The sequence below is a fragment of the Afipia broomeae ATCC 49717 genome, assembly GCF_000314675.2.
Taxonomy (GTDB): Bacteria; Pseudomonadota; Alphaproteobacteria; order Rhizobiales; family Xanthobacteraceae; genus Afipia; species Afipia broomeae.
On record NZ_KB375282.1, the window covers coordinates 2,174,986 to 2,629,379 of the forward strand.

The 454,394-nt window shown below is 61.0% G+C and carries 435 protein-coding genes, 8 tRNA genes and 1 pseudogene (2 of these 444 only partly in view); 133 read left to right on the forward strand and 311 right to left on the reverse strand.

The genetic code is table 11. From position 1 onward, the window contains the following. Together HMPREF9695_RS10045 and dnaE are read right to left on the reverse strand one after the other, a co-directional pair. On the reverse strand, positions 1–2,139 hold the 5' portion of the coding sequence (locus HMPREF9695_RS10045) for a caspase family protein (protein WP_006020741.1). Its footprint begins 138 nt before the window's first position; only the first 2,139 of its 2,277 coding nucleotides appear in the window; its start codon is at positions 2,137–2,139; its stop codon lies off the left edge, out of view. A gap of 105 nt (positions 2,140–2,244) precedes the next feature. Further along, positions 2,245–5,769: a DNA polymerase III subunit alpha gene (gene dnaE / locus HMPREF9695_RS10050; protein ID WP_006020742.1), complete on the reverse strand. Its 3,525-nt coding sequence runs from the start codon at positions 5,767–5,769 to the stop codon at positions 2,245–2,247. A 562-nt stretch (positions 5,770–6,331) separates the two neighbouring features. Between dnaE and HMPREF9695_RS10055 the strand changes: the two genes are divergently transcribed. Beyond that, positions 6,332–6,595: a DUF3551 domain-containing protein gene (locus tag HMPREF9695_RS10055; protein WP_006020744.1), complete on the forward strand. Its 264-nt coding sequence runs from the start codon at positions 6,332–6,334 to the stop codon at positions 6,593–6,595. A gap of 18 nt (positions 6,596–6,613) precedes the next feature. Here the strand turns inward: HMPREF9695_RS10055 and HMPREF9695_RS10060 are convergent, their stop codons facing one another. From HMPREF9695_RS10060 to proS, 3 genes are all read right to left on the reverse strand, one after another. Beyond that, positions 6,614–7,312, reverse strand: a complete 699-nt coding sequence (locus tag HMPREF9695_RS10060; RefSeq protein WP_024921826.1) for an ABC transporter ATP-binding protein — start codon at positions 7,310–7,312, stop codon at positions 6,614–6,616. A gap of 8 nt (positions 7,313–7,320) precedes the next feature. Next, positions 7,321–8,589 (reverse strand): lipoprotein-releasing ABC transporter permease subunit, encoded by a 1,269-nt coding sequence (locus HMPREF9695_RS10065; protein WP_006020746.1) that lies wholly within the window; start codon positions 8,587–8,589, stop codon positions 7,321–7,323. A gap of 96 nt (positions 8,590–8,685) precedes the next feature. Further along, positions 8,686–10,008 carry a proline--tRNA ligase gene (proS, locus tag HMPREF9695_RS10070; protein ID WP_006020747.1) on the reverse strand — a complete coding sequence of 441 codons (1,323 nt, stop codon included), beginning with the start codon at positions 10,006–10,008 and terminating at the stop codon, positions 8,686–8,688. Between the two features lie 165 nt (positions 10,009–10,173). Here proS and HMPREF9695_RS10075 point away from each other — a divergent pair, with 165 nt between their 5' ends. Continuing rightward, a complete protein-coding gene (locus HMPREF9695_RS10075; RefSeq protein WP_041711634.1) occupies positions 10,174–10,554 on the forward strand; it encodes a hypothetical protein in 381 nt (126 codons plus the stop codon). Positions 10,555–10,613: 59 nt separating this feature from the next. Beyond that, on the forward strand, positions 10,614–12,782 hold the full coding sequence (locus tag HMPREF9695_RS10080) for a TonB-dependent receptor family protein (protein ID WP_006020749.1): 2,169 nt from the start codon (positions 10,614–10,616) through the stop codon (positions 12,780–12,782). A gap of 451 nt (positions 12,783–13,233) precedes the next feature. Here HMPREF9695_RS10080 and HMPREF9695_RS10085 read toward each other — a convergent pair whose 3' ends face one another. From HMPREF9695_RS10085 to HMPREF9695_RS10190, 22 genes are all read right to left on the reverse strand, one after another. Next, the gene (locus HMPREF9695_RS10085; protein WP_006020750.1) at positions 13,234–13,509 is read right to left on the reverse strand and encodes a DUF1467 family protein; all 276 of its coding nucleotides are present in this window, start codon (positions 13,507–13,509) and stop codon (positions 13,234–13,236) included. Positions 13,510–13,517: 8 nt separating this feature from the next. Then, entirely contained in the window at positions 13,518–13,922 is a 405-nt protein-coding gene (gene mce, locus HMPREF9695_RS10090) for a methylmalonyl-CoA epimerase (RefSeq protein WP_006020751.1), read from the reverse strand. A gap of 29 nt (positions 13,923–13,951) precedes the next feature. Further along, on the reverse strand, positions 13,952–15,622 hold the full coding sequence (locus tag HMPREF9695_RS10095) for a ribonuclease J (protein WP_006020752.1): 1,671 nt from the start codon (positions 15,620–15,622) through the stop codon (positions 13,952–13,954). Next, positions 15,623–16,432 (reverse strand): biotin--[acetyl-CoA-carboxylase] ligase, encoded by an 810-nt coding sequence (locus HMPREF9695_RS10100; protein WP_006020753.1) that lies wholly within the window; start codon positions 16,430–16,432, stop codon positions 15,623–15,625. Beyond that, a complete protein-coding gene (nuoN, locus tag HMPREF9695_RS10105; RefSeq protein ID WP_006020754.1) occupies positions 16,432–17,859 on the reverse strand; it encodes an NADH-quinone oxidoreductase subunit NuoN in 1,428 nt (475 codons plus the stop codon). Before nuoN ends, HMPREF9695_RS10100 begins: the two co-directional genes overlap by 1 nt. Positions 17,860–17,880: 21 nt before the next feature. Beyond that, positions 17,881–19,389 (reverse strand): NADH-quinone oxidoreductase subunit M, encoded by a 1,509-nt coding sequence (locus HMPREF9695_RS10110; RefSeq protein ID WP_024921822.1) that lies wholly within the window; start codon positions 19,387–19,389, stop codon positions 17,881–17,883. Next, positions 19,389–21,470: an NADH-quinone oxidoreductase subunit L gene (gene nuoL / locus HMPREF9695_RS10115; RefSeq protein WP_006020756.1), complete on the reverse strand. Its 2,082-nt coding sequence runs from the start codon at positions 21,468–21,470 to the stop codon at positions 19,389–19,391. Before nuoL ends, HMPREF9695_RS10110 begins: the two co-directional genes overlap by 1 nt. A gap of 92 nt (positions 21,471–21,562) precedes the next feature. Next, on the reverse strand, positions 21,563–21,871 hold the full coding sequence (gene nuoK / locus HMPREF9695_RS10120) for an NADH-quinone oxidoreductase subunit NuoK (RefSeq protein ID WP_006020757.1): 309 nt from the start codon (positions 21,869–21,871) through the stop codon (positions 21,563–21,565). Next, a complete protein-coding gene (locus HMPREF9695_RS10125; protein ID WP_006020758.1) occupies positions 21,868–22,506 on the reverse strand; it encodes an NADH-quinone oxidoreductase subunit J in 639 nt (212 codons plus the stop codon). Before HMPREF9695_RS10125 ends, nuoK begins: the two co-directional genes overlap by 4 nt. Before the next feature lie 9 nt (positions 22,507–22,515). Further along, on the reverse strand, positions 22,516–23,004 hold the full coding sequence (gene nuoI / locus HMPREF9695_RS10130) for an NADH-quinone oxidoreductase subunit NuoI (protein ID WP_006020759.1): 489 nt from the start codon (positions 23,002–23,004) through the stop codon (positions 22,516–22,518). Positions 23,005–23,014: 10 nt separating this feature from the next. Then, complete coding sequence (nuoH, locus tag HMPREF9695_RS10135; RefSeq protein WP_006020760.1) at positions 23,015–24,055, reverse strand: NADH-quinone oxidoreductase subunit NuoH; 1,041 nt, start codon at positions 24,053–24,055, stop codon at positions 23,015–23,017. 10 nt (positions 24,056–24,065) lie between these two features. Then, a complete protein-coding gene (nuoG, locus tag HMPREF9695_RS10140; protein ID WP_006020761.1) occupies positions 24,066–26,141 on the reverse strand; it encodes an NADH-quinone oxidoreductase subunit NuoG in 2,076 nt (691 codons plus the stop codon). Between the two features lie 4 nt (positions 26,142–26,145). After that, positions 26,146–27,471 (reverse strand): NADH-quinone oxidoreductase subunit NuoF, encoded by a 1,326-nt coding sequence (gene nuoF, locus HMPREF9695_RS10145; protein WP_006020762.1) that lies wholly within the window; start codon positions 27,469–27,471, stop codon positions 26,146–26,148. 10 nt (positions 27,472–27,481) lie between these two features. Beyond that, positions 27,482–27,661, reverse strand: coding sequence for a hypothetical protein (locus HMPREF9695_RS10150; RefSeq protein ID WP_006020763.1), 180 nt, complete (start codon positions 27,659–27,661; stop codon positions 27,482–27,484). Further along, positions 27,658–28,296, reverse strand: coding sequence for an NADH-quinone oxidoreductase subunit NuoE (gene nuoE / locus HMPREF9695_RS10155; protein ID WP_006020764.1), 639 nt, complete (start codon positions 28,294–28,296; stop codon positions 27,658–27,660). Before nuoE ends, HMPREF9695_RS10150 begins: the two co-directional genes overlap by 4 nt. Before the next feature lie 64 nt (positions 28,297–28,360). Continuing rightward, positions 28,361–29,332, reverse strand: coding sequence for an FkbM family methyltransferase (locus HMPREF9695_RS10160; protein ID WP_006020765.1), 972 nt, complete (start codon positions 29,330–29,332; stop codon positions 28,361–28,363). Next, positions 29,332–30,540, reverse strand: coding sequence for an NADH-quinone oxidoreductase subunit D (locus HMPREF9695_RS10165; RefSeq protein WP_006020766.1), 1,209 nt, complete (start codon positions 30,538–30,540; stop codon positions 29,332–29,334). Before HMPREF9695_RS10165 ends, HMPREF9695_RS10160 begins: the two co-directional genes overlap by 1 nt. Next, complete coding sequence (locus HMPREF9695_RS10170; RefSeq protein WP_006020767.1) at positions 30,540–31,178, reverse strand: NADH-quinone oxidoreductase subunit C; 639 nt, start codon at positions 31,176–31,178, stop codon at positions 30,540–30,542. Before HMPREF9695_RS10170 ends, HMPREF9695_RS10165 begins: the two co-directional genes overlap by 1 nt. 6 nt (positions 31,179–31,184) lie before the next feature. Continuing rightward, on the reverse strand, positions 31,185–31,781 hold the full coding sequence (locus HMPREF9695_RS10175) for a NuoB/complex I 20 kDa subunit family protein (RefSeq protein WP_006020768.1): 597 nt from the start codon (positions 31,779–31,781) through the stop codon (positions 31,185–31,187). After that, positions 31,772–32,137 (reverse strand): NADH-quinone oxidoreductase subunit A, encoded by a 366-nt coding sequence (locus HMPREF9695_RS10180; RefSeq protein WP_006020769.1) that lies wholly within the window; start codon positions 32,135–32,137, stop codon positions 31,772–31,774. The genes HMPREF9695_RS10175 and HMPREF9695_RS10180 overlap by 10 nt, the downstream gene beginning before the upstream one ends. A gap of 286 nt (positions 32,138–32,423) precedes the next feature. Next, complete coding sequence (locus HMPREF9695_RS10185; RefSeq protein WP_006020770.1) at positions 32,424–33,515, reverse strand: tartrate dehydrogenase; 1,092 nt, start codon at positions 33,513–33,515, stop codon at positions 32,424–32,426. 175 nt (positions 33,516–33,690) lie between these two features. Further along, a complete protein-coding gene (locus HMPREF9695_RS10190) occupies positions 33,691–34,569 on the reverse strand; it encodes an NmrA family NAD(P)-binding protein (protein ID WP_006020771.1) in 879 nt (292 codons plus the stop codon). 149 nt (positions 34,570–34,718) lie between these two features. Here HMPREF9695_RS10190 and HMPREF9695_RS10195 point away from each other — a divergent pair, with 149 nt between their 5' ends. From HMPREF9695_RS10195 to HMPREF9695_RS10215, 5 genes are all read left to right on the forward strand, one after another. After that, positions 34,719–35,138 (forward strand): MarR family winged helix-turn-helix transcriptional regulator, encoded by a 420-nt coding sequence (locus HMPREF9695_RS10195; protein WP_006020772.1) that lies wholly within the window; start codon positions 34,719–34,721, stop codon positions 35,136–35,138. 81 nt (positions 35,139–35,219) lie between these two features. Next, positions 35,220–35,296, forward strand: a tRNA-Asp gene (locus HMPREF9695_RS10200). Positions 35,297–35,569: 273 nt separating this feature from the next. Beyond that, positions 35,570–35,869: an HU family DNA-binding protein gene (locus tag HMPREF9695_RS10205; RefSeq protein WP_006020773.1), complete on the forward strand. Its 300-nt coding sequence runs from the start codon at positions 35,570–35,572 to the stop codon at positions 35,867–35,869. A gap of 230 nt (positions 35,870–36,099) precedes the next feature. Further along, positions 36,100–37,359 (forward strand): peptidase T, encoded by a 1,260-nt coding sequence (gene pepT, locus HMPREF9695_RS10210; protein WP_208856384.1) that lies wholly within the window; start codon positions 36,100–36,102, stop codon positions 37,357–37,359. Further along, positions 37,356–37,937, forward strand: coding sequence for a hypothetical protein (locus HMPREF9695_RS10215; protein WP_006020775.1), 582 nt, complete (start codon positions 37,356–37,358; stop codon positions 37,935–37,937). The genes pepT and HMPREF9695_RS10215 overlap by 4 nt, the downstream gene beginning before the upstream one ends. Positions 37,938–38,099: 162 nt before the next feature. Here HMPREF9695_RS10215 and HMPREF9695_RS10220 read toward each other — a convergent pair whose 3' ends face one another. The 9 genes from HMPREF9695_RS10220 to HMPREF9695_RS10260 all read right to left on the reverse strand — a co-directional run bounded on the left by HMPREF9695_RS10220 (position 38,100) and on the right by HMPREF9695_RS10260 (position 48,981). Beyond that, the gene (locus HMPREF9695_RS10220) at positions 38,100–38,408 is read right to left on the reverse strand and encodes a YciI family protein (RefSeq protein WP_006020776.1); all 309 of its coding nucleotides are present in this window, start codon (positions 38,406–38,408) and stop codon (positions 38,100–38,102) included. A 102-nt stretch (positions 38,409–38,510) separates the two neighbouring features. After that, positions 38,511–39,578 (reverse strand): acyltransferase family protein, encoded by a 1,068-nt coding sequence (locus HMPREF9695_RS10225; RefSeq protein ID WP_157223922.1) that lies wholly within the window; start codon positions 39,576–39,578, stop codon positions 38,511–38,513. A gap of 101 nt (positions 39,579–39,679) precedes the next feature. After that, positions 39,680–39,756, reverse strand: a tRNA-Val gene (locus HMPREF9695_RS10230). 147 nt (positions 39,757–39,903) lie between these two features. Further along, on the reverse strand, positions 39,904–42,333 hold the full coding sequence (gene lon, locus HMPREF9695_RS10235) for an endopeptidase La (RefSeq protein ID WP_006020778.1): 2,430 nt from the start codon (positions 42,331–42,333) through the stop codon (positions 39,904–39,906). A 335-nt stretch (positions 42,334–42,668) separates the two neighbouring features. Next, the gene (clpX, locus tag HMPREF9695_RS10240) at positions 42,669–43,943 is read right to left on the reverse strand and encodes an ATP-dependent Clp protease ATP-binding subunit ClpX (RefSeq protein ID WP_006020779.1); all 1,275 of its coding nucleotides are present in this window, start codon (positions 43,941–43,943) and stop codon (positions 42,669–42,671) included. 342 nt (positions 43,944–44,285) lie between these two features. Continuing rightward, positions 44,286–45,053: a hypothetical protein gene (locus HMPREF9695_RS10245; protein WP_006020780.1), complete on the reverse strand. Its 768-nt coding sequence runs from the start codon at positions 45,051–45,053 to the stop codon at positions 44,286–44,288. Positions 45,054–45,089: 36 nt separating this feature from the next. Further along, the gene (locus tag HMPREF9695_RS10250) at positions 45,090–45,254 is read right to left on the reverse strand and encodes a hypothetical protein (RefSeq protein WP_245258739.1); all 165 of its coding nucleotides are present in this window, start codon (positions 45,252–45,254) and stop codon (positions 45,090–45,092) included. Between the two features lie 56 nt (positions 45,255–45,310). Beyond that, complete coding sequence (locus HMPREF9695_RS10255) at positions 45,311–45,763, reverse strand: hypothetical protein (RefSeq protein WP_006020782.1); 453 nt, start codon at positions 45,761–45,763, stop codon at positions 45,311–45,313. Positions 45,764–45,840: 77 nt separating this feature from the next. Continuing rightward, positions 45,841–48,981 carry a CHAT domain-containing tetratricopeptide repeat protein gene (locus tag HMPREF9695_RS10260; RefSeq protein WP_006020783.1) on the reverse strand — a complete coding sequence of 1,047 codons (3,141 nt, stop codon included), beginning with the start codon at positions 48,979–48,981 and terminating at the stop codon, positions 45,841–45,843. A 268-nt stretch (positions 48,982–49,249) separates the two neighbouring features. Here HMPREF9695_RS10260 and HMPREF9695_RS10265 point away from each other — a divergent pair, with 268 nt between their 5' ends. Then, complete coding sequence (locus HMPREF9695_RS10265) at positions 49,250–49,738, forward strand: GDSL-type esterase/lipase family protein (RefSeq protein ID WP_157223923.1); 489 nt, start codon at positions 49,250–49,252, stop codon at positions 49,736–49,738. Between the two features lie 25 nt (positions 49,739–49,763). Here the strand turns inward: HMPREF9695_RS10265 and HMPREF9695_RS10270 are convergent, their stop codons facing one another. After that, positions 49,764–53,129: a CHAT domain-containing tetratricopeptide repeat protein gene (locus HMPREF9695_RS10270; protein ID WP_006020785.1), complete on the reverse strand. Its 3,366-nt coding sequence runs from the start codon at positions 53,127–53,129 to the stop codon at positions 49,764–49,766. Between the two features lie 268 nt (positions 53,130–53,397). After that, positions 53,398–54,030 carry an ATP-dependent Clp protease proteolytic subunit gene (locus HMPREF9695_RS10275; protein ID WP_006020786.1) on the reverse strand — a complete coding sequence of 211 codons (633 nt, stop codon included), beginning with the start codon at positions 54,028–54,030 and terminating at the stop codon, positions 53,398–53,400. Positions 54,031–54,340: 310 nt separating this feature from the next. On the opposite strand from HMPREF9695_RS10275, the gene HMPREF9695_RS10280 reads away from it, so the two are divergent. Further along, positions 54,341–54,787: a MaoC/PaaZ C-terminal domain-containing protein gene (locus HMPREF9695_RS10280; protein WP_006020787.1), complete on the forward strand. Its 447-nt coding sequence runs from the start codon at positions 54,341–54,343 to the stop codon at positions 54,785–54,787. A gap of 35 nt (positions 54,788–54,822) precedes the next feature. On the opposite strand, the gene tig is transcribed toward HMPREF9695_RS10280, so the two are convergent. Together tig and HMPREF9695_RS10290 are read right to left on the reverse strand one after the other, a co-directional pair. Continuing rightward, on the reverse strand, positions 54,823–56,181 hold the full coding sequence (tig, locus tag HMPREF9695_RS10285; RefSeq protein ID WP_006020788.1) for a trigger factor: 1,359 nt from the start codon (positions 56,179–56,181) through the stop codon (positions 54,823–54,825). A gap of 165 nt (positions 56,182–56,346) precedes the next feature. Further along, positions 56,347–56,431 (reverse strand) — tRNA-Leu (locus tag HMPREF9695_RS10290). A 186-nt stretch (positions 56,432–56,617) separates the two neighbouring features. Here HMPREF9695_RS10290 and HMPREF9695_RS10295 point away from each other — a divergent pair. Beyond that, positions 56,618–57,946 (forward strand): multicopper oxidase family protein, encoded by a 1,329-nt coding sequence (locus HMPREF9695_RS10295; protein WP_041712070.1) that lies wholly within the window; start codon positions 56,618–56,620, stop codon positions 57,944–57,946. A gap of 103 nt (positions 57,947–58,049) precedes the next feature. Here HMPREF9695_RS10295 and HMPREF9695_RS10300 read toward each other — a convergent pair whose 3' ends face one another. Further along, on the reverse strand, positions 58,050–59,549 hold the full coding sequence (locus HMPREF9695_RS10300) for a bifunctional ADP-dependent NAD(P)H-hydrate dehydratase/NAD(P)H-hydrate epimerase (RefSeq protein WP_006020790.1): 1,500 nt from the start codon (positions 59,547–59,549) through the stop codon (positions 58,050–58,052). A 384-nt stretch (positions 59,550–59,933) separates the two neighbouring features. Between HMPREF9695_RS10300 and HMPREF9695_RS10305 the strand changes: the two genes are divergently transcribed. From HMPREF9695_RS10305 to HMPREF9695_RS10315, 3 genes are all read left to right on the forward strand, one after another. Continuing rightward, on the forward strand, positions 59,934–60,272 hold the full coding sequence (locus HMPREF9695_RS10305; protein WP_006020791.1) for a P-II family nitrogen regulator: 339 nt from the start codon (positions 59,934–59,936) through the stop codon (positions 60,270–60,272). Positions 60,273–60,390: 118 nt separating this feature from the next. Further along, positions 60,391–61,800 carry a type I glutamate--ammonia ligase gene (gene glnA / locus HMPREF9695_RS10310; protein ID WP_006020792.1) on the forward strand — a complete coding sequence of 470 codons (1,410 nt, stop codon included), beginning with the start codon at positions 60,391–60,393 and terminating at the stop codon, positions 61,798–61,800. Positions 61,801–62,832: 1,032 nt separating this feature from the next. Beyond that, entirely contained in the window at positions 62,833–63,984 is a 1,152-nt protein-coding gene (locus HMPREF9695_RS10315; protein WP_006020793.1) for an AI-2E family transporter, read from the forward strand. Between the two features lie 106 nt (positions 63,985–64,090). Here HMPREF9695_RS10315 and HMPREF9695_RS10320 read toward each other — a convergent pair whose 3' ends face one another. From HMPREF9695_RS10320 to HMPREF9695_RS10345, 6 genes are all read right to left on the reverse strand, one after another. Next, a complete protein-coding gene (locus tag HMPREF9695_RS10320; RefSeq protein WP_006020794.1) occupies positions 64,091–64,387 on the reverse strand; it encodes an antibiotic biosynthesis monooxygenase family protein in 297 nt (98 codons plus the stop codon). A gap of 111 nt (positions 64,388–64,498) precedes the next feature. Further along, positions 64,499–64,732 carry a hypothetical protein gene (locus HMPREF9695_RS10325; RefSeq protein ID WP_041711643.1) on the reverse strand — a complete coding sequence of 78 codons (234 nt, stop codon included), beginning with the start codon at positions 64,730–64,732 and terminating at the stop codon, positions 64,499–64,501. A gap of 50 nt (positions 64,733–64,782) precedes the next feature. Next, on the reverse strand, positions 64,783–66,042 hold the full coding sequence (locus HMPREF9695_RS10330; protein ID WP_006020796.1) for a GGDEF domain-containing protein: 1,260 nt from the start codon (positions 66,040–66,042) through the stop codon (positions 64,783–64,785). 217 nt (positions 66,043–66,259) lie between these two features. Continuing rightward, positions 66,260–66,736, reverse strand: coding sequence for a 30S ribosomal protein S9 (gene rpsI, locus HMPREF9695_RS10335; RefSeq protein WP_006020797.1), 477 nt, complete (start codon positions 66,734–66,736; stop codon positions 66,260–66,262). Beyond that, positions 66,736–67,200: a 50S ribosomal protein L13 gene (gene rplM, locus HMPREF9695_RS10340; protein WP_006020798.1), complete on the reverse strand. Its 465-nt coding sequence runs from the start codon at positions 67,198–67,200 to the stop codon at positions 66,736–66,738. Before rplM ends, rpsI begins: the two co-directional genes overlap by 1 nt. A gap of 152 nt (positions 67,201–67,352) precedes the next feature. Continuing rightward, the gene (locus tag HMPREF9695_RS10345) at positions 67,353–67,781 is read right to left on the reverse strand and encodes a PaaI family thioesterase (protein WP_006020799.1); all 429 of its coding nucleotides are present in this window, start codon (positions 67,779–67,781) and stop codon (positions 67,353–67,355) included. A 112-nt stretch (positions 67,782–67,893) separates the two neighbouring features. On the opposite strand from HMPREF9695_RS10345, the gene HMPREF9695_RS10350 reads away from it, so the two are divergent. From HMPREF9695_RS10350 to HMPREF9695_RS10360, 3 genes are all read left to right on the forward strand, one after another. Continuing rightward, the gene (locus HMPREF9695_RS10350; RefSeq protein ID WP_006020800.1) at positions 67,894–68,718 is read left to right on the forward strand and encodes an enoyl-CoA hydratase; all 825 of its coding nucleotides are present in this window, start codon (positions 67,894–67,896) and stop codon (positions 68,716–68,718) included. 110 nt (positions 68,719–68,828) lie between these two features. Beyond that, complete coding sequence (locus HMPREF9695_RS10355) at positions 68,829–69,413, forward strand: CoA-binding protein (RefSeq protein WP_041712072.1); 585 nt, start codon at positions 68,829–68,831, stop codon at positions 69,411–69,413. Positions 69,414–69,571: 158 nt separating this feature from the next. Continuing rightward, on the forward strand, positions 69,572–70,852 hold the full coding sequence (locus HMPREF9695_RS10360) for an O-acetylhomoserine aminocarboxypropyltransferase (RefSeq protein WP_006020802.1): 1,281 nt from the start codon (positions 69,572–69,574) through the stop codon (positions 70,850–70,852). A gap of 91 nt (positions 70,853–70,943) precedes the next feature. Here the strand turns inward: HMPREF9695_RS10360 and HMPREF9695_RS10365 are convergent, their stop codons facing one another. Together HMPREF9695_RS10365 and HMPREF9695_RS10370 are read right to left on the reverse strand one after the other, a co-directional pair. Then, complete coding sequence (locus HMPREF9695_RS10365) at positions 70,944–71,762, reverse strand: FTR1 family iron permease (protein ID WP_006020803.1); 819 nt, start codon at positions 71,760–71,762, stop codon at positions 70,944–70,946. Positions 71,763–71,932: 170 nt separating this feature from the next. Beyond that, a complete protein-coding gene (locus tag HMPREF9695_RS10370; RefSeq protein ID WP_006020804.1) occupies positions 71,933–72,994 on the reverse strand; it encodes a COX15/CtaA family protein in 1,062 nt (353 codons plus the stop codon). A 143-nt stretch (positions 72,995–73,137) separates the two neighbouring features. Between HMPREF9695_RS10370 and HMPREF9695_RS10375 the strand changes: the two genes are divergently transcribed. Next, positions 73,138–73,350 (forward strand): DUF2842 domain-containing protein, encoded by a 213-nt coding sequence (locus tag HMPREF9695_RS10375; protein WP_006020805.1) that lies wholly within the window; start codon positions 73,138–73,140, stop codon positions 73,348–73,350. Here the strand turns inward: HMPREF9695_RS10375 and HMPREF9695_RS10380 are convergent. Continuing rightward, positions 73,341–74,387, reverse strand: a complete 1,047-nt coding sequence (locus HMPREF9695_RS10380; RefSeq protein ID WP_051054976.1) for a polysaccharide deacetylase family protein — start codon at positions 74,385–74,387, stop codon at positions 73,341–73,343. The two genes, HMPREF9695_RS10375 and HMPREF9695_RS10380, sit on opposite strands and share 10 nt — an antisense overlap. Positions 74,388–74,688: 301 nt before the next feature. Between HMPREF9695_RS10380 and HMPREF9695_RS10385 the strand changes: the two genes are divergently transcribed. Next, positions 74,689–75,885, forward strand: a complete 1,197-nt coding sequence (locus HMPREF9695_RS10385; protein ID WP_006020808.1) for a GNAT family N-acetyltransferase — start codon at positions 74,689–74,691, stop codon at positions 75,883–75,885. 21 nt (positions 75,886–75,906) lie between these two features. Here the strand turns inward: HMPREF9695_RS10385 and HMPREF9695_RS10390 are convergent, their stop codons facing one another. Beyond that, positions 75,907–78,051 (reverse strand): GumC family protein, encoded by a 2,145-nt coding sequence (locus HMPREF9695_RS10390; RefSeq protein WP_006020809.1) that lies wholly within the window; start codon positions 78,049–78,051, stop codon positions 75,907–75,909. Positions 78,052–78,246: 195 nt separating this feature from the next. On the opposite strand from HMPREF9695_RS10390, the gene HMPREF9695_RS10395 reads away from it, so the two are divergent. The 5 genes from HMPREF9695_RS10395 (at position 78,247) to HMPREF9695_RS10415 (ending at position 83,832) form a co-directional block, all read left to right on the forward strand. Beyond that, a complete protein-coding gene (locus HMPREF9695_RS10395; protein ID WP_006020810.1) occupies positions 78,247–78,897 on the forward strand; it encodes a polysaccharide biosynthesis/export family protein in 651 nt (216 codons plus the stop codon). Between the two features lie 2 nt (positions 78,898–78,899). Beyond that, the gene (locus tag HMPREF9695_RS10400; protein ID WP_006020811.1) at positions 78,900–80,033 is read left to right on the forward strand and encodes a glycosyltransferase family 4 protein; all 1,134 of its coding nucleotides are present in this window, start codon (positions 78,900–78,902) and stop codon (positions 80,031–80,033) included. A gap of 117 nt (positions 80,034–80,150) precedes the next feature. Further along, the gene (locus tag HMPREF9695_RS10405; protein WP_041712073.1) at positions 80,151–81,707 is read left to right on the forward strand and encodes an undecaprenyl-phosphate glucose phosphotransferase; all 1,557 of its coding nucleotides are present in this window, start codon (positions 80,151–80,153) and stop codon (positions 81,705–81,707) included. Positions 81,708–81,745: 38 nt separating this feature from the next. After that, on the forward strand, positions 81,746–82,993 hold the full coding sequence (locus tag HMPREF9695_RS10410; protein ID WP_006020813.1) for an O-antigen ligase family protein: 1,248 nt from the start codon (positions 81,746–81,748) through the stop codon (positions 82,991–82,993). Between the two features lie 131 nt (positions 82,994–83,124). After that, on the forward strand, positions 83,125–83,832 hold the full coding sequence (locus HMPREF9695_RS10415; RefSeq protein WP_006020814.1) for a DUF1236 domain-containing protein: 708 nt from the start codon (positions 83,125–83,127) through the stop codon (positions 83,830–83,832). 73 nt (positions 83,833–83,905) lie between these two features. Here the strand turns inward: HMPREF9695_RS10415 and HMPREF9695_RS10420 are convergent, their stop codons facing one another. The 6 genes from HMPREF9695_RS10420 to HMPREF9695_RS10445 all read right to left on the reverse strand — a co-directional run bounded on the left by HMPREF9695_RS10420 (position 83,906) and on the right by HMPREF9695_RS10445 (position 90,882). After that, positions 83,906–84,661: a superantigen-like protein SSL4 gene (locus HMPREF9695_RS10420; RefSeq protein ID WP_041712075.1), complete on the reverse strand. Its 756-nt coding sequence runs from the start codon at positions 84,659–84,661 to the stop codon at positions 83,906–83,908. Between the two features lie 190 nt (positions 84,662–84,851). Beyond that, positions 84,852–86,036, reverse strand: a complete 1,185-nt coding sequence (locus HMPREF9695_RS10425; RefSeq protein WP_006020817.1) for an acetyl-CoA C-acyltransferase — start codon at positions 86,034–86,036, stop codon at positions 84,852–84,854. Positions 86,037–86,175: 139 nt separating this feature from the next. Continuing rightward, positions 86,176–87,306: an acyl-CoA dehydrogenase family protein gene (locus tag HMPREF9695_RS10430; protein WP_006020818.1), complete on the reverse strand. Its 1,131-nt coding sequence runs from the start codon at positions 87,304–87,306 to the stop codon at positions 86,176–86,178. 21 nt (positions 87,307–87,327) lie between these two features. Further along, positions 87,328–88,509 carry an acyl-CoA dehydrogenase family protein gene (locus HMPREF9695_RS10435; protein ID WP_006020819.1) on the reverse strand — a complete coding sequence of 394 codons (1,182 nt, stop codon included), beginning with the start codon at positions 88,507–88,509 and terminating at the stop codon, positions 87,328–87,330. 12 nt (positions 88,510–88,521) lie between these two features. Beyond that, the gene (locus tag HMPREF9695_RS10440) at positions 88,522–89,265 is read right to left on the reverse strand and encodes an SDR family NAD(P)-dependent oxidoreductase (RefSeq protein ID WP_006020820.1); all 744 of its coding nucleotides are present in this window, start codon (positions 89,263–89,265) and stop codon (positions 88,522–88,524) included. A gap of 60 nt (positions 89,266–89,325) precedes the next feature. Continuing rightward, complete coding sequence (locus tag HMPREF9695_RS10445) at positions 89,326–90,882, reverse strand: class I adenylate-forming enzyme family protein (RefSeq protein ID WP_006020821.1); 1,557 nt, start codon at positions 90,880–90,882, stop codon at positions 89,326–89,328. Between the two features lie 237 nt (positions 90,883–91,119). Between HMPREF9695_RS10445 and HMPREF9695_RS10450 the strand changes: the two genes are divergently transcribed. Both HMPREF9695_RS10450 and HMPREF9695_RS10455 read left to right on the forward strand, forming a co-directional pair. Beyond that, positions 91,120–91,863 (forward strand): SDR family NAD(P)-dependent oxidoreductase, encoded by a 744-nt coding sequence (locus tag HMPREF9695_RS10450; RefSeq protein ID WP_006020822.1) that lies wholly within the window; start codon positions 91,120–91,122, stop codon positions 91,861–91,863. Between the two features lies 1 nt (position 91,864). Next, the gene (locus HMPREF9695_RS10455) at positions 91,865–92,542 is read left to right on the forward strand and encodes a glutathione S-transferase family protein (protein WP_006020823.1); all 678 of its coding nucleotides are present in this window, start codon (positions 91,865–91,867) and stop codon (positions 92,540–92,542) included. A 44-nt stretch (positions 92,543–92,586) separates the two neighbouring features. Here the strand turns inward: HMPREF9695_RS10455 and HMPREF9695_RS10460 are convergent, their stop codons facing one another. Both HMPREF9695_RS10460 and HMPREF9695_RS10465 read right to left on the reverse strand, forming a co-directional pair. After that, positions 92,587–93,786 carry a CaiB/BaiF CoA transferase family protein gene (locus tag HMPREF9695_RS10460; protein WP_006020824.1) on the reverse strand — a complete coding sequence of 400 codons (1,200 nt, stop codon included), beginning with the start codon at positions 93,784–93,786 and terminating at the stop codon, positions 92,587–92,589. Positions 93,787–93,871: 85 nt separating this feature from the next. Continuing rightward, positions 93,872–94,510, reverse strand: a complete 639-nt coding sequence (locus HMPREF9695_RS10465) for a 2-hydroxychromene-2-carboxylate isomerase (protein ID WP_006020825.1) — start codon at positions 94,508–94,510, stop codon at positions 93,872–93,874. 243 nt (positions 94,511–94,753) lie between these two features. On the opposite strand from HMPREF9695_RS10465, the gene HMPREF9695_RS10470 reads away from it, so the two are divergent. Next, positions 94,754–95,278 carry a winged helix-turn-helix transcriptional regulator gene (locus HMPREF9695_RS10470; protein ID WP_006020826.1) on the forward strand — a complete coding sequence of 175 codons (525 nt, stop codon included), beginning with the start codon at positions 94,754–94,756 and terminating at the stop codon, positions 95,276–95,278. A gap of 74 nt (positions 95,279–95,352) precedes the next feature. Here HMPREF9695_RS10470 and HMPREF9695_RS10475 read toward each other — a convergent pair whose 3' ends face one another. The 4 genes from HMPREF9695_RS10475 to HMPREF9695_RS10490 form a co-directional block, all read right to left on the reverse strand. Continuing rightward, the gene (locus tag HMPREF9695_RS10475; RefSeq protein WP_006020827.1) at positions 95,353–96,972 is read right to left on the reverse strand and encodes a long-chain-fatty-acid--CoA ligase; all 1,620 of its coding nucleotides are present in this window, start codon (positions 96,970–96,972) and stop codon (positions 95,353–95,355) included. Positions 96,973–97,072: 100 nt separating this feature from the next. Continuing rightward, positions 97,073–98,272 (reverse strand): ABC transporter substrate-binding protein, encoded by a 1,200-nt coding sequence (locus HMPREF9695_RS10480; protein WP_006020828.1) that lies wholly within the window; start codon positions 98,270–98,272, stop codon positions 97,073–97,075. A gap of 305 nt (positions 98,273–98,577) precedes the next feature. Next, a complete protein-coding gene (locus HMPREF9695_RS10485; protein ID WP_157223926.1) occupies positions 98,578–99,894 on the reverse strand; it encodes an ArnT family glycosyltransferase in 1,317 nt (438 codons plus the stop codon). A 106-nt stretch (positions 99,895–100,000) separates the two neighbouring features. Then, positions 100,001–101,509 (reverse strand): glycosyltransferase family 39 protein, encoded by a 1,509-nt coding sequence (locus HMPREF9695_RS10490; protein WP_006020830.1) that lies wholly within the window; start codon positions 101,507–101,509, stop codon positions 100,001–100,003. A 196-nt stretch (positions 101,510–101,705) separates the two neighbouring features. Between HMPREF9695_RS10490 and HMPREF9695_RS10495 the strand changes: the two genes are divergently transcribed. Continuing rightward, complete coding sequence (locus HMPREF9695_RS10495) at positions 101,706–103,196, forward strand: glycosyltransferase family 39 protein (RefSeq protein WP_006020831.1); 1,491 nt, start codon at positions 101,706–101,708, stop codon at positions 103,194–103,196. 10 nt (positions 103,197–103,206) lie between these two features. Here the strand turns inward: HMPREF9695_RS10495 and HMPREF9695_RS10500 are convergent, their stop codons facing one another. Both HMPREF9695_RS10500 and HMPREF9695_RS26945 read right to left on the reverse strand, forming a co-directional pair. Next, on the reverse strand, positions 103,207–104,448 hold the full coding sequence (locus HMPREF9695_RS10500; RefSeq protein ID WP_245258741.1) for a glycosyltransferase family 4 protein: 1,242 nt from the start codon (positions 104,446–104,448) through the stop codon (positions 103,207–103,209). Positions 104,449–104,510: 62 nt separating this feature from the next. After that, positions 104,511–105,350 carry a glycosyltransferase family 4 protein gene (locus HMPREF9695_RS26945; RefSeq protein WP_245258742.1) on the reverse strand — a complete coding sequence of 280 codons (840 nt, stop codon included), beginning with the start codon at positions 105,348–105,350 and terminating at the stop codon, positions 104,511–104,513. Between the two features lie 807 nt (positions 105,351–106,157). Between HMPREF9695_RS26945 and HMPREF9695_RS10510 the strand changes: the two genes are divergently transcribed. After that, positions 106,158–106,910, forward strand: a complete 753-nt coding sequence (locus HMPREF9695_RS10510) for an FkbM family methyltransferase (protein ID WP_006020834.1) — start codon at positions 106,158–106,160, stop codon at positions 106,908–106,910. A gap of 13 nt (positions 106,911–106,923) precedes the next feature. On the opposite strand, the gene HMPREF9695_RS10515 is transcribed toward HMPREF9695_RS10510, so the two are convergent. From HMPREF9695_RS10515 to lptF, 6 genes are all read right to left on the reverse strand, one after another. Then, the gene (locus HMPREF9695_RS10515; RefSeq protein ID WP_006020835.1) at positions 106,924–107,703 is read right to left on the reverse strand and encodes an ABC transporter ATP-binding protein; all 780 of its coding nucleotides are present in this window, start codon (positions 107,701–107,703) and stop codon (positions 106,924–106,926) included. Between the two features lie 4 nt (positions 107,704–107,707). After that, a complete protein-coding gene (locus HMPREF9695_RS10520; protein WP_006020836.1) occupies positions 107,708–108,481 on the reverse strand; it encodes an ABC transporter permease in 774 nt (257 codons plus the stop codon). 74 nt (positions 108,482–108,555) lie between these two features. After that, on the reverse strand, positions 108,556–109,686 hold the full coding sequence (locus HMPREF9695_RS10525; protein ID WP_006020837.1) for a glycosyltransferase: 1,131 nt from the start codon (positions 109,684–109,686) through the stop codon (positions 108,556–108,558). Further along, positions 109,686–110,729, reverse strand: coding sequence for a GDP-mannose 4,6-dehydratase (locus tag HMPREF9695_RS10530; protein WP_006020838.1), 1,044 nt, complete (start codon positions 110,727–110,729; stop codon positions 109,686–109,688). Before HMPREF9695_RS10530 ends, HMPREF9695_RS10525 begins: the two co-directional genes overlap by 1 nt. Before the next feature lie 107 nt (positions 110,730–110,836). Next, entirely contained in the window at positions 110,837–111,925 is a 1,089-nt protein-coding gene (gene gmd, locus HMPREF9695_RS10535) for a GDP-mannose 4,6-dehydratase (RefSeq protein ID WP_006020839.1), read from the reverse strand. Between the two features lie 84 nt (positions 111,926–112,009). After that, the gene (gene lptF / locus HMPREF9695_RS10540; protein WP_006020840.1) at positions 112,010–113,164 is read right to left on the reverse strand and encodes an LPS export ABC transporter permease LptF; all 1,155 of its coding nucleotides are present in this window, start codon (positions 113,162–113,164) and stop codon (positions 112,010–112,012) included. A gap of 143 nt (positions 113,165–113,307) precedes the next feature. Between lptF and HMPREF9695_RS10545 the strand changes: the two genes are divergently transcribed. Further along, positions 113,308–114,600 carry an O-antigen ligase family protein gene (locus HMPREF9695_RS10545; protein ID WP_245258743.1) on the forward strand — a complete coding sequence of 431 codons (1,293 nt, stop codon included), beginning with the start codon at positions 113,308–113,310 and terminating at the stop codon, positions 114,598–114,600. A gap of 5 nt (positions 114,601–114,605) precedes the next feature. Here the strand turns inward: HMPREF9695_RS10545 and HMPREF9695_RS10550 are convergent, their stop codons facing one another. Next, positions 114,606–115,103: a hypothetical protein gene (locus tag HMPREF9695_RS10550; protein ID WP_006020842.1), complete on the reverse strand. Its 498-nt coding sequence runs from the start codon at positions 115,101–115,103 to the stop codon at positions 114,606–114,608. Positions 115,104–115,305: 202 nt separating this feature from the next. Here HMPREF9695_RS10550 and HMPREF9695_RS25260 point away from each other — a divergent pair, with 202 nt between their 5' ends. Next, entirely contained in the window at positions 115,306–115,938 is a 633-nt protein-coding gene (locus HMPREF9695_RS25260) for a class I SAM-dependent methyltransferase (protein ID WP_006020843.1), read from the forward strand. Here HMPREF9695_RS25260 and HMPREF9695_RS25735 read toward each other — a convergent pair. Next, positions 115,905–118,508: a glycosyltransferase family 2 protein gene (locus HMPREF9695_RS25735; protein ID WP_006020844.1), complete on the reverse strand. Its 2,604-nt coding sequence runs from the start codon at positions 118,506–118,508 to the stop codon at positions 115,905–115,907. The two genes, HMPREF9695_RS25260 and HMPREF9695_RS25735, sit on opposite strands and share 34 nt — an antisense overlap. Before the next feature lie 448 nt (positions 118,509–118,956). After that, positions 118,957–120,098, reverse strand: a protein-coding gene (locus HMPREF9695_RS25740; protein WP_085947356.1) for an IS3 family transposase whose coding sequence is annotated in 2 segments (ribosomal slippage) — positions 118,957–119,834 and positions 119,834–120,098 — 1,143 coding nt in all. Because the reading frame shifts where the segments join, the coding sequence is not laid out codon by codon here. Here HMPREF9695_RS25740 and HMPREF9695_RS25265 point away from each other — a divergent pair. Beyond that, entirely contained in the window at positions 120,029–122,032 is a 2,004-nt protein-coding gene (locus HMPREF9695_RS25265) for a glycoside hydrolase family 99-like domain-containing protein (RefSeq protein WP_085947372.1), read from the forward strand. The two genes, HMPREF9695_RS25740 and HMPREF9695_RS25265, sit on opposite strands and share 70 nt — an antisense overlap. Next, positions 122,029–123,204, forward strand: coding sequence for a glycosyltransferase family 61 protein (locus tag HMPREF9695_RS10585; protein ID WP_006020846.1), 1,176 nt, complete (start codon positions 122,029–122,031; stop codon positions 123,202–123,204). The genes HMPREF9695_RS25265 and HMPREF9695_RS10585 overlap by 4 nt, the downstream gene beginning before the upstream one ends. Positions 123,205–123,211: 7 nt before the next feature. On the opposite strand, the gene HMPREF9695_RS10590 is transcribed toward HMPREF9695_RS10585, so the two are convergent. The 8 genes from HMPREF9695_RS10590 to HMPREF9695_RS10625 all read right to left on the reverse strand — a co-directional run bounded on the left by HMPREF9695_RS10590 (position 123,212) and on the right by HMPREF9695_RS10625 (position 128,331). Continuing rightward, positions 123,212–123,496 carry a hypothetical protein gene (locus HMPREF9695_RS10590; protein WP_006020847.1) on the reverse strand — a complete coding sequence of 95 codons (285 nt, stop codon included), beginning with the start codon at positions 123,494–123,496 and terminating at the stop codon, positions 123,212–123,214. Positions 123,497–123,552: 56 nt separating this feature from the next. After that, positions 123,553–123,630 (reverse strand) — tRNA-Pro (locus HMPREF9695_RS10595). A gap of 144 nt (positions 123,631–123,774) precedes the next feature. After that, complete coding sequence (locus tag HMPREF9695_RS10600) at positions 123,775–124,437, reverse strand: MerR family transcriptional regulator (protein WP_006020848.1); 663 nt, start codon at positions 124,435–124,437, stop codon at positions 123,775–123,777. Between the two features lie 56 nt (positions 124,438–124,493). Further along, positions 124,494–124,829, reverse strand: a complete 336-nt coding sequence (locus tag HMPREF9695_RS10605; RefSeq protein WP_006020849.1) for an integration host factor subunit alpha — start codon at positions 124,827–124,829, stop codon at positions 124,494–124,496. Between the two features lie 129 nt (positions 124,830–124,958). After that, a complete protein-coding gene (locus HMPREF9695_RS10610; protein ID WP_006020850.1) occupies positions 124,959–125,936 on the reverse strand; it encodes a beta-ketoacyl-ACP synthase III in 978 nt (325 codons plus the stop codon). Further along, positions 125,933–126,994 (reverse strand): phosphate acyltransferase PlsX, encoded by a 1,062-nt coding sequence (gene plsX / locus HMPREF9695_RS10615; RefSeq protein WP_006020851.1) that lies wholly within the window; start codon positions 126,992–126,994, stop codon positions 125,933–125,935. The genes HMPREF9695_RS10610 and plsX overlap by 4 nt, the downstream gene beginning before the upstream one ends. Before the next feature lie 198 nt (positions 126,995–127,192). Next, positions 127,193–127,780: a YceD family protein gene (locus HMPREF9695_RS10620; protein WP_006020852.1), complete on the reverse strand. Its 588-nt coding sequence runs from the start codon at positions 127,778–127,780 to the stop codon at positions 127,193–127,195. Further along, positions 127,777–128,331 carry a ubiquinol-cytochrome C chaperone family protein gene (locus tag HMPREF9695_RS10625; RefSeq protein WP_006020853.1) on the reverse strand — a complete coding sequence of 185 codons (555 nt, stop codon included), beginning with the start codon at positions 128,329–128,331 and terminating at the stop codon, positions 127,777–127,779. Before HMPREF9695_RS10625 ends, HMPREF9695_RS10620 begins: the two co-directional genes overlap by 4 nt. Positions 128,332–128,453: 122 nt before the next feature. On the opposite strand from HMPREF9695_RS10625, the gene HMPREF9695_RS10630 reads away from it, so the two are divergent. Together HMPREF9695_RS10630 and HMPREF9695_RS10635 are read left to right on the forward strand one after the other, a co-directional pair. Then, entirely contained in the window at positions 128,454–128,918 is a 465-nt protein-coding gene (locus tag HMPREF9695_RS10630; RefSeq protein ID WP_006020854.1) for an outer membrane protein assembly factor BamE, read from the forward strand. Between the two features lie 155 nt (positions 128,919–129,073). Continuing rightward, the gene (locus tag HMPREF9695_RS10635; RefSeq protein WP_006020855.1) at positions 129,074–130,075 is read left to right on the forward strand and encodes a Bug family tripartite tricarboxylate transporter substrate binding protein; all 1,002 of its coding nucleotides are present in this window, start codon (positions 129,074–129,076) and stop codon (positions 130,073–130,075) included. 68 nt (positions 130,076–130,143) lie between these two features. Here HMPREF9695_RS10635 and HMPREF9695_RS26655 read toward each other — a convergent pair whose 3' ends face one another. The 11 genes from HMPREF9695_RS26655 to glyA form a co-directional block, all read right to left on the reverse strand. Further along, entirely contained in the window at positions 130,144–130,296 is a 153-nt protein-coding gene (locus HMPREF9695_RS26655) for a hypothetical protein (protein ID WP_006020856.1), read from the reverse strand. A gap of 188 nt (positions 130,297–130,484) precedes the next feature. Beyond that, positions 130,485–132,605, reverse strand: coding sequence for a sodium-translocating pyrophosphatase (locus HMPREF9695_RS10640; protein WP_006020857.1), 2,121 nt, complete (start codon positions 132,603–132,605; stop codon positions 130,485–130,487). 233 nt (positions 132,606–132,838) lie between these two features. Beyond that, positions 132,839–133,834 carry a thiamine-phosphate kinase gene (gene thiL / locus HMPREF9695_RS10645; RefSeq protein WP_006020858.1) on the reverse strand — a complete coding sequence of 332 codons (996 nt, stop codon included), beginning with the start codon at positions 133,832–133,834 and terminating at the stop codon, positions 132,839–132,841. Between the two features lie 2 nt (positions 133,835–133,836). Next, complete coding sequence (gene nusB / locus HMPREF9695_RS10650; protein ID WP_006020859.1) at positions 133,837–134,343, reverse strand: transcription antitermination factor NusB; 507 nt, start codon at positions 134,341–134,343, stop codon at positions 133,837–133,839. Continuing rightward, on the reverse strand, positions 134,340–134,834 hold the full coding sequence (gene ribH, locus HMPREF9695_RS10655; RefSeq protein ID WP_006020860.1) for a 6,7-dimethyl-8-ribityllumazine synthase: 495 nt from the start codon (positions 134,832–134,834) through the stop codon (positions 134,340–134,342). The genes nusB and ribH overlap by 4 nt, the downstream gene beginning before the upstream one ends. A gap of 110 nt (positions 134,835–134,944) precedes the next feature. After that, positions 134,945–136,807: an acyl-CoA synthetase gene (locus tag HMPREF9695_RS10660; protein ID WP_006020861.1), complete on the reverse strand. Its 1,863-nt coding sequence runs from the start codon at positions 136,805–136,807 to the stop codon at positions 134,945–134,947. Between the two features lie 88 nt (positions 136,808–136,895). Further along, positions 136,896–137,564 carry a TetR/AcrR family transcriptional regulator gene (locus HMPREF9695_RS10665; RefSeq protein ID WP_006020862.1) on the reverse strand — a complete coding sequence of 223 codons (669 nt, stop codon included), beginning with the start codon at positions 137,562–137,564 and terminating at the stop codon, positions 136,896–136,898. A 55-nt stretch (positions 137,565–137,619) separates the two neighbouring features. Continuing rightward, positions 137,620–138,228: a riboflavin synthase gene (locus tag HMPREF9695_RS10670; protein WP_006020863.1), complete on the reverse strand. Its 609-nt coding sequence runs from the start codon at positions 138,226–138,228 to the stop codon at positions 137,620–137,622. 59 nt (positions 138,229–138,287) lie between these two features. Further along, positions 138,288–139,406 (reverse strand): bifunctional diaminohydroxyphosphoribosylaminopyrimidine deaminase/5-amino-6-(5-phosphoribosylamino)uracil reductase RibD, encoded by a 1,119-nt coding sequence (gene ribD, locus HMPREF9695_RS10675; protein WP_051054977.1) that lies wholly within the window; start codon positions 139,404–139,406, stop codon positions 138,288–138,290. Positions 139,407–139,600: 194 nt separating this feature from the next. After that, positions 139,601–140,086 (reverse strand): transcriptional regulator NrdR, encoded by a 486-nt coding sequence (nrdR, locus tag HMPREF9695_RS10680; RefSeq protein ID WP_006020865.1) that lies wholly within the window; start codon positions 140,084–140,086, stop codon positions 139,601–139,603. A 12-nt stretch (positions 140,087–140,098) separates the two neighbouring features. Beyond that, the gene (glyA, locus tag HMPREF9695_RS10685; RefSeq protein ID WP_006020866.1) at positions 140,099–141,400 is read right to left on the reverse strand and encodes a serine hydroxymethyltransferase; all 1,302 of its coding nucleotides are present in this window, start codon (positions 141,398–141,400) and stop codon (positions 140,099–140,101) included. A gap of 771 nt (positions 141,401–142,171) precedes the next feature. Between glyA and HMPREF9695_RS10690 the strand changes: the two genes are divergently transcribed. Then, a complete protein-coding gene (locus tag HMPREF9695_RS10690) occupies positions 142,172–142,597 on the forward strand; it encodes a hypothetical protein (protein ID WP_006020867.1) in 426 nt (141 codons plus the stop codon). Further along, positions 142,567–142,776, forward strand: a complete 210-nt coding sequence (locus HMPREF9695_RS26345; protein ID WP_157223927.1) for a hypothetical protein — start codon at positions 142,567–142,569, stop codon at positions 142,774–142,776. Before HMPREF9695_RS10690 ends, HMPREF9695_RS26345 begins: the two co-directional genes overlap by 31 nt. A gap of 219 nt (positions 142,777–142,995) precedes the next feature. Here the strand turns inward: HMPREF9695_RS26345 and ldtR are convergent, their stop codons facing one another. Together ldtR and HMPREF9695_RS10700 are read right to left on the reverse strand one after the other, a co-directional pair. Then, positions 142,996–143,508, reverse strand: a complete 513-nt coding sequence (gene ldtR, locus HMPREF9695_RS10695; RefSeq protein WP_006020868.1) for a transcriptional regulator LdtR — start codon at positions 143,506–143,508, stop codon at positions 142,996–142,998. A 299-nt stretch (positions 143,509–143,807) separates the two neighbouring features. Then, positions 143,808–144,305: a DUF6163 family protein gene (locus HMPREF9695_RS10700; RefSeq protein WP_006020869.1), complete on the reverse strand. Its 498-nt coding sequence runs from the start codon at positions 144,303–144,305 to the stop codon at positions 143,808–143,810. 121 nt (positions 144,306–144,426) lie between these two features. On the opposite strand from HMPREF9695_RS10700, the gene hemB reads away from it, so the two are divergent. The 3 genes from hemB to HMPREF9695_RS10715 all read left to right on the forward strand — a co-directional run bounded on the left by hemB (position 144,427) and on the right by HMPREF9695_RS10715 (position 147,111). Continuing rightward, a complete protein-coding gene (gene hemB / locus HMPREF9695_RS10705) occupies positions 144,427–145,485 on the forward strand; it encodes a porphobilinogen synthase (RefSeq protein WP_006020870.1) in 1,059 nt (352 codons plus the stop codon). 125 nt (positions 145,486–145,610) lie between these two features. After that, a complete protein-coding gene (locus tag HMPREF9695_RS10710; protein WP_006020871.1) occupies positions 145,611–146,162 on the forward strand; it encodes an RDD family protein in 552 nt (183 codons plus the stop codon). 172 nt (positions 146,163–146,334) lie between these two features. Further along, positions 146,335–147,111, forward strand: a complete 777-nt coding sequence (locus HMPREF9695_RS10715; RefSeq protein ID WP_024918845.1) for an arginyltransferase — start codon at positions 146,335–146,337, stop codon at positions 147,109–147,111. A gap of 992 nt (positions 147,112–148,103) precedes the next feature. On the opposite strand, the gene HMPREF9695_RS10720 is transcribed toward HMPREF9695_RS10715, so the two are convergent. Further along, positions 148,104–149,474 carry an Nramp family divalent metal transporter gene (locus tag HMPREF9695_RS10720; protein WP_041711676.1) on the reverse strand — a complete coding sequence of 457 codons (1,371 nt, stop codon included), beginning with the start codon at positions 149,472–149,474 and terminating at the stop codon, positions 148,104–148,106. 133 nt (positions 149,475–149,607) lie between these two features. On the opposite strand from HMPREF9695_RS10720, the gene HMPREF9695_RS10725 reads away from it, so the two are divergent. Then, on the forward strand, positions 149,608–150,009 hold the full coding sequence (locus tag HMPREF9695_RS10725; RefSeq protein ID WP_006020874.1) for a RidA family protein: 402 nt from the start codon (positions 149,608–149,610) through the stop codon (positions 150,007–150,009). 18 nt (positions 150,010–150,027) lie between these two features. On the opposite strand, the gene tsaA is transcribed toward HMPREF9695_RS10725, so the two are convergent. Then, complete coding sequence (tsaA, locus tag HMPREF9695_RS10730; RefSeq protein ID WP_006020875.1) at positions 150,028–150,519, reverse strand: tRNA (N6-threonylcarbamoyladenosine(37)-N6)-methyltransferase TrmO; 492 nt, start codon at positions 150,517–150,519, stop codon at positions 150,028–150,030. 104 nt (positions 150,520–150,623) lie between these two features. Further along, on the reverse strand, positions 150,624–152,876 hold the full coding sequence (gene parC, locus HMPREF9695_RS10735) for a DNA topoisomerase IV subunit A (protein ID WP_006020876.1): 2,253 nt from the start codon (positions 152,874–152,876) through the stop codon (positions 150,624–150,626). A 193-nt stretch (positions 152,877–153,069) separates the two neighbouring features. Here parC and HMPREF9695_RS10740 point away from each other — a divergent pair, with 193 nt between their 5' ends. Then, positions 153,070–153,354, forward strand: a complete 285-nt coding sequence (locus tag HMPREF9695_RS10740; RefSeq protein WP_006020877.1) for a hypothetical protein — start codon at positions 153,070–153,072, stop codon at positions 153,352–153,354. 53 nt (positions 153,355–153,407) lie between these two features. On the opposite strand, the gene recO is transcribed toward HMPREF9695_RS10740, so the two are convergent. The 9 genes from recO to rpoZ all read right to left on the reverse strand — a co-directional run bounded on the left by recO (position 153,408) and on the right by rpoZ (position 161,365). Continuing rightward, positions 153,408–154,157, reverse strand: coding sequence for a DNA repair protein RecO (gene recO, locus HMPREF9695_RS10745; RefSeq protein WP_006020878.1), 750 nt, complete (start codon positions 154,155–154,157; stop codon positions 153,408–153,410). A gap of 59 nt (positions 154,158–154,216) precedes the next feature. After that, entirely contained in the window at positions 154,217–154,618 is a 402-nt protein-coding gene (locus HMPREF9695_RS10750) for a hypothetical protein (protein WP_006020879.1), read from the reverse strand. Next, positions 154,615–155,541 (reverse strand): GTPase Era, encoded by a 927-nt coding sequence (era, locus tag HMPREF9695_RS10755; RefSeq protein WP_006020880.1) that lies wholly within the window; start codon positions 155,539–155,541, stop codon positions 154,615–154,617. Before era ends, HMPREF9695_RS10750 begins: the two co-directional genes overlap by 4 nt. Further along, entirely contained in the window at positions 155,534–156,340 is an 807-nt protein-coding gene (gene rnc, locus HMPREF9695_RS10760) for a ribonuclease III (protein ID WP_006020881.1), read from the reverse strand. Before rnc ends, era begins: the two co-directional genes overlap by 8 nt. Beyond that, on the reverse strand, positions 156,337–157,095 hold the full coding sequence (gene lepB / locus HMPREF9695_RS10765) for a signal peptidase I (protein ID WP_024918852.1): 759 nt from the start codon (positions 157,093–157,095) through the stop codon (positions 156,337–156,339). Before lepB ends, rnc begins: the two co-directional genes overlap by 4 nt. 206 nt (positions 157,096–157,301) lie before the next feature. Beyond that, a complete protein-coding gene (gene acpS, locus HMPREF9695_RS10770) occupies positions 157,302–157,721 on the reverse strand; it encodes a holo-ACP synthase (RefSeq protein WP_006020883.1) in 420 nt (139 codons plus the stop codon). Beyond that, a complete protein-coding gene (locus HMPREF9695_RS10775; RefSeq protein WP_006020884.1) occupies positions 157,718–158,491 on the reverse strand; it encodes a pyridoxine 5'-phosphate synthase in 774 nt (257 codons plus the stop codon). The genes acpS and HMPREF9695_RS10775 overlap by 4 nt, the downstream gene beginning before the upstream one ends. Positions 158,492–158,512: 21 nt before the next feature. Next, complete coding sequence (locus HMPREF9695_RS10780; RefSeq protein WP_041711683.1) at positions 158,513–160,762, reverse strand: RelA/SpoT family protein; 2,250 nt, start codon at positions 160,760–160,762, stop codon at positions 158,513–158,515. Positions 160,763–160,972: 210 nt separating this feature from the next. Continuing rightward, positions 160,973–161,365: a DNA-directed RNA polymerase subunit omega gene (gene rpoZ / locus HMPREF9695_RS10785; protein WP_006020886.1), complete on the reverse strand. Its 393-nt coding sequence runs from the start codon at positions 161,363–161,365 to the stop codon at positions 160,973–160,975. Between the two features lie 347 nt (positions 161,366–161,712). On the opposite strand from rpoZ, the gene HMPREF9695_RS10790 reads away from it, so the two are divergent. Together HMPREF9695_RS10790 and HMPREF9695_RS10795 are read left to right on the forward strand one after the other, a co-directional pair. Then, the gene (locus HMPREF9695_RS10790; RefSeq protein ID WP_006020887.1) at positions 161,713–162,354 is read left to right on the forward strand and encodes a LabA-like NYN domain-containing protein; all 642 of its coding nucleotides are present in this window, start codon (positions 161,713–161,715) and stop codon (positions 162,352–162,354) included. Further along, on the forward strand, positions 162,335–163,042 hold the full coding sequence (locus tag HMPREF9695_RS10795) for a uracil-DNA glycosylase (RefSeq protein ID WP_006020888.1): 708 nt from the start codon (positions 162,335–162,337) through the stop codon (positions 163,040–163,042). Before HMPREF9695_RS10790 ends, HMPREF9695_RS10795 begins: the two co-directional genes overlap by 20 nt. Here the strand turns inward: HMPREF9695_RS10795 and HMPREF9695_RS10800 are convergent. The 4 genes from HMPREF9695_RS10800 to dapA form a co-directional block, all read right to left on the reverse strand. Then, positions 163,039–163,614, reverse strand: coding sequence for a peroxiredoxin (locus tag HMPREF9695_RS10800; RefSeq protein ID WP_006020889.1), 576 nt, complete (start codon positions 163,612–163,614; stop codon positions 163,039–163,041). The two genes, HMPREF9695_RS10795 and HMPREF9695_RS10800, sit on opposite strands and share 4 nt — an antisense overlap. Positions 163,615–163,672: 58 nt before the next feature. Next, positions 163,673–164,146, reverse strand: a complete 474-nt coding sequence (smpB, locus tag HMPREF9695_RS10805; RefSeq protein WP_006020890.1) for an SsrA-binding protein SmpB — start codon at positions 164,144–164,146, stop codon at positions 163,673–163,675. A gap of 121 nt (positions 164,147–164,267) precedes the next feature. Further along, positions 164,268–164,681, reverse strand: coding sequence for a large conductance mechanosensitive channel protein MscL (gene mscL, locus HMPREF9695_RS10810; RefSeq protein ID WP_006020891.1), 414 nt, complete (start codon positions 164,679–164,681; stop codon positions 164,268–164,270). Between the two features lie 24 nt (positions 164,682–164,705). Beyond that, the gene (dapA, locus tag HMPREF9695_RS10815) at positions 164,706–165,596 is read right to left on the reverse strand and encodes a 4-hydroxy-tetrahydrodipicolinate synthase (RefSeq protein ID WP_006020892.1); all 891 of its coding nucleotides are present in this window, start codon (positions 165,594–165,596) and stop codon (positions 164,706–164,708) included. 242 nt (positions 165,597–165,838) lie between these two features. Between dapA and HMPREF9695_RS10820 the strand changes: the two genes are divergently transcribed. Beyond that, entirely contained in the window at positions 165,839–168,037 is a 2,199-nt protein-coding gene (locus tag HMPREF9695_RS10820) for a lytic transglycosylase domain-containing protein (protein WP_006020893.1), read from the forward strand. 140 nt (positions 168,038–168,177) lie between these two features. Continuing rightward, entirely contained in the window at positions 168,178–169,062 is an 885-nt protein-coding gene (locus tag HMPREF9695_RS10825) for an alpha/beta fold hydrolase (RefSeq protein WP_006020894.1), read from the forward strand. Positions 169,063–169,355: 293 nt separating this feature from the next. Here HMPREF9695_RS10825 and HMPREF9695_RS10830 read toward each other — a convergent pair whose 3' ends face one another. Continuing rightward, a complete protein-coding gene (locus tag HMPREF9695_RS10830; RefSeq protein ID WP_006020895.1) occupies positions 169,356–170,906 on the reverse strand; it encodes a porin in 1,551 nt (516 codons plus the stop codon). Positions 170,907–171,597: 691 nt separating this feature from the next. Between HMPREF9695_RS10830 and HMPREF9695_RS10835 the strand changes: the two genes are divergently transcribed. After that, positions 171,598–171,689: transfer RNA gene (locus tag HMPREF9695_RS10835), tRNA-Ser, on the forward strand. A 227-nt stretch (positions 171,690–171,916) separates the two neighbouring features. Here HMPREF9695_RS10835 and HMPREF9695_RS10840 read toward each other — a convergent pair. From HMPREF9695_RS10840 to HMPREF9695_RS10875, 8 genes are all read right to left on the reverse strand, one after another. Then, positions 171,917–172,183, reverse strand: a complete 267-nt coding sequence (locus HMPREF9695_RS10840) for an SEL1-like repeat protein (RefSeq protein WP_006020897.1) — start codon at positions 172,181–172,183, stop codon at positions 171,917–171,919. Between the two features lie 1,473 nt (positions 172,184–173,656). After that, the gene (gene gatB, locus HMPREF9695_RS10845; protein WP_006020899.1) at positions 173,657–175,141 is read right to left on the reverse strand and encodes an Asp-tRNA(Asn)/Glu-tRNA(Gln) amidotransferase subunit GatB; all 1,485 of its coding nucleotides are present in this window, start codon (positions 175,139–175,141) and stop codon (positions 173,657–173,659) included. A gap of 48 nt (positions 175,142–175,189) precedes the next feature. After that, positions 175,190–176,575 (reverse strand): patatin-like phospholipase family protein, encoded by a 1,386-nt coding sequence (locus HMPREF9695_RS10850; RefSeq protein ID WP_006020900.1) that lies wholly within the window; start codon positions 176,573–176,575, stop codon positions 175,190–175,192. Positions 176,576–176,704: 129 nt separating this feature from the next. Further along, positions 176,705–178,183 (reverse strand): Asp-tRNA(Asn)/Glu-tRNA(Gln) amidotransferase subunit GatA, encoded by a 1,479-nt coding sequence (gene gatA, locus HMPREF9695_RS10855; protein WP_006020901.1) that lies wholly within the window; start codon positions 178,181–178,183, stop codon positions 176,705–176,707. Then, on the reverse strand, positions 178,184–178,372 hold the full coding sequence (locus HMPREF9695_RS10860) for a hypothetical protein (protein WP_006020902.1): 189 nt from the start codon (positions 178,370–178,372) through the stop codon (positions 178,184–178,186). A 17-nt stretch (positions 178,373–178,389) separates the two neighbouring features. Then, on the reverse strand, positions 178,390–178,677 hold the full coding sequence (gatC, locus tag HMPREF9695_RS10865; RefSeq protein ID WP_006020903.1) for an Asp-tRNA(Asn)/Glu-tRNA(Gln) amidotransferase subunit GatC: 288 nt from the start codon (positions 178,675–178,677) through the stop codon (positions 178,390–178,392). A gap of 127 nt (positions 178,678–178,804) precedes the next feature. Next, the gene (locus tag HMPREF9695_RS10870) at positions 178,805–179,335 is read right to left on the reverse strand and encodes a carboxymuconolactone decarboxylase family protein (RefSeq protein WP_244434518.1); all 531 of its coding nucleotides are present in this window, start codon (positions 179,333–179,335) and stop codon (positions 178,805–178,807) included. Positions 179,336–179,398: 63 nt separating this feature from the next. Continuing rightward, positions 179,399–180,577, reverse strand: a complete 1,179-nt coding sequence (locus tag HMPREF9695_RS10875; protein WP_006020905.1) for a YbfB/YjiJ family MFS transporter — start codon at positions 180,575–180,577, stop codon at positions 179,399–179,401. A gap of 164 nt (positions 180,578–180,741) precedes the next feature. Between HMPREF9695_RS10875 and HMPREF9695_RS10880 the strand changes: the two genes are divergently transcribed. The 3 genes from HMPREF9695_RS10880 to HMPREF9695_RS10890 all read left to right on the forward strand — a co-directional run bounded on the left by HMPREF9695_RS10880 (position 180,742) and on the right by HMPREF9695_RS10890 (position 183,120). After that, entirely contained in the window at positions 180,742–181,632 is an 891-nt protein-coding gene (locus HMPREF9695_RS10880) for a LysR family transcriptional regulator (protein ID WP_006020906.1), read from the forward strand. A 66-nt stretch (positions 181,633–181,698) separates the two neighbouring features. Then, a complete protein-coding gene (gene ruvX, locus HMPREF9695_RS10885; protein WP_006020907.1) occupies positions 181,699–182,190 on the forward strand; it encodes a Holliday junction resolvase RuvX in 492 nt (163 codons plus the stop codon). A 3-nt stretch (positions 182,191–182,193) separates the two neighbouring features. Then, positions 182,194–183,120, forward strand: coding sequence for an AEC family transporter (locus HMPREF9695_RS10890; RefSeq protein WP_006020908.1), 927 nt, complete (start codon positions 182,194–182,196; stop codon positions 183,118–183,120). A 3-nt stretch (positions 183,121–183,123) separates the two neighbouring features. Here HMPREF9695_RS10890 and HMPREF9695_RS10895 read toward each other — a convergent pair whose 3' ends face one another. The 3 genes from HMPREF9695_RS10895 to HMPREF9695_RS10905 form a co-directional block, all read right to left on the reverse strand. Further along, complete coding sequence (locus HMPREF9695_RS10895; protein WP_006020909.1) at positions 183,124–183,906, reverse strand: CPBP family intramembrane glutamic endopeptidase; 783 nt, start codon at positions 183,904–183,906, stop codon at positions 183,124–183,126. An 83-nt stretch (positions 183,907–183,989) separates the two neighbouring features. Beyond that, positions 183,990–185,639, reverse strand: a complete 1,650-nt coding sequence (locus HMPREF9695_RS10900) for an acyl-CoA dehydrogenase family protein (protein WP_006020910.1) — start codon at positions 185,637–185,639, stop codon at positions 183,990–183,992. A gap of 64 nt (positions 185,640–185,703) precedes the next feature. Next, the gene (locus tag HMPREF9695_RS10905) at positions 185,704–185,973 is read right to left on the reverse strand and encodes a hypothetical protein (protein ID WP_006020911.1); all 270 of its coding nucleotides are present in this window, start codon (positions 185,971–185,973) and stop codon (positions 185,704–185,706) included. Positions 185,974–186,249: 276 nt separating this feature from the next. Here HMPREF9695_RS10905 and HMPREF9695_RS10910 point away from each other — a divergent pair, with 276 nt between their 5' ends. After that, the gene (locus HMPREF9695_RS10910) at positions 186,250–186,411 is read left to right on the forward strand and encodes a Flp family type IVb pilin (protein ID WP_006020912.1); all 162 of its coding nucleotides are present in this window, start codon (positions 186,250–186,252) and stop codon (positions 186,409–186,411) included. Between the two features lie 22 nt (positions 186,412–186,433). Here HMPREF9695_RS10910 and HMPREF9695_RS10915 read toward each other — a convergent pair whose 3' ends face one another. Next, a complete protein-coding gene (locus tag HMPREF9695_RS10915; RefSeq protein ID WP_006020913.1) occupies positions 186,434–187,180 on the reverse strand; it encodes a M15 family metallopeptidase in 747 nt (248 codons plus the stop codon). Positions 187,181–187,363: 183 nt separating this feature from the next. On the opposite strand from HMPREF9695_RS10915, the gene HMPREF9695_RS10920 reads away from it, so the two are divergent. From HMPREF9695_RS10920 to plsY, 3 genes are read left to right on the forward strand one after another with little or no spacing between them, the layout of a single operon-like run. Next, positions 187,364–188,317, forward strand: a complete 954-nt coding sequence (locus HMPREF9695_RS10920) for an aspartate carbamoyltransferase catalytic subunit (protein WP_006020914.1) — start codon at positions 187,364–187,366, stop codon at positions 188,315–188,317. 5 nt (positions 188,318–188,322) lie between these two features. After that, positions 188,323–189,624: a dihydroorotase gene (locus HMPREF9695_RS10925; protein WP_006020915.1), complete on the forward strand. Its 1,302-nt coding sequence runs from the start codon at positions 188,323–188,325 to the stop codon at positions 189,622–189,624. Between the two features lie 42 nt (positions 189,625–189,666). Continuing rightward, positions 189,667–190,275: a glycerol-3-phosphate 1-O-acyltransferase PlsY gene (plsY, locus tag HMPREF9695_RS10930; protein WP_006020916.1), complete on the forward strand. Its 609-nt coding sequence runs from the start codon at positions 189,667–189,669 to the stop codon at positions 190,273–190,275. 23 nt (positions 190,276–190,298) lie between these two features. Here the strand turns inward: plsY and HMPREF9695_RS10935 are convergent, their stop codons facing one another. Further along, positions 190,299–191,870 carry a DUF6798 domain-containing protein gene (locus HMPREF9695_RS10935; RefSeq protein ID WP_006020917.1) on the reverse strand — a complete coding sequence of 524 codons (1,572 nt, stop codon included), beginning with the start codon at positions 191,868–191,870 and terminating at the stop codon, positions 190,299–190,301. A gap of 211 nt (positions 191,871–192,081) precedes the next feature. On the opposite strand from HMPREF9695_RS10935, the gene dprA reads away from it, so the two are divergent. After that, positions 192,082–193,206: a DNA-processing protein DprA gene (gene dprA, locus HMPREF9695_RS10940; protein WP_006020918.1), complete on the forward strand. Its 1,125-nt coding sequence runs from the start codon at positions 192,082–192,084 to the stop codon at positions 193,204–193,206. On the opposite strand, the gene HMPREF9695_RS10945 is transcribed toward dprA, so the two are convergent. Next, positions 193,207–193,980, reverse strand: coding sequence for an SDR family NAD(P)-dependent oxidoreductase (locus HMPREF9695_RS10945; protein ID WP_006020919.1), 774 nt, complete (start codon positions 193,978–193,980; stop codon positions 193,207–193,209). It abuts the gene before it with no gap. 114 nt (positions 193,981–194,094) lie between these two features. Between HMPREF9695_RS10945 and HMPREF9695_RS10950 the strand changes: the two genes are divergently transcribed. Beyond that, positions 194,095–194,544, forward strand: coding sequence for a winged helix-turn-helix transcriptional regulator (locus tag HMPREF9695_RS10950; protein WP_006020920.1), 450 nt, complete (start codon positions 194,095–194,097; stop codon positions 194,542–194,544). Here the strand turns inward: HMPREF9695_RS10950 and HMPREF9695_RS10955 are convergent. Beyond that, positions 194,541–194,759 carry a hypothetical protein gene (locus tag HMPREF9695_RS10955; protein WP_024921476.1) on the reverse strand — a complete coding sequence of 73 codons (219 nt, stop codon included), beginning with the start codon at positions 194,757–194,759 and terminating at the stop codon, positions 194,541–194,543. The genes HMPREF9695_RS10950 and HMPREF9695_RS10955 overlap by 4 nt on opposite strands. Positions 194,760–195,006: 247 nt before the next feature. Between HMPREF9695_RS10955 and topA the strand changes: the two genes are divergently transcribed. The 7 genes from topA to rpmG all read left to right on the forward strand — a co-directional run bounded on the left by topA (position 195,007) and on the right by rpmG (position 204,293). Continuing rightward, positions 195,007–197,778 carry a type I DNA topoisomerase gene (gene topA / locus HMPREF9695_RS10960; protein ID WP_006020922.1) on the forward strand — a complete coding sequence of 924 codons (2,772 nt, stop codon included), beginning with the start codon at positions 195,007–195,009 and terminating at the stop codon, positions 197,776–197,778. Then, the gene (gene rnr / locus HMPREF9695_RS10965) at positions 197,778–200,105 is read left to right on the forward strand and encodes a ribonuclease R (RefSeq protein ID WP_006020923.1); all 2,328 of its coding nucleotides are present in this window, start codon (positions 197,778–197,780) and stop codon (positions 200,103–200,105) included. Before topA ends, rnr begins: the two co-directional genes overlap by 1 nt. Before the next feature lie 51 nt (positions 200,106–200,156). After that, positions 200,157–200,624, forward strand: a complete 468-nt coding sequence (locus HMPREF9695_RS10970; RefSeq protein WP_006020924.1) for a DUF983 domain-containing protein — start codon at positions 200,157–200,159, stop codon at positions 200,622–200,624. Then, complete coding sequence (locus HMPREF9695_RS10975; RefSeq protein WP_006020925.1) at positions 200,621–201,355, forward strand: NUDIX hydrolase; 735 nt, start codon at positions 200,621–200,623, stop codon at positions 201,353–201,355. The genes HMPREF9695_RS10970 and HMPREF9695_RS10975 overlap by 4 nt, the downstream gene beginning before the upstream one ends. A 255-nt stretch (positions 201,356–201,610) precedes the next feature. Next, positions 201,611–202,441 carry a hypothetical protein gene (locus tag HMPREF9695_RS10980; protein WP_006020927.1) on the forward strand — a complete coding sequence of 277 codons (831 nt, stop codon included), beginning with the start codon at positions 201,611–201,613 and terminating at the stop codon, positions 202,439–202,441. 160 nt (positions 202,442–202,601) lie between these two features. After that, positions 202,602–203,951 (forward strand): LLM class flavin-dependent oxidoreductase, encoded by a 1,350-nt coding sequence (locus HMPREF9695_RS10985; RefSeq protein ID WP_006020928.1) that lies wholly within the window; start codon positions 202,602–202,604, stop codon positions 203,949–203,951. A gap of 174 nt (positions 203,952–204,125) precedes the next feature. Beyond that, positions 204,126–204,293 (forward strand): 50S ribosomal protein L33, encoded by a 168-nt coding sequence (rpmG, locus tag HMPREF9695_RS10990; protein WP_002712167.1) that lies wholly within the window; start codon positions 204,126–204,128, stop codon positions 204,291–204,293. Positions 204,294–204,373: 80 nt separating this feature from the next. On the opposite strand, the gene HMPREF9695_RS10995 is transcribed toward rpmG, so the two are convergent. Next, positions 204,374–205,252, reverse strand: coding sequence for a universal stress protein (locus HMPREF9695_RS10995; protein ID WP_006020929.1), 879 nt, complete (start codon positions 205,250–205,252; stop codon positions 204,374–204,376). A gap of 165 nt (positions 205,253–205,417) precedes the next feature. Here HMPREF9695_RS10995 and HMPREF9695_RS11000 point away from each other — a divergent pair, with 165 nt between their 5' ends. Beyond that, positions 205,418–206,143 carry a CBS domain-containing protein gene (locus HMPREF9695_RS11000; protein ID WP_006020930.1) on the forward strand — a complete coding sequence of 242 codons (726 nt, stop codon included), beginning with the start codon at positions 205,418–205,420 and terminating at the stop codon, positions 206,141–206,143. Here the strand turns inward: HMPREF9695_RS11000 and HMPREF9695_RS11005 are convergent. After that, positions 206,140–207,513 carry a PleD family two-component system response regulator gene (locus HMPREF9695_RS11005; RefSeq protein WP_006020931.1) on the reverse strand — a complete coding sequence of 458 codons (1,374 nt, stop codon included), beginning with the start codon at positions 207,511–207,513 and terminating at the stop codon, positions 206,140–206,142. The two genes, HMPREF9695_RS11000 and HMPREF9695_RS11005, sit on opposite strands and share 4 nt — an antisense overlap. A gap of 18 nt (positions 207,514–207,531) precedes the next feature. Next, positions 207,532–207,897, reverse strand: a complete 366-nt coding sequence (locus tag HMPREF9695_RS11010) for a response regulator (protein ID WP_006020932.1) — start codon at positions 207,895–207,897, stop codon at positions 207,532–207,534. A 126-nt stretch (positions 207,898–208,023) separates the two neighbouring features. Between HMPREF9695_RS11010 and HMPREF9695_RS11015 the strand changes: the two genes are divergently transcribed. Together HMPREF9695_RS11015 and HMPREF9695_RS11020 are read left to right on the forward strand one after the other, a co-directional pair. Next, complete coding sequence (locus HMPREF9695_RS11015; RefSeq protein ID WP_006020933.1) at positions 208,024–208,308, forward strand: DUF3572 domain-containing protein; 285 nt, start codon at positions 208,024–208,026, stop codon at positions 208,306–208,308. A gap of 4 nt (positions 208,309–208,312) precedes the next feature. Then, positions 208,313–209,599 (forward strand): DNA polymerase IV, encoded by a 1,287-nt coding sequence (locus tag HMPREF9695_RS11020; protein ID WP_041711691.1) that lies wholly within the window; start codon positions 208,313–208,315, stop codon positions 209,597–209,599. 9 nt (positions 209,600–209,608) lie between these two features. On the opposite strand, the gene HMPREF9695_RS11025 is transcribed toward HMPREF9695_RS11020, so the two are convergent. Next, positions 209,609–210,466, reverse strand: coding sequence for a cell envelope integrity EipB family protein (locus tag HMPREF9695_RS11025; RefSeq protein ID WP_006020935.1), 858 nt, complete (start codon positions 210,464–210,466; stop codon positions 209,609–209,611). Between the two features lie 221 nt (positions 210,467–210,687). Between HMPREF9695_RS11025 and HMPREF9695_RS11030 the strand changes: the two genes are divergently transcribed. The 5 genes from HMPREF9695_RS11030 to HMPREF9695_RS11050 all read left to right on the forward strand — a co-directional run bounded on the left by HMPREF9695_RS11030 (position 210,688) and on the right by HMPREF9695_RS11050 (position 214,945). Next, a complete protein-coding gene (locus HMPREF9695_RS11030; RefSeq protein WP_006020936.1) occupies positions 210,688–211,155 on the forward strand; it encodes a RidA family protein in 468 nt (155 codons plus the stop codon). Positions 211,156–211,216: 61 nt separating this feature from the next. Continuing rightward, positions 211,217–211,972 (forward strand): glycerophosphodiester phosphodiesterase, encoded by a 756-nt coding sequence (locus HMPREF9695_RS11035; RefSeq protein WP_006020937.1) that lies wholly within the window; start codon positions 211,217–211,219, stop codon positions 211,970–211,972. Positions 211,973–212,086: 114 nt separating this feature from the next. Beyond that, entirely contained in the window at positions 212,087–213,259 is a 1,173-nt protein-coding gene (locus HMPREF9695_RS11040; protein ID WP_006020938.1) for a GNAT family N-acetyltransferase, read from the forward strand. Positions 213,260–213,338: 79 nt separating this feature from the next. Continuing rightward, the gene (locus HMPREF9695_RS11045) at positions 213,339–214,439 is read left to right on the forward strand and encodes an FUSC family protein (RefSeq protein WP_006020939.1); all 1,101 of its coding nucleotides are present in this window, start codon (positions 213,339–213,341) and stop codon (positions 214,437–214,439) included. Between the two features lie 80 nt (positions 214,440–214,519). Then, a complete protein-coding gene (locus HMPREF9695_RS11050; protein WP_006020940.1) occupies positions 214,520–214,945 on the forward strand; it encodes an HIT family protein in 426 nt (141 codons plus the stop codon). A 13-nt stretch (positions 214,946–214,958) separates the two neighbouring features. Here the strand turns inward: HMPREF9695_RS11050 and HMPREF9695_RS11055 are convergent, their stop codons facing one another. The 5 genes from HMPREF9695_RS11055 to clpS form a co-directional block, all read right to left on the reverse strand. Further along, positions 214,959–215,303 (reverse strand): AzlD domain-containing protein, encoded by a 345-nt coding sequence (locus tag HMPREF9695_RS11055; protein WP_006020941.1) that lies wholly within the window; start codon positions 215,301–215,303, stop codon positions 214,959–214,961. Beyond that, positions 215,300–216,037, reverse strand: coding sequence for an AzlC family ABC transporter permease (locus tag HMPREF9695_RS11060; protein ID WP_041712090.1), 738 nt, complete (start codon positions 216,035–216,037; stop codon positions 215,300–215,302). Before HMPREF9695_RS11060 ends, HMPREF9695_RS11055 begins: the two co-directional genes overlap by 4 nt. 523 nt (positions 216,038–216,560) lie before the next feature. Further along, positions 216,561–217,502, reverse strand: coding sequence for a lytic transglycosylase domain-containing protein (locus tag HMPREF9695_RS11065; protein ID WP_006020943.1), 942 nt, complete (start codon positions 217,500–217,502; stop codon positions 216,561–216,563). 98 nt (positions 217,503–217,600) lie between these two features. Beyond that, positions 217,601–219,994, reverse strand: a complete 2,394-nt coding sequence (gene clpA, locus HMPREF9695_RS11070; protein WP_006020944.1) for an ATP-dependent Clp protease ATP-binding subunit ClpA — start codon at positions 219,992–219,994, stop codon at positions 217,601–217,603. 135 nt (positions 219,995–220,129) lie between these two features. Further along, positions 220,130–220,465, reverse strand: coding sequence for an ATP-dependent Clp protease adapter ClpS (clpS, locus tag HMPREF9695_RS11075; protein WP_024575101.1), 336 nt, complete (start codon positions 220,463–220,465; stop codon positions 220,130–220,132). 669 nt (positions 220,466–221,134) lie between these two features. On the opposite strand from clpS, the gene HMPREF9695_RS11080 reads away from it, so the two are divergent. Beyond that, positions 221,135–222,484 carry a pilus assembly protein gene (locus tag HMPREF9695_RS11080; RefSeq protein ID WP_006020946.1) on the forward strand — a complete coding sequence of 450 codons (1,350 nt, stop codon included), beginning with the start codon at positions 221,135–221,137 and terminating at the stop codon, positions 222,482–222,484. Between the two features lie 73 nt (positions 222,485–222,557). Here HMPREF9695_RS11080 and HMPREF9695_RS11085 read toward each other — a convergent pair whose 3' ends face one another. Further along, positions 222,558–222,896: a phasin family protein gene (locus tag HMPREF9695_RS11085; RefSeq protein ID WP_006020947.1), complete on the reverse strand. Its 339-nt coding sequence runs from the start codon at positions 222,894–222,896 to the stop codon at positions 222,558–222,560. Between the two features lie 400 nt (positions 222,897–223,296). On the opposite strand from HMPREF9695_RS11085, the gene HMPREF9695_RS11090 reads away from it, so the two are divergent. Continuing rightward, positions 223,297–225,288: a D-alanyl-D-alanine carboxypeptidase gene (locus tag HMPREF9695_RS11090; RefSeq protein ID WP_006020948.1), complete on the forward strand. Its 1,992-nt coding sequence runs from the start codon at positions 223,297–223,299 to the stop codon at positions 225,286–225,288. A gap of 223 nt (positions 225,289–225,511) precedes the next feature. Here HMPREF9695_RS11090 and HMPREF9695_RS11095 read toward each other — a convergent pair whose 3' ends face one another. From HMPREF9695_RS11095 to HMPREF9695_RS11115, 5 genes are all read right to left on the reverse strand, one after another. Beyond that, a complete protein-coding gene (locus tag HMPREF9695_RS11095; RefSeq protein ID WP_006020949.1) occupies positions 225,512–226,246 on the reverse strand; it encodes a DnaJ domain-containing protein in 735 nt (244 codons plus the stop codon). A 130-nt stretch (positions 226,247–226,376) separates the two neighbouring features. Continuing rightward, a complete protein-coding gene (locus HMPREF9695_RS11100) occupies positions 226,377–227,123 on the reverse strand; it encodes a vWA domain-containing protein (protein ID WP_006020950.1) in 747 nt (248 codons plus the stop codon). Between the two features lie 86 nt (positions 227,124–227,209). Continuing rightward, positions 227,210–227,389, reverse strand: a complete 180-nt coding sequence (locus tag HMPREF9695_RS11105) for a hypothetical protein (RefSeq protein ID WP_006020951.1) — start codon at positions 227,387–227,389, stop codon at positions 227,210–227,212. A gap of 165 nt (positions 227,390–227,554) precedes the next feature. After that, positions 227,555–228,409 carry an alpha/beta fold hydrolase gene (locus HMPREF9695_RS11110; protein ID WP_006020952.1) on the reverse strand — a complete coding sequence of 285 codons (855 nt, stop codon included), beginning with the start codon at positions 228,407–228,409 and terminating at the stop codon, positions 227,555–227,557. 329 nt (positions 228,410–228,738) lie between these two features. After that, on the reverse strand, positions 228,739–229,659 hold the full coding sequence (locus tag HMPREF9695_RS11115) for a division plane positioning ATPase MipZ (protein WP_006020953.1): 921 nt from the start codon (positions 229,657–229,659) through the stop codon (positions 228,739–228,741). Between the two features lie 186 nt (positions 229,660–229,845). Here HMPREF9695_RS11115 and panC point away from each other — a divergent pair, with 186 nt between their 5' ends. Continuing rightward, positions 229,846–230,697 (forward strand): pantoate--beta-alanine ligase, encoded by an 852-nt coding sequence (gene panC / locus HMPREF9695_RS11120; RefSeq protein ID WP_006020954.1) that lies wholly within the window; start codon positions 229,846–229,848, stop codon positions 230,695–230,697. Position 230,698: 1 nt separating this feature from the next. On the opposite strand, the gene HMPREF9695_RS11125 is transcribed toward panC, so the two are convergent. The 5 genes from HMPREF9695_RS11125 to HMPREF9695_RS11145 all read right to left on the reverse strand — a co-directional run bounded on the left by HMPREF9695_RS11125 (position 230,699) and on the right by HMPREF9695_RS11145 (position 233,753). Next, positions 230,699–231,136 carry a DUF1489 family protein gene (locus HMPREF9695_RS11125; RefSeq protein WP_006020955.1) on the reverse strand — a complete coding sequence of 146 codons (438 nt, stop codon included), beginning with the start codon at positions 231,134–231,136 and terminating at the stop codon, positions 230,699–230,701. A gap of 56 nt (positions 231,137–231,192) precedes the next feature. After that, positions 231,193–232,170 (reverse strand): hypothetical protein, encoded by a 978-nt coding sequence (locus HMPREF9695_RS11130; RefSeq protein ID WP_006020956.1) that lies wholly within the window; start codon positions 232,168–232,170, stop codon positions 231,193–231,195. A gap of 70 nt (positions 232,171–232,240) precedes the next feature. Further along, positions 232,241–232,432, reverse strand: coding sequence for a hypothetical protein (locus HMPREF9695_RS11135; RefSeq protein WP_006020957.1), 192 nt, complete (start codon positions 232,430–232,432; stop codon positions 232,241–232,243). Positions 232,433–232,715: 283 nt separating this feature from the next. Then, complete coding sequence (locus HMPREF9695_RS11140; protein ID WP_006020958.1) at positions 232,716–233,081, reverse strand: YidB family protein; 366 nt, start codon at positions 233,079–233,081, stop codon at positions 232,716–232,718. Positions 233,082–233,096: 15 nt separating this feature from the next. Then, positions 233,097–233,753 carry a glutathione S-transferase family protein gene (locus HMPREF9695_RS11145; protein ID WP_006020959.1) on the reverse strand — a complete coding sequence of 219 codons (657 nt, stop codon included), beginning with the start codon at positions 233,751–233,753 and terminating at the stop codon, positions 233,097–233,099. Positions 233,754–233,893: 140 nt separating this feature from the next. Between HMPREF9695_RS11145 and HMPREF9695_RS11150 the strand changes: the two genes are divergently transcribed. Together HMPREF9695_RS11150 and HMPREF9695_RS11155 are read left to right on the forward strand one after the other, a co-directional pair. Next, complete coding sequence (locus tag HMPREF9695_RS11150) at positions 233,894–234,574, forward strand: DUF599 domain-containing protein (protein ID WP_006020960.1); 681 nt, start codon at positions 233,894–233,896, stop codon at positions 234,572–234,574. Positions 234,575–234,621: 47 nt separating this feature from the next. Then, positions 234,622–234,897: a DUF3253 domain-containing protein gene (locus HMPREF9695_RS11155; RefSeq protein WP_024921500.1), complete on the forward strand. Its 276-nt coding sequence runs from the start codon at positions 234,622–234,624 to the stop codon at positions 234,895–234,897. A gap of 72 nt (positions 234,898–234,969) precedes the next feature. Here the strand turns inward: HMPREF9695_RS11155 and HMPREF9695_RS11160 are convergent, their stop codons facing one another. The 5 genes from HMPREF9695_RS11160 to mgtE all read right to left on the reverse strand — a co-directional run bounded on the left by HMPREF9695_RS11160 (position 234,970) and on the right by mgtE (position 239,437). Next, positions 234,970–235,776, reverse strand: a complete 807-nt coding sequence (locus HMPREF9695_RS11160; RefSeq protein ID WP_006020963.1) for a YdcF family protein — start codon at positions 235,774–235,776, stop codon at positions 234,970–234,972. A gap of 44 nt (positions 235,777–235,820) precedes the next feature. Then, a complete protein-coding gene (locus HMPREF9695_RS11165; RefSeq protein ID WP_006020964.1) occupies positions 235,821–236,639 on the reverse strand; it encodes an aldo/keto reductase in 819 nt (272 codons plus the stop codon). A 103-nt stretch (positions 236,640–236,742) separates the two neighbouring features. After that, entirely contained in the window at positions 236,743–237,057 is a 315-nt protein-coding gene (locus HMPREF9695_RS11170; RefSeq protein ID WP_006020965.1) for a helix-turn-helix domain-containing protein, read from the reverse strand. Between the two features lie 103 nt (positions 237,058–237,160). Further along, positions 237,161–237,625 (reverse strand): hypothetical protein, encoded by a 465-nt coding sequence (locus HMPREF9695_RS11175; RefSeq protein ID WP_006020966.1) that lies wholly within the window; start codon positions 237,623–237,625, stop codon positions 237,161–237,163. Positions 237,626–238,006: 381 nt separating this feature from the next. Continuing rightward, positions 238,007–239,437: a magnesium transporter gene (gene mgtE / locus HMPREF9695_RS11180; protein ID WP_006020967.1), complete on the reverse strand. Its 1,431-nt coding sequence runs from the start codon at positions 239,435–239,437 to the stop codon at positions 238,007–238,009. A 128-nt stretch (positions 239,438–239,565) separates the two neighbouring features. Between mgtE and HMPREF9695_RS11185 the strand changes: the two genes are divergently transcribed. The 5 genes from HMPREF9695_RS11185 (at position 239,566) to HMPREF9695_RS26355 (ending at position 242,972) form a co-directional block, all read left to right on the forward strand. Then, on the forward strand, positions 239,566–240,345 hold the full coding sequence (locus tag HMPREF9695_RS11185) for a polysaccharide deacetylase family protein (RefSeq protein WP_041711697.1): 780 nt from the start codon (positions 239,566–239,568) through the stop codon (positions 240,343–240,345). A gap of 76 nt (positions 240,346–240,421) precedes the next feature. Next, on the forward strand, positions 240,422–241,588 hold the full coding sequence (locus tag HMPREF9695_RS11190; protein ID WP_006020970.1) for a polysaccharide deacetylase family protein: 1,167 nt from the start codon (positions 240,422–240,424) through the stop codon (positions 241,586–241,588). A 113-nt stretch (positions 241,589–241,701) separates the two neighbouring features. Then, on the forward strand, positions 241,702–242,472 hold the full coding sequence (locus tag HMPREF9695_RS11195) for an exodeoxyribonuclease III (RefSeq protein ID WP_006020971.1): 771 nt from the start codon (positions 241,702–241,704) through the stop codon (positions 242,470–242,472). Between the two features lie 134 nt (positions 242,473–242,606). Then, complete coding sequence (locus HMPREF9695_RS11200) at positions 242,607–242,819, forward strand: hypothetical protein (protein WP_244434521.1); 213 nt, start codon at positions 242,607–242,609, stop codon at positions 242,817–242,819. A 15-nt stretch (positions 242,820–242,834) separates the two neighbouring features. After that, a complete protein-coding gene (locus HMPREF9695_RS26355) occupies positions 242,835–242,972 on the forward strand; it encodes a hypothetical protein (protein WP_157223929.1) in 138 nt (45 codons plus the stop codon). 157 nt (positions 242,973–243,129) lie between these two features. Here the strand turns inward: HMPREF9695_RS26355 and HMPREF9695_RS11205 are convergent. After that, positions 243,130–243,214: transfer RNA gene (locus tag HMPREF9695_RS11205), tRNA-Leu, on the reverse strand. 109 nt (positions 243,215–243,323) lie between these two features. Further along, on the reverse strand, positions 243,324–243,587 hold the full coding sequence (locus HMPREF9695_RS11210; protein ID WP_006020974.1) for a FliM/FliN family flagellar motor switch protein: 264 nt from the start codon (positions 243,585–243,587) through the stop codon (positions 243,324–243,326). Between the two features lie 38 nt (positions 243,588–243,625). Between HMPREF9695_RS11210 and lipB the strand changes: the two genes are divergently transcribed. Continuing rightward, positions 243,626–244,333, forward strand: a complete 708-nt coding sequence (lipB, locus tag HMPREF9695_RS11215; RefSeq protein WP_041711699.1) for a lipoyl(octanoyl) transferase LipB — start codon at positions 243,626–243,628, stop codon at positions 244,331–244,333. A 181-nt stretch (positions 244,334–244,514) separates the two neighbouring features. Then, a complete protein-coding gene (locus HMPREF9695_RS11220; protein WP_245258744.1) occupies positions 244,515–246,110 on the forward strand; it encodes a GNAT family N-acetyltransferase in 1,596 nt (531 codons plus the stop codon). Positions 246,111–246,230: 120 nt separating this feature from the next. On the opposite strand, the gene HMPREF9695_RS11225 is transcribed toward HMPREF9695_RS11220, so the two are convergent. Genes HMPREF9695_RS11225 through HMPREF9695_RS11235 form a run of 3 tightly spaced genes read right to left on the reverse strand, consistent with a single transcriptional unit; the run spans position 246,231 to position 249,437 of the window. After that, positions 246,231–246,530, reverse strand: coding sequence for an acylphosphatase (locus HMPREF9695_RS11225; protein WP_006020977.1), 300 nt, complete (start codon positions 246,528–246,530; stop codon positions 246,231–246,233). A gap of 17 nt (positions 246,531–246,547) precedes the next feature. Then, positions 246,548–247,414 (reverse strand): isocitrate lyase/PEP mutase family protein, encoded by an 867-nt coding sequence (locus HMPREF9695_RS11230; protein ID WP_006020978.1) that lies wholly within the window; start codon positions 247,412–247,414, stop codon positions 246,548–246,550. 7 nt (positions 247,415–247,421) lie between these two features. Continuing rightward, entirely contained in the window at positions 247,422–249,437 is a 2,016-nt protein-coding gene (locus HMPREF9695_RS11235) for an acetyl-CoA carboxylase biotin carboxylase subunit (RefSeq protein ID WP_006020979.1), read from the reverse strand. Positions 249,438–249,600: 163 nt separating this feature from the next. Between HMPREF9695_RS11235 and HMPREF9695_RS11240 the strand changes: the two genes are divergently transcribed. Further along, positions 249,601–251,463 (forward strand): alkaline phosphatase family protein, encoded by a 1,863-nt coding sequence (locus HMPREF9695_RS11240; protein ID WP_006020980.1) that lies wholly within the window; start codon positions 249,601–249,603, stop codon positions 251,461–251,463. A 30-nt stretch (positions 251,464–251,493) separates the two neighbouring features. Here the strand turns inward: HMPREF9695_RS11240 and HMPREF9695_RS11245 are convergent, their stop codons facing one another. Continuing rightward, a complete protein-coding gene (locus tag HMPREF9695_RS11245) occupies positions 251,494–252,090 on the reverse strand; it encodes a hypothetical protein (protein WP_006020981.1) in 597 nt (198 codons plus the stop codon). A gap of 382 nt (positions 252,091–252,472) precedes the next feature. Between HMPREF9695_RS11245 and HMPREF9695_RS11250 the strand changes: the two genes are divergently transcribed. After that, positions 252,473–253,132: a peroxiredoxin gene (locus tag HMPREF9695_RS11250; protein ID WP_006020982.1), complete on the forward strand. Its 660-nt coding sequence runs from the start codon at positions 252,473–252,475 to the stop codon at positions 253,130–253,132. Positions 253,133–253,205: 73 nt separating this feature from the next. On the opposite strand, the gene HMPREF9695_RS11255 is transcribed toward HMPREF9695_RS11250, so the two are convergent. After that, positions 253,206–254,942 (reverse strand): methyl-accepting chemotaxis protein, encoded by a 1,737-nt coding sequence (locus HMPREF9695_RS11255; RefSeq protein ID WP_006020983.1) that lies wholly within the window; start codon positions 254,940–254,942, stop codon positions 253,206–253,208. A gap of 124 nt (positions 254,943–255,066) precedes the next feature. On the opposite strand from HMPREF9695_RS11255, the gene HMPREF9695_RS11260 reads away from it, so the two are divergent. Next, on the forward strand, positions 255,067–256,521 hold the full coding sequence (locus tag HMPREF9695_RS11260) for a cryptochrome/photolyase family protein (RefSeq protein ID WP_006020984.1): 1,455 nt from the start codon (positions 255,067–255,069) through the stop codon (positions 256,519–256,521). Here the strand turns inward: HMPREF9695_RS11260 and HMPREF9695_RS11265 are convergent. After that, positions 256,518–257,429, reverse strand: coding sequence for a DMT family transporter (locus HMPREF9695_RS11265; RefSeq protein ID WP_006020985.1), 912 nt, complete (start codon positions 257,427–257,429; stop codon positions 256,518–256,520). The genes HMPREF9695_RS11260 and HMPREF9695_RS11265 overlap by 4 nt on opposite strands. Before the next feature lie 106 nt (positions 257,430–257,535). Between HMPREF9695_RS11265 and HMPREF9695_RS11270 the strand changes: the two genes are divergently transcribed. Further along, a complete protein-coding gene (locus tag HMPREF9695_RS11270; protein WP_006020986.1) occupies positions 257,536–258,663 on the forward strand; it encodes an S-(hydroxymethyl)glutathione dehydrogenase/class III alcohol dehydrogenase in 1,128 nt (375 codons plus the stop codon). Positions 258,664–258,700: 37 nt separating this feature from the next. Here HMPREF9695_RS11270 and HMPREF9695_RS11275 read toward each other — a convergent pair whose 3' ends face one another. Continuing rightward, a complete protein-coding gene (locus HMPREF9695_RS11275) occupies positions 258,701–259,150 on the reverse strand; it encodes a hypothetical protein (RefSeq protein WP_006020987.1) in 450 nt (149 codons plus the stop codon). 259 nt (positions 259,151–259,409) lie between these two features. Further along, entirely contained in the window at positions 259,410–261,509 is a 2,100-nt protein-coding gene (locus HMPREF9695_RS11280; protein WP_245258745.1) for a PQQ-dependent dehydrogenase, methanol/ethanol family, read from the reverse strand. A gap of 425 nt (positions 261,510–261,934) precedes the next feature. Here HMPREF9695_RS11280 and HMPREF9695_RS11285 point away from each other — a divergent pair, with 425 nt between their 5' ends. The 4 genes from HMPREF9695_RS11285 (at position 261,935) to HMPREF9695_RS11300 (ending at position 266,502) form a co-directional block, all read left to right on the forward strand. After that, a complete protein-coding gene (locus HMPREF9695_RS11285; protein ID WP_006020989.1) occupies positions 261,935–262,939 on the forward strand; it encodes an ABC transporter substrate-binding protein in 1,005 nt (334 codons plus the stop codon). Positions 262,940–262,972: 33 nt separating this feature from the next. After that, a complete protein-coding gene (locus HMPREF9695_RS11290; protein WP_006020990.1) occupies positions 262,973–264,697 on the forward strand; it encodes a cache domain-containing protein in 1,725 nt (574 codons plus the stop codon). Positions 264,698–264,793: 96 nt separating this feature from the next. Continuing rightward, positions 264,794–264,870, forward strand: a tRNA-Arg gene (locus HMPREF9695_RS11295). A 231-nt stretch (positions 264,871–265,101) separates the two neighbouring features. Next, positions 265,102–266,502, forward strand: coding sequence for a hypothetical protein (locus HMPREF9695_RS11300; RefSeq protein WP_006020991.1), 1,401 nt, complete (start codon positions 265,102–265,104; stop codon positions 266,500–266,502). A gap of 35 nt (positions 266,503–266,537) precedes the next feature. Here HMPREF9695_RS11300 and HMPREF9695_RS11305 read toward each other — a convergent pair whose 3' ends face one another. The 11 genes from HMPREF9695_RS11305 to HMPREF9695_RS11355 form a co-directional block, all read right to left on the reverse strand. Next, complete coding sequence (locus HMPREF9695_RS11305) at positions 266,538–267,428, reverse strand: LysR substrate-binding domain-containing protein (RefSeq protein WP_006020992.1); 891 nt, start codon at positions 267,426–267,428, stop codon at positions 266,538–266,540. Between the two features lie 74 nt (positions 267,429–267,502). After that, complete coding sequence (locus tag HMPREF9695_RS11310; protein WP_006020993.1) at positions 267,503–268,288, reverse strand: cobalamin-binding protein; 786 nt, start codon at positions 268,286–268,288, stop codon at positions 267,503–267,505. A 32-nt stretch (positions 268,289–268,320) separates the two neighbouring features. Beyond that, complete coding sequence (locus tag HMPREF9695_RS11315; protein ID WP_006020994.1) at positions 268,321–269,061, reverse strand: DUF3750 domain-containing protein; 741 nt, start codon at positions 269,059–269,061, stop codon at positions 268,321–268,323. Positions 269,062–269,157: 96 nt separating this feature from the next. Next, a complete protein-coding gene (locus HMPREF9695_RS11320) occupies positions 269,158–269,973 on the reverse strand; it encodes an NUDIX hydrolase (RefSeq protein ID WP_006020995.1) in 816 nt (271 codons plus the stop codon). Further along, positions 269,970–270,902 (reverse strand): dihydrodipicolinate synthase family protein, encoded by a 933-nt coding sequence (locus HMPREF9695_RS11325; protein ID WP_006020996.1) that lies wholly within the window; start codon positions 270,900–270,902, stop codon positions 269,970–269,972. Before HMPREF9695_RS11325 ends, HMPREF9695_RS11320 begins: the two co-directional genes overlap by 4 nt. A gap of 29 nt (positions 270,903–270,931) precedes the next feature. Then, on the reverse strand, positions 270,932–271,804 hold the full coding sequence (locus tag HMPREF9695_RS11330) for an SDR family oxidoreductase (protein ID WP_006020997.1): 873 nt from the start codon (positions 271,802–271,804) through the stop codon (positions 270,932–270,934). A gap of 24 nt (positions 271,805–271,828) precedes the next feature. Next, positions 271,829–272,689 (reverse strand): MaoC family dehydratase, encoded by an 861-nt coding sequence (locus HMPREF9695_RS11335; protein WP_006020999.1) that lies wholly within the window; start codon positions 272,687–272,689, stop codon positions 271,829–271,831. A gap of 24 nt (positions 272,690–272,713) precedes the next feature. Beyond that, positions 272,714–273,103, reverse strand: coding sequence for a Zn-ribbon domain-containing OB-fold protein (locus HMPREF9695_RS11340; RefSeq protein ID WP_006021000.1), 390 nt, complete (start codon positions 273,101–273,103; stop codon positions 272,714–272,716). Further along, complete coding sequence (locus tag HMPREF9695_RS11345; protein WP_006021001.1) at positions 273,103–274,251, reverse strand: thiolase domain-containing protein; 1,149 nt, start codon at positions 274,249–274,251, stop codon at positions 273,103–273,105. The genes HMPREF9695_RS11340 and HMPREF9695_RS11345 overlap by 1 nt, the downstream gene beginning before the upstream one ends. A 159-nt stretch (positions 274,252–274,410) precedes the next feature. Further along, complete coding sequence (locus HMPREF9695_RS11350; RefSeq protein ID WP_006021002.1) at positions 274,411–274,767, reverse strand: antibiotic biosynthesis monooxygenase family protein; 357 nt, start codon at positions 274,765–274,767, stop codon at positions 274,411–274,413. A 34-nt stretch (positions 274,768–274,801) separates the two neighbouring features. After that, a complete protein-coding gene (locus tag HMPREF9695_RS11355; RefSeq protein ID WP_006021003.1) occupies positions 274,802–278,293 on the reverse strand; it encodes an indolepyruvate ferredoxin oxidoreductase family protein in 3,492 nt (1,163 codons plus the stop codon). Positions 278,294–278,667: 374 nt separating this feature from the next. Here HMPREF9695_RS11355 and HMPREF9695_RS11360 point away from each other — a divergent pair, with 374 nt between their 5' ends. After that, positions 278,668–278,907 carry a hypothetical protein gene (locus tag HMPREF9695_RS11360; RefSeq protein ID WP_006021005.1) on the forward strand — a complete coding sequence of 80 codons (240 nt, stop codon included), beginning with the start codon at positions 278,668–278,670 and terminating at the stop codon, positions 278,905–278,907. Between the two features lie 108 nt (positions 278,908–279,015). Beyond that, a complete protein-coding gene (locus HMPREF9695_RS11365; RefSeq protein WP_006021006.1) occupies positions 279,016–279,435 on the forward strand; it encodes a hypothetical protein in 420 nt (139 codons plus the stop codon). A 59-nt stretch (positions 279,436–279,494) separates the two neighbouring features. Here the strand turns inward: HMPREF9695_RS11365 and HMPREF9695_RS11370 are convergent, their stop codons facing one another. Together HMPREF9695_RS11370 and HMPREF9695_RS11375 are read right to left on the reverse strand one after the other, a co-directional pair. After that, complete coding sequence (locus HMPREF9695_RS11370; RefSeq protein ID WP_006021007.1) at positions 279,495–280,331, reverse strand: isocitrate lyase/PEP mutase family protein; 837 nt, start codon at positions 280,329–280,331, stop codon at positions 279,495–279,497. A gap of 93 nt (positions 280,332–280,424) precedes the next feature. Continuing rightward, a complete protein-coding gene (locus HMPREF9695_RS11375) occupies positions 280,425–280,733 on the reverse strand; it encodes an NIPSNAP family protein (RefSeq protein WP_006021008.1) in 309 nt (102 codons plus the stop codon). Between the two features lie 68 nt (positions 280,734–280,801). On the opposite strand from HMPREF9695_RS11375, the gene HMPREF9695_RS11380 reads away from it, so the two are divergent. From HMPREF9695_RS11380 to HMPREF9695_RS11390, 3 genes are all read left to right on the forward strand, one after another. Further along, a complete protein-coding gene (locus HMPREF9695_RS11380; protein ID WP_167540051.1) occupies positions 280,802–281,491 on the forward strand; it encodes an ArsR/SmtB family transcription factor in 690 nt (229 codons plus the stop codon). Between the two features lie 93 nt (positions 281,492–281,584). Beyond that, complete coding sequence (locus HMPREF9695_RS11385) at positions 281,585–282,451, forward strand: hypothetical protein (protein WP_006021010.1); 867 nt, start codon at positions 281,585–281,587, stop codon at positions 282,449–282,451. A 104-nt stretch (positions 282,452–282,555) separates the two neighbouring features. Further along, the gene (locus tag HMPREF9695_RS11390; RefSeq protein WP_006021011.1) at positions 282,556–283,554 is read left to right on the forward strand and encodes an alpha/beta fold hydrolase; all 999 of its coding nucleotides are present in this window, start codon (positions 282,556–282,558) and stop codon (positions 283,552–283,554) included. A gap of 59 nt (positions 283,555–283,613) precedes the next feature. Here the strand turns inward: HMPREF9695_RS11390 and HMPREF9695_RS11395 are convergent, their stop codons facing one another. The 3 genes from HMPREF9695_RS11395 to HMPREF9695_RS11405 all read right to left on the reverse strand — a co-directional run bounded on the left by HMPREF9695_RS11395 (position 283,614) and on the right by HMPREF9695_RS11405 (position 284,859). After that, positions 283,614–283,880, reverse strand: a complete 267-nt coding sequence (locus tag HMPREF9695_RS11395) for a hypothetical protein (protein WP_006021012.1) — start codon at positions 283,878–283,880, stop codon at positions 283,614–283,616. Positions 283,881–284,015: 135 nt separating this feature from the next. Then, entirely contained in the window at positions 284,016–284,348 is a 333-nt protein-coding gene (locus HMPREF9695_RS11400; protein ID WP_006021013.1) for a hypothetical protein, read from the reverse strand. 88 nt (positions 284,349–284,436) lie between these two features. After that, the gene (locus HMPREF9695_RS11405; protein ID WP_006021014.1) at positions 284,437–284,859 is read right to left on the reverse strand and encodes a hypothetical protein; all 423 of its coding nucleotides are present in this window, start codon (positions 284,857–284,859) and stop codon (positions 284,437–284,439) included. Positions 284,860–285,056: 197 nt separating this feature from the next. Between HMPREF9695_RS11405 and HMPREF9695_RS11410 the strand changes: the two genes are divergently transcribed. Then, entirely contained in the window at positions 285,057–285,314 is a 258-nt protein-coding gene (locus HMPREF9695_RS11410) for a GCG_CRPN prefix-to-repeats domain-containing protein (RefSeq protein WP_006021015.1), read from the forward strand. A gap of 928 nt (positions 285,315–286,242) precedes the next feature. Continuing rightward, on the forward strand, positions 286,243–286,716 hold the full coding sequence (locus HMPREF9695_RS11415) for a hypothetical protein (RefSeq protein WP_024920169.1): 474 nt from the start codon (positions 286,243–286,245) through the stop codon (positions 286,714–286,716). Positions 286,717–286,763: 47 nt separating this feature from the next. Here the strand turns inward: HMPREF9695_RS11415 and HMPREF9695_RS11420 are convergent, their stop codons facing one another. After that, the gene (locus HMPREF9695_RS11420) at positions 286,764–286,976 is read right to left on the reverse strand and encodes a hypothetical protein (protein WP_006021017.1); all 213 of its coding nucleotides are present in this window, start codon (positions 286,974–286,976) and stop codon (positions 286,764–286,766) included. Positions 286,977–287,244: 268 nt separating this feature from the next. On the opposite strand from HMPREF9695_RS11420, the gene HMPREF9695_RS11425 reads away from it, so the two are divergent. Continuing rightward, the gene (locus HMPREF9695_RS11425) at positions 287,245–287,706 is read left to right on the forward strand and encodes a VOC family protein (RefSeq protein WP_006021018.1); all 462 of its coding nucleotides are present in this window, start codon (positions 287,245–287,247) and stop codon (positions 287,704–287,706) included. Positions 287,707–287,734: 28 nt separating this feature from the next. Here the strand turns inward: HMPREF9695_RS11425 and HMPREF9695_RS11430 are convergent, their stop codons facing one another. The 5 genes from HMPREF9695_RS11430 to HMPREF9695_RS11450 all read right to left on the reverse strand — a co-directional run bounded on the left by HMPREF9695_RS11430 (position 287,735) and on the right by HMPREF9695_RS11450 (position 292,092). Continuing rightward, positions 287,735–288,370 carry a trimeric intracellular cation channel family protein gene (locus tag HMPREF9695_RS11430; RefSeq protein WP_041711709.1) on the reverse strand — a complete coding sequence of 212 codons (636 nt, stop codon included), beginning with the start codon at positions 288,368–288,370 and terminating at the stop codon, positions 287,735–287,737. 164 nt (positions 288,371–288,534) lie between these two features. Continuing rightward, entirely contained in the window at positions 288,535–288,846 is a 312-nt protein-coding gene (locus HMPREF9695_RS11435) for a hypothetical protein (RefSeq protein WP_006021020.1), read from the reverse strand. Between the two features lie 13 nt (positions 288,847–288,859). Beyond that, positions 288,860–289,339 (reverse strand): hypothetical protein, encoded by a 480-nt coding sequence (locus HMPREF9695_RS11440; protein WP_208856385.1) that lies wholly within the window; start codon positions 289,337–289,339, stop codon positions 288,860–288,862. Next, entirely contained in the window at positions 289,303–290,463 is a 1,161-nt protein-coding gene (locus tag HMPREF9695_RS11445; protein WP_006021022.1) for an ATP-binding protein, read from the reverse strand. Before HMPREF9695_RS11445 ends, HMPREF9695_RS11440 begins: the two co-directional genes overlap by 37 nt. 96 nt (positions 290,464–290,559) lie before the next feature. Further along, positions 290,560–292,092 (reverse strand): acyl-CoA carboxylase subunit beta, encoded by a 1,533-nt coding sequence (locus tag HMPREF9695_RS11450; RefSeq protein ID WP_006021023.1) that lies wholly within the window; start codon positions 292,090–292,092, stop codon positions 290,560–290,562. A gap of 173 nt (positions 292,093–292,265) precedes the next feature. Here HMPREF9695_RS11450 and HMPREF9695_RS11455 point away from each other — a divergent pair, with 173 nt between their 5' ends. After that, positions 292,266–292,676: a DUF4260 domain-containing protein gene (locus HMPREF9695_RS11455; protein ID WP_041712097.1), complete on the forward strand. Its 411-nt coding sequence runs from the start codon at positions 292,266–292,268 to the stop codon at positions 292,674–292,676. Between the two features lie 34 nt (positions 292,677–292,710). Here the strand turns inward: HMPREF9695_RS11455 and HMPREF9695_RS11460 are convergent, their stop codons facing one another. After that, entirely contained in the window at positions 292,711–294,048 is a 1,338-nt protein-coding gene (locus HMPREF9695_RS11460) for an alpha/beta hydrolase family protein (protein WP_006021025.1), read from the reverse strand. An 85-nt stretch (positions 294,049–294,133) separates the two neighbouring features. Between HMPREF9695_RS11460 and HMPREF9695_RS11465 the strand changes: the two genes are divergently transcribed. Continuing rightward, positions 294,134–294,694, forward strand: a complete 561-nt coding sequence (locus HMPREF9695_RS11465; RefSeq protein WP_006021026.1) for a TetR/AcrR family transcriptional regulator — start codon at positions 294,134–294,136, stop codon at positions 294,692–294,694. A 44-nt stretch (positions 294,695–294,738) separates the two neighbouring features. Beyond that, positions 294,739–295,044, forward strand: coding sequence for a DUF3303 family protein (locus HMPREF9695_RS11470; RefSeq protein WP_006021027.1), 306 nt, complete (start codon positions 294,739–294,741; stop codon positions 295,042–295,044). A gap of 3 nt (positions 295,045–295,047) precedes the next feature. On the opposite strand, the gene HMPREF9695_RS11475 is transcribed toward HMPREF9695_RS11470, so the two are convergent. The 5 genes from HMPREF9695_RS11475 to HMPREF9695_RS11495 all read right to left on the reverse strand — a co-directional run bounded on the left by HMPREF9695_RS11475 (position 295,048) and on the right by HMPREF9695_RS11495 (position 299,099). Next, the gene (locus tag HMPREF9695_RS11475; RefSeq protein WP_006021028.1) at positions 295,048–295,449 is read right to left on the reverse strand and encodes a nuclear transport factor 2 family protein; all 402 of its coding nucleotides are present in this window, start codon (positions 295,447–295,449) and stop codon (positions 295,048–295,050) included. An 82-nt stretch (positions 295,450–295,531) separates the two neighbouring features. Further along, positions 295,532–296,365 carry a penicillin-binding transpeptidase domain-containing protein gene (locus tag HMPREF9695_RS11480; RefSeq protein ID WP_006021029.1) on the reverse strand — a complete coding sequence of 278 codons (834 nt, stop codon included), beginning with the start codon at positions 296,363–296,365 and terminating at the stop codon, positions 295,532–295,534. Positions 296,366–296,520: 155 nt separating this feature from the next. Then, positions 296,521–296,787, reverse strand: coding sequence for an EscU/YscU/HrcU family type III secretion system export apparatus switch protein (locus HMPREF9695_RS11485; RefSeq protein ID WP_006021030.1), 267 nt, complete (start codon positions 296,785–296,787; stop codon positions 296,521–296,523). Beyond that, positions 296,784–298,397, reverse strand: a complete 1,614-nt coding sequence (gene fliK, locus HMPREF9695_RS11490) for a flagellar hook-length control protein FliK (RefSeq protein ID WP_006021031.1) — start codon at positions 298,395–298,397, stop codon at positions 296,784–296,786. Before fliK ends, HMPREF9695_RS11485 begins: the two co-directional genes overlap by 4 nt. A 51-nt stretch (positions 298,398–298,448) precedes the next feature. Then, the gene (locus HMPREF9695_RS11495; RefSeq protein ID WP_006021032.1) at positions 298,449–299,099 is read right to left on the reverse strand and encodes a TetR/AcrR family transcriptional regulator; all 651 of its coding nucleotides are present in this window, start codon (positions 299,097–299,099) and stop codon (positions 298,449–298,451) included. Positions 299,100–299,201: 102 nt separating this feature from the next. Between HMPREF9695_RS11495 and HMPREF9695_RS11500 the strand changes: the two genes are divergently transcribed. Continuing rightward, positions 299,202–299,822 (forward strand): cysteine hydrolase family protein, encoded by a 621-nt coding sequence (locus HMPREF9695_RS11500; RefSeq protein ID WP_006021033.1) that lies wholly within the window; start codon positions 299,202–299,204, stop codon positions 299,820–299,822. Between the two features lie 5 nt (positions 299,823–299,827). Here the strand turns inward: HMPREF9695_RS11500 and HMPREF9695_RS11505 are convergent, their stop codons facing one another. The 7 genes from HMPREF9695_RS11505 to HMPREF9695_RS11535 form a co-directional block, all read right to left on the reverse strand. Continuing rightward, positions 299,828–300,598 (reverse strand): ATP12 family chaperone protein, encoded by a 771-nt coding sequence (locus tag HMPREF9695_RS11505; protein ID WP_006021034.1) that lies wholly within the window; start codon positions 300,596–300,598, stop codon positions 299,828–299,830. A gap of 69 nt (positions 300,599–300,667) precedes the next feature. Then, positions 300,668–301,045, reverse strand: a complete 378-nt coding sequence (locus tag HMPREF9695_RS11510) for a hypothetical protein (protein WP_006021035.1) — start codon at positions 301,043–301,045, stop codon at positions 300,668–300,670. A gap of 45 nt (positions 301,046–301,090) precedes the next feature. Continuing rightward, entirely contained in the window at positions 301,091–302,317 is a 1,227-nt protein-coding gene (locus HMPREF9695_RS11515) for an RluA family pseudouridine synthase (protein WP_006021036.1), read from the reverse strand. Positions 302,318–302,405: 88 nt separating this feature from the next. Continuing rightward, positions 302,406–303,110, reverse strand: coding sequence for a tetratricopeptide repeat protein (locus HMPREF9695_RS11520; RefSeq protein WP_006021037.1), 705 nt, complete (start codon positions 303,108–303,110; stop codon positions 302,406–302,408). Continuing rightward, positions 303,107–304,447, reverse strand: coding sequence for a replication-associated recombination protein A (locus HMPREF9695_RS11525; RefSeq protein WP_006021038.1), 1,341 nt, complete (start codon positions 304,445–304,447; stop codon positions 303,107–303,109). The genes HMPREF9695_RS11520 and HMPREF9695_RS11525 overlap by 4 nt, the downstream gene beginning before the upstream one ends. Positions 304,448–304,634: 187 nt before the next feature. Further along, a complete protein-coding gene (locus HMPREF9695_RS11530) occupies positions 304,635–306,029 on the reverse strand; it encodes a Do family serine endopeptidase (protein ID WP_006021039.1) in 1,395 nt (464 codons plus the stop codon). A gap of 59 nt (positions 306,030–306,088) precedes the next feature. Next, the gene (locus HMPREF9695_RS11535) at positions 306,089–306,514 is read right to left on the reverse strand and encodes a winged helix-turn-helix transcriptional regulator (protein WP_006021040.1); all 426 of its coding nucleotides are present in this window, start codon (positions 306,512–306,514) and stop codon (positions 306,089–306,091) included. 124 nt (positions 306,515–306,638) lie between these two features. Here HMPREF9695_RS11535 and HMPREF9695_RS11540 point away from each other — a divergent pair, with 124 nt between their 5' ends. Further along, complete coding sequence (locus HMPREF9695_RS11540; RefSeq protein WP_006021041.1) at positions 306,639–307,652, forward strand: zinc-binding alcohol dehydrogenase family protein; 1,014 nt, start codon at positions 306,639–306,641, stop codon at positions 307,650–307,652. Positions 307,653–307,988: 336 nt separating this feature from the next. Here HMPREF9695_RS11540 and HMPREF9695_RS11545 read toward each other — a convergent pair whose 3' ends face one another. Next, positions 307,989–309,530 carry a porin gene (locus HMPREF9695_RS11545; protein ID WP_006021042.1) on the reverse strand — a complete coding sequence of 514 codons (1,542 nt, stop codon included), beginning with the start codon at positions 309,528–309,530 and terminating at the stop codon, positions 307,989–307,991. 323 nt (positions 309,531–309,853) lie between these two features. Between HMPREF9695_RS11545 and HMPREF9695_RS11550 the strand changes: the two genes are divergently transcribed. After that, positions 309,854–310,408: a MarR family transcriptional regulator gene (locus tag HMPREF9695_RS11550; protein ID WP_006021043.1), complete on the forward strand. Its 555-nt coding sequence runs from the start codon at positions 309,854–309,856 to the stop codon at positions 310,406–310,408. Between the two features lie 3 nt (positions 310,409–310,411). Here the strand turns inward: HMPREF9695_RS11550 and HMPREF9695_RS11555 are convergent, their stop codons facing one another. The 34 genes from HMPREF9695_RS11555 to HMPREF9695_RS11720 form a co-directional block, all read right to left on the reverse strand. Then, positions 310,412–311,566, reverse strand: coding sequence for an alpha/beta hydrolase family protein (locus tag HMPREF9695_RS11555; RefSeq protein WP_006021044.1), 1,155 nt, complete (start codon positions 311,564–311,566; stop codon positions 310,412–310,414). Positions 311,567–311,826: 260 nt separating this feature from the next. Then, positions 311,827–312,621, reverse strand: a complete 795-nt coding sequence (locus tag HMPREF9695_RS11560) for an SDR family NAD(P)-dependent oxidoreductase (RefSeq protein ID WP_006021045.1) — start codon at positions 312,619–312,621, stop codon at positions 311,827–311,829. Between the two features lie 163 nt (positions 312,622–312,784). After that, a complete protein-coding gene (gene rplQ / locus HMPREF9695_RS11565; RefSeq protein WP_006021046.1) occupies positions 312,785–313,201 on the reverse strand; it encodes a 50S ribosomal protein L17 in 417 nt (138 codons plus the stop codon). 197 nt (positions 313,202–313,398) lie between these two features. After that, positions 313,399–314,430, reverse strand: coding sequence for a DNA-directed RNA polymerase subunit alpha (locus HMPREF9695_RS11570; RefSeq protein WP_006021047.1), 1,032 nt, complete (start codon positions 314,428–314,430; stop codon positions 313,399–313,401). A 118-nt stretch (positions 314,431–314,548) separates the two neighbouring features. Then, positions 314,549–314,938 (reverse strand): 30S ribosomal protein S11, encoded by a 390-nt coding sequence (gene rpsK / locus HMPREF9695_RS11575; protein WP_006021048.1) that lies wholly within the window; start codon positions 314,936–314,938, stop codon positions 314,549–314,551. Positions 314,939–315,044: 106 nt separating this feature from the next. Further along, entirely contained in the window at positions 315,045–315,413 is a 369-nt protein-coding gene (gene rpsM, locus HMPREF9695_RS11580; protein ID WP_006021049.1) for a 30S ribosomal protein S13, read from the reverse strand. 161 nt (positions 315,414–315,574) lie between these two features. Next, the gene (locus HMPREF9695_RS11585; RefSeq protein WP_006021050.1) at positions 315,575–316,447 is read right to left on the reverse strand and encodes an adenylate kinase; all 873 of its coding nucleotides are present in this window, start codon (positions 316,445–316,447) and stop codon (positions 315,575–315,577) included. Further along, entirely contained in the window at positions 316,444–317,775 is a 1,332-nt protein-coding gene (secY, locus tag HMPREF9695_RS11590) for a preprotein translocase subunit SecY (RefSeq protein ID WP_006021051.1), read from the reverse strand. Before secY ends, HMPREF9695_RS11585 begins: the two co-directional genes overlap by 4 nt. Positions 317,776–317,909: 134 nt before the next feature. After that, complete coding sequence (gene rplO, locus HMPREF9695_RS11595; RefSeq protein WP_006021052.1) at positions 317,910–318,428, reverse strand: 50S ribosomal protein L15; 519 nt, start codon at positions 318,426–318,428, stop codon at positions 317,910–317,912. A gap of 11 nt (positions 318,429–318,439) precedes the next feature. Then, positions 318,440–318,637: a 50S ribosomal protein L30 gene (gene rpmD, locus HMPREF9695_RS11600; protein ID WP_006021053.1), complete on the reverse strand. Its 198-nt coding sequence runs from the start codon at positions 318,635–318,637 to the stop codon at positions 318,440–318,442. An 82-nt stretch (positions 318,638–318,719) separates the two neighbouring features. Continuing rightward, positions 318,720–319,298 (reverse strand): 30S ribosomal protein S5, encoded by a 579-nt coding sequence (gene rpsE / locus HMPREF9695_RS11605; RefSeq protein WP_006021054.1) that lies wholly within the window; start codon positions 319,296–319,298, stop codon positions 318,720–318,722. A 72-nt stretch (positions 319,299–319,370) separates the two neighbouring features. After that, the gene (rplR, locus tag HMPREF9695_RS11610) at positions 319,371–319,733 is read right to left on the reverse strand and encodes a 50S ribosomal protein L18 (protein ID WP_006021055.1); all 363 of its coding nucleotides are present in this window, start codon (positions 319,731–319,733) and stop codon (positions 319,371–319,373) included. 11 nt (positions 319,734–319,744) lie between these two features. Continuing rightward, the gene (gene rplF / locus HMPREF9695_RS11615; RefSeq protein WP_006021056.1) at positions 319,745–320,278 is read right to left on the reverse strand and encodes a 50S ribosomal protein L6; all 534 of its coding nucleotides are present in this window, start codon (positions 320,276–320,278) and stop codon (positions 319,745–319,747) included. Between the two features lie 13 nt (positions 320,279–320,291). Further along, entirely contained in the window at positions 320,292–320,690 is a 399-nt protein-coding gene (gene rpsH, locus HMPREF9695_RS11620) for a 30S ribosomal protein S8 (RefSeq protein ID WP_006021057.1), read from the reverse strand. Positions 320,691–320,704: 14 nt separating this feature from the next. Next, positions 320,705–321,010, reverse strand: coding sequence for a 30S ribosomal protein S14 (gene rpsN, locus HMPREF9695_RS11625; RefSeq protein ID WP_006021058.1), 306 nt, complete (start codon positions 321,008–321,010; stop codon positions 320,705–320,707). A 52-nt stretch (positions 321,011–321,062) separates the two neighbouring features. Further along, positions 321,063–321,620: a 50S ribosomal protein L5 gene (gene rplE / locus HMPREF9695_RS11630; RefSeq protein WP_006021059.1), complete on the reverse strand. Its 558-nt coding sequence runs from the start codon at positions 321,618–321,620 to the stop codon at positions 321,063–321,065. Then, positions 321,613–321,927 carry a 50S ribosomal protein L24 gene (gene rplX, locus HMPREF9695_RS11635; RefSeq protein ID WP_006021060.1) on the reverse strand — a complete coding sequence of 105 codons (315 nt, stop codon included), beginning with the start codon at positions 321,925–321,927 and terminating at the stop codon, positions 321,613–321,615. The genes rplE and rplX overlap by 8 nt, the downstream gene beginning before the upstream one ends. Then, entirely contained in the window at positions 321,927–322,295 is a 369-nt protein-coding gene (rplN, locus tag HMPREF9695_RS11640; RefSeq protein WP_002712291.1) for a 50S ribosomal protein L14, read from the reverse strand. The genes rplX and rplN overlap by 1 nt, the downstream gene beginning before the upstream one ends. Before the next feature lie 39 nt (positions 322,296–322,334). Beyond that, complete coding sequence (gene rpsQ, locus HMPREF9695_RS11645; RefSeq protein ID WP_006021061.1) at positions 322,335–322,580, reverse strand: 30S ribosomal protein S17; 246 nt, start codon at positions 322,578–322,580, stop codon at positions 322,335–322,337. A gap of 10 nt (positions 322,581–322,590) precedes the next feature. After that, positions 322,591–322,800 (reverse strand): 50S ribosomal protein L29, encoded by a 210-nt coding sequence (gene rpmC, locus HMPREF9695_RS11650; RefSeq protein ID WP_006021062.1) that lies wholly within the window; start codon positions 322,798–322,800, stop codon positions 322,591–322,593. A gap of 5 nt (positions 322,801–322,805) precedes the next feature. Further along, positions 322,806–323,219, reverse strand: coding sequence for a 50S ribosomal protein L16 (gene rplP, locus HMPREF9695_RS11655; RefSeq protein WP_006021063.1), 414 nt, complete (start codon positions 323,217–323,219; stop codon positions 322,806–322,808). A 33-nt stretch (positions 323,220–323,252) separates the two neighbouring features. Next, positions 323,253–323,954, reverse strand: a complete 702-nt coding sequence (gene rpsC / locus HMPREF9695_RS11660; protein ID WP_006021064.1) for a 30S ribosomal protein S3 — start codon at positions 323,952–323,954, stop codon at positions 323,253–323,255. Between the two features lie 15 nt (positions 323,955–323,969). Next, the gene (rplV, locus tag HMPREF9695_RS11665) at positions 323,970–324,356 is read right to left on the reverse strand and encodes a 50S ribosomal protein L22 (protein WP_006021065.1); all 387 of its coding nucleotides are present in this window, start codon (positions 324,354–324,356) and stop codon (positions 323,970–323,972) included. Positions 324,357–324,374: 18 nt separating this feature from the next. Beyond that, positions 324,375–324,650 (reverse strand): 30S ribosomal protein S19, encoded by a 276-nt coding sequence (rpsS, locus tag HMPREF9695_RS11670; RefSeq protein WP_002712297.1) that lies wholly within the window; start codon positions 324,648–324,650, stop codon positions 324,375–324,377. Positions 324,651–324,662: 12 nt separating this feature from the next. After that, on the reverse strand, positions 324,663–325,499 hold the full coding sequence (gene rplB, locus HMPREF9695_RS11675; RefSeq protein WP_006021066.1) for a 50S ribosomal protein L2: 837 nt from the start codon (positions 325,497–325,499) through the stop codon (positions 324,663–324,665). A gap of 11 nt (positions 325,500–325,510) precedes the next feature. Beyond that, positions 325,511–325,810: a 50S ribosomal protein L23 gene (locus HMPREF9695_RS11680; RefSeq protein WP_006021067.1), complete on the reverse strand. Its 300-nt coding sequence runs from the start codon at positions 325,808–325,810 to the stop codon at positions 325,511–325,513. Then, entirely contained in the window at positions 325,807–326,427 is a 621-nt protein-coding gene (rplD, locus tag HMPREF9695_RS11685; RefSeq protein ID WP_006021068.1) for a 50S ribosomal protein L4, read from the reverse strand. Before rplD ends, HMPREF9695_RS11680 begins: the two co-directional genes overlap by 4 nt. After that, entirely contained in the window at positions 326,427–327,152 is a 726-nt protein-coding gene (gene rplC / locus HMPREF9695_RS11690; RefSeq protein WP_006021069.1) for a 50S ribosomal protein L3, read from the reverse strand. Before rplC ends, rplD begins: the two co-directional genes overlap by 1 nt. 98 nt (positions 327,153–327,250) lie before the next feature. Beyond that, the gene (rpsJ, locus tag HMPREF9695_RS11695) at positions 327,251–327,559 is read right to left on the reverse strand and encodes a 30S ribosomal protein S10 (RefSeq protein ID WP_002712302.1); all 309 of its coding nucleotides are present in this window, start codon (positions 327,557–327,559) and stop codon (positions 327,251–327,253) included. An 81-nt stretch (positions 327,560–327,640) separates the two neighbouring features. Further along, positions 327,641–328,831: an elongation factor Tu gene (tuf, locus tag HMPREF9695_RS11700; protein WP_006021070.1), complete on the reverse strand. Its 1,191-nt coding sequence runs from the start codon at positions 328,829–328,831 to the stop codon at positions 327,641–327,643. 37 nt (positions 328,832–328,868) lie between these two features. Beyond that, a complete protein-coding gene (gene fusA / locus HMPREF9695_RS11705; RefSeq protein ID WP_006021071.1) occupies positions 328,869–330,941 on the reverse strand; it encodes an elongation factor G in 2,073 nt (690 codons plus the stop codon). Positions 330,942–330,974: 33 nt separating this feature from the next. Continuing rightward, positions 330,975–331,445, reverse strand: coding sequence for a 30S ribosomal protein S7 (gene rpsG, locus HMPREF9695_RS11710; RefSeq protein WP_006021072.1), 471 nt, complete (start codon positions 331,443–331,445; stop codon positions 330,975–330,977). A gap of 15 nt (positions 331,446–331,460) precedes the next feature. Next, on the reverse strand, positions 331,461–331,832 hold the full coding sequence (gene rpsL / locus HMPREF9695_RS11715) for a 30S ribosomal protein S12 (protein ID WP_002712306.1): 372 nt from the start codon (positions 331,830–331,832) through the stop codon (positions 331,461–331,463). A 719-nt stretch (positions 331,833–332,551) separates the two neighbouring features. Continuing rightward, the gene (locus HMPREF9695_RS11720) at positions 332,552–333,682 is read right to left on the reverse strand and encodes a GNAT family N-acetyltransferase (RefSeq protein WP_006021073.1); all 1,131 of its coding nucleotides are present in this window, start codon (positions 333,680–333,682) and stop codon (positions 332,552–332,554) included. Positions 333,683–333,942: 260 nt separating this feature from the next. Here HMPREF9695_RS11720 and HMPREF9695_RS11725 point away from each other — a divergent pair, with 260 nt between their 5' ends. Then, positions 333,943–335,109 carry an FAD-dependent oxidoreductase gene (locus tag HMPREF9695_RS11725; RefSeq protein WP_006021074.1) on the forward strand — a complete coding sequence of 389 codons (1,167 nt, stop codon included), beginning with the start codon at positions 333,943–333,945 and terminating at the stop codon, positions 335,107–335,109. 15 nt (positions 335,110–335,124) lie between these two features. On the opposite strand, the gene HMPREF9695_RS11730 is transcribed toward HMPREF9695_RS11725, so the two are convergent. Beyond that, positions 335,125–337,086 (reverse strand): ABC transporter ATP-binding protein, encoded by a 1,962-nt coding sequence (locus HMPREF9695_RS11730; RefSeq protein WP_006021075.1) that lies wholly within the window; start codon positions 337,084–337,086, stop codon positions 335,125–335,127. A 77-nt stretch (positions 337,087–337,163) separates the two neighbouring features. After that, positions 337,164–339,218, reverse strand: a complete 2,055-nt coding sequence (locus tag HMPREF9695_RS11735) for an FAD-dependent oxidoreductase (protein WP_006021076.1) — start codon at positions 339,216–339,218, stop codon at positions 337,164–337,166. Between the two features lie 679 nt (positions 339,219–339,897). On the opposite strand from HMPREF9695_RS11735, the gene HMPREF9695_RS25750 reads away from it, so the two are divergent. Then, a protein-coding gene (locus HMPREF9695_RS25750; protein ID WP_085947356.1) for an IS3 family transposase occupies positions 339,898–341,039 on the forward strand; the annotation gives its coding sequence in 2 pieces (ribosomal slippage) (positions 339,898–340,162 and positions 340,162–341,039; 1,143 coding nt in all). A gap of 17 nt (positions 341,040–341,056) precedes the next feature. Here the strand turns inward: HMPREF9695_RS25750 and HMPREF9695_RS11750 are convergent. From HMPREF9695_RS11750 to HMPREF9695_RS11815, 14 genes are all read right to left on the reverse strand, one after another. After that, positions 341,057–341,893: a hypothetical protein gene (locus tag HMPREF9695_RS11750; protein WP_006021077.1), complete on the reverse strand. Its 837-nt coding sequence runs from the start codon at positions 341,891–341,893 to the stop codon at positions 341,057–341,059. Positions 341,894–342,091: 198 nt separating this feature from the next. After that, positions 342,092–346,291, reverse strand: a complete 4,200-nt coding sequence (rpoC, locus tag HMPREF9695_RS11755) for a DNA-directed RNA polymerase subunit beta' (RefSeq protein ID WP_006021078.1) — start codon at positions 346,289–346,291, stop codon at positions 342,092–342,094. 126 nt (positions 346,292–346,417) lie between these two features. Continuing rightward, on the reverse strand, positions 346,418–350,536 hold the full coding sequence (rpoB, locus tag HMPREF9695_RS11760) for a DNA-directed RNA polymerase subunit beta (protein WP_006021079.1): 4,119 nt from the start codon (positions 350,534–350,536) through the stop codon (positions 346,418–346,420). Between the two features lie 405 nt (positions 350,537–350,941). After that, entirely contained in the window at positions 350,942–351,319 is a 378-nt protein-coding gene (rplL, locus tag HMPREF9695_RS11765) for a 50S ribosomal protein L7/L12 (RefSeq protein ID WP_006021080.1), read from the reverse strand. Positions 351,320–351,371: 52 nt separating this feature from the next. Further along, a complete protein-coding gene (rplJ, locus tag HMPREF9695_RS11770) occupies positions 351,372–351,890 on the reverse strand; it encodes a 50S ribosomal protein L10 (RefSeq protein WP_006021081.1) in 519 nt (172 codons plus the stop codon). Positions 351,891–352,510: 620 nt separating this feature from the next. Beyond that, a complete protein-coding gene (locus HMPREF9695_RS11775) occupies positions 352,511–353,197 on the reverse strand; it encodes a hypothetical protein (RefSeq protein ID WP_006021082.1) in 687 nt (228 codons plus the stop codon). Further along, positions 353,194–355,383, reverse strand: coding sequence for a xanthine dehydrogenase family protein molybdopterin-binding subunit (locus tag HMPREF9695_RS11780; protein WP_006021083.1), 2,190 nt, complete (start codon positions 355,381–355,383; stop codon positions 353,194–353,196). The genes HMPREF9695_RS11775 and HMPREF9695_RS11780 overlap by 4 nt, the downstream gene beginning before the upstream one ends. Positions 355,384–355,386: 3 nt before the next feature. Next, positions 355,387–355,851: a (2Fe-2S)-binding protein gene (locus tag HMPREF9695_RS11785; RefSeq protein WP_006021084.1), complete on the reverse strand. Its 465-nt coding sequence runs from the start codon at positions 355,849–355,851 to the stop codon at positions 355,387–355,389. 191 nt (positions 355,852–356,042) lie between these two features. Next, positions 356,043–356,990, reverse strand: coding sequence for a 2-hydroxyacid dehydrogenase (locus HMPREF9695_RS11790; RefSeq protein WP_006021085.1), 948 nt, complete (start codon positions 356,988–356,990; stop codon positions 356,043–356,045). Positions 356,991–357,077: 87 nt separating this feature from the next. Beyond that, a complete protein-coding gene (gene rplA / locus HMPREF9695_RS11795) occupies positions 357,078–357,767 on the reverse strand; it encodes a 50S ribosomal protein L1 (protein ID WP_006021086.1) in 690 nt (229 codons plus the stop codon). A 5-nt stretch (positions 357,768–357,772) separates the two neighbouring features. Then, entirely contained in the window at positions 357,773–358,201 is a 429-nt protein-coding gene (rplK, locus tag HMPREF9695_RS11800) for a 50S ribosomal protein L11 (protein ID WP_002712322.1), read from the reverse strand. A 130-nt stretch (positions 358,202–358,331) separates the two neighbouring features. Then, on the reverse strand, positions 358,332–358,862 hold the full coding sequence (gene nusG, locus HMPREF9695_RS11805) for a transcription termination/antitermination protein NusG (RefSeq protein ID WP_006021087.1): 531 nt from the start codon (positions 358,860–358,862) through the stop codon (positions 358,332–358,334). 16 nt (positions 358,863–358,878) lie between these two features. Continuing rightward, positions 358,879–359,073, reverse strand: coding sequence for a preprotein translocase subunit SecE (gene secE / locus HMPREF9695_RS11810; protein ID WP_006021088.1), 195 nt, complete (start codon positions 359,071–359,073; stop codon positions 358,879–358,881). Positions 359,074–359,359: 286 nt separating this feature from the next. Next, a tRNA-Trp gene (locus HMPREF9695_RS11815) sits at positions 359,360–359,435 on the reverse strand. A 221-nt stretch (positions 359,436–359,656) separates the two neighbouring features. Here HMPREF9695_RS11815 and HMPREF9695_RS11820 point away from each other — a divergent pair. Together HMPREF9695_RS11820 and HMPREF9695_RS11825 are read left to right on the forward strand one after the other, a co-directional pair. Continuing rightward, positions 359,657–361,354, forward strand: coding sequence for a sensor histidine kinase (locus HMPREF9695_RS11820; RefSeq protein ID WP_006021089.1), 1,698 nt, complete (start codon positions 359,657–359,659; stop codon positions 361,352–361,354). Positions 361,355–361,450: 96 nt separating this feature from the next. Next, entirely contained in the window at positions 361,451–363,412 is a 1,962-nt protein-coding gene (locus tag HMPREF9695_RS11825; RefSeq protein WP_006021090.1) for a methyl-accepting chemotaxis protein, read from the forward strand. Positions 363,413–363,491: 79 nt separating this feature from the next. Here the strand turns inward: HMPREF9695_RS11825 and HMPREF9695_RS11830 are convergent, their stop codons facing one another. Beyond that, a complete protein-coding gene (locus tag HMPREF9695_RS11830) occupies positions 363,492–364,004 on the reverse strand; it encodes a DUF6778 family protein (protein ID WP_245258746.1) in 513 nt (170 codons plus the stop codon). 271 nt (positions 364,005–364,275) lie between these two features. Between HMPREF9695_RS11830 and HMPREF9695_RS11835 the strand changes: the two genes are divergently transcribed. Then, on the forward strand, positions 364,276–365,493 hold the full coding sequence (locus HMPREF9695_RS11835; protein ID WP_006021092.1) for a serine hydrolase domain-containing protein: 1,218 nt from the start codon (positions 364,276–364,278) through the stop codon (positions 365,491–365,493). Between the two features lie 107 nt (positions 365,494–365,600). On the opposite strand, the gene HMPREF9695_RS11840 is transcribed toward HMPREF9695_RS11835, so the two are convergent. From HMPREF9695_RS11840 to HMPREF9695_RS11860, 5 genes are all read right to left on the reverse strand, one after another. After that, entirely contained in the window at positions 365,601–366,368 is a 768-nt protein-coding gene (locus HMPREF9695_RS11840) for an SDR family NAD(P)-dependent oxidoreductase (protein ID WP_006021093.1), read from the reverse strand. Between the two features lie 39 nt (positions 366,369–366,407). Next, on the reverse strand, positions 366,408–367,145 hold the full coding sequence (locus HMPREF9695_RS11845) for a histidine phosphatase family protein (RefSeq protein WP_006021094.1): 738 nt from the start codon (positions 367,143–367,145) through the stop codon (positions 366,408–366,410). 9 nt (positions 367,146–367,154) lie between these two features. Next, entirely contained in the window at positions 367,155–367,940 is a 786-nt protein-coding gene (locus HMPREF9695_RS11850; protein WP_006021095.1) for an SDR family NAD(P)-dependent oxidoreductase, read from the reverse strand. Positions 367,941–368,013: 73 nt separating this feature from the next. Then, positions 368,014–369,075: a phosphotransferase family protein gene (locus HMPREF9695_RS11855; RefSeq protein ID WP_006021096.1), complete on the reverse strand. Its 1,062-nt coding sequence runs from the start codon at positions 369,073–369,075 to the stop codon at positions 368,014–368,016. A gap of 27 nt (positions 369,076–369,102) precedes the next feature. Further along, on the reverse strand, positions 369,103–370,329 hold the full coding sequence (locus tag HMPREF9695_RS11860; protein ID WP_006021097.1) for an acyl-CoA dehydrogenase family protein: 1,227 nt from the start codon (positions 370,327–370,329) through the stop codon (positions 369,103–369,105). 260 nt (positions 370,330–370,589) lie between these two features. On the opposite strand from HMPREF9695_RS11860, the gene HMPREF9695_RS11865 reads away from it, so the two are divergent. Beyond that, a complete protein-coding gene (locus tag HMPREF9695_RS11865; RefSeq protein ID WP_006021098.1) occupies positions 370,590–371,261 on the forward strand; it encodes a TetR/AcrR family transcriptional regulator in 672 nt (223 codons plus the stop codon). A 124-nt stretch (positions 371,262–371,385) separates the two neighbouring features. Here HMPREF9695_RS11865 and HMPREF9695_RS11870 read toward each other — a convergent pair whose 3' ends face one another. Beyond that, positions 371,386–371,718: a hypothetical protein gene (locus HMPREF9695_RS11870; protein WP_208856386.1), complete on the reverse strand. Its 333-nt coding sequence runs from the start codon at positions 371,716–371,718 to the stop codon at positions 371,386–371,388. A 307-nt stretch (positions 371,719–372,025) separates the two neighbouring features. Between HMPREF9695_RS11870 and HMPREF9695_RS11875 the strand changes: the two genes are divergently transcribed. The 5 genes from HMPREF9695_RS11875 (at position 372,026) to HMPREF9695_RS11895 (ending at position 377,246) form a co-directional block, all read left to right on the forward strand. After that, positions 372,026–373,837 (forward strand): carbamoyltransferase family protein, encoded by a 1,812-nt coding sequence (locus tag HMPREF9695_RS11875; RefSeq protein ID WP_006021100.1) that lies wholly within the window; start codon positions 372,026–372,028, stop codon positions 373,835–373,837. 130 nt (positions 373,838–373,967) lie between these two features. Next, positions 373,968–374,339, forward strand: a complete 372-nt coding sequence (locus tag HMPREF9695_RS11880) for a Crp/Fnr family transcriptional regulator (protein WP_006021101.1) — start codon at positions 373,968–373,970, stop codon at positions 374,337–374,339. Then, complete coding sequence (locus HMPREF9695_RS11885) at positions 374,336–375,148, forward strand: MBL fold metallo-hydrolase (protein ID WP_006021102.1); 813 nt, start codon at positions 374,336–374,338, stop codon at positions 375,146–375,148. The genes HMPREF9695_RS11880 and HMPREF9695_RS11885 overlap by 4 nt, the downstream gene beginning before the upstream one ends. Positions 375,149–375,970: 822 nt before the next feature. Then, complete coding sequence (locus HMPREF9695_RS26950) at positions 375,971–376,315, forward strand: TauD/TfdA family dioxygenase (RefSeq protein ID WP_245258747.1); 345 nt, start codon at positions 375,971–375,973, stop codon at positions 376,313–376,315. Next, positions 376,308–377,246: a hypothetical protein gene (locus HMPREF9695_RS11895; RefSeq protein ID WP_006021104.1), complete on the forward strand. Its 939-nt coding sequence runs from the start codon at positions 376,308–376,310 to the stop codon at positions 377,244–377,246. Before HMPREF9695_RS26950 ends, HMPREF9695_RS11895 begins: the two co-directional genes overlap by 8 nt. A gap of 100 nt (positions 377,247–377,346) precedes the next feature. Here HMPREF9695_RS11895 and HMPREF9695_RS11900 read toward each other — a convergent pair whose 3' ends face one another. Further along, positions 377,347–377,946, reverse strand: a complete 600-nt coding sequence (locus HMPREF9695_RS11900; RefSeq protein WP_006021105.1) for a mobile mystery protein B — start codon at positions 377,944–377,946, stop codon at positions 377,347–377,349. Continuing rightward, positions 377,946–378,416, reverse strand: coding sequence for a mobile mystery protein A (locus tag HMPREF9695_RS11905; RefSeq protein WP_041711724.1), 471 nt, complete (start codon positions 378,414–378,416; stop codon positions 377,946–377,948). Before HMPREF9695_RS11905 ends, HMPREF9695_RS11900 begins: the two co-directional genes overlap by 1 nt. Positions 378,417–378,679: 263 nt before the next feature. Here HMPREF9695_RS11905 and HMPREF9695_RS11910 point away from each other — a divergent pair, with 263 nt between their 5' ends. The 14 genes from HMPREF9695_RS11910 (at position 378,680) to HMPREF9695_RS11975 (ending at position 392,152) form a co-directional block, all read left to right on the forward strand. After that, positions 378,680–379,846, forward strand: a complete 1,167-nt coding sequence (locus HMPREF9695_RS11910; RefSeq protein ID WP_006021107.1) for an ABC-three component system protein — start codon at positions 378,680–378,682, stop codon at positions 379,844–379,846. Positions 379,847–379,853: 7 nt separating this feature from the next. Beyond that, positions 379,854–380,342, forward strand: a complete 489-nt coding sequence (locus HMPREF9695_RS11915; protein ID WP_157223931.1) for a three component ABC system middle component — start codon at positions 379,854–379,856, stop codon at positions 380,340–380,342. Next, positions 380,342–382,321 (forward strand): DUF3732 domain-containing protein, encoded by a 1,980-nt coding sequence (locus tag HMPREF9695_RS11920; RefSeq protein ID WP_006021109.1) that lies wholly within the window; start codon positions 380,342–380,344, stop codon positions 382,319–382,321. Before HMPREF9695_RS11915 ends, HMPREF9695_RS11920 begins: the two co-directional genes overlap by 1 nt. Before the next feature lie 663 nt (positions 382,322–382,984). Then, the gene (trbB, locus tag HMPREF9695_RS11925; RefSeq protein WP_006021110.1) at positions 382,985–383,926 is read left to right on the forward strand and encodes a P-type conjugative transfer ATPase TrbB; all 942 of its coding nucleotides are present in this window, start codon (positions 382,985–382,987) and stop codon (positions 383,924–383,926) included. Then, positions 383,923–384,246 (forward strand): TrbC/VirB2 family type IV secretion system protein, encoded by a 324-nt coding sequence (locus HMPREF9695_RS11930; RefSeq protein WP_006021111.1) that lies wholly within the window; start codon positions 383,923–383,925, stop codon positions 384,244–384,246. Before trbB ends, HMPREF9695_RS11930 begins: the two co-directional genes overlap by 4 nt. Continuing rightward, positions 384,246–384,518 (forward strand): VirB3 family type IV secretion system protein, encoded by a 273-nt coding sequence (locus HMPREF9695_RS11935; RefSeq protein ID WP_006021112.1) that lies wholly within the window; start codon positions 384,246–384,248, stop codon positions 384,516–384,518. The genes HMPREF9695_RS11930 and HMPREF9695_RS11935 overlap by 1 nt, the downstream gene beginning before the upstream one ends. Positions 384,519–384,523: 5 nt before the next feature. Then, complete coding sequence (gene trbE / locus HMPREF9695_RS11940) at positions 384,524–386,959, forward strand: conjugal transfer protein TrbE (protein ID WP_006021113.1); 2,436 nt, start codon at positions 384,524–384,526, stop codon at positions 386,957–386,959. Then, the gene (gene trbJ / locus HMPREF9695_RS11945) at positions 386,956–387,684 is read left to right on the forward strand and encodes a P-type conjugative transfer protein TrbJ (protein WP_006021114.1); all 729 of its coding nucleotides are present in this window, start codon (positions 386,956–386,958) and stop codon (positions 387,682–387,684) included. The genes trbE and trbJ overlap by 4 nt, the downstream gene beginning before the upstream one ends. Before the next feature lie 8 nt (positions 387,685–387,692). Beyond that, the gene (gene trbK-alt, locus HMPREF9695_RS11950) at positions 387,693–387,929 is read left to right on the forward strand and encodes a putative entry exclusion protein TrbK-alt (protein ID WP_006021115.1); all 237 of its coding nucleotides are present in this window, start codon (positions 387,693–387,695) and stop codon (positions 387,927–387,929) included. A 3-nt stretch (positions 387,930–387,932) separates the two neighbouring features. Then, a complete protein-coding gene (gene trbL / locus HMPREF9695_RS11955) occupies positions 387,933–389,063 on the forward strand; it encodes a P-type conjugative transfer protein TrbL (RefSeq protein ID WP_006021116.1) in 1,131 nt (376 codons plus the stop codon). Continuing rightward, entirely contained in the window at positions 389,060–389,746 is a 687-nt protein-coding gene (gene trbF / locus HMPREF9695_RS11960; protein ID WP_006021117.1) for a conjugal transfer protein TrbF, read from the forward strand. Before trbL ends, trbF begins: the two co-directional genes overlap by 4 nt. Beyond that, positions 389,746–390,726, forward strand: a complete 981-nt coding sequence (gene trbG, locus HMPREF9695_RS11965) for a P-type conjugative transfer protein TrbG (RefSeq protein WP_006021118.1) — start codon at positions 389,746–389,748, stop codon at positions 390,724–390,726. Before trbF ends, trbG begins: the two co-directional genes overlap by 1 nt. Then, on the forward strand, positions 390,720–391,910 hold the full coding sequence (locus tag HMPREF9695_RS11970; protein ID WP_006021119.1) for a TraB/TrbI/VirB10 family type IV secretion system protein: 1,191 nt from the start codon (positions 390,720–390,722) through the stop codon (positions 391,908–391,910). Before trbG ends, HMPREF9695_RS11970 begins: the two co-directional genes overlap by 7 nt. Positions 391,911–391,921: 11 nt before the next feature. Beyond that, entirely contained in the window at positions 391,922–392,152 is a 231-nt protein-coding gene (locus HMPREF9695_RS11975; protein WP_006021120.1) for a DUF2274 domain-containing protein, read from the forward strand. On the opposite strand, the gene HMPREF9695_RS11980 is transcribed toward HMPREF9695_RS11975, so the two are convergent. From HMPREF9695_RS11980 to HMPREF9695_RS12085, 22 genes are all read right to left on the reverse strand, one after another. Then, positions 392,149–393,078 (reverse strand): LysR family transcriptional regulator, encoded by a 930-nt coding sequence (locus HMPREF9695_RS11980; protein ID WP_006021121.1) that lies wholly within the window; start codon positions 393,076–393,078, stop codon positions 392,149–392,151. The genes HMPREF9695_RS11975 and HMPREF9695_RS11980 overlap by 4 nt on opposite strands. Positions 393,079–393,202: 124 nt before the next feature. Beyond that, positions 393,203–394,102, reverse strand: a complete 900-nt coding sequence (locus tag HMPREF9695_RS11985) for a cation diffusion facilitator family transporter (RefSeq protein WP_006021123.1) — start codon at positions 394,100–394,102, stop codon at positions 393,203–393,205. Between the two features lie 2 nt (positions 394,103–394,104). Beyond that, positions 394,105–394,962: a hypothetical protein gene (locus HMPREF9695_RS11990; RefSeq protein WP_006021124.1), complete on the reverse strand. Its 858-nt coding sequence runs from the start codon at positions 394,960–394,962 to the stop codon at positions 394,105–394,107. Beyond that, positions 394,963–395,454, reverse strand: coding sequence for a hypothetical protein (locus HMPREF9695_RS11995; RefSeq protein ID WP_006021125.1), 492 nt, complete (start codon positions 395,452–395,454; stop codon positions 394,963–394,965). Then, on the reverse strand, positions 395,451–395,735 hold the full coding sequence (locus HMPREF9695_RS12000) for a PilZ domain-containing protein (RefSeq protein WP_006021126.1): 285 nt from the start codon (positions 395,733–395,735) through the stop codon (positions 395,451–395,453). Before HMPREF9695_RS12000 ends, HMPREF9695_RS11995 begins: the two co-directional genes overlap by 4 nt. A gap of 19 nt (positions 395,736–395,754) precedes the next feature. After that, complete coding sequence (locus HMPREF9695_RS12005) at positions 395,755–396,069, reverse strand: ferritin family protein (protein WP_006021127.1); 315 nt, start codon at positions 396,067–396,069, stop codon at positions 395,755–395,757. A 50-nt stretch (positions 396,070–396,119) separates the two neighbouring features. Then, a complete protein-coding gene (locus HMPREF9695_RS12010; protein WP_006021128.1) occupies positions 396,120–398,291 on the reverse strand; it encodes a heavy metal translocating P-type ATPase in 2,172 nt (723 codons plus the stop codon). A gap of 120 nt (positions 398,292–398,411) precedes the next feature. Next, a complete protein-coding gene (locus tag HMPREF9695_RS12015; protein ID WP_006021129.1) occupies positions 398,412–398,870 on the reverse strand; it encodes a hypothetical protein in 459 nt (152 codons plus the stop codon). A 28-nt stretch (positions 398,871–398,898) separates the two neighbouring features. Then, a complete protein-coding gene (locus HMPREF9695_RS12020; RefSeq protein ID WP_006021130.1) occupies positions 398,899–399,273 on the reverse strand; it encodes a hypothetical protein in 375 nt (124 codons plus the stop codon). A gap of 14 nt (positions 399,274–399,287) precedes the next feature. Beyond that, positions 399,288–402,479: an efflux RND transporter permease subunit gene (locus HMPREF9695_RS12025; RefSeq protein WP_006021131.1), complete on the reverse strand. Its 3,192-nt coding sequence runs from the start codon at positions 402,477–402,479 to the stop codon at positions 399,288–399,290. 105 nt (positions 402,480–402,584) lie between these two features. Beyond that, a complete protein-coding gene (gene ihpB / locus HMPREF9695_RS12030; protein ID WP_006021132.1) occupies positions 402,585–403,538 on the reverse strand; it encodes a divalent metal ion exporter adaptor subunit IhpB in 954 nt (317 codons plus the stop codon). Then, complete coding sequence (gene ihpA, locus HMPREF9695_RS12035) at positions 403,535–404,809, reverse strand: divalent metal ion exporter subunit IhpA (RefSeq protein WP_006021133.1); 1,275 nt, start codon at positions 404,807–404,809, stop codon at positions 403,535–403,537. Before ihpA (HMPREF9695_RS12035) ends, ihpB (HMPREF9695_RS12030) begins: the two co-directional genes overlap by 4 nt. Positions 404,810–405,447: 638 nt before the next feature. After that, entirely contained in the window at positions 405,448–405,972 is a 525-nt protein-coding gene (locus HMPREF9695_RS12040; protein WP_157223932.1) for a MarR family winged helix-turn-helix transcriptional regulator, read from the reverse strand. A 76-nt stretch (positions 405,973–406,048) separates the two neighbouring features. Further along, entirely contained in the window at positions 406,049–406,777 is a 729-nt protein-coding gene (gene flgF / locus HMPREF9695_RS12045) for a flagellar basal-body rod protein FlgF (protein ID WP_006021135.1), read from the reverse strand. 1,951 nt (positions 406,778–408,728) lie between these two features. Further along, on the reverse strand, positions 408,729–409,064 hold the full coding sequence (locus tag HMPREF9695_RS12050; RefSeq protein ID WP_245258750.1) for a hypothetical protein: 336 nt from the start codon (positions 409,062–409,064) through the stop codon (positions 408,729–408,731). A gap of 32 nt (positions 409,065–409,096) precedes the next feature. Then, positions 409,097–412,303, reverse strand: a complete 3,207-nt coding sequence (locus HMPREF9695_RS12055; protein WP_006021138.1) for an efflux RND transporter permease subunit — start codon at positions 412,301–412,303, stop codon at positions 409,097–409,099. Between the two features lie 53 nt (positions 412,304–412,356). Then, positions 412,357–413,301: a divalent metal ion exporter adaptor subunit IhpB gene (gene ihpB, locus HMPREF9695_RS12060; protein WP_006021139.1), complete on the reverse strand. Its 945-nt coding sequence runs from the start codon at positions 413,299–413,301 to the stop codon at positions 412,357–412,359. Continuing rightward, complete coding sequence (ihpA, locus tag HMPREF9695_RS12065) at positions 413,298–414,572, reverse strand: divalent metal ion exporter subunit IhpA (RefSeq protein ID WP_041711730.1); 1,275 nt, start codon at positions 414,570–414,572, stop codon at positions 413,298–413,300. The genes ihpB (HMPREF9695_RS12060) and ihpA (HMPREF9695_RS12065) overlap by 4 nt, the downstream gene beginning before the upstream one ends. A 59-nt stretch (positions 414,573–414,631) precedes the next feature. Continuing rightward, positions 414,632–415,006: a hypothetical protein gene (locus tag HMPREF9695_RS12070; RefSeq protein WP_006021141.1), complete on the reverse strand. Its 375-nt coding sequence runs from the start codon at positions 415,004–415,006 to the stop codon at positions 414,632–414,634. Positions 415,007–415,189: 183 nt separating this feature from the next. After that, positions 415,190–415,702 carry a signal peptidase II gene (gene lspA, locus HMPREF9695_RS12075; RefSeq protein WP_245258751.1) on the reverse strand — a complete coding sequence of 171 codons (513 nt, stop codon included), beginning with the start codon at positions 415,700–415,702 and terminating at the stop codon, positions 415,190–415,192. Further along, positions 415,699–416,427: a cytochrome c biogenesis CcdA family protein gene (locus tag HMPREF9695_RS12080; RefSeq protein ID WP_006021143.1), complete on the reverse strand. Its 729-nt coding sequence runs from the start codon at positions 416,425–416,427 to the stop codon at positions 415,699–415,701. The genes lspA and HMPREF9695_RS12080 overlap by 4 nt, the downstream gene beginning before the upstream one ends. Positions 416,428–416,489: 62 nt before the next feature. Beyond that, complete coding sequence (locus HMPREF9695_RS12085; protein ID WP_006021144.1) at positions 416,490–419,036, reverse strand: heavy metal translocating P-type ATPase; 2,547 nt, start codon at positions 419,034–419,036, stop codon at positions 416,490–416,492. Between the two features lie 65 nt (positions 419,037–419,101). On the opposite strand from HMPREF9695_RS12085, the gene HMPREF9695_RS12090 reads away from it, so the two are divergent. Continuing rightward, positions 419,102–419,566, forward strand: a complete 465-nt coding sequence (locus HMPREF9695_RS12090; RefSeq protein WP_006021145.1) for a MerR family transcriptional regulator — start codon at positions 419,102–419,104, stop codon at positions 419,564–419,566. Positions 419,567–420,095: 529 nt separating this feature from the next. Here the strand turns inward: HMPREF9695_RS12090 and HMPREF9695_RS12095 are convergent. The 6 genes from HMPREF9695_RS12095 to HMPREF9695_RS12120 form a co-directional block, all read right to left on the reverse strand. Further along, positions 420,096–420,737, reverse strand: a complete 642-nt coding sequence (locus HMPREF9695_RS12095; RefSeq protein ID WP_006021147.1) for an NrsF family protein — start codon at positions 420,735–420,737, stop codon at positions 420,096–420,098. Continuing rightward, entirely contained in the window at positions 420,734–421,291 is a 558-nt protein-coding gene (locus HMPREF9695_RS12100; RefSeq protein WP_006021148.1) for a sigma-70 family RNA polymerase sigma factor, read from the reverse strand. Before HMPREF9695_RS12100 ends, HMPREF9695_RS12095 begins: the two co-directional genes overlap by 4 nt. Before the next feature lie 120 nt (positions 421,292–421,411). Beyond that, positions 421,412–422,122, reverse strand: a complete 711-nt coding sequence (locus tag HMPREF9695_RS12105; RefSeq protein ID WP_006021149.1) for a c-type cytochrome — start codon at positions 422,120–422,122, stop codon at positions 421,412–421,414. Positions 422,123–422,195: 73 nt separating this feature from the next. Next, positions 422,196–425,393, reverse strand: coding sequence for an efflux RND transporter permease subunit (locus HMPREF9695_RS12110; RefSeq protein ID WP_006021150.1), 3,198 nt, complete (start codon positions 425,391–425,393; stop codon positions 422,196–422,198). Further along, positions 425,390–426,805 carry an efflux RND transporter periplasmic adaptor subunit gene (locus tag HMPREF9695_RS12115; protein WP_006021151.1) on the reverse strand — a complete coding sequence of 472 codons (1,416 nt, stop codon included), beginning with the start codon at positions 426,803–426,805 and terminating at the stop codon, positions 425,390–425,392. Before HMPREF9695_RS12115 ends, HMPREF9695_RS12110 begins: the two co-directional genes overlap by 4 nt. Then, entirely contained in the window at positions 426,805–427,209 is a 405-nt protein-coding gene (locus HMPREF9695_RS12120) for a FixH family protein (RefSeq protein ID WP_006021152.1), read from the reverse strand. Before HMPREF9695_RS12120 ends, HMPREF9695_RS12115 begins: the two co-directional genes overlap by 1 nt. 305 nt (positions 427,210–427,514) lie before the next feature. On the opposite strand from HMPREF9695_RS12120, the gene HMPREF9695_RS26660 reads away from it, so the two are divergent. Beyond that, positions 427,515–427,880 carry a hypothetical protein gene (locus tag HMPREF9695_RS26660; protein ID WP_041711735.1) on the forward strand — a complete coding sequence of 122 codons (366 nt, stop codon included), beginning with the start codon at positions 427,515–427,517 and terminating at the stop codon, positions 427,878–427,880. Here HMPREF9695_RS26660 and HMPREF9695_RS25765 read toward each other — a convergent pair. From HMPREF9695_RS25765 to HMPREF9695_RS25775, 18 genes and pseudogenes are all read right to left on the reverse strand, one after another. Further along, positions 427,773–428,261: a DUF411 domain-containing protein gene (locus tag HMPREF9695_RS25765; RefSeq protein ID WP_083875188.1), complete on the reverse strand. Its 489-nt coding sequence runs from the start codon at positions 428,259–428,261 to the stop codon at positions 427,773–427,775. The two genes, HMPREF9695_RS26660 and HMPREF9695_RS25765, sit on opposite strands and share 108 nt — an antisense overlap. 62 nt (positions 428,262–428,323) lie before the next feature. Continuing rightward, entirely contained in the window at positions 428,324–429,475 is a 1,152-nt protein-coding gene (locus tag HMPREF9695_RS12135) for an OpgC domain-containing protein (RefSeq protein ID WP_006021154.1), read from the reverse strand. 270 nt (positions 429,476–429,745) lie between these two features. After that, the gene (locus tag HMPREF9695_RS12140) at positions 429,746–430,045 is read right to left on the reverse strand and encodes a copper-binding protein (protein WP_006021155.1); all 300 of its coding nucleotides are present in this window, start codon (positions 430,043–430,045) and stop codon (positions 429,746–429,748) included. A 61-nt stretch (positions 430,046–430,106) separates the two neighbouring features. Then, entirely contained in the window at positions 430,107–430,598 is a 492-nt protein-coding gene (locus HMPREF9695_RS12145) for a cupredoxin domain-containing protein (protein ID WP_006021156.1), read from the reverse strand. 12 nt (positions 430,599–430,610) lie between these two features. Further along, entirely contained in the window at positions 430,611–431,996 is a 1,386-nt protein-coding gene (locus HMPREF9695_RS12150) for a multicopper oxidase family protein (RefSeq protein ID WP_006021157.1), read from the reverse strand. Between the two features lie 12 nt (positions 431,997–432,008). Further along, positions 432,009–433,484: a TolC family protein gene (locus HMPREF9695_RS12155; protein WP_006021158.1), complete on the reverse strand. Its 1,476-nt coding sequence runs from the start codon at positions 433,482–433,484 to the stop codon at positions 432,009–432,011. Positions 433,485–433,494: 10 nt separating this feature from the next. Continuing rightward, positions 433,495–433,782 (reverse strand): hypothetical protein, encoded by a 288-nt coding sequence (locus HMPREF9695_RS12160; RefSeq protein ID WP_006021159.1) that lies wholly within the window; start codon positions 433,780–433,782, stop codon positions 433,495–433,497. 870 nt (positions 433,783–434,652) lie between these two features. Continuing rightward, the gene (locus tag HMPREF9695_RS12170) at positions 434,653–435,066 is read right to left on the reverse strand and encodes a hypothetical protein (protein ID WP_006021161.1); all 414 of its coding nucleotides are present in this window, start codon (positions 435,064–435,066) and stop codon (positions 434,653–434,655) included. Between the two features lie 10 nt (positions 435,067–435,076). After that, positions 435,077–437,053, reverse strand: coding sequence for a conjugal transfer protein TraG (locus tag HMPREF9695_RS12175; RefSeq protein WP_006021162.1), 1,977 nt, complete (start codon positions 437,051–437,053; stop codon positions 435,077–435,079). A 470-nt stretch (positions 437,054–437,523) separates the two neighbouring features. Continuing rightward, positions 437,524–439,593 (reverse strand): relaxase/mobilization nuclease and DUF3363 domain-containing protein, encoded by a 2,070-nt coding sequence (locus HMPREF9695_RS12180; RefSeq protein WP_006021163.1) that lies wholly within the window; start codon positions 439,591–439,593, stop codon positions 437,524–437,526. 396 nt (positions 439,594–439,989) lie between these two features. Continuing rightward, the gene (locus HMPREF9695_RS12185) at positions 439,990–440,718 is read right to left on the reverse strand and encodes a lytic transglycosylase domain-containing protein (RefSeq protein ID WP_006021164.1); all 729 of its coding nucleotides are present in this window, start codon (positions 440,716–440,718) and stop codon (positions 439,990–439,992) included. Between the two features lie 4 nt (positions 440,719–440,722). After that, positions 440,723–441,052 (reverse strand): DUF736 domain-containing protein, encoded by a 330-nt coding sequence (locus HMPREF9695_RS12190; RefSeq protein WP_006021165.1) that lies wholly within the window; start codon positions 441,050–441,052, stop codon positions 440,723–440,725. A gap of 35 nt (positions 441,053–441,087) precedes the next feature. Beyond that, positions 441,088–441,651, reverse strand: a complete 564-nt coding sequence (locus tag HMPREF9695_RS12195) for a S26 family signal peptidase (protein ID WP_006021166.1) — start codon at positions 441,649–441,651, stop codon at positions 441,088–441,090. After that, positions 441,648–442,112 (reverse strand): DUF2840 domain-containing protein, encoded by a 465-nt coding sequence (locus tag HMPREF9695_RS12200; RefSeq protein ID WP_041712127.1) that lies wholly within the window; start codon positions 442,110–442,112, stop codon positions 441,648–441,650. Before HMPREF9695_RS12200 ends, HMPREF9695_RS12195 begins: the two co-directional genes overlap by 4 nt. A 107-nt stretch (positions 442,113–442,219) precedes the next feature. After that, positions 442,220–442,513: a helix-turn-helix transcriptional regulator gene (locus HMPREF9695_RS12205; protein ID WP_041712128.1), complete on the reverse strand. Its 294-nt coding sequence runs from the start codon at positions 442,511–442,513 to the stop codon at positions 442,220–442,222. A gap of 206 nt (positions 442,514–442,719) precedes the next feature. Beyond that, on the reverse strand, positions 442,720–443,151 hold the full coding sequence (locus HMPREF9695_RS25270) for a DUF2285 domain-containing protein (RefSeq protein ID WP_006021169.1): 432 nt from the start codon (positions 443,149–443,151) through the stop codon (positions 442,720–442,722). A gap of 151 nt (positions 443,152–443,302) precedes the next feature. Then, positions 443,303–443,497, reverse strand: a pseudogene (locus HMPREF9695_RS26960) (transcriptional regulator domain-containing protein); the annotation flags it as partial. Between the two features lie 173 nt (positions 443,498–443,670). Continuing rightward, complete coding sequence (locus HMPREF9695_RS25775; RefSeq protein ID WP_006021170.1) at positions 443,671–443,934, reverse strand: DNA -binding domain-containing protein; 264 nt, start codon at positions 443,932–443,934, stop codon at positions 443,671–443,673. A 233-nt stretch (positions 443,935–444,167) separates the two neighbouring features. On the opposite strand from HMPREF9695_RS25775, the gene HMPREF9695_RS12220 reads away from it, so the two are divergent. Beyond that, the gene (locus HMPREF9695_RS12220; protein ID WP_006021171.1) at positions 444,168–444,401 is read left to right on the forward strand and encodes a helix-turn-helix domain-containing protein; all 234 of its coding nucleotides are present in this window, start codon (positions 444,168–444,170) and stop codon (positions 444,399–444,401) included. Between the two features lie 519 nt (positions 444,402–444,920). Here the strand turns inward: HMPREF9695_RS12220 and HMPREF9695_RS12225 are convergent. From HMPREF9695_RS12225 to HMPREF9695_RS12265, 8 genes are all read right to left on the reverse strand, one after another. Next, on the reverse strand, positions 444,921–445,256 hold the full coding sequence (locus HMPREF9695_RS12225; RefSeq protein WP_006021172.1) for a DUF736 domain-containing protein: 336 nt from the start codon (positions 445,254–445,256) through the stop codon (positions 444,921–444,923). A gap of 541 nt (positions 445,257–445,797) precedes the next feature. Then, positions 445,798–446,265, reverse strand: a complete 468-nt coding sequence (locus tag HMPREF9695_RS12235) for a hypothetical protein (RefSeq protein WP_006021173.1) — start codon at positions 446,263–446,265, stop codon at positions 445,798–445,800. Positions 446,266–446,426: 161 nt separating this feature from the next. Further along, complete coding sequence (locus HMPREF9695_RS12240) at positions 446,427–447,377, reverse strand: DUF2493 domain-containing protein (RefSeq protein ID WP_006021174.1); 951 nt, start codon at positions 447,375–447,377, stop codon at positions 446,427–446,429. Between the two features lie 318 nt (positions 447,378–447,695). After that, a complete protein-coding gene (locus HMPREF9695_RS12245) occupies positions 447,696–448,751 on the reverse strand; it encodes a DUF7146 domain-containing protein (RefSeq protein WP_006021175.1) in 1,056 nt (351 codons plus the stop codon). A gap of 1 nt (position 448,752) precedes the next feature. Beyond that, a complete protein-coding gene (locus HMPREF9695_RS12250) occupies positions 448,753–453,096 on the reverse strand; it encodes a strawberry notch-like NTP hydrolase domain-containing protein (protein ID WP_006021176.1) in 4,344 nt (1,447 codons plus the stop codon). A 148-nt stretch (positions 453,097–453,244) separates the two neighbouring features. Then, positions 453,245–453,568, reverse strand: a complete 324-nt coding sequence (locus tag HMPREF9695_RS12255) for a DUF4326 domain-containing protein (RefSeq protein WP_006021178.1) — start codon at positions 453,566–453,568, stop codon at positions 453,245–453,247. Between the two features lie 274 nt (positions 453,569–453,842). After that, positions 453,843–454,208 carry a DUF6915 family protein gene (locus tag HMPREF9695_RS12260; RefSeq protein WP_006021179.1) on the reverse strand — a complete coding sequence of 122 codons (366 nt, stop codon included), beginning with the start codon at positions 454,206–454,208 and terminating at the stop codon, positions 453,843–453,845. Positions 454,209–454,218: 10 nt separating this feature from the next. Then, positions 454,219–454,394, reverse strand: partial view of a DUF6878 family protein gene (locus tag HMPREF9695_RS12265; protein WP_006021180.1) — the end only. It continues 301 nt past the right edge of the window; the window shows 176 of its 477 coding nt (coding positions 302–477); its start codon lies off the right edge, out of view; it ends in the stop codon at positions 454,219–454,221.

Below are 454,394 nucleotides of genomic sequence, written 5' to 3' on the forward strand. Positions count from 1 at the left end.
AGCCGCCGGCCGCTGGAACTGCGGCTGTGGACGCGGCGCCATCTGCGGCTGCGGTCGTGGAGCCGCCTGCGGGGGCCGCTGGAACTGGGGCTGCGGCCGTTGAATCTGCGGTCGCGGAGCCACCTGAGGCCGCGGCTCTGGGCGCTGGAATTGCGGACGGGGCCGCTCGGGACGAACCTGCGGGGTTCCCGCCGGTCCTGACGGAGCGGCAGTTCCCGGCTGAACCGAAGGCCGCGCAAGGCCGGGGCGACCACCGGGCCCCCGGTCGGGGCGGCCCGGACGGCTATCCGGTCCAGGCTGCGGACCTGTCGCGCCCGGCGCCGGCAAGGTGCTGGGCAAAGGCCGTACTCCCGGCCGGCCACCAACCGGCCCTGCTCCCGGACCCTGTCCCGGCAGCACGTTGCCCGGCTGAAGACCCGGCCTGACAACACCCGGTTGGACTTGGCCCGGCTGGACCTGTCCCGGACCACCCGGACGGCCGGCGCCCGGCAGAACGCCCGGAGGTGCCGCGACCTTGCCCTGACGAATCAGGTTTGCACGCCGCGTCGCCGACGGCGGCAGCGCCGGTGCAAATGCGGGACGGGTTGTCGCCGCGCCGCCGGGTCCACCGGGCCGTCCCGGCCTGAACTGACCGCCTGGCCCGAACTGGCCGCCGGGTCTTCCCGTTCCGATCACTCCAGGCGACGGACGCCGGTTGATGATAGTGTTGATCACGTTCGTGTTGTGAATATTCGTGAACAGGAAACGGTTGATCGGCGGACGCACATAAATCGGCGGCCGGATGAAGATCGGAATAGGCACGAACACCGGCTGCGGCAGGTAGTAGGCATCGTCGTAATAGTACGGCGGATCGAGCACGACGAAATCTTCCGGCGGCGGCGGCAGGAAGAAGATCGGCGGCGGCGGTGGCGGCGCGAATCCGAATACCGGATCGTCGAACATCAGATATGGCCGGTCGACATACTCGTATTCGTATTCCGGCGGCGGCGGCACATCATAAGCGTACGCATCAAAGGTTTCAGGTGGCTCCAGCGCAGCGGCAATATTGGCAAGCCTGCGGCGCGCGTCGGCCGCATGCGGTCCCCTCGGATAACGCTTCAGATAGGACCAGTACGCCTGCTGCGTGTTCGCGCGATAGGTCTGCCTCCAGGTGATGGCCTCGCGGCGTGCGGCGATGATCGCCCTCACCCGCTTGGCCATCGGATCGTCGGGATAGGCCGCGAGAAACGCCTCGTAGTCGGCAATCGTGTCGCGCTCGAGCGCCGCCGTGTAGGCCTCCTGTGCGCTGAAATCACGAATCGGTTTCGAGCGCGCGGCAGCGTCCTGATTGGCCTGGAGCGGCGGAGCGTCCGGCGCGCGCTCGAAGAACACGAAGTCGCCTTCAAACTTCTGCGCGTCCCACGGCACCTGCGCGCCCTTGGTGACGTCATTCACGCGCAGCCGCACGCGGTTGAAAACCTCGGGAAGCGAAATGCCGCCGGTGCGCATCATCTCAGCGAGCGCCTGCGCATAAGGGCCGTAGTTGCCCGTGGGGTTCGGCGCTACCGTGCCCGGCGCGGCGTTGAACGCGATGAGACTTTTGGGATCGGGTTCAATGAGCGCAAGGCCGCCCGCGAGCGGCTGGCCTTCCTTCGCAAACGGATGGTTGTACGCCGCATCGAGCACGACAACGGTGCCCTTCAGCGGCAGTGACGACAACTGGCGGATGTAATCGCCGACGCGCAGGCCTTCGACCGGAACGTCGGTATCGCGCACCATGTTGGCATCGACGGGCGCAAAGTAATTTTCGCCCGCGAGCTGAAGACCGTAACCTGCAAGATAGACAAAAGCGACCGTATCCGGTCCAGCTGCCTGCGCCTTCCTGATGAAGTCGCCGAAGGTCTGGCGCAACGTCTCGCCGTCGAGATCCCGCGCGCCGACCACATCGAAGCCCGCCGCCTGCAATGTCTGGGCGATCAGGCCGGCGTCATTGGCGGCGGTCGCCAGCGGCGCCTTCTGGTAGTTGCCGTTGCCGATCACGAGCGCGATGCGGCTTTGCTGGCCCTGCGTGGGCGGCGGGGTTTGCGCGTGAAGGGGTAACGCCATGGTCGCGAAGGCCAGTACCGCCGCGACGCCGAAGAACCTGCTGATTCCGCGCATGACACCCTTCCCGTTCAGTCCAACGGTGCAGTCAACCCCGCGCCGCATGAACAGTGGTTGAACGAAAGATAGTCGGAATAAGGCGGCAGCCCAAAAGGGCAACCGTCAGATTGTCTGCACATCCACCACGCCGGAGACCGCCTTGAGCGCGCCGGCGATCTGCGGCGACACCTTGAAACGGCCCGGAAGCTTCATTTCGACCTCGGTCTGAAGATCGAGCATCATGATCAGCGTGACCTCGCCGTCACCTGCGGGCGGGCCCGAAGACGGCCTTGGCGGCTGAAGCTTGTTGCCACCGGTCGCGGCCTGATGACCTTCGAGCCGCTTGGCGATCGACTCCAGCGGCTTGTCGTCGCGCACGAAGATGCGCAGGCCCTTCTGGGTTTTGGCGGCGGCATCGTCGAGCGGCTCGGCATGCAGAATGCGCGCGCGCACGTCCTCGCCCTGTAGCTCCGCGCCGATCTGCATCAGGACTGCCGAACCCGGCTCAAGCACGTCGCGGTATTGCGCGAGGCCTTCGGAGAACAGCACGGCCTCGAAATGTCCGGTCGGATCGGACAACCCGATGATGCCCATCTTGTTGCCGGTCTTGGTGCGCCGCTCCATCCGCGACACCACCGTCGCGGCCACGCGTCCCGCGGTCGCCCCGGTCTTCACCGCACGAGAGAACTCGGTCCACGACTGCACGCGCAAACGCTTCAGCGCGGTCGAATAATCGTCCAGCGGATGGCCCGACAGGAAGAAGCCGATGGCGTCATATTCGCGCCGCAGACGATCCGCCGGGAGCCACGGTTCGAGATTCGGAAGAACGATGCTCGGCGCATCGGCCATGCCGCCGAACATGTCGTTCTGTCCGCTGGTGGCGGCTTCGTGACTGCGCTGGCAGGCGGCGACGATGGCGTCGGCACCGGCGAAGACACGCGCGCGGTTGGCATCGATGGTGTCGAATGCGCCGGCAGCCGCGAGGCTTTCGACCACGCGCTTGTTGATCGCACGCGGACTGACGCGGGCGGCGAAATCGGCAAGCGAGGTAAACGGCCGGTCGCCCCGCGCTTCCACGATCATCTCGACCGCCTGCTGGCCGACGCCCTTGAGCGCGGCCAGCGCGTAATAGATCGTGTTGTCGCTGACCTCGAATGTCGTGCCGGAACGGTTGATCGACGGCGGCTCGACCTTGATGCCAAGCCGCTGCGCCTCGGCGCGGAATTCGGACAGCTTGTCGGTGTTGTTCATGTCGAGCGTCATCGACGCCGCGATGAACTCCACCGGATAATGCGCCTTCATGTAGGCGGTCTGGAACGACACGAGCGCGTAAGCGGCGGCGTGGCTCTTGTTGAAGCCGTAGTCCGCGAACTTGGCGAGCAGTTCGAAGATCGTCTGCGCCTGCCCTTTCGGCACGTTGTTCTTGGTCGCGCCGGCGACGAAGATTTCGCGCTGCTTGTCCATTTCCGCGCGGATCTTCTTGCCCATCGCGCGGCGCAGCAGGTCGGCGTCGCCGAGCGAATAGCCGGCCATGACCTGCGCGATCTGCATCACCTGTTCCTGATAGATGATGACGCCGAAGGTTTCCTTCAGGATCGGCTCGAGCATCGGATGCATGTAATCCGACTCTTCATCGCCGTGCTTGCGCGCGCAGTAGGTCGGGATGTTCGCCATCGGACCCGGGCGATACAGCGCAACCAGCGCGATCAGGTCTTCCAGCCGGTCCGGCCGCATGTCGACCAGCGCGCGCCGCATGCCCTGACTTTCAACCTGGAACACGCCGACCACTTCGCCGCGTGCCAGCATCTCGTAGCTGGGCTTGTCGTCGAACGGCAAATGCGCAAGGTCGACGTCAACGCCGCGCTGCTTCAGCAGCTTCACCGCGACGTCGAGCACCGTCAGCGTCTTGAGGCCGAGGAAGTCGAACTTCACCAGTCCTGCGGGCTCCACCCATTTCATGTTGAACTGGGTGACCGGCATGTCCGATTTCGGATCGCGGTACATCGGCACCAGTTCGGAGAGAGGCCGGTCGCCGATCACGATGCCCGCGGCGTGGGTCGAGGCATGACGCGTGAGACCTTCAAGGCGCTGCGCGATGTCGAACGCCCGCGCGACCACCGGGTCTTCGTCGCGGAACGCCTGCAACTTGGGTTCGCTGGCGATGGCCGCCGCCAGCGTTACGGGCGCGGCCGGATTCTGCGGCACCAGTTTGGTCAGTCGGTCCACCTGCCCGTAAGGCATCTGCAACACACGGCCGACGTCACGAAGCACACCGCGCGCCTGCAAGGTGCCGAAGGTGATGATCTGGCCCACCTGCTCGCGGCCGTAGCGCTCTTGCACATAACGGATCACCTCGCCGCGGCGGTCCTGACAGAAGTCGATGTCGAAGTCCGGCATCGAGACGCGTTCGGGGTTGAGGAAGCGCTCGAACAGCAAACCGAAGCGGATCGGATCGAGATCGGTGATGGTCAGCGCGTAGGCAACCAGCGAGCCAGCGCCCGAACCGCGGCCCGGTCCCACCGGAATGCCATGCGACTTCGCCCACTTGATGAAGTCCGACACGATCAGGAAGTAGCCGGGATATTTCATGCGCGTGATGACGTCGATCTCGAACGCCAGACGCTTTGCGTAGTCTTCTTCCGTTGTGCCCGGAGCAAGACCGTACTTTTGCAGACGCCAGGCGAGGCCTTCCTCGGCCTGACGGCGCAGTTCCTCCGCCTCGGCATTTTCGCCGTCGGCGGCATTGTCGCCGCCCACTGTAAAGCGCGGCAGGATCGGCTTGCGTGTCTTGGGCCGGTAGGAGCACCGCTTCGCAATCTCGACGGTGGACGCCAGCGCTTCGGGCAGATCGGCGAACAGCACCGCCATTTCGGCGCGTGTCTTGAAGCGATGGTCCGGCGTCAACTGATCGCGATCGGTCTCCGACACCAGCCGCCCGCCCGCGATGCAGAGCAATGCGTCGTGCGCCTCGTAGTCGTCGGCGGTGGCGAAATACGGCTGGTTGGTCGCGACCAGCGGCAGACCCATGGCATAGGCCATGTCGATCAGCGCGGGCTCGACGCGGCGCTCGTTCTCGAGTCCGTGGCGCTGCAATTCGATATAAAGCCGGTCGCCGAACAGTTTTGCGAGAATGTCGCAGCGCGCCTGCGCCAATGCGGGCTGATCCGCGTTGATGGCCTGCCCGATCGGCCCTTCCGGCCCGCCGGTCAGCGCGATCAGCCCGGCGGTCTCGCCTTCCAGCCACTCGATCTTGATGTGAGGCGGCTGATTGACCGGCGTTTCCAGGAACGCACGGGAGTTGAGCTTCATCAGGCTGCGGTAGCCGTCCTCGCTGGTGGCAAGCAGGACAAGCCGCGCCGGCTGGAGCGCATTGCGTGCGCTGGCATCCTGATCGCCGAAATCGGTCGTCATCGCGCAGCCGGTAATCGGCTGGATGCCGTAACCGGCAAGTTTGTCGGAAAATTCCAGCGCGCCGAACATGTTGTCATTGTCGGTCAGCGCGAGCGCCGGCTGATGGTCAGCCTTGGCGAGTTCCAGCAGCTTGCTGATGGTCATCGACCCTTGCAGCAGCGAATAGGCCGAATGCACGTGCAGATGAACGAATCCGGGATCCGACGCGGCCGACTTCGGCGAAACAGTTTTGGACATGCTGACCCTGGCAACCTTCGCAAGCGCCGTTCATCGAACCGATGAACCAACTGCGATAAAAGAACGACTCATAAGCGTCGATGGTGGTGCCTTGTACTATGGGTGTCCACGCAGAAGACGGGGACCCGTCTGTTGAGGCCGGGTCCATCATCGTTTTCCCCAGCCTCGGGCGGTTCCGAGGCCGGGCAGGTCACTACATCTGCGGAATGACCTGCGCCCAGATCGCGATCATTCCGACGAAAAGCACAACCGACGTCAGCGCAGCAGCTTCTTCAACGAATGTCTTCAACATGACCGAACTCCCTATCGACGCTCTATCGACTATCCGATACGATTCTATGAGAACGTAATAGGAACATTGTTCCTTTTTTGTTCTCAGAGTCAAGCGCCGGAAATCCGGCCAGGGCCGATGTTCTGGCCAATGCTAATGAAACGTAAACGGCCCGTGACTTTCGCAAATCCATCAACAGCTACGCGGGAACGTGAGTTGACGAAAACTGTTGGAAACGGTCTGGCTTCACCACATCAGGAATCCCGGGTATCGACCCGGCAGGAGAACATCATGCGCAGCACCCTTTTGGCCCTCGCCGTACTCGGCGCCGGCGTCGCTATCCAGTCCGCTCCGGCGCAAGCCCGGGATTATCCGTTCTGCCTCCAGGGACGGGATACGGCCGGTGGTCTCGGTGACTGCCGATACTCGACCTATCAGCAGTGTCAGGCGACGGCTTCAGGCACGTACAACAGCTGCTACGCCAATCCGTATTTCGCCTACAGCGAAGACCCCTACGATCAGCCGCGCCGCCGCACCCGGCGCTCGGCCTACTGATCCTGCCAAAGCGCCGCGTCAGTCCAGTTCGATGACGTGACCGTCCTGGAGCGAGACGCGGCGGTCCATCCGCGCAGCCAGGTCCATGTTGTGCGTCGCGATCAGCATCGCGACGCGCGTCGCCCGCACCAGCTGAGTCAAAGCTTTGAAAACGTGATCCGCGGTATGCGGATCGAGATTGCCGGTCGGCTCGTCCGCGAGCAGGACCCGGGGCGCGTTGGCCACCGCGCGCGCAATTGCCACGCGCTGCTGCTCACCGCCCGATAGTTCCGCGGGCCGGTGGGTCACGCGTTCCGCCAATCCGAGATAGGCCAGGATTTCCTTCGACCGCTTGACGGTTTCCTTTTTCGGCAGGCCGCGGATCATCTGCGGCAACATCACGTTCTCAAGCGCCGAGAATTCCGGCAGCAGGCGATGGGACTGGTAGACGAAGCCGATATCGGTGCGGCGGATCTGAGTGCGCTCGACGTCGGACAGCCCCGAGGTCGCAGTGCCCCCGACATAGACTTCGCCCTCGTCGGCCTGCTCCAGCAGACCGGCGATATGCAGCAGCGTCGATTTTCCGGTGCCCGACGGCGCGACCAGCGCAACCGACTGCCCTTCCCACAGCGCCAGACTGGCGCCGTCGAGAATGGTCAGCGTGGCTTCGCCCTGTTTGTAGCGCCTGCGGACGTCGTGCAGATAAACGACCGGTACGCCATTTTCCCCCTGCTCCATCTGTGCGCTCATTCGTACCTGAGCGCTTCGATAGGATCGAGACGCGCCGCCCGCCATGACGGGTACAGCGTCGCCAGGAACGACAGCGTCAATGCCATGATCACCACCGCGGCGGTCTCTCCGACATCGACTTCAGCCGGAAGCTTGGAGAGGAAGTAAAGCTCGGGCGAGAACAGTTCGGTGTTGGTCATCCAGGAGATGAACTGCCGGATAGTCTCGATGTTGAGACAGATCACGAGGCCCAGCAGGAAGCCCACAAGCGTGCCCACCACGCCGATGGCAGCGCCGGTAATCAGAAACACCCGCATCACCGACCCTTGCGACGCGCCCATGGTGCGCAGGATCGCAATGTCCTGGCCTTTGTCCTTCACCAGCATGATGAGGCCTGAGACGATATTCAGCGCCGCCACCAGCACGATCAGCGTCAGGATCAGGAACATCACGTTGCGTTCGACCTGTAGCGCATTGAAGAACGTGGAATTTCGCTGCCGCCAGTCGACCAGGAAGATCGGCCGCTGCGCCGCCTCCGTCACCGCCTTGCGAAAGACGTCGATCCTGTCGGGGTTGGTTGTGAAGACCTCGATGGCGGTGACGTCGTTGGCGCGGTTGAAATAGGCCTGCGCCTCGGTCAGCGGCATGAACACGAACGAGGCGTCGTATTCCGACATGCCGATCTCGAACACCGCCGCCACCTTGTAAGGTTTGATGCGCGGCGTCGTCCCCATCGGCGTGACTGCGCCGCGCGGCGATACGAGCGTGATGCTGTCCCCGGCGCGCAGCGACAACTGGTCGGCCAGCCGGCGGCCGATGGCGACGCCCTGACCTTCGTCGAACCCTTCGAGCGTGCCCTGCTTGATGTTCTTGGCGATCGACGTGACGGCGTTGAGATCCTGCGCACGGATGCCCCGGATGAAGACGCCCGCGGCATTGAACGGCGACGAGCCGAGGCCCTGTCCGTCGACCACCGGCGCCGCGAGGCGGATGCCGTCGGCCTTGCTGATGCGCTCGGCCACGTCCTTCCAGTCGGTCAGCGGCGATTCAAGCGGCTGGACAACGATATGGCCGTTCAAACCGAGAATCTTGTCGAGCAGTTCCTTGCGGAAGCCGTTCATCACCGCCATCACGATGATGAGCGTCGCCACCCCGAGCATGATGCCGAGAAACGAAAAACCGGCGATGACTGAAATAAAGCCCTCTTTGCGGCGCGCCCGCAGATAGCGGGTCGACAGCATCCATTCGAATGGCGCGAAAGGTGGGGTCCGAACTGGCTCGCTCATGTTGGTTCCATAGTCCGGATTTTCACACGAATCGGGCTAATTCTAGTCGCGGCCCGCAGCGATCGCGACCTTACCGAAGATTATTCAGTGGACGGATCAGGACTGGGTGAAGCGGTTGATAGCCTCATCCAGGCTCATGAACTCGCGCGATCCGTCGCTGCGGCGCTTGATTTCCACCTTGCCCTCGGCGAGCCCCTTCGGGCCGATCAATACCTGCCAGGGGATACCGATCAGGTCCGCGGTTGCGAATTTGCCGCCCGGCCGCTGGTCGGTGTCGTCGTAAAGTACGTCGACGCCCTTGGCATTGAGCGCCGCATAAAACTTCTCGCAGGCCGCCCCGGTCTCCGGGCTGTCCTGCTTGAGATTGAGGACCGCGACGCGGAACGGCGCGACTTCCTCCGGCCACTTGATGCCGTTCTCGTCATGGCAGGCCTCGATGATCGCGCCGACAAGACGCGAGACCCCGACGCCGTAGGAGCCGCCATGGATCGGCTTCTCCGCGCCGTCCGGGCCGGACACCAGAGCCTTCATCGTGTCGGAATACTTGGTGCCGAAGTAGAAAATCTGCCCGACCTCGATGCCGCGGGTCTGCACCCGCTTGTCGGCGGGCACTTCACTCTCATAGCGCGCCGCGTCGTGAACATCCTCGGTGGCGGCGTAGAGATCGGTCCACTGTTTGATGATCGGGGTCAGGTCGCCGTTGTAGTCCACATCGGCTCCGGGCACCGGCAGATCGAGAACGTCCTTGTTGCAGAACACACCGGACTCGCCGGTTTCTGCCAGAACGATGAACTCGTGGGACAGATCGCCGCCGATCGGTCCGGTCTCCGCCCGCATCGGAATCGCCTTCAGGCCCATGCGCGCGAAGGTGCGCAGGTAAGCCACGAACATGCGGTTGTAGGACAGCCGCGCCGCCGCTTCGTCGATGTCGAACGAGTATGCATCCTTCATCAGGAATTCGCGGCCGCGCATCACGCCGAAACGCGGACGCTGCTCGTCGCGGAATTTCCATTGGATGTGATACAGATTGAGCGGAAGGCTCCGGTAGGACTTCACGTAGGACCGGAAGATTTCGGTGATCATTTCCTCGTTGGTCGGACCATAGAGCAACTCGCGCTTGTGGCGGTCCTGGATGCGCAGCATCTCCGGCCCGTAGGCGTCATAACGGCCGCTCTCGCGCCACAGATCCGCAAGCTGCAAGGTCGGCATCAGCAGTTCGATGGCGCCGGCGCGGTTCTGCTCCTCGCGCACGATCTGCTCGATCTTCTTCAACACCCGGAAGCCGAGCGGCAGCCACGCATAAATGCCCGCCGCCTCCTGCCGCATCATCCCCGCGCGCAGCATCAGGCGATGCGACACGATCTCCGCCTCCTTGGGCGTTTCTTTGAGAATTGGCAGAAAAAAACGCGACAATCGCATGGGAACACTCGGAGTTTCGGGATTGATCCGGGAATCGGAGGGAAAGCTTGGGAACCTTTTCAGTGAAAGCGGATCAAATGGCAAAACACAAGAGGAAGCATGGGTGTGGCTTTTGGGGGATTTGCGGTTCCCTCCCCCCATGGTAACAGCCTGATGGGGTTTCAAATGGCTGCAACACGGATCAGATCGATAGGACGATGGGCTGCGTTTGTCGCGCTCTACGCGCTTGTCTTCAACGTGATGCTGACCAGCGCCCTGCTGGCCTCGATCTCGCCGCTCAAGTTCAACGCCCTCCACGAACTCTGCCTCAACGGCAGTTCAGCTATTCCCGACGCCGACGGCAACAGCGATTCCGCCAAGCCGATCGTCCGCTGCCCGCTGTGCCTGTCGAGCGCCGTGGCGACGGCTGACCAGCCGCCGCAGACCCCGGCGCTGGCCATCCGCATTGCGCTGCGCGTCCTGTTCGAACCCGCGCCCAACGACCATGTCACTGTCCGCTTTGCGGAGAGCGATCACCAGCCCCGCGGCCCTCCCCACCTGAGCTGACGACCTCGCGCTTTCGCGCATCCGTTCAATCGTCAACATCATTGGTGGGACCTCAACCCATGTTTTCCGTTTCCATACGGGCGCGCAGCATCCTGCTGGCGTCCGCCGCGACCGTCTCCACGATCCCGCTTGCGCACGCTCAAACCGCGCCTCAGGAACTTCCGCCTGTTGTGGTACAAACCGAACGACAGCCGCGTCCGGTTAGGAACCGCGTCGCAACGCCGGCCCCCGTTCAGTCCGGCTCAACCTCAACCGCGCCCACCGCGACACCCGCACCGCTCGGCGTGAAGACTGCGGATCAGGCGCGTCAGGAAATTCAGCAGACACCCGGCGGCGTCGCCGTCGTTGCGGCGGAAGAGTACAAGAACAACTCTGTCGCCAGCACCATCAAGGACATCCTCGGTTACGTGCCCGGCGTGTTCGCACAGCCGAAATGGGGCGACGACACCCGCCTCTCCATTCGCGGCTCGGGCCTGTCGCGCAATTTCCATCTGCGCAGCGTCCAGCTCTACATGGACGGCATTCCGATCAACACGTCCGACGGCTATGGCGACTTCCAGGAGATCGACCCGACCGCCTACAAGTATGTCGAAGTCTACAAGGGCGCGAACGCCTTGCAGTTCGGCGCGAATTCGCTCGGCGGCGCGATCAACTTCGTGACGCCGACCGGTCGCGATTTTGGCGTCAACAGCGCCGGCATCGACATGGGTTCATTCGGCTATCGCCGCTTCCAGGGCAGTGTCGGCGGCGCCAACGGTCCGTGGGACGCCTTTTTCACGGCATCGAACCAGAGCGCCGAAGGGTTCCGCGATCACAGCTACGGCCACAGTACGCGCGCGAGCGGCAATATCGGCTATCAGTTCTCGCCGGATTTCGAGACCCGCTTCTACATTGATGCCAACGATGTGCGGCAGCGCATCCCGGGCTCGGTGACGAGAGCCTCCGCACTCACCTCACCGGAAACCGCAGCGGCTGTGAACGTGGCCAACGATTGGCAACGCAATATCGATACCGTGCGTCTGGCTAACAAGACGACGGTCCGGTTCGGTGCCACCACGGTTGAGTTCGGAGCCTTCGCGGTGGATCGCCACTTGATGCATCCGATCTTCCAGTGGCTCGATTACAGCTACAAGGACTACGGCGGCTTCGTGAAGGCAACCGACGACCGGATCATCGGCGGCTTCCGCAACCGTTTTGTCGCTGGCGTCAATATCTTGAACGGCACCATCGATGCCCAGCAATACGTCAACACTGGCGGATACAAAGGCGCGCTCCAGTCGTCCCTGACGCAGAAGCCGGAGAACTATTCCGGCTTTGCGGAGAACTCGTTCTATTTCCTGCCGAATGTCGCGGCGATTGCGGGAGCTCAATATCTGTTTGCAGTGAGAGACCAGCAGGTGAACTTTTCGCTCAATGGCGACAAGAACGGCCGCAGTTCGTTCAGCCTCTTTAGCCCGAAGGGCGGACTACTCTGGGATATCGACCCGACCTGGCAGGCCTTCGCCAATGTTTCGCGCAGCGCCGAGGTGCCGAGCTTCGGCGAAAGTGTCGCCCCGAGCTTCCAGAACCCCGGTTATCCGACGATTCCCTTCTATGACATCAAGCCGCAGACCGCCACGACCTACGAGATCGGAACACGCGGGAGGCGGCCTGATCTGACGTGGGAATTGACCGGCTATCGCGCCAACATCAAGAACGAACTGCTGTGCTTCTACAGCAACTTTGGAAACTGCAACGTCACCAACGCCGATCGCACGGTGCATCAAGGTATCGAGGCCGGACTTGGCATTGCCATGTTCAGAAACATCTTCACGCCTGACGCAGACAAGATCTGGCTGAATATGGCGTACACCTTCAACGATTTCCGCTTCGACAACGATCCGGTATTCCGCAACAACCAGCTCCCTGGCGCGCCACGTCACTTCCTGCGTGCGGAGGTGCTCTACAAGCACGCCAACGGGTTCTACATCGGTCCGAATATCGAATGGGTGCCGCAGGCCTACTACGTCGATAGCGCGAACACGCTAACCACACAGGCTTACGCAATCTGGGGCCTCAAGGCTGGCGTCGATGACGGCAAGTATTCGATGTATCTCGAAGCGCGGAACATCGCCAACACCGCATACATCGCGAGCGCGAGCATCATCAATCAGGCAAACGCAACCATGCCGCTGTTCGAGCCCGGCACCGGACGCGCGATCTATGCAGGAATGAAAGTGAGATGGTAGTTCCGCACCATTTTTGGAGCGCGCAAATCTGTGCGCTTCAAAATACGTTAAAAACAGCCATTTATCCGGTTGTTTTTGATAAATTGTGCACCGCCGCAAAAGTAGACATTTAGTGCTGAAAAACGTGACAACTCAGAATCCTTCCGCTACAAAAACGCGTCAGCGCGATACGGCTATTCGTCGCATCGTCTGGTGGTCCAAGTCTCGGGAGGAGCCCCTGACGCGCACAAGCAGCGTCGCCCCGTCTAATCAAGGATAAATCCAACGTTTTCGGGGAAAACAGGGTCGACACAATTTTTAGAGCAGGGCTTTGGCCCTGCTCTTTTTTCTTTCGGCATGTTTGAATTTGCCCGCGCGATCATATCGAACGCAAACGCCGCGCAGTCAGGATGAAATATATCGCCGGTGCGCGTGACCGATGTTGCGGCGTTCGCTTCGCGAACCGCCAATACTAGAGCGGAATGCCCATGAGCTGCGTCAGGCGCTCGATATTCAGGTAACCGGCCCTGAAGGCCCACATCCCGATCGCGAAAATCACTGCCGAGATCGCCGTGGTCCACAGCAGCTTGCGTCCCATCCGCGCCACGCTGGGTGCGCCGGGATCGGTGCCGGCGATCTCTTCACCGTTCTCCATCTGGCTGCGCACGCCGAACGGCAGCACTGCGAACAGCACCACCCACCAGAGCACGAAGTAGATCGCGAACGCGGTTGAGATCGAATAGACCATCTAAATTCTCAAGACTGTTCGATTTCGACGAGCGCGCCGGAGAAGTCCTTCGGGTGCAGGAACAGCACCGGCTTGCCGTGCGCGCCGATCTTCGGATTGCCGTCGCCCAGCACGCGGGCGCCCTCCGCGATCAGCGTATCGCGCGCGGCGATGATCTCAGGCACCTCATAACAGATGTGGTGAATACCGCCATCCGGATTACGCTCAACGAACTTCGCGATCGGCGAATCCTCGCCGAGCGGCTGGATGAATTCGATCTTGGTGTTCGGCAGCGTCGCGAACACGGTGATGACGCCATGCTCGGGCAGCGGCACCGCGCCGGAAATTTCCGCGCCGAAGGCCTTGCCATAGATCTGAGCGGCCTTCTCGGCGTCCTTCACCGCGATCGCCACATGATTGAGCCGGCCCAGCATATTTCGCTCCTTCAGACTATCGACGGGAATCAAACCATCAGCACATGAACGACGCAAAGCGGCTTCTTGCCCCACTGGTCGTTGATCTCGGCGCGCACCGCGCGCCGCACGGATTCGGCGATCGCATCGGGATCGCGCTTGCGCGCCCGCGGCAGGTTTTCCACCGTGGAGACAACGAGATCGAACACCTCGTCCGCGATGACCTCGCCTGCCTTATTCTTTTCCGGAATGCCGACGAGATCAACCTCGGGATCGTCGGCCAGATCGCCCTTATCGGTAACCGCGATGGCGACGAACGCGCAGCCCGCAAACGCCAGCCGCCGCCGCTCGACCACAGCGCGGGCCTTGTCGGGCTCGAGGATATTGCCGTCCTTGTAGATTCGCCCGTGTGGCAGTTCCTCGATGATCGCGGGATCGCCGGGGCCGAGCCGCACCAGATCGCCGTTCTTGCAGATCAGCACCTTCGGTACGCCGCACTCGCGCGCGAGCTTGGCATGCTCGGACAGATGCAGCGCCTCGCCATGCGCGGGGATCAGCAGTTGCGGCCGAACCCACGAGATCATATCGCGCAACTCGTCGCGGCGCGGATGACCGGAGACGTGCACCATGTGAGTCCGGTCGGTGATGACCTCGACGCCCTGCATGATCAGACCATTGATGATCGCACCGACGGCCTTCTCGTTGCCGGGAATGGTCCGCGACGAAAAGATCACGGTATCGCCCTTGTTCAGCGTCACCTGCGGATGATCGTCGTTGGCGATGCGGGCCAGCGCGGCGCGCGGCTCGCCCTGGCTGCCGGTGCACAGCGCAAGCACCTTGTCCGGCGGAAAGTTTCCATAGTAGTCGGCGCTGCGAAACGCCTGCACGCCGTCGAGATAGCCGGTCTCGCGTGCGACCTGCACCACCCGCTCCATCGCGCGCCCGACCACGACGACCTCGCGGTCGGCCGCCTTTGCCGCGTCCGCGACGGCCCGCAGCCGCGCCACGTTGGACGCGAACGTCGTCACCGCGACGCGCCCCTTCGCTGCCTTCACCAGTTCGGTGATGTTCTTCGCGACTTCCCGCTCCGACGGCGAGCGGCCTTCGCGCACCGCGTTGGTCGAGTCGCCGACCAGCGCCATGACGCCCTCATCACCAAGCTCGCGCAGCCGCTTCTCGTCGGTCGGTTTGCCAATGATCGGCGTCGGATCGATCTTCCAGTCGCCGGTGTGCAGCACGGTTCCGGCGGACGTGCGGATCGCCAGCGCGTGTGACTCCGGAATCGAATGCGCCACCGGAATGAACTCGACGCTGAATGGGCCGATCTGGACAGTGCCACCCGACGGAATCACGGTGACAGGAATCTTCGGCGGATTGCGCTCGCTGGCGCATTTGGCCTCGAAAAGCGCCGCGCTAAACTGGGTCGCATAGATCGGGCATTTCAGTTGCGGCCACAGATCGATGATCGCGCCGAAATGATCCTCGTGGGCGTGGGTTAGAACCAGCCCGACCAGGTTCTTCCGCTCCTTCACCAGGAAGCGAATGTCCGGCATCACCACGTCGATGCCCGGCAGATGCTCCTCATTGCCGAACGACACGCCTAGGTCGATCGCAAGCCAGCTTCGCTGCTGTCCCTTGCCGAGGCCGTAGATCGACAGGTTCATGCCGATCTCGCCGATGCCTCCGAGCGGAGCGAATGTGAGTTCGTCAGGTCGCGACATCTAAATTGCTCCGGACGATTTGGCTGAACCGAAATGGACATCGCCGGCGGCGATGGGCGTGCGCTTGCCGTCATGGCCGGCAATGATCAGGCAGCCTGTATCGTCGATGGTTTCGAAGATACCTTCAACAGGCGCTCCGTTCGAGTGGATCGAAACGGTTTCGCCGAGCCCGGCGGCGCGCTCCAGCCAACGGCTGCGGATTTCGCCGAAGCCTCTGCCGTTGTCCCAGATGCCGCGGAATTCCGCCCACGCATCCGACAGCGCCATGAACAGGTCACCGGCACCGGCCGTGATGCCGAGCGCGGCCAGCGAGGTCGCCGGATACGGCGTCCCTTCCGGCGCGGAGATCACATTGGTTCCCATACCAACGGCGACGGCGAGATCACCGCCGATGGTTTCGGCCTCGAGCAGGATGCCCGACAGCTTCTTGCCGTCGGCCAGCACATCGTTCGGCCATTTCAGGAGGAAACTGGTGCTGGCCGATCCGCCGGATCGCATCCGCTGCTCCACGCTCACCGCCTGCAAGGCGGCTTCGAGCGACAGACCTGCGGCAAACCCGAGCGTCGCCGCGACGGGAGGCGCAACGTCCAGCGTCTCGACAATGGTGGCGGCGAGATTGCCGCGCGGGGAAATCCATTCGCGCTGGCGGCGGCCGCGTCCCGCTGTTTGCAGATCCGTCACCAGCCAGAGCGGACCGCGTTCACCGGCCCGCGCCCGCACCAGGGCCTCGGCATTGGTCGAACCGATGCTGTCGAACGCCTCAACGCGATAGTTCTGGGCTCTGGCCAGTGGACCGAGCGCGAACGCCATTAAAACAGCGACTTCGCGGCCACCGTGGCAGCATTCACCAGCGGCGCGGGATAGACGAAGAACAGCAGATTGAAGATGCCGGCGACAGCCAGCACCACCCGAAGCTCGACACGCATCGGCTCCATCGCTTCCTTCGGCTCGTCGAAGTACATGACCTTGACGATGGTGAGGTAGTAGAAGGCGCCCACCACGCTGGTTACCACGCCGATCACCGCGAGGGTAAACAGCCCCGCCTTGATCGCGGCAAGGAACACATAGAACTTCGCGAAGAATCCGGCGAGCGGCGGAATGCCCGCCAGCGAGAACAGGAACATCGCGAAGAAGAACGCCAGCAGCGGATTGGTGCGCGACAGTCCGGCAAAGTCGCTGATGGTCTCGACAGCCCGGCCGTTGCGCTTCATGGCCAGGATGATGGCGAAGGTGCCGAGCGTCATAGCGACGTAGATCGCGATATAGACCAGCACGCCCTGCGCGCCCTGCTGCGTTCCGGCAGCGAGACCGACCAGCGCAAAGCCCATGTGGCCGATGGACGAATACGCCATCAGGCGCTTGATGTTCTTCTGGCCGATGGCCGCGAACGATCCCAGAGCCATCGAGGCGATGGAGACGAACACCACGATCTGCTGCCACTGGGGCACGATGCCCGGGAATGCGGTCAGCGCCACGCGCGTGAACACGGCGAGTGCGGCGACCTTCGGCGCGGACGCGAAGAACGCGGTGACCGGTGTCGGTGCGCCTTGGTAGACGTCGGGCGTCCACATGTGGAACGGCACCGCGGAGACCTTGAAGCAGAGACCGGCCAGCAGGAACACCAGCCCGAACAGCAGGCCGACGTTGGCGCTCTTCGCCTCAGCGGCGATGCCGGCGAAGCTCACGGTGCCGGTGAAGCCGTAAATCAGCGACGCGCCGTAAAGCAGCATGCCGGACGACAGCGCGCCGAGCACGAAGTACTTCAGCCCGGCTTCGGTCGACCTGGTGTCGTCACGATGGCTCGCCGCCACGACGTAGAGCGCAAGGCTCATCAGTTCGAGGCCGAGATAGAGCATGATGAGGTCGCCGGCCGAGATCAGCACCATCATGCCGGTGGTGGAGAGCATCACCAGGATCGCATACTCGAAAATCTTCGCCTGCTCGGCGAGGTACGCGCGCGACAGGATCAGCGTGACGCCGGAGCCGATCAACGCCAGGATTTTCAGAAACCGCGCATAGTCATCGACGATGAAGCTGCCGCCGAAGGTGGTCAGCTTGCCAGCCGGCAGCCACAGTTCGAGACCGCCCGTCACAACGAGCAAAACCACAGCGATGCCGGTCACCAGCGACGTCGTCTGCTGTCCGCGAAACGCGCCGAGCATCAGGAGCGCCATGGCGCCAGCAGCCAGCACCAGTTCCGGCAGCACGGGAAGCAGCGAATATCCTGCGAAAGTCATAAACCCGGTCCTGCCCCGTTGTTACTGAACCAGCGCCGCCGCTTTCACGGCGGTGATGGCGGTGTTGTAGTTCGTGACGAGTTGCTGCACCGACGCCGCCGACATGTCGAGGATCGGCTTCGGATACACGCCGAAGAGAATGGTGAGAATGACCAGCGGCGCGAGAATGATCCCTTCCCGCAGCGTCAGATCCTTGATGCTCGCCAGCGACGGCTTGTCGAGCACGCCGAACACCACCTTGCGGTAGAGCCACAGCGCATAGGCCGCCGACAGGATCACGCCAAGTGTGGCAATCGTCGCGGTCGGAATGCTGACCTTGAAGGTGCCGATCAGGGTCATGAACTCGCCGACGAATCCCGAGGTGCCCGGCAAGCCGACGTTGGCCATGGTGAACACCATGAACATGAAGGCATAAAGCGGCATGCGGTTCACGAGGCCGCCATAGGCGGCGATCTCGCGGGTATGCAGCCGGTCGTAGACCACGCCGACGCAAAGGAACAGCGCTCCGGACACGATGCCGTGCGACACCATCTGGAACACGCCGCCGGCGACGCCCTGCATGGTGCCAGCGAAAATGCCCATGGTCACGAAGCCCATGTGGGCGACGGACGAGTAAGCGATCAGCTTCTTGATGTCTTCCTGCATCAAGGCGACCAGCGACGTGTAGACGATCGCAATCGTTGAGAGCGTGAAGACCAGCGGCGCGAAATCATGCGACGCCAGCGGGAACATCGGCAGCGAGAAGCGCAGGAAGCCGTAGCCGCCCATCTTCAGCAGGATCGCAGCCAGCACGACAGAGCCTGCGGTCGGCGCCTCGACGTGCGCGTCCGGCAGCCAGGTATGAACCGGCCACATCGGCATTTTCACCGCAAACGAAGCGAAGAACGCCAGCCACGCCCATGTCTGGAGATTGCGCGGCACAGCCGTGTTCATGAGCGTCGGGATATCGGTTGTCCCGGCGTTCAGATACAGCGCCATGATAGCGAGCAGCATCAAGACCGAGCCGAGCAGCGTGTAGAGGAAGAACTTGAAGCTGGCATAGACGCGGCGCGGGCCGCCCCAGACGCCGATGATCAGGAACATCGGAATCAGGCCGCCTTCGAAGAACAGGTAGAACAGCACGAGATCGAGCGCCGAGAATGTGCCGATCATCAGCGTTTCAAGGAAAAGAAACGCCATCATGTACTCGCGCACGCGCAGCGTGACCGACTTCCAGCTTGCGAGAATGCAGAACGGCATCAGTGCCGTGGTCAGGATTACGAACGGCAGCGAAATTCCGTCCACACCCATGTGGTAGCCGATGCCGTTGGCGAGCCAGGCCGTCTTCTCGACGAACTGGAAGCCCGGCTGGGCCGGATCGAACCGCAGCACCAGAATGACCGACACCGCGAAGGTGATGATCGTGGTCCACAGCGCGATCCAGCGCGCATTGCCGCGCGCGGCCTCGTCATCACCGCGGCTGAGATAAATCAGGATCGCGCCGACGACCGGCAGGAACGTGACGACGGAAAGGATGGGCCAGGTTGTCATCATTGGCCCCCGAGACCGAAGATAAACCACGTGATGAGACCGGCCACGCCGATCAGCATCGCGAATGCGTAGTGATAGAGATAGCCGGTCTGGAGCCGCACGACGTTGCGCGTGACATCGAGCACGCGCGCCGAGACGCCGTCAGGACCGAACCCGTCGATGATGAAGCCGTCGCCCTTCTTCCACAGGAAGCGCCCGAGCCACTTGGCCGGCCGCACGAACAGGAAGTCATAGAGCTCGTCGAAATACCACTTGTTGAGCAGGAAGCGGTACAGGCCCGGATGCTGGTTCGCGAGTTCGACCGGCAGATACGGCTTGCGGATGTAGAACAGCCACGAAAAGAAGAAGCCGACCACCATCATCACCGTCGGCAGGTAGGCAATCGCCGCCGGAATATGATGCATCTCGTCGATGATCTTCGGGTTCATCTTCAGCGACTCGCGGAAGAACTCGTGAATGCCGTGGCCCGCGAACAGCTCCTTGAACGGGAAGCCTGCGAGGATCGAGCCCACCGACAGCACCGCGAGCGGAATCAGCATGGTGTACGGGCTCTCGTGCGCGGCCTCGTAGTGCTTCTGGTCGTGCGGCTCGCCATGGAACGTCTTGAAGATCAGGCGCCATGAATAGAACGAGGTCAGGCCCGCGGCGAGCACGGTGCAGAGGAAGCCGTAGAGCGCGAACGGATTGTTTGCCACGAACGCGGACTCGATGATCGCGTCTTTCGAGAAATAGCCGGCCGTCAGCGGGAAGCCGGTCAGCGCGAGCGTACCGATCACCATGGTGATGTAGGTAAACGGGATCTTGTCCTTCAGGCCACCCATGTTGCGGATGTCCTGCTCGTGATGCATCGCGACGATCACCGAGCCGGAGCCCAGGAACAGCAGCGCCTTGAAGAAGGCGTGGGTGAACAGGTGAAACATGCCGACCGAATAGGCCCCTGCTCCCATCGCCACGAACATGTAGCCGAGCTGCGAACAGGTCGAATAGGCGACGATGCGCTTGATGTCGTTCTGCACCAGACCGATGGTTGCGGCGAACAGCGCGGTGGTCGCGCCGATCAGCATCACGGCGGCCTGCGCGTTCGGAGCCAGTTCGAACAGCGGCGACAGGCGCGCCACCATGAACACGCCGGCGGTGACCATGGTCGCAGCGTGGATCAGCGCCGACACGGGCGTCGGGCCTTCCATGGCGTCCGGCAACCAGGTGTGCAGCAGGAACTGCGCGGACTTGCCCATCGCGCCCATGAACAGGAACAGGCAGATCAGGGTCAGCGCATCGATATTCCAGGCGAAGAAGTGGATGGTCTTGCCGGTCAGGCCGGGAGCCGCGGCGAAGATCGTGTCGAAATCGACCGAGCCGACCATCATGAAGATCGCGAAGATGCCGAGCAGGAATCCGAAGTCGCCGACGCGGTTGACGACGAACGCCTTGATGGCGGCGGCATTGGCCGACGGCTTCTGGAACCAGAAACCGATCAGCAGGTAGCTCGCGAGGCCCACGCCTTCCCAGCCGAAGAACATCTGCACGAGGTTGTCGGCGGTCACCAGCATGAGCATCATGAAGGTGAACAGCGACAGATAGGCCATGAACCGCGGACGGTTCGGGTCCTCGTTCATGTAGCCGATCGAATACAGGTGCACGAGCGACGACACCGAGGTGACCACCACCAGCATCACTGCGGTCAGCGTATCGACGCGCAGCGCCCAGTTGACGACGAGATCACCCGAGCCGATCCAGGTGAAAAGCTGAGCGCGCGTGTCGTGATGCAGGAAGCCGACATCGACCAGCGTCATCCATGACAGCGCGGCGGAAATCAGCAGCAGCGCGGTGGTGACGATTTCGGCGGTGCGTGAGCCCGCAGCAGCCGGCTCGACCGGACCGTGTTCGTCATGCCCGTGATCGCCGTGGGCATGATCGTCATGCGCCGCATGAGCGTGAGTTACCCCGTGCCCATGGTCGTCATGACCGTGGGTGTGATCCATCTCGTCGCCGCTCGGATTGCGCGCATGCGCGCCAAACAGCGCCACCGCGCCCGCAATGAGCGCGCCGATCAGCGGCAGGAAAACGATGGCCTGAATCATGGCGTGATTCTCTCAAGACGCACGATCTGGTCCGAAAACCGGTGTCCACCCGCCGGGTCGTTGCCCGAGGGCATGCTTTTCGGGATCATGCGTTAACCCTTCATCAGATTGATGTCCTCGACCGCGATCGAACCGCGGTTTCGGAAGAACACCACCAGCACGGCAAGTCCGATCGCCGCTTCAGCCGCGGCGACCGTCAGAACCAATAGCGCGAACACCTGCCCCACGATGTCACCGAGGAACGCCGAGAACGCCACGAGGTTGATGTTCACTGCGAGCAGAATGAGTTCGATCGACATCAGGATGACGATGACGTTCTTCCGGTTGAGGAAGATGCCGAGAATCCCGATCGTGAACAGGATGGCGGCGACGGCGAGATAGTGACCGAGACCGATCGTCATCGCACCCACTCCCCGGAATCCGCATCCTGAAGGCCCTGCCCCGACGCGACCTTGCGCACATCCATCGCCGCTGCCTTGGTTCGCGCGTTCTGCACATTGATGTCCTGCCGCTTGACGCTCGGCTTGTGCCGCAGCGTCAGCACGATAGCGCCGATCATGGCGACCAGCAGCACCAGACCCGCCAACTGGAAGTACGGCAGATACTTCGTATACAGCACGAGGCCGAGCGCTTCGGTGTTGCTGACCCCGCCCGGGATCGGCGACGTGATCGCCTTCGAGATCGCAGGATTCATGATCCAGCCGCCAGCCACCAGCAGCAGCTCGGCAAGGAACACCGCTCCGATCAGCAAACCGACCGGCAGATATTCGATGAACCCCTGGCGCAACTCGGCGAAGTCGACGTCCAGCATCATGATGACGAACAGGAACAGCACCGCGACCGCGCCGACGTAAACCACGACGAGGATCATCGCGAGGAATTCCGCGCCGAGCAGCATGAACAGTCCCGCCGCGTTCACGAACGCAAGGATCAGGAACAGCACGGAGTGCACAGGGTTGCGGGACGTCACGACCATGATCGCGGACGCCACGCAGACGCCGGCGAAGAGATAAAAGAAGAGCGCGGGACCGATCATACTTTCACCTCACCGGTACGGCGCGTCGAGTTCGATGCTTTTCGCAATCTCGCGCTCCCAGCGGTCACCGTTGGCGAGCAGCCTCGCCTTGTCATAATAAAGCTCCTCGCGCGTTTCCGTCGCGAATTCGAAATTCGGGCCCTCGACGATGGCGTCGACCGGACAGGCTTCCTGGCACAGCCCGCAATAGATGCACTTCACCATGTCGATGTCGTAGCGCACGGTACGGCGCGTGCCGTCGTTGCGGCGCGGGCCGGCTTCGATGGTGATGGCCTGCGCCGGACAGATCGCCTCGCACAGCTTGCAGGCGATGCAGCGTTCCTCGCCGTTCGGATAACGGCGCAGCGCATGCTCACCGCGGAAACGCGGCGAGATCGGTCCCTTCTCAAAGGGATAGTTCAGCGTGGGCTTCGGTTTGAAGAAGTATCGCATGGCGAGAATGAACGCCGAGACGAACTCTTTCAGCAGAAGCTGATTGGCTGTGCTTGCTATGCCCATGACGAAAACCTCATTTCGGTGCAAGCCCCGCGAATTGCAGAACACCGGCGACGATGACGACCATCGCCAGCGACAACGGCAGAAACACCTTCCAGCCCAGCCGCATGAGCTGGTCGTAGCGGTAGCGCGGCACGATCGCCTTTGCCATCGCGATCAGGAAGAACATGAAGAACAGTTTCAGCACGAACCAGATCACACCGGGCACCCAGGTGAACGGCGCGAACGGGATCGGCGACAGCCAGCCGCCAAGGAACAGGATCGTCGCCAGCGCGCACATGGTGGTAATGGCGACATACTCGCCGAGCATGAACAGCAGATACGGCGTCGAGCCGTATTCGGTCATGAAGCCGGCGACCAGTTCGGATTCCGCTTCCACCAGATCGAACGGCGGGCGATTGGTTTCCGCCAGCGTCGAGACGTAGAAGATCACGAACATCGGGAACAGCGGCAGCCAGTACCAGCCGAGAATGCCGAGTTTGGTGTCCTGCGCCGCGACCACAGCGGTCAGGTTGAGCGAACCGACGCACAGCAGCACGGTGATGATGACGAAGCCGATCGAGACTTCGTAGGACACCATCTGCGCGGCGGAGCGAAGCGCCGCGAGGAACGGATACTTCGAGTTCGACGACCACCCAGCCATGATGATGCCGTAGACCGACAGCGACGAGATCGCGAAGATGTAGAGAACGCCGACATTGATGTCCGCGATCACCCAGTTGAGGTTGACCGGGATCACCGCCCACGCTGCCAGCGCCAGCACGCACGAGACCAGCGGCGCCAGCAGGAACACGCCCTTGTTCGCGCCGTCCGGAATGGTCGGCTCTTTCAGCACGAACTTCAGCAAGTCCGCGAAGGATTGCAGCAGGCCCCATGGCCCAACCACGTTGGGACCGCGCCGGATCTGCACCGCCGCCCAGATCTTGCGGTCGGCCAGCAGGATGTAGGCGATGGCGATCAGCAGCACCACGAGCAGCAGCACGCTCTGCGCGACCATGATGATGATCGGCCAGAGATAGCCCGTCCATAACTCGCTTGCGAAGAATTCGGTCATCGGATCACGCTTACTCCGCCGCCGTCAGAAGTTGCCCGGAGGCGAGCTTGGAACATTCGGCCATCACCGCGGATGCCCGCGCGATGGGATTGGTCAGGTAGAAGTCCTCGACCGGGCTCTTGAAGGCGCCCTTCTCGACCGAGCCGCCGCGCGCCGCAAGCGCTTTCACGCCCGCCGCATCGTTGCCTTCGATCTGGTCGATCCGCATCAGATGCGGCGCGGCCTTGAAGATCGCCTGGCGCAGTTGCCCGAGCGAGTCGAACGGCAGCTTCTTGCCGAGAACGTCCGACAGCGCGCGGATGATCGCCCAGTCCTCGCGCGCATCGCCGGGCGGGAACGCGGCGCGGTTGGCCATCTGCACACGTCCTTCGGTGTTGACGTAGAGACCGGCCTTCTCGGTATAGGCTGCGCCCGGCAGGATCACGTCGGCGCGGTGCGCGCCCTTGTCGCCGTGGGTGCCGATGTAAACCACGAACGTGCCGTCGGCCGGGCTGACATCATCCGCGCCCAGCGAGAACAGCACATCGAGCGTGCCGAACGTCGTCATCTGCGCGACGTTCAGGCCGCCCGCCCCCGGCGTGAAGCCGATATCGAGCGCACCGACGCGCGAGGCGGCGTTGTGAAGCACCGCAAATCCGTTCCAGCCGTCTTTGAGCACGCCGAGATCGACGGCGAGCTTGGCAGCCTGCGACAGCACCGCCGCGCCGTCGTGACGGGCGGCAACGCCCGCGCCCACCAGCACGATCGGGTGCTTTGCGCCCTTCAGCACGTCGGCGAACGAGTGCTTGCCGGCGGCGAGATCGCCCAGCGTATCGGTACCTGCGCCGAGATGCTCATAATCGTAGGTCAGATCGGCCTTGTCGCCGATCACACCGATCTTGAGCGCACCCGTGCGCCAGCGCTTGCGGATGCGCGCGTTGAGAACGGCAGCTTCCTTGCGCGGATTGGAGCCGACAATCAGCAGCGCGTCGGCCTGTTCGATGCCCGCGATGGTCGGATTGAAGATGTACGACGCGCGGCCCGCCTTCGGATCGAACCCGGCGCCGTCCTGAGTGGCGAAATTGGCCGACCCAAACGAGGTGAGCAATTCCTTGAGCGCGAACATTTCCTCCACCGCGGCGAGATCGCCGGCGATGGCGCCGGTGCGCCGGCCGTCCGAGCGGGCAACCGCCGCGGCGATTGCCGCGAAAGCTTCGGTCCATGTGGCCGCGCGCAGCTTGCCGTTTTCGCGGATGTACGGCCGATCCAGACGCTGCGTGCGCAGACCGTCGACGATGTGGCGCGTCTTGTCCGAAATCCACTCTTCGTTCACGTTCTCATTGACGCGCGGCAGAATGCGCATCACTTCGCGGCCGCGCGTATCCACGCGGATCGCGGAGCCGACCGCATCCATCACATCGATGGACTGGGTTTTGCCCAGTTCCCATGGACGCGCGGCAAATGCGTATGGCTTCGAGGTCAGCGCGCCGACCGGGCAGATGTCGACGAGATTGCCCTGCAACTCGGACGTCAGCGCACTTTGCAGATAGGTCGTGATCTCGACGTCCTCGCCGCGGCCGGTCAGGCCCAGTTCTGGCACGCCGCAAACCTCGGTGGTGAAGCGGACGCAGCGCGTGCACTGGATGCAGCGGTTCATCGAGGTCTTCACCAGCGCGCCGATGTACTTGTCCTCGACCGCGCGCTTGTTCTCCATGAAACGGCTGGTGTCGACGCCGTAACCCATCGCCTGATCCTGAAGATCGCACTCGCCGCCCTGATCGCAGATCGGGCAGTCGAGCGGATGGTTGATCAGCAGGAATTCCATCACGCCTTCGCGTGCCTTCTTTACCATCGGCGATTTGGTCTTGACCGCCGGCAGTTCGCCGTTCGGACCCGGGCGGCAATCGCGCACGGCCCAGGCGCAGCTCGCGACAGGCTTCGGCGAGCCCGCGACCTCAACGAGACACATGCGGCAGTTGCCGGCGATCGACAGCCGCTCATGGTAGCAGAAGCGCGGAATTTCGGCGCCCGCCGCCTCGCACGCCTGAAGCAGCGTGTACTCGGCAGGAACGTCAATCTCTTTTCCGTCGACGAGAATCTTGGTCATGCCATTACTCCGCCGCGACCATGTTGACGGGATCGAGAACACCGACATCATCGATGGTCGACTTGCGTGTGAAATCGTCGATGCGCCGTTCGATCTCCGGACGGAAGGCGCGGATCAGACCCTGGATCGGCCAGGCCGCCGCGTCGCCGAGCGCGCAGATGGTGTGACCTTCGACCTGCTTGGTGACTTCCAGCAGCATGTCGATCTCGCGCTTGTGGGCGCGGCCTTCAACCATGCGCGACAGCACGCGCCACATCCAGCCGGTGCCTTCGCGGCACGGCGTGCACTGACCGCAACTCTCGTGCTTGAAGAAATAGGAGATGCGCGCGATGGCCGCGACCACATCGGTGGACTTGTCCATCACGATGACGCCGGCGGTGCCGAAGCTCGACTTCACCGCGCGGGTGCCGTCGAAATCCATGATCAGATCCTGGCAATCCGCCGCCGGGATCAGCGGGCACGATGCGCCGCCGGGAATGATCGCCAGAAGGTTGTCCCAGCCGCCGCGAATGCCGCCGCCATGCTTCTCGATCAGTTCCCTGAACGGAATGCTCATCGCGTCTTCGACGACGCACGGCGTGTTGACGTGACCGGAGATGCCGTAAAGCTTGGTGCCGACATTGTTCGGACGGCCGATGGCGGCGAACCATGCCGCGCCCCGGCGGAGGATGTCCGGCGCGACCGCGATCGACTCGACATTGTTCACCGTGGTCGGGCAACCATAAAGACCGACGTTGGCCGGGAACGGCGGCTTCAGGCGCGGCTGGCCCTTCTTGCCTTCGAGGCTTTCGAGCAACGCGGTCTCTTCGCCGCAGATATATGCGCCGGCGCCGTGGTGAACGTAGAGATCGAACGGATAACCGTGAACGTTGTCCTTGCCGATCAGCTTCGCCTCATAGGCCTGATCGACCGCGGCCTGAAGATGCTCACGCTCGCGGATGAACTCGCCGCGCACATAGATGTAGGCGACATGCGCGCCCATGGCGGCGCTGGCAATCAGGCAGCCTTCCACCAGCAGATGCGGATCGTGCCGCATGATCTCGCGATCCTTGCAGGTGCCCGGCTCGGACTCGTCGGCATTGACCACGAGATAGCTCGGACGCCCGTCGGCGTTGTCCTTCGGCATGAACGACCATTTCATGCCGGTCGGGAAGCCCGCCCCGCCGCGCCCGCGCAGGCCGGACGCCTTCATTTCAGCGACGATCCAGTCGCGGCCCCGGTCGATGATCGCCTTGGTGCCATCCCACGCGCCACGGCGGCGCGCGCCCTCCAGGCCCCAGTCGCCCTGGCCGTAGAGATTGCGGAAGATGCGGTCCTTGTCGTCGAGCATAGTCGCTACCTTAAGACCCTGAACGCTTGGATTGCTGATAGGCGAGCCCCGCCGCCATCGCGCCGAAGCCAATGGCCCAGAACACGGCTGACTGAAGTTCAGTCTTCAGAATGTAGAAGTTCAAAAAGAAGATGAAGACAGCGGCGACAACCGCGTGAAGCGCGATGTAGCGAAGCGTCGTTCCCGTCATGACTTGTCTCCCTTCGGAGAACTCGCCGCTTCGCCCTTCAGCGAGGTCAGACCGGCGACCGGTGCCGCGAACTGGCGATCGATCTGCGGGCCGGGCTTGGGCGGATTGCCGGTCTCGAAGCCGTCGAGCACCCTGTTCAGGCTCTCGGGCGTCAGATCCTCATAGGTGTCCTTCCAGATCATCACCATCGGCGCATTCACGCAGGCGCCGAGGCACTCGACCTCTTCCCACGAGAAGTTGCCGTCGGCCGATACGTGGAACGGATCGTGATGGATGCGATGCTTGCAGACCTCGATCAGGTCTTTCGCGCCGCGCAGCATGCACGGCGTCGTGCCGCAAACCTGCACATGCGCCTTCTTGCCGACCGGCTCGAGCTGGAACATCGTGTAGAACGTCGCGATTTCCAGCACGCGGATGTAGGGCATCTCGAGCAGGTCCGCGACGGCACGGATCGCAACCTCCGACACCCAGCCGTCGTGCTGTTCCTGCACGCGCCACAGGATCGGGATCACCGCGGACTGCTGACGGCCCGGCGGGTATTTCTCGATCTGGGCTTTCGCCCACGCCAGATTCTCCGCGCTGAACGCGAAGCTTGCGGGCTGTACCTCTTTCGGAGCCAAACGGCGGACGGCCATCGTTTAAGTCTTTCGATCTTTCATTGCGCCAATTCTATTGCGTCAAGTCTTACTGCGTTAAGTTTCACTGCGTCATGGCGCGGCGCGCGTTGCCTGAATTCATGCTGTAGATACGCTGTTCCCAGAACACGCTCGAGGTCGCGAACACGTTGTAGCCGACGTGCGAGGCGACCTTGATGCGGTCGAGTGTGGAGAGCTTGGTCAGTTCCTCGAACCGATCCGTCGCCGGATCGTGGATGATCGCCTTCATCGGCGTCTGTTCGAGAATGTAGCGCGACACGCTGTGGGTCGGATCGTTGCCGTGCTCCTCGCAGACCACGACCGAATCCGTCTCCAGAAGCCGTTTGCCGCCCTTCATGGCGTCGATCTCGACGCCTTCGACGTCCAGCTTGATGATGTACTTGCCCTGCGCCGGGATCTTGCCGTCCTCGATCAGGTTATCGAGTGCAAGCACCTGCACCTCTTCGCCGCCCGCATCCGCACCGCCTGCGATGCTGAACGCCTCGTGGCGGTTGCCCGACAGGCGCGCCGTGCCGCGTGCGGAGCCGATGGCGGCATTAATCGCTTCGAACCGGCCGCCGTTGATCTTCGCATTGTGAGCGAGACGCGGGAAATTCCGCGATGACGGCTCCATCGCAATCGACGGACGCGAGCCGAAACGCTGGCTGGACACCATCACAGACCAGTAGCCGTAGTTCGCGCCGCAATCGATCAGCGTGTAATTCACATCCTTGGAGTCGAGCAGAAACAGCTCAAGTTCGTCTTCGTACTTGAACGTGCGGTTGAGCAGCTTGCTCCAGTAACCGTCGCCGTAAGGGAATGAGAATGCAGCGTCCGGGTTGAGCATGACGTTGATGTCGCGCTCGGACAGAAACAGCGTCTTCAGGAGATTGGCTGCGCTGTTGTAACCGCGATGCGAGATGTACGCCCCGACCTTGGATCCAGCGAGCAGCGCAAAGCCGATGGTGCGCTCCCAGGGCGTTGCCCCGCGCATGTCACCGGTCGTGCGGTCGAACTGGATCGGCGGCTGGGTCATCAGCGATCCACCTCACCGAACACGATATCGAGCGAACCGAGGATGGCCGACACGTCGGCGAGCAAATGCCCCTTGCAGATGAAGTCCATCGCCTGAAGGTGCGCGAAGCCCGGCGCGCGGATCTTGCACTTGTACGGCTTGTTGGTGCCGTCGGCGACCAGGAACACGCCGAACTCGCCTTTCGGCGCTTCGACCGCAGCATAGACTTCGCCGGCGGGCACGTGAACGCCTTCGGTGTAGAGCTTGAAGTGATGGATCAGCGCCTCCATCGAGCGCTTCATCTCGCCACGGCGCGGCGGCGCGATCTTGTTGTCCTCGACGACGACCGGCCCCTGCCCTTCAGGCGCGCGCAGCTTCTCGATGCACTGCTTCATGATGCGCACCGACTGACGCATCTCTTCCATGCGGATGCAGTAGCGGTCGTAGCAGTCGCCGTTCTTGCCGATCGGAATATCGAAATCCATCTCGGCGTAGCATTCGTAAGGCTGCGACTTGCGCAGATCCCACGCCGCGCCCGAGCCGCGCACCATCACGCCGGAGAAACCCCACTCCCACGCCTGATCGAGAGTCACCACGCCAATATCGACGTTGCGCTGCTTGAAGATGCGGTTGTCGGTGAGAAGCGTTTCGAGATCGTCCACGACCTTGAGGAATGGATCGCACCAGGCCTCGATGTCGTCGATCAGCTTCGGCGGCAGGTCCTGATGCACACCGCCGACGCGGAAGAACGCCGCGTGCATGCGCGAGCCGGAGGCGCGCTCATAGAACACCATCAGCTTTTCGCGCTCTTCGAAGCCCCAGAGCGGCGGCGTCAGCGCGCCGACGTCCATCGCCTGCGTGGTCACGTTCAGCAGATGCGACAGGATGCGGCCGATCTCGCAATAAAGCACGCGGATCAACTGGCCGCGGCGCGGCACGGTGATGCCGAGCAGCTTTTCCGCCGCGAGGCAGAACGCATGCTCTTGATTCATCGGCGCGACGTAATCGAGCCGGTCGAAATAAGGGATCGCCTGCAGATAGGTTTTCTGTTCGATCAGCTTTTCGGTGCCGCGATGAAGCAGGCCGATATGCGGATCGACGCGCTCGACCACTTCGCCGTCAAGCTCGAGCACAAGGCGCAGCACGCCGTGCGCCGCTGGATGCTGCGGTCCGAAGTTGATCGTGAAGTTGCGCATGCCGGTCTGTTCGGCGTTGAGAACCTCGCTCATCAGCCACCTGCCTTTGGTGCCGGCGCCGGTGCGGGCGCAGCAGCCTTCTCATCACCCGGCAGCGTGTAGTCTGCGCCTTCCCACGGCGAGAGGAAATCGAACTTGCGGAATTCCTGATTGAGCCGCACCGGCTCGTACACCACGCGCTTTTCCGCGTCGTCGTACCGGACCTCGACAAAGCCGGTCAGCGGGAAATCCTTGCGCAGCGGATGGCCGTCGAAGCCGTAGTCGGTCAGCAGGCGGCGCATGTCCGGATGGCCGACGAAGATCACACCATACAGATCGTAAGTCTCGCGCTCGAACCAGTCAGCGCCCGGAAACACCGAGATGATCGACGGCACCTGCGTCGTCTCGTTGGCTTCGCCGTGCAGGCGGACGCGCGCGTTCAGGACCGGCGACATGAGGTGATAGATCACGTCGAAACGGTTCTCGCGGCCCGGATAGTCCACGGCTGTCGCGTCGGTGAAGTTGACGAAGCGGAAGCGCGGATCGGTCTTCAGCACACGAACGATGTCCACGATCTTCGCAAGATCGACCGAGATCGAGAGCTGGTTGAACGCAACCGAATGCCCGAGCGCCGCGCCTGGAAGCGCGGCCACGATCGTCTGGCCAAGAGCGTCTAGTTTCGCATCATCCATGTGCGATTACCGTTCAATCGTTCCGGTGCGCCGGATCTTCTTCTGCAACAGCAGCACGCCGTAAAGCAGCGCCTCCGCCGTCGGCGGACAGCCCGGAACATAAATGTCGACGGGCACGATGCGATCGCAGCCGCGCACCACCGAATAGGAATAGTGATAATAGCCGCCGCCGTTGGCGCACGAGCCCATCGAGATGACGTAACGCGGCTCCGGCATCTGGTCGTAGACCTTGCGGAGCGCAGGCGCCATCTTGTTGGTCAGCGTGCCGGCAACGATCATCACGTCGGACTGGCGCGGCGACGCGCGCGGCGCGAAGCCGAAGCGCTCGACGTCGTAGCGCGGCATCGACACCTGCATCATCTCGACCGCGCAGCATGCGAGGCCGAAGGTCATCCACATCAGCGAGCCGGTGCGCGCCCAGGTGATCAGGTCGTCGGTCGCGGCAACGAAGAAGCCCTTGTCGGACAGTTCGCTGTTGATCTCGAGGAAATACTTGTCATCCGCGCCGACCGGCTGGCCGGTGCGCGGATCGATAATCCCGGTCGCGGCCTGAGAGACAGCGGGCTGCACGATCGAAGGCGCCGGGTTCGGGCTCAATCCCATTCCAGGGCTCCCTTCTTCCACTCATACGCAAAGCCGACAGTCAGCACGGCGAGGAACACCATCATCGACCAGAACCCGGCGAGGCCGAGTTTTCCGAACGCCACTGCCCATGGAAACAGGAAGGCGACTTCCAGATCGAAGATGATGAAAAGGATGGCAACCAGATAGAACCGCACATCGAATTTCATGCGCGCATCGTCGAATGCATTGAAGCCGCATTCATAGGCAGAAAGCTTTTCCGGATCCGGCTGCTGATAGGCGACGATGAACGGAGCGATCAGAAGCGCAAGACCGATCACGGTCGCGACCCCGATAAACACCAGAAGTGGCAGGTAATTCTGCAGAATTCCGCCCATCGGCGACCTCATGCTGCCCGATTTTGTCCCGCAGATTCGCGAAACATTGGAATGGTTCGAAAGGGATAGCGCAGCGCAACAGGGAGGGCAAGACAAGCTGTTTTGAGGCCTGATCCGCTGTTATTGCCGATCGGAAACCCCGCCTGCGCCGGCACCTCCCGCCACCAATAAGCTCCACCGATTGACCCATGCGCGGGGCTTATTGGCAGCAAAGCGAGACGGGGAAACGACGCAGGGAACAACCGAATATGCGACCTTCGGCGTAGTCCCTGATCCCGGGCGCCATTTATGACAGGATGCGCGCGATTTCCTTGCCGCATGCAACCGTGTCGGCCTGTCCGCCGAGGTCCCGCGTCCGCAGCTTCTCGTCTGCCAGAACGGTCTCGATCGCCGTCACAATCGCCTTGCCCGCTTCCGGCTCGCCAAGATGATCCAGCATCATTGCCGCCGACCATATCTGCCCGACCGGATTGGCAATCCCCTTCCCGGCAATGTCCGGCGCTGACCCGTGAACCGGCTCGAACAGCGAGGGAAACTTGCGTTCCGGATTGAGACTGCCGGACGGGGCGATCCCGATGGTGCCGGTACAGGCCGGACCGAGGTCCGACAGGATGTCTCCGAACAGGTTCGAACCCACCACGACATCGAACCAGTCGGGATGCAGGACGAAGTTCGCGGCCAGAATATCAATATGATACTTGTCCCACTTCACGCCCGGATAGGCCTTGGCCATCTCCTCCACCCGCTCGTCCCAGTACGGCATGGTGATCGAGATGCCGTTTGATTTCGTCGCGGACGTCAGGTGCTTTTTCGGGCGGCTTTGCGCAAGCTCAAAGGCGAACTTCAGAATCCGGTCGACGCCTGTGCGTGACATGACGCTTTCCTGGATCACCACCTCGCGGTCGGTCCCCGGAAACATGCGGCCGCCGATGGACGAATACTCGCCCTCGGTGTTCTCGCGTACGACGAAAAAGTCGATATCGCCGGGCTTTCTGCCGGCCAGCGGCGACTTCACGCCGGGCATCAGGCGAACAGGCCGAAGGTTCACATACTGGTCGAACTCCCGGCGAAACTGGATCAGCGATCCCCACAGTGAAATGTGGTCCGGCAGGATCGACGGCATGCCCACCGCGCCGAAGAAGATCGCATCGTGGCTGCCGATCTGGGCCTTCCAGTCGTCCGGCATCATCTTGCCGTGCTTCTGGTAGTAGTCGCAGGAGGCAAAGTCGAAGCTGTCGAGGGTCAGTTCAAAGTTGAACTTCTTGGCTGCCGCTTCCAGCACCCGCAGCCCCTCGGGGACGACTTCCTTGCCGATGCCGTCGCCGGGAATTACGGCCAGTCTGTACTTCCTGTTGGTCCCGGTGCTGGTGGTCGGCATTAAATGTTTCCCCACATGGTTTTGAGCGCGGTCGATCCTGCGTCGCCGGGCAGCAATACAGGAGATAACGTCCCGGCTGAAATGACAATCGTGCTGGGTGGGGATGCCCGTGGCGCGGCCGTATGAGCGGTCGGTCCGGCCCCGTGCGGCACGCGCCGTCCGGGACCGGCGGACGTCAGGCGGAAAATTCCGCCCGGTGGAGTTCGACGAACTCAGGAACCGTCAGAGGCGGACGGCCTGTGACACGCTCGATAATATCGTTGGTGCCGGCGAAGATGCCGTCCTGATAGTCCTGCGCCACCTCGCACAGGTGTTGAACCAGGTGCTGCGGCGCATTCAGGCTTTCAAGCTGCGCCTTGAAGTCCGGAATAGACTGCGCGGTGTAGCTGATCTTCTTGCCGAGCACCGTGCTGACCTGTGCAGCGATCTCATGGTGGTTCATTTCGGTGGAACCGTAGAGAGGATAGGTCTTTCCGGCGTGAGGTGCCGGGTCCCTCAAAATCGCAGCGATCAACCGCCCCTGATCTTCTCCCGCGATCGGCGCGTGACGCCCCTCCCCGAACGGCAGCACGATCTGGCCCGTCGAAGCTATCCTGCTGCCGCGGCCGAAATACAGAAGCCACTGGGCGAAGAAGGTCGGGCGCAGATGCACGACCGGAATGCCGGACCGATCCAGCATCCGTTCACAGACCCAGTGCTGGCGAGCCGCGTTGCTCTTGGCATCCGAACGCGCCGAAATCTGCGACATGTTCACGATGAACGTCACACCCGCTTCTGAAGCCGCCTGCGCGAAATACGCTGTCGCATCGACCAGTCCACTCCGGATCGGATAGACAAAATAAGCTGCCGTCACGCCCGTGGTGGCGGCCCGCACGGCAGCGAGGTCCAGCAGATCGCCGACCATCACCTCCGCACCGAGGTCCCGCAACGCATCGGCCCGCGCGTCATCCCTGTGAACGAACGCCCGTACCCTGGCGCCCGCTTGTCTCAATTCGCGAACGGCGGCCTTCCCTGTCGACCCCGTCGCGCCCGTCACCAGCATCAAATCGCTCATTTTCATCTCCTCCAGATATTAGGAGCATATGCTCTTATTATCCAAGCCGGTCTTTGGCAATGGCTTGACAAAAACAGGAGAATGTTCACCTATTTTTTTAATCCCCGGCCGCGACGGCCGGAACTCTTGAAACAGGAATCGGACAGGTCATGGCGCAACCGGGACTGGACACGTGCAACTGCTTCGCCGTGCGCAAGGCGGCGCGCCGCATGACACAGATCTACGACGCCGCGCTTGCGCCCTCAGGCGTGCGGGTGACGCAGTTCATGCTCCTGATGGCGCTGAACAAGGAAGGCGGCCTGTCGGTCAACCGGCTGGCCGAACTGATGGTGATGAATCGCACCACGATGGGGAAGAATCTCCGCCCCCTCGAACGCGATGGCCTCGTCGACGTCAGGGTTTCAAAGGAAGACCGTCGCAGCCGCGACATCCTGCTCACGCGAAAAGGCCGCTCTCTCCTCGACAAGGCTTATCCGCTCTGGCGGAACGCCCACGACAGCTTCGAACAGAAGCACGGCGCAAGGTTTGCGGCGCAATTTCGCTCCGTACTCAGCGCGGTCACAGACTGATCGTGTAAAAAGTCTGCAGTGCTTGACTTGGCAGGGCGGCACCTTTAAGTCCGGGACCCTGCGGTCCGCTGATGCGGCCTTGCGGGAGTAGCTCAGTTGGTTAGAGCGCCGGCCTGTCACGCCGGAGGTCGCGGGTTCGAGCCCCGTCTCTCGCGCCAAATTATCTCATAAAAACAATCAGTTCCTACTTCGCACGGTCGCGCCGGACTACGCCGTCCGTCCGGGATCGGGCCGACAAGCCACGCCCGTTCCGAGGCCACATTTGCGAGGGTGTTGTTGCATTTCCCCTTGTGTGTCAGGCTCTTTTCCACCGCCGATTTAAATAAGGCGCTATTTACGGGCAAAACTCGTAGTCAGGACGCTCCCGAATCAAATAAGCCCTGATGTACCGTTAGTTTTGTGAAGCCTAGTATCCACGAGGAGGGCCAAATATGGCAAAGAAAGCAGCTACCCCAGCGACCGTCACTTTGAAGCACCTTGCCGCCGCTCTCGCCGAAGAGCACGAGTTGTCGAAGAAGACCGCTGAAACCATCCTCGGCGACCTCGTCACCAAGATCACCAAGCACCTCAAGAAGGGCGAGCGTATCCGCATCGTCGGCCTCGGCATCCTCCAGGTCCGCAAGCGCGCCGCCCGCATGGGCCGCAACCCGGCAACCGGCGAAGCGATCCACATCAAGGCGAGCAAGAAGGTTGCCTTCCGCGCTGCCAAGGAATTGAAGGAAGCCGTCTAAGACCGGCATCCAGACTTTAAAGGCCCTGACGCCATTCCGGCTCCGCCGGGATGGCGTTTTCTTTTGGGTGGCGCTTTTACATCTGTGGGTTAAGTAAACACAACAGCATTGCGTATCGCTCGCCGTCACCCTGAGGTGCCGTAGCGGAGCGAAGGCCTCGAAGGGCGACGGCGCGGCGCCCATGCCGCGCATCCTTCGAGGCTCGCCGCAAACGCGGCTCGCACCTCAGGATGACGGAGCAAATTTTGGCGATCAACTTCTCCCACACCGTTCTCGACCGCTTCCTGCGCTACGTGCGCATCGACACCCAATCGGACGCGTCATCACCCACCTGCCCGTCCACCGAGAAGCAGAAAGACCTCGGCCACCTGCTCGCGCAGGAGTTGCGCGATCTCGGCCTCACCGACGCGCACATGGACGAGCATGGCTACGTCTATGCGACGCTGCCCGCCAACAGCGTCAAGACCGTCCCAGTGATCTGCTTCTGCTCGCACATGGATACCTCGCCGGACTGCACCGGCAAGGATGTGAAGCCGCAGATCGTGCGCAACTACCAGGGCGGCGACATCGTGCTGCCCGCCGATCCCACGCAGGTGATCCGTGCGGCGGACAACCCCGCGCTCAAAGACCAGATCGGCAGCGACATTGTCACCACCGACGGCACCACGCTTCTCGGCGCGGACAACAAGGCCGGCGTCGCCGAAATCATGGATGCGGTTCAGGTCCTGATCGCCAATCCACAGATAAAACACGGCGCGATCAAAATTCTTTTCACGCCGGACGAGGAAATAGGCCGCGGAGCGGACAAGGTCGATCTGAAGAAGCTCGGCGCCGCCTTCGGTTATACCATTGACGGCGAAAGCGCGGGCCACCTCGAGGACGAGACGTTCTCGGCGGATGGTGTCACCATCGCCATCCAGGGCGTCAGCATCCATCCGGGCTTCGCCAAGGGGAAGATGGAGCACGCGCTCAAGATCGCCTCCCGCATCGTCGACCGGCTGCCGAAGGACCTTGCCCCGGAAACCACCGAGGGCCGTGAAGGCTTCCTGCATCCGGTCGGGCTTCAGGGCGGCCTCGACAGCGCCGTGCTGTCGCTGATCGTGCGTGACTTCACCGTGCAGGGCCTGAAGGAAAAGGAGGCGCTGCTGGAGGACATCGTGCGCGGCGTCATGAAGGACTTCCCGCACTCGTCCTATACCTTTGAGGTCAAGGAACAGTACCGCAACATGAAGGAAGTTCTCGACCGCCATCCGCAAGTGGTCGAGTACGCACTGGAAGCGATTGATCGCGCGGGGCTTCAGCCGGTCCTCAGCAGCATTCGCGGCGGCACCGATGGCTCGCGGCTGTCCTTCATGGGACTGCCCTGTCCCAACGTCTTCGCCGGCGAACATGCCTTCCACTCGCGCCTCGAATGGGTCAGCGTTCAGGACATGGAAGCGGCGGTGCGGACCATCGTGCATCTCGCCGCGATTTGGGAGGAAAAGGCATGATCCGGATTGTGAACCGCCTCGCCGCGCTGCTCGCGTTCGCTCTCCTTGTGCCGCTCAGCGCACAGGCGCAGGAGCCGCGCTTCGACATGACGGTGACCGCCGACGCCACCAAGGCCAACGGCAGCCCATGGGACGGCGTGCCGCGGCTTGGCAATTCAAAGCTCAATCTCAACGCCGCACCTGACATCGCGGTCTGCCTCGTGCGCGCGAATGCCAAACCGGAATGCCTGTGGAAGCCGCAGGGGCGCCGCCTGCTGTCGCAATGTCAGAACGCATGGACCTGCAGGTTCGACAATGTGGCGCTCGCACCGCTGCCGATCGGCCTGGTCTTTGTCGACATCGATGCACGCAACCACGACATCATCGATGTCGCTGTCCTCACCGACAGAACCGACGCCAAGGCGAACGACGAGATCGCGGATTCTCTGCGCACCGCGATGAGCGTGCTGACGCCGCACCGCTCCGAGGACACAAAGGAGCGTCTCGTCCGCAGCGCGAAGCTGATCGCGCTTGCCGATTGCGCGGACGGCAAGCCGTGCCGGCTGACGCAATCGCAGTTCGTGCTGACGAGGCGCTAGCGCAAGCATAGTTCGACATCAGATGTGCTCCCTCTCCCCAGTGGGGAGAGGGGCTCTAGGTCTATCGAGAGATTCTACGCCCTCACCCGCCGCGCTTCGCGCGTCGACCTCTCCCCACGGGAGAGGTGGGACAGAACCATACATCCGTTGATTCGAAGTGCCCTAGCCCCGCATCCGCAACTGAAGCATCGGCAACACCTCATAGCGTGCGCCGATGTTGGCCTTGACCATCGGATCCTCCGCAACGATGGCGCGGACATCGTCGGCACTCTCGTCGTCGGCCATTTCGAACAACGACATGCCCCAGCCGCCCGCCGGATCGGCCACCGGCCCGTGCGCGAGAACGCCGCCCTGCTCCAGCAAGGCCTGCAAGAACTCGCCGTGCGATTTCATCAGCACCTTCTGCTCGGGGGTCATGGTCTTGAGGAAGTCCGGCCCCGGAGGAACGAAGCGGCAAAGGAAGTACTTCATCTGAAACTCCGCAGTGGAAAAGAAACGAGGAACAGTCCGCTTGAAAGAATGTCTAGGCCGTCAAGATGGCGGCGCCATGACTCCGCTTCGTGACGCGATCCATCATGGCACTGCCGGCTGAGCGGCGGACGTGATGCGCGACCGGCCAGTCAAACGGTGTCCAAGGCGATTAAAGGGCATTTCGATACAGGTCCAAGAGATCCAGGCCACGGGAATGGTGCACGCGATGACGACGGCAGCGACACCGATACCCGCCTCCAGAGGATGCGCCGCCGCCCATGGATATTGACGCACCCGGTCGCAAATCAACTCCAGGAACAGCACGTTGAAAAGGTAGAAGCTGAAGCTGATCCTGCCGAGGAATTGCGAGATGCGGCCGGACAGAAACGCCTCGATCGCAGGTGTGCGGCGATAGTAAACCATCGCGACAAGCACGGCGATCGAAGCCTCCCGCAGCGGCCAGCGAAGAACAATCGCGCAGGCGATTGCGCCGATCCATGACCATGTCGGGAGCGCTGACGCGACCGCCCTGCCAGCTCTTGTCGGAATGAGAGCCCCCAGCGCGAAACAATACCAGGAGCCCCTGAAATACGTGAGATAACCGTCAAGCTGAGGTAATTCGAGCAGATACATCAGGCCGAAAGCGACAAACGCCAGTCCCCATTCTTTGCCCGCCCGATATCCCAGATAGGACAGGAGCAGAAACAACGGCGCAATCATCTCGGCGTTCAGCGTCCAGGTCGCGCCATTCACCTTGAAATCATAAAGCAGCGCGTTGCTGATAAAATCGTCGAGCGTGATCCCGCGCCCGCCGGACGCGAAAGCCAGTGAGCAGGCGACAAGGCAGACAAACAGCGCCGGATAAATCCGGAACACGCGGCGAACGTAAAACTTCACGGCGACACCGCCGATCCCGTCCTCCTCGCGCATCAGGCTCCGAAACAGAACCGCACCGCTCAAGACGAAGAACAGCATGACGGCTGCCTCGCCGTCGAAAATCTTCAGAAAGATTTTTGTTAATCCTTCGTAGGGATCAAAATTCGACCAGTGGCCGCGCAGGATTCTCTCGATCTGTGTCGCGTCCAGCCCAAGAACCGAGTGAAAGACGACGACAACGATCGCAGCATAACCGCGAAGGCCGTCCAGCCCGGCATTTCGTTCCTCCGCCATGCTTGCCGCCATAGCTGGGCCTGCCGCTATGAAAAGTGGCTGCTTCATTCGGGAAAGCCGCGAATAACTTGCGTGGGAACGGGTGTTGGAAAAACAAAATATGGTAGGCGGCGACGGATTCGAACCGCCGACCCTCTCGGTGTAAACGAGATGCTCTAACCAGCTGAGCTAGCCGCCCTCAATGTTCGCCGAACGAGCGACGATGCCCGCGTGTTTTAGCCGGGCGGACGCCTTCGGCGCAACCCGGCATCGCCGTCATTTGAGGACATCGGACATAAAAAACGGCGCCCGAAGGCGCCGTTTTATCATCAATTCCGCGTATCGCTCAGTGCGCAGTGGTCAGGCCGCCTGTGGTCTCATCGGCCTCAGGCGTTGCCAGCGCCTTGACATCCTCTTCCCAGACGATCGGGGTCGGAACCCGCACCAGCGCCTTGGCCAGCACTTCGTCCATCCGCGCGACCGGGATGATTTCCATGCCGCCCTTGATGGCGTCGGAAATCTCCGTGAGGTCCTTGGCGTTGTCCTCAGGAATGAAGACCGTCTTGATGCCGCCACGCGCGGCCGCAAGCAGCTTCTCCTTCAGACCGCCGATCGGCAGCACCCGGCCCCGCAGCGTGATCTCGCCGGTCATGGCGACATCGTGCCGGATCGGAATGCCGGTCAGCACCGAGACGATGGACGTCGTCATCGCGACACCGGCAGACGGACCATCCTTCGGCGTAGCGCCTTCCGGCACGTGCACGTGGATGTCGCGGCGGTCGAACAGCGGCGGCTCGATGCCGTAGTTGATCGCTCGCGAGCGGACGTAGGACGCAGCAGCCGAAATCGACTCCTTCATCACGTCGCGCAGGTTGCCCGTCACCGTCATGCGGCCCTTGCCGGGCATCATGACGCTTTCGATGGTCAGCAGCTCGCCGCCCACCTCGGTCCACGCCAGACCGGTCACAACACCGACCTGGTCCTCGCTGTCGATCTCGCCATAGCGATACTTCGGCACACCGAGGAACTCCTCGACAACGGCCGCGGTCACCTTCACCGACTTCTTCTTCGAGATCATGAGTTCCTTCACACCCTTGCGGGCCAGTGTCGAAATCTCACGCTCGAGGTTACGCACGCCCGCCTCGCGGGTGTAGCGGCGGATCAGGAACAACAGCGCTTCGTCGTCGATCGACCATTCCTTCGAGTTCAGACCGTGCTTGGCGATCGCGTTCGGGATGAGATGCTTGCGGGCGATCTCGACCTTCTCGTTCTCGGTGTAGCCGGCGATGCGGATGATCTCCATGCGGTCCATCAGAGGTCCGGGAATATTGAGCGTATTCGCGGTCGTGATGAACATCACGTTGGAGAGGTCGTAATCCACCTCGAGGTAGTGATCGTTGAACGTGCCGTTCTGCTCGGGGTCGAGGACCTCAAGCAAAGCCGACGACGGATCGCCGCGGAAGTCGGCGCCCATCTTGTCGATCTCGTCCAGCAGAAACAGCGGGTTCGAGGTCTTCGCCTTGCGCATCGACTGGATGATCTTGCCGGGCATCGAGCCGATGTAGGTGCGGCGGTGTCCGCGGATTTCCGCTTCATCCCGCACGCCGCCCAACGACACGCGCACGAACTCACGTCCGGTCGCCTTCGCGATCGACTTGCCAAGCGAGGTCTTGCCGACGCCCGGAGGGCCGACGAGGCACAGGATCGGTCCGGTCAGCTTGTTGGCGCGGGACTGCACGGCGAGATACTCGACGATGCGGTCCTTGACCTTCTCAAGCCCGTAGTGATCCGAGTCGAGCACTTCCTGCGCGGCAACGAGGTCCTTCTTCACCTTGGACTTCTTGCCCCATGGAATCGACAGCAGCCAGTCGAGATAGTTGCGCACGACCGTCGCCTCGGCGGACATCGGAGACATCTGCCGCAGCTTCTTCAGTTCATGCGCCGCCTTCTCGCGGGCTTCCTTCGAGAGCTTGGTCTTGTTGATCTTCTCTTCGAGATCAGCAAGTTCGTCGCGGCCTTCGTCGTCGCCGAGCTCCTTCTGGATCGCCTTCATCTGCTCGTTGAGATAGTACTCGCGCTGGGTCTTCTCCATCTGGCGCTTGACGCGCGAGCGGATCTTCTTCTCGACCTGCAGCACCGAGATCTCGCTCTCCATCAGGCCCATCACCTTCTCAAGGCGCTGGGAGACGGACAACGTTTCCAGGATGGTCTGGCGGTCGGAGATCTTGACGGCGAGGTGCGACGCCACGGTGTCCGCAAGCTTCGCGAAATCCGTGATCTGCTGAACGACGCCCACCACTTCGGCGGAAATCTTCTTGTTCAGCTTCACATAGCTCTCGAAGTCGGAGACGACCGAACGCGACAAGGCCTCCGCCTCGACGCTCTTGGCATCGAGATCGGCAAGCGCGGTGACGCTGGCTTCATAGAAATCGGTACGGTCGGCGTACTTGCCGGCCTTGCCGCGCTCCAAGCCCTCGACCAGCACCTTCACGGTACCGTCGGGAAGCTTCAGGAGCTGCAGCACGCTGGCGAGCGTGCCGATCTCGTAAATGGAGTCCGGAGCCGGATCATCATCAGACGCGTTCTTCTGCGTCGCGAGGAAGATCAGCGCATCGTTCTTCATCACCTCTTCGAGCGCCTTGATCGACTTCTCGCGGCCGACGAACAGCGGCACGATCATGTGCGGGAAGACGACGATGTCGCGAAGCGGCAGCACCGGATAGGAGTGGCTTTCGCCGTGAACGATGACTGGACGAGGCTTTGAGGCAGTTGTCATGCCCATATTCCTTTTGTTGCGCCCCCTTGCACGCAGTCCGCTGAACGCGACCGCCACAAGGTGCCTTGTGTGCCGGATAAAGAAAGAGCTCTTTTGAGCCAGTGGCCGTGGTGCGGCCTCTCCCTGCCCGGGTAGCTTTTGCTGCGACTCGGTCGACTGACGTTGCGGCAGCACATCATTAGGTGGCTATCGCATATGGGGGTGTCAAGAGAGCGGAAACCCCCGCCAGTCTTGGGTTTTCTTGGATTATTCTAATGTCGCAGAAGACAAGAAACCGGCTGCCGAGGGGGTCGGCAGCCGGCTCTGTTGAAAACCTGAATGGTTCCGTCGGCCCGTTAGGCGCTTGCGCTGCTTTCCGCCTTGAGATCGGAACGATCTGCGTAGATGTACAGCGGACGCGCCGTCGCCTCGACCACTTCACGCGAGATAACGACTTCTTCCACACCTTCGAGGCCCGGAAGATCGAACATGGTCTCGAGCAGAATGCTTTCGAGGATCGACCGCAACCCGCGCGCGCCGGTCTTGCGCTCGATGGCCTTGCGGGCCACCGCGCCAAGCGCCTCGTCGGCGAAGGTCAGTTCGATGTTCTCCATCTCGAACAGCCGCTGGTACTGTTTCACCAGCGCATTCTTCGGATCGGTCAGGATCTTCTTCAGCGAAGCCTCATCCAGATCCTCGAGCGTCGCCACCACCGGCAGACGTCCGACGAACTCCGGGATCAGGCCGTACTTGAGCAGATCCTCTGGCTCGACCTCGCGGAAGATTTCACCGGTGCGGCGATCTTCCGGCGCCAGAACCTGAGCGGCGAAGCCGATCGAGGTGGTCCGGCCGCGCGAGGAGATAATCTTCTCCAGGCCCGAGAAAGCGCCTCCGCAGATGAACAGGATGTTGGTCGTGTCCACCTGCAGGAACTCCTGCTGCGGATGCTTGCGGCCACCCTGCGGCGGCACGGAAGCCACGGTGCCTTCCATGATCTTCAGCAGAGCCTGCTGCACGCCCTCACCCGACACGTCGCGGGTGATCGACGGGTTGTCGGACTTGCGCGAAATCTTGTCGATTTCGTCGATGTAGACGATGCCGCGCTGCGCCCGCTCGACATTGTAATCGGCAGCCTGGAGCAGCTTCAGGATGATGTTCTCGACGTCCTCACCGACGTAACCGGCCTCAGTGAGGGTCGTGGCGTCGGCCATGGTGAACGGCACATCGAGGATGCGGGCGAGCGTCTGCGCGAGCAGCGTCTTGCCCGAGCCGGTGGGGCCGATCAGGAGGATGTTCGACTTCGCCAGCTCAACATCGTTGTGCTTGGTCTGATGGTTCAGACGCTTGTAGTGGTTGTGAACCGCGACCGAGAGCACCTTCTTGGCGTGCTGCTGACCGATCACGTAGTCGTCCAGAACCTTGCAGATTTCCTTTGGCGTCGGAATGCCGTCGCGCGACTTCACCAGCGACGACTTGTTCTCCTCGCGGATGATGTCCATGCACAGTTCGACGCATTCATCGCAGATGAATACCGTCGGGCCCGCAATGAGTTTGCGGACTTCATGCTGGCTCTTCCCGCAGAACGAGCAATAGAGAGTGTTCTTTGAATCGCTCGTACCGACCTTGCTCATTCCTATCTCCGTCCGCCGCTCGATCTTGTTTTAGGGGCTCGCCCCATCCCGGCACACACCGAGATGATGTGTAGATAGGAGCAAAAACCGTACCAAAAAAGACCCGTCACCTCAGTTACCGCACGAATCACGGCTCAATCGAATCCTGATCCTACGGTGCCTAGCCAACCATGGTGACACCCGACTATCAAGAATTCGCTAACCGCCCAACTACTCAACTCCGTGATCTTGGCGCAATTTTGCGCGTTTTCAGGAGCTTGGCCTGTCGAATTCATTGCAGCGTTGCGGGAATGACACGGGCTTTTGCCCGATGGAACTCCGCCGGCGGCCGCCAATGGGCAGTTATGTACCCAGGATACCTTTGAGGCCCGCATATATCGACCCGGCCGCTGTGGACAAGATGCCAAGCAGCGGACCTGCCGTGCGCATGAATTCCTGAATAATCCGCGCCCGGCGCCGGAGCTGATCCTCCCCGACATACGGCCCCAGGAGACGCGCGATACGGTAGGCCGCGATATTCGGCCGGTCGACCTGGGAGAGCGAGCTGGCCAGAAGTTGAAGTATCAGAATTCCCAGGATGTTTCCGGTGAGGAACGCCAGCGCGATGCTCGCCGAGTATTCGAGCACCTCGCGCCATTCCACCCACCCCCTCGGCAGAATGGGAACATGATCGTTCAGGCCCGTCACGGTCAGCATGCAGAACACGCTGAGCAGCGCCGTGAGGATGCCGACGAGCGCGGCGCCGCGATATCCGATCTTCTGGATCGCGTAGATGGCAAAACCGAACGGCAACGGAATGATCACCGAGGCGATGCGCAGATAGAGCGGCGATACATTCAGCAAGATGGTCACGATGACATGCGCCGCGACCAGCAGGATCGCCGGGACCAGAATGTAGCCGATGCTATGAACCGCGAACGATCTGACAGGATGACGCCGCCGGTAGAGCCGCGCGCTGACGTTATCGAATTCGCGCCTGATCGTCTCGATATCCGCCACGATGCCTTCGATCTCGCGAAGCACCGGACGGACCACCCGCAGATCGCGCGAGCAGTGCTTGCAGACCAGCGCTTCGTCTTTCACCTTCTCGGCGCAGAAAGGGCATTCCATCAGAATGCCGTTGCGTGAGGTTTGGGCCCGGACATGTCAGTTCCGCCGCAGTGTGAGGCGCTGGCGGAGCCGGAGCGCCTCGAGCTCCGCCTTCGCCTGCACAAGCTCTTCGCTGGCCAGCGCGCGCTTGCGCAGCAGGTCGTCGCGCTCAGCGATCAGCGATTCCGGAATCGTGATGTCACGCGAACACGAGCTGCACACCAGCGCCTCGGCTGCGGTGGGCTGTGCGCAAAAAGGGCAATGCGCCGGCATGCGGCTCAGGGAGCGACTTTGAGGGTGAAGCTGGTGCTCGCGGTGCGGCCTTCCGAATCCTTCACATCCACGCGAATGACGTGATCGCCGGCCGGCAATTCAGCATCGGGCATGTCGATCCCGTCCGGCTTCACGAATGGCTTCAGCCGCGGCGTCAGATCAATCGCCGGATTCTTGATATAAGTCACCTTGAGTGAATCGGTATCGATCTTGGAGCCACCGAAGGACTCGAACTTCAGCTGCAGGCGCATCGGCGATTTCGCCGGATCGGCAGTCGCGACATAGGCAATCTTGGGTCCACGTGTGATGCCGCGGGTGGCAACAGCGACCGCGCCTGCGGGCGGAGGAAGCTTGGCCTCATCGGCGGAAATAAGGACCGTGCCGGCGCTCGCCGGCATCGCAGCCGCCCAGGCAAAACCGCTAGCGAGGACCGCAACCTGCAACAACGAGCGTCGCATCTTAAATCTCCTCAACCGCAATGCCGCAAGTCTACAGCACGGCGCCTTCCTTCGAAAGACACTTTGCCTGTCCTTCCTTAACGTCCGCCGCCGTCTCCGATGATCGAGTACGGCGCCCAGAACAGCGGATGAGCATAGGCAAACTCCGTCTTGCCGTCCGCGCCAACATAACCCGGGCCATCAGCAAGCGCCATCATCGCCTGCCGCAACGCCTCGCCGCGCGTCAGCTTCGGATCGGCCGCCTGCCGCCTGAACAGATCGGTGACGAGTTCGCGCGCGGACTGAGAATGCACCGACCAGTTGGTCACCAGGAGCGCGCGGGTTCCCGCATAGAAGAATGCCCGGCCAAGACCGGACGCCGCTTCTGCGCCCGCCCCTGCTCCGGCCGCCGTGTTGCAGGCGGACAGCACGACCCAATCGGCATCCAGTTTCAATGAAAGAATTTCCTCCATCGTCAGCAGCCCGTCACCGTCAGAATCTGACACAGCGGGCGCAGACAGCGCCAGCGCCGGCTGCGTCAGGCCGTCCAGTTCGCCGGGCACCAGCCCGTGGGTGGCGAAGGCGACAATCTTGAACCCGGAGAGGTCCATCGACTTCACCTTCTTCTCGTTCGCGTCCTTGCCGAGGTTGAGGACCTTGGCGGGATCGGCTTGCAGCGCCAGCGCGATGGAGGTCAGCTCATCGGATGTGTCGGGCAGACGCGGCAACTGGCCGAGTTGCGCGCTGTCGACACCTTCGAGCTGCGGACTGTTGCGCCGCTTGAGCGGGACGCCGCGCGTCGCTGTCGATGCATCGGCGACCTGCACGGGTTTATCGGTTTTGGCCGCCTCGTCAGCCTGCTCCTGGCTGAAGTAAGGATCGCCGAACGCCACCAGATCCTGCCGCGAACCCTTGCCCGGCGGCAGCTTGCGCAAGGTCTGCAGCGCGGCTGCCGACGGAACAAGCGTGACCGCATGGGTCCGCGCCAGCCAAGGTACATTGCGATAGCTGGCGAACAGCGGATCGTCGTCCGTCTTCACTTCGGCAGCGGCTGTCGGCAGCAATGACAGCGGCAGCAGACCGAGCGCGCCGTTGGTCACCACCACGAGATTCTTCGCGGGCTTCCAGCCGGCCTCGACCGGCTTCAGGAGTATGGAATAAAGTTCGTATCCGAGCGCGAGATCGAACGTCGGAATATCGGAGATCATCGCCGCCTTGGGCTCTAGCGCCTCGCGCAGCTTGCGGACCTTACCCTCCAACGCACTGGACGTCGCCTTGACTTCGGCAAAGGAAACCGGCCCCTCCTTCGGCACGGCCCAGACGAAGCTGCTGTCCTGACCGAAATAGAACGACAGCATCGCCTCACCAGGACGCAACACCGCCTTGATCTGATAGACCGACGGCGACGGTGGATCGATGAGATCGGCATAAGAAGGGAATCGCTTGTTGATATCGGCGCGTGCTTTCTCGCGCTCGCTACGAAGTTTCACGATGGAGGCATTGATCGCCGCGACACTCTTTTCATCGCGCTCGCGCGATGGCAGCGACAGCAAGCTATTCAGCACACCGAGCTGGGCGCTGATTTGCTTGGCAAGATCCTGTTCACCTCTGACCAGTTCGCCCAGCGATGCATCCTGCGCGACCATGCGAGTGCTGGACGCCACCAGCGCAGCCTGCACCGCGTGGCTGCGAATGGAATCCGCCAGTACGAACGTCTCGATCGCGGCGTCCTGACTGCCGCGCTGAACTCGCGACAACAGACCTATATAGGCCTCGATGATCGTCTGAAGCCGGATGTTGCGCGCGGCTGCAATTGTCGGATCTTCATCATCCGCAGACTCGCGCGATCCGGAAATCAGAATTGGCACGGCCGCGCGGAATTCACGAAGAGCGCCCGCCTCTCGTCCGGACTGCACCAATCCCAGCGCGAGCGTCCCGCGCGCCACGGCGGTGTCGAAATGCTTTTCGCCGACACGGCGAATTTCCTGCTTTAGCAGCGCGTTCGCCGCCGCGAGTCCTGCTTCTGTCTGTCCGGATGCAAACAGGGACGCGATGCGGGAGCTGTTCAGCTCGATCTGCGAGCGCTGCTCCGGCTCCCAGGCCGCGATTGCCTTATCAAGACGGGCGTAGATCTCGGCAGCATCTTTCGGCTGGCGCTCCAGACTCAATATGGAGCCGAGCTGGGAAAGGAGCTGGGCAGTTGCCGGAGCATTTTCGGGAAGCCCCAATACGCGGTTGATCTCAATGGCCGTGCGCGTAAGCTTTTCGGAATCGGCAAAACGCCCTTCCTCGATCAGGATGTTGGACAGCGTCGTGAGGTAGAGCGATGTGTCAGGATTGTACTTGCCGCCGTACTGGAGGCGCGACAAAAGCGCTCTCCGCGCGTCTGATTCAGCTTCAGCAAGCCGGCCGAGCCGTACCTTCATGCGGGCTTGCGATGTCAAATAGACATCCGCGCTTTGTACGATCTGGTCTGCAGGAGGTGGATTCGCGCCGGCAAGAACATCCTTGAGCGAAGCACGTTTGCGCTCTTCTGCGCGCTCATAGGACTGCCGGGCTTCGTCGAATTGACCGCGCGCCTCGAAAATCATGGCACGCAAACCTTCGATATCCGAGTCCCAGGTTGCTTCCCTCGCCGCCAAAGCGCGGCGCACCTCCGGCTTCGTACTGCTACGCGCCTCGTCCAGCAAAAGCTGACTGCGGCGCAGATACTCATCCGCTTTTGCAATGCCGCCCATCGGTAGCAATATGCTGCCGATTTGCCGATAGATATTGAATAGAAACCCCCAAGATCCCGGCCGATCGACGTCGCGGATCATTTGCTCAAACGTCACAAGCGCCTGCGTGGGTTCACCGACCCGTTTATATTGAATGGCGAGAAACTGCATCATGCGGCCAAGCTGATTGCTGTCAGCAACGCCCCGCGCCGCTTCGACGGCCTTTTGTCCGTCATCAAGCGCCTCTCGCATGCGACCGAGTTGCTTTCGCGCGTTGCCGCGCTCGTAGTAGAATTTCGCAAGCGTCAGGCGATCGGTGTCCTTCGGCGGCATTGCATCTGCCGCGCCCGTTAATTTTGCGATGAGTTGAGGATCGGGTTTTTCAGCATCCAGAATAGCGGTGATGTCGGTGATCGAGCGCGGAGGCGCCACGAACGGAGCCCGCTCCGCTCTCCCCGAGAAAGTCCCTAGCGCCACCGCGAGTGTAATAAATGCCGCGAATATGAATGCTCGTCTTGCCATGCAGATGATTAATCCGGGGCCGCTTGAAAGAACCTGCTGTCGTACAAGAACGTATCGTCATTAAAGACTGACCACGCCGGTTGCACCAAGCCATTATGATCTGTTCACAAAATCGTTATTGTCTCGCGTGAGCAAGAGTAAAGACTATCGCTGCCGGACGGCGATGAATTATCAGTAACGCATTGCGATTGCGCGATATTGAATTGTCCGGTGTATCAAAGTTCATCAAGCGCCAGGGGAAAGCAAAATGAGGTTCAGGGAAACGTGGATGTTCGCCTTGGTGTTCGCCAGTTCAGCCTTTTTGACGATGAGCTTTGCCCAAGCGCAAGTGGTCGTGATCGGAGCAAGCAACAGTCAAGGTAAAGGCGTTAGCGCGTCGGAAGCATGGCCCGCTCAGTTACAGAGCATGCTGGCAGCAAAAGGCTCAAGCACCCAAATCACAAACGCTGCACTTAACGGTCAGACCACTGGCCAGGCACTCTCCGGACTGAGCGCGTTGCCACCCGGGACGAAGATCGTACTGATGGCGCAAGGCACGCAGAACGACACGAAACGTGGCGTCAGCCAGGAAGCCGCGCTGGCGAATAAAAGAGAAATGAAGAAGCTACTGACCGAACGCGGAATTCGCGTCATTAACGTGCTTCCAATCATCCATGGCATTACGCGCCAGCCCAGCATGCTTCAGCCCGATCATATTCACATGACGGCCGAGGGGCATCGCAAGGTCGCGGCACAACTGGCGTCGTCTATCAGATAGACGCGAAAGTCCGCTATCGCATCTCTCAGCGTCCGCCGCCGTCTCCGATGATCGAGTACGGCGCCCAGAACAGCGGATGAGCATAGGCGAATTCGGTCTTGCCGTCGGCGCCGACATAACCGGGGCCATCCGCAAGCGCCATCATCGCCTGCCGCAACGCCTCGCCGCGCGTCAGCTTCGGATCGGCGGCCTGCCGCCTGAACAGATCCGTGACGAGTTCGCGCGCGGATTGAGAATGCACCGACCAGTTGGTCACCAGCAGCGCGCGGGTTCCCGCATAGAAGAAGGCACGGCCAAGACCCGAAGCCGCTTCCGCCCCCGCCCCTGCTCCCGCCGCAGTATTACAGGCCGACAGCACCACCCAGTCTGCATCGAGCTTCAGCGACAGGATTTCTTCCATGGTCAGCAGCCCGTCACCGTCAGAATCTGACACAGCGGGCGCAGACAGCGCCAGCGCCGGTTGTGTCAAGCCGTCCAGTTCGCCGGGCACCAGTCCGTGAGTTGCGAAGGCGACAATCTTGAACCCGGAGAGGTCCATCGATTTCACTTTCTTCTCGTTTGCATCCTTGCCGAGGTTGAGGACCTTGGCGGGATCGGCCTGCAGCGCCAGCGCGATGGAGGTCAGTTCATCGGAGGTGTCAGGCAGACGCGGCAACTGGCCGAGTTGCGCGCTGTCGACACCTTCAAGCTGCGGACTGTTGCGCCGCTTCAGCGGGACGCCGCGCGTCGCTGTCGATGCATCGGCGACCTGCACGGGTTTATCGGTTTTGGCCGCCTCGTCAGCCTGCTCCTGGCTGAAGTAAGGATCGCCGAACGCCACCAGATCCTGCCGCGAACTCTTGCCGGGCGGCAGCTTGCGCAAGGTCTGCAGCGCGGCTGCCGACGGAACAAGCGTGACCGCATGGGTCCGCGCCAGCCAAGGCACATTGCGATAGCTGGCGAACAGCGGATCGTCGTCCGTCTTCACTTCGGCAGCGGCTGTCGGCAGCAATGAAAGAGGCAGCAGGCCAAGCGCGCCGTTCGTTACCACGATCAGACTCTTCGCCGGCTTCCAGCTGCTCTCAAGCGGCCTGAGCAGCTCGTCGTAAAGCTGCGCCGCCAGCTTCACATCGAATGCGGGAATGTCCGAGATCATCGCGGCCTTCGGCTCCAGCGCCTCGCGCAGCTTGGTGACAGTCGCATTCAGATCGCCAAGCGTCATCTTGATGCGGGTAAACTGAGCCGGCGTCCCCTTCCGCACCACCCAGGCGAAGCTGTCAAAGCGACCGAAGTAAAATGACAGCAGGGCTTCGTCGTCAGTGAGTTGCTTTTGCAGGTCGCCGGCATTCGGCGGTGGCGGGTTCACCAGATTGCCGTAGTCCGGAAACTTCTTTGCGATCTCGCTCATGGTCTGGGTGCGCGATGCCTGCAGCGCCGCGATTTCAGCCTGCGTGGTCTTGACCGCTTTCTCCTCGCGTTCGGCAGACGGCAGCGTCAGCAGATTGTTGAGTGTCGCAATCGCGGCCCCGATCCGCTTTTCGGTGTCCTGCGAGGTACGCATCAATTTGGCAAGTTCGGGATTGCTCGTGGACGCACGGGCAGATGACGCCTGCAGCGCACGCTGCACCGCCTGTCCGCGCATCAGGTCTCCGAAGGCAAAGGTTTCCTCGGCGACGTTCGGCGGGGCCGACGCCGGATTTAGCGCCAGCGTGCGCAGATAAGCCTCGACCACAAAACGGATTCGCGCCTCGCGCGCAGCGGCGGTCGATCCTGAATCGTCGTCGCTGCCGCCGGATGGCGTCTGCAAGATCGGAATCGACTCCTTGAACGCCTGCAGCGCCTCGTTGGTCCTGCCCTTGCGCGCCAGCGCCATCGCATAGTAACCGCGCGCGACTGCCGTATTGAAGCTCTTGTCGCCGGAGCGCCCTTTCTCGCGCTCATACGAGCGCTGCGCGATTTCGAGCGCGTTGTCGTAATTGCCCTGCGCCAGCATGATGGAGACGCGGGCGAGGCCGCCGTCCACGCGTTCGCGCTGTGACGGCTCCCATTTCGCCGTCCATGCATCGACCTGATCGTAGAGCTTCGCTGCCTCGTCGTATTTGCGCCCGAGGTTCAATATCTGCGCGAGGAAAACATTGGCATTGACCACCTGGTTGGTGTCGTCGCCGTAGCCGAGGCCCTTGTAGATGTTGACCACTTCGCGCTGAAGCTTTTCGGCTTCTTCGTAACGGCCCTGCTCCTGAATCACATAAACGAACACCGCCAGGATGCCTGCGGTATCGGCATGGTATTTCCCGGACTTGCTGAGGCGGCTCAGCAGTGCGCGGCGGACATCGGCTTCGCCTTCGCCGACACGCCCTTGCTTGACCTTCGTGCGCCCCTCGAACGCCGTCGCCCAATCGACATACCGCTCCATCTCGCCTTCCGGCGGCTTGCTTTCCCATTGCGACATGGTCGGGATCGCGTTGGCATAGAACACGGCCGACTTGTGATAGGCGGCCTCGGCATCGGCGTAGCGCCCGCGTGCCTCGGCGACGCGCCCGATGCCATCTTCCAGCGTGGCTTGCCACACCATCCCGTAGGTCGGGAACACCGGCCACTTGCGCGCCTCGTTCAACAGGTTGCGGTTTCGCGCGACATAGGACTCCGCGAGGTTCACATCCCCCGCCTGCAACGCCAGAATCGCCAGCGCATTGTGAAGCCCGAACAGACGTCCCTTGCCTCCCGGCGCCGAGAACGTAGCGACCTGTTTGTTGTACATCGCCATGGCGCGCTTGTGCTCGCCCTTCTCGCGCAGGCGGCGGATCAGAAAATCCTCATGACGGCTGGCCACGAGCTTGTAGTCGTCGTTCTTGCTGTTGTTGACCGCGATCTCGGCATCCGCCAGCGCATCGTTGCTGCGCCCGATCAGCACCCGCGCCTGTCCGCGCTTGTAGTGAAACGCGGCGAGTTCGCTCCCTTTCAGACCAGACGGCACCGGAGCATCGGCGGTCGCGGTCAGTTCCGCGATCTTGGCGGGATCAGGTTTCTGCTGGTCGAGAATGGCCGTGATGTCGGAAACCGTGCGCGGCGGCGCGACGAGCGGTGCATTGCCTTTCGCGAGCGCGGCGGCACCCGCGGCAAGGTCCTCTTTCTGCGGTGCCGACACCTTGGCGGCGTCGAACAGCGCTGCGGTCGGCAGCTTTGCCTTGAAGCAAGGCTGCACGACGGCACGCGCCTTGGCAAAGCAGGTCTCGTGATCGCCGCCGCTCCTTTTACACGCCTGATAGGTCGGCCTGCCGACCGAGGCGCGGCATTGCTCGAGGGCGGCTTCCTTGTTGAAAGCGACCGCTCCCGAGCTGACAACGAACGGCAGAAGAAAAGCGAACACCGCAGCGCTGCGCGCTAGGCTGCCCTTGGCGACAATCGTCATGGCCTGCTCCCGGACATTGTCATAGCCACCGAAAATGCGGTGTGTCCGGAGTGCAATTGGAGACCGTCCAAAAAATACAGATCGAAATAAGACGGGCCAAAAGTCCCGGATCAATTGGGATAATTAGCGGCCAATAACAGATTGCGGTCAAGTACGGCCCGCGGACGAAACCGCAAAAACCACCTATCCAATTGGCTAGTGCCATCCAAACGAAAACGGACGCCCGAAGGCGTCCGCATTGACTGTCACGATAGGCCGGGAACCTGAGTTACGGCGCCTTCGGCGTCGTTTCCTCGGCGCGCTTGTCGATCACCTTGTCGACCAGGCCGAAGTCCTTCGCCATTTCGGCGGTCAGGAACTTGTCGCGTTCCAGCGCGTCCTCGATCGCCTTGTAGGGCTGGCCGGTGTGCTTGACGTAGATTTCGTTCAGCCGCTTCTTCAGGTTCAGGATTTCCTGAGCGTGCAGCATGATGTCGGTGGCCTGGCCCTGGAAGCCGCCCGAGGGCTGGTGGACCATGATCCGCGAGTTCGGCAGCGAAAAGCGCATGTCCTTGTGGCCTGCTGCGAGCAACAGCGAACCCATCGACGCGGCCTGCCCCGTGCAGAGCGTGGAGACCGGCGGGCGAATGAACTGCATGGTGTCGTAGATCGCCAGACCCGATGTCACCACGCCGCCCGGCGAGTTGATGTACATCGAGATTTCCTTCTTGGGATTCTCGGCTTCGAGGAACAGGAGCTGCGCGACGACCAGCACCGACATGCCGTCCTCAACCGGACCGGTCACGAAAATGATGCGCTCTTTCAGGAGGCGCGAGAAAATGTCGTACGCCCTCTCGCCACGGTTGGTCTGCTCGACCACCATCGGCACGAGGTTCATGTAGGTTTCAACGGGATCGCGCATTTATCACCTGAAGGTTAGTTGAGGCACAGCCGGACGACCGAGGGCTTGATGGGTTCCGGCAGACGAATCGCCTCGTGATGCAGAAGGGTCGGACCCTACAGATATAGCAGGAGAGCCCTGCCACAAGAGCGGGAAAAGGTCAGTTGAAGCCGATTCGGCCGGAGGCGAAAAGCGACGCGCTCCAACCGGACACGCTATTCTGGCGTGTATCGTTAATGGTTTTCGCCGTTTCCCGCCTATCCGGGAGGTAATGGCCAAGCGAAACCGGCCTGCTATCGTCGGCCGCTCCGCAGCCAGGAACCGGACCCGCATGCTTTACGCCGAAGATCTCACGGTCGGACAACGTTTTCCGTTTCGCACCTACCCGATCGAACAAGCCGAAATCATCGAATTTGCGGAGCGTTTCGATCCCCTCTTCATCCACATCGATCCGGTCGCCGCGGCAAACGGCCCATTCGGCGGCCTCATCGCCAGCGGATTGCACACCACGGCGATCTATCAGCGGCTGATTGTCGAGGCGATGTGGAGGCAGGTCGCCGGCGTCGCGGGCACCCGCATCGAATCCAGGTTTCAGAGACCTGTGCGCCCCGGCATGACGCTCACGGGGCAAGCCGAAATCGCGGCGATCGCGCTCCGGCCTGAAAAGAGAAATGCCGTGGTCACGGTCCGGAGCCAGATCACCGACGGAACCGATACGGTTCTGTCGGTCGTTCTGGATGCCGTGATCCATTCACGGCCCGATCACCCCCGGCCATAACCGGCGATGATCGGTCCTGTTGCTGGAGCCGGCGCTCAGGCCGCGGTCTTGTCTTCTTCTTCCTTGAGCAGATCGTCGCGCGAGACCTTTTTCTCGGTCACGTTGGCAAGCTCAAGAATGAAATCGACGACCTTGTCCTCGTAGATCGGCGCGCGGAGCTGGGCCAGCGCGTTCGGATTGTTGCGATAGAAATCCCACACTTCCTTCTCGCGGCCCGGCGACTGGCGCGCGCGGTCGATCAGCGCACGGCTGACTTCATCGTCGGTCACGGTGATCTTGTTCTTCTCGCCGATCTCGGAGAGGACGAGGCCGAGGCGGACGCGGCGGTCCGCGATCTTCCGGTACTCTTCTTTCGCCTTCTCTTCGGTGGTGTCTTCGTCGGCAAAGGTCTTGCCGGTCGATTCCATCTCGGCCTTGATCGAGTTCCACATCAGGTTGAACTCTTCCTCCACCAGCGATGGCGGCGGACCGAACTTGTGGGTCTCGTCGAGCTTGTCGAGCAGCGTGCGCTTCACGCGCTGGCGCGAGGCGCCGGAGAATTCCTGCACGAGGCGCTCGCGCATGGCTTCCTTCAGCTTGTCGAGCGATTCCATGCCGAGGTTCTTGGCGAACTCGTCATCGACCTTCGACTCCTGCGGAGCTTCGATCAGGCTCGCGGTGGTCTCGAATTCCGCGTCCTTGCCGGCGAGATTCGGCGCGGCATAGTTCTTCGGGAACGAGGCCTTCACGTTGCGGGTTTCGCCCGACGCGATGCCGATGAGTTGGTCTTCGAAACCCGGAATGAAGGTGTTCGAGCCGATCACGACCTGGATGTTCTCGCCGGTGCCGCCGTCGAACGCCACGCCGTCGATGGTGCCCTTGAAGGCAACGGTGACGCGATCGCCCTTCTCGGCCTTCGCGCCTTCCGCCTTTGCCTCATAGGGGCGGCTCTGGTCAGCGATGCGCTTCAGCGCTTCGTCGATGTCGGCGTCGGTCACTTCCGCCACCGGCTTCTCGACGTTGAAGGTCTTGAAGTCAGCCAGTTCGATCGCCGGCACCACTTCGATCGCGACCGAATAGTTCAGGTCGGACTTGCCCGCGAGAATGTCTTCGATTTCCTTTTCCTCGGTCGGCATCGTGACCTTGGGTTCGGTCGCGAGACGGAAACCGCGCTCGGTGAAGATCCCTGCGTTGGTGTCACGGATCAACTGCTCGACGGTCTCGGCGGCGACGGAGCGGCCGTAGACCTTCTTGAGGTGAGCGACAGGCACCTTGCCGGGACGGAAACCGTTCAGCCGGACCTTGTCCTTCATGTCGACAAGACGGGCATCAACCTTGGCATCGATATCCGACGCGGGAACGCTGACCTTGAACTCGTGCTTCAATCCCTCGGCGAGGGTCTCGGTAACCTGCATGGCGTCAATCTTCTTCCGGCTTGACCCGGCGTCGCCGGGTCGTTGTAAATCTGTTGGATACAAACCATTCGGCCGCTGGGCCGTTCGGATGCATCGGTGGTGCGGCGGACACGTTCCCGCGAGGAACATCTCCTCCAGAATTTCGCGCAAACGAAAAATCGCGCCTGGTGCGCTCGGAGGGACTCGAACCCCCACATCTTTCGACACTGGAACCTAAACCCAGCGCGTCTACCAATTCCGCCACGAGCGCGCAGTGGTTGTCTGTCCCGGCACAGCCGCGAGCGGCGGGCTTATAACATGGTGTACCCGCTGCGCGAGCCAAAAAAATGGCTTTCGCAACGCGGCCTTAGGGCGCGCAGGCAGGTCCGCCGCCGCGGCCAAGCGCGCGCTGGACACGGGGTGCGGAAAATGGTCCGCATGGGCCATGAAAACGACCATGACAAATCAGGTTTTTTCGCCTTCCAGACGGGTTTTGCTGGCCGGACTGGGCGGAGCCGCCGTTGCCTCCGCGCTGCGGCTGCCGGCTTTTGCTCAGGGAAAGGCATCGGCGCAGACCGGGGCCGCCGTGGCCCTGCGGGCCCGGCCTGCGGCGGCGATGCTGGGCGCAGGCCTGCCCAAAAGCCAGATCTGGGCGCTGGAGACCGGCGCGTCAGGCCCCCTGCGATTCCCGAAGGGCGACCTCGCCGTTACGCTTTCAAATGAACTCTCCGCTCCTGTCGTGCTGAACTGGCTCGGAATCGACGGCGCGCAGGCGGCATCCCCGCTGACCGGACAAGCCCCCGTCCTGCCGGGCGGGCGGGCCACGTTCACCGTGTCCCTGCGTCAGTCGGGAACGTGTCTGGTCAACGCGCAGCTTGGCGAAACCTCAGGGCTGCCCACGGCCGCCCGCGCTCTGATCGTTGAGGACAATCCGCCGGTCCCAGTGGACCGCGACGACGTCCTGCTGATCGAGGAATGGCGCGTGAAGCCGGACGGCAGCGCTATTCTTCCGGGAACCAGCCCGGACGGCACCACCCCCGCATACACCGTCAACGGACAGCCGAGCCTCGATATCACCGCCAGGGTCAACGAGCGGCTGCGGCTGCGTTTCATCAACGGCGGCGCGCGCTCGCCTATCGGTCTGCGAATCGAAAATCACGATGTGCGCGTGATGGCGGTCGACGGCGCACCCGCCGAACCGTTCGCAGCCCGTGACGGACAACTCGTGCTCGCGCCCGGTTCCCGGATCGATGCGTTCATCGATGCGACCCGCGCACCGGGAACAATCTCAAAGATCATCCTGCATGACGGCACCGGCCCGCGCACGATCGCGCAGATCACGATGTCGAACGACGCGCCGGTCCGCGCCGCGCCGTTGCCGCCAGCAGACGCCTTGCCGTCAGGCAATCTGCCCGCGCGGCTGAATCTTCAAGGCGCGCTGCGCAGCGATCTCTCGCTCGACCCGAAAGCGCAGTGGGTCACACCCGCCGGTTTCTCGGCGGCGACGCCAGCGGCCTATGCCGTCAAGCGCGGACGGACCGTCGTGATGGCCATCAGCAATCCCACCGCGACTCCCATCGCCTTCCGCCTGCACGGTCATCACTTCCGCCTGCTCGACCGTCTCGACGACGGCTGGAAACCGTTCTGGCTCGACACACTGATGCTCGACAAGGGCCAGACCCAGCGCATCGCATTCCTTGCCGAGTATCCGGGCCGCTGGCTGATGGAAGCGACCGCAATCAACTGGGCCGCACCGAAACTCGTCCGCAGTTATGCGGTGGAGTGACCCATCTGATCCAGGCGACTTGAAAACGCTTGCCCCAGACGCGAGCGAGATAGAACCCCCTCTCCCGTGGGGAGAGGTGAAAAGAACTCGCATCACGCTCTGATCAGTAAGCGATGCCGATTTCGTCGTAGAGATTGCGCAGCACCGCCGGCAGCATCTCCGGAAGATCCTCGGCGATCAGGCCCGGACCAAACTCCTGCCCCGCCTCGCCATGCATCCATGCGCCGATACAGGCGGCCTCAAAGGCCGGTACGCCCTGCGCCAGCAAGCCGCCGATGATCCCGGCCAGCACATCGCCCGATCCCGCCGTCGCAAGCCACGGCGGCGCATTCGCGGTGATGGCCGCGCGCCCATCCGGCGCCGCGACAACCGTGTCAGCGCCTTTCAGCAGCACCACAGCGCCCGATCGAACTGCGGCTAGCCGCGCATGTTCAAGCTTCGACCCATGTGGATTATCAGATCGCAAGGCACTGAACAGGCGTCCGAATTCGCCATCATGCGGGGTGAGGATAACCTGTGGATCGTTTTGTTTTTTGATCGCGGCAAACAGCGTTTCGGGGGCACCGGCGAAACTCGTCAGCGCATCGGCATCAAGCACCACGCCGCGATGCGCGGACAGCGCCGCATGCACGATCTCGCGCGTGCGCTCACCGACACCCGCCCCCGGCCCGATCACACAGGCCTTGAGCCGTTTATCGGCAAGCAGCTCACCGAACTGCTTCGGCGTCTCGGTCTCGCGCACCATCACCGACGTCAGCGCGGCGGCATTGACCGCGAGCGCATCGCGCGGCGACGCCACCGTGACCAGCCCTGCACCGGCGCGCAGCGCGGCCCGCGCCGCAAGACGCGCCGCGCCTGTCGAGACAACATCGCCGGAGACGACCACCGCGTGGCCGCGCGCATACTTGTGGCCGTCGGCCTGCGGAAACGGAAACCCATCGGCCCACAGGTCCGGAACGTTCTCGAATGTCTTTGGTGCGATCCTGTCGAGCACGTCGGCGTCGATGCCGATGTCGGCCACATCGACTTCGCCGCAGTGAACGCGCCCCGGCAGCAGCAGATGACCCGGCTTGCGGCGGAAAAACGTGACGGTGGCGGACGCCTCCACCGCGATGCCCATCACTTCGCCGGTGTCGCCATTGATGCCGCTCGGCAGATCGACGCTCAGGATCGGAACGCCGCTGGCGTTCATCGCCGCGATCATCGCATGGGGGTCGCCCTTCACCGGACGATTGAGACCCGCGCCGAACAGCGCATCGATAATGAGGTTGGGTTTGCCGATCGCCTGCGGATCGCACGGCAGGACAGCGCCGTTCCACTCTTCGGCGGCGAACGCAGCGTCGCCCCTCAGGGAGGCGCGGTCGCACAGCAGAATGACCGAGACGTCCCGCCCGCGCGCCGCCAGTTCGGCTGCCGCAATGAAACCGTCGCCGCCGTTGTTGCCACGGCCCGCGACGACGAGAATCCGCCCCCGCTCCGCCATCGCCTCGGCCGCCAGCGCGACCGCCTGTCCGGCGCTTCGCATCAGGGCAAATCCGCTGGTGCCGCCCGCCATCGCGGCCTGGTCCGCGCTTGCCATCTCGGCGACTGTCAGGAGCTCCATTTGCTGTTCGCCTGTTCGGTTCGCCTCATCCAGAGGCACTCTGATAGGAGAGAGGTGGAAAGTGTCAGTCTAATTTTTATGCAATTGCCTAATTCATAGCCTTCCACTCTTGCGGCATTAGCCGCACAAACAGGCACAGCACCCACTAACTGAATGATCTTGTTGCCCAATTCCACGTCTTAATAAATTGGCACAGACCCTGCTTTTAAGGGGAGGCTTTCGGATTGTCTCGCTCACCGGCAGAAGCCAGGCGGGCCAGCTATCGTTTTCCGGGTTGTTCACCTTCCCGCGGCCACGATGTGACGACGAACCGACGTGACGAGCGCGTCCATCGCGCGATATGGAAGTACAGACAGGCCAGTAGAAGTGCCGGGGAGACGTTCAGTGAAAAAGATCGAGGCCATCATCAAGCCCTTCAAACTCGACGAGGTGAAAGAGGCCCTTCAGGAAGTTGGAATTCAGGGCATTACCGTCACCGAAGCCAAGGGCTTCGGCCGCCAGAAGGGTCATGCCGAACTTTACCGCGGCGCCGAATATATCGTGGACTTCCTGCCCAAGGTGAAGATTGAGATTGTGATCGGCGACGATCTTGTCGAGAAAGCCATAGACGCCATCAGGCGCGCCGCGCAGACTGGCCGTATCGGCGACGGTAAGATATTCGTATCCAACGTTGAGGAAGCCATCCGCATCAGAACGGGAGAGTCCGGCCTCGACGCCATTTGAAGCTGACCAGCCTCATCCGCCCTCACCTCGCCGGCAGCCTCCTGCTGGCCGAGGTTCCCGCCGTATCCAGACCATTCCACGACGAACGCCAAAGCCAAAGCAGACATAAGGGGTATTCATGAAGACCGCCAAAGACGTCCTCAAGTCGATCAAGGACAACGACGTAAAATACGTCGACCTGCGTTTCACCGATCCGCGCGGCAAGTGGCAGCACGTAACCTTCGACGTCTCGATGATCGACGAGGACATCTTCGCCGAAGGCACGATGTTCGACGGCTCCTCGATCGCCGGCTGGAAGGCCATCAACGAGTCCGACATGACCCTGATGCCCGATCCGGCGACCGCGACGATCGATCCGTTCTTCGCGGAGACCACCATGGTCATCGTCTGCGACATTCTCGAGCCGTCGACCGGCGAGCCCTACAACCGCGACCCGCGCGGCATCGCCAAGAAGGCGGAAGCCCAGGTCAAGGCGCTCGGCGTCGGCGACACCGTGTTCGTCGGCCCGGAAGCCGAGTTCTTCGTGTTCGACGACGTGCGCTTCCAGACCACGCCCTACAACACCGGCTTCAAGCTGGACTCCTCCGAGCTGCCGATCAACTCGGACACCGAGTACGAGGGCGGCAACCTCGGCCACCGCATCCGCACCAAGGCCGGCTACTTCCCCGTCCCGCCGCAGGACTCGGTGCAGGACATGCGCTCGGAAATGCTCGGCTCGATGGCCAAGATGGGCGTCAAGGTCGAGAAGCATCATCACGAAGTCGCTTCCGCCCAGCACGAACTCGGCATGAAGTTCGACACGCTGACCCACATGGCCGACCAGATGCAGATCTACAAGTACTGCATCCATCAGGTCGCGCACATCTACGGCAAGACCGCCACCTTCATGCCGAAGCCGGTTTACGGCGACAACGGCTCGGGCATGCACGTGCACCAGTCGATCTGGAAGGACGGCAAGCCCACCTTCGCCGGCAACAAGTACGCCGACCTCTCCGAGACCTGCCTCCACTACATCGGCGGCATCATCAAGCACGCCAAGGCCATCAACGCCTTCACCAATCCGTCGACCAACTCCTACAAGCGTCTGGTCCCGGGCTATGAAGCGCCGGTGCTGCTCGCCTACTCGGCGCGCAACCGTTCGGCCTCCTGCCGCATCCCCTACACGACCTCGCCGAAGGCGAAGCGCGTCGAGGTGCGTTTCCCCGATCCGATGGCGAACCCCTACCTCGCCTTCGCGGCGATGCTGATGGCCGGCCTCGACGGCATCAAGAACAAGATCGATCCGGGCCCGGCGATGGACAAGGATCTGTACGATCTGCCGAAGGAAGAACTGAAGACCATTCCGACGGTGTGCGGTTCGCTCCGCGAGGCGCTCGAGAACCTCGACAAGGACCGTGCGTTCCTCAAGGCCGGCGGTGTGTTCGACGACGACTTCATCGACAGCTTCATCGAACTGAAGATGACCGAAGTCGCGCGGTTTGAGATGACCCCGCATCCGGTCGAATTCGAAATGTACTACTCGCAGTAAGCTGAACTCAGCTTATGCAAACGGAAAGGCGCTCCTAACGGGGCGCCTTTTTTGTTTGAGACCAGATACGGTTCGATGCAATCACATCCGATGTCGTCCCCGCGCAGGCGGGGACCCATAACCACCGAAAGTTATGGTGGCGACGAGAAGATCGCTCCGGCATTTCCCTCAAATCGATAATTCAGGGAGTATGGGTCCCCGCCTGCGCGGGGACGACGCGGAGAAAATTGCGCGGGAGACCTAAACGCTCACGCTCGTCATTGCGAGCGCAGCGAAGCAATCCATCTTCACGTGTCGCCGCGAAAGACTGGATTGCTTCGTCGCGTCGCTCCTCGCAATGACGGCACATTCTGAATCGTCATCCAGAGGTGAGAGCATTTGCGAGCCTCGAAGGATGACTGCGCGATCCGCAGTTTGCCACGCATCCTTCGAGGCTCGCCGCAAACGCGGCTCGCACCTCAGGATGACGCGACGCTTGACATGCCCCGATCTAGGAATATAGTCCGTATCGTCCTGGTCGTGAGGGGCGCTTCTCGAGGGCGCTTTTGAAGCGGAGCAGGATGCGGCGTCTGCGCGCACGGTTCGCACCCGTTGCGTCCGGAAGGCCGGGGTTGACCGTCCGGGCCAACTACGTGGCTCTGCCGTTCGCCGGCTGGACGCGGTGCTGGATGAAGGCAGGCGAAAGCCTGCCGGATCAGGGGTTGAGTTTCTCCCCCGTCCTCACCCGGAAGTACGGTCCCCGGCTCACAAATCGCCGCGAATGGAGCGCCGTGAGGCGATGCGCTTTCGGAAGATCATCGCCTCGCACGCGATGCCGGAAGCGAAACAAAGACAAGGTGCGCCTCGCGGCGCTCCATGCCCCTCGTATTGAGGGCGCGAACGAGGCAGGCCTCGTGCGCTTTGAGGGGGAACGAAAAGCTCATCTCGCGCGATGCGCGGGAACGATGGCGCTTGGCTGTCACGCCATCTTCTCTTGATCCGGCCCGGCCTTTCAGGAAAGACTGAACCCGCAATAACGGAAGAGGAAAGCACGTGTCAGCCCCAATCGAGCCCCGAGTGCAGACCCGCAGTGACCTTGCGTGGTCGATCGCAGTGGGGGGTATCGGCGTCGTCGCCTTCACGGCCTTCCTGCTGTTCGCCTGGTATTATGCGGCCACGCTGTTTCTGGTGTTCGCGGGCATCCTGCTCGGCGTCGCCCTGACCGCCATGACGCATCTCCTGCAGAAGGTCATGGGTGGACCCCATGCGCTGCGCCTCGCGCTGGTCTGTGTCGTGCTGGCGGGCTTCCTGTCCGGTGTCGTCTTTCTCGGCGGCGCGACCATCGCACGGCAGGCTACCGTCCTGAGCAACACCCTCAAGTCGCAGCTCGTGACCGTGAAGACGTTCCTTGAACAGCACGGCGTCGACACCAGCTATCTCGAACTCGGCAGCGTGACAGCAACGCCGGCGAGCACCACCGACACGCCTGCGGCAACAGCTCCGGCCCCCTCGCCCGGCCTGCCGAAAGGCCTGCCCAGCGCCGGCGCCCTCGCCTCCGGCGGCGGCGCCATCGTCAGCCAGACCCTCAAGCTGCTGCTCGGCACCGTCAGCGCCGTGGGCAACTTCTTCATTGTGCTTTTTTTGGGATTGTCATTCGCGGCACAGCCGGGCGTGTACCGCAAAGGCCTGCTGGCGCTGGCGCCAAAGAAGCATCGCCAGAGCGTCACCACCGTGGTCGATCGCATCAGCGACACGCTGGAGCGCTGGCTGATTGCGCAGATGATCACCATGGCCGCCGTGTTCCTGGTGACATGGATTGGCCTGACGATCATCGGGATCGACAGTTCCTTCATCCTCGGCATTCAGGCCGGACTGCTGGCGTTCATCCCGACGGTCGGCGCACTGATCGGCGGGCTGATCATCGTGCTGGCGAGTCTTGCCTCGGGATGGGTCGCCGCCGCCAGCGCCTTCGTGCTGTTCCTCGGTGTGCATGCGCTGGAAAGCTACATTCTGACACCGATCATCCAGCGTCAGGCGCTCGACATCCCGCCGGCAACGCTGTTCGCGTTCCAGATCCTGCTCGGCGTGGTGTTCGGGCTGTGGGGACTGGCGCTGGCGCTGCCGCTGATGGCGATCGTGAAGGTGATCATCACCTATTTGCGCGAAGACGACGAGGTGCGCGAACCGGAATTCAAGATGGCCTAATAATGCTATCTTCGTCATTGCGAGGAGCGTAAGCGACGAAGCAATCCAGTTCTTGTCGCTCAAGTATGGATTGCTTCGCTTCGCTCGCAATGACGATCCGAAATTATCAGAAGCTCGCCACCGTGTTGGTGTGCTCGACCTCCGGCGGCGACGCGAAATGCGGGCCGACCAGCGCGCGCCACTCCTGAAAGTTTGAAGACTCGCGGAAGTCGACCGTGTGGTTTTCGAGGGTTTCCCACTTGATATGCAGCCGGTAGCGCGACGGCTTTTCGATCGAGCGGTGCAGTTCAAAACTCTTCCAGCCCTTGCAGCGTTTGAAAATCGATTCCGCCTTGGCGACCGCCGCCTCGAAGTCCTTCTCGCTGCCCGGCTTGACTTCGATCTGTGCGATTTCGGTAATCATGGTTGTCCGCCCTTTCTGGTTATAAGGGGGCAATAGCGCAAAAAGGCCAACCGGAAAAGACAAAGGGCGCCGTGAGCGCCCTGTTGAAACCATACTGCTGCGCTAACAGCCTCACATGAAGGTCACGAGCGCTCCCAGCAGCGCCAGCGCGCAGCCTCCCAGAATCACCGGCTGCCAGTCGAACACCGATCGATAGCGCCCCTCGGCCCGGCGCGCGGTGATCAGGGCATTCTCATATTCATCGGATGTCGAAAACATGCAGGCAAAGCCGGCCCGCGCGGAGGCAACGGTCGCTTCGAGTGCGTTGATGTCGGCTTGTGAATCGTGGCTGCGTACAATGGTCATGCCGCATGGTACGGCGCGCATGGTAAACAGACGGTTAGCGCCGCAGTTCGTCAGGCGTGAGCTTCCGCCGGCGCGCTGATCATCTCCGGTTTGTCCGGCTGCGGTGCGCCGCTGCGGATCTGATTGCGGCGAGCGTTCTCGAGCGACAGCGGTTGCTCGACCGCGGCCTCGACGCGATTACGCCCGGTGCGCTTGGCCTGATAGAGCGCGGTGTCAGCGGAGGCCATCAACACTTCTAGCTCGGTATTGGCCGGGCCACCTGCGACACCGATGCTGACCGTGGTTTCCAGCGGCGCGTCATCGATGGCCACACCGGACGCCTCAAACGCTTCGCGCACGCGCTCCGCGGCGAGCAGCGCTTCATCGATCGAACACGGCAACAGCGCGGCGAACTCCTCGCCACCTACACGGCCGACGAGATCGCTCATGCGGAGCGAAGCAACGACGATATTGGAAAAGACCTTGAGGACTTCGTCGCCCGCGGCATGGCCGAAGCGATCGTTGACCGACTTGAAATGGTCGATGTCGAAAATCATCACGGTCACAGGGCGGCCTGCCTTGGCTTCCCGCTCGATCATGCGCGATGTTGCCTCACCAAAGCCGCGCCGGTTCAGGAGACCTGTCAGCGGATCGATGGAGGCTGCGGTCTTGTGTGCGCTGACCGTCCGCTCCGACACCAGCATGACGATGATGAACACCGTACCGACCGCATAGATCACGAGCTCGGCAGCAAAGGCCGCGACCCAGACCTGCGCCATGATCTTTGTGTCGGCGGACCGGTACAGGTCGCCAAGAAGAACCGGCAGCATCAGGACAACGCCGTGCAGCAGCGGCACGAAGATCGCGGGCCAGCGCGCGCGCAGGCTCTTGCGCCGCTCGCGCCACAACTCGCCGGCGGTCAGCGCGGCATAGATTGCAACAACGCCGGCGCCGAGCAGCATCCGGGTTTCGGGATCGATGGGATCGAGCACCACGACTGCCGCGACCCAGAGCGCAGGCCCCGCGATCACGCCGATCCAGTTAGCCGGGCGGCCATGAAAGGCTCGGGCCGCATCCCATACGAGGCCACAGGCGACAAAGCCAACTGCGTTTACAGCGAGCGACAGTTCCCAGCCCAGATCATTCCCGCCGACCGTCCACAGCGCAACCGATGCCGCACCGAGGATATAGGCCGCGCCCCACCAGCCAAGGGCCGCGATCTTTTCCTGACGCCAGAAGAACAGCAGCATCGCGCCGAGCAATGCAGCCGCCAGCGTCGCGACGAGATACAGCGTCGAAATGTCCAAAGACAAATGTGTGCCAGCCGGCATGTTCTATGCAGCGCTTTTTAACAACAGATGGAGCTGGAATAGCCCCTCAGCCATCGTTGAGGCTAGCAACCGTGTCTTGGCACTCCGTTTGCGGCGGTCACAAAATTTTCGGGAAAAATCGCTGCAATTCGGCGGCATCTGGAACAGAAAAAGGCGCCCGAAGGCGCCTTTTGAATCTTGTAGATTCCGCGGATTGCGGAAAATTTGAACGAAACGATTAGCGCTTCGAGAACTGGAAGGACCGGCGGGCTTTCGCCTTGCCGTACTTCTTACGTTCAACGACACGCGAGTCGCGGGTCAGGAAGCCGCCCTTCTTGAGGACGGTGCGCAGATCCGGCTCGAAGTGAGTGAGAGCCTTCGAAATGCCGTGACGCACAGCGCCAGCCTGGCCCGACAGACCACCACCGGCGACGGTGCAGACTACATCGTACTGGCCCTGACGGGCAGCGGCGACGATCGGCTGCTGGATCATCATGCGCAGCACCGGACGAGCAAAGTAAACCTCGACCTCACGGGTGTTGACGACGATCTTGCCGTTGCCTGGCTTGATCCAGACGCGCGCAACGGCGTCCTTGCGCTTGCCGGTCGCATAAGCGCGGCCCTGCTTGTCGACCTTCTTCTCGTACTTCGGAGCTTCTGGCGCTGCGGTCTTCAGCGCCGAGAGCTGATCGAGGGACTGCATGGTATCGGACATTATGCGGCCCTCATGTTCTTGCGATTCATCGATGCGATATCCACGACCTCAGGCTGCTGTGCTTCGTGGGGATGTTCTGCGCCGGCATAAACGCGGAGGTTGCCGAGTTGCACACGGCCGAGCGGACCGCGCGGGATCATGCGCTCAATGGCCTTCTCGACGACGCGCTCAGGGAAGCGACCTTCGAGGATCGACTTCGCGGTACGCTCTTTGATGCCGCCGATGAAACCGGTGTGGTTGTAGTAAACCTTGTTGTCACGCTTGCGCCCGGTGAGGACGACGTGAGCCGCGTTGATGATGATGACGTTGTCACCGCAATCGACGTGGGGGGTGTAAGTCGGGAGGTGTTTGCCGCGCAGGCGCATGGCAACCAAAGTCGCGAGGCGACCGACGACCAGACCCTTGGCGTCGATCAGCACCCACTTCTTGTTGACCTCGGCTGGCTTTGCCGAAAACGTCTTCATGTGAGTTGTCCGTGAAATGGAACGTCCGGCGCAATCGCCGGACTGGACGCGGTTCTAGATAACCCGCCCTCAACCGTCAATGCCATTTGAGCAGAAATAACTCAGTAAAAACAGTGAATTATAAATATGGTGCTATATTACCCCTGAAATCACTAAATATTCGGAATGGAGTAGGTCGAGGTGACATGAGCGATCGGATCGGGCGAAGTCCCTGATAACAGGCTCACTTCTCCGACGGCGAGGCGCTTTCCGAGCTTCATCAGCTTCGCGGCAGCCAGCACATCCTGGCCGGGCTGACCTTTCCGCAAGAAATTGATGTTGAGGCTGGTCGTAACGGCGAGGCCAACGGGACCGATGGCGGACAGCAGCACCACGTACATTGCAAAGTCAGCCAGCGCCATCAGCGTCGGACCGGAGACCGTGCCGCCGGGGCGCAGCATCCGCTCGCTGTAGGGCTGCCGCAGCAGGCTCGTTGCACCATCGGCGCTCTCGATCAGGATTTCGCCGCTGGCGAAGGCCTGCGGAAACTCCCTGTGGAGAAACGCCTCGAGTTCTGCCACCGTCATTTTCGCCTTGCTCATGGAACGTATGTCCTGCCCTGCTCTCGTATGTGACGGTTTTGTATCTTAGGGTGAGCACGATAGCGAGCCTGACGGAACCCAAAAGCGAACCTCGGATCTGAGCCTAAAGACTATGACCGCGCAAACATCACGTGCTCCATTGCAGGCCCCCTCGCCCCTTCTGCGCGAACAGATCGGCGGCATCGCCGTGCTCACGCTCGATTCACCCAAAACACGCAACGCGTTGTCGGAAGGGATGATCGCCGCTCTCCACGAAGCGATCGATTCCATCCGCGACGACAAAAGCGTCCGCGCGGTCGTCATTGCCGCGCAGGGTCCTGCGTATTCGTCCGGTCACGATCTCAAGGAACTCACCGCCCGCCGCAGCGACGCGGACAAGGGCAAGGCCTACTTTTCGCATATGATGAAATCATGCAGCGACATGATGCAGGCCATCGTTCGTCTGCCCAAGCCTGTCGTCGCCGCTGTACAGGGCGTTGCGACAGCGGCGGGTTGCCAACTGGTGGCCACCTGCGATCTGGCGGTCGCGTCCGAGCAGGCCACGTTTGGCACGCCCGGAATCGATATCGGCCTGTTCTGTTCGACCCCGATGGTCGCCCTGTCCCGCAATGTGCCGCGCAAACACGCCATGCACATGCTGCTCACCGGCGAGCACGTCTCCGCACAGCGTGCGTATGAGCTTGGGCTGGTGAACAGCGTGGTCCCGGCTGGAACGGAACGCGATGCCGCAATCGATCTCGCGAACAGGATCGCTGTGAAATCCGCCTATACACTGAAAGTGGGCAAGGAAGCGTTTTACCGGCAAGCCGAGATGAACCTCGCGGACGCGTATACATATGCAGCGCAGGTAATGGCCGAAAATATGATGGCGCGCGACGCGCAGGAAGGCATCGGCGCATTCATCGAAAAGCGCGCCCCCAAGTGGGAAGACCGCTGATCCATATTGCTCATCATTGCGAGCGAAGCGCGCAATCTACCTTTGCGATCGAGAGATGGATTGCTTCGTCGCTCCGCTCCTCGCAATGACGAAAACAGATGGAAGTTAAAGTGAACCACGACGCTTACGACGATAATTATATCCGCGCCATTCTCACGGGCGTGAAATCGATTGCCATGGTCGGCGCCTCACCGGTCAATGTGCGGCCGAGCTATTTCGCCTTCAAATATCTCGTCGAGCGCGGCTATGACATGATCCCGATCAATCCGGGTCAGGTCGGCAAGACGCTCGTCGGCAAGCCCTTCGTCGCGTCGCTGAAGGATATCGATCGTCCCGTCGATATGGTCGATATCTTCCGCAATTCGGATGCCGCCGCGGCGGTGGTCGATGATGCGCTGGCGCTGCCGGTCTTGCCGAAAGTGATCTGGATGCAACTCGGCGTTCGCAACGACGCAGCCGCCAGGAGAGCTGAAGCCGCGGGCGTCAAGGTGGTGATGAATCGCTGTCCGAAGATCGAATACGCCCGGCTAACGTCGGAAATCCAGTGGGTGGGCGTCAACTCGCGCACCATCAGCTCGAAGCGCGCCCCGATTCCAACCAGCAACATGCGGCTGTCATTGAATCGCAGCAGTGTGAGCGGCGGCGCAACCGCGGCCGCCGACCGCGCCGCAAAGGACAAGAACGACCTGCCCTAAATACGGCGCGCAGCAGAACGATCGTTTCAGCGCGGCGGGAGAAATCGTCGGGTTCATTACCAGTTAAGGCCAGTCGTCGCGACCGGCTTGACGCCGAGCGCATCCACCCGCAGCATAATCTTCTCCATGCCCGTTCGCGGCGCTTAGAAGGACACCCTATGACAGAAAGATTGCCGGGCTTCTCCACGCTCTCCATTCACGCAGGCGCGCAGCCGGACCCCACCACGGGCGCACGCGCGACGCCGATCTATCAGACCACATCGTTCGTATTTAACGACGCCGACCACGCCGCCTCGCTGTTCGGCTTGCAGGCGTTCGGCAACATCTACACCCGCATCGGCAATCCGACGAATGCCGTGCTCGAAGAGCGCGTTGCCGCGCTGGAAGGCGGCACGGCTGCGCTGGCTGTTGCATCGGGACATGCGGCACAACTGGTGACGTTTCACGCGCTGTTGCAGCCGGGCGATGAATTCATCGCAGCGCGGCGCCTCTACGGCGGCTCGATCAATCAGTTCAATCATTCATTCAAGGCCTTCGGCTGGAACGTCGTCTGGGCGGACACCGACGATGTCTCGACCTTCGAGAAGGCGCTGACGCCGAAGACCAAGGCGATCTTCATCGAGTCGATTGCCAACCCCGGCGGCACGGTGACTGACATCGAAGCCATCGCCGCCATCGCACGCAAGGCCGGCGTGCCGCTGATCGTCGACAATACACTGGCGTCGCCCTACCTCATCAAGCCGATCGATCACGGCGCGGACATCGTCCTGCATTCGGCGACGAAATTCCTCGGCGGCCATGGCAATTCCATTGGCGGCATCATCGTGGACGCGGGCACGTTCGACTGGTCGCGCGATGGCCGCTACCCTGTATTGAGCGAGCCGCGCCCGGAATATCACGGCATCAAGCTGCAAGAGACTTTCGGTAACTTCGCGTTCGCAATCGCCGCGCGCGTGATCGGCTTGCGCGATCTCGGCCCTGCATTGTCTCCGTTCAATGCGTTCCTGCTTCTGACCGGCATCGAAACGCTGAGCCTGCGCGTCCAGCGGCATTGCGATAACGCCAAGGCTGTCGCGGAATGGCTGTCTGCGCATCCCGCGGTGGCGTGGGTGAACTATGCGGGCCTTCCCGGCGACCGCTATCATAACCTCGCCCGGAAATATTCGCCGAAAGGGGCAGGCGCGGTGTTCACCTTCGGTCTCAAGGGCGGCTATGACGCAGGCATCAATCTGGTGTCGAACGTCAAACTGTTCTCTCACCTGGCCAATGTCGGCGATACGCGGTCGCTGATCATCCACCCGGCTTCGACCACCCACAGCCAGCTCAGCGATGCACAAAAGGCGCAGGCCGGCGCAGGCGTCGATGTGGTGCGGCTTTCGGTCGGCCTCGAGGACAAGGAAGACCTGATTGCCGATCTCGATCAGGCGCTGAAGGCCTAAATCTTAAGGCGGCTTCTGAAATGCAAGAACGCGGCGCCGGGCATGGCGCCGCGTTCTTCAATATGCAGAGAGCAAAAGTGCTTTCAGAAATTCAGGTCTTCACGGCTCCAGACGCTTTGGCCTTGTCCTCGCGGCTCAGGCGTGCGTTGCGCTGGACGATTGAAAATGTCGCAAGAGCGAACAGAATGACGAGAAGCTGAGCCGATAAAGCTTCAAGCGTTGCATTCAGCCCGAGTGACTGGAGCCAGCCAAAGCTCTTCAATTCGGTGACAGGCAACAGGCTCTGCTCCTGAAATTCCTGAATCGCTTCGCCGATAAACTTGATGCCCATCGCGAACAGGAATGCCGACGTAATGATGAACAGCGGGCGCAGCGGGATTTTCCGCGCAATCAGATTGATGAAGTAGAACAACACGATGAGACCGGCCGTCGCGGCGGCGAGACCGGCGAACAGTCCGAGGCTCCAGCCGCCTTCAGTGACCGCGAGCGCATTGATGAAAAGCACGGTTTCGGCACCTTCACGGAACACCGCGAAAAACGCAAGCGCGCCAACTGCCCAAGCCGTCTCCTGCGCAAGCGCACTATCCGCTTTGTGGGCAAGATAATCCTGCCAGCCGCGCGGGTCCTGCTTCACCATCAGCCAGCCGCTGACGTAGAGCATCAGCGCGGCGGCAAAGAGGATCACGATTGCTTCGAAAACATCGTTATGCTGACCGGAATTAAGGACCGCGAACAACCACGCCGTAACGATGCTGCAACCGACTGCGGCGAGCGCGCCGCCATAGAGCGCCGTGACGCGGTGGCCGCCACCGACCTTGCGGAGATAACCCGCAAGTGCTGCGATCACGAGCATGGCCTCGAGGCCCTCACGCAACAGAATGACGGCTGCCTGGACGAATGCGTTGGACATGGAGGGCCTTGTAACAAAAATCCGCGTTTTGAGGATTTCGTTCTATCGCGGTGCAAATCGAAGTTAAAGCGGGTATGGGCCGCACCAAATCGTAACCCAGGTCCGAAATTGAAGAAATCCCTGAGACTCAGCGACTTCCGGAATTTCCGCCACTTTAGAATAGTTCGATTTCAACCACCCTCGCCGACCACGAGACGAAGTTTGGCGGGCGTTCGATCGGGCAGCGCTCGGCCCAGCCGCTCGACGTGAAACAGCGTCGTCGTGAGAATGACGATCGCGACAGCCTGATGAGCCAAACCGAGATCGATCGGCACCTGGTTAAGCAGCGTCAGGATGCCGATGACCACCTGAACAAGCATCGCCGCCACGATCCAGAGTGCGCCGGACACGATAGCGGGACTTGTCCGGGAGCGCGCCGCGTCGATCGCATGAGCGACGGCAACGACCAGAAGCGTATAAGCGATCATGCGATGGCTGAACTGAACGGTCAGCGTATTGTCGAAGAAATTTCGCCACCAGGGCTGTTCGAAAAACAGCCGCGCGGATGACGGGATGAATGCGCCATCGATCAGCGGCCAGGTGTTGAACACCCGGCCGGCCCGAAGGCCCGCGACCAGCGCACCGAAATAGAGTTGGAGAAACACCAGCACCAGCAGAATTCTGCCCACGACCTTCACGCGCAGCGGGGCAACCGATGGAACGCCACCTTGAATATGCCGCCGCAGTAGCCAGACGACTGCCGAGAAAATGAAAAGCGCCAGCATGAAGTGAATGGCGAGCCTGTACTGCGAAACGGAGACCCGTTCAGTGAGGCCCGAACTCACCATCCACCATCCGACCGCGCCCTGCAGGCCGCCAAGCACGAAGATGATCCACAGTCTGCGCTGAAGCCCGGGCGACAGAAAACCGCGCCACAAGAACCAGAGGAACGGCAGCAGAAATACCGCACCGATCAGCCGTCCCAGCAGACGATGTCCCCATTCCCACCAGAAGATGGTCTTGAATTCGGACAGGCTCATACCGCGATTCATTTCGCGATACTGCGGAATGGTCTTGTAGGCTTCGAACTGCCGGCTCCATTCGGCGTCCGTCAGCGGCGGAATGGTGCCGGTGACCGGCTTCCACTCGACAATGGAGAGGCCGGATTCTGTCAACCGCGTCGCGCCGCCGACCATCAGCGTGCAGACAACAAGGGCGGCCACAACAATGAGCCACGCGCGGACGCCGCGCATACCAGCGGTCCCTGCCTGTCGAACGATTGGGATGGGAGCGGTCATGATCCGAAATGCAGCCTTGAATGAATTCGCGCGGTCCTTATAGTCGCCGCACTTTTCCACGCAAGACGCGTGTTTGCAGCCACCAGCACAATTATGTCATGACGATTCGCACGCGAAAACTGATCGGAACCTTCGGCCTTTTGGGGCTCGTGGTTGTGTGGTCGCTGGCCGGCATGGCGATTGCCCAAACCCCTTGGCTTGCGGCATCGAAGCTTGCTCAGGCGATCTTCTACGTGGTGGCCGGCCTCGGCTGGGTCCTGCCCGCAATGCCGCTGATCGCATGGATGTCGCGGCCGGATCCTCAGCCGTAGTTGGTGGCCGGTTCCGGCGAATGTGCCTTCGCCTTTCGTACGGTGATACCCGACAAGATCACGCGTAGCGCGCGGAGCGAATTCCGCCGCCCGTCCCACGCGATCCGTGGCAACGCCATCAGGTCCGACCGACCGTCGGATCTGATAACCCCGGGCCCGGCGGACACCGCAGTGGTAAACCCCGCCTCCCGCGCCAGCATTATCTCCCGGGGGCCAAAACAATCCTGCCCACCAAACGGGTAGGCAAAATGCAGGCATGGGCCGCCTAGCGCGGTTTCCAACACCCTTCGTCCCATCGACATTTCCCGCGAAGCGCTCGTGCCCTTTGTGCGCGCCAGGTTGGGATAATTGACAGTAGCGCTTCCAATCGTCGCCTGCGGATCGCGCGCCAGTTTGGCGAGGTCTTGCCAGTTCATTGCGATGTCACGCGAGACCTCGTTGATATCGACGCCGTAACGGCCGCACAGGTCGCCGATCGCGATCGCAAGGTCGTCTGGCGATAAGGTCATCATCCACGCGTGCAAGACGTCGTAAAGCAGATACTTGTCCGCAAAACTGGCTGCAAAGAAATGCCTTTCAGTGCGGTTCATCACGAGGCCAATGCGAGCATGGCGCGCGATAACCTGTTCAAGCGCAAGCCACCACGCCTTGCCGATGCCGTCGACAAAGCCCGTCGGAATGTACAGGGCGAACGGTACACGATGGCGCGACAACACCGGGTACGCATACGTCATGAAATCGCGATGGCCGCCGTCGAACGTCAGGCAGACAAACCGGCGTGCGAGGGCCGCCTGTTGCGCGCGTTCTGCAACCTCGCCGATGGAGAGAAAATCAAAGTCCCACTGCTTCAGGGCGGAAATCGCCTTGTCGAGGAATTCGGGGGTGATGTCATGCGATCGCAGCGGCTGGAACGGATCGTCACGCCCCGGCCGGACGTGCTCGAACTTGAGAATGGCTCCCGAGCCGCCGGTTCGCCGTTCGAGAGCGCGCGCCATGCCGCTGAAATAGCCGAGCTCCAGCCCCACATCCGCCAGCATGCTCTTCCGAAACCGCACTTAGCCACCCTCCGCGCGCTAATATCCTGAATCCGAAGTTCGCTTTATCTTACAGCACCTTCCGGCGCCAACTTCGGATTCAAAAGGACACTAGCAATTTATAGATTCTCGTGTGGCTTTGGTTTGCAAATCCGCAAAGGAACGCGCGGCGAAGGGAGCGCGGACTTGCGAACCACCACACGACGCCTGCCCCGCGCCCATTCTCATTACTCTTTGTTGACATTTCTTTGAATAAGGTCGCTCAAGCCGAAATCTCAAAATGCCCAGGAATTCAGGTCGTCCGATGACCATGGCTGCAGCACTTCACGGCTCCGACACAAACACGCCAGCGCACCCGGCTTCAAACCGCATCGCGCGCGTCGATGTCGTTCGCACCATGTCAGAGTCAGAGCCTCGCTGGCGGGCCTTCGAGGGGCCCGATTACCTCTCAACGCCTTATCAGCGCTTTGAACTGCTGGACGCGTGGCAACAGACCCTCGGCAAACATGAAGGCGCATCACCGTTTATCGTGATTGCCAGCAACGCGCATAATCAGCCGCTGCTGTTGCTGCCACTGGTGATCTGCCGCGAGAATGGCGCGAAGGTCGCGCGCTTCATGGGCGGCAAGCACCCGACATTCAACATGGCGCTATGGCGTCGTGATTTCGCGGAGACTGTGACACGGGCGGAACTCGATGCTCTGGTCTCTGCGATCCGCGGCCAACCCGATGGCGTCGATGTCCTCGCCTTCGCGCAACAGCCGCAACGCTGGCAAAACATCCTCAATCCGCTGGCGCTGCTCGCTGGACAGCCCTCAACCAATGCCTGCCCCATGATGACGATGACTCCCGGTTGCAAGCCGGAAGACCGCATCAGCACATCGACGCGGCGGCGACTGCGCAACAAGGAGCGCAAGCTACAGTCTCTCCCCGGCTATCGCTATTCAGTGGCGGCGACCGACGCCGATATCAACCGCGTCCTGGATGCGTTTTTCATCATCAAGCCGCAGCGCATGGCGCTTTCGAAATTGCCGGATATCTTTTCCGACGAAGCGACCAAGGCCTTTGTCCGCGATGCCTGCCTGGCAAAGCTGCCAAACGGCGACCGCGCCATCGAGCTTCACACGCTCGAGTGCGACAGCGAACTGATCTCGGTCTTTTCCTGCGTCGCTGATGGCGACCGTTTCTCCACCATGTTCAACACCTATACGATTTCAGATAACGCGCGTTACAGCCCGGGCCTGATCCTGCTGCGCTACATGATCGATCACTTCGGCGATCGCGGCTATCGCTCGGTCGATTTCGGCGTGGGATCGGACGAATACAAGCTGACATTTTGCAAGGAAGACGAGCCTCTGCTCGATGCCTTTATTCCCTTGACCGCGCGGGGAAAATTCGCAGCGCTGGGCATGTCGTCGCTGACTCATGCCAAGCGGCTGGTCAAACATAACCCGGCGCTGATGCACATGGCGCAACTGCTGCGCAACGCCATCTCTCGCTAAGCAAGATATATTGCGAACGGTTCAGGCCGCCGCGACCCGCTCACCGGGTGCGCCGATATCCATTGCGTTCAGTGATGTGGTCAGAATGGTCACGCCGGCGAAGCCCGATTCAAGAAGCTGGGTCTTCATCATCTCGCGTGCAGCCGCGGTGATCGCGGGATCGGGAATGATAACCGCATGCGCCTGCGCGGCGATGACGGTTGCCGGCAGATCCGACGCGGTTCCCGCATCGAGCACGACGTAGTCATAGGCCCGCGACAGAGCATCGATCGCCAGATTGATCCGCGGCAGTTGCAGCAACTGCCGCTGCGCAGCGTCTCGCCCCGCCCCGACGATATGAACCGCCGACAAGCGATCCTTGGTGATGATGTCGCTGAATGACGCCGAGCCCTGCATCAGTTCCGTCAGCCCCGGCGATGCCGGGTCCGTCGAGACCGCCGCCAATGTCGGAGACGCCATCGCGAGATCGACAAGGACAACCTTGGAGTTTCGCGACAGAAGCCGGGCAAGCGTCAGCGCGACCAGCGTGACACTTTCATCCTGATGGGCGCCAATAACGGTGATCTTGCGAGCCGCGCCCCCGCGCAGCATTGCTGCGAGCCGTTCGATTTCCACGATACCGGTAGGCACTTGCGGAGGCGTGTCGCGTGGAGCGGCAATCGGAGCGCGCGCAGTCACGCTAGGACGCGGCGCGGTCATGCGCAGCAATTCACTCGTCGTAATGTAGCCAGCGCTTAGCATTAGCATTGCCATGGTGGCGATCAACACCGTCGGGAGTTTCTTCGGGAACGCCGGCGTGTTCGACACGATCGCGCGGGAAATGATCCTGCCGTCCGCTGGAGCCGTATCGATATTCTCGCGGGTGGTCGCCTCGCGATACTTGGCGAGATAGGATTCCAGCAGGTCGCGCTGCGCCTTCGCCTCGCGCTCCAATGCACGCAACTGAACGTCCTGGCCATTGGTGGAGGACGCCTGACGCTTCAATTGATCGAGACTGCCGTTGAGCCCGTCAGCTCGGGCGCTCGCGATACGGGCGTCGTTTTCAAGCGAGCGGGATATCTTGCTCGCCTCCTCGCGGATCTGGCGATCGATATCCAGTATCTGCGCCTTCAGCTCCTTGATGCGCGGATGCCCGCCGAGCAGCGTTGACGATTGCTCGGCAAGCTGCGCACGAAGCGTGACGCGTTGCTCGGACAGGCGGCGAACAAGCTCGGAATTCAGCACTTCCGATGCTTCGATCGGCTTGCCGCTCTGAAGCATTTCGCGGATGAGCCGCGACTTCGATTCCGCATCGGACTTCAATGCCCGCGCGTTGTTGAGTTGCGTGTTCAACTCGCCAAGCTGCTGATTGGACAGCGTGGTGTTGTTGGTGCCGACGAAGAGATTTGACTTCGAGCGAAACTCCTCGACCTTCGCCTCGGCATCCGCAACCTTCTTGCGCAGGCTCTCGATCTCCACGAGCAGCCATTGCGAGGCCGATTTCGCCTGATTTTGCCGCGCAGCCTGTTGAAGCACCAGATAGCCATCGGCGATCGAATTGGTGACACGCGCCGCCAGTTCCGGATTCTGCGACTGGAATTCGATCACCATGACGCGCGACTTGTCGACCGCGTAGGCCGTCAGCCGCTCATAATAAGCCTCGAGGACGCGCTCCTCCGGGGTCATCTTGAAGGGATCCCGGACAATCCCGAACAGGGCCAGCAGCGTTCGCAGCGGCGATACGCCACGCAGAACCGGGTCAAATTCTGGCAACTCGGAGAGTTTGTTCGCCTTGATGACGTCGCGAGCAAGCTCGCGTGACAGCAGCAGTTGGACCTGACTTGTCACCGCTTCCGCATCGAGACTGCCCCGCTCCTCGGCGCGATCCCCATTCGGACGCAAGAAGATGTTCTCCCGGCCGTCGATCAGGATGCGGGCTTCGGATTTATACCGCGGCGTAATGATATTGACGACGAGGAGTGAGAGCACGAACGCCAGCACCGTCGGCCCAATGACCCACATCCGCTTGCGAACCAGCGTGTCCCAGATCGCACGAAGATCGACGTCGCCAAGCTCGGGGGATGCAACAGGCACCGCCGGCGCATGGGCCGCGGCTATCGGAACCGCATCAACTTTGGCCCGGAACGGCACCTTGTCCATCCAGTCACGCCAGAACGAAAAACGCATCGAATACTCTCCACCCGGACGCTACTGCACTGGCGCGAATCCAGATCTCCTACGCGCCGATTACAGTCCATTAAGGTTGCTGCGGGGTTAATTGGAGGGTGCGCGCGCCGTTCGGCGGCAAGCCAGTCACCTGAGGTCATATTTTATTAACCATGAAAGTTCTTAATCAGAATCGATACTTATTTGGATTCTCCCATGCAGCGCAGCCGCGCGAGTTTCACCTGCCTCATCCTCGCGCTCGCGGTGTCGGGCTGCATGCGGACGGCTGCACCGGTGGCGGTCATAGACAACGGCAGCCTCGATGCGATTGCCTACGGTCCGGTTCAGCCCGTGCGCGCCGTCAGCGTCGCGACAACCCCTGTCCCTCCCGGCGATAGCGCGCACGATGAGCCCTATCGCCTGAATGCCGGCGACCGGCTACGCATTGTCGTCTACGGCCAGGAAGGCCTCACCAACACTTACATGGTGGATGCGAGCGGCTCGATCACCATGCCGCTGATCGGCGCGGTGCGCGCGCGAGGTTTGACGCCAGCAGGATTGGCTGCGGCTGTCACGGCCCGGCTCAAGAACGGCTATCTTCGCGAGCCCTATGTTGCGGCGGAGGTCGAAACCTACCGGCCCTTCTTCATCCTCGGCGAAGTGACCGCTCCCGGCCAATATCCCTATGTGCCGAACATGACGGCGGAGAGCGCCGTTGCCATTGCCGGCGGCTTCACCCCTCGCGCGCAGCGAAGCAGCATCAAATTAACCCGAATGGGCGAAGCTGGCACCGTTCAGGCTGTCGTGCCGCCTGGTACGCTTCTGAAACCCGGGGACACCGTCGTAGTCGCCGAGCGCTGGTTCTGACGATGCCCGAGACTTCGACTTCTCCGCTGCGAATTCTCCACGCTGTTCGTGCGCCGGTCGGCGGGATTTTCCGTCATATTCTCGATCTTGCTGTGGGACAGGCCGAACGCGGGCATGCGGTCGGCATTCTTGCGGACAGCCTGACCGGCGGCGAGCGGGCGGAAACAGCGCTCAAGGAGATCGCCCCGAAGCTCAAGCTCGGGGTTTATCGCCTCGCCATTCGCCGGGAGCCCCATCCCGTCGATAGCTTGACGGCCCTGCATTTCTTGCGTCTGGCGCGATCGCTGAAGCCTGACGTTCTGCACGGACACGGCGCGAAGGCCGGCGCCTTCGTTCGCCTGAAAGGCAAATCGAAGAAATCGATCCGGGTCTACACCCCGCATGGCGGTTCCCTGCACTATCCACCGGGCACGCTGAAAGGCGGCGCTTATGCGCGGATGGAACGCACCCTGATGAATCGCACCGACCTGTTTCTGTTCGAGAGCGCGTTCGCACGCGATACCTATTTGCGCGTGGTCGGCAAGCCTGCCGGTCTGGTTCGCTGCGTTTTCAACGGCGTTACCGCATCCGAGTTCGATCCCGTACCCGCGGCCGAAGACGCGACCGACGTCGTTTATGTCGGCGAGTTTCGTGAGATCAAAGGCGCGGATCTGCTGATCCAGGCGGTGGCGCGGCTGCGGGCCGACGGCAAACCGGTCACGCTGACCCTCGCCGGCGACGGTGAAGAGACCGAGGCCCTGAAGGCCCTCGTCAGCCGCCTGAACCTCGGCGACGCCGTGCGGTTCATCGGTCATGTGAGGGCCCGGTTTGGCTTTTCGAAAGGCAGGCTGCTCGTCGTCCCTTCACGCGGCGACTCGATGCCCTACGTTGTTATTGAGGCCGCCGCTGCCGGTATCCCGATGGTCGCGGCCAGCGTCGGTGGCATTCCCGAAATCCTCGGCCCGCACACCAGCGGACTTTTTGTCGCAAACAGCGTCGGCGCCATGGCGGATGCGATCGAAATGGCGCTTGCCGATATGGATGCAACCCGCGAGCGTGCCCGGAATCTCCGCGAGCGCATCTTCGTTCACTTCTCGCAGAAGGCGATGGTCGACGGCGTCATAAGCGGGTATCGCGACGCATTTAACGAACGTTAACCTACCTTTATCGACGATAACTAATTCTTCCGATTTGTTGTCTAGGCATGAGGCTGGGGGACTTTGGTTCCCCCTGGCCTATCGCCACATGACGGTACAACAACGGAAATTTTGGCCGTGGAACCGATCGACGTCAGAACGATGATGAATGCCGCTGCGGCGGGATCAGCCACCATGGGCGCCGTTGACGGCGCTCCGAGGGTGGAACGCCGCAAGCGTCTGACTCCTGCCGCGCTTGCAGTCGCAAATGAGAAAGTCCGAAAGGCTTACTCGACAGTCGTTATCAGCGGCGTTGTCCGCATCGTGGATTTCCTGCTTCTGACCGCAGTCGGGCTTGCGCTCTATCTTGCGTATGTGCTGCCGGGCACGAGCGGTTTCTCCTGGCAGTACGCCGCGGCGATTATCGGTGTGGCCGCTTGCGCGGTCGTCAGTTTTCAGGCCGCTGAAATCTATGATGTGCAGATTTTCCGTGGTCAGCTTCGCCAGATGACGCGCATGGCGTCGTCGTGGGCTTTCGTTTTTCTGCTGTTTATCGGCGCATCCTTCTTCGCCAAGCTCGGCGATACGATCTCCCGCGTCTGGCTTTCGGCATTTTTCTTCGTCGGACTGGCCTCGTTGTTTGCCGAGCGAGTGGTTCTGCGCGCGCTGGTCCGCCGCTGGGCGCGCGAAGGCCGTCTTGACCGCCGCACGATCATCGTTGGCTCCGACCAGAACGGCGAAAACCTGATCCGGGCACTCAAAGCGCAGGATGACTCCGATATTCAGATTCTCGGCGTGTTCGACGACCGCAACGACTCCCGCGCGCTGGACACCTGTGCCGGCCAGCCGAAGCTCGGAAAGATCGACGACATCGTTGAATTTGCCCGCCGCACCCGGATCGATCTGGTGCTGTTTGCGCTGCCGATCTCCGCGGAGACGCGCATTCTCGATATGCTGAAAAAACTGTGGGTGCTGCCGGTCGACATCCGGTTATCGGCACACACCAACAAGCTTCGTTTCCGCCCGCGCTCCTACTCGTATCTCGGCAAGGTCCCGACCCTCGACGTGTTCGAGCAGCCGATCACCGACTGGGACATGGTGCTGAAGTCGGCGTTCGACCGCATCGTCGGCGCGATCATCCTCATCCTGCTTGCGCCCGTGATGGCGATCGTCGCCCTCGCCATCAAGCTCGACAGCCCCGGCCCGGTGCTGTTCCTGCAAAAGCGCTATGGCTTCAACAACGAGCGGATCGACGTCTTCAAGTTCCGCTCGCTGTTTCACGATCAGGCCGACCCGCTGGCCTCCAAAGTTGTAACCAAGGGTGACAAGCGCGTCACCCGCGTCGGCCGTTTCATTCGCAAGAGCAGCCTCGACGAACTGCCGCAGCTCTTCAATGTCGTTTTCAAGGGCAATCTCTCGCTGGTCGGCCCTCGTCCCCATGCGGTGCAAGGCAAGCTGCAAAGCCGCCTGTTTGATGAAGCCGTCGACGGATACTTTGCGCGCCATCGCGTCAAACCCGGCATCACGGGATGGGCGCAAATCAACGGCTGGCGCGGTGAAGTCGATACCGACGAGAAAATTCAGAAGCGCGTCGAATTCGACCTGTACTACATCGAGAACTGGTCGGTCCTGTTCGATCTCTACATCCTCTTCAAAACACCGTTCGCGCTGATCAAGGGTGAGAACGCCTACTGAGCTGACGCGCAGAACGCGCGGAGAGGATTTCGGTTCGCATGGCTTCACTCACAGCCGCAGACTACGCCCTTCCCGCGACTGCGACGCCGCCCGGCATCGCGGCGATCCAGCGGGCGTTGATGTGGGCCGTCGGCGCAGGCGGCGCGATCGTCTTTATCGAGCCGAGCCCCTATGAGCTGATGACGCTGGCGTCGGTGGTCTTCTTCTTCGCGACCGGCCTGCGCATGCGTCCGGTGTTTATCCCGCTGCTGATCCTGCTCTTCCTGCTGAATATCGGCTACACCATCTGCTCGATCTACCTGATCGACAAATCCGAGATCCTGAACTGGATCCTGACCTCATGGTACATGGCCATCACGTGCATGTTCTTCGCGATGGTACTGGCTGAAGATACGGCCACGCGGCTTGAATTTCTCCGGCGCGGCTTGATCTTCGGGGCGCTGATTGCGTCCATTGCCGGCATCGCCGGCTACTTCAATTTCGTTGGCTACGACACTTTCACGCTGTACAGCCGCGCACGCGGGACGTTCAAGGACCCGAACGTGCTGGGCGCCTATCTGATCCTGCCCGCGTTGTTCCTGCTACAGACTGTCGTGACCCAATCGTTCGGGAAGTCCTTCCGCAGCATAATTGCACTGGGGATCGTCAGCCTTGCTGTGTTGCTTGCGTTCTCCCGCGCGTCCTGGGGGCAATTGATAGGCTGCTCGGCCCTCATGCTGATGCTGATGTACGTGACGACGCCGTCACAGGCGCAGCGCACGCGCATCGTAACCGTGGCGATCTCGGCGGCGATCTGTTCGGCATTGCTCCTGATCGCGCTGCTCTCGATTGATTCCATCGGCGATCTCTTCAAGGAGCGGGCAAGCCTGAACCAAACCTACGACAGCGGACGCTTCGGACGCTTCGGACGGCACGCGCTCGGCTTCCAGATGGCCCTTGAACTCCCGTTCGGTATAGGCCCGCTTCAGTTCACAAAGTTCTTTCCTGAAGACACCCACAACTCCTTCCTGAATGCCTTCATGTCGGGCGGCTGGATCGCCGGGGTCTGCTTCCCGGCGCTTGTGTTCATCACTGTCATCATGGGATTCAAGCTGATTTTCGTGCGCGTGCCGTGGCAGCGGATGTATCTTGCGGTTTTTTCCGCCTTCTTCGGAACGGTCTGCGAAGCCTTCATCATCGACGTCGATCACTGGCGTCATTTCTGGATGATGCTGGGCGCGATGTGGGCGATGTTTGCAGCGGCGCATGCCTATGGCTACCGCGCCCAGTCCGACACCGTTTCGTAAACTGAAAATATTCCGCAGCCGTTACGGACCAATGTTCCGGATGAACGACTATTCACGCAACATAACATTTTTACACGGAACCGAGCCGAGGGCTTCTCGTTGAGGATTGGGCAGACAACGAGGAGGATAATATGAAGACCAAGCTTTTGATGACGGTCGCGACGGCCGCCCTGATCGGCAGTGCGGGACTGGTTTCGGCGCAGGCTCCGGGCAATGCTCCAAACGCACCTGCCGCGTCGCAGACAGCGCCATCTGCGGGCGCGCCTGCTGACAAGGCCGCGCCATCCGGTGAGATGAAGGGCGGCCAGGCCCAGATGCCTCGCGAGGGCGGGAATGCCCAGCGTGCTCAGGACAGCACCAAGGATGGAATGAAGTCGAAGGGCGCTGAAACCGCCCCGGATACGAAGAGCGGCAAGGCTGCGTCCGAAACGAATATGGACAGGTCGAAAGACGGCATGAAGGCCGATCGGAAGAACGCCGCCGAGAAGGACGGAATGAAGGGCGATCAGAAGAATGCCGCCGAAAGGGATGGCATGAAGGGCGATCAGAAGACCGGAGCAACAACCGGTCAGGCTGGCGCCAGCGCAAAGCTTACAACCGAGCAGCGCACGACGATCCGCACCTCGATCACCAAGCAGAACATCAAGCCTGTGACGAACGTGAACTTCTCGATCTCCGTCGGCACGCGTGTTCCGCGAACGGTGAGCTTCCACCCGCTTCCGGCGGAAGTCGTCACGATTTACCCCGATTGGCGTGGATATGAGTTCTTCCTCGTTAATGGCGAGATCGTGGTCGTGAACCCGCGCACGCTCGAAATCGTCGCCGTGCTCGAAGCGTAAGCTGAGCACCACCAAAACGATCAGAGGCCGGTCCGATCGACCGGCCTCTTTCTGCTTGCAGATTGAGAACGATTTAGCGAAGCCGCCCTCGTGCCACGTCATATGTCCAGGAGCGGCGGCCACTGCTGAAGACCACCCGCCTGAACTGCAAGGCTCTCGCCTGCTCTGGAATTTTCGCCGTCTCGACCAGTTGCATCGCCATCTGCCGTGTCATCTGCGGCGACACAAACCGGACCGTGCTGTTCCCGCGCCCTGACGCCTCGACCTTCATTCCGTCGTCCCGCATCCGCTGTCCCATCTCATGGGCATAAAGTTCACGGTTGGCGACGGCCGCGATCTGAACTGACGGCTGAAGAATTCCGTATTGGATCATGCGCATGGCATTGGCCATGTCCAGCGCCGAGGCATTTGCCGGGTCTGCCGCGGCGGCCATCTGAAGACGCAACTCCATGCTGCGGAATGCGGACAGCGATACCGGCGCCCTGGTCCTGCCGCGCCTGGAGTTTTCATAGCTTGTCTTCAGCGCAGTCGCCTCGGCAAGCAGCGCATCGAGAGCGGCCTTGTTGTCGGCGGCTTTCTGTTCTGCCGGCGACAACGGAGCCGGTACCGGAGCGGGGGTTGCCTCCGCCGGCTGCGCCGGCGCAACGGTAACGGGCTCCGATTGCGGAGGAATCGCGCCTGTTGCCGGGGTGGCTGCGTCCTGCGGCTTGTCGGTCTGGGTTGTTTGTGGGCTGGGCGTCGTCGCTTGCGTCGTTTGACCCAAAACGAGTCCGCCGGAAACCATGGTGAGCGAGATCAGCGATAAAGCAATGCTCTTGCGTCGCAACACGACCGCACCCAATCGTTCAGGATCGATGCCAAATATTGATCGACACCTTGCAACGCATCAAGCGGAGTTTTGTTCGGGTTGAACGTAAAATATTTGGTTGTTGGACTGCTCTCGAAAAAGAGGCCCGGCGACCTTTCGGAAGCCGGGCCAGTTTAAGACGCAAGTCAGGGAGACCAACGCCGTAGTGTGTTCAGTGCAGGATTTCGAAAAGTCCCGCCGCGCCCATGCCGCCACCGATGCACATGGTCACAACGCCGTACTTGGCCTTGCGGCGGCGGCCTTCAATCAGGATGTGGCCGGTCAGACGCGCACCGGTCATGCCATACGGATGGCCCACGGCGATCGAGCCACCGTTGACATTGAGTTTGTTCGGGTCGATCCCCAGCTTGTCGCGGCAATAGATGACCTGGACGGCATAGGCTTCATTCAGCTCCCAGAGGTCGATGTCATCGATCTTGAGGCCATGACGCTTCAACAGACGTGGGATAGCGACCACGGGGCCTACACCCATTTCATCCGGCTCGACGCCCGCGGCGACGAAGCCACGGAAAATGCCGAGCGGCTTCAAGCCCTTCTTGGCTGCGAGCTTGTCGCTCATGATCACCGAGGCCGACGCGCCATCCGAGAGCTGGCTGGCATTGCCGGCGCTGATGGTCTTGCCTTCAAAGACCGGCTTGATGCTGGCAATACCTTCGAGGGTCGAGTCCGGACGAGGGCCCTCGTCCTTCGTCAGCGTTACTTCTTTATAAGAAACTTGCTTGGTTTCCTTGTCCACAACCGCCATCTTGGTGGTGATCGGAACGATCTCATCGTTGAAGCGCCCACCCTGAATGGCGGCGCCGGTGCGACGCTGAGATTCCAGACCGTACTCATCCTGCTTGTCGCGCGGAATGTTGTAACGCGCTGCGACCACTTCGGCGGTCTCCAGCATCGACATGTACATTTCGGACTTCATTGCCATCAGTTCAGGATCGACGGCATGAAACTTGTTCATGTGGTCGTTCTGCACGAGGCTGATCGATTCAATACCGCCGCCGATCGCGACCTCCACGCCATCGAGCATCACCGAACGAGCGGCGACAGCAATTGCCTGCAAACCGGATGCACACTGGCGATCGATAGTCGTGCCGGCAACCGTGATCGGGAGTCCGGCTCGGATCGCACCCTTGCGCGCGACGTTCATCACCATGGTGCCCTGCTGCATCGCGCAGCCCATCACCACATCCTCGACCTCTCCCGGCTCGATCCCGGCGCGCTTCACCGCCTCTGCCATGACATGACCCGCCATCGTCGGGCCTTCGGTGTTGTTGAGCGCACCGCGATAGGCCTTGCCGATGCCGGTACGGGCTGTGGAAACGATAACTGCATCTACCATCCGATGACCTCCGGAACGTGAGTCCGATCAATCAGACGGACTCGGGTTTGAATACGGCGTTATATGACAATCATCATTCAATAAGAAGCGTCGCGACCGCTCAGCAGGGCTGCCATGCTGGGCCGTCGGGATGCCGTGGTCAGGCTGCGCGGGCGTAGCGCAGCAGGTGGTACGTCGGGTCGCCGAACTGAATGTTGATCGACAGGATGCGTTTGAAGTAGTGACCGATGTTGAGTTCGTCGCTCATTCCCATGCCGCCATGAAGCTGAATCGCCTGCTCGCCGACAAAGCGCGCAGCTTCACCAATCTTGGACTTCGCACCCGAGGCAAGTTTCGACACATGCTGATCGCCCTCAGCCACGGTCAGGTTCAAATGCTGCGAGAGCGATGTCGCCTCCTGGAGCGCAATGAACATGTCCACCATCCGGTGCTGCAGCACCTGGAACGTGCCCAGCGCCACGCCAAACTGCTTGCGCGTTTTGGTGTATTCCAGCGTCGCACTATTCAGGACATCCATCGCCCCGGTTGCTTCAGCACAGAGGGCCGCGATGGCCCGATCCCGGCACGCCTCGAGAGCAGCAACACCCTTGCCTTCGGCGCCGAGCAAGCTGCCGGCGGGAACGGTGACATCCTTGAGCGTGATTTCAGCGGCGCGCCGGCCGTCGATCGTCTTAAAGCTTTGCAGATGAAGCCCGGCCGACTTACGGTCCACAATGAACAGGCTGACACCGGCATTATCACGCGGACCGCCCAAGGTTCGCGCCGATACAATCAACTTGTCGGCCCATGGCGCTCCGATCACTGCGGCCTTTGCGCCGTTCAGAACATAAGTATCACCAGTCCGCTTCGCGGTCGTCGCGACATTGTTGAGATCGTATCGCGACTTGCTTTCCGTCCAGGCCAGCGCCCAGATCGCTTCGCCTCCCATTATGGCGGGCAGCAATTCTTCACGCTGCGCGTCGGTGCCGACGCTTTCAATCAGACCACCGGCAAGAACAACCGTCTCGAAGAACGGCTCGACCACGAGATGACGGCCGAATTCATGCATAACGATCATAGTGGAAAGCGGACCACCGCCGAGTCCGCCGGACGCTTCCGATAACGGGGCCGCGAGCAGTCCCATCTCCGCGAAAGCATTCCAGTGCTTTCTGCTCCAGCCCTCTTCCGTCGCAACGATCTTGCGGCGCGTCTCGAAATCGTACTGATCGCGTAACAGACGCTGAACGCTGCTGCGCAGGAGTTCCTGTTCTTCCGTAAACTGAATATCCACCGGATGCCTCGTGGGACGCGATTAAAGACCGAGCACCGCTTTCGCGATGATGTTGCGCTGAATTTCGTTTGATCCACCGAAAATGCTGAGCTTGCGCATATTCAGATATTTCTCGGAGACCGTGTGCATGTAGTCCGGTCCGGGTACGAAGATGTTTTCACTCGCTGGAATTTCCCGAAGCGCAAGACCATAATTACCGATGGCGCGATGCGTCAGGTCGGTAATTCGCTGCAATATTTCAGTTCCCCGGATCTTGAACAGCGAAGCTGCCGGTCCCGGATCAATACCGCGCGACATCTGCGCCACGACACGCAATTCGGTGGCTTCGAGGGCAAGCAGATCCAGTTCCACCCGCGCGATATCCTTGGCAAACTCGCCAGATACCGGATCGTCTTCGGCGATCTCTGCCTTCACGATCTTCTTGAGTCGCTCGATGTAACGCGTGGAACGGCCGATGCCGGCCATGCTCGTACGCTCGTTGCCGAGCAGAAACTTGGCGTAGGTCCAGCCTTTGTTTTCCTCGCCGACGAGGTTCTCGACCGGAACGCGAACGTTCTCGAGGAACACATCGTTGATTTCATGCGAGCCGTCGATGGTGATGATCGGCCGCACCGTCACCCCCGGCGATTTCATGTCGATCAGCAGAAATGAAATGCCAGATTGCGGCTTGGCTGCGGGGTCGGTCCGCACCAGACAGAAGATCCAGTCCGCATGCTGGGCAAGCGTGGTCCAGGTCTTGTGACCGTTGACGATATAATGGTCACCGTCACGCACGGCCCTGGTGCGGACAGTCGCCAGATCCGATCCTGAACCCGGCTCCGAGTAGCCCTGGCACCACCAGTCCTCGCCCGACAGAATCCGCGGCAAAAACTTCTTCTTTTGCGCGTCGTTGCCGTACGTATAGATAACCGGCCCCACCATCGTCACGCTGAACGCCAGCGGCGGCAGCGTCCCGGCGCGCGAGGTTTCCTGCTCCCAGATGAAGCGCTGCGTGATCGACCAGCCGGGTCCGCCGTATTCCTTCGGCCACAGCGGGGCGATCCATCCCTTCTTATGCAGGATCTTGTGCCAGAGCATCGACTGCTCCTTGGTCAGATCCGTTTCCGGATTAGGCACACGCATTTCCTGCGGATAGTTCTCCGCGATGAAAGCTCTTACTTCATCCCGGAACGCCGCGTCTTCACTTGAAAGCTTCAGCTCCATCGGAAAGCTCCGTTACCACTTCTCGCCGAACGGGCGGATTTCGGTCTCGAACGTCCAGGCATCGCGCGGCTGCTGATAAAGCTGCCAATAGGTCTCCGCGACCGCAGCCGGACGCATCAGGCGGTTCGGATCGAGATTCTCGATCGCTTCCTTGCCTTCGCGATTGGCGATCAGCTGCCGTACCCATTCGGTGTCGACACTCGAATCGATGATGAGGTGGGCGACATGGATGTTCTTTGGCCCCAATTCGCGCGCGATCGCTTGGGCGACGGCTCGAAGGCCGAACTTGGCGCTGGCGAAGGCCGCAAAACCCGACCCACCGCGCAAGCTTGCGGTTGCGCCGGTGAAGAAGATGGCGCCCTTGCCACGCGGCAACATCACACGTGCCGCTTCGCGTCCCGCGAGGAAACCTGAGTAGCAGGCCATTTCCCAAACCTTGCGGAAGACCCGTTCGGTGGTCTCGACGATTGGAAAATTGACGTTGGCACCGATGTTGAAGATGCAAACTTCCAGCGGCGCATGCTTGTCGGCGTCGGAAATGAACGAAACCATTTCCTCCTCCTTGCGCGCATCGAGCGAGCGGCCAAACACCGTGCCGCCGGCGTCCCGGATTTCCTTCATCAGCGGCTCAAGCTTCTCGCCCTGACGCCGTCCGACAAAGACCGTGAAACCTTCGGCGGCGAATTTCTTGGCGATCTCGCCGCCGATGAAATCACCGGCGCCAACGACGGCCACGGTCGCGTTTCGCTTCTGCAAGATCATTCTCCTAAAAGTCCGAGTGAGATTTAAGTTTCGAGCTGCGCCGAATGTCGAACGTCACGTTCCCCGCAAGGACTCGGCTAGCTTGTGTTTCAATATCTTTCCAGTCGATGTCGCCGGCAGCGCATCAAGCACAATGATCTGCGACGGACGCTTGTAGGATGTCAGTTGCTTGCTTGCGAAGGCCATCAGTTCGGAAGGCGTCACGTTCGACCCCTTCAGCAGTTGAACGAACGCAACAACTTCTTCGTTGCCATCGGCAGCGCGGCCCACCACTGCGGACTGCACAACAGCATCGTGCGAACTAAGCACCGCTTCCACCTCGGCTGGATAAACATTGAATCCCGAACGAATGATCATTTCCTTGGTGCGCCCGACGATGAACATGCAGTCGCCGTCGAGGTACGCCAGATCGCCGGTATTGAACCATCCATCGCGATCGATGACCTTCTCTGTCAAATCAGGCGCGCGGTAGTATCCGAGCATCACGTTCTTGCCGCGAACATGAAGTTCGCCCACCGCTCCGTTCGTGGCCAGCTTGCCGTCGCGATCGATGATGCGCCCTTCCACGCCCGGCACAATCTGGCCGACCGCACTGTCAGGGCGCGGTGCTTCGATCCGAACGCCGGAAATCCCGGGCGCGCATTCGGTGATGCCGTATCCGTTCAGCAGAGGCAGACCAAGCTCTGCCTCGACACGGGACTTCAAATCTGGATCGAGCGGCGCGCCAGCAACGCCAATATATCGCAGCGAACCCTTGTTCAGCTTCGGGACACCGGAAAGCCTTTTGTACTCAAGTAGGCGCTGATAGGTCGCCGGCACACCATTGAGGATGGTGATCCCTTCTTCCGCAATGGCCTTTGCAAGCGCTGCGGGATCGTACTTGCTGACCAGCCGGACGGTGCCGCCTGTCATCAGCGTCATCAGCGTCAGCGAAACACCGACGATATGAGAGATGGGAAGAACGACGTAGAGCTTGTCCCGATTGTCCATCTGCCTGAGCAGCGCTGTGGTCCTGGCGCTAAACAGCAGATTCTCGTGAGTCAGCATGACGCCTTTTGGCGTCCCCGTGGTCCCGGACGTATAGATCAGGACAGCCACCTGCTTGGCCGGACTGGTTTCCACAGGCTCCGGCGTCGTCGCCTCGTTCAACGCACTAACGCCGATATTGTCGAGCGGACCGACCTTCGCGATCTCCGCGCCCACGCGCTGCGCATGGCTCGCAGCCTCGCCGGAGATATCAGCCGTGAAGAACATGCGGCGCGAGCCGCTATGATCGCGAATCTGATCCAACTCGCGTGGCGATAGCCGCGGATTCACAACAATGGCCCAAGCGTTGATCTTGCTGGCAGCCAGCAGAAGCGCCACCAGCGCGATGCTATTCTCGCTGACGATCATCATCCGGTCGCCCGGACGAATGCCCAATGCGGTCAGCGATGCAGCGGTTTGGTCAACATTGCCGGCCAGTTGCCGATAGGACCAGGCTCGGCCATCCTCGATCAGCGCTGGATGATCCGGGGTTTCCGCGACGGCGCGTGCCATCGTGTCGTGTAGCCGCTCTGGCAATCCATCCAGAATGTCGGAAACATCGAATTCGGGTTGAGCGCTAGCCAATTTATCCTCCGGCAATATTCTTCGACCGCTTCGGCGGCGGTCTTGACGTGGATGCACGTTAGCGTTCTTTTTTAGAACTAGTCAATCTGAATTGATGCAGCGCCAGAAGGCCACGGTTTGGCGAGCGACTGCCCATAGGCCATAGGTTGCGACGGATTGCGATGATAATCATTTACAACAGCCGGCATGGCCGCTATGAAAGAAAGTACCAAATAAGAACTATATGGGAGAGACGACTTGGCTCAGGGCAACGGCGTGGTTTTGCTGGTCGGCGCGGGTGACGCCATCGGCGCGGCGGTCGCACGGCGATTCGCCAAGGGCGGATACAAGGTCTGCGTGGCGCGCCGCGAAGCCTCGAAATCTCAAGCACTTGTCGACGAGTTGAAGGCTGAAGGATGCGAAGTCCACGCCATCAGCGTGGACGCCCGTCAGGAAGCCGAGGTGCAGGCCATGTTTGCGCGCATCGAAAAGGAAATCGGGCCGATTGAGGTTTGCCTCTACAACGCCGGCTCCAACGTCAACAAGCCGCTTCTGGAAACAACCGAAAAGCTGTTCTTCAAGGCATGGGAACTGGCGTGTTACGGCGGCTTTCTTGTCGGCCGCGAAGCCGCCAAATACATGCTGCCCCGCGGCCGCGGCACCATTCTGTTCACCGGCGCGACGGCGAGCGTGCGCGGCGGAAAAGGTTTCGCTGCCTTCTCGTCAGCCAAATTTGGCCTCCGTGCCGTGGCCCAGGCAATGGCGCGCGAACTTGGGCCCAAGAACATCCATGTCGTTCATCTGCTGATCGACGCCGCTGTGGACAGCGAGGCGATCCATCTGCGCATGAAGGCGGCAAAGGGCATCGAAGCGAGCGATATTCCCGCTGACAGCCTGACCAAAACGGATTCCATTGCCGACGCGTACTGGTTCACGCATCATCAGACGCGCGACGGCTGGACCCACGAACTCGATCTGCGCCCCTCTGTGGAGACATGGTGACATGGTGATCGCTCCGAACCTCACCCTGTGGGGCGTCGGAACCAGCCGAACCGTTCGGCCGCACTGGGCGCTGGCAGAACTGGGGCTGAAGTACGAGACCTACGCCATCGGTCCCCGCACCGGCGAAACCAAGACGGCGGAATACACAAAACTCAACCCGCGCCAGAAAATCCCCCTGCTCCAGGACGGCGATTTCTCAATCGGCGAAAGCGCTGCCATCGTCGCTTATCTTTCAAGAACCTATGGCAGTCCGGACAAGGCGTTAATTCCCGACGACAAGCAGGCCTATGCCAAATGGCTGGAATGGTGCTTCTTCATCGTCACCGAGCTGGATTCCACCAGCCTGTATGTGATGCGACGTCACAGCGCGAATGCACTGGGGCCGATTTACGGGGTCGCCCCCGACGTCGTCGCCAAGGCCGGAGAGTACTTTCGCGAACAGTTGCGTCATGTCGAAGTCGCGCTCGACGACGGACGGACGTTCTTGATGGGTGAGCAGTTCACCAGCGCAGACATTCTGCTGACGACCTGCCTCGAATGGGCGATCGCTTACGGCGTCGGCATCTGCGACAATGCCCATCCCTATCTCGCGCGCATCCAGCAACGGCCGGGCTACAAGCGCGGCAACGCCGCGAATGTTCCGCCCGCTCCCGGCGAACCGGTCAAACGACCAGCTTGATCTCACATGAATCATAAGGCCGACATCCCGTCGGCCTTATTTGTTCAGCCCACGGCCCTGACGGCCTTGCCGGCGATCATTGTGTCGATGGCGCTGTCGCTGTAGCCGAGTTCACGCAGCACGGCGCGGGAGTGCTCGCCGACACGCGGCGCCGGACCGCCGATCTCAGCCTTGTTGACCTCGAAGATCGCCGCGGGCTTCGGCTGCCGCACCCGGCCCACCGTCGGCTGGTCGAACTCCTCGATCAGACCGCGCGCCACCACCTGATCGTTGCCGATGATCTCATTGCGCCGCAGGATCGGCGCACACGGCACATCGGCGGCATCCAGACGCTCCAGCCATTCGGCGGTGGTGCGCTGGCTGATGTACTCCTGCATCTTGTTGATGCGCGCGGTGGCATTGATGAAGCGTGCGCTCGGCGTCGCGAACCGCTCGTCCTTCGCAAGCTCCGGATCGCCCGAGGCCTTGCAGAAGCCCTGCCATTCGGAATCGGAGATGGTGCCGGCGGTGATGTAACCGTCGAGCGTCTGGAACACGAGGTCCGGCCGGTCGTTCGGGTCAGCCGCGGCCGCCTCGGAGCCGACCACGGTGTACTGCATCATGCCTTCCGGCCACAGATACGAGATCATGGTGTCGAGCATCGCGACCTGGATGTGATCGCCCTTGCCGGTCTTCTCGCGCGCATACAGCGCCGACGACACCGCCTGCGCGGTGAACACCGACGTGGTCTTGTCGCAGACGATGGTGCGGATCATCTGCGGCCGGTTGGTCACCGGCTGCGACTGGATGTCGGCAAAGCCGGACAAGGCCTGGACAATCGGATCGTAGACCCGCTTCTTGACATAAGGCCCGCTGTCGCCGACCCCGCTGATGGAAACGTAGATCAGGCGCGGGTACTTCTCGCGCAGTTCCTTCTGCCCGAGGCCGAGGCGTTCCATCGTGCCGGGGCGGAAGTTCTGCACCAGCACGTCCGCCTGCGATGCCAGCTTGGCCAGCACCTCGCGTCCCGCGTCGCTCTTCATATCGATCGACAGCGAACGCTTGCCGCGGTTGCACGACACGAACAGCGCGGAGAACTCTCCGGCCGCATCGATCAGGGTGCGGCTACGCCGCGTACCGTCACCGCCGATCGGCTCGATCTTCAGCACGTCCGCGCCCTGATCCGCCAGGAACATCGTCGCGTAAGGACCCGACACCACCGCCGTCAAATCCAGAACGCGAACTCCACTCAAAGGACCAGGCATCTGCTTCTTCCCTGATTTCGTTGGCGCGACAGCCTGCCGGCCTTACCGCTGGATCTGAACCGTTATTTGAGACCTTCAGCCGCGGTCAGGCGGATTTGGCCTTCGCCCCGCCGAGTTGCTCGACTATGGACTCTTCGACATCCCGAAGCTGGTCCTTGCCGAAGAACATTTCCTTGCCGACGAAGAAGGTCGGTGAGCCGAACGCGCCGCGGTTCACTGCATCGGTCGTGACCTCGATCAGCCTCTTCTTCACGTCGTCCTGCTGCGCGCGTGCATAGAGCCGGTCGATATCGATACCGGAAGACAGAAATGCGTTCCGGAACACTTCCGGATCGTCCATTTTCTTCGGCTCTTCCCACATGTGATGATAGGCAGCGCGGAAATAGGGTTCGAACATGTTTTCGAACTGCGCCGCAGTGCCGACCCGCATCAGCGTCAATGTATTGACCGGAAAAAACGGATTCTGCTTGAACTTCGTGATGCCGTACTTTTTGAGGAAACGCTGCGTTTCCAGCGCCTGGTATTCCGGCTTGTTCCTGATGCCGCGAAGCGAGTCTGACGGCGACATGTTGTTGGTCGCCTTGTAGATCCCCCCCAGAAGCACCGGGACGTATTCAAATTTGACGCCGGTGCGCTTCTCGATGCCCGGAATCGCGTATTCTGCCAGATAGGCATTGGGGCTACCGAAATCGAACTGAAACTCGACCTTCAAGGGACTGGCCACCGCGCTTCTCCTCCTCTGTCACACGTCGTCCGACGTGGCTTTTTCTCTGCATTCGCCCTTGCCCGGAGCGTCGACCCATTCATAGAGTTCTAAAATTGAACTGTCAATTTCGATCAGGCCCCCCGTGCATATTTTACACCTGGACCAGTCCAAAATAGGACTTTTGTCCAACTCAGTGCCTATTTAGAATGGTGCGCATGCAGGGTATAAACGATCAGCCCTGCGCACGAACCGGAGACGACTATGAGATGGGATGAACTTGAAGAAGAGCCGTGTTCCATGGCCCGCACCATCGGCGTGATCGGTGACCGCTGGAGCCTCCTGATTCTGCGGGAATGCTTCCTGCGAACCCGCCGGTTCGAGGCTTTCCAGTCCGCCCTCGGGATTACCCGGCATCTCCTCGCCGAGCGCCTCAAGAAGCTGGTCCGTCTCGGCGTCCTGCGGCGCGTCGCCTATCAGGAATCGCCCAAGCGGCACGAATACATTCTGACCCAGAAGGGTCTCGACCTCTACCCGATCATGATGGCGATCGTTCATTGGGGCGACATCCACATGGTCGACGAGCGCGGCCGCCCGCTGCTTCACGAACATCAGAAGTGCGGCCACCAGTTCAACCCCGTCATGATCTGCTCGGAATGCCACGAGCCGTTGCTGGCGAAGGAAGTTCACGTCCACCCCGGACCGGGCGCACGACCGAAGACCATTCCGCCGAAGCCGGCGAAAGTGGCCAAGGCAAAAGCATCGCGCGCAAAGGCTCGTGCGGCTTGAACCTCGCAATCTGACAGACAGTCACGTCCACCCATAGAAACAAAGGCGCCAGATATTTTCTGGCGCCTTTGCCGTTAAGCACTCTTTTTTGAGGTGTAGTGGCCAGCGAAGCGCTGGCGCAGTTCCATCTTCTGCACCTTGCCGGTCGCGCCGTAGGTCAGCGCATCGACGAAAATGACATCGTCCGGCATCCACCACTTGGCGATCTTCCCTTCCAGAAATGCGATGATCGACTTTGCGGTCGCCGGTTCGGAGGCAGCCGGCACCACGATGAGCAGCGGACGCTCCTCCCATTGCGGATGAGGAATACCGATGACAGCCGCTTCGGCCACGCCGGGACAGCCGATCGCCAGATTTTCGACATCGATCGAGCTGATCCACTCGCCGCCGGATTTGATGACGTCCTTGGCACGATCGGTGAGCTGAATGTAATTGTCATCGTCCATTACGGCGAGGTCGCCGGTATTGAACCATCCGTCTTCCAACAACGGCTTTTCTTCGCGGTAGTAACCGCTGAGAACCCAGGGACCGCGAACCATCAGGCGGCCGCTCGATTTGCCGTCGCGCGGCATCTCGTTTCCGCTTTCGTCGGCGATTTTCACATCGACACCGAAAAGCGGCCGGCCCTGCATGGTTTTGCGGCGAAGCTGCTCCTGCGCGGACAATTTTGCGACCTTCCGCGACGGCTGCGGCGTGGTGCCGGTTGGGCTTGTTTCCGTCATTCCCCAGATGTGATTGACCGAGACGCCGAGACGCTCAAAGCCCTCCATCATGCTGGGTGCCGGAGCGGACCCCGCAACCGCGATCCGCTTCAATGTTCCGGCGCCACGTCCTTGCTCCGTAAAATGCTGGAGAAGTTTGGTGTAAAGCGTCGGGACTCCGGCGGTCAGCGTAACGCCTTCGGTCTCGATCAATTCGGCGACGCTTGCGGCATCGAGCTTCGGTCCCGGCAGTACCAGCTTGGCGCCCACCATCGGTGGTGCATAGGTGAAGCCCCACGCACCGTTGGCGTGAAACATCGGCGTCATCGGCAAAATGGTGTCTTGCGTTGTGAAGCCGAAGCTGTGTGCTCCGCATTCCGTGATAACATGCAACAGATCAGACCGATGGGAATAAAGCACGCCCTTGGGATTACCCGTGGTTCCTGAAGTATAGAACAGCGAAGATGCCGATAGCTCGTCGAACTCCGGCCAGACAAAATTCTCGTCGCCGGTTTTGATGAAATCCTCGTAGCATTGCAGGTTTGGAATTGTCGTCGCTTCGGGCATCGACACCCGATCCACCATCAGGACAAACAGCCTGACGGTCTTCAGCTCAGGTGCGAGCTTTTCCACCAGCGGCAGGAACGAACTCTCGAAGAACAGCACTTTATCTTCGGCGTGATTGGCAATGTAGATGATCTGCGCCGGGATCAGTCTTGGATTGATCGCATGCCACACCGCGCCCATGCCGGTCACGCCGTGCTCGAGCTCGAAATGGCGATAATTATTCCAGGCCATGGTGGCGACCCGGTCGCTGTATTGAACGCCCCAGCGCTGCAACGCGCTGGCAAGCTGGCGCGTTCGCCGCGCAGCATCGCGATAGGTGTAGCGGTGAATGGGCCCCTCGACCGTCCGCGACACGATTTCCGTGTTGGCATGAAACCGGTCCGCATGCCGCAACAGCGACGATAACAGCAACGGCTGATTTTGCATTAAGCCCTTCACGGCCACTCTCCTTGAATTTCACGCAGCATGTCAGCGAAGAGGCCGGCACCTCCCCCGAAGAGTGCCGGCCTCCGCCTTCTCTCTCAGGTTATTCTGACTTCGCGTCGAGCACGTCGCTGAACTGGTCCCAGTTCTCGCCCGTCCAGCGCTGCAAACGCATCTGGGTGAAGTCCTGATTGACTGTGGCGCTGGTGTTGACCAGAACACCCGGCAATGCCGTTGGAAGAGCAACATCCTTCAGGCTTTTCGCTTGTTTAAGGATGTTCTCGCGAGACAGATCGTTTCCGCACTGCTTGATGATCTGTTCGAGGATCATTCCCTGGGTGTAGCCGAAAATGTAGTTCGTATCGGAGATGTCGACACCGGGCATGTACTTATCGACAAACGCACGATAGTCCTTCATGCCCTTGTCGTTGTCCCACTTCGAATCTGTCGGATCCTTGGTCATCGTTCCGGCGATCACGCCGATCGACTTGTCGAGACCCGCGGGCTTGAGCGTGGCGCCGACCGAACTCGACGGATAATTCAGCAGCAAGGTCGGCTTCCATCCTATTTCCGAAGCCTTGCGGATGGCTTGCGCGGCAAACTTGGGCGTCCCCGCAACAAGCAGGGCTTCCGCCCCTGAACTCTTCAGATTGACGATCTGGGAATCCACCGTCGGATCGGCGATCTCATAGGCAGCGGTGACAACGCGCTTGTCGAACTCGTCCTTCATCAACGCCTTGAAGGCATTGACGTAGTCCTTTCCAAGATCATCGTTCTGATAGAGGATCGCGTATTTCTTTCCCGGCAGGGTTTTGTTCAAATACTTCGCGTAGATTTTTCCTTCGGTATCGAAGCTGACAAGACTCGTCGTGGTGATCGGAAAATCCGTCACGTTCGTGAACTTGTTCGAGCCGCTCACGATGCCGAGCGCCGGAACTTTCTTGCCAGTTAGATATTTTGCCGTTGCCGTGTTGCCGGGCGTGCCAAGCTGGCCAAACATGAAGGCGACTTCATCGCTCTCAACCAGCTTGCGGACATGTTCGACCGCCTTCGGAGGGCTATAGGCGTCATCATAAGCGATGTAATTGATTTTCCGGCCGTTGATGCCGCCGCGATCGTTGATCGACTGCACGTAGGCAAGCACGCCCCTGCCGACAAGACCGATCGACGATGCCGGCCCGCTAAATGGGAACACACCACCGACCTTGATTTCGGTCGCCGTAACACCGGGCATTTCGCTGGCGGAAGCAGACGCGGACAATGCCAGTAACAAGGCTGACGCGAGTTTCAATCCCTTGATCATCGTTTCTCCTCCCGTGTGAAAAACGCCTGCGCCTCGCCGCTCGAGCGGGCGGGCGGGCTCGTTTCAAGTGCTGCCGTTTTCGGTCGCTGTTATTGAGCAAGAGGTTACAGTTCTTTTTTAGAACTAGTCAAGCACCGTCGCGTGCGGTGCGAAAAAAGGAAGCGCGCGAAAATTACTCTGAATATCGGCAATTTGAATTGCTGGATCAGGTTAGGAGGCGTCCGGGCACGGGCTGGCAAGCCGATCCGCCCATACATTCAATTTTTGAACTTTAGATCAAAGCGACTCGGCGGGCGCTTGCCGCCTCACCGTCTGTCGAGCCTTACGGCTGACAACCGGGAGCCGGAGTCGGTTTCCACAGCGACGCGCGTGCTGCGGTCAGGATTCAATTGCACCAACAGCGGCAATTGTTCGCGAGGCACGATCAGCCACGCAGGTGCAACAATCGAACCCAAGTTCGCTGGGTCGACGCAGCGGATCGGCCCTGCCCTCATGTAGAAGAGCTGGTTCGTCGCGAGGTCCGTGCAAAACGCGGGAGCTGGATTGGCGCGGATCGCGCGTTCGATACTCTGACCAGCGATCCTCGAACCACCAAACCTGTCGGCGAACAGGGGCATGACCAGATTCGCGAGGACAATCTGAATAGCGGTCAAACCGCATGCGATCGCCACAGTGGTACGCCGCAGACACGCATACTTTGTTCGTGCAATTGCATCCCACGCAAAGCCGGCAAGCACCGCAATTGCGGGCACGTATGGCATGGCGTAGCGGCTGTTCGAGCCCGGCCAGAACACCACCGCGATGGTGCAAAGGCCGGCATAGAGCGCGAGTGGAAGCGCCACGGGCGGGATACTCCACTCAGTGACCCTTGCACGCCAGAGCAAGGGCGCTAACAGGATCGCCGGCATCGATTCCACAACGAGTCTCAGGAAGACGTCCGTATTTCGAAAGATGTAGTCGGAGAAACTTGGGGCTGAACGCAGCCGCGCGTAGCCGATCCATGTCGCTTCGTCGCCGGGCCGGTACACCGCTGCGGCCCACGCAATCGTTGCGGCGGCCGGGATCAGCAAACAAACCAACAGCCCGGGAACATCTCGCCATCGACGCGTTAGGACGAGATAGGCCAAAACACCGAGCGCAAAATAACCCACCGGCTGCGGTCCTTTTGCCATGGCAAGGACTGCAAGCAGCAATCCGCATCCGATCCAGCGCCCCCAGCCGACGCGACCGGCCTCAACGCCATTCCACCAGACGATGAATGCGGCGAACGAAAACAGCGTCACCAGCGTATCCGGCTCGGCGATCGCGAGCTTCTGCAACAGCATCGGAGAAAACATGAACAGCGTCGCCGCAAGCAGCGATGCGTTCAGGCTCGCGTAGCGATGCGTCAGTGACTGAACCAGCAGCGCCGTCAGCACCACCGCGATCATCGCAGGCAACCGCGCGGAAAATTCGTTGACTTCGCCTGTGATTTTCGCAACTCCGGCGATTAGCCACGGCAGCAGCGACGGCTTCTCGTTCCAACGGACTCCATAGACCTCGGGCTGAAGCAGGTTGCCGTTCGACAGGATGTCCCGCGCGATCTCGGCATTCGTCCCTTCCTCCCAAATGAACGATCGCACCGACAGGTTCGGAAATGCCGCAATCGCCCATAGGCAGATAATCAAAAACGGGACGGCTCCTCGCCTTGTCATCAGCGAGCGGAGTTGGGCGGCGACGGTTTGCATCTCAGCGGACCGTGCGGGGCGGAACAATGAGACCGGTAATCCGCGTCGGGACGCCTGCGGAGCCCCACCACTGCGGCTGAACCACGAAATCGAAGCTGATGGCCCCTGGCGCGGCCGGCGCGACCTGATGCTTCAACCAGACCTGACAGGTTTCCTCGTCAGGAAGGCATATCGTCGCCCAGCCCTCCCGCAGCGCCGCCTCGGACGGCGTTTGCCAGACATACTGCTGGTTGAAAGGAATTGTGAAGGCTGGATGGTCCGGAGAGTAAAAGGCCAGCGCCATCGCCAGTTTGTCGCCGCTGACGGTCTTCAGCGGACTTGACGAGATCTCGCGCCAGCGCTTCATCACCTCGGCCGCCGCGAGGCTGTAGTAGTTTCGCCCCTCCCTGAACGGGTGCAGGTTGCGGTAATAGGCATGCGCAGGCGCCAGCAGGACCGCAACCACGGTCAGCGCAAGGACGCCCACGGCCAGCCGCCGCGTCTCGGTCCGATTGATGGGAAATCGCGCAGCACAGACCGCGACGAGAACGAATACAAACAGCCCCGGCGAGGCCCAGACCGGGCTGAGCGAGCTTCCAAGGACCAGGCTTACCGCAGGCGGGGAAATGATCGCGCCGATTGCCACCAAAACCATTAACAGCAGGCCTGAATCCAACGGCTTGAACTCCCGGAGATACTCCCCCGCGCGTGTGCGGATCATGGCGGCCCAGACCAGCCCCGGCAGGACCAGGGTGGCAGCGAGCCCCAACAGAAAGCTCAGGCCGGACAGGAAGGCGCGGCCTGCCGGGAGGCCGCCATGGGTCGCCAGCGCGTAGCCAAAGGGACTGATCCCGGAAGTGAACATCCAGTGGATGTGAGGCGCAAGCAGCAGCAGGCCAGCGCCCGCGGAGGTCCACGGGGCCAGCGACGTAAAATAGGCCCTGCGTGCCGGATGACAGATGGCGGCGAAGACGAACCCGAAGACCAGGAACGCGGAATAGTACTTTCCGAGGATCGCGAGAGCACCGGCCAGCCCGGCGGCGAGGGCCCACCCCACCTGCCGGGTCTCGAACGACCGCAGGAAGCAATAGATCGCAAGCGGCCAGACCGCGAACAACACCGAGTTCGCATTGAAGCGCTGGGCCTGAAATTGATAGATCGGCAGCAGCATGAGCAGCAGCAGAACAACCGCGCGCTTGTCGCCTTTCGCGAAGCGGCGGGTCGTAAGGTCGATGATCCAGAGCGCCACGGCCGAATTGGTCATCGCCAGAAGGTGAAACGACCAGTCGCGGACCGGAAAAACCACCGTCCATGCGTGGGTCACCCAGCCCATCAAGGGCGGATGCTTGGCGCCGCCCCAATCCAGCGTCCGCCCGATGACCCAGGCTTCGATCACGTCCGGATGCAGATCGGCGTTCAGGTAGGCAATGCCCAGAAACGCCGTCCATAAAAGTACAAACAGCGCGAGGAGAGCCGGAATCCCCCAGCCTTCCTCCACACCCTCGAGCCACGTATCGAGAAACGAGGCCATCGCGGCGTCATCTCACCTGCTGCGGCGGCGTTCAGCCGCGATCCCTAGGCGTATCGGACGATCCCCGTGAGGGTCAATACGCGCAGCACTCCCGCGCCCGCCCCCGCGCTCGCGGGGCCCGACACGCGACCTCGATTGCTATATTTATCTCTGCGAAGACACGCGAATCTACAAGGCATCGAGGCACATCAACGTCATGCCCAGTGAGCATCGTTCAGGCCTGAGGCGCGGTCCTGCGCTTGCCGTTCTTGGGCTTGCGCTTCTGTTGCCGGTGCTGCTCGCCGTCGTCGTCTTTCCGACCGCGATGTACGATACCCGTGAGTTGATCGCCTGGGGCCGGGAGTTTCCAATCGTCACCCCATTCCATCCCCCGATGATGGTCTGGATCGGCGGGGTCGTCGACAGGCTGTTCGGAACGTCCGCCGCGGTCACTATCCTGACCGGACAACTGCTGATCGCGATCGGATTGGTTTACTTCTATCGCACGCTTCGGCTGACCACGACTCGAGACAACGCCCTGCTCTTTACCTTTCTGTACGGTACATCGTCGTACACGATCTTCGCGCCTCTCTCCTTTGCGCTCAACGCTGATATCCTCCAGCTCACATCCTGGCCTGCGGTCATCTTTCATTTTCTTCGCGCGGTCCAATCCGATCGCATGCGTGACTGGGTCGCGTTCGGCTTCTGGTCGGCCGTGGCCTTGCTGACAAAGTACAATGCGGTGGTGCTGTTCTTCGGAATGGCAAGCGCGATTCTTATTTTGCCATCCTGCCGTCAGGTGCTGAAACGTCCCGGTTTCTACGTCGCGATCGCCACAGGTATGGCGCTGATCCTTCCTCACGTCGTAGCCGTCCTGAGACATAGAGCGGCTTTCGAATATGGCCTCGACCATTTCGACTTTCAGAATCCGCTCTCGCAACGGCTGGCCGGCGTCGCCGAGCTTCTGACGGGTTATCTGACCTTCGCACTTCCGGGTTATGTAATCGTCGCTATCAGCCTCTGGAAGGGTTTCCTGAAAATCCGCGTTCCGGCGTCTGACCCGCTACCGGTGTCCCGCTTTCTGCTCCTTACGGCTGCGTCTGCACACATCGCCCTCATGGTCCTGGTGATGATCGCAGGACTCAACTTTCTGGCGCGGTTTGCTGCGACCTACATCATGCTGGCCTTCCTCGCCGTCGCACCTTTGATGAACTGGAGCGAGTGTTGCAAAAGCTGGGTGGAGCACACAGTGGTGCCTTCCATCGCCGGACTTTACCTCGTCGCCGGCATAGGCGTTGCCGTGGTCTTTACGGCATTCGCAAGCCATAGCGCGATGCAGGAGCCCACCGCAGAAGCAGCGCGGCTGATCCTCAAGGATTGGGATAGCAAATATAGCTGCGGACCCGCCTACTTCATTGGCGGCCGGCAAGCCACTTACGGCGTCGGGATCGAGGCCGGGCGCGACGTGACCGCCCTCGCCTATCGGGAAATCGCCGGAGCGACCTGGTACAATGACGACAAGCTCCGCAAGGGCGGCGCCGTCGTGATGGATACCGATCCCGAGTTCAAGGAGCGAATGGCAAGATTCCTGCCTGGAAAGGCCTACTCGGCCGAGAGCAAAGTCTCCATTCCGCTCAAACGAACATGGACTGGAAAGCAGTTCGTGTTTCCATACCGCTTCATTCCACCCCAGGGCTGTTCGCGCTGATCGAGTAGCATCAGTTCACAATACGCCGATAGGCATCGATGACCAAGCTGGCGCTCCGCCGCCAGTCAAACTCGTGTGCGCGAGCGATCCGTGCGGCCCGGCCCCTGGGATCTGTATGATCGGTGGTGTTGATCGAAGCCTTGAGCAAGTCAGTCCAGCCGTCCACATCGAGGGCTCCAACTCGCTTACCTATGCTTCCGGAAATTTCATCCATAGCCGTATCTGCGCTATGCGCCACGGGCGTCCCACATGCGAGTCCCTCGACAACCGGCATTCCGAACCCCTCATAGAGCGACGGCGCCAACAGCAACCGCGCTCCTTCGTAGAGATTTCGCAGTTGCGGATCGGTCATGTCATGAACAAATCGAACCGATCCATTCCTGACCATTGCCTCTGTCGGCTCGGGCAGATCGAGTTTGCCCCAGCCTCTTCCACCCGCCAGTACGAGCGGGCATCGCGCCCGCTCGCGCGACGTCAATTGCGAATAGGCCTGGATCACAGTTCGAATGTTTTTACGCGGCTCATGAGTCCCCACGACGAGGAAGAACTCCCCGTATGTCAGACCGAGCAAGTCGAGCCCCGGCTGCGTTCTCTCTTCACCGAGCGGTGCAAATAGCGGCGCCGCGGCCGGCGGCGCAACAAGTATCTGCGCGAGGGGATAGGCGAACAGTTCAGCAATTTCCCGCCTGCTGAAGTTCGAGATGGTTTGCACCAGGGGCGCGCGTTCGATCGTCTGCCGCAGCGGTTCAAGCCATTTGACACGATCGGCCGGATGAAATTCCGGATGCCGAAACGTCGAGAGGTCATAGATCACGGGAAGTATCGGCACCCCCGGATCGGTCAGCGGGCGAAAGTTGAACGCATGAAACAAGTCAAGGGATTGCTTTTGCACCGACCAGGCAAATCTGCCCTTGCGTATTTCGCGATAAACTGCGGCAGCTTTGCGTGAACCTGGCAATCCCGCGACGTCGTCAAGCAGACGCCTCCTCACACGGGTCAGTGAACTTGCCCTTGATGTCTCGGCATCATCGCGCTTGCGTTCGGAGAACGCTATTTTTTCCGCTTCAGCAAGGTCAAATCTGCGCCAGTCGAAATCTCGAAATCCCGCAAAACGCAGGTTTGGCTCGAGCTCAAGTACGCTACGAACGATGTTGAATGTGTAGTTCGCCACGCCCGTCATCGAGCGATTCAAAATACTGGATTCGAATCCTACAAGCATCTGCGCGACAGAACTTTCTTGATGACTGAGCATCTACTCAGACGACGAATGTGTAGTGGCAACAAACCCGTCGAACTCGGACACATGGCGAGACACTATCCGACGGCCGCCTGCCGATCCAAGCCACCGATCCGATCCACAATCTCAGAAATATGCGCCGCCGTCATGGCCCATGTATGAGGCACGTAGTTCGTCCGTATCCGTTCCTCGCACTGCCTGACGTAATCCGGATCTGTCACGGCCCTGTAAACGAGCTTGTAACAGCCGGCAAAATCAAGGGGATCAAAGTAGTCGACAAGATCTCCACCCGCCTCCGGCAGCGACGTTCTGTTGCCGGCAATGCAATATCGTCCGAGAGACAAGCTTTCCGAAATAGGAAGCCCCCAGCCCTCATAGATCGAAGGGTAGATAGTGAAAGCGCAGTGCCGATAGTACCACGCAAGTTCTTCATCGGCGACGTCGTGTAGATGGACGATGAGTCTGTTGACTAGCCGATCGTTACGGATCTGATGCAAGAAGTCGGACACATGCAGATGGATTGTGCCGACCAGCACAAGTTGAGGACAATCCGGTCCAAGCTCTTCAGTCAGACGACGCCAGACTTGATACAGCAAACTATGGTTTTTTCTTACATCTATCGTCGCGACGCAAACCACGAACTTCCGCTCTGGAACGTAGCGCGGCAGGGGCAAGGAGGCACTCGCCGTAGCTGGTGTTACGAACTTCGGATTATCTCCAAGATGAATGACTTCAACAGGCCGAACGGGAAGTTTATCGGCCGCGATGAATTTGGAAATTTCCTCCTTTTGAAACTTCGATATGGTGAGGACCACGTCCGCATTCTGAATCTGCTGACGAACCCAAAGCGTTATCATTTGAGAATGGCCCGGCAACACCCACTGCGGGAAAAGTGTCGGGATCAGATCGTAAAGCATGTTGATACACTTTGCCCCGCTCGCACGACTATTCGCCGCTATGACGTCGCCATAGTGCGGGAATCCCCATGTAGCTGACAGCGAGAGGCAAACATCGCCCGGCTGAAACAGGATCGTTTTCGGGGGAACCTCTCCTAGCGCAGCCGGCACCATCGATGCCGTTGATCGCTCCCTGCCGAGAACATTTCTCCAAATCAGATCTAAAAGTCTTCGGGTGCTCCGCCGGAAGTCTTTGACAATCTCAACTGCTTCGGGACCGGCCCATCGGCCTTTCTGACGCTGGATGCCTGACCTCAGGCGTCGCACAGCCGGCCTCAGAAACCAAAGCCTGGGTCTCAGATACTGCTTCACCCGAGCAAGACCTCCGCGCATGCTAAGCGAGGGTATGGCTGCAGATGCCGCAGGCTCCGCCAGATTGCCAGATACCCTGCCAGCCTCGGTTCGGGCGCCAATATAGCGACGAACAACGGCTGGAAGCGCGTGAGCGTCTATTTTACGAAGGACTTTCGCGGCCGGATCGTACGCGAAGAGCTGAACATCTCCCCGCACCGCCATCAATTCCGATAATACGCTGGCAGATGTGCGCTGAATTCCAGTCAAATGACCCAGACCCCAATGATAGAGATCCGTCACGTCAATCCAAAGGGTCATCGAACGAACTCAAACATTTCTGGAAAATTCAATGCCAAATGATAGCATAGGGCCATTCATAACGTCCAACGAGGCCTAGCGACCAGTCCCGCCTTAGTCACGCCGGGCTGCGTCATCAGGCCACCTCTCCAACCACGCCGGCAGCGAGAATGCGCGATGCCCGAACCGATGATCTCTTACGCCCAGAATGCCGAGGATGTGATCCTCAACCGGGCGTTTTCCAGGCAGCGGACTGGATTCTACATCGATGTGGGCGCATGGGATCCGGACTTCGATTCCGTAACCAAGCATTTCTATCTGAACGGCTGGCGCGGGATAAATATCGAACCAACGGATCTATATCATGCACGCTTGATGGAAAGGCGCCCTGCGGACATCAACCTGAAGGTTGCAGTTGGGCCTACAGGTGGAAGAGCTCAATTCCTGCAGCATGGGGACTCGGGACTTTCCGGTCTCGTCGATACCACTGAAAGACTGGCTTCATTCAATGCCATTTCAGATTTCGATACTAAGCAGATCGAAGTCGAAGTCATGCCGCTCTCGGAAATTACAAGCCGATACGCCGCGCCAACCGTTGATTTTCTCAAAATCGATGTTGAGGGGGGCGAGCGTGGCGTTATTGAGAGCGCCGAATGGCGTGCTTTCCGTCCACGCGTGGTAATCGTCGAATCTATAAAGCCTCTTACAAATGAACCATCATGGTTCGATTGGGAGGGATTGCTGTTCGACGCCGGCTACTGCTTCGCGCTGTTTGACGGTCTAAACCGGTACTACTATCGCGCAGAAGAACCGGCCCTGAGACTCGATTTGTCGACGCCTGCCAATGTCCTTGATGCCTACGTAACTGCATCTTTCAAAAGCCTTCAGGATCGGATCCACGAGTTGGAATCGAGACTGGTCAGGAGCTAGCGAGCTTGATCTCTTATTGCCTGGCGGCCAAATACGCGGCGATGACATCTTCTACCGGCCCGAAAGCCTTAAGGCTTCCGCGATCCATCCAAAGCCCCTTGTTGCACCAGCGGCGGCACACTTCCAGATTGTGGGACGCCAGCACCAAAACGCTCGCCTTTTGAATGAAAGAATCAATGCGCGCCCGCGCCTTCGTCATGAAATGAGCATCTCCAGCGAGAATCCACTCATCCATCAGCAGGACTTCCGGCTCAAAACAGGTCGCGACCGCGAACGTCAACCGCAGAGTCATTCCGGAAGAATAAGTCCGCACCGGCATGTCGAGGTAATCGCCAAGCTCGGTAAAATCCAGAATCAAGGGTAACAGACGCTCGATTTCCCTTGACGAAAGGCCGAGCAACAAACCGCGCATCCGAATGTTGTCGTAGCCGCTCAAATCGCTGTCGATGCCAAGGCCGATATCAAACATCGGTGAAATTCGGCCACGGATCTGCACGGCCCCTGCAACAGGCTCGTAGATTCCGGCCATCACCCTCAAGAGGGTTGTTTTTCCTGCGCCGTTCGCTCCGATCAGAGCGAGCCGGTCCCCCCGATCGAGCGAAAATGAAATATCGCGCAATGCGTCGATCGTGATGCGATCGTTGGCATCGCGGGCAATACGGCCGGCAGAGCTCCGCGAAAGGATCGCCTTCTTCAGGGAGCGGGAGCCGCCATGATAAACTGGAAACGACACGCTCACATTATCAAGCCGAAGAACCGCTTGCTCTGCGTCGACGCTATGTGACTGCACCATCCGTCTATACCCAATATGAAATGCGAGCGCGAAACCGGACAAAGAACAAAATCGCAAAAATGGCATTCAGCGTTGTAATCAAGGCAACCGCCAAATAATTTCCCGCGGATGGTAATTGCCCCAGCAGTGGCGCACGCACGATTTCAACAAGATGAAAAAATGGATTGAACTTGATCAGGTCTTCATGTCCGCCAAGCAACTCAGGCTTCCACATGATCGGCGTAATGAAAAATACAATTTGAATGAAGCTCGCGACGATCTGCGGGATATCGCGGAAACGTGCGGACATCATGCCGAGATACATGCTCGTCAGTGCGCCGTTCACCGTCACCAGCAGAAAGCCGGGAATGGCATAAAGCGCGGCAATGCCCGGCCATATCTGGAAGTAAACAAGGATGCCGAAGTAGATTACAAAATTGTGCGCGAAGACAATGACCTTACTCCACATGAAGCGCAGCACGTAGACAGAGTATGGCAGGCGAATTTGCTTGATGTAGGATTCAGCACCTGTGAAAAGCGCGCCGGATTCCGACAAAATCGCGCTGATGTATCCCCAGACCAGCAGCCCAACACAGAGAAAGGGCATAAAGTCGCGCAGCTCAGCCTTGAAAATCTTTGAATAAACCAGACCGAGTGAGACCACCATGACGGCCATACTTGCCGTCAGCCAAAGCGGACCAAGCAACGAACGCCGGTAACGCTGCAGAATATCGTTCCAGCCGAGCTTTCCCCAAAGCGCCCACAAAGAGAGGCCATCGACGGCATCCTGCAATGCCATCTCCGCCGGACCCCGCCTCTGCCCTGGCCGTGCCGTCAACACTCACCCACCCGCTCGGTATAGTCCGCCATTCCTCACCGGGCTGAACGGCGGCGTTGATAGACGTCCTTATAGACCTCCTGCATGCGCGAGAGGAACAGGGTCCGGCTGAATTCACTTCGAACGCGTTCTTTCGCCGCCTGCCCCAATTTGGCAGCAAAGTCAGGTTGGTCCAGCAAGCGACATAGGGCCTCAGCCAACGCAACCGGCTCACTTGGTGGAACGGTAAGCCCCTCCTTGCCGTCGCGCGCGACATACGGGACCGCCGTTGCAAGAGCCGTATTGACGATCGGCTTGCCTGCGGACATCGCCTCCAGTTGCACGAGCCCAAAAGCTTCGGCTTCCGTGACAGAAGGAAATGCAAGCACCTTGGCTGCGTGGATGTACTGTTTGACCTCATGCGGCTGCAGCGCCCCCAGAAACTTCACACGAACGGCAACACCAAGCTCTTCAGCCAATCTGATAAGATCGGCCTTGAGCGCTCCCTCGCCGATAATGACGGCGTCAGCATCAACGTTCTGCATGGCGCGAAGAAAAATCTCGTGGCCTTTGTAACTCACAAGCCGGCCGACAGCGAGCACAAGTCTCGGATGTTCTTTTTGAATGCCGTCAGCAGCCAGTTGTTCTGCCTGATCCAGCTCGCCCCAATAAGCGTCGTCACACCCATAAGGTACGACAGCGCATTTCGCCTCAAATTCTTTGAGAAACGGAGAATTTTCGATGATGACGCGGTTGGACACAATAATCTTGTCAGCTCGCTTAAGCGAATTCCGGATGAATGGCGCTAAAACCCTCATCAGCCATGGCCGGCCGACGACCTCAGCATGCCAATGCACAATCAGGATTGAATCCTTCGGCATCAGAAGAACCGCCAGATCCGTCAGCGGAAAGGGCGCGTGATGAACGACGATGTCCGAGGATTTTACCCGTTCGAGGAACTTGAACGGATAAGTCGGCGCCAGCGGCGTCGACATAATCATTCCGACCGACGAAACCGCCTCGACGTTCACGCCCTGGAATTCGTAGTTGCATCCCATGCCGCGCTCACAGGCGACAAGGATCCTGGTCTCGAAGCCCTTCGGAAGCGCCGCCAGCATTGCTATGACCGACGGAATGCCGCCGTAGACACTGGGCAAATAAACTTTGTAAGCGTGAAGAATTCGCATCAGCATTCAGCGCTGTAGTAGTCACCGCCCGGATTCCGATTCAACGACATGCTATTCTTGATGAAAGCAATTTGCGCGTTCACCATCATCGAAACGAGTGATTGAAAATCGACCTTTGGCCGCCAGTTCAATACGGTCTGGATCTTCGTCGCGTCGGCGCGCGTATAGCGGCTATCGATCTTTCGCATCAACCCGGCATCGAAAACGACGTGGTCGGTCCATTTCCGGCCGACCAGCCTGAATGCCTGATTGCAAAAATCTTCTATCGAATGATCTTCGCCCGTGCCGATGACATAGTCATCCGCGACGGAATGCCGAACGATCAACCTCATGGCTTCCACATAGTCACCAGCAAAACCGAAGTCTCTCCGCACGCTTAAATCGCCGAGGGCTATCTTTCCATGCTGCAGGATCGGCAGACCCCGCTCATCGGCTTCGGACGTTTCGTTCAATCCGAGAGATACAGCGGCCGCAGCAAAAGCGATTTTTTGTGACACAAAGGAAAGCGGACGCCTTGGGCTTTCATGATTGAAAAGAATGCCGCACGAAACATGCAGGCCGTATTTCGCCCGATACGCACCTATGATGCGATGGGCATAGAGCTTCGCGGCGCCGTAAGGCGATTTTGGAACGCACAATGTTTGCTCGTTCTGAGCATGACCGGGGGCGTCGCCAAAAATTTCCGACGACGACGCCTGGAACAGGCGGCAGTCCGGCTTGTGCTTGAGCAGGAGCTCGCAAATATCCTGCGGGACCAGAGCATTGAGATCGGCTGTCTCCCCGGGCGCATCCCAGCTCTGTATAGGGCGTGAAATAGCGGCGAGATTATAAATTTCGTCCGGCAGTATGTTGGAGATCAAGCCGCCGAGAAATTCGCGGTCCGTGGGGTCGCCAGCATGCCATTGCGCGCCATCCAGGTGGGCATTTGAATGCACCTCGCGGCGTGACTGAGCGTGCACAACACACCCATGCTGGCGTAGCAGGTTGATAAGGTAATAGCCGTCCTGCCCAGACGCCCCAGTAATTAAAACCTTAAGCTTCAATACCAGCCTCGATTCCAATCAATTATAGCCGCGCCGCCGCAATCAGCTAATAAAACTATCAACGAACCGCGGTCCACCGCAGTTCAGCGGCGCTCAAATTCTTGAAATTATTCGTTATAATTGAAATGCTTAAAACCATGCTGCTTCACGAGCTCGTCTCGTTGTGCAGTCTGCATATCCTCTCTCATCATCTCCGTGACCAGTTCAACGAACGATGTCGTCGGTGACCAGCCTAGCTTCTCGTATGCCTTTGTCGGGTCGCCCAAAAGCGTCTCCACTTCTGTGGGACGGAAATAGCGCGGATCGACTTCGACGATACATCGTCCCGTGGAAACATCGTACCCTTTTTCATCAACACCCTCACCTTCCCAGCGAATGGCGATGTCGACTTCCCTTGCGGCGACTTCCAGAAATTCGCGAACCGAATGCTGCTCCCCGGTCGCAATGACATAATCTTCAGCGACATCCTGCTGCAGCATCCGCCATTGCATCTCAACATAATCACGCGCGTGCCCCCAATCGCGCCGGGCATTCAGGTTGCCGAGATAAACCTTCTCCTGAAGACCGAGCTTGATGCGGGCCAATGCACGCGTGATTTTTCGCGTGACGAAGGTTTCTCCGCGAATTGGCGATTCATGATTGAAGAGAATCCCGTTGCAAGCAAACAGGCCATATGCCTCCCGATAGTTCACGGTAATCCAGTACGCGTACAACTTCGCAACCGCGTAAGGCGACCGGGGATAAAAGGGCGTCGTTTCCTTTTGAGGTACTTCCTGAACGAGTCCGTACAGTTCGGAAGTTGAGGCCTGATAAAATCGCGTCTTCTTCTCGAGTCCGAGAATGCGGATCGCTTCGAGAATTCGCAGCGGACCGAGCGCATCCGAGTTAGCCGTGTATTCAGGCTCCTCGAACGAGACCGCGACATGGCTCTGTGCGGCGAGATTGTAGATCTCATCCGGCTGGACTTCCTGCACGATCCGGATGAGGCTCGACGAATCCGTCAGATCGCCGTGATGAAGCGTGAGGTCATAACCCTTGTCATGCGGATCGTGATAAAGATGGTCAATGCGATCGGTGTTGAAAAGCGATGTACGCCGTTTGATCCCGTGGACAGAATATCCTTTGGATAACAGTAGCTCCGCCAGGTATGCGCCGTCCTGGCCGGTGATCCCTGTAATAAGCGCAGTTTTTTTCATCTAGTTTGCAGACCTTCATTTTCGCCGAAGCGTCACTTGTAACATCATCCGCGGTTAAATCATCCGGATTTGGCTTCCGTAATGTTACTGCGGCTTGAGTGACACTCCACGGCTGAACAAATTATCAATACGTCGCAACAGGTTCGCTGGCGCATCGATAATCACACCCCGCATGATCATCCATAAACTTCCTGCGCTTACGATCGCCAGCAGCAGGTATTGAGCGGGAATCGCGAACGGTTTGGACGTAGATGCCGTCGAAAGACCGAACCCAGCGATACGCACGACGAGTATGCCAACAATAAGAACCGCGATAGCGAAGTTACGATTTTGACGCGTGGTACGTGGTGCACCAAGGATGGCGAATGCCATCAAAATGAAGACAAAGGGATAGATCGGCGCAAAAATACGGTCGTGCAATTCAGCCCGGAATTCACCGGGGACGCGCTTAAAGATCGGATCGTCAGGCGGCGGCGACATCAGATCTCCGATCGACCTCTCGCGCGGACCGTAGGTGACGCTCTGAACGACATTCGAGAACTGCGACAGATCAAAAGCATAGCTATTGAATGCAACCAGCGCCGGATCCTTCTTGCCGGTTTCGAAGCGTTGGAGATTTCCGTCCTGAAGGATCAGGAACGAGCCACGCTCGTTCTTCTGAACCGTGCCACGATCCGCAAGAATATCGATGCGCTCTGCAGGATTGCGCTGATCGTCGATAAATATCCCGACGAGGAGTCCTCCCGGTTGCCGGCCCTGAATTCGGATTGTCAGCGGGCCTAGTTTCTGAAATTCACCGGGACGCAGGATGTTGGTGAGAACGTCAGCGCCGATTTCGGTCTGCCATCGCCGCAGAGCGCGCAAGCACTCCGGCGCAAAATAAATCGAGAGAAAGGCGACGAGCAGACTGACCACACAGGTCGCATACATAAACGGGCGGAGAAACCTGCCTGGCGAGAGCCCGGCCGCGTTCATCACGATGATTTCGGAATCAGTCGCGAGCCTGTTGAGTGTGTGCATCACCGCGATCAGCAAAGCGATCGGCGCGATGATCATCGCCAGCAGCGGAATGGCCAACCCCGTGACACCGAGAAAGACCAATATCGACTGGCCCTGCCCTGTCATCAAATCGATGCCGCGCAACGCCTGCGTGATCCAGATGACCCCCGTCAACGAGACGAGAATCAACAGGAACGCCACCAACGTCGTTCGCACGATATAGCCGTCGATTGCGCTCATCCAGCTTCCGGGTACAGTCCGATTCGAAAGCGGCCGCAGCCGCTCGATGGGGTTATCATCTTGACCTATATCGCATATTTTCCGCTGTCCGCACCTAAAAACAGCGCCGTCGAGGGCTAATGTACGCCGCAATAAAGCGAGAATTGGCCGATGTCTGGCTCGGCTTCTTCGTTTGGACCGGCCCCAATCGTTCAGCCGCACAGGCCGCACGGCAAAAAGGCACGGAAAACTTCGTAATTATTGCAGCCGCCGGATTGCCCTGGTCGACATCCCTTGCATCGTCCTGCGGGCTGGCCTTTCTGCTGGGCTTTCTCAGCACCGTAAGACCTGGTGCATTCGTTCAGTCATTGAAACACCCCGCGAGCTCGGCGGCATTGGCCCTGTGCCTTATTGCCGTGCTTGGCGTTTTTTGGGCGGACGGCATTTCCTGGGCCGAGAGGTTTCGCGGGCTGACGCCCATGGCGAAACTCTTGGGAATTCCGATCCTGATCTATTACTTCAGCCAATCCGATCGTGGCCGCTACGTCCTCTATGCGTTTGTCGCTTCCTGCGTCATTTTAATGATGTACTCCTGGGTTGTTCTGTACTGGCCGGGTCTGTCCATCCACTACAAGTCCGACCAGCCCGGCATCCCCGTGAAAAACTATATCGACCAGAGCCAGGGCTTTGCGTTTTGCGCGTTTGCGCTCGCTGCTGTGGCCGTTCATGGCTTGCGGCGACATCGGCGGGCACTCGCAATTTCGGCTGCGACAATCGCAGCCGCGTTGCTGGCCAATCTTGCCTTCGTCAACGTCTCGCGGACCGCGCTGGTGTATTGTCCCGTCCTCGCGGTATTTTTTGCCTACCGCTATCTTGGTCGCAGACATTTCTGGATCGCATGCATGGCCCTCGTTGTTACGATTGCCGGCCTCTGGAAAATTTCTTCGAACCTGCAGCACAAAGTTTCCGCAGCATTCAGCGAATATCGCGCGGCTCAAAAGGAGGCAGGAACAACGTCTGTGGGACAGCGGCTGGAGCTATGGAATAAGTCGATCGAACTCTTCAAGACGGCCCCCGTGATCGGCCACGGGACCGGGTCAGCCAAACCCCTGTTGACCCGCGACATTCCAAAGCAGGCCGACTCACCAGCGAATACGAGCGGCAACCCTCACAATCAAACGCTGCTGTTTGCGCTTCAGTGGGGACTGCTTGGCGTATTGGCGCTTTATGCAATGTGGGGAGTTCATCTGCTGACGTTTCGCGGCGAAGGCGTCGTCGCATGGATCGGCTTGGTGGCCGTTGTGCAGAACATCCTGAGCTCGCTCTTCAATTCGCATCTGAGCGATTTTTATCAGGGCTGGCTCTATGTCCTTGCCGTCGGGATTGCTGCAGGAACAATAACGAGAACAGCAGACCTTCAACGAGGATCTGCTGCTCTCGGCCTGAATCGTTCGTGATCGATTTAAGTGCGCGTCAGCGTGATGTTGGCGCCCTTGAATTCCCCTCCGGTCGAGCGAATGACGACGGACTGAGAATTGCCGCGCGTGGTCAACAACAGGTCTGCAGAAAACGTACCGGCACTCACCACGACCTGAAAGCGTCCCCCGGATGTCGTCCCCTGCACATCGCCACTGACGTTGCGGGTCGCCTCACTCCACGTCCCGGTCAGCTTGCCGCCATCGGCGACGACATTGCTGGTGAGTTCGATCTTGTAGCTGTCGCTTGCACAACGCAATGTCTGCTGGAGGGCATTGCCGTCGTTTCTGACCGCGTAGGTCGCCCGGCACCGGATGTTCTCCTTTGCCCCGCCTTCGAGGGAGATAGAGCCCTTCCCCGACCACACACCGGACATGCCGGCGAACGGCTGCGCGGACTGGGCCATCGACGCCGAAGAGAAAAACGGCAATCCCAAGACCGCAACCACGGCCAGCCGACGGCTGATTGATTCAAACAAAAACATTGTACCTCACACAGTGACAAATCCGCGCAATGCGGCGCAGAAATCCGGATCGCTAACCTCGTAGAAGCGAGAGGGTTCCAATAGTCCGCCACAAATAAGGATCAATTTTGATCAGTACGGAGCTGGGGTAAAAATCAACCGCTTGTGAAGCCGGATGCAACCGGCATATGCAAGCTTGTAGAACTGTATCGTGAGATCAGCGATGAGCCGGGATTGGCAGAACTGGGATGCTCCGAAGGTCGCCGAACGAGTCCAGACAATCTGGAACGAAGAGCCCGGTGAGATTCAACATCGTGAGCAACTGACGGAGCTGATATCTCGCCAAGTCCCCGGACTAAAGGGTACGTTTCTGGACGTCGGCTGCGGGACCGGATTGGTTTACGAGCGGCTTCGGGCTGCATCAAACGGTGCCATTGACTACACGGGGGTCGATGTTTCCTTGCAGATGCTCCGGACCGCGCGTCAGAATTTTCCTGAAGCGCTATTTCTTTACGGCGACGGTTTCAACCTTGTCTTCCGGGATGCCGAGATCGACTGCGTGCTATGCTTTGAGGTGGCAGGTCATGTCCCCCACGTCCAGCGCCTGCTGCATGAATTGCTTCGCGCAACGGGGAAGATCTGCATTTTCACGGTTTGGCCGAGTGAAACCGATGAAATCAAAGAGGACTACGAGGAGATCGAGGGGGCGAAATTCCTGCACAGGAAATATCCCGACTCCTACATACGGCATTGCATTCTGTCCGCCGCGCCATCGGGCATCAAACAGATCGAGACTGAAAGCCTCCGATCCGGCGGGCGCGCCTACATCGTGGAACGCGCCCCTGTTTCAGCCTGACCGGCATACTCTATCTTCACGAATGGAGCGATCACGCGCCGGCTCCAGCCGAAGCGGGAATACTCCGCGAACTCAAGAATATAAAGCGGCCATTCCGACCGGGCGAAGAAGCGAAACTTCCATATCCCCTCCTGAACGACGGTATTCTTCAGGTCGAACGTAACAGGAAGATGCAGATTCAGCGGCGCGAGATCTCTCGATGATTGAACCGCAATCGTGTCATTCGGCGCAACCAATTCAACACCTACGAGCCCACTATGAATTCCCTCTGATGATAAGGCGCATGTCATGCTTTTGAGCTGCCCTTTCTCGATATGGATAGGATACTCCGCATACGCGACATCGTGAAGCGAGTCGGATAGTTCCAGATAGCTGGAGCTCGAGCGTATTTTATTCTTGAGAACATGCTGCCGGATATCTTCAAATGCGGGCGAAATCCGCGGCCAGATATCCTCGCGCGGCCGGTGCGGCCGATAACGCTGATTGCGCCGCGTTTGGGCGCGGAACTGCGAAAGCTGCAGCAAGCTTGCCCGGAGCGGCTCTGAATCAAAGAGGTTGTTCCCCGCGGAAACAGACTTGGAGAGATACAATTCCTTGAGTCTCGTTTCCACCAACGCCGGGCTAATCGCGGGTGACGATTGAAGAATCTCGTTCAGAACAACCAGATTCTGCTCCCCCGAAAACTGGGTCCGGCAGAACGTTGCATTTGCTTTCTTATAGCCGTCCCATGTTTCGCGCTTGGAGAGAAGGTTTCGCACGGCCTGCAACCAGGCACCCGGTTCATTTGCAGGTTCGACGCGAACGGCCGCGCCATCGAATTCCACGAGATCATAGGGCGGATCGTTCGGGACAATAAGCACGCAATCAAGAATGTAAGCCGATAGCGCAACATTCAAAGTTTTATACTTATTGTTGATGGTTTTGCTGGGTGCGTGGATGAGGACGTCGGGGCGATGCTCGGCCAATTGCAATATCGCGCGGTTCCATTCGACGTTGAACGGTATGAGCGTCAACTTCAGATTCTCGCTAGCTGCGATTTTGCTCAGCAATTCAGAATCTTCTGGATCGCAACCGCCGATAACGAAATGAATTCTGCATGCGTCGCTCGCCAATCGCTGCAACGCCGGCAGAACGCACTCCTGTAGACCTCGTTGTCGATGTTTGCCGCCAATTGACGCAACTGTTAGATCAAACGAATTAGATATCGTAAAGCGAGCACTCTTCGGAGACCGCGCGTAACTCACGGGAAAAAACGACAGATTAGGGTGAATAAGGTTCGCCTCAAAATACTCAAGCAGTTCTTTGCTGCTTAGAAGCACCCCCGCGAACCGCTCCAGCTTTGTCCGCAACCCATTCAGAGAAAAATCCTCCGAACTTTGATAAGATTCCACCGACGCCAACTCAACAAAATTGTCATCAAGGAAATAGTATAAAGGAACCCTCATTCGCTTTGCTGCATCTATCCACTCCTCGTGAATATCAAAATGCCGCACAACTATTACGCAGGAGGCAGATGCCAGCTCTGTAAGTTCGAGATGCCTCTCTGACAGCACGATTCTAATTCGTCCGCGAACCGACGATGGAAGATTGTCAAAGTATAGCGATGTGGACGCGTCGTAAGATGACGTAAGAACAACAATAGTTTTCGAGTCATTGCTTTCTTCAAAATGCTTTCTGAGCCATGGCCGGTTGGCCACGTGAGCCATAACGAGATCGTCAATTACGCCTGCCGTACGCGTGGATATCTCCGGTCGAGATGAAAACACGTCAACATCGAAGTAATCTTGAGACGTAAGCCTCCTGGCGCCGGCACGCATCCACTCCTCCGTCGCGCTCATCACTAAGGGATACGTTTTTCCAAGCGAATCCTCCGTTGCGGGTCCCGTCACTTCCCCAACACTAACATCGACGTATTGCAATAAGTATCGCTCGGATACTCTGCGCCACAGATCCCAATCGCAAAGTCGAGCCATAATGATGTGTGGATCATAAAACCCAACAGCATCAATTACAGAACGGGGGAGCAGGACTGCGGAATTTGAGATCAGATTCCGGCCTTGTAAATTGTGATCAGCTAACGGACACCCGAGCCGTATAGATTCTACATTCGACGAATAATCGTGTCTTGCAAACATGGTCACGCAACCAAAATATACCCGGTCCGGATTCTGCAAACTATGCTGAAGCAACTGCGCGAAGGCATCAGGGTAGAATGTATCATCATCGAATGCGAACGCGATGTAATCGGCGCGCGCTTTCATAAAAGCTTCAAATTCGGAAACAGCAGGCAGGCCGATATTGTTGGGATGACGCAGGCAGCTCACACGGCCGTCCTCGCGCATGAATTCCGCAATTTGATCGGCGGTGCCGTCAGTGCTCGCGTCGTCGACGATAATCAGCTCGAGATCGTGCAGTGTCTGGCCAAGAACGGACTTTACGGCTTTCCGAAACAGACCGCTGGCGCCGCGCCGGAATGTCGGCAACAGGACCGAAATTGCAGGCTTATGCCCATCAACATAGTCCGAGCCGGGAATCCACTCGGTATCCCTGACCAGATCTCTGACTTTCATGCGACCCGGTACCTTGCGGTGCGATTGCTGCCTATCGCTTCTCAAACTACCACGCAGCGCACGCTGCTGAGAACATCCGGTATATTGATTTTTGGGCCTAGACCTGAAAAATCAAGTTGTCTAGCACTGGTTGACGGGTTCGCATTTCCTGCGGAGGCAACGATTCGAATGGATAATTGCGACGAGCTTGCGGCCCTCAAAGACCGCAACGCAGAGCTGGAGGCAAGAATGAATCTGGTCACCGCGCTCCTGCACGATTCGATCTCATCGCCAACTTGGCGAATTGTGTATCGATATCGGCAGCTTGCCGATAAATGGAGGTGGCGCCGGTCCCGCGGCGAAGATCACATATAGATTTGTGATGGAGAAGATTCCCGATCTTTCGATCATTGTATTGAACTGGAATATGGGGCGTGACCGGCCCCCACTGAGTGGTCCGATCGGAATGTTAGTTTAGGGATTGCATTTTGACTACCTCCTTTGGTGCTGGCCAGACGATGGCTTCGGGTGCCGGTGGTCGATATCCAAGCGATGAGTGTGGACGCACCGTGTTGTAGTGACGTCGCCAGTTTTCGATCACGATCTGGGCCTCCTTCAATGTGTAGAAGATTTCGCCGTTGAGCAGTTCATCGCGCAGCTTGCCGTTGAAGCTCTCGCAATAGCCATTCTCCCACGGACTGCCCGGCTCGATGTAAGCAGTCCTGGCTCCGACGGTGGCGATCCAATCCCGCAGCGCCTCGGCGACGAACTCAGGGCCATTGTCCGAACGTATGTGCGCAGGGATGCCCCGCGAGACGAACAGCTCGCAGAGCGCTTCGATGACGTCAGTTGCTTTGAGCTTCCGCGCGACACGGATGGCCAGGCTCTCACGGCTGAACTCGTCGATGATGCACAACATCCGGAACGCCTTGCCGTCGTGGGTGCGGTCGGCGACGAAGTCATAGGACCAGACATGGTTGGGTCGCTCCGGCCGCAGACGGATGCATGAGCCGTCGTTGAACCAGAGACGCCCGCGTTTAGGTTGTTTTAGGGGGACCTTCAGCCCCTCGCATCGCCAGATCCGCTCAACACGCTTCTTGTTCACCATCCAGCCGGCTCTGCGAAGCAACGCCGTAATTCGGCGATATCCGTAGCGGCCATATTGGCGGGCAAGCTCGATGATGTCGGCAGTCAAAGCCGCCTCGTCATCGGGTGTCGTTGGAGTCTTGCGCTGCGTCGATCGGTGTTGACCCAAAGCCCGGCACGCCCGTCTCTCGGAGATGCCAAGCTCGGCTGTTACATGATCGACGCAAGCACGGCGTCGGGAGGGGCTTAGAAGTTTCCCTTTGCGGCCTCCGCCAGGATCAGCTTGTCCAGCGTCAGATCCGACACCGCTCGCCGGAGACGATTGTTCTCAGTCTCCAGCTCTTTGAGTCGCTTCACCTGATCGCCCTTCAGGCCACCGTACTCGTTTCGCCATCGATAGTACGTTACTTCCGTCACGCCTATCGCTCGGACTGCGTCTGCTACCTGCCGGCCCTGTGCCATCAGCACATCAACCTGCCGCAGCTTCGCAACGATCTCTTCAGCCGTATGCCTCTTCCTTGCCATTGATCTTATCCTCCATCCGAAAATCATACTTCAGGGAGGACCACTTCAAAGGGGGCAGATCAGGCAACAACAAGACGGTACTGGAAATCGGCGCAGGCCCGGGCTCAATCTCGCGTGTGATGGCTGGCAGCAACGGATGTGAGGTTACCGCCATCGAGCGCGACCCGAAATGCGTCGAACTCCTTCGCACGTTCTGCAAAGAAGTGTTTCATGCGGATCTGAATGAGCCTGACTGGCCAAGCGCCCTCAACGGAAAGAAATTTGACGCTGTCGTCATCGCTGATGTTCTCGAGCATCTTTACGATCCATGGACAACGCTCAGGCTGGCCGGCGATCTTCTCAACGCGAGTGGCAGCCTCGTCGTTTCCATACCTCACGTGGGCCACGCGGCGGTTATGGCATGCCTCGCCGATAACGACTTTGAGTATCGTGACTGGGGTCTTCTCGACCGCACCCATATCCGGTTTTTCGGCATCAAGAACATACAGGACTTGTTTGCGCGGGCACGGCTCAAGATTACCGAAGCCGCTTTTGTGGTTGTCCCGCCCGAAGAATCGGAATTTTCAGAGCGATGGGAACAGACATCGCAATCGAAACGTGACGCATTCGAGTCGACCCAATACGCACATGTGTATCAAGTCGTCGTGCGCGCCGAACCGATTGATCGAAACCCGGGTCAGAAAGGCATCGACTTGACCGAGCAAACGGTCGGGCAGGCGAACAAGCTGAAATACATTGCTTTCTATCTTCCGCAATTTCATCCCATTCCTGAGAACGACGCGTGGTGGGGCAAGGGGTTTACCGAGTGGACAAATGCCACCAAGGCCCGGCCTCTATTTGACGGACACTATCAACCTCACCTGCCCAGCAACGGATTTTACGATCTACGAGACCGGCACGTTCAGCATCAGCAAATTCAGGAGGCCAAGGCCCACGGCATAGATGCGTTCTGTTTCCACTACTACTGGTTCGGTGGCCGCCGTCTGCTCGAACGCCCTGTCGATGAATTTCTCTCCGACAAGAAAGCAGACATCGAGTTCTGCCTTTGCTGGGCGAATGAAAACTGGACGCGGGCATGGGACGCATCCGAGCGCGAGATACTGATCGAACAGACATATTCTCCCAAAAACGACATCGACTTCATCGAAAGCCTGCTGCCCTTCTTCCGCGATCGGCGCTATCTGCGGGTCGATGGAAAACCGCTGCTGGTGGTTTACCGGCCGCAGCAGATTCCCGAGCCCGCCGCGACGGTCCGGCGCTGGCGCGAATTCTGCCGGGGAAACGGAATCGGCGAGATCCATCTGGTTGCGGCTCTGACCCACGGCAACACCAGCTTTGAACATTTCGGCTTCGACGCCGGCGTTGAGTTTCCACCGCACAACTGTCTGGTCAAGAACTACGCCAGCGATCTCCCCGGTATCGGAAGCACGACGGAGGCCGTCGCGCTGAAGTTCAATGACGTTGCGACCCAGTATCTCAGCCACGACTATCGCAAGCGGCGTGTTTATCGCGGCCTCTTCCCATCGTGGGACAACACCGCACGAAGGAAGACCAATCCGCTGATCGTTCTGGACGGGAACCCCGACAACTACGAACGCTGGCTGAACGAGGCCAGCGAAAAGACGATCGCTGAACGAGACCCGAACGATCGTCTCATTTTTATCAATGCATGGAACGAATGGGCCGAGGGTTGCCACCTCGAGGCAGACATCAAGTACGGCAACGGCTTCCTGGACGCCACTTACCGATCAAAGCGCGGGCGCTCGAGACTGAGCGACGGCTTCACAAGCAACACCCGCCTCAAGAACCGAAAAAAGCGTACTGACCGCATTGAAAACCTCAGGTTGTGGGCGCACCGCAGTTTGCGCGGATATCCAACAACATTTGCCGTGGCGCGGTCGGTCTATCGCGCCCTCATGAAACCGTTTCGATGAACTATTCAACTATTGCGGCCGATGAGTGGGCCGGTCAGCCGCTGACCCGGGATGAGGTCTTCTGGACATCGAAACTTGGGCACTGCTCGTTTCCGTCTCGTCTGATTCAGCGCTCGACTCCTTTCGAGATTTTCCAGCGTACCAGCGCCCCCTCCCCATCCGAGATATCGACGATATTCGGCGACAGGGACTTCACGTCTGCGGACGTGAAGTTCGCTCGAATAAGCGACATAACAATCGACGATCAACTAGGGGTCTGCATCGACAGGGCCGGCCGCGTCTTGCACGAAACCGCGTCGATAGCCGAAGCTATCGATCCTGGCCTCACGAATACACGGGCGCTCTCACCACAGGCGTCGAGGCAAATGGTCGATGAGCCGGTCATCCACTGCTTTCACCGCGCCAGCCCGGCATATGGTCATTTCATTTTCGACTGTCTCGCGCCCATCCTGTTGTTGCGGGACGTGATCCTGTCAGGGCGCGCAAAAATTCTGATTCCGTCATTCTTCCCGGCATGGGGTCCACGCATTCTCAGCGCGGCGGGATTCGACATCGCATCGCATGTAAAATTTATTACAAAGGATGTTGCGGTCTGCCGTGAGGTAATCTTATCGACAGCCATCGACTCGCGGAACTGTTTCCGCCCGGTTCGAGAAATTTGCCAATCGCTGACCAGGCTTCCAGAAACCGTCCGCCCGTCGTCGAGGAAGATGATTTATCTGACGCGACGGAATCAGGTCACCTACTCGGATCGGACAATTTCCAACGAAGACGAGGTTGTTCGCGCACTCATGAAAATGGGCTTTGCGATTATCGAGCCCGGGAATCTCGCATTTGAGGAGCAAGTAAGCTTGTTTCACGGTGCGGATATTGTTGTCGCTGCGCACGGCTCCGCGTTCGGAAACCTTCCGTTCTCCAGACCCAGGTCAACATTGATCGACCTGATGCCCACGACGTACATCAATTACTGGTCGCGGCGGAACTTTGCACCGGAGCGCTGGGCGCTCAATCTGACGACGTTTTTTCAGCTCAACTACTTTCTGGTCTTCTGCCAATCTCATACCGTGGAGGCAGCCACCAAAGGCGCCAGCAGTCCGATCGTCTCGACAGTCGACATCGATCTGCTGGAACGCGCTGTGAACGCGGCGAAAGCTTTTCCGCGTCCCGCCTGAAGCCAGATCAGCGTCCGCTGTAACCGCGCGAGAACATGTTCTTGAGCTGAACCAGGAACGTGAACACCCAGGCGAGCGTATAGAGACCGGCCAGCCCCAGGGCCGTCCTTCGGTCCATCAGCGACAAGCCGGCCCAGTACCAGACGCGGTAAATCCAGAGCCCCGCAGTCGCGACGCCGAGCAAGCAGACAAGCAGCTTCAGGCCAGGGCTGTTGGCCACGCCGACAGCCGCAAACAGAATTGTCGCCGGGATGAGGAACATCTGGCAGGCGGAAATCAAGGTCTCGTTCATGGAAGCTCCCGGCGAATCGAGCAGAGAATAGCTCATTCGCTCGTCAGGAGCCTGAATGGTCGGAGCGAGAGGATTCGAACCTCCGACCCCTAGTCCCCCAGACTAGTGCGCTAACCGGGCTGCGCTACGCTCCGAACCGTGCCGTGAGGCCCCGATCCTGTAGCCCCGTTCGCGCCATGGTGCAAGAAGGGGCTTCCCCCCGGGGGGAATGCCCTGATTTCCAAGCTTTAGGTCGACTGGCAAACCCCGCAGGACCAGCGCCCTGCGGCCAAAACGGCTTAGCCTTCCTTCAGGACCTGATCGATCAGCGCTCTCGCGCCGATCAGATCGTCCAGCGCCGCCTGAAGCTTGCCGCGATCCATCGGCCTCGCGCTTTTCCGGATATTCGGCGGGGCATAGGCCTCGGCGCCGGACAGGCCGTTCAGCGGAGCCGGCTGCACCGGCTTCTGCACCACAGCTTTCGGCGCTGAGATCTCCGTCAGCGGCGGCCCGAGATCGCGCAGCGACAGCGTCGAGGGATACTCATCTTGGTGGGCATCAGGTTCGTCGGCGGCGGCGAGTTCGTCCTCGGTGTCGATCTCCACTTCGTCGGCTGCCAGGTGTGGGGCGTGTTCGCCCTTTTCCGGCCCGAACGAGGGTCCATCGAACAGCGCGGTAGCATGATCGGCTGACCCGTCGGTGAGGCTCTGGACCGATTTCACGCCATGCTCGCGCAGAATGCGCTGCACACCGCGTATGGTGTAGCCCTCGCCGTAAAGCAGCCGGCGGATGCCACGCAACAGGCTGACATCATCGGGGCGATAGTAGCGGCGTCCCCCGCTCCGCTTCATCGGCTTGATCTGATTGAAGCGCGTTTCCCAGAACCTCAGGACGTGCTGCGGCACATCAAGGTCCTCAGCGACCTCGCTGATTGTCCGAAACGCATCCGGCGCTTTGTCCAAAATGCTGGCTCCCCGTTGAAAGCCGCCGTCCTAGGTCCGTCTTTGTCCTAAGTCAGTCAGTCGTCGGCGCTATCGGCGGTACCGCCGCCACTGCCGTTGCCGTTGATACGCTGCTTGAGAATCGCTGACGGCTTGAACACCATAACCCGCCGCGGAGAAATCGGCACTTCTGTTCCGGTCTTTGGATTACGGCCGATACGCTGGCCCTTTTTGCGCACCATGAAGGAACCGAATGACGACAGTTTCACCGTCTCGCCCTTCTCGAGGCAGTCGGTGATCTCTTTCAACACCAGTTCAACGAACGCAGACGACTCCGTGCGCGACAGCCCTACCTTTTGGTAGACGGCTTCGCACAGATCAACGCGTGTGACTGTCTTCCCGGTTCCGGTCATCGCCTGCCCCGCTCACGGCGAACAAATTTATGTTCTGAAATTATGAGCTTAGCGACCGAGGGTCAACCTTGCTCATCGATGCAACAGCATGAAATTGTTTTCAATTATCGACAGACTTTAGCAAAAGACTCACCAGCGCAATAGCGCCGATCCCCAGGTGAAGCCGCCTCCCATCGCTTCCAGCATCAAAAGATCGTTCTTCTTGATACGTCCGTCGTCGGCCGCAGCCGCGAGCGCGAGGGGGATCGACGCTGCCGAGGTGTTTCCGTGACGGTCGACAGTGAGCACCACTTTCTGCGGCGCAATATGCAGCTTCTTCGCAGATGCATCGATGATCCGCTTGTTGGCCTGATGCGGAACCAGCCAGTCGATGTCGTCAGCCGTCGTCCCCGTCGCATCAAATGCGTCGACGATGACGTCGGTGATCATGCCGACGGCGTGCTTGAACACTTCACGGCCTTCCATCCTCAGGTGGCCGACGGTCTGGGTGCTCGAGGGGCCGCCATCGACAAACAGCTTGTCCTTGTGACGGCCGTCAGAACGCAGATGTGTGGTCAGGATGCCGCGGTCCGCAGAAGTTCCGGCCTGCGATTGAGCCTCAAGAACCACCGCGCCGGCGCCGTCACCGAAAAGCACGCAGGTTCCACGGTCGTTCCAGTCCAGGATGCGCGAGAAGGTTTCCGCCCCGATCACCAGCGCCCGCTTGAACGCACCGGTCTTCAGAAAATTGTCGGCGGTCGCCAGCGCGAAAATGAAGCCGGAGCAGACCGCCTGCAGATCGAACGCGGCGCCGTGGTTGATTCCCAGACCGTTCTGGATCGCAACCGCAGTCGCCGGGAATGTGTTGTCGGGTGTCGAGGTCGCCAGCACGATCAGATCGATCGACTGCGTGTCGATCCCGGCGTTGGCGATCGCCGCCTGTGCGGCCTTGAGACCGAGATGCGAGGTGAACTCACCCTCCGCCGCGATATGGCGCTGCTTGATGCCTGTGCGCTGGATGATCCACTCATCCGAGGTGTCGACCATCTTCGCCAGTTCGGCGTTGGTCAAAATGCGCTCCGGCAAATAAGAGCCGTAGCCGAGCACAACCGAACGCATCACAGTCACGAGACAGCCTCCTGCGCGTTCGGCACGATCGAAAGAGCGTGGCCGTCGCGGTTGAGTGTTTGATTGATCTTGGGCAGGAGATCGTAGCGAACCATGTCATAGCCAACGTCAACTGCCGACGCAAAGCCTTCGGCATCGGTGCCGCCATGACTCTTGATGACCACGCCATTCAGTCCAAGGAAGACCCCGCCATTGACCTTGCGAGGGTCCATCTTGTCGCGCAGCGCATTGAAGGCGCCGCGCGCGAAAATGTAGCCGAGCTTGGAACGCCAGGTCCGGCTCATGGCGGTGCGGAGATATTCCGCAATCTGCCTGGCCGTTCCCTCGGCGGTCTTGAGGGCGATGTTGCCGCTGAAGCCTTCGGTCACAATGACGTCTGCAGCACCCTTGCCGATACCGTCGCCTTCGACGAAGCCGATGAAATCGAGCTGCGGCAGGTTCATCGCCCGGAGCAGTTCAGCAGCTCCCCGGACGGCCTCGACGCCCTTCACTTCCTCGACGCCGATGTTGAGCAGACCCACGGTCGGCCGTTCGAGATCGAACAGAACGCGTGCCATGGCGCTTCCCATGATCGCCAGCGACGCGAGATGGCGGGCATCCCCGCCGATCGAGGCGCCGACATCGAGCACGACCGACTCGCCGCGCACGGTCGGCCACACGGCCGCGATGGCCGGACGGTCGATGCCAGGCATCATGTGCAGGTTCAGCCGCGACATCGCCATTAGTGCGCCGGTGTTGCCGGCTGAGACCGCGACGTCGGCCTCGCCCTTTTTGACGGCGTCGATCGCCAGCCACATCGAGGATGACTTGCGGCCGCGGCGCAGGGCCTGACTGGGCTTCTCATCCATGCTGATGGCGATCTCGGCATGAAAGACCTTTGAGACGGCTTTCAGTGCTGGATGAGACTCAAGCTGCTCGTCAATCAACGCGCTGTTGCCGAACAGCAGAAATTCGACGTCGGTGTGCCGCATCAAGGCGAGTGCCGCCCCCGGGACCACCACCGATGCACCGAAATCGCCGCCCATGGCGTCAAGCGCGATTCGAACCTTTTGCGGCATAAGCGTCCCGGAAACCTGATCGTTGCGGCCTCGAAGCAACTGGCCGCGAGCTGGATGCCATCGTTGTGACAGCGGTAGGCGGAAGTCTTCGCCAAAAACAGCGCAGCCCCAGCCGGGCAGCGACAATAGCGTTTTTGTGGTGCGATACAACGGCTTGACCCCGGCCGCAGGTTCGGTCAAGCGCTCCCCGCAGCCGCGTCATTTTCCCTTGGGTTTTTTGCCCTGAGAGCCGCCCGGCGTGGCCTTGAGCGCCTTGAGGGCTGCAAAGGGGTGCTCATCAGGGTCTTCAGGGGTTTCGGGCGGAACGAACGAGACCCCCGGCTTGCGCGGATAGGGATCTATTCCCAGAACGAGAAATTCTGTGGCCAATTGGCCAAGGTCGATCGCGCCATGGACGATGGGTTCAGGCAGATCGGGAATCTCCGCGTCATCCCCTTCGTCCTTCTGAACTGATTTGGCGCCCGCCGGGATCTGCGCGGGTTGTGCGAAAACAACCGCAATATCTTCGTCGATATCATTCTCGACGGGATCGAGCGAAACCACGCACGTCTGTTCGACCCGGGCCGTGACCTTTCCGGTGACGCTCACCCGGCCTTCGGTTTCAGCCACGACATCGAATGACGCAGTGGCGCGCAGCACCGCATTCACGCCGGCGGCCTTGGCGATCAGATCGCGCTGAGCCGCGCTGGCTTCCAGAGCCTGGTGCAATCCCGCTTCAGGTAACTGGGAAACCATCACCGGAAAGCTCCAGGGAAGGTCGCTGCCAGTCATATGACCCTTGCTCATGGCGTTACTCGCAGTTGATCAGTTGCAACCTTTGGAAAGGTCCACGCCCCTCTGCGAACGGCCGCGTCGTCCAGAGCCGCCAGACGGGCGCTGACATCGCGGACATAGCCCGCGAGCGCCTTCGCTCTCTCCAGGGCCTCTCCGTTGAAGACATTCTTGGACAACGCCTGCGCCAATTCCGCCTCGCCCGCTTCTAAGGCCAAATCATAAGCCGTCGAGCGTCCGTAGAACGCCTCGCCGAACGCCTGCATGCGCTTCGGGACGGTCAGGTCTCCCACCCCCATTTCGCGCAGGTTGTCGTCCATGTCCGCGCAGAAATGGTCGAAAAGCGCCTGTGACAGGACGCTTCCACCCTCGATCGGCTGTAACCGGCGCAGCACCAGCCAGAGGTGCAGGACCAGCATGTCGAATCGGCCATTAACCGTGTCCCGGACACCTAGGTCCGTGTAAAACACCGGTTCTCGCGCTTGCGCCACGATCATGCCATAGATGGCTTCAATGGTGCCGCGCGGGACGGTGGGGTTCCTGAAGCGATTGAATGGCCAAAGCATTTTTGGGTTCCACGTCGGAGCCAGCGGCGATTCCTGATCGCGCTGATGGCTCCCGGTGTGTTGAAATCCGAGGCTCTGCCCGGTACGTCAACGCTCAAGCTGATGCAAGAGGCAAGACGAAGATGACTGCTTTCAGACAGTCCGCTGGGATGCGGGGATTCGCTGCCGGTCTCCGGGTGGCGGCTGCTGCCCTGCTTGTCGGCACCATGCTGGCGGCCTGCACCGGTGAGCAGTTCCAAAAGGGCTACATCCTGCCCCCGGGCGCACTCGAGCAAATTCCGATCGGCGCCAGTCAGGATCAGGTCCTCATCGTGATGGGCACGCCGTCCACCGTCGCGACCCTGAGCGGCGAAGTGTTCTACTACATCTCCCAGCGCTCGGAGCGCAAAGTCGCCTTTATGCAGCAGCAGGTCGTCGACCAGCGCGTAATCGCGATCTATTTCGACAAGAACCGGACGGTCCAGCGCATCGCGAATTACGGACTTCAGGACGGCAAGATCTTCGATTTCATCAGCCGCACGACGCCGACCAGCGGTCAGGAAATGAGCTACCTCACGCCGATCTTCAAGCTCCTCAGCCCGCGCTGATCCCTGAACCATACCGGCGGGCAAACCGCCGGTATTTTGCTGCGCGAAACTCTCGTCCGTCGTGCGTAGCCGCGGCGCTTGCCGCCCCCAAACCCGACCGATACGCTTTCCTCCAACAATATCTCGAAAACGAGATGCAGTTGGGAGGACTACCGATGACACGTTCACTCTCTCGCCGCGCCGTCCTGTCGGGCGCCGCGGCTCTTTCGACAAGTCCGCTCTGGCCACGCCCGGCGAAGTCTGCCGACTGGCGTCCGAATGAAACGGTCCGCATCATCGTGCCCGCCGCCCCCGGCGGCAGCACCGACGTGATCGGCCGCTACCTCGCGCAACATTTGCAGCAGGCGTGGGGCATATCGGCGGTCGTCGAGAACAAATCCGGCGGCGGCGGCACCATCGGCACCGCCTACTACGTCCAGCAAAAGCCGGACGGCAACAGCATTCTGGTGGGCAACCCCGGGCCCAATGCCGTGGCCTACAGCATCTTTCGCTCCCTGCCCTACAAGGCGGATCAGTTGCAGCCGGTCAGCAATGCCATCCGCATTCCCAACATCGTCTCCGCGCATCCTTCCAGCGGCATCAAGTCGATCAAGGAACTGATCACCTACCTCAAGGCCAATCCGGACAAGCTGAACTACGGCACGTCAGGCGTCGGACAAAGCCCGCACCTCACCGCCGTTTGGTTCATGCAGTTGACCGGTGTGAAGATGACGCACATCCCGTTCCGCGGCGCGGGCCCCGCCTTGACCGGCGCGCTCGGCGGCGACGTGGCGATCCTGTTCGACAATCTTTATCCGTCACTGCCGCAGACCGAAGATGGCAAGCTCGTCGCACTGGCCGTGACGACGCCGGAGCGCAGTTTCAAGGCGCCCGACGTCCCGACAATGCGCGAGAGTGCGCCGGAACTTGCCAACTTCGACGTCTCGTCCTGGTTCGGAATGTTTATGCAAGCCGGAACGCCGCGCCCGATCGTCGACGCCTACAATGCCGAGATCAAAAAGATGCTGGAACGCGACGATATCAAGAGAAACATCGCGGCGATGGGTGCCGTGCCCGATTACGGAACGCCGGAACAATACACCGCCTTCGTCGAAGCCGAAATCAAGAAGTTCGCGGGCATCATCAACAAGGAAGGCCTCAAGATGGACGTCAACTGACGTCGGAAAACGCCTCAAGCAAAACGGCCGCCCTCAAAGGCGGCCGTTTTTCGTTTCGACGCAAAGGGTCAGACTGACATCAAACCCTGCTCTACAAACCTGTAGCCCGCCTCCCAGCGCTCGTGCTGCTCGGTGTTTTCCGGATAGGGATTGTCGTGCGGCTCATTGTTGAATCGTGCGAGCTTCCCCTGCTCGAACGGATCTCCATCGTCGGCTGCCATTCGTTCGCCTCCCGTGGTGGAATGAGTAACAACGCACAAGGATGTGTTGGTTTCCCGACCGACCGAAAATTTTCAGCGGGGACAAAGATTCAACCTGTCATCAAATCGCAACAATCATCTGCGGCAACGGCGCAAAGAAAAACCCCGCAGCGCAAGCCGCGGGGCTTTCCAGTTCTAGATTGCGACGATCAATGCGCCAGGATCGCGAGCAACAACAATGCCACGATGTTGGTGATCTTGATCATCGGGTTCACGGCAGGACCCGCCGTATCCTTATAGGGATCGCCGACGGTGTCGCCGGTCACGGCTGCCTTGTGAGCATCCGAACCCTTGCCGCCGAAGTGGCCGTCCTCGATGTACTTCTTGGCGTTGTCCCATGCGCCGCCACCCGAGGTCATCGAGATCGCGACGAACAGACCGGTCACGATCACGCCGAGCAGCATCGCGCCGACGGCCGAGAACGCAGCCGACTTGCCGGCTGCGCCACCACCCGCGATCACATAGATCACGAAGTAGACGAAGATCGGCGACAGCACCGGCAGCAGCGACGGAATGATCATTTCCTTGATCGCGGCCTTGGTCAGAAGGTCAACGGCCTTGCCGTAATCCGGCTTGTCGGTGCCCTTCATGATGCCGGGCTTCTCGCGGAACTGGCGACGAACCTCTTCGACGATCGCGCCGGCAGCGCGGCCCACGGCCGTCATGCCCATTGCGCCGAACAGGTACGGCAGCAGGCCGCCGAACAGCAGACCGACCACGACGTACGGGTTGTTCAGCGAGAAGTCAGGAATGACCCCCTGGAAGTACGGATACTTCGCAGCGTTGGCGATGAAGAACTTTAGATCTTCATTGTACGCAGCGAACAGCACCAGTGCACCCAGACCGGCCGAACCGATGGCATAGCCCTTGGTGACGGCCTTGGTGGTGTTGCCGACTGCGTCGAGCGCGTCGGTGGCCTTGCGCACTTCTTTCGGAAGGCCAGCCATTTCGGCAATGCCACCGGCATTGTCGGTGACAGGTCCGAAAGCGTCGAGCGCGACGATCATGCCGGCCAGCGCCAGCATTGTCGTGGTTGCGATCGCGATGCCGAACAGACCAGCGAGGCTGTAGGTGATCAGGATGCCTGCGATGATGACGATGGCCGGAGCCGCCGTCGATTCCATCGAGATCGCGAGACCCTGGATCACGTTGGTGCCGTGACCGGTCACCGACGACTGCGCGATCGACTTCACCGGGCGGAAATCGGTGCCGGTGTAGTATTCGGTGATCCAGATGATGAGACCGGTCACCACCAGACCAACGACGCCGCACTCAAACAGTGCAAGGCCGGTGTACTTCACGCCAGCAAGCGGACCGAAGCCGATCAACTGGTGAATGACAATGGCCACACCGATCAACGACAGAACGCCGGTGGCGATCAGCCCCTTGTACAGCGCTCCCATGATCGACTGGCTGGCGCCGAGCTTCACGAAGAAGGTGCCAGCGATCGAGGTCAGAATGCAGATACCGCCAATGGCGAGCGGCAGCGTCATCATGTTCACGAGCAGCGGCGACGTGGCGAAGAAGATCGCAGCGAGCACCATGGTCGCGACCGCGGTCACGGCATAGGTCTCGAACAGGTCGGCCGCCATGCCGGCGCAGTCCCCGACGTTGTCACCGACGTTGTCGGCGATGGTGGCCGGGTTGCGCGGATCATCTTCCGGAATGCCGGCTTCGACCTTGCCGACGAGATCGCCGCCGACGTCCGCACCCTTGGTGAAGATGCCGCCGCCGAGACGCGCAAAGATCGAGATCAGCGAAGCGCCAAAGCCGAGCGCCACCAGTGCGTCGACAACAGTGCGGCTGTTGGGGGCAAAACCTGCGCCCTTGGTGAGGTACATGAAGTACAGCGTCACGCCGAGCAGCGCGAGACCTGCGACCAGAAGGCCCGTGATCGCGCCCGCCTTGAAGGCGAGTTCAAGGCCGCCGGCCAGCGACTTGGTCGCCGCCTGCGCGGTGCGGACGTTGGCGCGCACCGAGACGTTCATGCCGATGAAGCCGGCAGCGCCCGAGAGCACCGCGCCGATCAGGAAGCCGACCGCCACGAGAATGCCGAGGAAGTAGGCCAGCAGCGCGAAGATCACGATGCCGACGATACCGATCGTCATGTACTGGCGCTTGAGATAGGCCTGCGCGCCTTCGCGCACCGCTGCTGCGATTTCCTGCATACGGGCATTGCCCGCATCAGCCCCAAGCACCGACGAAGTTGCCCACGCGGCGTAGACGATAGAAAGCGCTCCCGCGAGCACGATCAACCATAATGCTGTCATTGATGTTGCCTCAGTCCCCTGCTGTTTCCCCAGAAACGCTCCACGGGTCGTAACAGGGCGACCGGGCGCGCAAAAAAGAAGTCATGCGTTTTCGAAGGCGAAAAGCTGCCTCAATTCGGCGCGGACAATGCCAAAATCGTACCCTTGACGCAACGCCACCGGTGTTCGGGGGGCTGGTTTTTGGATGATTCAACGAACGCTGCACAAGGAGTTTTGGTGCAGCGCGAAAACAATCAGAAATGGCTGTAGGACAGGCATTTCAGCACGATCGGCTGGCCTGCCGCATCGAGGAACCGGGCCACTGCCGCGCCCGCCTCGATCCTGCCTATGGCCGATACCGGCACATCGGCCTTGCGTGCAGCGGCGACGAACGAATCCCACCGATTCTCCGGAACGGTACACAGCACCTCGTAATCATCGCCGCCGGACACCGCGGCTTCGATGTCCGCACTCCCGTTAGCGAGCAAGGCGCGCGTGGGAGCAGAGAGCGGAACAGCCGCGAGGCCGATCGCGGCTGACACGCCAGATGCGACACAGAGCTTTGTGAGATCGCCGGCCAATCCGTCCGATACATCCATCGCAGCATTGGCATGTTCGCGGATCGCAAGACCAAGCGCATTGCGCGGCTGAGGCACGCGATAACGCTGAATGAGGAAGTCGCGCGTGGACGTATCGAGCCCCTCGCCCGCGATCTTGCCCTTGAGAACGCGCAAGCCCAGCGCCGCATCGCCGATGGTGCCGGTGACCGCGATCCGGTCGCCCGGCTTCGCACCGGTCCGTCGAACCATCTTGCCCGGCGGCACACGGCCGAACGCCGTGATCGAAATCATCAGCGGTCCCGGCGTCGAGACCGTATCGCCACCGAGCACCGGACATCCGAAGTCCGCCGCGTCCTCGCCGAGCGCGCAGGCGAACGGTGCCAGCCATTTGTCCGCCGCGTCCCGTAGCGCAAGCGTCAGCACAAACCCCGCAGGCGAAGCGCCCTTGGCTGCCAAGTCCGACAGATTCACCCGCAGCGCCTTGCGCGCGATGGTGTCGGGAGGATCATCGGGAAGGAAATGAACGCCTTCGACGATAGCGTCCGTGGTTACGACAAGATCATCGCCGGAGTGATTCAGCAGAGCCGCATCATCAACGAGACTGAAAGCACCCGGATCGGTCGCGAGCGGGCGGAAATAGCGCGCGATCAAATCGTCCTCGCCCGATGCTCCGGCACCCGGCGCCGTCATAACTAGTGACCCGCCCGCGTAAATTCGCTTGCGCGGAACTGCCGTGCGATCTGGTCGAGCACAGCATTCACCATGCCGGTTTCATCCTTGTCGACGAAGGCATGCGCGACATCGACATATTCCGACACCACGACGCGCGCCGGAATATCTTTGCGATGTTCGAGCTCATACGCGCCTGCCCGCAATGTCGCGCGCAGGATCGCGTCGATACGCTTGAGCGGCCAGCCGCTTTCGAGCGCCTTGTCGATAAGCGGATCAAGCTTGCCCTGGTCGCGCACCACGCCAGACACGACATCCTTGAAGAAAGCCGCTTCAGCGGGAAGGTAGGTGTCACCCTCCACTTCGTTCCCGAGCCAATGGCTCTCGAACTCGGCAAAGATGTCGCCGATACCCGCGCCTGCGATGTCCATCTGATACAGCGCCTGCACGGCGGCGAGCCGTGCCGCCCCGCGGCGATTGGCCTTGCGGTCGCCCGGTCCTTTGTCGCTGGCTTTCTTGGTGTCGCTCATAGTGGTTTCGCCAGGCGCTTCTTGATCCGCATCATGGTGAGCGCCGCGCGGGCCGCGTCGCCACCCTTGTTCAGCTTGTCACTGCGGGCGCGTTCCCACGCCTGCTCCGTGGTGTTGACGGTAATGATGCCGTTGCCGAGCGGCAGGCTGCGCGCCACAGCAAGGTCCATGAGCGCGCGCGAGGATTCCATCGAAACAATCTCGAAATGAATGGTGTCGCCGCGCACAACACAGCCGAGTGCAATCGCGCCGTCATACTGCCGGCCATTCTTCTTCGATGCATCCATGGCAATGGCGATCGCTGCCGGAATTTCGAGAGCACCCGGCACGCTGATGACGTCATAGCCGACGCCCGCGGCCTCCAGTTCCTTGATCGCACCCTGAAGCAGCGCTTCCTGAATATCGTCGTAAAAGCGGGCTTCGATGATGACGACGGTCGCGCCGCTGATATCGGTTTGGTCCTTGAGCTCTGCGCGCCGCGGTTCAGCCATCATTCCATCCAGTCAAAGGGTTCCGTGTTTGCGCGTTTGTAGTCGCTGAGCGCTACAAAGCCAAGCACAACGGGCCCCTTTCAAGGCAGGGATGCAGCTTTGAACCCGGCTCAAACGGCCTGTGCGACCTTGTAATCGAACAAATAGCCCTCCAGCGCCTTCTCGACCACGCCCTGCTGACCAGATTGCGCCGCAGCCAGCGTTACGGTGACATCAATGCCGCGCTTGCCGCCGGCCGCGACATCAATCCTCGCGCTGTCGGACCCAACGGCATCCGCCACCACCTGCTCCACCAGCCGCTGCACGGCGTCGGTGCGCAACTGCGGCTTGAAGATTTTGCCCACGCTGGTCATCGGAATGGCGTCGATGACGATCACCTGCTTCGGCCAGGCCGGGCGTTCCGCGATCAGCGGCTCGGCAAATGCTTTCAACTCATCGGGCGTTGCCTGCGCGCCGGGCTTGAGCGCGACATAACAGACCGGCAGTTCACCGGCATACTTGTCCGGCTGGCCGACGGCTGCCGCCAATGCAACTGCGGGGTGTGATTGCAGGGCGTCCTCGATCAGAACCGGATCGATGTTGTGGCCGCTGCGGATAATCAGGTCCTTCGAGCGGCCCGCAATGAACAGGCGTCCCTCCTCGTCGGTGTAGGCCAGATCGCCGCTGTCGAGATAGCCGTCACGCAGCGCGCTGCCGTTCTGGCTCTGATCCTTATAGCCCGGTGTGACATTGGGGCCGGATACGGTCATCACGCCGACCTCGTGCGGCGCGCAGGCCTCGCCCAGCGAACCGTCCGCCGACAGCCTGCGCACCACGACCTGCGTATACGGCAGCCGGACGCCGACAGAGCCCAGCACCGGCTCCGCCGGCGCGGGATCGATCGAGACAAGTCCGCCGGTCTCGGTCATGCCGAGAATTTCGTGAATCTTCGTTCCGGTCATCTTTTGGTACTGCACGGCCACTGCGCGCGGCAGCAGCGACGCACCAGAGATGCTGTAGCGCGCCGACGAAATGTCGGCATCGACCGGCACATTGAGCAACGCGGCCAACGCCGTCGGCACGCCGCCGATCACGGTCGCGCGATAGCGCTCAATAATCTTCCAGAAATTCTTGATGATGACCGGATTGCGCATTCCCGCCGGCGAAAGAACGATGACGTTCGCGCCTGCGATGAAGAACGACAGTCCGCACGAAATCGTCGCGGCCACATGAAACAACGGCAGGCCGTTGGTGATGACATCGGTCTCGCTCAAGTCCTGCAACACCGTTCCGCCGAACCCCGCGGCGATCTGCATGCGATGGGTATGGGTGACGAGCTTCGGCGAACCTGTGGTGCCGCCGGTGTGAAAATAGGCCGCAACGTCATCGCCGACCCGCGCCTTGCCGAAGGTGAGCGCGCTCCCATCCTGTGCCTTGAGACCAGGCGCAAAACCGAACACGCCGTCCGGCAGCGGTGCATCGGACAGGGAGACCTGCACCAGCTTGATGTCGGGCAGCAGCTTCTTGACCTCGACAGCCTTCTGCCAGATGTCGAGTTGCGGATGCGGGCCGAGCGCGACGAGAATCTTTGCATCGGCCGCGCGGACCAGATCGGCGATGTTCTGCGCCTGGAGCAGGAAGTTGATCGGCACGGCATAGCCCTGCGCTTCCGCGCCCCAGAGCGTGAAATGCGTCTCGACAAGGCTCGGCAGGATGTAGGCAACTCCCGCCCCCGGACCGCCAAGGCTTGCGAAGAAATTCGCCGCGCGGGTTACGCCATCGAGCATCTGCTTGTACGTGACAACACGCGCCGTCTCGTCATCAGCGCCGGTCATCAGCATAGTCAGCGCAGTGCGATCAGGGTGACGTGACGCGCTCTTCGTAAAAATATCGTAGACGCTGCGCGCGTCATAACGCTGCTCCAGCGTTTTCTCGGTTTCGAACCGGACGACATCCTGGAGCGTTGCAACCGGATATTCGCTGAAAAGCGGCATGTGTTTCCCCTTTTGAACTGTTCTCATCCGACCGCGGCGAAACGCGGTCCGTTTTTGGGCGGCACGCTATTTAATTAATTTAACACCGTCAAGTTTTGCGGGTTGCGCGCCCGGTTGCGGCGATCCGGATCGGCTTTTTCGCAGCCGCTTGCGGGACATCGGACATGCCCGCCCCCCTTGCGATGAGGCGCATGGATGCGCGGTGCAGGTCATCCCGCGCCCGGACCGTTTTCAGAAGACCGCTCATGTGCATCATGACAATGCCATGCGCGGCGGAGAAGAACGCTTCGGCCAGCGTCTCGACATCGCCTTCGATATATCCGGCGTCGAGAAGCGCCTGCACATAGGTGGTCATGGTGGCGCGAAAGCGCGTCATGATCGCGGAATACTGCGGAGCAATCGCCTGTTCGAGATTTTCGGTGAAGAAAATCAGCCGATAAGTGTCGGGATGTTTCAGCGCGAAGTTGAGAAAGGCCTGCCCCACCGCGCGGGCATTCCTGCGCGCATCGCGCTCCGGATCGAATGCCGCTTCCAGATGTCCGCAGAAGCGATCAAGTGCAGCCGCACGCATCGCAAGCAGGATTTCGTCCTTGTTGGCAAAGTAACGATACGCGGCCGTCTGGCTGTAACCCAGTGCCTGGGCGATCTGACGCATCGAGACGCCGGCGACGCCATGCTTGGTAAACAGCTTTTCGGCGGCGCGCAGCAATCGCTCCCGGAAGACCTCGACCTGCTGATCGGTGAGTTGCTTGCGCATGCCAATCCCGTCGCTGTGCGTCGCCTGCCTGCGCCATCTGGCGCTCAGGCAGATTCTATTTCATCTCGATCAATCGCGCGGCATAGCGCGCCATCAGATCGATTTCGAGATTGACTTCCGACCCCGCGCGCCAGTCGCTCAGCGTCGTTACCTGCAGCGTGTGCGGGATGATGAGAACGGAAAACGTATCGTCAACAGCAGTATTGACCGTCAGCGACGCGCCGTCGAGCACCACCGACCCCTTCGCCGCAATGAACTTTGCAAGATCGCGCGGCGCACGCAACTCGAACCGGGCCATGTCGGGCAGGTCTTCGCGCGAGATGATCGTGGCTATCCCGTCGACATGCCCGGCAACGATGTGCCCGCCGAGTTCGTCGCCGATCTTGAGCGCACGCTCGAGGTTGAGGCGCGTTCCCTTGCCCCAGCCCTTCGCGGTTGTCAGCCGCAGCGTCTCGGCAGCGGCATCGACATCGAACCACGTCTTGCCCTGATCGACGCCCGACTGCACCACCGTGAGGCACACGCCGTTGCAGGCGATCGACGCACCGTCTGCGATGGTCGTCTGGTCGTAGCGGCACGCGATGCGCAGCCGGTGCAATTGCCCTTGCGCCGTCGGCGTGATGCTGGTGATTTCGCCAAGGTCCGTGATGATGCCGGTGAACATATAGATCTCTTTTCAATTGATCATGATCTGATCGGAAAACCGGTTTCCACTTTTCCGGATCATGATCGTTCGTAAACCGTAAGCGTGTCTTTATCCAAAGTCTCGGTAGCACGCGCGCGCCAGCGAGGCGACTGGGTGACCACCGACAACGGCTGCGTATCGAGCGCCGGAATACCATCCATGCCGATAGCGCCCTGCCCGCGCAGCAGCCAAACCTCGTCGACAAGACCCGCGCTCAGGAACGATGAAGCCACCCGCGCACCGCCTTCCACCATCAGCCGGGTGATGCCGCGCTCAGCCAGCGTGTTTAGAACCGATTTCAGATGTAGGCCGGGCGGCGATCCATCGCTCACCGGCACGCGCATCACCTGCGCGCCCGCAGCGCCGAGCTTCATCGCGGCTGGTGCGTCCGACAGACCGGACGTCATGACCCACAGCGATGTCTGGCGTGCGGAGTGCACCAGCTTGCTGTCGCCCGGCAGGCGCAGCGCGCGATCCAGCACCACGCGGACCGGCGATTGTGCTTCCAGCCCCGGCAACCGCACGGTGAGCAGCGGATCGTCAGCAAGCACCGTGCCGATGCCAACGAGGATCGCGTCGCTTTGCGCACGCAGCAGATGCACGCGGGCTTTCGCCGCTTCGCCGGTGATCGCGACAGGCCGATGGCCCGCGGCCGCGATCTTGTCGTCGGCGGAGACAGCAAGCTTCAAAATGACGAACGGGCGTCTCGCGCGAACGCGCAGGAAGTGCCCGGCATGATCACGCGCCGCTTCCTCCCGGCACAGGCCGATTTCGACCTCGATCCCCGCGGCCCGCAGCCGCGCATGACCCTGCCCGCCGACTTCAGGATTTGGATCCTCGATGGCGGAAACGACCCGCGCAATACCCGCGGCAATGATCGCGTCCGCGCACGGCGGCGATTTCCCGAAATGCGAACACGGTTCCAGCGTGACGTAGAGCGTCGCGCCGCGCGCCGCATCGCCCGCGCGCTTCAGCGCCTCCGGTTCGGCATGTGGACGCCCGCCGGGCTGGGTCCAGCCGCGCCCCACAATGACGCCGTCCTTGACGATGACCGCGCCAACAGCGGGATTCGGCCAGGTACGGCCCTGCCCGCGCCGGCCGAGCGCCAGCGCGAGCTGCATGTAACGAAGGTCGTCAGGGTCTGGCCGGAATTGCATCCACTGCTTTCAGGTATGCCCGCCACGGAATGAAGGCACCTTGTCCCGGACGCGATGCAGCGTGCAACGGTGCATCGCAGAGCCGGGACCGCGACAGGGTCTTACACGTTCTCCAGCGGTCCCGGTTCAGCAACGCACCGCTTCGCGCTGCATTGCGCCCGGGACACCAGAGAACAACGCGCGCTGCGGGAAAATCACTTGCGCACGGCCACCGGACGCGGCGGCTCATCCTCACCGGACAGTTCGCCGAGCACAGCCTCGAAGTCCTTGGCCTCACGGAAGTTACGGTAGACCGAGGCGAAGCGGACATAGGCCACGTCGTCGAGCTGGCGCAGATGCTCCATCACGGTCTCGCCGATGACCTCCGAGGAAATCTCCGCCTCGCCGCCGCTTTCAAGCTCGCGCACGATGGCCGAGACCATCTTCTCAACGCGCTCGGGATCGACCGGACGCTTGCGCAGGCTGATCTGGAGCGAGCGCACCAGCTTGTCGCGGTCAAACGGAACCCGGCGGCTGTTGCGCTTGATGACGGTGAGTTCGCGAAGCTGCACTCGCTCGAAGGTGGTGAAGCGGAAGTTGCACGCCATGCAGACGCGCCGCCGCCGGATCACGGCCGAATCTTCCGTCGGCCGCGAATCCTTTACCTGCGTATCGAGACTGTTGCAGCTCGGGCAGCGCATTCCGCGTACCCCTTACTGATAGATCGGGAAGCGGCTGGTGAGTTCCTTCACCTTCTCCTTGACCGCCGCCTCGACCAGAGGCGCCGAACCTTCGCCCGACTGGGCAACGGCGTTGAGCACTTCCGAAATCAGCGCACCCACCTGCTTGAATTCGGCAACACCGAACCCGCGCGTGGTCGCCGCCGGGGTGCCGAGACGCAGGCCGGAGGTGACGAACGGCTTTTCGGGATCGAACGGAATGCCGTTCTTGTTGCAGGTCAGACCGGCGCGAACCAGCGCCTTCTCGGAGACGTTGCCTTTGAGGCCCTTCGGCCGCAGATCGACCAGCATCAGATGGTTGTCGGTGCCGCCGGAGACGATCTCGAACCCGTTGGAGCGCAGCGTTTCCGCGAGCGCCTTGGCGTTCTCGACCACGTTCTTGGCGTAGATCTTGAAGTCCGGCTGCAATGCTTCCTTGAACGCGACGGCCTTCGCCGCGATCACATGCATCAGAGGGCCACCCTGCAAGCCGGGGAAGATTGCCGAGTTCAGCTTCTTGGCGATAACCTCGTCGTTGCTCAGGATCAGACCACCGCGCGGACCACGCAGCGACTTATGGGTCGTGGTCGTGGTGACGTGTGCATACGGCACCGGATTGGCATGAACGCCGCCCGCGACGAGACCAGCGAAGTGCGCCATGTCGACCAGCAGATACGCGCCGACGCTGTCGGCAATCTCGCGGAAGCGCTTGAAATCCCAGGCACGCGAGTAAGCCGAGCCACCGGCAATGATCAGCTTCGGCTTGATCTCTTCCGCCTGCTTCGCAACCGCGTCCATGTCGATGATCTGGTCTTCGCGGCGCACGGTGTAGTGCATCGGCTTGAACCACTTGCCGGACATGTTGACCGGCGCGCCGTGGGTGAGATGTCCGCCCGCAGCGAGGTCGAGGCCCATGAAGGTATCGCCCGGCTGCAACAGCGCCAGGAACACGGCCTGATTCATCTGGCTGCCGGAGTTGGGCTGCACGTTGGCGAAGTTCGCGCCGAACAGTTTCTTCGCGCGCTCGATGGCCAGCGTTTCAGCAACGTCGACGAACTCGCAACCGCCATAATATCGCGCGCCCGGATAGCCTTCCGCATACTTGTTGGTCATCACCGAGCCCTGCGCTTCGAGAACGGCGCGGCTGACGATGTTCTCGGACGCGATCAGCTCGATCTCATGCTGCTGACGACCGAGTTCACCCTTGATCGCATTCGCGATCTCGGGATCGGCCTGCGCGAGCGAGGCCGTGAAAAACGAATCGGGAGCGGAAGCAGTCTTGGCAGATGAGCTCATTGCGGAATGTCTCCACCGCCGCAGCTTTCAAGATCGGCTACGGGCGGCCTGATTGGGAGCATTTTCGGATGAAAACCCGGTTTCGGGCTTCCCTGAAACTGCTCCGGTGTCATCTAAGGGCGGCAGGCGCGAGATACCATATCTGGCGGGGGCGGCCAAGTTCCAAGCCCGTGGGCCGCAATTTATGCCGGGCAGCCCTGTTCTGCGCTGGCGCTGTGGGCTGCATGCCACCGGCCCGTCCCGAAGGCTTCGAAACGGCGGTTTTGGCGGGTTCAGCCCGGTCGGGCCCTCCGCAACCGCCCTTTTTGCCCACATTCCGGGTTCCCGATCGCCAGGGTTGGGCAAGATTACCTGCCCAGGGAGCGCCAACGGCTCAAACCGGCTTTTTGAAAGCGCACCGGCCTACAGGCGCGCGCAGAGGAACATCACGTTCAGCGAGCACGCGGCCAGCAGCACGAGCATCAGCGCGACCTGCAGGCGGTCGCCGGCGAATTTGAGAATCGGCCTCATGATGTGAGGATGATGGAAAGAGTCCGCGCAAGAGTCTCGGACGATATTTTTGCCTTCCGCGGGAGAGGATTCAGGACTCGTTTACGAGTCGATTCTCGGAAGACGACCACGCGAGGCGTAGCAAAATCCTTGAGCCTGAAATCGCGAGCCGAGCTTTCTCTACCGTGAAAGCAGCCGCGGAAGCTGCAATTTATGGCTGCTCCCGCATGTACAACCTAAGCCTGTATGCTAGTTTTGAATTTTTGGGGTTGGGAGGCACCATTGTTCGCAAAGGTTATTGTGACGTCTGCGCTTTGTTTTTTTGGCTTTGTTCAATCCGCGAAAGCACTCGATCCATCAGATCCGCCAAGCGACGCGGTCATAAATAATACCCTGCAATGTGAAGCGGGACGTGTGGGCGCTGCACTTAAGAAGAGAAGCCTGCCGCAAGATTTGCAAGTGGCCATCTCGTGGACGATCTCCAAAACGCATGACAGCGGTTGGGGGTTCGGCCTGAAGATACCCTTCTTTGAGATAGGATTTGACGCCGGAACGACGCAACAAAATTTGGACGAAGCAATTTCGACCGGCGTTCCATTCAATATGCATCCCGATAACATGTCGGTTTGTCGAGGATATAACATTGAGATCATCAAGACTGGGATTGGTCTTCAGGATTGCCTGTTGAACAAGAAATTTCCAGCCTGAAAAACGTGATTTTAGGAAAATCCGGCACCACCGGCTGCCATTCCAAGGTGACGCTGACAAAGAAGCTTAGCGGAAGCGCAAAAATACCCGTATGGGTCGTGGCTGTGGGGCCGAGCGGTAACTACGGCGACACCTTCGTCATGGACTTCACTGTGGTCGCCCCGCTGCGAGCGAAGTAATCGACAGCCTCTACTCAGCCTGACCGCGAGAACGCGAAAAGGCGCCCGAAGGCGCCTAGTCGCATATCCCACACCAGGGGAAACTCGTGCGGAATTCTTCCGCGTGCGTCTTGTGCGCACTTCGGTAACAGCCGGAGGGCACCGGCGTAAAACTGCAAGGAAGAACGATAGGCCGCCGGTCTTTTTAAATCTGCCGGCTGACCCGAATTTTTGAAGGGCTCAGAGCCGATACAGGATCTGGTCGGTCCAGAAGCGCTCGAGGCGATGCAGCGATTTGTTCAGCGTCGCGAACTCGGCGTTCGAGATGCCGCCCACCTGCTCCACCGTCTTGACGTGCTTCTGATACAGCGCGTCGACGATGTGGCGGATTTCCTGGCCCTGCGCCGTCAGGCGGATGCGGACCGAGCGGCGATCGACGCGCGAACGCTGATGATCGAGGAAGCCCATCTCGACAAGCTTCTTGAGATTGTACGAGACGTTGGAGCCGAGGTAATAGCCGCGCGTGCGCAACTCGCCGGCGGTCAATTCCTTGTCGCCGATATTATAGAGCAGCAGAGCCTGCACCGAATTGATGTCGGCGCGGCCGCGGCGATCGAATTCGTCCTTGATCACGTCGAGCAGACGGCGATGCAGACGCTCGACAAGCGTAAGAGCTTCGAGATAGAGCGGCTGCACCGGTGCAGCGGAGTTGTCGCGTGCGGGCTCAATGGCCGTAGCGGCTGTTTTGATCATGACACTTCCCCTGTTGTCGTTTTTACGACTTATTCGACGAAACTTTTGTCTCGCCTGATAGGTTCAAACTAAGGGAGGCGTTTGAAGATCAGCTTAAATAACAGCATAAAGAGATGGTTTATTTGAAACGGTGAATCGTATGTTACATCGATAAAATAAGGGCTTTTTGTTAGTTTTGATTCACCCAAACAGCCCGATGTTCACGCTTCGTCACAGGGCCTGTCGCATTCCAGAACATGTTCGTTCGAATTTGAAAGATTCCGTCAAGCATCAAGGCGAAGTCACCCTGCCGCGTTGCACTATGGCGGCCGTTCCCGGGCCGAAAACCACGCCAGGACGAGGTAGGCCGCGAGCAAAATCAGGGAAACGAGAACCGCGAACAGGTTGCCACCATAGATCGTGGGAAACATCAGTTCGATCACGGCAGTCGAAACAATGGTCGTGAGCCACACCACGGCGCCCCACGGCGTCGCGAGCCACAGTCCCACCGCCGCGACCAGTTCGATCACCGCGAAATAAACCGTGGCGGTCTGCCATTGCGTGGTCTGCGCCTCGAACGCGCTCTCCTCGCCGCCGATGAAGCCGGTGATCTGCGCCCAGTGATAAAGGCCCTTGATCATCGACAGCACGGCCATCACGCGCAGGAATAACACGAGCCGTGTGGTCCATGTGCTCTCGCCTGTCTCGGCGTCCGGCGACGTCATCGCAGTGACCAGGTTGACCTGATCGCGCGGCACGTCGTCATTCGCGCCTCGGCCCATGCGCGCGGCCATCGATTGCCGGGTGTCTTTGTTCATGCCGTGTGTTTGGCGCTTTATGCCGGTAAAATCAATCCGCCGATGACGTCCCCGTGCGGTGACGGACGGCCCGGCAGATGCTACATGTAGGACATCTTTTCTGCGCGGGAGTGGCATCAAGATGGCGATCAAATTCGGGCGTCCGATCGAATTGCGGGATACACCGCACCGGGACACGGCCGCCGCCCCTTCCCTCGATCTGACCACGCGCATGCGCCGCAACCGCAAGTCCGAATGGGCGCGGCGGCTGGTGCGCGAGAATGTGCTCACCACCGACGACCTGATCTGGCCGCTGTTCGTGGTGGACGGCAGCAACCTGCGCGCGCCGATCGCGTCGATGCCGGGCGTCGATCGCCTCAGCGTCGATCAGTGCGTTCGGGACGCCGAGCGTGCCATGAAACTCGACATTCCCTGCATCGCGCTGTTTCCCTACACCGAGCCGTCGCTGCGCGACGAGACGGGCTCCGAAGCGCTGAACGCCAACAATCTGGTCTGTCAGTCGGTGCGCGCGATCAAGCGGGAGTTCCCTGATCTCGGCATTCTCTGCGACGTGGCGCTCGATCCGTTCACCAGTCATGGTCACGACGGCTTGTTACAGGACGGCCGGATCCTGAACGACGAGACCGTGGCCATTCTGGTGCAGCAGGCGCTGGTACAGGCCGAAGCGGGCTGCGACATCATCGCCCCAAGCGACATGATGGATGGCCGCGTGGCTGCAATTCGCGCCGGCCTCGACCGCGGCGGGTTCGGCGACGTGCAGATCATGGCCTATGCGGCGAAATACGCTTCCGCATTCTACGGTCCGTTCCGCGACGCCATCGGCTCGGCGAAAACACTCACCGGCGACAAGCGCACCTATCAGATGGACTCGGCGAATTCGGATGAAGCGCTGCGCGAAGTCGAACTCGACATTGCCGAAGGCGCCGACATGGTAATGGTCAAGCCCGGCCTGCCCTATCTCGACATCGTGCGGCGCGTGAAGGACACCTTCGCGATGCCGACCTTCGCCTATCAGGTCTCCGGCGAGTACGCGATGATTGCCGGCGCCATTAACAACGGCTGGCTCGATCGCGACCGGACGATCATGGAAAGCCTGGTTGCGTTCAAGCGCGCCGGTGCCGACGGCGTCCTGACCTACTTCGCGCCGCAGGCGGCGGAAAAGCTGAAGGCCGGGCGCTGATACCGTTCCGCAACCCGCCGGATAACTTTTTCTCCATGTGAGCCTAAGCCGCCTTGCGCCCGCCATATGGCGGGGCCATGTGCGCAGCGAGCGGCCCGGGCAAATGGCCGCTGAGGAGGGTTTCCATGTCTGACACGAGAAACACCGGCGGCACGACATCAGGTGCGACCTGGCGCAACAATCCATCGGCCAGCGCCGCCTATGACCCCTGGCTGCAGCCCGAACTGTTTCGCGGCGTGCTGACCAAGCGGTCCTTCGCGTTTCTGATCGACCTCGTGATCCTGTCGATTCCGATCATCCTCGCGGTCCTCTTCGTCACCCTGTTTGGTATCGTCACGCTGGGGCTGGGCTGGTTCCTGTTCTGGCTGATTTCGCCGTTCTCGGTGATCTGGGCGCTGCTCTATTACGGCATGACGCTCGGCGGACCGAACGGCGCCACCGTGGGCATGCGGATGATGGACATCGAGATGCGGACCTGGAGCGGCGAGCGGCCTTACTTCATCCTCGGTGCGGTTCACGCGGTTCTGTACTGGGTGTCGGTCTCGTTCCTCAGTCCCCTGGTGCTGCTGGTGGGTCTGTTCAACGGCCGTCGCCGGCTGCTGCACGACGTCGTGCTCGGCACGGTCTTCATCAACAGCAATGTCCAGCCTTCAACGGTTCAGACCACCCGCGTCTAGACGGCTTCCAATGCGGGCAGATCACATCCGTGTGGTCTGCCCGTGTTGTGCATAATGCGGTCTGAAAGCCGCGTCATACCTGCCGTGGCGCGTTCAAATCTGTTGACCCCCGGGCCTCCCCGGCGCGATGCTGTGGAGGGGAATCGCGCAGACCGGAGACATACGGCCACACGTGACACAACACTCGCGCAATACGCCGCAATTTTACCTGACGGCGCCCTCGCCCTGCCCCTACCTGGAGGGGAAGCAGGAACGCAAAGTGTTTACGCATCTTGTCGGCGACAAAGCCGGCGAGCTGAACGATCTCCTCACCCATGGCGGGTTCCGCCGCAGCCAGTCCATCGCCTATCGCCCCGCCTGCGACCAGTGCCGCGCCTGCGTTTCGGTGCGCGTCATCGCCAACGAATTCCGTCCGTCGCGCAATTTCCGCAAAATTCAGGCACGCAACGCCGACATCGTCAGTGAGCTGCGCACGGCGGTGCCGACATCGGAACAGTACTCGGTGTTCCGCGCCTATCTTGACGCGCGCCACCGCGACGGCGGCATGGCGGACATGACCGTGCTCGATTACGCGATGATGGTCGAGGACAGCCACGTCTCGACCCGCATTATCGAATACCGCCGGCGAACCGCCGACAGCGGCATCACCGGCAAGGGCGGCGACCTGATTGCCGTGGCGCTGACCGATATCCTCAGCGACGGATTGTCGATGGTCTATTCGTTCTTCGAGCCCGGCGAGGAAAGCCGCTCGATGGGCACGTTCATGATCCTCGATCACATCGCCCGCGCGCGGCGGCTCGGTCTTCCTTACGTCTATCTCGGCTACTGGATCGAAGGCTCGCGGAAGATGGACTACAAGGCCCGCTTCCTGCCGCAGCAACGGTTGGCGCCCAGCGGCTGGCTTCGCGTCGAAGCCACCGGGTCTATGGCGCCTGAGCCGCAGGACTAGCCTCCCGGCGACAGCGGAAACTCAGAACCATCACGTTTGCGGATCGCATCATCCCCGCGAAAGCGGGGATGAGCGGAGAGATTGCGCGCAGCGAAATGCAGGACGAACATCGCCCGGTCCCGGGTTTCGCTGTGCTACATCCGAACTACGATCCAACGCAAAACCGCGATCTTTCCTTGCGTCATTCCGGGATGCGCTGAAGGCGCAGGCCCGGAATCCATAAATGCGGAAAATCTGGTGTAACAATGGATTCCGGGTTCGCTCGCAAGTGTGCGAGCGCCCCGGAATGACGGTTGTTGTATCCCCGCCTCTCAATATTTCGGCCCGTTATCCCGAGATGCGTGCATCATCATGCATAAAGCCGTGCCCCGGACGCGGCGCAGCGTGAAACGGTGCGCCGCTGAGCCGGGGCCGTTGCGAAGACGGGTTCTTGTTGCGGTCCCGGTTCTGCGAAGCAACGCTCTCGCGCTGCATCGCGCCCGGGACAACGTCTCTTGACAACTTCCCAATATAGGAATATAGTCCGCTTTGTCCTGTTCACGAGGGGCGCTTTCTAGAGGCGTCTTGAGAGCGGAGCAGGTTGCGGCGCCTGCGCGCGTGTCTCGCACACACGTCGCCCGGGAGGCTGGGGTCAGCGTCCGGGCCAACTACGTGGCTCTGCCTTCAATGGCTGGACGCGGACAGGCACGAACGCGGCGAAAGCCGCCGGATCGGGGCGTGAAAGCGTCCGTCCTGTCCCGGAAGAACGCTCCCCTCGCCCAAAATCGCCGCCAATGGAGCGCCGTGAGGCGACGCGCTTTCGGACAACATCATCGCTTCGCACGCGATGCCGGAAGCGAAACTCTATCCCATGCGCCTTACGGCGCTCCATGCCCCTCAGTATGACGGGGCAAAACGACAGCTCACCTCGCGCGAGGCGCGAGAACGATGATGCGTGCGTGAATGAAGGTGGCTGTTTGAAAATTGAATCGGGAATGAAGCGGGGGTGATCGTCAGCCCGTCACGAAATCGATCAGCAGCTTCACGTTGAGCGCGATCACCACTGCCGCGATGATCGCTGCGATGAACGAAAGCCAGCGCGGCGCGACGAACGTCCCCATCTTGGCCTTGCTCGCCGTGAACAGCACCAGCGGCACGATGGCGAACGGCAATTGCAGGCTCAGCACCACCTGACTGAGAATGAGCAACTGTGCGGTGCCCTTCTCGCCGTACCAGATGGTCACGATCGCCGCCGGCACGATGGCGATCATGCGCGTCACCAGCCTCCGGAGCCACGGCGCAATCTTGATGTTGATGAACCCTTCCATCACGATCTGGCCGGACAGCGTGGCCGTAACGGTCGAGTTCAACCCGCAGCACAACAGCGCGATGCCGAACAGCGTCGGTGCGATCGACGATCCGAGCATCGGCGACAGCAGCGTATGGGCCTGATCGAGTTCGGCGACGTCGGTCTTGCCCGCCTTGTGGAAGGTCGCGGCAGCCAGAATGAGGATCGACGCATTGATCAGCAGCGCAAGACACAGCGCGATGGTGGAGTCGATGGTGGCAAGAGTGATCGCTTCCTTCTTTTCCGGAACAGAGTCGCCATAGCCGCGCGTCTGCACCAGACCGGAATGCAGATAAAGATTATGCGGCATCACCGTCGCGCCGAGAATGCCGAGCGCGAGATAAAGCATGTCGCGGTTGGCCACGATATTTACCGTGGGCGCGAAGCCGCGGATCACCTGGCCCCAGTCAGGATCGGCCATCGCGATCTGCACGGCGAAGCACGCCGCGATCACGCCGAGCAACGCGACCACGAAGGCTTCGATCCAGCGAAAGCCAATCGCCTGCAACGCAAGAATAAGGAACACGTCGGCCGCCGTGATCAGCACACCGATTTCGAGCGGAATCCCGAACAGCAGATTGAGACCAATCGCAGTGCCGATGATCTCCGCAAGGTCGGTCGCACTGATGGCGATTTCGGCCAGCAGCCACAGCGGCCAGGATACCCACTTCGGGTAAGCGTCGCGGCAGGCCTGCGCGAGATCGCGGCCCGAGCCGACGCCAAGCCGCGCGCACAGCGCCTGAAGCACGATGGCCATCATGTTGGAGATCAGCGCGACGGCGAGCAGCGCATAACCGAATTTGGAACCACCCGCGAGCGAGGTCGCCCAGTTGCCGGGATCCATGTAGCCGACGGCGACGAGATAACCCGGCCCGAGGAACGCCACCAGCTTGCGCCAGAACGAGCCGCCCTTGGCCACCCGGACAGAGCCGAACATATCCGCCAGGGAAGGCTCGCCACGGGCCGCACGCCATCCCCCCGGCGCAGGCGGGGTGGCAGCCTGGTCAGGCGGCATTGACGGAGATCGTGCATCCATACCGCCAATATGCACAGCGGCATCCCCAGTTGCAAGTGATTTGCAACAGCAAATCTTGACCCAGCGCGAAATGACATCCGGGGATCAATCCCCTCCTGTAAGAAGGTGTTCAAGAAAATGGAGGCAGCGACCGATGGCAAAACTCGAACACCCACACCCGACAGGACTTTTCCAGAATCCGGCCTATTCTCATGTCGTCGCGGCGTCGGGAACGCGCACGATTTACATCTCCGGGCAAGTCGCGCTGGACGAGAAGGGTGCGATTGTCGGCGCCGGCGATCTTTCGGCGCAGACAACGCAGGTGATGAAGAACATCGGCCTGGCCTTGGCCGCGGCCAATGCGACGTTCTCGGATGTGGCGAAAATCACGACCTATGTCGTCAACTACCGGCCCGAACACCGCGCAATCATCGCAAAGGCGCGAACGCCGTTTTTCGCGAACATGCCGCCGCCAGCCAGCACACTCGTCGGCGTGCCGGCTCTCGCCGCGCCGGAATGGTTGATCGAGATCGAGGCCATCGCCGTCACCGGCTGAGACCTTAGGTTGCCCGGTTCAGGTTGTCTCGAAATCACCCGGCTGCGGCGGAGCGATCGGCGTGAACTGGCAGCGGTCCGGCTTGAGGTCGACAAGCGGCGTGCCGTCGAGACAATCGAGCCCGCGCACCAGAACGGTGTTGCCTTCGATGCCGACAAGTTTCGTCACTGACGTCCCAAGCGGATTGGGACGCACCGGCGATCGCAAGGAAAATGTGCCGTGCGTATTGGTGTCACTCGCCGGACTTTGCAGAACGAGGTCGCGGCGCGACTCGTGCAGCCAGTAGATCACTTCGACCTGTGTAAACCTGTCGAGACCCTTCAGCGCCGGCACCCATGGATCGAAAATCTCGATCTTGCAGATCGGACCGTCGTGCTTGCCCTGACGCGGCGTCATCAGCCGGTCGGTCCATGGCGTCCGGATTCGGCCGATGAACACAAGCCCCGCGTCAGTCGGCGGCGGCGGATTCACAGCGACCTCGCCGTCGCGGATTTCGTTATAGCGGACCATTTTGCTCACCGGCTTCTTGGACGTGGCCGGTAATGTAGCTCTGCTACGGAGGGGAGCAAGCGAGGTTAGCGAGAGCGCCGGCCTGTTGATCCGGCGCTCTCATCTTATTCGATCACCTTGCCGAACTTGTTCGACTTCGGGAACCCGTGCGCCAGACGGCCCGCATCGGCGCGATTACCCCGCCAATCGGCGAGTTCTTTCCACGTCGAACTCTGGTCGCGCCCCGCCGAGTCCTTCCAGGTCATGCCGTCCTTGGCGATGAAGGTCATGACATCGGACAGCTTGCCGCCGCTGTACTTCTGCAACCGCACGCCGCGCCCGCGCGCCATTTCGGGCACCTGCTCGAGCGGGAAAATCACCATCTTATGGTTGGTGCCGATCACCGCAACGGTATCGCCGCTCACTGTCGCAAGCGCCACCGCCTCGTTCGGCGCCGTCACATTGAGAACCTGCTTGCCCTTGCGGGTATTGGCCACGCAATCGTCTTCGTTGACGACAAAGCCCTGCCCGTCGCCGCTGGCCACGAGGAATTTCCGGCCGCCCTTCTGCACAAACATGGAAACGATATTGGCATCGCCCTCCATATCGATGGTCATGCGGATCGGATCGCCGTGACCCCGCCCGCCCGGCAACTTCTGCGCATCGAGCGTGTAGAAACGTCCGTTGCTGGCGAACAGCGTCAGCTTCGAGGTGCTCTCGGCAAAGAATGCAAAGCCGAGACGGTCGTCGGTCTTGAAGGCGAGATTTGAAAGATCCTCGACGTGACCTTTCAGCGTGCGCACCCAGCCCTTCTCGGAAACAACCACGGTGATCGGCTCGCGCTCGATCAACGCTTCCTCGATGGCGGCGAGATCATGCTCCGGCGCGTCGGCGAATTGCGTGCGCCGCTTGCCGAGCGGGGTTTTGGGGCCGAAGGTGTCGCGCACCTTCTTGACGCCTTCGGCGACCTTCTTCCACTGCTCCTCTTCGGACGCCAGAACGCCCTTGATGCCCTTCAACTCGTTGCGAAGATCCTTGTCCTCGCCGCGAATTTCCATTTCCTCCAGCTTGCGCAAGTTGCGCAGGCGCATGTTGAGAATGGAGTCGGCCTGAAGATCGGTGAGCTTGAAGGTCTTGATCAGCACCGGCTTTGGCTCATCCTCGGTGCGGATGATCTTGATCACCTTGTCGAGGTTCAGGTAGGCGATCAGGTAGCCGCCCAGCACCTCGAGGCGATGTTCGATCTGGTTCTTGCGATAATTGGAGCGCCGGATCAGCACATCGCGCAGATGGTCGAGCCATTCGCGCAGGCATTCGCCGAGGCCGAGCACCTTGGGAACGCGGCCCTTCACCAGCACGTTGAGGTTCAGCGGAATCTTGCTTTCAAGCTCGGTCTGCTTGAACAGCGTTTCCATCAGCACTTCAGGATCGACGTTACGCGACTTCGGCTCGATGACGATGCGCACGTCTTCCGCCGACTCGTCGCGAATGTCGCCGACCAGCAGCAGTTTCTTTTCGTTCAGCAGTTCGGCGATACGTTCGATCAGCCGCGACTTCTGCACCAGCCACGGAATTTCGGTAACGACGATGTTCCAGGTGCCGCGCGCGCCCTCTTCCTGGGCCCACTTCGCGCGCACGCGGAACGAACCGCGCCCGGTCGTATAGGCTTCGGCGATGCTTTCGTGGGAATCGACCACGATGCCGCCGGTCGGGAAATCCGGGCCCTTCACATATTTCAGAAGGCCGCGCGATTTGGTGTTCGGCTTGTCAATCAGATGCAGCGCAGCGTCACAGAGTTCCGCTGCGTTGTGCGGCGGGATCGAGGTCGCCATGCCGACCGCGATGCCCTGAGCGCCGTTGGCGAGCAGGTTCGGGAATGCACCCGGCAGCACGAACGGCTCTTTCGACTGGCCGTCGTAGTTGGGACGAAATTCGACCGCGTCCTCGTCGATGCCTTCGAGCAGTAGCCGCGCGACTTCCGTCATGCGCGCTTCGGTGTAGCGATAGGCGGCCGGATTATCGCCGTCGATGTTGCCGAAGTTGCCCTGCCCGTCGACCAGCGGATAACGCGACGAGAAATCCTGCGCGAGGCGCACCAGCGCGTCGTAGATCGACTGGTCGCCGTGCGGATGGAACGAGCCCATCACGTCGCCCACGATCTTGGCGGACTTCTTGAACGGCGTGCCGGGGTCGAGCCGCAGCAGCCGCATGCCGTACAGGATGCGGCGATGGACCGGCTTCAGGCCGTCGCGTGCGTCCGGCAGCGCACGATGCATGATGGTCGAGAGCGCATAGGCGAGATAGCGCTCTTCGAGCGCCTCGCGGAGTGCGACCTCCTGAACATCCATTGGCTCCGGTGGAATCAGTCTTTTGCCCATGGCAAGGGGTTAACGTCCCCGGGCAAATTGAACAACAAATGAATTAGGCGGACATCACCTGTTCGTAATTGTTCCGCCATAATTTGCCCTGCTACATCATGCGGATAGGTCTGGGTATGGGTCGGCCCGGGCCATCCTGATCAGCCGGTCAGCCGAACAGGCGAGCCGGTAACAGACCCCGGAGGGAACTGGAATGCGTCGTTTTGTTTTGGCGGCTGTGGCCGCGTTGGCGCTCATCGGCGCCGGTTTGTTTGCCGGAAGCCGGGCCGAGGCCATGCCGCTTGCCGGCGGTCTGGCCGGGGTTGCGACCGGGCAGGCTGAAACCGTCGCGGTGGTCTGCAACCCGGTGTGGAACGGCTATGCCTGGGTGCGCACCTGCTATCGGACCGCCCCGCGCTATTACGCGCCGCGCCCCTATTACGGTTATGGCTACGGCGGATATTATCGCCCGCGTGCGCGTTACTATCGCTATTATTGATTTTCGGTTTGTCGATAAGCGCAAACGGGCCGGAGCAATCCGGCCCGTTTTGTTTATTCGGCAACAGCCCTCACGCGCGGCCGGATCACCGCCGCAATGAAGCCGTCCCGCGCGTCCGAATGGCCCTGCCCCCGCGGCTCCAGCACATTGCGCAGCAGGAACAACCCGGTCAGCCGGAAGCCGTCCTCGATGTCCTGACCGGACCAGCCGTTGGCCCCGTCATCGCTCTCGCGCAGGAACGGCGGCAACCGCAACAGCCTGTCGCGCCACGGCTCGCCCGCCTGCCGGGAGACCGCCGCGCCCGACTTCGGCGAGACATAAATCAGATCGTTCACCGCGCCGCTCGCGGCGCAGGACGACAGGTCAAGGCCGAAGCCAAGCTCTGTCAGCATCGCCAGCTCGAACTTCACCAGTTGCACGCCCGCCATGCCCGCATCGTCGAAATCGTTGAGGATGGCTTCCAGCATCTCGTAGATATCTTCGTGCGGGTCCCGCTCGGGCAGCAGCCGCACCAGCGACGCCATATGCGTCACCCCGTAGACCGCATGCGGCGATCCGAACATCGTGGCCGCGCGCAACCGCGTGCCCTCGACGGCGTAGTATCCGAGATGCTCGTCGAGCCGCGCACGCCAGACCGCACTCACCGTATTTCCCGGCTGAAGCAGTGGGCGCATCCGTGAACCTGCGCCGCCGCGTACAAGTCCCAGATGACGGCCATGGCTGCGCGTCAGCAGTTCGACGATCGCGCTGGATTCGCCATGCCGCCGCACGCCCAGAACGATGCCTTCGTCAGTCCATTCCATGACCGAAGCTTACAGGATTCTGGGCTCATCCGCAGCAGCATGGCTGCGGAAAGCGCCGCCTATTCCGGCTGCCGGAACCAATCCTTGGCATCGCCGGTGAATGAGAACGACAGACCGAGCGCCGTCAGCGCTGTCGAAACGATGTCAACGAACGTGCTGAATTGCAGTCCGGTTTCGCCCATCGTCGTGACGATCGACGCCACAGACAGCATCAGCGCCACGACCAGGATCATCCGCGCCCAGCTTTTGCGCCGGTGCGCTGTGAGCCAGACGAGCTGGACAAATCCGAGCGTCATCATGACTGCGATGAAATTGACCGCCAGCTTCGTAGACTCGGTGACGTCATCCGGCATGCGATCCAGAAAGGCAGCCGAGAGCACGTCGATCAGCAGCGACAGATACAGCAGCACCTCGAAATAGAAGATGTTGGTCGGCACCTTGACGTCGGGTCCGGTCATCATTCCTTGGGAAACTCCAGCCCCATCTCTCGATAGCGCTCCGGGTCATCGCCCCAGCCGTCGCGCACCTTCACAAACAGAAACAGATGTACCGGCTGGCCGACGATCTCCGCGATCTCCTTGCGGGAATCTGCGCCGATTGCCTTGATCGTCGCGCCGCCCTTGCCGAGCACGATCTTGCGCTGGCTATCGCGCTCAACAAAAATCGTCTGCTCGATCCGCACCGATCCGTCCTTACGATCCTGCCAGGAATCCGTCTCCACAGTCGATTGATACGGCAGTTCCTGATGCAGATGACGGTAGATCTTTTCGCGCGTGATTTCCGCCGCGAGATGCCGCATCGGCGCGTCCGACATCTGGTCTTCGGGATAGTGGAACGGGCCAGGGGGCACGTCTCTGGCCAGAGCGCGGCGCAGATCGTCAACGCCGTCGCCTGATAGCGCCGAAACCATGAAGGTCTGCGTGAATTTCAATCGTTCGTTGGCCTTCTGGGCCAGCGCCAGCAGCTTTTCGCGCGGCACCAGATCGATCTTGTTCAGCACCAGAACTTTCGGATGATTGACGGATTCGAGCTTGCTCAGGATCGCGTCAGCTTCGTCATCAATGCCGGCACGCGCATCGATCAGCGCGCAAACCAGGTCGGCGTCATGCGCGCCGCTCCATGCGGTGGACACCATCGCGCGATCGAGGCGGCGCTTGGGCGCGAAGATGCCCGGCGTATCGACAAGAATGATCTGCGCATTGTCTTCGATCACAATACCGCGGATCAGCGCGCGCGTGGTCTGCACCTTCTTCGAGACAATCGTGACCTTCGATCCGACCAGCGCATTGACCAGCGTCGACTTGCCGACATTCGGCGCGCCGATCAGCGCGACGAAGCCGCAGCGCGTCTCGCGGGGTGAATTCTCTTGCAGTTCGTCAGGCATCATTGCCGCCCGTCACGCCTTCCCGTTTCAGCAGCGCTGTCGCCGCAAGCTTCTCCGCGGCACGCTTGCTGCCGCCAACACCTTCCGCCGGGGTCAGTCCCGGCAATTCCACAGCGACGCGAAACTGCGGATCGTGGTGCGGGCCGGTCCGTTCGACCTCACGATAGACCGGCGTCGGCAATCCCTTGCCCTGCGCCCATTCCTGCAAAATCGTTTTCGGATCACGCAGTGGGCGAACGGGCTTGCGCATCCGCTCGGTCCAGTTGCGCTCGACGAATTGCGCCGCCGCCGCATAGCCGCCGTCGAGGAACACGGCGCCGATCACAGCTTCGCAGATATCCCCCAGCACCGAATTCCGCAACCGTGCCCCGGCGCCAGCGCCCACCGATCCGAGCTTGATGGCTTCATCCAGCCCAAGCGACTTGGCGACATCGGCGCAGGCTTCGCGGCGCACCAGATCGGCGAGACGCTTCGACAATTCGCCTTCGTCCGCCTTCGGGAACGCCCGATAGAGCATGTCCGAAACGATCAGGCCCAAAACGTGATCGCCGAGAAACTCCAGCCGCTGATAGCTGTCGCCGCGGCGAGCGGACTTCAGTGCCGAGACATGGGTGAAAGCAGTCGCCAGCAGCGCGGGATCGGCGAACGTGTGCCCGATCCGCTCTTCGATAATCTTGGCGGCGGCCTTTGCGCTCGGCCTGCGCGCTTTTTTCTTCGCAGACTTGATCTCCACGGCGCCAGCGCTCGCGGCGTCGTCTGTGTTCGGGGGAGTTTTGGCGACTGCGGGGTCGCCGCTCATCGCACAATAGAGAAAATGCGATTCCAGCGCACCGAAACCGGCCAGCGCCAGAACTGCCAGGCCTGTTCGCCCTCGGCAATGGAGAAGAAGATCATCTGCGCCCGGCCGATCAGGTTTTCCGCCGGCACATAACCCACCGCTGACAGGACACGGCTGTCGGTGGAGTTGTCACGGTTGTCACCCATCATGAAGAAGTGGCCGGGCGGCACCGTGTAGACGTTGGTGTTGTCGTAGAAACCGTTATCAACACAATCAAGCGACTTGTAGCTCACGCCGTTCGGCAGCGTTTCCTTCCACTGCTTGACGCGCGCCGTGGCATCCGAGCCGCACGGATCTTCGCCAACGAAGTCCGGAAGCCGTTCACGCTCCACCGGCTTGTCGTTGATGTACAGAAGCCCTTCCTTCATCTGGATGCGGTCGCCCGGCAATCCGATGACGCGCTTGATGTAGTCGGTGGTGTCGTCCTTCGGCAGACGGAACACGACGATGTCGCCGCGGGCGGGATCGGAGCCGAAAATGCGGCCGGAGAAGAGCCGTGGCGACAGCGGGATCGAATAGTGGCTGTAGCCGTATGAGTACTTCGAGACGAACAGGTAGTCGCCGACCAGCAGCGTCGCCTTCATCGATCCCGATGGAATGTTGAAAGGCTGAAACAGGAAGGTCCGGATCACCAGCGCAATAATGAGCGCGTGAATGACGACGCGGACGGTCTCGCCGACGCCGCCTTCGGATTTGGCCGGTGTTGTCACGCTCATCTGCTCTTTCGAATCCTGGTTTTTCATGCCTCGGAACTGGACCTTTGTGCCCATCAGAGGCGAAGACGCCGCCCAAATCACCCGCGCGGGTTTTAGACCGTTGTCGCAAGGGGTGCAATCAACGGGCTCATGAAAACTTGCTAATCATCTGACAGTTCAATGAATTTTAGATTTTTGAGCAATTCGGAACCGTGCCCCCAGGAGGCTCAGACCTTGGCGGCCGGGACGGCCGAAATGATGACAAACGCCTGCGCGAGCGGCCAGTCATCGGTAATTGTGAGGTCAATCCGGGCCTCATGCCCCGGGGGAAGCAGGGATTCGAGCCGCGCCAGGGCTCCGCCGGTCAGTTTCATGGTCGGACGGCCGCCCGGCAGGTTGACCACCCCCATGTCCCGCCACCACACCCCGCGCCGGATGCCGGTGCCCAGCGCTTTCGAGCAGGCCTCCTTGGCAGCGAACCGCTTGGCGTAGGTCGCCCAGATCAGTTTGGGCATCTTGGAGCGCCGCTCCGCCTTGGCCCGCTCAGCCTCTGTGAAAATCCGGTCGATAAACCGGTCGCCGTGACGTCCGATCACCTTCTCGATGCGCGTGATGTCGATGACGTCCGACCCGATGCCGATGATCATGATCTCACATGACCCCGGAGCGACTTTCTCCCGCGGTCCATCGCCGCGCGCATATCGCGAACGGTTTGCGGCAGGCCGACGAACATCGCCTCCCCCATCATGAAATGCCCGATGTTGAGTTCGACGATCTCCGGCAGCGCGGAAATGGTTTCCGCCGTGACGTAATCGAGGCCATGCCCGGCATGGACTTCAAGCCCCGCAGACTGAGCGAGCCTGGCGCCGGTGACGATGCGCTGCCATTCGGCTTCGGCTTTTTGTTTCTGCCCCTCGACCACGGCGTCGCACCAAGCGCCGACGTGGATCTCGATCACAGGCGACTTCAATTTGGCGGCCATTTCGATCTGGGCCGGATCGGCAGCAATGAACAAGGACACGCGAATACCGGCGTCGGTCAGCCGCGCGATGAAAGGACCAAGCGCATCGCGCTGCCCCACCACATCCAGTCCGCCCTCAGTCGTCACTTCCGTGCGCCGTTCCGGCACGAGGCATGCCGCATGCGGCTTTGTCGCGAGCGCGATTTGCAGCATCTCGGCCGTTGCGGCCATTTCAAAGTTCAGCGGCTTGGAGATTTCGGCCTTCAGCCGCGCCATGTCGTCATCGCGGATATGGCGGCGATCCTCGCGCAGATGCGCGGTGATGCCGTCTGCGCCCGCTTCGATCGCGAGTAGCGCAGCGCGTACCGGATCCGGCGTGCGTCCGCCGCGCGCGTTGCGCAGGGTCGCGACGTGATCGACATTGACCCCGAGACGAAGCGGCGGAATTGCGGGCATGGAAAACCTGAAGTGATGCGGTTAGCCGTTGATGCGGTCGACGCTGGCGACGACCGCCTTGGCGCGAAGCTGAGCGATAATACCGTTCAAATGTTTCAGGTCATAGACCTCAAGATCGATGGTGAGCTCTGTGAAATCAGGAGAGCGGCGGCTCATGCTGATGTTGTCGATGTTGCCGTCATGTTCCGCGATCACCGACGCGACTTGCGCAAGACTGCCCGGCTCGTTGACGTTCTGCACGTGCAGCCGCGCCGGAAAGCGCCGCGGCGTTGCTTCGTCGGTGTCCCACCGGACGTCGAGCCATCGTTCCGGCTCCTCCTCGAAATCCTTCAGTGCGGGCGACTGGATCGGATAGATCGTAATGCCCTCACCCGGCGTCACGATGCCGACGATCCGGTCGCCCGGCACGGCGCCGCCGTTCGGCGCGAACTTCACCGGCAGATCGCTATTGATGCCGCGGATCGGAATTGCATTCGACGCCTTTGCGTCGCCTGACGGTTTGGGCTTGGCGCCCGCGGTTTTCTTGCCGCTGAGGCGCGCCTCTTCCTTGTAGTCAGGATACATCGCGCGCGCGACGTCCGACGCCTTCATCTCACCGCGTCCCACCGCCGCCATCACGTCGTCGATGGATGACCGCGCAAGGCGCGGAAGCGCGCCCTTCAGCTTGTCGTCGGCGTAGACGATCTTGGCTCGCATAAACAGGCGCTCGACAATACGCCGGCCGAGACCCGCATACTGATCGCGCACGGCGGTGCGGGTGGCGCGGCGGATCGCGGCCTTGGCTTTGCCGGTGACCGCGAGAGATTCCCATGCCGTCGGCGGCGCCGACTGCGCCTGCGACGTGAGGACTTCCACTTCGTCGCCGTTCTGCAATTCCGACGACAGCGGCGCGAACTTGCCGTTGATCTTGCAGCCGACGGCGCTGTTGCCGACATCGGTGTGCACTGCGTAGGCGAAGTCGATCACATTGGCATGACGCGGCAGCGCGATCAGCTTTCCCTTCGGCGTGAAGCAGAACACCTGATCGTGGAATAGCTCCATCTTGGTGTGTTCAAGGAATTCTTCCGGGTTGGCGCTTTCCGACAGAACCTCGACGGTGTGGCGCAGCCACGCGAACGCGTTCGACTCCAGCTTGAGCCGCTCGGTGGGAGAGCCGACGCCATCCTTGTAGATGGCGTGAGCCGCGATACCGTACTCGTTGACCCGGTTCATCTCCTCGGTGCGGATTTGCAGTTCGACGCGCTGTTTGCCGGGACCGATCACCGTGGTGTGGATCGAACGATAATCATTCTGCTTGGGCGTCGAGATGTAATCCTTGAACCGTCCGGGCACCACCGGCCACGTCGTATGCACGATGCCGACGGTGCGATAGACTTCCGCGATGCTGTTGACGATGATGCGGAATCCGAAGATGTCGGACAACTGTTCGAAGCCGACGGATTTGCGCTCCATCTTCATCCAGATCGAGAACGGCTGCTTGCGCCGCCCCTTCACTTGCGCATTCACGCCGTTCTTGGCGAGCTTGGCGGAAAGCTGGGCTTCAATTTCGCCGATCAGATTGCGGTCGCGCTCCTCAAGCGCATCCAGGCGCTGCACCACGACGGCGTGCGCCTCGGGATCGATCACCTTGAACGCGAGGTCTTCCAGCTCCTCGCGCATTTCCTGCATACCCATGCGGCCGGCGAGCGGCGCATAGATATCGAGGGTCTCTTCCGCAATCCTGTGCCGCGACGCCGGGGGCACGAATTCCAGCGTGCGCATGTTGTGCAAGCGGTCAGCGAGCTTGATGAGCAACACGCGCACATCGTCGGCGATCGCCAGCAGCAGCTTGCGCAGGTTCTCGGCCTGCTTCGCTTCGCGCGACACCAGTTCGAGCCGCTTCAGCTTGGTCAGCCCATCCACCAGCGCACCGATTTCGGAGCCGAACATCTGGTCGATCTCGGCGCGGGTCGATTCGGTATCTTCGATGGTGTCGTGAAGCAGCGCCGCGACAATTGTGGCGTCGTCCAGCTTCAGGTTGGTGAGGATCGCGGCGACCTCAAGAGGATGCGAAAAGTAAGGGTCGCCAGAGGCGCGCTTCTGCTCGCCATGAGCCATCATGGCGTAGACATAGGCCCGGTTGAGCAGGTCTTCGTCGGTGTTCGGATTATAGGCGCGGACCCGGTCCACCAGGTCGTACTGGCGCATCATTTTGGTCCGGACGGGCTTTTTGGCCGGCAGCGGCGGGGGCTCAGCCGGGGCCGTCGCCGCCGCTTCGGTCGCCGCTTGCATTTGGGGCTGATTTCGCCGCCAGATCGCCATTCTGCTTGCCTGCCTTATTGGCGGCCCTCGAAAAGGAACCGCCATTCACAATATCGCCCGCTCGCCGATAATCGCAAGGAAGACACTAAAAATATCAATAAATGCAAAGGCCCGGACAATCTGCCCGGGCCTTTGGGAAAAACAGTGAAGAACGCTGGAAAGCCGGTCCGATGGACGACCTTATTCGTCTTCCTCGGGCTGCTCCTCAGGCGGAGCAAGGCCTTCCAGACCCTTCAAAAGCTCTTCTTCCGTCATGCGCTCGACGGCCACTTCGGTGTCGTCGGCGTCAACGGAGGCGCCGGCGGAGCCGATCAGCGGCACTGTATCGGGTTCCGGCTCGTCCACTTCGACGAATTTCTGCAGGGAATGGACCAGTTCTTCCCGCAAATCCTCGGGAGAAATGGTCGTATCAGCGATTTCACGTAGCGAAACCACTGGATTCTTGTCATTATCCCGGTCGATGGTCAGGGGCGACCCTGAGGAAATCATCCGCGCACGGTGTGCGGCCAGCAATACGAGGTCGAACCGGTTGTCGACCTTATCGATACAATCTTCAACAGTGACGCGCGCCATCGGCTGCCGCTCCGGGTCTGGATCTGAGAATATGTCGCTATGCGCGCTAGGTATAGCGACCAGCGCCTTTTCGCAAGCATGTTTTTCGGATTGGTCCGTAAATCGCCGTTGCCGGAAGGGCCCCGCCAGAGCATAGCTGAGGGTCAAATAGTCCCATGGACAAGAAATCGCTTCATTGCTTCATCACGGTGTACGGCGATCTGCGCCGCTGCTTCAGCCGCGCGGAATATTTGCGTCCTTTATCCTCTCTAAACCTTCTAGCGAATAACAACTGAATTGAATGGGAATGCGCGGTGATGGATACGCGCCAAGAATACATGCGATAACAACGATGCGAGTAAAAACTGATGCCTTCTGCCACGAACAAGATCGCGCTGTTTATTGACGGTGCAAACCTTTACGCAACAGCGAAGACCCTTGGTTTCGACATAGATTATAAGCGGCTGCTCCTTGAATTTCAGAGTCGTGGCACTCTCGTTCGGGCATTCTACTACACGGCCATCATCGAGGATCAGGAATACTCGTCGATCCGTCCGCTGATCGATTGGCTCGATTACAATGGCTATACGGTCGTGACCAAGGCAACGAAGGAATTCATCGACGCCTCCGGACGCCGCAAGGTCAAGGGCAACATGGACATCGAACTTGCCGTCGATGCCATGGAGCTGGCTGAAAACATCGACCAGATGGTGCTGTTCTCGGGCGACGGCGATTTCCGCTCGCTGGTCGAGGCCGTGCAGCGCCGCGGCGTTCGCGTGACGGTCGTTTCCACAATCGCCAGCCAGCCCCCGATGATCGCAGACGAATTGCGCCGCCAGGCGGATGTCTTTACTGATCTGGTCCAGCTACAAGCAAAGCTTGGCCGCGACCCGAGCGAGCGCCCTGCTCCTCGCGAACCGCGCGAACCTCGTCAGCACACGCCGCAATTCCTGCAGCGGGCGACGACCAGCTCAATGGCGCCAAGGGGCGATGACGAATTCGACGATTGAGCAGAAAACCAAGGAGAGCCGGCGCAGTAGCGCCGGCCCTTCCTCTTCTGTTTCAGGGCAGTCGAACGAACCCGGCCCGGATTGCCCGCTCTGCCCCCGCCTGAAAGACTATCGTGAAGCCAACCGCGCGCAGCACCCGCATTGGTTTAACGCACCCGTTTACTCTTTTGGACCGATCGACGCACAGCTTCTGATCGTAGGGCTCGCGCCCGGTCTTCAGGGTGCCAACCGCACGGGAAGGCCCTTTACAGGGGATTTTGCCGGCGACCTTCTTTACGCGACGCTGCTCGATACCGGTTTTGCGCAGGGTTCATACGAGGCGCGCCCCGACGACGGGCTGACGCTGATGGATTGCCGCATCACCAATGCGGTGCGCTGCGTGCCGCCGCAGAACAAACCCCTGCCTGCTGAAATCAAGACGTGCCGCCCATTCTTCAATGCAACGCTGGACGAGATGCCGCGCCTGCGTGCAGTCGTCATGCTCGGCCGTGTGGCACATGATACGACGTTGAAGACGCTCGGCGTTCGCGCAGCGGATGCGCCCTTCGCCCACGGCGCGCAGCATCAGACTGGCTCTCTTCGGCTGTTCGACAGCTATCACTGCTCCCGCTACAACACGAACACAGGCGTTCTCACGCCCCAGATGTTCAGGGCGGTGTTTGCCAGCGTGCAGAACTATCTGGGCTAGCGCGGATTGGCCTGCAGCCAGGCCAGCACATCACCCGCATTCCGGTCCGGCGGAAACACCGGATAGAACACGTGAGTGATCGTCGCGTCGTCGACGATCATCGCAAGCCGCTTGATCAGCGTCAGTCCGGCGACGTCCATCGACGGCAGCTTCAGCGCGCGGGTCAACTCAAGATCGCTATCCGACAGAACCTGAAACGGCACATGCAGCCGCTCGACCATGTCGCGCTGATAGGCACTGTCCTGCGTGGAAACCCCGAACACGTGCTGGGCGCCCGCATCTTTCAGATCCTTGAACAGATCGCGGAAGGCACACGTCTGCGGCGTGCAGCCGCGCGCGCCGGGGATCATGTCCCAGTCATCGACGAGGCTGATCTTGCCGGGCTCTCCCGTGCGCGGATAGGCGAACAGCACCACCCGCCTCGGCAGCGATGCCAGCTTGACCGATGATCCATCGGTGGCCGGCAGCACAACTGGCGGCATTTTCATGCCGATCAGATGCTGCGCCGCGCCGTCGTCGACAGGCGCCGGGATCTTGCTCCAGTCCACATCCATCAAGTTCGGCTGATTCATCGCAGTATCCTTTGCATCCTCGAAGCTGAGCTATCCGAGAACATTAGCCCTTTCGGCGTTAACCTCGTGCTCTCAGCAAGCGGCCCTTCTCGCGCGCCCAGTCACGCTTCTTCTCGGTGTCGCGTTTATCGTGCAGCTTCTTGCCCTTCGCGAGAGCCAGTTGAAGCTTCACCTTGCCGCGCTCGTTGAAATACATCTTGAGCGGAATGAGCGTCATTCCCTCGCGCTCGATCGCACCGATCAGCTTGTTGATCTGCTTCTTGTGCAGCAGCAGTTTGCGGTCCCGCTTCGGTTCATGGTTGAAGCGGTTGGCTTGCAGATATTCCGGGATGTTGGCGTTGACGAGCCAGATTTCGCCGTCCTTGGAATCCGCATAGGACTCCGCAATCGTGGTCTTGCCGTTACGCGTCGACTTGACCTCGGTGCCGGTCAGCACGATGCCCGCCTCGACGGTGTCCTCGATGGCGTAATTGAACCGCGCCTTGCGGTTCTCGGCGATGACCTTGATCGTGGGTTCTTTTTTCTCGGCCATCAGGTGCCTCGGTGCGCATACACGCGAAAAATACGGCTCGCGTGAACACGCAATCCTTCAGTACGGCTGACGGCGCTGAGAGCTTGCCCCGTCAGAATGTCTGCTGGTGACAGATAGTGATTTATTTCGCTTTCAGAAGATCGCGGATTTCGGTCAGCAGCTGCTGGTCCTTGCTCATGGCCGCAGGTTCGGGCGCCGCTTCCTGCTTCGCCTTCAACTGGTTCATCAGACGGATGACCAGAAACAGGACGAATGCGACGATAATGAAGTTCAGCGTCAACGTGAGGAAACTGCCCCATGCCAGCACCGCGCCCTGTTTCTTGGCGTCAGCCAGGTTGGTTGCCGTGACCGACTTGGACAGGCCAGTGAAGTAATTCGAGAAATCGAGCCCGCCTGTCACCGCGCCGATGATCGGCATGATGATGTCCGCCACCAGAGAGTTAACGATGGCTCCGAACGCCGCGCCGATGATGACGCCGACCGCGAGATCGACGACGTTGCCTTTCAGGGCAAATTTCTTGAACTCCTCAAGCATCGGCTCATTCCCTTTCCAAGATCGTCAGTTGAGCAATCCGGCATACACCATCGCGTCATGAATGACCTTGCCGGTCGGCGGCGTGACCGGCACCAGCGGCAGGCGCACCTCTTCATGCACGCGGCCCAGCAGCTTGAGGCCATGCTTGGCGCCCGCAAGACCCGGCTCCTTGAAGATTGCGTCGTGCAGCGGTGTCAGCCGGTCCTGGATCTTGAGCGCGGCCGCATAGTCTCCCTTCAACACGGCGACCATCAGGTCGGCGCACTGTTTGGGCGCCACGTTGGCGACGACGGAAATGCAGCCGTGCCCGCCCGCCGCCATATAGGCGAGCGCGGTCATGTCCTCACCCGAGAGCTGGATGAAATCTGGCCCCATGGCGTGGCGCTGCTGCGACACGCGTGCGAGATTGGCGGTGGCATCCTTCACGCCGGCGATGTTCTTCAGCTCAAACAGCCTTGTCATGGTCTCGACCGACAGATCGACGACCGAACGCGGCGGAATGTTGTAGATGATGATCGGAATCCCGATCGCGTCGTTCACCGCCTTGAAGTGATGATACATCCCCTCCTGCGTCGGCTTGTTGTAGTAGGGCGTCACCACCAGCACGGCATCGGCGCCCGCCTTCTCGGCGTGCTTCGCCAGAGCCACAGCTTCCCGCGTCGAGTTCGAGCCGGCGCCGGCGATAACCGGAACGCGCCCCTTCGCCTCCGCGACGCACCACTCGGTGACCTTGTTGTGCTCTTCGTGGCTCAGGGTCGGGCTTTCACCGGTGGTTCCAACCGGAACCAGACCGTGCGATCCCTGCTCGATCTGCCAGTTCACGAGCGCGCGCAGCCCGCCCTCGTCCAATGCACCGTTTTTGAACGGCGTAACCAAGGCGGTAAGGGACCCCCTGAAATTCGTCTTGGTGGCCATTGCTCTGTCTCCGAACGCTTCGCACGCTGCGATTAATGATTGATACCGAGTCCCGGAACGCGATGAAAGTCCCGGACAATATCGACCGCCCCGGAGCCAGGAACGCCCCGTATCAGCCGCTATTTTGCCGCGGTGTTGCGGCATTGTGCCTGTTCTAACACATTTGGTGTTTTGTCCACATATTCAATGAACTACACCTGAAGGCGAAGGTCTTGAATGATTCGCCGCATAGGCCGCCCGTGATGCCATTTGCTCCTTCATCTGCGGGATCAGCCCGGCTGTTGCGCTGGAGTGCTGCACTCTTCGGCGCTGGCGCGATTGCGCTGGTTTCATATGCCGCGTCCGCCGTTCCGCTGCCGAAGCCCCGGCCGATCTCCCGCCAGGCGCCGCAGGCCGCTCCGGCAAAACCGGATCAGCAAAAGGCCTCGGCTTCTGCAACAGCCACGCCGGCCGCGCCTGCGCCGAAAGCTCTGGCCGCGCGCCCTGCGCCGCCCCGAAAGCCGTCGGTGGCGCTGGCGCTGTCGAGCACATCGTCCACGTCAAAGGCCGACATGGATACGCTCGAGCAGATCATTGATCTCGTGCGTAAACGGAAGCCGGCCGATGCCACGCAGCTTCAGGCTTCGCTCTCCGACCCCGTTGCGCGCAAGCTTTCCGAATGGCTGATCCTGCGCAGCGACGACAATGGTGCGCCTGTCGAACGTTATCGCGACTTCATTGCGGAAAATCCGAGTTGGCCCAGCGTGACGTTCCTGCGCCGCCGCGGCGAAGCAGCTTTATGGGACGACAAGCGCGACGATTCCACCGTCCTCGCGTTCTTCAATGGCGAACAGCCGATCTCCGCCAAGGGCCGGTTCATGCTCGCCCGCGCGCTGCTGGCCCGCGGCGATCGCGCAAGTGCCGAACGGCTGGTGCGCGAAGCGTGGCGCGGCGATCCATTCTCGTCTGACACCGAAGACACCGCGTTTGAGCGGTTCGGCACGCTGCTGACTCCCGGCGACATCAAGATCCGGATGGATATGCTGCTGTATAGCGGCGACAACGCGGAAGCCGCGTTGCGCTCCGCCAGACGGCTCGGCAGCGGCCATATCGCGCTGGCAAAGGCGCGTATCGCCCTCAACAAAAAGGCCTCGAATGCGAAGGCCCTGCTCGATGCGGTACCAAGCGACCTGCACAACGACCCGCTGTATCTTTTCAGCAAGGCACAATGGCTGCGGCGCGAGGACAAATTCCAGGAAGCCGCACGCGCCATGCAAGCAGCGCCCCGCGATCCGGCACGGCTGGTGAATGCAGACGAGTGGTGGATCGAGCGGCGTCTGTTGGCGCGCAAACTGCTCGACACCAATGAGCCTCGCCTCGCCTATGCTGTCGCACGCGATGCATCGCTGCCCGCGCGCGATATTTACAAAACGGAATCGGAATTCACCGCCGGCTGGATCGCACTGAGGTTTCTCAACGATCCGAATCTCGCAGCCCAGCACTTTGCGCGCATCGGGGTCGGCAGCGTCAATCCGACGGCGCTGGCCCGCGCCGGTTACTGGCAGGGCCGCGCGGCGGAAGCCGCCGGGCGCCCGCAGGAGGCGCGCAACGCCTATGAATCAGCCGCGGCGCAATCGACCAGCTATTACGGCCAGCTCGCCCGCGCGAAGCTTGGGCTGCCGCAGATCGCACTGAACGGCGTGCCCGGCCGTTCGCGTGGCGGAGAGCGGCTGGAGGTCGTTCGTGCCGTCGAGCTTCTTTACGCCCTGGATGAGCGCGAGATCGCCATCCCCATCCTCGCCGATATGGGCGAGCGCGCCGACATGGACGGCCTGCTCGCGCTTTGCGAACTGACCCAGCGTCACAACGACGCGCGAGGCATGCTGCTCGTCGGCAAGGCTGCGTTGAACCGCGGCATGCCGTTCGACCATTACGCCTATCCGGTGATCGGAATCCCGCCCTACAAGGATTTCGGGCCTGAGGTTGAGAAGGCGATCGTTTACGCCATCGCCCGGCAGGAAAGCGCGTTCAATCCCTCTGTGGTGTCACCAGCGCAGGCTTATGGCCTGATGCAGGTCACGCCTGCCGCCGGCAAATACGTCGCCAAACGGCACGGCGCGACATTCGATCTCGCCAGGCTGAAAACCGATTCCGCCTACAATGCGGCGTTTGGCGCCGCCGAACTCGGCGGCCTGATCGAAGATTATCGCGGCTCCTACATCATGACCTTCGCCGGCTACAATGCCGGGCGCGGCAGCGTGCGCAAATGGATCGAGCGTTACGGCGATCCCCGCGATCCCAAGGTGGACGCAGTGGATTGGGTCGAGCAGATTCCGTTCTCCGAAACCCGCAATTACGTTCAGCGCATCATGGAGAACCTGCAGGTTTACCGCGCACGGTTTGGCGGCGGCAGCAAGCTGCTGATCGAGGCGGACTTGCGCCGCGGTGCGGGTGCGGAATGATTGAGGCGTAATTGCCCGCAGTTCTCTGCCGGATTCATCACCGGGCTTGACCCGGTGACCCATCTCAAGAAAACTTTCGGCCCAATAGACCGCCAGCCTCCGGTGGCTCGGCTGCATCACGCCTGTTCGCAAGGAACGTTATGTCCGCACAATTTCGCGACGTCTTCTGCCAGTCAGCCGACGGGCTGAAACTCCATGCCAAGGTCATCGGCCCCGATAACAGCGCCGCATTGCCTGTGTTTTGCGTGCCGGGCCTGACACGCACCACCGACGACTTCAATGAGATCGCGATCGCTCTGGCCACCAATCCCGGAACACCACGCAAGGTGGTGGCCATCGATCTGCGCGGACGGGGTCTGTCGGACTACGATACGGACCCGGCCAAGTATTCGGTCCCTGTCGAACTGGGTGACGTGCTGACCATGGCGACCTCGCTGGGGATATCGCGCACGATCATGCTCGGCACATCCCGTGGCGGCCTGATCTCCATGGCGCTGGCGGCGGCACAGCCCCAATTGCTGGCCGGCGTGATTCTGAACGATATCGGCCCGGAGCTCGATATCCGCGGTCTGATGAAGATCAAGGGGTACCTCGCCTCTCCACCTCCCGTAACGACTTGGGATGAAGGCGCGCGCGGCATGAGAGACCTGTTCGGCGGCGTGTTTCCCTCGCTCACCGACGCCGACTGGATGGCGTGGGCGCGCCGCGCGTTCCGGGAGAAAGCCGGCGGCGGACTGGAGCGCACCTACGACCTCAACATCGCGCGCACGCTGGATGGTCTCGACCCGGCAAGTCCGTTGCCGCAGGTTTGGGAGCTGTTCGACAAACTCGCCGGCATTCCACTGATGCTGATCCATGGGGAATTGTCTGACCTGCTCTCGCCTCAGGGGGTGCAGGATATGATCACCCGGCGGCCGGACATCGATCTGGTCAAGGTGGCCGACCAGGGTCATGCGCCCCTGCTGGCAGACAAGCCAACGATGGATCGCATCATCGCGTTCTGCGCCCGATGTGATGGGGCATAACGGCCCGCGCCTTCACAACAGAAGTCTTTCATAACCCTCGCGTCGTCCCGGCGAAAGCCGGGACCCATACGCCCTGAGTTCTTGGTTGTGGGTGATGCCGGAGCGATCCTGCCGCCTTCACGGCGTCGGGTGGTTATGGGTCCCCGCTTTCGCGGGGACGACACAGGTAGTTTTGGCAAGCACTCTGTCATCGCCTCTCGTTCGGGAAAGAAGATTGCACGACAAAAAACCCCCGGCAGTTTCCTGCCGGGGGTTCTTTAGTTCAGGTAACAATCGCCGTTAGGCGGTTGCTATTACCAGGTGCGGCGAACGCGGAGGCTGCCGGAGTAGATGCCCTGGTCCTTGTAGTCGTACACGCCGATTGGCTTGAAGCCGCCGATGCCATTGGCAACGGTCACGTTCAGCGAACCGGTGTTGGACTGGTCGATCATGGTGTACATGAATTCGCCCGAGAACGTCAGGTTCTGGACAGGGGTCCAGGCGGTACGGGTGCCGATCTGCCAGATCGCGAAGTCAGGGTTACAGGTGTAACCGTTGATCTGGTTACCAGCGCCGCCAGCTGAGTTCGTGCGAGCGTTGCAGATCGCAACCGAGGCGTTGTTGTTGTAGTCAACCTTGGTGTAGCTGCCGAACACGCTGGTTTCCCAGTTCGGGGTCCAGTTGTGAACGTAACCACCGCGGAAGCCCCAAACCTTGGTCTTCTCGATGCCGCTGCCGTTGGTGTAAACACCATCGTACAGGTTGACAGCCGCGAACGACTGGTAGCTGCCAGCGAAGTTCGTGTCGCCGCTGAACTTGTCGAAGGTGTTGGCGGTAACGCCGCCGATCACGTACTTCGGAGCGCCGTCCGAGTAGGTGAAGTCCAACGAGATCTTGTCGCCAGGACCCGTCGGAATCTGCTTCAGCTGCAGACCGCCAGCGATGGCCCAGCCCCAGGCATCGCCCGGATGACCGAGAGGCTCGGTTCCGATAACGCCAGCAGGCGTAGCATAGTAGTTGGCCGAAACGTTGTGGACGGCGCCCGACAACTGGGCGGTGAAGGCCGCCTGGTCGAGACGGATGTTGCCGACGAAGTCAGGTGCGTGCTGACCACCGGTACCGTTCTGAGCAGCGGTGATCGTACCGTTGCCGAGATAAGCCAAGGTTGCAGCAGACTGAGCAGCCACAGGGAAGGCACTTGCGTTCAGCACCGGAGCGCGGGTGATGACCTTGTTGTCTTCGACCGAGACTTCAGCCGACAGGCCGTTACCGAACTGCCAGGTGTAGGCAGCCTTGGTGATGCCGGTCAGGTTGTCCGAACCGCCCAGGAGGAACGAGGTGTTGTTGTTCGCACCAACCGAAGCCCAAGGGGTCTGGAAGGTCGAAGCGGCCTTACCGAAGGTGAAGCCGGCGAACTGGATGAAGCCGTAGTCCATCGTCAGGTTACCCGACGACGGGCCGAAGCCGGTCGAATGCTCGAAGTTGCTCGACCAGTAGGTACGAACAACGCCGTATTCGGTGGCGGTGCGGGTGTCGATGTTCAGCTGAACGCGCGAACGGGTGGTGAAGTAGTCCGAGTTACGGCTGCCCGTACCGAACACGCCAGCACCAGCGGTGCCTGCGGTTTCATCCCACGCTGGCTTGTTGTAGTTGCCGGCGTTGATGTTGGCGTCAGCCTGGACGTAGCCGCCCAGCTTGATGCAGGTGTCGGTGCCGGGGATGTAGTAGAAACCGGCGCCGTAAAGGGAGCAGATCTTCACGTACTGAACGGCTTTCGCCTTGACGGGAAGATCGGCTGCCTGTGCTCCAGCGGATGCTGCGATAACCGCAGCCGATCCGAGGATAAGGCTCTTAATGGTGCTCATAAAACCTCCAAGTTTTGCTCTCTAGGGAAGGTTCCAGGCCGGTGGTGTAAGTCACACCACATGGTAGGTTCCCTTGATCCCCGCTAACCGCCCGGTCGCCTCGCGCCTTCGGACACTCCCGCATGAACGCGAGCGACTTAAGCGAAACTCCCAAACGGGACGACCTCGGGATGCCCCCCTCCGTCGCTTCGATGACCATTGCCCAACAGTCGTAATCACGCAACAAAGGACCGCCTTGAAACGGTGCTGTTCCGGCCGTTTTTAGGGAGGTGTTGCACAAATAGCACGCAAAATCCCCCATGGAACATCTGTAAGCGGCTGGAAACGTTGTATTTTTGCGGTTGCCCCAAAATGTTCCGCTGGAACGCGGATGTGGCAGCGCAAACGGCCCTAGCGCCCCTTGAGGCTGTGAATTCGTCGAATCGCTGACACAAAAAAAAGTCAGCCATGCCCGCCTCTGTCGCACGCGAAATCCAGCAAAATGGGCGGCCGTTAAATCCGTGTTCCCCAACATTTTAGGCTGCCACAGCGCATTTGGCGGCCTTCGGCCGGCTCGGAACCGCGTTGAGGAAACCGAAGACATTATAGAGTGAGAGAAAGGAGCGGCCCGAACGGATCTGATTGGGGCCAAATCGGGGAAAATTCCTCAGCGACTTGCGGCGCGTGACCGCGTAAGGCATATCGAGCCTGTGGAGACGTGGCCGAGCGGCTGAAGGCACTCGTTTGCTAAATGAGCATACCTTGAAAAGGGTATCGAGGGTTCGAATCCCTCCGTCTCCGCCACCCACATTCAAATCATCGACGTCACCAGATGAACCGCCGGCGAACTCGCATCAATGGCGAGATACATCGCGCCGGGTAGACGGAATTTTCGGAACACTTCGAAGCCGGGACTCAAAGGCGACGTCTGTGCGCGAGTGACAGATCACCGATCGCAAAAGCGTAGCGACAAATCACAGCAACGAGTACGCGAAAATGTCGATAAATGGCGGACTTCTTAGCGAGTCACCTTAGTGCGCCGCCATCCATGCCCGAGCTTCACGCTGGGCAGTTGCGATCTCGACATCCGACATCAAGCCTGCGATTTCCTGGCGCAGGGAAATGGCATCCACCCTGCCCTTGAGCGCGGCGAGATTGAACCATTTGTGCGCGGCGACCAGGTCTATCAGGCCGCTGCGGCCCGTCGAATAGATCATGCCGAGCTCGAACAGGATGTCGCCGTTCGCCGTGGCTTCGATCGGCAGTGCGCTGCCGGTATCAATCGTTCCCTGAAACATGTGGCTCTCCCGATTCCTCGCCGCGGCGAGCGCGGCTCCTGTCAGTATTCTGTTCGATGCGACTGTTGCTTTTGTTGGCGCGTATTCCGCAAAACCGGTTTGCCAATTCTGCGGAATACGCGTTCGCCGTTTGCCGGCTTGTTGGCACCATATGATCCGTAAAATTTGAATCGCAGTTTAAGCATCGCGATGAATCGAACGTGAACGATGCGGCGGGCCGCTGCCCGGCGAATTGCGAGAAACGGGCTATTTGCAGGGGTTTATCGGCATTCGTGAAGATCGATTCACCTTGGTATTTGGCGAAGCGATAACCATTGCACGAGCTGTCCTCCCGCGAGCGTTCCCTCACCCATCGCGAATCGGCGATCGCAGGGCTCTGGCCGCGAAGACGCCACGTCAGGGCCGCCGCTTGCGAATGCGAACATTCACCGGCCGAAGCTTCAATCAGAATTTGTTTTGGAGAACTTCGATGACCGCGACCGCGTGCGCCGAACCGGCAGATACGTAGGGGTCAAAAAAACGAGGGCGTCGGTGAACACGCCAGGACTGAGATCTCACCGGCATAGTCTTGCCGGGAAACTGCGGGGTCATCCCCCGCAACGAACGAAGAGCTCTTGAACTCTTCTGCCTGACCGGTTGGCCGGGCCGTCTCGCCTGATGTCTCGCCGACACCCTCTTTCGTCGACCGGAGCCGCCGGTTCAAATCCGCTTTCGCGAACTGGATTGTCTGGCGGCTCTTGTGACGGTGCCGGCATCATGTGCCGGCAATTCCATAAGGCGTAGCCTTACTTCTTCTTCTTGGCGACCTTGCGGGTCTTCTTGGCAGTCTTCTTCACTGCCGACTTCGCCTTCTTCGCCTTCTTCGCTTTCTTGGCCATGTTGCCCTCCTAAGTTCGTGAGATGGCTTAATCGCTGTGTGCACTCGGGAATCGAAATGCACTTCATCTGGATTACACCAACGCGTTCAAAAAAACAGTGTCCCGCTTAAGGAAGTGTTTACGCACAAGGCGTCGCGCGCGCTGCAAACACGAAACGGAAGCGTTGCGACGCATCCGCACGGCACGCCATCGCGGGCAAGAAACGATCGAGCGAAGAAACATCGCGCATCAAAGAAATGCCTGTGCCGCAGCGGCTTCTTTCATCACAAAGCAGCACGCATCATAACGTCAATAAAACCGCATGTAACTTCGCAGCGCGCGAAAAACGCCTTTCGCGGACTCTGAGTCGTAAATTTTGGCAACAAAAATATTTTCTGGAAAATTTGGTTTTGGCGCGATCATCGCTCGCGCCGGAGAACTTTTCCCGACCTTTTTGCGAATCTGATTCGCAAATTGATTCCGCGTCGAGAGGCGCTCACGTCGTCTTGCGGCACCGTTGCGAGGGTTCGTCGTGACATCGAAAACGGAAAACGAGACGTCGGAACGGCGCGCGGGAGCGACGCCGCGCGCACGATGTCACTCGCATTAACGATGTTCAGATGCCGAGCTTGGCCTTCAGCAGGTCGTTGACTGCCTGCGGGTTCGCCTTGCCGCCCGATGACTTCATCACCTGACCGACGAACCAGCCCATGAGCTGAGGTTTGGCGCGCGCCTGCTCCACCTTGTCGGGATTGGCGGCGATGATGTCGTCCACCACCTTCTCGATGGCGCCGAGATCGGTCACCTGCTTCATGCCGAGGCTGTCGACCAGCGCTTTCGGATCGCCGCCCTTGGTCCAGACGATCTCGAACAGGTCCTTCGCTATCTTTCCGGAGATGGTTCCTTCTCCGATCAGAGCGATGATCGCGGCCATTTGCTCCGCCGACACCGGCGACGAGGCGATATCCTGCCCTTCCTTGTTGAGGCGGCCGAACAATTCGTTGATGACCCAGTTGGCAGCCAGCTTGCCGTCGCGCGCCTTGTCGGCAAGCCTCGCCAGCACCGCCTCATAGAAGTCCGCACTCTCGCGCTCGGCGACCAGAACGCCGGCATCGTACGGTGTCAGGCCGACTTCGGCGATGAAGCGCTCGCGCTTCTCATCCGGCAGTTCGGGCAGCTTGGATTTCAAAGCCTCGACGTAGTCCGCAGTGAACTCCAGCGGCAGCAGATCGGGGTCCGGGAAGTAGCGATAGTCATGCGCCTCTTCCTTGGAGCGCATCGATCGGGTCTCGCCCTTGTTCGGATCGTACAGCCGGGTCTCTTGGTCGATGGTGCCGCCGTCCTCCAGAATTCCGATCTGGCGGCGGGCTTCGTAATGGATCGCCTGCCCGATGAAGCGGATCGAGTTCATGTTCTTGATCTCGCAGCGGGTGCCGAGGCCCTCGCCGGGACGCCGCACCGAGACGTTGACGTCCGCGCGCAGGTTGCCCTTCTCCATGTCGCCGTCACAGGTGCCGAGATAGCGCAGGATCGAGCGCAGCTTGGCGACGTAACCCTGCGCCTCCTCGGCCGAGCGGATGTCGGGCTTTGAGACGATCTCCATCAGGGCAACGCCTGAACGGTTGAGATCGACAAAGGACATGGACGGATGCTGGTCGTGCAGCAATTTACCAGCGTCCTGCTCCAGATGCAGCCGCTCGATGCCAACCGTCACGCTCTCGCCGCCGGGAAGATCGACGACCACCGCACCCTCGCCGACGATCGGCGACTTGTACTGGCTGATCTGGTAGCCCTGCGGCAAGTCCGGGTAGAAGTAGTTCTTCCGGTCGAAGGTCGATTTCAGGTTGATCTGCGCCTTGAGGCCAAGCCCCGTACGCACCGCCTGCGCAACGCACTCCTCATTGATGACGGGCAGCATGCCGGGCATCGCCGCGTCCACCAGCGAGACGTGATCGTTCGGTGCGCCGCCGAATTCGGTCGAAGCGCCGGAGAACAACTTCGAGTTGGAGGTCACCTGGGCATGGACTTCCAGACCGATGACCATTTCCCAGTCACCGGTGGCGCCCTTGATGAGTTTTGACGATTTGACGGGTGCGTTCATGGGCCGCCTTTTACCTTGATGGCGCGGGCGAGAAAACCCCGAATCAGATCACAGGTTCGCTGCGAAACTGCGGAAAACCGGGCTCGCCCGCAGCGCGTCGCGCCCCGCCTCGATGACACTGTCGACCTGCTCGGGCGGCAGATGGAAGCGCGTGGGGACCCGTTCAAGATCCGCCGCGCGCGCCTGATCGAGCTGATCGAACCCGATCCGGCCGACATAGAATTTGAGATCACGGCAATTCCAGTTCGCACCTACGCCGTACTTCGCGCGATCCGCGGCCGACAATCCGCAGCGCCACCTCACCAGCGAGCTCTGCCAATCAGTCATGGTCGCGGTGAATGCGGTGAAGCTGCCGGCGACGCTGGCATCGATAGCCGTATCGGCGGCAGCCTTGACGAGGTCCGCCCCGGACGGCCCCTCAATGGTATTGATCCAGTTTCCAGACAGGCCCGTCTTGGCGTCGACCACCAAAATCAGAGCGCGCCGCAGCTTCACCGCCTGTCGCGGGCTCAGCGGGCCATACGGCGTATCCGACGACAACCGCGCGATGGTCATGCCTGCCAGGCCGTAGTTATCGACAAGGCCGCCATCGAGCAGCTTGATGTAAGGCATCGAGCCATCGTGGTAGCGGCTGATCGCCTTTGCGAATGAGTTCAACATCGGAGGCGCGTTGGCATTGTCTCGCGCGCGCACGATCCACGGCGGCAGACGTTCGTTGCACTTTCCGGGGAACGTCTGGATCACGACCGGCGCGAACGCCACGGGCACCGCCGCCGAAGCGGCGACGGCGTTTGCGAGCGGATATTCGGACAGGTTGCTGCACATGGCGCCGAATGCCACCGCACCGAACACGAAAGGTGTCCTGTTATAAATATCGGAGGCATTGATCCAGACCTGCGGCCGGCTGGTCAGGCCCAGATCGCGAAATGTCGCCCCCTGAAACAGATTGGCGTCGAGCCAGCGTGGAAATCCGGTCGAGTCGTTGATGCCGCCAGCGATCGCGCGGGAGAGAGTCGCCAGAGTGAGATTTGTCTGAAGTCCCTCCTCAGCGTTGCGCAGGAGAAACCGTTCGCGAAAATCGGCAAGAGCAGCCCGCTTCCGCAAACCATAATAAGCCGCCGTAACGGAGCCTCCCGAGACGCCAGAGACAAACTCGACCCGGTCGATCATCGGTCCCTGCGCGCCGCGGACCGGAATGCGCTCCATCTCCTGCAACACGCCGAAGGAAAACGCGGCGGCGCGGGTTCCGCCGCCTGAAAAAGACAGTCCAACGACCGTGTCGTCGTAACTCGTCGTCTCGCCGAAGCCGATATTGCCTCGGTCAGTGAGATTATCAGATCCCGGGAGATTGACCGGCGCGTTCTGAATCGACGCGCAGCCCAGCAGCAAGCCGGACACGAACGCAACATTGGCGAGAGGACGCACCCAACGCATAATCACCGATCCCACCGGCCGTTATCGCCGCTGGCAGTTAATGAACACATACCGCCGCGGATCAGGCATTGGCCACCAGAACGGTGAATTCAAGGCAGCGGCACGGCATACCGCCGTGCCCGCAAAGCGTCACGCCCACCATTTCCTGGCGGTGAAGTGGCCTGCCGACTGCTCGATCACCTCGCCGAGCGAGAACAGCGTCTCTTCATCGAACGGCCGGCCGATCAGTTGCAGGCCGAGCGGCAGCCCCTGCCCGTCGGTGCCCGCAGGTACTGCGATGCCGGGCAGACCCGCCATGTTCACGGTCACCGTGAAGATGTCGTTGAGATACATCTCGATCGGATCGGCCTTGCCCTTCTCGCCGATACCGAATGCCGCCGATGGTGTCGCCGGCGTCAGGATAGCGTGGACGCCTTTCGCGAACACGTCCTCGAAGTCCTTCTTGATCAGGGTTCGGACCTTCTGCGCGCGCAGATAGTACGCGTCATAATATCCGGCCGAGAGCACGTAAGTACCGATCATGACACGGCGGCGAACCTCCGCGCCGAACCCTTCTGCGCGGGTGTTCTCGTACATCTCGACAATGTTCTTGCCGTTGACTCGCGCGCCGTAGCGCACGCCATCGTACCGCGCGAGATTGGATGAGGCTTCAGCGGGCGCGACGACGTAGTAAGCCGGCAGCGCATACTTCGTGTGCGGCAGCGAGACCTCGACCAGCTCGGCGCCCGCGGCCTTCAGCCAGTCGGCGCCCTGCGCCCACAGCTTGTCGATTTCGCCGGACATCCCGTCGAGACGGTATTCCTTTGGAATCCCGATTCTCATGCCCTTCACCGACTTGCCGATGGCGGCTTCGTAATCCGGCACGGGCCGATCAACCGAGGTCGTATCCTTCGGATCGTGACCCGCCATCGAGCGCATCAGGATCGCGGTGTCGCGCACCGTGCGCGCGAACGGTCCGGCCTGATCCAGCGACGACGCGAACGCCACGATGCCCCAGCGCGAGCACCGGCCATAGGTCGGCTTGATGCCGACGATGCCGGTAAACGCCGCCGGCTGGCGGATCGAGCCGCCGGTGTCAGTACCGGTTGCGCCGAGACACAGGTTCGCCGCCACCGCCGACGCCGAACCGCCCGATGAACCGCCGGGAACGAGGCTGGCATCCGAGCCTTCGCGCCGCCACGGATTGACCACCGGTCCGAACGCCGAGGTCTCGTTGGACGACCCCATCGCGAATTCATCGCAGTTGAGCTTGCCCAGCATCACCGCACCGTCGCGCCAGAGCTGAGAGGTCACGGTGGATTCGTACTGGGGAATGAAATTGCCGAGAATCTTCGAGCACGCCGTGGCCCGCACCCCAGTGGTGGCAAACAGATCCTTGATCCCGAGTGGAATGCCTGCGAGCGGGCTCGCCTCGCCTTTCGCGATCGTCGCGTCCGCCGCGCGCGCCTGTTCGCGCGCCTGCTCCGGTGTCTCCAGCACATAAGCGTTGAGCACACGCGCCTTTTCCATCGCGGCGAGATGCGCGTCGGTCAGTTCCAGTGCCGTGAAGGATTTCTGCGTCAGCCCCTCGCGGGCGTCGGCGAGCGTCAGTGAAGTCAGGTCGGTCATTTATTCTTCAATCGGATCGCAAATAAAGGGAGACTTGTTTTTCTTGGATTGCGCCGCCTCGGCTTCGAGCATGTCGATCACCGCGTCGATGGCCTTATCCGGATCGACATTCTTTCCCTGCCGCTCCATCTCGTCGAGATAGGTCATATAGGCCGCATAAGCCTTCTCGTCGCTGCACAACAGGCACATGGCGTTTGCCTCGGGTTCTATTCGACGACTTTGGGCACCAGGAAGAAGTGATCTTCGGTGGCGGGCGCATTGGCGAGGACCTTGTCCGGTATCTCGCCGTCGCTGACGACGTCCGCGCGCTTCTTCATCTCCATCGGCGTGACAGAGGTCATCGGCTCGACGCCGTCGATGTTCACCTCGGACAATTGCTCGACGAAGGCCAGCATCGCGTTGAGTTCCCCCTGCAGATGGGAAACTTCGTCTTCCTTCACGGCGATGCGCGCAAGATGCGCAATCCGGCGGACGGTGGCGGCATCGACTGACATATTCCGGAGACTCCAGGGACGGCGGCCCAATTCAGGCTGCCGTATAGAGCATTTTCCGGCAAAGTGGAATCCGGTTTAGGGGCCGAAATACGCCAATAAAACGAGCGGCTTGCCGGATGCCACGGACCTATAGAGGCAGCGCCGGCAAGGCGGCCACGCCATCCTTCACTTCCGGCGGCGTGTGCGCGACATTCAGCACCAGCGAAACGGTGATGAAATAGCCGATCAGGCCGGTGAGATCGATCACTCCCCGTTCCCCGAATCGCTCCACCGCGGCGGCATACGTGGCATCGCAGACACCGTGATGGGCCATGAGTTCCTGCGTGAAGTCATAAACCAGGGCTTCGTCGGCATGCATGTTGTTTGGCCTGCGCCCGCAGCGCAATGCCTCGATGGTCTCCGCGCTGGTGCCTTCCTTCATGGCCAGAGGGACATGCGTGAACCATTCGAACTGCTGGGTGCAGGCGCGCGACACCACACACATCGTGAATTCGGAAATCCTCGGTGACAGGCTGCTGTCGAAACGGATGTACTCACCCACACGCTGCAACCGGTCCATCAATAGCGGGCTGCGCAACAGGGCAATGAACGGACCTTTGACCGCCTTGCGCGGCCCCGCGATCAAAGCTTCCGCGGCCGTCTTCTGAACGGCGTCCATGTCCTCCAGCTTGAGGGGCGGCATGCGGTCGGGATGTTGGTGCATCGATCTCTCCTGCGGATTTCAACCAGCGTCGCCCGAGGCACGTGCGCTCAGGCCAAGTGTAAAACTGCTTGCCGCCAGCGCAAACGCTGCGATCAGGCTGGGCCATGTCAAACCACCGTGGAACAGATTCACGGTGAGAGGTCCAATGATTTGCCCGAGGGCGAACGCGGCGGTGTAGACAGCGATCAGCCGCGGTGCCTGCGTGCCGCCCAGACGCCGCGCCTCCTGAACGCCGGCCATGGTGATGACCATGAACGTGCCGCCGACGCACAACGCCGAAAACAGCAGGACGTAAAGATTGACCGCCAGCACCGGCGCGATCACGCCGATGGCCAAGACCCATTGCCCGTAGGCCCAAAGCCGCCGCGGCGAGTGTCCCGGAAAAAAGCGTGCGGCAAGAGCGGTCGATATCGCAGCCGCAGCCCCGAACACCGGCCACACCCAACTGAACACGGCAGGATTCGTGATCACCTCGCGTGCCAGCGCCGGCAGGAAGGTCGCAGGAATGATGTAGCCGAAACCGAAAGCGCCATAACAGAGCGCCGCGAGCCATGCCTGAGCGGACAGCGGCGTATGCCCCGCCCCGACCGCCGCTGGAGCGTGCGCGCCATCATTCGCAAGCCGGCGCCATAACGTGAATGCGAAAACCGCAGCCGTTGCGCCAAGAACGATCCACGTCGCGCGCGATCCCCACGCGGTCACGCCCGCGACAAGGCTGATCAAACCGGCGAAGCAGATCCCCACGCCAACGCCGGAGAACACCCGCCCCGACCATGCCGCCTTGCCCAGATGCACCAGAATGGGCATCGCCCAAGCGGATACACCGACCAGAACGAAGGCGCTCGCCGCGCCCGCAAGAAAACGCAGCACAAGCCATAGCCAGAAATCGTTCGTCGCCGCCATGCCGAGCGTAAACACCGCAATCGACGTCAGGCCCCATTGAATCGCGCGCGCCGGCGCGGGCGGTGCGGAAATACAGATCACCGCTCCGACCAGATAACCTACGTAGTTCGCGGTCGCGAGCCAGCCTCCTTGCACCAGGGTCAAGCCGGCATCCTGCTGCATCAGTGGCAGCAAAGGTGTGAAGGCGAAGCGGCCAATCCCCATCGCAACGGCGAGGCCGATCAGCCCGGTCCATACAGCGGTGACGGCTGTGGGTCGCGTGGAAAAAGCAGCGGGTGCGGCGGTAGACGACATGGCGGACCTGATTGGCAACATTACGCGGCTGATGTTCCCAGGAGCCGCGGCTTGAATCTAATCCCCAGAAGAGTACGCTGATTTTCAATTCCTGAATAATGAATAATTGAGAACATCTTGTTCTCGATTTGGAAATATCGACGGTCGCACCGGAGAACAGAACGATGAACTTCGCCGATTTGCAGATCTTCAAGACGGTTGTCGAGGAAGGCGGGATCGTCAAGGCGGCGCAGAAGCTGCACCGCGTTCCTTCCAACATCACCACGCGTATCAAACACCTGGAGAGCGCGGTGGGCATCCCGCTGTTCCACCGCAACCGGCAGCGCCTGCACCTGTCGCCGAGCGGTGAATTGTTGCTGGGTTATGCCGCGCGGCTGATCGATCTTTCCGAAGAGGCGCGCCATGTTGTCTCCGGCACCGCGCCTCAAGGCTTGCTGAAACTGGGATCGCTGGAAAGCACAACCGCCAGCCGCCTCCCCGCTGTGCTCGCCGAGTTTCACCGCCGCTATCCCGATGTGCGCCTCGAACTCACAACCGGCACCAACGATGCCCTGGTCAATGCGGTGACCGAACGGCGGCTTGATGCCGCGTTCATCGCCGAACCTCCCTCGTCGCGGACGCTTTCCCATCTGCCGGTGTTTCGCGAGCGATTGATGGTGATCTCAAGTCTTGACCACGAGCCGATCAGAAACGCGCGCGATGCCGAAGGACAGAGCCTGATCGCCTTCCCCGACGGCTGCGCCTATCGCCGCGTCCTGCAGCGCTGGCTCAGGCGCGACAGCCTGACCACCTCACGGGTGCTGGACTTAAGTTCGTATCACGCGATCGTCGCCTGCGTCGCGGCAGGCGCAGGGATTGCCCTGATGCCGGAGGCCGTGCTCGACGCCATGCCGCTGACACGCGTGCGCCGTAACCCCATCCCCCGCGCCCAAAGCGATATCGTCACGCCGCTGATCTGGCGGAAAGGTGAAGTCTCGCCTCCGGTGCTGGCGCTGCGTACGCTCATGGCCTCGGTCGGCACAGCCCCGAAGCGACGCGTTAAGCAGAACGCCTAAGCCGGCTGATCCCGGACGCCTGCCTGAGGCTTTGCAACGCAAGCACCTCGCGTGATAAGCGAAGCCATGCCTGCATCCATCCACCCGCTGATCGAGGCCGCCGCCCTCTGGCCTGCACGAGGAGCCCTGATCGGGCTCGACCTCGGCACCAAAACCATCGGCGTTGCGGTGTCCGACCCGGATCGCAAACTGGCGACCGGCATCGAGACCATTCAGCGCAAGACCTTCACCGCCGACGCCAAACGGCTGCTCAGCCTGTCCGCCGAGCGCAATGTCGTGGGCTTCATCCTGGGTCTGCCGATCAACATGGACGGCAGCGAGGGCCCGCGCGCGCAATCGACACGCGCCTTTGCCCGGAATTTCGCGAAGCTCACGGATCTTGCCATCGGCCTGTGGGACGAACGGCTGTCCACTGTCGCCGTCGAACGCGAACTGATCGACATGGACATGAGCCGCGCCAAGCGCGCCAAGGTGATCGACGAACACGCGGCAATCTTCATTCTGCAAGGCGCGCTGGACCGGCTCGCGACATTGCGCAAGGCGGCCGGAGACCTTTGATCGATGCTAACGATTGTTACGGCTATCGTGCCGATCTTCCTGCTGATCGTGATGGGTTTCGTTCTCCGCCGCGTTCTCGTGAAGGAAGAATCCCACTGGGTCGGCACCGAGCAGCTCGTCTACTACGTTCTGTTCCCCGCGCTGCTGTTTCGGACGCTGAGCCGCGCGAAACTTTCCGAGGTTCCGCTGTTCGGTGTCGGGGGCGCGCTGCTGATCGCGGTGCTGCTGATGGCAACGCTCTGTCTGGCATTGCGGCCGGTCCTGATGAAGCGGCTTGGGGTCAGCGGCCCATCGTTCACCTCGATCTTTCAGTGCTCCTGCCGGTGGCAGACCTATGTCGCACTGGCCGTCGCCGGAAATCTCTATGGCGATATCGGGCTCACCCTCGCCTCCGTGGCGATGGTGGCGATGATTCCCATCCTGAACGTGCTGTCGGTCTGGGTGCTGGCGCATTACGCCGCGCCGACGCGGCTGTCATGGGGGCGCATTCTGCTCACGATTGCGCAAAATCCCTTCATCTGGGCCTGCGCGCTCGGGCTGGCCGCCAACCTGATTGGCCTCAAGCTTCCGACATGGATCGATGAATTCATCGATGCGCTCGGCCGCTCCTCGCTCGCCATCGGCCTTCTCGTTGTCGGCGCGGGACTGCAACTCAAGGGCGTGCTGCGGCCCGACGCGCCGGCGCTGCTGTCATGTGCGCTGAAGCTTGTCCTGATGCCGATTTTCGCAATCTCGCTCGGGCTGGCTTTCGGACTGTCGGGAACGAACCTCGCGATTGTCGTCTGCTGCGCCTCGGTGCCGACCGCGTCAAGCGCCTATCTGCTCGCGCGGCAAATGGGCGGAGATGCCCCGCTGGTTGCGGAAATCCTGACCTTGCAGACGGCGCTCGCCGTCATCACCATGCCCATCGCGATTGCGCTGGTGACGTGACGCTCAGGAATTGTTCGCCAGCCAGATGGTCTGGATCGTTGCGGCAAGATTGTTGAGCCCGTGCAGGATCACCGTCAGCCATGTCGAGTTGCTTCGGTAGCGCAGATAACCGAGCAGCAATCCGATTGAAAACACCTGCGCCAGAAAGAACCAGTTGTATTGCAGGTGCATCAGCGTCCACACGGCCGACGACAGCAGGATTGCGCCTGCCGGGCGCAGAAACGATTCCGACCAGCCGCGATAAAGAAACCCGCGGGCGAAAAACTCTTCGACAATCGGCGCCGCCACACAGAATGCGAAAACCAGAAGCCACAGTGCGCCGTCAGCCCGCGCTGTTTTCAGGACATCCGTCATGAAGCCGGGTGACGACTCGCGTCCGGCTACGCGGCTGACCACCTCCCACGCCACCATTAGCAGCACCATGCTCACCACACCGGTTGCGAGCATGCGCCACGACGGCCAGCGCAACGCCAGATAGTCCGCGAACGGCGTCCGCGACAGCCGCGTGGCAAGCCACAGCATGGCTAATATGGCCGGCAATCCCATGATGACCGAGAGCGAAATGATCCGCCCGTTCGTCAGCAACGCCGTCATGGCGCTGGTGTCCATCGGTTCGCCGCTGGTGACGAGAAAATAAGCGACCACCGCGACCTGCCCGGCGAACATCGCACCGAACAGCGCCACACCCCACAGGCTGGTGCCGATGAATTTCCAGACCCGAGGCTCGCGGCTTTTGCCCGGCGGCGACACGGGAGCGGCGTCGGCAGGGCTTTCAGCAGCAGTCATCGTCAAATCTCCCGTTTATTGGTCGCCTCGGAACCGATTCTGACGAGCAGTGATTAATGATCCATTCCGTGATTGCGGAACAATCACGTTGGCAAGGCGCGATCGAGCAGCCCGCGAATGTCGTCGCTGGCGAGATCGACTGCACCGTAGAGATTGCCGTGGTTAGCATCGAGCCGCGTCGCCGCGAACAGTTCGGCATGCTTCGGCGAGACCTCATTGAGCGCAGCGGTTGCCGCGACCAGCGCAAGCGTTTCCACGGCAAGCCGCGCAACGCGCTCCGCGTCGGGCTGACGGAACGACTTCGCGATGAAGCCGACCGCCCCGACCACACCGGGTAGCCCCTTGGTCTGCTCGACAAGACCGCGCAGCACATCCGCCGCTGCTTCCGCTTCACGCGACAGCGCACGCAACACATCGAGGCACATCACGTTGCCCGAGCCTTCCCAGATCGCGTTGACCGGGGACTCCCGATAATGCCGCGCCAGGATGCCCTCCTCGACATAGCCGTTGCCGCCGAGGCATTCCATTGCCTCGTAGAGAAATCCCGGCGCGCTCTTGCAGGTCCAGTATTTTACCACCGGCGTCAGCAGCCGCATATGGGCAGCTTCTGCCGTGTCGGTGGGCGCGCGGTCGAACGACCGGCACAGCCGCATCACCAGCGCGGTGGAAGCTTCCACATGCAGCGCCATGTCGGCGAGCACGCTGCGCATCAGCGGCTGGTCGGCGAGATGTTTCTGGAACACGCTGCGATGGCGGGCGTGATGCAGCGCATGCGCCAGACCGGAGCGCATCAGCCCGGCAGACGCCAGCGAACAATCCTGCCGGGTCAGCGAGACCATTTGAATGATTGTGGGCACACCACGGCCCTCTTCACCGAGGCGCAACGCGTAGGCGTTCTCGAACACCACCTCTGACGAGGCATTGGAGCGGTTGCCGAGCTTGTCCTTCAGGCGCTGGAAGTGAATGCCGTTGACCGAGCCATCCGGCGCAAAACGCGGCATGAAGAAACAGGTCAGCCCGCCTTCCGTCTGCGCCAGCACGAGGAATGCATCGCACATCGGCGCCGACATGAACCACTTGTGCCCGGTAATGCGATAGGCGTCGCCGTCACGCACCGCCCGCGTGATGTTCGCGCGCACATCTGTGCCGCCCTGCTTCTCGGTCATGCCCATACCCATGGTCATGCCGCGCTTGGTCCACCACGGGGCGAATGAGGGATCGTAGCTGCGGGTGCCGAGCACCGGCATCACCTTTGCGCGTAGCGCCGGATCGACCGCCAGCGCGCCGACAGCGGCGCGGGTCATGGTGATCGGGCATAGGTGCCCAGTCTCGACCTGCGAGGCGATGAAGAACTTTGCGCCGCGAACGACCTCGGACGCTCCGCCCGCGGTCTCGCCATTCGCGTTCCAGGTCGAGTTGTGAATGCCGGCGTGGGCGCTGTGCGCCATCAGTTCATGATAGGCTGGATGAAACTCGACCTCGTCTCGGCGGAAGCCGCGCGCATCAAAGGTCTTCAGCTTCGGTGTGTTTTCATTGGCGATGCGGCCACGCTGCGCCATCGCCGCCGAGCCCCAGTGCTTGCCGAAATCGGCAAGCTCTGCCGCTGCACCCTCACCGCCATTCGCCGCAACCGCTTTCGTGAGCGGGCGATCGAGCGAATACAGATCGACGTCCTCGAACGGCGGCGACTGGTTGAAAACTTCGGTCGTGGCGGAAAGGATCGATTGCGTCATGTGTCGTTCTCGCAGTTGAGAACAACAGGTTACACCGGAACGCGGCGCGTTTCACGCCATCCTGTTACGGAATATTGTGCGGGGCCGGTTCTTTGCTGGAGGGCTCTTTCGCCTGCGGAAGATCGTCATAACCGCGACGGCTTGAATAGAACGTCAGCGCCATCAGGCCGAAACCGATCACAAGCGAGAAGAAAATTCCCAGTCCCATGGCGATGTAGCCATGGATCGACATCTGCACATCGGAGTGTGCAACCCAGCCTTGCCACGCCCACCATATCGTGGCCGCCAGGATAGCCAGAAGAACTGTCGTGACTGCAATCGCGCCCCTGCTCATGGCGAGGCCTTTCTGCATTCGGCACACGGGTCGTGCGTCTTCATCAAAGCTATGCTGGAGGAGTGGAAATTCAAGCCCGAAGGGATGATCATCAAACGTCTTGAACTTCGTGCTTTCGCGTCGGTGATGGCATCGCGTCGAACTTCGCGCCGATCGCGGTCGGCAATTTCTGCCGCTCGGGTTCCATCGCAACTGCGACAATTCGCGCGCAATAGAACCGCGTTTCCGCTCAGGCTTTTACCGCAAATTCAGGGTTCCCGAGAGAGACTGCCCGGTATGAAAACCATTCAGCGTTTCATCAAAGACGAATCCGGCGCCACCGCCATAGAATATGGGCTGATCGCTGCCGGCATTGCATTGGCAATTATTGCTGCCGTGAACGGCCTGGGCACGAAGCTCAATACCAAGTTCACCAACATCAACGCGTCGATCAAGTAACGACGCTCAAACGCGCCGACCTTTACGGCCGGCGCGTGACCGGGAAATCGAAAGCCGTATTCCCAGGTCCAGGCAAAGAAAAGTGCCACCATTCGAGCCTGTAGTTGAAGAAGCCATGCCTGGCCATCGCGTTCACCAGCGTCCCGCGCCACTTGCGCTGCTGCGCAGTGATTGCCTTTGAGCCCGTATGCGCGATCTCGTCCGAGCAGTCGTAGCCAGTGCCCATATCGACGCTGTTGTCAGGTGCGCGGCGGTTTTGCGGTCCGGTGCAATCGGCATAGTCGGCCCTCGGATCGAACGGCGCGGCATTTGAGACGGGCAATTGCACCAGCGTGAGATCCACCGCATTGCCGGTCGAATGGCCGGAATGTCTGGCGATGTAGCCTAAGCGAAACAGATCGTCTTTGCGCATCTTCGGATTGTAGCGGCGCTGCGCCGGTGTCTCCTGGCCGTCCTGCGCCCACGCATACATGTCGTCCACCGCGCGCTGCGGGCGATAGCAGTCGTACACCTTGAGCGACAGCCCGCGCGGCTTCAGATCCTGCTGCACACGTTTCAGCGCGGCGCCGACGCTGCGGGTGACAATGCACTCGCCGGCCTCGTAGCCGTTCAGCACGCGTCCGACGAAATTGTTCGCTGTGGCGTAGCGCATGTCCTGCACGATGGTCGGATCGACATCGCGCAGATAGACAAAATCCGCAGGCAACGGCTGCGCCGCCGCCGCAGACACCCCAAGGCCACCCAGCAGGATCGCAGTTGTAAGTCTCATGACCCGATTCGTTGTTGTGCCGCCGGGTCGAGCCCGGCCATGACGGCGAAAATACGATAGAAGCAATGCTCCGCGGCATGCTTTCGAGCCATTTACCCTGCCCGGACATCAGCGGGGGAAAACTCCCCAGAGGCCGAATCCGCCTTGCTCCCCCGGGCAACTCTGCCTATAGCTCTTGCTTTAATGACAACTGCATCGAAATCGACTTTCGTCCTCGGACACCGGCATTTGCTGGGCATCGAGGGCCTTTCCGCGGCCGATATCAGCGGCCTTCTGGACCTTTCCGAAGAGTTCGTTGAACTGAACCGGCAGGTCGACAAGAAGCGCACCAATCTGCGCGGCCGAACCCAGGTCAATCTGTTCTTCGAAGCCTCCACCCGCACCCAGTCCTCGTTCGAAATCGCGGGCAAGCGCCTCGGCGCGGATGTGATGAACATGTCGGTGTCGTCGTCCTCGATCCGCAAGGGCGAGACGCTGATGGACACGGCGGTGACACTCAACGCCATGCATCCGGACATTCTGGTGGTGCGCCATCATGCGTCCGGCGCAGTGGAACTGCTTGCCCAGAAAGTCGACGGTTCGGTCATCAACGCTGGCGACGGCGCGCATGAGCATCCGACCCAGGCACTGCTCGACGCGCTCACCATCCGCCGCAACAAGGGCCGGCTGGAAGGCCTGCTGGTCGCCATCTGCGGCGACGTGCTGCATTCGCGGGTCGCGCGCTCCAACATCATCCTGCTCAACGCCATGGGTGCGCGCGTCCGCGTGGTCGCGCCCTCCACGCTGCTGCCGCCCGGCATCGAGCGCATGGGTGTCGAGGTCGCCCGCGACATGCGCGAAGGCCTCGAAGGCGCCGACATCGTGATGATGCTGCGATTGCAGCGCGAGCGCATGAACGGCTCGTTCATTCCCTCGAGTCAGGAATACTTCCATTATTACGGCCTCGACCAGAAAAAGCTCGCCTATGCCAAGCCGGACGCGCTGGTGATGCATCCGGGGCCGATGAACCGCGGAGTCGAGATCGACTCCATTGTGGCGGACGGTGCGCAGTCGCTGATCCGCGAACAGGTCGAAATGGGTGTGGCGGTGCGCATGGCAGTGCTCGAAGCACTGGCCCGCAACCTGCCCAACGCGTGAAGCACATGCGCACAGATCGACGCCCCATCCTGCTCGCCAACGCCCGCCTGATCGATCCTTCCCGCGATCTCGACGGTCCCGGTGACGTACTGATTGCCGACGGCATGATCCGCGACGCGCGCCGCGGCATAGGCGCAGCGGGCGTTCCCGAAGGCACAGACATTATTAATTGCGCCGGCAAGGTGGTCGCCCCCGGCCTGGTCGACATGCGCGCCTTCGTCGGGGAACCCGGCGCCGGTCATCGCGAGACCTTTGCCTCGGCGAGCCTCGCGGCTGCCGCAGGCGGCATCACCACCATCGTCTGCCAGCCCGACACCAATCCGGTGATCGACAACTCTGCGACCGTGGATTTCATCCTCCGCCGCGCCCGCGATACCGCGATCGTCAACATTCATCCCATGGCCGCACTGACCAAGGGCATGAAGGGCGGCGAAATGACCGAGATCGGCCTGCTCAAGGCGGCCGGCGCGGTCGCTTTCACCGATGGCGACAAGAGCGTGATGAATGCGCTGGTGATGCGCCGCGCGCTGACCTACGCCCGCGATTTCGATGCGCTGATCGTGCAGCACACCGAAGACCCGGACCTCGTCGGGGAAGGCGTCATGAACGAAGGGGAGCTCGCATCAAGGCTCGGTCTGTTCGGAATCCCGAATGCGTCCGAGGCTGTCGTGCTCGAGCGCGACATGCGTCTCGTCGCGCTGACCGGCGGGCGCTATCACGCAGCTTCGCTGACCTGCACCGATTCGCTCGATATTCTCAGGCGCGCACGCGAGGCCGGCCTGAACGTCAGCGCATCGGCCTCGATCAATCACCTGACCCTGAATGAAAACGACATCGGCCCGTACCGCACGTTCCTCAAGGTGTCGCCGCCGCTGCGCACCGAACAGGATCGCACCGCGCTCGTCGCCGCCGTCGCATCGGGGCTGATCGACGTCATCATGTCGGACCACAATCCGCAGGACGTCGAGGTCAAGCGCCTGCCATTCGCCGAGGCGGCCGCCGGCGCTATCGGTCTGGAGACCATGCTGTCGGCGGGATTGCGCCTGGTTCACTCCGGCGACATCGAGCTCAAGACGCTCATTCGCGCCATGTCCACCCGCCCTGCCGAACTGCTTGGCCTACCCGGCGGCTCGCTGCGTCCCGGTTCTCCTGCGGACATGATCGTGATCGATCTCGCTACGCCGTGGGTGCTCGATCCGGCCGACCTGAAATCGCAATGTAAGAACACACCGTTCGACGAGGCGCGTTTCACCGGCCGCGTCGCGCGCACCATCGTCGACGGACGCACCGTCTATGAGCATGTGTAAGTTCGGCCGGCAGCAGCGCTTGATTACGATATGTGAGGCATCATGAGCGGCTTTCTGACGGCCTTCGTGCTCAGTTTCGTGCTGGCCTTCCTGTTCGGCTATTTGTGCGGATCGATTCCATTCGGGTTGATCCTGACGAAACTCGCCGGCACGCAGGACCTGCGCTCGATCGGCTCAGGCAATATCGGCGCGACCAATGTGCTGCGCACCGGCAACAAGGGCCTCGCCGCCGCGACGCTGCTCGGCGATATGCTGAAAGGCACGATCGCCGTCATTGTCGCCGGACATTTCGGCGGACCTAACGCCGCGATTGCCGCAGGCGTCGGCGCCTTCATTGGGCATCTCTTTCCGGTGTGGCTGAAGTTCAAGGGCGGCAAAGGCGTCGCGACCTATATCGGCGTGCTGCTTGGATTGTTCTGGCCTGCCGCACTCGCTTTCTGTGCTATCTGGATCGCGGTCGCCCTGATCTTCCGCTACTCGTCACTGGCGGCGCTGGTCGCAAGCGTGGTTGTGCCGGTGATGCTGTTCTGGGCTCAGCACACAGCCCTCGCCGCCGTCTTCGCACTCATGACCGCCGCGCTCTGGATCATGCACCGCGCCAACATCCAGCGGCTGATGAACGGCACCGAGGGCAAGATCGGCAGCAAATAACGGAGCCTTTCAACCCCGACACACTACAGCGACGTCCGATCAAGCCTGAAGATTTTGGCCCGCTCGGCGGAGAACACCATTTCAAGCGGCGGGCATGTTTCACCGGCCGGAATGTCTCTGTTTTCCAGCAGCACGTGCGTGACGGGATACAACCGCACCAATCTTACAAGCGCAGCACAATTCAACGGCTCTTTTCCGCCCTGATCACCGAAGACTTCGCGCGCCAGCAGGACGCGCCGACGCCACTCCAGCACCTCGCGATCAAGATACGGGTGGGTTTTCCACGACACGAATTGCGCGCTCAGCGCATCGAGCCGAAATTTTTGATTGAGAGGATCGGTCAGATAGACATCACCCGGCCTATGGTTGCGCTGCAGGAACTCAACGTATTCAGGCACTCCTTGATCGCGGTAGCTTTTAAACTTCGCCACCGCTTCCTTTCCTGCAACAAATAGCGCAAGCAGGATAACCACGGCACCTGCGACGGCCATACCCCGCCGAAATGGTGACGATCCAAACGACAGTTCTCCAAGCCGCGCCAATATGACAAGCGTCGAGACAGGGACAAGAATGATCGACGCGCGCCAAGGCGCGACAAGCGCGAGACCAGCCGCGCCGGTTGAGATAACAACGAGAGTTCCAGCTACTGCCCAGACAAGAAGTGCAGCAAGGGTGTTTCGGAGCAAACCGCGCGGTGCCAGCCATATGCCGACGATCACCAGACCAAGCTTCGCGTAAGCCTCGCCTCTCAACCAGCGGGCAGGATCGGAATGCTGCGGTATACGCTCAAACGCGAGAATGCCCGCAGCCTCCCGGAAGGTCGCGTAATCGGTGGGCACAAACCGTAAGGCCAGATCAACCTGCGGGACGATGATTAACGCGAGGGCCACGAGTTTCGTACTCAGGTTGAGTCGCGACGCACCATCTGACAGCATCATGCTTCCGGCGACGATGAGCGAAAGCATCGCATACCCTCCGTGGATCGCGGCAGGGACAGCGGCTGCGACAAGCGCAAAGTTTCTAAATCCGGCAAGCGCAAGGGCGAATGAAGCAAGAAAAAGCACGCCGAATTCCGAGGGCTGAAGATATCCTCCGATGAGATACTGATCAGCGACGCCATATCCAAAAAGAACTGGCGCGCTGGCGTGTGCGAGGAGCACAAGTGCTCCAGTGAGCAACAGCTGGAAGGAAGCGGACTGACCAGCTTGTCCCGCGAGGCGGAGCGCCAGAGAGAAGCATGACCAAAAGAGGCAGGTCAGCAATCCGATCTCAACGACATAGAACAGGATCGGGTGACCAAAACGAGCGACTAAAAAAACAAGACCTGAGAAGACGGGAAGCCCGTCGACAGTCCCCGCGGTCCAGTCTGCGCCAAGCCGTTCTGGAAAGGCCCTGGCCATGCCATGCAGAAACTTTGTGTTCTGGTTTGATTCATAAAGAAGATAGGTCGCTGTCGCCAGGCAGAACAGAACACTGCCGATCACGCATATCCATACCTTGACGAAACCGGCAGAAATCTGGCCGATGCCTGATAGTTTGCGAGTTGGGTGATTGGGATCAGGAAAATACTCGGGCGCAGTATTGGATACGCTCATAAGCAATTCTCAGCATTCCAACCGAATAATTCGGCTTCACCGAAATAAAAGGCAGCCAGGACAACCGTTCACAAAGCATCGGTAAGGCTTATGCGATCTGGCCGCAATCCTCAAAAGATTGCCCGTTTGTCGCGGTTGATCCGCTCGAACGCGCAAGTCGGGATTGTCCGGCCAGCCAAGTTGCGCGACACTCCCGTCCACGGGGGGCCGCGTGGACATCAGGACTTCAGCCACGACCAGACTGACCGACGCGCAGCGCATCGACTGGCTGCGGCTGATCCGTTCCGACAATGTCGGACCACGCACATTTCGCTCGCTCGTCAATCATTTCGGCAGTGCACGCGCCGCGCTCGATCGCCTGCCCGATCTGGCCCAGCGCGGCGGCGCCGCCAGGGCGGGCCGCATCTGCACGCAGGCTGAGGCCGAGCGCGAGATCGACAACAGCCGGCGGATCGGCGTGACCTTGCTCGCTCCAGGGGAGTACGGCTACCCGCCGCGCCTCGCCCTGATCGACGACTCCCCGCCCCTGCTCGGCGTACGCGGCGTTTTGAATGTCCAGACCCAGCCGATGATCGGCATCGTCGGCTCGCGCAACGCGTCCGGCGCGGGACTGAAGTTCGCGCAAACCATCGCGCAAGATCTCGGCAATGCCGGCTTTGCGATCGCCTCCGGTCTGGCACGCGGCATCGATCAGGCCGCGCATCGCGTCACGCTCGATACCGGCACAGTCGCGGTGCTGGCCGGCGGACATGACAAGATCTATCCGGCGGAGCACGAAGATTTGCTGGCGGCAATTATCGCGTCAGGCAGCGGCGCGATTTCCGAAATGCCGCTCGGCCATGGGCCACGCGCGCGCGATTTCCCCCGCCGCAACCGGCTAATCTCGGGTGTCTCGCTTGGAGTCATTATTGTGGAGGCTGCGCATCGCTCGGGCTCGCTGATCACCGCGCGCTTCGCCAATGAACAGGGCCGCGAGGTGTTCGCCGTGCCGGGCTCACCGCTTGATCCGCGCGCGGCAGGAACCAACGATCTGATCAAACAGGGCGCGACGCTGGTGACGGAAGCTGACGACGTGATCAACGCGGTTCAGCCGATCATGGGGCGTCCGGTCGAATTGCCGATGAGCGAGCAGGAAGACGGCCGACCGGTGGATGACGAGCCCGCCGCCAGTGACCGCGCGCGGATTCTCAACCTGCTCGGTCCCTCGCCCATCGGTATCGACGATCTTATCCGCATGAGCGATGTTTCCCCCGCCGTGGTCCGCACCGTCCTGCTCGAGCTTGAGCTGGCAGGAAAGCTGGAACGCCACGGCGGCGGAATGGTCTCGCTTTTATGATTACCCGCGATAGATCGGCGCGCCGGCGGGCGATGCGGTCGAACCGCCGTCGATGAAGATTTCCTGGCCCTGTACATGCGCGGCGTCGTCGGACGCGAGGAACAGAACGGTCTTCGAGATGTGGTCGACCTCGCCCATCCGTCCGAGCGGCGTGCTGGCGGAGATCCGCTTTTCGAGCATCTTCTCGGCTTCAGGCGTCGCGATGCCAGGCCCCCAGATCGGCGTGCGCGTGGCACCTGGCGAAACCACGTTGACACGGATGCCGCGGGGCGAAAGTTCGGACGCCATCACGCGCGCCATCGCGCGTACGCCGGCCTTGGTCGCGGCATAGGCCGAATAGCCCGGATTGCCGAGAACCGAGATGACCGAACCGTTGAGAATAATCGAGCCGTTGTCGTTCAGGTGTGCCACGGCCGCCTGCACCGTGAAGAACACGGCCGTGAGATTGGTCTTGATGACATTCTCAAACGCCGCGAGCGTGGTGCCGCCAACCGGCGTGTTGCCCGCGATGCCCGCATTGGCAAACACGATGTCCAGCTTGCCGAATTTCTTCACCGCCTGCGCGACCGCGCCTTCGAGTTGTGCAACATCCGTGGCATCGGCTTTAACGCCGAACCCGTTCGGCCCGAGTTCCTTCACCGCAGCATCGAGTCTGGCCTGATCGCGGCCGGTGATCACCACACGCGCCCCTTCGGCCACGAACAGCTTTGCGGTCGCCAGACCGATTCCGCTGTTGCCGCCCGTGATAAATGCCGTTTTTCCCTTAAGCCTCATGGAACGCTCCTGTTTTGATCAGCTTGGTTTCTGGTTTCATAATAAAACTACTCTTGCTGACTAGCGCTTCTGGTTCTATAATGCAACCACAATTGCGTGATCGGAGGTCAAGCTGTGAAACGAAAGAGTCTTGAGGGCGATGTATGCCCTATCGCGCGGACGCTCGACGCCATCGGCGACTGGTGGTCGCTGCTGATCGTTCGTGACGCGCTGATGGGAGCACGGCGCTTCAGCCAGTTTCAGAAAAATCTCGGTGTGGCGAAGAACATTCTGGCCGTGCGGCTGAGGACGCTCGTGGCACAGCGCATTCTTGAGGTGAAGCCCGCTTCTGACGGCAGCGCGTATCAGGACTATGTGCCGACCACGAAGGCCCGTGCGCTGTTTCCGGTGCTGGTCGCAATGCGCCAGTGGGGTGAGGAATATGCCGTTAAACCGGGCGAAAGTTGCAGCTCACTGGTCGACAAGCAGGACGGATTGCCGCTCAGCAAGCTTCAGATCCTGGCCCATGACGGCCGCCCGATCGATCAGGCGGACACCAAGGTCATTGCTCCCGCGGCCACCTAGAATTTACCGCCGGTCAGTTGCCGGCGGACAATGTCATCCGCTTCGAGTTGCGCCATGTCCAGCAGGTGCGCCAGCATATCGAGGCGGTGCCGGCGCGAGAGTTGGACCAACTCCGCGACCGCCCCTGAAATGAAGCTCGCCGCCTCGGCCGGACCGCCATCTCTGGCGACGGAATCGGCCTGCACGAAATCGCTGCGACTGTCGCGAGCGGCCATCCGCATCGACCCCTTCCAACGCGAGAATCGATCAATTTAAGAGTATTCTATAACAATACACGCATAAGATGCACAATCAAAAGTACCCATAAACTGCAACTTATGCGCGAAATTTAGCTCCGGTTCCGGCCTCATCACCGGATCCCCATTTGACAGCGGCCCCCCTTTTACCCATGTATCGGCCAAGCCAGCCTGATGGAATCTTGCGATTCCGGCCCGCGTACCCCCGTTAAGTTATTGGAATCAAATGAATCTCGTCATTGTCGAGTCGCCTGCCAAGGCCAAGACGATCAACAAGTATTTGGGCTCCTCCTACGAGGTTTTGGCCTCGTACGGTCACGTCCGCGACCTTCCGGCCAAGAATGGATCGGTCGATCCGGAGGCCGACTTCCAGATGATCTGGGAAACCGACCCCAAAGCCGCCGGCCGTCTCAACGATATCGCCAAGGCGCTTAAGGGTGCCGACAAGCTGATCCTCGCAACCGACCCTGATCGCGAGGGCGAAGCGATCTCCTGGCACGTCCTGGAGATCATGAAGCAGAAGCGCGCGCTCAAGGATCAGAAGATCGAGCGCGTCGTCTTCAACGCGATCACCAAACAGGCCGTCACCGAGGCCATGAAGAATCCGCGCCAGATCGACGGCGCACTGGTCGATGCGTATCTGGCGCGCCGCGCGCTCGATTATCTCGTCGGCTTTACCCTCTCCCCCGTTCTCTGGCGCAAGCTGCCCGGCGCACGCTCCGCCGGCCGCGTGCAGTCCGTCGCGTTGCGGCTGGTCTGCGACCGCGAACTCGAAATCGAGAAGTTCGTCCCGCGCGAGTACTGGTCGCTGCTTGCGACATTGGCGACCCCGCGTGGCGAATCCTTCGAGGCGCGCCTTGTCGGCGCCGACGGCAAGAAGATTCAGCGCCTCGACATTGGCAGCGGCGCGGAAGCCGAAGATTTCAAGAAAGCGCTTGAAGCTGCGAACTTCACCGTCACAACGGTCGAGGCCAAGCCCGCACGGCGCAATCCGCAGTCCCCGTTTACGACATCGACCCTGCAGCAGGAAGCCAGCCGCAAGCTCGGCTTCGCGCCCGCGCACACCATGCGCATCGCGCAGCGCCTTTATGAAGGTATCGATATCGGCGGCGAGACCACCGGTCTCATTACTTATATGCGTACCGACGGCGTGCAGATCGACCCTTCGGCGATCACGCAGGCACGCAAGGTGATCGGTGAAGACTACGGCAAAGCCTATGTGCCCGACTCGCCGCGCCAGTACACGTCGAAAGCGAAGAACGCGCAGGAAGCCCACGAAGCCATCCGCCCGACCGATCTGTCCCGCCGTCCTTCATCGCTGAAATCCAGACTCGATAACGATCAGGCCCGGCTCTATGAGCTGATCTGGATGCGCACCGTCGCAAGCCAGATGGAATCCGCCGAGATGGAACGCACCACGGTGGACATTACCGGCAAGGTCGGTGCGCGCGTGCTCGAATTGCGCGCCACCGGTCAGGTCGTCAAGTTCGACGGCTTCCTCGCTGTGTATCAGGAAGGCCGCGACGACGATCCGGAAGATGAGGATTCAAAGCGCCTGCCCGTCATCAATGAGGGCGAAGCGCTCAAGCGCGAGGGGCTCGACGTCAGCCAGCACTTCACCGAACCGCCGCCGCGCTTCTCGGAAGCCTCGCTCGTGAAGCGCATGGAAGAACTCGGCATCGGCCGTCCTTCCACCTATGCCTCGATCATTCAGGTGCTGAAGGATCGCGGCTATGTGAAGCTCGAGAAGAAGCGTCTGCACGGCGAGGATAAGGGCCGCGTCGTGGTGGCGTTCCTCGAGAACTATTTCGCGCGCTACGTCGAGTTCGATTTCACCGCCGACCTCGAGGAAAAACTCGACCTGATCTCGAACAACGAGATTTCCTGGAAGCAGGTGCTGACGGATTTCTGGAAGGACTTCATCGGCGCGGTCAACGAGATCAAGGACGTCCGAGTCACCGAAGTGCTCGACGTGCTCGACGCCATGCTCGGCGAACACATCTACGAGCCGCGCGCCGACGGCGGCGACCCGCGCCAGTGCCCGAGCTGCGGCACCGGCAAACTCAATCTCAAGGCCGGCAAGTTCGGCGCCTTTGTCGGTTGCTCGAATTATCCCGAGTGTCGTTACACGCGCCCCCTCGCCGCATCGAGCGGATCGAGCGATCGCCCGCTAGGTAAGGATCCGGTGTCGGGCCTCGAAGTTGCAGTCAAGGCTGGGCGCTTTGGCCCCTACATCCAGCTCGGCGAGCCCAAGGACTATGGCGAGGACGAGAAGCCGAAGCGTGCGGGCATTCCGAAGAACATGTCGCCTGCCGATGTCGAACTCGAGCTTGCGCTGAAGCTGCTCTCGCTGCCGCGCGATATCGGACCGCATCCGGAAGATGGCGAAATCATCACAGCCGGCATCGGGCGCTTTGGTCCGTTCGTGCGCCATGGCAAAACCTACGCAAGCCTCGAAGCTGGCGACGAGGTGTATACCGTCGGCCTCAACCGTGCGGTGACGCTGATCGCCGAAAAGATCGCCAAGGGTCCGAGCCGCCGGTTTGGCGCTGATCCCGGCAAGGAGATCGGCGACTACCCCGCGCGCGGCGGCAAGATCATGCTCAAGAAGGGCCGCTACGGCGCCTACGTCACTATCGACGGCATCAACGCGACTATCCCCGACAGCATCGAGCCGGAGAAGCTGACGATCGAGGAAGCCATCGCGCTGATCGAGGAACGTGCGGCAAAGACCGGCGGCAAGCCGAAGCGCGCCGCCAAGAAGGCCGCGAAGAAGAAGCCCGCAAAGGCCGCCGCCGCGAATGGCGCAGCCGAATCCGAGGCACCTGCGAAGAAACCCGCGGCCAAGAAAGCCGCAGCGAAAAAGGCTCCGCCGAAGAAGGAAGCAGCGGAGCCTGTGTCGCTGACAGAGGCGGCCAAGGCGAAGGCATCGAAGGTCGCCGCAGCCAAGGTCACGAAGGTCGCTGAAAAGAAGAGCGCCGGTAAAGCACGCGGATAATGAAAAAGAAAAGCGACGCGACGACTGCCTTTCCCGACAGAGAGAGCATCGTCGCGTTCGTCAAGGCGCATCCGGGCGAGGCCCGGACGCGCGACATAGCAAGGCATTTTGGATTGAAGAATGAATCGCGCGCCGAGTTGCGGCGCGCATTGCGCGATCTCGCCGAGGAAGGCGCGATCGCGACAGAGGGCCGAAAGGTCCGTGAACCCAAATCACTCCCACCCACCCTCGTCGCCGATATCACAGGCCGCGACAGCGACGGCGAGCTGCTCGCTGCCCCCGCCGAATGGTTTGCCGAGGTCGATGGTCCGGCACCGGCCATTACGATCCATGTTCCGCGAAAGCCGAAACCCGGCACCGTCGCGGGTGTCGGCGACCGCGTGCTGCTGCGCGTGGAAAAACCGCGCAACAAGCATGAGACCTACAGCGGCCGCGTCATCAAGCTCCTCGACAAAACGCAGCACCGCGTCCTCGGAATTTACCGCGAGATGCCGAACGGCGACGGCCGGATGATCCCGGTCGACAAGAAACAGGCCGGACGCGATCTCGCTATCGCCGCCAAGGATTCCGGCGGCGCGCAGGATGGCGACCTGATCAGCGTCGAACTGATGCGCGCGCGCGGCTACGGACTGCCGTCCGGCCGGGTGAAGGAACGCCTCGGCTCGCTCAAGACCGAAAAAGCGGTAAGTCTGATTGCGATCCACGCGCATGACATCCCGCAGGAATTTCCTGCCGACGTCGTCCGCGAATCCGAGGCCGCGAAACCCGCGACGCTTGCAGGCCGTGAGGACTGGCGCGATGTTCCGCTCGTCACCATAGATCCGCCCGACGCGAAGGACCACGACGACGCGGTTCATGCCGAACCGGACGCCGATCCGAACAACAAGGGCGGCTACATCGTCAATGTCGCCATCGCCGATGTCGCGTTCTATGTGCGGCCGCAATCGCCGCTCGACCGCGACGCGCTCAAGCGCGGCAACTCGGTCTACTTCCCGGACCGCGTCGTGCCGATGCTCCCCGAGCGCATCTCCAATGATCTGTGCTCGCTGAAGCCAGGCGAGCCGCGCGGCGCGCTCGCCGTCCGCATGGTGATCGACAAGGATGGCCGCAAGCGCTCGCACACTTTCCATCGCGTGCTGATGCGCTCGGCGGCAAAACTGAACTACGCGCAGGCGCAGGCTGCCATCGACGGACGCCCCGACGACACCATCGGCCCCCTGCTCGATTCGATCCTCAAGCCGCTCTGGACCGCCTATGCGCTGGTGAAGCGCGCCCGCGACGAGCGCGATCCGCTCGACCTCGACCTTCCCGAGCGCAAGATACTGCTGAAAGCCGACGGCACGGTCGACCGCGTGGCAACGCCGGAACGGCTCGATGCGCACCGGCTGATCGAGGAGTTCATGATCCTCGCCAACGTCGCGGCTGCGGAAACGCTTGAAAAGAAAACGCTGCCGCTGATCTACCGCGTGCATGACGAACCGACGGTCGAGAAGGTCCACAACCTCCGTGAGTTTCTCAAGACGCTGGAAATGCCGTTCTCTGCCACCGGCGCGCTGCGCCCCGCCGTCTTCAACCGCATTCTTGCGCAGGTGAAGGGACGCGACGCGGAGCCGCTGGTGAATGAGGTGGTCCTGCGCTCGCAGGCGCAGGCGGAGTATTCAGCGGACAATTACGGCCACTTCGGCCTCAATCTACGGCGTTACGCTCATTTCACATCGCCGATCCGCCGATACGCCGATCTGATCGTGCATCGCGCGCTGATCCGCGCGCTCGGGCTCGGTGAAGGCGCCCTTCCCGAAACCGAGACGTTTGAAACGCTTAGCGAAGTCGCGGCGGCCATTTCGCTTACCGAGCGCCGGGCGATGAAGGCCGAACGCGAAACCGCCGACCGGCTGATCGCGCATTTCCTCGCCGACCGCATCGGCGCGACATTCGAGGGGCGAATCTCGGGCGTCACCCGCGCAGGACTGTTCGTCAAACTGGCCGATACCGGCGCGGACGGCCTGATTCCCGTGCGGACCCTGGGAAGCGAGTATTACAACTATGACGAGACCCGCCATGCCCTGATCGGATCGCGCAGCGGTGCCATGCATCGATTGGGTGACGTGGTGCAGGTTCGTCTGGTAGAAGCTGCGCCTGTGGCTGGCGCGCTGCGGTTCGAACTGTTGTCCGAAGGACGAACCGCTCCCCGTGGCGGCCGTATGCGCGACACCCGCGCCAGACCGCCCAATACCGGCGGCAAGGCACGGCCAGGGCGCAACAGCAAGAACGGAAAGAAATTGCGCAAACCTTCCCGCAAAACGCGCAAGTCGAAGAAGGAAGGCTAGTGGATACGAATGCTAGAATCGGACCACTCACGCCTTTCAAAGGAGCTGAACATGGAAAGCCGAACTATGCCCACCGAGACGTGGACGTCAGCCTCGCAGCCGCTGCCGAAGCGCGATGTTTGGCAGGCGATGGCGCGCGGGCTGCGCTGCCGCTGCCCGAACTGCGGCGAAGGCAAGGTCTTCCGCGCCTTCCTGAAAGTCGCCGACAACTGCTCGGTGTGCGGACAGGATTTCAGCGGACACCGCGCCGACGATCTTCCGGCTTACCTCGTCATCGTGATCGTCGGCCATATCATTGTGCCGATCGCTCTGTGGATCGAGACCGACTACGCACCATCCATCGCCCTTCAGCTTTCGGTCTATCTGCCGGTCACTCTCATCATGTCGCTCGTGTTGCTGCAACCCGTGAAGGGCGCTGTTGTCGGATTGCAATGGGCGTTCCGCATGCACGGCTTCGATGAGAGCCGCCCCGCGGACGTCGAAGAAGGTACGATTGCCAAGCTAACCGTGGTGAAATGAGCGAGCCCGAGAAGGAAGATAAGGAAGACGACAGTCATCCTTACCGCCGCCCGAAAGATGCCGCGACACTGATCCTCGTCGATCGCAGCGGAAGCGTGCCCAAGGTCCTCGTCGGCAAGCGGCATGACAAAGTCATTTTCATGCCGGGAAAATTCGTGTTTCCCGGCGGCCGGGTCGATGCCACCGACAACAAGATTCCGGTGGCCGCGGAAATCCCCAAGGGACTTGAGAAGAAACTCATCGGCGGCAGTCCGAAGATCGCCCCTGCCCGCGCCCGCGCGCTGGCGGTGGCCGCCATTCGCGAGGCCTGTGAAGAAACCGGTCTTTGTCTGGGACGCAAAGTGGCGCGCATGAATGGCGCGGCGGCGAAACTGACCGGCGAATGGAAACCGTTCGCCGAGGCTGGCTTGCTGCCCGATCCGTCAGGACTGTTCCTCATCGCCCGCGCGATCACTCCGCCCGGCCGCGTCCGGCGGTTCGACACCCGATTTTTCACTGCCGATGCATCGTCAATCGCGCACCGGGTTGAAGGCGTCGTCCATGCCGATGCCGAACTCGTCGAACTGGTGTGGGTCGAACTCGGATCGCTTTCCCTCGCGGATCTTCACCAGATGACGAAGATGGTGCTGCGCGAACTGGACAAGCGCCTTGCACTGGGGCCGCTTTCCCATGCCGCCGAGGTGCCGTTCTTCCACTTCTACGGCGGAAAGATGCAGCGGGACGTCATTTGATCGCGCGCGGGTTCTCCGCGGCGCGCGGATGCCTGAGGCTGTCATGACAACCGCCGTTGCGCCGGAACTGTCGGTCTCGGAGTGGCTCAACTCCGACACCCCGCTCACATTGTCTGGCCTTCGCGGACGCCCCGTTCTGCTTCACGTGCTGAGCGAAACCTGACCTACGGGTGGTGGTTTCATGCCCGCGTGCGAGCTGATATGTTGGCGTCTGACGGCGGAACGCCCGCCGGGGGATAAGCGAACCACCGTTGTATGCGTACCGGCGCCGCCATATCGGTCGCCGCACATGTTGCGGCCCTGACAGCCTGGCTTTTGCTGGCGGGCGTGCATCCGTTCGAGCCTACGACTGCGGAGGCCATCACCGTCGATATCGTCACGCCCGAGGAGGCGCCGCCGCTTCCCAAAGAGCCCGATTACGATTTTCCCAAGTTTGACGAAAAATCCAATGAGCAGGCTGCGGAAAAGCAGGCTGAACGGGAATCTTCGCAACCCGCCCCGGAACAGCCCTCCAAACCGGCCTCCACTCCCGCTTCAAATGCGAAACAGGATTCGCGGCAGGCCGCGCTCCAGCAGCAGCAGCAGCCTGCCGAACCGCCCAAACCCGCGGAGCAGCCTCAGTCTCAACAACAGGCGCAGCCTCAAACGCCGCCTTCGGCGCAGCAGCAGGAAGTGCCGACCGCCGCCCCGGATATCACCAGCAAGTTCGGCATGATGTTCACTCTTCCGGACGCCGGCGCAGCCGGCGACTTCGATGCCAAGGCGACGGCAAAGGCGAACATCTCCAACGAGGACGCCGCGGCGCTGCGGGCGCATCTGAAATCATGCTCCGTCCTGCCGCGATCGATATCCCCTGCCGACAACGTCTCGATCATTTTGCGCGTTGCATTTCAGCGCGACGGACGACTCGCAGCGGAGCCGCTGCTGATCGAAGCCAGCGCATCTGAAAAAGGCCCGGCCCTGATGCGCAGCGCAATGGATGCACTGGACAGGTGTCAGCCCTACGCCATGCTTCCGGCAGATCGCTACGACCAGTGGCGCATGCTGGATCTCCGCTTCTCGCCGAAAGACTTCAGGGGCGGGTAACCCCCAGTCCACCGAGAAAAAACGCCCTCGCGCTCAACTCAAAAAACAATAATCTTCCGTGGCGAGACGCATCGCGCCACCCCATACAATCTCTGATCCTTTTGTATCGCCAAGCGACACTTTTTAAGTGCCGCCTCAAAATCGTCAGGGGAAGAGTCCGATGAGCCCACGCCAGTTGCGCCTCGGCGCTTTCATGCGCCCGGTCAGCATTCATACCGCCGCATGGCGCTATCCCGGCAGTTTCCCCGACGCCAACTTCAATCTCTCGCATCTGAAGCGTTTCATTCAAAAACTTGAACACGGCAAATTCGACGCCTTCTTCATGGCCGATCATCTCGCGGTGATGAATATGCCGATCAACGCGCTCAAGCGCAGTCACACCGTCACATCGTTCGAGCCGTTCACATTGCTGGCGGCGCTGGCAGGCGTGACAGAGCGCATCGGGCTGGTTGCGACCGCCTCGACCACTTACGACGAGCCCTATCATGTCGCGCGCCGCTTCGCCTCGCTCGATCATATCAGCGGCGGCCGCGCCGGCTGGAACGTCGTCACCACCGGCAACCCGGAAACCGCTCTGAATTTCGGTCTTGAAGAGCATGTCGAACACGGTGAACGCTACAGGCGTGCGCGTGAATTCTTCGATGTCGTCACAGGCCTGTGGGATTCCTTCGCCGATGACGCCTTCGTGCGCGATGCCGAGAGCGGCATCTATTTCGATCCCGCGAAAATGCACACGCTGAATCACAAGGGCCAGTTTCTCTCGGTCAAGGGTCCGCTCAACATTGGCCGGCCGGTGCAAGGCTGGCCCGTGATCGTTCAGGCCGGCGCGTCGGAACCCGGCAAGCAGCTTGCGGCAGAAACGGCCGAAGCGGTGTTCACCGGCGGCGGCACGCTTGCCCAAGCCCAGGCGCTCTACGAAGATATAAAGAGCCGCATGGACACGTTGGGACGCGACCGCGACTACCTGAAGATTCTGCCGGGCGCATTCGTTGTCGTTGGCGACACCCTCGAGGAAGCGCAAAAGAAGCGCGACCTGCTCGACAGCCTCGTCCACTATGACAGCGCTATCGCGGGGCTTTCCGTCATCCTCGGCACCGATGCATCGAAATTCGATCCCGAGGGCCCTCTTCCGCCGATCCCGGACACCAACGCCAGCAAGAGCGGCCGCGACCGACTGGTCGAATATGCGGCCAAGAACAACGTGACAGTTCGGCAGCTTGCGCAGCGCGTCGGCGGCTATGGCGGCCTGTCGTTTGTCGGGACGCCCGCCACCATTGCCGATCGGATGGAAGAATGGCTGGTGACCAACGCCTCCGACGGTTTCAACATCATGTTCCCGTTCCTGCCGCAGGGGCTGGACGACTTCGTCGACAAGGTGGTTCCGGAACTTCAGCGGCGGAGCATCTTCCGAAAGGACTACGAGGGCCGTACGCTGCGCGAAAATCTCGGCTTGCCGCGGCCCAAAAACCGGTTTTTCGAGCCTGCCGGGGCTGTGAAAGCGGCTGAATAGCCTCTCAGGCCCATCGAACCGGGGGGCCTTCGCGGGCGAAATCCGGGGTATCCGCTTTTCGGAATAATACGGCCTAAAACCTTGACTTTGGGGCGTTCGAAGCTAGGTTGCGCCCCAAATGCAGCTCGATCTGTCGGGTCTGCTCGTGATTCCTGACATTCGAGGTTCTGAAACATGGCCAAAGCGGTCACCATCAAGGTCAAGCTCGTTTCCAGCGCGGACACCGGCTTTTACTACGTCGCCAAGAAGAACTCGCGCACGATGACCGACAAGCTCGTGAAGAAAAAGTACGATCCGGTCGCGAAGAAGCACGTCGAGTTCCGCGAAGCCAAGATCAAGTAATTATTTCAATTGCTTATGTACGAAAACGGGGCCTCGCGGCCCCGTTTTGCGTTTTATCCCCTCCCGTCGGTCACTACCGGTCAGTGGGACAGCAGGACCCAGCACGGCGGGTTGGCCAGAATTGAGCGCGTGGCTCCGCCCAGAATGAACTCGCGCAACCTCGAGTGGCCGTAAGCGCCCATCACCAGAAGATCGACACCACGGGAGGCGACATAGGCTTCCAGGAAACTGCCGATTGAATGCTGATCGGTTTTCTTGACGTCCTCATGGATCGCTTCAATTCCGAATCCTGCCAGGTACTCGACGAATTGCTGCCCTTGAGCAGACGACAGTGGCTTGTCGTCAGTCGCCGTGAATGCCCTCACCGTCCTTGCGCGCCGGAGAAACGGCAACGCATCGCCGACGGCTCGTGCAGCCTGACGGCTGCCATCCCACGCCACGGCAACAGTCTGGATAGCCGTCGCCAGCGGCCGCAGCGGCTCTTCCGGAAAGATCAGAACCGGACGGCCTGATTCGAAGATGAGTTGCTCGGCGAGATCAAACTGGTCTTCGGTGTCCTTCCTGAGGGGCTGAACAGTCACGTGGTGCAGCCGCGCCGACGCCACCAGATTCCGTGTCATGTCATAGGGCGCCCTGCGCTCAAGGCGACAGCGGTGCATCACATTGTGATGCGCGGCGACCTCCTCGAAACTATGGACGAGTTGCTGTGCATTCGCTGCGCTCTTTCTTGCCTCCCGTTCGAGAAACTCCCCCATATGGGCGCCTTCGAAGTAAAGGCCCGTCTCGATTTCGATCTCGTACACCACCGCAGAAACGCGTTGCGAGATGGTCGAATGATTCCCGTTGCGGGCTCCTGCCGACAAAAGACTTTCGCTCAGTTGAAACACCGTCTCGATTGCAGCCTTTGTCGTCGGCTTCGGATAGCTGACAAGCGGAAGCAAGAAGTCCCTGGTGGCCATGGCAATCTCCTTGGGGCTCAACTTAGCCGGAGCCGGAACCTTCTGGCTTGATATGGCTCAAAGCAGCGGGAGGACCTCCGCCATTTGATGTGCATCAAGGTGATTGAAGGAGAAGCGATCACACTGAACCAGTGAACGCCCATTCCCGCGTGCAAAGGTGATTTCATGAAAGCCCATCACATCATGACCCGTAAAGTCATCAAGGTTGCCCCCGGTGACTCGATCACTGATGCCGCTCGGCTTATGCTCGACAACCATCTGAGCGGCCTTCCTGTCGTTGACCTGAAGGGCGCACTGGTCGGTATTGTCACCGAGCGCGACCTGTTGCGCCGGCGTGAAATCGGTACGCAGCGCAACCGGCCGCGCTGGCTTGATTTTATCCTTGGCCCGGGACGTCAGGCCGCGGACTATGTCCAGACCGCCGGACGCCGCGTTGATGAGATCATGACGCGCGACGTGCAAACCGTGACTGAAGACACTCCGCTCTCCGATGTCGTAGCCATCATGGAAAGGTATCGCATCAAGCGCGTTCCCGTGATGAACAGCAACAACAAGCTCACCGGAATCATCAGCCGCCAGAACTTCGTCCGGGCTGTCGCAGGCCTCGCTCGCGATGTCCCCGACCCCACTGCGGACGATTCACACATCCACACCCGCATTCTCAAAGAGATCGGGCGTCATGACTGGGGCCCATCCGGGCTGGAGGTGTTTGTCCGCAACGGTGTGGTCGATATCTGCGGCGTCATCACGGACGAGCGCACGCGGCAAGCCATCATCGTAGCCGCCGAGAATGTCGCGGGCGTCAAGCAGGTGCACGATCACCTGTGCTGGGTTGACCCCTTATCCGGGGCATATTTCGAGCCGAAAGAAGAAAGAACGAAAGCGAGTTAAGCCGCCGCAGCCACTACGCGGTTCCGGCCGTCGTGCTTGGCGCGGTACAGCGCCTGATCGGCGCGTTTGAGGACGGCGCTGATCGCCTCGCCCTTGGTTTCGAGCGTCGAGATGCCGATCGAAATGGTCACCTCGATGCGCTTGACGCCCTTCTCGATCGTAAAGGGCTCGCCAGCGATGGAGCGGCGAAGGCGCTCGGCAACCATTCCTGCCACATGCAGGTCGGTTTCCGGCATCACGATCACGAATTCCTCACCGCCGTAACGGCAGGCCAGATCGATCCCGCGGATCGACTTGCGGATACGCACCGCGAATTCGCGCAGCACGTCGTCGCCGGCATCGTGGCCGTAAGTGTCGTTGATCGACTTGAAGTAATCGATGTCGAGCATCATCAGCGCCAACGGCTTGGCCCGCATTGCCGCCTGCTCAGCCAATGTGGCGAGATGGCTTTCCATATAGCGGCGGTTATGCAGCCCGGTCAGCGGATCGGTGATCGCCATTTCGATCGAGTTCTGCACGTTGTCGCGCAGGTGATCGGTATAGCGGCGCTTGCGAATCTGGGTGCGCGCCCGCGCCAACAGTTCGTTCTTGTCCACCGGGCGCAGCAGGTAATCGTTGACGCCGATCTCCAGCCCCCGCAGCAACCGCGCGTTGTTGTCGGCATCGGCAATGGCGAGGATCGGTACGCTGCGCGTGCGCTCCAGCGACCGCGCCTGGCTGCAAAGCCGCAGGCCATCGAAATTCTCAAGCCCGAGCGACACGATCAGCAGATCGTAATTGCCATCGGCGGCATGAAACACCGCTTCGGCGGGATTCGGTTCGACGTCGACGCTGTGCTCGGTGGCCAGCACCGGAGCCAGCCGCTCGTAGGACGACGGCCGGTCGTCCACCAGCAGAATGCGCCCGCCCTTGCCCGTATCGGCAACCGCGTCGCGCTCCGGCGCATTGACGCCAATCTCGAGCGACGTGATCGCGCGCATGCGCAGTTCGTCGGTCATCATCTTCAGCCGGGTCAGCGACCGCACGCGGGCGATCATCACGACATCGGACACCGGCTTGGTGAGGAAATCGTCGGCGCCGGCATCGAGCCCTCGCACGCGGTCGGATGGACTGTCGAGTGCCGTCACCATGATGACCGGGATGAAATGGGTCTTCGGATTCGATTTCAGGCGGCGGCAGACCTCGAAACCGTCGATGTCCGGCATCATGACATCGAGCAGCACGATGTCGCATTCCGCGCGCTCGCAGATCTCAAGCGCCTGTGTCCCGCAATTCGCCGTCACCACGTCGAAATATTCCGCGGACAGACGCGCCTCGAGCAGCTTTACGTTGGCGAGAACGTCGTCAACGACCAGAACGCGCGCGGACATCGAATTCTCCAAACTTTCCTAGCCGACAAACCGTCGAACCGTCTCAATAAATTTCCCAACCGAGATCGGTTTGGACAAATACGCTTCGCACCCGCCTTCGCGAATACGTTCTTCATCGCCCTTCATGGCAAAAGCCGTTACCGCGACCACGGGGATGGCACGCAAGTCGACATCCGCCTTGATCCAGCGTGTCACGTCGAGACCGGAAACTTCGGGTAGCTGAATATCCATGAGGATGAGATCGGGCCGGTATGTGCGAGCGAGATCGAGTGCTTCAACCCCGTTACGCGTGCCGACTGTCTGATACCCATGGGCCTCAAGCAGATCGCGAAAGAGCTTCATATTGAGCTCGTTGTCTTCCACGATCAGGACGGTTTTGGCCATCCTGGCCCTCCAATTCCCGTAAAATGCCCGTACGTGCTGAAACCGTTGAATTCGCCACGCCGTGATGACTCGGGCATGATGGGTTCAAAATAGAGACGATAAGTTACGGAAAGGCAAACACGATCAATGACAAAGGGCCCTAAAAACCCTCAGGAAGTCGCTGAATTCGTTGCGATTCAGGCGCTCTCCTTCCTGGCGTCCGATCCCGAACGGCTAGGGTTGTTCCTGACCGAGAGCGGTATCGGCCCTCAAACCCTCCGGACGGCCGCCGCAGACCCGAAGTTCCTCGCGGGCGTGCTCGATTTCATCGTGCGCGATGACGCGACCGTGAAGGCCTTCGCCGACGCGTCGCAACTGACACCGCAGGCCGTCGCCAATGCGCGCGAGGTGCTGGAACCACGTTGGGAATGATTCAGTGAGCGACCGTCCGCCAGCCGATTCGCCGGGTTTCTGCCGCGACTGCCTGTCGGACGCGGCGGCAAAGGCGATGCGCTGCGCTGAATGCGGCTCGCCCCGCATGGTCCGGCATCGTGCCCTCAGGACGCTGACCCTCGCGCATATCGATTGTGATGCGTTCTATGCAACCGTCGAGAAACGCGACAATCCGGACATCGCCGACAAACCCGTCATCATCGGCGGCGGCAAGCGCGGCGTCGTTTCAGCCGCCTGTTACATCGCGCGCACTTATGGCGTGCGCTCGGCGATGCCGATGTTCAAGGCGCTCGACCTCTGCCCCTCGGCGGTTGTCGTGCGTCCCGACATGGCGAAGTATGTCCGCGTCGGCCGCGAGGTTCGCCATGCGATGATGGCGCTGACGCCGCTGGTCGAGCCGCTCTCCATCGATGAGGCCTTCCTCGATCTCAGCGGCACGGAACTCGTGCACGGCATGATCCCCGCCAAGGTGCTTGCGCGGTTTGCTACTCAGGTCGAGCGTGACATCGGCATCACCGTGTCGGTCGGCCTGTCGGTGAACAAGTTTCTGGCCAAGATCGCATCCGATCTCGACAAGCCGCGCGGCTTCGCTGCACTGGATCAGGAGGAAGCGCGCGAGATGCTGGCCGACCGGCCTGTCGGCTTTATCTATGGCGTCGGTCCCGCCTCACAGGAAAAACTCTCTCAGCGCGGGTTCCGTCTCATCAAGGATTTGCAGCGCGCAGACGAGACCGATCTGATGAAGCAGTTCGGTCCTGAGGGACGGCGGCTGTGGCGGCTGGCGCGCGGCATCGATGAGCGCAAGGTCGTCGCGGATCGCGGCGCCAAGACGATTTCCAACGAGACGACGCTGGAAACCGACGTGCGAGACTTCGCGACGCTGGAAAAGATCCTGTGGCGGCTGTGCGAAAAGGTCTCGTCACGCCTTAAAAGCAGCGACCTCTCCGGCTCGACCATCACCCTGAAACTGAAAACCGCGGACTTCAGGCAGCGCACCCGCTCCCAATCGCTTCAGGTCCCGACACAGCTTGCCACCAGAATTTTCGCGACGGTGCGCGAAATGCTCAGCCGCGAGATCGACGGCACCGCATTCCGGCTGATTGGCGCCGGCGTGAGCGCCCTGAAGCCGGGCGCGGAAGCCGACGGTCAGGATTTGCTGGACCGGCGATCCGCTCATGCGGAGCGCGCGATGGACAATGTCCGAAAAAAATTCGGCAACGCCGCCGTGATCCGCGGCATTGCTTATGATGGACCGGCGAAAGCCGAATGACGGCCCGCCCTATTTACAGGGCTTGGTTTCCTTGATGTCGATCTTGTCCATGGCGCCCGCAATGACGAAATCGTTGTAATCGAGCGAGAGCGCCCGCGACACACCGTCTTCGTAGAGCTCGAACGACATCGCATAGGCCGGCGTCTGCTCACCGGAATTCGATTTCGTTGCACGGTCGTAGTAGCTCACGGTGACCGGCCACCGGGTCTGGGATTTGAACTTCTCGTTGGTGCTGGCGGCATCCGGCTTTACCGGCGCCTTCGTCCCGGGAATCGGCTGCCCGATGACGGTGAGCGTGTTGTAAACCTTCTCGCCGTCGTCCGACCCGTCATAAACCACGAGTTCGAGCAGCGACTTGCCTTCGCGCGCGGCCTCGATGATCAGCCTGACCTGCTCCGTCGGGAACACCGCGCCCTCGATGGTGAACGTCTTCGCCTTGGGCTTCTTCAGCTTGACCTTGATTGTCTTGCCGTCGCGCTCCGCCATACCGTCGATCGATGTCGTATCGGCATCGTTCATGCGGGTCTCGATCTTGAAGCGGTAGCTCTTGCCCTCGCCGTCTTCCCAGCTCGTCGAGCGCAGATCGCTCACGGTGGTTTTGTTCTCACCGGTATCGAGCTGTGACACCTGCCGGAATTCAGTGGTGTAGCCTTCGCAGGCACTGCCGGCGAAGTTGTACAGGATGCGGCCGCGCGCGTTGCTGACACTGGCATTGCCGCGCGATGTTTTCAGGCTCAGGTCGTAGACCGCCTGATGCGCGAGAAACGCAACGCTGGGTGCGGCTTGTGCTCCGCCCGCAGCCGATGCCAGAAACACAGCAGACAGGGCAACCAATCCACAACCCGAAATCCGGCGCGCGCGACGCATGGCGTCTCCTTAAGGTAATGAGAATCGAAGAATAATAGCCGCAGCATTGCGCCGCAACCGGGGCAAAAACGCAAAATTGCCCCGAATATCCGGCAAAAATCGCAAGCCTTGCGCGCTTGCATGTGACTGCACGATGGGCGAAATATGGCGCGCCCGACACATCGGCATGAACGCCGGACCTCACTCCGGGCAAATACTCAGATAAAACATCGGGGACTGACATGGCGGGAACGGTCGAGCAGAAGTTGAACGAGTTGGGTATCGTGCTGCATCAGCCCAACCCTCCCATCGCGAATTATGTCGGCTTTGTTCGCACCGGGAATCTGCTGTTCGTATCGGGCCAGGTCTGCAACACCCCGGAAGGCAAGCTGATCGCAAAAGGCAAACTCGGCGCCGGCGTGACCACCGAGCAAGGCGCCGCCGCCGCACGCGGCTGTGCGATCAACCTGCTGGCGCAGGTCAAGATGGCGCTCGGCGATCTCGACAAGGTTGCCCGTGTTGTGCGCCTTAGCGGTTTCGTCAACGCGACACCGGATTTCCTCGAAGGGCCGAAGGTGCTCAACGGCGCATCGGATCTGATGGTGGCAATATTCGGCGACAAGGGCCGCCATGCGCGCACCACGGTCGGCGTGGCCGCACTGCCCTCGGACGCCGCGGTCGAAGTCGAAGGCATCTTCGAGGTCGCCTGAGCATGATCCCGAAAAGTGGGAACCGGATTTCGGACAAGATCATGCTCAAGAAATCAAACTGATGGCTGCGCGCGCGCCCGGCTGGCTTACGGCACGTCCAATCGCCCATCGCGGGCTGCATGACCGCGCGCGCGGCATCGTCGAGAACATGCCGTCGGCGATCGACGCAGCGATCGCCGCCAATTTTGCGATCGAGGTTGATCTTCAACCCACCGCCGACAATGAGGCGATGGTCCACCATGATTACGCGCTGGGCCGGCTCACCCAAGGCACCGGCGAACTGCTGTCGCTGACCGCGGCGCAGCTCAAGCAGGTCGGCTTCAAACACACCGCAGAACGGATGATGACGCTGGGCGATCTCTGCGCGCGCGTCGCCGGACGCGTCCCTCTGGTGCTCGAGGTGAAAAGCCGTTTCGACGGCAGCCGGACGCTGGTGAGGCGAATGGCCGAAGTGCTGACGTCGTACAGCGGACCGGTCGCCGCGATGTCGTTCGATCCCGATCAGGTGATGGCGCTGCGCGACCTGATGCCCGGTCTGCCGCGCGGCATCGTGGCCGAACGGCACTACACCGAGGGCGAGTGGACGCGGCTGCCGCCCGAGAAAACCCGTGAGATGACAGGCCTGCGCCACGCGTTCCGCACGCAGCCGCATTTCGTCAGCTACCGGGTCGACGATTTGCCGTCGCCTGCGCCCTGGATCGCACGCAACATCTTTGGCTGCGCGCTGATCACATGGACTGTGCGGACCCCGGAACAGCGCGCACGCAGCGCCCGATATGCCGACCAGATGACTTTCGAGGGTTTCATCCCGGAGTAAGCCTAAAGCGCAATACCAGCCATCCGATGCCAGATACTTGAAGTCATCCGCGCAAGAACCGATCTATAATGCTGAACGGTTTCGGTTTTCTCACGGCCACGGTACCCCTTCCCTTTGACGGATCCCTGCGAGATCACCCTTGAAGCGGTCTCCTCAGTCGGCCAGGTCACGGCCGACGAGTGGAATGCGTGTGCCAATGCAGATGGCAGCTACAATCCGTTTGTAACGCACGCCTTTTTTGCTGCTTTGGAAGAGTCAGGCTCTGCCATCGCGCGCACCGGCTGGGCCGCGCGCCATCTGGTGGCGAGGATGAATGGGCAAGCCGTCGGCATCGTGCCCGGTTATCTGAAAAATCACTCGCAAGGCGAATACGTGTTCGACCACGGCTGGGCTGATGCCTATGCGCGCGCCGGCGGAAGCTACTATCCGAAATTGCAGGCCACCGTTCCGTTCACCCCGGCAACTGGCCCTCGCCTGCTCGTGGGCAACGGCCCGGATGCCGCGCGTATCCGCGAGACGCTGGCCAGCGGCCTGATCGCCCTGTGCGGCGCCACGCACGCCTCATCGGTGCATGTCACCTTCGCCCGCGAAGACGAATGGACGCTCCTCGCCGAACATGGCTTCCTGCAACGCACCGACCAGCAATTCCATTGGCGCAATGAAGGCTACGGCACGTTCGAGGATTTCCTCGCCACGCTGGCCTCGCGTCACCGCAAGGCGATCCGCCGCGAGCGACGCGACGCGCTCGCCAACGGCATCACCATTCATGCCCTGACCGGCGACGGCATCACGCCCGACGTCTGGGACGCATTCTTCGAATTTTACATGGAGACCGGCTCGCGCAAGTGGGGACGGCCCTATCTCACCCGCGCGTTCTACACCATGATCGGCGAGACCATGGCGAAAGACGTGCTTCTGGTGATGGCAAAGCGCGACGGCAGATGGATCGCCGGTGCGATCAACTTCATCGGCTCCGATACGCTGTTCGGCCGCCACTGGGGCGCGGTCGAGCACCATCCCTTCCTGCATTTCGAGGTCTGCTATTATCAAGCCATCGACTTCGCGATCCGGCGCGGCCTGAAGCGCGTCGAGGCCGGCGCACAGGGTGAGCACAAGATCGCCCGCGGCTACCTGCCCCAGACCACCTACTCCGCGCACTACATCGCCGATCCCGCGCTGCGCCGGGCGATCCGCGACTATCTCAAGCACGAGCGAAGCTATGTGCAGCAGGCCGTGCGCGAACTCACCGAGGCCGGTCCGTTCCGCAAGGCCAACGGTGACGACTGAGCGCCGGCGTTGTGGCCGCCGCGCAAGCCGCCTAACCTGAGCCTCACTTGCCGACCACAACACCGCTGCGGGAAATGCCTTGAGTTCAATCGCTGACCGGACCCGCGAATTCCTGACGCGCCGCGCCTCCGAGCTGCGCCAGACAGTTCGTGTCACCATTGCCGTGGGTGCGGCTTATGCGGCCTACAAGACTCTCGGCCTGCCGCAGGGGTACTGGGCGGTGTTCACCGTCATCATTGTCATGCAAGGGTCGATCGGCGGGACGCTCGGCGCGGCCACGGAGCGCATGATCGGCACCCTGGCAGGCGCGGTCTTCGGCGGACTGGCAGCGGCATTTCATTCGAACACATCGCTCGGCATTGGGGTCGCCCTCGTCCTTGTCACGTGCATCACTGTATGGGGCGCAGCGGTCCGCCCTCAGTTGCGGGTGGCGCCGGTCACCGCCGCCATCATGCTGCTGACCGAACCGGCCGGCGCGCCGGTCGAGCAGTTCGTTCTCGATCGCATTGTCGAGATCGGATTGGGTGGCGTGATCGGCGTGCTGGCAATGGTGCTGATATTTCCCGCGCGCTCCCATACAGTCGTCGTGGCCCGCTCGGTCACCGTACTGGCACGCATGCGAAAGCTCCTGCTCGCGGAAGCGGAGGCGCTCGATCGCGGCGAGGCGCTGGCTCCCTCGCTCGAACACGCGGCCCTGCGGCAGGCGCTGACCGCCGTCGAGCAGGCGCTGAAAGATGCCGACAGGGAGCGCGCCTCTCGTCTTGCCGATCATCGCATTCCCTCCGCGATTCCGCGAACGCTCTGGCGCGTGCGCAACGATCTCGTCGCTATCGGCAACGTGCTCCGCGAACCCCTTCCAGCCACGATCGCCTCAACGCTGGCGCCTGCCGCCGCGAACCTGCTGCGCGCCGAAGCCGAATTGACGCAGCGATGCGCGATCGCCCTCGACGCCGCCACCGTGGTTTCACGCGAAGACCTGTCCGCCGCGCATTTTGCTTTCACGGAAACGTTCAACGGCCTGCGGCAGTCTGGTGTCATGCGCGCGCTGGATTTCAATGCGGTCGGGCGTACTTTCGGCCTCGCCTACACGCTGGACGGTCTTCATCGCGATCTGGCCGATCTCGCCGACAGGATCGACGAGATTGCCACTGGAATACCGGAGCCCACGGCGAATTCCTGACATGCCATCCTTGAGGCAACCCCGCTTGACCGCGCGGCGCTGGGCGGCGAATGTGACGCGCCTCTTTTCCGGGATGAACCATGACCGCTTACGACACCAACAATATTTTCGCGAAAATCCTGCGCGGCGAAATTCCCTGTCACAAGGTCTATGAAGACGAACACACCTTCGCCTTCCTGGACATCATGCCGCGATGTCCCGGACATACGCTGGTGATCCCCAAGGCTCCGGCCCGGAACATTCTCGACATCTCGCCCGACAGCTTCGCGCATGTCGCCCGCACGGCGAAGAAAATCGCGGTCGCCGGCATGAAAGCCTTCAATGCCGCCGGGATCACCTTGCAACAGTTCAGCGAGCCGGCAGCGGGCCAGATCGTCTATCACCTGCACATCCATGTCATGCCACGGGTTGAGGGCGTCGCGCTGTTGCCGCCGGCAAGCCGCAAGGAAGACGTCAAGGTTCTGGAAGATCACGCCACGCGGCTGATCGCAGCGCTGAACGGCTGAGCCGCAGAGCGGTTCAGCCCATCCACCACTTGCCCGCGAGCACGACGAGTTCACCGGCGATTACGCCGGCGAACACCGATCTGCGCGCAACAATGAAGACCGCAAAGCCGACGGCAACAGCGCCATAGCGCACCATGTCCGGTACGGTCGCGAGCGCGCCGGGTGGTGAAATCAGAATCTGCGCGATGACGCCTGCAAGAATTGCAGCGGCGACCGCCCTCACCCAGACCAGGAACTCGGAACTCTCATCGATCCCGCCGCCGATCACGAGACCGAGCACGCGCCAGACCTCGTTCGACAGGAAGCCCGCGAACAGCAGCAGCGCGATCGCCTGTCCATCGCCGAACAGTCCGCTCATGCGCGCCTCCGGATCCGATGAACGCCATAGGCAATCGTGCCGGCGGTCAGACCGCAGATCATGATGTCGACGCCGGTTTGCAGCAGTTGCACAAGCGGATAGAGCGCAAGCCCGAGTGCGAGCGCCAGCTTGTCCACCAGTCTGTGCGCGTTGCGCGCCGTAGACAGCAGGAATGTCAGCGGCGTGAGCGCGAGAATGCCGGCGGCCAGCAGCGGCGGCAAGCTCGCGGCAAGCCAGTAGCCGATCAGCGTGGCCACACTGCTCAGGAACACCAGTCCGAAGCCGAGGCCGTTCAGGAATGCGATCCGCCGCTCACGCGGCACAAGCGGCAGCAGACGAAAGCTCTCGACCCAGACCGTCACCGCCACGAGATGTGCCGGCAGCGCAAGCTGGCGCATCTTGGTCTGCGGCGTCCGCAACATCGGCAGCACCGAAACCACCATCGGCAGCAGGCGGATCGCGCTGATGGTCACCGCCAGAGCCGACTCCAGCAGCGTCGCCCCGGCATGGGATGTGGAGATCAGGATGATTTGCGCAGGTCCGGCCCAGACCAGCACCGTGCTGGCCAGCGCCCAGCCCAGCGTAAAGCCGGTATCATGGGCGAATGCGCCGACCCCGATGAAGGTCCCGAACAGCACGAGCGCCAGAATCGAGGACAGCGCGGATTTGACCCCGAGTGCGAATGCGATGGGCGTGCTTAGCCATTTCGGGGAATCGAGGGCGGGAAGTGCCACGGGGCGGAATACCGGGTGAATCGTTGGATTCATCACGCGGTTGAAACGCCCCGCCGTCAAGGGACCGGGGGCGCTAATTTCGCGGAGCCGTACCGCTCAATTGCACAGCTTGCAGGGCGCGCATCGCTATCGGTGCGCGCCGAGAACATTCACCGCAAACAGCGGCGTCAAAATCAGATCCAAAATCAGATCGAAGGCTCGCGCGCGGATGACGACAGCGAACCGAGAACACACAAAATTGCAAATGCTATACCAATAATCCCGAACGTCAGCACGACGGCCTCCTCACAGACTGCGGCGAAACGCTTTCGCTGCCCCCCGATCAGATGATTGGAAAACGGTTTCGCAAAACTTAAGCGAAAATCGTCAGCATCGCGTTAGCATTTCGTTGAGCATAAAGCTCACTGCACGAATTGAAGTTATGCCTGCAAATATTGAGTTTCTTTCGCTCGCGACCTGGCCGCGGCGTTAACCGTCACAAGAGATTCCTGGAATTTTCCGCCGCGTTCAGCACTGGCGGCGGTTAACCATGCTGCTCCGCGTTCTTCAGCACGATGCACGCCTGCCCCGCCCGTCTGATGCGATCGCACAACTCATTGGCGGCGGCCCGCGTGTCCGCCCCGACCCGCACCTGATAGAACGGGCGTGTGCCGCGGCTGCGGAAGATCGAGCTGAGAAGGCTCGGATCACGATCGCCGATGATCGCACTCAACCGCGTCATGGAGCGGGCATACATCGCCAGCGCCTTGTCACGCGAGAACCCGGCGGCAAGCTGCACACCCCATGGCATCGCCGCGCCGAGCTTCACGCGCTGGGCAAGCTCCGTGACAAAGGGGTTGGGTGCACGCTGCAACAGCGCCATCAGTTCGCGGCAGCCGGCGGGTGGCGTACGGTCCTTGATCGCGCCGTTCTTGCCCGCAGACGCCCAGTCGTCGACCGACGTACCGGTGATCGCATAAACGTAGTTGCGGGTTTCGGACGGCATATAACCGGTGCCGGCAAGCCATTCCTGCACCCGCCGCGGCCCCGCATTGTAAGCGGCCGCTGCAAGCCCGAGATTGCCGAACTGTTCGCGCAGCTCTTGCAGGAACTCGGCCGATTTCGGCAGCGCCTGCACGGGATCGAACGGATCGAGCAGCCGCCGCTCGCTGGCAGTCCCTGGCATGAACTGCGCCACGCCCTGCGCGCGCTGGCCGCTCCGTGTCATCGGTCCCACTGCGTCCGGCTGAAACCGGCTTTCCTGCCAGATGACGCGCGCAAAGAATTCCAGAGGCAGACCGTGCGCGGACGCCGCGGATTCGATCATCAGGCACATCGCCTCGCGCGTGTTGCCATCCTTCGCTGTGGCAGCAGCAGGTGCTGGAGCCGCAGGCGGATCGTCGGGTTCATCTGCACGCGCAAGCGTCGCCGCTAGCGTCACGATCACGCCAACCGCAAGCCACTTCCCCGGGTGCCGCCACTTCATCGCAACAGTCTCGCCGCCGAGAATGTCGAAAAGCAGATCAAAATAGCAAAAACCCGGCGATCGCTGGACCGCCGGGTTTTTTGTTCTCTTTAGCCTGATCAGACCTTCATTAAGGGCTTGGTCGGGCCCTTTGGACCATCGCCGCCCTTTGGCTTGCGGGGCGCGGAACGCTTGCGCGATCCTGGCAGCTTCTCGGGCTTCGGCGTGACCGGACCTTCGACGAACTCGAAGCCGATCTTGTCGACGTCCTGCTCGTCCTTCACCAGCACGACGCGGACATGTCCGCCGCCTTTCAGCTTGCCGAACAGCACCTCGTCCGCCAGCGGCTTCTTGACGTGCTCCTGAATGATACGCGCCATCGGCCGAGCGCCCATCTGCTCGTCATAGCCGTGTTCGATCAGCCAGGCCTTGGCGGGCTCCGACAGTTCGATAGTCACGTCGCGGTCCGCAAGCTGCGCTTCGAGCTGAAGCACGAACTTCTCGACCACCATGCCGATGACATCGGTGTTGAGATGCGCGAACGACACGATGGCATCGAGACGGTTGCGGAATTCCGGCGCGAACTGCCGGTTGATCGCTTCCTGATCGTCGCCTTCGCGCTTGTTGCGTGTGAAGCCGAACGCCTGACGGGCAAGATCGGCCGCACCGGCATTCGTCGTCATGATGAGAATGACGTTGCGGAAGTTGACCTGCTTGCCGTTGTGGTCGGTCAGCTTGCCGTGGTCCATGATCTGCAACAGCACGTTGTAGAGATCCGGATGGGCTTTCTCGATTTCGTCGAGCAGCACCACGCAGTGCGGATGCTGGTCCACGCCATCGGTCAGCAGGCCGCCCTGATCGAAGCCGACATAGCCCGGAGGCGCGCCGATCAGACGCGACACGGTATGGCGCTCCATGTACTCCGACATGTCGAAGCGGATCAGTTCGACACCGAGCGACGCCGCCAGTTGCTTGGCGACTTCGGTCTTGCCGACGCCGGTCGGACCCGAGAACAGGTACGAGCCGATCGGCTTCTCCGGCTCGCGCAGGCCCGCGCGGGCGAGCTTGATCGACGCGGCCAGCGCCTCGATCGCCTTGTCCTGACCGAACACCGTGCGCTTCAGGGTCGTCTCGAGATGCTTGAGCACCTCGGCGTCATCCTTCGACACCGACTTCGGCGGAATCCGCGCCATCGTCGCGATGGTCACCTCGATTTCCTTGATGCCGATGGTCTTCTTGCGCCTGTTCTCCGGCACCAGCATCTGCGCAGCACCCGACTCGTCGATCACGTCGATCGCCTTGTCCGGCAGCTTGCGGTCATGGATGTAACGCGCCGAGAGGTTCACCGCCGCCTCGATGGCATCGTTGGTGTACTTCAGCTTGTGGTAGTCCTCGAAGTAAGGCTTGAGACCCTTGAGGATGCCGATCGCGTCTTCGACCGTCGGCTCGTTGACGTCGATCTTCTGGAACCGGCGCACCAGTGCGCGGTCCTTCTCGAAGTGCTGGCGATATTCCTTGTATGTGGTCGAACCCATGCAACGGATCGTGCCGGAAGCCAGCGCCGGCTTCAGCAGGTTGGACGCGTCCATCGCGCCGCCAGAGGTCGCGCCCGCGCCGATCACGGTGTGGATTTCGTCGATGAACAGGATCGCATTGGGATGCGCTTCCAGTTCCTTGATCACCTGCTTGAGGCGCTCTTCGAAATCGCCGCGATAGCGCGTGCCCGCAAGCAGCGTGCCCATGTCGAGCGAAAAGACCGTGGACGCTGCCAGCACTTCCGGCACTTCGCTGTCGACAATGCGCTTGGCCAGGCCCTCCGCGATCGCGGTCTTGCCGACACCCGCTTCGCCGACGAACAGCGGATTGTTCTTCTGGCGGCGGCACAGCACCTGAATGGCGCGGTTGATTTCGGCGTGGCGGCCGATCACCGGATCGATCTTGCCGTCGCGCGCCTTCTTGTTCAGGTTGACGCAATAGGTCTCGAGCGCCTCGCCTTTCTTCTTGGAGTCGTCGTTGCCCTTGGTGTCGGCTTCCTCATCGACGCCGCGCACCGGCCGCGCCTCGGACACACCGGGACGCTTGGCAATGCCGTGGCTGATGTAGTTCACCGCGTCATAGCGCGTCATGTCCTGCTCTTGCAGGAAATACGCGGCATGGCTTTCGCGCTCCGCGAAGATCGCGATCAGCACGTTGGCGCCGGTGACTTCCTCGCGGCCCGAGGACTGCACATGGATGACCGCGCGCTGCACAACGCGCTGGAATCCGGCGGTCGGCTTGGCGTCGTCGGAACCTTCCGCGACCAGGTTTTCAAATTCGGTTTCGAGATAGTTGACCAGACTGCCGCGCAGCTTGTCGAGGTCGACACTGCATGCGCGCATCACGGCGGCGGCATCCGAGTCATCGATCAGCGAAAGCAGCAGATGTTCGAGCGTCGCATACTGATGATGCCGCTCGTTTGCTATGGCAAGCGCACGGTGCAGGGATTGTTCAAGGCTCTGAGAAAAAGTCGGCATTCGCGTCCCTTAATGGCCCCCGCCATTTCGTTTGATCGTTTGTCGTCGGGTCCGGGCTTGATCAGTTCCTGCAACCTGTTTGTACGTACTCTCGAAATCTCATCCGGTTCCCACAAAACGAACGAGACTCAAATGCTACTTCTTTTCCATCACGCATTGCAAAGGATGTTGGTGTTTCCGGGCAAAGTCCATCACCTGCGTCACTTTGGTTTCGGCGATCTCGTAGGTAAAAACGCCACATTCGCCGATGCCATGATGATGCACATGCAACATGATTGTGGTCGCGGCTTCAACGTCCTTGTTGAAGAACTTCTCTAGAACATGAACAACGAACTCCATCGGGGTGTAGTCGTCGTTCAGGATCAGGACGCGATAGAGGTTCGGCCGCTTGGTCTTCGGCTTCACTTTGGTGATGACAGACGTGCCCGGACCACTGCCCCGCCCGCTGCCGTCGTTCTCGTCCTTGCTCATGCGCAGGCCAAAGCAGGAGGTTCGTTCGCCGGGCACCTCGGGTGCCGGGACTGGTACCGGGTATGAAGACACGTGCAACATGGCCTGAAAGTTCAAAATCCCCACAGAACGGCAACCCTGCCCGAGGCAAAGCGCCCTTTGATCACATTAACAATATGGGTCGCCGCGCGCCCTCCCGCAAGCATACCGTTACCGGCTGAAACCGTGCCGGACAGATGGCGTCGCATCGGCGCAACCACCGCCTGTGGTTAATGCAAGTGCCCGGAATTCACGTCAATTTCGCCGCATCGCATTGAGACGATGTTGAGGATGTATCGGGATTAAAGGCCGGAACAGGCCGCTTTATGGGGCATTTTACGTAGATTGGCGTCAACTTTTACCGCCCCTTCATCGCCGGCTTCTACGACATGGCAGGACCCATTTTTGGTGACCGCCATGAACATTGCATCCATTTTCAAGCGTTCCCTTGCCTCAGATGCGGCCTACCCGGCCGGCGAATCGATAAAATTCGAACCAGGTGCGCAACCCGGCCTTCACCATGAAACTGCGACGCAGGCGCCGCCGGCCGCCTTGTCCTCAGGTGTACCCGTTATTCACCGCAGCATTTTACTACCTCTTCACGCCTCCGGCCTATCCCGCATCCCAGAACCTTACTCTTCTGGTGACGCCATGAACGATGCATCGATTTTCAATCGGGTCCGCGGATCGCTCTCCCGCTTCCGCCGTGCGGAAGGCGGCAATGTTGCCGTGCTGTTCGCCATTGCGATCGTCCCGCTCCTGGGTTTCGTCGGCGCAGCCGTCGACTATGCCCGCGTCAACAATGCCCGTACCGCCATGCAGTCGGCGCTCGATACAGCAGCCTTGATGATTTCAAAGGACGTGACCGGCCTGACCGCCTCTCAAATCAACCAGAAGGCGCAGGCTTACTTCAACGCGCTTTTCAACCATCCCGAAGCGCAGAACGTCACCGTGAACGCGGTCTACACCAACAGCACGTCCCAGGGCTCGCAGGTGGTCCTCACCGGCTCGGGGTCGATGGACACCGATTTTATGAAGATGGTCGGCCTTCCCAAGCTCGACTTCGGCGCGAGTTCGACCACGGTTTGGGGCACCACCAAACTGCGCGTGGCGCTGGCGCTGGACAACACCGGATCGATGGCGAGCTCGGGCAAGATGGATGCCCTGAAAACATCCGCCAAGAGCCTGATCGACACCTTGAAGACCGCCGCTAAGACCGATGGCGACGTTTACATTTCCATCATTCCGTTCGCGAAAGACGTCAACGTCGGAACGGGTAACAAGAATGCGAATTGGCTGCGGTGGGACGTTGGCCAGTGCACCAACTGGTGGGGAAGCACCATCGGATTCATGACGCAGAGCGACTGTAACAACGCCAGCGGCAACTGGACGTCGACGAAGTCCAACAACTGGACTGGCTGCGTCTCCGATCGCGATCAGAATTATGACACGCTGAGCACCGCGCCATATAATACGACCGCGACCGCAAACAACCTGACCGATCGCGCCACCCAGTTCCCGGCGGAGAATTATCCGAATTGCCCGACCGAGATACTTCCTCTGACTTATGACTGGACCGCTCTGAAGAACAAGGTCGATGCGATGCAGCCGCAGGGCAACACCAACCAGGCCATCGGCATGGCATGGGGCTGGATTTCGCTGCTCCAACAGGCGCCGCTGAACGCGCCTGCTGAAGATCCCAACTTCAAGTATACGAAGGCCGTCATTCTGCTCTCGGACGGCGACAACACCCAGAACCGCTTCAGTTCGAGTCAGTCGTCGATCGATGCGCGGCAGAGGCTCCTGTGCGATAACGCGAAAGCGGCCGGCATCCAGATCTACACGATCCAGGTGAACACCGACGGCTCTGCCAATTCGAGCGTGATGTCGTACTGCGCCAGCAGCAGCAGCAACTACTTCTCGACGACCAGCGCCAGCGGCATTAATACGGCGTTCAGTTCGATCGGTACCGCGCTGTCGAAACTGCGCATCGCGAAGTAAACAAAACAGATCAAGGCAACAAAAAAGCCCGGCTGCAAAGCCGGGCTTTTTCTCTTGGTAGAGAACCGTAAAATTAGTGAGTGGTCGCCGAAACCTTCGCGACGATGCCTTCGAAAGGCTTGAACGCCTGCTTGGCGAGATCGGTGTAGAGTTCGCCGATCTTCTGCGACTCAGCAACGAACGTCTCGTACGAGGTCTTCGCGTATTCGGTCTGAAGCTCGATGGCCTTTTCGATCGACTTCACGCCGGACAGCTTCTCAACGAAGGTCTTGGTGTCTTCGAACGACTTCTTGGCGTAGTCGCCGTAAGCGGTAGCAATCGACTGAAGGCCGCTCGAGAAGGTGTTGGCGGATGCAACCGCTGCGTCGAACTGCTCTTTGCCGAACTGCTGAAATTCTTCAACCTTGACCATTACACAGAGTCCTTTCCCAGACTGATGACCTTACCTGCCGGGAGGTACCCGGCTCCCTAACCACGACTTTGGTAGTACTGCAATGCACAATAGAAGTCAAGAATCTTGTGCGTCGCACAATCGTCTCAAATCCGAGACAAAAGTGAAGCATCGCGGAAACTCTTGCTTAACCCTTTTGAAACCGTGGCCACCTACTTTGATTCCCTGCGCTTTTTGCATTCCGAGATGAATTCAAAAAGCGGCGCGGTTCCAATGCCTTAGCCCGGATCAGCGAGCATCCGGCACCGGCTCCCGAGCCGCGGCTTCGCGTGGACGACCCAGCTCCCGAAATTGGGCTGTGGCCGGACCAAATTTGGCCTCAGAACGAGGCGAATAAACTGGGAATCGGACGGGGAAATTCATGCTTGGGGTCAAATCGTCGGCGTCTTCACGCGCCCTCCGCCTTTGCCTTCTCGGCGTCGCCACCCTCTCAGTGGCCGTCACGTTTACGCTCGACACCGCCGACGCCCGGCGGCGTCACCGGCACCGCAGCCACGCCGCCGTATCCAGCTACAGCCCCTCTTTCTCTTCGATCATCGTCGACGCCAATTCCGGCAACACGCTTCAGGCCACCAGCGCCGACAGTCTGCGCCACCCCGCTTCGCTCACCAAGATCATGACGCTCTACATGCTGTTCGAGCGGCTGGAGAGCGGCAAGATGAAGCTCGATACACCAATGGATGTGTCGGTCCACGCATCGCAGCAGGCGCCCACCAAGCTGGGTCTGCGTCCCGGTCAGACACTTCGCGTCGAGGACGCGATCAAGGGCCTCGTGACCCGCTCCGCCAACGACGCCGCCGTCGTGATCGCCGAGGCGATTGCCGGCGACGAGGACGATTTCGCCAAGGCGATGACGCGCAAGGCGCGCGCGCTCGGCATGAGCAAGACGGTTTACAAGAACGCGTCGGGTCTTCCAGACAGCGATCAGGTCACCACGGCGCGCGATCAGGCCACGCTGGGCCGCGCCATTCAGGACCGCTTCCCGAAATACTATCGCTACTTCGCGACCGAAGCGTTCAACTACAAGGGCCGCTCGATCCGCAACCACAACAAGCTGCTCGGCCGCGTCGAAGGCGTCGACGGCATCAAGACCGGTTATACCCGCGCCTCCGGCTTCAACCTCGTCACCTCGATGAAGCGCGGCAATCGCTATCTGGTCGGCGTTGTGATGGGTGGACGCAGCGGCAGTTCGCGCGATGCGATCATGCGCAACCTGCTGGCCGAAAACCTCGACGCGGCCTCGACCCGCCGCACCGTTGCCGCCATCACCGAACGCGGCGACACCAGGGTTGCGAGCGCGGATGACAACGATGAAGCCGAGACTAAGGTCGAGGCCAAGGCTGAATCCAAGTCCAAGCCCGCCGCAGCGGTTCAGGTCCAGGGCGCGATCAAGGTCGCATCGACGCCGCCGGAAGCCGTTCCGCTTCCCGCTCCGCGCGCAACACCGGCGACACCAGCAAAAGCTGTTGCTGAAGCTCAGGACAAGCCAGCTCCCGCTCCGCTCACCAGCGGCGTGATCTCCTCGCAGACTTTCGCAGCCATCCCGGGTTCCGCCGAACCGATGACACCCGTGCGCGTCAAGACGGTTCAGGTCCGCATGGGTCAAACCAGGGTTGCTTCTGCGGCCCCGGGTTCGCCTGCTCCGGTTGCCACCAGCGCCATCCCGGCACCGCAGAAGGCCGAGGTTGCAGAAACCTCGAAGGCCGTTGTCGCCAAGGCCGAAACAAAGGCCGAAGCCAAAGCGGAGACCAAGATCGACCGCCGTGCCGAGCCCTGGCCGGTCGCTTCCAATCAACCGCGCAGCGATTTCCCGGCTCCGCTCCCGGCTCAGCCCAACACCAGCAACGGCATCGGTCAGGGCATCATCGGCTCCGCTCCCGCCCCGAGCCCTTCGTCATCGACCCCACACGCGCAGACGCTGGCTTATGCAGATCCCGGCCGCGGCGCACCGCCCACCACGCTCGGCGCGCAGGCCGTCGCTCTCCAGACCTCCACCGCTCCGCCGCAGCAGCCTGCTCCGCAGCCCGTTCAACAGGCCGCGTTGCCGCCTGCACAGCCGGCGCAGACCCAGACCGTGCAGCACAACGGCGCGATCAAGACTGCCGTGCGCTCGGGATGGATCATTCAGGTCGGCGCCCTCGAATCCGAGAGCGAAGCTCGCCAGCGCCTCGACGCGGCACGCGGCAGCGCCAGCAGACTGCTGAGCGACGCCGATCCGTTCACCGAGACCGTGTCGAAGGGCAACAAGACGCTCTACCGCGCACGTTTCGCCGGCCTCAATCAGGACTCCGCCGAAGCTGCATGCCGCACGCTGAAGCGCTCCGATATTTCCTGCATCGCCATCAGGAACTGATCGCGAAAACACAATTCAAGATCGGAAAAACAAAGCCCGCGGTTCTGCCGCGGGCTTTATCTTTTTTGCGGGGCGCGCGCGCATTCAACCATTTTTCAAGATTTGGTCTCTAAAACCTTAATCGCAGGATCGATCACGCCGGACAACGGCGGGCGTCCGCAGGGGCATTTCAATCAGAGGAGAAGGCTGCTCGCAGTTTGTAGCGTGATGTTGCGTGCTGGAGTCAGCGATGATTGCGAAGAAGAGTGTCCTTGGCTTCGTTCACACGGGCAGCGAGGTACGTCGAGCCCCCCTGGTCGGGATGCAGTTTCTTCATCAGCCCACGATGAGCCTTGCCGATTTCGTCGCGCCCCGCACCCGGCTTCAGGCCAAGGATCTGATAGGCCTCCTCCGTCGTCATTTTTCCACTCGGCGCCGCGCGGCGATCCTCGCTTCCACTCCGCCCTGTCCCCTCGCCCTGCGCGTGCTCACGCCAGGCGGGAAACCGGCGGTCCAGATAGCTTTCCAGAAGAGCCCAGCTCTCGGCGTCGAACCCGCGCGCAAGAGCAATGAGTTCGTCGAGCGTGAATTCGTCGAGTACGCGCCCCGCTTCGGGTCCGGCGGTAATAAGCCCCTCAAGCGCTCCAGTGTCGTGGTCGAGCGTCATCTCTATAAACTGGGACCGTACCTGGGACTTCTGCCCCTGTGATTTCCAGGCGCCGGGACCGTAGTTGCCCCAGGCCGAACCGAGCTGCGCGCCGAACGGCGACCACCCGAGCAGACCTGCGCCGAAAATGCCGAGCGGGATCGCCACCGCAAGCTCGCCTCTGGCCCCGATGAACAGCGCCGCGGCCAACGTCACCACGCCGCCGCCACCGCGGATGATCTTCGCGAGCCATTTCGGATCGGCGCCCTTGATGATGTTCAGCGCCACGTAAAGCAGCGCGACAGCGACGATGCCTGCGATCAGGGTCGGCATGGCGTGGAATCATCCTTGCAATCGTTCGTCGGCAGCGCGCGCTACCGACACGCATACCTGATCTATGGTGATATCGGGATTTGTTAAGCTGACATATTGCGAAATAACGCCGCGCCTGTCCTGCTGACGATTACTTCATCTGCCCAAGCAAAGCCGCAGCGCCCGAGGTGTTCTTCGCCAGCTTCAGGAGGGCATCCCGCCCGCCTGCGGCGTAGGCGGCTGCCGCGCGCAGAAGCTCACGCAACTGCGCAGCCGAACCCATGTCGAACCGGCACCACGCCCCTCCGGTCAGCCGCGCGATCTCACGGAACGCCGCCTCCGCCGCCGGGTCGTTGCCTTCCTGAAACATGAAGCACGGCACTTTCAACAACCCAAGTTCGCCCGCAGTGGCGCACAATGCGTCGACGTTTTCCTCCATCGCATCGCCCACGAAGACGATGGCACGCACGCCGGAGGCGACAGCCTCGCGCCGCGCGTCCGCCAGCACGCGCCCAAGCTGGGTCTGCCCGCCCTGACAATCGATCCTGCTCATCAGTCTGGCGAGATGCGCCGTATCCGAAATCCATGGACTCGCGCGGCACTCGTTCAAACCGCGGTAGTACACGAGACGAACCGAAAGTCCGCCGATGCTGCCGGCTTCACGAAACATGTCGGCCTGAAGCTGGCACGCCATGTCCCATGTCGGCTGACGGCTCATGGTCGCATCCAGCGCGAAGATCAGCCGGCCCGTCCCCGCCTTGCCGGGCGTCATCGCCCGCGCCTTGGCAACGAAGGCGGCGATGTCGGCCGACGCCGATGTCTGCACGTCCGGCTCCGTGCGACTGCGCCCTGTGATGGGCTGCTCGCCGGATTTGGGAATGGTCGGATCGCGGGTCATCGGATCTCGCGGTTGGGTGCGAGTCCTATGTGGAGCGCGGAGAGCGCCTGGTCAATTCTCCGGCCAAAGATCGCTAAAGGATCGCCCTACTCGATCGGCACCGCGAGTCGCCCGATAAGCTCGGCGACCTCGTTCAGCCGCCGGTCATCGTGCTCAGCCACGGCGCGCGCCAGGCGCGACATGCACTCATCGTCACTGATGACGTGAGCGATCTGGTCTTTCACGGACGGAACCAGACTGGGAGATTGAAAAGAGCTGACGGGCATGACTCTCACCTCACTTGCCACTTGGATACATCCAAACAAGCAGAAACTATGCCACCAACGGAATGTGGCGAGAGCAAGCAGGAATCATTTGCAGTGGGATTATCTCACGCAAACGTGCGATGCGCCGAGGTAAGTCCGGCGACACCAACCGTGATCGCAACTTAGTTAGTTAATGGGCGGGGCAACCTGCGCCACGGAGTCAGGCTTCGGCATGGAGATCTTCTTGGTCGTGTCGACCGGCGCGAGCTTGCTATTGTCTTCGGCAAGGAACTTGTCGAGAACGCCCTGAATCGACGTCTTCACGTTATCAGGCCCACGATCACTCATGTCGGTATGCTGGAAGCCCGTGTTGACTACGGTGATCCCGGACTGATCGCACGTATCATCATCCGGCACGACGCCAGGATCGGCCTTAAACACGGGGTCTTTCGAACGGAACGACAGGATCTTGAATTTGCCTTCGGTGAGGAACGGCACGCGAAGATTATCCAGCGTGACAATCTTTCTCACGTTCTCCGGATGCATTTTGGCGAAGTACATCGAGATGTCGCCGCCGTTGGAATGTCCAACCAGCGTGAGACGATCGTAATCTGCGTTGGGCTGGATTTTCCGCATCTGGTCGACTGCGAATTCGATGTTCGCCACGCCGCGCTGATAGACCGGCAGGCGTCCGACATAGAGTTCGCCAACCTTGGTGACCAACGGGGCATCGGTCGCCAGATCATGCTGAATGCTGGTTACGAAATATCCGCGAGCCGCAAGCACGTTAGCGAGGAAAGAGTATTCTGTGAATTTTACGGTATTGCCGTGATTCACGACGGCCACCGGCAAAGTGAGCATGCCGGCATTCGCCTGCATTTCCTTGTCACGGCGCACGGCAATCGCGACATCGACCTGACGATTACGCGCGGCATCGTAGAACGTCAGAGTCTCGTGACGGATCGCCCATTTGCTCGCGGTGAAATACGCGACAACGACGATCGCAAACAGACCAAGCAGGATGAAAATTCCGCGCTTCATCACGTCCTCGAATTGTCAGGTGCCAGTCGGAATTTCGTCCAGACCGCCCTTCACGACACAGTGTTTTAGAATCCTTGTCACTTGTCCAGTTAGATGATGACAGACTAGCGACAAACCAACTTAATTCCACGTCATGTCTCTGACAGAGACCAATAAATTGTGCGATGCATCAAACGTGCCACCGGCAGCCAAACGCGCCGCTTGGTCTACCGCAGGTAAATAACAACCGCCTATTCGTCGATACGTTCGAATTTTGCAATAAAAATTCGCTCTTTTAGCTATGGAACTGCTCCGGGAACGCAAAGGAACCCGGCAGTTCAGCCTTAAATTTAGGCCGTAAGCCCATGATTTTCGAGAGGGCGGTCGACCTGGGCGAACCATTCAGCACGGGTCGCGGCCCGGCGGCGGCCTCGCTCGTCGAGCGGGAGCTTCAGGTGACGCAACAGGCCGGTCACCTCCTCGCGGGCAGTCACATGGGCCATGTTCGGGCGGGTGCCCAAGGTCGCCTCGTCCAGATCGTCGAGGGCCGTCAGGCCCCGCGGGAAGAACTCGCGGTAAACCACACGTTCGGCGAACCCGTCCACGGGGCGGAAACCGAGCCGGAACGAGAGCTGGTCGAGCCCTTCAGCGATCAACTGCTTGTTGCGCGATCCCAGCATCGAGAGCCGGTTCCGGACGACAATCCAGTCGGTGGTGGCGCCGTCGAGATCGCGGCGCTGCTTGCGCGCAACCTTCACCATGGTCGCGTAGTGGCTTTCCCCGATCACCGAATAGGTCGCCGGGTCCACTGAGCCGAGAACATCGAAATCGAGGAAGCTGTCGTTGATCGGCGTGACCAGCGTATCGGCCATCGAGTGCGCCAGGCGCATCAGGTAGCTGTCGGTCCCCGGCGTATCGATAACGATGAAGTCGTAGGTTCGCTCCACCGCGCTGACGGCGGCGGAGAACTGCTCGAACTCGGACATCTCGTTCTCGCCGATCTGCATGCTGGAGCCCAAGGCAACACAGCAGTGGTGCGGCAATTCGAGGGAGAGCCCGGTGCGCTGGGCCCACGCCCGGCGATTCTCGATGTAACGGGTGAAGCTCTTCTGGCGCGAGTCGAGGTCGATCGTGGCAACGCGCTGCCCGGCTTTGAGCAAGGCAACGGCGACGTGAAGCGCGGTGGTGGACTTGCCCGACCCGCCCTTCTCGTTGCCCAGCACGACGACATGCGCCGACCCGGACTGCCCCTGACTCGCCTGCAAAAGCATGCAAAAACCCCTGTGGATATCTTCAGCCAAGTCCAGAAAGAATCAAGTGAAATTCGATTGGCTCATACTTCATGATGAATCGCCGTGCAGTCTGCACGAAGACGACGGGCGGTCGTTGGCTCGCAGCACCACCTTTGTTAAGACTAGCGCCCACCCGACAATCACCCGTTGCACACACCGGCACGAATGACCCGCTCCCCCATCATCGCACGTTCGCTTTCATCCCTTCATCGCGCGCGCACTGAACTCTGCAAACGCAATTCCAAGCTCGCGCTTGTGCCGACCATGGGTGCGCTCCATGACGGCCATGTGTCGCTGGTTCGTCTTGCCAAACGTCGTGCACAGAAGGTCGCCGTATCGATCTTCGTGAACCCCACGCAGTTCGCCGCGCACGAAGATCTCGGCTCCTATCCCCGCACATGGAAGGAGGATCTCGCACGCCTCAAGGCAGAGGGTGTCGACCTGATCTGGAATCCGGATGTGAAGACGATGTATCCGGACGGCTTCGCAACCAGGGTTGCGCCCGAGGGACCGGCACTTGCAGGGCTAGAAGATAAATTCCGCCCGCACTTCTTCGGCGGCGTAGCGACCGTCGTCGCCAAGCTGTTCACACAGGTGCGCCCCGACATGGCGCTGTTCGGCGAGAAGGATTTCCAGCAGCTCAAGGTCGTCACGCGCATGGCGCGCGATCTTGATCTGGGGGTGAAGGTTATCGGCGGCGCAATCATCCGCGAGCGCGACGGCCTCGCGATGTCGTCGCGCAACGTCTACCTGTCACCCGCCCAGCGCAGCACGGCGCCTGTTCTGTTTCGCACGCTCAAGGACACGGCGAAGCGGATGCGCGACGGCGATAACTTCAAGGCCGCGTTGTCCGACGGCGCCGATCTCATCCGTCAGGCTGGCTTTGCCCTCGACTATCTCGAGGCGCGGCACGCCGAAACGCTTGCCCCTATCGCGTCTTTGAACGATGGACCGGTGCGGCTGCTGGTCGCCGCGAAAATCGGAACCACGCGGCTGATCGACAACATCAAGGCTTAGGCTAAAGAAGACCCAGCTCGCGCAATTCGCGCCGCATCGGTTCGGGCATCGCGGCGACGCTGGCAGCGGCCTTGCCGAGATCCGGCGGCGCGCTTTTCGGATCGAGATAACGCCAGCCCTGGAACGGCCGCATCGGCCGCGGCGCTACAGCAATCAGCTTTGGCTCCATCACGAGGCGGCATCGTCCGATGCCATCCTTGTCGCGAAACGGCTCGATGCCGAGAATTCTCTCGCGCGCGGCGATCTCGCCTTTGATGACCCAGTAGATCGATCCGCCGTCGAGAAGTTCGTCAACGCGTTTGGGAGACATCCGGGTGACGTGGATGTGGCGCGGGGGCAGGCCCTTCGCCTTGGCCTGCTTCACGCGTTCGGCAATCCAGCCCCGAAGATCCTTGATGGAGGTGGCACCGACGCTGAGCTTGACGAGATGAAGCGGCATATTCGGAAATCGCCAGCGCGACGCGGAGCATCGCGCTTCAAATGGAGGAAGAGCGATCAGTTATCATCGCTCTCTTTGGGAGGCGCAAGCTGCACGGGCGCTTGTGCACGCGATTTCTGTGGCGCAGGCGCAGGTGCGGCCTTCTTCGCGGCGGCCGGTGCCGGCTGCGGATTGATCACCGCGCCAGGCACGTTACGGGCCGCCGGCGCGGCCGCTGGTTCCGACGAGCGCTGTGATGATGCCTGGGCGCCCTGCGCAGCCGGCTCAGGCGACATGATGTTGATCGGAGGGATCGACGCCGCACTCGGGAAATCACCCGACACCGGCCGTCCCGGCGGCGGCACGGTGCCAAGCGCCGCGACGGGGGGTGCTGCGCTCGCGGTAACCGGCGGAGCGTTCCACGCGGCAGCGTAGCGGCCGACAAAGCCGTCGTAGAGATTTTCGCTCATGTTCGACGAAATCTGCCCCGAATTGGTCAGCGACTGGAAGAACGGGCACGGCGCCGAGAGCGAACACCCCTCGCGCGTCTTGAGCACCTGAGCGACCAGTCCGTAACGATCGCGTTCGATCGCCCGCCGCAGAGCGTTGAGTTCGGGTGTCATGACCTTGTTGGCAGCAGCGACATTGCCAAACGCGGCAAGACGGGTGATCTGCGCGGCGGTATAGGACACGCCGGCCGCAACGGAATCGGCTGACGCAAACAACGCCTTTTCGCAGGCGGCCTCGACGCTCTCTCCGGCAAGCCCGTCGAGACAGGCCAGCGCCGGAAGAGAAGCCCCGGATTGAACGGAAGATCTGGAATCCCCGGACGAGCCGCCGGCCACACCGGACGCGCGGATCATCGTGGTGACCGCAATGCCGATGGCCAGAAGCGTGATAACGGTCAGCGCGCCGTTCGCAACCGATCGCTCAGCACGAAACAGCGTGACCAGAAGGATAATCGCAAAGAAGCCCGCTGCGGCAATGGTCAGCCACATCGGCAAGCTTTGCGAATTCCAAAAGTTCTCGATCGACGTGGCCAAAGCCCGGTTCATGCAAGGTCCCCTTCACAACGAACCAGACCAAGCGCTGTAACCGCGGCGAAATTCCGTCAAGCCGAAATTGTCAGGCGACGGCGAGCTGGCTTTCCTTGGCCACACGCTCGAAGGCTTCGGTCGAACTCTTGATACGATACTGGCAGTCGTCACCGTCTGTCGGCAGAAGGCGGATCACCTCGTAGGTTCCGCTGGCGGCTGGCCGCGCCACATTGCTTGCCGTGAAATAGACAGTCTCTCCAACAATGTATTTGTGCTTCAACACCCTGCTCCATCACGCGATACGCGCATTTTGGCGGCCTGCCGTTGTCCGGCAAAGCCAGTTTGACGCCCAGCAGAGGTATAGCACGCAGAGCCCCCATTTGCCAGACAAACCAGCACATGGGTAATGACGAAATAACTTCTATTTATCAGTGTCTTGAAGGCCTTTCGAGGGCCTTGCGCCCGCGGCAAGGCAGGGTCCAGCCGCGTGCAACGCCGCAATTTCGCCTTATCTGCGCGACGGAACGATTCCCCGGCAAGTTCAGTGCGTTAACGGGATAATCTTAGGCGCTCTCCGGCAACGCTCCTTCAGGACTTGCCCGATCGACTGCTCCCGGCAAAACCTGCGCGAGAACCGTGGAGAGCTGATCCACCGGAATCCCGAAACGGGTCGCAAGCTGCCTGACCACATCGTTGCCTAGCACCTGCTGGAGCTGCTGCGCGCTCACCGGCAGGTTCTGGCCGGTGCCGATCCAGGACTTCACCTGCTCGCCAAGTCCGGCCTGCTCGAGCCTGGCCACAATCGCTGACAACCCGCCCTGATTACCGCTGCCGAGCACTTCGCTGAGGACAGCCGGAATGACGGCTGAGTCCAGTTCGCTCGCCGCTCTCGCCGCCATCACGCTGGTCAGCATGTCGAGAATTCCCATGATGTAGTCCCCGGTTCAATCGATCTCGAATCTTTCGATAAGCAGCGTCTCGGCCAGAGCCGCATCGCTCCATTCCCGGAAAGCTGCATTCGCCTGCATCGTTTCCATATAGTCGCGCACCGGCGGCGTTACATTGATGGCATAGGTCCGGAACCGATGGACAACCGGCGCGTACATCGCATCCGCACCGCTGAAGGCGCCGAACAGATATGGCCCCTGCCCGCCGTACCGGGCCCGGCATTCGGTCCAGATCTGCTGGATGCGCGCGATGTTCGCCCTGGCATCGTCGGAGAGCGGCTTTGAGCGGATCGGACGATGAATGTTCATGCCGCATTCGTTGCGAAGCGCCATGAAGCCGGAATGCATCTCTGCCGAGATCGAGCGTGCATGAGCACGCGCCACGACGTCCTGCGGCCACAGACGCGCATCCGGAAATCGCTCGGCGGCGTATTCGATGATCGCCAGCGAATCCCAGACCGTGATGTCGCCGTCGACCAGCGCCGGAACCTTGCCCGACCGGGTGACATCCAGAATGCGCTGCTTGTCCGCATCACCGGTGTAGAGCGGAATGACGATCTCGTCGAAGGAGATTCCCGTCCCTTTCAGGGCCATCCACGGCCGCATCGACCATGAGGAATAGTTCTTGTTCCCGATAACGAGCGTCAAAGCCATCGATTGAGTTCTCCCTGCAGAGTCGACCTTGCCACGCCCGGCGCGCGGCACGCAACCAGCCCCCGGAAAACGTCAAAACTGCTTCGCAGCGGCTGGCTTCCTGTCTATCGTGACAGGCATCATTCAGAAGGCATCGAATCGTGAACCTGTTTGCAACTGCCGACCTCGTGGCGATCGCGTTCTTCGTCCTGGCTTGGATGGTCTACGCGGTCACGCTTGAACGCACCGCGCATGGACGCAACAGCCTGAACGCCCGCATGAGCATCTATCGCGAGGTGTGGGTCCGGCGCATCCTCGATCGCGAAGCGCGGATGGTCGACATGCAGATCATGGCCTCCCTGCAGAATGGCACAGCCTTCTTTGCATCGACCACGTTGCTGGCGATCGGCGGCGGACTGACGTTGCTGCGATCGACCGAAGAAGCCATGTCGGTGCTCGCCACGCTCCCGCTGGGCATCCGAAGCTCTCCTGCGCTGTGGGAGATCAAATGCGTCGGGCTGATCGTGATCTTCGTCTATGCGTTTTTCAAATTCTCATGGGCCTATCGCCTGTTCAACTACGTCGCTATCCTGCTCGGGGCGATGCCCTTTGCCGAGAAGCGCGACACGCCCGAAGCGCAATCACATGTGATGCGAACCACAAAGCTGTTCCAGTCGGCGGGACGGCACTTCAATCGCGGCCAACGCGCGTTCCTGTTCGCGCTGGGCTATCTCGGCTGGTTCATCAGTCCATGGGTCCTGATCGCAACCACGTTGGCCATCGTGGTCGTGATCTGGCGCCGCCAGTTCGATTCCGACGCCTATCGCGCGATGTCGAAATAGCACCCTGCGCGCTTGCCGCGCGGGTTCGGATGCGTCATGGCATGGTCATGAACCATTCCGATTCGAAAGCTCTCGATAGCCTGTCGCTCGACGACGCCATTCTCGGCGTGCTGGCGCGCGCCGAGGCAAAGACTCTCAGCGCGCCGGAGATCGCTCACGCCATTGCGGCCGGCGACGACTGGCATGGGCTGCTGGTGCCGATCAGAAGGTCCGCTGTGGCCCTCGCACAGGCAGGCCGCCTTGTGATCTACCGCAAGGGCAAACCCGCCGACCCGAATGATTTTCGCGGCGTCTATCGCCTCGGCCTGCCGCGGCACGATTAAACATGGGCATGACCTGATCCGAAAACCGGCGCCGCCTCGGGTCAAGCCCGATGGCATGCTGCGGGATCAGGCCTAGTTAATCTTGCGCGGTCCGGGAAAAAACTCGCTGCTGCGCCCCGTCGCCCAATAGGCGATCAGCCCGATCCACTCATGAACGGCGACGTCGGTACGCGCCAGGCCGGCGCTCAATGCCGTAAACGGCATCGTCGCATCGTTCCAGCCGCGCGTGCGCCAATCCACCGGATAGGCTTCGACCTCGAAGCCGGCCTTGCGAAACACACCAATGGAGCGCGGCATGTGAAATGCCGATGTCACAAGCAGCCATCGCTCGCCCGGCTTTGGTGAAACCAGCTTCCGCGTGAACTCCGCATTCTCGGCAGTGGTACGAGAATCCCCTTCCAGCACAATGCGCGAAGCCGGTGTTCCGAAGTCCTGTAACAGATCGCCCGCGATCGGCGCCTCCGATACCGGCTCCTGAATCAGGTTCGCGCTGCCGCCACTGAAGACAATACGCGCTTGCGGATAGCGACGGGCCAATTGCAGCATTGCAATGATGCGCTCGGCCGCCGCGTCCATTTCCAGCGAGCCCCGCGCCTGACTGCGCTCAGGATCGATGGAGCCGCCAAGAACGATAATCCCGTCCGGCGTGCGGCCCGCCGCGCTCCACGCCGGGAAGCGTTCGGTCAGGGGCAGCAGCAGTAGATTGCCGAGCGACGAATAGCCGAAGACCAGCATAAAAATGACGCCGAGTCCGAGAAGGCGCGACCCCGCCTTGCGGAAACGCGTCAGCAGCAGCAGCGCGCCGAGCGCGCAAAGCATTGCGACCGCGTTGGACGGGACGACGAAGAAGCCAAGTATCTTGGAGACGGCGAAGAACATGCCAGCCCTGAATGGGCGATCCCCGCGGCAAGATCAAGCCGCACTCAATCCCATTTGGGGGCAAAACCGAAATCTGTGATGCGGCCGCCGCGCGTCCCCATTGCGAAGATATCGGTCATTTCGTCGTCAGTCAGATTGAAATCGAAGATGTCGAGATTTTCGGACAGGCGCTCGACCTTGGATGTGCGCGGGATAGCCACCACGTCCTGCTGGATCAGCCAGCGCAAACAGACCTGCGCCGCGCTCTTGCGGTATCGCGCGCCGATCCGGTTCAGCGCTTCCGCATTCTTAACGCGCCCCTTAGCGACCGGACTGTACGCGACCAGCGCCAGCCCGTTGGCATGACACGCCGCAAGCACCTTGTTCTGGTCGAGATACGGATGATACTCGACCTGATTGCAAACCAGCGGCGCCGCAGCTTTCGTCACAGCCTCCTCGATCAGCGCCACGGTGAAATTTGACACTCCGATGTGACGTGTGAGACCCAGCTTCCGGGCCTCCACAAGCCCGCCCAGCGTTTCTTCCAGCGGCACCTGCGGATTGGGCCAGTGCAGCAGAAGCAGATCGACTTCGGTCATGCGCAGGCGCGCGAGGCTTTCCTTGGTCGAGCGCAACAGATCGTTCGGCGCAAAATGGGTGGTCCAGACTTTCGTGGTGACAAAGACGTCGGCGCGCTTGATGCCGGAGGCGCGCACGCCCTCACCGACTTCGCGCTCGTTCTCGTAAATCTGCGCTGTATCGATATGGCGATAGCCAAGCCGAAGCGCCTGCTCGACGATACGCGCACAGGCACGATCGCGTAGTTCCCAGGTTCCCAGACCTATCGCCGGAATGTTGGCGCCGTTCGCTTCAACGGTGTGCATCGCATGCCTCAGCGTCGTTCCATGCCGGAAGGCTCACCATCTTGCGCCGCGCATGCCGCATTGCCAAGAACGCTGCATGGCGAAACATTAACGTCATGCCCGATCAAGGCCGACGCGCAAGTGCCGCGAAAACCATATCGGGCTCGTGAGCGATCACGGTCAGCAGCGCGCGCGCCGGACCACGCGGTGAACGCTTGCCCTGCTCCCAGTTGCGTATGGTCTCGAGAGGAACGCCGAGGCGTGATGCAAATTCGGCCTGCGTCAGTTTTGCGCGAAGGCGCAGATCACGCACGACCGGCGCTGTGTTGGCTCTACGTGATGGCGCGCTGCCGCCGGGCATGCCAGGCACGAGCGGAGCTTCCCGCCCGTCCAGCACCTCCACAATCCGTCCATCTGCCTTCAGCCGTAGCCGCTGCATGTGACACCTCCGCAGACCGGAGGGTCAACCCAACATGGTTAATCGACGGTTAACAGAAAGCTCCGTCCGGAAAGCCGATGTTCCCGGACGGTTGTCGTTCAGGTTATCGCATGCGCGCGTTGGCTTCGCGCCACGAACGGCGTCCGCCACCATGAGCGAAGCGAAGGCCCATCTCACGGCCGCCCGCATCGTCATAGGAAATGTGGATGTGCTGCACGCGCCCGGAATCGGTCGAGTAGCCGCCGCTCCAGCCCTTGAGCTGCGCATAGATGCAGCCATAGGGACCACGCACGTCCACGGCCTTGCCCTGCGCATGGAGCGACATCCGGCGCGTTCCTGCGATGCGCGTGTGGCGAATGCCCGAGATTGCCTGCGTTCCCGGACACGCTGCCTGAATCGATGCCAGCTTGGCGGCCAGCGGACCGACCAGACCGGCGGAATATCCTTCCGATGCATAGGACGCGCGCTCGGCGACCGCACGCGGTGCCGGTTCAAAGTTGCGCTGAGCGCGTTCAAGCGCCCGCTGTTGCCGCCTGCTCAGCCGAGGCGTCGCCGCTGGCTGCATCATGGAAAATGCGGGCTCCACTCGACGCTGACCGCGCTGACGCGCGTGAACAGGATTGTCGACTCCGATGCATGGCATCGTGATGTTGCATTCTGGTGCGACGGCCTGTGCACGAACACGCGCTTCGGCCATCGAGGACAACGCACAAAGCGCCGCCACGGCGGTGACTGTTCTAATCAAAATTTTAGCTCCGGATGATTTTGGCGTGATGGACGGTCGCGTGCGACAACGTCACGTTCGCCTAAGATTCTAAGAGGCCGCCAAAACATCGATGTTTTGCGGCATGCGATGATTTGGTTTTATTGCGGCAGGTGGCGAGAATGAGGCGCTGGTGTGCCCATAGACCCATGCAAACGCAAGGAACCCATGTCGAAACGGGCAGCGTTAACTTTTGAGTCCGAACCAGAGCGTCGCGATACCAAGAAACGCGAAGAAACCGACGATGTCGGTGACCGTCGTCACAAATGTGCCTGACGCAACGGCTGGATCGGCGCGCAGGCGCTGAAGCGCCATCGGAATGAGAATGCCGCCGAGCGCGCCGGCGACGAGATTGCAGATCATCGCGAGCCCGATAACGATGCCAAGGCCCGAAGTCTTGAACCACACCGCAGCGGCCACGCCGGTGATAGCCGCGAATGCCAGCCCATTCACCAGACCGACGAGACCTTCACGCATGACAACGCGCCAGGCATTGTTTGAGCCGAGTTCGCGCGTCGCCAGTGCGCGCACTGCGACCGTCATGGTCTGAGTGGCCGCGTTTCCGCCCTGACTGGCCACGATCGGCGCCAGCACCGCCAACGCGACCATCTTCTGCAATTCGCCTTCGAACAGGCCGAGCACCCCCGACGCAAGAAACGCCGTCGCCAGATTGACCAGCAGCCAGTTGAACCGGCTCTTGGCGATGGTCCACACCGAGTCCGACAGCTCTTCGTCACGGGCGACGCCGCCGAGAGCCTTGATGTTTTCGTCGGCCTCCTCCTCGATCACGTCGACGACGTCGTCGATGGTGATAACGCCAACGAGATGATCCTCGCTGTCGGTCACCGGCGCGGCGACAAGATTGTACTTGCCGAACATCCGCGCGACTTCCGCGATGTCCTCGTGATCTGAAACCCGCCGGCGGTCCTCGTCGACCAGATCCATGATCGGCCCCGGCCGCCGCGCGCGCAGCAACGCATCGAGAGGCACCGCGCCTTTCAGGCGCTTGTCCCTGTCGACCACGTAAATCTCGTAGAACCGGTCCGGCAGTCCCGGCGTGTCCCGCATGTATTCGATGGCTTGCAGCGCGGTCCAGTTGTCCGGCACCGAAATGCACTCCGTCTGCATGCGGCGGCCGGCGGAATTTTCCGGGTAGTCTAGACTGCGTTCCAGCGCGACACGCTCGGATTGCGGCAGCTTCTCAAGGATCTCTTCCTTGTCTTCCTCGTCGAGGTCCTGAAGCAGTTCAACGGCGTCGTCGGAATCCAGTTCGCGAACGCCTTCGGCGACCGTTTCCGGCTCCAGCTCTTCGAGGATTTCCTCGCGAACCGTGTCGTCGACCTCGTTAAGCGCCGAGAAGTCGAAGGCCGCACCGGTCAGCTCCACCAGCCGCGGCCGCAGATCGGGCTCCAGCGCCTCGATCAGATCGCCGAGATCGGCCTCGTGGAGTTCTGCAACGATTTTCTGAAGAAATGCGGAATCGCCTTGTTGAACCGCATCCGCAATCATCCCGACGAACCGGGGACGAATTTCGCCGTCTTCGTCCCTCATGGGATATTGGTCCAGCACGGAATCGTGAGCGGCATTCGCCTCGGCAAGGTCTTGTTGATCGGCCATGCCGTGCCTCACTGGTTCAATGGAGGTCTGCTGATTTGCGTGTGCGTTTCAGGCAATACCCAATCGACACCGCCGGGCGCAATGCTAAATGTGCGGCGCGCGAAATCCGCGCGTCCGGGAATTCTGTCATGACCGTGTTAAAGGCCGCACTGCTCGCTTTAGTCGCGTCGGTTTCAGCAGCCAACGCTGCGGACTGCCCGCGTAAGGATGCGCTCGGCACCTCGCGTGTCATGACGGTCGATCCGCAGGCATTTCCCCGCGTCGGGCTGAAGAGCTTCCCGCAAACCCTGCCGCTGGCGGACAAGGAAGTCGTCCTGACGTTCGACGACGGCCCCTTCCCGCCGACCACGACGAAAGTTCTGGCCACGCTGGCCGCTGAATGCGTTCAGGCGACATTTTTTCTGGTCGGCAGGAATGCCGAAGCCAATCCGGGAATGGTCAAGAAAATCGCTGCGGAAGGCCATACCATCGGCCACCACACCTGGTCGCATCGCTGGCTGGACAAGATTAGCCAGCCGCAGGCGATCGAGGAAATCGATCGCGGGATCGTTGCCGACGAGAAGGCTTTACACGGTAAGGCAACTTCCGTCCCGACGACGCCTTTCTTCCGCTTTCCCGGCTTCGCGTCGACACCCGCCCTGCTGAGCGGCCTTCAGTCGCGCGGGATCGCGGTTCTCGGCGCCGACTTCTGGGCCAGCGACTGGGAGCCGATGACCCCGGAGCAGCAGTTGAACCTCATTACCGAACGGCTCGACAAGGCGGGGAAGGGAATCATTCTTTTCCACGACACCAAGGCACAGACCGCCAAAATGTTGCCCGCGTTTTTGCAGTACCTCCGGCGCAACGGCTACAAGGTCGTTCATCTCGTCCCGCCGCGGCCGGTCAAGAGTACGTTGAATGACCGTTAGGAATACCCGCCGAATTAAGCATGCGTTCAGAGGCCCGGCGGTAAGCAGGATGGTCTCGCGCCATCACGGATTGCCCATGCGCCGAACCGCAAGCGGAGCCTGTACCGCACTCCTCACAGCACTTGGCCTGTCCATGGCCACAGCCTCGTTCGGGGCCACCGTTGCTCAGGCCGCCGAATGCAAGGCGGACGCGCTCGGCACCTCGCGCACCATCGTTGTCGATCCGAAGGAGCATTCGCGGATCGGCACCATGCAGTACGGCGAGACTCTGCCGCTGGAAGATCATGAGGTGGTCCTGACCTTCGACGACGGCCCGCTGCCGGCTCACACCAACGCCATTCTCGACATCCTTGCCGCGCAATGCGTCAAGGCGACTTTCTTTCTGGTCGGCCGGATGGCGAAAGAATTTCCGCAGGACGTGCGCCGCATCCACGATGCCGGGCACACCATCGGCACCCACAGCGAGAACCATCCGACTTTCTTCGGCAAACTGCCACCGGAGCGTATGAGCGCTGAAATCGATGACGGCATAGCCCACGTCTCAGCCGCCCTCGCCGATCCTTCGCAGCTTGCCCCGTTCTTCCGGATTCCCGGCTTGCGCCGCGGCGATCTGCTCGAAGCCGAACTGGCCAAGCGCGGCCTGATGACCTGGAGTGCCGATTTCCCCGCTGACGACTGGCGGCATATTTCCTCAACGCAGGTCGTCAACTACGCGCTGTCGCGGCTCGAAGCCAAAGGCAAAGGCGTCCTGCTGCTGCACGACATTCAGGCGCGGACACAAGCCGCGCTGCCTGTGATCCTTCGCGAGTTGAAGACGCGCGGTTACCGCGTCGTCCACGTTGTTCCGGCAACGCCGGAACGGCCAAAGACCGTCACCGATCCCGCGCAATGGGTTCCGTACTGGATTCACGGCCCCAATATCGCGGCGAAGACTCCGAGCGGCTTTGTGTTCGGAGTGGCAGAAACACCGCTCCATGATGCTCCGCGGTCGGTGCGTTCGGTCTGGCTGGCGCAGCAGAAGATGGCCCCGCGGGCGTCCGTCCATATGTTGCAGCCATCCAACGCGCCGCTTTTGGGCAAGCCCGCACGCACGGACATTTCCGCCGCGGCGAGGCCGCGAAGCCTCGCACGCCTTCCGGGCAGTCATCCGGTCCGGGCAAGCGACGGAACATTCAAGCCCCTCACCGCGCCGATCAAAACCGGCAGCCGCACCGATGTGCCGGCCGGTCCGAATATCCGGTGAACAAAAACCGCCCGGCGAGCACTGGACGATTTGAGGCAGTATAGAGTTGTGCTTGGCAGCGATGGCCGAGGCTCCGAGGTGATGCCTCACGCGTCTCACGGGGACACTCGCCTTTGAAAATCGCGACCTTCAACATCAACAACGTCAACAAGCGGCTGCCGAACCTTCTCAGATGGCTGAAGCGGAGCAAGCCGGATGTAGTGTGTCTTCAGGAATTGAAATGTGCGCCCGCATCCTTTCCCGAAAAGGAGCTTCTGAAAGCTGGCTATTCAGCGATCTGGGAAAGCGAGACATCCTGGAACGGCGTTGCGATCCTTGCCAACGGCGCAATGCCGGTTGCGACAGCCCGGCGACTTCCCGGCGATCCGTCGGATCATCAGGCCCGCTACATCGAAGCGGCAATCAACGGCGTCCTCGTCGCCTGCATCTATCTGCCGAACGGCAATCCTCAACCCGGTCCAAAGTTCGACTACAAAATGGAATGGTTTTCGCGCCTCGCGAAACATGCAGCAAAGCTTCAGAAGCAAGGTCACCCGGTCATCCTGGCCGGTGACTACAATGTTGCTCCCAACGATCTGGATATCTACCCGACGAAGTCGTGGGCGAAGGATGCTCTCGTGCAGCCGGCGCCGAGAAAAGCGTTTGCCGCGCTGGTGGCAAAAGGCTGGACTGACTCCCTTCGTGAACTCTACGGCGACGAACGGGTCTATACGTTTTGGACCTATTGGCGAAACCGCTTCGAGCGCGACGACGGGCTTCGGCTGGATCACCTTTTGCTGAGCAAAAATCTGGCGCCCAAGCTGATCGAGGGCGGCGTCGATGCCGACGTTCGTGCAGAAGACGGCGCGAGCGATCACGCGCCTGCATGGATCAGACTTCGTTGACCTCCTGCTGTTCATCCACCGCGTAAGGGGTGTGCCCCATGGTTGAAGCCAAGGGAGCCCTTCCTACACGCCCGGATGGAACACCGCGGTCTCAACGCCGTTGTTCCTGCATGTCAGACGCAACCGACTATCTCATGGCTCATGCCAGAAAGACGATCCTGGAGGCCAGGCGCTTGCCGCCCGGTCCGCCAAAGTTCTGGCTGCGCCACATCGGCAGCGTCTATCACCTGCTCGCCAAGCAGGGCGCGTACACGAACATCGAATTTCTGGAAGATTACCGGGCCGCGCGGAAGGCAGAGGACGATCTGCGAAAGGTTACAGGGCCGTACTGGTCTAACCGCAGCTAACCACAGGGGCGTCAGATGAATGATCCAAAGAAGCCGGCAAAAGGCGAAGCAGGTGACGAGCCTGAAGAGATTTTGGATGAGCCTTGGGACCATCCTGACCAGGACCCTGACAGAGATCCCGATCTTGAAGACCTGAAGAAATCAGCCGAATAGGTCCGGGGATTTTAGGACGTGGTCGCATAGGGCGCGAAATGCGAGCGCCCGCGACGGCGGAACTCACGGGGCCGTCGACCGCATGCAAACCCGCGCCGCGCGTTCGCGAGGCCTCTGGGCCAGCAAGATCAGCCATTTCAATGGTTTGGCTATAGTATGGTGCGCTCGGAGGGACTCGAACCCCCACCCTGTTACGGACTGCCACCTCAAGGCAGCGCGTCTACCAATTCCGCCACGAGCGCTAGAAGATCGGCCCGGATTCGCACCCGGCGCGGATCAACGGCGCCCGTGTAACAAATCGAGATTAGGGGGACAAGGCCTAGGCCGATGGTTCGGCAAGGCTTTTCCCGACTATCTGTTATCGGGCGTCCGGGGCAACATCTGCTTGACTTCAACCGCGATGCGATTGCGGTTGACGACCACGACACCGCTGGCGATGGGCAGGTTGTTGGCGAGCACCTTGACCTCGTCCTGCTCGGTCGCGTCGAGTTCGATGATCGCGCCGCGGCTGAGCCGCATCACCTGATGGACGGGCATCGACGTGGTCCCCAGAACCACCATCAGATCCACCGAGACGTTATCGAGAGTTGCCACTTTGATTTGACACCCACACATGAATGATGGACGCAGATCAGCACGATTATGGTTACCCAATGGTTAATATGCTCCAGGAGCGCCGCGAAGACCTTGCTTTGACGTCGTTTTTCCCCCGCTCCGGCCCGCCCGCCGAGTGGCGGGTGGCGGATTCGCCGGTGGCCTATCAGGACGCTGTAGAGACCATGGAAAAGCGCGTTGCGGACATCGCCACCGGGAACGCGCCTGAGCTGGTCTGGCTGCTCGAACACCCCCCGCTCTACACATCCGGTACCAGCGCCAAGGCCGCGGACCTGCTCGATGCGCGATTTCCCGTGTTTGCAGCGGGGCGCGGCGGGCAGTTCACCTATCATGGCCCCGGCCAGCGGGTGGTCTATCTGATGCTCGATCTGAAGCGCCGCCGTCCCGACGTTCGTGCCTATGTCGCCAGCCTCGAGCAATTCACGATTCGCACCCTCGCCGCCTTTAACGTGCGCGGCGAGCGGCGCGAGGACCGTGTCGGCGTCTGGGTGGCGCGGCCCGAGAAAGGCCCAGCTTATGAAGACAAGATCGGCGCGATCGGCGTGCGCCTGAAGCGCTGGGTTTCATTGCATGGTATCTCGATCAACGTCGAGCCGGATCTCGCGCACTTTTCGGGCATCGTTCCCTGCGGCGTCGAAGACCACCGCTACGGCGTCACCAGCCTGGTCGATCTCGGCCTGCCAGTGACCATGGCCGATGTGGACGTGGCCCTGAAGCAGGCCTTCAGGGACGTCTTTGGCGCCTGAGGCAAACCGGGACAGCCTTGCCAAAAGCCGCCCTTCCGTGGCGTAATCGGGCCAGTCTTGGAATTTAAGCAAGGAATACGGTCAGAACAGCCTTCGCCTGCAGACACTTCTCATTCGTGCGCCAGCGCTCCCAGGAGCAAAGGTCAACGCCATGCATGTGGATGTGATCAAAAGCCGGGACATGTTGCTCCGCGTTCGGAGCAATTGGGAGGCTGTGTATCAGGCGGACCCCGAAGCGCAGCTCTACATGTCCTGGACATGGATTGCGGGGTGGTTTGAAAAGCTCGGCTGCCAGTGGATCGTCCTGGCCGCGAAAGCGGACGCCAATTCATCCGACTATGTCGGGTTCTTCCCGCTGCAACTGCGGACTGAACAACGGCGGGACGGCACGTTCCACAACGAACTGCGCACCGGCGGCGGCTATTTCGCCGGCTATACCGGCTTCATCTGCGATCCCAAGCTCGATCGGAGCATCATCCCCGCTTTCGCGGATCATACCAAGCGGCTGAACTGGGCAAGACTCCACCTGGAGAACATCTTCGCCTCGCCGGAACGGCTTGCCCTCTTCCTGAACGAATTTCCGTCATCCGACTTCGTCACGGAAAAGATCCAGCGCCCGGATGATGGCGACGGCATCGATCACGACATCTATGTCTATGTGAACCTGCCCGATAGCTGGGACGCTTTCCTGTACGAGCGGCTCGATACGAAAGCGCGGCGAAATGCACGCGCCGCATTGAGACAGGCTGAGGACGGCGAATACAAAATCACCACCCCCACCGCGGAGACGATCGAAGACGACATCGAGGCCCTTCTGAAGTTCTGGGAACTGCAATGGGCCGCCAAGCTCGCCGCGCGATACAATCCGCGGCTGCCCTACGGCATGATGAACAACTTCCGCAACATGCTGCGGTGCTGCTTCGCTGACAATGCGCTGTACCTGCCAATTCTCTGGCAGGGAGAAAACCGGGCCGGCATTCAGGCGAGCCTTATCGACTGGAAAAACCGCTCGCTGATCAGCCTGCTGAATGGACGCGATCTGAACGTGAAGCGCCCGCCTCCCGGTTTCGTTCTTCATCTGCAATGCGTCCGCTGGGGGATTGAGAACGGCTTCGCGGTCTACGATCTCCAGACCGGCGACTTCCCCTACAAGTACGACTTCGGCGGAATCGAGCGCCGGGTCGAATGCCTGCGCGTGAGCACGCGTGACCAGCGCAACCTTCGCGGCACACTCGAGCCTCTGACCTTATCGGTGGTTTTCGATCGCGCGTTGCGAATGAAAAAGGAAGGCAGCCTCGAGGGAGCAGCGCAGGCCTGCCGTCAGATTTTGGATGCCGACCCACGTCATGCCGACGCGGCGCAATTGCTGAAGAGCCTTGACGCCGAGCGGCGGCGCGCGGTGCCGGCCAATCTCGCCACGGCCAAGGGCTTCCATCAGCGCGGGCAGATTGCGGAAGCGGAAAGAGCCTATCGGGCGATCCTGGAAGCCGAGCCGAAACACGCCGATGCGATGTATCTCCTCGGCGTCGCCCTCCTCCAGCAGCACAAATACGAAGCTGCTGAACAGCAGCTCCGGCAAGCGATCGGCTTGCAGCCGGCCGTTGCAATACTTCACTACAACCGCGGTATCGCTCTTCAGCAGCTCGGGCGGCATCAGGAAGCGCTTTCAAGCTTCGATTCAGCCCTCGCGCTCAAGCCCGACTACAGTCTGGCCCTTGCCCAGCGGAACAGCATCTTAAAGACCGCTCCGCACATCGGCCTCGATCAAAGCCTCTGAAGCAGAGGGAGGCCTTCGAGGATTTTGCATCCCGAAGGCGCTCTCAGACCTGCGCAAATCAGGCCGCGGCACTGCGGGGCGCGGCCGCAAGCTTGCCTGCGATGTAACGGCGTTCCTGCGTCAGATCGTCGGCAGAATCGAGAACCGTTCACCCGGCGTGCGCAGGTTCAGCATGTCCTCACCGGCAGGCTCGTTATCGACCGCCGTTACGTGGGCCATGCCTGGCCCATGCCGGCATTTTTCGATCAGCGCCGCCACATCGGATTCGGAGCCGGACAGCACCGCTTCCACCGTGCCGTCCTTGCGGTTGCGCGCCCATCCCGCGAGCCCTCGCGCCACGGCCTCGCCCTCGATCCAGGCGCGGTATCCAACGCCCTGCACCTTCCCTCGAACGATGATGTGACGAATGACACCGCTCATCGCTTCGGCCTCGCGTTTTATTTCTTCAGTCCGAGGAAATCGTCGTTGCGAATTTTCACCTGGGCGCTGCGCATTACGCGGTTGGTGAGTTCCGCTGACGGCAGTCCCTTCAAATCCTTCGGAGCAACGCCATCGCGCAGCGCTTTCTGAGTCTCGTAAACAGCCTGCGTGGCCGCCGCGATCGGCTGGTGGCCCTGATTGGCGACACGCACGCGCTGGCTGGCAAGGAACGCCGTATCGGCGAGTTCGCCATCGGCGCTTCCCATGATGATCGGCAGCTTGGTCGCAGCCGCGATGGCCTGAAGTTCGGCGCGGGTTTTCAGACCGGTGAAAAACAGCGCATCGACGCCAGCGGTCTCATAGGCTCTCGCACGCGCCACCGTGTCGTCGATGCTGGTGATCGACGCGGCGCCGGTGCGGCCGACAATCACCAGCGACAGATCGGAGCGCCCGTCCAGCGCCGCCTTCATCTTGCCGACACCTTCCTCGATCGAGATCACCTGCGACTTGGCCTGCCCATAAGCCTGCGGCAGCAAGGTATCTTCGATGGTCAATCCGGCGGCGCCAGCTGCTTCAAGCTCCTGCACCGTGCGGCGGACGTTGAGCGCGTTGCCATAGCCATGATCGGCATCGACCAGCACGGGGATTTTCCCTGCGCGGCAAATGCGCCGCACCTGCTCGGCAAGCTCCGACAGTGTAATCAGCAGCAGATCGGGATCGCCGAGGATGGTCAGCGACGCAGCGGAGCCGCCGAGCAGTCCAAGCTCGAACCCGACGTCCTCGGCAATGCGCGCCGAGATCGGATCGTAGACCGAACCGGGACGTATGACCTCGCGGCCCGACAGGATGGCACGGAATGCTTCGCGCTTCTCCTGCGGGACCATTTCACCCTCACGCAAATTCGAGGATCAGCGCATCGACGGCGAGTGTTGCCCCGGGTGTGGCGGCGATCTTCTTCACAACGCCGTCGCGTTCAGCACGCAACACGTTCTGCATCTTCATCGCCTCGATGACGGCAAGGGTTTCGCCCGCCTTGACGTCCTGACCCTCGGTCACGGCGATCGAGATCACGAGCCCCGGCATCGGACAAAGCACCTTCTTACCAGCATCTGCGGCCGAACTGATCGGCATCAGGCGCGCCGCCGTGGCCTCCGTTTCGGTGAAGACCTGCACCGGCACTTCATAGCCCTGATAGGCCAGCCGGAAGCCGTTCGGCATCGGCCTCACCTGCACGGCGACCGGATGCCCTGCGATGCTGCCCTGCCAGACCGGATCGCCGGGCTTCCAGTTCGAGAGCAGCGTGACGGGCTGACCGAGCGCGCCATCGGCGCCGACAAGACGCACGACAATCCCCTCGCCATCCCGCGCGACTTCGAGTGGCACTTCGTTCCGGTCGAGCCACACCGCGCGGCGGCGTTCACGCGACACCGCGCGGCCGTTCAACTGGCCGGAAATCTGGCGCTTGCGCTCGCCCAGAATGTGATCGACAGCCGCGGCAACCGCCGCGATCCGGTTTGCGGTTTCGCCTTCCGGCGTGCGCGGTCCGAAGCCTTTCGGAAACTCTTCAGAGATGAACCCCGTCGACAGATTGCCCTCACGCCAGCGCGGATGGTTCATCAGCGCCGAGAGGAACGGAATGTTGTGACGGATACCGTCGATATAAAACGAATCCAGCGCCTGCGATTGCGCCTCGATGGCGGCGGCCCGCGATGACGCATGGGTCACCAGCTTGGCGATCATCGGATCGTAGTAGATCGAAATCTCGCCGCCTTCCTGCACGCCGGTGTCGTTGCGCACGGTGATATCGTCCACCTTGCTCTCCGCAGGCGGACGATACTTCACAAGCCGTCCGATCGACGGCAGGAAATTCCGGAATGGATCCTCGGCGTAGACGCGCGACTCGACGGCCCAGCCGGTTAGCGTCACGTCCTTCTGGGTCATCGCGAGTTTCTCGCCGGCGGCGCTGCGGATCATCTGCTCAACGAGGTCGACACCGGTGATCAGTTCGGTCACCGGGTGTTCGACCTGAAGGCGGGTGTTCATCTCGAGGAAGTAGAAGCTCTTGTCCTGGCCCGCCACGAATTCCACCGTGCCGGCGGAATCGTAATTCACGGCCTTGGCCAGCGCGACGGCCTGCTCGCCCATCTTGCGGCGGGTGGCCTCGTCGAGCAGCGGCGACGGCGCCTCTTCGATCACCTTCTGGTTGCGGCGCTGGATCGAGCACTCGCGCTCGCCGAGATAGATCACGTTGCCATGCTTGTCGCCCAGCACCTGAATTTCGATGTGGCGTGGATCGACAATGAACTTTTCGACGAAAACACGGTCGTCGCCGAACGACGCTTTCGCCTCGGCCTTGGCGAGGTTGAAGCCTTCCTCGACTTCGGATTTCGAATGCGCGATGCGCATGCCCTTGCCGCCGCCGCCGGCCGACGCCTTGATCATGACCGGATAACCGATCTCGTCGGCGATCTTGGCGGCATGCGCCGCGTCCTCGATCACACCGAGATAGCCCGGCACGGTGGACACCTTGGCCTTGGCTGCGGCCTTCTTCGATTCAATCTTGTCGCCCATCGCGGCGATCGCGCCCGGATTGGGACCGATAAAAACGACCCCCGCTGCCGCCAGCGCCCGCGGGAAAGCCTCACGTTCGGACAGGAACCCATAGCCAGGGTGCACCGCCTCTGCTCCGGTCTGGCGGCAGGCCTCGACAATCTTCTCCATGACGAGGTAGCTCTCGGCTGCCTGCGGCGGGCCGATGAAGACGGCCTCGTCCGCCATCTCGACATGGAGTGCGTCGCGGTCGGCTTCCGAATAGACGGCGACCGTCTTGATGCCCATACGGCGTGCCGTTTTGATGACCCGGCAGGCGATTTCGCCGCGATTGGCGATCAGTATCTTCTTGAACATGAGCTGATTTGGACCTTAAGGGCGGAATTCGGCTGGAAGAGCTTTCAACCGCAAATTTGCATGCACGGCGGGTTGTAACAATTCTGTCGCGAGGCGTAACTACACCAAGTTACCACTCAGCACACCTGCATTGACCGCATACCCATCCGAAAAAGAGTCTCCCATGCGCCGCACCATTTCTTTCATTTCCTTTGGTTTTTTGGCGTTGTCGTCGGCTGTCGCTTTCGCCCAAAACAGCCAGCCCCGCAACCTGATTCTATTCGTGCCAGATGGGCTCCGCGCGCTCGAGGTCACCCCCGAACTGGCGCCCGCGATGGCTGCCGTGCGCGATAAGGGCGTGAATTTCAAGAACCCCCACTCCCTCTTCCCCACCTTCACGATGGCCAACGCGTCCGGGATGTCGACCGGGCACTATCTCGGTGACACAGGCACCTTCAGCAACTCGATCTATACCGGCCATCCGGTGCAGTCGGTTCCGAGCCAGTTGGGCACGGTCGTGCCGTTCATCGAGCACGACCAGATTTTGGGTGAGGTCGATAAGGACTTCAACGGCGACTACCTTAACGAGGAAACCCTGCTGAAAGCCGCGCGCGACGCCGGATACAGCACGGCCGCCATCGGCAAGGTTGGCCCGACATTCCTGTTCGACCACACCGAGCGGACCGGCACCAAGACCATCACCGTCGACGATCAGACCGGCGCCGTCGAAAAGGACGGCAAGCTGATCGGCATTCCGCTCTCCGATGAAATGAAGGCGGCCCTGACCGCCGCCAACCTCCCTCTCGCGACGCCCGGCCGCGGCGACAACGGCAAGGCCGGTGACGCCAAGACCCCCGGCACGACGGTCGCCAACATCAAGCAGCAGGTATATCTCGCCGACGTCGCCAGCAAGGTCGTGCTGCCGATGTTCAAGGCGCGCAACAAGCCGTTCGTGCTGGTGTTCTGGTCGCGCGATCCTGATGGCACCCAGCACAACCAGGGAGACAGCCTCAACAGCGTGACGCCGGGCATCAACGGCCCCTCTTCGCTCGCGGCCATCAAGAATGCCGACAACAATCTCGCGCAATTGCGGAAAGCTCTCGACGACCTCGGCCTCTCCGCCACCACCAACATCATCGTCTCGGCGGATCACGGCTTCTCGACAATCTCGAAGGAAAGCAAGACCAGTCCGACGGTGAAGAACAGCTATCCCGACACGCCGGAAGGTTTTCTGCCACTCGGTTTTCTTGCCCTCGATCTGGCGAAGGCATTGGACCTGCCGCTGTTCGATCCCAACGACGGCAACAAGCAGGTTGGCGCCAATGCGTATCCGAAAGCAGGCAACGCACTGCTCGGCAAGGACCCGAGCAAGCCGGATCTGGTCGTTGCGACCAATGGCGGCTCCGACCTGATCTACCTGCCGAAGGGCGACAAGAAACTTGCGGACCGCACCGTGAAGGCGCTGCTTGAGCAGGATTACGTCAGCGGCATTTTCGTCGAGGATAAGCTCGGGAAACTTCCCGGCACGTTGCCGCTCTCGACCCTCAGCCTGAGAGGCAAGGCCGTGACGCCGCACCCGGCCATCGTCGTGAACTTCCGCTCCTATTCCACGGGGTGCGACGAACCGACGCTGTGCTCGGTCGAAATCGCGGACACCGTTCTGCGTCAGGGCCAGGGCATGCACGGCAGTTTCAGCCGCGGCGACACCATGAATTTCATGGCGGCGATCGGTCCTGACTTCAAAGCCGGCTTTGCCAGTGAACTACCCGTGAGCAATGCCGACGTCGGCATCACAGCGGCGCATCTTCTCGGTCTCAACCGCAAGCCCAAGGGCACGCTGATGGGCCGTGTGATGACTGAAGCGATGCCGAACGGCCTCGTCCCGAAGTCGTTCGCCACCACCATCACCGGCAAGCCAGCCGCCAACGGCCTGCGAACCGTGCTGAAGTTCCAGCGCGTCCAGGAGCAGCGCTACTTCGATGTGGCGGGATTCCCGGGAAAAACTGTCGGCCTTCCCGAACTGGCCAAGACGGCAGGCGCCAAGTAGCGCCTGTCCGTCAGTTAGAAGCCGCTCGCCTTACATTCCAAGGTCGAGGAAATTCGGCAGCGTATGCGCAAGCGGCATGGTCGCCGCGCCGATCAGGCTCGCGACCAGCGCCGCAAGCGCGCGGTTGTTGCGGCGGGTGCCGCGCATCTGGCCAGCGATCCACTCAAGCACTTCGGTGTTGACGCCAACCGCAGTGGTCGGCGCCCAGCTCTCGATCGAGGTCTCGGGTGAGAGCGCAACGGAACGCGGCGGCACCGGCAGACCGGAAGCAGCAGCCGCATGATGCACGATCGCCTTTGTGAACAGGTCGTCGAACCGGCCGTCATCGCTGCGCTCGGTCGCGGCCTTGTTGATCTCGAAAAGGGTTTCAGCCTCGGCGCGGCTGACGGGCTCGTTGGTGTTTGCCGCGGCGTTGAGAATACGCGCGCACCAGGCTGCGTCGTCCGCATCCAGCGCTCGCGAGAAGTGAACGCGGCCTGTCGTCGTCGGCCCCTCACCGGTGATGACACCGTCGCGCACGAAAGCGAGCGCGTAGGCAGACACATCGCGGTCGGCAACGGAGCCGGTTTCGATTTTCCGGATCAGGTCGGAAAGCGGAGCGTTGGAGATGATCGAGGCGGACGTCATGTTACTATTCTCTTTTTGTGTCCCGCAGCATTTTCATGCGGATGTAAACGAAGCGTTAATGAAGCGATTCGGAGCGCGCTTCTTTCCCTTATGGTTGCGGATTGGTCGCACTGACCGTCCGCATGGTTCATGCAATGCCAACCGGAACCGGCGGCGTTGCGGCGCATCAAAGTCAAATTCGGGGCATAGCGAAAAAGTGAGCCCGCGCCGGCCAATTATGAATTTTCATTAATCCGGCTCGCGGCAGAACGGATTTTCAAAGGACTGTCCTTCGCGAGAAAAACCTTGTCCTTTTCGGTATGCGGTTCCGTTTTGGGGCATCTGCCGATATACCAGCGCAGCGAGATTTTCCTCGCAACTCCAAGTACGTGAGGCCAAAAACATGACAATCCAGATTGGCGCGGTGGCGCCCGATTTCGAGGCTGATACCACCGAAGGACGCATCAAATTTCACGACTGGATCGGCGATAGCTGGGCTCTTCTCTTTTCGCATCCGAAGGATTTCACGCCGGTCTGCACGACCGAACTCGGACGGCTGGCGGGACTGAAGCCAGAATTCGACAAGCGCGGCGTCAAACTGCTCGGGCTGAGCGTCGACCCGGTCGACAGGCACGCCAAGTGGAGCGATGACATCAAGGAGACACAGGGGTTTGCGCCGAACTATCCCATGATCGGCGATACCGATCTCGCGGTCGCCAAGCTCTACAACATGCTGCCCGCCAGCACGTCCGGCGATGCCAATAGCCGCACCGCTGCCGACAACGCCACGGTGCGCACGGTGTTCGTCATCGGTCCGGACAAGAAGGTGAAGCTCGTGCTGGTCTATCCGATGACCACCGGGCGCAACTTCGACGAGATCCTGCGCGTGATCGACTCTCTGCAACTCACTGCCAAGCATCGCGTGGCGACGCCGGCGGACTGGAAACAGGGCGAAGACGTTATCATCGCCGGCTCGGTCACCGACGATGAAGCCAAGACGATCTATCCGGGCGGCTGGAAGTCGCCGAAGCCCTATATCCGGATTGTTCCGCAGCCGAAATAATCGCGGCAAGGACGCAAAATTAAAAGGGGACGCATTGCGTCCCCTTTTCTATTTGTCGGTTAGTTGGTCGCCCCTAGGCCGCCCTGACACCGTCGAGGAAGCGCTCAACCTCCGCCTGAAGATGCAAACTCTCGCCGCTCAGCGCCTGCGCCGACTTGAGGATCTCGTCGGACGTCTCGCCGGTCCGGTTTGCGCCACGGGCGACGTCCCCGACATTGGCGGCGACTTCGGTGGTGACGGTTGCGGCGGCTTGAACGCTTTTGGCGATTTCGTGCGTCGCGGCCCCTTGCTGCTCGACCGCGGCGGCAATCGATGTTGCAATGTCGTTGATCTGCTCGATGGTCTGCCCGATGGCCTTGATCGCGGCGACAGATTCACGCGTCGCAGACTGCATGTTGACGATGTGGCTGCTAATCTCGTCGGTCGCCTTCGCCGTCTGGCCGGCCAGGTTTTTGACTTCCTGCGCCACCACCGCGAAGCCACGTCCAGCCTCGCCTGCCCGCGCTGCCTCGATGGTCGCGTTGAGCGCCAGAAGGTTGGTCTGCTCCGCAATCGATGTGATCAGTTTCACGACGTCACCGATCCGATCTCCTGCCATCGACAGATCGGCCATCCGTGCGTCGGTGGCGACCGCCTGTTGAACGGCATCAGCAGCGATCCCGTTGGATTCCTGAACCCGGCGGCTGATCTCGGCGATCGAGCTTGTCAGTTCTTCGGACGCCGCAGCCGCGTTGCGCACGTGCTCCGACGCCTGCGCCGATGCATCGGCGGACGCCTTCGACAGATGCGCCGTGCTGCGCGCGGTTTCGGTCAGATTTCTTGCCGCACTCTCGAACTCGCCGGACGAATGCAGGACCTTGTCGATAATTCCGCCGACGTTGGACTGGAATTCATCCACGAAGCTTTGCAATTCCGCCTTGCGCCGCTGCACTGATTCCGCCTCGGCGGTCTTGCGCTCCGCCTCGAGCCGGCGGCGCTCGAGAGAATTGTTCTTGAACACGCCAATGGTCCGGGCGATGGCGCCGATTTCATCATACCTGTCGACATGATTGATGGTCACGTCGGGTTTGCCTTCCGCAAGCGATGTCAGCGTATCCGTGACGGAGCGGAGTGGCCGGGTCACGCTGCGTACGATCAGCATCGTCAAACCGAGAACCAGCAACGCCCCGACCACCGCTGCAATCGTCATCATCTGCATGGCATGGACAAGCATCGCGTCGAGCGGGGCCGTCGGAATCCCGACATAGAGAATTCCGATGATCTTTCCCGCAGCATCGAACACCGGCTGATACGCGGTCATGAAGCTTTTGCCGAACAGCACAGCCGGGCCTTTGTAGGCCTGCCCGCTTCGGAGGACCGCCTGCGCGGGATGATCCGGCGCAAGCTGGGTCCCGACAGCGCGGTCGCCGTTCTCCTTCTTGACGTTGGTGGTCTTGCGGACGAACTGCCCGGTCGCGTCGTCATACACGAAGAGTGTGGCGTTCCCGCCGACGTAGGACGTCGCGCGATCAACCGTCGTGTGATCCTTGAACTCCGGCATCGCAGGAATTTCAGCACGGCTGACGATGCCGTCCTTGATCGTGACCTTGGCATCCCCGTAAGTTTCGGCGAAGGCCAGAGCCAGCGTGCGAAGGCTGGTTTCGATGTCGGATTTTGCCCTTGTCTCGAACTCCGTGCTCAGCGACCAGTAGGCTGCTCCGACAACCATCGAGGTGGTCGCGGCGATCAGTACCGCCGCACAGATCGTGGCCTTGGTCCCGAGTTTAAACTTCAGGAAACCAAGGGAATTCTTCCCCAAGCCGAGTGCCATCGTGTCGTCCCCAAAAATGCATTCCGATGAAAAATCGATGAATTTTGACAGTTTATGTTTACCGCCTCATTAACAGTTCGCCAGGTGGCCAAGCGCTGCCGCTAACGTCAGGATTGCCAGCGCAATGACAGGTTCTTCAGCTTCCCCCTTGATCGTCTGGTTTCGGGACGATCTGCGGCTTTCCGATCATCCAGCCCTGCATGATGCCGCCCAAAGCGGCGCACCGCTCGTCTGCCTTTACGTTCTGGACGAAGAAGGCAGCCCTCAGCACGGACGTCCGATCGGCAGCGCATCGCGCTGGTGGCTCGCCCAGTCGCTCCGGAGTTTGCAGGGGAGCCTTACTGCACGAGGCCAATCGCTGACCCTCCGCAGGGGCCGTCCCGCGCGGGTGATCGCAGATCTTGCGCAAGAGATCCGCGCTTCTGCGGTCCATTGGAACGAGAGCGACATCCCGGGTGAGGCGGCCACTGAGCGCGAGGTGACGACCGCCCTTGACCGCATCGGCGTCGCATCGCGCAGCTTTCCCAGCGACCTGCTGGTGAGACCCGAAAAGCTGCGCAACAAGGAAGGCCGCGGCCTGCGCGTGTTCACACCATTCTGGAAACGCGTCCTGAGCCTCGGCGACCCACCCCAACCCCTGCCCGCGCCAAAGGCGCTGACAGCCGGCCCGAAGATCGCCACCGACGACCTGGCTTCCTGGAACCTGGAGCCGACGCGGCCCGACTGGGCGTCGGGGTTGCGCGAGACATGGACGCCGGGCGAAGCCGCAGCACAGAAACGGCTGAAGGATTTCCTCGACAACGACATCGCAAGCTACGCATCGTTGCGCGACCGCCCCGATCGCGATGCTACGTCGCGGCTATCGCCGCATCTGCGCTTCGGCGAAATCAGCCCGCGTCAGGTCTGGCATTCCGCCAGTTTCGCTGCGGCCGGAAAACCCGCAATATCCAGCAGTGTCGCGAAATTTCTGAGCGAACTCGGCTGGCGCGAATTCTCGCGTCATCTCTTGTTCGATCACCCCCAACTTGCCGAACGGAATCTTCAATCGTCGTTCGATGCATTCCCCTGGCACAGCGATCCTAAAGCATTACGTGCCTGGCAGCGCGGCCAGACCGGCTATCCCATCGTCGACGCCGGGATGCGGGAACTCTGGCACACCGGCATCATGCACAACCGGGTACGGATGGTGGTCGCATCGTTTCTGGTGAAGCACTTGCTGATCGACTGGCGCGACGGCGAAAAGTGGTTCTGGGATACGCTGGTCGATGCCGACCCCGGAAGCAACCCGGCGAGCTGGCAGTGGGTGGCGGGCTCGGGCGCGGATGCGGCGCCCTATTTCCGCGTCTTCAATCCGATCCTGCAGGGCGAGAAGTTCGATCCCGACGGCGCGTATGTCTCGAAGTGGGTGCCCGAGCTGGCGCGCCTTCCGGCCAAATTGATCCATCAGCCATGGGAAGCCACGCCGATGGAGTTGGCCGCAGCCGGCGTGACGCTTGGAAAAACCTATCCGGAGCCAATCGTCGATCACAAGACAGCACGTGCGCGGGCGCTCGCTGCGTATGCAAAGACGCGCGACTAGCTGCCGGGAGAGATGTCGGCCTTCGCCGGGCGATTCACCAGCAGCACGGCCGTGGCGCAGATCACCATGCCCGCGATAGAGATCAGATCAAGCCGCTCGTCGAACAGCACATAAGCCATAATCGCGGTCACACCGGGCACCAGATAGAAGAGACTAGCCACCCGTGTCGCGGCCGAGTGACGGATCAGCCAGTAAAGCAGGCCGATTGATCCGATCGAGAGCACGATAACCAGCCACGCGAGACCGAGCACGAACTCGCGGTTCCAGACGATCACGCGCGTTTCGAACAACCATGCGCCGAGTGCGAACAACAACCCCGCCGCGATAAACTGAATGAAATTTCCGGCGCGCCAGTCGATCCGGCTGCAATAACGCTTCTGATAGAGCGTGCCGAGCGTGATGCTGACAAGCGCGACACAGGTGCCGAGCCACCCCCAGCCCGCCTCGCCCGACAGCGAACGGCCGTGCAGAACGATCAGCGTTCCGGCGAGGCCCATCAGCAGTCCGGTCCACTGAAGCGGCGAAACGCGCTCGCCGAGCCAGCGGTTCGCGAGTGTGGATGTCAGGATGGGTTGCAGACCCGGAATGAGCGCGGACAGCCCCGCAGGCACGGAATGAAAGATCGCGACTGCTGTCCCGCCAAGATAGAAGCCATGGACGAGAAGCCCTGCAATCGCACTGTGGATGATGCCCGCGCGATCTGGCCATTTGGCCCGCCAGATCACAGCGATCACACCCATCAGCAATGCCACGAGGGCCATGCGCACGGTGAGATAGGTCAGCGGTTCGGCGCCGGCCAGCACGTATTTCGTGCCGACGAATCCGGTGCTCCATAGCAGGACGAAGATCGCAGGCGCGGTCCGCGCGGCAATCGATTCGAGTGTGGGCTGGGGCGACGATTGGCTCATTTGCGCAACTGCTTGCCCGATCCTATGGTGTCGGGCAATCGTCAAATGCGCCGGACGCCCTGCCCGGAAACGCAGACCGAACTCGCTTCAAACATGAGGATCCGCCATGGATGTTCGCGCCGCCGTTGCCACCGCTGCCGGCAAACCGCTCGAGATCACGACCGTTCAACTCGAAGGCCCACGCGAGGGCGAAGTGATGGTCGAGGTCAAGGCGACAGGCATATGTCATACCGATGAATTCACGCTGTCAGGCGCCGACCCGGAAGGTCTCTTCCCCGCTATTCTCGGCCACGAGGGCGCGGGCGTTGTCGTTGACGTCGGGCGCGGCGTCACCAGCGTCAAGAAAGGCGATCATGTCATTCCGCTGTACACGCCGGAATGCCGCCAGTGCCCCTCCTGTCTCTCGCGCAAGACCAATCTGTGCACCGCGATCCGCGCCACGCAGGGACAGGGCCTGATGCCTGACGGCACGTCCCGCTTCTCGCTGGGCGGCAAACCGATCCATCACTACATGGGCACGTCGACCTTCGCGAACTACACGGTGCTGCCGGAAATCGCCGTGGCGAAAATCCGCGAGGACGCGCCATTCGACAAGGTTTGCTACATCGGCTGCGGCGTCACCACCGGCATCGGCGCGGTCATCAACACCGCCAAGGTGGAGCAAGGCGCGAAGGCCATCGTGTTCGGTCTCGGCGGCATCGGGCTGAACGTGCTGCAAGGCCTGCGGCTCGCCGGCGCCGACATGATTATCGGCGTCGACCTCAACAATGACCGGAAGGCTTGGGGCGAGCGCTTCGGCATGACGCATTTCGTCAATCCGACGGAGGTCGGCAAGGACCTCGTGCCCTATCTCGTCAACATGACCAAGACGAAAGAAGACCAGATCGGCGGCGCGGACTATACGTTCGACTGCACAGGCAACGTTACCGTGATGCGCCAGGCGCTCGAGGCGTGCCATCGCGGCTGGGGACAGTCGATCGTCATCGGCGTCGCGCCCTCGGGAGCGGAAATCGCAACGCGTCCGTTCCAGCTTGTGACCGGACGGGTGTGGAAAGGCACGGCCTTCGGGGGCGCCCGCGGCCGCACCGACGTGCCAAAGATCGTCGACTGGTACATGCAGGGGAAAATCCAGATCGATCCGATGATCACGCATGTGATGCCGCTGAACGACATCAACAAGGCGTTCGATCTGATGAAGCGCGGAGAGTCGATCAGGGGCGTCGTGACGTTCTGATGAGAACGCCGATGCTTCAAAGAAAAACAATTGGGAGTTAGAAGAACTCCTCCGGGCACGGATCGACAATCTGCCAGAGATCCGTGCCGTTCTTGATCTTCTTCATATCGTTGGTGAGGCCGCCGTTGCGGCTGATCCACGACTTCACAGTCGGAGGATAGTACGACATCAAGTCGGAAGTCCCCTCGCTGCTGTTGATCTTCATGCCGAACGTAAAGGCCTTGTCGTAGTAGGCCAGATGAAAACCAAGGCTGGCGCGCGGCGTGACGCAGATCTTGTTTATCGGCACGATTCCGAACACCATCGTGCAGGCCGAATTGCAGATGCCATCGATGATCACGCGCTCGCCACGAGCGCGGATGCGCTGATACTTTGCCTTGTACTCTTCGACATAGCCGCCATGGTCGCGCGTGATGCGCAGGTCCGCACGCGCCGGCATCGTGGCCAGCAGCGATAGAACGACAGACACAAAAACGGCAATCCGCATGCAAGCCCGAGCACGATGAAGTCGGAAACAAATGGTGACGGCCCTAATGAGCTCCATCAACACGAAGACTCTGGCGGGACTGTGTTTGAAAAACCGTTAAGCATGACGGAGCGGACATCAAGGAACTTGAAACAAACGGAACAACCAATTGAAATATAAGAAAAATTAGAAATCGAACGGCGCAAACCATTCCGCAAAAGCAAAGGGAGCCGACGGCAAGTCAGCCGCCCGCTCCCCGCTCATAATACCGTCCAGCGACTCACTTCTTCGGAGGACGCACCGCATCCGCAGTGCCCTGAATGAAGGCGATGATCTTGACCACGTCGTCATCGCTCAGCTTGCCGGTGAAGTCCGGCATGCCTTTGTCGACGTGCGGCCCCTTGAAGACGAAGTTCTTCAGGTTCGCAATGGTTTCGGCGCCGACATAACCGAGGTTCCTGACGTTGCCGCCCTTGTCGACACCCGGCACGCCGTGACAGGTGACGCAACTGCTGACATACAGCAGCGTTCCTGGTCCGACATCTGCGGGATCGTATTTTACGCCTTCGACGAGGTTCTCCATCTGGTATTTCGTGATGGGCGGCAGCGGCGCCTTGCCGTCGATCGCGAACGTGTAAACCGTGCCGGGATTGTCCGCCTCGGTGGCCCTCGCCGCGATCCCGAACACGCCGCCCCACCCGACCGCGATCGATACGTACTGCTTGCCGTCGAGCATGTAGGTCGAAGCGGCAGCCACAACGCCGGTGCCCGTCGGCGACTCCCAAAGCTTGTCGCCGGTCGTCGCATTGTAGGCGATGAAGCGGCCGTCAGCCGTTCCCTGGAACACAAGGTTGCCGGCGGTGGTCAGCGTGCCGCCATTCCACGGCGCGACATATTCCTGTTTCCAGGCTTCCTTCTGCTTGACCGGATCCCACGCGATGAGCCGGCCGAACGGCAGGTTCTGGGGCGGCGTCGCGTTAAGGACGAAGCCGGTGTTCCAGCCGGTGTTGCCGCCGAACTCGCCGGGCTGGTTGGCATTGTGCTTCCAGCCCTTCTGCGGAGTGAGATTGAGCGGCACACCCTGAGCGGGCAGATACACGAGGCCGGTCATCGGATTGAACGACATCGGGTGCCAATTGTGGGCGCCGTAAGGACCCGGAATGGCGTCCATGCCTTTTTCCGGATCGCGAGCAGCGGCAACTTCAATCGGACGTCCATTGGCGTCGTATCCGGTCGCCCAATTCACATCGACGAAATTCTTCGCCGAGATGAACTTGCCGTTGGTGCGATCGATCACGAAGAAGAAGCCGTTCTTCGGCGCGTGAAGGATCACCTTCCGCGGAGCGCCGTCGATATTGATGTCAGCCAGGATCATCGGCTGGGTCGAGGTATAGTCCCAGTGATCGCCCGGCGTTTCCTGATAATGCCAGACGTATTTTCCGGTGTCGGCATTCAGCGCGACAATCGACGCGAGATAGAGGTTGTCGCCGCCGGCGGGACTGCGGAGATGACGATTCCACGGCGAGCCGTTGCCGGTCCCGATGTAGACGAGATTGAGATCGGGATCGAAGGTGATGGTGTCCCACGCCGTTCCGCCGCCGCCGTTGACCCAGTATTTGCCAGCCGGATCCCAGGTCTTGGCGGCCGCTTCCATCGATTCATCTTCGTATGGCTTCGATGGATCGCCGGGAACGACGAACCAGCGCCAGGCCTGATTGCCGGTTTCCGCATCGTAAGCCGTCACGTAACCGCGCGCGCCATACTCAGCGCCGCCGTTACCGATCACTACCTTCCCGTTCACGACACGCGGCGCGCCCGTAATCGTGTACGAGTGCTCCTTGTCGATCAGCGTGTCCTTCTCCCACACCTTCTTGCCGGTGACCGCGTCAAGTGCGATGAGCCGTCCGTCATAGGCGCCGACAAAGACCTTGCCCTTGTGAAGCGCGACACCGCGATTGACGACGTCGCAGCAGCCCTTGTAGCCGATGGAGCGTGAAACCTCGGGATCGAAACTCCAGATCCTCTTGCCGGTGCGCACGTCGATCGCATGCACCACGCTCCATGAGGCGGTGACATACATAATGCCATCGACAACCAGAGGCGTTGCCTCAACGCCGCGCGACGATTCGAGGTTGTAGGTCCACATAAGACCCAGGTTCTTCACGTTGTCGGTATTGATTTGATTCAACTTGCTGAAACGTGTCTCGCCATAGTCGAGGCCAATGGTCGGCCAGTCGTTGGATGTTGCTGCGTTGGCCTTGATGGAGTTCTGATCGACAGCCGACGTCACTGCCTTGATGTGCTCAGGCGATCCCTTCGGCGGTGATTGTGCAGAGGCTGCTGAAACGACGGCAAGCGTTGCGATTGTGGATGCAATCATCAAAAAACCCAGCGGCGAGCGCTGGGTTTCGGCAGTCCTTGAAAATTCTCGGCGAGCAGTAGGGCTGGCAAGACGGATCATGCATTCCTCCGATGGCCTCTCACGGGCCTGAACGAATGTTAGACGCAAAAGAGGAAGCGTCAACGAAACCATGTTGCGCATCGCAACGAAGGTGCGTCTGTTTTCTTGCAGCGCACGCACGTTGAAGTATGCACCGGTTGAGATGCGGCGCTTCGTGATTTGCGTCGAAACTCTCGGCCGGGAAAATCCGTTCGAGGCAGCCGTCAAATTGTAGGCAGCGCGGCAGCTTACCCGCCCGGTTTAATCCTCATAATCGTGTTTGTGGGACCGGATATCCGGTTCCGTAACCCACACCTCGCAGCTATGCTGAAGTAGATGGTTGGTGGCGTTATTTGGGACGGGCCATGCGCTTGATGCCCGAAACTGCAGATCGAATACGGCGGCGCGATTTTATTGCGCTGGTGGGGAGCACGATTGCTTGGACAGTCCCCGCCTCTGCACAGACGATGCCCGTCATCGGATATCTTGGTTCGGAAACGCCGCAACGCTACGGCAGCCGCCTCACCGCCTTCCGCAAAGGGCTGGCGGAAATCGGCTACGCGGAGGGCCGCAATGTCACAATTGAGTTTCGCTGGGCGGAAGGTCAGTACAGCCGGTTGCCGGCACTCGCAGCGGACCTGGCCACTCGAAAGGTGAACCTCATCGTCGCGGCAGGTGGCGCTGAGGTTGCGCTTGCAGCGAAATCCGCGACGACCACCATCCCGATTGTCTTTGAGATGGGCGGCGACCCAATTGCACTCGGCGTGGTGGGCAGTATGTCCCGGCCGGGAGGGAATCTTACCGGTGTGTCCAGCCAGAGCGTGGAGGTGTCGCGTAAACGCCTGGAGTTCATGCATGAGGTCCGCCCAAGCACCAATGTATTCGGTGTGGCCATCAACCCCACAAGTCCGACCTCGGATATGCAGTTGAAGAACCTCCGTACCGCGGCGGAAAGCCTCGGGTTGGAGCTTATTGTTATGAAAACCAGCGCCGAGCAGGAGTTCGACGGAATGTTTGCAGCTGTGCGAGAAGCGCGCGCAGGCGGACTTGTCTTCAGCTCCGATCCCTATTTCGCTTACCGTAGTGAGCTGCTGGCCCTATTGGCAGCCCGTCATTCCGTGCCTGCGATGACCCAATCCCGCGACTTCCCGCTCGCTGGCGGCCTGATGAGTTACGGCGGTGACTTCAGTCAGTCGCACCGTCACACCGGCATGTATGCCGGCCGTATCCTCAGGGGCGAGAAGCCTTCCGATTTGCCGGTGCAACGGGTGACCAAAGTCGAGTTGTTCATCAACCTGATGGCCGCCAAAGCCCTCGGCATATCCTTCCCGTCCTCGCTTCTGAGTAGCGCCGACGAGGTGATCGAATGACCTGGCCGCCCGGCCGTCTCTCGAGATAGGACGATGTCCGATCCACGCACCGCCCCGCGCACCTCACTGTTCAGGAAATACTTTCGTGCGCTGTTTGCGGCGACCGTCGTGCCGCTTTTGATCGCAGGCGCAAGCGAAGCCTGGTTCGGCTATCACGACCAGCGCGCAAGGTTAAACGACCTTCTGAACGCAGAAGCCCGGTTTGCTGCCGTCAACATTCAGGACTTCATCGAAAGTATCCGGGATCAGCTCGGCTGGGTTGTCCAACTGCCGTGGTCGGACGACAGCGGCGACAGGCGAAGGCTCGACGCTCTGCGCCTGCTACGTCAGGTTCCGGCCATTGAGAGCCTCAGTCTGGTCGACCCTGCCGGGAAGGAACGGCTATTCGTGTCGCGCATCGGCTTGAACAGGATTGAGAGCGGAGCGGATCTCTCAACAAAACCGGCGGTGATGGCAGCCCGATCGGATCGGATCTGGTTTGGCCCGGTCACATTCTATCGCGGCTCGGAGCCGTTTATGACGATCGCCGTCGCGGGCAACCGCTCGGCAGACGGGGTCGCCATCGCGGAGGTCAATCTCAAATTCATTTGGGAGGTTGTCTCGGGAATTCGGGTAGGACGCACCGGAGAAGCCTTCGTGCTTGATAAGCCGGGCCGCGTCGTCGCGCACCCCGACATCAGCCTCGTGTTGCGCGCCGATGAACCCGCGCAGCAACCACTCCGGGACCTGCGGACAGCCATTCTGTCTCGCCCCAGTCAGGCAGCCACCGGGCAGGACATCGCAGGCAAGACGGTATTGGGCGCGATGGTTCAGATTCCTGGCATCGACTGGAGTGTCATCGTCAAACAACCTGTCGCCGAGGCATTCAGGCCGATCTACGCTGCGCTCTGGCGCACGGCAGCGTTATTAATTGCCGGAGCGGCCCTTGCCGCCATCCTCGCCTACTGGCTGACCCAGCGCATGGTCGGACCGATACGCGTGCTGGAGGACGGGGTCGCCCAAATTGGTGCGGGAAATTTTCAACACCGCATCAACCTTGCAACGAGTGACGAGTTCGAGCGGCTCGCGACCCGGTTCAACGAGATGGCGGGTGAGCTGGCGATCTCACAGGAACGTTCCGAACGCATAAGCCGGCTCAAGCGCTTTCTTGCTCCACAAGTCGCCGAACTGATTGACCGTACCGGTGACGATCGCGTTCTCGATGGGCGGCGCGTCGATGTGGTCGCAATATTCTGCGATATGCGAGGCTTCACCGCCTTCTCTGCGCGCACGGAGCCCGAAACTATCCTCGGCGTGCTGCGCGAATACTATGACTCGCTTGAAAGCGTCGTCAGCTCCCATGAGGCAACTCTGATCAGTTTCTCCGGCGACGGAGCAATGGTGCTGGTCAACGCGCCGGTTGCCTGCCCTGATCCGGCATTGCGCGGCGTCTATACAGCAATCGACATGCAGAGAACCGTTCAGCGGCTTCTGACCAGCTGGCACGCACTCGATCACCGGCTGGGCTTTGGCGTCGGACTCGCGAAGGGACCGGCTACGGTCGGAAAGATCGGCTCCGGCGGCCGTCTCCACTACAGCGCAATCGGCAACGTCGTGAACCTTGCCTCGCGCTTGTGTTCGAGCGCGAATAACTCCGAGATCCTGATCGATCGCATTGCAGCTTCCGCTGTGGCGTCGAGCGTGCCTCTTGTCGAGCTGGATCCACGAACGCTGAAGGGTTTCGACGAGCCCGTTCCAGTATTTTCCGTTGTGTTTTGACCGCAAACACCTTGCAACTGCCTGCGGCTAAAACAGGAGTTTTGGAGCGATTTCGGGCTGGATTTCGAGCCGTCATTGGCTATGGTGCAGCCGTCAGCGCTCCTAGCTCAGCTGGATAGAGCATCGGATTTCGATTCCGAGGGTCGGGAGTTCGAATCTCTCGGAGCGCGCCATTCCCGTCCAAAATTCGGCATCATACAGCCGGGAAGCACGTGGTCTGAGCCCAGCCGGGCACAGGCAAGATGCCAATTATGACAGTCAGATTTCAGTATTTTGAATTGCCAACAGTGGCATCTTTCGGCATGGCTTGCCGAGCTTTTGCACGGTGGCCTGCGCCCATATGGCGCTTCAATCGAATCGCGCCGCCAGGCTATTCAAGACTTGCAATTGCCAGGGAGGACATTGTGAGCGGCAACGAAGGGCTTCTGTCTTCAAATTCCGAGCACAGGTTCTATCAGGGCCTCGCCGCGACCTTTGTCGCCAATTGCCTTCAGGCCACCAACTTCCTCTCCGACCGGTTCCTGCGGCGCGCCTATTATGCATCGGCGAAGATTGACGAGCTTTACCGCAACTCGATGAACAGCGCCTTTTCCGCGCAGGAAGCGTTTCTTGTCACCGGCGCACCGCACGCGTCGGCCTACTATCCGCGGGATTTCGCCTGGTTCTATCCCGACGTTCTCGATCCGCAGACCATCATCGATTCCGAGGACGCGACCCGCCGGGTTCGTCTGCTGGAAAAAAGCGTCCGCCTGATGCTGGGCGCAGTGCGCTCCGGCATCATCACGACGACGCTCATTCCCGTGAAGCGCAACCGCTATATCGGCGCCAACTATTTCGCGCTGCCATCGGATACGCTTCTCGGCATTCAGGGTGGTCTCGAGCAGATCATTCGCGCTGACTTTCGACCCTCGCCCTATGCCGACATGGCAACCGCCGCACAAACCGGCCGCGCGTTGCTGGCCGAATATCGCGAAGACCTGAAGAGATCATTGCTCGATCTCGCAGGAAGTCTCGAACCTTATGACGGCTATGGAATCCGTACCCTGCTTTGCGATGTCCGCGCGCCACGTTCGGCGGCGACGGATACTCGCGCGGAGCGGCTGCGTTTCGTCACCAACGCCAGCGTCTATGCGACGTTCCAGCAGAGCATCCGGCTCGGGATCGTGCACCAGAACGAACTGGAGGAAATTCTGGGACGCAGCCTCTCGCAGTACAAAGGAGAACTGCTTCAGTTGTTCGGCCGCGACGGCTACATCAAGCATAGCCTCGACTGCAACGCGGACTCGCCTGCGTTTTCCATCGCGCTTGATTTCGTCAACGTGCAGCACGGTTTCTGGGATTTCAGCAACGACGCAGAGCGCGCACTGTTCAGCGCGACCGCCGACCTTATCCTCGCCGAGCCGCGCTTCCGGATTCCGGATACCTTCCACTTCTTCGTGTCGGCGGATAATCCGCGCAAGAAACTCATCCACCGGATCGCTACGCCGTCCTATCAAGGTCGGTCCGCATGGCCGACCTTCAACGTCGAGTTCGCCGACCGCATGCTCGAATACGATGAATTCTCCGGGGTCGAGCGATACCGGCCCTACGCCCGCGAAATCCTGCGTCATATCCATCACGCCACGGAGACGCATGGCGGATACCAGGAGCTATTGTCCGAAAACGGCCTTCAGTACCGCACATGGGCCTACCGCGGCGCCATCGCGCACTCCTGGTTTCCCCGCTTCCTGACCGTCTGGAGCAGAGCCTACGGCGTTCCGCTGATCGACTGGACGCAGCAACCTACTGACAAGGCGGTTGCATAAACGTTTTTCTGGAGCGCGCCGCAGCCGCGGTGCCCTTACCTGGCCGCCGCCGCTGAAATCATCTGCCCAAGCTCGGCGAAATGGCGTTTCCGCGGCGAGCTTCGGCGCCACGCAAGCCCGATCACGCGCTGCGGCTCGGGATCGGCGAACCGCATCAGGTGAATGTCGCCCCGCCGGCTTTCGAGCGGCACCGCCAGTTCCGGCAACAGCGTCATGCCGAGACCGTGCGCCACCATCTGGACCAGTGTGGACAGGCTCGACGCGCCGAAGGTGTTGATGTTCTCGATCCGCCGCAGGTTACAAAAAGCCAGCGCCTGATCCCGCATGCAATGCCCCTCTTCCAGCAGTAGCAGCCGGTCGTCTTCCAGCAGATCAGGCGTCGCCTTGACCCGGTTCGACATGCGGTGCGACGTCGCCATCGCCAGCAGGAAGCGATCGTCAAACAACCGAACCGTCTCGATGTCGGGGTGTTCGACCGGCAGCGCGAGCAAGAGCAGGTCTAGTTGACCATCGGCAAGCTCGTTAACGAGGGTTTGGGTCTGGGTTTCGCGGATGTGAAGGTCGAGATCGGGAAACGTGTCCCGGATCATCGGCAGCAATTGCGGAAGGATATACGGGGCCACCGAAGGGATGACGCCGAGACCCAGAGGGCCGGACAGGACGTTGCCCTGCCGCCGCGCGACATCGACAATGTCACGAACATCGGCAAGGACGCGCGCCGCACGTTGTGCGATTTCTTTGCCGCCCTCGGTCAGCATCACACCGTTGCGACCGCGCTCCAGGAGCTGAATTCCGAGGGTTCTCTCCAGTTCCTGTACCTGCATTGAGAGCGCAGGCTGCGTCACAGCGCAGTGCTCGGCGGCCTTGCCGAAATGGCCGGATCTGGCCACTGCGTCGAAGTACTTGAGCTGTTTAAGGGACACCATCGATCAGTTCTTCTTATTCAAGACCGTTATTAATACGGTCAGACCTGATTGAACAGCCCTTGAGTCGACGCATCTCATGTGTTCGGCTGCAACGCCGCCATAATCGCATCGAGACCGTCTGTCAGCGCCGCAGGTCCCGGTTGCAGGATCAACGGCGATTTGATCTCCACGATACGGTTGTCGCGCACGGCCGCGATCGCGTCCCAGCCCGGGCGCTGCCGGATTTTGTCCGGGACGACTTTCTTGCCGCACCATGACGCCAGGATCACGTCGGGATTGGCAGCGACAACGGCTTCGGGCGCAATGATGCGGTCCTTTGCAGCCTTTGCCTTTGCAAGCTGCGGAAACACGTCCTCTCCGCCTGCGATCGAAATCAATTCCGACACCCAGCCGATCCCGCTGATCAACGGGTCATCCCATTCCTCGAAATAGACTTTGGGATGCACCGCTCTGGCGCGCCCGATCGCAGCAACATCCGCGAGCCGCTGCCCGAACCATGCCGCGAGCGCATTCGCCTTTTCTGCTTCGCCGATCAATCCGCCGAGCGTGCGGATCATTGCCAGAATGCCGGCGATATCGCGCTGGTTGAAGACGTGGACCGCAACCCCTGCCCGCACCAGATCGGCGACGATATCGGCCTGCAAATCCGAGAATGCCAGAACCAGATCGGGATCGAGCGCAAGTATCTTGGGAACGTCGGCTGATATGAACGCCGAGACTCGCGGCTTCTCGCGCCGTACCTGCGGCGGCCGAACCGCGTATCCCGATACGCCGACAATACGATCCTGCTCGCCAAGCAGGTACAGCGTCTCAACCGTCTCTTCGGTGAGGCACACGACTCGTCGTGGAGGGAAAGTCATCGGCAATCTCGGTCAGCCATCGTTCTGACTGACTACGCCGCTGCGGCACTCATGCCAATGCGTCCAATGCCCGGAATCTTGATTGCAGGGCGGCGAATGTCGACACCAAGAACCGCGCCCAGCACATTCAACTCGACGCCTTCCAGCCAGCCGACAGTCAAACCGAGATAGCCGCCCAACGTGGCCCGCAAGCCGGTCCCCGAAGGCGTCCGGCCAAACCATTCGCCATCGTAGGGATAATCCTTGCCGATCGCCGTAGGCGGCAGCACAGCATGCATCTCCGGCACCGCATCGATGATCGCTGCAACGAACGTATTCGAGTTCGGGCCGGGCCAAGCACGATAGTCGCCGAGGTTACGATACTTGTAGCGGTCAATGGCCGCCCGGATTTTCGGAATCAGCTGTGCTGCGTGCTCACCGTCTGCGCGGAAGACCTCATCAGGAATCTGCCCGAACCAGCGCCCGTCCGCCACGAAGCCGTTGACGCGGATCGGTTCTCCCCACGCCGTATAATCGTAGCGGCTATAGCGCGACGCGCCCTTCTCCTTGAACACGATCCATGAATGAACAGCGACGATGCCGCGCCAGCGCACCGTACGCGCGGCATAGATGCGAACCAGCGCATCCGGATGATCCGATACCTGCGGCAGAACGCCCGCGCTGGAGCGATCGGCCGCGTACCAGTTCGCCGACGCCCGGTCGCTCAAAAAATACGATGCCGCAGAAACGCCGATGGGGGCGAATAAAAGGACCAGAAAAGCCGTCAGAACCATCTTCCAAAATCTCATCGGATACCGTCATGGGCGCGCTTCGCGTCTCATGAGAATGGTGACGGCAGCCGATGGATTCAATGGCTCTGAATTAGCGTCTCAGGGGCGTGCAACGTCAAAAACGTCGCCGTCGTAGCCTGCCTCGATCGGAATGCGCAGGCGCGTGGTTCCGTTCTCGTTCCTGCTCATCTCAGGAACAACGGTTACCACCGGCGTCGCCCGCGCGAAGTCCATTGCGGCCTGCGCAGTTCCGAGCTTGTCGAGCTTGATCAGGTTGCGGATCGTCGGAAACGGCAGATTGTAACGTCCCGACTCTGCGGCCTCGAGCGCAGCCTTCGGCGACAGCCATACGGAATCCACGGACTCCCTGCCGTCGTGCCTGCCGATCTGATCTGCCGGAGCCAGCGCCAACAGAAAATGCGTGTCGAAACGCTTCGGCAGATTCACCGGCGTGATCCAGTGCGCGAAGAGCGCAAGCAGATCGATCGCAGGAGTAAGGTTATGTTCGCGCAGAACGTCCGCGAAACTCACCTCGCCCGCGTCGAGCGCCTCGCGCTGCGAACCCAGGGCGTCGGCCTTCTCCGCAGACACCAGCGAGGATGAGCCTCGCGGCCGCGCCAGAAGGATTCCGCTTTCCTCGAACGTCTCTCGGATGCCGCCAATGCGAATGGCCGCAGTATCGATATCGAGACCGCCACGATCGGCGACGAGCGCCGGATCGGTCGCGATCTCATGGTCATTCGGGTCCATGCTGCCGCCGGGAAACACCAAGGCGCCGGAACTGAACTCGATCTGGCGATTCCGCTGCACCATGAAGATTTCCATGCCACCGGCGGCTTCCCGCAACAGCAGCACCGTGGACGCCGTGCGTAAGGCCTTCGACGGGTCAGGAGCGCTCTTGCCGCCGCTGCTCATGAGATGTTCGCCCGTTTATCGATGCGCCCGACGCGCGACAGGAGATAGTCCACCTCGCTGCGGGCCAGCACGCTCATGCTCGATCCCGGCTTGCGTTGCGCGTCAGACGCGATCTTGCCGCGCTTCTTCAAAACATATTTGCGCACAGCGAGGCCGACGCCCGGCTGCTGCTCGTAACGGATCAGCGGCAGATGCGCATCGAATAGATCGTGCGCGGCGTCGCGCTTGCCTGCCTTTGACAGGTTGACGACATCCACCAGCAGATCAGGGAATGCGTAGCCGGTCATGGCGCCATCGACACCCCGCTCCATCTCGAAGTCGAGGAACAGCCCGCCGTTGCCCACCAGAATCGACAGCGGCCGCAGCGAGCCGTCCTTCTGGAAGCCGCGCAGAGCTGAAATCTTTTCCAGCCCCGGCCAGTCTTCGTGCTTGAGCATCACGCACGACGGGTTGTCCATGACGATCTTGCGGATCACCGACGGAGTCATGACGACGGTCAGCGTCAGCGGATAATCCTGCAATACCCACGGCACGTCGCTGCCGATAGCTTCGCTCGCCTGCCGGAAATAACCGGTGATCTGCTCGTCGGTGCGCAGGTGCGTCGGCGGAGCGATCATCACAGCGGCGGCGCCGGCGTCCATCGATGCGCGCGCCAGTGTGCGCATCTGCGCAAAGCCCGGCGCGGAGACACCCACGATAATCTGCTTGTCCTTGGCCCGCTTGATGAAGCGCGTCGCGACGTCGATGGATTCGTTGCCTTCGAGCTTCGGCGCCTCACCGAGAATGCCGAGCACGGTGACGCCATTGCAGCCGACCTCCGCGTAGAAATCGGTCAGGCGGTCGATCGAGTCGTAGTCGATGCGGCCGTCATCGAAGAACGGGGTTGGTGCGATGGCGAACGTACCGCTCGCTTCGTGAGTTAGTTTCATGAGAGGAGGACTGCTTTCTTGTTTTTGTGTCAGTAGCTGCGCGGCACAATTCTAACGCCTTCGTCGAAAAAAATCTCGCTTGCATGGGCCGCAATGTCCTGCGGTTTCCACGGGCCGCCGGGCTTCCACCCCTCCCGCTCCAGGAGTTTTATCTCCCGGATGCCTCGCGGACCGGAAACGCCCAGTACCTTTCCGGTCTGCTCGCCGGACAGGGAACTCACCATGTAAAGCACCGCCGGCGCAATCTCGTCAGGCCCCATGGCGGCCCCCGGATTGTCGATGTAGCGCTGCAGATCCGCCGTCATGCGGGTCAAAGCGCCCGGAGCCAGCGTCCAGACGCGGATATTGTACTTGCGTCCCTCATCCGTCAGCACATTGGACAGGCCGAAGATACCGCCCTTGGCCGCACCATAATTGCTCTGGCCGAAATTCCCGAACAGCCCGGACGTCGATGACGTATTGACGATGACGCCGCCGCCGTTGTCCTTCATCCATTTGAAGACCGGCAGGGTGACGCAGAAGGTGCCCTTCAGGTGCACCGTCATCACCTTGTCCCAGTTGTCCTCCGTCATTTTGGCGAAGGTGCCGTCGCGCAGAATTCCGGCATTGTTCACCAGAATGTCCGCGCGGCCGAAATGCCTGATCGCATCGTCGAACACCGACTGACCACCGGCCATCGTCGAAATATCCGAACCATTCGCGATGGCTTTCCCGCCTTCGGCCTTGATGCCATCGACGACCTTCTGGGCCATCGACTTGTCGGCGCCACTGCCGTCGCGTGGCCCACCAAGATCGTTGACGACCACCGATGCGCCCTCGCGGGCAAACAGTTTGGCGTAGGCTTCGCCGAGACCACCACCCGCGCCGGTAATGATCGCAACCTTGCCGTCGAGCAAACCCATCGAGTCCTCCCGGATTCTCTTGTTTCAGGCGAGAACGGTCTTCCCGTTCCTGATAACCGTGACGTTCCGGCTCTTGACGCGGCCTTCAAGCGAAATGACGTTGCCGTCTTTCCACAGATCGAACGACACGGTCTCCCCCGGAAACACCGGCGACGAGAAGCGCGTCACGTGCTGCCTGAAGGCGGACGGATCGTAATCCGCGTAGGTCTGAAGCACTGCGCGGCAGCTCAGGCCATAGGTGCACATGCCGTGCAGGATGGGCCGGTCGAAGCCAGCGCGCTTGGCGAATTCCGGATCGCTGTGCAGCGGATTACGGTCGCCGCACAGCCGGTAGATCAGCGCCTGATCCGGCCGGGTCGAGATGTCGACCGTCATGTCCGGCGCGCGTTTCGGAATGGCATGGGGCTCAGGCTGTCCCTCGGACGGGCCGCCGAAGCCGCCGTCGCCGCGCGCGAACTGCGATGCGATCAGCGTGGCGAGATCCTCGCCCTTGTCATTCTTGAGCACGGTCTTGCGCAGAATCACCGCGCCCTTGTCCTTGCCCTTGTCGAACACGCCAAGGATGCTGGAGTCCGCCGTGATACTGGCGGCGACAGGCAATGGCTTGTGAAAGGTGATGTCACGCTCGCCATCCACCACCATAACGCGGTTGACGTCGATGGGGCCGGCACTTGCGCCCCACGCAGCAACCGACGCGTAAGTCGGGACCACCTTCAGCTCGCGCGGCGTGAAGTAGCCTTCGTTGACGAACGACAGCTCCTTCTGGTCCATTGGATCGGCGCCCATGCCGATGCCGTAGGCGTAGAGCATCACTTCACGGTCAGTCCATGAATACTTCTGGCCGACATTCCTGAGCGCCATCACCTCATCGTACTTGATCGGCATGTTTCCTCGCTGTTGTTATTGTTGTCAGGCCGGCGTGAAGAACGGCAGCGGCGCGCCGTCCGTCGGCTTGAACACGACCTTCACGCGCTGACCGATTTTCAGCGTTGCCAAATCGCAGTCCACGAAGTTCGTCAGCAGTGACGGACCTTCATCGAGCGTGACGTACCCAATGGCATAAGGTCCCGTCGGCGACTTCCGCATCAGGCTGTAGCTGTAGATCACGCCCTCGCCCTTGCTCTCTTCCCACACCGTCTGGTCCGAGAAGCACACCGGGCAGATCGAGCGCGGGAAATAATGCGGCTCGCCACACGCGGTGCAGCGCTTGATGAGAAACTTGCCCTCTTTGGCGGCGTTCCAGAAGTGTGCAGTTTCAGGGTTGCCCACGGGGGCGGGATACTTCGGTTTGTCGGTCATCACACGCGCTCCAGAATAGCGGTCGATGCCGCATGACGCACACCCAGCAGTCCGCCGGTGCCGTGCACCAGCGCGAGATCGCAGTTCGGCACCTGAACCTTCGGATGCGCCTCGCCGCGCAACTGACGCACCGCCTCGATGATCTTGGTGATGCCACCGCGGTTGATCGGGTGGTTGTTGCACAGCCCGCCGCCGTCCGTATTCCACGGCAGCTTGCCGACGCCGGAAATCAGGTTGCCATCGGCGACGAACTTGCCACCCTCGCCCTTCGCACAGAAGCCGAGGTCTTCAAGCTGAACCACCACGGTGATGGTGAAGCTGTCGTAAATCGACGCATACTTGATATCCTTCGGCGTCACGCCTGCTTCCGCAAACGCCGGTGGGCCGCTCCACACGCCCGCGGAATAGGTCAGGTCGAGTTTGCGGCCGCCGTTGGGACCCTTCAGCGATTCACCATGACCGGTCATACGGACCAGTGGACGCTTCAGCGACTTCGCGATCTCCGGCGTGGTCACTACGAGCGCACCGCCGCCGTCCGAGACTACGCAGCAATCGAGCCGGTGCAGCGGGTCAGAAATCATCGGCGAGTTGAGGACGTCTTCCACGGTGACGACGTCGCGCAGCATCGCGTGCGGATTGTATTGTGCATGATGCGAGGCCGCGACCTTGACCCAGGCGAGTTGCTCGCTGGTGGTGCCGAACTCATGCATATGGCGCATGGCGCACATGCCATATGCGTTGTGGGTTGTCGCGCCGTAAGCCACTTCGAAATCGACCTCGGGGCCGAACGCGCGTGGCGGCATAGGCCCAGTCCGCGGCTTGCCCGCCAGCGTGATCAGCGCGACGGAACATTTGCCGGCGGCAATCGCCTCGGCGGCGTGCCCAAGCGCGATGATATAGGAGCAGCCGCCGGTCTCGGTTGAATCCAGATGACGCAGTTTGAGGCCCAGATAATCGGCCATCGGCATCACGCCGCCGGGCGCATCACCGGCGCAGAAATAGCCGTCGACATCAGCCTTGGTCAGGCCGGCATCCTCCAGCGCGCCCTTGGCGCATTCGGCGTGAAGTTGGGCCGTCGATTTGTCCGGCGCATGCCGGGTGGGATGCTCGTAAATCCCGGCGATATAGGCTTTTCCCTTGATGCTCAAAGTCATCTCCGCTGCATTATCTCAGCGGATTTTCTGACCCTTCAAGCCGCGCTTGGCAAGCATCTTGAATTTCGCAGGGCGAACGAGCCAGAGATCAAATGCCGGCACCGATTGGCGCATTGACATCGTCACGCCGAACGGGAAGCAATAGCGATCCGGTCAGATTTCAGGCGCGTAGTTTGCGATGCTGTCCGCGGGCGCCTGCTCGCGCCGCTCGTTCATCCCGTAGTCGCGAAGGACAGCCGCGACGCGCAGCCGATAGTCGCTGAAAATTCCCTGCCGCCCTGCGCGCTGCGCCGCGCGATGGCGTGCAAATGCGCGCCATCCGGCAACAGCCGCCTCGTCTCGCCAAATCGAAATCGACAGCAGCTTGCCTGGATCGGTGAGGCTTTGAAACCGCTCCACCGAAATGAAGCCGTCCATTTGCTCGAGGTCTTCGCGCAACCGTGCTGCCAGATCGAGATAGCGGTCCTTTTGTCCCTCCGCAGGCCAGACCTCAAAGATAATAGCGATCATTTGAGACCTCACGGCTTTGCGGTGGCTTCAGCGATCACTCCGCTGCGATTTGCGGCGCGATCATCGGCGGCGGATTGACCAGGTCCTTGGCAAGCTGTTCGTATCGCGCCTTCGCTTTCGCAATGGATGCTTCCTTCACCGGGCCATAGCCGCGGATCTGATCCGGCAGCGACAGCAACTCCACCGCAATGTCGTAGGTCTTCGGCGACAGCAGCTTCATCGCTGTCACCACATCCTGCTCGTATCCCTTGATTAGGTTGCGCTCGAGCTTGCGGTCCTCGCTGTAGCTGAACGGATCGAACAGCGTACCGCGCAGGAAGCGGAGTTTCGCAAGCACGCCGAAAGCGCTCATCATCCAGGGACCAAAGGCGCGCTTGCGCGGACGCCCCAATGCATCGGTGCCAGTGTTCAGAATCGGCGGAGCAAGATTGAAGTTCATCGTGAAGTTGCCGTCGAACTGCTTGCGGATGCTGTCCGCAAACCGCCCATCTGTATAAAGCCGCGCCACCTCGTATTCGTCCTTGTAGGCCAGCAGCTTGGCGTAGTTGATCGCAACAGCGCGCGGCAATGCTTCGCCGTAGCCGCCATCGAATGCCACCTTCCGAACCTGATCGACGAGATTGCGATACCGCGCGGCATAGGCCGCATTCTGATAGTCGGTCAGGAATTTCGTGCGATGCGCGATGACCTCGTCCAGCGACATCTGATCGAGGGTCTTGGGGGCCTCGGGTTCGTCGTCCTTCATCATGGCCGCCAGCTTTGCGGGATCATGCGCGGCGAGGCGGCCAAGGCGGAACGCCTGCGTGTTCATCTTGATCGACACGCCGTTAAGTTCGATCGCCTGTTCGATGGCTTCGGCGCCGACGGGGAGCAAGCCCTTCTGATAAGCATACCCCAGCATCATCATGTTGGTCGCGATCGAGTCACCCAGCAGCGTCTCGGCAGGCTTGGTGAAATCGAGGAACGCCGATTCCTTGCGAAGCGCATTTTCCAGTACGCGATTGACCTTGCCGCGCTGGAAATCGAAATCACGGTTCTGAATGAAGTCCGCAATCGGGATCAAATGCGTGTTGATCACGCCGTAGGTACGCGACGATTCCGCCAGCGTAATCGTCTCCTTGGCGACAGCGACTACTTCATCCGCCGCGATCAGGAGATCGGCGGTGCCGGTGACGATGCGCGAACAAGTCACATCCGCCGTATTCTTCGATAGCCGCACGTGGCTGAGCACCGCACCGCCCTTTTGCGCAAGCCCCGACATATCGAGGATCATGCTGGCCTTGCCTTCGATATGCGCGGCCATGCCGAGCAGCGCGCCGATGGTGAGCACGCCTGTGCCGCCCACGCCGCCGACAGCGACATTATACGGACGATCCAGCGAGGGCACCGAGGCCGGCGCGGGCAATTCACCGATATTGCCGATATCGACCGGCGCGCGCTTGCGCAGCGTGCCGCCCTCGATGGTGACGAAGGACGGGCAGAATCCCTTCACGCAGGAATAGTCCTTGTTGCAGGTCGACTGGTTGATGGTGCGCTTGCGCCCCATCTCGGTCTCCAGCGGCTCCACCGAAATGCAGTTCGACTGCACCGAGCAGTCGCCGCACCCTTCGCAGACCGCGGCATTAATGACGACCCGCTTTGACGGGTCTTCCATCAATCCGCGCTTGCGCCGGCGGCGTTTTTCGGCGGCGCAGGTCTGCACGAACACGATTGCCGAGCAACCCGGCGTCTCGCGCAGCGTGCGCTGGACTTCGTCGAGCTGATCGCGGTGCGCGACCTTGGTGCCGGGCGCGATGTCGGATGCCGGATAGGCCTCGGGATTTTCCGACACAAGATAGATGTCGCGGATACCTTCGCTGTGAAGCTGGAACGTCACCTGCTGCGGCGAAAGCTCGCCGTCGACATGCTGACCGCCGGTCATGGCCGTCGCGTCGTTGTAAAGAATTTTGTAGGTGATGTTGGCCTTGGACGCGACCGCCTGCCGGATCGCGAGGCTGCCTGAATGGAAGTAAGTGCCGTCGCCGAGATTGACGAAAACGTGCTTCTCGCTGGTGAACGGCGCGATGCCGACCCACGGCACGCCCTCGCCGCCCATGTGCGTGAAGGTCTCCGTGTTGCGGTCCATCCACAACGCCATGAAGTGACAGCCGATACCGGCCATCGCACGGCTGCCTTCCGGGACCTTGGTCGATGAATTGTGCGGACAGCCCGAGCAGAAATACGGCGTGCGCGTGACTGGCGCAATGGCCTGCACCTGCGTCGCCTGTCGGCCGTTGAACCAGTCAGCCTTGGCGCGGAGCATCGCCACGATTTCGGGATTGAGGTCGAGTTGCAGCAGCCGCTCGGTCAACGAGCTTGCCAGCGAAGCGACGCTCAATTCTTCCGCGAACGGCAGGAAGCGCTTGTCGTGATTGTCCATCTTGCCGATGATGCGCGGGCGCACATCGTCGCGCCAGTTGAACAGCTCCTGCTTGACCTGGTTTTCGACGATCTCGCGGCGTTCCTCGACGATGAAGATTTCCTCAAGACCGACGGCGAAGGCGCGCACGCCTTCCGGCTCCAGCGGCCACGGCATGCCGATCTTGTAAAGCCGCAGACCGATCTTTGCAGCCACCTCGGGCGTGATGCCGAGTTCGCGCAGGGCCTGGCGGATGTCTTCATAGCTCTTGCCGGACGCCATGATGCCGAACCGTGCGTTCGGCGAGTCCATCGTGACGCGGTTGATTTTGTTGGCGCGCGCAAAGGCGACGGCAGCGAAGCCCTTGTAGTCCTGCAAGCGCTTGTCCTGCGCGTAACGGTCGTCCGGCCAGCGGAGGTTGAGACCGCCCGGCGGCATCTCGAAATCGCTCGGAATGATGAACGGCGTCATCTCGTCGGTGAGATCGATCTCCGCGGTCGTTTCCACCGTCTCGGTGATCACCTTCATGCCGACCCAGCAGCCGGAATAGCGCGACATCGCGATGCCGAGCAGTCCCATCTCGATCATCTCGTGGATGCTCGATGGATAGAGATACGGCATCAGCGCGGAGATGAAGGCGTGGTCCGACTGATGCGGCACGGTCGATGACTTCGCGCCGTGATCGTCACCGGCGAGACAGAGCACGCCGCCGTTCTTGGCGGAGCCCGCCGCATTGCCGTGGCGGAAGACGTCGCCGCAACGATCGACGCCGGGGCCCTTGCCATACCAGATCCCGGTAATGCCGTCGTATTTCGCGCCGGGCGAGAGATTGAGCTGCTGCGAACCCCAGATCGCTGTGGCGGCGAGGTCCTCGTTGACCCCCGGCTGGAATTTCACATTGTACTGTTCAAGGTGCTTGCGCGCGGCGAACAGTTGCTGGTCATAGCCGCCCAGCGGCGATCCGCGATATCCGGATACGAACGCTGCGGTGTTCAGCCCCGCCGCGCGGTCGCGTCTGACCTGTGCCATTGGCAGCCGGACCAGCGCCTGAATTCCGGTCAGGAAAACATGCCCCGATGCCTGCGTGTATTTCTGGTCAAGGCTGATCGGCCCTTGGTTGATTCCCATATTCGTTTGCCTCTTTGCCGGGCTCTTGTTGCGCCGTGACGAGTCTACCTAGAGCCAGTCTATGTCGCTTTTCGTTTCCCGCACAAAAGAAATCGCATTCATCAGACCTTTGTTTTCAAACGTAATTTTAGGGCGCTTTTCACCTTCCTTCGGACCGGTTGTGTCGCCCGCCTGCCTGAGGCCGAAAGGACATTGCGAACGACTCGTGCCTTGCAGCGGCCCCCCGTTCATACCGCTGCAGTGCGGCCTGTCTCCCCGCAATGCTGCCCCTCGCTCCATGCAACGCTCCGCCGGAACGTTCCCACCGGAAAGGCCGTTGCCCCCGACATACAAAGACCTGATCTCAACGGGTCACAGAGCGGAGGATTTGCATTATGAATCGCATGTCAGGAAGCGACTGGATGTCGGACGGCAAAAAAGGTGTCTCCGACGAACCTGCTCAGGCGAGCGAGGAGTTCGCGTATCAGCAAGGCAAACCGGTCAAGGCGTTGATTGGCATCGCGCTCCTTGTGGTGCTCGCCGTCGCACTCGCGCGGATGAATCCTGCACCGCATGATGTCTCGAACAACCCTGCAATAACGACAGGCCAGACGACGGGTACAAGCGCCCGATGAATACCCGACCTGCAATCCGAGATTCTTGACCCATCATCGCCCGGCGCCGGGAACGTCCCCAGCATCGGGTGATTGTCTGTCCAGATGCAACGACTGGAGGATTGAATTATGGCAATCGAACGCAATCCCAACGATCCCTACAGCGCCGCGACGAACGATGATGTGCTTCGCCGCCGAACGGAACAAATTGATAATGAACTTCAGGCGGATCCCGAACTGGCTGAAGGTCCTGCGAACGGCGGGCGTATCGCATTGTTCGCGATCGCATTGGTGGCCGTTCTCGGCGTCGTATTTTACGGGCTGAATTCGTCAAAAACATCACCCGATGCGACTCCGACCGCGCAGACAACACCTGCCTCTCCTTCGGCGGCCGGCACCGCTCAGGCGCCTCGCGCTCCGGCTGGCCAGACCACCGGCTCGGCAATGAATCCGGCACGACCGGCTGCTCCACCGGCAGCTAACAACCCTGCTCCGGCAGTTCCGCAGCAGAACAACGCGGCTCCGGCTGGCGCGCCGTCAAGTAACTAATCACGAAGGCTGAACGTCAGGGCGGGCATCTTCGCGGATGCCCGCTCTTTTTCGTTCCGTCATTTCCGATCCTTCGCCACCTTGATGAAGAAGCCATTGATCTCCCCATGCGTCACGGCATGAGCCAACTCGGAGAACGATCCCTTCTCGGCGATCTCTCGCGCGGCGCGAAGAAATCCTCCCCACGCTGCACGTGCCAGCGCGCCGCCAATGCTGATCCGCCGCACGCCGAGGTCGGTGAGTTCAGCAACGGTCAGTCCCGGACCTCCCATCAGGACATTGATTGGCTTCGGGGCCAACTCTTTGACGACCGCTGCGATCTGCTCTTTGGTCCTGATGCCTGGGGCGTAGAGACAATCCGCACCGGCCTCCGCATAGGCCACCAGCCGCGCGATGGTCGCCTTGAGATCAGGCTGCCCGACCAGAAAGCTTTCGCAGCGCCCCACCAGCACGACGGCGCCGCCCTTTGCATCGATCGCCGCGCGGGCCGCGCGCATGCGCTCCACCGCAAGTGTCATCTCGTAGAGCGGTGCGGACAGATCTCCGGTCGAATCTTCGATCGACAATCCGGCCACGCCGGTATCAACACCACGCGCCACGTTCGCGGCTACGCCTGCCGGATCGTGCGCAAACCCCGCTTCGAAATCAGCATTCACCGGCAAATCCGTGGCATCGCACAGCGTCTTCAGATGCGCCAGGACATGATCGCGATTCACGTTGTTGTCGGAATGGCCGATCGACCAGGCCATGCCCGAGCTTGTCGAAGCCAGCGCCTTGAAGCCCATTCCTTGTAACAACAGTGCGCTACCCACGTCCCATGGATTGGGCAGCACGAAGCATCCGCTCTCGTGAAGTTTCCTGAAGTCCGCGCGCTTCTGCGCTGTCGAAACCGGCATTGGTCATTCTCCCAGCAAGTTTGTTTTCTGTGTCTTTGCTACATCGGACGATGCCGCTGATGCGATGTGAAATCAATCGGCCCCTGGGCGGTGTCAGCCCTGCACCTGCCGCAGAAAAGTCCTCTCCTCAGAGAGAATAAACCTGTGCTCCTGTGCGAAGTTGAAATTGGCGATACCTTCGCTATCGGCTCTGAGCCGCGCACGATAGGACTCATAGTCCGCGAGGCTTGGAAACGAGATCAGTCCGAACGCGATGTTGTCGGTGCCCTCGTGCGGCATCCAGTAGCCGAGCAGATCGCCGCCGCACTTGGGAATGATCGTGAGCCAGCGCTGCGCGTAGGCCTCGAAAAGATGGCGCCTGAACGGATCAAGCTGGTAGCGGATGAAAACGGTAATTGTCATGAGACACTCCTTGCCTTGACCGCAAGCTATCCGTTGCCTGCCGCGAATGCTTCGATTAAGGTCGAAGTATGAAAGCAGGACCGGACATGGCCGTGATCGCATCGCTTGTCGGCGATCCCGCGAGATCCAACATGCTGACGGCGCTGATGAGTGGCCGCGCGCTCACCGCGACCGAACTTGCGCAGGAAGCCGGCATCACGCCGCAGACCGCGAGTTCGCATCTGGCCAAACTCGAAGCGGGTCACCTCGTCGTTCCCGAAAAACAGGGCCGTCATCGTTATTTCCGCCTTTCGGGTCCAGATGTCGCTGCGGTGCTGGAGGGATTGATGGGCCTCGCCGCCCGCGCCGGCCATCTGCGGGTCAGGACCGGACCGGCGGACCCGGGATTGCGGCGCGCCCGCGTTTGCTACGACCATCTCGCCGGCGATTTCGGCGTCCAGATGCTCGACGCCATGACCGAAAAGAAGCTCCTGCGCACGCACAAGGGCAGCGTAACGCTGACGCCGGAGGGCGAACGATTTGTCGCCGATTTCGGCATCGACCTGTCGGCACTCGACGGAACCCGCCGCCCGCTCTGCAAGACCTGCCTCGACTGGAGCGTACGGCGCAGTCACCTTGCGGGATCGCTGGGCGCAGCGATTCTGTCGCGTCTTTACGAATTGAAATGGGCCAGGCGCGAAAAGGGCAATCGCGTCGTGACGTTTTCGCCCAAGGGCGCCGACCGGTTCACGGCGCTGTTCGGCACGAAGAATGATTAATGCAACAATCCGGTGTTGACACACACGCGCAAAAATTGGCGTAATTCGCCGCGCATTGCGCTTTGACTTCCTTCATTTCTGAGCAGGTGTTCCATGTTTCGCTGTGGGTTAATCGCATTTGTCGCGCTGTCTTCGGTTACCTTTCCGGCGACAGGCTGGGCCTATGAGATCAAGCCGAAAGTGCCGGAAACCGCGTTTTCCCCGAAGCTGCAACCCGACATCGTCGGCCTGTCGAGCAGCACCGAGGGCAGCAAGGCCTCGCCCCTGTTCGAGGCCTATCTGAAGGACCTGCCGGGTGTGAAGCCGGAAACCGCCCAGCAGAAATTCGGCGGCACCAACGTGACCTATGTCACCGCGATGAAGTTCACCCTCGCCCCCACCAGCACTCATCCGGGTGAATCGATGCTGGCGGTGTTTTCCTCTCCGGCCAGCGCCAACCGCGCTTATTACATCTCGCGCGTTCTCGGTTTTTCCGCCGAGAAGCAACCGTCGAAGGCCGAGATGATCGAACGGGTCACCGCGAAATACGGTCAGCCGACCGCGATCGGCGACGGCCGCATGTATTACTTCTACAAGGCCGGCAAGGTGATGTCGGTGAAGCAGAAATACACCCCTGCTTCCGCGCTTGAGGCACTCAACGCTCCGCTCAATCCCAAAGCTGCCGTGGCGCTCAACGATGCCAATGGACGCGGAAGCTGCGTCGCGGAGCTGAAACGCGCGCAAGCGCTGGAAAAGACGCTCGACAAGCTTGTCACCGAGGCCAAGGCGGCGAATTGCGATGCCCTCGTCTCCGTCGAGATTTTTCCCGGCATCACGCCGGATCGCGTCAGCAAGGCTGAATTCACGCTGATCGACTTCAAGCAGATCATCAGTGCCGCCAAGATCGATGCCGACGCTTTCGCCGCCGAGAAGAACGAGGCGCTCAACAAGACTCCGCTTGGAAACGCGCCGAAACTCTGACATCGCTTTCTGCCCTCACGGCATTGTCATGAGAGCAGAACGCGCCGTGCTTTACCCGGATACCCGACGGCGCTAACGGTGCCGCCCGTATCCGGGAGAGTCTCATGAGATCGCTATACCTTTTGCCGTTCGCACTGCTGTCGCTCACCGCCGCGCATGCGGCCGAGCCTGTCGCGAAGGAACCCTACGGCATCGGCCTCGAAGGCTTCGCCTATCCCTACCCGGTCAACATGCTGCCTCTCACCAATGAGGGTGAGCAGGTCCGTATGGCGTATATGGATGTCGCGCCAGCGACACCGAACGGCCGCATCGTACTCCTGCTGCACGGCCGCAACTTTCCATCGAGCTACTGGGCGCCGGTGATCAAGACGCTAACCGGCGCGGGCTATCGTGTGGTGGTGCCCGACCAAATCGGATTTGGAAAATCCTCCAAGCCGGCCTTCGACCTGCATTTCGATCCGCTGGCGCGTAACACCATCGCGCTGCTCGATCATCTGCAATTGCAGCAGGTGGACATCGTGGCGCATTCGCTCGGCGGCATGCTCGGCGTCCGCATCACCCGCGCTTACCCTGCCCGCGTCTCCCGCCTGCTGCTGGCCGCTCCCATCGGACTTGAGGACTACCGGCTCTACGTGCCGCCGACGCCGACCGAAAAAATTCTCGAGAACGAAGACAAGCTGACCGCGGACGGGTACCGGACGCAGCTCGTCAGCAACTACTCATTGAAGCTGCCGCCTGAGGCGATCACGCCGTTCATCGATGCGCGTTTCAACATCAAGGGCTCGTCCGAATACCCGCGCTGGCTGCGCGCCTTCGTCAATTCGGCACAGATGATCTATCGCGAGCCGGTTGCGCACGAAATCCCGCTGATCGACCGGCCGACGCTGTTCGTCATGGGCGAAGACGATCACAATGCGCCCGGCAAGCCGAACGCGCCGGAAGCGCTGCGGCCGAAAATGGGACATAACGCCGATCTCGCCAAAGCGCTGGCGGCGAAAATGCCGAACGCGAAGGCCGAGGTGATCCCGAACGTCGGGCATCTGGTCTTTCTCGAAGCCGAATCGAAGTTCAATGAACTGATGCTGGGCTTCCTCGCGAAATAGACGGCGCCAAAACGAAACCCCGGCTCGTTGAAGCCGGGGTCCGTCAGCTCAACCGCTGATTACCAGCGGCGGCGCCAGTACCGCCGGCGATGCCGACGCCAGTGGCGACGGCGCCATTGCACATTCTCAGGTGTGGCGCGCGCCAGATCGTCCTGATCGGCAACAGCGGGCTTGGCGCTCAGATCGGGCTCGGGCTTCGGCCCATTCATCAAATCCTGATGCGGGGCCAGCATCGGAGCGGCGCTTGCGGCAGTTGCCGCCGCGGCGATAGCTCCAGCGCTGGCGGCGAAGCCGAACGCGAACTTCAGGAAATTACGACGTTCCATCAACTATCTCCTTGTGAACGTTTTACGGCACCGAATGTCCCGCAAGAAGGACAAACGCAGTGAAGCGTGATCGTTCCCTGGCAGCTTCAATAATTTTGTCCCGGGCAGACGCATCTCCTCGCATGAGGTACGTCATCACCAGTAGCGGCGACGCCAGTACCGGCGGCGATATAAGCGACGGCGGCGGCGCCATCCCCAATATCTGCGGCGGCGCCAGTATCTGCGGCGGCGGCGCCATCCCCATCGGCGACGGCCCCAGCCACGGCGCCGGCCCCAGCGGACCTGCTCGACCTGCGCTTCGTTCAGGTCGTCGTCGTTGGCGACGGCATTTTGCGGAAGCTGATCCGGCTCGATCGGAGTGCCGGTGAGCGCTTGCGGCGCGAGCGGCGCGGCACGCGCGGCTGCGATGGTGGCCGCACCTGCGGCAGCGACACCAAACGCGAACTTGAGAAAAACGCGGCGATCCATGGTGCGTCCTCTGATGTTCTGCCCGACAGCAGAATTCAGCAGCGCGCATGAATGGAAACTGAACCGTTTCAGGTTTCGCGCCGCGATGTTATTTCTTCTGCCGGTCGATGAAATCCTGACCCTGCTTCTGTAATTTTTTGATCAGCGCGTCGGATTCTTCTTCCTCCGACTTGTCGTCGGCGGGTGTGACCGGCGTTCCATTCGGATCGCGGCAATTGACCTCGGTGCCCTTGACACGGACCCAGGCTGCGCTGCCTTTGCTTACGTCGGTGCACATCACCTGATCTTTAGCGCCGCCGGGCACCGGCTTGACGCACACCACCGTCCCGAACCCGCCGGGCAGCGCCATGTCGCAGTTGACCTCGCACTGCATCTTCTTCGATTCGGGATTTGTGAACGCAACCGTCACCGTACGTTTGTCGTCCCCGAGCTTGCAGATCGCGGTGACATCGGCTGCCATGGCCACGCCCGCGGCACACATCAGCAATCCCGATAGAATAAATGTCTTCATGAAAGTGAGTCCCCTGCCCCAGGCGTAATGCCTTGTCAGTGGTCGCAACCGGGCCACATTCGGTTCATCTTGTATCAATGTTCGAAAGAATAATGTCCCTCCGCCGGCCCGTCGCCGGCGAACAATCTTCGGCGCCTCCGGCCAGCCCCGGCCGCTCCGAAACGCATCGCGATTTGATCACCCTAGGAAGGACCCCCATGAAAACATTGTTCGCAGCAGCGCTTCTCGCCGTTTCTGTCGCCGGTTTCGGCACGGCCAACGCAATGCCTCTGGCTCCCGCGTCGGGCGCCTCCGCCGATGTGATTCAGGTCGCCGGCGGTTGCGGCCCCGGCTTTCACCGCGGCCCGTATGGCGGCTGCCGCGCCAACCGTGGCGTCGTCGTCGTTCGTCCGCCGGTCGTTCGCAAGTGCCGCTACTGGGGCCCGGGCCGCCGCGTTTGCCGCACCTGGTGGTAAGCACTCCGCCCCGCGCTATCGAAACCCCGCTTCGGCGGGGTTTTTCTTGCTCTCTCGTCGTCCCCGCGCAGGCAGGGACCCATACTCCCTGAATCATCGTGTTGTTGGGAGCGGGACAACTCTTTCCTTCGTCATCATAACGCTTAGTGGTTATGGGTCCCCGCCTTCGCGGGGACGACATCGGTAGTGTTGCGCGATCGCGCGCACCATCTTCTCCGGATTCAGTTTTCAAACAGCTCGCACCTGCAGATGCGCGCCATCGCCCCAGTTGTTATGACGGCGCGGGGGCGCCCGAAGCTCTCGTTCGTTCCTCCCTCAAGATGAGGGCGCGCGGAACGCCGGATGCGCGAGCGCATCCGCAGCCCCGTGTGCAAAAGTGAAAAAGCACACGAGCGTAGTCACCACGGTCACGCCGTTTGCATCCGGCGTTCCGCACGCGGTGGGGCTCCGGCTTGCTTCGTGCTCTCCCCGGTGGACGATGCTACGTCACCGCATCCCTGCTGAGGGTTTCCGCCTCCGGTTGGAAGCAGCTCTCTGCCGGACTGACGCCAGCTTCGGGCGTCGGGACCACACGACTTGGGCCGGCGCGCACAGCGTGGTTCGTCTGCCGTCGCTTGCATCGCTCACACGCCTCCGGATGTTGCGCACGCCCTTGCGGGTGCGTGCGCGCGATCCGGGCTTGCGCCCTGCAACCCTCGCTCCGGCCTGACGCTGCCGCGCCACCGCATCCCGCCCCGCGTATCGTGACGATCGCGAAACGCCCCTCATGACGGGGCAGGACAAATAGGAATATAATCCAATTGCGGGAATTGTCAATCCGCGAGGTATCGAATGGGTATCTTCCGATCCGCGCCGGACGGTCCTAAACAGGCCCCGCCAATTTTTCACGATGCTGAAGGAACCTTTCGCGGTTCCGTGGTTGGTACAGATGGCAGACAGCATCATCCCCCACCGGACATACCGTTCCCGGACCAGCCGGGTCGCTCATGTCATCGAACGCGTCGGACTGTCCATGGCCGGCGCGTCGTGCGGCCTGTTCGTGGCCGCGCATGTCGCGAACGCACGCGTCGATGCGCTGGGCTCCGTGAGCATGAGCCTCGCCCTGATGATTCTTGGTGCAATCGGGTTCTATCTCGGGATCGATGTGCCCCCTCACCGCAACGCCAGACTGCATCTGGCACGCGCACGCGCCGACGAACCTCCGCCGTCCACCGACCCCGTCGAGCTTCTGAGTTCGGCTGGAACCTTTCTCGCCGCCATAACGGCTTTCATATCGGTGTATTCCATCGTGACAGACGCCGATACAACCACCGCGACATCGTCATTGCTCGCATTCGGCTGGCTGCTTGGCGTGACGATACAGATCGTGGCCGGTCTGACGGCGCGCATGCGGAAAACTTGAGAGAATTTGAATCGAACCGGCGTTGCCCCGCAGGGCGTGCGTCGGCTTCAGGACGTCTTTCCGCGCCCGGTATGCGACGCGCCGGTTTTCATGACCATGGACGCGCCAAGCGCTTCGCGTTGTTTTTTCAGGGCATCGCCCCGCGCCTTCGCACACAACGCCTTGTCATAAGGCGTCGGCTGCCTCGGCCCCACCAGTTCGACGCGCGACACCATCTGCCGGGGCATGTTGCTGCCATCGGCAGGTGGCTGATTGATCATGGGAGGTGGCTTGCGTGATGACATGCCACATAAACGCGCAGGCTCCCTGAAAGTTTCCTGGAACAAATCGCGCGGCACAATTTAATCTCAATCGCGCCACTGTGACGCAGCAGATTTGCTCACGGTTCGGCCCGTTCATGGTCCCGTCGCAATTGCGGACGAAGCTCCCGCCGGCAACCCGCCATGACCAGGCGCGGCAGCCGGTTGCCGGATCATGTCCGGGCGCGGATTATTCTCGTCATTCTTCTTCCAAACGAGGAGTTTGCTCATGGCTTCCAAGGTCAACCCCATTCCCCAAGGCTTCCACACCGTCACGCCGTATCTCATTGTCGATGGCGCGGAGAAGGTGATCGGCTTTCTGAAGAAAGCCTTCGATGCCGAACTGCTGCACGAGATGACCAAGCGGCCCGACGGCACCGTGATGCACGCCACGCTGAAAATCGGCAACTCGATGGTCATGATCGCGGACTCGTCCGAACACGCCAAGGCTTCGCCGGTCATGCTCTATCTGTATGTGCCGGACGCGGACGCCGCCTACCAGAAAGCCATCAGGGCCGGCGCCACCTCGATCATGGAGCCGATGGACCAGTTCTACGGTGACCGCTCCGGCGGCGTGAAAGATCCTGCGGGCAATAGCTGGTTTGTCAGCACGCATATCGAGGACGTCAGCGCCGGCGACCTGAAAAAGCGCGCGGAGGAAGAACTCAGGAAGCGCAGCAAGGCGGCGTAAGCGCCCTGCACCGGCGCGGGCCGGACGCTCAGTGCGGCCCTTCGCGCTCGTAGATGAACTTCGGCATTTCCCACTTGTAGCGGATCGCCAGCAGGCGGAACGTCAGGCCGAACGCGACCGAGCCGATCACCACCGCGACATGCTCGGTGCCGAATTGCGTGCCCGCGACATAGATCGCGCCGGTCATCAACGAGACACTGGCGTAAAGCTCGCTGCGGAACAGCAGCGGCACCTCGGTACACAGAATATCGCGCAACACGCCGCCGGCGCATCCGGTGATCATTCCCGCCACCACCACGATGGTCACCGGATGCCCCATGCTCCGCGCAACGTTGCAGCCGATGATGGTAAAGACAACGAGCCCGATCGCATCGAGCACGAGAAACAGAGTGTGAAAGCGATGCACCACGCGCGCCAGCGCGATGGTCAAGAGCGCCGCGCCGCCGGTCAGGAACAGCAGCGAGGGATATTTCACCCAGAGCAGCGGATAATGCCCGAGCAGCACATCGCGTAGCGAACCGCCGCCGAGCGCGGTGATGCACCCGAGCATCGCGACGCCGAACCAGTCCATCTTGCGCCGCCCGGCCGCGAGCGCCGCCGTCATGGCCTCGGCGACCATGGCGAACAGACCGAAGAAGAAAAGGACTGATTCTGCGGGCTCCATGACGGAGGCGTAGCATAGATCGGTTGCTGATGCAGGGCGGGAGCAGCGAAACGCCTGCCGCTCTACGCTCCCGGTCATCCCCGCGAAGGCGGGGATCCAGACTAGACTTGCCGGAAGGAGAAAGACGTGGATGGCCGGGACAAGCCCGGCCATGACAAAGTGAATTACGCAGGCCAACTCTCCGCCTGCACCATGATGTCGCGCGTGCGCTTCACCTCCGGCCAGTCGCGGTCGAAATCGCGGATCAGCCGCTTCATCTCCTCCCCGCCCACCGCGGCATTCAGCGACGCGCGGTCCGGGAATTCATACATCGCCAGATGCACGGCAGGATCGTTGGCGAGCCAGTAGCGCCACGCGCGCTTCGAGCCGAACGACTTCACCGCATCCGGCAGATGCTCGCGCGAATACCACGCATCGAACGCAGCGCGTTTCGATTCATCGGGGACAGTGGCGCGGACAACGAGGATGTGGGGCACCTATATTAACCTTTTACGCTGACTTTGGAAAATTCAGATCGAACAAAATGTTCAGAGTTTTCGCAACCACGGCGCGATAATTCTTTATGTCTCGATCAGTCACATCCACCGTCGCCCTCTCATGAATGAACTTATTTCGAAGTCCATAGTAGTGCTTCGCCTTCTCGATCAATTCCTTTGGAATATCAACTCTTGATTTGATCTCGTTCAAAACGAGATGGCGCTTAGAAAATATTTCAGCGATTTTTGCATCGTTATATTTCGGAAATGGAAAAAGATCCGACCGATGGACAATGAATTCTTTGAGAGCTATTTCAAAATTGCTGTCCAAAAGTATCAGTATAATTCTGTTCTTCGTTTCAAGATTTAACCTATCAATTAGCTCGACCGCCCCCATTGCCTCGACCAGACCTAAAGTCCAAGGCATAGCGTCTATCTGATTTTTGTTTCGAGACTTCAGCTTCTCAACCGATGGCCTTTTTGCTTTCGGCAAGGAGGCAAATGACTCCTTAAGCTCGCCCCAGAAGGCGCTGGTTCAATCTCCTCAATTTCCCCTGAACCATGGCGAAAAACATTCTTATCCCAGTCGTCCTTTAGTCGCCGTGAAAGCGTACTGAAATGCCCCACAAGAGGCACCAAAGTTGGCCGCACTTTTTGGAAAAGTACATGACTCCAATTGATCCCGTTCTTGGTGCTATTCCACGGCATCAGCCGCGCCGGACCTCTTAATTTTACGATTCCCCGACAAAGAGAAGCATCAGGATGAGGCACACCCGCCTCTTGCGAATTAAAATAACCAACCTCTCTAGACTTTAGCTCTTTTACGATAAGCCGATTGTTGCAATAGAAATAAACGCCATAATTATCTTCCTCGGCGACACGATCCGTAATCAATCCGACAACTATCTCGGCCTCCACTTGTCCTTCATCAGGAATATGGACAACAAATTTTGCAATTTTGGGACTAAACCCCTTCGGATAAGCCCAATTCTCAAACTCTTCCGCATCTATCGGCACGCCATTTAGGTTGATCGTGCACCCGTGTTTTATGAACCAACCGTATGTCTGACCGAAATGAACCCGAAGACTACCAATGTCTGTACTAACTATAGATGTGCGCAGTCGTGATATTTCAATCTGCGTTGTACCCTTTTCAATGCTAGGAATTTCGTAAGCTGCAAGATGCCAGTCGTCGGACTCTAACCATTCCTTTGTTATATTTAGTTCAAGACTTCGCTCTGCCTTAAACCTCGTTTTGATATCAACACGCTCTCCGAGAGCAATGCCCGCACGCTTACTCCCGACTCCAAAAATTCCTATTACCTCGGACTTGGGATCGTTCTTACTGCCTCCAGGGGCAAGAAGCAGATACAGGTCTTCAAATCTCACGCCGCCGACATCGTCTTTAACGACGATAAGCTGCTGCTCCGTGTTTAAATCCACATCAATGGTTGGAAGTTTTTTCTGGCCGCTTCGAAGCCAAACATCGAGAGCGTTATCTATTAGCTCGCATAAGCCGGTTTTCAGATCATAGTCGCTTATTATTGACCAAAACATCCGCTTCTCGGGTGTTCCGTCGATCGGACCAATTTCTGTCTTTATTCGCGCGCCATCCATGTAAGGCCCCCCGACCCAAATGCTCGCATAACGAGCATCCAATCACGGGAACCTTCTCTCTCGCAAGAGACGCGGCATGCTGCGCTGCGATAGCGCTTACAACGGAATGTTGTCGTGCTTCTTCATCGGCACGTCGACGTGCTTGTCCTTGAGCATGGCGAGCGCGCGGGCGATGCGCTTGCGGGTCGAGTGCGGCATGATCACGTCGTCGATATAGCCGCGCTCGGCGGCGACGAACGGTGACAGGAAGCGGTCTTCGTATTCCTTGGTGCGCGCGGCGATCTTTTCCGCGTCCCCAATGTCCTGACGGAAGATGATTTCCACCGCGCCCTTCGCGCCCATCACGGCGATCTGCGCCGTCGGCCAGGCGTAGTTCATGTCCGCGCCGATTTCCTTCGAGGCCATCACGTCGAACGCGCCGCCGTAGGCCTTGCGCGTGATGACCGTGACCAGCGGCACGGTGCACTGGCTGTAGGCGAACAGCAGCTTCGCGCCGTGCTTGATCAGCCCGCCGTATTCCTGCGCGGTGCCCGGCAGGAAGCCCGGCACGTCCACGAAGGTGACGATCGGAATATTGAAGGCATCGCAGAACCGCACGAAGCGCGCAGCCTTGCGCGAGGCGTCACTGTCGAGCACGCCCGCCAGCACCATCGGCTGGTTGGCGACGAAGCCCACCGTCTTGCCCGCGATGCGGCCGAAGCCGGTGACGATGTTTTTTGCGAAGGTGTCCGCGAGTTCGAAGAAGTCCCCCTCGTCCACCACCTTCAGGATCAGTTCCTTGATGTCGTAGGGCTGGTTCGGATTGGCCGGGATCAGCGTGTCGAGCGACTCTTCGGTGCGCTCGATGTCGTCGAAGCTCGGCCACTCCGGCACGCCGTCGGTGTTGTTGCTTGGCAGGAAGTCCAGCAGCCGGCGCATCTGGAGCAGCGTCTCGACGTCGTCGCTGAACGCGCCGTCGGCGATCGATGACTTCGTCGCGTGGACGCTCGCGCCGCCGAGCTCTTCCGCGGTGACCACTTCGTTGGTCACGGTCTTCACCACGTCGGGGCCGGTGACGAACATGTAGCTGGTGTTCTTTACCATGAAGATGAAGTCGGTCATCGCCGGCGAATAGACGTCGCCGCCCGCGCACGGGCCCATGATGACGCTGATCTGCGGGATGACGCCCGAGGCGATCACGTTGCGGCGGAACACATAGGAGTAACCGGCCAGCGCCGCGACGCCTTCCTGGATGCGCGCGCCGCCTGCGTCATAGAGGCCGATGATCGGCGCCCGCGCCTTCAGCGCCATGTCCTGCAGCTTGGTGATCTTCAGCGCGTGGGTCTCGGACAGCGAGCCGCCGAACACGGTGAAGTCCTTGGCGAACACGAAGGTGGTGCGGCCGTTCACCGTGCCCCAGCCGGTGACCACGCCGTCGCCGGGGATCTTGGTCTTGTCCATGCCGAACTCGACCGAGCGATGCTCGACGAACATGTCGAACTCCTCGAACGAGCCTTTATCCAGCAGCAGCTCGATGCGCTCGCGGGCGGTCAGCTTGCCGCGTGCGTGCTGCGCCTCGATGCGCTTGTCGCCGCCGCCCTTTTTTGCGCCCGCGCGGCGTTGATCGAGTGCTTCGAGGATATGCTTCATGGATTTCGTCCCGGTGTGTTCACGGGCGGCGGACGCCGCCGTTCTTGGATGGTTGGGCAGCTTTCTAGCACGCTGTTTGGGCGGGAGAAAATGGCCCTGCTGCCCCGAAAATGGCGGGTCTGGCTGGCCTGTGGCGCGTGCTAAAAGGCGTCCTTTACAGGGATTCGCAAGCCATGACCGAGACCACGACGACCCCGGCCCCAGGCAGCGCCACCGGCGGGGTCCGCACCCTGCTCCGGCTGGAGGGCGCGGCGCTCGCCGCCGCCTGCATGGTGTTTTACAGCTATTTCGAGGGCTCGTGGTGGATGTTCGCCCTCCTGCTGCTGGCGCCGGACCTGAGCTTTCTGGGCTATCTCGCCGGTCCGCGCGCGGGAGCCGCCGCCTACAACGCCGCCCACGCGGCGATCATCCCGATGCTGCTCGGCATCTTCGCCATGGTCATGCCCTCGGCGCTGGCGATGCACCTGTCGCTGATCTGGTGCGCGCATATCGGGATCGACCGCGCGCTCGGCTACGGCCTGAAGTACGACACGGGATTTACGTTCACCCATCTGGGGCGGATCGGGAAGGACGCGGGCCGATAGCCTGCGCCCTCCTCGACACATTATCTACGCATGGTCACGCCAGCGTTTCGTCCAGCCAGTCGAAGATGCGGGCGTTGGAAAGCCGGCTCGCGCCGACCTGACAATGCGCGCCCGCGCCTTCCGCGTTCGAGAAGTGGATCATGGTCTTGCGGCAGGTCAGATGATCGAACAGCTGCTGCGGCTGGCCCTTGAAGAACAGATCGTCTTCCGGGTCCAGCACCAGCGTCGGGCAACTGATCTTTTCCGCGATGCCGTCCTTGACGTTAAACTCAAGCGCCTTGGCGAAATAGCCGCGTGGCGTTTTCGCGCCAGTGCAGTACATGCCGTGGGTAATGGCCCAGCGCGAGACCGGCGATGCCTTCATCGCGGCTTCAAGCGCGCGATCGACCTCCGGCGCGTGCTCGGCGCGCAGCGATGCGTCAAAGGCATCGGACTTGTCCGGCGGAACGCGGGCGGCAGCGCGGTGGACTGCGCCGTAGTCATAGAGGCCATCGTTGGCCACCAGTGCCGCGATGCGCTTTTCGAAAGCCGCCGCGCGCGGCGCAAGCACGCCGCCGAGGCTGATGCCCATATACGCGATCTTCTTCGGATCAACCCCCGGCTGCTTGAGCGCAAAGTCCACCACCGGCGTGATGACCTTCTCCCAGTCCGGCCGGAACACCAGACCTTCGCGATGCAGCGGCCCGTATTGGCCCGGCCCATCGAAGGCCAGAACATTGTAGCCGCGCTCGACACCGGCACGCGCGCCCGAGAAATGCATCTCTTCCACCGAGCCGTCGAAGCCGGTGTGCATGATCAGCGTCGGGCGCGGACGGCCCGAGTCATCGACGAGGTGGAGATAGCCCGGCAGCGTGGTGTTCTCGTAAGGAATCTCGATATGCTTGATCGGCTGGTCATGAAGCGCCGCACTCTGCTTGTAGGTCTCCACCGACAGCTTGTAGGCCCGCGTGACCCGCGGATCTTTCGGGTTGGCATGGAGGAAGAACTCGGACGCGAAGTAATAGGTGCTGGCGCGCAGGAAGCTGTCGCGGGCGCTGACGCGGTGGCCGCGTGCGAGCTGATCGGTCCCCTCCTTGGCCACCTTGTCGGCGGTCGCATTCCACTCGTCGTACCAGCTGTCGTAATCCCCGGCCTTGATGCGGGACGACGTCGCCAGGACCTCGCCGAACAGCGCGCCGCCATATTCCGCATTCCCGAAAATCCGCTGGGTCTCGAACCAGAACTGGACGTCGTCCGCAAACAGCGGCGGCTTGGCCGCCGGAGGTTTCGGCGCGGCCGCTGCGGCCGGCGGCGCGGTCTGTGCGACCGCAAAAGTGCTGGTGGCCAAGGTGGCCAGCGATACGCCGAGTTCCAAAAGTGTCCTGCGATCCATGGGTTCCTCCAAATTGTTTATTGGCGCCCGCTACAATGGCATCAGATAATCACTAACGCAAATTAATTTGCATTAAGGAAGGCCCATGATGGGGAAAACCCGGCCCGGCGGACGGACCGCCCGGACCAAGGAAGTGGTCTTTGAGGCCGTCGCCGCCCTGATCGCAGAGCGCGGCTACGGCAACATCGCCATGACGGACATCGCCGAGCGCGCCGGCGTGGCGGCCACGAGCCTGTACCGCCGCTGGGGCGACGTGCGCGTGCTGGTGCTGGAAGTGGCCGTGGAAGAGCTGATGCGCGAGCGGCCCCTGCCCGATACCGGATCGCTGCGCGGAGACCTGATCGCCTGGGGCCGCTCGATCGCTGCGGGCCTCGCCAGCCGCGACGGCTCGTCGTTCTTTCGCGCGCTGATTGCGACCACGATGCCGGCCGGCGAGTACGAATCGGCGCGCCTGGCAACACTCGCGCCGCGCAGCAAGCAAATCTCGACCATGCTGGCGCGCGCCCGCGAGCGCGGTGAAAAAACGCCATCGACATCCGAAGTGCTGGATCACCTGCTCGCGCCGCTTTATGTGCGGGCGCTGTTCGGCTCGCCTGCCGACGAAGCCTTCGCCGAAACCCTGGTTGAGCGGCTGCTGGCCAGATAGGACTTAACGCTGCGCAATATTCCCGCGCACAGAAAGATCAGGCCATGCTGTTTCTTGTCATTTCCGAACCGCGGCCCGAGCGGCCATCCGATGTGGCCAAGGCGCGGCAAGGTTTCTGGCCGTGGATGGAGACGTATCAGTCGCAGGGAATCTGCAAGCACATCTATCCGCGCGTCGGGCGCGGCGCGGTGGCGATCTTCGATGTCGAGAGTAACGAGGTCCTGCACCGGATTCTGAACGAATGGGCGGACATCATCCCCGCCCGGTTCGACACCTATCCGCTGGTCGATCTCGCCGCCACCAAGGCCGTGCTGGCGGCGCAGGTGGCAGGGAAGACGGCAGAGGAATAAGTCTCACGCCTTCGGCGGACGGCTCTGCACAAAGTAGCTCGACTTGTGCACCACCTTGCCGTCGCGGAGCGTAATGACGTCGACCAGTTCCATGGTCACCGGCGTACCGTCGGGCTTCGTTGCGGTAAGAATCGATTCCGAGACGAAATGATCGTCGCTGCCATAGAGCGCGACCGGCTCGAACTTGATTCCCGGCAATCCTGAGATGTCCTTGCCGAACTGCTCGGCGACCGACTCCTTGCCCTTGTAGACCTTCGGGCTGCCGTGGCGCTGATAGCTGGTGTCGTCGGCATGAAACGCCATGATGGCTGCAACGTCGTGGGCATTCCACGCGGCGTTGTAACGCGTGGCGAGGTTTTTCCACGACGAGGTCGGCGCAATTTTCGCGGCTGCTGAAGAGGACATCAACTCACTCCCTTGGCTCATTATTCTTTTGGATTGCCGCGAGCCTAACCGGTTTCGCGCGGGTGCGAAACCGGACAAAGTGTCAGATGGCTCCTATGTCGCTGAGGCATTGCTGCGCGATCTTCATCCGGCTGGCGATGTGCTTGTCCTCGCGGATGTCGAGGTTGAGCGCGAACACGGTCTGCGCACTGCCCTTCTCGGCCCAGCCGACCAGCCAGCCGAGGCTGGCCTTCACACCCTCGACCGCTGTCCTGTCATCGACGCCGATCAGGCCCGTCTTGGCGCGGATGATGCTGTCGCCTGCCTTCGTCACCGGCAGAATGTCGGCAGTCAAATCCTGCGCGCGCTTCGACACCGGCAGCGTCCGCCGCCGCAGCTTGTCCACGAATGCGATCTGCTCCAGCGGCGAGATGCGCAGGTCACCCGTCAGCCAGAAGCGATCGATGCCGCCGCCGATGTTGCGGTTGCCGTACTCGAACGTATCGACATACGTCTGCATCCGCTCCGCGCCGATGCGCCGCGCGATCTGCTGATAGACCGGCACCACAGAAGCCGCGATGGCGGTCCGCATGGTGTGATCCTTGTTCCACTCGGGGATGCTCCGCGTCACGCCATCCCACTTGAAGATGTCCTTGTCCGGATCGGCGACGACGCCGGTTTCCAGCGCAATGACGGAATTGGCAATCTTGAAGCTGGACGCCGGAAGGACAGCCTCGCGGGCGCGGGTGTTGTCGCTGGCGATGACATGCTGATCGTCGGCCCGGAATGCCGCGAAAGCGCCAACGGTGCCGTCGTCGGTGAAATACTTCTGCAAATTCTTGCGGACTTCGTATCGCGGCACGCCAGTGGCGAATGCAGGTACCGGGATAACGGCCGCAGCGGCGGCAAGCGACAAGACATGACGGCGATTGATCATGATCATCTCATACGAATTGGCGGCGCTAATTGCGCGGCGCATCGTGGTTAAATGATGACGGTTCCAGTCTTCGTCATTGCGAGGAGCAAAGCGACGAAGCAATCCAGCTTCAAGCTTGGATTGCTTCGCTTCGCTCGCAATGACGATAACTAAATCTAGCGCAGCCGTCCCGTCAGCCGCATGACGAAAATCAGGACTTCCGCGACGCCCTTGTAAAGCTCTGCTGGAATCTCGTCGCCGAGTTCGACATTGGACAGCGCGCCCGCCAGCACTTCATTCTCCTGAATGGGAATGTCGTTCTCTTTGGCGATTTCGATGATCTTCTCGCCGAGCGTGCCCTTGCCCTTGGCGACGACGCGCGGCGCACCCTTCTTGTCGTAATGCAGCGCGACCGCGAGACGGTTTTTGATATCGATGCTCACAGCGCGCGATCCAGAAAATGCCCGGCCGGGGGCGGAGCGGACTTCGGTGGCGCGCCCTCGCCGATCACAATGTCGCCCGGCTCCAGCGCTGCTTCGCGCAGCGCATGCGACAGTTGCGGCGCATTGATGCGCAGTTGCGCCGCCGTCGCGGGCCGCTCGGCCCACATCCGCACCGACGTTCGTCCATGGCTCAATGACACCAGCGCGTGCACCGGCCCGCTCGGCTCGACATCGAGTGAAAAGCGCGCCCGCCAGACGCGGCTGGCCGCTTCGGCTTCGCTGCCTGCGCCATCGCGCGAAATCTCGAACTGCGCCACCGCCGTACCTTGCGCCGTGGCGAACGGAATCTCGAAATTCCAGCGCGGCGCGGTCGGATCGTTGCGGACGCCGGGCACATCCAGCGGCAACGATGCCGCCTGCAACAGCGTCTGCCGCGCCAATGCGGCGTCGGTATCCTCGATCAGGCGATGCGCGACCGTCGCCGGGGCATCGTCGGGCGCGAGCGATGGCAGCGCGACCGGCTGTGCGGATGTTTCCGAACCGCGGAACGGTGGCGGCGGCACATTCGTGCGCGCGATCGCATCGTCATTCCCGGGCATGCGGGTCACACCGGCATGCGCTTCCGCATTGAGAAGCTTTGCGACCTCGTCCTGCACGCCTTTCGGAAATGCCTGCAGCACTTCCTGGAGTGCCGTGAGCCCGGCGCTGGCCGTGGCTGCGCGGTTGGCCGCCGTCGGCAGCGGTTCGTTCGGCGCGTAGATGCGGACCTTGCCGTCGAGTTCGGCGGCGTCCTCGGCGATGCGCGCGGCGGCCTGCGGCAACAAGATGTCACCGGCTTCAATCTCCGGCGACAACGGCGGCGCTGCGGACGGCGGCACGTTGGTCGGCTGCGGCGACGCTGCCGCCTCCTGCGCCGGCGCGGTGCCGAGCCACGACGCCACGGTCTGGCGGAAGACGATCAGCGCGGCCTTGAGGTCGGGACCATTGGAAGCCTGCGATGATCCGAGGCTTTGCTCGAGGAAGAGACCTGAATTGCGGAACGCGGTCCTGAGCGCATCGCCGGTGAGATTCTCGCCAAGCGGCGTGCGCTGGGCGAGCAGTTGCGCGGCGGCCTGTTGCAGCGTTTGCGGCAGTGCCGGTGACGACGCCGCAACACCGAGATTTGCGAACAGCGGCGAGAGACTGCCCTGCCGTGCGGCGGCGCCCTGCACCGCGGCCGACACGGCGAGCGCTTCGAGATTGGTCAGCACGCGGCCTGCGGCTGCGGCCTGCACCGGCACATCGGCCTTCGGCACGCTGACCGTATCGGCCTTCGCCGCACCGGCTGATGCCGTGGCCACGGACGACAGCGCGGCACCCTCGCCCGGCACGATTTGAAGCCGCACACCCTGCGGCGTCTGCGACACTGCCAGTTGCAGCACCTGGCCGGGCTGCAACGGCACTTCGGAGAGGACTTCGATTGTCAGATTCGCGATCGCAATGCGGACCAGATTGGCGTCGAGCTGCTTGAGCACGGTCGCATCGATCACGGTCCCCGGCTGCAACGCCACGCCCGCCGCTACGCTCTGCGCGGCGACGACCGGAAACACGGGATTGATGGCGATCGACATGATGGAGGCCTTGTTCGGCCGCCAAGCTAGACCAGCGTCGTAAACCCTTTGTTAACTCCGCCTCTCCGGTTTCTGCCGGGCGCGATCCACGGTCCGCGCTGTATTCCGGTCCGCTTTGGCCTGGCCACCGGGATTCAAGTTCGTTTTGATGGATTGCCTGAATCGGGTGAGCCATCCCGCTCCGCGCGAGGGACGCGTCAGCATGTTGGATCCCACCATGGCCGCGAACTGCATGCGTGCGTGATCCCGAGACGCATCGGACGATCCCGGCCCGGAAAGCTCGCAGAAGGTGTCGAACAGATCGCGGACGCCCGCGCTGTAAGCGGCGTTCAGCGGATGCTCACCGGGAGCGGACGCGGCGTCCGGCGCATAAGTCACCATCGGGCATGTCATTTCGGGCGGCTTAGGATCGAGATAATATGTGACGATCGCGCCGGCTGCATCGCGCCCCGCATGCTGCGCCGTTTCCGCGACCTGCCGCCACATCCTGGCCGCACCGGCGAACGCAAAACTGCAAGCCTCGGCAGCGAGCGCGTCCTTGCTCTCAAAATGCTTGTAGAAGCCGCCCTGCGTCATTCCCGCAGCCTTCATAACGTCCGCGATACCGACAGCGCCGACGCCGTTGGCGGCGAACAGCCCGCTGGCGACCTTCACGATCCGCTCGCGGTTTTCTTCCGCCTGTTGCCTGCTCGATCGACCCATTTGGCGATTTCCGATAATAGATGTTGATTGACCTCTATTTATAGAATAGAGGTTGATAATACGCTAATTAACCGCCCCCCGGCCAAAAGCAAGGTTTCTCCGATGACCCAGTCTTACGATCCCAAGACCACGGCGCTCCTGTGCATCGATTTCTACAACGACTTCCTCAGCGAAGGCGGCAAGCTGTGGCCCATGGTGAAGACGATGGCAACCGAACTGAAGCTTCTCGACAATCTGCGCACCATCGTCAAAACGTCACGCGAGGCCGGCATCACCGTTTTCCACGTCCCGCATCATCGCTGGGAACCGGGCGATCTTCAGAACTGGAAAAATGCTACCCCCTATCAGCTCTCCGGCATGGAACGGCAGATTTTCGCCAAGGGGACATGGGGCGGCGAATTTCACGATGACTTCAAGGTGCAGCCGGGGGACGTTGTCGCGACCGAACACTGGGCATCAAGCGGCTTTCCGAACACGGACCTCGATATCCAGCTCAAACGGCGCGGCAAGGAGAAGATCATCCTTGTCGGCCTGCTCGCCAATACATGCCTTGAGGCGACGGGGCGCATCGGGATGGAGCTTGGCTATCACGTCACCCTCGTTCGCGACGCAACTGCGGCGCGCACGCCGGAGGCGATGCATGCGGCGATGAACATCAATGGTCCGACCTATGCCCACGCCATTCTGACCACGGACGAGTTAGTCGGCGCCATGAAAGTATGAATTGCTCAGAGCGTTCTGAGCACCTTTGCCGCGGCCTCGAAATCCCTGAACTTGGAGGCGCGGCGGGCGTCGACTTCCTCGTCGGCGCCCCACTTCTCCCGATTCCAGTCCTCGTCCACATGCGCCGCCGCCCAGACCTGCGCCGCATCCAGCACGCCATGCTTGAGCGCGAGCGCCAGCAGCGCCGAGCCGGTGAGCGTGGTCGCGATATGAAACGCGCCGACCGGCCACGCGTCTTTCGGCAACGCACTGCGCGCAGCCGCAACCGCCGTCTCCGGTTGCGTCACATGGATCACGCCCTCGGCGAGAATAAAATGCGCACCAAGATCATCGGCGGCCCAGCGCAGCACCGGGTCCCAGTGCTCAGCCTGCCGCGCGATCAGCGCGTCGGGAAAACCGGCGCGATAGAACAAGAGATCGGTCTCGAAGTACTTCGCAGCATCGTCGGCCACGGTCTGGACGTCCTTTACGACGCCGTCGATCACGCTGTTGGCCAGCCGTGTCAGCGGCATCGACATCGGATCGATGTTGTCGGTCTGGGCGTCCCACTCCGCGGCCATCACTTCGGCGAGCTCGCGCGTCGGCGCAGCCAGCGGATTGCGCCCCGGCGTGCGGATCGGCTTGCCGTCGAGCGTCACCGTAAAACCGTCAGGCCCTTCGGCCACGCCCGCGCTGGTATAGAAGCGCTTGCGCAGCGGCGTCCGCGATGACTTGCGCGACGCCTCGCGCGGATCGAGCGGCGACTTGCCGGCAACTTCGTCGAACAGTTCGCGCATCCACTAGCCTTTTGATTTTCTGGGCATGACCTTGTCCGAAAACCGGTTCCCACTTTTCGGGGTCATGCCCTATTGATTTGCACACTGGCGCGAATACGCCGCGCGCTGATTGGGGTTAAGCCCCCACGCCGCGCCGTCGTCAAGACAGCGCGCGACCCGGTCGCTGAACGACGGACGGCGGTCGCGCTTCAGCACCGGTTTCGGCGGCGTGTCCTGCGTGACCACACCCGGCGTCGTGTTCTGCAATGCGAACGGCGGCGGCGAATTCATCTGCGGCACGGTCGGCACAACGATCGGCGGCGGCGGCGCCGGTGGCGCGGTCGGAAACGGAATGACAGGCTGCGCGCCGACGCCGCCCGGCGGATAGAGCTGCGCGTGCGCGACGCCGGACACAGGCGCGGACAGCGTGAGCACGATTGCGAATGCGGTTCTGTTCATCACGATCATATCGTTACCCGGGACATCAGCGGCAAGAGCATCACCCTCGCGTGATCACTCCTCCGGAGCGTTCTCGATCGGATCGAAACGGTCGGCCTCGAGGCCGAGCAGGTTCCACGATTGCAGCATATGCGGCGGCAGCGGCGCGGTGACGTCGATAAACCCGCCGCGCGGATGCGGGATCACGATCCGCCTCGCCAGAAGATGCAGCCGCTTCTGGATACCGCCGGGCAGTTCCCAGTTTTCCTTGTTGAAGTATTTCGGATCGCCGACGATGGCGTGATCGATATGCGCCATGTGCGCGCGCAACTGATGAGTGCGCCCGGTCACCGGCTTCAGCGACACCCAGGCCAGCTTCTGCGCCGAGGCCTCGACCACGGCATAATACGTCACCGCATGCGCCGCACCCTCGTCGCCATGGGCGGCGACGCGCATGATGGAATCTTCCTCGCTCTCTTCCTTGGCGAGATAGGTCGAGATGCGCCCCTGCTTCGGCTTCGGCACGCCCGCCACCAGCGCCCAGTAGATCTTGCGCGCGGAACGATGGCGGAACGATCCGGTCAATGCGCTCGCTGCAAAGCGCGTCTTGGCAATCAAAAGACAGCCGGACGTTTCGCGGTCGAGACGATGGACCAGACGCGGCTTCTGACCCTTGGCGTCGCGCATCGCTTCCAGCATCTGATCGACATGCTTGGTCATGCCCGAACCGCCCTGCACCGCGAGACCGGCGGGCTTGTTCAGCACCATCACGTCGGCGTCTTCGAACAGAATCATCTTGCGCAGATCTTCGAGCGTCTTGGTCGCAGCCTCGGACAGTTCACCGCCAACCTTCGGCGTGTCGAGCTTGAGCGGCGGAATGCGCACGCTCTGGCCTTCCTCGAGCCGGTCCTTGCTGTCGGCGCGCTTGCCGTTGATGCGCAGCTCGCCTTTGCGGACGATGCGCTGGATATGGGAGAACGACAGGCCGGGGAACCGATGCTCGAGGAAGCGATCGACGCGCATGTTGTTCTCGTCGGCGGTGACGACAACGGTCTGCACTTTGGTCGGCAACGGCGGAGGTGCCGCTTTCTCCTCCCTCACCGGCTCGGGACGCGGCTCGCGCATTGGCTTCGCCGAAAACTCGGCGGCCGGGCGGCGCGGCGGAAACTTGCCGCCGGGGCGTTTATCCGGCCCGCCGAATGACGGCTTGCCCGACCCACGCTTGTCGGTGGAGCGCTTCACGCCGCGCTTGTTGCCGCGTTCGGATTTCTTCGCGAGAGGCTTTCTGGCGCGGCGGCTCATGACTTAACTTTCCTGCTCGGGCCGCATTCAGGCTCGATAAGGCGAGCCGTCGGCCATTCAAATTCAAGACGTCGGGATTCGGTATCGTTCATTTGCATTCCGCATTGCTTTTAAGGAGCACGAGATCACGGCTCGCGTTGACTGACGGATTCCGTTTGGCGGCCTCGTCCGCAGCGGCGCACGCGCCAGCGCGGTCGCCATTCTGAATTCGCGCGAAGGCAAGATTGGACCACGCGTCGCCGAAATTAGGTGCATCGATGACAGCCTGTTCGAGCACCGGCTGTGCATCGCCCGGGCGCTTGGCGATCAGAAGAAACCGCCCGTAATCGGCATTGAGATTTTTCGACGGATTTGGCTGCTTGCGCGCAATCTTGAACAACTCCTCCGCGAACGCGGGATCGTTGAAGCGGACCTGGACCACCGCCGCGAAGCCGTGATAAACGCCGCTCTGTTCGGGAGCGAGGAGAAACGCCTGATTAAACCGCTGCGCAGCCTCGGCGGTGTTGCCGGCGCCAAGCGCCCTCCAGCCGCGCAGGGTGGTTTCCTCAAACGCCCTCTGCCGTGTCCCGGCGGCCTGAGTCAGCGCCGACACAAAGCGTTCGTCGGTTGCGCGCAGCTCCGGCGTTTTCTCGGCAAAGCCATAGAACGGCTGCTCGTTGATCGGCGCGGAGTAGGTTTTCTTCGTGACCTGAACGCCGGGCGCCACCTCGACCGTCTGGGCGGCCGCCATGCCAGCCCATGACAATGAGGCCAGCACGGCGAGCGTCCGAGCCGTTCTGCTGAAGGCGCTCATTCGCTCCGGCCCTTTCGCTCTCTTCGCAGCTTGGCCCAGTACTCGAGCCGCTTGCGAATCTCCCGCTCGAAACCGCGGTCCGGCGGATCGTAGAACGTCTGGCGGCCGAGCGCTTCCGGGAAGTAATCCTGCCCCGAGAAGGCGTCCGGCGTGTCGTGGTCGTATTCGTAGCCGCCGCCATAGCCTTCGGACTTCATCAGCTTGGTCGGTGAATTGAGGATGTGCTTCGGCGGCAGCAGCGAGCCGCCCTCCTTTGCCGTGCGCATCGCGGCCTTGTACGCCATATAGCCGGCGTTGGATTTCGGCGCGGTCGCGAGATAGATCACCGCCTGCGCGATGGCGAGTTCGCCCTCGGGAGAGCCGAGGAAATCATAGGCGTCCTTGGCGGCATTGCAGATCACCAGCGCCTGCGGATCGGCAAGCCCGATATCCTCCACCGCCATGCGCACCACGCGTCGCGCTAGAAACAGCGGGTCCTCGCCGGCGTCCAGCATGCGCGCGAGATAATAGAGCGCGGCGTCAGGATCCGAGCCGCGCACGGACTTATGCAGCGCCGAGATCAGGTTGTAATGGCCGTCGGCGGACTTGTCGTAGATCGGCGCGCGGCGCTGGAGAATGTCCTGCAACTGCGCGGCGTTGAAAATCTCGTCCCGGCGCGCGGCACGCCAGACTTCCTCCGCCAGTGTCAGCGCGGCGCGGCCGTCACCGTCCGCCATCCGCACCAGCACGGCGCGGGCCTCCGCATCGAGCGGCAGCTTCCGGCCCTCGACCTCTTCAGCGCGGGCGTAAAGCTTCTCCACCGCCGCAACGTCAAGCGAGTGAAACACCAGCACCCGCGCACGCGACAGAAGCGCCGCGTTGAGCTCGAAGGATGGGTTTTCCGTGGTGGCGCCGACCAGAACCACCGTGCCGTCTTCCATCACCGGCAGAAACGAATCCTGCTGCGCACGGTTGAAGCGATGCACCTCGTCCACAAACAGCAGCGTGCCCTTGCCCATCTCGCGGCGGGCGCGGGCTGCATCGAACACCTTCTTTAAATCCGCGACGCCGGAAAACACCGCGGAGATCTGCTCGAACTCCAGTTCGGTCGCATCAGCCAGCAGCCGCGCCACCGTGGTCTTGCCGGTGCCGGGTGGCCCCCAGAACACCAACGAGCCGAGCGTACGAGTCTCCAGCATCCGCGTGAGCGCGCCATCCGGACCGAGGATGTGATCCTGCCCGACCACATCGGCAAGCGTTCGCGGGCGCAGCTTGTCCGGCAGCGGACGCGGTGCGTCCTGCTCCATGCCGGCTGCGGCGAAGAGGTTTGCGGAAGGCTGCGGTCGCTTCGCGTTCATAGAGCAAGTTCTTCTCCCTCTCCCCGTTTACAGGGAGAGGGTTGGGGTAAGCGGCAACTCGGCAACAAGCAAAAGCCCCTCACCCGGATTGCCATAGCGGGTCGAAGACGCGCGTAAACGCGCTTACGGCAATCCGACCTCTCCCCGTAAGAACGGGGCGAGGTCAGGAGAAGCGCCTCGATAATCATCATCCCCCGAGAACGACATTCAACTGCTGGCCGCCGCGGATCACCGTGATGCGCCAGAGCCGCGAGCCTTCGGTGGCGAGTTTGTTGAGATCCCTGGTCCGGCCGATCTTCTGACCGTTCACGACGGCGATTACGTCGCCCTTCTTGAATCCGACATTCGTCGCGATGGCATCGTCGGGCAAATCGGTTACGACCACGCCCTCGATGCTGCTGTCGAGCTTCAGCTCGTCCGCCAGCGCCGGGGAGATGTTGGCGATCTTAGCACCCTGGAACGGCGAACGCGCCTTGATGACGATCTCATCGCGGCCGGTGTCCGGCGCGGTTTCCAGCGCGACCGAAAGTTTGACCGGCTTGCCGCCGCGCAACACCTCGACCTGTGCTGTGCCGCCGAGCGGACGCGTCGCGAAGCGGTAATCGAACGCATTCGGATCGTCGACGAGCTGGCCATCGATGGACACGATCAGATCGGACAATTTCAATCCGGCTCTGGCCGACGGACTTCCCTCGGAGATATTCGCCACCAGCGCGCCGGCCGGACGCTTCAGCCCGAGCGTTTCGGCGATCTCGGGTGTCACAGCCTGCAGGCGCGCGCCGAGCCATGGGCGCTTCACCGCACTGCCGCCGCCCTTGGCCGAGGCGACGACCACGCGCACCATGTTGGCCGGAATTGCAAAGCCGATGCCCTGCGAGCCGCCGGAGCGCGAGAAGATCGCGGTGTTCACGCCGACCAGCTTGCCGGTCATGTCCACCAATGCACCGCCGGAGTTGCCGGGATTGATCGCCGCATCGGTCTGAATGAAGAACTGATAGTCGGTGATGCCGACCTGTGTGCGCGCCAGCGCCGAGATGATGCCGTGGGTCACCGTCTGTCCGACGCCGAACGGATTGCCGATGGCGATCACCACGTCGCCGACCAGCGCATCGTCAGAGTTCGAGAACTCGAGCACCGGGAATTTTTCCTTCACGTCCTTCAGGCGCAGCACTGCCAGATCAGTGCGGCTGTCCTTCAGCACGATCTCGGCTTCAAACTCGCGCTTGTCGGACAGCGAGACCTTCACCTGGTCGGCGCCTTCAATGACGTGATTGTTGGTGACCACGAGACCCGCCGCGTCGACCATCACGCCGGAGCCCAGCGAGCGCTGCATCTGTTCCGGCTGATTGCCCGGCACGCCGAAGAAACGGCGAAACACCGGATCGTCCAGCAGCGGGTTGCGGTTCTGCACGATCTTGGCGGCGTAGACGTTCACCACTGCCGGCTGCACGCGCTGAACGATCGGCGCATAGGAAAAGCGAAGTTGCGCCGGCGATTGGGGAACCACGCGATCCTGCGCCAGCGCGGGCGCGGCCAAAACGGACGAGACGAGAAGCGCGGAAAGCGCACGGATAACGATCATGAAACAGTCCTGAACTTGATGCCAAAGATACAGCCACGCCGGGGTGGCGGGAGAAATCACTATTCAGCGGGTTGCGGCAGCCTCGACGGGCGCTTCGCGGTGTCCGGCTGCACCTTGCCTTTCCTTGCTTCCGCAGCCTTGTTTTCCAATGCGGCATCGACCCGGGCGCGATTGGCATCGCCCCACGCCTTGAGGGCATCAATCACCGGCCGCAGCCGCTGGCCCGTCTCGGACAACTCATAGTCGACCCGCGGCGGAACCTCCGCATACACCTTGCGGACGATCAGGTCATCCTCCTCAAGGGCCCGAAGCTGCTTGGTCAGCATCCGCTGGGTGATCCTCGGCAGCTTCTTGCGCAGTTCGCCGAAGCGCAGCCGCCCCTCCTGCAGGTGATAGAGGATGACGCCCTTCCACTTGCCGTCGATCAGATCGAGCGTGACCTCCACCGAACAGCCCGGAGCGCAGCCGAAATCCTGTCGTTTCATTGGGATATATCCATTGGTATCCGAACGGTGACTATATCCCTGAAATGACAGTACTTGCAAATATGGCCCAGGCGCGACAGGTAGGTTCTCGGAGACCGCAATGGTCCTTGATGGAGCAAGAACAATGAAAGCTGTGGGTTACAAGAAGTCGCTGCCGATCGATGCGGCAGACGCGCTGTTCGATTTCGAAACCGACAAGCCGGAGCCGCGCGGGCGTGACATCCGCGTCGCGGTGAAGGCGATTTCAGCCAATCCTGTGGACTACAAGGTCCGCAAGCGCGCCGAGCCGCCCGCAGGCGAAACCAAGATTCTCGGCTTCGACGCCGCCGGCATCGTCGATGCAGTCGGACCGGACGTGTCGCTGTTCAAGCCCGGTGATGAGGTCTGGTATGCTGGCTCGATCCAGCGCCAGGGCACCAATTCGGAATTCCATCTCGTGGATGAGCGCATTGTCGGCCACAAGCCGAAGACGTTGTCGTTCGCCCAAGCGGCCGCCCTGCCCCTGACGTCCATCACGGCATGGGAACTGTTGTTCGATCGCCTCGGGGTTGCGCCGGGCAAGAGCGTCGATCCGCGCACGCTGCTGATCATCGGCGGCGCCGGCGGCGTCGGCTCGATCCTGATTCAGCTTGCGCGGCGGCTGACCGGACTCACCGTCGTCGCCACCGCGTCACGTCCCGAATCCAGCAAGTGGTGTCTTGAGCTCGGCGCGCATCATGTGATCGATCATTCAAAGCCGATGAAAGACCAGGTCGCCGCTCTGAAAGTTCCGCCGGTCGCGCTGGTCGCAGCACTCACCAATACCGATCAGCACTTCGCTGCGCTCGCAGACATCGTCGCGCCGCAAGGCAAGATCGGGCTGATCGACGATCCCGCCTCGCTCAACGTCAACCTGCTGAAGGGCAAGGCAGTATCGCTGCACTGGGAATCGATGTTCACGCGCTCATCGTTCCAGACCGACGACATGATCGCACAGCACAAGCTGCTCGATGACGTCGCCAGCCTGATCGACAACGGCGTGCTGCGCACCACCCTCGACAAGGTGCTCGGCAAGATTAACGCGGCGAATCTCAAGCAGGCCCACGCGCTGCTGGAAGGTGGACGCTCCACCGGCAAGCTGGTGCTGGAAGGCTGGTAGCGCCTTCGCACTTATCGCGCGTCCCTAATAAAAAACCTCCGGCAGGGCATTGCCGGAGGTTATGGGAGATTTTCTGAGAAAAACTGATGCGCAATCGAGCCGCGACGTCACCGCCGCGCTGTGACTGGAACATGCCTCAATTACCTTATTTAGTCAAACAATCGAAATGCATACGTGCTCTCACGATTGCGTGTGCAGCGCGGGATATGTTTGTTCGATATCGCCGTGCCACCGATTTTCGCCGCTGTGGAAGCTGACTTCCACTTTTGGATAAGACCAAAGAAAAACCCCGGCAGTTTCCTGCCGGGGTTCTTTGTTCAAGTGGTCGTTACGCGATTACCAAGTGCGGCGGACGCGGAACTGGCCCGACACGATACCCTGATCCTTGTAGTCGTAGGTGCCGGCCGGCTTGAAGCCGCCGATCAGGTTTGCACCAGTGGTCGTGATCGAACCGGTGTTCGACTGGTCCAGCGTGGTGTAGAGCACTTCGCCCGACAGGGTCAGGTTCTTGACCGGAGTCCATGCGGTACGGGTGCCGACCTGCCAGATCGCGAAGTCCGGGTTGCAGGTGTAGCCGTTGGCTGCTGCACCACCGGTCAGCGCGCCGATCGCCTGGAGCTGGCGGCCGCAGATCAGGGCAGAAGCGTTGTTATTGTAGTCGACCTTGGTGTAGCTGCCGTACACGCTGGTCTGCCACTCTGGCGACCAGTTGTGCTCGTAGCCGCCGCGGAAGCCCCAAGCCTTGGTCTTCTCGATGCCGCCACCGTTGCCGTAGACGCCGTCGTAGAGGTTCAGCGAAGCGAACGACTGGTAGCTACCAGCGAAGTTGGTCTCGCCGCTGAAGGCGTCGAAGGTGTTACCCGTGGTGCCGCCGATGATGTACTTCGGAGCGCCGTCGGTATAGGTGAAGTCCAACGACAGCTTGTCGCCAGGGCCGGTCGGCAGCTGCTTCAGCTGAAGGCCGCCCGAGATCGAGTAGCCCCACGCATCGCTCGGATGACCGAGCTGCTCGTTGCCGATTGCACCGGCACCAGTGCTGTAATAGTTGGCGCTGATGTTGTTGACCGCACCCGAGATCTGGGCAGTGAACGCAGCCTGGTCGAGGCGAATGTTACCGACGAAATCCGGTGAGTGCTGACCGCCCGTGCCGTTCTGGTTCGCAGCGAGCGTGCCGGCGCCGAGGTAAGCGCCCGCCACCGTAGCTGCGGTTGCACCGGTGATGGAGCCGCTGGCGTTGAACACCGGAGCGCGGTTGATCGTCTTGTTGTCTTCAACGCCCAACTGAGCCGAGAGGCCGTTGCCGAACTGCCAGGTGTAGGCAATCTGGGTGATACCGGTGGAGTTGTCGTAACCGCCGAGAAGGTTGGAGGTGTTCAGACCAACCGGGGTTGCGCCCCAGGGAGTCTGGAAGCCCGAGATCGCCTTACCGAAGGTGAAGCCGGCGAACTGGACGAAGCCGAGATCCATGGTGAGCACGCCCGACGACGGACCGTCGCCCGAGGTGTGCTGGAAGTTGCTCGACCAGTAGGTGCGGACAACGCCGTATTCGGAGGCAGTGCGGGTGTCGATGTTCAGCTGGGTACGGGCGCGGGTCACGAAGTAATCCGACGAGCGGTTCTGCTGACCGGTGTTCGCGCTGTTGTTCCAGGCCGGCTGGCCGTGGGCGCTGCCGTTGACCGTGACGTCGAGCTGAGCGTAGCCGCCCAGCTTGATGCAGGTGTCGGTGCCCGGGATATAGTAGAAACCAGCTCCATACAGGGAGCAGATCTTCACGTACTGGACCGCTTTCGCCTTGACGGGAAGATCAGCCGCCTGTGCTCCTGCGACAGCAGCCAACGCGGCCGCCGAACCCAGGATAAGGCTCTTAATCTTGCTCATAAAACCTCCAAAATTGTTCAATTGAGGAAAGGTCCGCTTCCCGTGGCGCTAGCCACCCCAATCAGCCCCTTGACCCCCACTTACCGCCGGCCGCCTCGCCTTCCGGGCGGGACCACCAACGAGTCACCCGACGTCTCCGGCTGACGCAGGAACAATGACCGCAAGCATCAATTGATTACAATAATTGATTTACTCATGCTTTTATTTGGCCGCGTTCGTGTGCTTTCCCCGCAACATCATGTCAGCGGGATGACGCAAGCAGTGATTGCAAAGGCGTAAATGCTGACATATTTTTGCGCATTCGCTCGCAAAGGCAGAATTAAATGGCCGGCAGACTTCCCGCCAAGAAAATTTCATCTCAACGTCACACGGCGAGCCCGCGCGGCACGGCGCGCGATGCGCATCCGATGGGGCCTGACGATGCACTGGTCCGGAAGTTCATCTGGGATGTTATTTCGATCAACACGCATCTCGAAGAAATCCGTTCCAACTGGGCGCGCATGCTGGACATCACCTGTCCGCAGTGGCTGATCCTGATGGCGGTTAATGATCTCGATGAGGGCAAGGGAATTTCCGTCCGCGAGGTCTCGACAAAGCTTCATGTCGATCCTTCGTTCGTGACCACCCAGACAAAAAGCCTGGAAAGGCACGGCTTCATGCGCCGCGTCGCATCGAAGGAAGATGCGCGCGTCGTGCTGATGTCGCTGACCGACAAGGCGCACAAGCAGATCGCGAATCTCTATTCGCAGCAGGTGGTCGCCGACAATCTCGTCTTCTCGGATTTCTCGACCCAGACGTTCCGCGATCTCACCGACAAGCTGTCGACGCTCAAGGAGCGCCTGGCGAAAGCCGCGCAAATGATCGCCGCAGGAAACTGACCGTCAGTCCGCGAGCGCAGGCGCCGTTCGCAGGCGCGCCGATATCCAGTCGAAGATAAACTCGTTGCCGATGGTCGGGTTGTCGGATTGCCCGTGCACCACGGCGGTCTCGGCAGTGGAGAACACCTTCAGCGTCACGTCCGCGCCCTCGTCCCTCAACGCCGTGCACAGAGCATCGGCGTGACGGGTATCGAGCCAGTCAAACTCTCCGAACGTCATCAGGATCGGGCACTTGATGCTGGTGATACCGCCATGACGCTGCATCCTGCGAATCTCGTCACCGATCGCGTCACCGCCGTCGTGTCCTGACATCCATTGTGCCGCGGTCACGCGCTGGTGCATGTCCCAGATCCCGGCATCGCACACGGCGGCGGCAAACCGGTCGTCGAGACCCGCCGCGCGCGAGGCATAGGCGGCGCCCAGTCCGTCACCGAAAATCGCGATCCGCCGCTCGTCGATGTCGCCGCGCGCAATCAGATAATCCACGCAGCAACTGATCGCGGTCTCAACCTCGTATCGCACCATCTCCTTGAGCTTCGGCGCGCCTCCCTGCCCCGGCAGATCGGCGAGCAGCAGCGACAGTCCGCGCGAATGAGCATGCCGCAGCAGCGTCAGCAGATGCTCTTCCTTGAAATGCTCCGGCCCGCCGACACAGACAGCGACGGGCGCCGGCGAATCCGACCCGGGCGCCGGCAGAAAATAGGCTTCGACAAAGCCGTTCTGGAAACAGGGAATGCGAACCAGCTCGCCGCCCGACGGCAGATGCGTGACCACGAGATTCGCGCAGGCCCGCATCTGCTCCAGCGCGGTCGCGCGCCGCACGTCATCCAGCTTCAGAAAGACTTCCGAGGTCCGGTAATAATTCGATGCCCGCAGCCAGTTGCTGCGCGCCGACGGGATATTCCCCGCCTCCAACGCAAGATTGCCGCGCGCCTTGTTGACGTTGGCGATGGCATTCCATGCGCGATGCCAGCTTTCGTCGTCGCCGGCGGTGATCCCGCTCGCCGTCAGGAAGCACTCGGAGATGGTGCTGCCGCCTTCTTGCGCGGAGCCCAGCACACGCATGAACTGAAGGCTGTAATCCTCATTTTGGGGCCACTGCATCCAGCCGTTCGGCTCGAAGCGCGACGGCGAGAGATTGGCGGTTTCTTCATTCAAAACAGTCGTCCACACGATGAAGTCAGCCGATCATTGAAAGGCGGGCCGTATTCGCTTGATCTAGAACGACAATTGCCGCGGACAAGACGAGCAGGCGTGTTGCATTGCAGCCATGAGCATGGCCGCATTAATGCGACAGCGGCGTTACAGTGATGTGACAAACAGCCGATCTGCGACGTTTGTCGCATGCGACACGACGTCCCGGGAGAAAATCATTCCCGGAGAACGCCGAAATCAATCTGTTGCTTCTCTGAAAGGCGCTACACGATCGTCTGGATAATGCCGCCTTCGGCCCGCAACGCCGCGCCGTTGGTCACCGACGCCTCGCGCGAACTGGCATAGACCACCATGTTGGCGATCTCGTCGACCGTCGCGAATCGCTGGATCAGCGACGTGCTGCGGTGCTGCTTGACGAATTGCGAGGCCGCCTCTTCCACTGACTGGCCGTTCTGCTTCGCCAGATCCTTCACGAACGTCTCCACGCCTTCCGACATGGTCGGGCCAGGCAACACCGAATTGACGGTCACGTTGGTGCCCTTGGTCAACTCGGCCAGACCGCGCGAGATCGAGAGCTGCGCGGTTTTGGACATGCCGTAGTGAATCATCTCGCTCGGAATGTTCACGCCCGATTCCGACGAGATGAAAACGATGCGTCCCCAGTTGCGCTTCAGCATCCCCGGCATGTAGGCGCGCGAGAGCCGGACCCCGGACATGACGTTGACCTCGAAAAAGCGCGTCCAGTCCGCGTCGGGAATATCGAAAAAGCCCTTCGGCTCGAAAATGCCGGCGTTGTTGATGAGAATGTCCGTGTCCGGCTCGGCCTCGACCAGCTTCGCGCATCCCTCGGCGGTGGATACATCGGCCGCGACGCCCCGCGCCTTCGCTCCGGGCACCGCCTTGACGATGGCCTCGGCTGCTGCGTCCGCCCTGTCCTGTGTGCGGCCGTTGACCACAACGCTCGCCCCGGCCCGGGCGAGGCCCCTGGCGATGGCCAGCCCGATGCCCCCGGTCGAGCCGGTCACGATTGCGGTGGTGCCTGAGAGATCGATTTTCATGAAAAGCTCCTTTGCTATGGAACTCATATGGCGGCCCAAACAGCCCGCGCCACTGCCAGATCGTGTCCGCCGGTTCATGGCATTGTGGCCGCACGGGAAACGTCCGGCCAATAAAAAAAGCGGCGCACAAGGCGCCGCTTTTGAATTCTATGAGGGATGAGGCTTACGCCGCTTCCGACGACGTTTCCTGCACCGGGCCCGAGTCCTGGCCCTTGGCATCGACGTCGCGGTCGACGAACTCGATCACGGCCATCGGCGCGTTGTCGCCGTAGCGGAAGCCGGCCTTGATGATGCGGGTGTAGCCGCCCTGACGGTCCTTGTAACGGGGCGCCAGAACGTCGAACAGCTTCTTGACCTGATCGACATCGCGCATTTCGCCGATCGCCTGACGGCGCAGCGAAAGGCCGCCCTTCTTGCCGAGAGTGACCAGCTTCTCGACGATCGGGCGAAGCTCCTTCGCCTTGGGGAGAGTGGTGACGATCTGCTCGTGCTTGATCAGCGCGGCGCACATGTTTGCGAACATCGCCTTGCGATGCTCCGCGGTGCGGTTGAGCTTCCGATGAACCTTGCCGTGACGCATGATGTAGTCCTCAATCCAGATTGCCGCGACGGTTCGTCGGACATGTTGCTCAGGTGGGCTGCCTGCGTTCGCCCTTAATCTCCGTCACCCTTCGAGGCTCGGGCTACGCCCTCGCACCTCAGGATGACGGACTATCGCTTGTTCGTCATCCTGAGGTGCCGTCGCTCTTGCGGCGGCCCCGAAGGATGACGCGGTTCTCAGTAGTGATCCTCGAAGCGCTTGGCCAGCTCGTCGATGTTCTCCGGCGGCCAACCGGGCACTTCCATGCCGAGGTGCAGACCCATCTGGGCCAGCACTTCCTTGATTTCGTTCAGCGACTTGCGGCCGAAGTTCGGGGTGCGGAGCATTTCCGCTTCCGACTTCTGCACGAGGTCGCCGATGTAGACGATGTTGTCGTTCTTCAGGCAGTTGGCCGAACGAACCGACAGTTCGAGCTCGTCCACCTTCTTGAGGAACGCAGGGTTGAAGGCGAGATCCGGAATGATCTCGGCGGCAACCTCCTTGCGGGGCTCCTCGAAGTTCACGAACACGTTGAGCTGATCCTGCAGGATGCGCGCCGAATAAGCGAGCGCGTCGTCCGGCGAGATCGCGCCGTTGGTTTCGATGGTCAGCGTCAGCTTGTCGTAGTCGAGGATCTGGCCTTCGCGGGTGTTCTCAACCTTGTAGGACACCTTGCGAACCGGCGAGAACAGGCTGTCCACCGGGATCAGGCCGATCGGCGCGTCCTCGGGACGGTTGCGCTCGGCGGCGACGTAGCCCTTGCCGGAGTTCACGGTGAACTCCATGCGGATTTCAGCGCCCTCGTCGAGGGTGCAGATCTGAAGCTCGGGGTTCAGCACGACGACATCGCCGACGGTCTGAATGTCACCGGCGGTGACGACGCCCGGACCCGACTTCTTCACGACCATGCGCTTCGGGCCTTCGCCCTGCATCTTGATCGAGATGTCCTTCACGTTCAGCACGATGTCAGTCACATCCTCGCGCACGCCGGCGATCGAGGAGAACTCGTGCAGAACGCCGTCGATGTGAACCGACTGCACGGCAGCGCCCTGCAGCGACGACAGCAGCACGCGGCGCAGCGCGTTGCCGAGGGTCTGGCCGAAGCCGCGCTCGAGCGGCTCGGCGACGACGGTAGCGAAACGGGTCGGATCCGAACCAGGCGTCACGTTGAGCTTGTTCGGACGAATGAGTTCTTGCCAATTTTTCTGGATCGTCACTTGTTCACCCATGCCATCAAAATCACTGGCGTTGGAGGTCTGGCGGCGCGGGCAATGTTCTTAAACAATGGCCGCGTCATCGCATCTCAAAAACAACGCGGGCGCATATCGCCCGCGGCAGTCCAAACAATCAGACGCGCCGGCGCTTGCGCGGACGGCAACCGTTGTGCGGGATCGTGGTCACGTCACGGATCGAGGTGACGGTGAAGCCCGCGGCCTGCAATGCGCGCAGAGCCGATTCACGGCCCGAACCGGGACCCGCGACTTCGACTTCCAGCGTACGCATGCCGTGTTCCTGCGCCTTCTTCGACACGTCTTCGGCGGCAACCTGAGCCGCATACGGAGTCGACTTGCGCGATCCCTTGAAGCCCATCGTGCCTGCCGACGACCAGGCAATGGTGTTGCCCTGAGCGTCGGTGATGGTGATGGTCGTGTTGTTGAACGACGAATTCACGTGCGCGATGCCGGAGGCGATGTTCTTGCGTTCACGGCGGCGGACGCGTGTGGCTTCTTTACCCATAAGTCTCTTCTCTTCCTTCAAGCGCGTCCGTGATTCCAGACGCTGGGGAAATTCAGGTGATCACCCGGCCCTCGCGAGCCGGATCGGTTCAGTGGTCGAAACGAAATTACTTCTTCTTGCCGGCGATGGCCTTGGCAGGACCCTTGCGCGTGCGCGCGTTGGTGTGGGTCCGCTGACCGCGCACCGGAAGGCCGCGGCGATGACGCAGGCCGCGGTAGCAGCCGAGGTCCATCAGACGCTTGATGTTCATGCCGACTTCGCGGCGCAGGTCGCCCTCGACCAGGAAGTCGCGGTCGATCATTTCGCGGATCTGGAGAACTTCAGCGTCGGTGAGCTGCGAGACGCGGCGGTCGGCCGGAATCTTGAGCTGCTCCACGATGGTCGCGGCGTTCTTCTGGCCGATGCCATGAATGTACTGAAGCGCAATCAGAACGCGCTTGTTGGTCGGAATGTTGACGCCTGCAATACGGGCCACGGTCTTCGCTCCTGTCGCCGTCCGCTCCGGACAGCTTGTCTTTGTTAGGTCTCTGGCGTCGGGCGGGTGTTCACAAACGCAAACACGACGCCCTCCCCACTTTTCTTTCGGGGCCCGGCATCGTCTGAACTATCCGACTGGATGCAGGCTTATTAATGTATTTAGCGGCGTTTCGTCAACCGCTTGGCGGTCTTGGCGCTCTTTTTCGTGGCCTTTTTGGCCACTTTTCGGGTCTTGGCAGCTTTGGTTCCCGCGGCCCGGGTTTTGGCCTTGGCGGCGGGCTTTTTTCCGCCCTTCGCAGCCTTGCCAGTCGGTTTCGCGGCCTTTTTGGTCTTCCTGGCGGGTGCCTTGGCAACCTTCCCGGCGGCCTTTTTGGCGCCCTTGGCCTTACCGGCCTTGGAGGACTTCTGAACGGCGGCCTTCTTGGCGGACTTGGCAGCCGAATCGGCTTCCAGCGCCGCCAGCACCCGGTTGATCGCCGCCGTCACCTGCTCGATGGTCATCATGCCGTCGATGGTGATCAGCTTGCGCTTCTCCGAGTAGTAGTGAACCAGCGGTTCGGTCTGGGCGCGGTAGCTGGCGAGGCGCTTCGAGAGCACCTCCGGCGTATCGTCGATCCGGACCTCTTCGCCGCGCTCGCGCATCTGCGCGACGCGGGTCTCGACCCGCTCCAGCAGCGCACTCTCGTTCACGCGCAGTTCGACGACGGCGTCCAGCTTGAGGTGCTTCTTCTTGAGCAGTTCGTCCAGCGCCTGCGCCTGCGGCACGGTGCGCGGAAAGCCGTCGAGGATGAAGCCCTTCTTCGCGTCCGGCTCTTCGATGCGATCGGCGATGATTCCGACCACCACCTCGTCAGGCACCAGCGCGCCGCTGGCCATGATGTCCTTCGCCTTGAGGCCGACCGGCGTTCCGGCTGCGACAGCGGCACGCAGCATCTCGCCGGTGGAGAGCTGAACGATACCGTGCTTTTGAACCAGTCGATGCGCCTGCGTTCCCTTGCCCGCCCCCGGCGGCCCGAGAAGAATCAACCTCATTTACGGCGGCCCCTCAGTTTCGATTTACGGATCAACCCTTCGTACTGGTGCGCCAGCAGATAGCCCTGCACCTGGGCGACCGTATCCATCGTCACACTGACGACGATCAGAAGCGAGGTACCGCCGAGATAGAACGGCACCGACGCGTAAGAGATCAGAATTTCCGGGATCAGACAGACGACCGCGAGATAGATCGCACCGATCACGGTGATGCGCGACAGCACGTAGTCGATGTACTCGGCGGTGCGTTCACCCGGACGGATGCCGGGAATGAAACCGCCGTGCTTTTTGAGATTGTCAGCGGTCTCGGTCGGGTTGAACACGATCGCCGTATAGAAGAACGCGAAGAACACGATCATCGCGAGATAGAGAACGAGGAACAGCGGACGGCCGTGGCTTAGCTGAGTCGTCAGCCACTGGAACCACTCCGGTCCCTTCCCTGCGTTGAAGCTCGCGATCGTGGTCGGCAGCAGCAGCAGCGACGATGCGAAGATCGGCGGAATGACGCCCGCGGTGTTGAGCTTGAGCGGCAGATGCGAGGACTGGCCCTCGAACATCTTGTTGCCGACCTGGCGCTTCGGATACTGGATCAGAAGCCGGCGCTGCGCGCGCTCGACGAACACGATCAGCATGATGACCGCAACGGCCATGATGATGATCGCGAGGATCAGGAAGGTCGACAGCGCACCCTGACGGCCGAGTTCGAGCGTACCGGCGATCGCCGACGGCAGTTCGGCGACGATGCCGGCCAGAATGATCAGCGAGATGCCGTTGCCGATGCCGCGCGAGGTGATCTGCTCGCCGAGCCACATCAGGAACATGGTGCCGCCGGTCAGCGTGATGACCGTGGAGATGCGGAAGAACATGCCCGGATCGGACACCACATTGCCCGCGCCTTCGAGACCGACGGCGATGCCGTAAGCCTGGAATGCTGCGAGAATGACGGTGAGATAGCGGGTGTACTGGTTGATCTGCTTGCGGCCAGATTCACCCTCTTTCTTGAGGGCCTCGAGCTGCGGCGAAACAGTCGTCAGCAACTGAAGGATAATCGATGCCGAGATGTACGGCATGATGTTCAGCGCGAAGATCGCCATGCGGTGGATGCCGCCGCCGGCGAACATGTTGAACATGCCGAGAATGCCGCCGGCCTGCGACTTGAACACCTGCTCCCAGATGTTCGGGTCGATACCCGGCAGCGGGATGTAGGTGCCCAGCCGATAAACAAGCAGCGCACCCAGTGTGAACCAGATGCGCTTCTTGAGTTCGTCAGCCTTTGCGAATGCCGCGAAGTTGAGGTTTGCCGCCAGTTGTTCCGCTGCAGAGGCCATCCGAGGCTCCGATCCTTCTATTCGTCAGTACCGAGCCTTAAGCGGCCCGGGCACCTGCGATTTTTAAGACTTCGCACGACCATATAGGAAGTCTTGTCGCGGGTGCCGGTCACAAAGGCGGGATCGGTCGAACCTTACGAGGCCTTCCTGTTCGGCTTCTTGGCAGCAGCCTTCAGGGCGGCAGCGTCCTTCGCCGGTGCCAGGATCTTCACCGAACCGCCAGCCTTCTCGACTGCCTCGATCGCGGACTTGGTCGCGCCGTGCACTTCGATGTTGAGCTTGGCCTTGAGTTCGCCGCGGCCGAGCAGCCGTACGCCGTCCTTCGAACGGCGCAGCAGTCCGGACTTCACCAGCGACTCCGCGTTGACGGTTGCGCTCGCATCGAGCTTCTTGGCATCGATGGCTTCCTGAAGGCGGTCGAGATTGACCTCGGTCAGGTCGAGCCGGAAGATGTTGTTGAAGCCGCGCTTCGGCAGACGACGATGCAGCGGCATCTGGCCGCCCTCGAAGCCCTTGATGCGCACGCCCGAACGCGCGGTCTGGCCCTTGCCGCCGCGGCCTGCCTGCTTACCCTTGCCGGAGCCAATGCCACGGCCAACGCGCATGCGCTTCTTGCGCGAGCCGCTGTTGTCGGCGATCTCATTGAGCTTCATCGCTTGCTTCCTTACTTCTCGTCGACGACGCGAACGAGGTGCTTGACCCGGTCGATCATGCCGCGAACCGCAGGCGAATCCTGCAACTCGGAGACACGGCCGATCTTGTTGAGACGCAGACCGATCAGCGTCGCACGCTGCGCGGCCTGACGGCGGATCGGGCTACCCGTCTGCTCGACCTTGATGGTTTTCGTAGCGGCCTTGGCCATTGTCCTAACTCCAAAACGTCTTTTCAGACTGGCATGATCCTAACGGAAAACCGGAAGACCGCTTTTCCGGATCACGCCCTAGTTATTCCGCGACAGCTTCCGCGTCGCCGCCGACGCGGCGGGACTGCAACGTGGAAACCTTGATGTTGCGGCGGTTTGCAACCGAACGCGGCGAATCCTGATGCTTCAGCGCATCGAACGTCGCGCGAACCATGTTGTAGGGGTTCGACGAGCCGATCGACTTCGCCACCACGTCCTGGATGCCGAGCGTCTCGAACACGGCGCGCATTGGGCCGCCCGCGATGATGCCGGTACCGGCCGGAGCTGCGCGCAGGTAAACGCGGCCAGCGCCGTGACGGCCAGCAATGTCGTGATGCAGCGTGCGGCCTTCGCGCAGAGCAACGCGCGTCAGGTTGCGCTTGGCCGACTCGGTCGCCTTGCGGATCGCTTCAGGCACTTCGCGCGCCTTGCCGTGGCCGAAACCGACCCGGCCCTTCTGATCGCCGATGACGACCAGAGCCGCGAAACCGAAGCGCTTGCCGCCCTTGACGACCTTCGCCACACGATTGATGTGGACGAGCTTGTCGACGAACTCGCTGTCGCGCTCTTCCCGATCCCGACCGCCCCGCTCGCGTCCACCGCGTTCGCGTTCACCTGCCATGGTGTTTTCCAATCCTTGTGAGGCTCGCGCCTCTGACCTTGTGTCCGTTCAAACCAATTTCAAAGGCTGAGCTTAGAAGCTCAAGCCGCTTTCACGCGCGGCTTCGCCGAGCGCCTTGACGCGGCCGTGGTAGAGATAGCCACCACGGTCGAAAACCACTTCCTTGACGCCGTTCTTCACCGCGCGCTCTGCGAGCAGCTTGCCGACAGCCTTCGCTGCGTCGATGTTCGCGCCGGTCTTGCCGGCATCGCGCATCGTCTTTTCCAGCGACGAGGCCGAAGCCAGCGTCTCGCCCTTCAGGTCGTCGATGACCTGAGCGTAGATGTGCTTCGACGAGCGGAACACCGACAGGCGCGGACGCCCGTTCGCCGTCCGGCGCAGCGCGAGACGTACGCGCTGCTTGCGCCGGGCATTCGTGACCTTGAGTTTCGACATGACCGGCTCCGTTACTTCTTCTTGCCTTCCTTGCGGAAGATAAACTCGTTGGCGTACTTCACGCCCTTGCCCTTGTAGGGCTCCGGCGGACGATAGCTGCGGATCTCGGCGGCGACCTGGCCGACGCGCTGGCTGTCGTTGCCGACGATGGTGATTTCGGTCGGCTTCGGCACGGTGATCGTGATCCCTTCCGGGATCGGGTAGATCACGTCGTGGCTGTAGCCGAGCGCGAGCTGCAGGTTCTTGCCCTGCAACGCGGCGCGGTAACCGACGCCGGTGATTTCCAGCTTCTTCTCGAAGCCCTTGGTGACGCCTTCGACCAGATTCGCGATCTGGGCGCGAGCGGTGCCGTACAGCGAGCGTGCGCGCTTGGTCTCGAAGCGCGGCGCAACGGTGATCGCGCCGTCCTTCATCTGGACCGAAACGTCGTCATGCACGACAAACTGAAGAGCGCCCTTCGGGCCCTTCATCTTGACGGTCTGCCCTTCGATATTCGCGGTGACGCCGGAGGCGATCGCGACGGGCTTTTTGCCTACGCGTGACATTGGTCTTCCTTCCTTAGAACACCGTGAAGAGAACTTCGCCGCCCACGTTCGCGTCGCGCGCGTCGTGGTCAGCCATGATTCCCTTCGGCGTCGACAGAACCGAGATGCCAAGACCGTTGCGGACGCGCGGCAGGTTCTTGACCGACGCGTAAACCCGGCGACCTGGCTTCGACACGCGCTCGATCTCCTTGATGACCGGCTCGCCGTCGAAATACTTCAGTTCGATTTCCAGCTCGTTGTGGCCGCCGGCATGCTCGACCGCTGCGTAACCGCGGATGTAACCCTCGGTCTTCAGCACTTCGAGAACATTGGCGCGCATCTTAGAGCCCGGGGTCGAAACCTTGGACTTGTTGCGCATCTGCGCATTGCGGATGCGGGTGATGAGATCGCTGATAGGATCGTGCGTAGACATGTCCGACCCTCCCCTTACCAGCTCGACTTCACGAGGCCCGGGATCAGGCCCTTGGAGCCATAATCACGGATCGCGATGCGGCTCATCTTGGTCTTGCGATAGACCGCGTGAGGACGTCCGCTGATTTCGCAACGGTTGTGAACGCGGGTCGCCGACGAATTGCGCGGCATCTCGGCGAGCTTGATCGTCGCCGCGAAACGCTCTTCCATCGGCTTGTTCTTGTCGGCGATGATCGCCTTCAAGCGGGCGCGCTTGGCCGCAGCGTTCTTCGTCATCTTCTGACGCCGGTTATTCTTCTCGACTGAACTTTTCTTCGCCATACGAGTAGTCTCCATACCTTTCCGCGTTTGAGACGCTGACTAGTTCAGTGTCTCACTGCCGGAACGGAAAATTGAATGCGGTCAGCAACGCGCGCGCCTCGTCGTCTGTGGTCGCGGTGGTGCAGATCGTAATGTCCATGCCCCAGGTCTCGCCCGACTTGTCGTAGTCGATTTCCGGGAACACCAGATGCTCCTTGAGGCCGAGGGAGTAATTGCCCTTGCCGTCGAAGCTCTTCGGATTGAGGCCGCGGAAGTCGCGGACACGAGGCAGCGCGATGTTCACAAGACGGTCGACGAAGTCGTACATCTTGGACTTGCGCAGCGTGACCTTGGCGCCGATGGCCTGGCCTTCACGCAGCTTGAAGGTCGCGATCGCCTTGCGCGAATGGGTGACGACCGGCTTCTGGCCGGCGATCAACGCGAGATCGGCGGCAGCCAGTTCGACCTTCTTGCGGTCGTTGACAGCCTCGCCGATGCCCATGTTGAGCACGACCTTCTCCAGCGCCGGCACCTGCATGGCGTTCGCATAACCGAACTGCTCGACCAGCTTGCCGCGGATGTCCTTGTCGTAAACCGCGCGAAGGCGCGGAACGTATGCGGTCTCAGCCATTGATCTCTGCTCCCGAGCGCTTCTCAACGCGCACCTTGGTGCCATCCTTCTGAATCTTGAAACCGACGCGGGTCGGCTTGCCGTCCTTGCCGACGAGCGCGATGTTCGACAGATGGATCGGGGCTTCCTTCGTGATGATGCCGCCCTCCTGCGCCTGCGTCTGCTTCTGGTGACGCTTCACCAGGTTGACGCCGCGCACGAGCGCCTTGCTCTCGGAAGGACGCACTTCAAACACTTCGCCGGTCCGGCCCTTGTCGCGGCCGTTCAGCACGATGACCTTGTCACCCTTGCGGATCTTGGCAGCCATTACAGCACCTCCGGCGCAAGCGAGATGATCTTCATGTGGTTCTTGGCGCGAAGCTCGCGCGGCACCGGCCCGAAGATACGGGTGCCGACCGGCTCGGACTGGTTGTTGATCAACACAGCCGCGTTGCGGTCGAAACGGATGACGGAGCCGTCAGCGCGGCGAATATCCTTCGCAACGCGAACGACGACGGCCTTCATCACGTCGCCCTTCTTCACCTTTCCGCGTGGAATGGCTTCCTTGATCGAGACGACGATGATGTCGCCCACCGTTGCATAGCGGCGCTTGGAACCTCCAAGAACCTTGATGCACATGACACGGCGCGCGCCGGAATTATCGGCCACGTCGAGGTTGGTCTGCATCTGAATCATTGATGCACCTCGTCCTCTTTCTGATGCGCGAAGTTGCGCTTAAGCTGTTTTCTTGTCGCTCTGAACAACCGTCCAGCGCTTCAATTTCGAGAGTGGTTTGCTTTCTTCGATCCAGACCGTGTCGCCTGCCTTGAACTGGTTGTTCTCGTCATGCGCATGGTAGTTCTTGGACCGGCGAATGGTCTTCTTGTAGATCGGGTGGGTGAAGCGGCGGTCGACACGCACGACAATGGTCTTGTCCTGCTTGTCGCTGACGACGACGCCCTGGAGAGTACGCTTCGGCATCTTTCGCCCCTTACTTCGTCTTGCCGTCGCGCTTCTGCGCGGCGATGGTCTTGATGCGTGCGATATCGCGGCGAGCCTCACGCAGGCGCGAGGTGTTCTCGAGCTGCCCGGTGGCGCGCTGGAAGCGCAGGTTGAACCGCTCCTTCTTCAGATTGAGGACGGCGTCGTCCATCTGATCGGGGCTCATTGCGCGGATGTCTTCGATTTTGAGTTGGGCCATGATCGTTACTCCGCAATGCGCGCAACGAAGCGCGTCTTGATCGGCAGCTTGGCGGCGGCGAGCGACAATGCTTCCTTCGCGGTCTGCTGGGTCACGCCGTCGATCTCGAACATGATGCGGCCCGGCTTGACGCGGGCGACCCACAGTTCAGGCGTACCCTTGCCCGAGCCCATTCGCACTTCGGCAGGCTTCTTCGACACCGGAAGATCCGGGAACACGCGGATCCAGACGCGGCCGGCACGCTTCATGTGACGGGTCAGCGCGCGGCGGGCGGCTTCGATCTGACGCGCGGTGACGCGATCCGGCGCCATCGCCTTCAGGCCGAACTGGCCGAAAGACAACGTCGCACCCGACGAGGCGACGCCGTGAATACGGCCCTTATGCGCCTTGCGGAACTTTGTCTTCTTTGGTTGCATCATGGCTTACGCCCTCAAACCTTCTTCGAATTTCAATCAGGCTGCATCGCGACGTGACGGACGTCCGCTGTCGCCTTCAGCCATCTTCTTGTCCTGGGCCATCGGATCGTGCTCAAGGATTTCGCCCTTGAAGATCCAGACCTTCACGCCGCAGGTACCGAACGTCGTGAACGCGGTCGCAACCCCGTAATCGACATCGGCGCGCAGCGTGTGCAGCGGCACGCGGCCTTCGCGATACCATTCCATGCGCGCGATTTCGGCGCCGCCGAGACGGCCCGAGCAGTTGATGCGGATGCCTTCGGCGCCCAGACGCATCGCCGACTGAACGGCGCGCTTCATGGCGCGGCGGAACGCAACGCGGCGCTCGAGCTGCTGCGCGATCGATTCGGCGACCAGGGTCGCATCGAGCTCCGGCTTGCGGATTTCGATGATGTTGATCACGACGTCGGAGTCAGTGATCTCGGCGACCTTCTTCTTCAGCTTGTCGATGTCGGCGCCCTTCTTGCCGATCACGACGCCCGGACGCGCCGAGTGGATCGACACGCGGCACTTCTTGTGCGGGCGCTCGATCACGATGCGCGCGACGGCCGCCTGCTTAAGTTCCTTCATCAGCATTTCACGGATGCGGATGTCCTCATGGAGGAGCTTCGCATACTCGTTCTTGCCGGCGAACCAACGGGAATCCCAGGTCCGGTTGATGCCCAGACGCAGCCCGATTGGATTAATCTTCTGACCCATCGTTCTCTCCCGCCCTTAGGCGCTCGCCTCGGCCTCGACCTGACGAACGACGATCGTCAGCTGCGAGAACGGCTTAAAAACACGACCCGAACGGCCACGGCCGCGCGGTGCGAAACGCTTCATGACGATGCCGTTGCCAACATGCGCCTCAGCGACGACCAGAGCGTCGACATCGAGGTCATGGTTGTTTTCGGCGTTCGCAATCGCGGACTCCAGGCACTTCTTGACGTCGCCGGCGATCCGCTTGCGCGAGAACTGCAGGTCGGCGAGCGCAGACGATGCCTTCTTGCCGCGGATCAACTGCGCAACAAGGTTCAGCTTCTGCGGGCTGACGCGAAGCATGCGGGCTACCGCCTTTGCCTCGTTGTCCGGGAGAACCCGTTCGCGCTTTGGTTTGCTCATGACTAAGTCCTCAAGCCCTTACTTCTTGGCTTTCTTGTCGCCCGAATGGCCGTGGAAGGTCCGCGTCGGCGAGAACTCGCCGAACTTGTGACCGACCATTTCCTCGTTCACGGCAACCGGAACATGCTTCTGACCGTTGTAGACGCCGAAGGTGAGCCCCACGAACTGCGGGAGGATCGTCGAGCGGCGGCTCCAGATCTTGATAACGTCGTGACGGCCGGACGAACGCGCGGCATCTGCCTTCTTGAGCAGAGAGCCTTCAACGAACGGGCCTTTCCAGACTGAACGAACCATGTCCGGCGATCCTTACTTCTTCTTCCGCTTGTGGCGGCTGATGAGAATGAACTTGTTGGTCGACTTGTTTGAACGCGTCTTCTTGCCCTTGGTCGGCTTGCCCCACGGAGTAACCGGGTGACGGCCGCCCGAGGTGCGGCCTTCGCCGCCGCCGTGCGGATGGTCGACGGGGTTCATCACGACGCCGCGGTTATGCGGACGACGGCCCATCCAGCGCTTGCGACCGGCCTTGCCGATCGAGATGTTCATGTGATCCGGGTTCGACACCGCACCGATGGTGGCGATGCAGCGGCCGTGAACCAGGCGCTGCTCGCCCGAGTTCAGACGCAGGATCACGAAATCATGGTCGCGGCCGACGATCTGGGCGTAGGTGCCCGCGGAACGGGCGATCTGGCCGCCCTTCCCGATCTTCAGCTCGACGTTGTGCACGATGGTGCCGACCGGCATGTTGCCGAGCGGCATGACGTTGCCCGGCTTCACGTCGACGTAGCTGCCGGCGACAACGGTGTCGCCAACGGCCAGACGCTGCGGCGCCAGGATGTAGGCCTGCTCGCCGTCGGCGTACTTGATCAGCGCGATAAACGCGGTGCGGTTCGGATCGTACTCGAGACGCTCGACCTTGGCCGGCACGTCGACCTTCTTACGCTTGAAGTCGACGATGCGGTAAGCCTGCTTGTGGCCGCCGCCGCGGAAACGCACGGTGATACGGCCGGTATTGCCGCGTCCGCCGGACGAATGCTTGCCTTCGGTCAGAGCCTTGACAGGCTTGCCCTTGTACAGCGCCGAACGATCGACCATCACCAGCTGGCGCTGGCCTGGCGTCGTGGGGTTGAATGTTTTCAATGCCATCGTCGTTCGCCTTACAGCCCGGTGGTCACGTCGATGCGGTGACCTTCTTCGAGGGTCACAACAGCGCGCTTGGTATCCGACTGAGAACCGAACTGGCCGCGGAAGACTTTCGTCTTGCCCTTGCGAACCAGCGTGTTGACGCTCTTCACCTTGACGTCGAACAGCTTCTCAATCGCGTCCTTGATCTGCGGCTTGGTCGCCTTCGACGCGACCTTGAACACAACCTTGTTGTGCTCGGAAGCCACGGTCGCCTTTTCGGTCACGACCGGCGCAACGATGATGTCGTAATGACGCGCATCCTGAGTCTTCATTTGAAGCGCGCCTCCAACGCATCGAGAGCGGCCTTGGTCAGAACGAGCTTCTGACGGCGCAGAATGTCATAGACGTTGATGCCCTGGATCGGCAGTACGTCGATGTGCGGAATGTTGCGCGCAGCCTGCGCGAAACCGGTGTTCACTTCCACGCCGTCAATGATCAGCGCGTTGGTGATCTCCAGACTCGAGAAGTGTCCGAGCAGAGCCTTGGTCTTGGCGTCCTTCAGATCGGCATTTTCGATCACGATCAGACCGCCGTCCTGAGCCTTCGCCGATAAAGCGTGCTTCAGGCCGAGCGCGCGGACCTTCTTCGGCAGATCATGCGCATGCGAGCGAACGACCGGACCGAATGCACGGCCACCGCCGCGGAACTGCGGAACGCGAGCCGAACCGTGACGAGCACCGCCGGTGCCCTTCTGCTTGTACATCTTCTTGCCGGTGCGCCAGATTTCCGCACGGCCCTTGGCCTTGTGCGTACCAGCCTGACGCTTGGCGAGCTGCCAGTTGACGACGCGCTGGATCAGATCCTTGCGCGGCTCAAGGCCGAAGATCTCGTCCGAGAGCTGAACCGAACCGGCGGCTTTGCCTTCAAGGGTTGTGACCTTCAATTCCATCACGCGCCCTCCTCAGCCGGAGCCGCTTCAGGAGCAGCATCGGTTCCGCCAGCCAGCTTGAACTTGCCAGGCTTCGCAGCTTCCTTCGGAAGCGGCTTCTTCACCGCATCGCGCATCGTGATCCATCCGCCCTTGGAGCCGGGAACGGCGCCTTCGACGAGGACCAGACCGCGCGCAACGTCCGTCTGGACGACGCGCAGGTTCAGCGTGGTGATGCGATCGACGCCCATGTGGCCAGGCATCTTCTTGTTCTTGAAGGTCTTGCCGGGATCCTGACGGCCGCCGGTCGAACCGATCGAACGGTGCGAGACCGAGACGCCGTGGGTTGCGCGCAAGCCGCCGAAATTCCAGCGCTTCATGCCGCCGGCGAAGCCCTTACCGACCGAGGTGCCCGTCACGTCGACGAACTGGCCGACAACGAAATGGTCCGCCTGGATTTCAGCGCCGACCGGAATCAGCGAATCTTCCGAGACGCGGAATTCCGCGACCTTACGCTTCGGCTCGACCTTGGCGACGGCGAACTGGCCGCGCTCAGCCTTCGGCAGATAGACGCTTTTGCGCGAGCCCGAACCGAGCTGCAAAGCGACGTATCCATTCTTCTCGGTCGTGCGATGGCCAACAACCTGGCAATTGCCCAACTTGAGCACGGTCACAGGGATATGTTCACCGGTCTCCGTAAAGACCCGCGTCATCCCGACCTTTTGTGCGATCACTCCGGAGCGCATCGGCGTGCTTCCTGTTCTTTCTGTCCCGAGGGACTAACTAACTTATCTTGTGAGCATGACCCGGTCCGAAAACCGGTGCCCACCATTCGGGGTCATGCTCAGAGCTTGATCTCGACGTCGACACCGGCGGCGAGGTCGAGCTTCATCAGCGCGTCCACGGTCTGCGGGGTCGGATCGACGATATCGAGAAGGCGCTTGTGAGTGCGCATCTCGAACTGCTCGCGGCTCTTCTTGTCGACGTGCGGCGAACGGTTGACGGTGAACTTCTCGATGCGGGTCGGCAGCGGAATGGGTCCGCGAACCTGTGCACCGGTACGTTTTGCCGTGTTCACGATCTCGCGGGTCGACGTATCGAGAATCCGATGGTCGAACGCCTTGAGACGAATGCGAATATTCTGGCCGTTCATTGCCGTTTGTCTTTCTCTAAGAGCGAGTAGTGAGTGGTGAGCAGCGAGCAGTTACCTGCTCGCTACCCTCTATTCGCGTCTTTACTCGATGATGCTTGCGACGACGCCTGCACCCACGGTGCGGCCGCCTTCGCGGATAGCGAAGCGGAGCTTTTCTTCCATCGCGATCGGCACGATCAGGTGCACTTCCATCGCAATGTTGTCGCCCGGCATCACCATTTCGGTACCTTCCGGCAGGTGAACCACGCCCGTCACGTCGGTCGTGCGGAAGTAGAACTGCGGACGGTAGTTGGTGAAGAACGGGGTGTGACGTCCGCCCTCTTCCTTGGTGAGGATGTAAGCCTCAGCCTTGAACTTGGTGTGCGGCTTGACCGAACCCGGCTTGCAGAGAACCTGACCGCGCTCGACTTCTTCGCGCTTGGTGCCGCGGAGCAGCGCACCGATGTTGTCGCCAGCCTGGCCCTGATCGAGCAGCTTGCGGAACATTTCGACGCCGGTGACGGTGGTCTTCTGGGTGGCCTTCAGACCGACGATTTCGATTTCCTCGCCGACCTTCACGATGCCGCGCTCGACACGGCCGGTGACGACGGTGCCGCGGCCCGAGATCGAGAACACGTCTTCGACCGGCATCAGGAACGGCTGGTCGATCGGACGCTCCGGCTGCGGGATGTAGGCGTCAACGGCCTTCATCAGCTCCAGAACGGCGTCGTGGCCGAGCTTCGGATCCTTGTTCTCGAGAGCGGCAAGCGCCGAACCGCGAACGATCGGAATGTCGTCGCCCGGGAAGTTGTACTTCGAGAGCAGTTCACGGACTTCCATTTCCACGAGCTCGAGGAGCTCCGGATCGTCGACCATGTCGCACTTGTTCAGGAACACGACGAGCGCAGGAACGCCGACCTGACGGGCGAGCAGGATGTGCTCGCGGGTCTGCGGCATCGGGCCGTCAGCAGCGGACACGACCAGGATCGCGCCGTCCATCTGGGCAGCGCCGGTGATCATGTTCTTCACGTAGTCGGCGTGGCCGGGGCAGTCGACGTGAGCGTAGTGACGGTTCGGCGTCTCGTATTCGACGTGAGCGGTCGAAATGGTGATGCCGCGCGCCTTCTCTTCCGGCGCCTTGTCGATCTGATCGTAGGCCGTGAACGTAGCACCGCCAGCTTCAGCCAGAACCTTCGTAATCGCCGCGGTCAGCGACGTCTTGCCATGGTCGACGTGACCAATGGTGCCGATGTTGCAGTGGGGTTTCTTACGTTCGAATTTCTCTTTAGCCATGACGTTCTCCGTTCAACTTTGACTTACGTCAAAGAAATCAAGCAAACTTTTTCTGGACTTCTGCCGACACGTTTGCCGGCGCTTCAGCGTAGTGATCGAATTGCATCGTGAAGGTCGCGCGGCCCTGGCTCATCGAGCGCAGGTTGTTCACATAACCGAACATGTTCATGAGCGGCACCATCGCGTTGATGACGTTGGCGTTGCCGCGCATGTCCTGACCCTGGATCTGGCCACGGCGAGAGTTGAGATCGCCGATCACCGAACCCGTATAATCTTCAGGGGTCACAACCTCGACCTTCATGATCGGCTCGAGGAGGACCGACTTGCCCTTCTGCAGCGCTTCGCGGAATGCAGCACGCGACGCGATTTCGAAGGCGAGCGCCGACGAGTCGACGTCGTGGTACTTGCCGTCCACGAGCTGGACCTTGACGTCAACCACCGGGAAGCCGGCAACGACGCCCGACCCCATCACGCTGTTGAGGCCCTTTTCGACGCCGGGGATGTATTCCTTCGGCACCGCGCCGCCGACGATCTTCGATTCGAACTCGTAACCGGCACCCGGCTCGTTCGGCTCGACGATGATCGACACTTCAGCGAACTGGCCCGTACCACCCGTCTGCTTCTTATGGGTGTACTTGACCTCGGCCCGCTTGGTGATCTTCTCGCGGAACGCAACCTGCGGCGCGCCGATGTTGGCGTCGACCTTATAGGTACGGCGGAGAATGTCGACCTTGATGTCGAGATGAAGTTCGCCCATGCCCTTCAGAATGGTCTGGCCGGACTCGTGATCGGTCGACACCCGGAACGACGGATCTTCCGCCGCGAGCTTCGCCAGAGCAACGCCCAGCTTTTCCTGATCGGCCTTCGACTTCGGCTCGATCGCGATTTCGATCACCGGCTCCGGGAATTCCATCTTTTCAAGGATGACCGGATGATCCGGATCGCACAGCGTGTCGCCGGTGCGGGCTTCCTTGAGGCCGGCCAGCGCGACGATGTCGCCAGCGTAGGCTTCCTTGATGTCTTCACGGTTGTTCGCATGCATCAGCAGCATGCGGCCGATACGCTCCTTCTTCTCGCGCGTCGAGTTGATGACGCCGGTGCCGCTCATAAGAACGCCCGAATAGATGCGGCAGAAGGTGATGGTGCCGACGAACGGGTCGTCCATGATCTTGAACGCGAGCAGAGCCAGCGGCTCCTTGTCGTCGGCCTTGCGCACGACTTCGTTGCCGTCCTCGTCGGTGCCCTTGATCGCAGGCACGTCGACCGGCGACGGGAGATAGTCGACCACGGCGTCGAGCAGCGGCTGAACGCCCTTGTTCTTGAAGGCCGAACCGCAGAGCACGGGATAGAACGCGCCGGTCAGCACCGCCTTGCGGATGAGCCGCTTCAGCGTCGCTTCGTCCGGCTCATTGCCGTCGAGGAACGCAGCCAGCGCATCGTCGTCGAGCTCGACAGCGGCTTCGACGAGCTTCTCGCGGTACTCCTTCGCCTTGTCGGCGAGGTCGGCCGGAATTTCGACAACGTCGAACTTCGCGCCGAGCGCTTCGTTGTTCCAGACGTAGGCCTTCATGATCACGAGATCGACCATGCCCACGAAATTGTTTTCCGAGCCGATCGGAAGCTGGATCGCAACCGGCTTCGCACCGAGGCGATCGATGATGTCCTGCAGGCACTTGTAGAAATCGGCGCCGGTCTTATCCATCTTGTTGGCGAAGACGATGCGCGGAACCCTGTACTTGTCGCCCTGGCGCCAGACGGTTTCGGTCTGCGGCTCGACGCCCTGGTTGGAGTCGAGAACGCAAACGGCGCCGTCGAGCACGCGCAGCGAACGCTCGACTTCGATGGTGAAGTCGACGTGGCCGGGGGTGTCGATGATGTTCAGGCGCTTGCCGTTCCAGAACGCGGTGGTCGCAGCCGAGGTGATCGTGATGCCACGCTCCTGCTCCTGCTCCATCCAATCCATCGTCGCGGCACCTTCGTGCACTTCGCCGATCTTGTGGCTCTTGCCGGTGTAATAGAGGATGCGCTCAGTCGTCGTCGTCTTACCGGCGTCGATGTGCGCCATGATACCGAAATTACGGTAGTCCTCGATGGCATGTTGGCGGGGCATAGCGGCTGTCCTTAATTTCCGTTCGTTTCGCCGTTACCAGCGATAATGCGAGAAGGCACGGTTGGCTTCCGCCATCTTGTGCACGTCTTCACGCTTCTTGACCGCGTTGCCACGATTGTTCGACGCATCGAGCAGCTCAGCGGAGAGCCGTTCGGTCATCGTCTTCTCGTTGCGGCCACGCGCGGCCGTAATGATCCAGCGGATGCCCAGCGCCTGACGGCGGGTCGAGCGAACCTCGACCGGCACCTGGTAGGTGGCGCCACCGACGCGACGCGAGCGCACTTCGATGGTCGGCATGACGTTTTCCAGCGCCTGCTCGAACACCGGCAGCGGACCCTGCTTGGTCTTCTGCTCGATCATCTCGAGCGCACCGTAGACGATGCTTTCGGCGGCAGACTTCTTGCCGTCATACATGATCGAATTCATGAACTTCGTGATGATGATGTTCCCGAACTTCGGATCCGGGTTCACTTCACGCTTTTCAGCCGAATGGCGACGCGACATCGTAAATGCTCCCGCTTACTTCGGACGCTTCGCGCCGTACTTCGAACGGCGCTGCTTGCGGTTCTTGACGCCCTGCGTATCGAGGACGCCGCGGAGAATGTGATAGCGCACGCCGGGCAAATCCTTGACGCGGCCGCCGCGGATCATGACCACCGAGTGCTCCTGAAGGTTGTGGCCTTCACCCGGAATGTAGCCGATGACCTCGAAGCCGTTGGTCAGGCGCACCTTCGCGACCTTACGAAGCGCCGAGTTGGGCTTCTTCGGAGTCGTCGTATAGACGCGCGTGCAAACGCCACGCTTCTGCGGCGACTGCTGCAGAGCTGGCACCTTCTTGCGCGACTTCTGCGCTTCGCGTGGATTCGCGATCAGCTGGTTGATCGTCGGCATCGTTCGCCTTCACCCTTGTTCGCGCGAAGCCTTGCAAGCTTCGCAAATTCATTCGGAGCCAACCGCCCCACTCGCTTCACGCCGGCAACCAGACTGGGGTTCTCGGTCCGCGCCGCGCACTCAACATGCGCAAAACGAAACGGCGCCATCCATTCGGGCTCCGAATGGAAAGCGCTTGAACGCCACAGAGGACCACAATCGAAACCGTGGTCATGCATCCGAGACTGATCTTTGAAGGCGTGCGCAAAAGCGCGGTGGCCCGAGAGATCAATGTTGTCCTGGCATTGCCTGGCTAGTGCCGACAGCGTCTGAGCGACATTCGTCGAGGTTGGTGCCGATCCATCCGCAAAAGCGGGCTGAAAAGGTGATCCGTTCCGACGCAGGGAAGCTCACCGCCTGTCGTGAAGTGGCCGGGTTTTATAAGCCATGCACACTCAAGTCAAGACTAAACGACATGCGAAAAGAGCAAGCGCCAGAGCCACTTCTGACACACCACATGAAGCCGCGCAGTCGCCGACTGTGACACGGCACGCGAATCTTCACCGGGCAAAATCCGGCCGATTCTGCGCTCGCAAACCCGGCCCGGGCAGCCATTCCGGACACCCGCGCAAGCCGCGAATCCCGGTTCGCATCCGGTAAAGCGGGCTCATCCCTCTCCGTCGATTCGGCTAATGTAGTTTTATTTCAATGGTTTACAAGGATGGACGGAGATTGCGGTTTTAAAGGTTCGGCGCCAGCCGCCGCTTTGCCGGGATCAGGGAGGTGGCCCGCAGCCAGTCCCGCAGATCGCGCAGCCGCTCATAGCCGTACTGCCGGGTCGCCTCGAGGGCGAACACCAGCGAGCGAGTCGAGCCGACATCGACCACCGCATCGACCATGGTTTTCCGGCCGGTCCAGAGCTGGGCCATGAAGCTGCCCTCCGCCGAGCACGAATCGATGGCTTGTACCTCCGTCGCGGTGAAAAGCTGCTCGGTCAGCTTGTCGATAAGGACAGCGCCAGGCGAGTACTTCGCAAACTCGCCGTCGAACGCGATTTTCCAGGTGTAGGCCGTTGGCCCACAATACATCAGCACCTGGGCGGCAATGACCCGCCCGTCGAGCCGCAGCAGCGCCACCGAAGCGTCACCGTCCGCCGCAAGGTCACCGATCAACCGCCGGGTAAACGCCGTGTCCCGTTCGCTGCAAAGAATTGCGGTGCCCTCGGCGCCCTTCCAGCTTCGCTTTTCGAGATCGAGGAACTGCTCGTACGCGGCCTTTGCCGCATCCACCTTGCGCTCGTTGACCACCTCAAGCGTGCCGAGAGCCGACATCCTGTTCCAGTCCTGCCGAAGCTTCTTGCGGGTCGAGCCCGAATTCTTCACGCCCTTCTCCCGTGTCACCGACGGCCGCAAGGTCCGGGTCAGGGTCAGATGGGCGTGACGTTCATCCGCGATGGTTTTTTGAATCGCGGCATAGGCCTGCGAGTCGGCATCCATTTCCTTCAGGCTGACCACATTGGGCAGCGCCGGATTGTTGCGGATCGCGGCAAAGAACGCGGGGATCACCTCGCCCGCAAAGGCCGGATCGATCACCGGCGTCGACAGAAATGCGTAGTTGAAGGGCCGGGCCTCAAGCATCGCCGGCCAGAACATCATGACGCTGCGCTGCTGCAAGGCCCACAGACCCACGAGCCGCGCGGACTCGACACCTTCCTCCCAGGCCAGCAGCACATAGACCGCCGCGAACATGGTGTCGAAAGCCGCCTTCAGCGCGACGGGATTCATGAATGCGTTGCCGGGCGCGCGCCGGATGAGATCATCCCACTGTGCGCTGATATCCTGGCCCGGTTTTGCGACCGTAACTGAAATCATGAAGGCCAAACCTGGGAAGCGCCTGGAAGCCGCATTCTCGCGGTGGCGGATTGCGAGGGCATGACTGTGATCCAAAACCAGGCTGCCCTACTCTGGTTCCATTAATGCTGCGGCGGCCAGTCGCAGGCAAGCCGCAACCATTTTAATCGTTAATACCTGCGTTTTCGCGGCATTAACCTCACCGGACGTTCACCACGTTTGTTTCAAGCTTTAGTCGAGTTTGCAGCCGTAATGCTAAGCAGCTCAGATAGAGGCGAAACATGCGGCACACAGACATCGCCATCGTTGGCGGCGGACTTGCGGGATCGACCGCAGCGGCGATGCTGGGCCGCGCCGGCATCTCAGCGATCCTGATCGATCCCCATAAAATCTATCCGCCCGACTTCCGCTGCGAAAAACTCGGCGGCTATCAGCTCGACCTGCTGCGCAAGACCGGCATCGCGGACGCGGTGCTTGCTGCCACCACGCTCGATCACAGCGCCTGGACCGCCCGGCTGGGCCGCCTGCTCGACAAGAAGCCGAGCGACCAGCACGGCATCATCTACGACGATCTCGTCAACACCGTTCGCCGCCAGATCCCCGGCAATGTCGATTTCATCGAGGCCAAGGTCACCGCCGTCGCAACCAGCGCCGATCGCCAGATGCTGACACTGTCGAACGGCGAAGAAATTTCCGCGCGGCTGATCGTACTGGCGAACGGCCTGAACATCGGCCTGCGTCACACCCTCGGCATCGAGCGCGAAGTGATCAGCCCGTGCCATTCCATCACCGTGGGCTTCAATGTCGTACCTGTCGGCCGGGAGACGTTTGAATTTCCGGCCCTGACCTATTTCACGGAGAATTCTGCCGCGCAGATGTCCTATCTGACGCTGTTCCCGATCGGCTCCGCCATGCGCGCCAACCTCATGGTCTACCGCGGGATGGACGATCCATGGCTGCGCCGCATGCGCCAGACTCCCGAGGAGGCCATTCACGAACTGATGCCGAACCTTCGCGCCCTCTCCGGCGAGTTCAAGGTCGATGGCATCATCAAGATCCGTCCGGCCGATCTGTACATCACCAAGGGGCACCGGCAGGCGGGCATCGTGCTGGTCGGCGATGCGTTCTGCACGTCCTGTCCTGCTGCCGGCACCGGCACCGGAAAAGTGTTCATGGACGTGCAGCGTCTGTGCAACGCCTACATCCCGGCGTGGCTTGCCAGCGAGGGCATGGACGCGTCGAAGATTTCGCAGTTCTACGACGATCCGGAAAAGTGCGCCAACGACGCCTCTTCACAGCGTCAGGCCTACGATCTGCGTTCGATTTCCATCGATACCGGACTGCCGTGGCATGTCCGGCGCTGGGTCCGCTTCCTGCATCGCGCAGGCCTCGGCGCATTGCGTCATGTGCGCGAGACGCTGTCGGTCCGGCGGACGGCGCAGCCGTAACGGCTGCCTTACCGATCAATCCTCATCGTCATCATCATCGTCGTCATCATCCTCTGCCGGATGATGCGACTGATGAAGCTGGTCATCCCAGAGCTTCCGGTACATGCCGTTGGCCTTGAGCAGCTCGGCATGCGGACCGCGTTCGATGGCCTTGCCGTTGCTGATGACAATGATTTCGTCCATGTCGACCACCGACGTCAGGCGGTGGGTCGAGAAGATCATGGTGCGGCCCTTGGCGACCTTGAGCAGCGTGCGGTTGATCGCCGCCTCCGTGGTCTGGTCCAGCGCCGAGGTCGCTTCATCCAGCAGCAGCACCGACGGATTGCGGACAATGGCGCGCGCAATCGCGATGCGCTGGCGCTGGCCGCCGGACAGCGTATCGCCGCGCTCGCCGACCACCGTGTCGTACTTCTGCGGCAGCGTCATGATGTAACGATGAATTTCGGCCTTCTTCGCCGCATCCTCGACCTCGGCATCGGTCGCGCCATCCTTGCCGAGACGGATGTTCTCGCGGAGCGACATGTTGAACAGCATGTTCTCCTGGAACACCACCGCCATGCTCCTGCGCAGCGAGTCGCGCGTCACCCTGCGGATATCGACGCCGTCGATGGTCACCTTGCCCTCGTTCGGCTCGTAGAGGCGCAGGATCAGATTGAGCAGTGTGCTCTTGCCGGAGCCGCTCGGTCCCACAATGGCGATGTTCTTCCCCGCGCCGATCTTGAGCGAGAGCCCGTCGAGCACCGTGGTGTCGCTGCCTTCATACTTGAAGACGACCCGGTCGAAGTTGATGTTGTCGGTGATGCGCGGCAAATCGGGCGCGCCGGGCCGGTCGGCGCCGCGCGTCGGCTCGTCGAGCAGTTCTTCCATATGCCGCACGGCCGCCGCCGCCTGAATCGCGACGGGAATGAAGTGCATCAAATGCGCGATGTTATAGGAAATTTCCCAGAACGCGCTCTCGAAGGTGACGAACGTCCCGATGGAAATCTTGCCGATGGTTGCGAGATAAGCGCCGATCGCCAGCACAATCAGGTGCAGCAGCAGCACCGATACGGTGACGGTGCGCTCAACCATGGTCGACAGGAAGGTCGCATCGGCCATCGAGCGGCGCGCCGCGTTGTTGCGGAAGGAGAACCAGCCGAACGCCTTGCGTTGCAGGCCGAACGCCTTCACCACCATTTGCGCTGCGACGTTTTCCTGCACCACACCGAGGATCGCGGACTCGTTGACCTTCTGCTCGTAGTTGGCCTGAACGGCCTTCGGGGTCAGGATGCGTGGGCCGATCAACGTGATCGGAAAGATCAGGAGCGCCACGGCGGCGAGCTGCCAGTTCAGCCAGATCATCAGGCCGATGCCCGCGATCAGCTCGAGGAACGGCAGCATCGCGCTGTTGGCGAAATGCTTGACCGAGGATTCGTAGCCCGCCATGTCGACGGAAAACCGCGACAGGATCTCGCCGCGCTTGGTGCGTCCGAAGAAGGACGCCGGCAGGTTCTGGACATGCTCGAACAGCCGGGAGCGGACATCGGAGATGACCGCCGCCGCCAGCCGCGCGTCCCAGCGCTCGTACCACACCGCGACGATGGAGGTGATGATGCCCGCGGCAGCCAGCACGCCCAGAATAGTGTAGAGCGCCTGGAAATCTTCCTCGCCGAGCGCGTCGTCGATCAGGAACTTCAGGCTGAGCGGCATGATGACGTTGAACAACGTCTCGATGAAAAGGCCGATCGCGACGAAGCTGAGCCAGGTCTTGTAGTTGCGCAGATGCGGCCAGGTGAACCGCCACAGGGTCGCGAACGCGCCCGCGGCCTCGCTCGCGGTAAACGCGACGAGATCCTCATCGTCGTCATCATCGTCGTCGATGTCGTCCGGCTCCGGGGGCAGAGGCATGTCGGCCTGAGCCGTCGCGGCAAGGCGCGCAGCTTCGTCGTCGAGCGGCTTGCCCGACCCTGCCTTGTCGGTATCCGGGGTGGTCGCCATCTAAAACCGTCGCTGCGCGGCCAAACGGCCGCAATCACTTGCCGCAGCGGCCGGATGGCCGGTGCACCCTTAAGCGATTAGTCGTCGTCGGCAATCTTGTCAAAGAACGAATAACGCAGGCTGTCTGCGTCGGCGTACCAGTCGCCCGGCCCCTTGTTCGCCGCGAGCGTCGCGTCCCAAACCGCGTCGGTGGTATCGCGGCGATGCATGGACAGGTCGAAACCGTTGCCGAAGAACAATTCGGACCATTCCCACCAGGTGCCCAGTTTTTTGACACCGCGCAGCAGGTCGTAGCGGTCGATCAGGGCCGGCGCCATGTCGCTGGTGATCGATCCGAACACGAAACCAGTCTTCACCACGCGATTGAGTTCGCGGACGGCGCGCGTCACCTGCTTGGGCGAGATATGACAGAGGCTGGTTTCGAAAACGAAATCGAACTCCTCGGCCTTGAACGGCAGCTTGGTAAGCGAACCGAGCTTGTTGTACTTGCGCAGCGCCTTCGGCGTCTTGCCGTGAATGTAGCGGTTGTTCTCGATACCCCAGGCATCGATGCCGCGTTCGCGCAGCGCACCGACCAGTTCGCCGCTCGCCGAACCGGCAACCAGCAGCTTGTAGCCCTTGGCCCGGTTCCAGACGATCTTGATGAGGTTCATCAGATAGTCCGGATCGGTAAACTGGTTCCAGACCTCGCCGTAAGGGCCGGTGTTGCGGTAGTTGTCGAAATAGGCGCGATCGATCTTGTCGGACGGCACGTTGCCGCTCTCGCCGCGCTCATAACGCAGCTTGATCATCTGCGTCAGGATGATGTCGGTCGCGGCATCCGAGGAATCCAGCAGGCCGTTCAGCGTCGAGTCGAACAGATAGTCGCCGACCACGACCAAACCAGGATGGTCCGTCGGCTCGGGATGGTGATTGGTCATCACGTCGCGCGCAGGCAATCCGCCCGGAATGCAGTTCACCGACGACAGCCAGCGATGAGTCTTGCCTTCGAGGAAATGCGCGCGGGCGTCGCCGAAGGATTTCGGCAGCGACTTGATTGCCGCGTCGATCAGCTCCTTGTCGCTGAGATTGGCGAATGCCAGCGCATCGGAGCCCGGGATCAGCCAGTTCAGCACGCCGTGGCGGCCGACATCGTGCCGCGCACCTTCGACGTAAACGCAGCAGCCGCCGAAAGCCTCGGACATCCACCACGCGCCCGGAACCTTGTCGCCCCAGAACGGCTCGTCGAACAGGATCGAGACGCGCAGATAGTGAGCCGGACGATCGAAATAGGCGATGTGCTTGATCATCGAATGGCGCAGCAATTCGCCGTCCCAGTTCATCGTCGTCAGCCACGAATGCGGCAGGCACATCACGACGAGATCGTGCTCCTTGGTGATCGGCCCCTTGCCGTTCATCATGTTGATGGCGTAGCGCCCGGAATCCGCCTTGCCGACCTTCAGAACCCGATGGTTCAACTGGATGTCGGCCTCGATTTCACTTCGCAGGCTGTGGATGAGCTGCTCGTTGCCGTTCTGGATCGAGTAGAGGCCAATGTAGCCGTCCACATCCATCACGAAGTTCTTCAGCGCGTTGAGCCCGTTGGTGTTGTGCGGCTCGGTGGCAATGTCCGACCGCGCCATCACTTTCAGGAAGCGCTTGGCGACCGGATCGGCGACTTCGCGGTCCAGCAGTTCCTCGGCGCTCATGTAGGCCCAGGGATGCTCGTTGTCGTGTGCGCCGACGCCCTCATAGTATTCGGTGGGCGACACCATCTTGGCGCAGAGCTTGCGGAAATCCTCGATCGCCTTGGCGGTCTGCGCGCCGTACTTGCGGCGCATGCCGGGCACGTCGTCCAGCAATTCGCCGTCAAGCTGCACCTGCTCGGCGTCCATCGGGATGGTCTGCAGGCCGAAATGCTGGATCAGCTCCCGCAGCGGATCAGGACCCGTCATCGAGTAGTCATAGATCTCGGCGACGCCCGCCTCGTACATCGCCGGCGCGGTGTCGAATTGCTTGGTCAGGATCTTACCGCCGACGCGGTCGGACGCCTCGTAGATCGTGACGCGGCAAAGCGCCCCAAGTTTCTTCTTGAGGTACCAGGCGCTCATCAGGCCACCCGGCCCACCGCCTACAATCGCAAGATCGAGCATGTCGTCCTTCGCCCCCTGCCGGGCACCCGTTCGGGTTTAAGCCGGTCTAACTCATCTTAAACAAATGCGTTTTTCATCTGAAGGGAAGATGAACAAAGCGCGATCCGACGCGAAAAAGGCTGAAGGTGCCTAAAAGAACAGCGTTTTTGCGGTTTTGATCGGCCTGGCGGGGAGCGAGGGCAGCCAGAGCGCTGGCATCCGCGGCACCGGCAGCACCCGCCCGGGAGGGGGCTCGCGGGGTGGCGTAACCTCATGCCGGAAAAGAAATAGGCCGGCTCGCGCCGGCCCGTGGAGGTGTTCCTCAGTATTCCGAGCCACGAACATCAAAATAATCACCGCAAGGCGATCATGTCCTATGGCTTCAAACTATCGCCAGTTTCTATAGCCCTGCCCTAATCGCATGCGCATCTTCGTTGGTCACATAATAGCCATACAGTAAGACGGTCACGGGACGATACATCCCCCAAATGGGTCAAAGCCGTAAGAGGTATTGTTCAGGATAAACATCAGGTCGAGGGATGGGTCCCTACTCTATTTGATGACCAGCCGCGCCATCATCGCCGCAAGCTCGCTCTGGCGCGACACGCCGACCTTGGAAAAGACCCGCTTCAGAACCGTGATCTGCCCCCTTTGAAGTGGTCCTCCCTGAAGTATGATTTTCGGATGGAGGATAAGATCAATGGCAAGGAAGAGGCATACGGCTGAAGAGATCGTTGCGAAGCTGCGGCAGGTTGATGTGCTGATGGCACAGGGCCGGCAGGTAGCAGACGCAGTCCGAGCGATAGGCGTGACGGAAGTAACGTACTATCGATGGCGAAACGAGTACGGTGGCCTGAAGGGCGATCAGGTGAAGCGACTCAAAGAGCTGGAGACTGAGAACAATCGTCTCCGGCGAGCGGTGTCGGATCTGACGCTGGACAAGCTGATCCTGGCGGAGGCCGCAAAGGGAAACTTCTAAGCCCCTCCCGACGCCGTGCTTGCGTCGATCATGTAACAGCCGAGCTTGGCATCTCCGAGAGACGGGCGTGCCGGGCTTTGGGTCAACACCGATCGACGCAGCGCAAGACTCCAACGACACCCGATGACGAGGCGGCTTTGACTGCCGACATCATCGAGCTTGCCCGCCAATATGGCCGCTACGGATATCGCCGAATTACGGCGTTGCTTCGCAGAGCCGGCTGGATGGTGAACAAGAAGCGTGTTGAGCGGATCTGGCGATGCGAGGGGCTGAAGGTCCCCCTAAAACAACCTAAACGCGGGCGTCTCTGGTTCAACGACGGCTCATGCATCCGTCTGCGGCCGGAGCGACCCAACCATGTCTGGTCCTATGACTTCGTCGCCGACCGCACCCACGACGGCAAGGCGTTCCGGATGTTGTGCATCATCGACGAGTTCAGCCGTGAGAGCCTGGCCATCCGTGTCGCGCGGAAGCTCAAAGCAACTGACGTCATCGAAGCGCTCTGCGAGCTGTTCGTCTCGCGGGGCATCCCTGCGCACATACGTTCGGACAATGGCCCTGAGTTCGTCGCCGAGGCGCTGCGGGATTGGATCGCCACCGTCGGAGCCAGGACTGCTTACATCGAGCCGGGCAGTCCGTGGGAGAATGGCTATTGCGAGAGCTTCAACGGCAAGCTGCGCGATGAACTGCTCAACGGCGAAATCTTCTACACATTGAAGGAGGCCCAGATCGTGATCGAAAACTGGCGACGTCACTACAACACGGTGCGTCCACACTCATCGCTTGGATATCGACCACCGGCACCCGAAGCCATCGTCTGGCCAGCACCAAAGGAGGTAGTCAAAATGCAATCCCTAAACTAACATTCCGATCGGACCACTCAGTGGGGGCCGGTCAGCAGCACATACAGCGCCAACGGTCGGTTGGCGTTCTGCCTATGCACAAGGATCGGTTTGGTTTCCTGGGACAGGATAATCCGGTTGCCATCGAGGGCATTCCGGATCGCGGTCACCGCCTCCCCGCTCGCGGCGGGATTTGAAATCACCAGGCGATCGTTCACGATATTCAATCCATCGCCGAGAAGCGCCTGGGCGGCCGCATTGGAGGACACCACACGGCCCATCGCATCCAGCGCGAACACGCCGATTCCGATCCGGGCCATCGCGATGCCCATGCCTGCGTTGACGGACTGGGCGTCCATCAGGTGGATGCTCAGACGCAGCGATGTTTCGACATGCGGAGCAAGCCGCTCCAGAATCTGCAACTCGTCTTCCGAATATTCCGGTCGGCCGATCGCACGCTGCACGCTCAACGCGACTTCAATATGCGGGTCCGGGGAGACGGTCGCCGCCGCGAAATATTTGAGGCCATGCCGCCGCAGCAAATCGTTGTAGAACGGGTCGGTCTCCATTTCCTCAGGCGTCAGAAGATCACGATCCGTAATGATATCCCGCTTGAAGAAATAGCCGCGTTCGCGCGCCCGGATGGCCCGGATGTCGCGGTCGCTCCAGCTCTGGGCGTATTCGGCGCACACTTCCCTTAGCGATGGAGATTCGATGACGCCAAAACTGCCGTCGTCGCGGCCGTAAATAAGGATCGCCCCGACATCGTCGAAGCATTTCGTGACGATCTCGAGCGTTGACGGCCATCGCGATGGATCCACCGCGGACGCATAGATAGCTTCAATCGCCGCAATCAGACGGTCAGGCTGCTGCAAAACAGGCCTCGCAATGGGATCAGGCGTAAGGCGCCAAATAAAGAACTATAAAAATAACATGGTGTTCCCGCCGCCTGTGTGAGGAGGATCACATAAGCGTAAACACGGGGGGCCGCTGAAAAGTCCGCCACCGTAACAAAAAGGCCGCCCTTTCGGGGCGGCCTTTTCATCATATGACATATGTCATTTGCTGCGGAATTACTCCGCCGGCGGCAGAGCCAGCGGTTCCGCTTCCGGAGCAGCCGGGGTGATCGCCGCCTGCTTCTCGCGTTCGTCGAGGATCAGCTTGTCGCGCTTGGCTGCGACTTCGCGGATCTTCGCCATCGAGGCGCCGGTACCGGCCGGGATCAGGCGGCCGACAATGACGTTCTCCTTGAGGCCTTCCAGCGGGTCCACCTTGCCGTTGACGGCAGCTTCGGTGAGCACGCGCGTGGTCTCCTGGAACGACGCCGCCGAGAAGAACGACCGCGTCTGCAGGCTGGCCTTGGTGATGCCGAGCAGCACCGGGGTACCGGTCGCGGGCTTCTTGCCCTCTTCCTTCGCCTTGGCGTTGAGCGCGTCGAACTCGATCTTGTCGACCTGCTCGCCCGAGATCATGTCGGTCTCGCCCTGATCGGTGATCTCGACCTTCTGCAGCATCTGACGGACAATCACTTCGATGTGCTTGTCGTTGATGAGCACGCCCTGGAGCCGGTAAACTTCCTGGATTTCGTTGACCAGATAGGCAGCGAGTTCCTCGATGCCCTTGATCGCCAGGATGTCGTGCGGCGCCGGATTGCCTTCGACGATGAAATCGCCCTTTTCGACGATGTCGCCGTCCTGCAGATGGATGTGCTTGCCCTTCGGAATGAGGTACTCGCGGGTCTCCTCGTTCTTGTCGACAGGCTCGATCGAAATGCGGCGCTTGTTCTTGTAGTCGCGGCCGAAGCGGATCGTGCCGGCGATTTCCGCGATGATCGCGGCATCCTTCGGCTTACGGGCTTCGAACAGTTCCGCGACGCGCGGCAGACCGCCGGTGATGTCGCGGGTCTTGGCGCTTTCCGTCGAAACACGGGCAAGAATGTCGCCCGCCTTGACCTTGGCACCCACGTCAACCGACAGAATGCCATCCACCGAGAGCATGTAACGGGCGTCACCGCCGCGTGCCAGCTTCAGCACCTTGCCATCCTTGCCCTTGACCACGATGGCGGGACGAAGGTCCGCGCCACGGCCGGTCGTGCGCCAGTCGATAACCACGCGCTTTGCGATACCCGTGGATTCGTCGAGCGTTTCCGAGATCGACTGGCCTTCGACCAGATCCTCGAATCCGATCGTGCCTTCGACTTCGGTCAGAATGGGGCGTGAATACGGATCCCACTCCGCGATGCGCTGGCCGCGCTTGATCATATCGCCCTCTTCGACGCGCATGCGCGCGCCGTACTGGATGCGATGCGTCGCACGCTCGGTGCCGTCCGGATCGACCACGGCGACGACCATGTTGCGGACCATTGCAACATTGAAGCCTTCGCTGTTGGTCGCGATCGCCTTGTTCTTGATGACGATCTTGCCGTCGAAGTTCGACTCGATGAACGACTGCTCGTTGATCTGCGCCGCACCGCCGATGTGGAACGTGCGCATGGTGAGCTGCGTGCCGGGTTCACCAATGGACTGCGCGGCGATGACGCCGACAGCCTCGCCGTGGTTGACCGGCGTACCGCGGGCGAGATCGCGCCCGTAGCATTTGCCGCAGATGCCGTTGACCAGTTCGCAGGTCAGCGCCGAGCGGATCTTCACTTCCTGGATGCCAGCCTGCTGGATGGCGTCGACGTGAGTCTCCTCCATCAGCGTGCCGCGCTTGACGACGACCTTGTTGGTCGCCGGATCGCGCAGATCCTCGCCCGCGGTGCGGCCGAGAATACGCGACGCCAGCGAGGCCACGACCGTGCCCGCGTCGATGATGGCGCGCATTTTGATGCCGAGCTTGGTGCCGCAATCGTCCTGCGTGATGATGCAGTCCTGCGCCACGTCCACCAGACGACGGGTGAGATAGCCGGAGTTCGCGGTCTTCAACGCCGTATCCGCGAGGCCCTTACGGGCGCCGTGGGTGGAGTTGAAGTACTCCATAACCGTGAGGCCTTCCTTGAAGTTCGACACGATCGGCGTTTCGATGATCGAGCCGTCCGGCTTGGCCATCAGGCCGCGCATGCCGGCGAGCTGACGCATCTGGGCCGGCGAACCGCGCGCGCCCGAGTGAGCCATCATGTAGATCGAGTTGATCTGGGAATCTTCGCCCTTCGCGTTCTTCTTGACGGACGAAATTTCCTTCATCATCTGCTCGGCGATCTTCTCCGAGGCTTTCGCCCAGGCGTCGACCACCTTGTTGTACTTCTCGCCCTGAGTAATCAGGCCGTCGTTGTACTGCTGCTCGAAGTCCTTCGCCATCGTGCGGGTGTCGTCGACGATCTTCCACTTGCCGTGCGGCACGACCATGTCGTCCTTGCCGAACGAGATGCCCGCCTTGAAGGCGTTGTAGAAGCCGAGCGCCATGATGCGGTCGCAGAAGATCACCGTCTCCTTCTGACCGCAGTGACGGTACACCTGATCGATCACGCCGGAGATTTCGCGCTTCGTCATCAGCTTGTTGATGGTGTCGAAGGGCACCTTGCCGTGCTTCGGCAAAACCTGCCCGAGCATGACGCGGCCGGCGGTGGTGTCGTAGATCTTCGAGATCGTCTTGCCTTCCTCGTCGACCCCGGTCCACCGGTACTTGATCTTGGTGTGCAGGTGGATGACCTTCGAGAACAGCGCGTGCTCGATCTCCGCCATGTCGCGGTAGACCTTGCCCTCGCCCTGCAGGCCCTCACGCATGATCGAGAGGTAGTACAGGCCGAGCACGATGTCCTGCGACGGCACGATGATCGGCTGGCCGTTCGCCGGATGCAGGATGTTGTTGGTCGACATCATCAGCACGCGCGCTTCCAGCTGCGCTTCGAGCGACAGCGGGACGTGCACGGCCATCTGGTCGCCGTCGAAGTCAGCGTTGAAAGCGGCGCAAACCAGCGGATGAAGCTGGATCGCCTTGCCTTCGATCAGCACAGGCTCGAACGCCTGAATGCCGAGACGATGCAGCGTCGGAGCGCGGTTCAGCAGCACCGGATGCTCGCGAATAACCTCGTCGAGAATATCCCAGACCTCGGGACGCTCTTTTTCAACGAGCTTCTTCGCCTGCTTCACGGTGGTCGACAGGCCCTTGGCGTCGAGCCGCGAGTAGATGAACGGCTTGAACAGCTCGAGCGCCATCTTCTTCGGCAGGCCGCACTGATGCAGGCGCAGTTCCGGACCGACCACGATGACCGAACGGCCGGAGTAGTCGACACGCTTGCCGAGCAGGTTCTGACGGAAGCGGCCCTGCTTGCCCTTGAGCATGTCGGCGAGCGACTTCAGCGGACGCTTGTTGGCGCCGGTGATGACGCGGCCGCGGCGGCCGTTGTCGAACAGTGCGTCGACGGCTTCCTGCAACATGCGCTTTTCGTTGCGGATGATGATGTCCGGCGCGCGCAGCTCCATCAGCCGCTTCAGGCGGTTGTTGCGGTTGATGACGCGGCGATACAGGTCGTTCAGGTCGGAGGTCGCGAAGCGGCCGCCATCGAGCGGCACCAGCGGACGCAGGTCCGGCGGAATCACCGGCACCACCGTCATGATCATCCACTCCGGCTTGTTGCCGGACACGCGGAAGGCTTCGACGATCTTCAGGCGCTTGGCGAGCTTCTTGTGCTTGATGTCGGACTCGGTCTCGGCCATCTCCGCGCGAAGCTGGCCATCGAGCTTCTCAAGCTCGAGACCCTTCAGCAGTTCGCGGATCGCTTCCGCGCCGATCATGGCGGTGAAGCTGTCCTGGCCGTACTCGTCCTGAGCACGGAGATATTCTTCTTCAGACAGCAGCTGACGGTCCTTGAGCGCGGTCAGACCCGGCTCGAGAACGACGTAGTATTCGAAGTACAGAATGCGCTCGAGGTCTTTCAGCGTCATATCGAGCAACTGGCCGATGCGCGACGGCAGCGACTTCAGGAACCAGATGTGCGCAACCGGAGCAGCCAGCTCGATGTGACCCATACGCTCGCGTCGGACGCGTGACAGCGTCACTTCGACCGAGCACTTCTCGCAGATGATGCCCTTGTACTTCATGCGCTTGTACTTGCCGCAAAGACACTCATAGTCCTTGATCGGCCCGAAGATGCGCGCGCAGAACAGGCCGTCACGCTCGGGCTTGAACGTGCGGTAGTTGATGGTTTCCGGCTTCTTGATCTCGCCGTAGGACCACGACAGAATCTTCTCAGGCGATGCGATCGAAATCCGGATCTGGTCGAAGACCTGGGCCGGAGTCGTCGGATTGAAGAGATTCATAATTTCTTGGTTCATCGTCTTCTCCTCGCGTGCCGATCGTCATCGGCAGCAAATTCGAAACTTGTCAGTCGTCTCGCGCCCTGCCCGACGTTCAGACAAGGCGCGGATGCCCGGCTGCATGAGCCGGGCATGAAATCTTGATTACTCGGCCGCTTCGGACGTCGGCGTCGGACCCAGCTTGGAATTGTGCAGGTCGACGTTGAGGCCGAGCGAGCGCATTTCCTTGACGAGCACGTTGAACGATTCCGGGATACCCGCTTCGAACGTGTCGTCGCCGCGCACGATGGCCTCGTACACCTTGGTACGGCCGGCCACGTCGTCCGACTTCACGGTCAGCATTTCCTGGAGCGTGTACGCCGCGCCGTAAGCCTCGAGCGCCCACACTTCCATTTCGCCGAAACGCTGGCCGCCGAACTGCGCCTTGCCACCCAGCGGCTGCTGGGTCACGAGCGAGTAAGGACCGATCGAACGCGCGTGGATCTTGTCGTCCACGAGATGGTGCAGCTTGAGCATATAGATGTAGCCCACCGTCACGTTGCGATCGAACTGGTCGCCGGTGCGTCCATCGTACACGACCGACTGGCCGGACTTATTCATCCCGGCGAGCTCGAGCATGTCCTCGATGTCCTTCTCCTTGGCGCCATCGAACACCGGCGTCGCGATCGGCACGCCGGGCTTGAGGTTACGCGCCAGTTCGAGCAGTTCGGAGTCGTTCAGCGACTTGATGGTCTCGTCGTCGCCGTAGACCTTCTTCAGGGTCTCCTTGAGCGGCTTGAGATCCTGCTTCGACCAGTAGGCCTCCGCAGCCTGCCCGATCCGCTTGCCGAGGCCCGCACAGGCCCAGCCAAGATGCGTTTCGAGAATCTGGCCGACGTTCATGCGCGAAGGCACGCCGAGCGGATTGAGCACGATGTCGGCATGCGTTCCGTCTTCAAGGAACGGCATGTCTTCGATCGGCACGATCTTCGACACCACGCCCTTGTTGCCGTGACGTCCCGCCATCTTGTCGCCGGGCTGAATCTTGCGCTTCACCGCGACGAAGACCTTGACCATCTTCATCACGCCGGGCGGCAATTCGTCGCCACGCTGAAGCTTCTCGACCTTGTCGAGGAAGCGCTGTTCAAGGCCCTTCTTCGATTCGTCGTACTGCTTCCGCATGGCTTCGATTTCAGCCATCAGCTTGTCGTTCGGCGAGGCGAACTGCCACCACTGCGACTTCGGATACTCCTCGAGCACCGCACGGGTGATCTTGGTGTCCTTCTTGAAGCCCTTCGGGCCAGCAATGCCCTGGCGGTTTTCAAGCAGGTCAGCGAGGCGGCCGAAAACGTTACGGTCGAGAATCGCCTGTTCGTCGTCGCGGTCCTTGGCAAGACGCTCGATCTCTTCCCGCTCGATCGCCAGCGCACGTTCGTCCTTGTCGACGCCGTGGCGGTTGAACACGCGGACTTCCACGATCGTGCCCTGCACGCCCGGAGGCACGCGCAGCGAGGTATCGCGAACGTCGGAGGCCTTTTCACCGAAGATGGCACGCAGAAGCTTTTCTTCCGGCGTCATCGGGCTTTCGCCCTTCGGGGTGATCTTGCCGCACAGGATGTCGCCGGCGCGGACTTCCGCGCCGATGTACACGATGCCGGCTTCGTCGAGGTTCTTCAGCGCTTCTTCCGAGACGTTCGGAATGTCGCGCGTGATTTCCTCAGGACCGAGCTTGGTGTCGCGGGCCATGACTTCGAATTCCTCGATGTGGATCGAGGTGAAGACGTCGTCCTTCACGATCCGCTCGGAAAGCAGGATCGAATCTTCGAAGTTGTAGCCGTTCCACGGCATGAACGCGACGAGCACGTTGCGGCCGAGCGCGAGTTCGCCGAGATCGGTCGACGGACCGTCAGCGATGATGTCGCCCTTGCGCACCTGGTCGCCCACCTTCACCAGCGGACGCTGGTTGATGCAGGTCGACTGGTTCGAGCGCTGGTACTTCATCAGACGGTAGATATCGACGCCCGACTTGGTCGGGTCGAGATCTTCCGTCGCGCGGATAACGATACGCGTCGCGTCGATCTGGTCGATCACGCCGGTGCGGCGTGCGGCGATCGCAGCACCCGAGTCACGGGCCACGACGCCTTCCATGCCGGTGCCGACGAACGGCGCTTCGGCGCGCACCAGAGGCACGGCCTGACGTTGCATGTTCGAGCCCATCAGCGCGCGGTTGGCGTCGTCGTTCTCGAGGAACGGGATCAGCGCCGCGGCGACCGAAACGAGCTGCTTCGGCGACACGTCCATGTAGTCGACCTTGTCCGGCGTGATCTGCAGAACTTCGCCGGCGTGGCGGCAGATCACCAGATCGTCGGTGAAGCGGCCCTTGTTATCGAGCGGCACGTTCGCCTGAGCGACGCGGTAGCGGCCCTCTTCCATCGCGGAGAGATAGACCACGTCGTCGGTCACGCGGCCGTCCTTGACCTTGCGGTAAGGCGTTTCCACGAAGCCGTACTTGTTCACGCGCGCGAAGGTCGCGAGCGAGTTGATCAGACCGATGTTCGGGCCTTCCGGCGTCTCGATCGGGCAGATACGGCCGTAGTGCGTCGGATGCACGTCGCGGACCTCGAAGCCCGCGCGTTCGCGCGTCAGACCGCCCGGTCCAAGCGCCGAGAGACGGCGCTTGTGGGTGATTTCCGACAGCGGGTTGGTCTGGTCCATGAACTGCGAGAGCTGCGACGAGCCGAAGAACTCGCGCACGGCGGCAGCTGCAGGCTTCGCGTTGATCAGGTCCTGCGGCATGACGGTGTCGATATCGACCGACGACATGCGCTCCTTGATCGCGCGCTCCATGCGCAGCAAACCGATGCGGTACTGGTTCTCCATCAGCTCGCCGACCGAACGCACGCGGCGGTTGCCGAGGTGATCGATGTCGTCGATTTCGCCCTTGCCGTCGCGCAGGTCGACCAGCGTCTTGATGACGGCCAGGATGTCTTCCTTGCGCAGGGTGCGCATGGTGTCCGGCGCGTCGAGTTCGAGACGCATGTTCATCTTCACGCGGCCGACGGCCGACAGGTCGTAGCGCTCCGAGTCGAAGAACAGCGACTGGAACATGGCCTGCGCGGAGTCGAGCGTCGGCGGTTCACCCGGACGCATCACGCGATAGATGTCGAACAGCGCGTCTTCACGCGTCATGTTCTTGTCAGCGGCGAGCGTGTTGCGGATGTAGGGACCGATGTTGACATGGTCGATGTCGAGCAGCGGCAGTTCCTTGTAGCCCTGCTCGTTCAGCGCCTTCAGCAGCTTCTCGGTGATTTCCTCGCCCGCTTCGGCGTGGATTTCGCCGGTCTTCGGATTCACCAGATCCTCGGCCAGATACATGCCGACGAGTTCGTCGTCGGACAGGCGCAGCGCCTTGAGGCCCTTTTCCTGGAGCTGGCGCGCGGAACGCACGGTCAGCTTCTTGCCGGCTTCGAGCACGACCTTGCCGCTATCGGCGTCGATCAGGTCATTGATGGTCGAATAGCCGCGGAAACGGTCGGCAACGAACGGCACACGCCAGCCGTCCTTGATCCGCTTGTACTGGATCTTCTTGTAGAACGTGGACAGGATTTCCTCGCCGTCGAGACCGAGGGCGAACATCAGCGACGTCACCGGAATCTTGCGGCGACGGTCGATACGCGCGAACACGATGTCCTTGGCGTCGAACTCGATGTCGAGCCACGAACCGCGGTACGGAATGACGCGCGCGGCAAACAGCAGCTTGCCCGACGAATGGGTCTTGCCCTTGTCGTGATCGAAGAACACGCCCGGCGAGCGATGCATCTGCGAGACGATGACGCGCTCGGTGCCGTTGACGACGAAGGTGCCGTTCATCGTCATGAGCGGGATATCGCCCATGTAGACGTCCTGCTCCTTGATGTCCTTGACAGACTTGGCGCCGGTTTCTTCGTCAATATCGAACACGATGAGGCGCAGCGTCACCTTGAGCGGCGCAGCGAACGTCATGCCGCGCTGGCGGCACTCATCAACGTCATATTTCGGCTGTTCGAACTCGTAGCGGACGAATTCGAGCTGCGAGGTTCCCGAGAAATCGTTGATCGGGAACACCGAGCGGAAAACCGCCTGCAAGCCTTCGTCAAGCCGCCCGCCGGTAGGTTCGTCCACCATCAGGAACTGGTCGTAAGACGCCTTCTGAACCTCAATGAGGTTCGGCATCTCGGCAACTTCCTTGATGTGTCCGAAGAACTTGCGAACTCGCTTGCGACCGGTGAACGTCTGCTGCGCCATCGTGGCCTCTCATTTTTGCCGCCCTTGACTGGCGGCCGCTTCCGGAGTGCGATGGGCACCGCATCCGGGTTAAATTTCAAATCGCCCGGACAACTGTCCCGGCGTCACGGCATCCGAGCTTCAGGCGGCGGGCGATCCCGTTCCGAATCTCAAGACGCAAAATGACGCGCGGAGCGCTGGTGGCGCTCTGCCCGTCAAAACAACTCTACGGCCTGTTAAAGCCCGAAATATCTCGTCTCCCAACGTCCCGCCTTGAAATCGATCCGGGTTTCAAAGGGCGATCCGTCCTTTCGTGCCTCCGCCTATGTAGGCGGTCTTCGCGGCGATTCGAGGGGTCAATCATCGAACCGTCGCACATTAAAGTGTCCGGCCGGTCCCGAAGAACCGGCCGGGAAACATAACGACTTACTTGAGTTCGACCTTGGCGCCAGCCTTCTCGAGCTGAGCCTTGATCTTCTCGGCTTCGTCCTTGGCAACGCCGTCCTTGACGGGCTTCGGTGCGCCTTCGACGAGGTCCTTGGCTTCCTTGAGGCCCAGGCCGGTGATGGCGCGGACTTCCTTGATGACTTCGATCTTCTTGTCGCCAGCCGAAGCGAGAACAACCGAGAACTCGGTCTTCTCTTCAGCGGCAGCAGCACCGCCGCCGCCAGCGGCAGGAGCAGCCACCGCAACAGCGGCAGCAGCCGAAACGCCCCACTTCTCTTCGAGAAGCTTCGCGAGTTCAGCAGCCTCGAGAACCGTGAGGCTCGAGAGGTCGTCCACGATCTTTTGCAAATCAGCCATTTTAACTTTCCTTCAGCGTATCAGTTCGAACCAGTTGAGATGGAGAATGGCGTCACGCCGCTTCACCCTTCGAGGCATAGGCCTGAACCACGCGGGCCAGCTTCGCAGCAGGCGCGGTGGAGAGCTGAGCGATCTTGGTCGCCGGCGCCACAAGGAGGCCGAGGATTTTCGCGCGCAGTTCATCAAGCGACGGCAGGGAGGCAAGCGCCTTCACAGCGTCGGGATTCAGGACAGTCGTTCCCATCGCGCCGCCAAGGATGACGAACTTTTCGTTCGCCTTGGCGAATTCGATGGCAACCTTCGGTGCTGCTACCGGATCGTTTGAAGTCGCGATCACGGTCGGCCCCTTCAACAGGGAGCCGATGGAAACAACATCCGTGCCCTCAAGAGCAATTTTGGCGAGACGGTTCTTCGAGACCTTTACCGAGGCGCCAGCCTGCTTCATCTGCGTCCGCAGAGTCTGCATCTGGGCAACGGTCAGGCCGGAATAATGAGCAACGACCGCAACGCCCGTGGTCTTGAAGACCTCGTTCAGCGTTTCGACCGCCTCTTTTTTTGCCGCTCGTTCCACAGCAAGCTCTTTCCGGTTGGCGGTCCGCTTGAGACAGAACCGCCGGGTTGCACCGATCGTCCTGCCCGCTGGCCTCGAGACATTTCATCTCTCAACACGTCGGGCACGACGACATTTTGGAAGCCTGCCCTCTCGCCCTGGTCTGCCTTGCGGCTCACTGGAACGAGGTGTCGAGGTTCGAACCAAACCCGCAGCCACCGCCGAATCGGAGGTGGGTCACGAAATCCGGTTTTCACCCGTCTGTGCAGGAGATTAAGCGAAGCCGTTTCCACGAGGGATCAGGCAAGGCACCTGCAGTCTTGGACAGGATCGGAGCGTTCCCCGGGTTTGACACCAGAGATAGCCCCTGCCCATTTTCTTCTTTCAAAACAAAGGCTTTCCGTTCCTGTGAGCAATCCATGCGGAATGATCGACGAGGAATGGACTCCTATTGGTTTGATTTTCGGAAAACGAGCACGGACGCGCCAGCGATAGCCAGCACGCCCGGAAAGGAATGTTTAACGGGTCAGGAACGCGTTGCCAAGGGGATTCTGAGTTCCATAAGCATTTTTCGGGCCAGAAGCTGTCCGCCTGCCTCTGCTTCAGGCACCCTCAAAGCATAGCGGCAGGCGGACTGAACCTCAACCTCTTGTGTTCCCTACTATTTTCGGACATGCGCCACCTGCCGCGGCCCAGGCCTTGATGAGATCGCCGAATTCCTTCTGGGTTCCGGGTGCCGGGGTGCGATTGGCACCGGGTGCCCAGGCCCAGCCGACCAGACTGTCCTCGGCCATATGCTTCACAAGCGCGGCCATGTCCTTGCCGTCGTTGCGCTTCGGATCCTTGATCTGCTCGCAGATCTGGCCGAGCGATTTGCCCTGCCATGCCATCTCCAGCGGGGCGAGATGCCACTGCGGATGACCCGGTACACCGGCGGGATCGAAGTTGGTTTCGTGGTGACAGGTGTTGCAGGCGAGCCCCCCCGCCGCGCCCATGCCGCCTTCCCCGCGCACCACCAGCGGCTGATGCGGTCTCATCTTGTCGGTCTGCGTCGGGCGCTCCGTCGCAGGGTGACAGTTCATACAGCGCGGCGACATGATGACCTTGCCGGCCTCCTCGAACAGCGCGACCGCGCGCTCGTTCGGGTTCTTGATATCGCCAAACGCCGACACCGGTTTCAGCTTGACCGGATTGACCGGCGGCTCCATCGCCGCATCCGCCTCGCCGCGAAATGCGGGTCCCGCGAATGCAAGTAACGTCACGGCGAAGGCGCCCGCTCCAAGCGCCAAAACTCCTTGTCTAAGGACTCCTTGCCTGAGCAACTTCATGCCGATGCTCCCGGTACGATCGGCAACTGCCGGGGACGGGTTTGACCAAGTTTCGCCATGGCGTTGGCGACCGCAGGACCGATCGGCGGCACGCCGGGTTCACCGACGCCGCTCGGCTTCTCGTTCGACTTGATGATGGTGACCTCGATCGCAGGCATCTCGTTGATGCGAAGCGACCGGTAGGCATCGAAATTGCCCGGCACCACGCGGCCATCTTCCATCGGCACGTCGGCATAGAGGATATGACCGAGACCGAACCCGATGCCGCCTTCCATCTGCGCGCGGATGATGTCCGGATTGACGGCGACGCCGCAGTCCACCGCGCACCAGACCTTGTGGACCTTCGGACCTTCCGCTTCCATCGACAGTTCCACGATCTGCGCGACAAAGGTATTGAAGCTCTCAACCACCGCGACGCCGCGCGCGCGGCCGGGCTCAAGCTTCGCATTCTTCCAGTCCGCCAGCTCCGCGACCGCACGAAGCACGCCGGCATGGCGCGGCTTCTTGCTCATCAGTTCAAGCCGTCCCTCGACGGGATCCTTACCTGCCGCCTCGAGCAACTCGTCGACGAAGGCTTCGACCGCGTAACCTGTGTGGGTGTGCCCGACCGAACGCCACCACAGCACCGGCACGCCCACATCGATCTGGTGCAGGTCGCATTTGAAGTTGGCGACCTCGTACGGGATTTCGTTCGAGCCTTCATAGGCCGTCGAGTCGAGGCCATCCTTGAAGGTCATCGCCTCGAACGGCGATCCCTTCATAATGGACTGGCCGACGATGGTGTCGCTCCATGCCTGGATCTTCCCGTCGCGCACCACGCCGCGCATGCGATGCACGCTGAACGGACGATAATATCCGCCGCGCATATCGTCTTCGCGGGTCCAGACCAGCTTGATCGGCTTGCCAGGACCGATGGCCTTTGCCACCTCCGCGAGTTCAGCCGCGACATGCACCGTCTGCTGCGCCCGCCGCCCGAAACTGCCGCCCGCAAGAATGGTCTTGAGCGAGACCTTCTCCATCGGCACGCCAAGAATCTTCGCGATAGTTGCGTGATCCGGCGTCGGGAATTGGCTGCCATAGCGCGACGTCACCGTATCGCCCTGCCAGTGAATGAACGCATTCAGCGGCTCCATCGGCGCGTGGGCCAGATATGGAAACACGAATTCGGCTTCGATGACGCGGCCGCCCGGCTTGGCGGCTTCGGCTTCGAAATCACCCTCCGTCTTCACGGTCTTGCCCGGCGTCTTCGACAGATCGCGAAACTCGGTCAGCAGTTGCTGCGTGCCGCGCTTCTCGGCCTTGCTGTCGTCCCATGTGATCTTCAGAAGATCGCGCGCCGTCTTGGCCGGCCAGAAGCCCTTGGCATAAACCGCAACACCAGTCGGCACCTGCTTCACATCGACGACGCCGGACACGGCTTTCGCCGCCGTCGCGTCGAACGACGCAACCGTCGCGCCAAACTGCGGAGGACGCGCGATAACCGCAGTCAGCATGTCCGGCTCGTTGATATCGAGCGTGAACACTGCCGTGCCGTTCGACTTCTCGGCGCTGTCGAGGCGTTTGGTCGCGCCTTCCTTGCCGATGAATTTGAACTGCGACGGGTCCTTCAGTTTCGGATCGGCCGGCACCGGCATCTGGTTCGCCTTCTCGGCAAACGCGCCGAACCGGCCTTGCTTGCCCGACGGATGCTTGATCACGCCATTCTCGACCGTGATCTCGGCGGCGGGCACGTTCCATTCCTTGGCGGCCGCAGCCACCAGCATTTCGCGCGCTGCCGCGCCGACCTTGCGCATCTGCTCGTAGGAATTGGCGATGGCGCTTGAGCCACCGGTGCCTTGCACGCCGAACAGCAGGTTCTTGTAGAGAACCGGATTGGACGGCGCGTGATCGGCGCGCATCTGCGACCAGTCTGCGTCCAATTCCTCGGCGACCAGCGTCGCCATGCCGGTGAAAGGTCCCTGCCCGAACTCGATATGCTTGCAAAGCACCGTGACCGTGTCGTCGGGCTTGATGATCAGGAACGTATTCGGCGTGATGTTGACCTGTGCTGCGGCTGGCGCTTGCGCAAAGGCCTTGCCGCTCCTGGCGATATAAACGCCGATCGCGAGTCCCGCTCCCGCCTTCAGAAGCGAGCGGCGCGAGAGAGCGGATGCGCGGGTGACTGTGTTCTTGATGTGAACGTTCATGGCTCAGCCCTCCAGCGACTTGGCGGCGTCGTGGATCGCGGCGCGAATCCGGACATAGGTGGCGCAGCGGCAAATGTTGCCGTTCATTGCGAGATCGATGTCTTCATCCGTCGGCTTCGGATTGAGCGTAAGCAGCGACGTCGCGCTCATGATCTGTCCGGACTGGCAGTAACCGCATTGCGGCACATCGAGCGCGACCCACGCCTTTTGCACAGCCTGGGCTTCACGGCTCTTGATGCCTTCGATGGTTGTGATTTCGATGGCGCCCACCGCCGAGACCGGCATTGAACACGAGCGTACCGGCTGGCCATCGAGATACACCGTGCATGCGCCGCATTGCGCGACACCGCAGCCGTACTTGGTGCCCATCAGTCCCGCGCCGTCGCGGATTGCCCAGAGAAGAGGTGTTTGCGGGTCGACATCCACACGATGTTCGCCGCCGTTGATCTTGAGTACGAATGCCGCCATCGCGGGTCTCCTTCGTAAATTCGAAGGCGAACACTACATTCGACTCGTTCTAATCAGCAATCAAACTAATGTGCGCTGCGGCGATACAAATTTTTTCAATGCGCGAGGAACGAAGCATCGCAGTTTGCGTTGCGGCTTCTTACATATGTCAGCATCCGCGACACAGATGATGACAGTTTTATTTTCCGGCTTCACGCAACCGGATAGCGGAGGGGCTTGCCTGAAAAGAAGGCATCGAGATTGGCCAGCGTGCAGTCCTGCATGGCGATATGCGACTCGACCGTGTGACCGCCGATGTGCGGCGTCAGCACGACATTGGGCAGCTTCGTGAGCGCGTCCGGCGCGTGCGGCTCTTTTTCATAAACATCGAGACCCGCGCCAGCGATCGCGTTGCTCTCAAGTGCAGCAACCAGCGCCTTCTGATCGATGACCGACCCGCGTGAAATGTTCACGACGGTGCCCTGCGGGCCGAGCTTCTTCAAAATATCCGCGTTGACGGCGTGCTGGGTATCTTTGCCGGCGCGCACCGCCACCATGAGAATGTCGGACCATTCGGCCAGCGACGCCAGACTCGTGTGATATTCATAAGGAACATCATGCCTGCTGCGGCTGAAGTATGCGACTTCGGTCTCGAACGCCGCGCAGCGTGCTGCGATCTTGCGGCCGATCTCACCCATCCCATAAACGCCGATCTTGCGGCCGGTCATGCCGGGACCTGGCCGCATCGACGGCGACGGCTGCTTTCCCGACCATCCGCCGCTGCGCACGTAGGCATCCGCTGGAATCAGTCGCCGGGTCGTCGCCAGCATCAGCGTCACCGCGAGATCGGCGACCGAGGCTGCGTTCGCCGCTGGCGAATGGCCGACAACGATATTGCGCTTCTTCGTCTCGGCGAAATCCACTCCGTCATAGCCGGTGCCGTAGCAGATGATCGCGCCGAGCGACGGCAGCGTATCCAGCACTGCTGCGGGTATTGCCTGCCCCCCTGCCGTGATCAGAGCACGGATCGGCTTCAACTGCTCTGCGGTAAATGTCTCGATCGGCGGCCTGCCCTTGCCGTCCAGCAGGTCGTAACGCTCGCCGATGCGCACCATCAGCGCCTTGGGAAATTGTGAATAGATCAGGACTTGTTGGGCCATTGCTGAACGTCCACTGGAGCACAAAGAAAAAGGCGGAGTAGGTGTTATCCCTGCTCCGCCTTCAAATCATTCACAAGCCGTTGCCTGTCAGTGCAGGCTGCCCGGCTCGACCTTCACGCCCGGACCCATCGTCGAGGAGACCGCAACGCGCTGAACGTAGGTGCCCTTCGAGCCAGCAGGCTTCGCCTTCACGACTGCGTCGGCGAGCGCCTTGATGTTTTCGATGAGCTTTTCTTCCGAGAACGAGGCCTTGCCGATGCCAGCCTGCACGATGCCGGCCTTCTCAACACGGAACTCGACCGAACCGCCCTTGGCGCCCTTGACGGCGTTGGCGATGTCCATGGTCACGGTGCCGATCTTCGGGTTCGGCATCATGCCACGCGGGCCGAGCACCTTACCGAGACGGCCGACCAGCGGCATCATGTCAGGGGTTGCGATACAACGATCGAAATCGATCGCGCCGCCCTGGACCTTTTCAACGAGGTCTTCAGCACCGACGACGTCCGCACCCGCAGCCTTGGCTTCTTCAGCCTTGGCGCCGCGCGCGAACACGCCGACGCGCAGCGTGCGGCCGGTGCCGTTCGGCAGGGTGACAACGCCGCGCACCATCTGGTCGGCGTGACGCGGATCGACACCGAGGTTGATCGCGATCTCGATGGTCTCGTCGAACTTCGCCGAAGCGCGTTCCTTGACCATCTTCACCGCATCGGTCAGCGGATAGAGGTGCTCACGATCGATACCCTCACGGGCCTTCGCAAGTTTCTTGCCAATAGCCATGATCGTTACCCCGCCACCTGGAGACCCATCGAACGGGCAGAGCCCTCGACCATCTTCATGGCCGCTTCGACGGTATCGCAATTGAGATCCTTCATCTTCTTCTCGGCGATCTCGCGCACCTGCGCCTTGGTCACCTTGCCTGCGACGTCGCGGCCCGGCGCCTTGGAGCCGGACTGGATCTTCGCCGCCTGCTTGAGGAAGTAGGACATCGGCGGGGTCTTCATCTCAAACGTGAACGACCGGTCCGCATAGATGGTGATGACCACCGGGATCGGGGTGTTCTTTTCTTCCTTCTGCGTCTGCGCGTTGAACGCCTTGCAGAATTCCATGATGTTGAGGCCGCGCTGACCAAGCGCGGGACCGATCGGAGGCGACGGGTTCGCCGCACCGGCCGGGACCTGAAGCTTCAGGTATCCGGTCACTTTCTTAGCCATACTTTACTCCTTCAAACGATCCGGACCATTCCGGACCTTCTTAGGACCGTGGTGCGGTTCAACAGGCGGCTGGCGACCGGCTGTCTCCTCCCACGGCATTCTCACCGCCATCAGATGATGGCGGAAACGATCAGACCTTTTCGACCTGACCGAATTCCAGTTCGACAGGCGTCGCACGTCCGAAGATCGACACCGCGACCTTCACGCGCGAACGCGCTTCGTCGATTTCCTCGACCACGCCGGAGAACGAGGCGAACGGGCCATCGGCCACGCGCACGTTCTCGCCGATCTCGAACGACACCGACGCCTTCGGACGCTCCACGCCTTCCTGCACCTGATGCAGGATGCGCATGGCTTCGGCTTCCGAAATCGGCATCGGCTTGTTTTCCGCGCCGAGGAAGCCCGTCACCTTGGGCGTGTTCTTGATGAGATGAAACGCTTCGTCGGTGAGGTTCATCTTCACCAGCACGTAGCCCGGAAAGAACTTGCGTTCGGCGTCGATCTTGCGGCCGCGGCGGACTTCCGTGACCTTCTCGGTCGGCACCAGCACCTGCTCGAAGAGATCTTCAAGTCCGCGCTGCTTGGCCTGCTCGCGAATCGATTCGGAGACCTTCTTCTCGAAGTTCGAATAGGCGTGAACGATGTACCAGCGCATGCTCATTGTTTCGGTTCCGCGCTCAGGCATGAATGCCGAGAAGGAAAGTAATCAGGACGCGGATGATCTGATCCGCGACGAAGAAGAACACTGAGGACACCGCGACCATGATGAATACCATGATCGTGGTGATCATGGTCTCGCGGCGGGTCGGCCAGGTGACCTTCGCGGTCTCCGAGCGCACTTCCTGCAGAAATTTGAACGGGCTGAGAGCCATCGTCTGAGGTCCGCATCCATAATGCCGGGAAAACGTCGTATCCTGGCGTGATTTCAGTTATTTCAGGAATCCGGACAGCCCTCGCACGCCAATGTTTACTGCGCCCAACCCTCGTTTGAAGGATGAGCCGCCAAGCGGGCTCGATTGTCCGGGGATTTCAATGCCGCGCCGGATATCCGTCAAAGCGGGCCGGCAGCAGGTGCCGTTATCTACTGTGGGACGGGCGTCAGGTCAAGGTTCGGGGAGCGGGCCAAGGGCCAGAAACACGTATTTGTACGGCCAAATCTGGCAGGGGCGGCAGGACTCGAACCTGCGACCCTCGGTTTTGGAGACCGATGCTCTACCAACTGAGCTACACCCCTGTATGCCGCCTCTATAGCGAACGATCTTTGCGGCGTCACGTCCCCTGTCGGCGATTTCTCGCTGATTTCTCGGAGAATTTCAGGACAATTTCCTGGCAATTAACCTGCTGATGGAACCCGGTTTCTGGCGATTGCCGACACCGGATGTGCCGCGTACATTAACTAAAAGCTCAACCGGTGGGGATGAAAACGGTTTGCCGCTTCGCAACGCCATACGCCGCATGTCGCTCACCCACCGGCTGCTGGCGCTTACTCTTGTTGCATCCCTGCCCGGCCTTGCCGCAGTCGCCTACGGCGCGTTCGATCTGCGCAATACGCGCTATGCCGAGGTCCGGGGCGACGCGCTGCGCAACGCACAGGTCGTCGCCTCCGAAGTCGGCCAGATTTTCGACGGCATACAGGCCTCGCTTCGCGCCGTAGCGGAGGCAGACGAGGTCAGCCGGCTCAACAGCACCGCGTGCACCGATTATGTCGTGCGGGTCCGTCCGCATGTCGAGCCGCTGACCTCTCTTCTGATCGTCGGTCTGGACGGCAATATCCGCTGCTTCAGCGAGCCAAGTCTCGCCTCGCCGAATCTCGCGGGGCGTGAATACTTTCGCGAGGCTGTCGATCAGAAGAAATTCGCGATTGGCCCCTTTACCGTCAGCAAGATCTCGGACCGCAACATCATTCCGATGGCGGTCCCGATCATCCGGGACGGCAAGGTCGAAGGCGCGGTGGTGGCCGGCCTCAACCTAGAATGGCTCGGGGAGCAGTTGAAGCAGCGCGGCGTCCCGCGCGGCGGCACCATCCTGATCGCCGACCGCAACGGCATCGTGGTGTCGCGCGAACCCGCGCCTGAAAAGTTTGTCGGCACGAAACTGACCGATAGCCTCGGCAGGATCGGAATGTCCGCGCCGGCAACCGACGACATTGTCGGGATCGACGGCGTGGCGCGCATCATCGGCTTCCTCCCCGCGTCGGCGACTCCGTTCGGCCTTTATGTCAGCAGCGGTATCGCGCACAGCGAAGCGTTCGGGCCCATCGATCGCGCCGTCCGCAACAGCATCGCGCTGTTCGCGCTCGGAAGCGCCGTCGCGTTCCTGCTGGCCTGGCTGGTCGGCGAGAGCATTATCCGCCGGCCGCTGATGCGCATGGTGGCGACGGCCGAGGCCTGGCGGCGCGGTCACGATGCCGCGCGAACCGGCATCGTCGGCCGCGACGACGAGATCGGCGTTCTCGGGCAAACCTTCGACCGGCTGATGGACGAGAACGCGATGCGCGAAGAGCAACGCGCGACCGCCGAAGAACGGCGCGAGATTCTGGTTCACGAGCTTGCCCATCGTGTGAAGAACACCCTTGCCACCGTGCAGTCGATTGCGAGCTTGAGCTTTCGCCACAGTCAGGGGCCCGAAGCGCTGCGCCAGTTTCACGAGCGCCTTCAGGCTCTGGTGCGCGGCCACGACCTCCTGACCCGGAAGAACTGGCAGCACGCCAGCCTGTCGGAAATCGCGGAGGCCGCGATGGCGCCTTTGCATCAGGATCGCGGACATCGCGTCACAATCTCGGGACCGGAGGTCGATCTGCCGCCGACGACCGCCGTGCCGATGGCGATGATCCTGCACGAACTCTGCACCAACGCGCTCAAATACGGGTCGCTGTCGAACGAAAACGGCCGCGTCACCATTGGCTGGATGACCCGCGACGACCCGAGGGGCACGATCGTCAGCCTGATCTGGAGCGAGAGCGGAGGCCCATCCGTGACCCCGCCCGCAGAAGAAGGTTTCGGCACGCGCCTGATCACAAACCTCAGCCGGCAACTCGGCGGCGACTGCAATTTCCGCTACCCGCCCTCGGGTCTCGTCTTCCATTTGAGCATGGTGGCGCCCTCCTCCGAGCCGCGCCACCAGGCGAACGAGACACCCTCAGCGGCTGAATGAGCCGCCAACGAGGGCCTTAACCCGGTGTTGATTCAAAGTTCGTAAAAACTCCCCAACAGAATTCTCTGTGATGGCTCAGGATTTTTTGGGGACACGATGCGCAAACTTTGGTCCGTTTCCGCCCGGATAATGATCGCGATTTCACTGGTGGCGGCCGCCTCCTGCGCAGGGCTGGCCGCATTCGGCCTCTGGCGGCAAAACACGGCCGTCGATCTCGCCCTCCATCGCGAGTTGCAATCCGACTACGCGAACATGATCGGCGCCATGGAGTCCGATACGCGCGCCGTGCAGGCGGTGGCCAACACCGTGGCGAACATCCCCGAACTGAAGCCTATGATACGCGCGCAGGACCGCGCAGGTATCAACGCGCTGCTCGACAAGACACTGAAAGACATCAAGCCGCTCGGTATTGAGCTTATCACCATCCAGATACCGCCGGGAGTTGCCCTCACCCGGGTTCACAATCCGAAGGCATTCGGCGACGACGTCACTGCCCGCCGCAAGATGATCGTTCAGTCGTTCGCGACGAAAAAACCGATCGGCGGTGTCGAAGCCGGCCGCGACGTTCTCAACATCTTCGGCGCGACGCCGATTATGGACGGCGAGACCCTGCTCGGCACGGTCGACGTCGGCGCGCCGTTCGGGGAGACCTTCGTGAATTCGATGAAGTCGCGCTTCGGCGTCGATGTCGCCATCCATCAGATCAACGACGACAAGGTGCAGACTCTCGCGTCGACGGTGAAGGCCGCAACCGCCGCGCCCGCCACTCTGAAGCGCGCCCTGACAGGGGAATCCATTTTCCTCATGGGCACATTAGACGGCCAGCCGACAGCCACGACATTCGGTCCGCTCAAGAATTTCTCGGGCCAGCCTGTTGCTGTGGTCGAGATCATCCGCAACACCAGGGACTATGAAGAACTCGCCTCGAACTCCGCCAAGTGGCTCGCAGCAGGCGCTGTTGCCGCCGTCCTGATCGCGATCCTGATCGCTGCCTGGGTGGGCCGCGGATTGGCGCGCCCCATCGTCGCGCTGCAGGGCGCGATGCGCGCGATCACATCAGGCCAGCACGACGTCGTTGTGCCCGGCGGAAATCGCCGCGACGAGATCGGCTCGATGGCGCGCGCGGTCGAGGTGTTCAAGGACAGTCTGGTCGAGACCGGCCGGTTGCGGGCGGCACAGGAAGACCAGCGCATTGCCTCGGAGAAAGAACGCCGCAGCACCGTGCTCGCGCTGGCAGAGCGGTTTGAAACCGGCGTCGGCGGTGTCGTGAATGCCGTGGGCGCAGCCTCGACCGAGTTGCGCAACACCGCTGAGAGCATGGCCCGTACCGCGGAGGAAGCAACCAAGCAGACGACGGCGGTAGCCGACGCGTCCGAAGAGGCATCGGCCAATGCGCAGGCCGTCGCCGCAGCGATCGAGGAACTCAACGCCTCGATTAACGAGATCGCCCAGCAGGTCAATGAATCCGCGCAGGTTGCCGGTCATGCTGCTCAGCAAGCGAACCAGACCAACGCTGAAGTTCAGGGCCTGGCGCTCGCCGCGCAGAAGATCGGCGACGTGGTGAAACTGATCAGCGAGATCGCCGCGCAGACCAACCTGCTCGCCCTCAACGCAACCATCGAAGCGGCCCGCGCCGGCGAGGCCGGACGGGGGTTTGCGGTTGTCGCTTCCGAAGTGAAGGCGCTGGCCAGCCAGACATCGAAGGCGACCGACGAGATTTCGGCGCAGGTCGGCGCGATCCAGTCGGCAACGCGAACCTCGGTCGAAGCCATCGACGGCATCACCCGCACCATCGGCAAGGTCAACGAGATCGCGAGCGCGATTGCGTCAGCCGTCGAGGAGCAAGGCGCGGCAACCCGCGAGATCGCGCATAACGTTTCGCAAGCTGCGAAGGGCACGGGTGAAGTTTCGGCCAACATCGTCGGTGTCCGCGATGCGGCACGCGAGACCGGCGTCGCCGCCGATCAGGTCGTTTCATCCGCCGCCGAGCTTTCACAAAACGGCGAAACACTGAAGGCACAGGTCGACGCCTTCCTGCGCGAGGTCCGGGCGGCGTAAGCCGGACCGAATTTCGACGGTGATTTGAAGCCGCTCCATTCTGTGGGGCGGCTTTTTCATGTCGAGCGATCGGTCAGTGTTACGACGTTTTGCGCAACAGCCACTCACGATAGCTCTCGCCGTAGCGGTCGGCTATTTTATCAGCGGTGCTCTGCGTTGAGGCACTGTCAATCGCGGCCTGAACCGCGGTCCCCAGAACGCCCTGCCCCACGATCAACGCCACACCCAGCTTCGGATGGGCCATGATGGTGGCGCCTGTCCGTGCATCGACGAGATTTGCGTCCGCAACCATGCCATGACCGCCGCCAATCACCACGCGCTGAATTGCCGGCGAAATGGTGAAACTGCGGATGACGATGTTGAGGCGCACCGGTCGTGTGCCGTTGAGCTGACCGGCCATCGCCTTCTCGACGCCCGCCTTGATCCGCGGCGCCAGTAGACTCTGAGCATAGGCTTTCGCTTCCGGCGTATTCGTCGCCGTCGCAATCTGGTCGTCGGGGATAGCCTTTGCCGTAGCGTAGGCCCGGATGCCGTCCTCCCACTGTATGCTCGCATCGGGAGCAAAACTGACGGTGACATCCGTCAGTTTCATGCTGGAAATATCGTCTTGCGAAAGTGAATTTTTCGCGGTCACGCAACCAGCGAGCACAAACGTACCCGCAAGCACGGCGAAAAGCCGTGCCAGCCCCAAAAATCTCGACATACAGCCCCCGCCGTTTCTGTCTCTTCAGCCCAAGCGAGAAATAGGGGGAAGCGAGGGATATTGTCTACTTATAATTGTATTGCGCTGCGATCTGTTCAAAGATCACGTGCTGGGCCAAGCTCGGCCAGCAATTTCAGAACAAGAAAACTCCGGAGGCTCCATGAACGTCCACGCCACGCCAAGCGCAGCCAAGGCAACCCCTGCTCTTCCTTCAGCCAAACCGGAAGCGATCGGCCTTTCCGCGCTGCGCCTGGAGCGGATGCGCGATGCCTTCCAGCGCGAGATCGACAAGGGCACGACGCCCGGCGTGGTGTCGATGGTGGCGCGGCGCGGGCAGATCGGCTGGTTCGAGGCGCAGGGCAAGCAGGATCCCGCCGGCAGCACGGCGATGGCGCGCGACAGCATCTTCCGCATCTTCTCGATGACCAAGCCGCTGGTGTCGCTCGGCATCATGATGCTGGTCGAAGACGGTTACATCCTGCTCAACGATCCCCTCGCCAAATACATTCCGGAGTTCGCTAATCAGAAGGTCGGCGTCGAACGTAACGGCGCGATGGAATATGCGCTGCCGGTGCGGCCGATCACCATTCAGGACCTGCTGCGCCACACCTCCGGCATTTCCTACGAGATCACCGGCGCAGGCATGGTGCAGCGGATGTACGCGAAGTCGAAAGTCTTCCGCCGTGACATCACCAACGAAGAGCACGCCAAGCTGATCGCCGGCATGCCGCTGATGTGCCAGCCGGGCGCGGAATGGAATTACAGCCGCTCGACCGATATTCTCGGCCGCGTCATCGAGGTCGTCTCCGGCAAGACGCTCAGCGCTTTCCTCAGTGAGCGCATCCTCAATCCGCTTCAGATGAACGAGACCGGCTTTCACACTGCGCAGGACAACAAGTCGCGTATCGCACAGCCCTTCCCGGCCGATCCGTGGTCCGGCGACAAGGTAATGCTGTTCGATCCGCTGGAAATTCCGAAGATGGAATCCGGCGGCGGCGGACTGGTCTCCACCGCGATGGATTACGCGCGCTTCTGCCAGATGCTGCTCAGCGGCGGCGCCCTCGACGGCAATCGCGTGATCGGACGCAAGACGCTGGCCTTCATGGCGTCGAACCACCTCGCTGCAAACGTGAAGGTCGAAAGCCATCTGGTGCCAGCGGGCCATGGCTTCGGCCTCGGCTTCGCTGTGCGCACGCACGAAGGCATGGCGCCGTTCGCGGGCTCCGTCGGCCAGTATTTCTGGAGCGGCATGGCAGGCACATTCTTCTGGATCGATCCGAAGGAAGACCTGTTCGCGCTGTTCCTGAGCCAGGGTCCCGGCCAGCGCGAATACTTCCGCACGCTGGTGCGCAGCCTCGTCTACGCGGCGGTGGAATAAACCGCCGTCATTCCTGGGCAGCCCGCAGGGTTGAACCCGGAATCCAGATTCACGCAACGAGATTCCGGGCTCGCGCTGCCGCGCGCCCCGGAATGACGAATCGAAGATCAGCTAATCGTCGCGCCGCCGTCGATCACAACCGTCTGGCCGGTCATGAAGTTGCCGGCCGCCGATCCCATGAACACCGCCGCGCCTGCGATCTCATCGGGAATGCCGATGCGCAGCAGCGGCGAACGCGCGGTGGACGCTTTCAGGTTATCGGGATTGTCCCACAGCGCCTTGGCGAAATCGGTCTTGATCAGGCCCGGCGCGATGCAGTTCACGCGCACGTTGTGCGGACCGTACTCGCAGGCCAGATTGCGCGCGAGTTGCATGTCGGCGGCCTTCGAGATCGCGTAGGCGCCGAGAATGGTCGAGCCCTTCAGGCCGCCGATGGACGAGACGATGATGATCGAGCCGTCCTTGCGCGCGATCATCTGCGGCACCACCATGCTGATAAGCCAGTTGTTGGCGACGATGTTGTTGCCGAGAATCTTGCTGAACTGATCGTCGGAGATACCCGCGAGCGGCCCATAGTACGGGTTCGACGCCGCGTTGCAGACCAGCACATCGATCTTGCCGTAGGCGCGGTTGGCTTCGTCGACCAGATTCTGGAGGTTTTCCTTACTGGAGATGTTGGCGGCGACGGCGATCGCCTTGCCCTTGCCGAACTTGTCGTTGATTTCCTTCGCCACCTGATCGCACTGATCCTGCTTGCGCGACGAGATCACGACCTGCGCGCCATGCTCCACCATGCGCTCCGCGATCGCGCGGCCGATGCCTTTCGTCGAACCTGTGATGACGGCCGTCTTTCCGGTCATGTCGAACAAGGTCATGCGCTTCTCTCCCTATGCGTGCGGCGCTGCCGCTTATCGCTATCCAAGCTTGTTGGTGACTTCCGGTCCCGCCGGCTGATGCATGGCATCGTGGGCGTGGCTGGCAATCCATGGCTGCTGGTTGATCATCGGCACGCGCCAGCCGGTGTGGCCGTCGCTCGTGAGATAATCGAGCCGCGTCACCGAGCAGTTGTCGATGGTGAAAGCGAATCCGGCGCCGGCCTCAAGCCCGAGCGCATGCGCGATCGCCGCCTTGATCGGGCCGCCGTGCGAGACGCAGACGATGTCCTTGCCTGCATGCTCCGCGTTGATGCGCTTGATGCCTGCCACCGTCCGGTCGAACAGATCGTTGAAACTCTCGCCGCCCGGCGCGCGCTCGTGCGCAGGCGCGAACCAGTAGCTTGCGATCGACGCCGGACGCGCGGCGAAGAACGCGGCGCGGTTCATGCCCTGCCACTCGCCGAGATCCTGTTCGGCGAACGCCTTGTCCTGATGCATCTGATCCGGCTTCGGCAACCCTGCCGCCCAGATCGCTGCGGCGGTCTGGTGGGTGCGCTTCAGATTGCTGGAAAACCAGACGGCATCCCTCGGCAGGAATTTCGCGACACCCGCGAACACCACGCTGTCACTGCAATCGCAATCGATATCGAACTGGCCGTAGATGTTTCCGCCGTCGGTGCGAACCGGCGCGTGCCGCACCCACCACCAGCGTGTCGATGTCACCCCGGCGGGAATGGCATGCTGGACCAGAAAAGGCTTGGCGGGTGCATTCGACATCGTTTCAACTCAGATCGGCTTGCCGGCGTAAGGCATCGAGGCGGTCAGACCGCCGTCGACCGGGAAAGCCTGGCCGTTGACGTAAGACGCTTCGTCGCTGGCGAGAAACAATCCCATTGCCGCGAGTTCATGCGGCTGGCCCGGACGCTTGAGCGGATTGAGCTGGCCGATCTTGCCTTCGGTGCCACGCTCTTTCGCATTGTCGAAAATCGGTTTGGTCATGCCGGTCTCGATCAGTCCCGGGCACACCGCGTTGATGCGGACATTGGTGCCGGAGAGAGAGTATGCCGTGGTCTGCACCAGGCTGATGACACCCGCCTTGCTCGCCGCATAGGGATGACCGCTGGCATTGGCCTTGAGGCCTGCGACCGACGCGGTGCAGACGATGGCGCCATGGCCCTGCTTCACCATGTGCGGAATGGAATGCTTCACCGCGAGGAACGGCCCGATCAGATTGACGCGCAGAACTTCCTGCCAATGCTCCGGCGTCTGCTCCGCGAGCGGGATCAGACCGCCGCCGATGCCGGCATTGGCCCAGATCGCGTCGAGCTTGCCGTAAGCAGAGATCGCCTTGGCGATGAAACCCTTCACGTCATCCTCAAGGCCTGCATCTGCCATCACGGCTTCCGCGGTGCCACCTGCCTTGCGCACCTGCTCGACGGTTTCCTTGACGCCCTCGGTCTTGTCGACCGCGATCAGCTTCGCGCCTTCTTTGGTGAACATCAGCGATGCCGCGCGGCCGATGCCGCTGCCCGCGCCGGTGATGATGACAGACTTGCCCTCGAGGCGACCCATGACGTTCTCCCGATTTTTGATTTGAAGTGAGCGGACGCGCGCTGACGCGCGTCACGCCGGATTTGTTTGCGCGTCAGCTTGCGCCGGCCTTCTGGGCGTAGGCCCACGATGCCTGCGCCAGGGGAATGCGGCGCGCGGCCGACGCATCAGCCTTGGCGTTGGAGGCGGTGCCGTCCTGAATGCGCTTGGCTATGCCCTGCAAAATTCCCGCGAGCCGGAACAGGTTGTACGAGAAGTACCAGTTGAGATTCTCGATCGGCGGAACACCCGCGGCCTTGCAATAGATGGCTTCCGCCTCTTCCATGCTCGGAATATTCAGCGCCTTGAAATCGGCGCCATCGAGTCCCGGCATGACCCACTGCATCAGCAGGTAGGCGAAGTCCGCCATCGGATCGCCGAGCGTCGACAGTTCCCAATCCAGCACCGCAATAACCTTCGGCTGGGTGGGATGGAATATCATGTTGTCGATGCGATAGTCGCCATGCACGATCGACACGCGCTTCTGCGTCGGCACGGTCTTCGGCAGCCACTCGATCAGCTTTTCCATTTCCGGAATCAGATCGGTTTCGGAAGCCCGGTACTGCTTGGTCCAGCGATCGACCTGACGCGCGAAATAATTTCCCGGCTTGCCGAAGTCGCCCAGCCCGATCTTCTCCGGATCGTAACTGTGCAGCTTCGCCAGCGTCTCGATCTTCGAGGTGAAGACCGCGTGACGTTCCTTGGGCTCGAGACTCGGCAGTGTGGGATTCCAGAACACGCGCCCCTCTTCCATCGACATGATGTAGAAGGCCGCGCCGATCACCGTGTCGTCCATGCAGAGCGCGTAAGCGCGCGCCACCGGAAAACCCTGCGCATGCAGGGCGGCGATCACCTTGAATTCGCGATCCACGGCGTGAGCCGACGGCAGAAGTTTGCCGAACGGCTTGCGCCGCATCACGTAGGATTTTGTCGGCGTATTGAGCCGGTAGGTCGGATTCGACTGACCGCCCTTGAATTGAAGAACGGTCAAAGGACCTTGATAGCCCTCGACATTCTCACGCATCCAGGCATCGAGACGAACGTCATCGATCCGATGACGTTCCTCGACTTCCATTGTGCCTGAGTAATCCTCGTCTTGCCTTACCTGCTCAGCCACGACGTCTCCCAATCTCTTCTATTTCAGTTAGTGATTGGAATACTTCCGAAGCTCAAGCCGTGCAATGGCCCGGTTGTGAACCTCGTCGGGTCCGTCCGCCAGACGCAGCGTGCGGATGCCGGCGTAGGACTTCGCGAGACCGGCTTCGTCGGACACACCCGCGGCACCGAATGCCTGGATCGCATCGTCGATGATCTTGAGCGCGACGTTCGGCGCCGCGACCTTGATCATGGCGATTTCGGTCTGCGCAGCCTTGTTGCCGACCTTGTCCATCATGTCCGCCGCCTTGAGGCAGAGCAGACGGGTCATTTCGATGTTGGTGCGCGCTTCGCCGATACGCTGTTCCCACACCGACTGCTCGATGATCTTCTTGCCGAACGCGGTACGCGACGACAGACGCTTGACCATCTTCTCGAGCGCCTCTTCGGCGGCGCCGATGGTGCGCATGCAGTGGTGGATGCGGCCCGGACCGAGGCGGCCCTGCGCGATTTCGAAGCCGCGGCCTTCGCCGAGCAGAATGTTGCTGGCCGGCACGCGCACGTTCTCGAGCAGGATCTGCGCATGGCCGTGCGGCGCGTCGTCGAAGCCGAACACCGGCAGCATCTTTTCAATCGTGATGCCGGGCGTGTCGAGCGGAACGAGAATCTGCGACTGCTGCTGGTGGCGGGCGGCGGTCGGATCAGTCTTGCCCATCAGGATCGCGATCTTGCAGCGCGGATCGCCGGCGCCCGACGACCACCACTTGCGTCCGTTGATCACATAGTGATCGCCGTCGCGCTTGATGCTGGTTTCGATGTTGGTCGCGTCGGACGAAGCGACGGCAGGTTCGGTCATCAGGAACGCCGAGCGGATTTCGCCGTTCATCAGCGGCTTCAGCCACTGGCGCTTCTGCTCTTTGGTGCCGTACCGCATGAACACTTCCATGTTGCCGGTATCTGGCGCCGAGCAGTTGAACACTTCGGAGGCCCAGTAGAAGTGGCCCATCTGCTCCGCGAGCGGCGCGTATTCGAGGTTGGTCAAGCCCGCGCCGCGGAATTCGTCGTCTTCATGCTCGTTCGGCGGCATGAACATGTTCCAGAGGCCTTCGGCCTTCGCCTTCTTCTTGAGGTCTTCGAGGACCGGAATCACTTTCCAGCGATCACCCTTCGCATCCTGTTCCTTGTAGATCGGGGCGGCCGGGCGAACATGCTTGTCCATGAACGCAATAACGCGGTTGCGCCACTCGGTCTGACGCGCGGACATTGTGAAATCCATAGGACGATCCTCTCTTGTTGTTAGTTAACGATGGTCTTGCAACACTCGCGACCACCTGTCCACCCGGACATCAACGTCAGCAATGTTGACGTTGTCTGATCCTCGCGTGAACGGCTTGCCGCGCTGCAATCTTGCTGCTAGGTTGATTTCATACATTTGTTTGAATGACAAGTGACAATCAAACAAATGTTTGATATGATTTTGCAGCGCGGAACAGCTTTTCCGCATTTGCATGGCATCTCTCACTTTGCATGGCTTCTATGTCGAGCGACCAAACGAAAACCGCCATTCTCACCGCCGCCGAAATGCTCTGGGCAGAGCGTAGTTTCGGCGAAGTCACGATGCGTGACATCGTGGCCGCCGCCGGCGTCAATCTGGCCGCGGTGAACTATCATTTCGGCTCCAAGGACGAATTGCTCGCCGAACTGTTCATCAGCCGCACCACGGTGCTGAACCGCGAGCGGTTCGCCGAACTGAAAGCCGCGGAGCTGGAAGGCGGCGGCCGTCCGAGTGTCGAGGCGATTTTGCGCGCGCTGGTTGGTCCGCCGCTGCGGTGGTGCCTCAGCCCCGACCTGCAGCGCTCGGCCGCCGCCCGCTTCATGACCCGCGCCTCGGTCGAGACCGTGCCGCCGATCAAGAAGATCGTGGATAAGGAATTCCGCCACCTGCAGCGATTTGCGACGGCACTGCGCCTCGCCCTGCCCCATCGCGACGAAGTCGATATCTACTGGGGCCTGCACTTCGCGCTGGCGATGATCCGGCAGACCGTGACCGACAGCGAGCGGTTGAAGAAGCTGTCAGGAGGATTGTGCGACTTGAATGATGTCGACGACATCATCCGGCGGATTGTATCGACCGCGAAAGACGCACTGGTCGGCGGCGCCGATGCCGCGACGCCTCTTGTTCGCGCGTCAGGCTTTCGAAAATCCTGATCGCGGCAGATCTGGCCGGGTGACATTCCGGCGACAGCCGGTAAACAGCATTACCAAAATGAAAGAGGTGCGACGGAGACCGCCGCACCTCGCATTTTTTCAACTCGCGTGAGCGAGCAGCCGATCAGTACGGGCAGATCGTCCGGCCCCAGCGCGGGCTCCAGTAGCAGCCTGGAGCGATGAAGCCATAGCCGTAACCGCGGCCACGATAGTATCCGCGACCGCGACCCCAGCCACGACCCCAACCGCCGCCACGGCCGCGGCCAATACCCCGTCCACCACCGCGACCGCCACCGCCACGACCACGGGCTTCCGCCGAGGTCGACGTCGAGGTCGCGACAACGAACGACGTGCCGATGAAGCTGATCGAATAGACCAGCACCAACGCTGCCGCCGCCAGGGCACGTTTGAAGAAGTTCGAACGTGTCTTGATCTGAGTCATAAAGAGAACCTCCATTTCCGGAAACGCCGTGGAGCACTTCCGCGTATTCAACTCGCGAGCCTGCGTCCCGTTCAGGCACGTTCGGAAAATAGATAGTCAAAAACAAGACTACTCTACACGATTCATCCGGTAACAGATTAGGATCATCCCGCCTCGCCGGTCAATGCATCGCACGTCACGCTATTCTGAGTACGTCCCGCTTCCTGCTGAACCGTTGTTCATCATGCTGAACGAAATATCTTCGCAATTGCGAGACACGTTTGAACCATCCGAACTTTTTCCGTCACCAAGCGTTTAAGCCCGCCGCTCCGAAAGTTGGTCCATGCCCAAAACACACATTTACGTTCTCGGCCTCAACACCTACGACCACGACGTGAGCGCCTGTCTGCTGCGGGATGGCGAAATCGCTTACGCGATCGCCAAGGAGCGCATCACCCGCGAGAAGCACGCCAGCGGCTTCTACAAGGAAGTCATCGACTACTGCCTCGAAGCCGAAGGCATCACCCTCGACGACGTCGATCTGGTGGTCCGCAACTGTTACATCCTGCCGGTTCCTGAAATGGAGGACCGCCTGCTCTACCAGGACCTGCCGGGCTTCCTGCCGGAATACGAGAGAGCGGATGCCAAGAGCCATCCCTACTTCCTGTCGCGCTCCGACAAGATGGTGTCGATCTCCCATCACCTCGCCCACGCCTACAGCGCGTTCGCCGTCTCCCCCTTCGAGGAAGGCGCGATCATGATTGTCGACGGCGTCGGCAGCTATCGCTCCGACGTCAATGAGCCGTTTCCCGCCACAGACACCGCGACGCCGTTGGCGCGCGAGTCGGAGAGCTACTACAAATTCTCGGGCGAGAAGCTCGAATGCCTCAAGAAGGTCTGGATGGAGCCCGATCGCGGCTTCCTTAGCGACGAATTCTACAACATGCCCGGCCTCGGCGCGCTCTACAGCCGCGCATCGACCTACATCTTCGGCGACTGGAACAAGTGCGGCGAGCTGATGGGCCTCGCCCCTTACGGACGGCACGGCAACGTCAAGCCGCTGATGCAGATCAAGGACAACGTCCTCACCGTTCCGCGCTGGACCTCCGAGCTGAACAAACCCTACATCGCGGACAGCGGCGAGAAGTGGGAGACCAGCCCGCTGATGAAGCACTGGGAGGATCTCGCCTGGCGCGTTCAGGACGATACCGAGAAGGTGCTGCTCGCCCGCGCGGCGTGGCTGCGCGAAACCACGGGTGCGAAAAATCTATGCATCGCGGGCGGTGTGGCGCTGAACTGCGTCGCCAACGGCCGCGTTGCCCGCGAGTCGGGCTTCGAGAATGTCTGGATTCAGCCGGCCGCAGGCGATGACGGCATCGCGATCGGCTGCGCCTATTACGGCTGGCTGGAAATCCTCAAGCAACCGCGTTCATTTGTGATGGATCATTCCTATGTCGGCCGCCGCTATTCCGATCAGGAGGTGAGCGACGCGATCTCAAAACCGCTCGTCAGCATTCAGACGACGCGAACGAAAAGCGACAACATCGCTCGCGATACCGCAAAACTGCTCGCCGACCAGAAGGTGATCGGCTGGTTTCAGGACCGCTCGGAGTTCGGCCCGCGCGCGCTGGGCAATCGCAGCCTGCTGGCCGATCCGCGCAAGCCCGAGATGAAGGACATCCTGAACAGCCGGGTGAAGCATCGCCAGCCGTTCCGCCCCTTCGCACCGATCGTTCTCTACGAGCGCGCGAAGGACATCTTCGAGGGCGAGGAAGACTCGCCCTTCATGCTGATCGCCAAGAACGTCCGCCCCGAATGGCGCAACAGGATTCCCGCCATCGTCCATGTCGACGGCACGGCGCGGGTGCAGACGGTTCGCGAGGAAACCAATCCGACACTCTACCGGCTGCTGAAGGAGTTCGACGCCCTCACCGGCGTGCCGGTCCTCATCAACACGTCGTTCAACGTCAAGGGCGAGCCGATCATCGAGACCCCGCGCGACGCCGTGATCTGCTTCCTGACCACCGGCATCGATCACCTCGTGATGCACGACACGCTGGTGTCGAAGAACGCGATGCACAAGATCGTCGGGCCGCTGGTGAATACCTATACCGATGTCGCAACGATGGTGATGGCGAACATGAAGCCTGCATGACGCCCGGCCCGGCCGGCCTGTGCGTTTGTGCCCTGCGGTAACGGGCGCCAGCCGGACGTATCGATTGCGCCCTCCGGATTCCGTCCTAGTATGACGGGGCGTAACCGGTGCCGGACGGCTGGGCTGCACTATGACAATTGAGAAATGTATCAACGAGTATGACGCCTCGGAGATGATTTTCGAGGAAGGATCGACCGGCCGCGAGCTGTTCGTGGTGCTCGACGGCAAGGTCGACATTGTCAAGAATTCCGGGGCAGACAGAACTGTCATCGTCACCCTCGGCAAGGGTGAATTCTTCGGAGAAATGGCCGTTATCGACGGCTCCGCGCGCTCAGCCAGTGCCGTTGCCGCCATCGCCGGCACCCGTGTGATGCGGATCAATCACGCCCGCTTCGTTTATCTCGTCAGCCAGCAGCCGGCCTTCGCGCTGATGATCATGGATGCGCTGAGCAAACGGCTGCGGGCCTCCAATGCCGTCAACTTCAGGACCGCGGCGCCATGAGCGACCGGAAACCCTCGCCCTTTCCGATTCTTCTCAGCAACGACGTCTGCTCCCTGATCCAGGCCGCCGAAGACGTCTATCAGATCCGGTTCAAGAACCGCGCCGCCAACGCCTATCTGGTCCGCGGCAGCAAGCGGACCATCATGATCGATGTCGGCCTGTCTTCGAACTATCCGCATCTGCTGGAATGCCTTCAGCACCTTGGCATCAAGCCTGCTGACATCGACATGGTCGTGCTGAGCCATGAGCATCTCGACCATATCGGCGCCGCGTATCATTTCAACGGCAGGACAATCATCGCCGCCCATCGCCTGGCCGCGAACAAGATCATGCTGCGCGACGACTTCTCGATGCTGCGCAAGATGTTCAACGAGCCGAATGTGCCGATCGACATCGACATCTGGCTTGAGGAAGGCAACCTGATCGACCTCGGCAACTTCCGGCTGAATGTGATGTACACCCCGGGCCACACCTCGGCGTGCATCAGCCTGTTCGATCAGGACAAGGGGCTGCTGTTCGCCGCCGACACCCTGATGCCCGGAGGCGTCATGGGCGGCGTGTTCGGATCGGGAAGCATCGCCGACTACATCCAGTCGCTGGAACGGCTGAAGGGACTGGACTCGAAAATCCTGCTGTCCGGCCATGGCCGCCTGTCGGACACCCCTCATGACGACGTGAGGATCGCGATTCAGCGATCTCACGCGCTGCTGTCCGACACGGCCCAACTGTTCGACGCTCTCGACGCGCGCGCGAACTTCGACCCGATCATGCAATCGGTGCGCGACCTCAACAAGCTTGATGACTCGTGAGGTGGGCTCAGACCGTTGCCGGTATCAATTTAAGGAAGGTTTGGAGCGGGTGAAGGGAATCGAACCCTCGTATTCAGCTTGGAAGTCAGAAAATTCTGAAGTGCGTTCAACGGCCATTCTGACATTTTGCAGCTTTTTGACCCATTGAGATCATTACAGAATTTCGCGTTGTCAGAATAGCAATTACGCGTCGCACGATAGCGAACCGTTTGGCCACGACTGAGGCGGCTCAAGAGCGGCTCCCCCGTGCGTCATATCCATCCTGGACGATGCGTTGACCTCGCCGACCTTCGCGCTGCAACCGCAAGGTTCGAGCAGGAATGAATCGGGAGCCTCGTCATATTTCTGGTCCGCGCAACCGCCAACGGCCCCCCAGTCCGGCACTTTAATTACAAAGCTTTTCAAGTCAGCCTCAAGACAGGGTATCAAAGTCTCGATTGAAAGCTATCTATCGAACTCGGAATTGGTAACTCTGATGGCATCACAACCTGCACGATGACCATGCGCGGTCGGCCCACAGTGCTCACCGTGCTGGCTCAACGCGGGTGGGTCCAACATCGCGCGGCTGACTCTGGCAGCGACGCTATGCTGAACGAGATCCGGTGGCTTGGCGACAGCCTGGGGATGCGCGCACTTGGACGCGCCCGCGCGCTTGAGGAGGTCGTTCAGCCACAAAGAAGTCCAGAGGCTCATCCGCGTTCCTTGAGCGCGCGATATGGCCTAGATGCCCTGCCTTTGCACGTCGAGCTTAGCCATCGACCGAGGCCGTGCAGGTACCTTCTCTTGGGGTGTCTGGCGCCAGGTGCTCCGCGCGCTACCACGATGCTGCTCGACTGGCGAAGCCTTGCCTTCTCCTCAGACGACTTTCAGCTCCTCGAAAGCGCCCCTGTTCTCGTGCGAACTGGGCGCCGCTCTTTCTATTCGACCATCCTGTCTTCCGATCGGACGTTTCTCCGATATGACCCTGCTTGTGTTGAAGGCGTCGAGCAGCGCGGCCGCTCCGCGTTGCAACTTCTGGCGCGTCGACTTTCGCTCGCCTCATCCGAAAACCACGAATGGCGCCAAGACGACATTTTGATTATCGACAACTGGCGCGTCCTGCACGGACGCGGCCCTTCCCAGCTCAACTCGGGCCGGAGCCTAGCAAGGATTCTGATCGATGCCTGACGACGTCTTCATTGCAATCAGCGGCGAAGCTCTCCATTCCAAATCCAAAGTTTACGTGAGCCGCGCACTAGCGAGAAAAAGCCTCGGGGATCTCGACGAATACCAACTATGGGCTTCCCTGGCGCTCGAGCTGCTCGGAAAAGCTGCGCTCGCTCGCAAGCATCCTAGCCTCATCGTCGATCCCACACACTGGCAGTCGATGTTCGTCGCCGCCGGCATCAACGTGACAACTGACGTCAAGACGATCACCGCGAAGACACTATTCGAACGCCTAGCTCACCTTGTGCCGCGGTTCGATAAAACGATTCAGAAATTCTGCGAAGGCATTGCGGAACGTCGCAACGCTGAGCTTCATTCCGCCGATCTGCCATTTCGCGCCATGCGGCTTGACGCCTGGGAGGCGCGTTATTGGCACGCCTGCGATACCGTTCTTCAGGAGATGGGCTCGTCGTTAGAACATTGGCTAGGAGCGACCGACGCCAAAGCTCCTCGCCGATTGCTCGACGAAGCAGCGAACGCTATCGACGCAGCGGTGAAACTGCGCGTGAACGCTGCTAGGGACAAATTCAAAGCGTTAAAGAAATCCGTAAGGGATCGCCTTGCCGCGGAAGCTACATTGCGAGAGCCCCAGCATCAGGCAGCCCTTTTCAGAGATCGTTTCGACGAGGTGTGGGTTGAAACCTGCCCCTCATGTGGGTGCCGTGCATTCATGACAGGGGAACAGACTGGCGAGGATATCAGCGAAGAGCGCGATGAATATGCCGTTTGGGAAATCGTCGACCGTGAATTTATCGGCGAGGAGTTTCGCTGTCCGACTTGCGAATTGTCACTTATAGGAAGCGACGAGATCAAGGCAACTGGCCTCAGCTATGTCCATGAGGACCAGCAAGAGCGGGAGCTCCAGTACGAACCTGACTATGGAAATGACTAGCAACTCAACGCGAACGGGCTGTACGATGCATTTTCGCCAGTCCACAGCACATTACCAGCCGGTGCGCAATGTCTGGCACCCGTCTGCTTGTATAAGATGCTCAGATATTGATACCCACAAACCTCGAAAGGAGATTGTGATCACCGGCGTCGGCAGCCCGCAAAGCTGCAATGTAGCTGTTGCGCCGCTCGTTGTCGCTTTGCAGATCGTGACCGGCAGCCCAATCGATCGGCGGTTGTTTTAATCGCTCGGCAAGGTAGATGTCAGCGGCGATGCGGGCATGGCGACCATTGCCGTTCGCAAACGGATGAATTTGAACCAACCGGTGATGAAAACGCGCCGCAGCTTCGAGCGGCAGATAAGTGCCATGTTCAGCCCAATATCGCGCGTCGTCCAACAACATTCGAAGCTGCACTTGGATCTGAAGCGGATCTACTCCGATATTAGTCTCTCGCTCGCGAAATTGCCCTGCCCAATTCCACACTTCGCCGAATAATCGCCGGTGTAGTTCCAACATGAATTGTTCAGTCAGGATATCGCTCTTGCGACGGCGACCAATCCAAAGCAACCCGCTTTGAACGTTGGCTTGCTCCAATTCATTTAGCTGTTCGCGCGTTGTGACGTGCCCGAATTTGAGTCCTTCCATCTGAGCTGGGTCGACGGGTGTCGCACCTTCGGGCTCGTTGGAGATTGAATTCATTAGTCGGCGGCCCAAAAGTCAGCCGGCATGGTGTGCATTAGCTCGCTAGCGATGCGCTCTATTTCCTCCTTATTTTTCGCCACCGACAGAGACTGTCGCTCCAAAGCCATATGTGTGCTGGCTTTATTGACTAGGGCTACGGCTTTTCGGTGGGCTTGGGCTTTAATGGCGTTCTCGATGGAAGCATCCTGGGGAACGATCGCGTAGACAAAACGGCAACCCATCGCCTCAGCCATTGACTGCATAGTTTTTAGGGTTACGCCCCCAGAAAGTTCTGCATGTTCGGCTTGAGACACGCGAGCGCGAGTGACACGGAGACGGCGAGCAAGTTGTGCGGCCGACATTCCGAGTGCCGTGCGGGTAGTTGCAATCCAGCCCTCAGACGGGCGGCTGAGCTGCTTGTCGACCGCGGCGGCCGCCCGATCTACAATTTCACGATATTGCTTTATTGCGAGGTGTTTGACGCTCATATTGTCAACTTATTTGTTTACATGAGAGCTTAGATGTCAATGTATAACTATACGTTCCTGTTGAAACGTCAACTTATATATTGACATTCTGTGGCAGAACGTCAGTATTTTGCTTAAGATTCGATTTTTTCCATGACGAGGAACTCGCCAGCGCTTTACTCTTCGGGCGAGTGTTCATTTTCTTCAACTTCGGGGCGTATCCAGCTAACGCCTTGTCGCGCGTCGATCCCCCGAAACGAACTTAATGACTTCTGAAGGACCGCATGAGCCTGGTCGAGCTTGAAAAGCCCTTGAAGACGGCCGCGGCTGGTCAATACCTCGGCTATTCGCTGCAGCAGCTCCGCCTATGCCATCACCTACTTCGGGTTCCCGATGGCGACGTCGTTTCCCTTGAGTATTTCGACGATGTCGCCGTGCATCGAGCGGATGGGACTGTACTCTTAGAGCAGATCAAAAGCGCGATCGATGGCAATCCAGCGGCCGACCGCTCAGACGATCTCTGGAAGACGTTTGCCAATTGGGCTGACCGTTGCGTCGCCAAAACGATCGCACCAGAGACGACTGATTTTAGATTGTATATTGTCTCCGCCAAGACGGGAGATTTGGTTCACGAGCTCCACGCCGCGGCAACGCCGGAAGGCGCAGCAGAGGCGCTGAAGAAAATCAAGAAACTAATCAATACTAAGAAACCCAACGCGGGATGTAGTCCTCATATTCTGCGTTTCCTGGAAGCCGGCGAAGATATCTGCAGCGTAATTATTAGGCGCTTCCAGCTGGTAATTGATGCCGATCCAGTGGAGGGAATACGCGAACTGCTTCGCGCTGGAATCCCCGCCGAGGCATTGGACGACCTCTGTGCCGCCGCCATCGGAATGGCGCGGGATCGCATCGACAAATTAATCCGCGACAAACAACTTCCCCTCATCTTGGCGACGGTTTTTCGACAGAGCTTTCAAACATTCAGCCGGCGTTCCAACTTGACCAATCTGTTGGTTTCGACCGCGCCAGAGCCCTCATCGGAAACGATTACTGCGCTGGTCGACAGCGCTCCGGTATTCGTTCGCCAATTGGAAGCTGTCGACGCCACGTCCGACATGCTTGTTACAGCCGTAAGCGATTTCCTCAAAACGACGGCGGATAAAGTGCATTGGGCTGACGATGGTCGAATCATTGACGACAGTCTGAACGATCTCGACAGACAGCTTGAGCGACAACATAAAATTGCAAGGGATGAGATCGAGGACGTTCAATCCTCGCTTAGCGAACCAGCAAGGGGGCGCGCGCTCTATCGCAAATGTGCGGCGACTACCCTTCCTCTCGATGGTCAGACCCTACCCTCGCATTTTATCGCGGGAGCCTACAATTGTTTAGCCGACGGCCGCCGTCTCGGGTGGCACCCTCAATATCAAACGCTGTTCCCCCCGGAATGAGGCCGCTGTGTCGGATTTGGAACTATCACCAGTCGCTTTGGTACAAAACCCCGCCTTCGGTGCGCAGCTTCTGTGGAATTTTGGTCGTGGATATCAGGCCGAAAAGGTGGGCGATCTACCACCATTGACGCCCTTTTTTCTTGTTCTGCCGCTGCTTCTGCATAAGCCAACCCTGAATATCATACGGTCGACAAACCAGAGTTCTGGTCTCAGCAAATTCGTTGCAAAGCTTAGCGACCATCGCGAGCAACTTCTCGCCATTCATGATCGAGCCATGGCAATGCGTTTGTTGACACTCGAGTCCGTCGCTGCCGGCATTGCAAGCAGCCTGCTGCATGTGGATTACGAAACAGCAGCCGTGAGATCAAATGATGCGAAGCCACCACTCTCTCCCGAACGTGTGAAGTATCATGTGACGAACGCAGAAAAGCTCGGCCGTTGGTTTGCGCGCCTCCCCATCGGACAAGCGTTTGCATTATTGCAGGTCGTGCCCTGATGCATTTCCAGATCCGTAAACTCATCTTATGGTCGAAGGCCGGACATGCTCCGCGAATTCTTGAATTCGAACCAGGGATGGTCAATGTAATCAGTGGAGCATCGAAAACCGGTAAATCCGCTGTCATTCCCATAATTGACTACTGCTTAGCGTCGGGAAAATGCGGAATTCCCGTTGGCACGATCCGAAACACCTGTTCGTGGTTTGGAATCGTCATCGACACGATGGTTGGCCAGAAGCTTTTGGCTCGACGTGAGCCTGGCGAAGCCCGACAAACCGGGGATATGTTTCTTCTTGAGGGTGACGCAGTCGAGGTTCCGACAGACACGCCGGAAAAAAACACAACCGCCGATTCGGTGAAGCGAATGCTCGACGAACTGGCTGGATTGTCGCAACTACGCCTGAATCCAGACACCGAAGTCGGCTACAATGCCCGCGTCAGCTTCCGGGATCTTGTCGCATTCACGTTTCAGCCACAGTACGTCGTTGCTAACCCAATGGTGCTGTTCTTCAACGCCGATACAACAGAACATCGCGAAAAGCTCAAAGCTATCTTTCCCTATGTTCTCGGCGCGCTAACACCCGAAATGCTTGCGGCGCGCTGGGAAATCGAGAGACTGCAAAAAGATCTCCGGCGGAAAGAAGCAGCGTTGGAATCGGTGAAGAAGGCGGTATCCGCTTGGCAGATCGAGACCCAAGCATGGGTACGCAATGCCATCGAGCTTGGTTTGCTTCCTGTCGGCACTCAGATTCCTGCGGAGTGGATCAATATCATTGATCTTTTAAGACGTGCTGCCGGGGCGAATACAAGAACAGCGTTTACGTCGCTGGATTCAATCGACCCGACATTGCAGCAGTTGGGAGCACTTCGGCAGGAAGAGAATGAAGCCGCCGCAGAGCTTGCTGAGCGCAGACAACGGCTAAGTGAGATCCAACGGCTACTAAACAACAGCGAAGACTACGGTTCCGCTGTCCGCATTCAGCGTGACCGTTTGGATATCGCCGGCTGGCTTCGCACCCGAACGCAAGATTCAGATGATCCACTTGTCACGCTAGGCGACGGGGGCAGAGATAAGCTCGATACATTGGCGCAGGCGTTGGCGGGCCTAGACGTTCAAATTCGGACGCAGCCGGGCCTTTCGGATGCATTCGACAGAGAGAGACTACGGTTGAGAGCCGAAGTTGAAGCAGCAACAGCTAGGTTGGCGAACGCACGGCAGACGATTGCCCTGCTCGAGCAACGATCGGAACAGGTCCGTGCAGCAACCTACCGGCAGGACCGCATTGAGCGGTTCGTTGGCCGGCTGGAACAAGCCTTACAATCCTTCGATAGAGCGGACGACAATTCCGAGCTCGCTGAGGAAGTCGCTGGTATCAGGGAGCAGATTGAACAACTACGTGCGATTTATTCGGAAACTCAGGTCTCCCGAAAGACACAAAATGCCCTGCGGCAAATCGAAAACATCGCAGCCACGATTATTCCGACGCTCGATGCCGAATGGCCCAATGCCCCAATACAACTTGTGATCAATGATTTAACAATCAAAGTCATACATACTGAGAGAGAGGACTATTTGTGGGAAATAGGTAGCGGCGCGAACTGGCTCGCGTATCACGTTGCTGTCACAATGGCGCTCCAACGCTTCTTCATTGAAACGCCCCATCACCCGGTCCCAGGATTGGCAATCTACGATCAACCCAGTCAGGTTTACTTCCCAAGAGGATTTGCTTCTGCCGAATATGAAGATCGACCCGGTCGTACTCGTGATGAAGACATCGCCGCTGTAAGAGCGGTGTTCGAAGCTTTGGGTCGAGAAGCTATCCGGGCCAAAGGGCAACTTCAAGTAATCGTCTTGGATCATGCCGGACCAGATGTATGGGGCGAAATTGAAGGGGTCACGCTCGCGCACGAATGGCGCAACGACCAAAAGCTCGTCCCGCCAGGCTGGTTAGACGGCACCACCGCTTCAACCACCTAGTCATCTGTTTTCATCGGGCCGACTTTTGCGAACACTATCTGCGGCCTAATGTGTTGCAGTCAGACACGTCTATGGGATTGTTCCCGAATCGGTCGAAGGACTCGAAAGACGGGAAATCGCAAGGACTGTACTTCGTATTTTATCGCCCCAAAATCTCCCAAAGTCGCCCTCGACTGAGTCGTGCCATGGCCGAAATCCAATTGTCTGATCCGTCAGTCTGGCAGTCCCGCGCAGCGCAAGCACGGCGTATCGCGAGCATGCTGCTCGGCCACGACGCGGAAATGGTCGAGACTTATGCCCGGGAATGCGAAGAGCAAGGCCGGAACGCCTCCGCGAGGGCGAGATATTCCCTTTCCCTCGTACCGGTCGATTCAAATCGCGTCGGGCGTCTAACCCCGGGCCGATCAACGGCCGGCACGCGCGCGGCTTAGCCCTCATAATTCCGATCATTGTTGGGAGCGAGTGACCGTGGCCCGGTGACTCCGCCAATTACCTGTTTTCATACGCCATCCTACGACCGCCATCTGATCCTTGTTGCGTCCGCCCGGATCATGCCTTTTCTAATCATCCCCACGACGGGATCGCCATCGGCGGTCTCAAACGGTGGGGACCGGGGTGGCAAACCAATCCAATCGATCCGAAGCGACGCAACGTGGCGCGCGCATGCTGCGCACGGCGCTCGGGCCTGCGATCACCGCGTGGCTGGAGGAGCCTTCCGTCGTCGAGGTGATGCTCAACCCCGACGGCCGGCTTTGGATCGATCGGTTGAAGGGTGGACTGGAAGACACCGGCGAGCGGCTGTCGCCGGCTGATGGCGAGCGCATCGTGCGCCTGGTTGCGCATCACGTCGGCGCCGAAGTCCATCCGGGTTCGCCGCGCGTCTCTGCCGAATTGCCAGAGACTGGTGAGCGGTTCGAAGGCTTGATCCCGCCGGTCGTCGCCGCACCGACGTTTGCGATCCGCAAGCCAGCGGTTGCGGTGTTCACCCTCGAGGACTACGTCGCGGCCGGCATCATGCAGCCGAGGCAGGCCGATCTGCTGCGCCTCGCAGTCCAGAAGCGAAAGAACGTCCTGGTCGCCGGCGGCACCTCGACCGGCAAGACCACACTGGTCAACGCATTACTCGCGGAGGTCGCCAAGACGTCAGACCGCGTGGTGCTGATTGAGGATACCCGCGAGCTGCAATGCGCGGCACCGAACCTCGTGGCGCTGCGCACCAAGGATGGCGTCGCGTCGCTCTCCGATCTGGTGCGTTCTTCATTGCGGCTGCGGCCAGACCGAATCCCCGTTGGCGAAGTGCGCGGCGCCGAGGCGCTGGAGCTGCTCAAAGCCTGGGGAACCGGCCATCCCGGCGGCATCGGCACCATTCACGCGGGCTCGGCCATCGGCGCGCTGCGCCGTCTCGAACAACTGATCCAGGAAGCGGTCATCACCGTGCCGCGCGCGCTGATCGCGGAGACCATCAATCTCATCGTCGTCCTCGAAGGCCGCGGCTCGCAACGACGCGTCGCCGAACTGGCCGCGGTCCGTGAGCTGTCGCCTGCCGGCGACTACGTCCTCCTCTCAAGCAATCCCGAAACCATCCCCGAAAGTGACCGGTCATGATCGTCCATCGCGCTCGTCCGTCGCATCGTCTCACCCTTGCGGCAGTCCTAGTCGCCCTCACCACACTGCCGGCATACGCGGCCGGCTCCAACATGCCGTGGGAGCAACCGCTCAATCAGATCCTGCAATCGGTCGAGGGGCCGGTCTCCAAGATCATCGCGGTGATCATCATCGTCACCACCGGTCTCACTCTTGCCTTCGGCGACACATCCGGCGGCTTCCGGCGGCTGATCCAGATCGTGTTCGGGTTGTCGATTGCCTTCGCGGCGTCGAGTTTCTTCCTGTCGTTCTTCTCGTTCGGCGGGGGAGCGGTGATCTGATGGCCGACATCGTCGAACCCGTCCCCGGCTTTTACGCGCCCGTGCATCGCTCCTTGAGCGATCCGATCCTGCTCGGCGGCGCGCCGCGCACGGTCGCCATCGCCAACGGCACGCTCGCCGCCGCGATCGGCCTCGGTCTGCGTCTATGGATTCCGGGACTTCTGCTGTGGGCGATCGGACACGCGGCCGCGGTCTGGGCGGCCAAGCGCGACGCGCAATTCGTCGACGTGGTGCGACGTCACCTGCGCTACCCCGCGCATTTTGGAGGGTGAGCGCGATGATGAACCTCTCAGAATATCGCAAGCGCCCTGCTCTCTTAGCCGACTTCCTGCCTTGGGCCGCACTGATCGCGCCCGGCGTCGTGCTCAACAAGGACGGCAGCTTCCAGCGCACCGCGCGGTTTCGCGGACCAGATCTGGATTCCGCGACACCTTCAGAACTCGTCGGTACGACCGCGCGTCTCAACAACGCGTTGCGACGTCTGGGCTCCGGCTGGGCGATCTTCGTCGAGGCGCAGCGCAACGCCGCCAACCGCTATCCCGACAGCCGCTTCCCCGACCCCGTCTCGGCGCTGGTCGATGCCGAACGCCGGGCACAATTCGAGGAGCAAGAAGCGCATTTCGAGAGCGCGTATTTCCTGACGCTGTGCTGGCTGCCCCCGGCGGAAGACGCCGCGCGCGCCGAAGCCTGGCTCTATGAAGGGCGCGAGCGCGGCGGCGTCGACGGTCACGAGGTGCTGCGCGGCTTCATCGATCGCACCGGACGCGTGTTGCAACTGATCGAAGGCTTCGTGCCGGACGCGGCCTGGCTCGATGATAGCGAGACGCTGACCTACCTGCACGCCTGCATCTCGACCAAGCGCCATCGCGTCCGAGTGCCCGAGATTCCGATGCAGCTCGATGCGCTGCTGGTCGATGAACCGATGGCGGGCGGTCTCGAACCGCGATTGGGATCGCAGCATCTGCGCACGCTGAGCGTTATCGGATTCCCGACCGCGACCTTCCCCGGCGTGCTCGACGAGTTGAACCAACTCGCGTTTCCGTATCGCTGGTCGACGCGGGCGATCATGCTCGACAAGACCGACGCCACGAAGTTGCTCACCAAGATCCGCCGGCAGTGGTTCGCCAAGCGCAAATCGGTCGCGGCCATTCTGAAGGAGGTGATGACCAACGAGGCCTCGACACTTCTTGACACCGACGCGGCCAATAAGGCCGCCGATGCCGACGCCGCCTTGCAAGAACTCGGCAGCGACATGATCGGCCAGGCCTACGTCACCGCGACGATCACGGTGTGGGATGCCGATCCGCGCACCGCTGACGAGAAGCTACGGCTGGTCGAAAAGGTGATCCAAGGCCGGGACTTCACCTGCATCGTCGAGACCGTGAATGCAATCGAAGCCTGGCTCGGCTCCCTGCCCGGCCATGTCTACGCCAATGTCCGGCAGCCGCCGGTCTCCACCCTCAATCTCGCCCATATGATCCCGCTCTCGGCGGTATGGGCGGGACCGGAACGGGACGAGCACCTCGGTGCACCCCCGCTGTTCTTTGCCAAGACCGAAGGCGCGACCCCGTTCCGGTTCTCTATCCACGTTGGCGATGTCGGCCATACCCTGATCGTCGGTCCGACCGGCGCTGGCAAGTCCGTGCTGCTGGCGCTGATGGCGCTACAGTTCCGCCGCTACGCGCACAGCCAGATCTTCGCGTTCGATTTCGGCGGCAGCATACGTGCCGCGGCGATCGCGATGGGCGGCGACTGGCACGATCTCGGCGGTGCTCTCTCCGATGACAGCGCGATGTCGGTGACCTTGCAACCGCTGGCCGCGATCGACGATGCCGCTGAGCGCGGCTGGGCAGCCGAATGGATCGCGTCGATTCTCGCCCGCGAGGGCATCACCGTCACGCCGGAGGCCAAGGAACATCTGTGGACGGCGCTGACGTCGCTGGCCTCCGCGCCCGTTGGCGAACGAACACTGACAGGCCTTTCCGTACTGCTGCAGTCGAGCGCGCTGAAACAAGCGCTGCGGCCCTATTGCCTCGGCGGGCCGTTCGGCCGCCTGCTCGATGCCGAGGCCGAACGCTTGGGCGATGCGCCGGTACAGGCGTTCGAGACCGAGGGCCTGATCGGCAGCGCCGCAGCGTCCGCCGCGTTTTCCTATCTATTCCATCGCATTGAAGGCCGGCTCGACGGTTCACCGACGTTGCTGATCATCGATGAAGGCTGGCTGGCGCTCGACGACATCGGCTTCGCGCAACAATTGCGCGAATGGCTGAAGACCCTGCGCAAGAAGAACGCCTCGGTGGTGTTCGCCACGCAGTCGCTGGCCGACATCGAGGGCAGTGCGATCGCCGCCGCTATCGTCGAGAGCTGCCCGACACGGCTGTTCCTGCCGAACGAGCGCGCGATCGAACCGCAGATCATGACGGTCTATCACCGCTTCGGGCTCAATGATCGCCAGATCGAGATCATCAGCCGGGCAACGCCGAAGCGCGATTACTACTGCCAGTCCCGCCGCGGCAACCGCCTGTTCGAGCTTGGCCTCGGCGAGGTGGCGCTTGCCTTCACCGCGGCGTCCTCCAAGACCGACCAGGTCACCATCGCCGAACTCGTCGCCGATTACGGCCGCGACGGGTTCGCCGCCGCCTGGCTGCGCCGCAAGGGCAGCGATTGGACTGCCGACCTCCTCCCCACCCTCGTCACGGAGCCATCGCCATGACTCGTATCCGTTCGCTTGCAGCCGTCGTCACGATATCGGCCTCCCTGTTCGCGGCCACGCCCTGCCCAGCGCAGATCGCCGTGTTCGATCCGTCGAACTACAGCCAGAACCTGATGACGGCGGCGAATACGCTGAAGCAGATCGATAACCAGCTCACGGCGCTGCAGAATCAGACCCAGATGCTGCTCAATCAGGCGCGGCATCTCACCAGCCTGCCGACGTCATTGCTCAACGACATCGACCGCACCTTCACGCAAACCCAGAACCTGCTCAAGCAGGCCGACAGGATCGCCTACGACGTCCAGGCGATCGAGCGGACGTTCCAGAAGTACCAGGGCTTCAGCGCGTCACAGAGCGATCAGAAATTGGTCGATGGCGCGCGTGATCGCTGGCAGACCTCGGTCTCGGCGTTCCAGCATGCGATGAGCGTCGGCGCGACCACCGTCAACAATCTCCCTGCCACGCAGTCGCATACCGACACTTTGGTTGGTGCCAGCCAATCGGCGGTCGGCGTGCTGCAAGTGTCGCAAGCCGGCAACCAGTTGCTCGCAGTGCAGGCCCGGCAGATGGCTGATCTCACCGCGCTCGTCGCCGCGCAAGGCCGCGCGCAATCGATCGAACAGGCGCGTCAAACGGCAGGCGAAGACCAGGCCCGCGAGCAAGTGCGCCGGTTCCTGACCAACGGCCGGGGTTATCAGCCGCAATCCGTTCAGATGTTCCACTGAGGCCGCGCATGATCACGCTCGTTCGCACCGCAGCCCTCTCGTTGATCGCCCTCGTCACGACCGGTTGCACGATTCCGTTGCGGCAAGCCCGCGACGAGGCTCCGCCGCCGGCGAGCGATCCGCTCGATGCCCGCCTCCTGCGCTGCAGCGCGCTGGGGCCAAAAGCTGCCGCCGACGATGCCGATTGCCAAAGCGCCTGGGCGGAAGCGCGCCAGCGCATCCTGCCGCCACCGATGGGGAAGTGAGCCATGAACAACACCGGCGTCATCGATCACTTCCTCGACGTGTTCACCCGCTACATCGATTCCGGCTTCGGCCTGGTCGGTGGCGATGTCCAGTTCCTTAGCACAACGCTGATTGGCATCGACATTACGCTGGCCGGCCTGTTCTGGGCGATGTCTGCGGATGAAGACGTCATCGCGCGCCTGATCAAGAAGACACTCTATATCGGCTTCTTCGCCTTCATCATCGGCAACTTCAATAGCCTGTGCCGTGTGGTGTTCGAGAGCTTCTCCCAATTGGGGCTCAAGGCCGCCGGATCGGCGCTCTCCTCAGCCGACTTCCTGCGGCCGGGCAAGCTCGCCCAGGTCGGCGTCGATGCCGGCAAGCCGTTGCTCGAGGCTGCCTCCGGCCTGATGGGCTACGTCTCGTTCTTCACGAACTTCGTGCAGATCTTCGTGCTGCTGGTCGCCTGGGTGATCGTCGTCGCCGCTTTCTTCATCCTGGCGGTGCAGCTCTTCATCACCCTGATCGAATTCAAGCTGACGACGCTGGCCGGCTTCGTGCTGATCCCGTTCGCGCTGTTCAACAAGACGTCGTTCCTGGCCGAAAAGGTGCTCGGCAACGTCGTCGCCTCCGGCGTCAAGATCCTGGTGCTCGCCGTCGTCGTCGGTATCGGCACCTCGCTGTTCTCCGAGTTCACGCAAGGTTTTGCCGGCAATCAGCCGACCATCGAGGACGCGCTCGCGATCATGCTGGCGTCGTTGTCGCTGTTCGGGCTCGGCATCTTCGCGCCATCGATCGCGGCGGGCCTCGTGTCAGGTGCACCGCAACTCGGCGCCGGAGCCGCGGTCGGCACGGCGCTCGCGGCTGGCGGACTGGGCGTGGCGGGCGCTATGGGAGCCCGCGCCGGCGCCAGCATCGCCGGCAGCGCGATGGGTGCCGGCGCACGCGGCGTTGGCTCGCTCGCCGGGATGTCGCCCTCCTCTCCCTCATCAGCATCGTCCTCACCAAGCGCCGGCGCCCCGACCTGGGCGCAACGTCTGCACCGCGTTCAGACCATGAAGAGCGGCGCATCGACCGCCGCCCACGCGGTCCGCTCCGGCGATCATGGCGGTGGATCGAATTCTGTTCCTCTCAGCCAGGATGACCGCGCATGAATCCATTCCGCAGACCTAGCGTCCGCTACGGCAAGACGCCAGTGCCCGAGACGCCGTATCAAAAGGCCGCTCAAGTCTGGGACGAGCGCATCGGCTCGGCGCGGGTGCAGGCGCGCAACTGGCGACTGATCGCTTTCGGCAATCTCGCGCTCGCCGCGGGATTGGCCGGAGGGCTCGTCTGGCACGCGATGCGCGGCTCCGTGGTGCCGTGGGTGGTGCAGGTCGATCAGCTCGGCCAGACCCAAGCCGTAGCGCCGGCGATCGCTGACTACAAACCGACCGACGGTCAGATCGCCTGGCATCTGGCGCGCTTCATCGAGCAGGTGCGTTCGATCCCGGTCGATCCTATCATCGTGCGGCAGAACTGGTTGACCGCTTACGACTTCGTCACCGACCGCGGCGCGATCGCGCTCAATGATTATGCCCGCACCAACGATCCTTTCACGAAGGTCGGCAAGATCCAGATTGCGATCGATGTCTCCAGCGTGATCCGCGCCTCGCGGGATTCGTTTCGGATCGCGTGGGTCGAGCGCCGCTACGAGAACGGCAGCCTCGCTGCGACCGAACGCTGGACCGCCATTCTCACCATCGTCATCGAGACCCCTCGCGATGCAGAGAAGCTGCGCCGCAATCCGCTTGGGGTCTTCATTCATGCCCTCAACTGGTCAAAGGAGCTCGGCTGATGCGACCCCGGTCCCTGCTACACATTATATTGTGCGCCCTCCCGGTGGCCGGTTGCGCCTGGAAACCGCCTCAGATCGGCTATGACGATCTGGAACCAGCGGTGCTGCAGGCCGAACCGCCGAAGCCGGTCGAGGTGTTGGAACTCCCCAAGATCCTCCCCCTTCCCGGCCAGCTCAAACCGCTGCCCGGCAAGACCACCGCCAAACCAGAGCCGAAGGATCCCAAGGAACGGGTCGCCAAAGCCAACGACGCCGCAAGGGTTCAACCGACGCGACATGGCTATCTCAACGCCGTGCAGGTCTATCCCTTTGTCGATGGCGCGCTCTACCAAGTCTATACGGCGCCGGGCCAAGTGACAGACATCGCGTTACAAGAGGGCGAGCAACTGGTCGGCTCCGGGCCGGTGGCCGCCGGGGATACGGTGCGCTGGGTAATCGGCGATACCGAAAGCGGTACTGGTCCGACCAAGCGGATTCATATTCTGGCCAAGCCGACGCGGGCGGATCTCACCACCAATCTCATCATCAACACGGACCGGCGGACCTACCTGATGGAGCTGCGCTCCACCGAGACGACTTACATGGCCTCGGTGTCGTGGCAATATCCGCAAGACCAGTTGATCGCGCTGCGCCGGCAGAATGTGGCTGCCGATGCCGCGGCACCGATCGACAGCGGCCTGGATCTCGGAAAATTGCGTTTCCGTTACAGCATCGAGGGCGACACACCGCCGTGGCGACCCAGCCAAGTGTTCGATGACGGCTCGAAAGTCTATATCGAGTTCTCGCACGGCATTACGCAAGGCGAGATGCCGCCGCTGTTCGTGATCGGCAGCGACGGCGGCGCTGAACTCGTCAACTACCGCGCCAGGCGGAACTACTACATCGTCGACCGGCTGTTCGCGGCCGCCGAACTGCGTCTCGGTGGCGACAACCAGCAAAAAGTGCGGATCGTGCGCACCGACGGATGGAAACTATGGTGAGTGATCCGCATCCCCATCCCGATGACGCGCTCACGGCGCAATTGCGGCTGCGGCCTGAGCGACCGCGCGTGACGCGTTTGTCACGTAAAGTTCTGGCCGGGCTCGGCGGCATCGTCGGTATCGCCGTGCTCGGCGCGATGATCTGGGCGCTGCAATCGCGCTCGGCGCGCCAGGACAATGGCACCGAACTCTACAGCACCGACCACAAGACCACAGCGGACGGACTTGCGACACTGCCGAAGGACTATGCAGGACTGCCCCGCGACACACCGCCGCCGCGCACGGTGCCGCAACTCGGTCCGCCCCTTCCCGGCGATCTCGGCCGGCCGATCCTTGCGGCGCAAGGCGCTTCAAGCGGCGGGCTCGATGCCGGCGAACAGCGGATCGTGCAGGAGAACGAAGCGGCCCGCGTCAGCCGCGTCTTCGCCAGCACCAATGTGCGGCAGTCTCCGGCAAGCAGCGCCGCGTCTCCCGCAACGTCCACGGCCAATGCGACTGCGGCCGACGGCAAGCCGCCGCTCGATCCGGACGCGTTGCAGAACATGCAGGATCGCAAGCTCGCTTTCGTGAATGCTACCGCCGACAAGCGTACCGTCAGTCCGGACCGGATCGAGAAGCCAGCGTCGCGCTACATCGTGCAAGCCGGCGCAGTTATTCCGGCGGCGCTCATCACAGGCATCCGCTCGGACCTGCCGGGTGAAATCACCGCGCAGGTCACCGAGAATGTCTACGACAGTCCCACGGGCAAATATCTGTTGGTCCCGCAAGGCGCGCGGCTGATCGGACAATATGATAGCCAGATTTCGTTCGGCCAATCGCGTGTGCTGCTGGTGTGGAATCGTATCATCTTGCCGAACGGCAAGTCGATTGTGCTGGAGCGGCAATCCGGCGCGGATACGCAAGGGTACGCCGGCCTCGAGGATGGCGTCGACTATCACTGGGGCAATCTTCTGCAAGCGGCGGCTATCTCGACTTTGCTTGGGATCGGCAGCGAACTCGTGCTCAGCGGCGACAACTCATTGGTTCGCGCGCTGCGCCGCGGCAGCCAGGATACGATCAACCAGAGCGGCCAGACCCTGGTGCGTCGTCAACTCAACGTACAACCGACACTCACCATCCGGCCGGGCTTTCCGGTGAGGGTGATCGTCAACCGCGATCTCGTGCTCACACCCTACAAGACATGACGGATGGCCCCATGGCAAAGCTCAAGCTAGGTCCCCTCAACAACGATAAACCTGTGAAGATCGCCACCGAATTGCCGGGGTCAGTGCACCGCGATCTCCTCGTCTACGCCGAGGTGCTCACTCGCGAGACAGGACAGCAAGCCGATCCGATAAAGCTGATCGCTCCGATGCTCGCGCGCTTTATGGCGACCGATCGCGCGTTCCTGCAGGCGCGCAAAGCGAAACCCGCGCAACAGGACTAACGGGGACGTATGCTGTGCGGCTGACGCTGCGGACCCTTGTGCTGACGAAGCAGATCGAGGAAGTGCTGAAGCGCCGGATTATCGTTGCTGGTGATCCAACACGCGAAGTAAGGCACCAGGCTCGGCCCCTCGTCATCGACCACCTCGCGATAGATGACGCCGGGGTGCTGCGCTCCGGTGTCAGCCTCGTACAGCAGGGTGACGTCGGATTCGATATCGAGGAGGCTCAGCACGAAATCGCGACCGATATGGGAGTGACGAATGGCCGGCAGATCGCCGGATGCGTTGAGTCTGGACAACAAATGGTCCCTGAGCTCGGGACCGGGATCGCGGCCGAGCAGGATATGTTCGGTGCGCAGATCGTCCCACGTCAACGTCGCCTTGTCGGCGAGGGAGTGTGTTGCTGCCATCGCGACCAAGATCTTCTCGGACCATAACGGGACGATGTCATGCATGCCGCTGCGGAAATGACCGACAACGATGGCGACATCGATCGAACCCGCGTTGAGCCGCTCCATCAGGAGGCTGCGCTCTCCCTCCACATACTGTACGTCGACATTTGGGAAGGCGTTCTTGTATTCGTGCAACACCGTTCGCAACTGGCCCGTCGACGGCGAAACGTAGAGGCCGATGTGCAGCGCGCCGGCCTTGCCGCGCGCGATGGTTTTGGCATTGATCAACACCGTGTTGAGTTCGTCGAGTATGCGACGGATCGGTTTGAGAAACGCGTTGCTGGCGGCGGTCGGACGGATGCCATGGCGATGGCGGTCGAACAGTCTGACGCCGAGCTGGTTCTCCAGACTCCTGACGCGGCGGCTGACCGTGGATGCGGGAATGCCGAGCAGCATCCCAGCTTTGTGAAAGCTGCCCTGCTCGGCCGCGATCAAGGTCTGCAGCAGAGTCACCATCTCGATGCTTCTGATCATGGCCACACGCCCTCACGAAGGTGGATGAATTTGTCTGGCGTCATTCGCCCTAAGAGTGCTGCGGCATAGGGATAGAACTTCTGCAAGCGGTGCAGCGCCACGCGTGGCGGGCCGGTATTCGACATCAGACATGCAGCACAGCCTCCTCCGCCCTCAAGACGTCGTCTTCGACTTGGATCGTGACGTGGTCGATACCGAAATTATCCTTCATCACGCGGCGGGCGTTCTGCAGTGCGTCTCTGGCCTTCGAGATGTCAGCGACGACGAGATGGCAGCTCATTGCGTCAAACCCGGACGTCACAGTCCAGACGTGCATATCTTGAACAGCGGTCACACCGGGGATGTCCATGAGCTTCCGTTCCAGTAATGCCAGATCGATATTCGGCGGCGTGCCCTCCATCAGGATATGCGTCACTTGTTTTAGGAGGGTCCATGTCCTTGGCACGATGAACAGGCCAATGCCGGCACCCATAATCGGATCAGCCAATCGCCAGCCCGTCCACATGATGATCAAGGCCGCGAAAATAACGCCGACGGATCCCAGCATGTCGCCCAGCACCTCCAGATAGGCGCCCTTGACGTTCAAGCTTTCGGATGACCCGCCGGCCAGCAACCGCATACTGATCAAGTTCACAACGAGGCCGATCGCCGCGACAATGAGCATCGGGCCGCTCAGAATTTCTGGCGGCGCTAGAAAGCGCTGATACGCCTCGTACAAGATGTAGACTGTCAGCAATAGCAAAACTACGGCGTTGGTAAGCGCTGATAACACCTCCGTTCGCAAATAACCGTAGGTCAATTGTGGAGTGGCCTCACGCGTCGCGAAACGGATCGCGAGCAGCGCCAGCGCAAGGCCGCCGACATCGGTCAACATGTGCGCCGCGTCCGCGAGCAGCGCCAGGCTGCCGGTAACCAAGGCACCGACCACCTCTGCAATCATGTAGGTGCCGGTCAGCGCCAGTGCCCAACGCAGTCGATTTGCGTGTTTTGCTGCTGCAGTTCCCGTCGAACCTCCGCCGTGCATCGCTAGACCTCCGCGTGTTTGTTATGCTGCGTGGCGGCGCCCCCGCCGAGCGCCTTTCGCAGCCTTTCTTCGAGTTCGTCGAACAGAAAGAAACTGACGTCGTCCAGAGATCCATGCCCCCTTGCGAAGGGCTGCTCCAGAAGACGGACGAGGTACAACGCGTAGATAAACATGTAGGAGATGAAGCCGAACATCATTGCGGATGCCGGGTCCCCCTCCGTCTTTAGAAAGAGCATCATGATCACAATGGAGAACACCAGCGTCTGTACCAGCACGTGAACGGACGGTACGAACTCGACCCGCTGTATCTGATAGATGCGCAACATCGACCTGCGCAATACATCCTGCGTCGTCCGCAGGCGGACGACGAAATTCGCCGCCATGCCCATCCCTTCGAGGCGCCCGAAAATCGGCGTCAACTTTGCAAGCTCTTCCAAGACGGGGGGTATGTCCTTGTGATTGCGCGCATGGCTTAGACCTGCGCGCAATTTGTCAATCGTCGCCAACAGGATCTGCCGACATTCGCGCAGATCGAAATCCTTGTTGACTGCAGCGAACGATTCGAGATCGCCGTCGATCGCCTCGATCGAGGTGCGAATGTCGGCTGGTATGCGCTCAGCCTCCTTGTAGTCGGCGAGGATGCTAGAGAGAAGGAACCCAATGATGAAGATGGCACCGCCAATTCCGCTGGTCAGCAGCGCGTTCAGTTCGAGAAACTCGAATCCGAAATAGTGCACCCCGATCTTGACGCATCCGAGCACCAGGACGACAGCCACAACCGTAAAGAACAGCCGAAATTTCTTACGATAGCTGAGGCTCGCGCCTCCGAGATGGAGGTGCTGGATAATTGAAGACGCCATCTATGGTCCATTTCTTACGGTTCGGACCGGCGTGAAGCCACGACCGTTCCACCGATATGTTTCCTTGGTATTGGGTTGCGAGACCTCTAAGCCGGCAATTCCTCCGGCGTTCGTCATCCTCACATCCAAAGCCTTCCTGCTAAATACGATCCGATAGCGGCCACGCGACTCCGCGTAGATCTCATGGAGACAGCCGTTACCGTTGCAGACGGCTGCCCGGTTCCCGCAGGCGAATTCCTCGAAATGCAGCGACACAAAGCGCTGGCCTCCCGCCTCGATCGACACCGCGAAGTAATGGGCGGCGGCTGCCGCATTGCCGCACACGCGCTCAAGCGCAACTATTCGCCGTCTAATGTCGGCCGGGAGCCCCTCAATGTGCTCGGATGCCCAAGGTCTTTCCGTGGCCATGCCGCTGCGCGCCGCCGACTGCCCGCTGGCCTGCAGGGACATCAGCAAAAACGCTGCGAGCGGGATTGCCGACCGTCTTTTCAAGAGACGTTTCCTTTTGTCTGCACTGGCGTGCCTTCGTTCGTGCGATCGAAGAGAACCCCGATGCGCCGTTCGGACACCCAGATCCGCCGGCACGATCGAGAAATGTGATCCGAAGGGATGACGAGGACGAAATGGAGTGGAATGCCGAGAGGACTCGCGACCTCGAGCAACGCTCCGGAAGTACTCATGTTTCGGACGATGCAGTCGATGACGGCGCCGCCGAAGGCAATCGTGCCGGCTTTCAGCACCCTTGTCCGTGGGCCTATCCTTTTCTCCTCCATGACTATTCTCCATGTCAGATCAATCGAGTTTCTTCTCGGCAGCCTCCCCGCGCTTCACGATATCGCCCTTCGTAAAAAGGATGCCCTGCAGTTCGATCCGCCAGTTTGTCTTCTTGCGTAAAAGAAACTCCAGATTCATTCCGAAATGCTTGAACTCTTCCTTCTGCGCGTTCGCCATGATCGCCTTGGCGCTTTTGTCTTTTTCGACAGACATTCTCTGTTCGTACCAGCTGATGGCCTCCGCCTCCTCGATCAGAGAAGTGATCATCCGCGCGAAGGTGCGAGTTTCCTGCGAAAGTTCTTCCGGCGGTTCGTGGTACTGGTCGAAACCCATGTTGCTATCCTTCTGTTCAAGCGAATGTTGCCTCGAGAACGGATGTCGTATCAGATCCTGGGTGGCTTCAGCAGGCGCAATGCATTCAATGTCACCACCACGGTCGCTCCGGTGTCAGCGAGAATGGCGGGCCACAGCCCCGTCACGCCGGCGACCGTGGTGACGAGAAAAACTGCCTTGAGACCGAGCGCAACGGTGATGTTTTGCTTGATATTCAGCATCGTCCGCTTCGACAGATCGACCATAGCGGCCACGTCCGCGACGCGGCCGTGAAGCACAGCGGCGTCGGCAGTTTCCAGCGCGACATCGGTACCGCCACCCATCGCAATCCCGACGTCCGCAGCGGCGAGCGCCGGCGCATCGTTGATGCCGTCGCCGACCTTGGCAACAGAGAAGCCCTCCTTCTGAAGCTCACCGACAATTCGCTGCTTGTCTTGTGGAAGCAGTTCAGCCTGCACCTCGATTCCAAGTTGCTTGCCGATCGCCGCCGCCGTGCGCCGATTGTCGCCAGTCAACATCAAGGTTCGAATGCCGATATCCGCCAAAAGCTTCAGGCCTCTCGCCGCATCCGGACGAGGTTCGTCCCGCATCGCGATGGCGCCGGCAGGCACCCTGTCGATCAGCACCACTGATACCGTCTTGCCTTCATCGTTCAGCGCCACAATGCGACTGTTTTGCTCGTCGCTCAGTGCCGTAATATCGCCGGCTGCCCGGGGCGAACCCAGAACGATCTGTTTGCCATCGACCGTCGCACGGACGCCCTTTCCGCCGATGGCCTGTGAATCCGAAGCCTGTGGTAACGATAACTTCTGCTCCGAGGCTTTCGCCAGGATAGCCGTCGCCAACGGGTGACTGGATCCTGACTCGAGTGCCGCGGCGACCCGCAGCACATCAGCTTCTGCGGTACCGAACGAAACAATGTCGGTGACTTGCGGTTTTCCGGCGGTGAGCGTGCCCGTCTTGTCAAAACAGGCCATCGTGATCTTGCCGATCTGCTCCAGCACGGCCCCACCCTTCAGCAGAAGTCCACGCCGCGCGCCGGCAGACAGGCTGGCAGCAATGGCAGCCGGTGTCGAAATCACCAGAGCACAGGGACAGCCGATCAGGAGGATAGCCAGTCCTTTGTAGATCCACTCATTCCACGTACCGCCCATGAGCAACGGCGGGAGGGTCGCGATTAGGGTTGCGACGACGACTACGCCCGGCGTGTAGTAGCGAGAGAAACGATCGATGAATCGCTCAGTCGGTGCTTTTGATTCCTGAGCTTCCTCGACCAGCCGAACGACCCGTGCGATCGTGTTGTCAGCGGCTGCAGCGGTGACCCGAACACTGAGCAGCCCATCGCCGTTGATCGTGCCGGCGAACAGACTTTGCTGCGGCCCCTTTCGGATAGGCATACTTTCCCCGGAGACCGGCGCTTCGTCGATCGAACTCTCTCCAGAAACGATGATGCCGTCCGCCGGGATGCGATCGCCGGGCCGGACCTGGATCATCGCACTTACCGCAAGCGTATCGGCCTGAACTTCGCGCACCTGGCCGTTCTCTTCGAGCCTCGCGGTCTTTGGAATGAGTTCGGTTAGACTTTGGATGCTGGCGCGCGCACGACTCGCAGCAACGCCCTCCAACAGTTCTCCGATCAGGAACAGGAAGACGACTGCGGCCGCCTCCTCCGTTGCGCCTATAAAGACCGCGCCGATGGCCGCGATCGTCATCAACATCTCGATCGAAAATGGCGTGCCCGTGAGCGCCGCGGAGATAGCTCGTCTTCCGATCGGGATCAGCCCGACCAGCATGGCTATCAGAAACGCCCAGCGTTCCGTCGCCGGAAATGCCTTCCCCAGCAGAAATGCTGCGGCTAAAGCCGATCCGGACGCAATCGTGAGAAGTCCTTTACTCGTCCGCCACCAAGATCCATCGATTGGACCATGATCGTGGGAGTGACCGTCCTGATGCGCGTGCGTTGATTGACCTACAGTTGGGTCCACCTTTGCAAACACGTGCTCGGTGCCAATAACCTTGTAGCCCAGAGCCACTATCCGGACGCGCAATGTTTCCGTGTCCGGAAGGTCATGTTTTACAATGACAGTCCCTCCGGTCGCGGAAACATTGACTTCCGCGACACCGGCAACGCGCTTCAGCGCGTTCTCGATCTTGATCGCACAGAAAGCGCAGTCCATTCCCTCGATCCGCATGCGCGTTGTCACCAGCGTTTCTTGGGTCATCGGCGACTCCTGTTACCGCAAATCGAGACATTCATGAGCTTGGTGCCGCGACATCGGACCCCGAAGAATGTGATCGAAGGGTCGTCGTCCAGGGTCTGGCTGGAACTCCGGTGTGGACAGTCATGTCTTGCTTTCCTTGAGCAGCCGTTGAAAGAGCGCCGCGACGGCCTCGGAAAACCGGAGCGCCGAATTCTGAGAGCAGTGATCTTCGAGAAAATGCAACTGACTGACGAGGTCGTACGTGACCGGGTTGAGATTGATCTGTTCGTCAGCCCCGCCCGGCTGGCTCGCCAGCATTCCACTCATAAAGCCTTGCGCCCAAGCCATGTAATCGCGACGGAGTATGGCGTTGGACTTCACGTCATCTTTGAACCGCTGGCACGTGGCTGCTCCCAGGCCGACGACCTTGCCTTTGGTGGACTGCGCCTCAGCTCCGGACCATGAACCAGCGACCGCCAGAAGCAGCGTCCCAGCGGTCAACTGGATCGACAGACGATGGGCCCGCTGTCGAGATAAACGCCTCGCGGTTTCTGACGCATCAGTAAAGCCAGCATGTCGAAAGCTCGACTTCATCGTCATGGAGTTGTCCGTTGCTGCTCGCATTGGTCTATTTCGCGAACTTTGCTTGGCCGGATTTGCCCGCTTTCGTCTTCAACATCAGCGTCACGGACGCATTGGTGGGGATCGCCTTCTTGGCTTCTCCCTTCAATGCGCTATCGCCCGCGGGCGATAGAGTGATCGTTTCCTTCTCGGTACCGCTTGTAACGAGAACCGAACCCGTAAAACCATTCGTGGCAACCGGCTTGCTGGCCTCATCGACAATGTTGAACGTGATGGTGTTTCCGAAAGTGATGAGCTCGGCATGCACACCCGCTACATCCTCCATCATGCCCCCATTTGGGCCTTTCGAACCGTGAGCATGTTGAGCCGTCGCGGGAACCGCGGACAACAACATCGCAGTCAGAATCAGAATAGCTCTCATGAAGTAGCTCCTTTTCAGTGTTGAGTTATGGCGTCTTCAGACGCCGGGGTTTCGCGTCTAAACAGGACGTAGAGTGCTGGAAGGACCAGAAGGGTAAGTAGAGTTGAAGAAATGATGCCGCCGATAACGACAGTCGCCAGCGGTCGCTGCACCTCTGCGCCGGCCCCGGTCGCGATTGCCATCGGGACGAATCCCAACGAAGCGACCAACGCCGTCATCAACACCGGCCTCAACCGCGTGAGCGCGCCCTCCTCGACCGCCTCGACGATCTTTTTGCCTTCGTGGCGTAAACGCTCGATGAACGTGATGATCACCAGACCATTGAGGACAGCGACGCCCGACAGCGCGATGAAACCGATGCCCGCACTGATCGAGAGCGGAATGTCGCGCAAGATCAGTGCAAATATCCCTCCGGTCAGTGCGAGAGGGACACCGCTGAAGACGAGCAATGCATCCGGTGCGGACCCGAGGCTGACGAAAAGCAGTATGAAGATCAGCAATAGAGCGATGGGGACGACAATCGTCAGCCGCTGGGTCGCGGAGACGAGTTGTTCGAACTGTCCGCCCCAGCCGATCCAGTAGCCCGCGGGAAGTTTGACCTTCTCCGCGATCTGGCGCTGCGCATCGGCGACGAACGATCCGAGATCCCGTCCACGCACGTTGGCTGAGACGACGATGCGGCGCTTTCCGTCCTCGCGGCTGATCTGGTTTGGGCCCGGTGCAAGGTCGATCACAGCAAGCTCGGAGAGCGGCGCATATCGTATCTGCGCTAGTGGCGAGTTGCCCCAGAGTGCAGGCATTGCTTTCGCTTGGTTCTCGAGCGGCGGCAGCGGAATCGGAAGCGCTTTGATCGCCTCCACGTTCGAGCGGAGATTTTCTGGAAGACGCACCACCAGATCGAAACGACGATCGCCCTCAAAGACGAGACCTGCGGTTTTGCCTCCAACTGCGATCTCGACAAGATTCTGGACGTCAGCGACGCTGATTCCGTATCGGGCAAGCGCCTGACGGTCAAGTTTGACGGTCAGAACCGGAAGACCCGAGACTTGCTCGGTCTTCACGTCGGCAGCGCCCTGCACTGTCTGGAGAACGGACTGAACCCGCCCGGCGACCTGCGCCAGCACTTCCAGATCGTCGCCGAATATCTTGACGCCGACGTCGCTTCTGACACCCGAAATCAGCTCGTTAAAGCGAAGCTGAATGGGCTGCGAGATTTCGTAGCTGCTCCCCGCGATCTCTTCGGCAGCCTTCTCGACTTCCTTGACGACCTCGGACTTAGGCTTCTTGGGATCAGGCCATTGGTCACGTGGCTTCAGCATGACGTAGCCGTCGGAGATCGATGGCGGCATCGGGTCGGTCGCAACTTCGGCGGTGCCGGTTCGGGCGAAGGTCTCTTTGACTTCCGGGATCTTCAAAAGCCGCTTCTCGAGCAGTTTCTGCATCTCCAACGATTGCGTCAGGCTGGTCCCCGGAACACGCAAGGCCTGGACCGCGATATCTCCCTCGTCCAAACTCGGAATGAATTCACCTCCCATCCGCGACGCGGCAAAACCGCTGACGACAATCAGAACCGCGGCAAAGATGGCGACAGATTTGCGATACGTGATCGATTTCTCAAGAAGCGGCACGTAAACATGCCGCGCGCCGCGCATGAACCAGTTCTCCTTCTCCGATACTCGCCCGGTCACCATCAGCGCGACAGCGGCGGGAACGAAAGTCATCGACAAAATGCTGGCGCCGAGGAGCGCAAGAAGCACCGTCAGCGCCATAGGCGTAAACATCTTGCCTTCAACGCCCGTCAGGGTAAGGACCGGCAGATAGACCACCGCGATGATCAATGTGCCGAAAAGGCTCGGCCGAATGACTTCGCGAGATCCGGCGAGGATCGTCTCGAAACGCTCTTCGCGTGTGAGGATTCGACCTTTTCGTTCCTGTTCGTGAGCCAGCAAACGCAGGCAGTTTTCGACGATGATCACGGCTCCGTCGATGATGATGCCGAAATCGATCGCGCCAAGACTCATAAGATTGGCACTGACCTTGTTCTGGAACATCCCCGTGATCGTGAACAACATCGAGAGTGGGATTACGAAAGCTGTGGCGATCGCGGCCTTAAAGTTTCCGAGGATAAGAAACAGGATCACGATGACCAGCAACGCGCCTTCGACGAGGTTCTTTTCGACGGTTGCGATCGTTGCATCAACCAGATGTGTCCGGTCGTAGATCGCGCGGGCCACGACACCGTCTGGAAGGGAACGACCGATCTGATCGAGCTTGGCGGCAACGCGCTGCGCAACGGATCGACTGTTCTCGCCGATCAAGAGCATCGCGGTGCCCATTACCATCTCATTTCCGTTGAGCGTGGCCGCACCGGTCCGTAGATCTTTGCCCTCCCTCACGTCCGCGACATCGGAGATGCGAACCGGGACTCCATTGCGGGATCCGATAACAATCTGCTTGATCTCATCGATGTTCGCGACCTGACCCGGCGTCCGGACGAGATACTGTTCGCCATTGCGCTCGATGTATCCCGCGCCAACGTTGGCGTTGTTTGCCGCGAGCGCGGCCATGACTTCGCGAAAACTAAGCTTGTAAGCCATCAACTGAGCGGGATTCGGAAGTACGTGAAATTGCTTCTCGAAGCCGCCAATCGTGTTGACCTCAACGACGCCCGAGACATTTCGAAGTTGGGGCTTGATGATCCAGTCCTGAATTGTGCGCAGGTCGGTCGGACTGTAGGCTTGTCCGTCCGCCCGCTTCGCTCCGGCCTTCGCTTCCACCGTGAACAGATAGATTTCTCCAAGGCCGGTCGATACGGGCCCCATCGCGGTCTCGATACCGGTCGGAAGGACATCCTTCACCCGCTGAACCCGCTCGTTGACGAGTTGCCTCGCGAAATAGATGTCTGTTCCATCCTTGAAGACGACCGTAACCTGACTGAGTCCGTAGCGTGACAACGACCGCGTATTCACCAGATTCGGAAGTCCGCCCATGGCGGTCTCGATCGGAAACGTAATGCGTTGCTCGACTTCGAGCGGCGAGTATCCCGGTGCATTCGTATTAATCTGGACCTGGACGTTCGTGATGTCCGGCACAGCATCGATCGGAAGACGCGTAAAGTTCCACACGCCAAGCCCGGCCATCAGCAGCACGCCGATCATCACTAGCCATCGCTGGCGGACCGAAAACGATAGGATGCCGTCAATCATCGGACATCTCCAAAGTGTGGATTAGAAAGCCCGACGCGGACGCATGAAGCTGTCGCGTCTCCCATATGATGGTTGTCACGGCGCATGGATGACCGCGTGAAATTATCAGTGCTCATGAGATGCGGAGCCTTTCGCCAGCTCGGCTTTGACAACGAAGCTGTTCTTCGCGGCGTACTTGTCGCCTTCGAGAAGACCGAAGACGACTTCAACCTGCTCTGGATCGCGCGAGCCCAGCTCCACGTCCCGCACTTCGAACTTGTTTCCATTTCTCACGAAGACAACATTGCGATTCTCAACGGTCTGTAACGCTTCGGACTTCACGACGACGGGGACCTCCTTCGCGGTCAGTATCAACCGGGCTGAAACGAACAGGCCGGCTCTCAGCCGAAGGTCCTCGTTCGATACGACCGCCCGTGCGAGCGCACTCTGCGTGTCGCTACTGCCGATGGGCGAAATGTAGGAGAGCTTGGCTTCAATCGGCTTACCGCCGTCACCGATGTCAATAAGGACGGTGTCGCCAAGCTTTACCCGTGGAAGATCACGTCGATAGACCGACAGATCCACCCAGACGGTAGAGATGTCGGCAACCGTGAAGGCAGGCTTCTGCTCCGACGCGTACTCGCCGAGCGAAATCTGGCGATCAATCACCGTACCGGCGATCGGCGCTCGCATTTCGTAGACGGTCAGGCTCTGGTTGCTTTCGATCTTGGCGAGCAGTTCGCCTTTCTCGACCTGGTCTCCGATCCGCTTCTTAATTTCACGTACCACGCCCGGAAAGCGCGGCGTGACTTGCACGAGGGCTTCTTGATTGGGTTGCAGGATGCCATTCAACTGAAGAGCGTCGCGCAACGTACCTTTGGAAGCTGCAACGACTTCGATGCCTGCGGCAGCGACCTTCGCATCGCTCATTTCGACACCTTCGGCGCCGTGTCCTTCCTCCGTTCCCGCAGCCGCTTCTTTCGTAGCCGGCGCTGCAGATTTGGATGGAGCGAAAGCATAAACGCCAACACCGACGGCGATTAGCGCGCCAGTAACGAGCATGGTTCTGGAAATCTTCATCTTGCGCTCTCCCGCGCCAGTGCAAATGGATTGCCGACCAAGCCTTCGATGGTGGCGACGGCGATGTGGAAATTCTGCTGCGCTTCCTGCTCACGCAGGCGCGCTTGCGCAACGGAAGCCTGCGCATCGAGGACTTCAAGAAGGGAAAAACGCCCCTGCCCATAACCTTCGAGGATCGCATCTGATGCCTGCCGCGACTTCGGAATCGCCGTTTCACGAAGAATGGCGAGTTCGCGTAGCGCCCCCTGAATGGAATCGTAGGCTCGTCCTGCGATCACGATTAGCGCGTTGCGGTTCGCCTCGCGCTCGGCGCGAGTCTTCGCCAAGCTCTCCTGAGCCGAGAGAATGTTACCCTGGTTCTGATCGAACACAGGAATTGCAGCCGAGATGCTCAACCGTACAGCGTTGTCTGCGGTCTCATTGTAGTGCCGCCATCCCGCGCCCACACGCAGGTCCGGGTAGGGTCGCAGCCGCGCTTGCAGGAGCTCGGCATTACGCTGCGCATAGACCGCGGTCCATCGCACCAGTTGGGGATTGGCGTCGATCGCCGCGACGACGGCGCCGAACGATGGTGGACGCCCCGTGGCATCAAGCCGCCCAGAGACGGCCGAGAACTTCGGAGCTGTGTCACCCATCAACACAGCCAGTTCGCGTCGTGCGCTTGCAAGGAGTGATCGCACACGTTCGCGATCAGCCTTTACTAAAGAGGATGCGACCTCTGCTCGACCCGTTTCTGCCTGCGAGGATGCACCAGCCTCAACCCGGCGCTGCAGGAGAGGAGTTATCCTGTCGATCTGAGCGACCTGCTCGTCGAGAATCTGAATCCTGCGCTGAGCTCCAAGCACGCTGAGGTAGGCAACGGCCGTTTCTGAAAGCACTTCTAGGCGAATGGCCTTGCGCTGAATTTCGGCTGTATCAACACCCGCCTGACCAACGGCGATGCGTGCCTCCCGCTTGCCGAACAGTTCAAACAATTGACTGATCTGCAACGTGCTTTCGGCAGAGCGAGTGCCGCGATACGCACCAGAGCCGAGGGAGTTGTCCTGTTCATAGGATACTTCCGGATTGATCAACGCACCGGCCTGTATCCGTTGGCCGGATGCAATGCCCACATCGCGTTCGGCCGCCGTCAGGCGAGGATTTGCAGCCAAAGCGCGTTGTAGCGCCGTCTGGAGCGACAATGTCTGAGAGTACGACACGCCTGTGAGCCAAGGGCTGACAAGCAGTGCCGACGCACACGCAATTCGCGTGGCGACGCTTCTGATCGACATGAAAATAGGAACCTGAAGAGCGGCCGAGAAAAGGCGCTCACGCGCCTGGCGAATGCATTCAGGTCAGGAATTTGGGGGGCGGAGTATCAAGTTCCGGGACACGATCCCGACGGCATACTTGCGGAAACGCTAAAGACGAGATCCGAGGCTCGACCGTGGCCGACATTTGGGGGGGCGCGGATATCGATACCGAGAAGCACCCATGACAGTGGTGTCCTGCCGCGGTTCCCTTATCGGAGTGACCGTCGTTTGTATCCACCGATGAGGACACCACCACGTTCGCAGGCGAACTGAATGGGCTGATATCCGTCAGACCGTGCAGCAAGCCGCCAAAAACGTACGTCAGCATCAGCAACACAACCGCAATCCTGCGCGGGATGCGCAGATGGGAAGTCCTGTTGGTGATCAGACGAGGTGACAAATCACAAATCCGGTTGCTGTGTGGATTTACATAGCATGCATGACGAATGCATGTCGACCCGCAACAATATTACACTATTGCCGCAGGTTTGTACGAATAAGCAGGTGGCGAGACGGCCCTCACCTCGTTTTCCACGAGTGTTTCGGTAAAAGTTCCCAACTTCCTGCCGAAGTTGAATTGATTTGGAGATGACTACGCTCAATCCAAAGCTGCATCATCATTCACCAGTAGCGACTAACGCCGTCTCCTTGCGCATGCGGTCGCGCAACGCGGAAAGCATGTTTGATAGCTGCAGGAGGGCGGAACCATCGAGGTCACCGCGAATGGATCCTTGAAGTCGCGCGCGAGTCGGAATGAGAGGCGTTAGACGTCTGGTCGCTTTATCCGTGAGCGAAAGAAGCATGATTCTTCGATCCTCCATACAACGACTACGTCGAATGAGGTCGCGTTTTTCCAGCATTTTGGATTGAACCGAAACAAATGATGAGTCGACGTGAAGAAGTGCCGCCACGGTCTTGACGGACAATCCGCTCCCATCACTCAGTTCTTCGATCGCCATCAAGATCATCCACTGCGGACCGCTGACACCAATCCGTTTCCCCAGAAGCTCCGCAATCCGCATTGTATAAACGCTGACGGCCGAGATATCCCAGACCAAGCGATGAGTGACGTCGTCACCTTCAGATGGGTCCTTGCGACGAGATCTCGACGGAACGTTGAGTGCGCGCTCCGCTTTCTTCACAAAATGCCCTCGATCTGAACGCGCGGATGCTCCCGTCCTTGCGCGGTGGGCAGGTTTGTCTGTTCTACCTATCATTTCACTCCTCACCAGCCAGCCGCTTGAGTTCGTTCGGATCACTCTCGCGGAGGATGGCGTTAGCGACCTGATCGTAAGCGCGCGTTGCCGCTACCAGCTTGCTCATCTCTTGCACGGTCCTGACGTTGGACCCCTCAAGTACGCCGGAGGCGAGCCGCACTTCGGTTGCCGCGACGTCCGTCGGCGAAGCTGCAGCAGAAAACATTCCGCCACTCTCCGCGGAGAGCTGCCGCTGGTCCGCAAACCGGACAATGCGTAAACGCCCGATGGATCCCTTGCCGATAGAGATAGAGCCGTCGGGGCCGATCGTGACCGGCCCGTCCTGCTGCGAGACCCTGATTGGGCCGGTCGAAGTCATCACCGGTTGACCGCCGAGCGTGACCAGTTGGCCTTTCGCGTCGAGCGTGAAGGCGCCATTCCGCGTATATCTCTCACCACCAGGCACCGCGACGACGAAGAACCCGTCCCCGATCATCGCAACGTCGGTGGAATTGCCGGTCGCCTGAAGTGGCCCAGCCGAGAAATCTGAGAACGCCGTGGCTGCGACGAGCGATCGCAACGGTGACGATCGGACGTCTTCTTCCTTTGCTTCCGTCAGATACTCCCGGAAGCGCAGACCTTCGCTCTTGTAGCCTGTGGTCGACTGGTTAGCGATGTTGCGGGCCACCGTATCGACCTGCTGACGCAATGTTACCAACCGCGAAAGACCGATAATGGACTTGTCGCTCATGGGTTGCCTCTCGGAGGAGAGAGCTCCCTGCGCCTTTCCACGCAGCCGCAAGCGGCACGGACTCGCGGTGGCGCGAAGTTGATTGCTCAACGGATGCCAGTGCGATCGTTATCGGAAAGTGACAGTTAGCTCGAAAACGATTTCAGGAACGCATCAGCAGCGTTCGGCGAAACACGTTCAGGCGAGCGACTTTGGGGGTGGAGTATTAAGGGTCGGCGAAAGCCCGTCGATTGAAATAGCGGTCCACTTCAGCCCATATCCCATGGTCTCGCCAATCGCACTTGCGCAGGGAACTGGCATGACGCTGGCAAAACAACCGTGGCAGTGATGACTTAGCACTGCGGATTCGGAGTTATGCGATTGACCCGATGTCTGGCACGAAACGCCGGGGTCTGCTCCGAGAAATGCCATTCCGCACGTCCCATGTAAGGCGCCGCCGACCAGATAAACAACCAACAGAAAAACCGCCCCGAAAGAGCGCAAACTTCCTATATTCAAGCTGGACGCTGGTCGATAGTTGATCGCCAATTTGATTCTCCGGACACAAAATGTGTACCGCATACTCATTGTGTCGTACTGCGACAAATCGCCATTCACATTGTGTTGGTTGCACTACGTGGAATGCCTGCGTTCTCCATATCCTGCGCCGACATCTTGCGCGATATGCCTATGGAATGATCATTTTGTACCGGAGGTCCGCGCTTGTGCGCGGGCGCTTAACTCCCGAAGCCGGGGTTCGGGGTGCTCCAGCAATGCGACCGCGATATCACTGCACATTTGAATTGGCGTGTTGTTGATACCCGGGGCATAGTTTGTCCCCGAATAGTTTGCCCGCTAATTGTTTCCCGATTGCCGGGCAAACTTCGTCCGCTACGGGTATGTCCCCTTTTCCTGGGCATAGTTGATCCTCTACTCGGCGCAGCCGGCGCTGAGCAGAACTAAGAAGGTTCGCGGCGACCTTCGGTTCGCCGCGAAATGGTTTGTCGAACATATCGTGAATGAATTTAGCGCTCGGCGGGACGCATCGAAGCGAATGATTGAGAGAACGAGCGCAGAATTGAATATTTAGTGAGGTCCTCTGATGGCATTTCGCGGCCTATTCATCGGTATTGATCGCTACCAATCGCCGGCAATCGGAGAGCCTAGCTGCGCATGCCGGGACGCACCGGTATCATCGGCGCCCCCCGAAGAACTCCTCGACGCCGCAGTGAGTGTCATCACGTCGTTCTTGAGTTGATGATTTGAGAACAGCCGAACCTGGAACGCGGGCCTCGCTCACTGCAGATCTTCTATACGCTTTTCAACGAACAAGCTGCTTACCGTTCCATTGCAACATAGTCGCGCAGTGTCCCCCCTCGCGACTACATTCAACGTTCGCGGACATCCGGCCGGTCTCATTCGTCATATCGACTTCCTGAACATGGTCGCGCCAGACTTCGCGATGGGCAAGACCACTTCGAGCCACAAAAATCTGGTGCAAGCATCCGGTCGATATACAAAGAGCCGATCGATTTGCGCAATGAAACCGATCAAAATGGAGTGCGACAAACTCGTCTCCATTCACATCCTTCAGATACCGGATAAAACCGCTCCGAACGCTGATACTCTCTTCACCACAGACTTTCTGGGCAGTGACAATCGCTGTACGAACGCTCGATGGTAGCTGCTGCAGACGCTCGCTCGTCAGGTTCGACCATCCGCCCTGCGGTGCGGATGAACTAAAGGCACTGGCGTCGGTTGATACCGCAACTAATGCAACTACGAAAAAAAGAAGAACCCGCATCCTCATGGACGTGTCCTCCGGCTATTAAAGCTTTCCTCTTTTCGATCTGGTACGTGGCTGCCTCACTTTGAGATTAATCCCATAGTCTTCGTCTACCAAGGTCATCTTCAAGTCTGCAGCACAGCGCAGAATGTTGCGATGCATCTCAGTCGCCACACTATTGCGTCTCTATTTCTTGAATTTGACCTGGCCGGACTTGCCCTCGGCTGTCTTGATCGTGAGCGTGATGGTCGCTCCCGCCGCTATCGGATTCTTTGCGTCGCCCTTCAGTGAATTTTCGCCCTGAGGCGCAAGGGGAAGCGTTTCGCGGCTATTGCCACTGACGATGAGCGCGGCCGCAATAAAGCCTCTTGTAGAGACCGGTTTAGGGGTGTTCGGAACGAAGATGTTGAACGTAACCGTGTTTCCAGAAGTCATTAGTTCGGCGTCGATGCCGGCAACGTCCAGCATCAGCCCTCCGTTCGGCCCCTTTTCGTATTCCTCGGCAGAAACCTGTGAAGCCATCGAGAGAGCGGCGAGGATTGCCAGTACGAATCTCATGGTCGTTCTCCTTGGTTGGCGGCAACAACAGCAACGTTCGATCGGGCCTCTTTCCTGAACAGCACGTAGAGAGCCGGAAGCACTAGCAACGTGAGGATCGTCGACGAAATGATCCCGCCGATAACAACGGTCGCCAGCGGCCGCTGCACTTCCGCCCCGGCGCCGGTCGCAATCGCCATCGGAACAAAGCCCAAAGACGCCACGAGCGCCGTCATCAAGACCGGACGCAGCCGGGTCAACGCACCTTCCCGGACCGCATCGATCAGTGCATGTCCTTCCCGTCGGAGTTTTTCGATGAACGTGATGATAACCAGACCGTTGAGGACTGCCACGCCGGAGAGCGCGATGAAGCCGATACCGGCGCTAATGGACAGCGGGATTCCTCTTAGCAAGAGTGCGGCGACACCTCCGGTCAGGGCAAGGGGCACGCCGCTGAAGACCAGCAATGCGTCGGGCATTGACCCTGTGCTGATGAAGAGCAACATCAAGATCAAAAGCAGCGCGAGCGGTACGACGATCATGAGCCGCTGCGTCGCTGAGACAAGCTGCTCGAACTGCCCGCCCCAGCCGATCCAATAGCCGGCCGGCAGCTTCACTTGCTCCGTGACCTGATTTTGTGCGTCGGCGACGAATGATCCGAGGTCACGCCCCCTTACGTTCGCGGTCACCACGATCCGTCGTTTTCCGTCTTCACGGCTGATGAGATTTGGACCAGGTGCCAGCTCAATCTGCGCGAGTTCCGACAATGGAGCATAGCGAATCTGAGCAAGTGGGGAGTTGCCCCACAAGGCGGGCATTGCTTTGGCCGGGTTCTCGAGGGGCGGCAACGGAATCGGCAACGACCTGATCGCCTGGATGTCAGAGCGCAGGTGCTCCGGGAGCCTGACGACGATATCGAAGCGGCGGTCACCTTCAAACACCCGGCCCGCGCTCTTACCGCCGACCGCGATTTCCACCAGGTTCTGAACATCGCCAACGCTAATTCCATAGCGCGACAAAGCCTGACGGTTCAGTTTGACGGTGAGCACCGGCAATCCCGAAGTCTGCTCGGTTTTGACATCCGCCGCCCCTTGAACGTTCTTGAGGATCGCCTGGACCCGAGCCGCAGATTGGATAAGCACTTCCAGATCGTCGCCGAATATCTTGATGCCCACGTCGCTGCGGATACCCGATACCGTTTCATTCATGCGTTGCTGGATCGGCTGCGAAATCACATAGACATTTCCAGGGACGTCTTCGGCGGCCTCCTGGATATCCGAAACAACCGCTGCCTTCGACTTGTCAGGATCGGGCCATTCCCTGCGCGGTTTCAGCATCACGTAACCATCCGACCCCGACGGCGGCATCGGGTCGGTCGCAACTTCCGCCGTGCCCGTGCGTGCAAACACCTCCTTGACTTCAGGCACCTTGAGTAGTCGCGTCTCAACCATTGCCTGCATCTCCACCGATTGGGTCAGGCTCGTTCCCGGGATGCGGATGACCTCCATAGACACATCGCCTTCATCGAGGCTTGGAATGAACTCACCGCCCATGCGGGTGGCGGCGACACCGCAGATGGCAATCAGCAGGACGGCAATTGCGGCGACGCCGGACCTGTTGCGGATCGAGGTGGCGAGCAACGGCGTATAGATCCGGCGTGCACCTCGCATGAAGAAATTCTCATGCTCGGATACCTTGCCGGTAACAAGAAGCGCCACGGCAGCAGGTACGAATGTCAGCGACAGGATGCTGGCGCCGGTCAACGCCATCAACACCGTGAGGGCCATTGGCACGAACATCTTTCCCTCGACGCCGGTGAGCGTCAGGATTGGCAGGTAAACGATAGCAATAATGAATGTTCCAAACAGGCTGGGACGGATCACCTCGCGCGATCCCGCGAGAATGGTGTCAAAACGTTCCTGGCGATCAAGCACGCGGCCGAGCCGGTGTTGTTCCGCGGCGAGCAAGCGCAAACAATTCTCGACGATGATGACGGCCCCGTCGATGATGATGCCGAAATCGATGGCGCCGAGGCTCATCAGATTGGCGCTGACCCTGTTCTCCACCATGCCAGTGATGGTGAACAACATGGACAGCGGTATGACGCACGCTGTTGCGATCGCCGCTTTGAAATTTCCCAGGATCAAGAACAGAACAACGATCACCAGGAGAGCGCCTTCGACGAGATTCTTCTCGACGGTCGCAACAGTCGCCTCAACGAGGCGCGTCCGGTCGTAGACGGTATGCGCGATCACACCGGGCGGCAACGAACGGCCGATCTCCTTGAGTTTGGCGGCCACGCGCTGCGCCACAGTTCGGCTGTTTTCGCCGATCAGTAGCATTGCGGTTCCCAGCACGACTTCTTTCCCATTCAAGGTTGCTGCGCCCGTGCGCAGATCCTTGCCTTCCCTGACGTCGGCGACGTCGGCCACTCGTACCGGAATGCCGTTGCGCGATCCGATCACGATCTCTTTGATTTCGTCGATGTTGCTAACCTGTCCCGGCGTACGGACGAGGTATTGTTCGCCATTGTGCTCAATGTAACCTGCGCCCACGTTCGCGTTGTTTGTCGCAAGTGCCGTCATGACGTCACGGAAACTCAACTTGTAGGCCATCAGTTGCGCGGGTTCGGGCAGCACATGGAACTGTCTCTCGAATCCACCGACCGTGTTGATTTCGTTGACGCCGGCAACAGTCCTTAACTGTGGCCTGATGATCCAGTCCTGGATCGTCCGCAGATCGCTGGGGCTGTATGATTCTCCGCTCGCCTTGCGCGCCTCGGGCGTTGCTTCGACCGTGAACATGTAGATCTCGCCCAATCCCGTCGAGACCGGTCCCATCGCGGTTTCGATGCCTGCCGGCAATTGGTCTTTGACCCGCTGAATCCGCTCGTTGACCAACTGACGGGCGAAGTAGATGTCGGTGCCGTCCTTGAAGATGACCGTGACCTGGCTGAGGCCATAACGGGATTGCGACCGCGTATTCTCCAGGTTCGGCAGCCCTCCCATCGAGGTCTCGATCGGAAAGGTAATGCGTTGCTCGACTTCCAATGGCGAGTAGCCTGGTGCGCGGCTGTTGATCTGGACCTGAACGTTGGTGATGTCGGGCACAGCATCGATCGGCAGGCGCGTGAAATTCCATGCGCCAAAGACGGCCATGGCAAGAACGCCGATCAACACCAGCCATCGCTGTCGGATGGCAAATGAAAGGATGCCATCAATCATTGCAGTTCTCCGGACGCCTGTTCATGAAGATGGTGATCAACGCTGAGGCGACATCAATCATTGTCCGGCGCTCCTTTCGCCAGTTCCGCCTTCACGATGAAACTGTTCCGTGCTGCATACACATCGCCTTCCAGCACACCGAAGGTGATCTCCACGGACTCCGAATCGCGCTCACCGATCTCGACCTCGCGGGCCTCGAATTTCTCGCCGTTGCGAACGAAGACCACCGCGCGTCCTTCAATGCTCTGCAGCGCCGAGGATTTCACGGCAACGCTCACTTGCTTCGCCGACAGGGTTAGCCGGCCCGTTATGAACAGGCCGGGCCGCAGCCGCAGCTCGGGATTCGGCACGATTGCCCTGGCAAGCGCGCTCTGGGTGTCGCTGCTGCCAACGGGCGACAGATACGATATCTTGGCATCGATCACTGGCTTCCCATCAGCGGGATCGATGAAAACCTGATCGCCAATGCTGACCCGCGTCAGGTCGCGCCGATAGACGGAGAAATCGGTCCACACCGTCGATAGATCCGCAATAACGAACGCCGGCTTCTGTTCCGAAACATATTCCCCGAGGGTGGTCTGGCGATCGATCACCGTGCCCGCCAGTGGCGCCTTCAATTCGTATGGGGTCAGGCTCTGATTGCTTTCGACGACCGCAAGAACGTCCCCCTTCTGGACTCGGTCGCCGATCCGCTTGCGCACGTCACGGATGATCCCCGGAAAGCGGGGTGTAACCTGGACCAGCGACTCCTGGTTGGGCTGTACCATTCCGTTCAGCAACAGGCTGTCGCGCAGCACGCCGGGTGACGCTGTCGCAAGTTCGATTCCAGATGCCGCAATCTTGGCGTCGCTCAACGAGACGCTATTCGCTCGTTCTTCCTTTTCGGCCTTCTCAGTGGAGGTCGTTTTCGTAGCCGGAATCAACATTCGGTAGCCGCCGTAGACGAGCGCAACAGCGACCAAAACGAAACCCAAATAGCGGATCAATCCAGAAATCATCTTGAACTCTCGCGGGTGAGAGAAAACGGATTACCGACGAGACCTTCGATCGTCGCGATGGCAATGTGGAAATTCTGCAAGGCTTCCTGTTCCCGGAGCAGTGCCTGCAAAACCGAGCCTCGAACATCGAGCAATTCGAGCAACGTGAAGCGGCCTTGAAGGTAGCCCCCCTGGATGGTTTCCGCTGCGCTGCGCGCATTCGGAATGACCGACGTCCGCAGCAGCTTCAGTTCGGCGAGCGCACCGGTCAGAGCGTCATAAGCGCGGCCTGCGATACTGATCAGCACGAGCTTGTTGATCGCCCGCTCGGCGCCGGTCTTTGCAAGCGTTTCCTGGGCAGCAATGATGTTGCCGGTATTCTGGTCGAAGACCGGAAGCGGTATCGATACGCCGAGCCGCACCGCATTGTCGTTGGTGTCCTGGAAGTGCCGCCATCCGGCGGATAGGCGAACGTCGGGGATCGACTTAAGGCGGGCCAGAATGAGTTCGGCATTTCGTTGCGCTGTCACGGCCGTCCAGCGCATCAGTTGCGGGTTGGCTTCGATGGCCTGGACGACCGCTTGGAACGGCGGTGGCTGCCCCACGCTGGCAAGTCGGCCCACCGCTTCACCAAAACGCGGGATACGATCGCCCATCAGGATCGCAAGGTCGCGACGTGCGGTTGCCAACTGCGTCTTGGCGCGCTCACGTTCCACCCGGAACAGGTCTGCGGCGACCTGCGCACGCAGCGTCTCGGCGGGTGACGACGCCCCCTCCTGCACGCGCTTTTGAAGCAGCGGAATGAGAGGATCGAAGCTTGCAATCTGCTCGTTAAAGATCTCGATCCGGCGTTGGGCGCTGATGATTGTGATGAACGCGATCGCGGTCTCGGAGAGAACCTCCAATCGCGTCGCCCGCCGCTGCCATACAGCCGTGCCGATGCCGGCCTCTCCGACCGCAACGCGCGCCTCACGCTTGCCGCCCAGTTCAACGAGTTGGCTGAGCTGGAGGTTGGTCTCGGCCGAGCGAACGCCCTTGTAGGGCCCCGACCCGAGCGCGTTGTCGAGTTCGAATGAGGCCTCCGGGTTGGGAAGCACCCCGGCCTGAATACGAAGGCCTCCCGCGATGCCGATATCGCGCTCCGCAGCCGTGAGACGCGGGTTTGCCGCCAGAGCGCGCTGCAGGGCCTCGGGCAACGAAATCGATCGTTGCACCTTCTCCGCAGCTTCGACTGGAACGGTTAGTACAAGCAGTGCGCACAAGAGGCGCAAAGCCACTCTTAGCAAATACATCATGTCGACCAGAAAAGCGAAAAGACAGCGACGCGGCTCAGCCGCATGCGGCTCAACTCTTAGGTCAGATGTTTGGGCGGTGGCGTATCAAGTTCGAGATAATCTTCCAGCAGGAATGTCAGTGCTTCGAAGGACAACTCGACTGGCTTGGCCGAAGGCTCCACAATTTCGACGCGCGCGGGCATCACAAGCGGAGTGCAGCTATAACAATGCTCAACAACCGTGGGAGTGGCCTTCGAACCCTCGTCGGCCTTGTCAATTATGGCGCTTACCTCAAATGCAGCGCCGATGAAAAGCGATTCCCCTGCGCACGAAATCTCACCCGCAAATCCGACCACTAAATATGCGACGGCAAGAAACGCTATCAGCAGCCGATAATAAATCGGTGCAACAGACGCGCGTCGATGGTTGGTTCTTCGTCTCATCAGAGACATGAATATCAAACTTTGGAATGCAATACTATTATGGCCGGGCACTTCTTATTGAAATCCCGTTTTGCTGCGCCTGCGTTCTGCCGTAGCTTCTGGCGATCAGTTTTACCGATCTGGGTGTGGTTCGCACGTGATCCACGGCGCGCAATCATCAGCAGGCCCACATCATATCTGCCTCTAGCAAAACTATGCCGCCACGCGGCGTTGGTGAACAAAACTCTCCAGGATCAGCAATGCTGCGCCACAGACCACGCCAACATCGGCCATATTGAAGGCTGGCCAATGCCAACCCCAGAGGTGAAAATCGAGAAAATCAGTCACGGCTCCGTGGCGCAGGCGGTCAAGAACGTTGCCAAAAGCGCCACCAACGATAAGGGCAACGCCTGTGGCCACAAGACGGTTGTCCGTGCGGAACAGCCAAACAAGGAGGCTCGTCGCGATACTCCCCGACAAAAGCGCGAGCGTCCAAGGTGGCAACTCATGACCACCCCACAACCCGAAGCTGACGCCCCTGTTCCAGCCGAGCACTAGGTTAAAGAATGGCGCGATGCGGAGCGCCTCGGGCGGCTTCATGGCGTATTCGAGGATCCACCACTTCGTTGCTTGATCGATGAGGAGCCACGCCAACGCCAGACCCAGTCCAAAGAGTCTCAGTCCGTGCATCGGCGCATGCCTCGCAGCAATCGGTTCGGTTCTCATCCGATGGTCCCGAGCGCCGGAAACATCTCAAGCATAAAAATCGCGAACATTGTGAGATGCCCAGTGATCATGGCTATCCCCATCACAATCATAACGGCGCCGGCTGCGAGCTGTAGCGCGCGACCGGCTTGGCGGAAGGTGCGCAGCCTTTCTACAAACCCGCCCATGAAAAGGGCCGCTAGAATAAAGGGCAGCCCGAGCCCTAGCGAATATGCGACGAGGAGAGCAACTCCATTCAGATTGGACGACGACGTCGAGACGGCTAGAACTGCGCCAAGTACCGGACCGATGCAGGGCGTCCACCCAAAGGCGAAAGCCATTCCGAGAAAGTAGGCAGCGACCGGTCCGCTCCCGGGCGGATTTCCATGCCATCGCAACTCTCGCTGAAGCCATGGCAAGCGAAGAAGCCCTGCGGTGAACAGGCCGAAGATAATGACCAGTAACCCGCTGGCGAGATTGACCTCCCATCGGTAGGCGTTCAAGAGCATGCTCAGCGCGTTTGCGCCCAAGCCAAGCAACACGAACACCGTCGAAAAGCCGAGTACAAAACACAGGCTTAAGCCGAGGGTCCGCAATCGCGCTTTGCCAGCAGTGGAGCCGACAACCGACTGACCAGCAACGTAAGACACGTAACCTGGGACCAGTGGCAGGACGCAAGGCGAGAGGAACGACACAGCCCCGGCAGCGAAGGCGGTGGTAAGACCGATATTGGAAATCAAAGCCAAATGAGTTTCCTCGCGCGTACTAGCATCGATCCAGCTCGGATACGCGCCATTGGTCGGAACGACTAGGACGTCTGCGGCTGATCATGGGTGAGTAGACGCAGTCCGTTCAGCACGACGAGGAGCGATGCGCCTACATCGGCGGCGATGGCGCCCCAGAGCGACGCGAAACCCGCGACCGTCAAGCCCGTGAACAATAACTTCACCGCGAGTGAGAATCCGATATTTTGCCGAATGATCGCGAGCGTTGCTTTCGAGTGCTGGATCAACCAGGGAAGTTTCGAGAGATCGTCCGACATCAAAGCGACGTCTGCGGTCTCGATCGCCGCATCGGAGCCGATCGCCCCCATCGCAATACCGAGATCGGCGCGGGCCATTGCCGGCGCGTCGTTGACCCCATCGCCGATCATCGCGACGGCGCTACCCGCCTTGTGAAATTGTCCGACGAGCCGCTCAATGGCGGCGACCTTGTCTTCGGGAAGAAGCTCAGCCATAACCTCATCCACACCGGTTTCACGGGCAATCACTTCCGCCGTCGCGCGATTGTCGCCGGTGAGCATGACGACGCGTTCAACTCCAGCCGCGTGGAGCGCGGCCACGACTAGCTTCGCCTCCGGACGGACTGCATCTGCGATTGCTATCAAGCCCCACACGGAATTTTGGTCACCCACTGCGACGACGGTGCGGCCGGCACCCGCAATCCGATCTGCCGAAAGCGAGACGTCTGGCGCCGCCGCCGTCTTTGCACGCTCCTCCAAATAGCTCCGGGATCCAAGCCATGCCTCGCGACCGCCAATCCGGCCGATCACGCCCTTGCCGCGCACCGCCTGCACGGAATCCGCAGGGACAACATTGACGCCATGCTTTCTCGCTTCGTCGAGAACCGCACGAGCGAGAGGATGTTCGCTTCGCGCCTCCAGCGCGGCCGCGAACTCCAGCAACTGAGCTTCGGTGCGGTTGCCTAACGGGACGAGCTCGACAACCTTGGGCCGGCCCTCGGTCAAGGTGCCGGTCTTGTCCATGGCAATCGCCTTCAGCTTGGCCGGAGTTTCGAGGTGCACACCGCCCTTAATCAGCACACCCTGTTTAGCCGCGCCCGCAAGCGCTGCCACAATCGTCACTGGGGTAGAGATGACGAGCGCGCAGGGGCAAGCGATCACAAGCAGCACCAGCGCGCGATAGAACCACGGCTCCCAGGCCTCACCGAAAACGAGAGGCGGCACCAAGAATACCGCCAATGCGAGTACCATGACCGCAGGCGTATAAATTCGAGCGAACCGCTCGACCCATTGTTCACTGGGGGCTCGCCGACTCTGGGCTGTCCCGACCATCCGGATGATGCGAGCGAGGGTGGTATCTTGTGCGGCCTTGGTCGTTTGAATTTCAAGGGCGCCCTCACCATTGATCGTTCCAGCAAAAACTTCCTTGCCGGGCTCGACGGGCACAGGGACACTTTCTCCCGTGATTGGAGCTTGGTTCACCTCGCTTTCGCCGGCAAAGACCCGTCCGTCGAGTGGAATTTTGTCACCGGGACGCACGACGATGTGTGCGCCGACTTCAACCTGACCAGCCGGGACTTCTGTCTCGTTCCCATCAGAGCGACGAACACGAGCGACCGTCGGGGCCAGCTCCATAAGTGCCGCAACCGCCCGCCGCGCCCGCCCCAGACTCCATGCCTCGAGTGCCAAAGCCAGTGCGAAGAAGAATGAAACCGTCGCCGCCTCAAACCACTCGCCGATGCCAATCGCACCAGCCACTGCCACGACCATGAGCAAGTTCATGTCGGGTCGCAGGCGTCGAGCCGATAGGATGGCTTTGGGAGCCACGTAGCGAACGGCACAAAGGATCGAGAGAGCGTAGGCCGCAATGGCCGGCAAAGGTGTGCCGCCGGTCGTTTCGGATGCGCCGATGGCAGCGGCGATGCCGCCGCCGAGGGCCGCGTGTAGCCCTAGACCAGCCGCGGCAAGGATCCCGCTCGCAGTGGTGAGCAGAGTTTGCGTGCGACGGCGGCGCTCTTCGGCGATTGTGGCGTCTGAAGTCGCCCCTTCTTGCCACAGCTCGGCCGTCATACCCGTTCGAAGCACAGCCTTTTCGATCTGCTCGGCCGGCAACCTGTCCGCACGGCCTAGAACGGACATACGCCCATTCACGAGATCGAATGCGAGCTTGTCCTCGCCCCCGACAATCGGGCCAACCTCACGCTTGAGGGCAGCCACCTCGTCGCCGCAGTCCATTCCGTGGACCTTGAACACCACCTGCTCGGACACAACCACACGTTCAGGCAACGTTAGCGCATCACTCGCACAGCTCGTGCACGGCGTGTTCGCCGGGGTCTGACTTATCGCAGGCGTGTGGCTGTCATCGGACCACAGCTCCGCCACCATGCCGGTGGACGCGACCGCCTCCCTGATCGACTCTGATGAGACGAAGGATTGCGATGCCACATCCATTCGACCAGCTTTGGTATCGAAAGAGAGTCGTTCTTCACCGCCTACCAACGGACCCACCGCAGCCTTGAGAGCCCGAACCTCATTTTGGCAATCAAGGCCTTTGACCTTGAAACGGGAGACCTGCGCTTGATCCTGCTGGTCTCGGTCCACCTGTGCCGGCATCGTGTCACCTCGATTTTTTCGACGTGACAGTTATATAGACCCTGTAGTCACTAGAGGGTCAAGCGATGCAGCGGACAGAAAAGCTCAGGATCGGCGATCTCGCGCGGGCCACCAATACGAAGGTTGAGACGATCCGCTATTACGAACTTATCGGCCTCCTACCGGCCCCGTTTCGTACGAGCGGCAATTTTCGGGCGTATGCACCCGAACACCTAGGTCGGCTCAGTTTCATTCGGCGGGCCCGCGATCTCGGCTTCACCCTCGACCAGGTTCGTACACTCCTTGGTCTATCGGACCAGAAACGTCACTCCTGCGAAGCGGTCGATGTGATCGCACGCGAGCATCTGGCCGACGTCGACCGTAAGATCGAGGATTTGAAGGCGTTGAGAGCTGAACTCGACAGCATTATCAACCAATGCGGTCGCGGCACGATCGCCGATTGCCGCATCATTGAGGCACTCGCACCAACTCATCGTGCCCGGAGCGATTCACCAAGAGCTGCTTCGGGCCCGTCGGGCGCGGTTCAATAGCCTCCAATTCACAAACAAGGCGACCAAACCGACTCCCGATCCAGTTAAGAATTGAATCAGAACTGGGAACGATGAGCATGATCGCACATGCATAGAATCAAGATGTTGCGCGACTTGAACGGCACGCATCATTTTGCTCGTGCGGGTATCACTGGAACTTCGGTCCGCCGTGATAGCGGGGACCATTTCCACCCTCGTTAGCCATTGGCACGACCTGGAAACGTGGCGTCATTCTGGTGGATGCGAACGCACTCAGCGGTTCGCGCTGTGCGGTGCCAGTTACACTACGTACGGTAGGCCTCGCTTCATTTGGCCAGTAGCTCTTGTCCGTGATTGTCGAGCCTGCGTGGGCCGTTGCAGCTACTGCCACCAGCGGCAACGAGAGTGCGATCTTGAGAAGGTGTTTCGTTAACATTGTCCGGCTCCATTGTTGGAAGCGCGTGAAGTGCGCTTCTAAGAATGAGTTCGGAGCCAATCGTCTGCCGGTTACAGGCTCACGCTGACGTGAAGCTGCCTGCACAAAGGTCCTTTACCAGCGCAATAGGCGCGGTCCCAGTGCTGCGCCTGCTAACGTGCACAGCGCAATCGTGCCGCCGTACCAGACCGCAACAAACGGCAATGAATCATCGGTACAATGAAGCGCGTAAGCCATTGCACTCACGCCACCAGAAATGAGGCCGGCGATGGCACCTGTGCGGGCCAGGTCCGTGGGGGCGGCCTTTCGCACGGCCCAAATGGTAATGGCAAATGGCACGATTGCGATAATCGGAATAGAGAGAAGGCATTCAAGCCATTGATCCCCGACGATCATTGCATCCCAATGCGAGCGCGGCGCGAATCCGAGGCTGATTGCGGCAAGCAACACAATCACGATGAACGGCATTGCAACCATCATCGGAGGAGTTTTTTGCTCCCCGCCTGGGCGCGCCAACCTTGTGAGATAGATCAACGCCACGCCGACGATCACAACCGTGAACACAAGCTTCAGCAACAAGAACGTGAAGGCGCGGGTTGTCATCAGATCTGGCCGGATGCCCGGCCCGATCAGGATGATGCCGAGCGCGAACACAGACGCGGCCGCAACGGCAATGCAAACCGTCCGCACGACCAGCCGGCGATCGACCGGCTCGACGCTCGTACTCAGCATGGCAACCAGGTCGTCTGTCTTCATGTTCCGGCTTCCCGGGCAATCAAGGCAGCCAGTGCCTTGAGCCCACGGTGAATGTTCACTTTCACGGCCGATTCCGAGATGCCGCATCGGTCTGCCGCTTCAGCTATGCTCTGTCCGTCCAGTTTTACAGCCTCGATGGAGCATCGCATGCTTTTCGGCAGCCGCTCCATGAGCCGCCTGACGTCATATGTACTCTCGGCACCGACATTGTCGTCATGCGCCATGATGTGGTCAGCCTCGTCGATCGGTACATCAGCAAGCGACGTGCGGGTCCGGCGTAGGAAATCGACCAGCTTGTAGCGCGCGATGGCATGGACCCAAGGCGTCAAAGGTTCAGCGGGATCGTAGGTATGCCGCTTGAAGTGGATCGCCAATACGGCCTCCTGAACCAGGTCTTCCGCCTCTGCTGCGCCCCTCCCGATCCTCGCAAGCTTACCCTTGTAGTACGCGCGCAAACGGCGACTCAATTGCTCGAGCAGCGCGCGATGCGAGGCCGCGTCGCCATCCAGGCTGGCAAGCATCAGTGCCTTGAGTTCGATTTCGTGGGTCGTCATGCTTGCATTATCTCTATGAGTTCGCTGATCCGGCCCATTTGGTTACAGTCGGCGGTGCTATAGATCGAAAAATCGTTGACCTGTTGTCCTACCGTCGTGGATTGATGGGCTTGGCGCCGATCAACATTGCGGTGAGATGGTTCCGCTGATTTCTTCGGGTGCCGCGAAGATCACGTCGGCCCGGTCTCCCATCATGCCCGCTGCCACGATCGCCGGAGCGCCTTTCTGTGGTCCATCTTCGCTTACGTCGGTCTTGAACCTCAGATTTCGCTCCCAGAAATCGCGCGTCTTCCCGTCCGCGGTCGTCACCCGGTAGGTATCCCGGCAATGCGTGATCGTCTGGACCCGTTCGTCAGGCCCGATCTTTTTGAGGTTTGGGACTGGGCTGCCCCCCATCATGCCCATCATCCCGCCCATTTGGTTGCCGCGTTGCGCAGCCGATGGCGGAGCGTGACCGGGCTGGGTCGCTTCCTTGAGAAACGCCAGAAGATCGCCGCGCCGTCCCGCTTCCTTTACGCCGGGGAACGACATCGTGTTGCCAGGAATGAGGTGTTGCGGATCCCGAAGCCACTCGTTGAGCGTGGTGTCGTTCCAGGTAATTCCTGACGACTTCAGGGCCGGCGAATAGCGGTTGAAGCTCGGCAGCGTGCCGGCTTTTCGGTTCCAAAGACCGGCGAGACTCGGCCCCGTCATGTTTCGATCAGCTTCCAGCGAGTGGCATGGCGCGCAGGCCTGGAAATCGCGCTGGCCTCGCGCTCCATCGCTTTGCTGTGCGAGTGCGGGTGGCAAAAATGCGATTGTCACAAGCGCCGTTATCATGGACTTGTTCATTGCTGACCTCCCCTATTGCCGGAGCGGAGATGTTTGATGAGTACCGCTGCTGACAACATCATCATGGTTCACCTCACTCGGCTGGCTCCGAAACAAGTCGCGTGTCTTCCTTGACCGGCTCGATGGTCGGCGATGGAAGATGACCGTTTCCACGATCATTGGCCGGCAGACGGAAGCCTTTGATCAATCCGTAGATCGCCGGAATCACGATCAGCGTCAGCAGCGTTGACGAAATCATCCCGCCGATCATCGGCACCGCGATGCGCTGCATGATCTCTGAGCCGGTACCAGTGCTCCACATGATCGGCAGCAGCCCCGCCATAATGGCCACGACGGTCATCATTTTCGGGCGCACGCGCTCCACGGCACCTTCCATGATGGCGTCGTAGAGATCACCGCGCGTCAGCATGCGGCCTTCGACATCGCATTCGGTCTCGACCTCCGCCAACGCTTGATTGAGGTAGATCAGCATCACCACGCCGGTCTCTGCGGCGACCCCGGCCAGCGCGATAAAACCGACCGCGACGGCTACCGACAGATTGAAGCCCAGCGCCCACATCAGCCAGATGCCGCCGACCAGCGCGAACGGCAGCGACAGCATGACGATCATGGTCTCGGTGATGGAACGGAAGTTGAGGTACAGCAGCAGAAAGATGATCAGCAGCGTCACCGGCACCACGATCTTCAGGCGCGCTGTTGCGCGCTCGAGGTATTCGTACTGGCCGCTCCAGACCACATAGTATCCCGCCGGAAACTGAATGCTGGCCTGCACCGCTTGCTGCGCGTCGGCAACATAGCCGCCGAGATCGCGGTCGCGGATGTCGACGTAGATATAGGTGGCCAACTGCCCGTTCTCGGTGCGGATCGATGTCGGCCCTCGCGCCGGTTCGATCTTAGCGACTTCCCCAAGCGGTACTGCACCTCCGGCCGGCATCGGAACCAGGACGTCGTTGGCGATGGCCTGTGGATTCTCCCGCAGGTCCCGAGGGTAGCGCATGTTGACACTGAAGCGTTGGCGACCTTCAACTGTGGTGGTCACCGTCTGGCCACCGAGGGCGGTCGCAATCACATCCTGAACGTCCTGGACCATGATGCCGTAGCGCGCCAACGCCTCACGGTTTGGCGTCACGTCGAGATAGTACCCGCCGATGCCCCGCTCGGCGTAGGCCGACGACGTGCCGGGCACGGCTTTCAGAACCTGCTCGATCTGCTTCGCCAGTTTGTCAATCACGACCAGATCGGTCCCGATCACCTTGACGCCGATCGGCGTTCGGATGCCGGTCGACAACATGTCGATGCGCGCCTTGATCGGCATGGTCCAGGCATTCGAGACACCAGGAAACTGCAGGGACTTGTCCATCTCTGCGATCAGGCCATCAATCGTCACGCCCGGCCGCCATTGCTCCTTGGGTTTCAGATTGACAACAGTCTCGAACATCTCGGACGGGGCCGGGTCGGTTGCAGTTGCTGCGCGGCCAGCCTTGCCGTAGACCGACGCCACCTCCGGAAACGACCGGATAATCCTGTCCTGCATCTGCAACAGTTCACCCGCTTTGGTCACCGAAATTCCCGGCAGCGTGGTGGGCATGTAGAGCAGCGTGCCTTCGTTGAGGTTGGGCATGAATTCGGTGCCGAGCTGACGCGCCGGCCAGATCGTCACCGCAAGCACGGCGAGCGACAGCAGGATGACAACGGTCTTGGCGCGCATCACGGCCTTGATCACCGGCCGGTAGATCCAGATCAGGAATCGGTTGATCGGGTTCTTGTGCTCAGGAACGATTCTGCCGCGCACGAAAATGATCATCAGCGCCGGCACCAGCGTCACCGACAGCAACGCCGCCGCCGCCATCGCAAAAGTCTTGGTGAAAGCCAGCGGGCTGAACATCCGGCCTTCCTGCGATTCCAGAGTGAAGATCGGCATGAACGACACGGTGATGATCAGCAGGCTAAAGAACAGCGCCGGCCCGACCTCGGACGCCGCCTTTATCAGGATGTCGACTCTTGACCGTCCGGGTTCAGCTCGCTCCAGATGTTTGTGCGCATTTTCGATCATGACGATCGCTGCGTCGACCATGGCGCCGATCGCAATCGCGATGCCGCCCAGACTCATGATATTGGACCCCAGTCCCAGCAGCTTCATTGCGCCAAAGGCCATCAGCACCCCAACCGGCAGCATGATGATGGCGACGAGCGCGCTGCGGACGTGCAGCAAGAACACGATGCAGACGAACGCAACGACGATGCTTTCCTCCAGCAACGTATGCTTGAGCGTGGCGATGGCCGCATTGATCAGGTTGGAGCGGTCATAGACCGGGACGATCTCGACGGATTTCGGCAGGCTGCTCGCGATCTCCTTGAAGCGTTTCTTGACGTTATCGATAACGTCGAGCGCATTGACCCCGAACCGCTGCAGCACGATGCCGCTGGCAACTTCTCCCTCCCCGTTGAGCTCGGTAATGCCGCGACGTTCGTCCGGGCCGAGTTCGACCCGGGCGACATCCCGCAGCAATACGGGGGTCCCGTTGTTGGTCTTCAGCACGATGTTGCCGAGATCGTTGATGCTCTTCAGATAGCCCTTGCCGCGGATGACGTATTCGAACTCCGAGAGTTCGACGGTGCGGCCGCCGACGTCGGCGTTGCTGGCACGGATCGCATCGCGCATCTTCTGCATGGTGATGCCGAGATCGCGCATGCGCTGCGGATCGAGGATGACGTTGTACTGCTTGACGAAGCCACCGACACTCGCGACTTCAGCCACGCCTTCGGCCTTCGCCAGCGCGAATTTCAGATTCCAATCCTGGATTGTGCGTGTGTCGGCCAGGTTCAATTCCTTCGACACCACCGCGTATTGATAGACCCATCCCACGCCCGTGGCGTCGGGACCGATCGTCGGGCTTACACCGGCGGGCAACCGCGAAGCCGCGCCGTTGAGGAATTCGAGCACGCGCGAACGAGCCCAGTAGATATCGGTGCCGTCCTCGAAGATGACGTAAACGAACGACACCCCGAAGAAGGAAAAGCCGCGCACGACCTTGGATCGGGGCACGGTCAGCATCGCAGTTGTCAGCGGATACGTGACCTGGTCTTCGATCACCTGCGGCGCCTGGCCAGGATACTCGGTATAAACGATCACCTGGGTGTCCGAGAGATCCGGAATGGCATCGAGCGGCAGATGGACCAGTGCGTAGATGCCGGCGGCAGCGGCGAAGCCGGTGCCGAACAGGACCAGCAGTAGGTTACGAGCCGACCAATTGATGACGCGGGCGATCATTGCTGGCCTCCCGCGTCCGAAAACCCTTTGAGCGCAGCCTTCAGATTGCTTTCCGCATCGATCAGGAAGTTGGCCGAGACGACGACCGGCTCCCCCTCCGCGAGGCCCTGTCGGATCTCGACATAGCCGTCGCCGCGATGACCGAGTTTCACCTCGCGGGGTTCAAATCGCCCCTGCCCTTTCTCGACGAAGACCGCCTGACGGCTGCCAGTATCAAGAACGGCACTCTCGGGCACGGCAAGTACCGGCTGCGAGCTGCCGATACCGACATTCGCATCGACATACATGTCGGGAAGCAGCGCGCCATCCGGATTGGACAATTCGATCCGCACCCGGGTGGTTCGTGTTTCCCGATTCACTTGCGGGTAGATGACACTGATCTTCCCGGCGAATTCGCGGCCAGGAAAGCTGCGCGCCTTCACGGTTACCGGCTGTCCAACCGAAATCGTGCCGAGACTGCGCTCCGCGACATCGACCATCGCCCACACCACGGACGTATCCGCAACCCGGAACAACACGTCCCCGGGCTGCGCGCGCATACCTTCAATGGCGTTACGTTCGAGCACAATGCCGTCGCGCGGCGCCGACCAGTCGATGGTGATCGGAACAGTGCCGCTCTTCTCCATAGCTGTAATTGCTGTGTCGGGGACGTCGAGGTTCATCAGCCGCTGCCGCGAGCCGCGACCATACACGGCGACGCCGCTCGTCCCCTTCGACGTGATGGTGGCTATGTATTCGGCGGCCGCCGATGCCACGGATGGACTGTAAATTTCCATCAGCGGCTGGCCTTTACTGACTTTGCTGCCGGTGGTGACGTTCGCGACTTTCTGTACCCAGCTTTCGGCTCGCATCGAAATGACGGAGATGCGGCGCTCGTCGAGCTGGATCGTGCCTGGCGCACGAATGAGGGTTCGAATGACGCGCGATGTTGCGGGTTCGGAGCTGACGCCGGTACGCTGGATCTTCCCTGGCGAAAGCTTCACCGATCCATCGTCGCTGTCGTCACCGTCATAGACCGGGATGTAATCCATCCCCATCGAATCCTTTTTCGGCGTCGGCGAGGTGTCCGGCAGTCCCATCGGATTGCGGTAATACTTGATCTTGCGCTCCGCCGCTGTCGCTGATGCGCTCTCAATCACTGGCGCTTCGTCGAAACTGACATCAGCAGCCGCAGGTACGGCCGTGTAGTCACGTCCATCCGGCGCCTTCTTTGGTGTTGGCGAGTAAAACGGTCTGCCGTCGGGATCCTTGTAGTAGATCGTTGCGCCATTCGTTTGCGCGGCCGCAGATGCCAGAGCCGCCGGGCTTGCCCCTTCGGCTGGCTGATGTTGACCGCGGCCGGTGATGAATCCGCCACCCGCCGCCGCGATCAATGCGGCGGCAGCAGCAATAGCCAGGCTGACCGTTCTCATCACTGCGCCGTGATGACGAGTTTGCTTTCGACGGTGCCGGTCTCGCCCTGTACTTTGGCCCCGAGCGAAAGTTGCCATCGGCCCGCCATGCCGAACGTGGCCTTGAAGCGGTAAGTGCCAGGCTCGGCGCTAGGAGCCGAAGCGACCTTGGTGGCCATTTCCTGCATGCCGTCGGGCGCCATGTCGAGACGCGTTGCGAAGATCACCGCATCAGGCACCGCCTTACCGGTGGTCTTGTTGACGAGCCGGACCGTAATGGTTTTGTCCGGACCGGCCTTAACGGTCTGGTCGACGAGCTGGAACTCATAGTCTTTGATGTCGGCGCGTGCGGCCGTGACTGTGCCACTGATAGCAATGCCGATGAGCGCCCCCCGGAGGGCGCGCGGTAGATTGAACTTCTTCATTTCAAAATCCTCGAATGATCATGATTGCCGCAAGGCGGCATGCGTCGATCCGCGCGACCGAGTCGCGCGGCAACACGGCGCCGAGGCGCCGATCAGATCAGGTTCGAGGGGGTTGGTCGGGAGGAGGACGATCGAAGCCGTCGGCGATCCTATCGTCGAAGGCCGAAAATAACTTGCGCGTTTGCAGAGGTGTCACGACTCCAACTGCCATAGGAGGTTCCGCCTGGGCAACGTTCAACGTACACATCGCGCGGAGCGGACAATCCTTACAATCGTTGCTCTTCTGTGTATCCGGACAGCAAGGCATGTCGGCGGACATCGTCGACATATCACTCATCTCTGCCGCCGACAGCAGTTTTGCCGCCGCCGGCGTGGTCAGCGGCGAAACAATGAGCCCTACAATCGCAAAGACCGCGAGCAACCGGCTGATGAGTCGGCAAAAATCCATAGTCCAACCTCACATAGGATCGTGGACTTGTGAAGATGGATCACATCACAAATTCGCCACCACAATGGGCCGGGAACGAGCGAGCGACGACGTTAACCTAATTAAGGGAACCGCCTTAACCAGCGATATCCCCGCCCAGGAAGCGCATAAATGTTTGACGGCCAGAGGTCCCGAAAAGAACGACCTCATACCTTTCGGGCGCGCCGCCTTCCATTCCGGGTGATCCGACGGGCATTCCGGGAACCGACAATCCGACGGCGTTGGGACGCTTTTCTAGCAGTTGTCGTACAGCGGCTGCAGGGACATGACCTTCGAGGACATATCCGCTGACTTCGGCAGTATGACAAGCGGCCAGGTCGGGTGGTACGCCGAGACGCGTCCGGACCACGTGAAGGTTTGTCGTTTCATCGACTTTAACCGCGAAGCCTGCCTCCTTGAGATGGCGAACCCAGCCCGAGCAGCACCCACAATTTGGGTCCTTGTGAACCAAGACCGCAGCCCCGTCGGCGGCGACAGCGCCACGCGGAAAAGCCAGCAATGCCGCTGTTAGTCCTAAAGCACATCGTCGCGTGAAAAGGCGTGGAGATATGCTTGAGTTATCCATGTCGCGATCCGTTTCCGTTATTGTTGAGAGTAATCCAAACACTGCCTGCGCCAAACGAACTTCTATGTGACCGATTCCGACACCGACCTGGCTTGGGGTTGCTTATCCAGGTCTTTCAACCAAGATCGGTAATAGGCAACGGCCGTCATCAGCCCGATTCCCGAGCCGCTCACGATGAGCTGGGCGATGAAAGAGTCCGAAATCAGCTCGAGTAAGAAATGGCCCACGAACGAAAGAAACACTCCGACGCAGAATACTTCGAGCGAACGCTGGCCGCAGACTATTAGCGGCCGAAGCCAGCGCGACTTCAAGCCGGCCCAGCCAAGAGGAAGAAATCGCACGACCAGCACTGCCAAAGCAACAAAATGCAAAACCCGGTACGGTGCGAGATTGGTCTTGTCGTTGGGATTGAATGCGCTCAACAACCATTTGGGGATCAGCTCACCCAGTGGTTCAAAATAGCCTGCGACGGTCATGAGCAGCGCAAATATCAAATACCCAGCGCAGATCGATACGGCCGCCGAGGATCGGATAATCATCCGCGCCCGTGACGCTCCACCGAGAGCGCACCAAGCGCCAAACATGAAGAGGAATTGCCACGTATACGGATTGAAATACCAGACGCCCGACGGATACGCGGGAAGATTCCAGCCAAACTGCCGTGCGGCGAAATAGAGGACGAGCGATCCGGCGATCGCAAGGTCTGGTTGCCGAAGTGTCAACCATAGCACCGGCGGAAACATTGCCATCAGGACAATATAGAGCGGTAGAACATCGAGATTCAGGGGCTTGAATTTTAGCAACAGCCCCTGCGTCAAATTGATGATCGGATGATCGATCAACCCTGCGACGTTGAACTCGTCCAGGAGATGCGAATGATTGTAGGTTTGAGCAACCCAGCCAATCGCAGCGATATAGAAGACGAACAGCAGCACGTGCGCGACGTACAGTTGCCAAACGCGCTTGAATAGAAGGGCGGTTCCTGCAATGAAGCCTCGCTTGAGCATGCTCTTTGCGTAGACGAACGCAGCCGTGTACCCCGAGATGAATACGAAGAGGTCCGCTGCGTCGCTGAAGCCGTAATTCCTCGTCGTCAGCCAAGCGACCGCGTTGTTCGGAATGTGGTCGAGAAAGATTGCCCAATTCGCGATACCGCGGAAAAGGTCGAGACGAAGATCTCGCCCTTTGGCAGGAAGGATAGCACGCACTGTCATGAAAACTCTGGGTATGGTTTCGAAAGGGACGTTTCTGTTCTGTGGCCATCGAAGTCCCGGATGAAGCCTCGGCTTAAAGAGGAACGCGGAGCAACCATCGATCGAGTAGTTGGCCGGTTGCTCTCCAGCGCGGCAGCTCTCCGCGCATTGTGTGCGGAGCCCGCCTGTAGAGCGAAGAATACTGTTCGCTCTACAGGATAGGCGCCCGCCAACCCGATTAGATTGCGATCGTGCTCGACAATTTGAATCGATCGCAACCGTTCCGATCTCTTACTTGGATTTTTGAAGAGTGGTCACGGTGATCTGACCATTGACCCGGTCGGCATCGAACTTAACCTTATCACCGACCTTGACGGTCTTCAGCACCGCAGGATCCTGGACCCGGAACACCATCGTCATCCCTTCGTCCATATCGAGCTTCTTGATGGGGCCGTGCTTCAAGGTGATTTTACCGGCAGACTCATCGATTTTCACGACCGAGCCCTCAACGGGGGCTGTTTGAGCCGACGCAGTGAAGCTCATCAATCCGATCGAGAGTACGGCGGCGACGGCCAGAAGTTGTTTACGCATGTGTTTTCCTTTCAGTTGATCAACCTTCGGAATGAAGGCTCTACGCTCCCCAGCGATTCAATTACTTAACGATCACCGTGCCGAGCATGCCGGACTCGCGATGTCCGGGAATCAGGCACGCAAATTCGAACTGACCTGGCTTGCTGAACTTCCAGACAAGCTCGCTACCCTCCTTCGGGTCGATCCGTTTGGCGTTCGGATCATCGTGCTCCATGTCGGGATTCTTCTTCATCACTTCGGCATGCTTGAGATTATCCTCGGTGCTCGCCAACACGAACTCATGTTCAAGATCGCCGTTGTTCTTCAGTACGAACTTGATTTGCTCATTGGTGCGAACCTCGACGCGGTCGGGGATGAACAGCATCTTTCCGTCCGACTCTCGCATGACGACCTGCACGATCCGGGCGGGCTTTTTCGGATCACCCGGCTCGCCCGCCGAGTAGCCCGCGTCGTGGCCATGGCTATGACCTGGCTCACCCGAGCCTGCGTTGGCTGAAATCGTTGCAGTACCCATCAGTGCAAATGCGGCCGCATAGACTCTAAGTTTGCTCATTTGGTTCTCCTGTTAGTGGTTGTTCATGTGGCCGCCCTTAGGCTTCACCACGTTGACTTCGACGCTTGGTTTGCTCGACGAAGGTGCTTCTGCTTTCCGCGCGGGAGCCGCAGACGGATTGTCGACTTCATAGGCCACCGTTCCGGCCGGATTCTTGTAAGGACCTGGATCCTTGTAATCGCCGGATGCGATCCCATCGCGCACCTTCACCGTCGTGAACATGCCGCCCATCTCGATGGGCCCGAACTGGCCGAAGCCGGTCATCATCGGAATCGTGTTGTCCGGCAGCGGCATTTCCATCTCACCCATGTCCGCCATGCCGGCGCTACCCATCGCCATGTAATCAGGCGCGAGCTTGCGGATGGGTTTGACGAGATCGCGGCTTCGGGCGCCGATAAAGTTCCGGATATTGTGCCCCATGGCGTTCATCGTGTGATGCGACTTGTGGCAATGCAGCGCCCAGTCGCCTTCCGCATCGGCGACGAACTCGTAAGCGCGCATGGCGCCGACCGGAATGTCGATGGTGACTTCGGGCCAACGCGCTTCCGGCCTGACCCATCCGCCATCCGTGCAAGTCACCTCAAAATCGTAACCATGCATGTGAATCGGATGATTGGTCATGGTCAGATTGCCGACGCGAACCCGCACGCGATCGTTCTTGCGCACGACCAGCGGATCGATCCCGGGGAAGACCCGCGTGTTGAAGGTCCACATGTTGAAGTCGGTCATCTCCGAGACCTTCGGGAGATAGGTCCCCGGATCGATGTCGTAGGTACTGAGCAGAAACACGAAGTCACGATCCACCCGCATGAACGCCGGGTCCTTGGGGTGAATGACGAAGAACCCCATCATGCCCATCGCCATCTGCACCATCTCATCGGCGTGCGGGTGGTACATGAAGGTGCCGCTCTTCTTCAGCACGAACTCGTACACGAAGGTCTTACCCGGCTTGATGTGCGGTTGGGTCAGACCGCCGACGCCGTCCATGCCGTTCGGCAGCAGCATTCCGTGCCAGTGAACGGTCGTGTGTTCTGGCAGTTTGTTGGTGACGAAAATGCGGACCTTATCGCCCTCGACAGCTTCGATCGTCGGTCCGGGTGACTGACCGTTGTATCCCCACAAATGCGCTTTCATGCCGGGGGCCATCTCGCGCACCACAGGTTCGGCGACGAGATGGAATTCCTTCCAGTCGCCGTTCATCCGCCAGGGCAACGTCCAGCCGTTCAGCGTCACGACCGGCTGATAGTCCTGCCCGGTCGTCGGGTGCAACGGCGGCTGCATCGTATTTGTGGTGGTGACCGCCGCTTCCGGAATACTCGCGGCCTGCAGCCGCCCGCTGACGGCCGTTGCACTAGCAAGGACCGCGGCACTTCCGAGCAAATCTCTTCGCGAAATCATGTCAGTGCTCCTTCAATCGCCCGCCGCGCCGGAAGCGCTGGCAGTTGCCAGCGCGATCCCGGCCCGACCGGATGAGCCGCCGCCGACGACGGCTGTGGTGAGGTTGGTGCTGGCGAGCCAGAATTCGCGCCGTGCCGCGATCGCCGCCGTGTTCACGGTGATACGTTGCCGCACTTCGAGGAGCAGATCGAAAACGTCGATCAGCATCCCGTTGTAGCGAAGCTGACTTTCATCAACGACGATCTTCCGTAACGGCAGAACTTCCCGCGTGTAGTGGTTCGCGATGTCATAGGTCGACCGGTAGCTTCGATAGGCATCGCGCGCCTCCGAACGGACATTGACAGCCCGTTGCAGCAACCGATTAACGGACCCCATGTAAGTCGCTTCGGCTTCGCGCACGCGCACTTCGCCGAAATCAAAGATCGGAATTTCAAACGCGACATCAAAGCCGCGATCTTTGGTACGCTGGCCTGTTGCCTTATCCTTGGTGATTTTATCGGCGTAGCCGGCGTCCAGGACATTGATGAAGCGAGTCGCCTGGGTGAGCCCGTACGCCTTGGCGATCGCGTCAACCTCCATCCGTGAAATTTGCAGATCGACGCGGCGCCGAACGGCTTCGACCTCGATGTTGGCGAGCGCCTGGACGCGCTTCGGCAGCGGTGGCAGCGCGTTGGGAAGCTTGAAATCCAGATCGCTTCCCCACACGCCCATCGCGCGAATCAGAGCTTCGCGAGCGGACGTCGCGGCCGAATATGCGGTTGCGCGTTGCACGGCCAATTCGGCGGAAAACGCCTGTTCGCGTGCCTGATCGAGTTTGTTCATGGCGCCGGTTTCGCCGAGCCTCGTTGCAAGCTTGGCCGAGGTTTCGGCCGCGCCTTGCGCCTGGGTCAGGAATTCGGTGAGCTCGCGTGCGGCAACCGCCTGATAGTAGGCGCGGCGTGTGTCGGCCGCGATACGCAGCGTCTCCCAGACCACGCGCAATTGCGCCTGCCGGAACTTTTCCGCTGCGATCTCGGATCTGGCGGGCAAGGTCGCCAGTGCCAGCACGCTCACGATGATCTGGCGGTCGATCTCCACTTCCGCCGAGCCTGCGATGCGCGACAGCGAAATCGACGGATTCGGCGGCAGGCTCTCCCCGACCATGACCGCTTCTGCGAATGCGAGATCGTTGAACGCCGCCTGCAATCCGCGATTGTTCAGCAAGGCGATCTGCACCGCGGTATCCGCCGTCAGACTGCGCGCTAGGAGTTTGTCAACAACCGCGCGCGATGATGCCGCATCATCTGCCGTCTTCAGCGCGACGACGTCCTTGTTCATCTCCTGACGTGCGACGTCCGATACGAAGCTCATGCCGCCGTCAGGAGAGAATTGTGCGCAGCCGGATGTGAGAGCGGCCGCTCCGGCAACCAGAATCAATCGCAGCCGAACACTCAAGAGCGGTATTGTCAGTGGAGCGAGCGCTGCTTGGGAAGCTCTGAAAATATCCATGATGCCGCTCCTACTGGTTCGGCTTGGGCGCGGAGCGCTGGTTCTGCTCGACCCAAGACCCGGGCGAGACCGGACGCATGCTGGTGTAGGAACCGAGCCGCGATCGATAGACAGCGCCCGAGACCTTGGCGTTCGGATCTGTCGGGTCGGCTCCGACCAGCGGAACGCCGGGCGGTATACATCCCCCAAGCGCGACGGCGATGACTGCCATCCCCGTAAGAACGCTGAATTTCCTTTGAAAGAATCCGATCGCTACCGAATGAACGGCGGCGGACTTCGCCCCAAACTGCGCAAGCATGACATTTTCCTGAACTGCCGATGAACCATAGGCCCGCGTGCCCTCACGGGCGCGGCACCACGTCATTCAAGTCAGGTCAGGAAATGGGGGGACGATAGTGTCGAGGGGGAGCTCTGTCGGCAACGTCCCGATAGTTCTCGGACGCACAGACAGACGTCGGCATCAAGGGTTTGACAATGTCCATAACCGTGGTCGGCAATGCGCTCAAGCACACCATCCCACAACATTGCGCACCCGAAACCTTATGATGATCACTTGCAGGGGCTGGCGTTTCGTCAGCGACGGATATCGCGCTGTCGAAGTTCTTAGACTTGTTGAAATGAGCCTCGCCGCCAGGATGTTCGTGCACATGGCCGTCCCTATGGACGTGCTGCGAAGCGCCCTCGCTATGTTCATGCACGTGCACAATGCCCAGACCGTGATTTTCTTCAGTAAGACATGGCGCCGCCCGCGACCCATCGGAAAACGCAAAGGAAATGCCCGGCGCCAGCACGCAAAGCAGATAGACCAAGGCGGCAAACCACCCGGCCCTCAGTCGCTTCGCTTTGCTCAATCGTACGAACATCCAGCTCTTCAATTCCGATATTAAGACACGCCGCAAGATTTGGAACTTAAGGGGAAACGGCTTCTCCGCCAAGTGCAAACATGTCTCATTTAAGAAAGTTCTATCGCGAACTTTCACCAGCCAGCAGCGTGAGCCGCCGCTCGCTCAATTTGGAGAGCACGGCGGCCCTTCCAAGCTCACACAGCAGCAATGCCATCGTCCAAGGCAACGCTCCGCCGAATGGTCGGCGGAGAACTCTGCCCCACCGGCCATGTCAAATTTGAGACAGGCTGGCTAGACTGGCTTTTCCTCTTCAGTGTCCTCCACTAACTTCGATCGAACTTGACGTCATCGGGTATCTCCCGCAGCAGCGTCTGTCCCTTGTTGAGACGCTCCGCCAGTGCCTCGACGAACGTCTGGAACCGCTCGCGTCCCTTCGCGTCTGCGCCACCATTCACATCGGCGGGCAAGGACGGCGTCGCCGTCAACCAGAGACGGATGAAGAGTCCCAGCGTCTCGGTTCCAATCGCAGTGTCACGCTCCAGGCGCTGCACCTGCCGCGACAGACGGTCAAGCCGGCGCGACAACGCAGCTTCGGCCCGATCGGCGCCGTCCGGAGACAGGAAACTCGTGATCGCCGCATCGGCGATGGACGACCGGGAGATACCCTTGCGATCCGAGTGATCGATCAATAGTCGCAAGGCTTCCGGCGACAAATGCATACTCGTTCGGACTTTCATCGCCATCGCCTCACAGCGTGATCCCATCGTCCGGGTCCATAGCGGCCTGCCGTGCAACGCTGCGCATCCTGTGACGGATGGTGGCAGACCGAATGCCAGCCTCGCTCGATTGATCGTCGACAATGGCAACCGTTGGCGTTGGGTCCATCCCTTCCGGCACAATCGCTTCGTGTTTTGATAACGCGGGCTCACGACGGATTCCGCCGTTGGCATTATCGTTGGCGCGTTGCAACCTCTCCTCCTGTGGTACAGATGGGGGAATTGGCCGCGCCATCCAGTCATCCCCATTCTCTTGTGCTCGCGTGCTTGCCCCCACACAGGGGGGCGGCCGAACACGATCGGTGAGACGGCGATCCTCGAAATAGCGGACCTTCTTCGCACGGATCGGCGACGTCCCTGAAACCAGCACGACTTCGTCGAAGGGCGGCAATTGCATCACCTCACCGGCGGTCAGAAGCGGACGCGCTGTCTCCTGACGCGACACCATCAGGTGGCCGAGCCATGGCGACAGGCGATGACCGGCATAATTTTTCATGGCGCGGAGTTCAGTCGCGACACCCAGTGCATCCGAGACCCGTTTGGCGGTCCGCTCATCATTGGTTGCGAACGCGACACGAACATGGCAATTGTCGAGAATTGAATTATTCTGGCCGTAGGCCTTCTCAATCTGGTTGAGTGATTGCGCAATCAGAAAGCTCTTGAGGCCGTAGCCTGCCATGAAGGCCAATGCCGACTCGAAGAAATCCAGCCGTCCGAGCGCCGGAAATTCATCGAGCATGAGCAACAGTCGCCGGCGTTTTGCCTTAGCTTGGAGATCTTCTGTGAGACGCCGGCCGATCTGGTTGAGAACAAGACGAATGAGCGGCTTGGTTCGCGAAATATCCGATGGTGGGACCACCAGATAGAGTGTCGCCGGCGTCGCTCCCTCGACGAGGTCTCCAATGCGCCAGTCGCATCGCGCCGTCACCTTTGCAACCACCGGGTCGCGATAGAGGCCGAGGAATGACATCGCGGTCGAGAGCACACCGGATCGTTCGTTCTCGCTTTTGTTCAACAGTTCACGAGCCGCCGAGGCGACAACGGGATGCGGGCGATCGCCGAGATGTTGCATCGTCATCATGGCTCGCAGTGTGGCTTCGATGGTCCGCTTGGGGTCGGACAGAAAATTGGCTACGCCGGCGAGCGTTTTCTCCGGCTCGGCGTAGAGCACATGGAGGATGGCGCCGACCAGCAAGGCGTGGCTGGTCTTTTCCCAATGGTTGCGCCGCTCCAGCGCGCCCTCGGGATCGACCAGGATGTCGGCGATGTTCTGGACGTCGCGCACTTCGCTGTCGCCGCGGCGCACCTCGAGCAGCGGATTGTAAGCAGAGGAGTCGGGATTGGTGGGATCGAACAACAGCACGCGGCCGAACGAGGCGCGCCAGCCCGCGGTCAACTGCCAGTTCTCACCCTTGATGTCGTGGACGATGCAACTGCCCGGCCATGTCAACAACGTCGGGACGACGAGACCGACACCCTTGCCGCTGCGGGTTGGCGCAAAACAGAGCACGTGCTCCGGTCCGGCATGACGCAGATACTGATGATTGATCTTGCCGAGCACGACACCGTCGGGGCTCAACAGGCCGGCCGCGCTGATCTCCTTGATGGTCGCCCAGCGCGCTGAACCATAGGTCTGCGCTTCTTTCGCCTCACGGGCGCGCCATACCGACATGACAATGGCGACCGCGACTGAGATGAAGCCACCGGAAGCAGCAATTAACGCGCCTTCGACGAAGATCCCGGGCGCATAGGCGTCATAAGAGAACCACCACCAGAAGAATGCCGGCGGCGGGTAAAGCGGCAAACCGCCGATCTGGCTCCATGGCGCGCCGAGTTGAACCTGATAGGCGAGACGCCAGGCGGTCCACTGCGTCGCGCCCCAGGTTGTCGTGAGCACGATCAGTGTCACGATCAGAATCTGGCCCCAAAGGATTTTCGTCGCGGGCACCGGCTTGCTCCTGACGGAACGGTCAGCCGTCAAGGAAACCGTCGGCGCATCACAAGGCAAGATGCGCGAAACGCCGATCGTAGGATCGGCGGATTTGGCGTGCAAAAACTGGCGAAGAACTTCTTATGGGATGACGGCACTCTTACAGCGGCATCCGCCCGATGCTGGTCGCCGCATTCACGGCGAGCGCTGCGCGCTTTCCGAAAGATATTTGTCCGGAGTGCCAAGGTCCAATTGTCGCGCACGTTCGGTGCGCTCGGCTGCGCGGAAGCTCAACTCCCGTTCCATCGCGCGCGTAAGCTCCCGCTTAACGTCGTCCATACGACGATCGTGTGATGGGTGGGGTCGGCGCGAAGCTATCGTCATATTCCGCTGCTCCGTCATCTTCCTTTCATGACGTTAGCATTGCGGGGGCGGTCACGAAACCTTGGCAACGGTATTATGGTAAGGTGTGCTGGGCTGACCGACCGTCACAGGCCCAATCCGCGCTGCCTCCCAAAGCTCCAATCGATGCCACCGCCCTCGCGCGCCACGCCAGTGATGTGCTGGCCGATGCGCCGGTCGAGAACAGGCTGCCATGGCACGAGGCTGAAGCCGAGGCCGTTGTCACCGCTGGAGGTCGCGATCATGGCGAAGCGACCACTGGCGAGATCGGTCTTGCCGATCAGTGTGCCACTGACGTGCTCGCCGGTCCCGGTCGATTGATAGGTCCGCCCACGCGCGGCTGCCAACTGCGCGCCGACGCGGGCGACTTCCTGTCGCTCCAGGCGGGTAACGAGATCGCGCGGCGCGCGGATGCCGCCGTCTGGCGCGCGCCAAGCGTGACCCTGTTCGAGCAGTGTGTCTTTGCGTTGCTCCAGCGCCTGCCGGACGTGCTGGCCGAATCCCGTGTCGGTCAGCGGCGTGCGCTGGCGTGAAGCCAGTTCGCGGTCGAGCCAGGTCGCGCCGTCGCTGGCGATTTGTTGTTCCAGATCGAGGGTGGCGAGGATACGGACTACGGCCTGCGCACCGCGGCGTGCGTCATATTCGGCGGCGCGTGACACCAAGTCTTCGGGAATACGCCAATGGTCGGCGTCGATGCGCTCGACGATGCCGGCGCGGCGCAGCGCTTCCAGCCGCCGGACATGACTGCGGACATAGCTATCGGAGTCACCACCGGGAATACGAACCGCGCCACTTTCGACGAGTGCGCGATGTGTGCTCGGGCGGTAGACGTCGCTGTTTCCGGCCACCTCCGCGATATTGCGGTCGGAGGAGCGCGGACCGGAGGACATCCCGCCGATCTGGACGATGCTTCCCACGGCTGGAGGCTCACTGTCCGCGGCATCCGGTAGGGCGACATGATGGACGCGGCCATCGACGCCATCGATGACAAGACCGATGCGCTCGCCCAGTTCATCGTCGAGCCGCTTGCCGATCACCTGACCGACGACGGGCTCCGGCATAGTCGCGCCATGTAGAACATAGCTGCCGAGTGCGCGCTCCTCGCCCCGGTCCGCAAGCGAGCGATTGATCGCCTTGATGATGTCGCCGCGCTCACCCAATTCGCGCAGCGTCGGCTCCAGCCTCTCGGAGAACGACCAAACCCCTGGTTCGGTCTGCGTCGCCAGTCCGTACCGCTCCAGATTCTTCAGCCGCCCGATGAACAGCGTCTCGTCGAGGTCGGCGCGGAGCTGGCCAGCGTCCGGCCGCAGATCGAGCCGTCGTGACGGCACCTCCTCGACCAGGATACGGTCGAGCCGGGTGAACCGTTCGGCCGTCATCTCGGCCTCCAGCTTCCCGCGCAATTCCAGATCGGTCTCGGGGCCGAGCTCTAGTGTCACCCGTTCCTGGGCGCGGATGCGCAGGCCATCGGTGATGTAGTCCTGGGCAATGATCAGATCCTTGCCGAGATCGTCCTTGCCGCGGATCACCACATGGCCGTGCGGATGGCCGGTGTTGAAATGGTCGATCGCGACCCAGTCGAGCTTCGTGCCGAGGTCTTCCTCCATCCGTCGCATCACGTCGCGGGTGAAGCCGCGCAGATCCTGCAGACGGTCAGCATCCTCGGGGGCAACGATGAACCGGAACTGGTGGCGGTCGTCGCGGCCACGCTCGAGGAAATCGCGGCCGTCGGCGGCGTCGGTGTCCGGCCCGTACAGCGTTCCGCGCGCACCATCACGCGTGGTGCCATCGCGCTGGAGATAGCGCAGGTGTGCATCCGCCCGTTTGCTTCCCGCGTTGAGCTTGACGATCCGCGCCTTCACGATCACGCGGCGCAGACGCTGGCCTGGCCCGCGCCCTTCGACCGACCGCTTCAGTCGGTCGGCCGCGGCTTGCCCGCGGCCGATTCGCGAGCACTTCCCCTTCCGGGGCCGCACTGCGCCCGGTCCGCGACGGCGGCGGTTCGAGAATTGCGCCGGCGTCAGTGCGGCGCCATTGGCCTTCGCGGATGCCTTCAGCACCTGGTCGATGAAAGAGCGCGGGCGTCCGCCGGCGCGGGTGCCGCGATTGCCGATACGGCCGGTGCGGATGCGGAAGTCGGAAGGCTCGTCGCTCATGCCGACAAGAATGCGGACACGGCAGCACGGCGCAAGACAGTTCAAACGACCGTCGTAACGGCGCGCGCAAATACAGGAGATCGGCGGCGCGGCAACCGGCGCGTCTATCGCGGTGACAGCATCGAGATCGGACGCTCCCTAAACAGACAATATGGAGCGGCACCGCTCCGATCGTTGAGATCACTCATCAAACTGATGAAGCACACATCGCTGCCGTCTCGCAGCCGCTCGCTACGTCGCGCTAACCAATGTGCAGACAACGCTTTTTTGCAAACGGGCACCGAAGGGCACCGTTTGCTTTAATCTTGCCGTCCTCCGCTCGTTTGCTGGCGTTCTCAGAGACTCCAGCCTGATTCACGCAATTGCGCGAGACAGCACGAAAATGACGGAATGGGATTATGGCTTGCCGGGTGTGGGCGCTTGTTTAACGAACAAGCCGCCGGGAAGTGGCGTGAGCGCCGACAGATCGACAGCACCGCGGTCATGTCCAACGGGGGATGACTGCGGCGTGAACGACATCCGCGTGTCCGAGGATTTGCGCTGAGATCGCGAGACGAATAACGACGCCCCGCGCCAGGTGTTAGGCTCGCCGGCTGCGATCGCGTTGTCGCCAGTTTGCGCGTCGGACAGCAGCGGCGCCAGCGACGCGACATAGTTCCGGGTCTCGTCGGGCAACGGACGGCCTGTCGCAAGGTGGTCTTCGTAGCGCGTTGGGCCGACATTATAAGCGGCAACGAATCCGGACGTACCGAAGCGGTCGTGCATTTCGCGGAGATACGCAGCACCCGCCACGATGTTGTCGTGCGGATCAAAAGGATCGCCGCCGAGCGCGTAGCGTTCGCGCAGCTCGGCATACGTGGCGGGCATGATCTGCATCAGCCCGACGGCGCCCTTTGGCGACACGGCTTTGACGTTGCCGTGACTCTCGACCCTCATCACGGCGTGGATCCATGCCGCAGGAATCGCGAAACGCTCGGCCGCTTCGCTGACGAATTGCGACCACGGCGCGACCGCGTCAGCGACACGCGCCGACGCGGTCTCGCAGCGGGCCGTGAAGGGAGTGAGGACCACGAGCGAGGCGGTGACGATCATGGCAATGCGCAGCGGCTTCGCAAGCGGCGACACGGATTCACTCGCGCGGCGCGCGGCGCGATGGACGGGTCCAGATCAGATGGAACGTGTCACCGCCGCTCACCACCTGGAACAGGTTGGCGCGGATCGGTTGGCCGAATGATGGATCATCAATCAGCAGCGAGAGATAATCGCCAGCTTTGTCACCGGTACGCTTCCATCCGGCGCCGATTTCGACGTCGTCGGCAAGAACGCGGTAATTCGGAGCGTTATCGGTCTCGCTCACGATAGCCGGCACGATGATGATGACATCGCGTTTGAGCGTGAAGGTCCGGATTGTGCCGGTGTATCCATCGACGGTGCGGGTAAAGGTGCCGATCTGTGCCATGGTGGCCTCCGTTGCTGGGTGGGTAAAATAAAGTGTCATTCCGTCGGGGCGCGCCACGCGAAGCGTCCGTCGCCGGCCTCGTCGGTCCAGATCGGCACTGCGCGCGCGACGATCGCGCTGCGCGGCAATGGGCCGAAGTAACGGCTGTCGAGGCTGTCGGGCTCGTCCCAATTCATGAGGAAGATTTCGTCATCGGCGATGACGCGGCAGCCTTGCCAGACCGGCAGCGGATGGCCGCGCAGATCGCGTTCACGCGCGGGCGCGGCTGCAATGCCGTCAACGTTGATCTGCACGCCGAAACGACAGACGGTCTGCCCTGAGAGGGCGAAGATGCGTTTGAGCAGCGGCACGCCGCGCGGCAGATAACCACCATCCGACAATGTCGTTGCCAGCGGCTCCGGCGGCGTCACCACGGCCAGCATGGTGACATAGAGACGGTCTGGCGACTGCACCGCGTAAAGACCAAGCGGAACGCTCGGCGTGAGATTCCAGATATAATGTGGCGGTGAGTTCGCGCCGAGGGCTGCGAGCAGACTTGCGACCGCTAGTGACGCAGCGAGGGTATAGGCAGCGCGAGGTGTCATGGTGCGAAGTGTCATGGCGCGACTCGCCGCCGTTTGAGCCAGGCCTTATGGCGCGTCATCGTGTAAGCGCGCGGCGTATCGCCAACGCTGAGGCGGTTGTGGATGTGATGCCAATGTTCGGGCGCAGCGTCGGCGGGGTCGATGCCGAGCGCCTCGACACCGTCGATGGCCTGCAAGACCCGCTCGACCTTCGGCCAACCGGAGATTGTCAGCAGGATGACGCCACCTGGTTGCACCAGCGGCACCGTCGTGAAGGACTCGTCCGCCTGAACCGCACGAAGGATGTCGATGCGCGACAGCACGGTGCCGAAGTCATTGGCGGCCCAGCGCATGACGGCGAAGATGGCACCCGGCGCAAACGACACGCGGCGGCGATGACGATCGAGCCGCACGGAGGCGACCGGATGACCAAACCGGATGCGGTGCTCGATGCGTTTTGCTTGCCAAGTCAATTCGACATGCGTCAGCGTGTCGATTGCGGAATGCGCGGTCCTCGGATCGCGCGGCGCGGGCGTGCCGTTCAGTAAACCCGGTGGCTCACTACGCGTAGTTTCTGCGGAGGTCGGTCGGCGCGCGATCATGGCTATGGTCGCCTCACCGGTGGCCGGCCGCCGACCAGCGGACCCAAGCCGCTCACCGGCTTGGCGGCATGGACGACGCCCTTGCCTTGATCGGACGTGGACTGGCGCAGACCGATGTCGGCCCAGGTCTGCAGGTCTTCGAGGGCGTAAACGACACGGCCGCCGAGCTTCCGATAGCTCGGTCCGGTACCGTAGGTGCGGTGCTTTTCCAGCGTGCGACCCGACAGGCCGAGGAACCGGGCCGCCTCGGTGGTGCGCAAATAGCGTTGCTGCGAATTGGCGGGGTTGTCAGCCATGAATGCGCCCGGTGTGGGTTCGGTCGCCATCGGGGATCGACGGCGCGTCGGGCGCACGATTGCGAATTTGAGGCGTGGACGAGGATGCCGAAGATGCGGCTGTCGTTTGTGTCCATCCCCCCTCGCCGCTGCGAAGCTAGCGCGTAAACACAGCGTTGTGTTCGTCGGGCGCTAACGCTCTGCGTGGCGCGATGGATGCGCAGCGGCTATTGGCCGATCAGCAAGTCGCGGTAGCCGCCCCGCATCCGACCGACGGCGTCTTTGACCAGCCGGATGATCTGTGAACGACAGGACGAGGTCAGCCAGTCGCGCCGGCTTTGGGTCCGTACATCGGCATCAAGCAGGGTGGCGGCGAGGTCGCGATACGTCGCCTGTTGCTGATGACCGTCAAGTGCCCTCAGCATCAAGATCATGCGGCGGCGCTGCTGTTCGGTCAGCGGCGAGACAACCGGGCGCACCGCGGCATCCGTCAGGCTGTGCCAGAGGTGAAGGACGGCTTCGACGCGCTGCGCCACGTGCATATCGAATGGGATAACGGCGGCGATCGGAGCCGACGGGTTCGTATCGGGAAGAATCCAAATCCGCTGTTCCTCGCTCGCCCGCCGCCACAGCATGTGACGGCCGTCTGCGCGTTCCATGGCGGGCGCCGATGGAATCCGATCCAGCGTGATTGTGGATCCAGTCGCCGGCGGCGCCGTCGTGAGTATCACCGCAGCCGGAAGCACATTGAATTCCCACAACACCAGTGCCCGGTCGCTGCGTTGCTTCGGGTCGCACGGGAAAACTCAACCCCCAGCGCTGGGACAGCGCAAGGGCTGCCTCCAGCACGATGGTGACGCCGCTCATCGCATCGCGGCTCATGTGTTCGTAGTCTTCGCGGTAGTCAGGGTTGCGCCGCAGGAACTCCCAGGCGAAACCCGCGCGTTGCACACGATCAAGATAGGCGGTCGCATCTTGCGACCGCCAGCTTTCATCATCCGGCATACGAGCACTCCAGCGTTACTCAGCCTCAAGCAAGGCATGCCCTCCCCGTCGCCGAGTATTTGGAAGCGTTGTCCCACGCAGAAGTCGCCGCCACTGCAACGCGTGTTGCAACACCGTGGTCAGTGAAAGATGATGGAATAGGCGTGGTGCTTCGAAAACTGCGCGTGCTCAAATCATTGGGACGGCGGCTTGAGCAAGTCCCGGTATCCGGTCTGCGTCATCCATCTTGCGCGTGCAAGATGGCTGTCATGCACGTGACGCGCGCGATCCGGCTCACGTTGCGCATCAAGACCGAAAATGATCTGTACGACCTCGCGCCAGTCGGCACCCTCCTCATCCGCATCAAGAAGCCGAAGATACGTCTTGAGGTGCCGCTCGTCGTAAGGCGTGACATGCGGCAGGTCGGGTGGATGGTCGTCAAAAGCAACAATGGTCATGGCGGGAACTCGCGCCAAGCGTTTAACCGGATCGGACCGACGAAATACGACGCTCTTGCTGCGGATCGATGACAGTTGTTGGACAATTAACAGATTACTCGGCTTTTGACCCGTTTCTTCAGGCGATCCGTCCGGCAAGGGCCCCGAACTCTATCGGACTTCGAGGGGCAAGCAGGATCGGTTTGTCGAGTATACTCCGTAGTGAAATACCCTACAAGACGAACACTTTTCGAATGGAGATTCGGGAGGTATTCGCTCGCAACCTGCGCCGGACCCGGCACGCCAAGGGGCTGTCGCAGGAGGCGTTGGCGCATGAAGCGGACGTCGACCGCACCTATATCAGTTCGCTCGAACGCGGCGTTTACGCCGCGACCATCGACATGGTTGGTAAATTGGCCACAGTGCTCGGTGTCGAGCCGGACGTGTTGCTACGGCGCGCGTCGAAGCCCTCGCGCGGCAAGTCCTGATCCGGCGGCATCGCATCAGTTCTGGTCTCAAGATCACATCGCGTGGCGGAGAGTGCACCCCGCGATTTGCTGCGGCTGCGAAGACATCATTCGCCCGAATATGTGTGCCGCAAAGAGACCTTAAAGCTCGCCCTTGTCGGTCATGTCGTCTTCACACCGAGCGCTTATGCGGTGCACGGAGGAACAGGTGCCGATGACGACCGATTCTCGCCTGCGAACATTTGCGCGCTTCATGGGGTTTCGGGATTGCCCGGTTTGTGGGGAGACGCTGTTCGCGGCCGAGCATGCTGCCTTCGTCTGCGCGGATCGTATCACGTTGCACTGGCACTGTGACGCTTGCGATCATGTTTTTCAGACGGGCGTGGATACGCGGCGCGACCCGTCGGCGCGGGCGGCCGCGTAGTAATTTCCCTTTTGGAGATGGACGCCCTCGCCGCGCGTGCTTCGCGCGGTCGATCGGCGACGCCTTGAGCGCGCGAGATGCCCCGCCTCGCGGCGGGGCATCTGAGAGCGGATCGATTAATCGGCGGAAGCCGTGCGAGCCTTCTGCGGGCGCGACCAGATCAGGGTGTAGCTACCGCCCTCTTCGTCGTCGAAAAGGTTCGCGTAGATCGGAGCGTTGAAGCTCGGATCGTCGAGCTTGACCGAGAGGTAGTCGCGCTGTTCCGCGGAGCGCTTGGGCCAGGCGGCACCGATTTCGGCACGGCCGACATAGGCGCGGTGGCTCGGAGCGTTCTCGTTGGCCCGGTTGGTCTCGGGAACGAGGCGGACGTTCTTGGCCTGGAAGCTGAGCGTGACGATTTCGCCGATGAAAGCGCCAGCTTCGTTCTTGGTGAAGGTGCCGATGTTCGCCATGGTAGTTCTCCTTGCTCTCTGTTTCCGAGCCGCGACCATCGCGGTCTCGATGGCGATCGACAGGCCGGAGGCGATCGGCGCTGCATCCGTCTTCGGACCGAAGCGCAGCGGAGGACGCCAGGCGGGCAACTTTCTTGTCTTGCGCGAGGAATGGCGGCGTAGCCGCCAGGGGAAGAAAGTTGAACGACGGCGTTGCAGCTAGGCGATCGAGGCGCAGCCGTCGTTCGGCCAGATCAGGCCATCGTAGAGACCCGATGACCCGCGCTCGGCATGACAGAGCCTTGCAAGGAGAAAAAACCCGCGACCGTGCGCCTCACCACATGAACATTTGGCGATCCGGCATAGTGTCGTCGACGTCCGGGCCGTTGTTCGCCCGTCTCTCCAACACGGCCTATCGAATGCACCGGGCCGCGGCGGTGTCGGCCAACCATCGGCATACTGGCATCAGCTCATCCGCGAAACGCAATCCGTCCGAGGTCAATGCGCGCGCATGCGGCAACGCTTCGGGAGACGTGAATCTGGCGACGGGCGGCGGGCCGCCTCAGGTCGAGGTCAGACCGCGGCGCCGGACGACGTCCCGATCCGCTCGCGATGTTCCGCCGTCGAGCGGGGCATCGGCCAGCCGCAGCCAGGCGGTCGCACCGATGACTATCGCGCCGACGACGGCAAAGATGTTCTGCCACATCTCCGAAGGTGTCGTGAACGCGGCAAGGCCGTGCGTCGCGTAGAACCCGGCGACCGCGGCCGGTCCCGCGAACAGCACCGTAAGGACGAAACGGAGGAACGGCGCCCGGACCAGCGTGAAGGCGATCTGCGCCGCTGCGAGGGTCGCGCCGCCGGTAAGGAGAGCGAGCGCGATGGCGCCGAGCGAACCTGCTCCATTATGATAGGCGAAGAGCCCGGCGGTGACGGCGACAAAAAACGGCAAGGCATAAACGGCCAGCGTGAACAACAGCCAGCAGAACACGCCGAGTCCGACGAGATTGAGAACGATGCCGATGGCGATCATGGTGGTTTATCCTGTCACAAGAGTGCAAGGGTCGCGCCTTCCACCACCACCACGGCGCAAGTCGAACTATAGCGAAATTGATCCGTTGTGGCGGCAGAAATTCTGCGGCGCGTTTCAATGCGCCGCATCGTGTTTGAAATTCGCTGAAGAGGTAGCGACGCTTACGCGCCTCCCTTCTCAGGCTTCGTGCCGAATTTCCAGACCGGGATGCCGAGCTTTCGTGCCTTGTCGGCGAGATTCTCCTGGATACCGGTGCCGGGGAATACAAGGACTCCGATCGGCAGCACGTCGAGCATCGCATCGTTGCGCTTGAATGGTGCGGCTTTGGCGTGCCGCGTCCAGTCCGGCTTGAAGGCGATCTGTGGCACTTTGCGATTGTCGGCCCATTTGGACGCGATCAGCTCGGCGCCTTTTGGCGACCCGCCGTGCAGCAGCACCATGTCGGCGTGTTTGCTGCGGATCTTGTCGAGCACGTCCCAGATCAGGCGGTGATCGTTGAAGTCGAGGCCGCCGCTGAAGGCCACCTTCGGTCCGGGCGGCAGCATCACCTCGGTCTCGGCTCGGCGCTTGGCGGCGAGGTAATCGCGGCTGTCGATCATGGCCGCCGTGAGCGCGCGGTGGTTGACCATCGACCCGGACCGCGGGCGCCAGGCCGTGTGGGTACGCCGTTCGTAGTGTTCGGCGGCATGGTCGCGAAAGAACTCCATGGCGTTGCGACGCTCGCTGAGTGTCATGCCCTCGGCGATGAGCCGTTCCAGTTCGACCGACCGCACCTCGGAACCGTCCTGTTCGCGCTGGCCGCGCCTTTGCGCCTGCTCGTTATCGTCGAGGTGGCGTGCGATCCGCATCGTCGCGCGATGGAATAGATTGACGGTCGACCACAAGAGGTCGTCGAGGTCGGGTTCGAGCCGGGTGTCATCGAGGCTGACGATGAGGGCGTCGAAGATGTCGGCGACGGCGCCAGCGGCAATGCGGGGGTCGGGCAGCGGGCGTGGATCGGGTTCGTCCTGGAACGGCCGGTGGCCGTGGAGCTGGAGTTCGGTCAGCAGGTGATCGGTCGGGGATGATGCCTGCGGCGGCTCGTAGCCGGTGGTGTCGTCGTCGGTCGTCATGGCGGCTTCCTTGTGCTCGGATCGGCCGCGTCCATCGCGGCCTTCGTGGCGACGAAAGCCGTCGGGCGGGCCGGACCTGCACCGCTGAAGCGAAGCGGAAGCGGCCGGAGCGCAGCGGAGGATGGTGGGGGCCGACTATTTTGTCTCGCGATGTAAAGGCGGGCTTGCCCGCCGACGGAAAATAGTCGGCCATCCGCCATTGCGGGGCCGGACCGTTTGACGGCTCGATCGCCCTCTCAGAAGGCCGGGGACGCGGACCTCTCCGACACGATGAGACGCCAAGACCGAAGGCGGTGCATGATCGGAACGCCGCTTGCCTCACCTCGTCCCGGCGCTGACGTCCGGATGCAAGAAGCGGCCAACGTCCTCAGGGACGATCTGCACCCGCAACGCCGCCCGCAACGTATCGATGCCGAGACGCCGCAGATCTCCATTAAAATCGCCGCAGCGTGGCGACAGCGTGATCGCCTCGATCCCAGCCGTCTGTGCTCGTGCACTCAAGCTCTCCATCGCGCTATCGCCCGCCGGATCGTCATCACGCACGATATAGAGACGGCGCAGCGTCACCGGAAACAGGATGGCGGCGAGATGCGCGGCCGAGAGGGCTGCATTCATCGGCAAGGTCGGCATGACGCAGCGAAGCGACAACATGGTCTCGATGCCCTCGCCTGCCGCGACGACGTCATCGGCGACACCGAAGCGGACGGCGTTGCCCAGGAGATGGCCCATCGCACGACGCGGCGTGTCGATCGGCGCCTTATCTCGGCCCGACGGGTCGAGCCAGGTGCGATGTGCGCCGGTGATGTGGCCTTCGAGATTGGTCACGGCAGCGATCATCGCCGGCCAGGTCTGCGTCGGCGCGTCAGCATCGGGGCGATAATAGCAACGCGGGTGGAATCGCAGTGCGCTGACCTCATTCAGACGGGTGATACCGCGATGGCGCAAATAGAACTCCACGAGAGTGCCACCGATCGGCCTTGATATCGCAATAAGCCGACGGGCCGATTCCGGTGAGCCCATCGGTGCCGGCGATGAGCGATGAGGGCTTCCGGGCCTCGGCTCGGGCCGTGGCAGACTGAGGAAGCGTCGCGCCTCCTCGGCCACATCGTGGAAATCGACCAGGCCGCAGGTTTCGCGGATGACGTCGAGCAAGTCGCCGTGTTCGCCGGTCGCCGCGTCGGTCCATTTTCCGGGGCGGCGTTTGCCGGACGGGTCGCCGGTGAGCCGCACGAACATCGAGCGGCCCTTCGTATTCTTGGCGTCGCCGACCTGCCAGTAGTTTCCGACCCGGCACCCGTGGGAAAGATAATGTCGGCACACCGCTTCGGCCTCGCGCGCGAGCCGATGCGCCAGCTCTGCGGCATCATGCGCCATGTCACGCGGCCGCCCGATCGGCGATACGGGCAATCGGGTAGCGCTCCAGCACCTTGGCAAGGATCTCCGGCCCGGTCGCATTGACCGGAACGAAGAACCGCAGCTTCCAGGAGATGATCTCGCTGAACAGGCCATAGGCGCGCAGCCGATCGCGCATGAGATCGGTGAAGCCGCACAGCTCGATGCGGTTGGCGCCCATCACGCGCGCGCGCCGAAGCTGAAGGCCTTCGGTGAGATCAAGAACGGTCTTGCCGTCCATCAGCGCGGTGAAGGCGGCGTCCGGAGATAACGTTGAAGTCCCCGCCTCCAAAGCACTGGCGACCCAGGCCGGCGAGACCTTGCGGCCGATGATGCGCTCACCGGTGTCGGTCTGAAGCCGATAGACCCGCGTCGACTCGTTCGGGAGACGCTTCCAGATCGGCAGCAACAGACCGGCGACAATATGAATCTCGCTGTCTGTGAACGGCGAAACCTCGGCGACTTCGGCCTGCCAGGCCCGAGCAAAGCCGTCGCGGTTGGCTTCCTGCCAATGGGTCTGCGGCATTGCCGCCAAGGGCATCGCGGTGTGCTCCATCGGGCGGATCAGCCGGATACGGCGTTCGACCTCGCCGTCGTCGAGCATCACGCTGCGCGCCGGCACTTGCACGGCGGCTCGGCCCGACTGGGTGTTGACCAACAGCAAAGCGCGCGGGTCGGACAAACGCTCAAGCGCCTCATCGAGCGGGATCGGCCGATTGCGCTCGCGCTGGATGACGGTCAGCAGCCGGGTTTCGGCGGACGTGCCGGGATGGGTATAGATCGCCTCACGAGCAGTAACAGTGAAGCTCTCGGCCCGCAGCGTCTCCAGTCCGACATCGTAGGTGCCACTGGCGATCGCACCCTCGATGCGAACGGTCAGCAATTGCTCGAACGCCGTGAACAGGATGTTCTGCAGGTCGATGGTCAGCGCCAGTAGGCGATTGAGGAACGTGGTGATCGGCGGCAGATCGTCCTTGATGCCGCCCGAGTCCGTCAGCTTCAATCCGGTCGCATCTTGGAACGCTTGAAGCGGACAGCCCGCGACCTTGCCGGTGACGAGCAGGACATAGAGTTGGCGCAGCGCATCGCGCGCGTAATGGCTTTCGAGATTGTCCTCGGCGCGGAAGAGGCCCTGCCCGCCGGTCTGGCGCTGACCCTTGGTGATGGCGCCCAGCGTGTCGAGACGCCGCGCGATGGTCGAGAGGAAGCGCTTTTCGGCCTTCACGTTCGTCGCAATCGGCCGGAACAGCGGCGGCTGCGCCTGGTTGGTGCGGTTTGTACGGCCGAGCCCCTGGATCGCGGCGTCGGCCTTCCATCCCGGTTCTAATAGATAATGTACGCGGAGGCGCCGGTTCCTCGCCGAAAGTTCGGCGTGATAGCTGCGTCCCGTGCCGCCCGCGTCCGAGAACACCAGGATACGCTTGACGTCATCCATGAACGCCTGGGTCTCGCCGAGATTGGCGGACCCGGCACGGTTCTCCACCACGAGACGATCGATGCCATCGCCCCCGCGCTTGCGGACGATGCGCCGCGAACGGCCGGTGACCTCCGCCACCATGTCCGTACCGAAACGCTGCACGATCTGGTCGAGCGCGCCGTGGACGGGTGACAGCGACGCCAGTTTCTCGATCAGCCGTTCGCGACGCGCGACCGCGTCCCGGCATTGCACCGGTTGACCATCTCGGAACACCGGCCGCGACGACAGATCGCCCTCGCTGGTGGTGAACGGCTCATAGAGCTGCGTCGGGAATGAGTGCGCGAGATAATCCAGCACGTATTCGCGCGGCGTGATGTCGACCTGGACGTCACCCCATTCCTCGGTCGGGATTTCGGCCAGGCGCCGTTCCATCAGCGCCTCGCCGGTCGAGACGATCTGGATCACGGCGGCGTGGCCGGCTTTCAGATCACGCTCGACTGACGCGATCAGCGACGGCGTCTTCATCGCGGTGATCAGATGATTGAAGAAGCGCTGCTTTGCCGATTCAAACGCGGACCGGGCGGCCGACTTGGCCTGTGCGTTCAGCGTGCCGGTGGCGCCGGTGATGTTCGCGGCCTTCATGGCGGCGTCGAGATTGTTATGGATGACGCTGAAGGCACCGGCATAGGCGTCGTAGATGCGGATCTGTTCGTCGGTGAGCTTATGTTCGACCAGTTCGTATTCGACGCCGTCGTAGGAGAGTGAGCGGGCCGCATAAAGCCCGAGTGCCTTGAGGTCGCGCGCGAGCACTTCCATCGCCGCGACGCCGCCCGCCTCGATCGCCTCGACGAACTCAGCGCGCGTCGCAAACGGAAAGTCCTCGCCGCCCCAGAGCCCGAGACGTTGGGCATAGGCGAGATTGTGCACCGTGGTGGCGCCGGTCGCCGAGACATAGACGACGCGCGCGTTCGACAACGCATGTTGCAGGCGAAGCCCGGCCCGGCCCTGCTGCGAGGCGGCAACATCGCCGCGCTCACCCTTCCCGCCAGCGGCGTTCTGCATCGCGTGAGACTCGTCGAAGATGATGACGCCGTCGAAATCGGCGCCCAACCATTCCACGATCTGTCTGACCCGCGATACCTTCTCGTCCCGCGCATCGGAGCGTAGCGTGGCATAGGTGGTAAAAAGGACGCCCTGTTCCAGACGGATTGGCGTGCCCTGGCGGAAGCGCGACAGCGGTGTGATCAGCAGGCGCTCCATGCCGAGCGCCGACCAGTCGCGCTGGGCATCCTCGATCAGCTTGTCGGATTTAGAGATCCAGACCGCACGGCGGCGGCCCTTCAACCAGTTGTCGAGCACGATGCCCGCGGCCTGCCGGCCCTTGCCGGCGCCGGTGCCGTCGCCGAGGAACCAACCGCAGCGGAAACGGACAGCATGTTCGGCGTCGTCGGATGCGGCAGAGACAATGTCCCAGGTCTCATCGACCGTCCATGATCCCGCAAGAAAACGGGTATGCGCCTCGCCGGCATAGATAACGGATTCAAGCTGAGCATCGGACAGTAATCCGTCCGACGCGGTGTTGGCGAGAAGATGCGGCCGATAGCTCGGTTGCGGCGGCGCGACCGAGGCCATCGCCGCCGATTGCACGAGTTTGGTCGGATGCGCGCACGCACCGGGAATCCGGATCGACTGCAATCCGTATTCTTCATACAGCGCATCGCTGATGCCGCCGCCCTCAACCGGTTTCCAATCGATGACCTCATAAGCAAGCTCGATCGCTTTGGGTTCGGGAACCGTCGCCGGAATAGAGGAAGGGCGCGAGACGACAGGACGCGATGTGCGGGGAGCCACCGATCGAACGATGATCGGGCTGGCCAGCGGGGCCGTGATCGGCAGCCGCGGCGGCACGCGTTCGGCGATCCAGCCCAGCAACGTGGCGACGTCCGGCGCGAGACCGGGCGAAGCTGGAAACGCGGTCGGATCGTCAGCCGTGCGCTTGTCGATCACGGTCAGGCGCGTGTCCATGGTCGTGCCGTGCCTGGCATAGACCGCCCCGTCGATCGCGGCCGAGAACACGATCCTCCCACGCTCCTGCAAGCCGACGAACGCATCGCGCCACACCGGACTATCCGGTGCGCAATTCGCGCCTGTGATGGCGACCAGACGACCGCCATCGGCGAGCCGCGCCAGCGCCGAGGAGATATGACGCAGTGCCGCGTCGGCCATACGGCGATCAACATGTGCGACCGCCGAGAATGGCGGGTTCATCAGCACGACGCTCGGCGTGATGCCGGCATCGAGATGATCGTCGATATGCGCCGCATCGAAGCGGGTGACGGGAACGGCAGGAAAGAGCAGTGAGAGAAGCGAGGCGCGAGCATCGGCGAGTTCGTTGAGCACGAGCGAAGCGCCTGACAATTCCGCGAGGATCGCAAGAAGGCCCGTGCCGGCCGACGGTTCGAGCACGACTTCGGAGGGTGTGATCGCGGCTGCGATCGAGGCCGCAAGCCCGAGCGGAATCGGAGTCGAGAACTGCTGAAACGCTTCGCTCTCTTCAGAGCGCCGCGTGTGGGTGGGGAGAAGGCCGGCAACCTTCGCCAGCATCGGCAGCATGGCCGCAGGCGACGCGGCCCGGGCGCGGAGCGCGGGGGTAAATTTACGGAGGAACAACACCGTCGCGGCCTCGCAGGTGTCGTAGGCAGACTTCCAGTCCCAGACGCCCTCGGAGTCGGTGCCGCCACAGGCCGCATACATCGCAGCGCGAAGATTGGCGGCGTCGATGCGCTGACCACGCTCGAGATGGGGAAGGATCAGCCGGGCAGCAGCCGCGATGCGGGTGGCGGGATCTGCCGGCAAAGCAGGCGATCGCGCGGCCGCGATGGCGGCCACGGATGTGGAAGATATTGTCATGAGAAGCCTCGGGAGAGCGGGAACGGGTCGAGCCGCGCGGCGCTCTCTCTCGACCTCGCCGGCTCAAACCCGTCCCGGCCGGACTCTCCCTCTCATGGCGCGGTGTCGGGAAAGGCGCGCCGCCCGCGCAGAGCGATGGCGCGCGCGATTATCCGCACGTCCATGCGCGACGATCGATGCGGCCGCGCCACCATGCGATCCGATCTTCGCGCGATGCATTGGCGAGCCACAGCAACAGATCGCCGTGGCACGCGAGTGGTGCGCAGAAGCAAACGAGATCGCGGCCGCGCAGCTCATCGAGCGCACGCAGCAGATGATGCTGGTCGCGCAGCCAGCGTTCGTATTTCGCAATGACGGTCGCGCGGTCGCCGTCCGGGCCGATCCGGAACGGATTGCCCCACTTGCTGCCGCGGCCGATATAGACGGCGCCAGCCGGAACGCCCGAATGCCGCTTGTTGAGAACCCTGCACATCGCGATCGCCTCCTGATTGCCCCGTTGCGGTGAGCAGGTCGCCGGACGCGGATCAGGATCGCGGGTCACCCATCGCGCTCGGCGATGGGGAAACGGCTTGCCCGTTGACCTGCGAACCGCCGCGTCCAGACCCGGCACACCGCGGCGGCATCAGGTCAGAGGTCGTTGCGGGGGCACGAAGGGGGCGGCGCGGTGTCGTTCCGCCGCCGTCTTGAAAGCGAAAGCCCGGCGCGGTGGCCGGGCGTTTCGCAAGGTTTGAGTTGGCGGGGTAGGGTCAGGCGGATGTGACCGCGAACGGATCGACCTGACGGTGGATGGGCTGGGCCCGGCCCATCCAAGGTTCGGGGCGGATACAGCGAACCCAATCGGCGAAGCCCGGAATGAATCCGAGATCCTCGATGACGTGCTGTTCGCCGATCAACCGGACCGGGACGACACGGCCGGTCGAGATCGTGATCGTCGCACCGAAGAAACGCTCCAGCATGAAGATGCCTTCGGCGTGATGGCGCAGCGCGCGGTGGCGGAAATCCGCGGTGATCGCCTTCGACTCGTCGAACCACTGATGAAGCGGCAGATAGTCGGCGGCGTCACCACCCCATTTCCGCACCGAGGACAGCGCGTGATGATAAGGATGTCCCATTACTCCCTCCTCAAAATTGATGAGTGTAATTTTCGGACGACATGTATCGCTCGTTGTAGTCGAGCGTGATCGTCCGTTCCGCAACGTCGAAAGTGAACTCGCCATAGGCACCGTCGTTGTTTTCCCAACCGCAATGGGTTTGCCGGAGGAGGTCGTAGGCGAGTTCTTCGATGACGTCCCGGATCG

Excerpts from the sequence above, each read along its gene's own strand:
- dnaE (WP_006020742.1), bottom strand. The coding sequence starts at position 5,769 with ATGTCCAAAACTGTTTCGCCGAAGTCGGCCGCGTCGGATCCCGGATTC.
- HMPREF9695_RS10055 (WP_006020744.1), top strand. The coding sequence starts at position 6,332 with ATGCGCAGCACCCTTTTGGCCCTCGCCGTACTCGGCGCCGGCGTCGCT.
- HMPREF9695_RS10060 (WP_024921826.1), bottom strand. The coding sequence starts at position 7,312 with ATGGAGCAGGGGGAAAATGGCGTACCGGTCGTTTATCTGCACGACGTC.
- HMPREF9695_RS10065 (WP_006020746.1), bottom strand. The coding sequence starts at position 8,589 with ATGAGCGAGCCAGTTCGGACCCCACCTTTCGCGCCATTCGAATGGATG.
- proS (WP_006020747.1), bottom strand. The coding sequence starts at position 10,008 with ATGCGATTGTCGCGTTTTTTTCTGCCAATTCTCAAAGAAACGCCCAAG.
- HMPREF9695_RS10075 (WP_041711634.1), top strand. The coding sequence starts at position 10,174 with ATGGCTGCAACACGGATCAGATCGATAGGACGATGGGCTGCGTTTGTC.
- HMPREF9695_RS10080 (WP_006020749.1), top strand. The coding sequence starts at position 10,614 with ATGTTTTCCGTTTCCATACGGGCGCGCAGCATCCTGCTGGCGTCCGCC.
- HMPREF9695_RS10085 (WP_006020750.1), bottom strand. The coding sequence starts at position 13,509 with ATGGTCTATTCGATCTCAACCGCGTTCGCGATCTACTTCGTGCTCTGG.
- mce (WP_006020751.1), bottom strand. The coding sequence starts at position 13,922 with ATGCTGGGCCGGCTCAATCATGTGGCGATCGCGGTGAAGGACGCCGAG.
- HMPREF9695_RS10095 (WP_006020752.1), bottom strand. The coding sequence starts at position 15,622 with ATGTCGCGACCTGACGAACTCACATTCGCTCCGCTCGGAGGCATCGGC.
- HMPREF9695_RS10100 (WP_006020753.1), bottom strand. The coding sequence starts at position 16,432 with ATGGCGTTCGCGCTCGGTCCACTGGCCAGAGCCCAGAACTATCGCGTT.
- nuoN (WP_006020754.1), bottom strand. The coding sequence starts at position 17,859 with ATGACTTTCGCAGGATATTCGCTGCTTCCCGTGCTGCCGGAACTGGTG.
- HMPREF9695_RS10110 (WP_024921822.1), bottom strand. The coding sequence starts at position 19,389 with ATGACAACCTGGCCCATCCTTTCCGTCGTCACGTTCCTGCCGGTCGTC.
- nuoL (WP_006020756.1), bottom strand. The coding sequence starts at position 21,470 with ATGATTCAGGCCATCGTTTTCCTGCCGCTGATCGGCGCGCTCATTGCG.
- nuoK (WP_006020757.1), bottom strand. The coding sequence starts at position 21,871 with ATGACGATCGGTCTCGGTCACTATCTCGCCGTCGCCGCCATCCTGTTC.
- HMPREF9695_RS10125 (WP_006020758.1), bottom strand. The coding sequence starts at position 22,506 with ATGATCGGTCCCGCGCTCTTCTTTTATCTCTTCGCCGGCGTCTGCGTG.
- nuoI (WP_006020759.1), bottom strand. The coding sequence starts at position 23,004 with ATGGGCATAGCAAGCACAGCCAATCAGCTTCTGCTGAAAGAGTTCGTC.
- nuoH (WP_006020760.1), bottom strand. The coding sequence starts at position 24,055 with ATGACCGAATTCTTCGCAAGCGAGTTATGGACGGGCTATCTCTGGCCG.
- nuoG (WP_006020761.1), bottom strand. The coding sequence starts at position 26,141 with ATGACCAAGATTCTCGTCGACGGAAAAGAGATTGACGTTCCTGCCGAG.
- nuoF (WP_006020762.1), bottom strand. The coding sequence starts at position 27,471 with ATGCTCGACGACAAGGACCGCATCTTCCGCAATCTCTACGGCCAGGGC.
- HMPREF9695_RS10150 (WP_006020763.1), bottom strand. The coding sequence starts at position 27,661 with ATGACGGGAACGACGCTTCGCTACATCGCGCTTCACGCGGTTGTCGCC.
- nuoE (WP_006020764.1), bottom strand. The coding sequence starts at position 28,296 with ATGGCCGTCCGCCGTTTGGCTCCGAAAGAGGTACAGCCCGCAAGCTTC.
- HMPREF9695_RS10160 (WP_006020765.1), bottom strand. The coding sequence starts at position 29,332 with ATGACCCAGCCGCCGATCCAGTTCGACCGCACGACCGGTGACATGCGC.
- HMPREF9695_RS10165 (WP_006020766.1), bottom strand. The coding sequence starts at position 30,540 with ATGAGCGAGGTTCTCAACGCCGAACAGACCGGCATGCGCAACTTCACG.
- HMPREF9695_RS10170 (WP_006020767.1), bottom strand. The coding sequence starts at position 31,178 with ATGGATGATGCGAAACTAGACGCTCTTGGCCAGACGATCGTGGCCGCG.
- HMPREF9695_RS10175 (WP_006020768.1), bottom strand. The coding sequence starts at position 31,781 with ATGGGATTGAGCCCGAACCCGGCGCCTTCGATCGTGCAGCCCGCTGTC.
- HMPREF9695_RS10180 (WP_006020769.1), bottom strand. The coding sequence starts at position 32,137 with ATGGGCGGAATTCTGCAGAATTACCTGCCACTTCTGGTGTTTATCGGG.
- HMPREF9695_RS10185 (WP_006020770.1), bottom strand. The coding sequence starts at position 33,515 with ATGCCGACCACCAGCACCGGGACCAACAGGAAGTACAGACTGGCCGTA.
- HMPREF9695_RS10190 (WP_006020771.1), bottom strand. The coding sequence starts at position 34,569 with ATGAGCGATTTGATGCTGGTGACGGGCGCGACGGGGTCGACAGGGAAG.
- HMPREF9695_RS10195 (WP_006020772.1), top strand. The coding sequence starts at position 34,719 with ATGGCGCAACCGGGACTGGACACGTGCAACTGCTTCGCCGTGCGCAAG.
- HMPREF9695_RS10205 (WP_006020773.1), top strand. The coding sequence starts at position 35,570 with ATGGCAAAGAAAGCAGCTACCCCAGCGACCGTCACTTTGAAGCACCTT.
- pepT (WP_208856384.1), top strand. The coding sequence starts at position 36,100 with ATGACGGAGCAAATTTTGGCGATCAACTTCTCCCACACCGTTCTCGAC.
- HMPREF9695_RS10215 (WP_006020775.1), top strand. The coding sequence starts at position 37,356 with ATGATCCGGATTGTGAACCGCCTCGCCGCGCTGCTCGCGTTCGCTCTC.
- HMPREF9695_RS10220 (WP_006020776.1), bottom strand. The coding sequence starts at position 38,408 with ATGAAGTACTTCCTTTGCCGCTTCGTTCCTCCGGGGCCGGACTTCCTC.
- HMPREF9695_RS10225 (WP_157223922.1), bottom strand. The coding sequence starts at position 39,578 with ATGGCGGAGGAACGAAATGCCGGGCTGGACGGCCTTCGCGGTTATGCT.
- lon (WP_006020778.1), bottom strand. The coding sequence starts at position 42,333 with ATGACAACTGCCTCAAAGCCTCGTCCAGTCATCGTTCACGGCGAAAGC.
- clpX (WP_006020779.1), bottom strand. The coding sequence starts at position 43,943 with ATGAGCAAGGTCGGTACGAGCGATTCAAAGAACACTCTCTATTGCTCG.
- HMPREF9695_RS10245 (WP_006020780.1), bottom strand. The coding sequence starts at position 45,053 with ATGGAATGCCCTTTCTGCGCCGAGAAGGTGAAAGACGAAGCGCTGGTC.
- HMPREF9695_RS10255 (WP_006020782.1), bottom strand. The coding sequence starts at position 45,763 with ATGCGACGCTCGTTGTTGCAGGTTGCGGTCCTCGCTAGCGGTTTTGCC.
- HMPREF9695_RS10260 (WP_006020783.1), bottom strand. The coding sequence starts at position 48,981 with ATGGCAAGACGAGCATTCATATTCGCGGCATTTATTACACTCGCGGTG.
- HMPREF9695_RS10265 (WP_157223923.1), top strand. The coding sequence starts at position 49,250 with ATGTTCGCCTTGGTGTTCGCCAGTTCAGCCTTTTTGACGATGAGCTTT.
- HMPREF9695_RS10270 (WP_006020785.1), bottom strand. The coding sequence starts at position 53,129 with ATGACGATTGTCGCCAAGGGCAGCCTAGCGCGCAGCGCTGCGGTGTTC.
- HMPREF9695_RS10275 (WP_006020786.1), bottom strand. The coding sequence starts at position 54,030 with ATGCGCGATCCCGTTGAAACCTACATGAACCTCGTGCCGATGGTGGTC.
- HMPREF9695_RS10280 (WP_006020787.1), top strand. The coding sequence starts at position 54,341 with ATGCTTTACGCCGAAGATCTCACGGTCGGACAACGTTTTCCGTTTCGC.
- tig (WP_006020788.1), bottom strand. The coding sequence starts at position 56,181 with ATGCAGGTTACCGAGACCCTCGCCGAGGGATTGAAGCACGAGTTCAAG.
- HMPREF9695_RS10295 (WP_041712070.1), top strand. The coding sequence starts at position 56,618 with ATGACAAATCAGGTTTTTTCGCCTTCCAGACGGGTTTTGCTGGCCGGA.
- HMPREF9695_RS10300 (WP_006020790.1), bottom strand. The coding sequence starts at position 59,549 with ATGGAGCTCCTGACAGTCGCCGAGATGGCAAGCGCGGACCAGGCCGCG.
- glnA (WP_006020792.1), top strand. The coding sequence starts at position 60,391 with ATGAAGACCGCCAAAGACGTCCTCAAGTCGATCAAGGACAACGACGTA.
- HMPREF9695_RS10320 (WP_006020794.1), bottom strand. The coding sequence starts at position 64,387 with ATGATTACCGAAATCGCACAGATCGAAGTCAAGCCGGGCAGCGAGAAG.
- HMPREF9695_RS10325 (WP_041711643.1), bottom strand. The coding sequence starts at position 64,732 with ATGACCATTGTACGCAGCCACGATTCACAAGCCGACATCAACGCACTC.
- HMPREF9695_RS10330 (WP_006020796.1), bottom strand. The coding sequence starts at position 66,042 with ATGCCGGCTGGCACACATTTGTCTTTGGACATTTCGACGCTGTATCTC.
- rpsI (WP_006020797.1), bottom strand. The coding sequence starts at position 66,736 with ATGTCCGATACCATGCAGTCCCTCGATCAGCTCTCGGCGCTGAAGACC.
- rplM (WP_006020798.1), bottom strand. The coding sequence starts at position 67,200 with ATGAAGACGTTTTCGGCAAAGCCAGCCGAGGTCAACAAGAAGTGGGTG.
- HMPREF9695_RS10345 (WP_006020799.1), bottom strand. The coding sequence starts at position 67,781 with ATGAGCAAGGCGAAAATGACGGTGGCAGAACTCGAGGCGTTTCTCCAC.
- HMPREF9695_RS10350 (WP_006020800.1), top strand. The coding sequence starts at position 67,894 with ATGACCGCGCAAACATCACGTGCTCCATTGCAGGCCCCCTCGCCCCTT.
- HMPREF9695_RS10360 (WP_006020802.1), top strand. The coding sequence starts at position 69,572 with ATGACAGAAAGATTGCCGGGCTTCTCCACGCTCTCCATTCACGCAGGC.
- HMPREF9695_RS10365 (WP_006020803.1), bottom strand. The coding sequence starts at position 71,762 with ATGTCCAACGCATTCGTCCAGGCAGCCGTCATTCTGTTGCGTGAGGGC.
- HMPREF9695_RS10370 (WP_006020804.1), bottom strand. The coding sequence starts at position 72,994 with ATGCGCGGCGTCCGCGCGTGGCTCATTGTTGTGGCCGCCCTTGTTGTC.
- HMPREF9695_RS10375 (WP_006020805.1), top strand. The coding sequence starts at position 73,138 with ATGACGATTCGCACGCGAAAACTGATCGGAACCTTCGGCCTTTTGGGG.
- HMPREF9695_RS10380 (WP_051054976.1), bottom strand. The coding sequence starts at position 74,387 with ATGCTGGCGGATGTGGGGCTGGAGCTCGGCTATTTCAGCGGCATGGCG.
- HMPREF9695_RS10385 (WP_006020808.1), top strand. The coding sequence starts at position 74,689 with ATGACCATGGCTGCAGCACTTCACGGCTCCGACACAAACACGCCAGCG.
- HMPREF9695_RS10390 (WP_006020809.1), bottom strand. The coding sequence starts at position 78,051 with ATGCGTTTTTCGTTCTGGCGTGACTGGATGGACAAGGTGCCGTTCCGG.
- HMPREF9695_RS10395 (WP_006020810.1), top strand. The coding sequence starts at position 78,247 with ATGCAGCGCAGCCGCGCGAGTTTCACCTGCCTCATCCTCGCGCTCGCG.
- HMPREF9695_RS10400 (WP_006020811.1), top strand. The coding sequence starts at position 78,900 with ATGCCCGAGACTTCGACTTCTCCGCTGCGAATTCTCCACGCTGTTCGT.
- HMPREF9695_RS10410 (WP_006020813.1), top strand. The coding sequence starts at position 81,746 with ATGGCTTCACTCACAGCCGCAGACTACGCCCTTCCCGCGACTGCGACG.
- HMPREF9695_RS10415 (WP_006020814.1), top strand. The coding sequence starts at position 83,125 with ATGAAGACCAAGCTTTTGATGACGGTCGCGACGGCCGCCCTGATCGGC.
- HMPREF9695_RS10425 (WP_006020817.1), bottom strand. The coding sequence starts at position 86,036 with ATGGTAGATGCAGTTATCGTTTCCACAGCCCGTACCGGCATCGGCAAG.
- HMPREF9695_RS10435 (WP_006020819.1), bottom strand. The coding sequence starts at position 88,509 with ATGGAGCTGAAGCTTTCAAGTGAAGACGCGGCGTTCCGGGATGAAGTA.
- HMPREF9695_RS10455 (WP_006020823.1), top strand. The coding sequence starts at position 91,865 with ATGGTGATCGCTCCGAACCTCACCCTGTGGGGCGTCGGAACCAGCCGA.
- HMPREF9695_RS10460 (WP_006020824.1), bottom strand. The coding sequence starts at position 93,786 with ATGCCTGGTCCTTTGAGTGGAGTTCGCGTTCTGGATTTGACGGCGGTG.
- HMPREF9695_RS10470 (WP_006020826.1), top strand. The coding sequence starts at position 94,754 with ATGAGATGGGATGAACTTGAAGAAGAGCCGTGTTCCATGGCCCGCACC.
- HMPREF9695_RS10475 (WP_006020827.1), bottom strand. The coding sequence starts at position 96,972 with ATGCAAAATCAGCCGTTGCTGTTATCGTCGCTGTTGCGGCATGCGGAC.
- HMPREF9695_RS10480 (WP_006020828.1), bottom strand. The coding sequence starts at position 98,272 with ATGATCAAGGGATTGAAACTCGCGTCAGCCTTGTTACTGGCATTGTCC.
- HMPREF9695_RS10490 (WP_006020830.1), bottom strand. The coding sequence starts at position 101,509 with ATGGCCTCGTTTCTCGATACGTGGCTCGAGGGTGTGGAGGAAGGCTGG.
- HMPREF9695_RS10495 (WP_006020831.1), top strand. The coding sequence starts at position 101,706 with ATGCCCAGTGAGCATCGTTCAGGCCTGAGGCGCGGTCCTGCGCTTGCC.
- HMPREF9695_RS10500 (WP_245258741.1), bottom strand. The coding sequence starts at position 104,448 with ATGCTCAGTCATCAAGAAAGTTCTGTCGCGCAGATGCTTGTAGGATTC.
- HMPREF9695_RS26945 (WP_245258742.1), bottom strand. The coding sequence starts at position 105,350 with ATGCTTTACGATCTGATCCCGACACTTTTCCCGCAGTGGGTGTTGCCG.
- HMPREF9695_RS10510 (WP_006020834.1), top strand. The coding sequence starts at position 106,158 with ATGCCCGAACCGATGATCTCTTACGCCCAGAATGCCGAGGATGTGATC.
- HMPREF9695_RS10515 (WP_006020835.1), bottom strand. The coding sequence starts at position 107,703 with ATGGTGCAGTCACATAGCGTCGACGCAGAGCAAGCGGTTCTTCGGCTT.
- HMPREF9695_RS10520 (WP_006020836.1), bottom strand. The coding sequence starts at position 108,481 with ATGGCATTGCAGGATGCCGTCGATGGCCTCTCTTTGTGGGCGCTTTGG.
- HMPREF9695_RS10525 (WP_006020837.1), bottom strand. The coding sequence starts at position 109,686 with ATGCGAATTCTTCACGCTTACAAAGTTTATTTGCCCAGTGTCTACGGC.
- gmd (WP_006020839.1), bottom strand. The coding sequence starts at position 111,925 with ATGAAAAAAACTGCGCTTATTACAGGGATCACCGGCCAGGACGGCGCA.
- lptF (WP_006020840.1), bottom strand. The coding sequence starts at position 113,164 with ATGAGCGCAATCGACGGCTATATCGTGCGAACGACGTTGGTGGCGTTC.
- HMPREF9695_RS10550 (WP_006020842.1), bottom strand. The coding sequence starts at position 115,103 with ATGTTTTTGTTTGAATCAATCAGCCGTCGGCTGGCCGTGGTTGCGGTC.
- HMPREF9695_RS25260 (WP_006020843.1), top strand. The coding sequence starts at position 115,306 with ATGAGCCGGGATTGGCAGAACTGGGATGCTCCGAAGGTCGCCGAACGA.
- HMPREF9695_RS25735 (WP_006020844.1), bottom strand. The coding sequence starts at position 118,508 with ATGAAAGTCAGAGATCTGGTCAGGGATACCGAGTGGATTCCCGGCTCG.
- HMPREF9695_RS10585 (WP_006020846.1), top strand. The coding sequence starts at position 122,029 with ATGAACTATTCAACTATTGCGGCCGATGAGTGGGCCGGTCAGCCGCTG.
- HMPREF9695_RS10590 (WP_006020847.1), bottom strand. The coding sequence starts at position 123,496 with ATGAACGAGACCTTGATTTCCGCCTGCCAGATGTTCCTCATCCCGGCG.
- HMPREF9695_RS10605 (WP_006020849.1), bottom strand. The coding sequence starts at position 124,829 with ATGACCGGAACCGGGAAGACAGTCACACGCGTTGATCTGTGCGAAGCC.
- plsX (WP_006020851.1), bottom strand. The coding sequence starts at position 126,994 with ATGCCGCAAAAGGTTCGAATCGCGCTTGACGCCATGGGCGGCGATTTC.
- HMPREF9695_RS10620 (WP_006020852.1), bottom strand. The coding sequence starts at position 127,780 with ATGAGCAAGGGTCATATGACTGGCAGCGACCTTCCCTGGAGCTTTCCG.
- HMPREF9695_RS10625 (WP_006020853.1), bottom strand. The coding sequence starts at position 128,331 with ATGCTTTGGCCATTCAATCGCTTCAGGAACCCCACCGTCCCGCGCGGC.
- HMPREF9695_RS10630 (WP_006020854.1), top strand. The coding sequence starts at position 128,454 with ATGACTGCTTTCAGACAGTCCGCTGGGATGCGGGGATTCGCTGCCGGT.
- HMPREF9695_RS10635 (WP_006020855.1), top strand. The coding sequence starts at position 129,074 with ATGACACGTTCACTCTCTCGCCGCGCCGTCCTGTCGGGCGCCGCGGCT.
- HMPREF9695_RS26655 (WP_006020856.1), bottom strand. The coding sequence starts at position 130,296 with ATGGCAGCCGACGATGGAGATCCGTTCGAGCAGGGGAAGCTCGCACGA.
- HMPREF9695_RS10640 (WP_006020857.1), bottom strand. The coding sequence starts at position 132,605 with ATGACAGCATTATGGTTGATCGTGCTCGCGGGAGCGCTTTCTATCGTC.
- thiL (WP_006020858.1), bottom strand. The coding sequence starts at position 133,834 with ATGACGGCGCCGGGTGCCGGAGCATCGGGCGAGGACGATTTGATCGCG.
- nusB (WP_006020859.1), bottom strand. The coding sequence starts at position 134,343 with ATGAGCGACACCAAGAAAGCCAGCGACAAAGGACCGGGCGACCGCAAG.
- ribH (WP_006020860.1), bottom strand. The coding sequence starts at position 134,834 with ATGGCTGAACCGCGGCGCGCAGAGCTCAAGGACCAAACCGATATCAGC.
- HMPREF9695_RS10660 (WP_006020861.1), bottom strand. The coding sequence starts at position 136,807 with ATGCCGCTTTTCAGCGAATATCCGGTTGCAACGCTCCAGGATGTCGTC.
- HMPREF9695_RS10665 (WP_006020862.1), bottom strand. The coding sequence starts at position 137,564 with ATGCGCAAGCAACTCACCGATCAGCAGGTCGAGGTCTTCCGGGAGCGA.
- HMPREF9695_RS10670 (WP_006020863.1), bottom strand. The coding sequence starts at position 138,228 with ATGTTCACCGGCATCATCACGGACCTTGGCGAAATCACCAGCATCACG.
- ribD (WP_051054977.1), bottom strand. The coding sequence starts at position 139,406 with ATGCAATTCCGGCCAGACCCTGACGACCTTCGTTACATGCAGCTCGCG.
- nrdR (WP_006020865.1), bottom strand. The coding sequence starts at position 140,086 with ATGCGCTGCCCGAGCTGCAACAGTCTCGATACGCAGGTAAAGGATTCG.
- glyA (WP_006020866.1), bottom strand. The coding sequence starts at position 141,400 with ATGAGCTCATCTGCCAAGACTGCTTCCGCTCCCGATTCGTTTTTCACG.
- ldtR (WP_006020868.1), bottom strand. The coding sequence starts at position 143,508 with ATGATCAAAACAGCCGCTACGGCCATTGAGCCCGCACGCGACAACTCC.
- HMPREF9695_RS10700 (WP_006020869.1), bottom strand. The coding sequence starts at position 144,305 with ATGAACAAAGACACCCGGCAATCGATGGCCGCGCGCATGGGCCGAGGC.
- hemB (WP_006020870.1), top strand. The coding sequence starts at position 144,427 with ATGGCGATCAAATTCGGGCGTCCGATCGAATTGCGGGATACACCGCAC.
- HMPREF9695_RS10710 (WP_006020871.1), top strand. The coding sequence starts at position 145,611 with ATGTCTGACACGAGAAACACCGGCGGCACGACATCAGGTGCGACCTGG.
- HMPREF9695_RS10720 (WP_041711676.1), bottom strand. The coding sequence starts at position 149,474 with ATGGATGCACGATCTCCGTCAATGCCGCCTGACCAGGCTGCCACCCCG.
- HMPREF9695_RS10725 (WP_006020874.1), top strand. The coding sequence starts at position 149,608 with ATGGCAAAACTCGAACACCCACACCCGACAGGACTTTTCCAGAATCCG.
- tsaA (WP_006020875.1), bottom strand. The coding sequence starts at position 150,519 with ATGGTCCGCTATAACGAAATCCGCGACGGCGAGGTCGCTGTGAATCCG.
- parC (WP_006020876.1), bottom strand. The coding sequence starts at position 152,876 with ATGGGCAAAAGACTGATTCCACCGGAGCCAATGGATGTTCAGGAGGTC.
- HMPREF9695_RS10740 (WP_006020877.1), top strand. The coding sequence starts at position 153,070 with ATGCGTCGTTTTGTTTTGGCGGCTGTGGCCGCGTTGGCGCTCATCGGC.
- recO (WP_006020878.1), bottom strand. The coding sequence starts at position 154,157 with ATGGAATGGACTGACGAAGGCATCGTTCTGGGCGTGCGGCGGCATGGC.
- HMPREF9695_RS10750 (WP_006020879.1), bottom strand. The coding sequence starts at position 154,618 with ATGATGACCGGACCCGACGTCAAGGTGCCGACCAACATCTTCTATTTC.
- era (WP_006020880.1), bottom strand. The coding sequence starts at position 155,541 with ATGCCTGACGAACTGCAAGAGAATTCACCCCGCGAGACGCGCTGCGGC.
- rnc (WP_006020881.1), bottom strand. The coding sequence starts at position 156,340 with ATGAGCGGCGACCCCGCAGTCGCCAAAACTCCCCCGAACACAGACGAC.
- lepB (WP_024918852.1), bottom strand. The coding sequence starts at position 157,095 with ATGAGCGTGACAACACCGGCCAAATCCGAAGGCGGCGTCGGCGAGACC.
- acpS (WP_006020883.1), bottom strand. The coding sequence starts at position 157,721 with ATGATCATCGGCATCGGGTCGGACGTCATCGACATCACGCGCATCGAG.
- HMPREF9695_RS10775 (WP_006020884.1), bottom strand. The coding sequence starts at position 158,491 with ATGCCCGCAATTCCGCCGCTTCGTCTCGGGGTCAATGTCGATCACGTC.
- HMPREF9695_RS10780 (WP_041711683.1), bottom strand. The coding sequence starts at position 160,762 with ATGCAAGCGGCGACCGAAGCGGCGGCGACGGCCCCGGCTGAGCCCCCG.
- rpoZ (WP_006020886.1), bottom strand. The coding sequence starts at position 161,365 with ATGGCGCGCGTCACTGTTGAAGATTGTATCGATAAGGTCGACAACCGG.
- HMPREF9695_RS10790 (WP_006020887.1), top strand. The coding sequence starts at position 161,713 with ATGCCTTCTGCCACGAACAAGATCGCGCTGTTTATTGACGGTGCAAAC.
- HMPREF9695_RS10795 (WP_006020888.1), top strand. The coding sequence starts at position 162,335 with ATGACGAATTCGACGATTGAGCAGAAAACCAAGGAGAGCCGGCGCAGT.
- HMPREF9695_RS10800 (WP_006020889.1), bottom strand. The coding sequence starts at position 163,614 with ATGAATCAGCCGAACTTGATGGATGTGGACTGGAGCAAGATCCCGGCG.
- smpB (WP_006020890.1), bottom strand. The coding sequence starts at position 164,146 with ATGGCCGAGAAAAAAGAACCCACGATCAAGGTCATCGCCGAGAACCGC.
- mscL (WP_006020891.1), bottom strand. The coding sequence starts at position 164,681 with ATGCTTGAGGAGTTCAAGAAATTTGCCCTGAAAGGCAACGTCGTCGAT.
- dapA (WP_006020892.1), bottom strand. The coding sequence starts at position 165,596 with ATGGCCACCAAGACGAATTTCAGGGGGTCCCTTACCGCCTTGGTTACG.
- HMPREF9695_RS10820 (WP_006020893.1), top strand. The coding sequence starts at position 165,839 with ATGCCATTTGCTCCTTCATCTGCGGGATCAGCCCGGCTGTTGCGCTGG.
- HMPREF9695_RS10825 (WP_006020894.1), top strand. The coding sequence starts at position 168,178 with ATGTCCGCACAATTTCGCGACGTCTTCTGCCAGTCAGCCGACGGGCTG.
- HMPREF9695_RS10830 (WP_006020895.1), bottom strand. The coding sequence starts at position 170,906 with ATGAGCACCATTAAGAGCCTTATCCTCGGATCGGCTGCGGTTATCGCA.
- HMPREF9695_RS10840 (WP_006020897.1), bottom strand. The coding sequence starts at position 172,183 with ATGTTTCAGGGAACGATTGATACCGGCAGCGCACTGCCGATCGAAGCC.
- gatB (WP_006020899.1), bottom strand. The coding sequence starts at position 175,141 with ATGAACGCACCCGTCAAATCGTCAAAACTCATCAAGGGCGCCACCGGT.
- HMPREF9695_RS10850 (WP_006020900.1), bottom strand. The coding sequence starts at position 176,575 with ATGCGTTGGGTGCGTCCTCTCGCCAATGTTGCGTTCGTGTCCGGCTTG.
- gatA (WP_006020901.1), bottom strand. The coding sequence starts at position 178,183 with ATGACCGACCTGACTTCACTGACGCTCGCCGACGCCCGCGAGGGGCTG.
- HMPREF9695_RS10860 (WP_006020902.1), bottom strand. The coding sequence starts at position 178,372 with ATGTGCCTGTTGTGCAGCGACGAGAAGGCTTATGCGGCCTATATGACC.
- gatC (WP_006020903.1), bottom strand. The coding sequence starts at position 178,677 with ATGTCAGTCGATGCCGCCACCGTCCGCCGGATTGCGCATCTTGCGCGC.
- HMPREF9695_RS10870 (WP_244434518.1), bottom strand. The coding sequence starts at position 179,335 with ATGGACGCCGTTCAGAAGACGGCCGCGGAAGCTTTGATCGCGGGGCCG.
- HMPREF9695_RS10875 (WP_006020905.1), bottom strand. The coding sequence starts at position 180,577 with ATGTCGTCTACCGCCGCACCCGCTGCTTTTTCCACGCGACCCACAGCC.
- HMPREF9695_RS10880 (WP_006020906.1), top strand. The coding sequence starts at position 180,742 with ATGAACTTCGCCGATTTGCAGATCTTCAAGACGGTTGTCGAGGAAGGC.
- ruvX (WP_006020907.1), top strand. The coding sequence starts at position 181,699 with ATGCCTGCATCCATCCACCCGCTGATCGAGGCCGCCGCCCTCTGGCCT.
- HMPREF9695_RS10890 (WP_006020908.1), top strand. The coding sequence starts at position 182,194 with ATGCTAACGATTGTTACGGCTATCGTGCCGATCTTCCTGCTGATCGTG.
- HMPREF9695_RS10895 (WP_006020909.1), bottom strand. The coding sequence starts at position 183,906 with ATGACTGCTGCTGAAAGCCCTGCCGACGCCGCTCCCGTGTCGCCGCCG.
- HMPREF9695_RS10900 (WP_006020910.1), bottom strand. The coding sequence starts at position 185,639 with ATGACGCAATCGATCCTTTCCGCCACGACCGAAGTTTTCAACCAGTCG.
- HMPREF9695_RS10905 (WP_006020911.1), bottom strand. The coding sequence starts at position 185,973 with ATGAGCAGGGGCGCGATTGCAGTCACGACAGTTCTTCTGGCTATCCTG.
- HMPREF9695_RS10910 (WP_006020912.1), top strand. The coding sequence starts at position 186,250 with ATGAAAACCATTCAGCGTTTCATCAAAGACGAATCCGGCGCCACCGCC.
- HMPREF9695_RS10915 (WP_006020913.1), bottom strand. The coding sequence starts at position 187,180 with ATGAGACTTACAACTGCGATCCTGCTGGGTGGCCTTGGGGTGTCTGCG.
- HMPREF9695_RS10920 (WP_006020914.1), top strand. The coding sequence starts at position 187,364 with ATGACAACTGCATCGAAATCGACTTTCGTCCTCGGACACCGGCATTTG.
- HMPREF9695_RS10925 (WP_006020915.1), top strand. The coding sequence starts at position 188,323 with ATGCGCACAGATCGACGCCCCATCCTGCTCGCCAACGCCCGCCTGATC.
- plsY (WP_006020916.1), top strand. The coding sequence starts at position 189,667 with ATGAGCGGCTTTCTGACGGCCTTCGTGCTCAGTTTCGTGCTGGCCTTC.
- HMPREF9695_RS10935 (WP_006020917.1), bottom strand. The coding sequence starts at position 191,870 with ATGAGCGTATCCAATACTGCGCCCGAGTATTTTCCTGATCCCAATCAC.
- HMPREF9695_RS10945 (WP_006020919.1), bottom strand. The coding sequence starts at position 193,980 with ATGAGGCTTAAGGGAAAAACGGCATTTATCACGGGCGGCAACAGCGGA.
- HMPREF9695_RS10955 (WP_024921476.1), bottom strand. The coding sequence starts at position 194,759 with ATGGCCGCTCGCGACAGTCGCAGCGATTTCGTGCAGGCCGATTCCGTC.
- topA (WP_006020922.1), top strand. The coding sequence starts at position 195,007 with ATGAATCTCGTCATTGTCGAGTCGCCTGCCAAGGCCAAGACGATCAAC.
- rnr (WP_006020923.1), top strand. The coding sequence starts at position 197,778 with ATGAAAAAGAAAAGCGACGCGACGACTGCCTTTCCCGACAGAGAGAGC.
- HMPREF9695_RS10970 (WP_006020924.1), top strand. The coding sequence starts at position 200,157 with ATGGAAAGCCGAACTATGCCCACCGAGACGTGGACGTCAGCCTCGCAG.
- HMPREF9695_RS10975 (WP_006020925.1), top strand. The coding sequence starts at position 200,621 with ATGAGCGAGCCCGAGAAGGAAGATAAGGAAGACGACAGTCATCCTTAC.
- HMPREF9695_RS10980 (WP_006020927.1), top strand. The coding sequence starts at position 201,611 with ATGCGTACCGGCGCCGCCATATCGGTCGCCGCACATGTTGCGGCCCTG.
- HMPREF9695_RS10985 (WP_006020928.1), top strand. The coding sequence starts at position 202,602 with ATGAGCCCACGCCAGTTGCGCCTCGGCGCTTTCATGCGCCCGGTCAGC.
- rpmG (WP_002712167.1), top strand. The coding sequence starts at position 204,126 with ATGGCCAAAGCGGTCACCATCAAGGTCAAGCTCGTTTCCAGCGCGGAC.
- HMPREF9695_RS10995 (WP_006020929.1), bottom strand. The coding sequence starts at position 205,252 with ATGGCCACCAGGGACTTCTTGCTTCCGCTTGTCAGCTATCCGAAGCCG.
- HMPREF9695_RS11000 (WP_006020930.1), top strand. The coding sequence starts at position 205,418 with ATGAAAGCCCATCACATCATGACCCGTAAAGTCATCAAGGTTGCCCCC.
- HMPREF9695_RS11005 (WP_006020931.1), bottom strand. The coding sequence starts at position 207,513 with ATGTCCGCGCGCGTTCTGGTCGTTGACGACGTTCTCGCCAACGTAAAG.
- HMPREF9695_RS11010 (WP_006020932.1), bottom strand. The coding sequence starts at position 207,897 with ATGGCCAAAACCGTCCTGATCGTGGAAGACAACGAGCTCAATATGAAG.
- HMPREF9695_RS11015 (WP_006020933.1), top strand. The coding sequence starts at position 208,024 with ATGACAAAGGGCCCTAAAAACCCTCAGGAAGTCGCTGAATTCGTTGCG.
- HMPREF9695_RS11025 (WP_006020935.1), bottom strand. The coding sequence starts at position 210,466 with ATGCGTCGCGCGCGCCGGATTTCGGGTTGTGGATTGGTTGCCCTGTCT.
- HMPREF9695_RS11030 (WP_006020936.1), top strand. The coding sequence starts at position 210,688 with ATGGCGGGAACGGTCGAGCAGAAGTTGAACGAGTTGGGTATCGTGCTG.
- HMPREF9695_RS11035 (WP_006020937.1), top strand. The coding sequence starts at position 211,217 with ATGGCTGCGCGCGCGCCCGGCTGGCTTACGGCACGTCCAATCGCCCAT.
- HMPREF9695_RS11050 (WP_006020940.1), top strand. The coding sequence starts at position 214,520 with ATGACCGCTTACGACACCAACAATATTTTCGCGAAAATCCTGCGCGGC.
- HMPREF9695_RS11055 (WP_006020941.1), bottom strand. The coding sequence starts at position 215,303 with ATGAGCGGACTGTTCGGCGATGGACAGGCGATCGCGCTGCTGCTGTTC.
- HMPREF9695_RS11065 (WP_006020943.1), bottom strand. The coding sequence starts at position 217,502 with ATGAAGTGGCGGCACCCGGGGAAGTGGCTTGCGGTTGGCGTGATCGTG.
- clpA (WP_006020944.1), bottom strand. The coding sequence starts at position 219,994 with ATGCCGACTTTTTCTCAGAGCCTTGAACAATCCCTGCACCGTGCGCTT.
- clpS (WP_024575101.1), bottom strand. The coding sequence starts at position 220,465 with ATGAGCAAGGACGAGAACGACGGCAGCGGGCGGGGCAGTGGTCCGGGC.
- HMPREF9695_RS11080 (WP_006020946.1), top strand. The coding sequence starts at position 221,135 with ATGAACGATGCATCGATTTTCAATCGGGTCCGCGGATCGCTCTCCCGC.
- HMPREF9695_RS11085 (WP_006020947.1), bottom strand. The coding sequence starts at position 222,896 with ATGGTCAAGGTTGAAGAATTTCAGCAGTTCGGCAAAGAGCAGTTCGAC.
- HMPREF9695_RS11090 (WP_006020948.1), top strand. The coding sequence starts at position 223,297 with ATGCTTGGGGTCAAATCGTCGGCGTCTTCACGCGCCCTCCGCCTTTGC.
- HMPREF9695_RS11095 (WP_006020949.1), bottom strand. The coding sequence starts at position 226,246 with ATGCCGACCCTGATCGCAGGCATCGTCGCTGTCGCGCTGCTTTACGTG.
- HMPREF9695_RS11100 (WP_006020950.1), bottom strand. The coding sequence starts at position 227,123 with ATGACCCGCGATCCGACCATTCCCAAATCCGGCGAGCAGCCCATCACA.
- HMPREF9695_RS11105 (WP_006020951.1), bottom strand. The coding sequence starts at position 227,389 with ATGCCCGTCAGCTCTTTTCAATCTCCCAGTCTGGTTCCGTCCGTGAAA.
- HMPREF9695_RS11110 (WP_006020952.1), bottom strand. The coding sequence starts at position 228,409 with ATGAAGCGCGGAATTTTCATCCTGCTTGGTCTGTTTGCGATCGTCGTT.
- HMPREF9695_RS11115 (WP_006020953.1), bottom strand. The coding sequence starts at position 229,659 with ATGCTTTTGCAGGCGAGTCAGGGGCAGTCCGGGTCGGCGCATGTCGTC.
- panC (WP_006020954.1), top strand. The coding sequence starts at position 229,846 with ATGACCCGCTCCCCCATCATCGCACGTTCGCTTTCATCCCTTCATCGC.
- HMPREF9695_RS11125 (WP_006020955.1), bottom strand. The coding sequence starts at position 231,136 with ATGCCGCTTCATCTCGTCAAGCTCAGCGTCGGTGCCACCTCCATCAAG.
- HMPREF9695_RS11130 (WP_006020956.1), bottom strand. The coding sequence starts at position 232,170 with ATGAACCGGGCTTTGGCCACGTCGATCGAGAACTTTTGGAATTCGCAA.
- HMPREF9695_RS11140 (WP_006020958.1), bottom strand. The coding sequence starts at position 233,081 with ATGGGAATTCTCGACATGCTGACCAGCGTGATGGCGGCGAGAGCGGCG.
- HMPREF9695_RS11145 (WP_006020959.1), bottom strand. The coding sequence starts at position 233,753 with ATGGCTTTGACGCTCGTTATCGGGAACAAGAACTATTCCTCATGGTCG.
- HMPREF9695_RS11155 (WP_024921500.1), top strand. The coding sequence starts at position 234,622 with ATGAACCATTCCGATTCGAAAGCTCTCGATAGCCTGTCGCTCGACGAC.
- HMPREF9695_RS11160 (WP_006020963.1), bottom strand. The coding sequence starts at position 235,776 with ATGTTCTTCGCCGTCTCCAAGATACTTGGCTTCTTCGTCGTCCCGTCC.
- HMPREF9695_RS11165 (WP_006020964.1), bottom strand. The coding sequence starts at position 236,639 with ATGCACACCGTTGAAGCGAACGGCGCCAACATTCCGGCGATAGGTCTG.
- HMPREF9695_RS11170 (WP_006020965.1), bottom strand. The coding sequence starts at position 237,057 with ATGCAGCGGCTACGGCTGAAGGCAGATGGACGGATTGTGGAGGTGCTG.
- HMPREF9695_RS11175 (WP_006020966.1), bottom strand. The coding sequence starts at position 237,625 with ATGATGCAGCCAGCGGCGACGCCTCGGCTGAGCAGGCGGCAACAGCGG.
- mgtE (WP_006020967.1), bottom strand. The coding sequence starts at position 239,437 with ATGGCCGATCAACAAGACCTTGCCGAGGCGAATGCCGCTCACGATTCC.
- HMPREF9695_RS11185 (WP_041711697.1), top strand. The coding sequence starts at position 239,566 with ATGACCGTGTTAAAGGCCGCACTGCTCGCTTTAGTCGCGTCGGTTTCA.
- HMPREF9695_RS11190 (WP_006020970.1), top strand. The coding sequence starts at position 240,422 with ATGCGCCGAACCGCAAGCGGAGCCTGTACCGCACTCCTCACAGCACTT.
- HMPREF9695_RS11200 (WP_244434521.1), top strand. The coding sequence starts at position 242,607 with ATGGCTCATGCCAGAAAGACGATCCTGGAGGCCAGGCGCTTGCCGCCC.
- HMPREF9695_RS26355 (WP_157223929.1), top strand. The coding sequence starts at position 242,835 with ATGAATGATCCAAAGAAGCCGGCAAAAGGCGAAGCAGGTGACGAGCCT.
- HMPREF9695_RS11210 (WP_006020974.1), bottom strand. The coding sequence starts at position 243,587 with ATGTGTGGGTGTCAAATCAAAGTGGCAACTCTCGATAACGTCTCGGTG.
- lipB (WP_041711699.1), top strand. The coding sequence starts at position 243,626 with ATGGTTAATATGCTCCAGGAGCGCCGCGAAGACCTTGCTTTGACGTCG.
- HMPREF9695_RS11220 (WP_245258744.1), top strand. The coding sequence starts at position 244,515 with ATGTTGCTCCGCGTTCGGAGCAATTGGGAGGCTGTGTATCAGGCGGAC.
- HMPREF9695_RS11225 (WP_006020977.1), bottom strand. The coding sequence starts at position 246,530 with ATGAGCGGTGTCATTCGTCACATCATCGTTCGAGGGAAGGTGCAGGGC.
- HMPREF9695_RS11230 (WP_006020978.1), bottom strand. The coding sequence starts at position 247,414 with ATGGTCCCGCAGGAGAAGCGCGAAGCATTCCGTGCCATCCTGTCGGGC.
- HMPREF9695_RS11235 (WP_006020979.1), bottom strand. The coding sequence starts at position 249,437 with ATGTTCAAGAAGATACTGATCGCCAATCGCGGCGAAATCGCCTGCCGG.
- HMPREF9695_RS11240 (WP_006020980.1), top strand. The coding sequence starts at position 249,601 with ATGCGCCGCACCATTTCTTTCATTTCCTTTGGTTTTTTGGCGTTGTCG.
- HMPREF9695_RS11245 (WP_006020981.1), bottom strand. The coding sequence starts at position 252,090 with ATGACGTCCGCCTCGATCATCTCCAACGCTCCGCTTTCCGACCTGATC.
- HMPREF9695_RS11250 (WP_006020982.1), top strand. The coding sequence starts at position 252,473 with ATGACAATCCAGATTGGCGCGGTGGCGCCCGATTTCGAGGCTGATACC.
- HMPREF9695_RS11255 (WP_006020983.1), bottom strand. The coding sequence starts at position 254,942 with ATGGCACTCGGCTTGGGGAAGAATTCCCTTGGTTTCCTGAAGTTTAAA.
- HMPREF9695_RS11260 (WP_006020984.1), top strand. The coding sequence starts at position 255,067 with ATGACAGGTTCTTCAGCTTCCCCCTTGATCGTCTGGTTTCGGGACGAT.
- HMPREF9695_RS11265 (WP_006020985.1), bottom strand. The coding sequence starts at position 257,429 with ATGAGCCAATCGTCGCCCCAGCCCACACTCGAATCGATTGCCGCGCGG.
- HMPREF9695_RS11270 (WP_006020986.1), top strand. The coding sequence starts at position 257,536 with ATGGATGTTCGCGCCGCCGTTGCCACCGCTGCCGGCAAACCGCTCGAG.
- HMPREF9695_RS11275 (WP_006020987.1), bottom strand. The coding sequence starts at position 259,150 with ATGCGGATTGCCGTTTTTGTGTCTGTCGTTCTATCGCTGCTGGCCACG.
- HMPREF9695_RS11280 (WP_245258745.1), bottom strand. The coding sequence starts at position 261,509 with ATGATTGCATCCACAATCGCAACGCTTGCCGTCGTTTCAGCAGCCTCT.
- HMPREF9695_RS11285 (WP_006020989.1), top strand. The coding sequence starts at position 261,935 with ATGCGCTTGATGCCCGAAACTGCAGATCGAATACGGCGGCGCGATTTT.
- HMPREF9695_RS11290 (WP_006020990.1), top strand. The coding sequence starts at position 262,973 with ATGTCCGATCCACGCACCGCCCCGCGCACCTCACTGTTCAGGAAATAC.
- HMPREF9695_RS11305 (WP_006020992.1), bottom strand. The coding sequence starts at position 267,428 with ATGGTGTCCCTTAAACAGCTCAAGTACTTCGACGCAGTGGCCAGATCC.
- HMPREF9695_RS11310 (WP_006020993.1), bottom strand. The coding sequence starts at position 268,288 with ATGACTTTCCCTCCACGACGAGTCGTGTGCCTCACCGAAGAGACGGTT.
- HMPREF9695_RS11315 (WP_006020994.1), bottom strand. The coding sequence starts at position 269,061 with ATGGTTCTGACGGCTTTTCTGGTCCTTTTATTCGCCCCCATCGGCGTT.
- HMPREF9695_RS11320 (WP_006020995.1), bottom strand. The coding sequence starts at position 269,973 with ATGAGCAGCGGCGGCAAGAGCGCTCCTGACCCGTCGAAGGCCTTACGC.
- HMPREF9695_RS11325 (WP_006020996.1), bottom strand. The coding sequence starts at position 270,902 with ATGAAACTAACTCACGAAGCGAGCGGTACGTTCGCCATCGCACCAACC.
- HMPREF9695_RS11330 (WP_006020997.1), bottom strand. The coding sequence starts at position 271,804 with ATGGGTTTGCTCGACGGCAAGGTTGCGATCATTACCGGCGCGGGTGGT.
- HMPREF9695_RS11335 (WP_006020999.1), bottom strand. The coding sequence starts at position 272,689 with ATGCCGATCAAGTACGATGAGGTGATGGCGCTCAGGAATGTCGGCCAG.
- HMPREF9695_RS11340 (WP_006021000.1), bottom strand. The coding sequence starts at position 273,103 with ATGACCGACAAACCGAAGTATCCCGCCCCCGTGGGCAACCCTGAAACT.
- HMPREF9695_RS11350 (WP_006021002.1), bottom strand. The coding sequence starts at position 274,767 with ATGATCGCTATTATCTTTGAGGTCTGGCCTGCGGAGGGACAAAAGGAC.
- HMPREF9695_RS11355 (WP_006021003.1), bottom strand. The coding sequence starts at position 278,293 with ATGGGAATCAACCAAGGGCCGATCAGCCTTGACCAGAAATACACGCAG.
- HMPREF9695_RS11360 (WP_006021005.1), top strand. The coding sequence starts at position 278,668 with ATGAATCGCATGTCAGGAAGCGACTGGATGTCGGACGGCAAAAAAGGT.
- HMPREF9695_RS11365 (WP_006021006.1), top strand. The coding sequence starts at position 279,016 with ATGGCAATCGAACGCAATCCCAACGATCCCTACAGCGCCGCGACGAAC.
- HMPREF9695_RS11370 (WP_006021007.1), bottom strand. The coding sequence starts at position 280,331 with ATGCCGGTTTCGACAGCGCAGAAGCGCGCGGACTTCAGGAAACTTCAC.
- HMPREF9695_RS11375 (WP_006021008.1), bottom strand. The coding sequence starts at position 280,733 with ATGACAATTACCGTTTTCATCCGCTACCAGCTTGATCCGTTCAGGCGC.
- HMPREF9695_RS11380 (WP_167540051.1), top strand. The coding sequence starts at position 280,802 with ATGAAAGCAGGACCGGACATGGCCGTGATCGCATCGCTTGTCGGCGAT.
- HMPREF9695_RS11385 (WP_006021010.1), top strand. The coding sequence starts at position 281,585 with ATGTTTCGCTGTGGGTTAATCGCATTTGTCGCGCTGTCTTCGGTTACC.
- HMPREF9695_RS11390 (WP_006021011.1), top strand. The coding sequence starts at position 282,556 with ATGAGATCGCTATACCTTTTGCCGTTCGCACTGCTGTCGCTCACCGCC.
- HMPREF9695_RS11395 (WP_006021012.1), bottom strand. The coding sequence starts at position 283,880 with ATGGAACGTCGTAATTTCCTGAAGTTCGCGTTCGGCTTCGCCGCCAGC.
- HMPREF9695_RS11400 (WP_006021013.1), bottom strand. The coding sequence starts at position 284,348 with ATGGATCGCCGCGTTTTTCTCAAGTTCGCGTTTGGTGTCGCTGCCGCA.
- HMPREF9695_RS11405 (WP_006021014.1), bottom strand. The coding sequence starts at position 284,859 with ATGAAGACATTTATTCTATCGGGATTGCTGATGTGTGCCGCGGGCGTG.
- HMPREF9695_RS11410 (WP_006021015.1), top strand. The coding sequence starts at position 285,057 with ATGAAAACATTGTTCGCAGCAGCGCTTCTCGCCGTTTCTGTCGCCGGT.
- HMPREF9695_RS11415 (WP_024920169.1), top strand. The coding sequence starts at position 286,243 with ATGGCAGACAGCATCATCCCCCACCGGACATACCGTTCCCGGACCAGC.
- HMPREF9695_RS11420 (WP_006021017.1), bottom strand. The coding sequence starts at position 286,976 with ATGATCAATCAGCCACCTGCCGATGGCAGCAACATGCCCCGGCAGATG.
- HMPREF9695_RS11425 (WP_006021018.1), top strand. The coding sequence starts at position 287,245 with ATGGCTTCCAAGGTCAACCCCATTCCCCAAGGCTTCCACACCGTCACG.
- HMPREF9695_RS11430 (WP_041711709.1), bottom strand. The coding sequence starts at position 288,370 with ATGGAGCCCGCAGAATCAGTCCTTTTCTTCTTCGGTCTGTTCGCCATG.
- HMPREF9695_RS11445 (WP_006021022.1), bottom strand. The coding sequence starts at position 290,463 with ATGGATGGCGCGCGAATAAAGACAGAAATTGGTCCGATCGACGGAACA.
- HMPREF9695_RS11450 (WP_006021023.1), bottom strand. The coding sequence starts at position 292,092 with ATGAAGCATATCCTCGAAGCACTCGATCAACGCCGCGCGGGCGCAAAA.
- HMPREF9695_RS11455 (WP_041712097.1), top strand. The coding sequence starts at position 292,266 with ATGACCGAGACCACGACGACCCCGGCCCCAGGCAGCGCCACCGGCGGG.
- HMPREF9695_RS11460 (WP_006021025.1), bottom strand. The coding sequence starts at position 294,048 with ATGGATCGCAGGACACTTTTGGAACTCGGCGTATCGCTGGCCACCTTG.
- HMPREF9695_RS11465 (WP_006021026.1), top strand. The coding sequence starts at position 294,134 with ATGATGGGGAAAACCCGGCCCGGCGGACGGACCGCCCGGACCAAGGAA.
- HMPREF9695_RS11470 (WP_006021027.1), top strand. The coding sequence starts at position 294,739 with ATGCTGTTTCTTGTCATTTCCGAACCGCGGCCCGAGCGGCCATCCGAT.
- HMPREF9695_RS11475 (WP_006021028.1), bottom strand. The coding sequence starts at position 295,449 with ATGTCCTCTTCAGCAGCCGCGAAAATTGCGCCGACCTCGTCGTGGAAA.
- HMPREF9695_RS11480 (WP_006021029.1), bottom strand. The coding sequence starts at position 296,365 with ATGATCAATCGCCGTCATGTCTTGTCGCTTGCCGCCGCTGCGGCCGTT.
- fliK (WP_006021031.1), bottom strand. The coding sequence starts at position 298,397 with ATGTCGATCGCCATCAATCCCGTGTTTCCGGTCGTCGCCGCGCAGAGC.
- HMPREF9695_RS11495 (WP_006021032.1), bottom strand. The coding sequence starts at position 299,099 with ATGGGTCGATCGAGCAGGCAACAGGCGGAAGAAAACCGCGAGCGGATC.
- HMPREF9695_RS11500 (WP_006021033.1), top strand. The coding sequence starts at position 299,202 with ATGACCCAGTCTTACGATCCCAAGACCACGGCGCTCCTGTGCATCGAT.
- HMPREF9695_RS11505 (WP_006021034.1), bottom strand. The coding sequence starts at position 300,598 with ATGCGCGAACTGTTCGACGAAGTTGCCGGCAAGTCGCCGCTCGATCCG.
- HMPREF9695_RS11510 (WP_006021035.1), bottom strand. The coding sequence starts at position 301,045 with ATGATCGTGATGAACAGAACCGCATTCGCAATCGTGCTCACGCTGTCC.
- HMPREF9695_RS11515 (WP_006021036.1), bottom strand. The coding sequence starts at position 302,317 with ATGAGCCGCCGCGCCAGAAAGCCTCTCGCGAAGAAATCCGAACGCGGC.
- HMPREF9695_RS11520 (WP_006021037.1), bottom strand. The coding sequence starts at position 303,110 with ATGAGCGCCTTCAGCAGAACGGCTCGGACGCTCGCCGTGCTGGCCTCA.
- HMPREF9695_RS11525 (WP_006021038.1), bottom strand. The coding sequence starts at position 304,447 with ATGAACGCGAAGCGACCGCAGCCTTCCGCAAACCTCTTCGCCGCAGCC.
- HMPREF9695_RS11530 (WP_006021039.1), bottom strand. The coding sequence starts at position 306,029 with ATGATCGTTATCCGTGCGCTTTCCGCGCTTCTCGTCTCGTCCGTTTTG.
- HMPREF9695_RS11535 (WP_006021040.1), bottom strand. The coding sequence starts at position 306,514 with ATGAAACGACAGGATTTCGGCTGCGCTCCGGGCTGTTCGGTGGAGGTC.
- HMPREF9695_RS11540 (WP_006021041.1), top strand. The coding sequence starts at position 306,639 with ATGAAAGCTGTGGGTTACAAGAAGTCGCTGCCGATCGATGCGGCAGAC.
- HMPREF9695_RS11545 (WP_006021042.1), bottom strand. The coding sequence starts at position 309,530 with ATGAGCAAGATTAAGAGCCTTATCCTGGGTTCGGCGGCCGCGTTGGCT.
- HMPREF9695_RS11550 (WP_006021043.1), top strand. The coding sequence starts at position 309,854 with ATGGCCGGCAGACTTCCCGCCAAGAAAATTTCATCTCAACGTCACACG.
- HMPREF9695_RS11560 (WP_006021045.1), bottom strand. The coding sequence starts at position 312,621 with ATGAAAATCGATCTCTCAGGCACCACCGCAATCGTGACCGGCTCGACC.
- rplQ (WP_006021046.1), bottom strand. The coding sequence starts at position 313,201 with ATGCGTCACGGCAAGGTTCATCGGAAGCTCAACCGCACCGCGGAGCAT.
- HMPREF9695_RS11570 (WP_006021047.1), bottom strand. The coding sequence starts at position 314,430 with ATGGGTGAACAAGTGACGATCCAGAAAAATTGGCAAGAACTCATTCGT.
- rpsK (WP_006021048.1), bottom strand. The coding sequence starts at position 314,938 with ATGGGTAAAGAAGCCACACGCGTCCGCCGCCGTGAACGCAAGAACATC.
- HMPREF9695_RS11585 (WP_006021050.1), bottom strand. The coding sequence starts at position 316,447 with ATGAGGTTGATTCTTCTCGGGCCGCCGGGGGCGGGCAAGGGAACGCAG.
- secY (WP_006021051.1), bottom strand. The coding sequence starts at position 317,775 with ATGGCCTCTGCAGCGGAACAACTGGCGGCAAACCTCAACTTCGCGGCA.
- rplO (WP_006021052.1), bottom strand. The coding sequence starts at position 318,428 with ATGAAGCTCAATGAGATCGCCGACAACAGCGGCTCGCGCAAGAAGCGC.
- rpmD (WP_006021053.1), bottom strand. The coding sequence starts at position 318,637 with ATGGCCAAGGCCGCTACGAAAACCATCAAGGTCGAGCAGACGGGTAGC.
- rpsE (WP_006021054.1), bottom strand. The coding sequence starts at position 319,298 with ATGGCAGGTGAACGCGAACGCGGTGGACGCGAGCGGGGCGGTCGGGAT.
- rplR (WP_006021055.1), bottom strand. The coding sequence starts at position 319,733 with ATGTCGAAACTCAAGGTCACGAATGCCCGGCGCAAGCAGCGCGTACGT.
- rplF (WP_006021056.1), bottom strand. The coding sequence starts at position 320,278 with ATGTCACGCGTAGGCAAAAAGCCCGTCGCGATCGCCTCCGGCGTCACC.
- rpsH (WP_006021057.1), bottom strand. The coding sequence starts at position 320,690 with ATGTCTACGCACGATCCTATCAGCGATCTCATCACCCGCATCCGCAAT.
- rpsN (WP_006021058.1), bottom strand. The coding sequence starts at position 321,010 with ATGGCGAAGAAAAGTTCAGTCGAGAAGAATAACCGGCGTCAGAAGATG.
- rplE (WP_006021059.1), bottom strand. The coding sequence starts at position 321,620 with ATGGCTGAGACCGCATACGTTCCGCGCCTTCGCGCGGTTTACGACAAG.
- rplX (WP_006021060.1), bottom strand. The coding sequence starts at position 321,927 with ATGGCTGCCAAGATCCGCAAGGGTGACAAGGTCATCGTGCTGAACGGC.
- rplN (WP_002712291.1), bottom strand. The coding sequence starts at position 322,295 with ATGATTCAGATGCAGACCAACCTCGACGTGGCCGATAATTCCGGCGCG.
- rpsQ (WP_006021061.1), bottom strand. The coding sequence starts at position 322,580 with ATGCCGAAGCGTACTCTCCAGGGCGTCGTCGTCAGCGACAAGCAGGAC.
- rpmC (WP_006021062.1), bottom strand. The coding sequence starts at position 322,800 with ATGGCCCAACTCAAAATCGAAGACATCCGCGCAATGAGCCCCGATCAG.
- rplP (WP_006021063.1), bottom strand. The coding sequence starts at position 323,219 with ATGATGCAACCAAAGAAGACAAAGTTCCGCAAGGCGCATAAGGGCCGT.
- rpsC (WP_006021064.1), bottom strand. The coding sequence starts at position 323,954 with ATGGGTCAGAAGATTAATCCAATCGGGCTGCGTCTGGGCATCAACCGG.
- rplV (WP_006021065.1), bottom strand. The coding sequence starts at position 324,356 with ATGAGCAAACCAAAGCGCGAACGGGTTCTCCCGGACAACGAGGCAAAG.
- rpsS (WP_002712297.1), bottom strand. The coding sequence starts at position 324,650 with ATGGTTCGTTCAGTCTGGAAAGGCCCGTTCGTTGAAGGCTCTCTGCTC.
- rplB (WP_006021066.1), bottom strand. The coding sequence starts at position 325,499 with ATGGCATTGAAAACATTCAACCCCACGACGCCAGGCCAGCGCCAGCTG.
- HMPREF9695_RS11680 (WP_006021067.1), bottom strand. The coding sequence starts at position 325,810 with ATGAAGACTCAGGATGCGCGTCATTACGACATCATCGTTGCGCCGGTC.
- rplD (WP_006021068.1), bottom strand. The coding sequence starts at position 326,427 with ATGGAATTGAAGGTCACAACCCTTGAAGGCAAAGCCGCCGGTTCGGTT.
- rplC (WP_006021069.1), bottom strand. The coding sequence starts at position 327,152 with ATGCGCTCCGGAGTGATCGCACAAAAGGTCGGGATGACGCGGGTCTTT.
- rpsJ (WP_002712302.1), bottom strand. The coding sequence starts at position 327,559 with ATGAACGGCCAGAATATTCGCATTCGTCTCAAGGCGTTCGACCATCGG.
- tuf (WP_006021070.1), bottom strand. The coding sequence starts at position 328,831 with ATGGCTAAAGAGAAATTCGAACGTAAGAAACCCCACTGCAACATCGGC.
- fusA (WP_006021071.1), bottom strand. The coding sequence starts at position 330,941 with ATGCCCCGCCAACATGCCATCGAGGACTACCGTAATTTCGGTATCATG.
- rpsG (WP_006021072.1), bottom strand. The coding sequence starts at position 331,445 with ATGTCGCGTCGCCATTCGGCTGAAAAGCGTGAAGTGAACCCGGATCCG.
- rpsL (WP_002712306.1), bottom strand. The coding sequence starts at position 331,832 with ATGCCGACGATCAACCAGCTGATCGCGAATCCACGCGAAGCGCAGAAG.
- HMPREF9695_RS11720 (WP_006021073.1), bottom strand. The coding sequence starts at position 333,682 with ATGATTTCAGTTACGGTCGCAAAACCGGGCCAGGATATCAGCGCACAG.
- HMPREF9695_RS11725 (WP_006021074.1), top strand. The coding sequence starts at position 333,943 with ATGCGGCACACAGACATCGCCATCGTTGGCGGCGGACTTGCGGGATCG.
- HMPREF9695_RS11730 (WP_006021075.1), bottom strand. The coding sequence starts at position 337,086 with ATGGCGACCACCCCGGATACCGACAAGGCAGGGTCGGGCAAGCCGCTC.
- HMPREF9695_RS11735 (WP_006021076.1), bottom strand. The coding sequence starts at position 339,218 with ATGCTCGATCTTGCGATTGTAGGCGGTGGGCCGGGTGGCCTGATGAGC.
- rpoC (WP_006021078.1), bottom strand. The coding sequence starts at position 346,291 with ATGAACCAAGAAATTATGAATCTCTTCAATCCGACGACTCCGGCCCAG.
- rpoB (WP_006021079.1), bottom strand. The coding sequence starts at position 350,536 with ATGGCGCAGCAGACGTTCACCGGTCGCAAGCGAGTTCGCAAGTTCTTC.
- rplL (WP_006021080.1), bottom strand. The coding sequence starts at position 351,319 with ATGGCTGATTTGCAAAAGATCGTGGACGACCTCTCGAGCCTCACGGTT.
- HMPREF9695_RS11775 (WP_006021082.1), bottom strand. The coding sequence starts at position 353,197 with ATGAAGTTGCTCAGGCAAGGAGTCCTTAGACAAGGAGTTTTGGCGCTT.
- HMPREF9695_RS11780 (WP_006021083.1), bottom strand. The coding sequence starts at position 355,383 with ATGAACGTTCACATCAAGAACACAGTCACCCGCGCATCCGCTCTCTCG.
- HMPREF9695_RS11785 (WP_006021084.1), bottom strand. The coding sequence starts at position 355,851 with ATGGCGGCATTCGTACTCAAGATCAACGGCGGCGAACATCGTGTGGAT.
- HMPREF9695_RS11790 (WP_006021085.1), bottom strand. The coding sequence starts at position 356,990 with ATGGCCCAACAAGTCCTGATCTATTCACAATTTCCCAAGGCGCTGATG.
- rplA (WP_006021086.1), bottom strand. The coding sequence starts at position 357,767 with ATGGCTATTGGCAAGAAACTTGCGAAGGCCCGTGAGGGTATCGATCGT.
- rplK (WP_002712322.1), bottom strand. The coding sequence starts at position 358,201 with ATGGCTAAGAAAGTGACCGGATACCTGAAGCTTCAGGTCCCGGCCGGT.
- nusG (WP_006021087.1), bottom strand. The coding sequence starts at position 358,862 with ATGAGCATGCGCTGGTACATCGTTCACGCCTATTCGAACTTCGAGAAG.
- secE (WP_006021088.1), bottom strand. The coding sequence starts at position 359,073 with ATGGCTCTCAGCCCGTTCAAATTTCTGCAGGAAGTGCGCTCGGAGACC.
- HMPREF9695_RS11820 (WP_006021089.1), top strand. The coding sequence starts at position 359,657 with ATGTCGCTCACCCACCGGCTGCTGGCGCTTACTCTTGTTGCATCCCTG.
- HMPREF9695_RS11825 (WP_006021090.1), top strand. The coding sequence starts at position 361,451 with ATGCGCAAACTTTGGTCCGTTTCCGCCCGGATAATGATCGCGATTTCA.
- HMPREF9695_RS11830 (WP_245258746.1), bottom strand. The coding sequence starts at position 364,004 with ATGAAACTGACGGATGTCACCGTCAGTTTTGCTCCCGATGCGAGCATA.
- HMPREF9695_RS11835 (WP_006021092.1), top strand. The coding sequence starts at position 364,276 with ATGAACGTCCACGCCACGCCAAGCGCAGCCAAGGCAACCCCTGCTCTT.
- HMPREF9695_RS11840 (WP_006021093.1), bottom strand. The coding sequence starts at position 366,368 with ATGACCTTGTTCGACATGACCGGAAAGACGGCCGTCATCACAGGTTCG.
- HMPREF9695_RS11845 (WP_006021094.1), bottom strand. The coding sequence starts at position 367,145 with ATGTCGAATGCACCCGCCAAGCCTTTTCTGGTCCAGCATGCCATTCCC.
- HMPREF9695_RS11850 (WP_006021095.1), bottom strand. The coding sequence starts at position 367,940 with ATGGGTCGCCTCGAGGGCAAGTCTGTCATCATCACCGGCGCGGGCAGC.
- HMPREF9695_RS11860 (WP_006021097.1), bottom strand. The coding sequence starts at position 370,329 with ATGGATTTCACAATGTCCGCGCGTCAGACCGAGTGGCGCAACCGCGTT.
- HMPREF9695_RS11865 (WP_006021098.1), top strand. The coding sequence starts at position 370,590 with ATGTCGAGCGACCAAACGAAAACCGCCATTCTCACCGCCGCCGAAATG.
- HMPREF9695_RS11870 (WP_208856386.1), bottom strand. The coding sequence starts at position 371,718 with ATGGAGGTTCTCTTTATGACTCAGATCAAGACACGTTCGAACTTCTTC.
- HMPREF9695_RS11875 (WP_006021100.1), top strand. The coding sequence starts at position 372,026 with ATGCCCAAAACACACATTTACGTTCTCGGCCTCAACACCTACGACCAC.
- HMPREF9695_RS11880 (WP_006021101.1), top strand. The coding sequence starts at position 373,968 with ATGACAATTGAGAAATGTATCAACGAGTATGACGCCTCGGAGATGATT.
- HMPREF9695_RS11885 (WP_006021102.1), top strand. The coding sequence starts at position 374,336 with ATGAGCGACCGGAAACCCTCGCCCTTTCCGATTCTTCTCAGCAACGAC.
- HMPREF9695_RS26950 (WP_245258747.1), top strand. The coding sequence starts at position 375,971 with ATGCTGCTCGACTGGCGAAGCCTTGCCTTCTCCTCAGACGACTTTCAG.
- HMPREF9695_RS11895 (WP_006021104.1), top strand. The coding sequence starts at position 376,308 with ATGCCTGACGACGTCTTCATTGCAATCAGCGGCGAAGCTCTCCATTCC.
- HMPREF9695_RS11900 (WP_006021105.1), bottom strand. The coding sequence starts at position 377,946 with ATGAATTCAATCTCCAACGAGCCCGAAGGTGCGACACCCGTCGACCCA.
- HMPREF9695_RS11905 (WP_041711724.1), bottom strand. The coding sequence starts at position 378,416 with ATGAGCGTCAAACACCTCGCAATAAAGCAATATCGTGAAATTGTAGAT.
- HMPREF9695_RS11910 (WP_006021107.1), top strand. The coding sequence starts at position 378,680 with ATGAGCCTGGTCGAGCTTGAAAAGCCCTTGAAGACGGCCGCGGCTGGT.
- HMPREF9695_RS11920 (WP_006021109.1), top strand. The coding sequence starts at position 380,342 with ATGCATTTCCAGATCCGTAAACTCATCTTATGGTCGAAGGCCGGACAT.
- trbB (WP_006021110.1), top strand. The coding sequence starts at position 382,985 with ATGCTGCGCACGGCGCTCGGGCCTGCGATCACCGCGTGGCTGGAGGAG.
- HMPREF9695_RS11930 (WP_006021111.1), top strand. The coding sequence starts at position 383,923 with ATGATCGTCCATCGCGCTCGTCCGTCGCATCGTCTCACCCTTGCGGCA.
- HMPREF9695_RS11935 (WP_006021112.1), top strand. The coding sequence starts at position 384,246 with ATGGCCGACATCGTCGAACCCGTCCCCGGCTTTTACGCGCCCGTGCAT.
- trbE (WP_006021113.1), top strand. The coding sequence starts at position 384,524 with ATGATGAACCTCTCAGAATATCGCAAGCGCCCTGCTCTCTTAGCCGAC.
- trbJ (WP_006021114.1), top strand. The coding sequence starts at position 386,956 with ATGACTCGTATCCGTTCGCTTGCAGCCGTCGTCACGATATCGGCCTCC.
- trbK-alt (WP_006021115.1), top strand. The coding sequence starts at position 387,693 with ATGATCACGCTCGTTCGCACCGCAGCCCTCTCGTTGATCGCCCTCGTC.
- trbL (WP_006021116.1), top strand. The coding sequence starts at position 387,933 with ATGAACAACACCGGCGTCATCGATCACTTCCTCGACGTGTTCACCCGC.
- trbF (WP_006021117.1), top strand. The coding sequence starts at position 389,060 with ATGAATCCATTCCGCAGACCTAGCGTCCGCTACGGCAAGACGCCAGTG.
- trbG (WP_006021118.1), top strand. The coding sequence starts at position 389,746 with ATGCGACCCCGGTCCCTGCTACACATTATATTGTGCGCCCTCCCGGTG.
- HMPREF9695_RS11970 (WP_006021119.1), top strand. The coding sequence starts at position 390,720 with ATGGTGAGTGATCCGCATCCCCATCCCGATGACGCGCTCACGGCGCAA.
- HMPREF9695_RS11975 (WP_006021120.1), top strand. The coding sequence starts at position 391,922 with ATGGCAAAGCTCAAGCTAGGTCCCCTCAACAACGATAAACCTGTGAAG.
- HMPREF9695_RS11980 (WP_006021121.1), bottom strand. The coding sequence starts at position 393,078 with ATGATCAGAAGCATCGAGATGGTGACTCTGCTGCAGACCTTGATCGCG.
- HMPREF9695_RS11985 (WP_006021123.1), bottom strand. The coding sequence starts at position 394,102 with ATGCACGGCGGAGGTTCGACGGGAACTGCAGCAGCAAAACACGCAAAT.
- HMPREF9695_RS11990 (WP_006021124.1), bottom strand. The coding sequence starts at position 394,962 with ATGGCGTCTTCAATTATCCAGCACCTCCATCTCGGAGGCGCGAGCCTC.
- HMPREF9695_RS12000 (WP_006021126.1), bottom strand. The coding sequence starts at position 395,735 with ATGGAGGAGAAAAGGATAGGCCCACGGACAAGGGTGCTGAAAGCCGGC.
- HMPREF9695_RS12005 (WP_006021127.1), bottom strand. The coding sequence starts at position 396,069 with ATGGGTTTCGACCAGTACCACGAACCGCCGGAAGAACTTTCGCAGGAA.
- HMPREF9695_RS12010 (WP_006021128.1), bottom strand. The coding sequence starts at position 398,291 with ATGACCCAAGAAACGCTGGTGACAACGCGCATGCGGATCGAGGGAATG.
- HMPREF9695_RS12015 (WP_006021129.1), bottom strand. The coding sequence starts at position 398,870 with ATGACGATGAAGTCGAGCTTTCGACATGCTGGCTTTACTGATGCGTCA.
- HMPREF9695_RS12020 (WP_006021130.1), bottom strand. The coding sequence starts at position 399,273 with ATGAGAGCTATTCTGATTCTGACTGCGATGTTGTTGTCCGCGGTTCCC.
- HMPREF9695_RS12025 (WP_006021131.1), bottom strand. The coding sequence starts at position 402,479 with ATGATTGACGGCATCCTATCGTTTTCGGTCCGCCAGCGATGGCTAGTG.
- ihpB (WP_006021132.1), bottom strand. The coding sequence starts at position 403,538 with ATGAAGATTTCCAGAACCATGCTCGTTACTGGCGCGCTAATCGCCGTC.
- ihpA (WP_006021133.1), bottom strand. The coding sequence starts at position 404,809 with ATGTCGATCAGAAGCGTCGCCACGCGAATTGCGTGTGCGTCGGCACTG.
- flgF (WP_006021135.1), bottom strand. The coding sequence starts at position 406,777 with ATGAGCGACAAGTCCATTATCGGTCTTTCGCGGTTGGTAACATTGCGT.
- HMPREF9695_RS12050 (WP_245258750.1), bottom strand. The coding sequence starts at position 409,064 with ATGGCTTCACAGGTTTCTGCCGAGGAATACGAAAAGGGGCCGAACGGA.
- HMPREF9695_RS12055 (WP_006021138.1), bottom strand. The coding sequence starts at position 412,303 with ATGATTGATGGCATCCTTTCATTTGCCATCCGACAGCGATGGCTGGTG.
- ihpB (WP_006021139.1), bottom strand. The coding sequence starts at position 413,301 with ATGATTTCTGGATTGATCCGCTATTTGGGTTTCGTTTTGGTCGCTGTT.
- ihpA (WP_041711730.1), bottom strand. The coding sequence starts at position 414,572 with ATGTATTTGCTAAGAGTGGCTTTGCGCCTCTTGTGCGCACTGCTTGTA.
- HMPREF9695_RS12070 (WP_006021141.1), bottom strand. The coding sequence starts at position 415,006 with ATGTCTCTGATGAGACGAAGAACCAACCATCGACGCGCGTCTGTTGCA.
- lspA (WP_245258751.1), bottom strand. The coding sequence starts at position 415,702 with ATGAGAACCGAACCGATTGCTGCGAGGCATGCGCCGATGCACGGACTG.
- HMPREF9695_RS12085 (WP_006021144.1), bottom strand. The coding sequence starts at position 419,036 with ATGCCGGCACAGGTGGACCGAGACCAGCAGGATCAAGCGCAGGTCTCC.
- HMPREF9695_RS12090 (WP_006021145.1), top strand. The coding sequence starts at position 419,102 with ATGCAGCGGACAGAAAAGCTCAGGATCGGCGATCTCGCGCGGGCCACC.
- HMPREF9695_RS12095 (WP_006021147.1), bottom strand. The coding sequence starts at position 420,737 with ATGAAGACAGACGACCTGGTTGCCATGCTGAGTACGAGCGTCGAGCCG.
- HMPREF9695_RS12100 (WP_006021148.1), bottom strand. The coding sequence starts at position 421,291 with ATGACGACCCACGAAATCGAACTCAAGGCACTGATGCTTGCCAGCCTG.
- HMPREF9695_RS12105 (WP_006021149.1), bottom strand. The coding sequence starts at position 422,122 with ATGAACAAGTCCATGATAACGGCGCTTGTGACAATCGCATTTTTGCCA.
- HMPREF9695_RS12110 (WP_006021150.1), bottom strand. The coding sequence starts at position 425,393 with ATGATCGCCCGCGTCATCAATTGGTCGGCTCGTAACCTACTGCTGGTC.
- HMPREF9695_RS12115 (WP_006021151.1), bottom strand. The coding sequence starts at position 426,805 with ATGAGAACGGTCAGCCTGGCTATTGCTGCTGCCGCCGCATTGATCGCG.
- HMPREF9695_RS12120 (WP_006021152.1), bottom strand. The coding sequence starts at position 427,209 with ATGAAGAAGTTCAATCTACCGCGCGCCCTCCGGGGGGCGCTCATCGGC.
- HMPREF9695_RS26660 (WP_041711735.1), top strand. The coding sequence starts at position 427,515 with ATGTCGGCGGACATCGTCGACATATCACTCATCTCTGCCGCCGACAGC.
- HMPREF9695_RS25765 (WP_083875188.1), bottom strand. The coding sequence starts at position 428,261 with ATGGATAACTCAAGCATATCTCCACGCCTTTTCACGCGACGATGTGCT.
- HMPREF9695_RS12135 (WP_006021154.1), bottom strand. The coding sequence starts at position 429,475 with ATGACAGTGCGTGCTATCCTTCCTGCCAAAGGGCGAGATCTTCGTCTC.
- HMPREF9695_RS12140 (WP_006021155.1), bottom strand. The coding sequence starts at position 430,045 with ATGCGTAAACAACTTCTGGCCGTCGCCGCCGTACTCTCGATCGGATTG.
- HMPREF9695_RS12145 (WP_006021156.1), bottom strand. The coding sequence starts at position 430,598 with ATGAGCAAACTTAGAGTCTATGCGGCCGCATTTGCACTGATGGGTACT.
- HMPREF9695_RS12150 (WP_006021157.1), bottom strand. The coding sequence starts at position 431,996 with ATGATTTCGCGAAGAGATTTGCTCGGAAGTGCCGCGGTCCTTGCTAGT.
- HMPREF9695_RS12155 (WP_006021158.1), bottom strand. The coding sequence starts at position 433,484 with ATGGATATTTTCAGAGCTTCCCAAGCAGCGCTCGCTCCACTGACAATA.
- HMPREF9695_RS12160 (WP_006021159.1), bottom strand. The coding sequence starts at position 433,782 with ATGCTTGCGCAGTTTGGGGCGAAGTCCGCCGCCGTTCATTCGGTAGCG.
- HMPREF9695_RS12170 (WP_006021161.1), bottom strand. The coding sequence starts at position 435,066 with ATGAAAGTCCGAACGAGTATGCATTTGTCGCCGGAAGCCTTGCGACTA.
- HMPREF9695_RS12180 (WP_006021163.1), bottom strand. The coding sequence starts at position 439,593 with ATGAGCGACGAGCCTTCCGACTTCCGCATCCGCACCGGCCGTATCGGC.
- HMPREF9695_RS12190 (WP_006021165.1), bottom strand. The coding sequence starts at position 441,052 with ATGGCACAGATCGGCACCTTTACCCGCACCGTCGATGGATACACCGGC.
- HMPREF9695_RS12195 (WP_006021166.1), bottom strand. The coding sequence starts at position 441,651 with ATGACACTTCGCACCATGACACCTCGCGCTGCCTATACCCTCGCTGCG.
- HMPREF9695_RS12205 (WP_041712128.1), bottom strand. The coding sequence starts at position 442,513 with ATGGCTGACAACCCCGCCAATTCGCAGCAACGCTATTTGCGCACCACC.
- HMPREF9695_RS25270 (WP_006021169.1), bottom strand. The coding sequence starts at position 443,151 with ATGGAACGCGCAGACGGCCGTCACATGCTGTGGCGGCGGGCGAGCGAG.
- HMPREF9695_RS25775 (WP_006021170.1), bottom strand. The coding sequence starts at position 443,934 with ATGACCATTGTTGCTTTTGACGACCATCCACCCGACCTGCCGCATGTC.
- HMPREF9695_RS12220 (WP_006021171.1), top strand. The coding sequence starts at position 444,168 with ATGGAGATTCGGGAGGTATTCGCTCGCAACCTGCGCCGGACCCGGCAC.
- HMPREF9695_RS12225 (WP_006021172.1), bottom strand. The coding sequence starts at position 445,256 with ATGGCGAACATCGGCACCTTCACCAAGAACGAAGCTGGCGCTTTCATC.
- HMPREF9695_RS12235 (WP_006021173.1), bottom strand. The coding sequence starts at position 446,265 with ATGATCGCCATCGGCATCGTTCTCAATCTCGTCGGACTCGGCGTGTTC.
- HMPREF9695_RS12240 (WP_006021174.1), bottom strand. The coding sequence starts at position 447,377 with ATGACGACCGACGACGACACCACCGGCTACGAGCCGCCGCAGGCATCA.
- HMPREF9695_RS12245 (WP_006021175.1), bottom strand. The coding sequence starts at position 448,751 with ATGGCGCATGATGCCGCAGAGCTGGCGCATCGGCTCGCGCGCGAGGCC.
- HMPREF9695_RS12250 (WP_006021176.1), bottom strand. The coding sequence starts at position 453,096 with ATGACAATATCTTCCACATCCGTGGCCGCCATCGCGGCCGCGCGATCG.
- HMPREF9695_RS12255 (WP_006021178.1), bottom strand. The coding sequence starts at position 453,568 with ATGTGCAGGGTTCTCAACAAGCGGCATTCGGGCGTTCCGGCTGGCGCC.
- HMPREF9695_RS12260 (WP_006021179.1), bottom strand. The coding sequence starts at position 454,208 with ATGGGACATCCTTATCATCACGCGCTGTCCTCGGTGCGGAAATGGGGT.